Origin of the sequence: Frigoribacterium sp. PhB160 (assembly GCF_003751785.1) — a bacterium.
GTDB lineage: Bacteria > Actinomycetota > Actinomycetes > Actinomycetales > Microbacteriaceae > Frigoribacterium.
The window spans coordinates 1,565,754-1,906,797 of sequence record NZ_RKIE01000001.1; the positions used below are offsets into that span (position 1 = coordinate 1,565,754).

Here is a 341,044-nt window from a genome sequence, read left to right on the forward strand (position 1 = left end):
CGCTTCGTCGGGGCGCGCATCTTCGGCGTCGACCCGGCGGACGTCAGCCCGGCCATGCGCACGAAGGTCAAGGCGATGTCGTACGGCCTGGCGTACGGCCTGAGCGCCTTCGGCCTGTCGAAGCAGCTGCGCATCGAGAGCAGCGAGGCGAAGCAGCTGATGACCGACTACTTCGCCCGGTTCGGCGCGGTGCGCGAGTACCTCCGCAACGTCGTCGAGAAGGCCAGGGAGGACGGCTACACCGAGACGATCTTCGGTCGCCGTCGCCCGTTCGCCGACCTCAAGTCGCCGAACCGGGTCCTCCGCGAGAACGCGGAGCGCGCCGCGCTGAACGCCCCGATCCAGGGGTCGGCCGCCGACATCATGAAGCGCGCCATGCTCGGCGTCCGCTCCGAGCTCGACGACCGCGAGATGGGGTCCCGCGTGCTGCTGCAGGTGCACGACGAGCTCATCGTGGAGGTCGCCCCGGGCGAGGTCGACGACGTCCGCGACATCGTCCGGCGCCGCATGATGGGGGCCGCCGACCTCCGGGTGCCGCTCGACGTGAGCGTCGGGCTGGGCGAGAGCTGGGACGCCGCCGCCCACTGACCGGCCCGCCCGTCGGGTGTCGCATCCCCTCGCTGTCCGTTCGCCCCCAGAACGCCCCCCGCCCCCCGAAACGGGCACGAACGGGCACGACACGGCGTCAGAACTTGACCTCTGGGGGCAAACGGACTTTGATGAGCGCGGAACTTCCGAGTTCCCCGTGAATCCCGGCCTCCTCGGCCAGCTCGTCCGACAACGGAGTCCCCGCCCATGTACGCACCGGAGCGCCACCAGCAGATCCTGGACTCTGCGCGCACCCGGGGCCGGGTCGAGGTGGCAGGACTCGCCCGCGAGCTCTCCGTCACCCCCGAGACCGTGCGCCGCGACCTCACCGCCCTCGAACGCCGCGGGGTCCTCCGCCGCGTGCACGGCGGCGCGATCGCGGTCGAGCGCCTCGGCGTCGAGCCCCCGGTCTCCGACCGTCAGGCGACCGCGACGGAGGAGAAGGAGCGCATCGCCCGCGCCGCGCTCGACGAGCTCCCCGACGGCGGCTCCGTCATCATCGACGCCGGGACCACGACGGTCCTCCTCGCCGGCATGCTCCCCGCCGACCGCGAGCTTACGGTCGTCACCCACTCCCTCCCCGTCGCCAACGTCCTCATCACCCGCCCGAACATCACGCTCCACCTGCTCGGCGGCATCGTGCGACCGCGCACCCTCGCCGCGGTGGGGGAGTGGACCCGCACCCAGATCGGCGAGGTCTTCGCCGACGTCGCCTTCATGGGCACGAACGGCATCTCCGCCGAGCGCGGCCTCACCACCCCGGACATCGCGGAGGCGCGGGTCAAGAAGGCCCTGATGGCCGCCTCCCGACGCACCGTCGTCCTCGTCGACCACACCAAGTTCGGTCGCGAGGACTTCGCCCGCGTGGCCCCGCTCTCGGAGATCGACACCGTCATCACCGACACCGGCGTCGACGCCGACCTCGCCGACGACGTCGAACGCTCCGGCCCCCGCGTGGTGATCGTGTGAGGCACCCCGCCCGGGCGACCTCCCCGCACACGCCGCGTCGCGCCTCCCCGACATCTCCTCCCTGCACCACCGACAGCACCCGCAGCACCCCCCTCCCCACAGCACCACCCGATCCGTCTCGTCCCTGAGACCGAAGGAGCGACACCCCTCATGTCCGAATTCACCCCCACGGTCACCGGCACCGGTGTCCGAGCGCGCGTCCAGCGCTTCGGCGGCTTCCTCGCCGGCATGGTCATGCCGAACATCGGCGCGTTCATCGCCTGGGGCCTCATCACGGCCCTGTTCATCCCCACGGGCTGGACGCCGAACGCGACCATCGCCACGATCGTCGACCCGATGATCAAGTACCTGCTGCCCGTCCTCATCGCCTACACGGGCGGTCGGATGATCCACGGCCAGCGCGGTGCCGTCATCGGCGCCATCGCGGTGATGGGCGTCATCGTCGCCACCGACAAGCCGCAGTTCCTCGGCGCCATGATCGTCGGCCCCATCGCCGCCCTCCTGCTGCAGCAGTTCGACAAGCTCATCGACGGACGCATCAAGTCCGGCTTCGAGATGCTCGTGAACAACTTCTCGCTCGGCATCTTCGGCGGCCTGTTCGCCGTCGGGTCCTTCTTCGGCATCGCGCCGATCACGACCGCCGTCACCAACGGCCTGGGCGGAGCGGTCGACTTCCTCGTCGAGCGCGGCCTCCTGCCGCTCGCCTCGATCATCATCGAGCCCGCGAAGATCCTGTTCCTCAACAATGCGATCAACCAGGGCATCCTCACCCCGCTCGGCGCGGCCGACGTCCAGGACAGCGGCAAGTCCATCCTCTTCATGCTCGAGTCGAACCCCGGCCCCGGGCTCGGCATCCTGCTCGCGTTCCTGTTCTTCGGCCCGCGAGCCATCCGCCCGTCGGCCCCGGCCGCGATCATCGTCCAGTTCTTCGGCGGCATCCACGAGATCTACTTCCCGTACGTGCTGATGAAGCCCATCCTGCTCATCGCCGCCGTCCTCGGCGGCGCCACGGGCATCGGCTGGTTCTCGCTCACGGGCGTCGGCCTCGTCGCCAGCCCCTCGCCCGGCAGCATCTTCGCGTACTTCGCCGTCTCGGCCCGAGGGGACTTCCCGCTGATCCTGGTGGGTATCCTGCTCTCGGCAGCGGTCTCTTTCGTCGTCTCGTCCATCCTCATGGGCTTCGGCCGCAAGGAGAACCGCGAGGCCGCGGCCGAGGACGCCGCCGCGCAGCAGCAGCAGCTCGCCGACGCGCAGGCCGCCACGGCCGCCGCGAAGGCCACGAGCAAGGGCACCGCGGGCACGTCCAGCCCCAACAAGTAGAACTGACGTGGGGGCCGGTCGTCCCGGCCGGCCCCCGCACACCCCGAAGAAACAAGGAGACTGACATGGCAACCCTCGACGGTTCCTCCATCAAGAAGCTCATCGTCGCGTGCGACGCCGGCATGGGCAGCAGCGTCATGCTCGCCTCGACGCTGAAGAAGCAGCTGAAGAAGAGCGGCGTGACCGTCGAGCACTCGCCGGTCGCCAGCATCCCCGCCGACGCCGACGTGGTCGTGACGCAGAACAACCTCGCCGAGCGCGCCCGCGGCGTCGTCCCCAACGTGCCCGTGGTGCCGTTCCAGCTGTTCATGGGCGACCCCAACGTCGCCAAGGTCGTCAAGGCCATCCAGGACGGCTCGACGGTCGAGGTCTGAGCGTGAGCGACCCGCAGGCCCCCGCCCTGACCGAGCTCCTCGCCGAGTCGTCCATCCGCCTGACGGAGACCGCGGCCAGCCGTGACGACGCCATCCGGGCGACCGGACGCGCGCTCGTCGAGGCCGGGGCCGTCGACGAGTCGTACGTCGACGCCATGTTCGAACGTGAGGCGTCCGTCTCGACCTACGTCGGCGAGGGCGTGGCCATCCCGCACGGCACCCTGGCCGGCAAGGACGCGGTCAAGGCGGACGCCCTCGTCGTGCTCCGTTTCCCGACGCCCGTCGACTGGGACGGCAACGAGGTCTCCGTCGCCGTCGGCATCGCGGCGAAGGGCAACGGCCACATCGCCATCCTCAGCCAGCTGGCGAGCATCCTCATGGACCCCGACGCGGCCGCCGCCCTCCGCGGAGCGACCACGAGCGCCGAGGTCTACGAGCTCCTCGCCGCGACCGACGACGACGACTGACGACGTCGGTCCGGGCGGCGGTCACGCCGCCGACCACCCCGGTGCACGCCGCACCCGACCACACCGGCACGACATAGGAGAAGAAATGCCCGAACGCACCGTCACGATCGCCTCGAGCGTCGGACTGCACGCCCGCCCCGCCTCGCTCTTCAGCCAGGCCGCGGGCAAGACCGGCGCCAAGGTCACCCTGACCTCGGCCGCCGGCAAGAGCGTCAACGCCGCCAGCATCCTGGGCGTCCTCTCGCTCGGCATCGGGCACGGCGAGGAGGTCGTCGTCGCGACCGAGGGCGACAACGCCGAAGCCGCCCTCGACGAGCTCGCCGCCCTGCTCGAGACGGACCTCGACAAGGAGTAGCTCCCGCCTCCCCGACGAGGGCGTCGCCGCATCTGCGGCGGCGCCCTCCGTCGTCCGCCCGTGGCTAGGCTCGGGGCATGACGGACCTGTCGACGACGCCCGAGCGCCAGCCCACCCCCATCGACGACGTCGCCGAGCGCTGGGTCGACACGCTCGTCGAGCTCGACCCCACGACGGCCACCTGGATCGGTCGCGAAGGCCGCACGGGGGAGTATGGCGACTACTCGCCCGCCGGCCACGCGAGGCACGTCGCCGAGGTGCGCGCCGTCCTCGCCGACCTCGACGCGCTCGAGCCGGTCGACGACGTCGACCGCGTGACGAAGGACGACCTGTCGAGCGAGCTGCGGCTCGACCTCGAGTACGCCGAGCAGCGGCTCGAGCTGCGCGACCTCAACGTCATCGCCTCGCCGGCCCAGGGCATCCGCGAGGTGTTCGACCTGATGCCGACGGCGACCGAGCGCGACTGGTCCGACGTGGCGTCGCGCCTCTCGCGGGTCGACGTGGCCGTCGCGCAGTACGTCGAGACCCTCCGCGAGGGCATCGCATCGGGCGTGGTGCCGGCCCGCCGGCAGGTGCTCCAGGTCGCCGAGCAGTGCGCCCGCATCGGCGCGTCCGACGGGTTCTTCGCCGAGCTGGCGTCGTCGGCGGTCCTAGGGGACGGCACCGCGCCTCCGGCGTCCCTCGCCTCCGACCTGTCGGCCGGCGCCCGCGGGGCCGCCTCCGCCTACCTGTCGCTGCGAGGGTTCCTGCTCGACGAGCTGGCGCCGAGCGCCGGCGCCGACGACGCGGTGGGCCGCGACGCGTACGCCCTCCACTCGCGTCGGTTCCTCGGGGCGACCGTCGACCTCGACGAGACCTACGAGTGGGGCCTCGACGAGCTCGCTCGCATGACCGCCGAGCAGGAGGCCGTGGCCCGGACGATCGAGCCCGGCGCCAGCGTCGAGCGGGCCATCGCCGTGCTCGACGCCGACCCCGCACGCCAGCTCGACGGGACGGAGGCGCTGCGAGCGTGGATGCAGCAGCTCAGCGACCGTGCCGTGGCCGAGCTCGGTGAGAGCCACTTCGACATCCCCGAGCCGGTCCGCCGCCTCGAGTGCCGCATCGCGCCCACGAAGGACGGCGGCATCTACTACAAGAGCCCCAGCGACGACTTCTCCCGCCCCGGCCGCATGTGGTGGTCGGTGCCCGAGGGCGTCACCCGATTCGGCACCTGGCGCGAGACCACCACCGTCTACCACGAGGGCGTCCCCGGCCACCACCTGCAGCTCGGCCAGGCCGTCTTCGGTCGGGCCACGCTCAACACCTGGCGACGTCAGCTCGCCGGCACCTCCGGCCACGCCGAGGGCTGGGCCCTGTACGCGGAGCGCCTGATGGACGAGCTGGGCTACCTCGACGACCCCGGCGACCGCCTCGGCATGCTCGACGGGCAACGGATGAGGGCCGCTCGGGTCGTCCTCGACATCGGCGTGCACCTCGGCAAAGCCTTCCCCGGCAGCACCGAGACGTGGGACGCCGCGAACGCGCTCGCCTTCATGGGCCGCAACGTCAACATGGACCCCGAGTTCGTCCGCTTCGAGGTCGACCGGTACCTGGGCTGGCCGGGCCAGGCCCCGTCGTACAAGGTGGGGCAGCGCATCTGGGAGGACCTGCGGGCGGAGCGTGCACGGCTCGAGGGCGCCTCCTTCGACGTGCGCCGGTTCCACCGCGACGCCCTCCGCCTCGGCGGGGTCGGCCTCGACACCCTGCGTCGGGCCCTGCTCGCCTGACCTCGGCCACGGCGCGCCCGGGATCGTTGCCCCACGAACGAGGTGCGAGCTATGATGTGGGGGCGCAATCTGCGTCGATCTGTCCGCACGCCGCGGTCGACACCCTCTGACGGAACGTTCCCGACGGACGACCACGGCCCGATACATGCTTTCACTGGAGCACTAACTACATGACAACCGTAACGACCAAGGCACCCAAGCAGGTCGCCATCAACGACATCGGATCCGCTGATGACTTCCTGGCCGCGGTCGAGAAGACTCTGAAGTTCTTCAACGACGGCGACCTCATCGAGGGCACCGTCGTGAAGATCGACCGCGACGAGGTCCTCCTCGACGTCGGCTACAAGACCGAGGGCGTCATCCCCTCGCGCGAACTCTCGATCAAGCACGACGTCGACCCCACCGAGGTCGTCGAGGTCGGCGACACGGTCGAGGCCCTCGTCCTCCAGAAGGAGGACAAGGAAGGCCGCCTCATCCTGTCGAAGAAGCGGGCTCAGTACGAGCGCGCCTGGGGCGACGTCGAGAAGATCAAGGACGCCGACGGCGTCGTCACCGGCACGGTCATCGAGGTCGTCAAGGGCGGCCTCATCGTCGACATCGGCCTGCGGGGCTTCCTCCCCGCGTCGCTCATCGAGCTGCGCCGCGTCCGCGACCTCACGCCGTACCTCGGCCAGGAGATCGAGGCGAAGATCCTCGAGCTCGACAAGAACCGCAACAACGTGGTCCTGTCGCGCCGTGCCCTGCTCGAGCAGACGCAGTCCGAGAGCCGCACCACCTTCCTCAACAACCTCCACAAGGGCCAGGTCCGCAAGGGCGTCGTCTCGTCGATCGTCAACTTCGGCGCCTTCGTCGACCTCGGCGGCGTCGACGGCCTCGTCCACGTCTCCGAGCTCAGCTGGAAGCACATCGAGCACGCCAGCGAGGTCGTCGAGGTCGGTCAGGAAGTCACCGTCGAGATCCTCGAGGTCGACCTCGACCGTGAGCGCGTGTCGCTCTCGCTCAAGGCGACGCAGGAGGACCCGTGGCAGGTCTTCGCCCGCACGCACGCCATCGGCCAGGTCGCGCCCGGCAAGGTCACGAAGCTCGTCCCCTTCGGCGCGTTCGTCCGCGTCGCGGACGGCATCGAGGGCCTCGTGCACATCTCCGAGCTGTCGGCGAAGCACGTCGAGCTGGCCGAGCAGGTCGTCGCCGTCGGCGACGAGGTGTTCGTCAAGGTCATCGACATCGACCTCGACCGTCGTCGCATCTCGCTGAGCCTCAAGCAGGCCAACGAGGGCGTCGACCCCGAGGGCACCGAGTTCGACCCGGCGCTCTACGGCATGCTCACCGAGTACGACGACCAGGGCAACTACAAGTACCCCGAGGGCTTCGACCCGGAGACCAACGAGTGGCGCGAGGGCTTCGACTCGCAGCGCGAGAAGTGGGAGCAGGACTACGCGGCTGCCCAGGCTCGCTGGGAGGCGCACAAGAAGCAGGTCGCTGCGTCGCTCACCGAAGAGGCCTCCTTCGAGGCTCCGTCGGGCTCGACCTTCTCGAGCGAGACCGCCGGTGCGGGCACCCTCGCCGACGACGAGTCGCTCGCGGCTCTGCGCGAGAAGCTCTCCAGCAGCAACTAGGTCGTCAGCACCTCACGGTGCCCGACGTCCTGACCGGAAGGCGGTCCCCCTCGGGGGGCCGCCTTCCGGCGTTCCCGGGGGAGTACCCTCGGCGGATGTTCGTCTGTGGCCTGACCGGGGGCATCGCCGCCGGCAAGAGCGTCGTGTCCCGCCGACTCGGAGAGCTCGGCGCCGCGGTCGTCGACGCCGACCTCCTCGCTCGGGAGGTCGTGGAGCCGGGCACCCCGGGCCTCGCCCGCATCCGGGAGCGGTTCGGCACCGGCGTCCTCGGCGCCGACGGCGGACTCGACCGCGCGGCGCTCGGCGCGCTGGTCTTCGCCGACCCCGCCGCTCGACGAGACCTCGAGGCGATCACGCACCCCGCCGTCCGCGAGCTCTCCGCCCTGCGCATGCGAGAGGCCGTCGCGGACGACCCGGCCCGGGTCGTCGTCTACGACGTGCCCCTGCTGGTCGAGTCGCGCGGGTCGGGGGAGTTCGACGTCGTCGTCGTCGTGCAGGCCCCGGCCTGGGTGCGGGTGCGACGACTCGTCGAGCTGCGCGGCATGTCCCCGGAGCAGGCCCGGTCCCGCGTCGACGCCCAGGCCGACGACGCCGCCCGGCTCGCGGCGGCGGACCTCGTCGTCGACTCCTCGGGCACGCTCGAGCGGACGTTGGAGCAGGCCGACGCGACGTACGAGCGGCTGCGTTCGCTGTCAGCGGTGAAGGCCGAGGCCGCCCCGGAGCCGACTGTCGGTGGTCGCTCCTAGACTCGACGACATGGAACCGACCCGCAGCGTCCGCCCCTTCGAAGTCGTCAGCGAGTACGAACCGAGTGGTGACCAGCCGGCCGCGATCGCCGAACTGGCAGGTCGCATCAACGCCGGCGAGACCGACGTCGTCCTCCTCGGCGCCACCGGCACAGGCAAGTCGGCGACCACCGCCTGGCTGGTCGAGCAGGTGCAGCGCCCGACCCTCGTCCTGGCCCACAACAAGACCCTGGCGGCGCAGCTCGCCAACGAGTTCCGCGAGATGTTCCCGCACAACGCGGTCGAGTACTTCGTGTCGTACTACGACTACTACCAGCCCGAGGCGTACGTCCCGCAGACCGACACCTTCATCGAGAAAGACAGCTCGATCAACGCCGAGGTCGAGCGCCTGAGGCACTCCACGACGAACTCGCTCCTCAGCCGGCGCGACGTCATCGTCGTCTCGACGGTCTCCTGCATCTACGGCCTCGGCACGCCCGAGGGCTACCTCGAGGCCATGATCGCGCTCCAGGTGGGTCAGAAGATCGACCGAGAGACCCTGATCCGCCGCTTCGTCTCGATGCAGTACCAGCGCAACGACATCGACTTCTCGCGCGGCAACTTCAGGGTCCGGGGCGACACCGTCGAGATCATCCCGATGTACGAAGAGCTCGCGATCCGCATCGAGATGTTCGGCGACGAGATCGAGGCTCTCTACGCCCTGCACCCCCTCACCGGCGACGTCGTCAAGACGCTCGACGCCGTGTCGGTCTTCCCCGGCTCCCACTACGTGGCGGGCACCGACGTGATGCACCGGGCCATCGGCACCATCAAGCACGAGCTGGCCGAGCGCCTCGGCGAGCTCGACCGCCAGGGCAAGCTCCTCGAGTCGCAACGGCTCCGCATGCGCACCACCTTCGACCTCGAGATGATGGAGCAGATCGGGTTCTGCAACGGCATCGAGAACTACTCCGCGCACATCGACGGCCGTTCGCCCGGCGAGGCACCGCACTGCCTGCTCGACTACTTCCCCGACGACCTGCTCGTCGTCATCGACGAGTCGCACGTCACGGTGCCCCAGATCGGCGCCATGTACGAGGGCGACGCCTCCCGCAAGCGCACGCTCGTCGACCACGGCTTCCGACTCCCGAGCGCACTCGACAACCGCCCCCTCAAGTTCGAGGAGTTCCTCGACCGGGTCGGGCAGAAGGTCTACCTGTCGGCGACGCCCGGCAAGTACGAGCTCGGCATCACCGACAGCGTGGTCGAGCAGATCATCCGACCCACGGGCCTCATCGACCCCGAGATCATCGTGAAGCCCTCCGAGGGCCAGATCGACGACCTCCTGGAGGAGATCCGCACCCGCACCGAGCGTGACGAGCGCGTGCTCGTCACGACCCTCACGAAGAAGATGGCCGAAGAGCTGACCGACTTCCTCACCGAGGCCGGCGTGCGCGTCCGCTACCTGCACTCGGACGTCGACACGCTGCGTCGCGTCGAATTGCTGACGGAGCTGCGTCAGGGCGTCTACGACGTCCTCGTGGGCATCAACTTGCTGCGAGAGGGCCTCGACCTGCCCGAGGTGTCGCTCGTGGCGATCCTCGACGCCGACAAGGAGGGCTTCCTGCGGTCGTCCACCTCGCTCATCCAGACCATCGGCCGTGCCGCCCGCAACGTCTCGGGTCAGGTCCACATGTACGCCGACGTCATGACCGACTCGATGAAGCGGGCCCTCGACGAGACCGACCGGCGGCGAGAGAAGCAGGTCGCTTACAACCTCGAGCGCGGCATCGACCCGCAGCCGCTCCGCAAGCGGATCGCGGACATCACCGAGGCACTCGCCCGCGAGGGTGCCGACACCGCCGCGCTGCTCGCCGGACGCGACGGCAAGAAACGGTCCCCCACGCCCAACCTCAAGCGCGAGGGGCGGGGGGCCGAGGCCGCGAACGGCATCGAGTCGATCATCGCCGACCTCAACGAGCAGATGCTGCAGGCGGCGGCCGAGCTCAAGTTCGAGCTCGCGGGCCGACTCCGAGACGAGGTCGCCGACCTCAAGAAGGACCTCCGGCAGATGGAGGCGGCCGGCCATGTCCGCTGACCGTCGCCGCGTCGTCGTCACCGGTGCGACCGCGGGGCTCGGCTTCTTCGCGGCCGAGCAGCTCGCGGCTCAGGGGCACCGGGTGGTCCTCGCCGCCCGTGATCCCGAACGCGCCGTGCGCGCCGCCGACACCATCCGGGAGAACGTGCCCGGGGCCGATCTCGAGACGGTCGACCTCGACCTCGCCGACCTCGCGTCCGTCGCCTCCGGAGCCGCCGCGGCGGCCGCCGGGGGAGAGGTCGACGTCCTGCTCGCGAACGCCGGAGTCGTCGGCTCACGCCGACGCCAGACGACGGCCGACGGCTTCGAGCTGCAGTTCGGCACCAACCACCTCGGTCACTTCGCCCTGGTGTCGCACCTCATGCCGGCCCTCGCCGCTGCGTCGGCGGGCCGGATCGTGCACCTGGGCAGCATCAGCCACCGCTTCGTCCGCCTCGACCTCGACGACCCGATGATGGTCTCGAGCTACTCGGGATCGGTCGCCTACGCCCGGTCCAAGCTGGCGGTCATGACCTTCGGCTTCGAGCTCGACCGCCGGCTCCGCGCGGCCGGGTCGAGCGTCACGAGCCTCGTCGCCCACCCCGGGTTCTCGTGGGAGGCCACGAGCGAGCCCCGCCCGCCCGTCGTCGTGCCCCGGCGTCCGCCGGCCGTGCTCACCTCGATCTCGCACACCTTCTCCCAGGGCAAGGAGACCGGAGCCGAGCCGCTAGTCCGGGCCGCGACGGGCGACCCCGTGGCGGGAGGGGAATACTGGGGCCCCGCCGGCTGGTTCCAGCTGACCGGCGCGCCGGCGCTCGTCCCGGCGAAGCGCCATGCGCGCGATCCCGCCGCGGCCGCCCGCCTGTGGTCCGTGTCCGCCGACCTCACCTCGACCGAACCCGTCCTCTAACGACCGGGGGCCGACCGACGATGTCGGCGGCCTCCGTAGAATGGCAAGAGTGTCAATCTCACCCGTAGAAGGTGCCCCCAAGCTCAGCGTCCGGGGCGCCCGAGTCCACAACCTCCACAACGTCGACCTCGAGATCCCGCGTGACTCGATGGTGGTGTTCACCGGTCTGTCGGGCTCCGGCAAGTCGTCGCTCGCCTTCGACACGATCTTCGCCGAGGGCCAGCGACGCTACGTCGAGTCGCTCTCCGCGTACGCCCGCCAGTTCCTCGGCCAGGTCGACCGCCCCGACGTCGACTTCATCGAGGGCCTCAGCCCCGCGGTCTCGATCGACCAGAAGTCGACCAACCGCAACCCGCGGTCGACGGTCGGCACGATCACCGAGATCTACGACTACATGCGCCTCCTCTGGGCGCGCATCGGCGTCCCCCACTGCGCCGTGTGCGGCGAGAAGATCAGCCGCCAGACCGTGCAGCAGATCGCCGACCAGCTGATGACCCTCGAGACCGGGACCCGCTTCCAGGTGCTGAGCCCGATCGTGTCGCAGAAGAAGGGCGAGTTCGTCGACCTCTTCGCCGAGCTGGCCTCGCAGGGCTACTCCCGGGCGATCGTGGACGGCGAGCAGATCCAGCTGAGCTCGCCCCCGAAGCTGAAGAAGCAGGTCAAGCACGACATCTCCGTCGTCGTCGATCGCTTGGTCGCGTCGGCCGACGGCCTCACCCGCCTCACCGACAGCCTCGAGACGGCGCTCCGCCTCACCGACGGCCTCGTGACCGTCGACTTCGTCGACACCGACGCCGGGGCGGCCGGCAAGTACCGCACGTTCAGCGAGAAGCTCTCGTGCCCGAACGGCCACCCCGTGCAGCTGACCGAGATCGAGCCGCGCACCTTCTCGTTCAACGCCCCCTTCGGCGCCTGTCCCGAGTGCTCGGGCCTCGGCACCCGCATGGCGGTCGACACCGACCTCGTCCTGGGCGACCCCGAGCTCAGCCTCGCCGAGGGCGTCATCCTCCCGTGGACCAACTCCGGCAAGGGCCTCTACAACTACTTCCAGAAGCTGCTCGAGGGCCTCACCGTCGACCTCGACTTCAGCCTGAGGACGCCCTGGAAGGACCTGTCGCCGCGCATCCAGGAGGCCGTCCTGCAGGGCAACGACTTCGAGGTCACCGTCAAGTGGCGCAACCGCTTCGGACGAGAGATGAAGTACTCGACGGGCTTCGAGGGCGTCATGCCTTACATCGAGCGCAAGTACGCCGAGGCCGAGACCGACAGCCAGCGACAGCGGTACAGCGAGTACCTGCGCGAGATCCCGTGCTCCGTCTGCAAGGGCAAGCGGCTCAAGCCCGAGGTGCTGGCCGTGACGGTGTACGACCACAGCATCGCCGACGTGGCCGACCTCAGCCTGGCGGACGCCTTCGCGTTCATGAACGACCTGTCGCTGACGGCGAGGGAGGCGCGGATCGCCGCGCAGGTGCTCCGCGAGATCCGCGTCCGCCTCGAGTTCCTGCTCGAGGTCGGCCTCACCTACCTGTCGCTCGCCCGCTCGGCGGGCTCCTTGTCCGGCGGCGAGGCGCAGCGCATCCGGCTCGCGACGCAGATCGGCTCGGGCCTCACGGGCGTCCTCTACGTCCTGGACGAGCCGAGCATCGGCCTCCACCAGCGCGACAACCGACGCCTCATCGACACGCTGGTCAAGCTCAAGAACCTCGGCAACACCCTCATCGTCGTCGAGCACGACGAAGACACGATCAAGACGGCGGACTGGGTCGTCGACATCGGACCGGGCGCCGGCGTCAACGGCGGCACGGTCGTCCACTCGGGCAGCTACGACGACCTGCTGGCGAACACCGACTCGTACACGGGCGACTACCTCGCCGGCCGGCGTTCGATCGAGACGCCCGCCACGCGACGTCCCGTCGACCGACGTCGGCAGATCTCGGTCCAGGGCGCCAAGGCCAACAACCTCCGCGACGTGTCGGTCGACTTCCCGCTCGGCACCTTCGTCGCGGTCACCGGCGTGAGCGGCTCGGGCAAGTCGACGCTCGTCAACGACATCCTGTACAAGGTGCTCGCCAACAAGCTCAACGGCGCCCGCCAGATCCCCGGCAAGCACCTCCGGGTGACGGGCCTGGAGAACCTCGACAAGGTCGTCCACGTCGACCAGGCCCCCATCGGCCGCACGCCGCGGTCGAACCCGGCGACGTACACGGGCGTCTTCGACCGCATCCGCAACCTCTTCGCCGAGACCGTCGAGGCGAAGACCCGCGGCTACCTCCCCGGCCGCTTCAGCTTCAACGTCAAGGGCGGGCGCTGCGAGAACTGCGCCGGCGACGGCACGATCAAGATCGAGATGAACTTCCTGCCGGACGTCTACGTCTCGTGCGAGGTCTGCGGCGGTGCGCGCTACAACCGCGACACGCTCGCGGTGCACTACAAGGGCAAGAACATCTCCGAGGTGCTCGACATGCCGATCAGCGAGGCGGCAGAGTTCTTCGAGCCGATCTCGGCGATCTCCCGCTACATGAAGACCCTCGTCGACGTCGGCCTCGGCTACGTCCGCCTGGGCCAGAGCGCCACCACCCTGAGCGGCGGCGAGGCGCAGCGCGTCAAGCTCGCGACCGAGCTCCAGAAGCGCTCGAACGGGCGCAGCGTGTACGTGCTCGACGAGCCCACGACGGGGCTGCACTTCGAGGACGTCCGCAAGCTCCTCCTCGTGCTCAACGGGCTCGTCGACAAGGGCAACACGGTCATCACGATCGAGCACAACCTCGACGTCATCAAGTCGGCCGACTGGCTGATCGACATGGGGCCGGAAGGCGGCGCCGGAGGCGGCACCGTGCTCGCGACCGGCACTCCTGAGCACCTGGCCACGGTGCCCGAGAGCCACACGGGCGTGTTCCTGGCCGAGATCCTCGAGCAGGGCCACTCGGCACCGGGCCCGGCCGTCGCCGCACGCTCGAAGGCGTCGGCGAAGCGTCGCCGGGAGGCCGTCGAGGCACGATGAGCAACACGGTCTCCTGGCGCCCGCCGGCCCGCGACATCCCCACCGACCCCGGCGTGTACCGGTGGCGCGACGAGCGCGGGCGCGTGCTCTACGTCGGCAAGGCGAAGAACCTGCGGGCTCGGCTCAGCAACTACTTCGCCCCCCTCCCGACGCTGCACGAGCGCACGCGACGCATGGTGCTCAGCGCCCGCTCGGTCGACTGGACGGTCGTGGGCAGCGACATCGAGGCCCTCCAGCTCGAGTACACGTGGATCAAGGAGTTCGACCCGCCCTTCAACGTCAAGTTCCGCGACGACAAGACCTACCCGTTCATGGCCGTGACCCTCGGCGACGAGGCGCCCCGCGTGATGGTGACGCGCAACCCGCGCATCAAGGGAGCCAAGTACTTCGGGCCGTACCCGAAGATCTGGGCCGTCCACGACACGATCGACCTCATGATCAAGGTCTTCCCGATCCGCACCTGCTCCGACAGCAGCTACAAGAAGGCCATGCAGACCGGCAAGCCCTGCTTCCCCGGTCAGATCGGCCGCTGCGGCGGGCCCTGCTCGCAGAAGGTGACCGTCGAGGAGCACCGCGCGATCGTCGACGAGTTCGTCAAGTTCATGGGCAGCTACGACAAGCGCGTCATCGCCGAACGCCAGAAGGCCATGAAGACCGCCGCCCTCGAGCAGCGGTACGAAGAGGCGGCGCGCTACCGCGATCAGGTGCAGGCCCTCGAGGCGGTGCTCGACAAGTCCGCCGTGGTGCTGCGCGACTCGGTCGACCTCGACCTCTTCGCGCTGGCGGAGGACGAGCTCGCGGCGGCCGTCCAGCTGTTCACGGTGCGCGGGGGGCGCATCCGGGGCTCTCGGGGGTGGGTCGTCGACAAAGAGATCGACATCTCGACGGGCGAGCTCGTCGAGCAGGTGCTGCAGGGCCGGTACACCCCGGGCAGCGAGGTCCCCCGGGAGATCCTCGTGACCGAGGTCCCCGACGACGTCGAGGCGCTCGAGTCGGTGCTGAGCGAGGTGCGGGGCCGCGGCCGGGTGCAGATCCGCACGGCCCAGCGGGGCGAGAAGGCGAGTCTCATGCAGACGGCGACGCTGAACGCCCAGCAGGCCCTGATGCTCTACAAGACGCGGCGCAGCGCCGACTTCGCGACGAGGTCGACGGCCCTGGCCGACATCCAGGAGGCGCTCGGCATGTCCGAGGCCCCGCTGCGGATGGAGTGCTACGACGTCTCGCACCTCTCCGGCACGAACATCGTCGCCTCGATGGTCGTCTTCGAGGACGGTCTGCCGCGGAAGGACCAGTACCGCCGGTTCAGCATCCCGCAGTCAGCCGACGACACCGAGTCGATCCACCAGACCCTGACCCGACGGCTCGCGCGCCTCGACGACGAGCTCGCACCCGTGGAGGAGGTGGGGGAGCAGCGCAAGCGGTTCGCCTACCGTCCGAACCTGCTCATCGTCGACGGCGGACAGCCCCAGGTCGCAGCGGCTCGCCGAGCCCTCGAGGAAGCCGGCGTGACCGACATCGCACTCTGCGGCATCGCGAAGAGGCTGGAAGAGATCTGGCTGCCGGACGACGACTTCCCCGTCATCCTGCCGCGGAACTCCGACGCGCTGTTCCTGATCCAGCGCATCCGCGACGAGGCCCACCGCTTCGCCATCACGTTCCAGCGTCAGCGTCGCAAGCGCGACATCGCGTCGCAGCTCGCCGAGATCCCCGGTCTCGGGCCGTCGCGCGTCGCGGGGCTGCTCAAGCACTTCGGCTCGGTCAAGCGCCTGCGAGAGGCGGGCATCGACGAGATCTCGTCGATCAAGGGCATCGGCCCGACGCTCGCGTCGGCGATCGTGGGGCGCCTCCGCGGCGACCTGGCGGAGGTCGACGAGGCCGTCGACGCCGTGGATCCCGGCGACGCCGACGCGACCCCCGAGAGCGAGGGGTCGGACGCCGGGACGTCGGAGGCCGAGTCCGTCGGCGTCTAGGATCGAACCGCCCCGAGCCACCTCCACCGAAGGTCACGTGAGCATGAGCGACGTCACAGAACAGCAAGAGGTCCTGATCGTCACCGGCATGTCCGGGGCCGGTCGTTCGACGGTGGGTAACGCGCTGGAGGACCTGGGCTGGTACGTGGTCGACAACCTCCCCGCGCAGATGCTGCGGCCGCTGCTCGACCTGGCCGAGCGGGCGGGCGACTCCCTGCCCCGCATCGCGGCGGTCGTCGACGTCCGCGGCGGCCGGTTGTTCTCCGAGGCCCAGGAGGCCGTCCGCACCCTGCGCGCGAGCATGCCGAGCAAGGTGCGGGTCCTCTTCCTCGACGCCACCGACGCCGTCCTGGTCCGCCGGTTCGAGCAGGTCCGGCGACCCCACCCGCTGCAGGGCGACGGCACCCTGCTCGACGGGATCCTCGCCGAGCGTGCCCGGATGGAGGAGCTCCGCGAGACGAGCGACGTCATCGTCGACACCTCCGAGCTGAACATCCACCAGCTCGCGACCAGCATCACCGAGACCTTCGCCGAGTCCGAGCGGCCGGGCGTCCAGGTCACCGTGCTCAGCTTCGGCTTCAAGTACGGGCTGCCGACCGACTCCGACATGGTGGGCGACGCGCGGTTCCTCCCCAACCCGTTCTGGGTGCCCGAGCTGAGGTCGCAGAACGGCCTCGACGAGCCCGTCACCGAGTACGTCATGGCCCAGTCCGGGGCCCGTGACTTCGTCGAGGCCTTCGCCCGCGCGCTGGAGCCGGTGCTGGCGGGCTACCAGCGTGAGAACAAGAGACACGCTACGATCGCCATTGGCTGCACGGGCGGCAAGCACCGTTCCGTCACCCTCGTCGGCGAGCTGGCCGTGCTCCTGCGCCGGCTGCCGGGCGTGGCCGTCAGCGTCAAGCACCGCGACCTCGGTCGCGAGTGACCGGTCTGCGTCGGCGCACGACCCGTGCTGACCGACGTCGCACGACGCGACGTCCGACGCCGCCGAGCCAGGGCCCCGACGCCCCGCGCGACCTGCGTCGCGCCGATCCTCCCCAGAGTTAGGAACACCACCCGTGGCACAGACCGCCGACGTCAAAGAAGAACTCGCCCTCGTCGAGGTCAGCCGCACGACGGTCCGCGCGGCCGAGCTCGCGACGATCCTCCGCTTCGCCGGCGGGCTGCACGTCATCTCCGGCCGCATCGCCGTCGAGGCCGAGCTCGACAGCCCCACCATCGCCCGTCGCGTCCGGAAGGACCTGGCCGAGCTCTACGGCGCCCGGAGCGACGTGTCCGTCGTGGCCGCCTCCGGTTCACGTCGCACCCCGCACTACCTCGTGCGCGTCCACGAGGCGGGGGAGACCCTCGCCCGTCAGACGGGTCTCATGGACCAGCGACGCCGACCCGTCCGCGGTCTCCCGAACCGCCTGACGACGGGGTCGCGCGACGACCTCGCCGCGATCTGGCGGGGCGCCTTCCTCGCCCAGGGCTCGCTGACGGACCCGGGGCGCTCCGCGTCCCTCGAGGTCGTCTGCCCCGGCAACGAGACCGCCATGGCGCTCGTGGGGGCCGCCGGCCGCCTGGGCGTGCAGACGAAGGCCCGCGAGGTGCGCGGCGTCCACCGCGTGCTGGTGCGAGACGGAGAGGCCATCAGCGCCATGCTCGCCGTGATGGGCGCGCACAAGAGCGTCGGCGAGTGGGAGGAGCTCCGTCAGCGCCGTGAGGTGCGGGCGACCGCCAACCGGCTCGTGAACTTCGACGACGCCAACCTGCGCCGCTCGGCCGAGGCCGCCGTGGCCGCGTGCGCCCGCGTAGAGCGGGCCATGGAGCTCCTCGGCGACGACATCCCCGACCACTTGAAGTACGCGGGCGACCTCCGCCTCGCGCACCGGGACGCCAGCCTCGACGAGCTCGGCCACCACGCCGACCCGCCCATGACGAAGGACGCCGTCGCCGGTCGCATCCGCCGCCTCCTCGCCATGGCCGACAAGAAGGCGTCCGACCTCGGGGTGGCGGGCACCGAGGCCAGCCTGCCCGCCGACATCGACCTGCGCTGAGGTCCGCCTCCGCGACGCGTCGCACGTGGACGCACGGGGAGGCCCGACTGGTACTGTCGTGAACGGTCAGGCGTCCTGCTTCCCCGAGGCCGGGGCGCCCCCGACAGGGCCTGGTCGCCCGCCCCCTCCACGCGTCCCCACGACGCCTGATCAACAGGAGTTCCATTGACCGTCAAGATCGGCATCAACGGCTTCGGTCGCATCGGCCGCAACTACTTCCGCGCCGCGCTCGCCAAGGGCACCGACATCGAGATCGTCGCCGTCAACGACCTGACCGACAACGCCGCCCTCGCGCACCTGCTCAAGTTCGACTCCATCACCGGTCGCCTCGACGCCACCGTGGAGCTCGACGGCGACTCGATCGTCGTCGACGGCAAGCCGATCAAGGTCCTCGCCGAGCGCGACCCCGCCAACCTCCCCTGGGGCGAGCTGGGCGTCGACATCGTCGTCGAGTCGACCGGCTTCTTCACCAAGGCGGAGGACGCGCGCAAGCACATCGACGCCGGCGCCAAGAAGGTGCTCATCTCGGCTCCCGCGACGGGCGACGACGCGACGATCGTCCTCGGCGTCAACGAGGGCATCTACGACCCCGCGAACCACCACATCATCTCGAACGCGTCGTGCACCACGAACAGCCTCGCGCCCCTGATGAAGGTCTTCCTCGACAACTTCGGCGTCGAGCGCGGCCTCATGACGACGGTCCACGCCTACACGGCCGACCAGAACCTCCAGGACGGCCCCCACAAGGACCCCCGTCGTGCCCGCGCCGCAGCCGTCAACATCGTCCCCACCTCGACGGGTGCCGCGAAGGCCATCGGCCTCGTCATCCCCGAGCTCTCGGGCAAGCTCGACGGCTACGCGCTGCGCGTCCCGGTCCCGACCGGCTCGATCACCGACGTCACGCTGGAGACGAGCACGCCGGTGACCGTCGAGCAGATCAACGCCGCCTACAAGGCCGCCTCCGAGGGCGAGCTGAAGGGCATCCTGCTCTACTCCGAAGACCCGCTGGTCTCGTCCGACATCACCACCGACCCGCACTCGTCGATCTACGACTCCGGCCTGACGAAGGTCATCGGCAACCTGGTCAAGATCACCTCGTGGTACGACAACGAGTGGGGCTACTCCAACCGCCTCGTCGACCTGACGAAGTACGTGGCCGACCGCCTGTAGCACCCGGTCGCGAGACCAGATCGAGAACGACCGGAGGCGGTCAGGCCGTGCGCCTGACCGCCTCCGCCGACGAGAGAGAAGACATGACCCTGCGAACCCTCGACACCTTGGGGCCCCTGGGCGGCAAGCGCGTCATCGTCCGGTGCGACCTGAACGTCCCGCTGGCGGACGGCGTGATCACCGACGACGGCCGCGTCCGCGCGTCCCTGGCGACACTCGAGCAGCTCATCGGCCAGGGCGCACGCGTCGTGGTCGTCTCCCATCTGGGTCGTCCTGGCGGCGAGGTCGTGGAGAAGTACAGCCTCCGTCCCGTCGCCCAGCGGCTGAGCGAGCTCCTCGGCAAGAGCGTCGGCTTCGCCGACGACACCGTGGGCCCGGCCGCCGCCGAGGCCGTCGCGGCCCTCTCCGACGGCCAGGTCACCGTCCTCGAGAACCTGCGGTTCTCGGCGGCCGAGACCTCGAAGGACGCAGCCGAGCGACGCGCGTTCGCCGAGCAGCTGGCCGAGCACGGCGACGTGTTCGTCTCCGACGGCTTCGGCGTCGTCCACCGCGAGCAGGCGAGCGTCTACGAGCTGGCCCAGCTCCTGCCGAGCGCCGCAGGCCTCCTCATCTCCACCGAGCTCGAGGTGCTCGACAAGCTGACCGAGAACCCCGAGCGGCCCTACACGGTCGCCCTGGGCGGATCGAAAGTCTCCGACAAGCTCGGCGTCATCGAGCACCTCCTGCCCCGCGTCGACTCCCTGCTCATCGGCGGCGGGATGCTCTTCACGTTCCTCGCCGCACAGGGCCACCCCGTCGGCGGCAGCCTCCTCGAGGCCGACCAGATCGACCGGGTCAAGGGCTACCTGGCCGAGGCGGAGAAGCGCGGGGTCGACCTCGTCCTGCCGGTCGACGTCGTCGTCGCGTCCGCGTTCTCCGCCGACGCCGACCACGAGGTCGTGGGCGTCGACGGCATCGAGTCGTCCTCGATCGGCGACGGCGCGATCGGGCTCGACATCGGCCCCGAGACCGCCACCCGGTTCGCCGAGATCGTCCGGTCGTCGACGACGGTCTTCTGGAACGGCCCGATGGGCGTGTTCGAGTTCGACGCCTTCGCGCACGGCACGAAGACCGTCGCCCAGGCCTTGACCGAGGTCGCCGGCCTCGGCGTCGTCGGCGGCGGCGACTCCGCGGCCGCCGTCCGGGCCCTCGGGTTCACCGACGACCAGTTCGGACACATCTCCACCGGTGGTGGAGCCAGCCTCGAGTTCCTCGAGGGAAAGAAGCTCCCCGGACTGGAGGTCCTCGGATGGTGACCACACGCACGCCGCTCATCGCGGGCAACTGGAAGATGAACCTCGACCACCTGCAGTCGATCGCGTTCGTCCAGAAGCTCGCCTGGAGCCTCAAGGACGCCAAGCACGACCACTCCGTGGTCGAGGCGGCCGTCTTCCCGCCGTTCACCGACCTGCGCAGCGTGCAGACCCTGCTGGACGCCGACAAGCTCGAGCTCGCCCTCGGCGCGCAAGACCTGTCGGCGTTCGACTCCGGGGCCTACACGGGCGAGATCTCCGGCGCCTTCCTGGCGAAGCTCGACGTTCGGTACGTGCTCGTCGGCCACTCCGAGCGGCGCACCCTCCACGCCGAGGACGACGACGTCGTCGCGACGAAGGTCGCCGCCGCCCACCGCCACGGGCTCGTGCCCGTCATCTGCGTGGGCGAGACGGCCGACGACCTCGAGCAGCACGGTCCGAGCGCGGTCCCGGTCGCCCAGCTCCGCGCCGCCCTGGCGCAGGTGCCCTCCACCGCCGAGATCGTCGTGGCGTACGAGCCCGTCTGGGCCATCGGATCGGGCAAGGCGGCGACGGCCGAGCAGGCCCAGCAGGTCTGTGCCGCTCTCCGCGCGACTCTCGCCGAGGTGGTGGGCGCCGAGGGTGCCGCCGCCACGCGCATCCTCTACGGCGGCTCGGTCAAGTCGGGCAACATCGCGTCGTTCATGCGCGAGCCCGACGTCGACGGCGCCCTCGTCGGCGGTGCGAGCCTCGACGTGGACGAGTTCGCGAGCATCGTCCGCTTCCCCGCGCACGTCGGCGTCTGACCCCTGCGCCCGTCGGGCTCGCCCCTCCGCCACCCGCGGGGGAGGCGGGCCGGACGGACGCGTCCGGTTATACTCATTGACGGTCTCACCGCATCGAAAGGCATTCCGTGGAAATTCTCCAGGTCGTACTGCAGGTGTTGCTCGGCATCACGAGCCTCCTGCTGACCCTGCTCATCCTGTTGCACCGCGGTCGCGGCGGCGGGCTCTCCGACATGTTCGGCGGCGGTGTCACCAGCAACCTCGGGGCGTCCGGCGTGGCCGAGCGCAACCTGAACCGCATCACCGTCTTCCTCGGCCTGCTCTGGATCACCTCGATCGTGGTGCTCGGCCTCATCACCAAGTTCTCGGCGGTGAGCTGATGGCCTCGGGCGGCAGCGCCATCCGCGGCTCGCGCGTCGGCGCGGGCCCCATGGGCGAACAAGACCGCGGTTACCACGCCGAGCGGGTCACCATCTCCTACTGGGACGCCCTCGGCAACGAGGTCGTCCGCCATTTCGCGGCCAACGTGCCGGAGGACGAGATCCCCGAGACGGTGGACTCGCCCTCGTCGGGACTCCCCGCCGGTCGCGACAAGGCGAACCCGCCGACCGTCGCGAAGCTCGAGCCCTACAAGACACACCTCGCGTACGTGAAGGAGCGCCGCACCGAAGAAGAGGCCGCTCAGCTGCTCGACGAGGCGCTGCAGCAGTTGCGTGTGCGCCGCGGCAAGGCCTGATCAGCCGCCTCCGCACCGCCAGGACGCCCCACGACCTCGAGTCGTGGGGCGTTCTCACGTCAGGGGCTGGTGGACCGGTGGGACGTCGCGGACCGGACCGGGCATCCGTCCCTCACCCGGGAACGACGACGGCCCCCGCACCGTGAGCGGGGGCCGTCGTCGTCTGCGCCCCGGAGGAGCGCCGTGCGTCAGTAGGTCGACGCGATCAGGTTCTCGGGCACCTCGGCCGCCGCGTCGCGATCGACGAAGAAGACGGTGCGCTTGCGGCCCTTCACGCCGGCGACCGGCACCTGGTCGGCACCGGCGCCCGCGAGGGCGAGACCGAGCGACGAGGCCTTCTCGGCACCGGCGAGGATCATCCAGACGCGCTGCGAGTTGTTGATGACGGGCAGGCTGAGCGTGAGGCGCACGGGCGGCGGCTTGGGGGAGTCGTCGATCGTGAGGACCGTGGGCTCCGTCATGCGGATCTGGCCCTTGTCGGGGAAGAGCGAGGCGATGTGCCCGTCGGGGCCCACGCCGAGCAGCGTGATGTCGAAGCGGGGAGCGTCGTCGTCGGCCTGGGCGTGCTCGAGCAGCTCGGCGCGGTAGGCCACCGCGGCGGCCTCGACGTCGGCGTGGTCGCCCACGGCGCCGAACCGGTGCACGTTCTCGGGCACGACCCCGATGTGGTCGAGCAGGTCGATGCCGGCCTGCCGGTCGTTGCGGTCGGCGTCGTCGGCCTCGACCCAGCGCTCGTCGGCCCACCAGAACGAGACCTTCGACCAGTCGACGCTGTCGCGAGCGGGGGAGGCGTTGATGGCCGCGAGCACGAGCGTGCTCACGGACCCTCCGCTCACCACCACGTGGGCGTAGTCCTGTTCCTCGATCACGTCGATGATCTTGGTGATGAAGCGCGCGGCGACTGACGCGCCCAGCGATCCCTTGTCGGGGTGCACGAGCACCCGGCGTTCGTTCGTCACTGTCTCAGTCTGCCCTAGCTGTTCTCGACGGGTTCGCCGAGCTGGCGCACACCGTGCTTCACGACGTTCCCGAAGAGGTCGTCGGGGTCGAGTCTACGGAGTTCCTCGGCCAGGCAGTCCCGGAGGGACCGGCGTGGCAGCGAGAGGTCGTGGGTCGGCTGGCCCGGCTGGGTCAGGGTCGCCACGTTGACGACCGAGCGCTCCAGCTCGATGGGTCCGGAGGCGCGGACCAGCTTCACCCCGTGGATGCCGCTCGAGCCCGTGGCGCGCGTCGTCGCGTCGTCGCCTACCGGCACCTGGAGCTGCAGCCTCAGCCACGCGGCCAGCAGCAACGTCGAGGGGGAGTCGGGCGACCCGCTCACCTCGACGGCCGTCACCGGCTCGTACGGCGGCTGGTCGAGGACCGCAGCGAGCTGGGCCCTCCACAACGTGAGGCGCGTCCAGGCGAAGTCCGTGTCGCCCGGCTCGTAGGTGTCGGCCTGGTCGACGATGGACTGCCGGGGATCGGCCTGGCTCGCCGCGTCGGTGATCCGACGCTGGGCGATCCTGCCGAGGGGCGACTCGGAGACGATCACGGGGTGGTCGCCGGGCCACCAGACGACCACGGGGGCGTCGGGCAGGAGCAGGCCGGTGACGAGTCCCTCCTCGTCGCTCGCGGTGTCTCCGTAGGCACGGAGCAGGATGACCTCGCTCGCGCCGGCGTCGCCTCCCACCCTGATCTGGGCGTCGAGGCGCGCGTCGACGTCGACGTCGTGCCCTCCGGGCGACGACGAGACGACGATGACGCGCATCGGGTGCTCGCGCGACGCCTCGTTGGCGGCCTCGATGGCCTCTTCCTCCTCGCCCAGGCGGGTCGAGATGATGAGGGTCAGCACGCGGCCGAGGGCCACGGCACCACCCTCCTCGCGGATCTTGACGAGGGTCTTCTGCACCCGGCTGATGGTGCTCGAGGGGAGGTCGACGATCACGGGCGTCTCCAGGTCCGGCCGTCACGGGCCATCAGGTCGTCAGCGGACTTCGGGCCCCAGGTGCCGGGGCGGTACTGCTCGGGCTGGCCCTGAGTGGCCCAGAACTCCTCGATCGGGTCGAGGATCTTCCACGAGAGCTCGACCTCCTCGTGGCGGGGGAACAGCGGCGGGTCGCCGAGCAGCACGTCGAGGATGAGCCGCTCGTAGGCCTCCGGGCTGGCCTCGGTGAAGGCGTGGCCGTAGCCGAAGTCCATCGTCACGTCGCGCACCTGGGTGCCGATGCCCGGCACCTTCGAGCCGAACCGCAGGGTGACGCCCTCGTCGGGCTGGACGCGGATCACGAGGGCGTTCTGCCCCAGCGAGGTCTGGTGGCCGAAGATGTTCTCCGGCACCTGCTTGAAGACGATGGCGATCTCGGTGACCCGACGCCCCAGGCGCTTGCCGGCCCGCAGGTAGAAGGGGACGCCGGCCCAGCGGCGGGTGGCGATCTCGAGCTTGACCGCGGCGAACGTCTCGGTGACGCTCTCCGGGTTCATGCCCTCCTCGTCGAGGAAGCCGAGCACCTTCTCGCCGCCCTGCCACCCGCCGGAGTACTGGCCGCGAGCCGTGCCGGCGGCGATGTCCTCCGGGATGCGCACGGCGGAGAGGACCTTCTCCTTCTCGGCGCGGAGGTGCTTCGCCGAGAACGTGACAGGCTCCTCCATCGCCGTGAGGGCGAGCAGCTGCAGCAGGTGGTTCTGGATCACGTCACGCGCGGCGCCGATGCCGTCGTAGTACCCGGCGCGGCCTCCGACGCCGATGTCCTCCGCCATGGTGATCTGCACGTGGTCGACGTACGACGAGTTCCAGAGCGGCTCGTACATCTGGTTGGCGAACCGGAGGGTGAGGAGGTTCTGGACCGTCTCCTTGCCGAGGTAGTGGTCGATGCGGAAGACCGAGTCGGGCTCGAAGACCGTCTCGACCACGGCGTTGAGCTCGCGCGCCGTGCGGAGGTCGCTGCCGAAGGGCTTCTCGATCACGACGCGGCGCCAGGCGCCGTCCTTCTCCTCCGCCAGCCCCGAGCTGCGCAGCTGCTCCGTGACCATCGGGAACGCCTTCGGCGGGATGCTGAGGTAGAAGGCGTGGTTGCCCATCGTCCCGCGTTCACGGTCGAGCTCCTCGATGGTGTCCTTGAGGCGGGTGAAGGCCTCGGCGTCGTCGAAGACGCCCTGGACGAAGCGGAAGCCCTCCTTGAGCTGGCGCCACACGTCCTCGTCGAAGGGGGTGCGCGCGTACTGCTTCACCGCCTCGTAGACGACCTGCTCGAAGTCCTGGCCCTCCCACTCGCGTCGGGCGAACCCGACCAGGGCGAACCCGGGGGGCAGGAGGCCGCGGTTGGCGAGGTCGTACACGGCGGGCATGAGCTTCTTGCGGGAGAGGTCGCCCGTGACGCCGAAGATGATGAGGCCGCTGGGGCCGGCGATGCGATTGAGCCGTCGATCCGAGGGCAGCCGCAGCGGGTTGCTCTCCGGAGTGATCTCGACCGGTGACATGTGTCTCTGCTTCCTTGGTTGGTCAGGAGCGTCGGGGCGGCCCGACGACGAGGGGCCGGTGCCGTGGTCGGCACCGGCCCGTCGTCAGCGCAGGGCCGACCGCAGCGCGGGGAGGACGACGGAGGCGTCCTCGACCGTGAGGGTGAGGACGGGTCGTCCCCGCCCCGCGAGCACCGCGGCGTCGCCGGCGGCCTGCGCCTGGATGAGCTCGCCGAAGGTGAACGGGCTCCCCGGCACCGCGAGGTCGCCGGAGGCGCGCTCCACGACCTGCAGGAACGCCCCGGTCGCCGGGCCGCCCTTGTGGTACTGACCCGTCGAGTGGAGGAACCGGGGCCCCCAGCCGAAGGTGACCGGTCGTCCGAGCCGGCCGGCCAGGTCGTCGCGGAGCTCCACGAGTTCCGGGGCGAGGGTGCGGTCGACGTAGGCCTGGACGGCCAGGTACCCGTCGGGCCCGACGGCCGCCAGCAGGGAGGCGACGGCCGACCCGAGCGAGTCGCCGGCGGAGAGCCCGCCCGCGGCGTGCACCGCGATGCCGTCGACCTCGAAGGCCGGGGCCTCGACCTCGGGGCGACCGTCGAGCAGAGCCCGTGTCGCGACCTTGGCCGACTCGACGTCGGGCTGGTCGAAGGGGTTGATGCCGAGGAGGCGGCCCGCCACGACGACGGCGTACTCCCACAGCATGATCTGACCGCCGAGCGAGCCCGAGATCTCGACCTCGCCCGGGGCGACCTCCCTCGTCTCGGCCGCGTTGGCCACGAGCCGCACGACTTGCACGTCGGCGAGCCCGAGGCCGATCTCGGGGGAGTCGGTGCCGACGACGACCGGCAGCAGGCCGCGCCCGAGCTTGCCGGTCGACTCGGCGATCAGCTGCTCGGCCCAGTCGGCGAAGCCCACGATGTGGGTGCCGTCGGCGACGATGGCGATCTTGTCGCGCAGCGGGACCGTGCCGGCGAGCACCGCGCCGAGGACCAGCGCGGGGTTGTCCGCCCGGTCCTGGGCGAGCTCGACGGTCACGGCGTCGGCCTCCGCGAGCAGCTCGCGGACGTCGGCGCCGGCGAGGCCCGCCGGCACGAGCCCGAAGGCGGTGAGGGCGGAGAAACGGCCCCCGACCGACGCGTCGGCCGTGAACACCCGGTACCCGGCCTCACGGGCCGAGGCCTCCAGGGGAGAACCAGGGTCCGTGACGACCACGATCCGTCCGGCGGGGTCGATGCCGGCCTCGGTGAAGGCCTGCTCGAATGCGGCCCGCTGGCTCGCGGTCTCGACCGTGGAGCCCGACTTCGACGAGACGACGAGCACCGTCCGGTCGAGCCGGTCGGCCAGTGCAGCCACGACCTGGGTCGGGGCCGTCGAGTCGAGCACGGTCAGCTCCACCCCGTAGGTGCGCGTGATGACCTCGGGGGCGAGCGACGAGCCTCCCATGCCCGCGAGCACGACGTGGTCGACGCCCTGCTCGGCCAGCTCGACGCGCAGGGCGTCGATCTGGTCGAGCAGCGGCGCCGAGACCGCGACGGACTCGGTCCACCCGAGGCGACCCGCCGCCTCCTGCTCCGCGTCCGGGCCCCACAGCGTGGGGTCCTGGGCCGTGATGCCGGAGGCGACGAGGTCGCTCACGAGGGCGGGGACGACGCGCTCGACCGCCTCGGCGGCGTCACCGCGCGCGGCGATCGTGAGCGTCACTAGGAGGCGTCGCCCGGCTTGGCAGCCTCGAGGGCGGCGGTGACGGTGTCGAGCAGCTCGTTCCAGGAGACGATGAACTTCTCCACGCCCTCCTTCTCGAGGAGCTCGGTGACCTCGTGGTACGAGACGCCCTGGGCTGCGATGGCGTCCATGACCTCGTTCGCCGACGCGTACGAGCCGCTGATCGTGTCGCCGCGCACCTCGCCGTGGTCGAACGTGGCCTCGAGGGTCTTCTCCGGCATCGTGTTGACGACGTCGGCGGCGACGAGCTCGACCACGTAGGTCGTGTCGAGCACGGCCGGGTCCTTGACGCCGGTCGAGGCCCAGAGGGGACGCTGCTTGTTGGCGCCGGCGGCGAGCAGGCCCTTGGCACGCTCGGTGTCGAAGGCCTGCGTGTAGACCTCGTAGGCGAGCTGGGCGTTGGCGACGCCGGCCTTGCCCTTGAGGGCCTTCGCCTCGTCGCTGCCGACGGCCTCGAGGCGCTTGTCGATCTCGCTGTCGACGCGCGACACGAAGAACGACGCGACCGAGTGGATCTCGGTGATGTCGATGCCCGCGGCCTTGGCCTGCTCGAGACCCGTGAGGTAGGCGTTGATGACGGCCCGGTAGCGCTCGAGCGAGAAGATCAGCGTGACGTTGACGCTGATGCCCTTGGCGATCACGGCGGTGATGGCCTCGAGGCCCTCCACCGTCGCGGGGATCTTGATCAGCGCGTTGGGGCGGCCGACCTTGGCGGCCAGCGTCACGGCCTGGTCGATGGTGCCCTGGGCGTCGTGCGCCAGGCCCGGCTCGACCTCGATCGAGACGCGGCCGTCGAAGCCGTCGGTGCTGTCGTAGATGCCGCGGAAGATGTCGCAGGCCCGCGTGACGTCGTCGGTGGTGATCTCGAAGACGGCGTCGGTGACGCTCACGCCGGTCTTGGCGAGGAGCGCGACCTGGTCGTCGTAGGCCTCGCCCTTGGCGAGGGCCGACGCGAAGATGGTCGGGTTGGTGGTGACGCCCACGACGTCGCGCTCGGCGATCAGCTTCTCGAGGCCGCCGGCGTTGATGCGCTCGCGCGAGAGGTCGTCGAGCCAGATGCTGACGCCCGCGGCGGAGAGCTGTGCGGTGTTGGTGTCGGTCATGTCGTTCTTCTCTTTCTTGCCGGCGCTCAGAGAGCGGCCAGCGAGTCCTTGACGGCGGCCACGGCGGCTTCGGTGGTGATGCCGAACTCGCGGTAGAGGGTCTTGTAGTCGGCGGAGGCGCCGAAGTGCTCGATGGAGATGCTGCGTCCGGCGTCGCCGACGATGCCGCGCCACGGGAGCGCGACGCCGGCCTCGATCGAGACGCGAGCCTTGACGGCGGCGGGGAGCACCGACTCCTTGTACTCGGCGCTCTGCTCGTCGAACCACTCGAGGCTGGGGGCCGAGACGACGCGGGCGTTGATGCCCTCGCCGCGCAGGACCTCGCGCGCCCCGACGGCGATCTGCACCTCGGAGCCCGTGGCCACGAGGATCACGTCGGGCGTGCCGCCCGGGGCCTCGGCCAGGACGTAGGCGCCCTTCGCGACGTTCTTCGCCGAGGCGAAGGTCTCGCCCTCGGCGTCGCCCTCGCCGCGCTCGAACACGGGCAGGTTCTGACGGCTGAGCGCCAGGCCGGCCGGGCCGCTGTGGCGGTCGAGGATGGTCTTCCAGGCCCAGGCGGTCTCGTTGGCGTCGGCGGGGCGGACCACGTCGAAGTCGGGGATCGCGCGCAGGGCGGCGAGCTGCTCGACCGGCTGGTGCGTCGGGCCGTCCTCGCCGAGGGCCACGGAGTCGTGGGTCCAGACGTAGGTGACGGGCGACTTCATCAGGGCGGCCAGGCGCACGGCGGGGCGCATGTAGTCGCTGAAGATGAGGAAGGTGCCGCCGAACACGCGCGTGTTGCCGTGCAGGGCGATGCCGTTCATGATCGAGCCCATGGCGTGCTCGCGGATGCCGAAGTGCAGGACGCGGCCGTAGGGGTTGCCCTGCCACTCGTGCGTCGACCACTCGGCCGGGACGAACGAGCCGCCGCCGTTGATGGTCGTGAGGTTCGACTCGGCCAGGTCGGCGGAGCCGCCCCAGAACTCGGGGACGACGGCGGCGATGGCGTTGATGACCTTGCCGGAGGCGGCTCGCGTGGAGACCTCCTTGTCGGTCGGGAAGACCGGCAGCGCCTCGTCGAGGCCCTCGGGCAGCTCGCCCGTCAGGACACGCTCGAGGAGCGCCTTCTTCTCCGGGTTGGCCGCGGCCCACGCGTCGAAGGACTCGCGCCACTCGGCGTGCTGCGCCTGGCCGCGCTCGACGGCCTTGCGGGTGTGCTCGAGGACCTCGGGGTCGACGTCGAAGGTCTTCTCGGGGTCGAAGCCGAGCACCTCCTTCAGGCCCGCGAGCTCCTCGGCGCCGAGCGCCGAGCCGTGGATCTTGCCGGAGTTCTGCTTCTTCGGCGAGGGCCAGCCGATGATCGTCTTGAGGATGATCAGCGACGGCTTGCTCGTCTCGGCCTTGGCGGCCTCGACGGCGTCGTTGAGCGCGGCGACGTCCTCGACGTACTCGCCCGTCTTCTTCCAGTCGACGACCTGGACCTGCCAGTCGTAGGCCTCGTAGCGCTTCTGGACGTCCTCCGTGAAGGCGATGTTGGTGTCGTCCTCGATGGAGATCTGGTTGGAGTCGTAGATCACGACGAGGTTGCCGAGCTGCTGGTGGCCGGCGAGCGAGGACGCCTCGCTGGTGACGCCCTCCTGCAGGTCGCCGTCGCCGGCGATGACGTAGACGAAGTGGTCGAAGGGGGAGGTGCCGACGGCGGCCTCCGGGTCGAACAGGCCGCGCTCGAAGCGGGCGGCGTACGCCATGCCCACGGCGGAGGCGAGGCCCTGGCCGAGCGGGCCGGTCGTGATCTCGACGCCGTCGGTGTGGCCGTACTCGGGGTGGCCGGGGGTCTTCGAGCCCCAGGTGCGGAGCGCCTTGAGGTCGTCGAGCTCGAGGCCGTAGCCGCCGAGGTAGAACTGGACGTACTGCGTCAGGGAGCTGTGGCCGACCGAGAGGACGAACCGGTCGCGACCGATCCACTCGCTGTCGCTCGGGTCACGGCGCATGACCTTCTGGAAGAGGAGGTACGCGGCGGGCGCGAGGCTCATCGCCGTCCCCGGGTGGCCGTTCCCGACCTTCTCGACCGCGTCGGCCGCGAGGACGCGGACCGTGTCGACGGCCTTGTTGTCAATGGATTCCCACTGCAGATCTGCCACTGGAAGATGACCCTTCTTGTTGCGAACTGCGCGGGGTCGATTCGCTCCCGCGCTGACATGCGCCTGCCGAGACGTCGTCGGCTGCGGCCGCTCGGGCACGAGAGGAGGCCTCGAGACAAGGGAGCTGATGGTTCGATGTCGAGGATTCCGTCGCCGTGCGGGCGTGCGACTGGCAAGCACCTGCAAGTATAGGGACGAACGGGGTCCGCATGCCCGCACCGAGCGCCCCGTCCCGCCGTCAGCGTCGCCGGTCATCGCCTAGACTCCCAGGGCCGAACCGTACATCTCGTCAGAGGGACCCATGACCGCAGCCATCGACACCCGCCCCACCACCGGACCCCGGGGCATCCGTCGGACGGCTCGCGCGTACGTCGCGCTGACGAAGCCCCGCGTCATGGAGCTGCTGCTCGTGACCACGGCGCCCACGATGTTCCTGGCCCAGGGCGGCGTGCCGAACCTGTGGCTCGTGGCGGCGACGCTGATCGGCGGCGCGCTCAGCGCCGGGTCCGCGTCGGCCTTCAACTGCTACATCGACCGCGACATCGACCGCATCATGAAGCGCACCCAGGGTCGCCCGCTCGTGACGGGCGAGGTGACCGACCGCGAGGCGCTGGTCTTCTCGTACGTCGTGGGCGTCGCCTCCATCGTCTGGCTCGCCCTCACGGTCAACCTGCTCTCGGCGGCGCTCTCGCTGGGCGCGATCCTGTTCTACGTCGTCGTCTACACGCTCTGGCTGAAGCGCCGCACCCCGCAGAACATCGTCTGGGGCGGCATCGCCGGCTGCATGCCGGTGCTCATCGGCTGGGCCGCCGTCACGAACGACCTCAGCTGGGCCCCCGTCATCCTGTTCATGGTGATCTTCCTCTGGACGCCGCCGCACTACTGGCCGCTCTCGATGAAGTACCGCGCCGACTACGCCGCCGCCGCCGTGCCCATGCTCTCGGTCGTCCGCGGGCGCTCCATCGTCGGGCTCCAGGTGATCCTCTACGCGTGGGCCACCGTCGCGTGCTCGCTCATGCTCGTGCCGGTCGCCGACATGGGCGTCCTCTACACGGTCGTCGCGCTGGCGAGCGGCGCCTGGTTCATCGTCGAGTCGCACCGGCTGTACAGCCGGGCGATCCAGCACGTCGCCGAGGTGCGCCCGATGCGCGTCTTCCACAGCTCGATCACGTACCTGACGCTGCTCTTCCTGGCCGTGGGCATCGACCCGCTGCTGCCCTTCTGACGCGGTGTCCGCCGAGCACGGTCCCGTCAGGGCGGTGCAGGTCGTCCGGACGGCCCGCCCCGACGACGTCGACGACCTCGCCGACCTGAAGCTGCACGCGCTGCGTCCCGACCTCGAGCGGGCCGGCGCGTGGGACCCTCCGTACAACCGTGCGCGCTTCGTCCGTGAGTTCGTGGCCGCCGAGACGCGCGTGGTCGAGGCCGGTCCGCGCCTGGTCGGCTGCCTCGCCGTGCACCCCGAGGCCGACACGACGTGGCTGCGCCACTTCTACCTCCACGAGGAGGCGCGGGGCCGCGGCCTCGGAAGCCGCCTCCTCGACGAGGCGCTCGCCTCCGTCGCCACGGGGTCGGTGCACCTCGACGTGCTGAGCGGCAGCCGCGCCATGTCGCTCTACCGCCGTCGAGGCTTCGTCGTCGTCGAGGACGACGGCGTCGACACGATCATGCGCCTCGACCTGGCCTGAGGCGCCGGCCCCGGGGGCGCGGGGTCAGCGCAGCGCGGGCTCAGCGGCGGCGACGATCGGCTCGAGCTCGTCCTCGGCCTGGTCGTTGCGGAGGGTCAGGAGGACGGCCGTCATCGCGGCGACGAGCAGGGCCGCGAGCACCATGTGGGTGCCGACCAGCACCGGGGGGAGTCCCGTGCGGGCCTGCAGGAGGCCGACCGCGACCTGGGCGAGCTCGACGCCGAGGAGCAGGAGCGGGAAGCGGCGGGGGAGCCCCGCACGGACCGTCCAGGCCACGAGCGCGACGGTGAGGAGCAGGGTCGCGTAGGCCGGCCAGCTGTGCACGTGCTCCATCACCTCGGGCGCGAGGCCGTTGCGCGGCGTCTGCGCGTCGCCCGCGTGCGGGCCGGCACCGGTCGTCAGGATGCCCACGACGACGGTGAGGAGCACGACGACGGCCGTGACGCGCGCCAGGACGGCGTAGCCGGGGGGCGTCGCGGCGTGGTGGCCCCGGGGCCCCCGGAGGACCCGGTACACCAACGTCGTCGTCAGCGCGACCAGCACGATCGAGACGAGGAAGTGAGCCCCGACGATGTACGGGTTCAGGCCCGTCAGGACGGTGATGCCCCCGAGCACGGCCTGGAGGGGGATGCTCATGCCCTGCGCGAAGGTGAGCCAGAAGAGCTCGCGACGGACGCGGCGCATCCGCAGGACGGAGAGGAACGCGAGGATCACGACGGCCGTCAGGACGAAGGTCAGGAGGCGGTTGCCGAACTCGATGACGCCGTGGATGCCCATCTCGGGCGTGCTCACGAACGAGTCGGCGGTGCAGCGCGGCCACGTCGGGCAGCCGAGGCCGGACCCGGTGAGGCGCACCGCGCCTCCCGTGCCGATCAGGAGCACCTGGCAGACGAACGAGGCCCAGACGACGATGCGCACGCGGCGGTCGACCGTCGTGGGCAGCCACGACCACGCCCTCGAGAGGAGGCCGGTCGCGTTCGGGTCCGTCTTGCTCACAGTTGGCTGCCTTTCGTCACATCAGGGGCTCAGCCCTGTAGAATCACGGAGTTCAGAGAACAGACCCGGCTCGGCGTCGACGGAGACGACGGGGCTGCTGAGATCGACCCGCACGGCGTGGCCACACAGGCCCCACGCGCTCGTCACAGTCTAAGGCCGGTCATGTTCGACTCGCCCCGCGAGGAACGGGCCACCGACGGCCACGGCGACGCCAGGGAATGGCGACTCGACGCCGTGTGTTCGGCCCGTCAGAGAAAGAGGTAGACATGTCAGACGTGCTGATCGACCGCCCCGAGCTGGAGAGCCTCGGACAATACGAGTTCGGCTGGGCCGACTCCGACGCTGCCGGCGCCTCGGCCCGGCGCGGCGTCTCGCCCGAGGTCGTCACCGACATCTCGAACCTCAAGAGCGAGCCCGAGTGGATGCTCAAGAACCGCCTCAAGGGCCTGACGCTCTTCGAGCGCAAGCCCATGCCGACGTGGGGCGCCGACCTCTCCGGCATCGACTTCGACAACATCAAGTACTTCGTCCGCTCGACCGAGAAGCAGGCCACCACCTGGGACGAGCTGCCCGACGACATCAAGAACACGTACGAGAAGCTCGGCATCCCCGAGGCCGAGCGCAACCGCCTCGTCGCGGGCGTCGCCGCCCAGTACGAGTCCGAGGTCGTCTACCACCAGATCCGCGAAGACCTGGAGCAGCAGGGCGTCATCTTCATGGACACCGACACGGCGCTCCGCGAGCACCCCGAGCTGTTCGAGGAGTACTTCGGCACCGTGATCCCGGCCGGCGACAACAAGTTCGCCGCTCTCAACACGGCCGTGTGGTCGGGCGGCTCGTTCGTCTACGTGCCCAAGGGCGTCCACGTCGAGATCCCCCTGCAGGCCTACTTCCGCATCAACACCGAGAACATGGGCCAGTTCGAGCGGACGCTGATCATCGCCGACGAGGACAGCTACGTCCACTACATCGAGGGCTGCACGGCCCCGATCTACAAGAGCGACTCCCTGCACTCGGCGGTCGTCGAGATCATCGTGAAGAAGAACGCCCGCGTGCGCTACACGACGATCCAGAACTGGTCGAACAACGTCTACAACCTGGTCACGAAGCGGGCCATCGCGCACGAGGGCGCGACCATGGAGTGGATCGACGGCAACATCGGGTCCAAGGTCACCATGAAGTACCCCTCGATCTACCTCGTCGGCGAGCACGCCAAGGGCGAGACCCTGTCGGTCGCCTTCGCGGGTCCGGGTCAGCACCAGGACGCCGGCGCGAAGATGATCCACATGGCGCCGTACACGACGTCGTCGATCGTCTCGAAGTCGATCGCGCGCGGCGGCGGCCGGGCCGGCTACCGCGGCGAGGTCCGCGTCGACGAGGCGGCGCACCACAGCGCCAACACCGTGCGCTGCGACGCCCTGCTCGTCGACACCATGTCGCGCTCCGACACGTACCCGGCGATCGACATCCGCGTCGACGACGTCCAGCTCGGCCACGAGGCCACGGTGTCGCGCGTGAGCGAGGAGCAGCTCTTCTACCTCATGTCGCGCGGCATGGCCGAGGACGAGGCCATGGCCATGATCGTCCGCGGCTTCATCGAGCCCATCGCCCGCGAGCTCCCGATGGAGTACGCGCTCGAACTCAACAAGCTCATCGAGATGAGCATGGAAGGATCCGTCGGCTAGATGTCCGCCGCAGCACCCACCACAGCAGACACCGCGCCCGACGGCGTCCAGCACGGCGCGAAGGCGCACTCCGACGGAGGTTGGGGCCTCGTCCCCGTGCAGACGCGCTCGGAGCGCTTCCACAGCACCGACCCCGCCGCGTTCCCCGCGGTGACCGGGCGGGAGGTCGACTGGAAGCTCAGTCCCGTCGACCGCCTACGCCCGCTCATCGACGGCGAGCTCGACGGTGCGCCCTACGCGTACCTGGCTCGTGAGACGGCCGGTGCGGTCGTCGACTGGATCGATCGTGCCGACGCCCGCGTCGGCACCGCCGGGAGCCCGGAGGACAAGGCCTCGGCCAACGCCTGGGCCTCGGTCGAGAAGGTCCTCGCCGTGACCCTGAGCGGCGACGAGCCGTCCACCGTGACCATCGGCCGGTCCGGGCTCGACCGTGCCCCGCGGGCCGGCCACACCCTCATCCACGCCGAGGCGAACACGACCTCGCTCGTCGTGCTGCGAAACACCGGCTCGGCGCACCTCGTCGAGAACGTCGAGATCGTCGTCGACGACGGCGCCCACCTCACGGTCGTCACCCTGCAGGAATGGGACGACGACGCTATCCACCTGGCGAGCCACTTCGCCTCGATCGGTCGCGACGCCCAGCTCAAACACTTCGTCGTGTCGCTCGGCGGCTCGGTCGTCCGCGTCAACCCGTCGGCGCACCTCGCCGGGCAGGGTTCCGACGTCGAGCTCTACGGCGTCTACTTCGCCGACGCCGGCCAGCACCTCGAGCAGCAGGTGTACGTGCACCACGACGCCCCGAACAGCCGCAGCCGCGTCAACTACAAGGGTGCGCTGCAGGGCGAGGGCGCCCGCACGGTGTGGATCGGCGACGTGCTGATCGCGCGCTCCGCCCCCGGCACCGACAGCTACGAGCAGAACCGCAACCTCGTGCTCAGCGAGGGCACCCGGGCCGACTCGATCCCGAACCTGGAGATCGAGACCGGTGACATCCAGGGTGCCGGACACGCCAGCGCCACCGGCCGCTTCGACGACGAGCACCTGTTCTACCTGCAGTCGCGCGGCATCGACGAGGCCGAGGCCCGCCGACTCGTCGTGCTCGGGTTCCTCAGCGAGGTCGTGCAGAAGATCGGCGAGCCCGAGCTGCAGGAGCGCCTCATCGCGGCGCTCGAGGTCGAGCTCACCCAGCAGGAGGCCGCACCGGTCGCCGGGGGAGCCGCCTGATGGGCACGAAGGTCTGCAGCGCCGACGACGTCACCCCCGCCGCCGCGAAGCGCGTCGTCGTCGACGGCGTGGCGATCGCCGTCGTGAAGGACAGCGCCGGCACGATCCACGCCATCGGCGACACGTGCACGCACGGCGACATCTCGCTGGCCGAGGGCTTCGTCGAGGACGACACCCTCGAGTGCTGGGCCCACGGCTCGAAGTTCGAGCTGACCACGGGCAAGCCGCTGACCCTGCCCGCCTACGAACCCGTCCCGGTCTTCACCGTCACCGTCGTCGACGGCGACGTGTACGTCGACACGACAGCGTCGCCCGCCGGCGTCGCGCAGTAAGGAAAGAACGCATGTCCACTCTCGAGATCCGCGACCTCAAGGTCAGCATCGACACCGACGCCGGCCCCAAGGCCATCCTCAAGGGCGTCGACCTGACCATCGCCGAGGGCGAGATCCACGCCGTCATGGGCCCGAACGGCTCCGGCAAGTCCACCCTCGCCTACACGATCGCCGGTCACCCGCGCTACAACGTCGACGGCGGCTCCATCAAGCTCGACGGCGTCGAGGTGCTCGACATGAGCGTCGACGAGCGCGCCAAGGCGGGCCTCTTCCTCGCCATGCAGTACCCGGTCGAGATCCCCGGCGTCACCGTGTCGAACTTCCTCCGCACGGCGAAGACCGCCCTCGACGGCGAGGCCCCCGCGATCCGCGGCTGGATCAAGGACCTGCGCGAGTCGATGAGCGCCCTCAAGATGGACAGCGCCTTCGCCGAGCGCAACGTCAACGAGGGCTTCTCCGGCGGCGAGAAGAAGCGCCACGAGATCATGCAGCTCGAGCTCCTCAAGCCGAAGTTCGCCGTCCTCGACGAGACCGACTCCGGCCTCGACGTCGACGCGCTGAAGATCGTCTCCGAGGGCGTCAACCGCGCCGCGGCCAACACGGGGCTCGGCCTCCTGCTGATCACGCACTACACGCGCATCCTCCGCTACATCAAGCCCGACTTCGTCCACGTCTTCGTCGACGGCCACGTCGCCGACGAGGGCGGGCCGGAGCTGGCCGACCGCCTCGAGAACGAGGGCTACGACCGCTACGTGTCGGCCTCGGCGGCGGCGGCAGCGGGCGCACCGGCGGTGAGCTGACCATGGCCGCCGTGGCGATGGCCCCGGAGAAGTTCGACGAGGTCGCCGAGGCCCTGAAAGAGGTCGTCGACCCTGAGCTCGGCGTCAACATCGTCGACCTGGGCCTGATCTACGACCTCGCCATGGACGACGAGCACGAGAACGCGCTCATCATCAGCATGACGTTGACCTCGGCCGGCTGCCCTCTGACGGACGTCATCGAGGCCGACACCGCCAACGCGCTCGACGGCGTGGTCGACGCCTTCCGCATCAACTGGGTGTGGATGCCGCCGTGGGGCCCCGATCGCATCACCGACGACGGCCGCGACATGATGCGCGCCATCGGCTTCTCCATCTGAGACGCCCGCACCACGACGAGAGCCCCGGTCGGGAACGACCGGGGCTCTCGTCGTGCGCGGGGGACCGGCGGACCGGGTCGCACGACGAGGCGAGCCACGGCATCGAGGCCCGGACGCAGGAGGCGCGGGCCGGGCACCTGCCCGACCCGCGCCTCCTGCAGGGGTGCGACGGTCAGCGGCCGAGGCGCTCCAGGCCCCGCCACGCGAGCGGCAGCGCCGACGCGGCGATGAGCCACTTGGCGACGCCGCCGACGATGAACGGGTAGACGCCGAGGGCGAGGACGTTGCCGAGGCTGTTGTCGACGCCGAGGTGCCCCAGGACGACGGCCATGTAGGGCAGGCCGGTGGCGAACGGGATGAGGCCGGCCAGGAAGAAGGCGGCGGCCGACAGGAGCCACTTCTTGTCCCAGTCGCGCTGCGAGAGCCAGCCGACGGCGGCCGCGGCGGGCACGAAGCCGAGGATGAAGCCGAAGCTCGGGCCGGCGACGGTGAGCGGGCCGCCCGAGAACTCGGCGAAGATCGGCAGGCCGGCGACGCCCAGCACGAGGTAGGTGAGCATAGAGAGGGCGCCTCGGCGGGCACCGAGGCTCGCGCCGACGAGCAGGACGGCGAGGGTCTGGCCGGTGATCGGGACGGGCCACATCGGCACCTGGACCTGAGCCGAGGCCGCCGTGACGGCGACGCCGCCGAGCACGAGGAGGGCGTCCGTCGTCCAGCTCTTCGCGACGATCCGGTCGGCGAGGACCGGTCGCGAGATCGGTGCGGCTGCGTCAGTCATGCGATTCTCCTAGTATGGGAAGGTTGATCGGCCGAGTGGCTGGTCGGCAGCGCAGTGCTGCGACCCCTCTCCACGCGACGTCCTCATCCTAGAGGCGGCCCTCCACCGGGCCCCGTTGTGGACATCTCCCCAATCGATTGGACTTCTGCTGTGCTTTCCGTGCACGACCTCGAGATCCGCGTGGGCGCGCGCCTCCTGATGGCCGACGTCAACTTCCGCGTCGACAAGGGCGACAAGATCGGGCTCGTCGGTCGCAACGGCGCCGGCAAGACCACCATGACGAAGACGCTCGCCGGCGAGACCCTCCCGACGGGCGGCAAGATCGAGCGCACCGGCGAGATCGGGTACCTGCCCCAGGACCCGCGGAGCGGCAACCCCGAGGACCTCGCCCGGACGCGCATCCTCGACGCGCGAGGCCTCGGCCAGCTGCTGATCGGCATCCAGGAGGCGACGCTCGCGATGGGCGACCCCGACCCCGACGTCGCGGCCCGCGCCATGAAGCGCTACGGCGACCTCGACGACCAGTTCAACGCGCTGGGCGGGTACGCGGCGGAGGCCGAGGCGGCCTCCATCGCGAGCAACCTCAGCCTGCCCGACCGCATCCTCGACCAGCCGTTGTCGACGCTCTCCGGCGGCCAGAGGCGCCGCATCGAGCTCGCGCGCATCCTCTTCTCGCCGGCCGACACCATGATCCTCGACGAGCCCACGAACCACCTCGACGCCGACAGCGTCGTCTGGCTGCGCGAGTACCTCAAGACGTACCAGGGCGGCGTCATCGTGATCAGCCACGACATCGAGCTCGTCGAGGAGGTCGTCAACCGCGTCTTCTACCTCGACGCGAACCGGCAGTCGATCGACGTCTACAACATGGGCTGGCGAAACTACCAGCGACAGCGCGCCGCCGACGAGGAGCGCCGCAAGAAGGAGCGCTCGAACGCCGAGAAGCAGGCCTCGGCCCTGCAGAAGCAGGCCGCCCGCTTCGGCGCCAAGGCCTCCAAGGCCGCGGCGGCGCACCAGATGGTGGCCCGCGCCGAGAAGCTGCTCTCCGGCCTCGAGGAGGTGCGCGCGGTCGACCGCGTGGCCAAGCTGCGCTTCCCGACGCCGGTCGCCTGCGGCAAGACGCCGTTGATGGCCTCGAACCTCTCGAAGAGCTACGGCTCGCTCGAGATCTTCACCGCCGTGGACCTCGCGATCGACCGAGGCTCGAAGGTGGTCATCCTCGGCCTGAACGGCGCCGGCAAGACGACCCTGCTGCGGATCCTCGCCAGCGTCGACGAGCCCGACACGGGTCAGCTGGAGCCGGGCCACGGACTGCGCGTCGGCTACTACGCGCAGGAGCACGAGACGATCGACGTCAAGCGCAGCGTGCTCGAGAACATGGTGTCGTCGTCGCCGAACATCACCGAGATGGAGGCGCGCCGCGTGCTGGGCTCGTTCCTCTTCACCGGGGACGACTCGGCCAAGCCCGCCGGGGTCCTGTCGGGCGGCGAGAAGACGCGCCTGGCCCTGGCCATGATCGTCGTCTCGGGTGCCAACGTGCTGCTGCTCGACGAGCCCACGAACAACCTCGACCCGGCCAGCCGACTCGAGATCCTCGACGCCCTGGCGAACTACGAGGGCGCGGTCGTCCTCGTCAGCCACGACGAGGGCGCGGTGGAGGCCCTCAACCCCGAGCGCGTGCTCATCATGCCCGAGGGCACCGAGGACCACTGGACCCCGGACTACAGCGATCTCATCAACCTCGCGTAGCGAGTTGAGCGACCGACACAGGAACCTCGCGTAGCGAGTCGAGCGACCGACACAGGAACCTCGCGGAGCGAGTCGAGCGAGGTGACGCCGCGGCTCAGCGCCCCGCCGCGTCGAGCAGCTCGTCCTCGACCTCGTGGTCGGCTCGCGGTCGGGCGGCGGCGCGGCGCTTCGCCTCGGCACCGCGGCGCCCGTCCCGCGAGTCGTCGCCCGACTCGTCGGCCTCGTCGAGCTCGCGGTTGCGACGCTCCTGTCGGAACACGTAGAAGAGGAACGCGAACGCCCCGACGGCGAACATGATCCACTGCACGAAGTACGAGAGGTTCAGCCCGGTGTCGATCTCGGGTGCGCTCGACTTCACGGGTGCCTCGGCCGGCGCCGGGTCCTCGCTGGCGAGCAGCCCGTACGTGCCGCTGTAGATGTCGCCGTCGACGCGGGCCTGCACCTCGCTGAGCTGGATCGTGGCGATCTGGTTCGTGCCGGGCACGCCGGTGCGGTCGCCGACGGCGGGTTCGCCGGGCTTCACCCGCGCCACGACGGTCACCTCGCCCGACGGAGGAGCGGGCACGAGGTCGGGGGCGTCCTGGGCGTTGCCCGTCGGCACCCAGCCCCGGTCGACGACGAAGACGTCGCCGCCGCTCACCTGGAAGGGGACGAGGACCTCGAAGCCGGGCTGACCGTTGAGGGGACGGTTGCGCACGAGGAGCGTCTCGTCCTCGAGGTAGCGACCGGTCATCGTCACGGGCTGCCACTCGAGGCCCGGGTCGTACGCGCCGAGCGTCGGGACGGCCTCCTGGAGGGGGACCGGCGCAGCGTCGTACCGCTGCTCGAGCTGGTGGACGACGGCCATCTTCTCCTCGTGGCGGCTCCACTGCCAGTGGGCGAGGAAGGCGCAGATGATCGCGAAGACGACGACCACGCCGAGGTAGCCCAGCCACTTCGTGGGCGCGACGGGACGGGCGGCGCTCACCGAGCCTCCTCGGGGACGACCCGCTCGACCGTCTCGTCGACGGGCGTCACCACGACGGGGAAGTCGCGTGCCCGGAGGAACTCGGCGAGGAAGCCGACGTGCTCGTCGCAGGCCGACCAGGTCTTGACCCGCTCGAGACCGTGGATCTTGGGGTTCCGCCAGTGGACGGCGTGCACGGCGGTCTCGGCGCAGCCTGCTCGCGAGCACTGCACCCCGCCGGCCGGGCCGTCGAGGCCGAGCCCCCCGAGCATCAGCGGAACCGCCCGTCGGCGCCCCGCACGGGCTCGTCGTCGTCATCGTCGTCGGGCACGAGGGGAGTGGCCCGGGGGGCGGGCTCGGCCGGCGCCTCGGCCTGGACGGGCTCGGGCTGCCACGGCTGCTGCGGCCCCCGGTAGACCTCGATGCCCCCGGGACGCTCGACGTCCTGCCCGGCCTCGTGCCCGACGTTCGCGAGCACGACGGCGATGTAGGGGATGACGACGGCGCCGATGACGGGGATGATCGTCCACCAGCTGAGCGGCAGCACGAAGCAGAAGACGATGCAGACCAGGCGGATGCCCGTCGCGAGGAGGTAGCGCCGCATGCGGCTGTGCCGGTCGTCGGTCGGGGACGGCGGCAGCGTGGTGATCGGGTTCGAAGGCTTCATGTGCTCACGGGCTCTGTGCGTCTCGGACGGGCGCGCGAATAGATCGTAAGCCCGACCCCCGACAGTAGGCTGGTCGACGGTCGTCTCGACCCCACCCCCACCGCCGACTCCCAGGAGGCCGCTCTTGACCACCCCCCGCACCGTCCTCGTCACCGGCGGCAACCGAGGCATCGGCTACGCGATCGCCGAGGAGTTCGTCGCCCAGGGCCACCGCGTGGCCGTGACGGCCCGCAGCGGCGAGGGCCCCGCGGGCACGCTCACCGTCGTCGCCGACGTGACCGACTCCGCCTCGATCGACGCCGCCTTCACGACCGTCGAGGCCGAGCTCGGCCCGGTCGAGGTGGTCGTCGCGAACGCGGGCGTCACGAAGGACGGCCTGCTCATGCGCATGACCGAGGACGACTTCACCTCGGTCGTCGACACGAACCTCGGCGGGGCGTTCCGCGTCGTCAAGCGCGCCTCCAAGGGCATGCTCAAGGCGCGGTTCGGACGGGTCCTGCTCGTCTCGAGCGTGGTCGGCCTCTACGGCAGCCCCGGACAGGTCAACTACGCCTCGTCGAAGGCGGCCCTCGTCGGCTTCGCCCGCTCGCTCACCCGCGAGCTCGGCGGCCGCGGCGTGACCGCGAACGTCGTCGCCCCGGGCTTCATCGAGACCGACATGACGGCCGCCCTGGCCGACGACCAGAAGGCCGGCTACCTGCAGTCGATCCCCGCGGGTCGTTACGGGAGCTCGGCCGAGGTCGCCAAGACCCTGGCCTGGCTCGCGAGCGACGACGCGGCCTACATCTCGGGCGCGGTCATCCCGGTCGACGGCGGTCTCGGCATGGGTCACTGACCCGGCTGGTCACGAGCGTCGGAGGCGCGGGTCGGCCCGACCGGGCCGACTCAGCCCCGCAGGCCCATCAGCGGCAGCACCTGCGAGAGGTCGCACCGGTCGACGACGACGTCGGCCTGGTCGCGCACGCGCGGCTTGGCGTTGAAGGCGACCGAGAGCGCGGCGGCGGCCATCATCTGCAGGTCGTTGGCGCCGTCCCCGACGGCGACGGTGTGGGCGAGGTCGACCCCGGCGTCGGCGGCCCACTCACGGAGGGCGGAGGCCTTCCCCGCCGCGTCGACGATCGGTCCGGAGACGCGGCCGGTGAGCCGCCCCTCGGCCACGTCGAGCCGGTTCGCCCGCCAGTAGTCGAGGCCGAGCTGCTCGGCCAGCGGGTCGAGCACCTCGTGGAAGCCGCCGGAGACGACCCCGATGACGCTGCCGTGGGCGTGGAGCCCGGCGATGAGCTCGGGCACGCCGGGGGTGACCCGCACCCGGGCCGTCGCGTCGGCGAAGACCGCGACCGGCAGGCCCGCGAGCGTGGCGACCCGGGCGCGCAGGCTCTCGGCGAAGTCGAGCTCGCCCGCCATCGCCCGCTCGGTGATCGCGGAGACCTCGGCGTGGGAGCCGGCGGCCTCGGCCAGGAGCTCGATCACCTCGTCCTCGATGAGCGTGGAGTCGACGTCGAGGACGGTCAGGAAGCGCGGCACGGGACCCACCCTAGTGAACCGGCACCGCGCCTCCGGCGGTCACGTCACGCGACGTAGCGCGGCGCACCACGCCGTCGAGCATGGTGCGCCGCAGGACCTGCAGGCAGCCGGGCTCAGGGCTCGACGCGGACGCCCTTGCCCACGACGGTGATGCCCGACGGGGTGACGGTGAAGCCACGGGCACGGTCGGCCTCGGGGTCGACGCCGACCGAGGCGCCCTCCGCGATGACGACGTCCTTGTCGAGGATCGCGCGGACGACCGTGGCGTTCGGACCGATGTGCGCCCGCTCGAAGACGATCGAGTCGACGACCTTCGAGCCGGAGTCGAGCGTGCACCAGGGGCCGAGCACGCTGCGTTCGACGTGGGCGCCCGAGAGCAGCGAGCCGAGCGAGACGACCGAGTCGATGGTCGTGCCGAGGTTGCCGTAGCCGTCGCGGACGAACTTCGCGGGAGGCGAGTTGAGCTGCTGGCTGAAGATCGGCCAGTCGGTGTTGTAGAGGTTGAAGATCGGCAGCGCCGAGATGAGGTCGCGGTGCGCGTCGTAGAACGAGTCGATCGTGCCGACGTCGCGCCAGTAGTAGCGATCGCGCTCGGTCGAGCCGGGCACCTCGTTGCGGTTGAGGTCGTAGACCGCCGCGTCGCCGCGCGACACGAAGTCGGGGACGATGTCGCCGCCCATGTCGTGGTCGGAGTCGGGCTTCTCGCCGTCGCGGAGGACCGCGTCGATGAGGACGTCGGCGTCGAAGACGTAGTTTCCCATCGAGGCGAGGATCTCGTCGGGGGAGTCGGGGAGCCCGGTGGCGTCCTTCGGCTTCTCGAGGAAGCGGCCGATGCGGGTCGGGTCGTCGGAGTCGACCTCGATGACGCCGAACTGGTCGGCGAGCGAGATGGGCTGGCGGATGGCCGCCACCGTGACGCCCGCGCCCGAGGCGATGTGCGCCTCGATCATCTGCGAGAAGTCCATCCGGTAGACGTGGTCGGCGCCGACCACGACGACGATGTCGGGCTTCTCGTCGCGGAGCAGGTTCAGGCTCTGCAGGATGGCGTCGGCGCTGCCGGCGAACCAGCGCTTGCCGAGGCGCTGCTGCGCCGGCACGGAGGCGACGTAGGCGCCGAGCAGGCCCTCGATCGACCAGGTCTGGGAGACGTGCCGGTCGAGGCTGTGCGACTTGTACTGGGTCAGCACCACGATCTGGCGGAGGCCGGAGTTGATGAGGTTCGACAAGGCGAAGTCGACGAGTCGGTAGTTGCCGCCGAACGGGACGGCGGGCTTGGCCCGGTCAGCCGTGAGGGGCATCAGGCGCTTGCCCTCGCCCCCCGCCAGGACGATGCCGAATATCTTCTTCGATGCCATGCGGCCAGGATGGCACGATTCCGCGGCGCGCGACTACGGTGAGGGTCGTGCGAGTCGACGTCATCAGCAAGGAATATCCGCCCAACGTGTACGGAGGGGCGGGAGTCCACGTCGTGGAGCTCGTCAAGGCCCTCCGCGGCAGCATCGACGTGCAGGTGAGGGCGTTCGGCGACGTCGACCCCGAGCCCGGCACCACGGGCTACCCCGACGCCCCGGTCTTCGCCGACGCGAACCCCGCTCTCCGCACCCTGGGCACCGACGTGCGCATGGCCCAGGACGTCGCCGGCGCCGACATCGTGCACAGCCACACCTGGTACGCGAACGCAGCCGGCCAGCTCGCGCAGATGCTGCACGACGTGCCGCACGTCCTCACCGCCCACAGCCTCGAGCCGCTGCGTCCGTGGAAAGCCGAGCAGCTCGGCGGCGGCTACCGCGTCTCGAGCTGGATCGAGAAGCAGGCGTACGAGACCGCCGACGCCGTGATCGCCGTCAGCGAGGGCATGCGCCGCGACATCCTCCGCTCGTACCCCGGCATCGACGAGCAGAAGGTCAGCGTCGTCTACAACGGCATCGACCTCGAGTCCTGGCGCCGCGTGGACGACGCCGAGGTCGTGCGCGGCCTCGGCATCGACCCCGACCGCCCGTCCGTCGTCTTCGTCGGACGCATCACGCGCCAGAAGGGCCTGCCCTACCTCCTCCGGGCCGCGAAGCTGCTCCCGGCCGACGTGCAGCTCGTCCTCTGCGCCGGGGCGCCCGACACCCCCGAGATCATGGCCGAGGTCACGGGCCTGGTCCGCGAGCTGCAAGAGGAGCGCACCGGCGTCGTCTGGATCGAGAAGATCCTGCCCCGGCACGAGCTGAGCGCCGTCCTCAGCGCCGCGACCACCTTCGTGTGCCCCTCCGTCTACGAACCGCTGGGCATCGTCAACCTCGAGGCCATGGCCTGCGGCGTCCCCGTCGTCGGGTCCGACACCGGGGGGATCCCCGAGGTCGTCGCCGACGGCCTGACCGGCCGCATCGTGCCGCTCGACCAGGTGCAGGACGGCACGGGCACGCCCACCGACCCGGAGCGCTTCGTCCGGGACCTCGCCGGCGTGCTCACCGAGGTCGTCTCCGACCCCGGCCTCGCCCGCCTCATGGGCCGGGCGGGTCGCATGCGCGCCGAGTCGGAGTTCTCGTGGTCGCGGATCGCCGACCGGACCCTCCAGGTCTACGGCTCGCTGCGTCGCTAGGCTGACGACCATGCCTACCGTCCTGCAGCTCACCGATGTCTCCGTCGTCCGCGGCGGCACCCCCGTCGTCGACGGCGTCAGCTGGACCGTCGACTCCGACGAGCGCTGGGTCGTGCTCGGCCCGAACGGCGCGGGCAAGACCTCGCTGCTGCAGGTCGCCGCGGCGCAGACCCACCCGAGCTCCGGCAGCGCCGAGGTGCTCGGCGGCGACCTCGGCTCCGTCGACCTGTTCGACCTCCGCCCGCGCATCGGCTTCGCCTCGACCACGGTCGCCCGTCGCATCCCCGCGAAGGAGAAGGTCCTCGACGTCGTGCTCACCGCCGCGTACTCGGTCACGGGCCGCTGGAACGAGGAGTACGAGACCGTCGACGTGCGGCGCGCCCAGCGCGTGCTCGACGAGTGGTCGCTCGGGCACCTCGCCGACCGCACCTTCGGCGAGCTGAGCGACGGCGAGCAGAAGCGCGTCCAGATCGCCCGCTCGGTGATGACCGACCCCGAGCTGCTGCTGCTCGACGAGCCGGCCGCCAGCCTCGACCTCGGCGCCCGCGAGGAGCTGCTCCGCATGCTCTCCGGGTACGCGCAGGCCGAGGGCGCCCCGGCCATCGTCATGGTCACCCACCACGTCGAGGAGATCCCGCGCGGCTTCACGCACGCCCTGCTGCTCGACCACGGGAAGGTCGTCGCAGCCGGACCGGTCGCCGAGGTCGTGACGGCGGAGACGCTGGGCGCCACGTTCGGCGTCGAGCTGACCGTCACGTCGACCGACGGACGGTACGCGGCGCGCGCTGCCGGCTGACCCGCGCCTCCTGCGATCCGGGCTCCTCGTCTGGTATCGTTGACAGCTGGCCCGGCGCATCCGTGCGCCATGCCTCCCGAACTTCACACCACCATCCACCGCTAGACCGAGGACTCCCATGAAGACCGACATCCACCCCGAGTACAAGCAGATCGTCTTCCGCGACCTCGCATCGGGCGCCACGTTCCTCACGCGCTCCACGACGACGAGCGACAAGACCATCGAGCTCGACGGTGAGACCTACCCGGTCATCGACGTCGAGATCTCGTCCGAGTCGCACCCGTTCTACACGGGCAAGCAGCGCATCCTCGACTCGGCCGGTCGCGTCGAGAAGTTCAACTCGCGCTACAAGAACTTCGGCAAGTAGGCCTCAGCCACTCGCTCGACAGGGCGGTCCACCTCGGTGGGCCGCCCTTCGTCGTGCCGCCACGCCGGCGCCGACCCACAGCAGCCCTCCGTCGCGGAGGCGCGGGTCGGCCCCCACGGGACGGTCGCGTCAGGCGCCGGGCAGCGCCCGGTGCGGCCACTCGCCATGGGCCGTGAACGTCGGGTCCTTCGTGCGGCGCATGTAGTCCTGGAAGCTGGCGGCCTGCGTGCCGCACCAGCCGACCTGCAGGTCGTGGAGGTCGGTGGAGGGCAGGTCGAGCCGGTCGGGGAACTTGCGGGCCATGGCCTGGGCGACGCGGCCGGCCGCCACGGCGTCCGCACCGGCGTCGTGGGCGTCGTCGAGGACGACCCCGTAGACCTGCGCCGCCGCCTCGAGCGTGCGCTTGCCCTTGCGGTACGTGTCGACGGCCTTGTCGATGACGAGCGGGTCGACCACGCACCCGATGTCGCCGACCTCGCCGAGCGGCTCGACGCCGTGACGCCGGGCCTCGCGGTCGAGCAGGGTCAGGTCGTAGGGAGCGTTGTAGACGACCAGGGGCACGCCACGGGCGAAGACCGCCCGCAGGGCCGCGATGATCTCGGCGACGACCTCGGCGGCCGGCCGCCCCTCGGCCCGGGCCTGCTCGGTCGAGATGCCGTGGACGGCGCTGGCGCCCTCGGGGATCTCGACGCCGGGGTCGGCCAGCCAGGCACCGTGGGCGATGCTCCGGCCGTCGGCGTCGATGAGGCCGACGTGCGCAGTGACGATGCGGGCCGTCTCGACGTCGACGCCCGTGGTCTCGAGGTCGAACACCCCGAGCGCCTTCCACCACTGCGCCGGCGCGGGGCCGCCCGCCACCGTCGTCGGGCCGTCAGGGGAGTCGCGGTGGGTGTCGGTGTCGCTCACCCCGGCAGCTTACGAGGCACCGCCGACAGCACGTGCCGGCACGACGGGCACGTCGCCGACGTGGAGCCAGAAGAAGGCCTGCGTGCCGAGGGTGAGCGTGACCCGGCCGTTCTCGTCGAACGACGGGAACTGCGCGCCGCCGAACAGGTCGAACAGCGTGCGCCCCGCGAACTCCGGCGCATCGATGGTGACCGAGGCGGGGTTGTGGGCGAACGAGAAGACGCAGAGGATGTCCTCCGCCGAGTCGCCCATCTGCGTCTCGGAGCCCTCGTACCGACGCACGAACGAGAGCACCGACTCGTGGTCGGTCTCGAGCACGTCGATCGTCCCGAGGCCGAACGCGGGGTGGGCCTTCCGCACGTGGATGACGTTGCGGACCCAGTGCAGCAGCGACCGCGACTGGGCCAGCTGCGACTCCACGTTGACGAGGTTGTAGTTGTAGACGAGCGACTGCACGACGGGCAGGAAGAGCTTGCCCGGGTCGGCCGTCGAGAACCCGGCGTTGCGGTCGGGGGTCCACTGCATCGGCGTGCGCGACGAGTCGCGGTCGGGCAGCCAGATGTTGTCGCCCATGCCGATCTCGTCGCCGTAGTAGAGGAACGGGCTGCCGGGCAGGGCGAAGAGCAGGGCGTGGACGAGCTCGAGCTCGGCGCGCGAGTTGTCGAGCAGCGGGGCGAGGCGGCGACGGATGCCGATGTTCGAGCGCATCCGCGGGTCGTAGGCGTACCAGCCGTACATCGCCTGCCGGTACTCCTCGCTGACCATCTCGAGCGTCAGCTCGTCGTGGTTGCGGAGGAACACCGCCCACGCGGCCCCCGGCGGCACCTCGGTCGTCTCGGAGAGGATGCGCTTGAGCTCCTGCGCGTGCTGCGCGCGCAGCGAGTAGAAGATGCGCGGCATCACCGGGAAGTCGAAGGCCATGTGGCACTCCGGCTCTTCCTCCGTGCCGAAGAAGGCGGCGGTCTCCGCGGGCCACTGGTTGGCCTCGGCGATGAGCACACGACCCGGGAACTCGTCGTCGACCATCCGCCGGAGGCGCTTGATGAACTCGTGCGTCGCGGGCTCGCCCTCGCCGTTGCCCTCCTCGGTCTCGAAGAGGTAGGGGATGGCGTCGAGGCGCAGCCCGTCGACGCCGAGCGACAGCCAGTGACGGACGACGTCGAAGACGGCCTCCTGCACGGCGCGGTTCTCGAAGTTGAGGTCGGGCTGGTGCGAGAAGAAGCGGTGGAAGAAGAACTGCCGACGCACGGGGTCGAAGGTCCAGTTCGACTCCTCGGTGTCGACGAAGATGACCCGGATGTTCGAGTACTCCTCGTCGGTGTCGCGCCACACGTAGAAGTCGCCGTAGGGCCCGTCCGGGTCCTCCCGGGACTGCTGGAACCACTCGTGGGCGTCCGACGTGTGGTTCAGCACCATGTCGATGACGATGCGCATGTTGCGCTCGTGCGCCTTCGTGACGAGGTCGCGGAACTCGTCCAGGGTGCCGAACTCGGGCAGGATCGCCTTGTAGTCCTGGATGTCGTAGCCGCCGTCGCGGAGGGGCGACTGGAAGAACGGCGGCAGCCACAGGGCGTCGACCCCGAGCCACTGCAGGTAGTCGAGCCGCGAGAGCAGCCCCTGCAGGTCGCCGGCGCCGTCGCCGTTGCTGTCGACGAACGACCGCACCATCACCTCGTAGAACACCGCCCGGCGGTGCCACTGGGGGTCGAGGGTCAGTCCGGGCTGCTGGATCGGGGCAGTGAAGCTCACCGGCTCACTCTAGGGCGGCCCGGGCCGACGCGCCCGGCCGGTTCGCCGTCCGCTCGTAGACTGGCGCCCGTGATCGTCCGTGAGCCCCGCGTCGCCTCGCCCTACCGGGCCCGCCTCGCCGCCGTCCCCGTCCGCGAGGACGTCGTGCACGTCGCCGGCAGCGACACCGCGTACTGGACCTACGACGTGCCCCCGGTCGGCGGTGCGGCGCCCGCCGACGAGCCGGTCACGATCATCGCCGTGCACGGCTTCCGCGGGGACCACCACGGCCTCGAGCCCGTCGTGGCGCACCTCTCCGGGGTGCGGGTCGTCATGCCCGACCTGCCGGGCTTCGGCGAGTCGACGCCGCTCGAGGGCGAGCACAGCGTCGCTGCCTACTCGGCGTGGCTCCGCGCGTTCGTGGGGGCGCTCGGCCTCGGCGACGACGTCGTCGTGCTCGGCCACTCGTTCGGGTCGATCGTGACGTCGGCCGCCGTCGCGGACGGACTCCGCGCCTCCCGCCTGGTGCTCGTCAACCCGATCGCGGCACCCGCGCTCTCGGGCCCGCGAGGCGTCCTCACCCGGCTGGCCGTCTTCTACTACTGGGCGGGCGCGGCCCTGCCCGAGGGCCCCGGCCAGGCTCTGCTCCGGGCCGCCGCCGTCGTGCGCATCACGAGCCTGGCGATGGTCAAGACCCACGAGCGGGGGCTCCGCCGCTGGATCCACGACCAGCACGACTCGTACTTCTCGCGCTTCAGCGACCGGCGCGTCGTGCTCGACGCGTTCCGCGCCTCCGTCTCGAGCGACGTCAGCACCTACGCCGACCGCGTCGCCGTCCCGACGCTGCTCGTCGCCGCCGACCGCGACGACATCACCGCGCTGCCCGCGCAGCACGCGCTGCAGCGCCGGTTCGCCGACGCCCGCCTCGTCGTGATCGAGGGCGTGGGCCACCTCATCCACTACGAGAAGCCCGCGGAGGCGGCGGTCGCCGTCCAGGGGTTCCTCCCGTGAACATCGTCGTCGACTGCCGCTACGTCCGCGTCGGTCGGCACGACGGCATCAGCCGCTTCACCGCCGGCGTCGTCGCCGCCCTGGCCGCGCGGCACGAGGTGACGATGCTCGTCAGCGACGAGCGACAGCTCGACAAGCTGCCCGACCAGCCGCATCGGCTCGTCAGCGACCCGACCAGCGTCCGCGAGCCTCTCGTCGCCCTGCAGGTCAACGCGCTGCGACCCGACGTCGTCTGGTCGCCCATGCAGACGATGGGCTCGTGGGGGCGGCGCTACCGCCTCGTGCTCACGCTGCACGACCTGATCTACTACACGAACCGCACGCCGCCGCCGGAGTTCGCGGCCCCGCTCCGGCTCCTCTGGCGGCTCTACCACCTCGCCTGGTGGCCGCAGCGCCTCCTGCTCGACCGGGCCGACGCCGTCGTCACCGTCAGCGAGACCACGCGGGCCGAGATGACCCGGCACCGCCTGACGTCGAGGCCGGTGACGGTCGTGTCGAACGCCGCCGACCCCGTCGAGGAGGCGCCTCCGCGGGCCGCCCCGGACGCCCGCGACCTCGTCTACATGGGCTCGTTCATGCCCTACAAGGACGTGGCCACGCTGGCGAGGGCGCTGCCGCTGCTCGACGGCTACCGACTGCACCTGATGAGCCGGGTGTCGGAGCGGGAACGCGCCTCCCTCACGCGCCTCGCGCCCGCCGGCTCGCTGGTCTTCCACGACGGGGCGAGCGACGACGAGTACCGGGCCATCCTCCTCGGCGCGACCGCGGTCGTGACGGCGTCGCGGGCGGAGGGGTTCGGCATCCCGCTCGTCGAGGGCATGGCGCTCGGCACGCCGGCGGTCGTGACGGACATCCCGATCTTCCGCGAGATCGGCGGCGACGCCGCGCTCTACGCCGCCGCCGGGTCGCCCTCGGCGTTCGCCGCGGCGGTGCGACGCCTCGAGGGCGAGTGGGCCGCACGCTCGGCGGCCTCCGTGCGGCAGGCGGCCCGCTTCAGCTGGGCGGCGTCGGCCGACGTGCTGCTCGAGCTGCTCGAGCGCGTGGCCTCGAGCCCGACACGTCGGGGGAGGCGCCGGGGGCGCTGAGCGAGCCGCTCAGGCCGGGTCGTCCGCCCCCTCCAAGGCGTTCTGCCGGTCGAAGTCGACCGCTCCGGTGGCCTCCGACTCCTCCTCGATCGGGTCGTCGAAGGCCCGGAGCACGAGCGAGCCGTCGGCGACCTCGAACACGTGGACCGACCCGTTGCGGATCGGCACGCCGACGTGCAGGACGCTGTCGTCGTCGCCCGTGACGTGGTTGACGACCGCGCGGATGACGGCGCCGTGCGTGGCCACGACCACCGCGCCTCCGTCGGCGGCCCGGGCGACCTCGGCGAGGGCGGGGAGCACGCGCGACAGGAGCTCGCGACGGCTCTCCCGCCCGGGGACGGGCACGCCGGCCGGGAAGCGTGCCTCGACCTCGGTGCCGGTGAGGCCCTCGGCCTCGCCGTAGCGGCGCTCGGCGACGTCCGGCACGAGTCGCGGAGCGGGGAGGCCCAGGCGACCGGCGATGATGGCGCCGGTCTCCGCCGCGCGGGAGAGCGGGCTCGCGACGACCTCGGTGAGCGGACGACGCGCGAGGAGGTCGCCGGCCTCGGCGGCCTGTCGGCGGCCGACGTCGTTGAGCGGGATGTCCGTCGAGCCCTGGATGCGCCGGGCGCGGTTCCAGTCGGTCTCGCCGTGGCGCACGAGGTACAGCAGGGTCATCGGGTCCTCCGGGCGAGATGGGGGAGCGGGCTCACCGCACGAGCCGCTCGGCGAGGGCCGCGAGCGTCTCGGACGTCCCCGCCTCGACCTTGACGGCGGCGCGCGAGTCGCCCTTCGTGACGCCGCGGTTGACGACGACGACGGGGAGCTTGCGGCGCGTGGCCTGGTCGAGGAGGCGGATGCCGGAGTTGACGACGAGCGACGACCCGGCGACGAGCAGGGCGTCGGCCGAGACGACGAGCGAGCGGGCCTCGGCGAACCGCTCGACCGGCACGAACTCGCCGAAGAAGACGACGTCGGGCTTCAGCACCCCGCCGCAGACGGTGCACTCCGGGACGACGAAGGAGTCGATGTCGTCGACCTCGACGTCGCCGTCGGGAGCGAGGCGGACGTTCTCGGGCTCGTCGATCCAGGGGTTCGCGGCGGACAGCCGGGCCGCGACCTGGTCGCGCGCGAACGACTGGCCGCAGGTGAGGCAGAGCACGCGGTCGACGGTGCCGTGCAGGTCGACGACCCGCCGCGACCCGGCGCGCACGTGGAGGGCGTCGACGTTCTGCGTCACGACGCCGTTGGTGACGCCGGCGGCCTCGAGCCGGGCGAGGGCCCGGTGGCCCTCGTTGGGCGCGGCCGCGCTGAAGGCCTTCCAGCCGAGGTGGCTGCCGGCCCAGTAGCGCTTGCGCCACCGGGCGTCGGCCAGGAACTGCTGGAACGTCATCGGGCGGCGGACGGGCGCGCCCTCTCCCCGGTAGTCGGGGATGCCCGAGTCGGTGCTGACGCCGGCGCCGGTCAGCACCGCGACGCGGCGACCCTCGAGCACGCGAACGGCCTCGTCGAGGGCCGCGGGGTCGAGCAGCACCGCGGGCGTGGCGTCGGGCACGGAGGAGCTCCTTCGGGTGGCGTGACGTTAGCCTAAACGCCGACCCTTCCCGTTTCGTTCCCGCCGGGCGCCGCCCGGCCGGACGCCCCGCCCCAGGAGCGCCGTGCGCATCACCCGCATCACCGACCTCGACCACGACTCGCTCGCCGACTACGCCCGGCTGACGGACGTGGCGCTGCGGCGGGTCACCGAGCCCGAGGGCGGCCTGTACATCGCCGAGTCGTCGAAGGTCATCGAGCGGGCGCTGCGCGCGGGCCACGTGCCGCGCTCGGTGCTGATGACCGAGCGCTGGCTGGCCGACATCGAGCCGCTCGTCGAGGCCTTCGAGGGCGAGATCTTCATCGGCGACGCCGCCCTGCTCGAGACCCTCACGGGGTACCACCTGCACCGCGGCGCCCTCGCGGCGATGCACCGGCCCGAGCTGCCCTCCGTCGCGGCCGTGCTCGAGGGCGCCCGCCGCGTCGTCGTGCTCGAGGACGTCGTCGACCACACCAACGTCGGCGCCATCTTCCGCGCCGTGGCCGGCCTCGGGGCCGACGCCGTGCTCGTCACGCCGCGCTGTGCCGACCCGCTCTACCGCCGGAGCGTCCGCGTGAGCATGGGCACGGTGCTGCAGGTGCCGTGGACGCGCCTGCCGGACTGGCCCGAGGGCGGCGACCTGCTCCGCTCCTCCGGGTTCGAGGTGGCGGCCCTCGCCCTCTCCGACGACGCCGTCGCGCTCGACGACTACGCGGCGTCGCCGCCGGAGAAGGTCGCGCTCGTGCTCGGCACGGAGGGCGACGGGCTGAGCCCGGCCGCGCTGCGCGCCTCCGACACCGTCGTGACGATCCCCATGCTGCACGGCGTCGACAGCCTGAACGTCGCTGCCGCGAGCGCCGTCGCGCTCTGGGCGCTGCGGGTGCCGGCGTGACCGGCCTGCGGCCGCCCGCCGCGGCCGACCTCCCCACGGCCGTCGATCCCGACCGCGAGCGGCGCCGCCGGGCGCGGCTGCGGCGTCGTCGCGTCGGCGTCGGCGCGCTCGTGACGCTCCTCCTCGCCGCCGCCGTCTACCTGCCGGTGACGTTGCTCGGCCCGCTCGCGCCCGCCGCCGCCGACGTCGCGAGCTACGCCGCCCCCGCCCAGCCCGGCGCGGAGCTCGCCTTCCCGGGCTACGGAGCGACCGGCGTCATGGCGCTCGGCTTCGACGAGAGCCTGACGACGAGCGGCGACGACCGCGCACGGCCGATCGCGAGCATCAGCAAGGTGGTGACCGCCCTCGTGGTCCTCGACGCCGAGCCCCTGGCGGGCGGCGACGGCCCGGGCGTCACGCTCGACGCCGCCGACGTCGCGCTCTACGACACCTACCGCGACGTGGGCGGCAAGGTGGCGCCCATGACGCTCGGCCAGACGCTCACCGAGCGACAGATGATCGAGGTCTCGCTGATCGAGTCCGCCAACAACTACGCCGACGCGCTCGCGCGGTGGGCGTTCGGCAGCCCGCAGGCCTACGTGACGGCCGCCGCCGACTGGCTCGCCGAGAACGGGCTCGACTCGACCACGATCGTCGAGCCGACGGGCATGTCGCCGTCGAACACGAGCACCGCGACCGACCTCGTCGCCCTCGGGGCCCTGGCCCTCGCCGACCCCGACGTCTCCGCCATCGTCGGCACGGCGTCCACGACCGTGCCCGGCATCGGCGAGATCGACAACAGCAACGAGCTGCTCGGGCTCGACGGCGTGCGGGGCATCAAGACCGGCACGCTCGACGAGGCCGGCGCGTGCCTCCTCTTCGCGGCCGACTACACGGTCGCGGACCAGACGGTCACCGTCGTCGGCGTGATGCTCGGCGGGGTCGACCACGACTCGCTCGACGTCGACGTGCAGCGGCTGCTCTCGAGCGTCACTGGGAAGTTCCAGACCGTCACGCTCACGACCGCGGGCGACGCCCACGCCTCCTACCGCCTCCCCTGGGGCGCCGGCGCCGAGGCCGTGGCCGCCCGGACGGCCAGCCTGCTCGTCTGGGGCGACCAGGCCGTGACGGCGTCGGTCGAGACCGACGAGGTCGGACCGGAGCCCGCCGGCACCGAGGTCGGAGCCGTGCACTTCACGGTCGGCGACGAGCGCGTGGACGTGCCGCTCGTGCTCGACGCCCCGATCGCCGAGCCGGGGGCGTGGTGGCGGCTGACGCACCCCGGGGACGTCCTGTAGCGGCCCGGCCGCGCCGCGCCTCCCCGGCTCGGGGGCTACTGCTCGTCGCGCCAGATCATCGTGACCGCGTCCGGGCGCTTGGCCTGCCGCCCGTCGCCGGACGACTGGTGCCGGATGCGCCGCACCACCCACGGCACGAGGTACTCGCGCGCCCAGCCCATGTCCTCCGAGCGGGCCTGCCGCCAGGGGCGGCGCACGAGCGGCTCCGGCCGCCACGGCTCGAGGTCGTTCTCGACCGCCAGCGCGGCCAGCACCATGCGGGCGATCGTGTGGTGCCCGAGGGGGCTGAAGTGCAGGCGGTCGGGCGCCCACATGCGCGGGTCGACGAGCTGGCGCAGCGCCCACATGTCGGCCACCACGGCGTCGTGCTTCAGGGCGATCGCCCGCACGTGCTCGTTGTAGATGGCGACCTTGCCCCGCAGCCGGCCGAGCACCGGGGTGAGGCCGATGTCGGGGCCCGTGAAGACGACGACCGTGGCGCCCTGGCTGCTCAGCGTCGCGATCAGCCGCTCGAAGCGGCGGGCGACGTCGTCGGGGTCGGTGCCGGGGCGGATGATGTCGTTGCCGCCCGCCGAGACGGTGATGAGGTCGGGGCGCAGCGCCAGCGCGGCCTCGGCCTGCTCGGCGGCGATCTGGTCGAGGAGACGACCCCGCACCGCGAGGTTGGCGTACGCGAAGTCCTCCGCCGACGAGCCGAGCACCTCGGCGACGCGGTCGGCCCAGCCGCGGTGGCCGCCGGGCGCACGCTCCTCCGGGTCGCCGATGCCCTCGGTGAACGAGTCACCGATCGCGACGTACCTCGACCACGGGTGCTGCTGCGTCATGCCCTCCACGTTACCTCGCGGGCCGGGAGCTCTCGGGTCTAGCCTCGGGGCGTGACCCCGAGCAGCGACGCCCCCGCCGTCATCGGCACCGACACGACCCTCGACGAGGCCCTGCCCGGCGACGTCCTCGCCCGCCTCCGCGAGCGGGCGGCGGTGCACGACCGCGAGGGCACGTTCCCCGAGGCCGACCTCGCCGAGCTGCGCGAGCGCGGCTGGCTGCGGCTCTTCGTGCCCGCGGACGCCGGAGGCGCGGGCTGGGGGCTCGAACGCGTCGCCGCCGCGCAGTCCCGCCTGGCCGAGGCGGCCCCGGCGACGGCGCTGGCGATCGGCATGCACCTCGTCTGGACCGGGGTCGCCGCCGTGCTGCGGGCCCGCGGCGACCGGTCGCTCGACCTCGTGCTCGAGGACGCGGCGCGCGACGAGCTCTTCGCCTTCGGGGTGAGCGAGCCCGGCAACGACCTCGTGCTCGGCGACTCGGTGACGGTGGCCGAGCCGACGGGGGACGGCGGTTACCGCTTCACGGGCACCAAGACCTCGACCTCGCTCTCGCCCGCCTGGACGCGGCTCGGCGTCTTCGGGCGCGACGACCACGACCCGGCGGCGCCGCTGCTCGTGCACGGCTTCGTCCACCGTGACCAGCCGGGGCACGAGTCGCTGGACGACTGGGACGCGATCGGCATGCGTGCGACCCAGAGCCACACGACCCGGCTCACGGGCGTCGAGGTGCCGGCGGCGCGGATCGCCCGGTCGATCCCCCTCGGCTCGAGCGACGACGCGCTGGTCGGGGCGGTATTCCTCGTCTTCGAGACGCTCGTGGCCGCCGTCTACCGCGGCGTGGCGCGACGCGCCGTGCAGCTCGCCGTGGAGGCGGCGACGACCCGCACCTCGCGCCGGGCCGGGGGAGCGCCTCTCGCCGACGACGCCGTGGTGCGCTGGCGCGTCGCCGAGGCCGCGATGGCCGTCGACGGCCTCGAGCCACAGGTCGACGCCGTCGCCCGGGACGTCGACGCGCTCGTCGACCACGGCGCCGACTGGCCGCGGCTCGTCGTCGGGCTGAAGACCCGGGTCACGGACACCGCCCGCGCCGTCGTCGACCAGGCCGTGGCCGTCGCGGGAGGCGCCTCGTACCGGACCTCGTCCGAGCTCGGCCGCCTGCAGCGCGACGTGCTCGCCGGGAGGTTCCACCCGTCGAGCCCCGACTCGGCCCACGCGACGGTCGCCGCACGGCTGCTCGGGCCGGCGGGCCGCGCCTGACGGGCGTCGCGCTCGACCGCCCCCGGCGACGGGCGCTCGCTCCGCCGTCCGACCGCCCCCGGCGATGTCGGCGGCCCGTGTGAGGATGCACGGGTGAGCAAACAGGACGGCAGCGGGCGCATGGTCACGTCGGTGCCCACCGACGAGGCGAGCGCCCGCATCTTCCACGTCGACATGGATGCCTTCTTCGCGTCGGTCGAGCTGCTCGACCACCCCGAGCTGCGCGGGCTGCCCGTCGTCATCGGCCACCGCTCCGACCGGTCCGTCGTGACCGCCGCCACGTACGAGGCACGCAAGTTCGGCGTCAACTCCGCCATGCCGATGGCGATCGCGCTCCGCCGGTGCCCCCAGGCGATCGTGCTCGAGCCGCACTTCGAGAAGTACCAGCACTGGTCGCGGGTGGTCATGTCGATGTTCGACGACGTCACGCCGCTCGTCGAGCGCCTCGGCATCGACGAGGCCTTCCTCGACGTCACCGGCGCGATCCGGCTCATGGGGTCGCCCTTCGCCATCGCGACCGAGCTGCGTCGCCGCGTGCACGCCGAGACCGGGCTGCACTGCAGCATCGGAGCGGCGTCGACCAAGTTCGTCGCCAAGCTCGCGTCCAGCGTCGCGAAGCCCGACGGGCTGCTGATCGTCCCCCACGCCGAGACGCTGGCCTTCCTCCACCCCCGCCCGATCAGCGCCCTCTGGGGCGTCGGCGGCAAGACGGAGGAGGTGCTGCTCGGCCTCGGCCTCCGCACGGTGGGCGACGTGGCCGCCGCACCGCTCGACACGCTCGTCCGGGCCGTCGGTCCGGCGGCGGGCGCGAAGCTGCAGGCGCTCGCGTGGGCCCGCGACTCCCGACGCGTGACCACGTCCACCGAGGAGAAGAGCGTCGGGCACGAGGTGACCTTCTCCACCGACGTGCTCGACCCCGACGTCGTCCGGCGCGAGCTGCTGCGGCTCAGCGACCGGGTGGGCGTGCGGCTCCGGGCCGCGGGCCTCAGCGGGCGCACCGTCGTGCTCAAGCTCCGCACGAGCGACTTCGTGACCATCACCCGCTCCCGCACGCTGGCCGATCCGACCGACCTCGGCCGCCGCATCTACGACGAGGTGCGCGAGGTCTACGAGGCCACCGGCAAGCAGCACGAGCGGATCCGCCTCGTCGGCGTCCGCATGGAGGGGCTCGCCGAGGGCGGCGGCGGCGGCGGGCTCGCCCTGTGGGACGACGACGACGACTGGCGCGAGGCCGAGACCACGATGGACGCGCTCCGGGCCAAGTTCGGGGCGACGATGCTGACGCCGGCGTCGCTGCTCCGTCCCGGCACGCGACGGGGCTCGGGGGGCACGCGACGGGGCGACGAACGACCCCGCGACGGTTCGGCCGGTGCCGAGCCCGGGCGCCGCGGCGAGTAAGATCGGGTCGAGTGAGCACAGCAGGCGCAACAGGACCGCACGGGGGTGACCCGACCCGTCCCGGCGACGAGCTCGACCTCGGCGAGGTGGGCACGACCGTCGGCAACTCGGCCGCCGAGCACCTCTCGCCCGCCTTCCCCGAGCGGGCCGCCTGGGGCACGGCGAGCAAGCTCCGGGCCTGGCAGGCCGAGGCGCTGGAGCAGTACTTCGCCACGTCGCCGCGCGACTTCCTCGCCGCCGCCACGCCGGGCGCCGGCAAGACGACCTTCGCGCTCCGCCTCGCCACCGAGCTGCTCTCACGTGGCGAGGTCGACCGCGTCGTCGTCGTCGCCCCGACGGAGCACCTCAAGCGCCAGTGGGCGGACGCCGCCGACCGGGTGAACCTCCGCCTCGACCCGATGTTCAAGAACGCCGACGTGACGTTCGGCCGGCACTACCACGGGGTCGCCGTCACCTACGCGCAGGTGGGCATGAACCCGCAGGTGCACGCGGCCCTGACGGCCGCGGGGCGCACGCTGGTGATCCTCGACGAGGTCCACCACGGCGGCGACGCCCTCAGCTGGGGCGACGGCATCCGCGAGGCGTACGGCGCCGCGACGCGACGCCTCTCGCTGACGGGCACCCCGTTCCGCTCCGACACCGCTCCCATCCCGTTCGTGACCTACGCCCCCGACGAGCACGGCATCCGCACCTCCCGGTCCGACTACGCCTACGGGTACGGCCGGGCCCTCGCCGACGGGGTGGTGCGGCCCGTGCTCTTCATGGCCTACGCGGGTCAGATGCGGTGGCGGACGCGCATGGGCGACGAGATGAGCGCCTCCCTCGGCGAGGCCGTCACGAAGGACATCACCGCGCAGGCCTGGCGCACCGCGCTGTCGCCGCAGGGCGACTGGATCCCGGCCGTGCTCTCGGCCGCCGACAAGCGGCTCACCGAGGTGCGACGCGGCGTGCCCGACGCCGGCGGGCTCGTCATCGCCACCGACCACACGGCCGCGCGGACGTACGCCCAGGTCCTGCAGAAGCTGACGGGGGAGCGGCCGACCGTCGTCCTCTCCGACGAGAAGGCCGCCTCCGACCGCATCCAGGCCTTCAGCGAGAGCGAGAGCCGCTGGATGGTCGCGGTGCGCATGGTGTCGGAGGGCGTCGACGTGCCCCGGCTCGCGGTCGGCGTGTACGCGACGAGCGCCTCGACCCCGCTCTTCTTCGCCCAGGTCGTCGGGCGTTTCGTCCGGGCCCGCAGGCGCGGCGAGACCGCGTCGATCTTCCTGCCGAGCGTGCCGAGCCTCATGGCCCTCGCCGGTCAGCTCGAGCTCGAGCGCGACCATGCCCTCGATCGGCCGACCGACGCCGACGACGGCGTCTTCGCGCCCGAGGAGGACATGATGGCGGCCGCGAACCGCGAGGAGAAGGCGTCGAGCCTGCTCGAGCAGCAGCCGTTCGAGGCGCTCGACTCGCAGGCCTCCTTCGACCGCGTCCTCTACGACGGGGGCGAGTTCGGCACCGGCGGCGAGATCGGCAGCCTGGAGGAGCTCGACTTCATCGGCATCCCCGGCCTGCTCGAGCCCGACCAGGTGCGCGACCTGCTCCGTCAACGTCAGGCCACCCAGGCCCGCCGGTCGGCGAAGACCGGCCTGCCCACGACGATGCAGGCCGAGGTCGAGGCCCGGCCGATGTACCAGACCATCAAGGAGCAGCGGCAGGAGCTCAGTCGACTCGTCTCGATCTGGTCGCGGCACTCGAACGAGCCGCACGGCTTGATCCACGCCGACCTCCGCCGCATCAGCGGCGGGCCTGCCGTGGCCCAGGCGAGCACCGACCAGATCCAGAAGCGCATCGACGTCCTCCGCGGCCGGATCGGCAACCGCAAGTAGGTCCGCGACCTCCGGCCGCCGGGCGCGCGGTCGCCGTCGCGCGCCTACCGTGTGGGGCGTGCAGACGTTCCTCCCGTACCCGGACCTCCACGAGACGGCGGTCAGCCTCGACCAGGCCAGGCTCGGCAAGCAGCGCGTGGAGGCGCTGCAGGTGCTGCGGGCCGTGACGCTGCCCTCCTACGGCTGGCAGAGCCACCCGGCGGTCGGCATGTGGCGCGGTCACCGGGAGGCCCTCACCGCCTACTCGCTGGCCGTCACCGACGAGTGGCTCGCGCGGGGCCACGCCGACACGGTGCGGCCGCAGATCGCCGAGTTCGCGCCGGGGGTGGAGGCCGCCGACCTGGACGACCTCCCGTTGCCCGCCTGGTGGGGCGACGAGGCCCTGCACCTGAGCCACCGCTCGAAGCTCGTGCAGAAGGAGCCGGAGCACTACCGCCCGCTCTTCCCCGACGCCCCGGACGACCTCGAGTACGTCTGGCCCGCCCCCGATCCGACCCTGCCCCGGCCGAGCGACGACACCGCCCTCGCCGCCCAGCATCGAGCGTGGGTGCTGCGCGCGTCGACGGCGGCCCAGCGGGAGGAGTGGCTCGACGCCGGGGTGGTCACGCTGCCCGAGTCGTCGCCGCGCGGACGCACGGGGCCCGCCTGGCAACGTCAGCTGGAGGCCGTGGCAGCCGTCCGGGACGGCGAGACGGTGCTCGTGCCCTCGCGCGACGGCTCGGCCTTCGCCCGGGGGATCGTGCATGGCGACGTCGTCGCGGCGATGGACGACGACCGGGCGCCCGTGCTGCTGCGCCACGTGGTCTTCGGCACCGACGAGATCACCCGGGCCGACCTGCCGTGGCCGGCTCTCGCGCAGGACCCCCGGTCGATCTTCCCGCTCGACCTCGGCTGATCGCCGCACCACCACGCGACTGCGCGACCGGACGACCAGACGACCCGACGACTGCGCGACCGCCGGGCCGTCGTGTCCCGCGTACGATCGACGCATGCTCGACCGCGCCGACGACACCCGGTGGATCGTCCGCGCCGCACCCGACGCGCCGGCGGAGGCGGTGGTGGAGGCCTTCGGCTCCGGGTTCCGGCTCGAGAGCTGGGCCCTCGACGCCGACGAGCGCGAGACGCTGGGCGTCCACACGTCGCCTGACCAGGCCGAGACGGCCTGGTGGCGCCACCTCGACCGCGACCGGGGTCAGCGCACCGAGACCGGCGACGCCGACACGGCGCGGCGGCTCGGCGAGGCCTGAGATGACCCGGGCGCCGCGTCGAGCGCCGAGGGCGGCGCGTCGGGCGCCGCCCCCGGGCCAGGCGGCGCCGGGAACGGCCGGTCCGTCGTCAGCGGCCCGATGCCCTCGTCGGTGCAGCCCACGACGGCCCGGACGGCGAACTCGCGGTCGTCGCCCAGCCGGCTGAGCGCGGCGTGCCACGCGCGGTCGGAGCGACGCGACGACGCGCTGCCGGTCCGTTCGACGACGAACACGACCGACGCGGCCCGGAACTCGTCGGCGATCGCCTCGACGGCCTCGCCCCAGTTCGAGAGCGCCGCCGGGTCGGGCACGAGCGGGATGCCCTCGACCGGGACGACGATCGGCAGCGCCACGTCGTCGGCGTCGAGGAACAGGGTCCAGAGCTGGCGACGGATGGCGACCGGGAAGAAGTGGTCGAGGAGCACGAGGAGGTCGTCGTCGGTGCGGAGCGGGCGGTGGAGCTCGGGGGCGAGGGTGTCGGTGACGGTCATGGCTCCAGGGTGCCGAGCTGCGCCTCCCCGTCGTCGACGATCCACAGGACGCCCCCACGCCGAGGCGGTGGGGGCGTCCTGGGGAGGGATCGACGGCCGTGGCTCAGGGGGCCGTGACGAAGCCCTGCTCGACCATCCAGGCGAAGGCGACGTCCGCGGGCTCCTGGCCCTCGACGTCGACCCGGCGGTTGAGCGTCCGCAGCTCGTCGTCGGTCAGGGCCGGCGAGATCTGGTCGTAGACCCCGGCGAGCTCGGGGTACTCCTCGAGCGTCGCCGTCGAGAAGACCGGCGCGGCGTTGTAGGCGGGGAAGAAGCCCTGGTCGTCGTCGAGCACCGTCAGGTCGAGCGAGTCGATGCGCCCGTCGGTCGTGAACACCTCGCCGAAGTTGCAGCGGCCGCGGTCGGTGGCCTCGTACACGGTGCCCGTGTCGAGGATGCTCACGTTGTCGGTGGGCACGCCGTCGGCCGCGCCGAGCTCGAGGCCGTAGCGCTCGAGCATGGGCGCGAAGCCGTCGGCCCGCGAGTTGAACTCGGCCTCGACGCAGAAGGTGCGCTGCTCGACCGGCAGCGCTGCGATGTCCGACAGGGTCGCCACGTCGCCGAGCTCGGGCACGGCCTCGGAGCGGACGGCCATGGCGTACGTGTTGTTGAGCGGCGCGGGCTCGAGCCAGGTCAGGCCGTTGGCCTCGTCGGCGTCGCGGACGGCCCGGTACTGCTCGGCCTGGTCCGGGATGCCGGAGGCCTCGCCGAGGTAGGTCAGCCACGCCGTGCCGGTGTACTCGTACGTCATGTCGGCGTCGCCGTCGAGCATCAGCTGGCGGACCGCGACGCTGCCCGGCACGTTCGTCATGTCGGTGACCTCGAAGCCGGCCGCCTGCGCCGCCAGCACGGCGATCTTGCCGAGCACGAGCTGCTCGGTGAAGTTCTTCGCGGTGACGGTGAGCGAGGCGTCGTCGGGCAGTCCCTCGATCTCGGTGATCGATCCCGGAGCCACCGCCGGGACGAAGGCCGTGGCGGGCTGGAGGCCGCAGCCGGCGAGGAGGGCGGTCGTGGAGACGGCGACGACCCCCGCGACGGAGGCGCGGCGGAGTCGACGACGGGAGGTCGCGGTGGTCGGCATCAGAGGCCCTTCGGTCGGGCGACGTGCTCGACCACGCGGCCGAGCCAGTCGATGAGGAGCGCCAGCAGCGCGATGAGGAGGGCCCCGGAGACGAGCACCTTCGGCAGGAACAGGTTGACGCCGGTCGTGATGAGCAGGCCGAGCCCGCCGGCCCCGACGAACGTCGCGAGGGCGGCCGAGCCGACGAGCAGCACGAGGGCCGTGCGGATGCCCGAGAGCATGACGGGCACGGCGAGCGGCAGCTCGACGCGGAAGAGCACTGCCGTCGCCGACATGCCCATCCCGCGGCCGGCCTCGACGAGCCGCGCGTCGACGCTCTGCAGTCCGATCATCGTGTTGCGGAGCACGGGCAGGATCGCGTACAGCACGAGCGCGACCACGGCGGCCCGGAAGCTGAAGCCGAGCCACGAGGCCAGCAGCACGACGAGGCCGATGGCCGGCGCGGCCTGGCCGAAGTTCGCGACGGCGAGGATCGGGCCGGAGGCGCGGCGGAAGGGAGCCCGGGTCAGCACCACTCCCAGGGGCAGCGCGATCACGAGCACGATCGCCGCCGACGCGAAGGTGAGCGCGAGGTGCTCGCCGGTGTAGTCGAGGATGCGGGCGGGGTCGAGCGTCGTGCGCTCGCCGGCCGTCAGGTCGGCCGTGGCGAGCCAGATCGCGAACGCGCCGAGGGCGGCCGCGATCGCGAGGGGCTGCACGACGAGACCGACGAGGCCCGGACGGCGGAGACGGTGCGCGCGTGCCGGCCGGGTACCCGCGAGGGGGCCGCGGCCCGTGCCGTCGCCGGGAGCCCCGGGGGCCGGGGCCGTGCCCGACGCCTCCGTGACGGCGGTCACGCCGCGCTCCCGTCGGCGGCGTCGTCCGGCGCACCGAGCACCGGGAGCGGACCGGTGTTGGTGCCGACGGGTGCGTCGCCGGAGGCGGCGGCGGCCGCCTCGCGGGCGCGGGTGATGGCGTCCATGACGACCTCGACCGTGATGACGCCGATGAACGCGTCGCGGCGACCCGTCACGAGGGCCGCTCCGGCGCTCGAGACGAGCATCGTGTCGAGCGCGTCGTTGAGGGTCGCCGCGCTGCCGATGACCGGCAGGTCGGGGTCGGCCCCGGCGGGGATGGTCTCGAGGCGCCCCAGCTGCCGCACCGACGGCCAGCGGACGGGCCGGTCGCGCTCGTCGACCACGACGGCGTGCTGGTGGCCGGTCGCCTCGACGCGGGCGAGGACGTCGCGGGCGGGCTCGCCCTCGCGAGCGACGACGGCCTCGGCGAGGTCGACGTCGCGGACCCGGGTGAGGGTCAGCTGCTTGAGGCCAGCGCCCGAGCCGATGAAGTTCTCGACGAACTCGTTCGCGGGCTCCGCGAGGATCCGTTCGGGGGTGTCGTACTGCACGATGTGGGCGCCCTCGGAGAAGATGACGATCCAGTCGCCGAGCTTGACGGCCTCGTCGAAGTCGTGGGTGACGATGACGATGGTCTTCTGGAGCTCCTGCTGGATGTTGATCAGCTCGTCCTGGAGGCGCTGGCGGGTGATCGGGTCGACCGCGCCGAAGGGCTCGTCCATCAGCAGCACGGGCGGGTCCGCCGCGAGGGCCCGCGCCACGCCCACGCGCTGCTGCTGGCCGCCGGAGAGCTCACGGGGGAAGCGGTCGCGGTAGGTGTCGGGGTCGAGCGAGACGAGCTCGAGCAGCTCGTCGACGCGGGCCTCGATGCGGTCCTTCGACCAGCCGAGCATCTTCGGCACGATGGCGATGTTCGCCGCGACGGTCAGGTGGGGGAACAGCCCGCCGGCCTGGATGACGTAGCCGATCCGGCGGCGCAGCTCGTCGCCGTCGATGCTGGTCACGTCGTCGTCGCCGAGGACGATGCGGCCCTCCGACGGCTCGATGAGACGGTTGATCATCTTCAGCGTCGTCGTCTTGCCGCAGCCCGAGGGGCCGACGAGCATGACGATCTTGCCGGCCGGGATCTCGAGCGTGATGCCGTCGACGGCGGGCTTGGACTGCCCGGCGTAGCGCTTGGTCACCTGGTCGAGCAGGATGCTCTTGCCGGAGACGCTCGTGCCGGCGTCGGTCGTGGTGGGGGTGTCAGTTCTGGACATGGATGCCTCGCGAGACGGTCAGGCGGCCGAGGCCGACGAGAAGGAGGTCGAGGACCAGGGCGAGCAGCACGACGCCGACGACCCCGGTGACCACGGAGGCGAGCGCGTTCGCGCCGCCGAGACGGGACAGGCCCGAGAAGATGAAGCCGCCGAGGCCGGGCCCCAGCGCGTAGGCCGTGACGGCCGCGATGCCCATCACCATCTGGGCGCTGACGCGCACCCCGGTGAGGATGATCGGCCACGCGAGCGGCAGCTGCACCTGGAGGAAGGTGCGCAGCGGGCCCATGCCGATGCCGCGGGCCGACTCGAGGACGGCTCCGTCGACCTCGCTGAGCCCGACCACCGCGTTGCGGAGGATGGGCAGCGTGGCGAAGAACGTCACGACGATGACCGACGGCAGCACGCCGAAGCCGACCGGGGCGATGAGCAGGCCGATGACGGCGAACGACGGCAGCGTCAGGCCGACGGCCGACACCCCGTTCGCGAGCGCGCTGAGCGCGGGCACCCGGTGGACGAGCGCCGCCAGCCCGACGGCGATCACCACCGCGAGCACGAGGCACTGCACCACGAGGGAGAAGTGCTGCCAGGAGGCGAACCAGATCTGGTCCCACCGGTCGACCACGTACTCGTACGCCATGTCGCCCCTTTTCGTCGTCGTCGTCCGCGCCCCGGGGAGCGCGGCTGCCCGGTCGTCCCGGGCAAACGCGATCCACCATAACGACGGGTGACGCCCACGTGGTCATCGTGGTCGTGATGAGAAGGGGGGGTCGACAGGCCGATCGTTATCGAACGTCGGCCGGAGAAATGCCGGTCACGGGCACATCTGCCGACGCGCCACGATCCGACTGTAACGATCGGGGCGAGAACGCGGGAGGCGCGGTGCGCGACCTCGCACACCGCGCCTCCCGCAGGCTCTGCGCCTCAGGCCGCGGGGGAGGCCTGCCCGATCTTCCAGCGCGACCCGTGGTGCTCCTCGGGCAGCCGGTCGCCACGGCCGAACAGCTTCTGGCGGAGGGTGCCGGGCTCGTACTCGGTCGGGTACGCACCGCGCGCCTGGAGCACGGGGACGACGTGCTCGACGATGTCCTCGAAGGTGCCGGGCGTGATCGCGTAGGCGAGGTTGAAGCCGTCGACGTCGGTCTCCTCGACCCATTCCTGCAGCTGGTCGGCGATCTCCTCGCCGCTGCCGACGATGCGCGGTCCGAGCCCACCGATGCCGGCGGCCTCGGCGATGTCGCGGATGGTCCACTCCTTGCCGCTCACGCCCTCCTGCGCCTGGAAGTTCGCGAGCGCCGACTGGATCGCGTTGCTCTCGACGTCGCCGACCGGGTCGTCGAGCGAGTACGTCGACAGGTCGACGCCCATCCAGCCCGACATGAGGGTCAGCGCGCCCTCGTGCGAGGCGTACGTCTTGTACTCCTCGTGCTTGGCCTGGGCGCCCTCGGACGTCGCGTCCGTGATGACGGTCAGCAGCGTGTAGATCCGCGCCGAGTACCGGTCGCGACCCGCGGCCTCGAGGGCGTCGCGCAGCTTGCCGACGGTCGCGGCGAGGCGCTCCTTCGTCGGGGCCGCCACGAAGATCGCCTCGGCGTTGCCGGCCGCGAACGCGATGCCGCGCGGGGACGCGCCGGCCTGGTAGATGACGGGCGTGCGCTGCGGGCTGGGCTCGGCGACGTGGATGCCCGGCACCTTGTAGTAGGTGCCCTCGTGGCCGATGGCGTGCACCTTCGACGGGTCGGTGAAGACGCCGGTCTCGCGGTCGCGCACGACGGCGTCGTCCTCCCACGAGCCCTCCCACAGCTTGTAGAGCACCTCGAGGTACTCGTCGGCCTGGTCGTAGCGCGTGTCGTGGTCGAGCTGGTCGTCGGCGCCCATGTTGCGCGCGGCGCTCGGCAGGTAGCCCGTGACGACGTTCCAGCCGACGCGGCCGTCGGTCAGGTGGTCGAGCGTCGACATGCGCCGGGCGAAGGGGTAGGGGTGCTCGTAGGCCGTGCCGGCCGTGATGCCGAAGCCGAGGTGCTCGGTCGCGGCCGCCATCGCCGAGACGAGCAGCACGGGGTCGCCGACGGGCGTCTGCGTCCCGTTGCGCAGCGCCGCGTCGTGGTTGCCCCCGTACACGTCGTACGTGCCCAGGACGTCCGCGATGAAGAGCCCGTCGAAGCGGCCGGCCTCGAGGAGGCGCGCCAGGGAGGTCCAGTAGCTCAGCTTCGTGTAGTCGGGCGAGCGGTCGTCGGGGTGGCGCCACAGGCCGGGGGACTGGTGCCCCACGCAGTTCATGTCGAAGGCGTTGAACCGGATGCGTCGTGTCATGGCCTCGATGGTCGTCCATCGGGCCCGGCGCCGCCTGCGGGGCGCAACACGACGTCACACGGCGGACGTACCCTGGGGGGATGCCCGCCGACGACGTCCCCGACCAGTCCGTCGGGTCCCAGCCCGTCGGCGCGCCCGGCCAGACCGCGGACGGCTCCGCCGGCACGCCGCCCGCCGAGGCCGTCGCCGCGGTGGTCACCGGTCGTGAGCGTCTCGGGCGCGACGTGCTCGTGCTCGGCGTGGTCGCCTTCTTCGTCATGGTCGGCTTCGGGGTCGTCGTGCCCGTGCTGCCCGTCTACGCGCAGAGCTTCGGCGTCGACCACGTGCTCGTCGGCGCGGTGCTGTCGGCCTTCGCCCTCATGCGCCTCGTGGCGAGCCCCTTCGTCGGCCGGATGATCGACCTCGCGGGCGAGCGGGTCGTCCTCGGGGCAGGCATCGGCATCGTCGCGCTGTCGAGCGGGCTGGCGGGCGTCGCGGCCGACTACCCGCAGCTGCTGCTGCTCCGCGGCCTCGGTGGGATCGGCTCGGCGATGTTCACCATCTCGGCCATGACCCTCCTGCTCGCGTCGACGCCGCCCCACCGGCGCGCGCGCTCGATCGGCTTCTACCAGGGGGGCTTCCTCGTCGGCGGCATGGCCGGGCCGGCGATCGGCGGCGTGCTCTCGACCGTCTCGCTCACCGCGCCCTTCTTCTTCTACGCCGCGACGCTCGCGGTCGCAGGACTCGTGGGCGTGGTGCTCCTCCGCCCCGGCGGCCGTGAGGCCGCCGTGACCGGGGAGCCCCCGACGCCGCTCCGCGAGGTGCTCCGCGACGTGCGGTTCCGCGCCGCCTGCGTCGCGTCCTTCGCGCAGGGCTGGTCGTCGCTCGGCGTCCGGAGCGCACTCGTGCCGGTGCTCGTCGTCGAGGTGCTGCGCGGCCCGACGGCCTGGACCGGCATCCTCTTCGCCGTCGCGGCGGTCGCCCAGACCGTGGCGCTCGCGCCGGCGTCGCGCTACGTCGACCGCGTGGGCCGCCGCCCCGCGGTGATCGGCTCGTTCGCCGTGGCCGCGGTGTCGCTCGCCGCCGTCCCCTTCGCGCCGCACGTGGTCGTCCTCGGGGCGCTGCTCGCGGTCTACGGCGTCGCCACGGCGTTCATGGGCACGGCCCCGGCCGCCCTGGTCGGCGACGCGGCGGGTGCCCGCGGCGGACGCCCGGTGGCGATCTTCTCCATGTGCTCCGACGTCGGGGCGATCGCCGGCCCCCTGGTGGCGGGCCTCCTCGTCGACTCGTTCTCCTACGGCGTGGCCTTCGGCGTCGCGGCCGCCCTGCTCGCGGCGGCCTCGCTGGCGGCCGTGCGCATCCCCCGGGAGCGGGCCCGCGCCTCCTGAGCCCGGGTCGCCGGACGGCGCGGCCGCCGGACGCACGAGGAGGCGCGCCCCGTCGCCCGGGACGCGCCTCCTCGTCAGGTGCCTGCGCTGCTTACTTCGTGGCGTCGACCTTCGGCGTCACCTTGAGGAACCCGGCGCGCGGGTCGCTCATGCCGACCATCGGCGTCTGGTCGCGACCGCCGACGAAGTTCGTGATCCAGCCGGTGAGGATGCGCCAACGACGGTTCAGCGTGGGCATCGCGTACAGGTGGTACCCGCGGTGCGCCAGCCAGGCCGGGAGGTTCTTCAGCTGGACGCCCTTGAGGTTGGCGGCGCCCTTGGCGATGCCGAAGCTCGCGACGGTGCCGACCGACTCGTGGCGGTACTCCGTCACCGGGGCGCCCGACAGCGTCGCGATGACGTTGTCCGCGACGGTGACGGCCTGGCGGACGGCGTTCTGCGCGTTCGGCGGGTAGTACGCCGGCTGCTTCTCGGCCGTGAGGTCGGGCACCTGTGCGCCGTCGCCGAGGGCCCAGACGCCGTCGAGGGGCGTGCCGTCCTCGGACTCGACCTGCAGGGTGGCCCGCACGTTGACGTGGCCCTTCGGCCCGAGCGGCAGGCCCATGTCGCCGAGGACGGGGTTCGGCTTGACGCCGGCCGTCCAGACGATCGTGCCCGCGGGGATGGTCTCGCCGTCGCTCAGCACGACGTCGCCGTCGACGCACGAGGGCATCGTGGTCTTGAGGCGGATGTCGATGCCGCGGCCGCGGAGGTGGCCGAGGGTCCACTTGGACAGCTCGGGCCCGACCTCGGGCGCCACGCGATCGAGGGCCTCGACCAGCACGAACCGGAGCTCGTCGCGCGACAGGGTGGGGTACTCGTCGACCGCGGCCTTGGCCGCGTCGTCGAGCTCCGCCATCGCCTCGACGCCCGTGTAGCCGCCGCCGACGAAGACGACGGTCATGAGGCGACGACGCGTGGCCGGGTCGGTGACGCTCGCGGCCTCGGCGATGTTGCCGAGGATGCGGTCACGGACGTACTGCGCCTCCTCCACGCTCTTGAAGCCGACGCCGTTCTCGGCGAGGCCGGGCGTCGGGAAGGTGCGGGTGACGGCGCCGAGCGCGACGACGAGCTGGTCGTAGGCGATGTCGCTCACCTCGCCGTCGGCCGTCGTCACCTGGACGGTCTTCGCCGTCGAGTCGAGGCCGGTCACGGCCGCCTCGACGACCTTGGTCTTCTTCAGCGTCTTGCGCAGGGGCACGGTGACGTCGCGCGGGGCGATGTGACCGCCTGCCACCTCGGGCAGGAACGGCTGGTAGGTGAAGTACGGGGCCTGGTCGACCAGGGTGATGCTGGCGCTCTGCGGCGGTCGACGCCGCTGCAGTGCGAGAGCGGTGGTGAGCCCGGCGGAACCGCCGCCGAGAATAACGATGCGCTGTGTCATGTGGATGTAGTCCTCCCTCCGTCGACCGTACCCCGGGGGCGACGCCCGCGACGACTCCGGCGCGTGATCCGCCGCCGCCGCCGCGGCGCCCGGGACGACGCCGCCCCGCGGTCCGTGAGGAGGCGCGGGGCGGGTCGGCGGGGCAGGCAGCGGTCAGCGGTCGCCCGGGATGTCCGAGTCGGTGAACTTGCCGTCGGCCTCGCCGTCGTGCGGTCCGCCGGCGGTCGAGCCGTCCTCGGGGATGTCGCTGTCGACGTACGCGCCGTCCTTCTCGGACGAGGTGCTGCGCGTCTCGTCGGTCGTGACGTGCACGCCGTCCTCGTCGTGCTCGTGGTGGGTGTGCTCCGTCGCGTCGCCGTGGTGCTCGGTGCCCATGTCGAGGCCCTCCGTTCTGTCAGGTCGCGGTGCGTCCTCGCCCCGCGTGCCGCTCACACTAGGCGCGCGGCGGGCCGCGGGGGTCAGAAGCCCTCGTTCTCCCGGGTCACGTACGGCGACTCCAGCGCGTCGAGCTCCTCGTCGTCGAGCCAGAGGTCGACCGAGGCGACGGCGTCGTCGAGGTGCTGCATCTTCGTGGCGCCCACGATCGGCGCCGACACGGCCTCCTGCTGCCGCACCCAGGCGAGCGCGACCTGCGCCCGGGAGACGCCCCGCGCCTCCGCGACGCGCGCGACGGCGGCGGCCACCCGGCGGTCGCCCTCCTCCTGCTGCTTGTAGAGCGTCTGCCCGAAGCGGTCGGTCTCGGTCCGGGCCGTCGTCGCGTCCCAGTCGCGGGTGAGCTTGCCACGGGCGAGGGGCGACCACGGGATCACGCCGATGCCCTGGTCCAGGCAGAGCGGGTGCATCTCCCGCTCCTCCTCGCGCTGGACGAGGCTGTACTGGTCCTGCATCGACACGAACCGGGTCCAGCCGCCGAGGTCGGCGGTCGACTGGGCCTTCGCGAACTGCCAGGCCCACATGCTCGAGGCACCGATGTAGCGGGCCTTGCCGGCCTTGACGACGTCGTGCAGCGCCTCCATGGTCTCGGCGATCGGGGTCTCCGGGTCCCACCGATGGATCTGGTAGAGGTCGACGTGGTCGGTGCCGAGGCGGCGCAGGCTCGCGTCGATGGAGTCCATGACGTGCGCCCTCGACAGTCCGGCGCCGTTGGGCCCGGGGCGCATCCGTCCGTTGACCTTCGTCGCGATGACGACCTCCTCACGACGGGCGAGATCGCCGAGGGCCCGCCCGACGATCTCCTCGCTGGTGCCGTCGCTGTAGACGTCGGCGGTGTCGAAGGTGGTGACGCCGGCCTCGAGGGCCTTCTCGAGGAACGGTCGCGACTGCTCCTCGGTGAGCGTCCATTCGTGGGCGCCGCGGTCCGGCACCCCGAAGCTCATGCAGCCGAGGATGATCCGCGAGACCTGCAGGCCGCTGTCGCCGAGGCGGGTGTACTCCATGTGTTCGTCCTTCCGGTGGTGGTCCTCCGGAGAGTAGACCGCCGCCGACGGCACCGAGCACGAGCGCGGGAGGCGCGGGCCGGGGAACACGAAAGGCCCCGCGTGAGCGAGGCCCTTCGTCGACACTGTCTCAACCAATGTCATGATCCGAGGATCGGTGTCCGAGGGGGGACTTGAACCCCCACGCCCTATACGGGCACTAGCACCTCAAGCTAGCGCGTCTGCCATTTCCGCCACCCGGACTGGATGGTGCCTGCCGAAGCCGACCACGAAACATTAGCACGGGATCGAGGGGCCTCATGACCACGGGTCACGACGCGACGCCGGGTAGCGTGGGCCCATGACGACGACCCCCGCACAGACCGGCGCCGGCCACGAGCCGGAGCTCGACGAGACGGCCACCATCGCCCGCGACCTCATCCGCTTCGACACGTCCAACCACGGCGGGGGGCGCTCGGCGGGCGAGGCCGAGGCCGCCGAGTACGTCGCCGGCAAGCTGCGCGACCTCGGGCTCGCCCCCCAGCTGTTCGAGTCCGAGCCGGGCCGGGTGAGCGTCGTCGCCCGCGTCGAGGGCGCCGACCGCACGAAGCCCGGGCTCGTCGTGCACGGTCACCTCGACGTCGTGCCGGCCGACCCAGCCAACTGGTCGGTCGACCCGTTCGCCGGCGTCGTGAAGGACGGGATGCTCTGGGGCCGCGGCGCGGTCGACATGAAGAACATGGACGCGATGATGCTCTCGTCGCTCGGCGAGATCCTCCGTGCCGGCGAGCGTCCCGCCCGTGACCTCGTCGTCGGGTTCCTCGCCGACGAGGAAGCCGGGGGAGTGCTGGGCTCGCACTTCCTCGTGAAGGAGCACCCCGAGCTCTTCGAGGGCGCCACCGAGGCGATCAGCGAGGTCGGCGGCTACTCGACGTTCATCGACGGGCGCCGCGCGTACCTCCTCCAGACCGGGGAGAAGGCCCTCATCTGGATCCGGCTGCGGGCCCGCGGCACCGCCGGGCACGGCTCGCAGATGATCGAGGCGAACGCCGTCACCCGACTCGCCGAGGCCGTCGCCGTGCTCGGGCGGCAGCAGTGGCCCATCGCGCTGACCGACACGACGACGGCGCTCCTCGGCGAGGTGGCGCGCATCCTCGACGTCGACGTCACCCAGGTCGCGCCCGACGAGCTCGTGCTGCGCACCGGCTCGGCGAAGGGCTTCATCCGCGGCTCCCTCCGCACGACGACGAACCCGACGATGCTGACGGCCGGCTACAAGCACAACGTGGTGCCCGACACCGCCGAGGCCCTCGTCGACATCCGCTGCATGCCCGGAGAGGAAGCGGCGGTGCTCGCCGAGGTGCGCGAGCTGATCGGCGACGACGTCGAGATCGAGACCGTGCACACCGACATCGGGCTCGAGACGCCGTTCTCCGGACCGCTCGTCGAGGCCATCACGGCGACCCTCGACCGGCACGACCCGGGGGCGCCGGTGCTGCCGTACCTGCTCTCGGGCGGCACCGACAACAAGGCCCTCAGCCTGCTCGGCATCGCCGGGTACGGCTTCGCGCCGCTGCGCCTCGACGAGGGCATGGACTTCCCGGCGATGTTCCACGGGGTCGACGAGCGGGTGCCGCTCGACGCACTATCCTTCGGGAGTCGCGTCCTCAGGGACCTGTTGGCGACGTACTAGACACCCCGCACCAGAAGGGTCCCCCCGCGTGGAGCATCTCCTCCAGGCACTCCTGCTCGGCCTCGTCCAGGGCCTCACGGAGTTCCTCCCCATCTCGTCGAGCGCGCACCTGCGGCTCGTCGGCCTCTTCTTCTCCGAGCCCGGCAGCGCGGCGGAGTTCGATCCCGGCGCCACCTTCACCGCCATCACGCAGCTCGGCACCGAGCTGGCGGTGCTCATCTACTTCCGTCGCGACATCACCCGCATCGTCTCGAAGTGGTTCCGGGGCGTCACCGGGAAGATCCCGCGCACCGACCCCGACGTCCGCATGGGCTGGCTCGTCATCATCGGGACCGTGCCGATCGTCGTCGTGGGGTACCTCGCGCAGGAGCAGATCCGCTCCGTCTTCCGCTCTCTCTGGATCGTCGCGATCGTGCTCATCGTCTTCGGCTTGCTGCTCGGGCTCGCCGACCGCCTGGGCAAGAAGCAGCAGCGCTTCGAGGAGATGACCTACGGTCACGGCATCGCCGTCGGCGTCGCGCAGGTGCTCGCCCTCGTCCCCGGCGTCTCGCGCTCGGGCGCGACGACGACCGCCGCCCTCTCGCTCGGCTACACCCGGCCGGCCGCGGCGCGGTTCTCGTTCCTGCTCGCCGTGCCCGCCGTCTTCGGCAGCGGCCTGTTCGAGCTCGTCCAGAGCTTCAGCGACCCCGGCCCCTACTCGCTCGGCGAGACCCTGGCCGCGACGGTCGTGGCCTTCGTCGTCGGCTTCGTCGTCATCGCCTTCTTCATGAACTACATCTCGCGCCGCAGCTTCCTGCCGTTCGTGGCCTACCGCCTCGTGCTGGGCGTCGTGCTGCTCGTCCTCCTCGCGACGGGCGTGGTGGCCGCGTGAGGTCGTGGTCGCGCCCCGCCGTCCCGACCCTGCCGGGCACCGGCCCGGTCCCGGCGCTCCACGACACGGCGACCGACTCGCTGCGTCCGACCCGGCCCGTCGACGGGGCCGCCTCGCTGTACGTCTGCGGCATCACCCCGTACGACGCGACCCACCTCGGCCACGCCGCGACCTACCTCGCCTTCGACAGCCTCGTGCGGGCCTGGCTCGACGCGGGCGTGCGGGTGACCTACGCGCAGAACACGACCGACGTCGACGACCCGCTCCTCGAGCGCGCGACGGCGACGGGCGTCGACTGGCGCGAGCTCGCGGCGTCGCAGACCGACCTCTTCCGCAGCGACATGGAGCACCTCGCGGTCCTGCCGCCCGACCACTACGTCGCGGTCACGGACGTCGTGCCCGAGGTCGCCGAGGCGGTCGCCCACCTCGTCGACCGGGGCGTGGCCTACCGGGTGCCCACCTCCTCCTCGTCCGACGGCGACGACGTCTACTTCGACGTGCGCGCGGCCGAGCGCGACACGAGCTGGCACCTCGGCCTCGAGAGCCGCTACGACGCGGAGACGATGGCCCGCTTCTTCGCCGAGCGCGGGGGAGACCCCGGGCGCGAGGGCAAACGCGACCCGCTCGACCCGCTCCTCTGGCGCGCCGCCCGCGACGGAGAGCCCTCCTGGACCTCGGTGCTCGGCGCCGGACGTCCCGGCTGGCACATCGAGTGCACCGTCATCGCGCAGCAGCACCTGGCGTCGCCGATCACCGTCAACGGCGGCGGGATCGACCTCGTCTTCCCGCACCACGAGATGAGCGCCGCGCACGGCACGGCCCTGACGGGCGGCGACTACGCCGACCTCTGGGCGCACGCCGGCATGGTCGGCTACCAGGGCGAGAAGATGAGCAAGTCGCTCGGCAACCTCGTCAAGGTCAGCGAGCTCGTGGCCGCCGGGCGCGACCCGCGCGCCGTCCGCCTCGCCCTCGGCACGCACCACTACCGCGCCGACCGCGAGTGGTTCGAGGCCGACCTCGTCGCCGCCGAGGCGCGGCTCGCGCGGTGGGTCGCCTGGGCCGCCACCGCCGGAGGCGCGGAGCGGGCCACGACCCCCACCGCCCTGCTCGTCGCGGTGCGGGCCGCGCTGGCCGACGACCTCGACGTCCCGGCCGCGCTCACCGCGGTCGACGCCGCCGTGGCGTCGGGCGCACCGGCCGACCCGGTCGACGTCGACGCGGTCCAGGCCCTGCTCGGGGTCGACCTCCGCGCCTGAGGCCGCGCCCGGCCGGCGAGGTCGGACACCGATCGGAGTCTCCGTCGAGGTTCGTCGAGGGCCGGGCGGAACGGTCGGTCCGCCGCGCCGGTGACGAAAGCTCGCGACGTACGAGGCTCTGACATACTGGGGCGGATGACCGTCGACGCCCCGTGCCCGCCCCGCGACAGCGACGACGAGGCCGCATGGCGACGCAGCCCGCCGACGCGGCGCGACGTCAGGACCGACGCCTGGATCGCCGCCGGGCTGCTCGCGCTCGGCGCCCTGACCTGGCTCCTCTCCTCGGTCGTCATGCGGTCGCTCGACGGCGGCGTCACGGGACCCGTCGAGTCCGCGGCCTGGCTGCTGGCCCTCACGGCACCGGTGGCCCTCCGTCGCCGCTGGCCCGTGGCCGTCATGGTCGTCGTCAGCCTCGCCGTCGTCGGCAGCGAGCTGCGCGGCTACCCCGACGGGCTCGCGCCGTCGTTGGCCGTCTTCCTCGTCATCTACACCGCCAACGCCTGGGGTCGCTCCCGGCGCACGGCCCTCGTCGCGAGCGTCGTCGTCACCGCCGTGGTCTTCGCGTGGCTCGCGGTCAGCGTGGCCGGCGAGGTCGCGGGAGACCAGGCCGCCGACGGCGGCGACACCGGCGCGACGGCCGCCTCCATCGCGTACGTGGTCGTCTTCAACGGCATCTTCTTCGTCTCGGCCGTGTACTTCGGACGGTCGTCCCGGGTGTCGGCCGCGCGCCTCCACGCCCTCGAACGCGCCGGGGTCGACCTGCGCGCCGCACAGGAGATCGTCGCCGACCAGGCGATCGGCGAGGAGCGCACCCGCATCGCCCGCGAGCTGCACGACGTCGTCGCGCACCACGTGGCGGTCATCGGCATCCAGGCCGGTGCCGCCCGGCGCACCCTCGACCGACCCGAGATCGCCCGCGGGGCCCTCGCGGCCGTCGAGAGCACCGCCCGGACGACCATCGACGAGCTGGAGCGCCTCCTCAGCGTGCTCCGGGCCCGCGACCACGTCGAGTCGCCGCCGCCGAGCGGACCGGCGGCCCTCCCTCAGCTCGTGGCCGACACCCGTCGCCTCGGGCTCGACGTGCGCCTCAGCGTCGAGGGATCCGCCTGCGACGTGCCCGACAGCGTCGGCGTGACGGTTTACCGCGTCGCCCAGGAGGCCCTCACGAACACCCTCAAGCACGCCGCCGCCTCGACGGCCGTCGTCAGCCTCCGGTACCGCGACCGCGCGGTCGAGCTCGAGGTGTCCGACGACGGACGCGGGGCCCCGGCGACGTCGACCGCCCCGGCGACCGGCACGACGGGAGCGGGCCTCGGCCAGCGCGGCATGCGCGAGCGCGTCGACCTGCACGGCGGCGTCCTGCAGGTGGGGCCCCTGCCGCGCGGGGGCTACCGCGTCCGCGCCGTCCTGCCGGTGACCCGCTCACGGTCCCGGTCCGACGAGGGCGCGGCGCCCTGGCGCTCCGTCGGCGACCTCGAGCCCCGGCCGCGCTGATCCGACGGGGGCCGCACGACAACGGCACGCCCCTGACCCCCACCACCGAACGACGACCACCGAGGTAGCCATGCACCACACCAGCCCCGACTCCCGCGCGCAGCACGAGGCCTCCCGGGCCGGCGACCGCACCGTCCGCGTCCTCCTCGTCGACGACCAGGAGCTCGTGCGGGCGGGGTTCCGCATCATCCTCGAGTCGGCCGTGGGCCTCGAGGTCGTCGGCGAGGCCGGCGACGGGGCCGCCGCGGTCGAGCTCGCGCGGACGACCCGGCCCGACGTCGTCGTCATGGACATCGAGATGCCGGGCGTCGACGGGCTCGAGGCCACGCGACGCATCCTCGCCGAGTCGCCCGACGGCGGGCCCGCCGTGCTCGTGCTCACCACCTTCGGCCGCGGCGAGTACCTCTTCGCGGCCCTGCGGGCGGGGGCGAGCGGCTTCCTGCTCAAGACGGCCGGCCCGGAGGACCTGATCGACGCCGTCGCCGTCGTGCACCGGGGGGACGCCCTGCTCGCGCCCGAGCTGACCCGCACGGTCGTCGCGCGGGCCCTGGCCGACCCCGCCCGGCCCGTCCTCGTGCCGAGCCCGCGGCTCAGGCTCCTCACCGAGCGGGAGCGCGAGGTGCTCGACCAGCTCGCCGGCGGGGCCTCGAACGCCGAGATCGCCCGCGCCCTCTACCTCGGCGAGGCGACGGTCAAGACGCACGTCTCGAACGTGCTCGGCAAGCTCGAGCTGCGCGACCGGACTGCCGCCGTCGTGTTCGCGTACGAGAACGGGGTCGTCGTGCCGGGAGCGGACCCGGCCTGACCGGCCGATCGCCGGGGCCGCCCACGACCGGTCCGGGGGTCAGACGACGGGCGGGTAGCCCGGCTCGTCCGGCCGACCGGCGCCGCCGTTCTTGCCGTCGCCCCGGCGGAGGTACTTCTCGAACTCCTGCGCGATGGCCTCGCCGCTCGCCTCGGGGGAGTCGACCGTGTCGCGGGCCTGCTCGAGCTGCTCGATGTAGCCCGCCATGTCGTCGTCGTCCGCCGCGAGGGCGTCGACGCCCTGCTCCCAGGCGGCCGACTCGGCCTCGAGGTCGCCGCGCGGCACGCTGACGCCGGCGACCTCGTCGAGCTTCTCGATGAGGGCCAGGGTCGCCTTGGGCGACGGGGCGTTGTGCACGTAGTGCGGCACGGAGGCCCAGATCGCGAGGGTGGGGACCCCGGCGGTCTCGAGGGCGTCGCCGAGCACCGAGAGGATGCCGACCGGCCCCTCGTAGGTGCTGCGCTCCAGGCTCAGCTCGGCACGCACCTCCGCGTTGTCGCTGCTCGTGAAGACCGAGATGGGACGCGTGTGCGGCACGTCGGCGAGCATGGCGCCGAGGAAGACCACGGCCGTGACGTCGTGCACGTCGACGAGGTCGACGATCTCGGCCGAGAAGCTGCGCCAGCTGCGGGAGGGCTCGGCGCCGAGCAGCACGAGCACCTCGCTGCCGTCGGCCGTCGCCGGGTCGAGGCCCGTCGAGGTGTCGGGCGCCGCGTGCAGCTGGATCCGGGGCCAGACGAGCGTGCGCTCGCCCTCCTCGTCGTGGCCGACCTGCGGACGCGTGAACTGGTAGTCGATGTACCGCTCGCCGTCGAGCTCGGCCACCGCCTCGAGCCCGAGGGTCTCGACGAGGCTGCGGGCGACGCCGCTGGCGGCCTCGCCCGCGTCGTTCCAGCCCTCGAAGGCGACGACGAGCAGCCGTCCCGTCGCGAAGTCGGTCGATCCAGTCACCCGTTGGTCCTCATCCGATCCGGGCGTCGTGGCCCCGGCATCTGGTCGTCAACGATAGACCGATCCCGGCGCCGGGGGAGGCGGTGGCCGACCCGGTGCCGGACGCCCCTCCCGTAGACTCCTCCGTCGTGACCGAACTGCTGCCTGCCGCCGTCCTCTGGGACATGGACGGAACCCTCGTCGACACCGAGCCGTACTGGTTCCGCTCCCAGGTCGCCCTGGTCGAGTCGTACGGCGGCACCTGGACCAAGGCCGAGGGCGACACGCTCATCGGCTCGGGCCTGTGGCACTCCTCCCGCGTGCTGCAGCAGCACGGGGTCGAGCTCGGCGAGGACGAGATCATCGACGTCCTCACCACGCAGGTGCTCGAGCAGTGCGCGGATCACCTCCCGTGGCGGCCCGGTGCGCGAGAGCTCCTCTCCGAGCTGCGCCGGGAGGGCGTGCCGACGGCTCTCGTCACGATGTCGATCCGCCGCATGGCCGACTTCATGGTCGATGCGATCGACTTCCCCGCCTTCGACGTGATCGTCGCGGGCGACGAGGTCGAGCACAGCAAGCCGCACCCCGAGGCGTACCTCCGCGGCGCCGAGCTCCTCGGCGTCTCCGCGCCCGACTGCGTGGCCATCGAGGACAGCGTCCCCGGCCTCGCCTCGGCGATGGCCTCGGGCGCCGTCGCGCTCGGCGTCGAGCACGCCGCGCCCCTGGCCGACGACGCCGGCTACGTCCGACGCACGACCTTGGTCGGCACCACCCTCGCCGACCTCCGCGAGCTGCACGCCGCGGGACGCCGCCTGCGCGAGCAGCCGGCCACCGACTCCTGACCGCCCCCTCCCGCGGCCCCGCCGCGACACCACCGTCCTGCCCCGCGCCGGGCGACCGATCGAGAGCAGCACCGAAGATGACCGCCACCCGCCGACAGTCCGGCCCGTTCGTCGTGGGCGACAAGGTCCAGCTCACGGGCCCCAAGGGCAAGATGAACACCGTCGTGCTCACCCCGGGCGCCGTGTTCCACACCCACCGCGGCATGATCGCGCACGACGACCTGGTCGACCTGCCCGACGGCTCCGTCGTCGCCAGCACGACGGGCGACGAGTACCTGGCGCTCCGGCCGCTGCTCAGCGACTTCGTCATGTCGATGCCCCGGGGCGCCGCCATCGTCTACCCCAAGGACGCCGCGCAGATCGTCGCGCAGGCCGACATCTTCCCGGGCGCGACCGTCGTCGAGGCCGGCGTCGGCTCCGGCGCCCTCTCGCTCTGGCTGCTCCGGGCGATCGGGCCCGAGGGCCGGCTGGCGTCGTTCGAGCGCCGGCAGGAGTTCGCCGACGTCGCCGAGGGCAACGTCGTCAGCTTCTTCGGCGCCGAGCCGCAGAACTGGACCGTCACCGTGGGCGACCTCGTCGAGAGCCTGCCCGGCGTCATGCCCGACGACACCGTCGACCGCGTCGTGCTCGACATGCTGGCCCCGTGGGAGTGCGTGGACGCGACCGCGGCGGCGCTCAAGCCCGGCGGGCTCGTCATCTGCTACGTCGCCACGGCGACCCAGCTGTCGCGGGTGGCGGAGGCCCTCCGCGCCTCCGGGGCGTTCACCGAGCCCGACTCGTCCGAGACCCTCGTGCGCGGCTGGCACGTCGAGGGCCTCGCCGTCCGCCCCGACCACCGCATGATCGGCCACACCGGCTTCCTCATCACCGCGCGGCGGCTCGCGCCGGGCGCCGTGCTGCCGCAGCTCAAGCGCCGCCCGTCGAAGTCCGACTACTCCGACGAGGACGTCGAGCTGTGGACCCCGGGCGCGCTCGGCGACCGGTCGGCGAGCGACAAGAAGCTCCGCAAGACGGCCCGGCAGGCCCGCACGGCCGCGACCGCCGCGGTGGCCGCCACCGAGGCGATCGAGGCCGACGCCGCGGGCGCCGCGCGCCCGGCGCCCGACGCCGCGCCCGGCACGTCCGAGCCGACCGACGACGGCCGCTAAGCTCGTCCCGGATCACCTGCGACCCTGCGGTCGCGCCCTGCGGCCCCGGCCGCACCGACCGAAGGAAGACCCGTGCGCCGCACCCTCCCCGCCCTCGTCGTGACCGTCGGGCTCCTGGCCTCGCTGACCGCGTGCGCGTCGGAGTCCGGCCCGGGTTCGGCGGGCTGCCCGCCGACGGGCGACGCCGCCTCCGTCGTGACCGCCACCGGCGCCTTCGGCGAGAAGCCCGAGGTCCGCGTCCCGAGCCCCATCGTCACCACCGAGACCCAGGTCTCGACGCTGATCGAGGGCGACGGCCAGCGGATCGTCGACGGCACGCCCGTCGTCATCGACTACACCCTCTTCGACGGCGCCACCGGCGCCGAGGTGGAGGACAGCGGCTACGACGGCACGACGCAGAACCCCATCACCGTGGGCGGCTCGGCCCTCGCGCCGCTGGCCGCCGCGCTGGAGTGCTCGACCGTCGGCTCGCGCCTCGCCGTCGCCGTCAAGGCGAGCGAGCTGTCGGCCTCGGTGCAGGGCACGGCGGTCGAGCCGAACGACGACCCCGACGCCGCGTACGTGGCCGTCGTCGACGTGAAGCGCGCGTTCCTCGCGAAGGCCGACGGCAGCCTCGTGCCCGGCGAGAACGGCCTGCCCGCCGTCGTCACGGCGCCGGACGGCGCCCCCGGCATCACGCTGCCCGCCTCCGACGCCCCGACCGAGCAGCGGACGCACCTCGTGCGCTCCGGCTCCGGCCCCGAGCTGACCGCCGACGACACGGCCGTGGTGCAGTTCACGGCCACGACCTGGGCCGACCCGTCCACCGTCGCCGCCTCCACCTGGACGAACGGCGGCACGGCGACGACCGTGGCCCTCTCGGCCGACGACCTCCCCGCCGAGGTCAAGTCGGCGCTCGTCGGCCAGCGCGTCGGCTCGCAGGTCATGACGGTCATTCCCGCGTCCGAGACCACCGGGCAGCAGACCTACGTCTACGTCTTCGACGTCCTGGGCGCGCTCTGACCGCCGCCCCGACCCCGAGTCCGGCCACGGGGCCGCTCCCGGCGGCGCGTCGGCGCGTCGTCGGCGTGTCCTAGGATCGTCGACGTGCCGACCTCCCGCGCCCCGAGGATCCCCGTCGAAGAGCGGCTGTTCAGCCTGGTCCTCGCCCTCCTCGCGACGGACGTCGGCCTGACGAAGTCCGAGATCCTCTCGACAGTCCAGGGCTATCGCCAGCGCTACGACACCGCCGGCGACAACGTCGCCCTCGAGCGCCAGTTCGAGCGCGACAAGGACGACATCCGCGAGCTCGGCGTGCCCCTCGAGACGCTCGACGACCCCGCAGCGTCCGGCAACAACCAGCTGCTGCGCTACCGCATCCCCCGCGGCAGCTACGAGCTGCCCCTCGACATCTCGTTCTCGCCGGAGGAGACCGCGCTGCTGACGCTCGCCGCCATGGTGTGGCGCGAGGGCACCCTCTCCGGCGAGTCGCGCCGGGCGCTGCTCAAGCTCCGCTCGCTCGGGGGCGCCGCGAGCGTGCCCGAGCTCGAGTACGCCCCGCGCATCCGGTCCCGCGACGCCGCCTTCGAGCCCCTCCGCACCGCCCTCGACCGCGGGGTCGTGGTGCGTTTCGACTACCTCAAGCCGGGCGACGCCGAGCCGAGGAGGCGCGAGCTCGCGCCGTTCGCGCTGGTCCAGCACCAGGGCCGCTGGGTCGTCGCCGCCGTCGAGCCCGACACGGGCTCGCGCAAGAACTTCCTCCTGTCGCGCGTCGTCGGCCCGGTCCAGGTGACGACGAGGCCGTTCGAGCGCCCGGCCGACGCGACCGCCGAGTCGGTGCTCGCGGGCCTCGAGGCGCTCCGGCGCTCGAACACGGCGCTCGTGCGCGTCGTCGAGGCCTCCGACGCCGAGGTCCGCCTGTCGAAGCGTCGAGGCACAGAGGCGCGGGGGGACGACGTGCTGGCGGTGCACTACTCCGACCAGCAGGTGCTCGCCGAGGAGCTCTCGTCGTTCGGTCCCGAGGTGACCGTCCTCGAGCCGCAGGGCCTCCGCGACCTCGTCCTCGCGCGCCTCCGTCGACTCGCCGCCGACCATTCGGGGGAGGCCGCGTGACCGACCGCCGCCCCGCGCCCCAGGCGACCGACAAGCTCGCGCTGCTGCTCGCCCTCGTGCCGTGGCTCATCGACAACGAGCGGGTCGGCGTCGCCGCGGCGGCCGAGCACTTCGGGGTGAGCGTGGCGCAGATCCGACGCGCGGTGGAGCTCATCGCCGTCTCGGGCGTGCCGGGGGAGACCAACCAGTACCAGCACGGCGACCTCTTCGACATCGCCTGGGACGACTTCGAGCAGAACGACGTCATCCAGCTCACCAACCTGGTCGCCATCGACGAGTCGCCCCGCTTCTCGGCGCGCGAGGCGGCCGCCCTCATCGCCGGGCTGCAGTACCTCTCGTCGCTGCCCGAGCACGCCGACCGCAGCGCCGTGGCGTCGCTGATGTCGAAGCTGTCGAGGGGGGCCTCGGCCGAGCCGAGCCAGGTGGCGGTCGACCAGAACGAGACCGACGGCGTGCTGGCCCTCGTCGGCCGGGCCGTGGAGCAGGGCGTCCAGCTCGAGTTCGACTACGCCGGCGCGCGCGGGCAGCAGGAGCGCCGACGCGTCGACCCGCTGCGCGTCGAGTCGCAGGACGCCGACTGGTACCTCCGCGCGTGGGACCACGCTCGCGAGGCGCTGCGCACCTTCCGCGTCGACCGCATCACGTCCCCGGCCCTCTCGGCGACGCCGATCGCCCACCGCGCCGCCGACGTCGCGCTGCCCGAGACCCTGTTCTCGGGCTCGCCCGACGACGTCGTCGTGACCGTCGAGATCGACGCAGCTGCCGCGCCGCTGCTCGACGACTGGTCGCCCGTCGACGTCGAGCCGGTGGCCGGCGACCGCACGCGCCTGTCGCTCCGCGTCGAGCAGATCAGCACGGTCGTGCGCCTCGTGGCGGGACTGCCGGGGCGCGCCTGCGTGGTCGCGCCGCCCGCGGCACGCCGCGCCGTGGCGGAGTGGGCCGACCGCGCCGCCCAGAACTACGCCGACTGAGACGATCGCCAGGCCCTCCGGGGTGCGCCCAGGGGCTCGCCTCAGGCTCCGCCGAGGGAGCGGAGGGGCGGTCGGGTTACACTGGAGCTTCCCTGCAACGCTAGGAGACCCTCATGCTCGGAAACCTCACCGGTTGGCACCTGATCATCATCCTGGCGATCATCCTGCTGTTGTTCGGCGCCCCCAAGCTGCCTGCTCTCGCGAAGAGCATCGCCCAGTCGATGCGCATCTTCAAGACCGAGATCGGCGACGAGAAGAAGACCGACGGCGACGACGCCGTCCGACGCTCCTCGGGCGACGACACCGCTCGACCGGCCGCCGACACCCGCACCGCCCGTCCCACCTACGGCGACGACCTCCCGCCGAAGAACTGACGCGTGGCCACGACGACGACTCGTGGCACGGACGAGGGCGGGCGCACGCCGCGGCAGCGCTCGGCCGACGGTCGCATGTCGCTGGGACAGCACCTCGTCGAGCTGCGCAAGAGGCTGTTCCGGTCTGCTCTCGCCCTGATCCTGGCGAGCGTCGCCGGCTTCTTCCTGTCGACCTACGTCCTCGACGTGCTGCGTGACCCCATCACCGCGATGGCCGAGGCGCGGGGCACGGCCGCGACCCTGAACTACCCGACGATCGCCGGCAGCTTCGACCTCCGCATCCAGATCGCCGTCACGGTCGGCGTCATCTTGTCGAGCCCCGTGTGGCTCTACCAGGTGTGGGCCTTCATCGTGCCCGCGCTGGTCCGCAAGGAGAAGGTCTACGCGGCGAGCTTCATCGGTTCGGCCATCCCGCTCTTCCTGCTGGGCTGCGCGAGCGGCTACTTCGTGCTTCCGCACATCGTCGAGGTGCTCACCGGCTTCGTCTCGACGGAGGACGCGGCGATCATCGACGCGAAGCAGTACTTCGACTTCGTGCTGAAGCTCATCCTCGCGGTCGGCATCGCGTTCGTGCTGCCCGTCTTCCTCGTGCTGCTCAACTTCGTCGGGGTCATCTCGGCAGTCGGCATCATCAAGGGCTGGCGGGTCGCCATCCTCCTCATCGCCCTCTTCACGGCCATCGCCACGCCCGCCGCCGACGTCTTCTCGATGTTCCTGCTGGCGATCCCGATGATCATCCTGTACTTCGCCGCGGCCGGCGTCGCGTGGCTGCACGACCGCCAGGTCGCCAAGCGGGTCGCCGCCCTCGACGCCGAGCTCGCCGGGAAGTGACCTCATGACCACGAACGACCTCAGCCCCGCCGAGCGCTTCGCCGCCTCGAAGACCCGGGTGCGCAGCCCCCAGCTGCAGTCCTTCCGCTCCCGGCTGGGCTTCGCCCTCGACCCCTTCCAGGAGGCGGCCTGCGCCTCGGTCGAGGAGGGCTCGAGCGTCCTGGTGGCGGCCCCCACCGGGGCAGGCAAGACCCTCGTCGCCGAGTTCGCCATCCACCTCGCGATGCAGCACCCCCGCGACAAGGTGTTCTACACGGCGCCGATGAAGGCGCTCAGCAACCAGAAGTTCAACGAGCTCGTGGCCGAGTACGGCGCCTCCGAGGTGGGCCTGCTCACCGGAGACACGAACGTCAACTCCCGCGCCCGCATCGTCGTCATGACGACCGAGGTGCTCCGCAACATGCTCTACGCGGGCTCCGACATGCTCGACGACCTCCGCTACGTCGTGCTGGACGAGGTCCACTACCTGGCCGACCGCTTCCGCGGTGCCGTCTGGGAAGAAGTGATCATCCACCTCCCGCTCGACGTGCGCCTCATCTCGCTGAGCGCCACCGTGTCCAACGCGGAGGAGTTCGGCGACTGGCTGCAGACCGTCCGCGGCGGCACCGACGTCATCGTGTCGGAGGACCGCCCGGTACCCCTCGACCAGCACGTGCTCGTCGGCGGCAAGTTCCTCGACCTGTTCGACTCGAGCGGCCAGGCCGCGACGAACCGCGTCAACCCCGAGCTGCTGCGCGCCACGTCGCTGTCCCGGCGGGGAGGCGGCAGCCGGCGCGACCGCGGAGGTCGCGAAGGCGGACAGGGCCACGGCCCGCGCGGCCACGTCGTGCCGCCCACCCAGCACTCCCAGGGCCGTCTCGACCGCTGGAAGATCGTCGAGATGCTCGACGACCAGAACCTGCTGCCCGCCATCTTCTTCGTCTTCAGCCGGGTCGGCTGCGACCAGGCGGTCAAGCAGGTGCTCCGCTCGGGCATCCGCCTCACCACGTCCGAGCAGCGCCGGGAGATCCGCGAGATCGTCGAGGCCCGCTGCCGCACGCTCCGCGACGAGGACCTCGCGGTGCTCGGCTACTGGCAGTGGCTCGACGGCCTCGAGCGCGGCGTCGCGGCGCACCACGCCGGCCTCCTGCCCGCCTTCAAGGAGGTCGTCGAGGAGCTCTTCCAGAAGAAGCTCGTCAAGGTCGTCTTCGCGACCGAGACCCTCGCCCTCGGCATCAACATGCCCGCGCGCACCGTCGTGCTCGAGAAGCTCGAGAAGTTCAACGGCGAGGCCCGCGTGCCGATCACGCCGGGGGAGTACACCCAGCTCACCGGCCGCGCCGGTCGCCGCGGCATCGACGTCGAGGGCCACTCGCTCATCCAGTGGCAGCCCGGGCTCGACCCCCAGGCGGTCGCGAGCCTCGCCTCCCGCCGCACCTACCCGATGAACTCGAGCTTCCGGCCGACGTACAACATGGCCGTCAACCTGATCGAGCAGTTCGGCCGGTCGCGCACCCGCGAGGTGCTCGAGACGTCCTTCGCCCAGTTCCAGGCCGACCGCGCCGTCGTCGACCTGGCCCGCAAGGTCCGCACGCAGCAGGAGAGCCTCGACGGCTACGCCCGCAGCATGGAGTGCCACCTCGGCGACTTCGGCGAGTACACGACCATCCGCCGCGAGCTCGGCGACCTCGAGAAGCAGGGCGCGGCCCGGGCCGACTCGCAGTCGCGGGCCGAGCACGAGAAGCGCCAGCGCCGCCTCACCGAGCTCCGTCGGCGGATGCGGCAGCACCCGTGCCACGCCTGCCCCGAGCGCGAGCAGCACGCACGATGGTCCGAGCGCTGGTTCAAGCTCAAGAAGACGACCGACCAGCTGTCGGCGCAGATCCGCAGCCGCACGGGCGCGGTCGCGAAGGTCTTCGACCGGGTGACCGACGTCCTGCTCGACCGGGGCTACCTGGTGCCCCGCGCCTCCTCGTCCGCCGCCTCGACGACCGCGGGAGGCACGGCTCGCCTCGACCGCACCGCCGAGGTCGACGTCGCCCCGGCCGGCCGCACGCTGCGACGCATCTACGGCGACCGCGACCTGCTCGTGGCCGAGTCCCTGCGGCTCCGCCTGTGGGACATGCTCGACGTGCCCTCGATGGCGGCCATGGCCGCGACCCTGGTCTACGAGCCGCGTCGCGACGAGGGCCAGGTGTCGGAGCGCTTCCTGCCCCGCGGGGCCTTCCGTGACGCGCTCGACGAGACGCAGAAGCTCTGGGCCGACCTCGACGACCTCGAGCACGAGCACCGCCTGCCGGGCAGCACCCCGCCCGCCCCGGGCCTCGCGTTGGCCATGCACCGGTGGGCGCGCGGCGCGAGCCTCGACTCGGTCCTGGAGGACGCGGAGCTCGCCGCGGGCGACTTCGTGCGCTGGACCAAGCAGACGATCGACCTGCTCGACCAGCTGTCGGTCGTCGCCGACCTGCCCGTCGGACCGACGGCTCGTCAGGCGCTCGACGCGGTGCGCCGCGGCATCGTCGCCTACTCGGCCGTCTGACCCGCGCCGCGGCGCCCCGGGCGGCCGTCCCCGTGCCGGCGCCGCCCGGTGAGCGCCTCTCGGCGTCCCTTCATCTCGGCCATCGGCCGGACGCCTAAGATCCAGGGATGCCCACCCGAGCGACAGACTTCCGCCTGCCCCTCGGGGTGGCCGTCCTGGTGGCGGCGGCCGCCGGCGTCGTGCTCGACGCGGGCTTCCCCGACGGCGACGTGTGGCCCCTCGCGTTCGTGGGCGTCGCGCTCGTGCTGGTGTCGCTCCGCGGGCGACGGGCCGGAGGCGCGTTCCTCGTCGGCCTGATCGCCGGCCTCTCGTTCTACGGCGTGCACATCTTCTGGGCGACGCTGTACCTCGGGCTCCTGCCGTGGGCGGCGCTCACCACCCTCGAGGCGCTGTTCTTCGGCGGGGGAGCCGTCCTCATCACCCTCGCCTACCGCTGGGTGCCGCGCATCTGGCCGGGCCTGCTCGGCCGCACGGTCCTCCTGCCCGTCGTGGTCGGCGGCCTCTGGACGCTGCGCGAGCTCGTCGCCGGCAACTGGCCCTACGGTGGCTTCGCCTGGGGGCGCATGGCCCTCAGCCAGTCGCAGAGCCCCTTCGCCGGGCTCGTCGCGTGGGTGGGCATCTCCGGCCTGTCGTTCCTCATGGTGGCGCTCGTCGCGGCCCTGATCCAGCTCGCGCTGCAGGCGTCGGTCCGAGGCGGCACCCGCGCCCTCGCCGGGGCGATCGCCGTCGTGGCCGTGCTCGCGGTGCCGGCGTGGCCCACCACCTCGAGCGGCACGGCGACCATCGCCGGGGTGCAGGGAAACGGCCCGGCCGGCTACTTCGACCAGCGCGAACGCGGCGACCTGCTCAGCTCGCAGGTGGAGGCGATGACCGGGCTCCCGACCTACCTCCGCGAGAACGACATCGACCTCGACCTCGTCGTCTGGCCCGAGGGCGGCACCGACCTCGACCCGACCCGCGACGCCTACGGGGCCTACGTCTTCGACGCCATCAGCGACGGCTACGACGCCCCGCTCCTGTCGGGGGCGATCACGCAGAGCGACGACGGCGAGGTCGTGCACAACTCGTCGCTGCTCTGGGCCGACGGGGGAGTGCAGGCCCAGTACGACAAGAAGCACCCGATCCCGTTCGGGGAGTACGTGCCCGACCGTGCCTTCTGGCGCCCGTTCGCGCCCGACCTGATCGACCTCATCGCGCGCGACTACACGCCCGGCACCCGGCCCGAGGCCATCGACGTCGGCGACTTCGTGGCCGGCATCTCGATCTGCTTCGACATCGTCGACGACCAGCTCGTGACGAACATGATGCGCGACGGGGCGCAGGTCATCATCGCCCAGACGAACAACGCCGACTTCGGCGACACCGACGAGAACGCACAGCAGCTCGCCATCGCGCGGCTGCGGGCCATCGAGACGGCACGACCCGTCGTCAACGTCTCGACGGTGGCGTCGAGTCGGGTCATCGACGCCGACGGTCGCATCGTCGCGGGGGTGCGCGACTTCACGGCGGGCACGATGGTGCACACGATCGAGCTCGGCACCGGCACGACCCCCGCGGTCGTCGACAGCCGGGCGATCGAGCTGCTCGTGTCGTTCTTCGGCCTCGCGATGCTGGTGATGGCCCGCGTCTTCCTCGGGGGAGCGCGATCCCGTCGTCGGCGTCGCCTCGACGCCGCCCCGTGGCCCGAGCTGCAGCCGCCGCGCCTGGCGGCGTCGGCTCCGGTCAGGCTCGAGGACGAGCTCCACGACCCCCGCCAGTTCGACGCCGTCGGCCGCTGATGACATCACCGGCCCGGACAGGGAGCGACCCCGGTCGCCGAGGGCGACCGGGGTCGTGGGGTGGACGGGAGGTCGAGGCCTAGGCCCCGATCTTCTCCTGTCCGCGGCGTGCGCGCAGGAACGTCAGGCGCTCCTGCAAGAGCTCCTCGAGCTCGTCGCGCGTGCGACGCTCGAGCAGCATGTCCCAGTGCGTGCGAGCGACCTTGACGTCGCCCTCCTCGATCTCGACGAGCTTCCCGTCGGCCGTGAGGAGACGACCCTCGCGACCGCTCTTGGGGGACTGCCAGATGTCGGGGATCTCCGCGTCCGCGGAGAACACCATCTCGAACCTGTGGCCGTCGACCGTCTGGTACACGGCCTTCTTGCGGGGTGAGAACTCCACTCCCTCTTCGCTCTGCAGACTCTGACTGCCGAGTCTCATGCCGCGCAAACTGCGATCTGCCATTGTGTGGTCTCCTCTCGCGTTGCAATCTCCCGTTCTAACGTCGGGGGACGTCGTGATGTTTCACGCGGGAGACATTCACAGTCGGTTCACAGTGGTTCGGCAGAGCCGCCCGCGACCTCGATGACGGCCAGATCGGCGCGGTCGGTGACGATGCCGTGAACGCCGAGACCGACCAGCCGACGCATGTCGAGCGGGGCGTTCACGGTCCAGACGTGGGTCTCGACGCCGATGGCCGTGAGCTCGGCCACGCGCTCGGCGGTGACGATGCGGACGCGGCCGTAGGCCTCCGGCACCTGGACCGCGCCGCAACCGCGCAGCGCCAGGCGGAGCAGCCGGCGTCGCAGGGCCGGCACCGGCACGAGCCCCGCGGCCATCATGCCGACGACCCCCGACCGCGACGCCGACGTCGCCGTCCCCGGCAGCAGGCGCAGGGCCCGCCTGCGGCTCCCGCCGTCGAACGAGGTGAGCAGCACGCGCCGCTCGGCGCCGACGCGCCGGATCGCCTCCACGGCCGGGACCACCGCCTCCGGCACCTTGAGGTCGATGTTGAACCGCGTGTCGGGGAAGGCGTCGAGCGCCTCGGCCAGGGTGGGCAGCTCCTGGTCGTGGTCGAGGCGAACGGCCTTCACCGCGGCGAGGTCGAGGTCCCTCAGGCGCTCGTCGCGTCCCGCGAGTCGCCGTAGGTCGGGGTCGTGACTGATCACGGCGACGTCGTCCCGCGTGGCGTGGACGTCGGTCTCGACGTACTCGACCCCCAGCGCGATCGCGTGCGCGAACGCGAGCATCGTGTTCTCGGGTGCGTCGACCGCGAGCCCCCGGTGCGCGAGGACGCGGGGCGTCGCCCCGCCGAACCAGCCGGAGGCGCGGTCCGCCACGGTCAGGGAGCCGTCGGAGGCGTCGCCTCGCGTCCCGGTGCCGGCGGGTCGTCCGTCGTCGACCCGGCCTGCTCGTCCTCACCCATGGCGTCGGTCGTGCCGACCCGCGTCCCGGCGGCGCCGGGCGTCGCCCCGGTCGCGGTCGGGAAGCCCAGGTCGGGCTCCGACCCGAGGTCGACGGTGGTCGCGAGGTCGGGCGTGACGTCCATCTCGGACACCTTGGTCGTGGGCTTGGGGGTCCAGCCGGGCGCGTCCGGGTTCTTCGGCTGGAAGAAGCCCTGCCCGATGCCCGAGAGCGCCTCGGTGAGCTCGCTCGGGATGATCCAGAGCTTGTTGCTCGACCCCTCGGCCAGCTTCGGCAGGGTCTGCAGGTACTGGTAGGCCAGCAGCTTGGGGTCGGGATCGCCCTGGTGGATGGCGTTGAAGACCGTGTCGATCGCCTCCGCCTCGCCCTGCGCCCGGAGCACCTGGGCCTTCGCCTCGCCCTCGGCCCGCAGGATCGCCGACTGGCGCATGCCCTCCGCCTCGAGGATCTGCGACTGCTTGGTGCCCTCGGCGGTGAGGATCGCGGCGCGGCGGCTCCGCTCGGCGCGCATCTGCTGCTCCATGCTGTCCTGGATGGAGGCGGGCGGGTCGATGGCCTTGAGCTCGACGCGTCCGACGCGGATGCCCCACTTGCCGGTGGCCTCGTCGAGGACGATGCGGAGCTGGCCGTTGATGTTGTCGCGGCTGGTCAGCGCCTCCTCCAGGTTCAGCCCGCCGACGACGTTGCGGAGCGTGGTGGTGGTCAGCTGCTCGACGGCGCCGAGGTAGTTGGCGATCTCGTAGGTCGCGGCCCGTGCGTCCGTCACCTGGAAGTAGACGACCGTGTCGATCGAGACGACGAGGTTGTCCTCGGTGATGACCGGCTGCGGCGGGAAGGAGACGACCTGCTCGCGCATGTCGATCAGGGGCCGGACGCGGTCGATGAACGGCACGAGGAGGTTGAGGCCCGGCAGGAGGGTCTTGTGGTACTTGCCGAGCCGTTCCACGACGCCGGCCGAGGCCTGCGGGATGATGCGAACGGCGCGGAACAGCACGACGAGCACGAGGACGACGACGATCGCGATGACCACGAGGGTGGCGATCGTGCCGGCGGTGAGGGACTGGTCCATGAGACTTCCTCTCAGGCGGGGACGACCAGGGCGGTCGACCCCTCGATGGCGGTGACGACGACGGCGGCGCCCGTGTCGAGCGTGGCACCCTCGCCGACGGACGTCGGGGGAGTGGAGATGAGGCGCGCGGTCCAGGTGTCGCCGTTGGACAGCTTGACCTGGCCTGCGTGGGCCGAGAGGGGCACGACGACAGTGCCCCGCAGCCCGAGCAGCGCCTCGACGTTGCTGGGGGTCGGGTCGCCGCCCTTGCCGAGGGCCCGCAGCAGCGGAGGCCTGACGGTGAAGAGCAGCAAGACCGCCAGCACGGCGGCAACGACGACCTGCAACCACCAGGGAGCCCCGAAGAGGCCGGCGAGCAGCCCGCCGACGCTGCCGATCGCGAGCATGAGGAAGGTGAACTCGAGCGTGGTCACCTCGACCACGACGAAGAGCAGGATCAGCGCGATCCACACGATCCATGCGTACTGGGTGACGACGTCCACGTCGGTCCTCCTTCGTTCCCCCTGTTATGGAAACTACCATCCGCGCCCGTCGCCCGACGGGGCGGTTGCTAGTCTCGGGGCTGGTCCTCAGCCGACCAGGTGCCCGCGGAGGGCGCCGAACCGCATCCCCACAGTCTGGAGTCGCCTCGTGTCCAACCCCCTCGCCGCAGGATCCCTCACCGGCAAGCGCGCCCTCGTCACCGGCTCGTCACGCGGCATCGGGGCCGACACGGTGCAGTACCTCGCCGGGGCGGGCGCCAAGGTGGTCGTCAACTACCGCAACAAGGAGAAGCGCGCGCAGCAGCTCGTCGCGAAGATCGAGGCCGCGGGCGGCGAGGCGATCGCCGTGGGCGCCGACCTCACCGACGCCGGCAGCCTCGCCGCGATGTTCTCCGTGGTCGAGGGGGAGTGGGGCGGACTCGACGTGCTCGTCATGAACGCCTCGGGAGGCATGGAGAGCGGCATGGCCGAGGACTACGCCCTGCAGCTCAACCGCGACGCCCAGGTCTCGCTCCTCACCGCGGCGCTGCCGCTCATGGCGCCCGGCTCCCGCGTCGTCTTCGTCACGAGCCACCAGGCCCACTTCATCCGCACGACCGAGACGATGCCGGAGTACCTGCCGGTCGCGCTGAGCAAGCGCGCCGGCGAGGACGCCCTCCGCGAGATGATCCCGCAGCTCGAGGCCGCGGGCGTCGAGTTCGTCGTGGTCTCGGGCGACATGATCGAGGGCACGATCACCGCGACGCTGCTCGAGCGCTCGAACCCCGGCGCGATCTCGTCGCGCAAGGAGAGCGCCGGCAAGCTCTACAACGTCGCCGAGTTCGCGGCCGAGGTCGCCTCGGCCGTCGTCGACCCGGTGCCCGCCGACCGCACGCGGTACGTCGGCGACACCAGCGACTTCGCCCCGCTGGCCTGAGACGCAGGCGCCTCGTGACCGAGCGGATCGTCCGGCCGACCTCGCGCCTCCTCGTGCTCGACGAGGAGGACCGGCTGTTGCTGATGATGACCAAGGCGCCCGACACGAGCGGCTCGGCCCGCTGGATCACGCCCGGAGGGGGAGTCGACCCCGGCGAGGACCACCCGACGGCCGCCGTCCGCGAGCTGCGCGAGGAGACCGGCCAGGTGGTCGACGACGTGGGCCCGGTCGTGCACGTCGACGACTTCGAGGTGCCTTGGGACGCCGCCGACCACACGCACGGCCACGCCGAGTTCTTCGTGGTGCGGCTGCCGCACTTCGAGGTCGTCGACGACGGCTGGACCGACGACGAGCGCACCGACATCCTCGAGTCGCGCTGGTTCACGCTCGACGAGCTCGCGAGCACCAGCGACCCGGTCGAGCCGGAGGCCCTGGTCGAGCTGCTGAGGTCGGTCCTGCAGCCCGGTGGCCACGCCGCGCCCTGACGGTCTCGCCGACCCCTCTCGGCACCCCTCTCGAAGATGTGGATGATGTCCGATAATGCACATTATGTCAGCTCAGTGATCTCGGCCCCTTCCCCGTCGGCTCTCCGGCGCTCGCTCACGCGGGGTGCGGCTGTCAGACTGGACGGATGACCAGCAGCCCCGTCGACCGGCCTCGCATCGAGGCCGCCGTGCTCGAGATCCTCGCCGCGATCGGCGACGACCCGGGTCGTGCCGGGCTCGCCTCGACGCCTCGGCGCGTGGCCGAGGCGTACGCCGAGTTCTTCGCCGGCGTGGGCGTCGACGCGTCGGCTCTCGTCCGGGCGGCCGCCGTCCCGGCCGAGCCGGGACGCCTCGGCGAGCTCGTCATCGTGCGCGACGTCGAGTTCCGCTCCGTCTGCGAGCACCACCTGCTGCCGTTCCTCGGCGTGGCGCACGTCGCCTACGTGCCGGGCGAACGCCTGCTCGGGCTCGGGGCGGTCCCCCGGGTCGTCGACGCCGTCGCGGCCCGGCCCCAGCTGCAGGAACGCCTCGGCGAAGAGCTGGCCGACGCGCTGGACGCGGGTGCCGCGCCCGCAGGCGTGCTGGTCGTGCTCGAGGCCGTCCACGGCTGCGTGACCACCCGAGGCCCCCGACAAGTCCGCAGCTCGACCGTGACCGTGGCGAGCCGGGGCGTGCTGGGCGACACCGCGGCGCGGGCCGAGGCCCTGGCCTTGATCGGCGCGCCTCGCGAGCCCCGGCCGCCGCTCCCCCGCCGGTAGCCGCTCAGGCCTCCCCGAACCCGCCCTCGATCAGCTCCACGAGGTCGTCGACCGCCGCGGCGGCGTCCGGACCGGTCGCCATGACCGACACGGTCGCGCCCTTGCCGAGCGCGAGCCCCATGATGCGGAGCAGGCTCTTCGCGTCGACCCCGTTGACGGTCACGTCGGCCTGGAAGGTCGAGGCGTGCGTGACGAGATCGGCCGCCGGCCGGGCGTGCAGGCCGGAGTCGTTGACGAGCACGGCCGAGCGCTCGACCACGTCACCGCCGCGCAGCGGTCGCTCGTCGGCGTGCGTGTCGGCGACACCGGTCGCCGACCTGGCGGCCGAGGCGACGTCCTCGAGCGACCCGCCCGTCTCGGCGGCCACGGACGCCGCGACCGAGCCCTCGACGATCGGGGCGTCGGCGATCACGACCCGTGCCGCGTCGTCGTCGTCGAGGAAGTCGACGGCCGTCTCGGCGGTGAGGATCGCGCTGCCGAGGTCGCAGAGCACGACGACCCCGTCGCCGGAGTCGGCCGCGGCGAGGGCGTCGGTGACCTTGGCGAAGCTCGTGCCCAGGCCTCCCTCGTCGGTGCCGCCGGCGGCGACGAGCGTCGTGGACGGCGCCATCTGGCGCGCGAGCTCGACGACGCCCTCGGCGATGGCGGAGCTGTGGGAGACGACGACGATCCCGACGGGAGCCATGATCAGGCCTCCTCGGCGGTGTCGGCGGCGGCCTGGATGATGAGCGACGACGACTGCGCACCGGGATCACGATGCCCGACGGCTCGCTCTCCGAGGTAGCTGGCCCGGCCCTTCCGCGCCACGAGCGGCTCGGTCGAGGCGGCCCCCGCGGCGGCGGCGTCGGACGCGGCCCGCAGGACGGTCGCCGGGGTCGCTCCCCCGGCCGCGGCCTCGGACGCCGCCTCGACGGCCGGCGACCAGGCGTCGATCATCGTCTTGTCACCGACCTCGGCCTTGCCGCGCAGCACGACGCCGTCCCGCGCCGCGGAGAGGAAGGCGACCACGGCGTCGGCGTCGAGGACGGACGCGTCGCCGAGGGCACCCGCTCCCTTGAGGAAGGCGGTGCCGAGGAGCGGGCCGGACGCGCCTCCCACGGTCGAGATCAGCGTCGTCGCGACCATCTTGAGCAGGGCGCCGGGCGTGGCGTCGTCGGGCTGGGTCGCGAGCTTGGCGCGCACGGCCGAGAAGCCGCGCTCCAGGTTCTCGCCGTGGTCGCCGTCGCCGATCTCGCGGTCGAGCTCGACGAGCGCGGCCCGCGACTCCGTGACGACGTCGGCCGTGCGCTCGATGAAGGCACGGGTCCAGTGGGCGTCGAGTGTCATCGGTGGTCCTCCTCGGTGGTCGTGGTGTCGGTGTCGGCAGCGGGGAGGCGCGTCATCGCCCGTGCCGGAGGGCCGCGGTCTCGACGGGCGCGTCCCACAGCTCGGCGAGCTCGTCGTCGAGCCGGGTGACGGTGATCGACATGCCCTGCATCTCGAGGGAGGTGACGTAGTCGCCCACGAGGCTGCGGCTCACCTCGATCCCGGCCTCCGCGAGCACCTCGGCGGCCCGGCGGAAGGCGATGTAGAGCTCGACCAGGGGCGTGCCGCCCATCCCGTTGACGAAGAGGAGCACGCGGTCGCCCGCGGTGGCCCCGAGGTCGTCGAGGACGGCTCCGAGCAGGCGGTCGACGATGCGGTCGACCGGCTCGAGCGGCACGCGCTCGCGCCCGGGCTCGCCGTGGATGCCGATGCCGATCTCGATCTCGTCGTCGGCCAGCGTGAAGCTGGGCTCGCCGGCGTGGGGCACGACGCCGGCGGTGAGCGCGACGCCCATCGTGCGCGTCGCCGCGTTCGTCCGGCGCGCGACCTCCGCGACCTGCTCCAGCGAGTCGCCGCGCTCGGCGGCCGCGCCGGCGGTCTTCTCCACCACGACCGTGCCGGCCACCCCGCGTCGACCGGCCGTGTAGAGGGAGTCCTTGACGGCCACGTCGTCGTCGACCACGACGGTCGCGACGGTGATGCCCTCCGCCTCGGCGAGGTCGGCGGCGGTCTCGAAGTTGAGCACGTCGCCCGTGTAGTTCTTCACGATGTAGAGGACGCCCGCTCCCCCGTCGACGGCCTGCGTCGCGGCGAGCACCGGGTCGGGGGTCGGCGACGTGAAGACGGGGCCCGGGACGGCGGCGTCGAGCATGCCCGGGCCCACGAAGCCGGCGTGCAGGGGCTCGTGCCCGCTGCCCCCGCCGCTGACGATCGCGACCTTGCCCTGCCCCTTGGCGGAGGCGCGCCTCACGAACACGGGATCGAGCGAGACGGTCAGCAGGTCGGGATGCGCCATGCCGAGGCCGGCGACGGCCTCCGTGACGACGTCCTTCGGATCGTTGATGAGCTTCTTCATCGAAGTTCCTCTCGTAGGGATGACCCCTGTCGTGGAAACGCACCACTATGCCGCAAAGCTACCCCTCGACACCCCGTCTGCACATATGTGCATCGCTGGTGATTTTGCTATCCATCGGGTGACTTTCCAGGTCTATGGTGTTGACACACGCTCACCGCGGAGGTGCACAGTCGCACCCCGCCGGACGACAAGGAAGGTCGACGTGAACCTGGGATTGATTTTTCTTTCGGAAGTGGTGGGCACAGCGATGCTCATCATCCTCGGTGGCGGTGTCGTCGCCAACGTGTCCCTGACGAAGTCGAAGGGATTCAACGGCGGCACCCTCATGGTGAACATCGGCTGGGGCCTCGCGGTCTTCGCCGGCGTGACCGTCTCGTACTCCTCCGGGGCGCACCTCAACCCGGCCGTGAGCATCGCGCAGCTGATCCTCGGCAACATCGACTTCGTCGCGTTCCTCGTCTACGTCGCGGCGCAGATGATCGGAGCGATCATCGGTGCCGTCATCGTGTGGCTGGCCTACAAGCAGCACTTCGACGAGGAGCCCGACCCCGCCGCCAAGCTGGGCGTGTTCTCGACCGGCCCGGCGATCCGCAGCTACGGCTGGAACCTCGTCACGGAGATCATCGGCACCTTCGTGCTGGTCTTCAGCATCATCGCCTTCACCAACGGCCAGACCCCGGCCGCCCTCGGCGCCATCCCGGTCGCCTTCATCGTGATCGTCATCGGCACGTCGCTCGGCGGGCCCACCGGCTACGCCATCAACCCGGCCCGTGACCTCGGCCCGCGCATCGCCCACGCCATCCTGCCCATCAAGGGCAAGGGCTCGAACGACTGGGGCTACGCGTGGGTCCCCGTCGTCGGCCCGCTGATCGGCGGCGTCCTCGCGGCGCTGCTGTCGTTCCCGCTGCTGCCGATCGTCGTCGCGGCCTAGCCCGACGCCCCGGCACCATCCGCGGCCGACGCGCCGCACCCGCACCACCTGCCGAACCGACCCGGCGCGGACGGCGACGGCACCACCGTGCCCGCCGTCCGCGCCCGGGCACCCGATCCGCACCATCAACGACGAAGGAGCACCACCAGTGAGCGACGACTACATCCTCGCGATCGACCAGGGCACGACCAGCACCCGGGCGATCATCTTCGACCACTCCGGCTCGATCGTGGCCACGGGCCAGAAAGAGCACGAGCAGATCTTCCCCCGGGCCGGCTGGGTCGAGCACGACCCCGCCGAGATCTGGGAGAACACCCGCGAGGTCATCGGCCAGGCGCTCTCGCGTGCCGACATCACGCGTCACAACATCAAGGCCGTCGGCATCACCAACCAGCGCGAGACCGCCGTCGTGTGGGACAAGACGACCGGCAAGGCCGTCTACAACGCGATCGTCTGGCAGGACACGCGGACCCAGTCGATCGTCGACCGCCTCGCGGCGGACGGCGGCGTCGAGCGCTTCAAGCCCGTCGTGGGCCTGCCGCTCGCCACGTACTTCTCCGGCACGAAGGTCGTCTGGATCCTCGAGAACGTCGAGGGGGCGCGCGAGAAGGCCGAGGCCGGCGACCTGCTCTTCGGCACCACCGACACGTGGGTCCTCTGGAACCTCACCGGCGGCACCGACGGCGGCGTGCACGTGACCGACGTCACCAACGCCTCGCGCACCCTGTTCATGGACCTCGAGACGCTCCAGTGGCGCGACGACATCCTCGAGGCCTTCGACGTGCCCCGCTCGATGCTGCCCGAGATCAAGAGCTCCTCCGAGGTCTACGGCACGGTCGAGGCGTCCAGCCTCCTCCGTGAGGTGCCGATCGCCGGCATCCTCGGCGACCAGCAGGCCGCGACCTTCGGCCAGGCGGCCTTCGACCAGGGCGAGTCGAAGAACACCTACGGCACCGGCAACTTCCTCATCTTCAACACGGGAGAGGAGATCGTCCACTCGAAGAACGGCCTCCTCACCACGCTCGGCTACAAGCTCGGCGACGCGGCCCCGCACTACGCCCTCGAGGGCTCGATCGCGGTCACCGGCTCGCTCATCCAGTGGCTGCGCGACAACCTCGGCATGATCGGCTCGGCCCCCGAGGTCGAGCAGCTCGCCAAGAGCGTCGAGGACAACGGCGGCGTCTACTTCGTGCCGGCGTTCTCGGGCCTCTTCGCCCCGTACTGGCGCTCGGACGCCCGCGGTGCACTGGTCGGCCTGACCCGCTACGTCAACAAGGGCCACATCGCGCGCGCCGCCCTCGAGGCGACCGCGTTCCAGACCCGCGAGGTGCTCGACGCGGTCAACGCCGACTCGGGCGTCGACCTGACCGAGCTCAAGGTCGACGGCGGCATGACCGCCAACGACGCGCTCATGCAGTTCCAGGCCGACATCCTGAACGTGCCCGTGGTGCGCCCCGTCGTCGCCGAGACCACCGCGCTCGGCGCGGCCTACGCCGCCGGTCTCGCCGTCGGCTTCTGGGAGACCCTCGACGACCTCCGCGCCAACTGGCAGGAAGACAAGCGCTGGACGCCGAACATCGAGGCCGACGAGCGCGACCGCACCCTCCGCCTCTGGAAGAAGGCCGTCACGAAGACCTTCGACTGGGTCGACGAGGACGTCAACTGACGCCAGGCGACACACGAAGGGCCCGTTCCTCGGAACGGGCCCTTCCGTCGTCCCCGGGCTCCCGGCGGGGCGAGCGGCCCCGAGGAGGCGCGGTGCGCCTCCCGCGGTGCGCCCCGGCCCTCAGGCGGTCGCCCTCGACCGCGTGGCGGCGACCCACGCGTCGAGCTTGGCGATCGCGTCCCCCGAGTCGATCGCCCGCGCCGCCACGAGCAGCTGCTCGCGGAACCGCGCCACGATCGGACGATCGCGCTCGGACTGGTCGGCCGCCAACCGGTACGAGACGAGGCCGGCCGCCGCGTTGAGCAGGACGATGTCGCGGACGGGACCGGTCTCGCCGGCGAGGACCCGGCGCGCGATCGCGGCGTTGTGCTCGGCGTCGCCGCCGACGAGGTCGTCGATGCGGGCGCGCGCGATGCCCAGGTCGAGGGGGTCGAGGTCGTGCTCCGTGACGGAGCCCGCCGTCACCTCCCAGATGTGGCTGTGTCCGGTCGTCGTGAGCTCGTCCAGGCCGTCGTCGCCCCGGAAGACGAGGGCCGTGGCGCCCCGGGTCTGGAACACGCCCACGATGAGGGGCACCTTGTCGAGCTGGGCGACGCCGACGGCGCTGGCCTCGGGCCGGGCGGGGTTGACGAGCGGGCCGAGGAAGTTGAAGACCGTGGGCACGCCGATCTCGCGGCGCACCGCGGCGGCGTTGCCGAACCCCGGGTGGAAGGCGGCGGCGTAGGCGAAGGTGAGGCCCGCCTCCCCCAGCACCTCGGCGACCCGGTCAGCGCCGAGGGTGAGGTCGACGCCCAGGGCGGCCAGGACGTCGCTCGAGCCCGAGGCGGAGCTCGCGGCCCGGTTGCCGTGCTTGATCACCGGCACCCCGGTCGAGGCGACGACGACGGAGGCCATCGTCGACACGTTGACGGTGCCGAAGCGGTCTCCCCCGGTGCCGACGATGTCGACCGCCATGGAGTCGACGGGCAGGGCGACGGCGTGCGCGAGGACGGCGTCGCGGAAGCCCACGATCTCGTCGACGGTCTCGCCCTTGGCCCTCAACGCCACGAGGAACGCCGCGAGCTGGGCCGGGGTCGCCTCCCCCACCATCACGCGCTCCATGGCCCACGTCGCCTCGGAGATCGAGAGGTCTCGGCGGGCCAGCAGCGAGTCGATGAGCAGGGGCCAGGAGAGCGCGTCGGTCATGCGGACAGGCTACTGGCGGGAAGCATGCACCACGGATAGCTCGTCGTCAACAGAAATTCCCTGCGCGGGGTTTCCTGCGCAAACCCAGGGCGACTTACCAGGCATAATGGACCGCGTGACAAGTACCTCTCTCTCGAGACCTTCCAGCGGACCGGTCGTCAACCGACCGAGCACAGTGGCCGTGGGCACCATCGTGTGGCTCGGCAGCGAGGTCATGTTCTTCGCCGGCCTCTTCGCGATCTACTTCACGCTGCGGAGCACCTCCCCCGGGCTCTGGGCCGCCGAGACGTCGAAGCTCGACGTCCCGTTCGCCCTGACGAACACGATCATGCTCGTGCTGTCGTCGGTCACCTGCCAGTTCGGCGTCTTCGCCGCCGAGCGCATGCAGGCCCGACGCACGGGCAAGCTCTTCCAGGTCGGCTCGTGGGGCATGGTCGAGTGGTTCTTCCTCACCTACTCCATGGGCGCCGCCTTCATCTGCCTGCAGGTCTTCGAGTACGCGCACCTCATCTCCGAGCACGTCACGCTCAGTTCGAGCGCCTACGGCTCGGCCTTCTACATGACCACCGGCTTCCACGGTGCTCACGTCATCGGCGGGCTCATCGCCTTCCTCCTGACCATCGGTCGTGCGTTCGCGGCCAAGAACTTCGGTCACAAGGAGGCGACGACCGCCATCGTCGTCTCGTACTACTGGCACTTCGTCGACGTGGTGTGGATCGGCCTCTTCATGGTCGTCTACGTCCTCAAATAGGCATCGGAAAGTTCGCACAGCATGTTCTCCAAGACCTCGACCAGCAGCCGCAAGAAGACGGGACGCCGCGGGCCCCTCGCGACCGCGTCCCTCCTCCTCGTCGGCCTCCTGACGACCGGTGGCGCCTACGCGCTCTTCTCCTCGACGGCCACGGCCGACGAGGCCAGCACCACCGCCGCCGCCTCGCAGCAGAGCATCGACGAGGGCCAGAAGCTCTTCGCCTCGAACTGCGCCACCTGCCACGGCCTCTCCGCCGACGGCACCGGTGACGGCCCGAGCCTGATCGGCGTCGGCTCGGCCGCCGTCGACTTCCAGGTCGGCACGGGCCGCATGCCCATGGCCGTCAACGGACCGCAGGCGGAGGAGAAGCCCGCCCAGTTCACCGATGACCAGATCGCCGACATGGCGGCCTACATCGCGTCGCTGGCCCCCGGGCCCGCCATCCCGGAGGAGGAGTACCTCCAGGCCGACGGCGACACCACCAACGGCGCCGAGCTGTTCCGCATCAACTGCGCCATGTGCCACAACGTCGCCGGTGCCGGAGGCGCGCTGACGGCGGGCAAGTACGCTCCCGCCCTCGACGGCGTCACCTCGGCCCACATCTACGAGGCCATGCTCACCGGCCCGCAGAACATGCCGGTCTTCAACGACATGAACCTCTCCCCGCAGGACAAAGCGGACATCATCACGTACCTCAAGTACCTGGAGAAGAACCCGTCCCCGGGCGGGTTCGAGCTCGGCAGCCTCGGTCCGGTCGCCGAGGGTCTGTTCATCTGGATCTTCGGGCTCGGCGCGATCGTCGCCGTGACCATCTGGCTCACGGCCCGATCCAACTGACCGCGTCTCCCCGTACTTCACTGAAAGGCAGAACCCATGGCACAGCACGACGACGAGACCCCGGTCGCGGGCTCCGCTGTCGAGAAGCATGAGCCTCGACAGGTCTCGGCCGGCATCGCCGTCGTCACGACGGACGTCTTCGAGAACCCCGGTGAGCCGCCGCACCGCGACCGCGTCACCGACATCGACCCGGTCGCCGAGCGGCGCGCCGAGCGTCAGATCAGCACTTTCTTCTTCCTCTCCATCGTGGGCAGCATCGCGGCCATCGGTGCGTACATCGCGTTCCCCATCACTTCCGGCGACTCCGGCTCGGTGCGGCTGAACAACCTGTTCCTCGGACTCGGCATCGCCCTGGGCCTGCTCTCGGTGGGCATCGGTGCCGTGCACTGGTCGAAGACCCTCATGCCGGCTCGCGAGATCACGGAGATGCGCCACAGCACCCGTGGCACCGACGAGACGCGTGAGAAGGCCGTCGAGGTCTTCGCCCTGGGCAACCAGGAGTCCGGCTTCGGCCGTCGTGCGCTGATCCGCAACAGCCTCATCGGCGCCCTCGTGGCAACCCCCCTGCCCGCGGTCGTGCTGTTCCGCGACCTCGCTCCGGCGGAAGACCCCAACGAGGTCCTCCGTCACACCCTGTGGGAGGAGGGCACGCACCTCGCCCTCGACCCGTCCGGCGCCCGCATCAAGGCCTCGGACATCACTCTGGGATCCGTGTTCCACGTCATCCCCGAGACGCTCAACGAGTCCAGTCACCTGCTCGAGGAGAAGGCCAAGGCGGCCGTCCTCCTCATGCGCCTGCGCCCCGAGGACCTCAACATCCCCGAGGGCCGGGAGGACTGGCAGTACGACGGCATCGTCGCGTACTCGAAGATCTGCACGCACGTCGGCTGCCCCGTGGCGCTGTACGAGCAGCAGACACACCACCTGCTCTGCCCCTGCCACCAGTCGACCTTCGACGTGACGAACAACTGCGAAGTGATCTTCGGTCCGGCCAAGCGGCCGCTCCCGCAGCTGCCGATCGCCGTGGACGCCGAAGGGTACCTCGTCGCGCAGAGCGACTTCCACGAACCTGTGGGCCCGAGCTTCTGGGAGCGCGCCAAGTGATCACGAACACCCCTGCACCGAGCACCGAGACCACCGAGGCCTCGCTGCACAGCACCACCACGACCACGGCGCCCGCCTTCGCCCCGACGCGCACGAACCGCGTGTTCGGCGCGGCGGCCAACTACGTCGACGAGCGGACGAGCATGTCGGGCCTCGTCCGCGAGGTCGGCCGCAAGATCTTCCCCGACCACTGGTCGTTCATGCTCGGCGAGGTCGCGCTCTACTCGTTCGTCGTGATCCTGCTCTCGGGCACGTTCCTGACGTTCTTCTTCCAGCCGTCCATGGCCGAGGTGAACTACAACGGCTCGTACGTGCCGCTCAAGGGCCTCAACATGTCGGCCGCCATGGCGTCGACGCTCGACATCTCGTTCGACATCCGAGGCGGTCTCCTCTTCCGCCAGATCCACCACTGGGCGGCCCTGCTGTTCGTGGCCTCGATCATGCTGCACATGCTGCGCGTGTACTTCACGGGTGCGTTCCGCAAGCCCCGAGAGATCAACTGGGTCGTCGGCTTCACCCTCTGGGTCCTGGCCATGGCCGAGGGCTTCACGGGCTACTCGCTCCCCGACGACCTGCTCTCCGGCAACGGTGCGCGCATCATCGACGGCATGGTGAAGGGCATCCCCGTCATCGGCGTCTGGATCTCGTACCTGCTGTTCGGTGGCGAGTTCCCCGGTACCGACATGGTCGGCCGTTTCTACTCGCTGCACATCATGCTGCTCCCCGCATTGCTCATCGCGCTGCTGGGCGTCCACCTGCTGCTGCTCATCATCAACAAGCACACGCAGTGGGCAGGCCCCGGCAAGACGAACGAGAACGTCGTCGGCGTCCCCGTCATGCCCGTCTTCGCGGCGAAGGCCGGCGGCTTCTTCTTCATCGTCTTCGGTGTCATCGTCCTCATCGCGTCGCTGTTCACGATCAACCCGATCTGGAACTACGGCCCGTACGACCCGTCACCCGTCTCGGCCGGCACGCAGCCCGACTGGTACATCGGCTTCGCGGACGGTGCCCTGCGCCTCGTCCCGCCGGGCTGGGAGTTCGAGGCCTGGGGCTACACGGTCTCGATGAACATCCTCGTGCCGATCACGTTGCTCGTGCTCTTCATCCTCGCGGTGCTGCTGTACCCGTTCTTCGAGGCCTGGGTCACCGGCGACAAGCGCGAGCACCACGTGCTCGACCGTCCCCGCAACGCGCCCACGCGTACCGCGATCGGTGCGGCCGGCATCGTGTTCTACGCCAGCCTCTGGGCCGCCGCCAGCTCGGACATCATGGCCACGCACTTCAGGCTCTCCCTGAACTTCGTCATCCACGCCGTCCAGGCCTGCCTCATCCTCGGCCCGTTCATCGCCTTCTGGATCACGAAGCGCGTCTGCCTCGCTCTCCAGAAGAAGGACCGCGAGATCGCCCTCCACGGCTACGAGACCGGCCGCATCGTGCGCCTCCCCGGTGGCGAGTACGTCGAGGTCCACGAGCAGCTCGACGAGTACGAGCGCTGGCGCCTGCTGAACTACAACGAGTACGAGCCGCTGATGGTCCGACCGAACGCGAACGGCCAGATCACGGCCGTGCAGAGGTTCCGCTCCTCCGTGTCGTCGTTCTTCTTCGAGGACCGCATCGCTCCGGTGAAGCGCTCCGAGATCGAGGCTTCGCACCACGAGCAGCACTGATCGACCTGCTCCCCGACGAGGGCCCGACCACCACGGTGGTCGGGCCCTCGTCCGTTTCGGCGCGTCAGGCCGACGGCACGACGGACGCCGTGAGCAGGCCGGCCTGATCACGAGGTGCCGGGCGAGACGACCTGCCCCGAACCCGTGACGAGCTGGCCTGATCATGACGTGTCCACGGGCACCCACTCCCCCGTTCTGACCATCGAGCGCGCCCTGGGTTCACCAGCCTTCTCTGCTCGTACTGCGGACTGAGGTTGGAGATGCGACGCGGCACTCGATGCCGAGCCACCAGCTCACCTCGTCGACAGCCTCGGCGAGTGCCTCTACGCTCTGGACGGCCCACGACCGTGCGGGTCTCATTTTCCGAGCCGTGGAGGCGGGACCCCGAGACGCGTGAGAGCTTCCTGTGATGAGACGTCGCGCTCCCGAGGTCGAATTGCCCAGTCCCACGCGCAGGACGGACTGAGCGTGCCTGTGCGCCATCACGACGGGCTCGGCCACACCGCGCGCCCCTCGCAGGGAACTGCAGCTTCACGCCGTCAACAGCGGCACAGAGCCTTGAGCTGAGACAGTGTCGCCCGACGGTGGTGTCTCAGTGCAGTGGGTGACGGCCCCCAGGCCGCGGTGGGTCCTGCAGGCCGCGTCTGAGTCTCGCGCGGGCCGATGACCGATGACGCCGGCGCAGCGTGTCTCCGCGCCCCTTACGGTCACGTGCTCATGGGCTGACGAGGTGCTCGGACAACGAAGAAGGCGCCTCCTCCCGGTCAGGGAGAAGGCGCCTCAGCGTCGGTAGGTGTCAGTGGGCGAAGTTGCCGCGGTAGTACTCGTAGACCCAGCCGACCAGCGACACGGCGATCAACGCCGCACCGATGTAGATGATCCACATTCCGACCGCGAGGGCGAGGAAGACCAGGCCGCACGAGAAGGCGAGCAGGATGGGCCACCACGACCACGGGCTGAAATGCCCGAGCTCCGGGTCGCCGTCGTCGATGTTCGCGTCGAGGCGGTCCTCAGGAAGCTCCCCGCCCTGGGCCGCGTGGGAGCGGCCCATGTAGAAGGCGAGGAACGTGCCGAGTGCACCGGCGAGGCCGATGCCCATCGTCCCGGCCCACTCGACGCGGTTGGTGTCGATGATGCTCCAGACCGTGTAGACGGCACAGAGGAGGAAGAAGAAGATCGCGAGGATCCAGAAGAGGGTGGCGTTGGTCTTCATGCTCGTGGGCTCACTTCACCTGGTCGCTGGCAGCGTCGTACGTGGGGGCGTCGGGAGCGTCCTTCACCGGGCCGATGCCGACGGGCATGCCGGCCTCGGGGTGGTTCAGGTCGAACGCCGGCGACTCCGAGCGGATGCGCGGGATCGACGTGAAGTTGTGGCGGGGCGGCGGGCACGACGTCGCCCACTCGAGCGAGCGCGAGTAGCCCCACGGGTCGTTGACCTCGACCTTGGGCGCACGACGAGCCGTGATGTACACGTTGTAGAGGAACGGCAGGATCGAGACGCCGAGCAGCATGGCGCCGATCGTGGACAGCTGGTTCATCCACGTGAAGTGGTCCTCCGGCTGGTACGTCGCGTACCGACGGGGCATGCCCATCACTCCGAGCCAGTGCTGGACCAGGAACGTCGTGTGGAATCCGACGAACAGCATCCAGAAGTGGATCTTGCCGAGGCGCTCGTTCAGCATCTTGCCGGTCCACTTCGGCCACCAGAAGTAGAAGCCCGAGAACATCGCGAAGACGACCGTGCCGAACACGACGTAGTGGAAGTGGGCCACGACGAAGTACGTGTCGGACACGTGGAAGTCGAGGGGCGGCGACGCGAGGATGACGCCGGTGAGACCACCGAACGTGAACGTGATGAGGAAGCCGATCGCCCAGAGCATCGGGGTCTCGAACGTCACGGAGCCACGCCACATCGTGCCGATCCAGTTGAAGATCTTCACGCCGGTCGGCACCGCGATGAGCATGGTCATCAGGGAGAAGAACGGCAGCAGCACCGAGCCCGTCACGTACATGTGGTGGGCCCAGACGGTGACGGACAGCGCCGCGATGGAGATCGTCGCGTAGACCAGCGTCTTGTAGCCGAAGATCGGCTTGCGGCTGAAGACCGGCAGCACCTCGCTGATGATGCCGAAGAACGGCAGCGCGATGATGTAGACCTCGGGGTGGCCGAAGAACCAGAAGAGGTGCTGCCAGAGGATGGCGCCGCCGTTGGCCGGGTTGAACACCTGCGCGTCGAACACCCTGTCGAAGCCGAGGCCGAAGAGAGCCGCCGCCAGGACCGGGAACGCCATGATCACGAGGATCGACGTGATGAGCGTGTTCCAGGTGAAGATCGGCATGCGCCACATCGTCATGCCGGGCGCACGCATGGTGACGATCGTGGTGATGAAGTTGACCGACCCGAGGATGGTGCTGAACCCGGTCATGCCGAGGCCGAACACCCAGAGGTTCCCTCCGAGGCCTGGTGAGAACGTCGTGTCCGAGAGCGGCGCGTACGCGAACCAGCCGAACGACGCAGCACCCTGAGGGGTGAGGAAGCCAGCGACCGCGATCAGCGAGCCGAAGAGGTACAGCCAGAACGCGAACCCGTTGAGGCGCGGGAAGGCGACGTCGGGGGCACCGATCTGGAGGGGCATGAGCACGTTGGCGAAACCGGAGAAGAGCGGCGTCGCGAACATGAGCAGCATGATCGTGCCGTGCATGGTGAAGAGCTGGTTGTACTGCTCTTTGGTCTGCACGATCTCGAGCCCGGGAGCGAAGAGCTGGGCGCGGATGATCAGCGCCATGACTCCGCCCAGGCAGAAGAAGAGGAACGACGCGATCAGGTACATGTACCCGATGGTCTTGTGGTCGGTCGACGTGATCCAGTTCACGACGACGTTGCCCTTGCGGCCGACCTTCGACGCACCGAAGTCTTGGCCCGAGGATGTTCCGCCCGTGGTGGGGCGGGTGGCGGTGGCTGTCATCGAAGCGTGGCCTTACTCTTCGTCGGAGCCGGCGGCGACGGGCGCCTCGTTGTTCGGCTCGTTGGTGTTGGTGTTGTACTGGTCGCCGAGCAGACCCGTGTTGCCCTGGTCTGCGAGCGTCGCGAGGTAGTCGTCGTACTCGGCCTGCGAGACGACCTCCACGTTGAAGAGCATCAGCGAGTGGTACTCGCCGCAGAGCTCAGCGCACTTGCCGCTGAACGTGCCTTCTTTCTCGGGGGTGAAGTACATGGTGTTGGTCTTGCCGGGGATCGTGTCTTTCTTGTACAGGAAGTCGACGATCCAGAACGAGTGGGCGACGTCGCGCGACTTGAGGTCGATCTCGACGCTCTTGCCCACCGGCAGGTACAGGACGGGCAGCTGGCTCTCGTCGATGTTGCCGTCGCCGAGCTCCTGTGCCTGGATGCCCTGGTAGTAGACGCTGTCGTCGTCGCTCTGCTGGTCGATGTAGTTGAAGTCCCAGGCCCAGCGCTTGGCGTAGACGTCGATCTTGACGTCGGGGTTCGCGGTGGGCTCTTCGATGGCGGCCTGGTCGCGCGCCGTGAAGGCGAAGAAGCCGAGGACGAGGATGAGCGGGACGACCGTGTAGAAGATCTCGATCGGCATGTTGTAGCGCAGCTGCACCGGCAGGCCGGTCTGGCCCTTGCGACGGCGGTAGGCGATGCACGCCCAGATGACGAGTCCCCACGTGATGATGCCGACGATGAGCAGCACGATCCACGAGGTGACCCACAGGCCGATGATGCGGTCGACGTGGTTCGTCGTCCCGGCGGTGGTCGGCAGCCAGCCCTGGAGCTGGTCGGTGGTGCACCCCGCCAACACGAGAGCCATGACGGCGGCCACGGGGATGGCGGCCCAACGAAGACGGCGGTTAGAACGCACTGTTACCTCTCGGATGACACGACAGCGGGGGTGTTCCCAGTCTAGGACGGGACTTCCCTAGCCTACTCGCAGGTTGCCCCGACCTCCGTACGCCGCACGCCGGGTCGTTCGACGTCGAGCCTGGGACGACGACGGGGACCGCCCTGGTGGGCGGTCCCCGTGGGTGCGGGCCCGTCGGCCCGCGGGACGTCTCAGTGGAAGCTGTCGCCGCAGGCGCAGCTGCCCTGGGCGTTGGGGTTGTCGATGGTGAAGCCCTGCTTCTGGATCGTGTCCTCGAAGTCGATGGCAGCGCCCTCGAGGTACGGGACGCTCATCTTGTCGACGACGACCTCGACCCCGTCGTAGTCGACGGTGGCGTCGCCCTCGAGCAGGCGCTCGTCGAAGTAGAGCTGGTAGATGAGGCCGGAGCAGCCCCCGGGCTGGACGGCGACCCGGAGTCGCAGGTCGTCACGCCCCTCCTGGGTGAGGAGGCTGCGGACCTTGTCGGCCGCGGTGCTCGAGAGACCGACGCCGTGGGCGGGCTTCTCGGTCGTGCCCGCGGTCTCGACGGCGGTGGCGGTGTCGGTCATGAGGTCTCCGTTCGGGCGAGGTGAGCGTCGGACGCTCGTCGTCGACCAGTGTAAGCAGCCCTCCCCCGGATTTGTTCCTGCTGAGGGCTCACCCGTGCCCGCGTCGTCACGCCCGGGCGTCGAGCCGCGCCAGGAGGATCGCCTCGCTGAGGATCGCGCGGTGCAGCACGCCGAGGTGCTGCGACTCGTTCGGGCTGTGGGCCCGGGTGTCCGGGTCCTCGACGCCGGTGACGAGGATCTGCGCCTCGGGGAACGTGGCGACCAGGTCGGCGATGAAGGGGATCGACCCGCCGATGCCCGTCTGGACCGGCGCGGCGCCCCAGCCCTCGGTCATGGCGGCGGTCGCCTCCGAGATGGCCCAGCCCGTGGTGTCCACGAGGAAGGGCTCGCCCTGGTCGACGTCCTCGATCTCGACGTGCGCGCCGAAGGGAGCGTGCGACAGGAGGTGCGCCTCGAGGGCCGCGTAGGCGGACGCGGCCGTCTGTCCCGGGGCGATGCGCGCGCTGATCCGCACCGACGCCTCCGGGATGAGGGTGTTGGAGGCGTTGGCGACGCTGGGCGCGTCGATGCCGGTGACGGTGATGGACGGCTGCGACCAGACGCGGCTGAGGATCGGGCCCGTGCCGATCGGCGACACGCCCTCGAGCAGGCCCGACTCCTCGCGGAGGGTCTCCTCCGACTGCTCGGGGTGGTCCGCCTCGCGGGACGTGAGCCCCTCGACGGCGACGCTCCCCCGGTCGTCGTGCAGGGTGGCGAGGAGCTTGACGAGGGCGAGCATGGCGTCGGGCACCGCGCCTCCCAGCATCCCGGAGTGAGAGGCGTGCGCGAGGGTCCGCACCGTCAGGCGGAAGGTGACGTTGCCGCGGAGCCCCACGGTGATCGCGGGCACCGTCGTGCTCCAGTTGTCCGAGTCGGCCACGACGATGACGTCGGCCGCGAGCTCGTCCCGGTGCTGGACGAGGAAGTCGGCGAACGAGCGGGAGCCGAACTCCTCCTCGCCCTCGACGAAGAGGCTGACACCGACCCGGAGGTCGTCGCCGAGCACTTCGCGCACCGCGCGGAGGGCGGCCACGTGCGTGATGACGCCGGCCTTGTCGTCGGAGGCGCCCCGGCCGTAGAGACGGTCGCCCTTGAGGGTCGGCTCGAACGGCGGGGTGTCCCACGCGGCGTCGTCGCCCTGCGGCTGGACGTCGTGGTGCGCGTAGAGGAGGACCGTCGGGGCGCCGTCGCGGGCCGCACGACGCGCGAGGACGGCGGGCTGCCCGTGCTGGCCGGTGTCGCCGATCGGCGCCCGGCTGACGCGGACGTCGTCGAAGAGGCCGGTGTCGCGCACGAGGGCGGCCACGGCGTCCGCGCTCGCGGCCACGTGCGCCGGGTCGAACGCGTCCCAGCTCACCGAGGGGATGCGCACGAGGGCGCTCAGGTCGGCGACGGTGCGGGGCAGTCCGCCCTGCACGGCCTCCGCGAGTTCGCTGACAGTGGCGGGGTCGGTGGGCTGCACGGGGTGCTGCGAGACGGTCATGCAGGTAATCTTAGGAACTCGACGAGACCCGAGGACACCGTGGCGAAGCTGACTGACAAGACCAACTCGACGACGCAGGTCGTCGAGGCCGAGTCGACGACGACCGGCAAGGGCCGTCCGACCCCCACCCGACGTGAGCGCGAGGAGGCCAACCGGCGTCCCCTCGTCGCCACCGGCAAGGAGGCGCAGAAGGCGCAGCGCGCCCGGCTCGCCGAGCAGCGCGACAAGGCCCGCGTCGGCCTCGCCAACGGCGAGGAGAAGTTCCTGCCCGAGCGCGACAAGGGGCCGCAGCGCCGGTTCATCCGCGACTACGTCGACGCCCGCTACAGCGTGGGCGAGGCCATGATCCCGATCATGATCCTCGTCATCGTGATGAGCATCGTGCAGGTCGCCGCCGTCCAGGCAGTGACGTTGTTCGTGCTCTGGGGGTTCTTCCTCGTGGCCATCGCCGACTGCCTCGTGGCCGGGCACCTGGTGACCAAGAAGCTCACCGAGAAGTACGGAGCGGGTGCCGTCCAGCGGGGCAACCGCTGGTACACGGCCATGCGCTGCATGCAGCTGAAGCCGATGCGCCTGCCGAAGCCGCAGGTCAAGCGCCGCGAGTTCCCCACTCTCTGAGCCGCCGCGTCGACCACGACGGAGCCCCGCATCTCGATCGAGATGCGGGGCTCCGTCGTCCGGGGCCGGCCCCGAGGACGTCGCGGTCAGCGGCTCCGGCGACGGAGCGCGAGCAGGCCTCGGTTCACCTGACGAGCCCAGAGCGGGCCGCGGTAGAGGAACGCCGTGTAGCCCTGCACCAGCGTCGCCCCGGCACGCAGCCTCTCGTCGACGTCCGCCGCGGTCGCGACCCCGCCGACCGAGACGACGCACGTCTCCGTCGGCAGCACCTCGCGGAGCAGCCGCAGGACCTCGAGCGAACGGCGCGCGAGCGGCGCGCCCGAGAGGCCGCCGGCGCCCGCGGCCTCGACCACGGACGCGTCGGTGGCGAGCCCGGCCCGCGAGAGCGTGGTGTTCGTGGCGACGACGCCCGCGAGCCCGAGCTCGGTGACGAGCTCGCCGATGCGTCGGACTCCCCCGTCGTCGAGGTCGGGGGCGATCTTGACGAGCACGGGGGTCGTGCCGGCGGCGTCGCGGACGGCCTCGAGCAGGGGTGAGAGGCGGTCGAGCTCCTGCAGGCCTCGGAGGCCGGGCGTGTTCGGCGAGCTCACGTTGACCGCCAGGTAGTCGGCGAGGGGTGCCAGCACCCGCGTGCTCTCGAGGTAGTCGTCGACGGCGTCGTCGACGTCGACCACACGGCTCTTGCCGATGTTGACGCCGATCACGGGGCGCACGGCGGCGCGCCTCGAGGCGGCGACGTTCACGGCCGCCGCGGCCGCGCCTCCGTTGTTGAAGCCCATGCGGTTGACGACGGCCTCGTCGGGGACGAGCCGGAACAGACGGGGCCGCTCGTTGCCCGGCTGCGGCCGGGCGGTGACGGTGCCGACCTCGACGTGGCCGAAGCCGAGCACGCCGAGCCCCTCGATGCCGCGCGCGTCCTTGTCGAAGCCCGCGGCGACGCCGAAGGGCGACGCGAAGCGCAGGCCGAGCGCCTCGACGGCGAGCGACGGGTGGGGTGCCGTGAACCGCCGCACGAGCGGCCCGAAGACCGTGCGCGGGACGGCGCGGATGACGCGGAAGGCGAGGTGGTGCGCGTCCTCCGGGTCCATGCGGGCGAAGACGACGTCGAAGAGGACGCGGTAGGGGGTCCTCACTCGTCGGCCGACCGGGTGGGTCGCGGACGCGAGGCGTGCTCAGCACGGAGCTGGCCGATGCTGGCCTCGAAGTCGTCGAGCGAGTCGAAGGCCTGGTAGACGCTCGCGAAGCGGAGGTAGGCCACCTCGTCGAGCTCCCGGAGCGGCGGCAGGATGGCGAGGCCGATGTCGTTCGCCTCGATCTGCGACGTGCCGGAGGCGCGGACCGCCTCCTCGACGCGCTGCGCCAGCACCGCGAGGTCGCCGTCGGTCACGGGGCGGCCCTGGCACGCCTTGCGGACGCCGGAGATGATCTTCTCCCGGCTGAACGGCTCGAGCACGCCGTTGCGCTTGACGACGTTGAGGCTCGCGGTCTCGGTCGTGCTGAACCGGCGGCCGCAGTTCGGGCACTGGCGCCGACGACGGATCGACGTGCCGTCGTCGCTCGTGCGGGAGTCGACGACGCGGGAATCGGGGTGGCGGCAGAAGGGACAGAACATGGTGCCCTCAGCGTATCGGCAGCGACGCCCCTGCCCCGGGCGCCGCCGCGGCGGGCGACGACGAGGTGGGCGACGACGCGGTGGGTCAGGGTCGGCGGAGGCGCGCGGAGACGGCCTCGCCGTGTGCGGGCAGGAGCTCGGCGCGCGACAGGGCCACGAGCCGGTCCGCCACCTCGGAGAGGGCTTCGTGCTCGTAGCGGACGATCTGCTGCGGGCGGAGGAAGGTGTACGCGCCGAGGCCGGACGAGAAGCGCGACTGGCCCCCGGTCGGCAGCACGTGGTTCGAGCCGGCGAGGTAGTCGCCGAGGCTGACCGGCGTGCTCGGGCCGACGAACACCGCCCCCGCGCTCGTGATGCCAGCGAGCACGGCGTCGTCGTCGCGCGTCTGGATCTCGAGGTGCTCGGGGCCGTACGCGTTGCTGAAGGCGACGGCGGCGGCGAGGTCGTCGACGAGGATCACCGCCGACTGGCGTCCGTCGAGGGCCACCTGCACGCGGGCGGCGCTGAGGGTGAGCGGCACCAGCCGGTCGAGCTCGGCCACCACGCGCTCGGCGAGGGCCGGCGAGTCGGTGACGAGGACGGCCGAGGCCTCTTCGTCGTGCTCGGCCTGGCTGATCAGGTCGACGGCGACGAGGGTCGCGTCGGCCGTCTCGTCGGCGATGACGAGGATCTCGGTCGCGCCGGCGACCGAGTCGATGCCGACGACGCCGCGCACGAGCTGCTTGGCCGCGGCCACGTAGTTGTTGCCCGGGCCCGTGATGACCTGGACGGGCTCGAGGCCGATCTCGGGCACCCCGTGGGCCAGGGCGCCGATCGCGCCGGCCCCGCCGATCGCGTAGACCTCGTCGACGCCGAGGAGCCCGGCCGCGCCCAGGATCACCGGGTGCACCGCTCCCCCGTGGTCGCGCTGCGCGGGCGACACGAGGGCGAGCGAGCCCACCCCCGCCACGAGGGCGGGGACGACGTTCATCACGACGCTCGAGGGGTAGACCGCCTTGCCGCCCGGCACGTACACGCCGGCCCGCGTGACCGGCTGCCACCGCTGCTCGATGACCGCGCCGGGGGCCGGCCGCGTCACGCTCGGCGCCGGCACCTGGGCACGGCTCGCCTCGGTCACCCGCGAGATCGACTCCTCGAGCGCGGCGCGAACCAGCGGGTCGAGCAGGTCGACGGCCGCGCGGATCTCGTCGAGCGGCACGCGCAGCGTCTCGGTGCGGACGCCGTCGAACCGGGCCGCCTGGTCACGGAGCGCGTCGGCGCCCCGCTCGCGGACGGCCGCGATGAGCTGGCGAGCCGACTCGGTCGCGGCCGACACGTCGACGTGCGACCTCGGGACGAGGGCGAGCAGATCGGCGTGGGTAGGCTGGAGGCCCCGGAGGTCAGTGGTCTGGATCATGGCCAGGTCAGCCTAGTCACCAGCTCCCTGACGGTGCGCGACGCCCGGCCGCGCTCCCCCGCCGGACGACCACCGAGAGGCTCCACCCGATGACGGACCAGTCCGTGCCCGTGCCCCCCGTCTCCGACGACCTCGAGGCCTTCAAGCAGGCCTTCCGTCGCCATGCGGCCGGGGTGGCCATCGTGACGGCGCGGGACGCCGCGGGCTCGCCCGTCGGCTTCACCGCGACCTCGCTCGCCAGCCTGGCGGCGGTGCCTCCCCTCGCGACGTTCAACATGGCCCGCAGCGCGAGCTCGTGGCCGGCGATCGAGTCGACCGAGCACGTCGTGATCCACCTGCTGGGCCTCCGCAACCGCGACCTGGCCGCGAAGATGGCCGGGCCGGCCGCCGAGCGCTTCAGCGGCGACCACTGGGAGGACGGGCCGCACGGCGTGCCCCTCCTCCGGGGCGTCACCGCCTGGATGTCGGGGCGGATCGTCGAGCGGTTCCCGGTCCACGCGAACGCCGTCGTGGTGGTCCAGGTCGAACAGGGCGACGTCGGGAGCGACGACGACGCCCTGCTGTACCACGACCGGCGGTACCTGCGACCGCTGCACCTCGACGACTGAGGCGACGAGGGAGGCGCCCACCGCGCCTCCTCGTCGGCCTCGCACCCAGCCCCGACGCGCCGGGCGGGCGTGAGCGTCAGACCAGGCAGCCCGGGCCGAGCAGGCTCTTGAGCTCGCCGTAGAGGTCGGCCGTGATGTCCACCGGCATGGGGATCTCGAACATGCGGGCGGCGTCGCCCTTGACCAGCCGGAGGCGCACCTCGGTCGACCCGGAGTGCCGACCCAGCACGGCCGCCAGCTCGGTCACCGTGTCGTGGGTGGCCCGGAACTCGGGCATCTGCAGCACGAGCGGCCCCTGGTTGACGCCCACGCCGAGGTCGGGCATGAACATGCTCGCCGCGTGCATGTTCATGCCGTCGTCACGGACGCTGACCCGCCCCTTCAGCACGATGATCGAGTCGCCGACCAGCGACGGTCCGAACTCTTGGTACGTCTTGCCGAGGAACATGGCGCTGATCTCGCCGCCGAAGTCCTCGACGGTGACGATGCCGTAGGGGTTGCCCGAGTTGCGCGCCACCCGGTGCTGGACGCTCGTGATGAGCCCGGCGATCGTCACCGTCTCGCCGTCGATCGTCGCGGGGTCGCTCGCGAGGATGTCGGTGACCGTCGTGCTCGCGTGCTTGGCCAGCGGCAGCTCGAGGCCGGCGAGCGGATGGTCGGAGACGTAGAGCCCGAGCATGTCGCGCTCGAAGGCCAGCTTGTCGCGCTTGGTCCACTCGGGGCGCTCGGGCACCTGCTGGACGTCCTGCGGCTCGTCCCACAGGGAGTCGAAGTCGAAGCCGACCTGCCCGTTCGCCTCGGCCCGCTTCTCGCTCACCGCGGCCTCGACGGCCGACTCGTGGATCTCGACGAGAGCACGCCGGGTCGAGCCGAGCGAGTCGAACGCGCCCGCCTTCACCAGCGACTCGACGGTCCGCTTGTTGGCGACCGGCATCGGCACCTTGCGGAGGAAGTCGTGGAAGGAGGTGAAGGCCCCCTCCTTGCCCCGCGCCGCGATGACGTGGTCGACGACGTTGAAGCCGACGTTGCGCACCGCGCCCATGCCGAAGCGGATGTCGTCGCCGACGGCGGCGAAGAAGCCGATCGACTCGTTGACGTCGGGCGGCAGCACCTTGATGCCCATCCGCCGGCATTCGTTGAGGTACAACCCGAGCTTGTCGCGCGAGTCGCCCGTGCTGGTGAGGAGCGCCGCCATGTACTCGGCCGGGTAGTGCGCCTTGAGGTAGGCGGTCCAGTACGAGACGACGCCGTACGCGGCCGAGTGCGCCTTGTTGAAGGCGTAGTCGGAGAAGGGCAGCAGGATGTCCCAGAGCATCTTCACGGCGCCGGCGGAGAAGCCGTTGTCGAACATGCCCTGCTCGAAGCCCGCGTACTGCTTGTCGAGCTCGGACTTCTTCTTCTTGCCCATCGCGCGACGCAGGATGTCGGCCTGGCCGAGGGAGAACCCGGCGACCTTCTGCGCGATCGCCATGACCTGCTCCTGGTAGATGATCAGGCCGTAGCTCGTCGAGAGGATCTCCTTCAGGGGCTCCTCGAGCTCGGGGTGGATCGGCGTGATCTCCTGTGCGCCGTTCTTGCGCAGTGCGTAGTTCGTGTGCGAGTTGGCGCCCATGGGCCCCGGACGGTAGAGCGCGATGACGGCCGAGATGTCCTCGAAGTTGTCGGGCTTCATCAGGCGGAGGAGGCCTCGCATCGGCCCGCCGTCGAGCTGGAACACCCCGAGGGTGTCGCCTCGCCCGAGCAGCTCGTAGGCGGCCCGGTCGTCGAGCTCGAGGTCTTCCAGCACGAGGTCGAAGCCGCGGTTGCTGCGGATGTTGTCGAGCGCGTCGTTGATGATCGTGAGGTTGCGGAGCCCGAGGAAGTCCATCTTGATCAGCCCGAGCGACTCGCACGCCGGGTAGTCGAACTGCGTGACGATCTGGCCGTCCTGCTCGCGCTTCATGATCGGGATGATGTCGATCAGGGGGTCGCTCGACATGATCACGCCCGCCGCGTGCACGCCCCACTGCCGCTTCAGCCCCTCGAGGCCGAGCGCGGTGTCGAAGACCGTCTTCGCCTCGGGGTCGGTCTCGACGACCGTGCGGATGTCACCGGCCTCTTTGTAGCGCTCGTGCTGCTTGTCGAAGATGCCCGTCAGGGGGATGTCCTTGCCCATGACCGCGGGCGGCATGGCCTTCGTGAGCTTCTCGCCCATGCCGAAGGGGAAGCCGAGCACGCGGCTGCTGTCCTTCAGGGCCTGCTTGGCCTTGATCGTGCCGTACGTGACGATCTGGGCGACCCGCTCGTCGCCGTACTTCTCGGTCACGTACTGGATCACCTCGCCGCGACGACGGTCGTCGAAGTCGACGTCGAAGTCGGGCATCGAGACGCGGTCGGGGTTGAGGAACCGCTCGAAGATGAGCCCGTGGCGCAGCGGGTCGAGGTCGGTGATGCGCATCGCGTAGGCGGCCATCGACCCGGCGCCGGAGCCGCGGCCCGGGCCGACCCGGATGCCGTTCTCCTTCGACCAGTTGATGAAGTCGGCGACGACGAGGAAGTACCCCGGGAAGCCCATGCCGGTGATGACGCCGATCTCGTACTCGGCCTGCTTGCGCACGTCGTCGGGGATGCCCGCCGGGTACCGGTACACGAGGCCCTTCTCGACCTCCTTGATGAACCAGGTCTCTTCCGTCTCGCCCTCGGGCACCGGGTAGCGCGGCATGTAGTTGGCCGAGGTGTTGAACTGCACGTCGCAGCGCTCGGCGATGAGCAGCGTGTTGTCGCAGGCCTCGGGGTGGTCGCGGAACAGGTGCCGCATCTGCGACGCCGACTTGAGGTAGAACTCGTCGGCGTCGAACTTGAACCGGTTCGGGTCGTTGAGGGTGGAGCCGGACTGTACGCAGAGGAGGGCCGCGTGGCTCGTCGCGTCGTGCTCGTGCGTGTAGTGCAGGTCGTTCGTCGCGACCAGGGGCAGGCCGAGGTCCTTCGAGAGCCGCAGCAGGTCGCCCATGATCTGACGCTCGATGCCGAGGCCGTGGTCCATGATCTCGGCGAAGTAGTTCTCTCGGCCGAAGATGTCGCGGAAGTCGGCGGCCGCCTTGACGGCCTCGTCGTACTGGCCGAGCCGCAGCCTCGTCTGCACCTCGCCGCTGGGGCAGCCCGTCGTCGCGATGAGTCCCTCGGAGTACTGCGAGAGCAGCTCACGGTCCATGCGCGGCTTGAAGTAGTAGCCCTCGAGGGACGCCCGCGACGACAGGCGGAAGAGGTTGTGCATGCCCGTCGTGTTCTCGGAGAGCAAGGTCATGTGCGTGTACGCGCCGGCACCGGAGACGTCGTCGCGACCGCCGTCGCCCCATCGCACGCGCGTCTTGTCACCGCGCGCCGTGCCCGGGGTGATGTAGGCCTCGGTGCCGATGATGGGCTTGACGCCGGCGTCGGTCGCCGTCTTCCAGAAGTCGTAGGCCCCGAACACGTTGCCGTGGTCGGTCACGGCCACCGCGGGCATGCCCTGGGCCGCGGCCTCGGTGATGAGCGGCTTGACCCTCGCCGCACCGTCGAGCATGGAGTACTCGCTGTGCACGTGCAGGTGGACGAAGGATTCTTTGCTCGAGGCCACGCGGCTCCCCGTCTGCTGGTGGTTCTGACGACTAGGGGAACAGCCTAGCTCCGACGGAGGACGTCGAGGGCCCCCTGCAGGTCGGCCGGGTAGCTCGACCGGTAGACCACGGGCTCGCCCGTGCCGGGGTGGCGGAAGCCGAGCTGCACGGCGTGCAGCCACTGCCGCGTGAGGCCCAGCTTGGCCGACAGCGTCGGGTCGGCGCCGTACGTCTGGTCGCCCACGCACGGGTGCCGCTGCGCAGCCATGTGCACGCGGATCTGGTGCGTGCGCCCCGTCTCGAGGTGGATCTCGAGCAGCGACGCGCTCGGGAAGGCCTCGACGGTCTCGTAGTGCGTCACCGACGGCTTGCCGTCGACGACGACCGCGAACTTCCAGTCCGAGGACGGGTGCCGGCCGATCGGCGCGTCGACGGTGCCGGTCAGCGGGTCGGGGTGCCCCTGCACGACGGCGTTGTAGATCTTCTCGACGGTGCGCTCACGGAAGGCCTGCTTCAGGAGCGTGTACGCCCGCTCGGTCTTCGCGACGACCATCAGGCCGCTCGTGCCGACGTCGAGGCGGTGGACGATGCCGGCCCGCTCGGCCGCGCCGGAGGTCGCGAGGGAGAACCCGGCGGCCGCGAGGCCTCCGAGCACGGTCGGGCCGGTCCAGCCCACCGACGGGTGCGCGGCGACCCCCACCGGCTTGTCGACCACGACGATGTCGTCGTCGTCGTGCACGATGCCGAGGTCGGGCACGGCGAGGGGCACCACGGTCGGCGCCTCGCGGGGCGACCAGCTCACCTCGAGCCAGGCGCCGGCCTCGAGCCGGTCGGACTTGCCCACGGGACGCTGGTCGACGGTCACCCCGCCGGCGGACGCGACCTCGGCCGCGAAGGTGCGGCTGAACCCCAGCAGCTTGGCGAGGGCCGCGTCGACCCGTTCGCCCGCCAACCCGTCCGGGACGGGCAGCGACCGCTGCTCGCTCACGAGCGAGCTCCCGGACCGGCAGGAGGCGCGGTGCGCTCGCCCGGACCGGTCGCGTCGCCGTGTCCGCCCGGCTCGCCCTCGGTGGAGGTCTCCGCGATGGAGGCACCCTCTCCCGCCGGCGGCTCGACGGCAGCCTGCCCCGTCGCAGCCCGCTCGGACGCAGCCTTCTCGGCCGCGTCTCGTTCGGCGGCCGCGGCGATCGACGCCTTCGTCGTCCGCGTCCCGTCGAGGTTGACGCCGAGGAGCGTCAGGAGCAGGAGGAGCCCCATGCTCGACACGATGAAGATGTCCGCCACGTTGAAGATGGCGGGCAGGAGGTACGGGAAGTAGATGAAGTCGACGACGTGTCCCTGGCCGAACGACGGCTCCCGGAACAGCCGGTCGGTCAGGTTGCCGAGCGTCCCGCCGAGCAGCATGCCGAGCATGATCGCCCAGGCACGCGAGCGGATGCGCCGCGCGAACACGATGATGGCGACCACCACGGCGGTCGCCGCGATCGAGAAGATCCACGTCGTGCCGCTGGCGAGCGAGAAGGCCGCGCCCGGGTTCTTCACGAAGTGGAGCTGGAGGAAGGATCCCAGGACGTCGACGCTCGAGCCCTCGACGAGATCGCGCGTGACGAGGTGCTTGGTGCCCTGGTCGAGCAGGTAGGCGGCGACAGCGACGAAGGCCAGCGCCGCGATGATGCGGGCGCTGACCTTCGTCGATGTGGTGTCGGTCGTCAACGACTCAGTTGACGCCGAAGCCCTGCGCGCTGGCGGGCTGCGGCTCGGAGGCACCCTCGGCGTCGAGCTCGCGGAGCTGACCCTCGATGTAGCCCTTGAGCTTCTGACGGTAGTCACGCTCGAACGTGCGGAGGTCGTCGATGCGACGCTCGAGGCCCGTGCGCTCGGTGGTGAGCTGCTCGAGCACCTCGCGACGCTTGCCCTCGGCCTCGGCCACGACCTCACGCGAACGCGTCTCGGCGGCGGCCTCGACCTCGCGCTGACGCGCCTCGGCCTCGGCGACGACGCGAGCCGCCGTGGAGTGGCCCTCGGCGATCAGCGCGTCGCGCTTCTCGACGCCCTCGCGGACGTGCTCTTCGTGCAGGCGACGAGCGAGCTGCAGGAGGTTGTTCGTGCCCTCGGTCTCCTCCGCGGAGGGACCGGCGTAGGCCGGGACCGGCGTCACCGTCGCGGCGGCGACCGGGGCGGGGGCCGCCACGGGGACCGGCGCGGACTCGGTCTTCTCGACCGGGGCGGGGACCGACGCGGGGGCCGGGGCCGACTCCGGGGCCGGCGCGCTGGCGACGGGTGCCTCGACGGACTTCTCGGCCGGGGTCTCGGGAGCGGAGCCGCCCGCGGCGAGGCGCTGGCGCAGCTCGTCGTTCTCCTGACCGAGGCGCCGCAGCTCGGCGACGACCTCGTCGAGGAAGTCGTCGACCTCGTCCTGGTCGTAGCCCTCGCGGAACTTGGTCGGCTGGAACCGCTTGTTGACTACGTCTTCCGGCGTCAAAGCCATTGCCGTCACCTCGTGTATCTGTCGGATCATGTGATCGTGGTCTGAGTCGTCCGCTACACCGTAGCGGCCGGGTGCCCGACGGAGCGGGACGGGGCAGCGAGTGCCCCCGGGTCAGCCTACCCTCTCGGGCGGGGCCGGGTCTGGCAGGCCCGCCGTCACCGCCGCGCCGCGGACCCGGGTGAGCCGCGCCGCGGACGGGACGAGGCTCAGGCGACGCCGCGGGCGACGTTCATCAGGATGATCGTCGCCAGCATGATGAGGCTCCACCCGAAGTCGAGGGCCACCGAGCCGAGCCGCACGGGCGGGAGGACGCGCCGGACGGCCTTGATGGGCGGGTCGGTGACCGTGTACGTCACCTCGGCGAGGACGAGCACGGCACCCCTCGGACGCCAGCCACGGCTGAACGACTGCGCGAGGTCGAGCGCGAAGCGCACCCACATCAGCAGGAAGAACAGCAGCAGGGCGTAGTAGACGAGGGAGGCGATCACGGAGACGATCATCGGGGTGTCATCAGCTCACACGAGTCGGCGTGGACGGGCCACGGGCTGGGAGGGCGGCACGGCGTCGTCGCCGGTCACGACCGGGATGACGGTCAGGACTGCGAGAAGAACGACGCCTCGATGTCGGACTCTACCTCAGCCTGCTCACCGCTCACCGCGATGTGGGCGGGCGACAGCAGGAACACCTTGTTGGTGACGCGCTCGATCTTGCCGTAGAGGCCCTGCGACAGGCCGCTGGCGAAGTCGACGAGGCGACGGGCGTCGGCCTCCGTCATCTGCGAGAGGTTGATGATGACGGGGATGCCGTCGCGGAAGCTCTCGGCGATCGCCTGGGCGTCCTTGTACTCGCGCGGGTGGACGGTGAGGATCTCGTTCATGTCGTGGGGCACCGTGTTCTTCGTGGGCGTGGCGCGACGCAGGGGCGTCACGGGGGCGCGAGTGGGCGTGGGGGCGGAGGCGGCCGCGGGGGCCTGGGCGACGGGGGCGACCGGGGCGGGCGCGGCGGCCGGGGCCTGGCGTCCGTGGTGGGCGGGCTGCGCCTCGGGCTGCTCGTCGTACTCGAGCTCTTCGTCGGCGAGGCCCAGGTAGACCATCGTCTTGCGCAGGGGGTTGGCCATGGGGGTGTCCTCCGGATCGGGTGTCGTCGAGATCGAGGTTAACGAGGTTCCGGGCGAGAACCCGTGATCGCCGCGCCGATGCGTAAGTGTGTCGCGCCCTCGGCGACGGCGTCGGCGTAGTCGTCGGACATGCCGGCCGAGATGGCGTCGGCGCCGGGCGCCAGCGTGCGCACCCGCTCGGACACGGTCCGGAGGCGTGCGAAGGCGGGGCGCGCCGGTCGCCCCAGCGGCGCCACGGCCATCACCCCGCGCAGCCGGAGCCCCGGCGACGAGAGCACCCGCTCGACGAGCGGCTCGACCTCGTCGGGCTCGGCACCGCCCCGGCCGGGCTCGTCGCTGAGGGCGACCTGCACCCACACGTCGAGGAGCCGGCCGTCGTCGACGGCGAGGGCGTCGACGACGCTGGGCCGGTCGAGGGAGTGCACCGCCGCCGCGTAGCGCCGCGCCTGACGCGCCTTCTTCGACTGGAGCTGGCCCACGAAGTGCCACCGGAGGCCCTCGAGGTCGGCCGTCTCGGCGGACTTGGCCTGCGCCTCCTGGTGGCGGTTCTCGGCCACGTCGCGGACGCCGAGGTCGTAGAGCTCGCGGACCAGGGAAGCGGGGTGGAACTTGGTCACGACGATGGTCGTCACCTCGTCCGGACGACGGCCCGCGGCCCGGACGGCGTCGGAGACGCCGGAGGCGACGCGCGCGAGTCGTTCGCGCGTGTCGCCTCCGGTGTCGGGTCGGTCGTCCGTCACTTCAAGAAGTCGGGGACGTCGAGGTCGTCGTCGCCGTCGTCGAAGGCGGGGTCGACAGCACGCGTCGCCGCGGGCTCCTCCGGGCGCTTCCAGCTGCCGGCGTCGTGCGACGAGCCGCTGTCGGCGATGGCCGAGACGCCGGCCACGGGAGCCGACGTGTCGGACTCGACGAAGCTCGAGCGGCGCTCCTTCGTCTTGGCCGTGGGCTCGCCGCCGTCGAAGCCCGCGGCGATGACGGTGACGCGCACCTCGTCGCCGAGGGTGTCGTCGATGACGGCGCCGAAGATGATGTTGGCCTCGGAGTGGACGGCCTCCTGGACGAGGCGTGCCGCGTCGTTGATCTCGAAGATGCCGAGGTTCGACCCGCCCTGGATGGAGAGGAGGACGCCGTGCGCCCCGTCGATGCTCGCCTCGAGGAGGGGCGAGGCGACGGCGAGCTCGGCGGCCTTGATGGCGCGGTCGGCACCGCGGGACGAGCCGATGCCCATGAGGGCCGAGCCCGCGCCCTGCATGACCGACTTGACGTCGGCGAAGTCGAGGTTGATGAGGCCGGGCGTCGTGATGAGGTCGGTGATGCCCTGCACGCCGGCGAGCAGCACCTGGTCGGCCGTGCCGAAGGCCTCGACCATCGAGATGCCGCGCTCGGAGATCTCGAGGAGGCGGTCGTTCGGGACGACGATGAGGGTGTCGACCTCGTCCTTCAGGGCGGCGACGCCGGCCTCGGCCTGGGCCTGGCGACGCTTGCCCTCGAAGCCGAAGGGCTTCGTGACGACGCCGATGGTGAGCGCGCCGATCGACTTCGCGATGCGGGCCACGACGGGGGCGCCGCCGGTGCCCGTGCCGCCGCCCTCGCCCGCCGTGACGAAGACCATGTCGGCCCCGGCGAGGGCCTCCTCGATCTCTTCGGCGTGGTCTTCGGCGGCGCGACGGCCGACCTCGGGGTCGGCGCCCGCGCCGAGCCCGCGGGTGAGCTCGCGGCCGACGTCGAGCTTGACGTCGGCGTCGCTTAGCAGGAGCGCCTGGGCGTCGGTGTTGATGGCGATGAACTCGACTCCGCGGAGCCCGAGCTCGATCATGCGGTTGACGGCGTTGACGCCGCCGCCGCCGACGCCGACGACCTTGATCACGGCAAGGTAGTTATGGTTCGTAGTCACGTCCGGGCCTCCGCTGGAACCTTAACTCTATGGTTGAAGGTCAAGGTTGTACATGGTATGCAAATGCTGCAGTCACAAGCTATGGGGAGCGCATGAGCGTCGTCCACACCGGGGCGGGCGTGTCGCGAACGCACCGCTCATCTCGTGCGGATGATGCCGTTGTCGGGCGCCGAGACGTCGAACTCGACCGAGGCGGCCGGGTCGCGCTTCGCCTGGTCGGCGATGAGGCCCGCGAGCACCTGCGCCTTGCGCTCCGACTGGTCGGCGCTGCCCCAGACGACCTGCTCGCCCGTCGTCAGGGTGAGCGTGACGTCGTCGGCGGTCGAGGCCGTCACGGTGTCGACCGTGGAGCGGAGCGTCACGGGGAGCGCGAGCAGCACCTCGGCCGCCGACCGGTAGGCCGTCCCGTCGAGGGCCGCTCCCCCGACGTCGACGAGGGGCACGCCGTCCTGCCGCGCGTCGAGCCACTGCACGACGATGCCGGCGGGGTCGACCAGCTCGAAGCCGTCGCCCGCGGCGACCGTGGCGATCGGCTGGCGCTCGGTGACGCGGATGACCAGGGTGTGCGGCGGGGCCGTCTCGGTGACGTAGCTCGCGATGAGCGGGAACTGCTCGAGGTCGGTCGTCAGCCGGCCGAAGTCGATGAGCGCGAGCGGCGTGCCGAGCTGGTCGTCGACCGCGGCCTGCACCTGGGCGGCGTCGACGCGGTCCGTGCCCTCGACCCGGATCTGCTGCAGCGAGAGCAGCGGCGAGAACACGGCGACGGCGACGGAGGCCACGAGGAGGACCGTCACGGCGCCGACGGCGATCCACGTGGCGCGCCGGTGACGGGACCGCCTCGTGAAGCGACGGACCTCGGAGCGCTCGACGCGCCTCCTCTCGGCGGAGGCCCTGCGGGCGGCTCGCCGGGCGTCGTGGGCTCGGCGACGGGACTCGTCGGCGCTGCCCGGTGCGGGGTCGATGCGGGCCGGCTCGGCCGCGTCCGACGGCGCCGGACGACCGGGGCCGGCCGGGGCCGGGGCGACGACCGGCACGGGCCCGGTGGGGGCGTCGTCGCCGACGCTCTCGCCGCCGGTCGACCTCTTCCGCTCGGCGCGGGCGGCGAGGCCGCGCAGCCGATCGCCGAGAGGTGCACGACCCGCGGGCGGGTCGGCTGGTCCGTCGGCCTCGTCCGGGGCGGAGGGCGGCTCGAAGCCCTCGGGCCGCCTCACGGCCGACCCGTGGGTCGCCCCGACGGGGTGGGACGGGGGGTCACGCGCCCGTCTCCTCCGCGGTCGAGGCGTCGGGCTCGGCCGCGGCGTCGAGGGCGCCGAGCAGCTGGGGCACGATGCGGTAGACGTCGCCGCAGCCGAGCGTGATGACGAAGTCGCCGTCGCGGGCGATCCGGGCGGTGAGGTCGGCCGCCGCCTGCCAGTCGGCGACGAAGTCGACCCGGCCGGCGTCGGCGAAGCGCTCGGAGACGAGCGCGCCCGTGACGCCGGGCTCGGGGTCCTCGCGCGCTCCGTAGACGTCGAGCACGACCGTGTGGTCGGCCAGCCGCTCGTAGGTCTCGGCGAACTCGCCGGCCATCATGCGCGTGCGGCTGTAGAGGTGCGGCTGGTGGACCGCGATGAGGCGCCCCTCCCCCACGACCGACCGGGCGGCCTGGAGCGCCGCGGCGACCTCGGTGGGGTGGTGGGCGTAGTCGTCGTAGACGCTCACGCCTCGCACGGTGCCGTGCAGCTCGAAGCGGCGCTCGGTGCCGCCGAACGACTCGAGCCCCGCGATCGCCGCCTCGGGGTCGACGCCGAGGCCGACCAGCACCGCGAAGGCACCGGCCGCGTTGACGGCGTTGTGACGGCCCGGCACGCGCAGCTGGACGGGCCAGCTGGCGCCGTCGCGGTGGAGGGTGAACGACACCGGTCCGGCGGACGCGACGTCGGACAGGCGCACGTCGGCCGACGCGTCCTCGCCGAAGGTGACGACGGCGGGGTGGTCGAGGGCGGCGGCGACGCGGCGCGCGCCGGCGTCGTCGCTCGAGATGACGACGAGCTCGCCCGCGGCGGAGGCGAAGTCGACGAAGGCTTGGTCGAACGCCTCGTGCGACCCGTAGTGGTCGAGGTGGTCGGCGTCGACGTTCGTGATGAGGGCGACGGCCGTGTCGTAGAGCAGGAACGAGCCGTCGGACTCGTCGGCCTCGACCACGAACAGGTCGTCGTCGCCGCCCGCGGCGCTCACGCCGAGCGACTGGATGACGCCGCCGTTGACGAAGCTGGGGCGACGGCCCGCCGCGAGCAGGGCCGTGACGAGCATGCCCGTCGACGTCGTCTTGCCGTGCGCGCCGGCGACCGACACGAGGCGGTGCCCGCCGATGAGCCAGGCGAGCGCCTGCGAGCGGTGCAGCACGGGGATGCCCTCGGCGAGGGCCCGCTGGTACTCCGGGTTGTCCTGCCAGAGAGCGCCGGTCACGACCAGCGTGTCGGCGTCGCCGACGTTCGCGGCGTCGTGGCCGATCGCGATATGCGCGCCGAGCTCGCGCAGAGCGGCCACGCCGGCCGTCTCGCGGATGTCGGAGCCCGTCACCCGGTGCCCCGCGGCGAGGAACACGCGCGCGATGCCGCTCATGCCCGAGCCGCCGATGCCGACGAAGTGGACGCGGCCGAGCTCGGCCGGGATCTGCTGCTGGAGGTCGGGCTTGATCATCGTTCTCCGGTGGTGCTCGAGGGCGTCGTCCTGGTGCCGTCGCGACGGGCGTGGGCCGCGGGTCGGGCCGTCGAGGAGGCGCGGCCGACGGCGTCGAGGACGAGGTCGACCGTGCGGTCGGTGCCGTCGAGCACCCCGACGGTGGCCGCGCGGACCGCCATGTCGGCGATGGTGGCCCGGTCGAGCAGGAGGTCGACGAGGCGACCCTGCACCCACTCGGGCGTGAAGTCGGCGTCGGCGACGAGGACGGCGCCGCCGGCCTCGACGACGTCGGTCGCGTTGAACCGCTGCTCGCCGTTGCCGACGGGGTAGGGCACGAGCACGGACGGCAGGCCGAGGGCGGTCAGCTCGCTCACCGTGGCCGAGCCGGAGCGCGAGACGACGAAGTCGGCCGCCGAGAGGGCGAGGTCCATGCGGTCGCAGTACCGGAGCAGGTGGTACCCCGCGAGGTCGGTCGAGCGGAGGTCGCTCTTCTCCCCGGTGATGTGCAGGATCTGCCAGCCGGCTCCGAGGATGCCCGCGGCGGAGGCGGCGACCGTCTCGTTGAGGCGGCGCGCGCCCGTCGAGCCGCCCGTGACGAGCACGGTGGGCTTGGCGGGGTCGAGGCCGAACTCGGCCAGCGCCTCCTGGTGGACGGCACGGCGGTCGAGGGTCTCGATCTCGACGCGCAGCGGCATGCCGACCCGGCGCGCATGGCGGAGCCTGGTCGACCGGAAGACGACGCCGACGTGCTTCGTGAAGAGGGCACCGAGGACGTTGGCCATGCCGGGCTTGGCGTTCGCCTCGTGCACCACGAGGGGGACGCCGGAGATGCGCGCGGCGACGTAGGCCGGTGCCGAGGCGTAGCCGCCGAAGCCGACGACGACGTCGACGTCGTGCTCGGCCAGCAGGGCACGGACGCCGTCGACGGCGCCCTTGAGCGCGCCCGGGAAGCGGAGGGCGGCCGGCGAGACCCGACGCGGGAAGGGCAGGCGGGGCACGGTGAGCAGCTCGTAGCCGCGCTGCGGGACCAGCCGGGCCTCGAGGCCCTCGGCCGTGCCCAGCACGAGCACGGTGGCGTCGGGCTCCCGACGACGGAGCCGGTCGGCGACCGCGAGCAGGGGGTTCACGTGGCCGGCGGTGCCGCCGCCGGCGAGGAGGTACGTCGTCACCGGAGAGACCCTACCCGCTGGTCGCGGAGCCTCGACGACGTCGCGGGCTCCTCGTGCCGACGGGCGAACGAGAGCACCACGCCGATGGCGAGCAGCGTCACGATGAGCGCCGAGCCGCCCGCGGAGATCAGCGGCAGGGGCACCCCGAGCACCGGCAGGAGGCCGAGGACCACGGCGATGTTGATGAGCGCCTGGCCGATGATCCAGGCGGTGATCGCCCCGGTCGTGACGCGCACGAAGGGGTCGTCGGTGCGGCGGATGATCTTGATGAAGCCGGTGGCGAGGACGATGAACAGGGCCAGCACGACGACGGCGCCGATCAGGCCGAGCTCCTCGCCGATGATGGCGAAGATGAAGTCGTTGTCGGCCTCGGGCAGCCACGACCACTTCGACTTCGAGTTGCCGAGGCCGACGCCGAATAGCCCGCCGGAGGCGAGGGCCCACGTCCCGTGCAGCGACTGCCAGCACGCGGCCTGGTAGTCGCTCGAGTCGGTGCAGCCCGACATCCACGCGGCGATGCGCTCGTTGCGCGAGTCGGAGGCCGAGGCGATGATCGGCACCACCGCGAGCAGGAAGAGCACGGGCACGGCGAGGAAGCGGAGGCGGACGCCGGCGAACCAGACGGCCGCGAACACGAGCAGCAGCATGACCATGGTCGTCCCGAGGTCGCCGCCGAGGATGACGAAGCCGACCGCTGCGCCCGCGACGGGGACGAGCGGGATGACGAGGTGGCGCCAGTCGTCGAGGAGGTCGCGCTTGACGGTCAGGATCATGCCGAGCCAGACCGCGAGGGCGAGCTTGACCGCCTCGGACGGCTGGGCCGTGAAGGCGTTGCCGACGTTGATCCAGTTGCGGTTGCCGCCGACCTCGTAGCCCAGGGGGCTGAACACGAGCAGCTGCAGGAAGACCGCGAACCCGAGGATGTGCCAGGCGTACCGCTTGTAGAACGAGATCGGCAGCCGCGAGGCGATGAGCATCAGCGGCACGCCGATCGCCGCGTAGACGCCCTGGCGCACGAAGGCGCCGAAGAACGACGTGTGCTCGGACGCGATGTACTGCTCGACCGACGAGGACGACAGCACCATGACGAGCCCCAGCACGACCATGAAGAGCGTCGTGCCGAGGATGAGGAAGAACGAGCCGGTCTCGGCGGCGAAGAGCTTCTTCACCCGGACGACGGCACCCGCCCGGCGGGCGTCGTGGTCGTCGCCGGAGCCTCCGGCGGAGGACGCCGGCGCAGGCCCCGACCTCGATGGTCGCGACGTGCTCGGGGCGGAGACGCGGGCCGCGCGTCCCGCCGCGGCGGCGGCGGCGCGACGGGCGGCGTCAGTCGGTCGGCGCCCCGGGAGGCTGGACGTCGGGTCGGCCATCGGCGTCACCCCTCAGGTGCTCGTGGACGGCGGAGGCGAAAGCCCTGCCCCGCGCCGTGTAGTCGGTGAACTGGTCGAAGGACGCCGCGGCCGGGGCCAGGAGGACGGTGTCCCCCGGCTCCGCGGCGCCCGCCGCGAGGCGGACCGCCGTCGGCATCACCTTCTCAGTGTCCGTCTCGTCCACCTCCAGGACGGGGACGCGGGGCGCGTGTCGCGCGAAGGCCTCGACGAGCTCGGAGCGGTCGACCCCGATGAGCACGGCGGCCCTGACGTGCGCGGTCGCGTCGCGCACCAGGGGCGCGACGTCCACGCCCTTGAACGTGCCGCCGACGATCCAGACCACGGAGGGGTACGCCCCGAGGGAGGCCTGGGCCGCGTGGGGGTTCGTCGCCTTCGAGTCGTCGACCCAGGTCACGTCGGCGGCCTCGGCCACGACCTCCGTGCGGTGGTGGTCGACGCGGAAGGCACGGACGGCGATCCGCACGGCGGACGGGTCGACGCCGACCGCCCGCACGAGGGCGGCGGCGGCGAGCACGTCGGCGACGAGGTGGTCGGCCCCGAGCCCCGACGCCTCGAGGTCGTCGGTGCCCGCCAGCTCGAGCGCGCGGTGCCGTCGGTCGTCGAGGAAGGCCCGGTCGACGAGGACGCCGCCGTCGTCGCCCGCCACCACGCCGAAGTCGCTGGGGCCGGGCGCGCCGAGGCCGAAGCCGACGGCACGGCAGCCCTCGGCCACGTCGGCCTCCTCGACCATGTGCAGCGTCGCGTCGTCGGCCTTGTTGTAGACGCAGGCGACGACCGTGTTCTCGTAGACCTTGGCCTTCGCTGCGCGGTACGCCTCGGCCCCGCCGTGCCACTCGAGGTGGTCGTCCTCGATGTTGAGGCAGACGGAGGCACGGGGCCGGAGGGCTCCGGGGCCGGCGGTGGGCAGGGCGTGCAGCTGGTGGCTCGACAGCTCGACGACGAGCAGGTCGAGCCCCTCGGGGTCGCGGACCGCGTCGAGCACGGGCACGCCGATGTTGCCGCAGGCGGCGACGCTCCGCCCGTCGGCGGCGGCCATGGCCGCGGCCAGCTGCGTCGTCGTCGTCTTGCCGTTCGTCCCCGTGACGAGCACCCAGTCGGCCACCCGCGGGGTCTTGTCCCGGAGGCGCCAGGCCAGCTCGACGTCGCCCCAGACGGCCGCGGGGGCCTCGGCGGCCCAGCGCGACATCGGGTGGTGCGGCGCGAAGCCCGGCGAGACGACGACGAGCTCGGCGTCGAAGGCGACCAGCGCCTCCGGCGCCTCGGTCATGCCGGGGACGATGAGCAGCTCAGCCCCGATGAGGGAGAGCAGCTCGGCACGCTCGTCGTCGGCCGACGGGGCGACGACGAGCACCCGGGCGCCCAGCTCGGCGAGGGTGTCGGCGACGGCGAAGCCGGTCACGCCGAGCCCGAGCACCGCGACGCGGAGCCCGGACCAGTCCGCGTGCCAGCTGGTCAGGCCGTCGAGGCGCGAGGACGGGGTGGGGACGACGTCGGTCACGAGGTGCGCGCGATCCACTCGAGGTAGAAGACGCCCACGCCGGCGGCGACGAACAGCCCCGCGATGATCCAGAACCGGACCACGACCGTGACCTCCGCCCACCCCTTGAGCTCGAAGTGGTGGTGCAGCGGGCTCATCAGGAAGATGCGTTTGCCCTTCGTGATCTTGAAGTACGCCCGCTGCAAGATCACCGAGCCGGTGACGACGAGGAAGAGACCGCCGATCAGGACGAGGAGGAGCTCGGTGCGGCTGAGGATGGCGAGGGCGGCCAGGGCGCCGCCGAGGCCGAGCGACCCCGTGTCGCCTAGGAAGATCTGGGCCGGCGAGGTGTTCCACCACAGGAACCCGATGAGCCCGCCGCAGATCGCGGCCGCCACGACGGCCAGGTCGAGGGGGTTGGCGACGGTGTAGCAGGCGCTCCGCGTCGTCTCGTCGAGCCTCGTGCTGAAGCACGACTGGTTGAACTGCCAGAAGCCGATGAAGATGTACGACGCGATCGCGAGGATGGACGAGCCCGTGGCGAGGCCGTCGAGGCCGTCGGCGACGTTGACGCCGTTCGAGGTGCTCACGGTGATGAGCACCACCCAGATCAGGAACAGCCCGCCGCCGATGACGCTGCCGAAGACCATGAAGTCGAGCCAGGAGATGTCGCGGATGCCCGAGATGGCCGCGGACGCCGGGGTCAGCCCGTTGGCGTTGGGGAACGACAGGGCGAGGACGGCGAAGACCGCGCCCACGACGACCTGGCCGGCGATCTTCGCCCAGCCGCCCAGCCCGAGGCTGCGCTGGTTGCGGACCTTGAGGAAGTCGTCGAGGAACCCGACGGTGCCGAGGCCGACCATCATGAAGAGCACGAGGAGCCCGCTGAGGGTGATGTCGTCCGGGGCGACGAGGTGGCCGATGAAGTAGCCGATCACGGTGCCGAGGATCAGCACGATGCCGCCCATCGTGGCCGTGCCGCGCTTCGTGTGGTGCGACTGCGGACCGTCGTCGCGGATGAACTGTCCCCAGCCGAGGCGGTGGAACAGCTTGATGAACAGCGGCGTCATCAGCAGGGTGAAGACGAGCGACACCCCGCCGGCGATCAGGAGCGCGATCACTCGGACACCGCCGCGAGGCGGTCGCCGAGGAACCGGAGGCCCGCCGACTTGGACGACTTGACGAGCACGACGTCGCCCGCGCGGAGCGAGCCGCGCAGGAGGTCGTAGGCCTCGTCGATGTCGGTGACGAACACGGATTCTCCGTCCCACGAGCCCTCGAGGCCCGCGGCCACGTGGATGAGGCGCGCCTCGGTGCCGACGACGACCAGCTGGCCGACGTTGAGCCGGACCACGAGGCGTCCGATGCGGTCGTGCTCCTCCCGGGCGAACTCGCCGAGCTCGGCCATCTCGCCCAGGACGGCGATCGAGCGGCCGCCCTCGGGGACGATCTGCACGAGCGTCTTCAGCGCGGCCGCGACCGAGTCGGGGCTCGCGTTGTAGGCGTCGTTGACGACGGTCACGCCGTCGCCTCCGTCGAGCACCTCCATGCGCCAGCGCTCGGCCCGGGCGACGGTCTCGAGCACCGCGGCCGCACGGTCGAGGTCGAGGCCCCACTCCCCCGCGACGGTGAGGGCGGCGAGGGCGTTCATGACGTGGTGCTCGCCGAGGATGCGCAGGTCGACCCGTCGGGTCAGGTCGCCGTGCGTCAGGGTGAAGGACGTGCCGGTCGCCGTCACGTCGACGTCGGCCGCCCGGTAGGTCGCCGAGTCGGCGAGCCCGAACGTGACGACGCGCGCCGCGGTGACCGAGGCCATGCCGGCGACGCGGTCGTCGTCGGCGTTGAGCACGGCGGTGCCGGTCTCGGGCAGGTCGGTGACCATCTCGGCCTTGGCGGCGCGGGTGCCCTCGATGCCGCCGAACCCGCCGGCGTGCGCGAGGCCCACCTTGAGCACGACGCCGGTGTCGGGCCGCGCGATCTCGACCAGCCGGGCGATCTCGCCGGGGCCGGAGGCGCCCATCTCGACGACGAGGAACTCGGTCGCGTCGTCGATGCGCAGCATCGAGATCGGCGCGCCGACGTGGTTGTTGAAGGAGCCCTCGGGGGCGACCGTCGGGGCGACGTCGCCGAGGACGGCGCGGAGCATGTTCTTCGTGCTCGTCTTGCCGTTCGAGCCCGTGATGCCGACCACGCGCAGGCGGCCGTGACGACGGACGCGTTCGACGACGGCCGCGGCGAGGCGCGACAGCGCGACGACTCCGTCGTCGACGACCATCACGGGCACGGTCGCCTCGACGGGCCGTTCGGCCACGACGAGGGCGGCGCCGGCGGAGACCGCGGCGTCGACGAAGAGGTGCCCGTCGGTCACCTCGCCGCGGAGGGCGAAGAACACCGACCCCGCGGTCACGAGGCGCGAGTCGGTCTCGACCGAGCCGGAGACGACCAGGTCTCCCCGCGCCTCCTCGTCGTGGAGGACGCCGCCCGTGATCTCGACGACCTCGGCGACGGTGAGGGCGATCACTCGGCCCACCCGGCCTCGCGCAGCGCGGCGCGGGCTTCGTCCCGGGCCGAGTAGGGGGTGCGTTCGCCGCGGATGTCGCGGTAGTCCTGGTGGCCGGGGCCGGCCCAGAGGATCGAGTCGCCGTCGCCGACCAGCGCGACGGCGGCGCGGATGGCCGCCTCGGGCGGGCTCACCTCGTGGATCTCGTGGTCGGGGTAGGCCTCGCGGGCCGCGTCGACGAGGGTGCGGCGGATGCTCGCCGGGTCCTCGAAGCGCGGGTGGTGGTCGGTCACGACGAGGACGTCGGAGCCCGCGGCCGCGACCCGGGCCATCTCGGCCCGCTTCGTCGTGTCGCGGTCGCCGTCGGCGCCGAAGAGCATGACGACCTTGCCCGGCGTGAAGCGCCGGACGGCCGCGAGGGTGGTGAGGAACGCGTCGGGGCTGTGCCCGAAGTCGACGTAGACGCTCGGGCCGCGGTCGCCCGAGACCCGCTCGGTGCGCCCCGGCAGGTACGCGACGATGCCGCCGTCGGCCTCGAGGGCCTGCGAGATGGCGCCGAGCTCGAAGCCCGCCTCGACGAGCATGACGATGGCCAGGGCCGCGTTGGCGACCATGTGCCAGCCGATCAGCGGCACGCGCGTGGTGAGGTGCCGGTTCTCGGGGCCGGTGAGTCGGAACTCGGTGTAGGCCGCCTGCTCGTCGAGGATCTCGACCCGCCAGTCGGCCTCGACGTCGGGGAGGATCGTGATGGTCGTCAGGGGCACCCGGGCGTTGTCGACCACGCGCTGGCCGTACGGCGAGTCGAGGGACACGACGGCGCGCTTGGCCCGGTCGGGCTGGAAGAGCGGCAGCTTGGCCTGGAAGTACTCCTCCATGTCGGCGTAGTCGTCGAGGTGGTCGTGGCTGAGGTTCGTGAAGGCGGCGACGTCGAAGACGAGGCCGTCGACCCGGTTGCGGCTGAGGGCCTGCGCGCTGACCTCGACGGCCACCGCGCGCACCTCGCTCTCGCGCATGCGGGCGAGGAGGGCGTGCATCTCGCTCGCCTCGGGGGTCGTGAGGCGGCTGACGACCGTGAGGTCGCCGATGTGCCGCTCGGCCGTGCTGCTCAGCCCCGTGACGAGGCCGAGCTGTCGCAGCACGCCCTCGAGCAGGTAGGAGGTGCTGGTCTTGCCGTTCGTGCCGGTGACGGCGAACAGCACGGGCGAGTCGTCGCCGCCCGTGCGGTAGATCCACGCCGAGACGTCGCCGAGCGCGGCCCGGGGAGAGTCGACGAGGACGACGGGCAGGCCGCTGCCGCGCGCGAGCTCGAGGCCCGCCGCGTCGGTCAGCAGCGCCACGGCGCCGCCGTCGCGCGCCTCGGTCGCGAACTCGGCCCCGTGCCGGTGGGCGCCGGGGACGCCCACGTAGAGGTCTCCGGGGTGCAGGTCTGCCGTGCTCAGCGTGACGCCGGTGACCTCGACGCCGTCGAGGGAGCCCTCGTGCTGGAGGCCGAACTCGCTGACGAGCTGGCCGAGGGACCTCGCCGACGGGTGTTCGGGACGGAGGACCGGGGGGATCCGGGCGCTCAAAGAATCCTCTTCTCTCACCAGGTCTGCGGGATGTCGGGTGCCGGCTCCGTCGACGGAGGGACGCGGTACATCTCGAGGACCTGGGACATGATCTTGTTGAAGGTCGGCGCCGCAGCGGCCGAGGTCTTCATGGTACTGGGCTTGGTGAAGGTCACGACGACCACGTACTGCGGGTCCTCCGCCGGGGCGATGCCCGCCACGGAGACGATCCGGTCGGAACCGTAGCCGCTGCCGTCCGTGCCGGCGACCTCGGCGGTGCCCGTCTTGGCGGCGACGCGGTAGCCGGGGATCGTGAGCACGTCGGAGAGGTCGCCGTCGGTGACGACGCTCTCGATCATGTTGACGGTCGTGTCGGCCGCGGCGGGCGAGACCGCCTGCACGGGCTCGGCGGTCGGCGTCATCGACACCGTGCCGTCGGCGGCGGTGCAGCTGTCGACCAGCTGCGTCGGGAGGCGGAGCCCGTGGTTGCCCAGGGTCTGGAAGACGCCGGCGATGTGCACCGCCGTCGTCGAGACGCCCTGGCCGAACATCGTGTTGATGCTGGTCTGCTGGTCCCATTGGGCGGCCGGCCGGATGCCCTGGGTGGGCTCGCCGAGGAACCCGACGGCCGTGGGCTCGTTGAGGCCGAACTTCACCATGTAGTCGTGGCGCTGCTGCGCCGAGAGGTTCTGCCCGAGCAGCGAGATGCCGACGTTGGACGAGTCGCGGAGGATGCCGGTCAGCGTGAGCTTCTCGGTGGGGTGGAACGTCGCGTCGTGGATCTCGCCGCCCCACGGGAAGGTGCGCGAGTAGGGCACGGTGGCCTGGCTCGTCGCGGTGGCCTTGCCCGAGTCGAGCAGCATCGCGGCGGTCATCGCCTTGAAGGTCGAACCGGGCTCGTACGACGCCGTGAACGCCCGCGACCCGAGGTCGTTCACGTCCTTCGTCAGGTTGACGTCGTTGGGGTCGACGGCGGGCCAGTCGGCGACGGCCAGCAGCTTGCCGGTCTTGACCTCCTGCACGACGGCGGTGGCGGACTCGGCGCCGATGGCCTGCGCCTGCTCGGCGATCGCCTGCTGCGCCATGTACTCGAGGTCGGAGTCGATGGTGAGCTTCAGCGTCCCGCCTGCCACCGCCTCCTTCATGGTCACGGTGCTGCCCGGCAGCTGCACGCCGTCGGCGCCCCGCTCGTAGACCTGCTCGCCGTCGGTGCCGGCCAGGCACGAGTCGGCCGTCATCTCGAGGCCGGCCTGGGGGCCGTCGGTGCCGATGAAGCCCGTGAGGTTGCCCGCCACCGAGCCGTTGGGGTACGACCGCGCCGACTGCCGCTCGAAGTAGAGCCACGACACGCCGCTCGCCTTGAGCTCGCGCACGGCGCGGAAGGCGTCGACGTCGACGCCCTTGACGAGGTAGGCGAAGTTGGCCTCGGGGTCGTCACGGACCGCCTTGCTCATGGCGGCTGCGTCGCCGCCGGTGATGTCGGCCACCTTCGCCAGCACGTCGTCCACCGTCATGGTGCTCTTCGTCTTCGTGCCGTCCTCGGCCGTCGTCGTGATGGTGACGTCCTTCGCGAAGGCCGGGGCCGCCGTGACGTTGTACCGCGTGACGCTGCCGGCCAGGACCGTGCCGTCGGAGGCCGTGATCGTGCCACGGTCGCCGTAGGTGACCTGCGTGATCTCCCGCTTGTCCTTCGACTGCTCGTTGAGCTCGGAGGCCTGCACGATCTGGATGTCGGCGAGGCGCACGACGAAGACGCCGGTCAGCGCGATCACCACGGCCATGGCGAGGGTCGCCCGGAGGCGACGGCTGCGGACGCTCCGGCTGCGGGGCGTCCCGCTGCGGGGGGCTTGTGTCACGAGAGGTTCCTCACCGCGGCGGGCCGTGCTGCCCCGACCGCTGTCGTCGTTCGGCTCGCCCTTGCGGGTGTGCCGCTAGCGGGTCTCGGGAGCCGCCAGCTGGTTCGGGTCAGACGCTACCGACGGGGCGCCGTTCTGCGTGGCCGCCGCGCCCGCGCCGGCGGACTCGGTCGTGCCGGCGGTCTCGGTCGTGCCGTCGGACCCGGCCGTGCCGTCGGACCCGGCCGTGCCGTCGGTCTGGGGGGCGACGATCGCGGCCTCGCCCGCCGCGGCGGGGGCGGCCGCGGCGGCCGACGTGGTCGCCGCCGCGTCGTCGGCCGGGGACTTCGTCGCCAGGGGCACGCCGTCGAGGAGGGTGTTCGGGATCATGTTGTCGGTCCCGTCGGCCGTGCCGTCAGCGGGAGCGGGGTCGCCGTGCACCGCGCCCGTGGCCGGGTCGAGGTACACCGGGTTGGAGTTGCGGACCATGCCGAGCTGCTCGGCGTTGTTCGCGAGGTTCTGGGGCGACGAGAGCACGTCGAGCTGCTCGGCGTACTTCTGCTGGTCGCGGGCCAGCTCGGTCTTGGCGGCCTGCAGGTCGGAGATCTTGTACGCGCCGTCGCTCAGCGCGATGCTGATCGCCAGCTGCGTCAGCAGCAGGAGGAAGAGGGCACCCGTCGCGACCAGGGCGTAGGCGATGCGCGGACGGGCGCGCTTCTGTGCCCGGCTCGTGACGATCTCGACCGGCGCGACGCGCGGCGTCGGGGTCGCCGGCGACAGGGGGAACGGGTCGAGGGCCGCGTTGCTCATGCTGTTCTCCGGATTCGTTCTGCGGCCCGAAGGCGCACGGGCTTGGCTCGGGGGTTGCGGTCGATCTCGTCGGCCGAGGCGAGCTCGGCCCCCCGGACCAGGAGTCGGAACTCGGGTCGGTGCTCGGGCAGCTCGACCGGCAGCCCTTCGGGCGCCGTCGAGGTCGTGCGGGCGGCGAGCTCGCGCTTGACGAACCGGTCCTCCAGGGACTGGTACGAGAGGACGACCATCCGCCCTGCCTCGCCGATGCGGTCGAGGGCCGCGGGCACGGCCGCCTCGAGCGAGGCCAGCTCGCCGTTGACCTCGATGCGCAGCGCCTGGAACACGCGCTTCGCCGGGTGGCCGGCGCGCTGCAGGGCCATCGGCGTGGCCGAGATGAGCAGGTCGACGAGGTCGCCGCTCCGCACGAGGGGGGCCTCGGCCCGACGCTCGACGATGCGTCGGGCGTAGCGGGGCGACAGCTTCTCCTCGCCGTACTGGTAGAAGATGCGACGCAGTTCGGACTCGGGGTACTCGGCGAGGATGCGCTCGGCCGTGACGGGGGCCGTCGGGTCCATGCGCATGTCGAGGGGAGCGTCCTTCGAGTACGAGAAGCCCCGGTCGACCCGGTCGAGCTGGAGCGACGAGACGCCCAGGTCGAAGAGCACGCCGTCGACCGTCTCGATGCCGAGGCCGTCGAGGGCCTCGCCGATGCCGTCGTAGGTGGTGTGCACGAGGTCGACGCGGTGGCTGTGGGCCGCCAGCCGCTCGCCCGCGATGTCGAGGGCCTCCGTGTCGCGGTCGAGCCCGACGAGGTGGAGGTCGGGGAAGCGCTCGAGCATCGCGGCGCTGTGGCCGCCCATGCCGAGGGTGGCGTCGACGACGACCGCGCCGGGACGACCCAGGGCCGGGGCCAGGAGGTCGAGGCAGCGCTCGAGGAGGACGGGGGTGTGGATCTGTTCTGCCATGGCGAGTCGGACTCGGATCCTGGGCCCTGATCCCCACCCGTCCTGGACCTGGCACCGGGGAAGGTGCGCCAGGGCGGACGGCTGGGAGTCAGGACCGAGGAGCTAGAAGAGCCCGGGGATCACCTCCTCCGTCGTGTTCGCGAACGCGGCCTCCTGGGCCTCGTAGTAGGAGTTCCAGGCCTCGGTGGCCCAGATCTCGGCCCGGTTGCCCGCGCCGATGACGGTGAGCTCGCGGCCCAGGCCGGCGTACTCGCGCAGCTGGGCCGGGATCGTCACGCGGTTCTGCTTGTCGGGGACCTCGTCGCTGGCGCCGGAGAGGAAGAGCCGCATGTAGTCGCGCCCTTCCTTGCTGGTGATCGGGGCCTGCCGGATCTTCGCGTGCATCTCTTCGAACTCGCGCTGGCTGAAGACGTAGACGCAGCGCTCCTGCCCCCGGGTCATGACCAGACCGGAGGCGAGCTCGTCACGGAACTTGGCGGGGAGGATGATGCGGCCCTTCTCGTCGAGCTTGGGCTGGTGGGTGCCGAGGAACATCTCGCCCCTCCCCCTTCGCCGCGCGCCCCGTGTCGTGGCCCGTTCCTCCACTTTACTCCACTCCCCACCACTCAGCAACGATCCGGAGGGCTCGTCTGCTCGGATCACCCCACGGATCTGCTCCAGTTCGGGGGTCACCAGGGTGGAGGACTGTGGAGGGGCGATCGGGTCCGGGAGGCGCAGGGCGCCGTCACAGGGCCCCGCGCCTCCTGCTCAGCGCTGCGTCGAGCGCCCCGCGTCGACGCCGTCGACGTGCGGGGTGCACTCGTGGTCGACGGGTGGAGCGGAGTGGAGGACGGCGTCGCCGCACGGTGGAGGGACGGGGAGGGCCGGGCGACGGGTCGCCCCGGGCGCACGAGAAAGGGGCCGGTCCGGAGACCGACCCCTGAGGTCGTTTCACGCTGGCCGAGGCCAGCGCTGGATCACTGTCGGCCGTCGCCGTCCTGACGGCGTTCCCACCGCTCGTTGAGGCGGTCCATCATGCCGCCGCCGGCGTTGCCGCCCGAGGCGGGACCCGGACGGCCGGGACGACTCGCCGGTCCGGCGGAGGTCGGAGCAGGCGCCCCGCGACGACGGGGCGGTGCGATGGCGAAGAGAGCCCCCGCGACGAGGATGACGAAGCCGACGACGCCGACCAGCGGACCGATCGGGGGCTGCCGGATGATCACGCCGGTGACGATGACCGCGATGCCGACGAGGGCCGCGAGCACGCCGACGACCACCATGGTGTAGTTCGGCCTGCCGTGCCGGCCGCCGACCGTCGCCACGAAGTCGGAGTCGTTGTTGTAGAGACTCCGCTCCATCTCTTCGAGGAGCCGCTGCTCCTGTTCGGAAAGTGGCATCTTGGTGTTCCCTTCGAGCACAGGCCCCTCGGCCTCGGGATCGACGCGTCTAGGTAGCTGCGAGTGTATGCCCGCATCCGATGGCTAGGCTAGGCAGCGTGGCTGAGAGTACGCGGTTAGTGGACGTCGTCCAAGGACGCATCGACGAGTTCATCGACCGGCAACGACCGACGCTCGACCGCATCGCTCCCGACCTGGTCCCGTTCGCCACGTTCCCGGGCGACCTGCTCCGCGGCGGCAAGCGGTTCCGGGCCCTGTTCTGCTACTGGGGGTGGCGCTCCGTCGCCGGCCGCGACGCCGGGTTCGACCCCCTCGGGGAGACGGTCGACGAGCGGGCGCTCGACGCCGTCATGGGCGCGGCCGTGGGGCTCGAGTTCTTCCACGCCGCCGCCCTCGTCCACGACGACATCATGGACAACTCCGACACGCGGCGCGGACTCCCCGCTGCGCACCGTCGCTTCGAGTCCCTCCACCGCGACGGCGGGTGGCTCGGCTCCCCCGTGGCCTTCGGCACCTCCGGCGGCCTCCTCATGGGCGACCTGCTGCTCGCCTGGAGCGACGAGCTCGTCAGCGACGCGTTCGACTCGCTCGCCTCGAGGGACGCCGCGCGGTCGGCCCGACGCGAGTTCAACCGGATGCGCACCGAGGTGACCGTCGGCCAGTACCTCGACATCCTCGAGGAGAGCGCCTGGCGGACCGTGCCCGACCACGACCTCCTGCCCCGGGCCCAGCGCGTCATCGTCTACAAGTCGGCCAAGTACAGCGTCGAGGCGCCCCTGACGATCGGCGCCGCCATGGCCGGCGGCGACGAGCAGGCCCTCGCCGGGCTCTCCGCCTTCGGTCTCCCCCTCGGCATCGCCTACCAGCTGCGCGACGACATGCTCGGCGTGTTCGGCGACCCGGCCGTCACGGGGAAGCCCGCGGGCGACGACCTCCGGGAGGGCAAGCGGACTGTGCTCGTCGCCACGGCCCGACGCGCCCTGCCGCCATCGGCGGTCCGTCTCCTCGACGAGCTCCTGGGCGACCCCGAGCTCGACGACGACCAGGTCGCCGTCCTGCAGGCCACGCTCCGCGAGTCGGGCGCGGTCGACAGCGTCGAGCAGACCATCAGCGACCAGGTGGAACGGGCCGTGCAGGCGCTCGACCGGGCGGACGTCGCCCCGTCGGCCCGGTCGCAGCTCTCGAGGCTCGCCGAGACCGTGACGCGACGCGACTACTGAGCCGCACCGCGCCTCCCTCGCCCTGCGTCGACGTCACGTCGGACGTGGGCGGGCTCTCGGCTAGAGGAGGCTCTGCGCGACGCGACGGACCTCGGCCTTGCGACCGGCCCGCAGCGCCTCGACGGGGCTCGTGCCGAGCGACGGCTCGACCGACAGCATCCAGTCGAGCGCCTCGTCGTCGGTGAACCCGTTGTCGGCCAGGACGGTCACCGTGCCGCGGAGCTCGTGCATCGGCTCGCCGTCCACGAGGAAGACCGCCGGCACGCGGGCGGCGCCGTCGACCTTGGCGGCGAGGAGCACGTGCTCCTCGAAGAGTCGGTGGACCCGGCTCACGGAGACGCCGAGCGTCTCGACGAGGTCCGGCACGGCCAGCCACTCCGTGTCGGCGAACCAGGGCTGGGCAGAGAGATCGATCACGACACCACCTTGCCACGACCCCCGAGCCCGTCGCGCCGAGATCGCCCCGTTCTGGTCACACGAGTCACGTTCGTCACACCAGTCACTCTGATTGACTTGCCTTCGCACCTGTGTCAGCTTGGACCGATCGAGACACGCCGTCGCGGCCCTGTCGCCGGCGTGTCGGACGCCCCGACCCGAGGATCACCTCATGAACGACAGCGCCTTCCCGCCCCGCCCGGTCTCCGACGACGCGCCGACCGTGAGCGCGTTCGGCCGCCTGCGCCCCGACCTCGAGACGGAGCGGCGGTCGATGCACCGCGTGGCGAGGTCGATGCTCAACACCGTCCCCATCGTGCTGGCCGGGTCCATGGCGATCGGCCTCGGGCTCACCGGGCCGATCACGTCCGTCGACCGTGCCGACGCGCCCGTGAAGCGACCCCACGCCTCCCCTCGCCCCGTGCTGCCGACGATCGAGCAGGCCGCTCCCGTCGTCGAGCAGCCCGCCGTCGTCGAGACGGCCGCCAGCTCGGCGTCCGTCCTCGCGCCGTCCAGCTACACCGTGGTGTCGGGCGACACCGTCGCCAGCATCGCGGGGTCGTTCGGCCTCAGCACCGCCTCCGTCCTCGCGCTGAACGGGCTGAGCTGGAAGTCGACGATCTTCCCGGGGCAGACGCTGACCCTGGTGGCCGGAGGCGCCCCGTCGGTGAGCGCGCCCGTCAGCAGCAGCCGCGCCTCCTCGTCGCCCTCGCGGTACACGATCACCCGGGGCGACACGCTCAGCTCGATCGCCGCCGCGCACGGGGTCAGCACCTCGGCGCTGCTCGACGCCAACGGGCTCGGCTGGTCGAGCATCATCTACCCGGGTCAGACGCTCGCCCTGCCGGGCTCGACGGGCGGCGCCTCGACGACCACGGCCCCGCGCGCCACGGCGACGCCGACGGCCTCCACGTCGGGGTCGTCGTACATCATCCGCACGGGCGACACGGTGTCGTCGATCGCGAAGCAGGCCGGGGTGAGCGTCCGATCGCTGCTCAGCGCCAACGGCCTGAGCTTCACGAGCACGATCTACGCCGGCACGACCCTGACGATCCCCGGCGCCGCCGGCGCGACCGCCGCGCCCGCCGCCACGGTGGTGGCCTCGACGAACGCCGCGCCCCTCACGACCGGCACCACGCTAACGGCCGAGCAGCAGCAGAACGCGCGCCTCATCATCAAGGTCGGTCGCGACCTCGGCGTCGGCGACCGCGCCATCGTGATCGCCCTCGCCGCGGCGGCGCAGGAGTCGAGCCTCCGCAACATCGACCACGGCGACCGCGACTCGGTGGGGCTCTACCAGCAGCGCCCCAGCACCGGGTGGGGCACCGTGGCCCAGCTCACCGACCCCGTGCACGCGACGAAGCTGTTCTTCGGCGGCCGGACCAACCCGAACGTCGGCCTCACGCGGGGCCTCCTCGACGTGCGGGGCTGGTCGTCGATGGCCCTCACCGACGCGGCCCAGGCCGTGCAGCTCTCGGCCTACCCCACGGCCTACGCCAAGTGGGAGGCGCCCGCCACGACGTGGCTGCGCACCCTCGGCTAGCGACCGACGACGGTCGATGCGCAGCGCCCGTCGGCCCGTTTCGGCGGAGGCGGTGCGTCAGGCCGTCGGCGTGGTCGCGAGTCCGTAGAATCCGCGGGTGAGCGTGAACCAGACTGACCCGATGATCGGCCGGCTCATCGACGACCGGTACCAGGTCCGGTCGCGCATCGCCCGCGGCGGCATGGCCACCGTCTACCTCGCGACCGACCTGCGCCTCGAGCGCCGCGTCGCGATCAAGATCATGCACGGCCACCTGGCCGACGACGCCTCCTTCAAGGAGCGGTTCATCCAGGAGGCGCGCTCGGCGGCCCGCCTCGCCCACCCCAACGTCGTCAACGTCTTCGACCAGGGCCAGGACGACGAGAGCGCCTACCTGGTGATGGAGTACCTGCCGGGCATCACGCTCCGAGAGCTGCTGCAGGACCACAAGGTCCTCACGAGCGAGCAGGCGATGGACATCCTCGAGGCCGTCCTCGCCGGCCTCGCCGCCGCGCACCGCGCCGGCATCGTCCACCGCGACCTCAAGCCCGAGAACGTGCTGCTGGCCGACGACGGCCGCATCAAGATCGGCGACTTCGGCCTCGCCCGCGCCGCCACGGCGAACACGGCGACCGGTGCCGCGCTGCTCGGCACGATCGCCTACCTCTCGCCGGAGCTCGTCACCCGCGGCATCGCCGACACCCGCAGCGACATCTACGCGCTCGGCATCATGCTCTACGAGATGCTCACCGGCGAGCAGCCCTACAAGGGCGAGCAGCCGATGCAGATCGCCTACCAGCACGCCAACGACACCGTCCCGACGCCGAGCACGGCCAACCCCGACGTCCCGGCCGAGCTGGACGAGCTCGTGCTCTGGGCGACCGCGAAGGACCCGGAGCACCGCCCCCGCGACGCCCGCGCGCTGCTCGACCAGCTGATCGACGTGCAGCGCTCGCTCGCCGGGACGACCGGCGCGCCGTTCGCGAAGACGATGATCCTGCCGCCCGCGGGCGCCGCCGCCGCGACCTCCGTCATCCCGCGCGGCGCCACCGACGAGACCCAGGTGCTGCAGAAGGCCCGGCACCGCACCGGCCCGATCGTCGGCGAGCCCGAGGACAACGCCGAGCGGCTCGCGACGGTCGCCGGGCGTCGGCGTCGACGCGGGGTCGTCCTCTTCGTGCTGCTCATCGTGCTGGCCCTCGCCGCGGGCGGGGTCGGCTGGTGGTTCAACGCCGGCCCCGGCGGCCTCGTCGCCGTGCCCGACGTCGCGGGGCAGGACCCCGCCGCCGCCAGCAGCGTGCTCGGCGAGGCCGGCTTCACCGTCGCCGAGCAGAACGCCACCGACTTCTCCCCCACCGTCCCGTCGGGCCAGGTGCTGCGGACCGACCCGGAGGCGGCCTCGCGCGTCCAGCGCGACGTGCCCGTCACCCTCGTGGTGTCGCAGGGTCCGCAGCAGCTGGACGTGCCGGCCGTCGTCGGCCAGTCCGAGAGCGACGCCCGCGCGGCCCTCTCGGCGTTCTCCCTCCAGGACGACGCGCGTCAGTTCGACGACGCGGCGGCGGGCACCGTCCTCGGCGTCACGGGCGTCGACGGAGCAGGGGCCGCGGTCGACCTGTCGGCGACGCCGCAGTACGGCGAGCAGCAGCCCGTGACGCTCACGGTCTCCCTCGGGCCGGTGCCGGACGTCACCGGCCAGCCCCTCGCCGAGGCGCAGGCCGCCCTGCAGGCGGTCGAGCTCACCGGCGTCCAGTCGGGCTCGGAGTTCAGCGACACGGTCGCCTCGGGCTCGGTCCTCAGCAGCACGGCGCAGGCCGAGGGCCCGGTCGTGCCGGGGGCGACCCTCGACCTCGTGGTGTCGAAGGGCCCCGCGCCCATCACGCTGCCCGACGTGCGGGGCCAGACCATCGACGCGGCGACGGCCCAGCTGCGCGGTCTCGGGCTGAAGGTCTCGTACGACCGCTGCACGAACTTCACCTGCGCGTTCTACGACTGGGAGGCGAGCCTCCCCGTCACGGCGACCGATCCCGGCGAGGGGGCGACCGTGCTCCGAGGCGCCACGATCGCCCTGAGCTACCGCGTCGAGTAGCACCGGCCCGCGACGACGACGGCCCGCCACCTCGAGGGTGGCGGGCCGTCGTCATGGGGGCGGGCTCAGTCGGCGGCCAGCTCCTCCGCGACGAGGAAGGCGAGCTCGAGGGACTGCATGTGGTTGAGTCGCGGGTCGCAGAGCGACTCGTAGCGCGTCGCGAGCGTGGCCTCGTCGATGTGCTCGGAGCCGCCGAGGCACTCGGTGACGTCGTCGCCGGTGAGCTCGATGTGGATGCCGCCCGGGTGGGTGCCGGCGGCCCGGTGTGCCTCGAAGAACCCCTTGACCTCGTCCATGATCTCTTCGAAGCGTCGGGTCTTGTACCCGGTCGGGGTCGTCATGCCGTTGCCGTGCATGGGGTCGCTCACCCAGAGCGGTGTCGCGTCGGCGCCCTTGATCGCCTCGAGCAGCGGCGGGAGCGCGTCGCGGATCGTGCCGGCGCCCATGCGCGTGATGAACGTGAGTCGACCGGGCTCGCGCTCGGGGTCGAGCTTGTCGATCAGCCGCAGCATGTCGTCGGGCGACGTGGACGGGCCGAGCTTCACCCCGATGGGGTTGCGGACCCGCGAGAGGAAGTCGACGTGCGCGCCGTCGAGGTCGCGGGTGCGCTCGCCGATCCAGACGAAGTGCGACGAGAGCACGTACGGGTCGCCGGTGCGGCTGTCGATGCGCGTCAGCGGGCGCTCGTAGTCCATGAGGAGACCCTCGTGGCTGGTGTAGAACTCGACGCGCTTGAGCTCGTCGAAGTCGGCTCCGGCGGCCTCCATGAAGCGGATGGCCTTGTCGATCTCGCGCGCGAGGTGCTCGTACTGCGCGTTCGCCGGGTTCGCGGCGAAGCCCTTGTTCCACGAGTGGACCTGGCGGAGGTCGGCGAAGCCGCCCTGCGTGAAGGCGCGGATGAGGTTGATGGTCGACGCGGAGGTGTGGTACCCCTTCACGAGCCGGGCCGGGTCGGCCTGGCGCGACTCGGGCGTGAAGTCGTAGCCGTTGACGATGTCGCCGCGGTAGGCGGGCAGCGTCACGTCGCCGCGCGTCTCTGTGTCGCTCGAGCGGGGCTTGGCGAACTGCCCTGCCATGCGGCCCATCTTGATCACGGGCATGGACGCACCGTAGGTGAGCACGACGGCCATCTGCAGGATCGTCTTGACGCGGTCGCGGATCTGGTCGGCCGTAGCGCCGGCGAACGTCTCGGCGCAGTCGCCGCCCTGCAGCAGGAAGGCACGCCCCTCGGCGGCCAGGGCCAGCCGCCGCCGGAGGGTGTCGACCTCGCCGGCGAAGACCAGCGGAGGGAGCGTCGCGAGCTCGGCCGACGCCGCCTCGAGGGCGGCCGGGTCGGACCAGGCGGGCTGCTGCTTGATCGGCAGGGTGCGCCACTGGTCGAGACCGTCGATCACGTCGTCGTCGATGGCGGTGAACGATTCGGAGATCTGGACCACGGTCTTCCTTGCGTCGGTTCGGGGCCGGGGCCGAACGGACCCGACGAGCGAGCCTACCGCGAAAGGCCCACGCGCTTCTCCTTGACGGAGGAGGCGTAGACGTCCGAGTACTCCTGGCCGCTGAGGCTCGCGAGCTCGTACATGATCTCGTCGGTGATGGACCGGAGGATGAACCGGTCGCCCTCCATGCCGTCGAACCGGCTGAAGTCGAGCGGGGCCCCGAAGACGATGCCGACCCGGCGGACCTTGGGGATCTTGGTGCCCGTCTTCATGACCTTCTCGGTGTCGATCATGGCGACCGGCACGACCGGCACGTGTCCCTCGAGGATCATGCGGGCGACTCCCGTGCGCCCCCGGTAGAGGCGGCCGTCGGGGCTGCGAGTGCCCTCGGGGTAGATGCCCAGCTGCTCGCCTCGACCCAGGACCGACAGCCCCGTGGCGAGGGACGCCTCCGATGCCTTGCCGCCTGAGCGGTCGATGGAGAGCTGTCCCGTCGCCGTGAAGAAGAGCCGGGTGAGCCAGCCCTTGGCGCCCTTGCCCGTGAAGTAGTCGCTCTTCGCGAGGAACGAGATCCGCCGCTCGAGCGCCAGCGGCAGGAAGATCGAGTCGACGAACGACAGGTGGTTGCTGGCGAAGATGACCGCGCCGGACTCGGGGACGTGCTCGGCGCCGCGCACCCACGGCCGGAAGACCGTCAGCATGAGCGGGCTGGCGACGAACGTCTTCAGCAACCAGTAGAGCATCGGCGCCCCTCTCTCTCGAGCGTGGTGAGCCTAGCGGCTCGACGCGTGCAGCCGGGCGAGGTCGGCGGCCCCGACGACGCCCGCGTCGTTGACGAGCTCGGCGATGACGAACTCGGGCTCGGGGTGGTAGCCGCGAGCGGGCAGGTGCTCGAGGTAGGCCTTGCGCACCGGTGCGAGCAGCAGCTCGCCCGACTGAGCGACGCCGCCGCCGAACACGAAGACCTGGGGGTCGAGCACCGCGCTGAGCGAGGCGGCGGCCTGGCCGAGCCAGGTGCCGAGCTGGCGCAGGGCCTCGAGCGCGCCGGGGTCGCCCGCCTTCAGCAGCTCGCTCACCTCGTGGCCGGTCAGCTCGCCCTTCTCGGAGCGGACGGCCGCCAGCGCGCTGCCGATGCCGCCCTGGTCGGCCACCTCGCCGGCCATGCGCAACAGGGCGCGGCCCGAGCCGTACTGCTCGATGCACCCGCGGGCGCCGCAGCCGCAGGGCAGCCCGTCGGGCACGACGCGCATGTGCCCGAGCTCGCCGCCGGTGCCGAAGCCGCCGCGGAGCAGGCGGTCCTGGGCCACGACCGCCCCGCCGACGCCGGTGCCGATGGTGAGCATGGTCATGTCGCTGGCGAGCCGGCCGGCGCCGAAGCGGAACTCGGCCCAGCCCGCGGCGTTGGCGTCGTTGTCGATCGTGATGTGCAGGTCGAGGCGCTCGGAGAGACGGGCCCGGAGGGGCTCGTTGCGCCAGGCGATGTTCGGCGTGTAGTAGACGGTCGACTGGGACGCGTCGATGAAGCCGGGGGCCGCGACGCCCGCGGCGACCACGTCGGGGTGCTCGGCCTGGAGCTGCTGGATCATCTCGACGACCGCGTCGACGATGGCGCCGGCGTCGCCCGCCGGCGTCGGCACCCGACGCTCGGCGACGATCTCGCCCAGCTCGGTGACCACGCCGCCCGCGATCTTCGTCCCGCCGATGTCGATTCCTATTGCCTGCACGGTCACGGAGTCTATCTCCGCACGCCGCGCGGGCCCGCACCACCGCGCGGCGGCCTCCCGCTAGGCTGGACGACCACCGTCGTTCGGTACCGAAGGAGCTGCCGTGAACGAACACACCACACCCGTCGCCGTCGAGCCCGACCCCGCCGCGAACGCCACCGACCTCCTGGTCGAGCGGGCCGCCGCCACCCCCGACGCCGCCCTCTTCGCCGTCCCCGACGGCGTCGGCGGGTGGCGTGACGTCACCGCCGCCGACTTCCTCGCCCAGGTGCGCGCCTTGGCCAAGGGATTCGTCGCCGCGGGCATCGAGCCCGGCGACGTCATCGGCCTCATGAGCCGCGTCCGCTACGAGTGGACCCTCGTCGACTTCGCGGCCTGGTTCGCGGGCGCCCTGCTCGTGCCGGTCTACGAGACCAGCGCGCCGAGCCAGCTGCACTGGAACCTCAGCGACGCCGGCGCCGTCGCCCTCGTCGTCGAGACCCCCGACCACTTCGCCAAGTTCGACGAGGTGCACCCCGAGCTGCCCGACGTGCGCGACGTCTGGCAGATCGACCTGGGCGACCTCGACAAGCTCGTCGCCGCGGGACGCTCGGTCCCCGACGAGGAGATCGAGCGGAGGCGCGGGCTCGCCTCCGGCTCGGACCTCGCCACCATCATCTACACCTCGGGCACGACCGGTCGGCCGAAGGGGTGCATGCTCACGCACGCGAACTTCGTGGAGACCAGCCGCAACGCGGCGGTGGCCATGAGCGACGTCGTCGCGCCGGGGTCGTCGACCCTGCTCTTCATCACGACCGCCCACGTGTTCGCCCGCTTCATCGCCGTCATGTCGGTGCACGCCGGGGTCAAGGTGGGCCACCAGGCCGACACGAAGCAGCTGTTGCCCTCGCTCGCCTCCTTCCGGCCCACGTTCCTGCTCGCGGTGCCCCGCGTGTTCGAGAAGGTCTACAACTCCGCCGAGCAGAAGGCGGAGGCCGGCGGCAAGGGCGCCATCTTCCGACGGGCCGTCGCCACGGCCATCGCGCACTCCAAGGCCCTCGACGCCGGCGAGGTGCCCCTCGCCCTGCGCCTCCGGTTCGCCCTCTTCGACCGCCTGGTCTACTCCAAGCTGCGCAAGGCCATGGGCGGACGCATCCGGTACGCCGTGTCGGGCTCGGCCCCCCTGGGCACGCGGCTCGGGCACTTCTTCCGCAGCCTCGACATCCGCATCCTCGAGGGCTACGGCCTCACCGAGACCACCGCGCCGGCCTCGGTCAACCTCACGTCGAACTTCAAGATCGGCACGGTGGGCCCGGCCCTGCCCGGCGTCTCGCTCCGCGTCGACGACGACGGCGAGGTGCTCGTCAAGGGCGTCAACGTCTTCGACGGCTACTGGCACGACGAGGCCGAGACGGCCGCGGTGCTGCAGGACGGCTGGTTCCGCACCGGCGACCTGGGCACGCTCGACGCCGAGGGCTACCTGACCATCACGGGCCGCAAGAAGGAGATCATCGTCACGGCGGGCGGCAAGAACGTCGCGCCCGCCGCCCTCGAGGACCCCATCCGCGCCAACCCGCTCGTCGGGCAGGTCGTCGTCGTCGGCGACCAGAAGCCCTTCGTCGCGGCCCTCGTCACGCTCGACGCCGAGATGCTGCCCGTCTGGCTCAACAACGCGGGCGAGGCCGCCGACATGCCGCTGGCCGAGGCGGCGACGCACCCGGCCGTGCTCGCCGAGGTGCAGCGGGCGGTCGACCTGGCGAACTCGACCGTGTCGCGGGCGGAGTCGGTGCGCAAGTTCGTCGTGCTGCCGGTCGAGCTGACCGAGGCCGGCGGCCACCTGACGCCGAAGATGAGCGTCAAGCGGAGCGTCGTGCTCAGCGACTTCGCGCCCCAGATCGCGGAGCTCTACACGACCTTCCCGAACACGGAGTCGGTGCGGACGGTCAGCGCCGCTCCGACGACCGGGCGGCACTCCCGCTGAGGCGGGCGGCCGACGGCGTCAGAGCCGCCACCAGTCGCTGGCGCGGATCTGTCGCATGGCCTCGCGCTTGGTCTCGGGCTCGAGCGTGAGCACGTACAACGTGCCGTCGAGGTGGTCGGTCTCGTGCTGCAGGGCCTGGGCCATGAGCCCCGTGCCCTCCAGCACGACCCGGTCGCCGGCCAGGTCGAGTCCCTCGACGCGGGCGTACGACCACCGCGGCGTCGGGAACCAGAAGCCCGGCACCGAGAGGCAGCCCTCGTCGACGAGCTCGTGCTCGCCCGAGGCCTCGACGACGACCGGGTTGAGCACGTAGCCGACCTCGCCGTCGACGTTGTAGCTGAAGGCCCGGAGGTCGACGCCGATCTGGGGCGCGGCGACCCCGGCGCGGCCCGGCTCGCGGACGGTGTCGAGCAGGTCGTCGACGAGCGACTCGAGGCGGGGGTCGCCGATCGACACGGGCGACGAGGGGGATAGGAGGACGGGGTCGCCGAAGAGGCGGATGGCACGAACGGTCACCGCACTACTCCACCACGTCCGGGCGGCCTCCCGCGACCGGCGCACGGGCGGCCAGGCCGCGGAATGCCGTGCGGACCGCCGTGCCTGCAGGCGCTTCGTCGGCGGTGAAGCTATCGTGTGAGTCGTGCATGTACTCAGCGTCAGTTCTCTCAAGGGGGGCGTCGGCAAGACGACCGTGACGCTCGGGCTCACCTCCGCGGCGTTCGCCAAGGGCCTCCGGACCCTCGTCGTCGACCTCGACCCTCAGTCCGACGTCTCCACGGGCCTCGACATCACGGTGGCCGGGCACCTCAACGTCGCCGACGTCCTGGCGTCGCCGAAGGAGAAGACCGTCCGCGCGGCCATCGCCCCGAGCGGCTGGACCAAGGGGCGTCAGGGCAAGATCGACGTCATGATCGGCAGCCCCTCGGCCATCAACTTCGACGGGCCGCACCCCTCGATCCGAGACATCTGGAAGCTCGAGGAGGCCCTCGCGAACGTCGAGGCCGACTACGACCTCGTGCTCATCGACTGCGCCCCGTCGCTCAACGCCCTCACCCGCACGGCCTGGGCCGCGTCGGACCGCGTCACCGTCGTCACCGAGCCGGGACTCTTCAGCGTCGCGGCCGCCGACCGGGCCCTGCGTGCCATCGAGGAGATCCGTCGGGGTCTCTCGCCGCGCCTCCAGCCCCTCGGCATCATCGTGAACCGGGCGCGCGTGCAGTCCATCGAGCACCAGTTCCGCATCAAGGAGCTGCGCGACATGTTCGGCCCGCTCGTGCTCAGCCCGCAGCTGCCCGAGCGCACGTCGCTGCAGCAGGCCCAGGGCGCGGCGAAGCCGCTGCACGCCTGGCCCGGCGAGAGCGCGCAGGAGATGGCGCGCAACTTCGACCAGCTGCTCGAGCGCATCATGCGCACGGCGAAGATCGGCGACTACGCCGAGCCCGCGACCCGCTGACGGCGTCCAGACGATGCCTCCCCCGGGAGGCGCGGCGGCGCACACGAGGAAGGCCCCGACGTCCGACAGGACGGCACGGGGCCTTCGTCGTCGGCGTGCGTCGACGCCGTGGCGAGGCTCAGCTGGCGCGGGTGCGCCGCGCGGCCAGCTCGTCGGAGGGGTCGGCCGCCGGGGTGCTGTCGAGCTCGACGAGGCTGGTCTCGACCTCGCGGAGCACCTTGCCGACGGCGATGCCGAAGACGCCCTGGCCTCGGCTCACGAGGTCGATGACCTCGTCGTCGGAGGTGCAGAGGTAGACGCTCGCGCCGTCGCTCATGAGGGTCGTCTGGGCGAGGTCGCTGACGCCCGACTCGCGGAGCTGGTTCACGGCCGTGCGGATCTGCTGCAGCGAGATGCCGGTGTCGAGGAGGCGCTTGACGAGCTTCAGCACGAGGATGTCGCGGAAGCCGTAGAGTCGCTGCGAGCCGGAGCCCGCGGCGCCGCGGATCGTGGGCTCGACGAGGCCGGTGCGGGCCCAGTAGTCGAGCTGGCGGTAGCTGATGCCGGCCGCGCGCGCGGCGACCGTGCCGCGGTAGCCGTTGTCGGCGTCGAGGTCGGGCATGCCGTCCGTGAACAGCAGGCCCAGCTCGTAGCGGTTCTCCTCGGGGGAACCTGACTCACTCATGCAGCTGCCTTCCACTGTTCTTCGTCGTGACCTCAGAACCTTCAACATCGAGTTGATGGTTCGACAAGGTCCAACGTACCCATGTCGGGCGGTCGACCAGGCGACATCCGCTCCGAGGGGTCGGCGTGTCGAGGATATTCCTCGACGGACGCGACGTCTACGTGTCGAGGCCGTCGAGGGCCGTGCGCACGAGCGTCGTGCGGACGACGTCGAGCTGCGCCGCGAGCTCTCGCGACTGCTCCGCGACGCGGGCGCGGCCCGCCGCGTCACGACGCCTCGAGACCGAGGCCAGGGCGTTCTCGATGAGCCCGAGCTCGCGTTCGGCCGCGGCCCGGACGACCCGCAGGTGACGCGGCTCGATGCCCGATCGCGCCAGCTCGACGAGGGCCGAGAGCATGGTGACGGCGTCGTCGCCGTAGGCGTCGGACGGAGAGATGAGGGAGGCGCTCACCGCGTCGTCGAGGAGGCTCGCGGACGCGCCCGTGCGGCGCAGCAGCTCGTCGCGCCCGAGCCGGCGCGTGGCCGACGTGACGAGCGACACCGGGGCCGAGCCCGCGGGGAGGCCGGTCGGACGACCGGCGTCGAGGTCGTCGAGGTGCTGGCGGATGACCTTGAGGGGCAGGTAGTGGTCGCGCTGCAGCCCGAGGATGAACCGGAGGCGCTCGACGTCGGCCGACGAGAACTTGCGGTAGCCGGACGGCGTGCGGATCGGCGTGACGAGCTGGCGCTCTTCGAGGAAGCGGAGCTTGCTGTTGCTGAGGTCGGGGAACTCCGGCTTCAGCCGGGCGAGCACCTGCCCGATCGTCAACAGGTCGGACGGCCCGGCCTGGGACGACCGGGCGGCGGCGGTGCGGGTCACTACCCGAGCGCCAGGTGGGCCAGGTCGACCCGCGACGCGTAGAAGGTGAGCCGGAACTTGCCGACCTGCACCTCTGCGCCGTCGCTGAGGAGGGCCTCGTCGATGCGCACGCCGTCGAAGTAGGTGCCGTTGAGCGACCCGAGGTCGCGGACGCTGAAGGTGGTGCCCTGACGACGGAACTCGGCGTGCTTGCGGCTCACCGTCACGTCGTCGAGGAAGATGCCGGCCTCGGGGTGGCGACCCGCCACGGTGACGTCGGAGTCGAGGAGGAAGCGCGCGCCGATGTTCGGGCCGCGGCGCACGACGAGGAGGGCCGAGCCGGAGGGGAGGGCGGAGACGGCGTCGCGCTCGTCGGTGGACACGCCGCCCTCGAGCGCCGCGAGCTGCGCCTGGAACTCTTCGTTGAAGCTGAGGGTCGTGTCGACCTCGCGGGGGCCGCCGACGCCGAACTGCCGGGTCGAGGGCTCGGTGACGGGCACGCCGTCTCCGGTCGTGGGGCTGCCGGACGTCTGATCGCCGGGGCGGTCGGCGTCGGGGACGTGGCCTGCGGGCTCTGCCATCGTGAACCTCCTTCGGCGTCCAGCGTATCGGAACTACACGGGTCGTCGAGGACGTTTCTCGGACGGCGCGACCCCGGGAGGACCCCGGTCCGTCGCGGGGAGGACGGGAGGCCGCGCCTCCGGGTCGCTCCTCACGGAACTCCCCGCCTGCTCCGAGACTCGTCATAGGGATTCCTTGGGGAGAGGCAGTTCTGTGGTCATCACGAACCACGAGCCCCAGGAGGCCACCATGAACGACCGAGAGAGCGACGCCACGAACGGCACCGGCCCGGACACCACCCCCCACGACGCCGCCCCCCGGCCGACGCCCGCCGACGCCCCGCCGACGTCCGCCCACGCCCTCCCGCACGTGACCGGCTCCTCGGACGCACGGTACGTGTCGCAGCAGAGCTCCCCCGAGCCGCAGGCCCCCACCTGGATGTCCGCTCCCGGCACGGCACCGGTCCCCCCGACCTTCTCGGGCCCGGCGGCCGCCCGTCGTCGTCCACGCCGCTGGATGGTGCTCACCGGCGCCGCCGCCGCGATCGTCGTCGGGGTCGGCGGGGCCGGCGCGGGCGCCTGGGCCGTCGGCAACGCGGCCGGCGTGGCCGCCGCCGGTGCCGCGGCCACCGCCGCCAGCCAGCAGCAGGCCCTCGAGCTCGCCCCCCAGCTGCTCGGGCCGCAGTCGGGCGACGCCACCTCCCCCTTCGGCGGCACGCAGGGCGGCACCGGCACACCGCAGCAGCAGGAGACCCAGGGCGGCACGGGCTCGTCGGAGACCGCCGCGACGGCCGCGACCGCGGAGGAGACCCAGGGCGTCGTCACCATCGTGTCGACCCTGAACTACGACGACTCGTACAAGTCGGCGGGCACGGGCATGATCATGACGGCCGGCGGCCTGATCCTCACGAACAACCACGTCGTCCAGGGCGCCACGAGCATCGAGGTCACCGACGAGACGACCGGCCGCACCTACACGGCCGACGTCGTGGGGACCGACGCGACGAACGACGTCGCCGTCCTGCAGCTGCAGGACGCGAGCGGGCTGACGCCGGCCACCTTCGACACGTCGAGCGACGTCGCGACGGGCGACGCCGTCCACTCCACCGGCAACGCGGGCGGCACCGGCGACCTCGTCACCGCGACCGGGACCGTCCTGGCGACCGACCAGGCCATCCAGGTGCGGAGCGAGTCGGGCTCGGGCAGCGAGTCGTTGTCGGGCCTCATCGAGGTCCAGTCCGACGTCGTCTCCGGCGACTCGGGCGGCCCGCTGCGCGACGCCGACGGCGACGTCGTCGGCATCGTCACGGCCGCCTCTTCGGGCACGACGCCGATCACGGGCTACGCCATCCCCATCGACGACGCGATGGCCATCGCCAAGCAGATCGAGGCGGGCCAGGCCAGCTCGACGATCCAGATCGGGCTGCCGGCCTTCCTGGGCGCGCAGATCGACGGCACGACGAGCGGCACGGGCACCGGGGTCGTCATCGCCGGCACGGTCGCGGGCAGCGCGGCCGAGAGCGCGGGCCTCGTGGCCGGCGACACGATCACGGGAGTGGACGGGACCGCGGTGACCAGCGCCTCCTCGTTGACCGCGGCGATCCAGGCCCACGCCTCGGGCGACCAGGTGTCGATCGCGTGGACCGACGCTGCGGGTGCCTCGCACACGCAGTCGGTCACGCTGGGCGACGGCCCCGCGGCCTAGCCCCCGCGCCTCGACGGCGGTCGTGCCCTCCACCGGGAGGCGCGACCGCCGTCTCGTGCGTGCGGCGGGGGCCCGTCCCGGGCCGGCCCTCAGTCGAGGGCGGACAGCAGCCGGCCGGGGCCGACCACGACGCCGCCCCGGGCCTCGACCCGCGCGGCCAGGCCGCGGTCGGCCGTGACCACGACGACCCGGGGCGAGGGCGACGACGCCCGCAGCTCGTCGACGACGGCCTCGACGGCCGCGTCGCCGTCGGCCTCGGCGCGGACGAGGCGGACGCGACCGAGGTCGTCGTCGGTCACGGCCCGGGCGGCGCCCTCGACGACGACGGTCACCCGGGGCCACCACGACGTCGCCGCGCCCGAGGCGTCGGACGAGGTGGGCGCGGGCACGACCAGGTCGGCCGGGAGGCCATCCACCTCGCGGGCCACCAGCCGGTCGAGGAGGCGCCGGGTCGCGCCGGCGCGGTCGCGCCACCAGCCGTCGGGCCGCGACCCGACCACGTTCGCCGCGTCGACGACCAGGTGCACGTCGAGGTCGAGCTGGGCGTCGAGGCCCGCCCACGAGCCGGCCAGCCCCGGGTGGAGGGGCACCGACGCGATCTCCGCCCGCGGGACCCACCGCAGCTCGAGGCTCTCGGCGTCGGAGATGACGGGCTCGAAGGGGCGCTCGGCCCGGGCGACGACCGTCGTGTACGACCAGAAGCCGAGGTCGAGCACCGACTCGGAGACGAGACGGAGGGCGTCGGCCGGGACGGCCGCCTCCTCGCCGCTCTCCCGGAGGGCGCCCTCGACGGCGGTCTCGCCGAAGGCGCGTGCGCCGCCCGGCAGGCCCCACGTGCCGCCGTGGTGGCTCCAGACCGCACGGTGCTGGAGGAGCACGCGGTCCCGCTCGTCGACGACGAGGAGGCCCGCCGCCCCGGCGCGCCCCCAGTACTTCTGGCCCTCCGGGCTCTCGACCCAACCGTCGGCGGGTCCGTGGACGGTCACGCCGGGGTCACCGGGCCTGCGTCGGGACGGCTGCGTCGCCCGCCGGTGCGGAGGCCGCCGCGGGCGGGCTGGTCGTGTCGGGTCATGTCTCTTCCTCGGTCGTGCGGGCGGTCGTGCGGTGGATCGCCGTCGGCGCCCGGGTGGCCTGCCGGAGCCGCGTGTCGGCCGGGCGCGGGACGTCGATCGGTCGGCGGCGGCGACGGGTGGATGCCGGTGGGCACCCAACCGATGCCGGGAGGCCTCCGAAAGAGACCGGGGGGCTGGTCCGGGACCCGATGCTGGGCCAGCCTCTCACCCCGGTGTCTCCGTCGGCGACGGGAGGCCCGGACGCGCCGAGGACCCGCTCACTGCTGCTGGACGGAGAAGACGTTGCCCGCCGGGTCGGCGAACCAGGCGATGTCGGGACCCATGCCGCGCTCGCGCCCGCGCAGCACCTGGCGCTCGTCGGCCCATTCGCCGCCGGCCGTCGGCTCGACCCCGAGGGCGGCCAGGTCGTCGAGCGCCGCGTCGACGTCGTCGACGACGAAGTTCAGCACCGTGAAGGTGGCGGGCACGTGGTCGGGCTTGCCGTAGACGAGCACGGGCACGTCGGAACCGGGCAGCTCGAGCTGGGCCATCTGCCCCGACGCGAGTACGCGCACCGAGAGGCCGAGCACGCCCCCGTAGAAGGCGACGGCCGCGTCGACGTCGTCGACGCTGATGCCGCTGTAGGCACTCGTGGGACGGAACATCGGGTCCTCCTCGGTCGGTGGGGCCAGTCTGCCCCCGCCCGCCGACGTCGGTCCACCCCGGGGCGCACACGATGGGACGGAGTCGCGCCTAGACGAACCGGACGGTCTGCTGGAGGCGCTCACGCACCTCGAAGACGTCGGAGAGCGACGTGCGGTCGCCGAGCTCGGGACCGTGGCGGAGCACCTGCGGCAGCAGCGACCGCCGCAGCACCCAGGTGCCCCGGCGCCCGCGGCCGACCTGCTCGAGGGCGGGGCCGAAGTCGTCGTCGGGCACGACGATCAGGTGGTGGGTGAACGAGACGCGGGTCTCCTTGCGGACGGCCCGGGCCTGGCGCGTCAGGTCGCGGACCGGCTGCTCGTCGACCGGGATCCCGTCGCCGACGAGCTCGCCGCGGACGACCGCGACCTCGCTCCCCCAGTCGGACGACTGGACGGCGAACAGCCCGGAGGGGCCGAGCACGATGTGGTCGAGCTTGCCCTCGGGCCCCGCGTCGACGTCGCTCCAGACCGTGAAGCCGATGCCGAGCTCGGTGACGACCGCCACCGTGGCCTCCTCCGAGAGCGCGTCGGCGAGGACGTGCCGGATCTCCGGCGGGGCGCTGCGCACGAGCGACTCGTCGTAGGGGTCGTCGAGGGGCACCCCGCGGCCGACCCACTCGCGCATGAGCGAGAGGTAGCGCTCCCGGTTCGCGCCGCCCGGGTGGCCGTGCACGCGGGCACGCGGCTTCGAGTCGGTGCGGTGCGGGCCGGGCGTCGGCGGGCCCCAGGTGAACGGGACGGTGCCGGGCCCCGCGGTGCCGGAGCCGGGACGCTGGGTCGGACGGCCGCGGTCGTAGCGGGCCCGCGCCTCCGGCGTGCCGACCTGCTCCCAGGCGAGCTGCAGCGAGCGGAACGCGGAGGCGCTGCCCCCGAGGTCGGGATGGGTCGCCCGCGCGAGGCGGCGGTACGCCCGCCGGAGGTCGTCGTCGGTGGCCGTCGCCGGGACGCCGAGCACCTCGTAGGGGGTGGCGGAGGCGGGGCTGGGCGTCACGAGGACGACGATACCGGGCGCCGCCTGGGGCGCCGCCGACCGGCAGGGCCCGCGGGGCCGACCCGGTCAGGGACGCGTCGACGCGGTGGTCAGTCCGTCGCCGAGACGCGGGCGGAGCGCGCCGCCCTGGCCGCACGCCAGGCCCGCCAGCGGAGCCGCGCCTTGTGCGCGAGGCCGCGCACCCACTGCGTGATGCGGTGGGCCGCGGGGAACTCCGTGCCGAGCAGGGCGACGCCGAGGAAGACGATGAGCCAGCCGGGTCCCGGCAACGGGACCAGGACGAGCCCGACGACGATGACGAGGACGCCGATCACCGCCACGCCGACCTTCCAGGCTCGACGGAGGTGCGGCCGGTGCTCGAGGGCCGCCCGGCGCTCCTGCCAGCGCCTGCGGGTGGCCGCCCAGCGGCCGTGGCCGGCCGCCCCGGGCGGGGTCGCCTCGTCGCGCGGCGGTGTCGGCGGGGTGTGGGTCATGGGGAGATCGTAGGGAGGCGGGCTGGCAAGCCGCACCGCGCCTCCTGCGGGCGGGCTGTGCGAGGAGGGGACGAGGCCGGTGACGATCCTGGGAGCGGGCGGGGCCCGGGAGGCGTAGCCAGGGTGCATGGACTACACACACTTGGGACGCACGGGGTTGTCCGTCTCGCGGGCGGTGCTCGGCACGATGAACTTCGGGCCGCAGACCACCGAGGACGACTCGCACGCGATCATGGACCGGGCCCACGAGCTGGGCGTCAACTTCTTCGACACCGCGAACGTCTACGGATGGGCGAAGGGCGAGGGCATCACCGAGCAGATCATCGGGCGGTGGTTCGCGAAGGGCGGCGGTCGCCGCGAGAAGACCGTGATCGCCACGAAGCTGTACGGCGACATGAGCGACTGGCCCAACGGCGGCAAGCTCAGCGCGCTGAACATCCGACGTGCCCTCGACGAGAGCCTCACGCGGCTGCAGACCGACCACGTCGACCTTTACCAGTTCCACCACGTCGACCGGGAGACGCCCTGGGACGAGATCTGGCAGGCCATGGAGGTCGCCGTGCAGCAGGGCAAGGTGCTCTACACCGGCAGCAGCAACTTCGCCGGCTGGCACATCGCCCAGGCGCAGGAGGCCGCGAGGTCGCGGCACTTCACCGGCCTCGTCAGCGAGCAGTCGATCTACAACCTCATCGTCCGCGACGTCGAGCGCGAGACCCTGCCCGCCGCCCGGGCCTACGGGCTCGGCATGATCCCCTGGTCGCCGCTCCACGGCGGCCTGCTCGGGGGCGTCATCGAGAAGACCGAGGAGGGCTCGCGCCGCCTCGAGGGCCGCAGCGCCGAGTACGTCGCCGAGCACCGCGAGCAGCTCGAGCAGTACGAGGCCTTCGCCCGGGAGCACGGCACCGCGCCCGGCGAGCTGGCCCTCGCCTGGCTGCTGCACCAGCCGGGCGTCACCGGGCCCATCACGGGCCCCCGCACCATGCAGCAGCTCGAGTCCGCGGTCGCCGCGGTCGACGTGCGGCTGGACGAGGCCGCGCTGGCGCGGCTGGACGAGATCTTCCCCGGGCACGACACGTCGCCCGAGGACTACGCCTGGTAACGAGGAGCACACCGTGAAGACACGCACCATCGGAGACGTCACCGTCAGCGCGATCGGCCTGGGCGGCATGCCGCTGTCGATCGAGGGGCGGCCCGACGAGAAGCAGGGCATCGCGACGATCCACGCGGCGCTCGAGCAGGGCATCACCCTGATCGACACCGCCGACGCCTACCACCAGCCCGGCACGCACGAGGTCGGCCACAACGAGCTGCTCGTCGCGAAGGCGGTCGCGAGCTTCCACGGCGACACGTCGGACGTGCTCGTCGCCACGAAGGGCGGCCACCTCCGCCCCGAGGCCGGCTCGTGGGCCCAGAACGGCGACCCGGCCTACCTTAAGGAGGCGGCGCGCGCCTCCGCGAAGCGGCTCGGGGTCGACGCCGTCGGCCTGTACCAGTTCCACCGGCCCGACCCGGCGGTGCCCTACGCCGACTCGGTCGGTGCCCTGGCCGAGCTGCTCGACGAGGGCGTGATCCGCATGGCGGGCATCTCGAACGCCACCGTGGCGCAGATCCGCGAGGCGAACGAGGTGCTCGACGGGCGGCTCGTCTCGGTGCAGAACCAGTACTCCCCCGCGTTCACCTCGAGCGAGGAGGAGCTCGTCGCCTGCGACGAGATGGGCATCGCCTTCCTGCCCTGGAGCCCGCTCGGCGGCATCACGAACGCGGCCGACCTCGGCTCGCGCCACGCGGTCTTCGCCGAGATCGCGAACGCCCGTCGCATCACGCCCCAGGTGCTGACCCTCGCGTGGGAGCTCGCGAAGAGCGAGCTCGTCATCCCGATCCCCGGGTCGACCCGTCCGCAGACGATCATGAACTCCGCGACGGCCACCACGATCAAGCTGTCGTCGGACGAGGTGCAGCGGCTCGACGCCGCGGTCGCGGGCTGACCCGCACGGCACGGCGGGCGAGCCCCGCGGTGCCGACGGGACCACAGCGAGGAGGCGCGCTCCGGCCAGGGCCGGGGCGCGCCTCCTCGTGTGCTCGGCCCCGGCGCCGCGGGGCCCGGGCCGGGCGGTCAGCGGGCCTGGGCCCGGCGGTGCTCCCGGTCGACGACGTCGGCGCGCAGCTCGGCCGTGCGGGCCCGACGGGCGGCCCGCTGGAGCACCGCGGCGACGACCGCGGCGAGGACGACGAACGCGCCGTACGCCGTGAGGACCGTCGCGATGCCGGCCGTGGGGACGAAGACGCCGGCGAGGACGCTCGGCACGCCGAAGGCGAGGTAGCTCGCGACGTAGACGCTCGAGAGGACGCCCGCGCGGGCGTCGGCCGGGGCCTCGGCGAGGACGAGGCGGAGGCCCGCCTGGAACCCGGCGCCGAAGCCGACGCCGCCCACGACGGCCGCGACGACGAAGAGCGGCAGCGACGAGGTCCAGATCGCGGCGACGAGGCCGACCGGGCCGAGGACGAGGGCGACGACCCCGACCCCGAGGCTGCGCCGGGCGTCCGCGCGCTGGATGGCGACGCCGGTGAGGGCGCCGGTGCCCGTGAAGAGGCCGATCGCGGCGCCGGTCAGCGCCGGGCTCGCGAAGCCGAAGGTCGTGTGCAGCACCGTGCCGATGAAGGCGAGGAAGAGCCCGCCGAGCGCCCAGCTCGCGATCATGCAGCCGACGACGGCGACGAACACCCGTCGTGCCTCGCCCGGCACCCGCAGCGACGGCACGAGCGAGCGGAGCGCCCCGCGGCTGCGGGGCACCCGCTCGGGCGTGACGGCGACCGCGACGCCGCAGGCGACCATGGCCCCGGCGAGCACGAGGTAGACGAGGTGCTGCGGCCACGGCCCGAACTGCACGAGGAGGCCGCTCGCGACCGCGCCGACCGTGAGGGCGACGGGCGGCGTCACGCCGTTGAGGAAGGCCGCCAGCGCAGGCCTCGAGGCGGGCTGGTGGTCGATCATGCCCGCGCCGAGGGCACCGGTCGCGAGGCCGATCGCGAGGCCTTGGAGCACGCGCGCCGTGATCAGCGTCGCCTCGTCGGTCGCGACCGAGAACACGAGCATCGCCGAGACCGAGACGACGAGGCCTGCGAGCACGAGCGGGCGCCGGCCGACGTGGTCGGAGAGGCGGCCCGCGGTGAGCAGCGTCGCGAGGAGGCCGGCGACGTACACCGCGAAGACGACCGTGAGGGCCAGCGGCGAGAGGTGCCACTCGGCCTGGTACACGGGGTAGAGCGGCGACGGCGCCGAGCCGCTCGCCACGAGGACGAGCAGGGTCAGCGCGTACGTGACGAGGCCGGCGGGGCCGCGGGGCGGAGCGACCGGGTCGGAGGACGGGGCCGGGGCCGGGATCGTGGGGTGGGCTGCGGTGTGCACGCGGGGCGCGCCTCCTCGTGGTCGGGTCCGGGACGGGGTCGCCTCGTCGTCGAGGGGCGGCTGCACGACAGCCGTCGAAGTCTGCAGAACGTGCACCGACCGCCGGGCATTCCCCCGCCCGTGCCCCGGCGCGGCCGGACGCCGCCCGGCCTCGAGGGCAGACTGGGGCGATGCCCGCCACCGTCACCTTCCCCAACGGCACCACCGCGCCCGCCCTCGGCCAGGGCACCTGGAACATGGGCGACGACCCGCGCCGCCGCCCCGCCGAGCTCGAGGCCCTGCGCACCGGCCTGGACCTCGGGCTGACGCTCGTCGACACCGCCGAGATGTACGGCTCGGGCCGCTCCGAGCAGCTCGTCGGGGAAGCGATCGCCGGGCGCCGCGACGAGGTCTTCCTCGTGAGCAAGGTGCTGCCGGGCAACGCGTCGCGACGGGGCACCGTCGACGCCTGCCACGCCAGCCTCGAGCGGCTCGGCACCGACCACCTCGACCTCTACCTGCTGCACTGGCGCGGCGGCCACCCGCTCGCCGACACGGTCGAGGCGATGGAGGCGCTGGTCGCCGAGGGCGCGGTCGGCGGCTGGGGCGTCAGCAACTTCGACGTCGACGACCTCGACGACCTCGCCGCGGCGACCGGCGGCGGCTCGACCAGCGGGCCGCAGACCGACCAGGTGCTCTACAACCTGGGTCGCCGTGGGCCCGAGCACGCCCTCTTGCCGCGCCTCCGTGCGGACGGCCTGCCGCTCATGGCCTACTCGCCGGTCGAGCAGGGCGAGCTCGCCCGGCACCCGCTCGTCGCCTCGGTCGCCGCCGACCTCGGCGTCACCGCCGCGCAGCTCGCCCTCGCCTGGGTGCTGCGGCTCGTGCCCGACGCGTTCGCCGTCGTCAAGGCGGGCACGGCCGAGCACGCCCGCGAGAACGCAGCCGCCCGCGAACTCGACATCGACGACCAGGCCTTCGTGCAGCTCGAGCGGGAGTTCCCGGCACCCGCCGGGGCGACGCCGCTCGAGATGCTCTGAGCCGGGGACGCGGCGAGGTGTCGGCGCTGCGCGAGTTCGGCTCGGGGGTCGCGTTCCTCGGCCGCGGGCTGCGCCTCTGGGGAACGTCGCCCCGGCTCATGCTGCTGGGTGCCGTGCCGGCCCTCCTCGTCGGCACCGTCTTCGTCGGCCTGCTCGTCGTCGTGAACGGCTTCGCCGACGACTGGGCCGTCGTCCTCACGCCGTGGGCCTCGGACTGGCCCGGCTGGGCCGCCAGGACGGCCCGGGTCGCGACCGGCCTGGCGATCGCCGCCCTCGCCGTGCTGCTGGCCGTGTTCACCTTCACCGCGGTCACGCTGCTCGTCGGCGACCCGTTCTACGAGCGGATCTGGCGGCACGTCGAGCAGCGGGAGGGCGACGCGCCGCCCGAGGTCGACACCGGCTTCTGGCGCGGGCTCGGCCGCGGCCTCGGCGACTCGGTGCGGCTGCTGCTCGCCACCGGCGCGGTCGGCCTGCTTCTCTTCGTGGGCGGCTTCGTGCCGGTGGTGGGACAGACGGTCGTGCCGGTGACGGCGGCGCTGACGGGCGGGTGGTTCCTGGCCGTCGAGCTGACGGGCTACGCCTTCGACGCCCGCGGACGGACCCTGCGACAGCGTCGGCGGGAGCTCGGCCTCCGACGGGCCCGCACGCTCGGGTTCGGCACGGCGACCTGGTTGTCGTTCTTCGTCCCGCTCGGTGCCGTGGTGGTCATGCCCGCCGCGGTGGCGGGGGCGACCCTGCTCGTCCGCGACGTGGCGGGCGGCGACGGGAAGGCGACCCGGCCCGACGAAAGTAGAGTCGACGGGTCCGCCGCACGACCCGAGAGGCCCCACCCGTGATCGAGATCCTCACCCCCGCCGAGCTGACCCGCGCCCGCGAGACCGGCCGTCTCGTCGGCGAGATCCTGCATGAGCTCGAGCGACGGGCGACCGTCGGCACCAACCTGCTCGAGCTCGACGAGCTGACCCGGCAGATGATCGTCGAGGCCGGGGCCACGTCGTGCTACGTCGACTACGCGCCCTCGTTCGGGCGCGGGCCCTTCGGCCACTACGTGTGCACGGCCGTCAACGACGCGGTGCTGCACGGGCTCCCCCACGACTACGCCCTCCGCGACGGCGACCTGCTCACGCTCGACCTCGCGGTCGTGCTCGACGGAGTCGCCGCCGACTCGGCCCTGAGCACCGTCGTCGGGACGACCGCCCGCCCCGAGGACCTCGCCATGATCGAGACGACCGAGCGCGCCCTCGCCGCGGCGATCGCGGAGGTGCGGCCCGGCGCCCGCGTCGGCGACCTCTCGCACGCGATCGGCAGCGTCCTGACCGGCGAGGGCTACCCCGTCAACCTCGAGTTCGGCGGCCACGGCATCGGCTCGACCATGCACCAGGACCCGCACGTCGCGAACGACGGCCGACCCGGCCGCGGCTACCGACTGCGACCCGGGCTGATGCTCGCGATCGAGCCGTGGGTCATGCAGGACACCGACGTGCTCGTCACCGACGACGACGGCTGGACGCTGCGCAGCTCGACCGGTTGCCGCACGGCCCACAGCGAGCACACCGTCGCCGTCACCGAGGACGGCGTCGAGGTGCTGACGCAGCGACCGGCCTGAGCGGGCGCCCGCGGCGCCGACGGGGTACGACGGAGAGGTGAGCCTCGACGACGACGACACCGTGACCCCGTCCGCCCCCGCACCCGCCGGCACGGCGAGCCGGGAGGCACGCTCGTGACGATCGAGCGGGCCGAGGTCGTCGTCACGAGCCCCGACCGCAACTTCGTCACCCTGCAGATCACCACGACCGACGGCGTCACCGGCCTCGGCGACGGCACGCTGAACGGCCGCGAGCTCGCGGTGGTGGCCTACCTGCGCGAGCACGTCGTCCCGCTGCTGATCGGCCGCGACGAGCGGAACATCGAGGACACCTGGCAGTTCCTCTACCGCAGCGCCTACTGGCGACGCGGCCCGGTGACCATGGCCGCGATCGCCGCCGTCGACGTCGCCCTCTGGGACATCAAGGCGAAGGTCGCCGGCATGCCGCTCTACCAGCTGCTCGGCGGCGCCTCCCGCACCGGCCTGCTCACCTACGGCCACGCCTCCGGCAAGGACCTGGAGGAGCTCTTCGACAGCGTGCGCGACCACCAGGAGCAGGGTTACAAGGCGATCCGCGTCCAGACCGGCGTGCCGGGGCTGACGTCGATCTACGGCATCGCCTCGAACGCGACGTTCGACGCCAACGCGGGCGTCCGCTACGACCACGAACCCGCTCAGCGCGGGGCCCTGCCGAACGAGGAGGACTGGGACACGCGCTCGTACCTCCGCCACGTGCCGACAGTGTTCGAGGCGGTCAGGAACGAGTTCGGCCCCGAGATCCCGCTGCTGCACGACGGCCACCATCGCATGACGCCGATCCAGGCCGCGTCGCTCGGCAAGAGCCTCGAGCCGTACGACCTCTTCTGGCTCGAGGACGTCACGCCCGCCGAGAACCCCGAGGCGCTGCGGCTCGTGCGCCAGCACACGACGACCCCGCTCGCGATCGGCGAGATCTTCAACACCGTCTGGGACTACCAGCAGATCGTCCGCGAGCAGCTGATCGACTACGTCCGCAGCGCCGTCACCCACACCGGCGGGATCACCCACCTGCGCCGGGTGCTCGACTACGCGGCGCAGTACCAGATCAAGTCGGGCATGCACGGGCCGACCGACATCTCGCCGGTCGGCATGGCCGCGGCGATGCACCTCGGGCTCGCGATCCACAACTTCGGCATCCAGGAGTACATGAAGCACGGCGCGCGGACCGACGAGGTCTTCCGCCAGAGCTTCACCTTCGTCGACGGCATGCTGCACCCGGGCGAGCAGCCGGGCATCGGCGTCGAGCTCGACCTCGAGGCGGCCGCCGCCCACCCGTACGAGCAGGCCTACCTGCCGTACAACCGCCTCGCCGACGGGACCGTGCACGACTGGTGACGCCTCCGCCGTGATCGTCCCGGGGCGCCGGAGGCGCGGGGCGGCCGGGCACGGCCGTCCCGTCCCCGGGTCACTCCCCCGCGTACGCGGCGCACAGCTCGGCGACGACGAGCCGGCCCATGCCCATCATCGCCTGCATGGCCCGACCGGCCCCGGCGGGGTCGGACCCGCCGAGGGTCTCGCCCATGACCGACGGGACGATCTGCCACCAGAATCCCCATCGGTCGCGCACCCAGCCGCAGCGGCCCTCCTGGCCGCCGTCGGCCGCGAGGGCGTCCCACAGCCGGTCGACCTCGGGCTGGTCGCCCACGGGCACCGACAGCGAGACGGCCTCGTTGGGCGTGAACCCGGGGCCGCCGTTCAGGGCCTGGAACGGCTGGCCGTCGAGCTCGAAGTCGACGACGAGCTCCCGGCCGGCGAGAGCCGGGTCGGGGAAGTCGTCGGGGTACCGCGAGACGTCGACGACGCGCGACGCCGGGAAGAGCGAGACGTAGAACCGGGCTGCGGCCTCGGCCTCGCCGTCGAACCAGAGGACGGGGGTGATGCGGGGCACGGTGCGCCTCCTCGTGTCGGTCGCGTCGGCGTCGGTGCCGGTCGCTGGCGCCCAGGCTAGACCCCCGTGGGGCTCAGGCGAAGAGCGCCTCGATCGGCCCGCGGACGAAGAACACGACGAAGCCGGCGGCGACGATCCAGAGCAGCGGGCTGATGCCGCGGGCCCGGCCCGAGAACGCGCGGACGAGCACCCAGCTCACGAAGCCGACGCCGATGCCGTTCGCGATCGAGTAGGTCAGCGGCATGACGACGATCGTGAGGAAGACCGGCAGGGCGACGCTGAAGTCGGTCCAGTCGATGTCCTTGATCTGCGACACCATGAGCGCGCCGACGATGACGAGCGCGGCCGCCGCCACCTCGAGCGGCACCACCTGGGTCAGCGGCGTGAAGAACATCGCGAGGATGAACAGCACGCCCGTCACGACCGACGCGAAGCCGGTGCGGGCGCCCTCGCCGATGCCCGAGGCCGACTCGACGAAGACGGTGTTCGACGACGAGCTCGTCGCGCCGCCCGCGACCGCGCCGACGCCCTCGATGATGAGCGCGCTGCGCAGGCGCGGGAAGGTGCCCTTCTCGTCGGCGACGTCGGCCGCCTTCGCGAGCCCGGTCATCGTGCCCATGGCGTCGAAGAAGTTCGTGAACACGAGCGTGAAGACGAGCATGACGCCCGACAGCCAGCCGATGCGCGCGAAGGCCCCGAAGCTCACGTCGCCGACGAGCGACAGGTCGGGCAGGGCCACGATCTGGGTCGGCACGACGGGCGCGTTGAGGTTCCAGTCGTCCAGGTTCTGGCCGTTCGAGGTCGGCACCTGGAAGATCGCCTGCAGCACGATGGCGACGACGGTCGTGGCGACGATGCCGATGAAGATCGCGCCGCGCACCCGGCGGGCCATGAGCACCCCGATGACCACGAGGCCGATGACGAACGTGATGGTCGGCAGGGTCGCGATCGATCCCTCGCTGCCGAGCTGCACGGGCGGCGACGCGAGGCCGCTGGTGCGGACGAAGCCGGAGTCGACGAGGCCGATGAACGCGATGAACAGGCCGATGCCCACGGTGATGGCCGTCTTGAGCGCCGCCGGGACGGCGTTGAAGATCAGGCCGCGGAGGCCCGTCACGGCGAGGATCGTGATGATCAGCCCGTTGATCACGACGAGGCCCATCGCCTCGGGCCAGGTGACGTCCTGCACGACGTTCACCGCGAGGAACGAGTTGATGCCGAGCCCGGCCGCGAAGGCGAACGGGAGGCGCGCGACGGCCCCGAAGAGGATCGTCATGACGCCTGCGGTGAGGGCGGTGACCGCGCCCACCTGGCTGTTCTGCAGCCAGCCGCCCACGACGTCGGTCGCCGCCTGGTCGGCGCTGAACCCGCCGAGGATCAGCGGGTTGAGGATGACGATGTAAGCCATGGTCACGAAGGTGACGATGCCGCCGCGGGCCTCGCGGGCCCAGCTCGAGCCGCGGGCCGTGATCTCGAAGTAGCGGTCGAGCGTGCCGACGGTGCCGGGTCGCGGCGTGCGGGTGCCCGAGGGCGCGGTGGACGACATAGAGCGGCTCCGAGGGGGTGGGGGCGACGGGGGCGCGCACGGCTCTGGGCGCCTTCCCAGCTTACGGTGCCGTCCGGCCCCCGTCGGTCTCGACGACCGCGGCGACGAGAGCCGCCACGACGTCGGTGTCGGCGAGGGCGGCGGGCAGCCCGAGCGGCACGCGGCGACCGGCCACCTCGACGACGGTGCGGAGCGTCGCGGGGCCGACCCGCGCCTCCGGCGTGCGGTGGGCGAGGGCCTCGAGCCAGTGGCACTCCTGCTCGATCCACCTGGTGTGCAGGGCGTAGGGCTCGTCGCCGGGTGCGGCGAAGGCCGGCTCGTCGAGCAGGTGCCGGTGGAAGGGCACGGTCGTGACCGGGCCCTCGAGCACGAGGTCGTGGAGCGCCCGACGGGCACGGCGGAGTGCCTCGTCACGGTCGCGGCCCTGCACCACGAGGGTGAGCAGCAGCGGGTCGCGGCCCGGGGGCAGCTCGTCGCCCGTCGCGCAGCCCTCGTCGACGCGGACGCCCGGGCCGCCGGGCAGGCGGAGCGACGCCACCGGGGCGAGGGCGGGCAGGAAGCCGCGGCCGGCGTCCTCCGCCGTGACCCGGAAGGAGACCGCGTGGCCGACGGGCGTCGGGGTCTCGAGCACCTCGGTGGGCAGGCCCTGCGCGACGAGCAGCTGCTGGCGCACGAGGTCGACGCCGGCGACCTGCTCGGTGAGGGCGTGCTCGACGGAGAGCGCCGTGCCGACCTCGAGGAAGGACACGACGCCGGCCTGCGACACGAGGAACTCGACCGTGCCCGCGCCGCGGTAGCGGACGGACGAGCAGAGCGCGACGCTGACGTCGGTCACGACGGCGAGCTGCTCGTCGTCGAGGAAGGGCGCCGGCGCCTCCGCGACGAGCTTCTGGTGCCGGCGCTGCGTCGAGCAGTCGCGCGTGCCGACGACGACGACGCCGCCCTCGCCGTCGCCGAGCACCTGGGCCTCGACGTGCCGCGGGCGGTCGAGGTACTGCTCGACGAAGACCTCGCCGCGGCCGAAGACGGACGCCGACTCGCGCACGGCCGAGTCGAGCAGGTCGGCGACCTCGTCGAGGCGCCTCGCGACCCGCAGCCCCTGGCCGCCGCCGCCGTGCGCCGCCTTGAGCGCGACCGGCAGGCCGTGGCGCTGGGCGAACGCGACGGCCTCGTCGGCCCGCCGGATCGCCCGGGAGGTGCCGACGACGAGCGGCGCCCCGACCTCCTCGGCGAGGGCCCTCGCGGAGACCTTGTCGCCCAGCAGCTCCATCGTCTCGGGGTCGGGACCGACCCAGGTGAGGCCGGCGGCGACGACCCGACGCGCGAACTCCGCGTTCTCGGAGAGCGGGCCGCAGCCGGGGTGCACCGCGTCGGCGCCGCTGCGCTCGGCGACGTCGAGCAGGGCCTGCATGTCGCGGTACCCGTCGAGGTCGCCCGGCACGCTCGGCAGCGCGAAGGCCTCGTCGGCGGCCGCGACGTGGAGGGAGCCCGCGTCGTCGTCGGCGTGGACGGCGATCGAGCGGACGCCGAGGTCGGCGCAGGCCCGGGCGATGCGGACGGCGACCACGCCGCGCTCCGCGATGAGCAGGGCCCTCACTGCTCGACCCCGCGCTCCGCGGCGAGCCGCTCGTCGAGGTGTGCGTCGCGTCGACCGCCGCGTCGACCCGCGCCGAGCTCGGGACCGGGCACGACGCGGAACCGCACCTGCGCCCCGACCGGCACCTGCGCCGCCCGGTCGAGCTGGTCGCCGACGACGCAGGCCACGACCGGGTAGCCGCCCGTCACCGGGTGGTCGGCCATGAAGAGCACCGGCTGGCCCGACGGGGGCACCTGCAGGGCGCCCGAGACGGTGGCCTCGCTCGGCAGCTCGCCCTCGACGGCGCGGTCGAGCGGCACGTCGCCCTCGAGCCGGAGGCCGATGCGGTTCGACTGGCCCGTGACCGTCCACCGCTGCGTGGTGAGCCGCTCGACCGCCGCGGGGGTGAACCAGTCGTCGCGCGGCCCGAGCACGACGTCGAGGAAGGTCACCTCGTCGGGCGCGGACACCGACGGCTGGGCGTCGGGAGCGGCGGCGGCGACGCTCTCGGACCAGGCATGCCCCACGCCGAGCTCGTCGCCCGCCCGCAGGCGCTCCGGCCCGAGATGGGCGAGCACGTCGCCCGACGCGCTGTCGAGCACGGGCTCGACGTCCCAGCCGCCGCGGACGGCGAGGTACGAGTACACGCCCCGGGGAGGCGCGCCGACGGTGAGCACGTCGCCGTCGTCGAGCGCGAAGGCCGCCCCGATCGCCGCGGTGCGCGGGCCGCTCGCCCCGTCGATCGTGATCGGCACGGGCGCACCGGAGACCGCGAGGACGAGGTCGCCCCGGGCCGCCGCACGCAGGCCGCCGTAGGCCATCTCGAGCGCGGCCGAGCCGGTGGCGGCGCCGACGAGGCGGTTCGCCTCGCGGAGGGCGCGGTGGTCCATCGCCCCGGAGCGCGAGACGCCGAGGCCGGAGCGGCCGGGCCGCCCGAGGTCCTCGAGGATCGAGTGGGGGCCGGGCGCGGCGACCACGAGGGCGCGCTCGGGGCGCGGGGCGGCGTCGCCGGGGGCGGCCGGCGTGGCGGTCGCCGTCGCGGTCCCGTCACCCGCCTCGGGCGTCGCCGTCGACTCCGTCAGGGCCTCGACGAAGCGGACGCGCATGCCGGGCTGCAGCAGGGCGGGCACGCGCTCGGCCAGGTCCCACAGGGGCACGTCGGTGCGGCCGACGATCTGCCATCCCCCCGGGCTCTCACGCGGGTAGACGCCGGAGAACTCGCCGGCCAGGGCGACCGCTCCGGCGGGGACGTGGGTGCGCGGGGTCGACCGGCGCGGCACCGCCAGGTCGGGGTCGCCGCCCGAGAGGTAGGCGAAGCCCGGGGCGAAGCCGGTGAACGCCACCGTGTACGTCGCCGCGGTGTGCCGGTCGACGACCTCGTCGGGCGAGAGGCCGCTGAGGCGCGCCACCTCGTCGAGGTCGACGCCGTCGTAGTGCACGGGGATCTCGACGAGCCGGCCCTCGGTCGCCGCGTCGCGCGAGTTCGGGAGCGACCGCACGACGCTCATGAGGGACGCCACGGGCAGCAGGGCGGGCAGGAAGCGCACCGCCACGGTGCGCGGCGCGGGCACGACGTCGAGGATGCCCGCGACCGGCTGCGCGAGGAGGGCGCCGAAGAGCGCGAGCGACTCGTCGAGGCCCTCGGTCTCGATGAGGATGCCGTCGGTGCCGAGCGGGAGGACGCGCGAGCCCGCGACCGCCGCGCCGAGGTCGACGGGCTCGGAGTGGACGGGCCGGTCGTCGGGGGCACCGCCGGGTCCGCGGTCAGGGTCGTGGCCATGCTCGGGCTCGTGCTCGCTGACGTCGCCCTCCGTGGCGGCCTCGACGAGTTCGTGGTCGCGGTCGGGATCGCTCACGAGGTCACCGCCGGGCGGGGCACGAACGAGCGCACGGCGACGCCGGCGCCCTCGAGCCCGTCGCGGACGGCCCGGGCGATCGCGACGGCGCCCGGGGTGTCGCCGTGGACGCACACCGACCCGGCGTCGAGCTCGACCTCGGTGCCGTCGACGGCCGTCACGCGGCCCGTCTCGACGAGGGCGAGCACGCGGTCGCGGATCTCGGCCGGGTCGTGCAGCACCGCACCGGGCTCACGGCGCGGGACCAGCTCGCCCGAGGCGGTGTAGCCGCGGTCGGCGAAGGCCTCGGCGACGGTGGCGAGCCCCGCCTCGGCGGCACGGCGGAGGAACGCCGACCCGGCGAGCCCGACGACGACGAGCGAGGCGTCGGAGCGGACGACCGCCTCGACGACCGCGGCGACGTGGGCCCGGCCGCGCTCGTCGTCGCGGGCGATGGTGTTGTAGAGCGCGCCGTGCGGCTTGACGTAGCGGACCGTGCCCCCGACGGCCCGGGCCAGGCCGGTCAGGGCACCGACCTGGTAGACGACGTCGCCGACCAGCTCGGGGCCGGAGGCGTCGACGTAGCGCCGCCCGAAGCCGACGAGGTCGCGGTAGGCGACGTGCGCCCCGACGACGACGCCGCGACGGTGGGCGGCGTCGACGACGCGCAGCAGCGACTCGGGGTCGCCGGCGTGGAACCCGCACGCGACGTTGGCGCTCGTGACGACGTCGAGCATGGCGTCGTCGTCGCCGAGCGCCCACCGGCCGAAGCCCTCGCCGAGGTCGGCGTTGAGGTCGATGGTCGTCATGGCGGAGGCCTTCCGTGCGGCTCGGTGCGGGCGGGCGGTGCGTTCGGGATGCGCAGTCGGTCGCCGTCGAGCGTACCGGCAGCCCCCGACGTCAGGAGGCGCGGCGGATGGCGAGCGAACGGGTCACGAGCGGCCACTGCAGCGGCAGGCGGGCCACGGCGACGACGGTGCGGACGCGGGAGGCGCGGGCGCTGCGGACCGACCGCCACGCCATCGAGACGTTCGCCGGGAACACGGCGACGAAGAGGGCCGCCGCGAGGGCCCCGCCCTGCCGCCGCGTCGTGCGCGAGGCGAGGGCGCCCGCGACGACCAGCTCGGCGACGCCGGAGGCGAGGGTCCAGGCGCGGGCCGGGCCGGGCAGGGAGCGAGGCACGATCGAGTCGAACGGGGCGGGCCGCACGAGGTGCAGCACCCCGCTCGTGCCGAGCAGGACGGCGAGCCCGCGGGCGGTGGACGCGGCGGCGGCCGGGCCGACGGGGGCGGGGCGGGTGTCTCGGGGGCTCATGCGGTCCATCTTGCTCGCCCGCGCCTCCTCGTCGGGTGTCCGTCGGCCGGGGCGGGCCGGTCAGACCATGCGGCTGACGCCGCGGCTCATGATGGCCGAGGTGAGCGCGTCGACCGGCTCGCGGGGCGCCGCCGGGTTGGCCACGAGCACGTAGTCGACGTCGCCGAGGTCGGGCAGCTCGAAGCGCGTGCTGACCTTGACGAGGTCGGTCGGGATGAGCGAGAACGGGAAGACGGCGACGCCCATGCCGGCCCGCACGGCCGCCAGCACGCCGTTCACGTCGCGCGTGTTGCAGGTGATGCGCCAGGTGCGGCCCGCGGCCTCGAGGGCGTCGATGGCCAGCTGGCGGCTGATGCTCGGCGCCTGGTAGACGATGAGCGGGACGGGGCCGTCGCGCTCGACGACGAGCTTCTCCTGCCCGATCCAGACCATGGCGTCGCCGGCGACGCGGGTGCCCCCGGCCGCCTCGCCCGCGGTCTGCTTGACGAAGATGAGGTCGAGGTGGCCGCTGGCCAGGCGACGGCGGAGCGGTGCGCTCTGGTTGACCGTGAGCTCGAGGTCGATCTGCGGGTAGAGCTGGCGGAAGTGCCGCAGGATGCGCGGCAGCTGCGTGATGGCGAGGTCGTCGGCGGCGCCGAACCGGAGGCGCCCGCGCATGGCCGAGCCGCTGAAGTAGCTCTCGGCGGCGGCGTGGGCGGCGAGGATCGTGCGGGCGAACCCCGCCATCGCGTCGCCGGCGTCGGTCAGCCGCACCTCGCGCGTGTCGCGCGTGACGAGCAGTCGGCCGACGGACTTCTCGAGGCGGCCGACGTGCTGGCTCACCGTGGGCTGGCTGATGCCGAGGCGGAGGCCGGCGCCGGTGAAGCTGCGGGTCTCGGCGACCGCGAGGAACGTCGTCAGCAGGGCGGGGTCGTACACGGCGAGCGCCTCCTCCACGGTGTCGGTCGGGCTGCTCATTCACGGATCGAATGGCACTGATTGAGACCATAGCGGGTCTGAATGGGCAGGCCTGCCCTAGCGTGGTGGACAGCCGGGGGCGCGGCTCACCACCCCGCCCCGCTCCCCCACCGATCAGTCGGTCGCCGCCGTGCGCCGGTCGCCCTCGAGCCCGAGAACAGTGATGTCCGCTCCGCCCTCCGCCACCCTCCCCCCGCCCACCGAGCCGTTGCCCGTGCTCACGACGCGTCCGCCGTGGCGCCACACGTTCATCGCGCTGAGCGTGCCGAACTTCCGCCTCTGGACGGCCGGCAACTTCGTCGCGATGACCGCAGGGTGGATGCAGCGCATCGCGCAGGACTGGCTCGTGCTCGAGCTGACGGGCAGCGCCGCCGCCGTCGGCCTCACGGTGGCGATGCAGTTCGCGCCCATGCTGTTCTTCGGCCTGCTCGGCGGGGTGCTCGTCGACCGGTTCTCGAAGCGGGCGCTCATGGTCGTGACGCAGAGCGTCTTCGCGGTGCTCAGCCTCGGCCTCGCCGCGCTCACCCTGTCGGGCGCCGTCGAGGCGTGGCACGTCTTCGCCATCGCCTTCGCGACGGGACTCGTGACGGTCGTCGACAACCCCGCCCGCCAGGTGATCGTGAGCGAGCTCGTCGGGCACCGGCACCTGCGCAACGCCATCAGCGTGAACTCGAGCGTGTTCCAGCTCGGCGGCATGATCGGCCCCGCGATCAGCGGGGTGCTGCTGCTCGCCGTCGGCGCGGGCTGGGCCTTCGTCGTCAACGGCGTCGCCTGCGGCCTCGTCGTCGGCATGCTCGCCCTGCTCCGCACCTCGCAGATGACCCGCACGACGCCGTCGGCGCGTGGTCGCGGCCAGCTGCGGGAGGGGCTCGCCTACGCCCGGTCGAAGCCGACCATCGTCGTGCCGGTGCTGCTGGTGGCGGTCTACGCCGTCTTCGGCCTCACGATGCCCGTGCTGCTCGCGTCGTACGCCGCCGACGTCTTCGACGTGGGGGCGGGCGGCTACGGCCTCTTCAACTCCATGGTCGCCGTCGGCGCGCTGACCGGCGCCCTGCTGTCGACGCGTCGGGCGACCATCCGGCTGCGCACGGTCGTGCTCGGGCTGCTCGCCACCGGCGTGCTGCAGGCCGTCGCGGGCCTGCTGCCCGGCGTCGTCCCGTTCGCCCTCGTGCTCGTCGCGGTCGGCCTCGCGTCGCTGCTCTTCCTCACCGCGTGCAACCAGCTCGTGCAGCTGTCGAGCAACATCGGCATCCGCGGGCGGGTCATGTCGCTCTACGTGCTCGTGCTGCTCGGCGGCCAGGCGATCGGCGGGCCGCTGATGGGCGGCGTCGTCGAGGCGGCCGGCACCCACGTCGGCATGGTCGTCGCCGGGGGCGTCCCCGCGGTCGCGGCGGCCGTGACGGCCCTCGTGCTCGCCCGTCGGGGGCAGCTCACGCTGCAGGTGCGGGTGCGGCACCACCTGCCCATGGTGCAGATCGCGGCCCGGTAGCGGGGCCGGTCGGGGCCCGGGCTCAGACGCCGGGCGTGCGACCGGGCGCGCCGAACCCGATGGAGACGTCGAGGCGCCACGCCTTCGGCTCTCCCCCGACGTGCACCGTGCCGACGAAGCGCAGGCGGTCGCCGGCGCCGAGGCTCAGCACCCCGTGCACGTCGTCGTGGTCGACGAGGGTGAAGTCGATCTCGTGCTCGTCGAGCAGGTCGTCGTCGACCGTGGCGCCGAAGGTCGCGCCGTCGAATCGGAGCGGCACGTCGCGGAAGTGCAGTCGCGGCGGGTCGTCGGCCCAGTCGACCGCCCCCGGCAGGCGGGCCGCGACGACGGTGGCGTCGACCACCCCGTCGCTGCCGAGCGACACCGAGGAGGCGCGCAGGTCGATGCCGAGGTCGTCGTCGTCGATCCGGAAGCGGTTCTCCACCCGGCCCACGCTAGCGGCGCGGGCGGGGCGGCGGAATGGCCGCGCGCCTCCGGGTGTTCTGCCGGTCATGGAGAAGCGCATCGGGTTCTTGTCGTTCGGCCACTACCAGGACGTGCCGGGGTCGCGCACCCCCACCGCCCGGGAGGCGCTGGTCCAGTCGATCGAGCTGGCGGAGGCCGCCGAGGAGATCGGCATCGACGCCGCCTCGGTGCGCGTGCACCACTTCGCGAAGCAGCTCGCGAGCCCGTTCCCCCTGCTGGCCGCGATGGCCGCCCGCACGAGCCGCATCGAGCTCGGCACCGGCATCATCGACATGCGCTACGAGAACCCGCTGTCGATGGCCGAGCAGGCCGCCGCCGCCGACCTCATCAGCGCGGGCCGCCTGCAGCTCGGCGTGAGCCGGGGATCACCCGAGACGTCGCTGCGCGGCTACGAGGCGTTCGGCCACGTCCCCGCCGACGGCGAGACGGACGCCGACATGGCCCGGGGGCACACCGCCCTGTTCCGCTCGGCGATCGCCGGGGACGCCGTCACCACGAGCGACCCGCGGATGACCGGCTGGTCGAGCCCGCTCGCGATCGAGCCGCGCTCCCCCGGGCTCGGCGACCGCATCTGGTGGGGCTCCGGCACCCGGGCCACCGCGGTGTGGACGGCCGAGCAGGGCATGAACCTCATGAGCAGCACCCTCCTCACCGAGGACACCGGGGTGCCCTTCGACGAGCTGCAGGCGGAGCAGATCGCGCTCTACCGCGAGGCCTGGGCCGCCGCCGGCCACACCCGCACGCCGCGGGTCTCCGTGAGCCGCAGCGTGATCCCGATCACGACCGACGAGGACGAGCGCTACTTCGGCGTCCGGGCCCAGCACGACGCCCACGACCAGGTGGGGCTCCTCGACGGCGTGCAGTCGCGCTTCGGCAAGAGCTACGTCGGCGAGCCCGACGTCATCGCCGCCCAGCTCGCGGCGGACGCAGCCGTCCAGGCGGCCGACACGATCCACCTGACGGTGCCGAACCAGCTCGGCGTCGACTACAACGCCCGGCTGCTGCGGACCGTCGCCGAGCACGTCGCACCGGCGTTCGGCTGGTCGCCCGCGCTGGCCGGGAGCGCCGCGAAGGCCTGAGACCCGCGCAGGCACGACCGACGGGTCGCCGCCCTCCGCACCTGGTCGTGGGACCGGGCGGGAGGACGGCGACCCGTCGTCGTGCGTCGTGGGGACGAGCCCTCGGGCTCAGCCGCCGATCGGGGTCGGGTCGACCGGGTTCGGCGGCACCGGCAGCGAGCCGCGGATCCGGTTCTGGGCCTGGCACTGGCTCGTGCAGTTCGTGGCGCCGGCGCTGAGCTCGATCGCGTCCTCGCCGAGCACGCCGCCGAGGCGGCCGCCCGACGTCACGAGCCACTTGGTGACCGTGCCGCTCTGGAAGGTCTTCGTCGCGACCTGCGGGCTGTCCTTGCCGAGCAGCATCTGGTGCGCCCCGCCGCCCGACGTCACGGCGTCGACCCCGTCGCCGAAGTTGACCTTGCCCGTGTACTGGTTGACGAAGTAGAACAGGCCAGACCCGAGGGTGTGCACGAACTCGACGGGGGCGCCGAACTCCGACTCCATCTGGAAGATGCCGCCCTGGGCGCCGTCCTTCGCCTGGATCTTGAACTTCCCGGCCGCGGTCGAGAAGAGCAGCACGACGCTGTCGTCCTTGACCTCGAGGCTCTTGATCGTCGCGCCGGCGAGCTGCGCCGCGGTCAGCGTCGGCACCTTCGAGGCGAACACGACGGTCGGCCGCGTCACCATGCGCTGCGTGTCGGGGGCGCCGGTCAGCGTGTAGTCGTACACGCCGAGGGTCGCGACGTCGACGTCGAAGCCGTTGTTGACGCCCCGCACCTGGATGCGCTGGCCGGGGGCGATCCCGCCGAGCTTGACGCTCTTGCCGGGAGCGGGGTCGTAGGTGGTGCCGGCGACGGTGACGCGGTAGTCGCCGCCCGCGCTGGTCTTGCCGGAGGCGTTCGCGGGCACGCTGCCGAGGGCGAGCGACCCGGCGACGACGGCGGCGACGAGCGCCGCCGACCGGACGGTGCGGAGGAGGGACGAGGGCATGGCGGGAGCCTTCCGTGGAGGTCTGTCGCAGCCGACCTCGGCTGCTCTCCGAGTCTCGACGGACCCGTCTGCCCGCACCATCGGACCTTGGTACTAGTACCCGTGGTCCCGCGCCCAGAGCGCCGCGCTCGTGCGGTCGGCCACGCCGATCCGCCGGAAGATGCTGCCGGCGTGCGCCTTGACCGTGCGCTCGGCGATGTCGAGGTCTCGCGCGATCTGCTTGTTCGAGAGGCCGCGCCCGATCAGGCGCAGCACCTCGGCCTCGCGACCGGAGACGACCCGCGCCTCCTGCGGTCGCTCGGTCGCCGGGGCGGCGGGCGCCCGGGGAGGCACGGCACGGCCGGGCAGGACCGCCCGCGCCGCCCGCGGGTCGAGGGGCGCCCCGCCCGCCGCGGCCGCGCGGACCCCGGCGAGCACGGTCGCGGGGTCGGCGTCCTTGAGCAGGTAGCCGCTCGCGCCCGCCTCGAGGGCCGACCGCACGGTGCCCTCGTCCGGGAACGAGGTGAGCACGACCACGTGCGCGGCGCTGCCGCCGTCGACGAGGAGGCGCGTGGCCTCGATCCCGCCGAGGCCCGGCATCGAGACGTCCATGAGCACGACGTCGGGCTCGGTGTCGCGCACCACCGCGACGCCGCGCTCGCCGTCGCCCGCCTCACCGACCACCTCGAGGTCGTCGGCGGCGTCGACGAGGGCGCGGAGGCCGGCCCGGACGAGCGGGTGGTCGTCGACCACGACGACGCGGATCACGCGGCTCCCGCCGTCAGCCGCCAGCTCGTGCCCGTGCCGGGGGCGGTCGCGAGCTCGAGCGACGCCCCGGCCTCGACGGCGAGGTCGCGCAGGACGCGCAGGCCGAAGTGCGCGCGCTCGGGGTCGGCGAGCAGGGCGGGGTCGAACCCGACGCCGTCGTCGGCGACGGTCACGAGCAGGCCGCCTGCCCCGCCCGGCGAGCCCACGGTCGCCTCGGCCCTGCCCGGGCCCTCGACCACGACCTGGCACGAGGAGGCGCGGCTGTGCTTCACGACGTTCACCAGGCACTCCTGCACCACCCGGAAGACGAGCCGCTGCGCCTCGGGGGATGCGGCTCGGGCCGCCACGGGGTCGACGACGAGCCGCGTCGGCACGCCGCGGGCCCGGGCGGCCGCGACGAGGTCGGCGAGCGCCGGCTCGAGGCCGGCCTCGGCGAGGCTCGGGGGGTAGATGTCGACGAGGAGCGTGCGGAGGGCGCTCACGCTGCCCCGCACGGTCGAGGCGACGGCGTCGAGGCCGTCGGCGCCCGCGTCGTCGCCGCGCCCCCGGGCGGCGGCCGACCCGGCCGAGACCGCCAGCGACGTCGCGACGAGGTCCTGCACGACGCCGTCGTGCAGCGCGCCCGCGATCCGCCGCCGCTCGGCCGCGCTCGCGTCGAGGGCCCGCTCGAGCAGCGCCTCGCGGTGTCGGCGCGACGCCTGCAGCGCCCGGAGGAGGCGCGCGAGCACCGGCAGCAGCAGCAGCACGACGAGCACGATGCTGCCGATGGTGATGCCGGCGAAGCCCGCCCAGATCTGCCCGCTGCGCTGCACCACCTCGTCGTAGCGGAAGTACACCTCGGCGAGGAGGGGCTGGCCGCTCGTGGTCCGCACCGACCGGTAGGCCTCGAGGAGGCGCCCCTCGCCGCGCTCGTAGACGTTCTCGGGCTCGGTGAGGTCGGTCACCTCCGACTCGACGCCCGAGCCGCGGAGCGCCTCGAGGTCTTCCTCGCCGAGCTCGAACCGCTCGCCGATGAGCCTCGACTCGTCGCTCCAGACGACGAGGCCCGTCTCGTCCCAGATCTTGACGCGCGCGATGCTGTCGCTGAGGACGTGGTCGCGGACCACCGCGTCCATCTCGGCCCGCGCCTCCGGGTCGCCGTCGACGAGGGCGTCGGTGAGGGCCGGCTCGAGCAGCGCGTCGGAGATGCGGTCGGCACGGTCGGCCGCGTCGGCGACCGACTCGGCCTCGGCCAGGCGGCGGGCGGCCACGAGCGCCGCGACGGCGACGGCGACGATGACGAGCAGGGCGACGACGGCGACCCAGACGACGACGCGACGGGCGCTGGGGTCGCGGGGCGCGCCTCCGGCGGGGCGGTCGGGCCGGGCGACGACCCGCCAGGGCGGGGCGGGCGGTCGGGCCGGTGCCGACGGCGCGGCGGTGGGGACCGGCTCGCCGTGAGGGGTGCTCATCACCACATCATCGCCGACGGGCGGGCGGCATCGCGGCACGGCATGTCGCACGCGCGGCGTGCGCCGGGTGCGCGGTAGACAGGGGCCCATGTTCACCGACCTGCCCGAGGCCGCCCTCCGGGAGCACCGCAGCTCCCAGACCGAGCCCGCCGACTTCGACCGCTTCTGGGCCGACACCCTCGCCGAGACCCGCTCCCACGACCTCGACGTGCGCGTCGAGCAGGTCGAGACCGGGCTCGAGACCCTCGACGTCTGGGACGTCACCTTCGCCGGGTGGGCGGGCCAGCCCGTCCGCGCCTGGCTGCGCGTGCCCGCCGGCCGCACCGGCCCGCTGCCCGCCGTCGTGCAGTTCGTCGGCTACGGCGGAGGCCGTGGCGCGGCGGTCGAGAACCTGTTCTGGGCCTCGGCCGGCTTCGCCCACCTGCAGATGGACACCCGCGGCCAGGGGTCGGGCTGGAGCCGCGGCGACACCGCCGACCCCGACGGCTCCGGCCCCGCCCACCCCGGCGTCATGACCCGCGGCATCGACAGCGCCGAGACCTACTACTACCGCCGCGTGTTCGCCGACGCCGTGCGCGCCGTCGAGGCCGCGCGCTCGCTCGACGTGGTCGACGCCGACCGCGTCTCCGTCGTCGGCGGCAGCCAGGGCGGCGGCATCGCGCTCGCCGTCGCCGCGCTGGTGCCGGGCCTCGCGGCCGTGGCGGCGTACGTGCCGTTCCTCTGCGACTTCCGCCGCGCGACCGTCATCACCGACGCCGACCCGTACAAGGAGATCGGGCGGTACCTCGCCGTCCACCGTGACCGCGCCTCCGCGGTGCACGAGGTGCTCTCGTACTTCGACGGCGTCAACTTCGCGAGGCGGGCGACGGCGCCGGCGGTGTTCACCACGGCGCTGATGGACCCGACCTGCCCGCCGTCGACCGTGTTCGGCGCGTTCCACGAGTACGCCGGGCCGGCCGAGATCACGGTGTGGCCGTACAACGGCCACGAGGGCGGCGGCGTCGAGGACGACCTGCTGGCGCTCGCGGCGTTCCGGGCGGCCACCGCCTGACGCCGCGGCGCGTGCCGGTCGCCGACGGTGCCCGGGCCGCTCGGCTGCCCGGGCCCGGGACGCTCCCGGCGGCGGGGCGTTGACTCGGGGCATGAAGTCGATCATCTACACCGAGACCGGTCCCGCCTCCGACGTCCTGCGGCTCGTCGAGCGGGACGTCCCCGAGCCCGGAGCCGGCGAGGTGCGCGTGCGCGTCGTCGTGTCGGGCGTCAACCCCACCGACTGGAAGTCGCGGCAGGGCACGACGGGCCCCGACGAGCTGCCGTACCCGACGATCGTCCCCGACCAGGACGGCGCCGGGGTCGTCGACGCCGTCGGCGAGGGCGTCGACGACCTCGCGGTCGGCGACCGCGTCTGGTCGTTCATCTCCGCGAACGGGAACGCGACCGGCACCGCGCAGGAGTACACCGTCCTGCCGCGCGCCCGCGTCGTCGCCCTCCCCGACGGCGCCTCGTTCGACGTCGGTGCCAGCCTCGGCGTGCCCGCCATGACGGCGCACCGCGCGCTCACCGTGGCCGAGGACGGCCCCTCGCGCCTGTCGCCCGGCGCCCTCGACGGCGTGACCGTCCTGGTCTCCGGAGGCGCGGGTGCGGTCGGCCACGCCGCCATCCAGCTCGCGAGGTGGGCCGGCGCCACCGTCGTCACCACGATCTCGAACGACGAGAAGGCCGCCCTGGCCCGCGCCGCCGGGGCGCACCACGTCGTCAACTACCGGGAGCAGGACGCCGCGGCGGAGATCCGGCGCATCGCCCCCGACGGCGTGCAGGTCGCCGTCGAGGTCAACGTCGGCGCGAACGCGGAGCTGCTGTCGCAGGTCGTGGCGACCCGCGCCTCCGTGGCGATCTACGCCGACGACGGCGGGCCGGACGTCACCATCCCGGTGCGCCCGAACATGGGCACCAACACGCGGTACCAGTTCGTGCTGCTCTACACCGTCGGCGAGGAGGCGCTGCGGGCGGCCGCCGAGGACGTCACCGCCGCGGTCGCCGACGGCGCGCTCCCGGTCGGCGAGGAGGCGGGCCTGCCGCTGCACCGCTTCACGCTCGAGCAGACGGCCGCCGCCCACGAGGCGGTCGAGCGGAGCGTCACGGGCAAGGTGCTGATCGACGTGTCGCAGGGCTGACGGGCCTCCGCCGACCGGCCCGGGCGGGCAGCCCGCCCGGGCCACACGCGTCGGCCATCGCGTCGGGGCCCCGCCACCACTAGGCTCGGCGGGTGACCCGACCGAGCCGCCCGAGCCCGACGCCGCGCCCGGGACCCGCCCCCGTGAGCCCGGTCCAGGCCGAGGCGCTGCGCAGTCGCACCCTTCCTCCCGTCGAAGAGGTGCGGCACGGCGTGTGGTCGCTCTCGTTCGCGTTCGGCCACGGCATCGACGACCACTCCTTCGGCTACCTCGTCGAGGGCTCCGACGGGCGGCTGGCGATCATCGACCCGGGCTGGCACGGCGCCGACAACCTCGAGCGCCTCGGCGCCGCCCTCGCGACGATCGACCACGAGCTGTCGGACATCGACCTGATCGTGGTCACGCACCTGCACGTCGACCACCTGGGCGGGGCGGACGACCTGCGCCGCGCCTCCGGCGCCCGGCTCGCGATGCACGCGGCCGAGGAGCGGGCCCTCGACACCCGCGACGCCGACGCGGAGGCCGCCGACGCCGACGTCGACCGCTGGGGAGTCCCGGGCGACGAGCGCGACGCGCTGGTCGCGGCGTGGGGCTCGGGTCGCCGCCTGCTCTCGGTCGAGCCCGACCTCCTGCTCGCCGACGGCGACGTGCTGCCGATCGCGGGCCGCCGCCTCACCGTGGTGCACACGCCGGGCCACACCTCCGGCCACCTCTGCTTCGTCGAGCCCGACCAGCGGCTCGTCTTCACCGGCGACCACGTGCTGCCGCGCATCAACCCCGGCATCGGCCTCGGCGGCCGCACCGCGGCCAACCCGCTCGACGACTACCTCGCGTCGCTCGACCGTGTGTCGGCGCTCGACCAGGAGGGGGCCGACGCCCTCGAGGTCTGCCCCGGGCACGAGTACCGCTTCACCGGCCTGACCGAACGCGCGGAGGCGCTGGTCGCCCACCGCGCGGACCGCACCGACGACGCGGTGCGCGCCCTCGACGGGCTGCTCGCGGGCGACGCCGGGGCAGAGCCAGGCTCGGGCTCGGGCCCCGCCTCGGCCCCCGCGGCGCCGACGGTGTGGCAGGTCGCCGAGCGCATGACCGGCTGGCGCGGCGGCCTCCGCTCGATGAGCGGCTACGTGCTCGGCTCGGCCCTGGCGCAGACCGAGTGGCACCTGCGCGGCGCCGGCCGCGCGGGTGACCTCGCGGGCTGACCCGTCGACGCCGCGTCGCCGGGGCGACGCCCGGCGCCGCGCGGGAGCAGACTCGCGTCATGACGCCCCGCGCCGCCGCGACCACGCCGCCGACCGACCCCGACCGGCTCGGAGGCGTCGCCGCCGTGTCGCCGATGCTCGCGAAGGCCGTCGCCCGCGTGCCCGACGCCGACAGCGTCGAGGGCGGGCTCTCGTACGAGCCGAAGTGGGACGGCTTCCGCGGCGTCGTGTCGTGGGACGGCGAGACGCTCGAGATCAGCAGCCGGGGGTCGAAGCCGCTGACGCGCTACTTCCCCGAGCTGGTCGAGGCCCTGCCGCCCCTGCTGCCGGGGCCGTGCGTGCTCGACGGCGAGATCGTCCTCCGTCGCGGCGACGCGGGGAACGAGCGGCTGGACTGGGATGCCCTCTCGCAGCGGATCCACCCCGCGGCCTCGCGCATCGCCACGCTCTCGACGGAGACCCCCGCGTCGTTCGTCGCGTTCGACCTGCTCGCTGAGCCCGCCGACGACGGCGCCTCGGTCAGCCTGCTCGACCGCCCGTTCCGGGAGCGAAGGGCGGCCCTCGAGCGCCTCCTGGCCGACGTCGCGGCGCCCCTGCACCTCAGCCGGACGACGACCGACGCCGGGACGGCCCGCCGCTGGCTCGACGAGTTCGAGGGCGCCGGTCTCGACGGCGTCGTGGCCAAGCCCCTCGACGCGCCGTACGCCCCCGGCAAGCGGACCCTGCTCAAGATCAAGCACCACCGCACGGCCGACGTCGTCGTGCTCGGCTACCGCGTGCACAAGAGCGGCCGCGGCGTGGGGTCGCTGCTGCTGGGGCTGCACGACGCCGCCGGCGAGCTGCGGAACGTCGGAGGCGCCTCCGCGTTCTCCGACGCCCGTCGCCTCGAGCTCGTCGACGAGCTGGCCGACCTCGTCGTGCACGACGCCGAGGGCGGGGTCGAGCACGCCGAGACCGAGCGCAGCCGGTTCTCGTCGGGCAAGGACGTGTCGTACGTGCCGCTCCGGCCCGAGCGCGTCGTCGAGGTGCGCTACGACCAGATGGAGGGCGACCGCTTCCGCCACACCGTGCAGGTCGAGCGCTGGCGCGACGACCGGGAGGCCGCCTCGTGCGGCTTCGACCAGCTCGAGGTGCCGGCGGCGTACGACCTCGGGGAGGTGCTGGTCCGCAGCTGAGGCGGGGCGCGCCTCCTACGCCCTGTCGGGCTCCACGGCGTCGCTCGGCGCTGCGGCCTCGTCGTGGTCCGCGGCCTTCTTCGCCCGGCTCGGCTGGACGCGGGGCGGCTCGCCCGGCATCTTCGGGAAGTCGGGCGGGAAGGGCAGCTCGCCGAGCCCCGCCTCGACGTCGCGCTCCCACCAGCCGAGCAGCCCGTCGATCGTGCCGGGCTCGTCGTGCAGGTGCTGCCAGGGGTCGCCCACGGTGCGCAGCCGCCCGGGGGCGGTGAGCACCGTGAAGGCGGCGGGGTCGACACCGTCGAGCTCGTCCCAGGCGACCGGCATCGACACGGAGGCACGGGGCAACGCCCGGGGAGACCAGGCCCCGGCCATGGTGCGGTCGCGGTTCGCCTGGTTGTAGTCGACGAAGACGCGGGCGCCGCGCTCCTCCTTCCACCACGAGGTGGTCACGGCGTCCGGCAGGCGGCGCTCGAGCTCGCGGGCCGCCGCGATGACGGCGTGCCGCACGTCGAGGAACTCGTGCGTCGGCTCGATCGGGGCGAACACGTGCAGGCCCCGGTTGCCGCTCGTCTTGACGAACGCGGCGAGGCCGGCGTCGGCGAGCACCCGGCGCAGCTCGTGGGCGGCGACCACCGCGTCGGCGACGTCGGTGCCGGGCTGCGGGTCGAGGTCGACGCGCAGCTCGTCGGGCAGGTCGCTCGCGGCGGCGCGCGAGGCCCAGGGGTGGAAGACCACGGTGTTCATCTGCGCGGCCCAGACCGCGGCGGCGGGCTCGTCGACGACGACCTGGGGGTGCGACCGGCCGCTCGGGTACGTGACGACGACGCTGCCGACGTAGTCGGGCGCGCCGCGGGGCGGGTTCTTCGAGAAGTACTGGTCGCCCTCGACGCCGTCGGGGAAGCGCTGCAGCGACACGGGCCGGCCGCCGTTCGCCCGGACGAACGCGTCGCCGACGTCGACGAGGTACCGCGCGAGGTCGAGCTTCGTCACCCCGAGGTCGGGCCACAGCACGCGCGACGGGCTCGAGATCCGCACCTCTCGGTCGCCCACGGTCAGCATCGTCGCCTCGGTCGCCATGCCTCACCGTAGCCCCGCGGAGCCGCCGACCGGCCGGGGCCGAGTACGCTCGGCCGGTGACCTCCCCCCTCCGCATCGCGCTCGTGTCGCTGCACACCTCCCCCGGCGCCGACCCCGGATCGGGCGACGTCGGCGGCATGAACGTCGTCGTGCGCAACCAGGCCGAGGCGCTCGCCGCCGCGGGCCACCACGTCGAGATCCTCACGCGCCGTTCGTCGCCGGACGAGCCCGGGTCGACCGAGCTCGCGCCCGGCGTCACGCTGCGCTTCCTGACCGCCGGGCCCGTCGAGACGGTGCCGAAGGGCCGTCACGAGGAGTTCGTCGACGAGTTCCGCGACCGCCTCGCCGAGCAGGGCCCGTTCGACGTCATCCACTCGCACCACTGGTTCAGCGGCATGGCGGCGCTCCCGGTCGCCCGCGACCGCGGGGTGCCCCACGTGCAGAGCTTCCACTCGATCGCGGCGGCCGACAGCACGCCGCTCTCCCACGGCGAGCGGGCCGAGTCGCCCGGGCGCCTCGCCGGCGAGATCCACCTCGCCCGCGAGAGCGACGCCGTCGTCGCCATCAGCCACGCCGAGGCCGAGACCGTCACGACGCGCCTCGGGGGCGACCCCTCCCGCGTGGCCGTCGTGCTGCCGGGCGTCGACGCGGTGCTCTTCCGCCCGGCCGCGGACGCGGGCACGGTCGACGGACACGAGGAGGCGCGGGCCGGCACCGCCTCGCGCCCCTCCGTCGTCGTCGCGGGCCGGCTCGAGCCGCTCAAGGGACCGGACCTCGCCATCGAGGCGGTCGCCTCCGTCCCCGCAGCGCTGCGTCCCGAGCTCGTCATCGCCGGCGGCGCCTCCACCGAGCACGCCGGCTACGAGGCCGACCTCGCCGCCCTCGCCGACCGCCTCGACCTCGACGTCCGCTTCCTCGGACCGCAGACCCGGCCCGGCCTCGCGACGCTGCTCCGCGGGGCACGGCTCGTGCTCGTGCCGTCGCACTCCGAGACGTACGGCCTCATCGCCCTCGAGGCGGCGGCCAGCGGCACGCCCGTCGTGGCCGCGTCGTCGGGCGGACTCCGCGAGTCCGTCGTCGACGGCGTGACCGGCGTCGTGCTCGACTCGCGCGACCCGGCGACCTGGGGCGCGGTGCTGACGCGGGTGCTCGGCGACCGGGAGCTGTGGGATCGGCTGGCCCGCGCCTCCCGCGCCCGCGCCCTGGAGCACCCCTGGTCGTTGTCGGCCGCCGAGCTGTCGGACGTCTACTGCCGGCTCGTCGGCAGCGACCCGTGCCGGGCGCTCGCGGCGGCCGGCGGGCGGCCGTAAGGGCTGCCCGGCTGGCCCTGCTGATCGCCTCGCCTCGCCTCGAACCGCGTCGAACCGCATTCCGATCCAGGAACCGCGTTTCTTCGCGGTTCATGGATCGGAACGCGGTTCTTCGCGAAGCGGCGCAGGTCGTCAGACGGGCGGAGTCTCCATCCGTGCGGAGGCGGCCGCGGCGTGCGCCCGGACCAGCGCGTCGTGCAGGTCGGCGGCGACGAGGTGCTGCTCCTCGTTGAGCAGCACGATCGAGCCCCGGTCGGCCACGTCGAGCACGACCCAGCGACCACCCCGGTAGCGGCGCCGCCGGTCGACCGGCTCGACGCTGACCGGGCCGAGCACCTCGACCGGCCACTCCTCAGGCCGGACGCCCCGCAGTCGCGCCGCCCAGCGAGGGACGTACCGGAGGCGCGTGGTGGAGAGGGCGAAGACGCCTCCGAACCCGGCCCCTCCCGTCGGCAGGATCAGCTGGGCGCTCGTGCCCCAGAGGAGGTGCTCGTCGGCGTCGGTCGGGAAGCGGCGCCAGGCGTGGACGGCCCGCACGTCGCCGACGATCTGAGCGCCGAGGGCGATGAGCAGCACCACGTAGACGATGACCATCACGGTCTCCAGAGCACGGTCGTCGTCGTCGGCGAGCTGCAGGCACAGCAAGCCCACTCCGAGCAAGACGAACCCGATCTGGTTCAGGGCTCGGCGGCGGAGGCCGCGCTCGGACGGCCATTCGGTCGGGCCCGGCATCGTCGCGGGGCGCCGTTCGTCGTCGGGAGCCATCGCTCGACCCTGACACAGGCAGCACCGTCGGGTCCGCGGGCAGCCGGGCATCCACCCGAGGTCCACCTCCGGGTGCCTCGCCCTGCCTCGAACCGCGTTCCGCTCCGAGAACCGAGTTTCTTCGCGGTTCATGGATCGGAACGCGGTTCTTCGCGAAGTGGCCCCGTGAAGCGCGGGGCGGCGAGGTGCGGTGCGGCGCGACCCGGCTCAGTCGGCGGAGGCTCGCGTGAAGCCCGACTGGAAGGCGAACACCGCCGCCTGCACTCGGGTCCGGCAGCCCGTCTTGGCGAGCAGGCTGGAGATGTGGCTCTTGACGGTCGCTGTGCTCACGTAGAGCTCGCGGGCGATCTCGACGTTGCTGAGGCCTCGGGCCACGGCGTCGAGCACGTCCCGCTCCCGCTCGCTGAGCGCCGCGAGCGCCGTCCGCTGCAGGGCGTCGCCCGTGGGCTGGGGCGCCGGCGAGACCCGCTGCTCGATGAGGGCGCGGGTCATCGCGGGGTCGATGAGCGAGTCGCCGCGGGCCGCCGACCGGACGGCCGCCGCGATGAGGTCGGGCCCGCTGTCCTTGAGGAGGAAGCCGGAGGCGCCGGCCGCGATGCCGTCGAACAGATGCTCGTCGTCGTCGAACGTCGTGATGAGCACGACGGCGCAGCCGACCGCGGGGATGATCCGACGTGTCGCGGAGATGCCGTCGAGCCGGGGCATGCGGATGTCCATCACGATGACGTCGGGCCGCAGCGCGTGGGCGTCGCGGACGGCGTCCTCGCCGTCGGCGCCCTGGCCGACGACCTCGATGTCGGGCTCGGCGTCGAGCATGGCGGCGAGGCCGGTACGGGCGATGGGCTGGTCGTCGACGACCAGCACGCGGAGCGTCATGCGGTCCTCCCCCGGACGCGACCGACGAGCGACCGACCCGCCCGTCGAGCCCGCGGGGCATCGGCGACGCGATCGTCGTGCGGCAGCTCGGCGGTCACGGACCACCCGGTGCCGTCCTGCCCCGGCCCGCTGGTCAGCGTGCCGCCCAGCGCCGACACGCGGTCGCGCATCGAGGGCAGGCCGGACCCGCCCCGGGGCATGTCGGGGAAGCGCTCGCGTGCCGGCCCCGGGTCGGAGACGAGCACCGTCCAGCCCGACTCCCCCTGGCGCACGGCGAGACGGACCTCGTGCGCCGACGAGTGGAGCATGGCGTTCGTGAGGCTCTCCTGCACGACGCCGAGCACCGCCTCGCGCTGGGGCGAGGGCACGTCGTCGCCGAGGGAGACGTCGCTCTCGACGGCGTACCCGATCGACCGCAGCCGGCCGACGTGCCGGTCGAGCTCGTCGGCCACGGTCGTCGGTGCGGAGCCCCCGCCCGCGGGCGCCGCCTTGAGCATGCGGACGACGCCGCGGATGCGTCCGAGCACGTCCTGCCCGCCCTCGGCGATCTCGCGCATGGCGGGAACGAGCTGGTCGGGCCGCTGGTCGGCCACGCGCAGCGCCGCCTGGGCCCGGATCACGAGGGCGGCGACGTGGTGGGCGACCTCGTCGTGGACGTCGCGGGCGATGCGCGTGCGCTCCTGCTCGGCGATGCGGGCCACCTCGCCGGCCCGCAGCTCGAGCAGCTCGGAGTTCTTCTCGGCGAGCTCGGCCGTCGCCTCCCGCTGGCGCCGCAGCAGCACGGCCACTAGCACGACCAGGCCGCAGGCGACGAACTGGCCGACCAGGATCGAGCGGTCCTGCCCGGTGTCGAGCAGCAGGGCCCGGGTCAGCGGGGCGCCGTCGACGCCCGCGGCGGCGATGTCGCGCCAGGGCAGGACGACGAGCACCGCGAGGGTGCCGAACGTCGCCGCGGAGGCGACGATCGGGCCCCGGCCCGAGATGAGCAGGAACGCCACGACGGCGAGCGGGACGAGCCCCTCGGGCGGCCCGACGTAGAGGCCGTACAGGGCCGGCGGCAGCGGGGCGATCGTCGTGTAGGCCGTGAAGGCCGTCACGTTGACGAGCGTCTCGACCGGCCAGCGCTCGACGGTCGCCGCGCCGACGAGCGCGACGACGCCGAGGTAGAGGTAGCCGGGCAGGGCCTGCGGGTACCACTCGAGCCGCAGGGCGAGGGCCAGCGACGCGAAGTACGCCGCGCCGACGAGCGCGATCACGCCGAGGCGCCAGGCCTCGCGCCGTGGGGTGCGCGGCCAGGCGACCGGGCCGGGGGTCGCGCGGCGGACGGTCGCCGCCGGTCGGGTCGTCTGCACGGTGACCACGCTAACGCCGCCCCACGGGCACGTTCTCGGCCGAAGGGATGAACCCGGGCCCCGACTCCGGCCCCGGTTCCGGTTCCGGCCCCGCGAGCGCGAGCAGCTCGGCGACCGACGCCGCGAGGTCGGCGCTCCGCGGGCGAGGGATCGGCTCCGGCCCGAGGCAGCGCGCGAGCAGCCGCTCGACCAGGCCTGCCCGACGCGTGATCTCGGCGGCCTCGAGCGTCCCGGGCAGGATGCGCACCTCGACGGTGTCGCGGAGCGGCTCGTCGGTGAGGAGCTGGGTGAGGTTCACGTCGACGTACTTCGTCAGCCCGGTGCGGGAGGCGGCGGCCTGCAGGCGCGACCAGTCCGCGGGCTGGTCCGCGCCTCCCGCGTCCGGCTGCTCGACGAGCTCGAGCAGGGCCTCGGGCAGCGGGGCCAGGCGCGTGCAGTGCGGGTTCGTCGAGAGCGCGGCCCGGAGCGGCTCGCGCCACCAGCCGAACAGCCGGACGAGGTCGCCGAACGCCCTGACCGACCGGAACGGGGCCCCGTCGAGGTGCAGGTGCACGGCGGCCTCGTGCGGGACGGTGAACCCGAGCTCGCGGGCCGGGCCGAGCAGCGCCTCGAGGGCGGCCTCGTGGTCGCGCTCGAGCGGCGGGGTGACGATCTCGCACGGGCGCTCGCGGCCGAGGGCGAGGCCCGCGGCGAGCGCGATGCTCGCCCCCGAGGCGTCCCGCAGGCGGCGGACGTCGCCCACGGTCTCGACGGCGCTGCCGAACAGCCGCGCCACGTCGTCGAGCACGCGGTCGAAGGGGGTGTCGGCGGGGGTGTGGAGGGCGATGAGGCGCAGGAGGCGCGGGTCGTCCGAGAGCACCCGGTACTGGTGGTCGTCGGGCCGGGTCGGCGCCGGCGGGGTCGAGGTGCGCTGTGCCTCCTCGTGCTCGCGGCGGAGGTCGGCCACGAGGGTGACGTCGTCGACGAGGGACGCGAGGGGGCGGCCGGCGGCGTCGGCCACGGAGAAGCCGGGCGTGAGGTGCCAGAAGTGGCCCATGCCGGGCACGAGCGACGGCTCGGAGTCGGTGTGGGAGGTGCGAGTCACGGTGCCGCCGTGGTCGGCCGCGAGACGGTCGGCGAGGGTTCGGCGGCTGCTGCCGGGCGGGGCCGTCAGCTCGATCTCGAAGCCGATGCGGGAGCGGAGGGTGGTCATGGGGCTCTCGGGTCGTCGTGGTGGAGCAGGGGCAGGAGCGGGGCCAGGGGCAGGGGCAGGGGCAGGCGCAGGGTGCGTGACCCGGCGGGCGAGGCCGGGCGGCGCCGCCCGGCCCCGCTGCGGGGGCTGCTACAGGGGCAGGTCGTCGCCGGCGAGCAGGGCCGCGCCGGCCCGGACCGTCGCCGTGCGCGTGTCGACCTGCCAGAGGCCGGCGAGCTGGGCCGCCTCGGCGTCGCCGTAGCGGACGAGGGAGAAGGCCCGTGCCTTCTCGTCGTCGGTGTACGTGGCCGGGGCCGCGGGCACGGACTGGTGCTCGAGCAGCAGGCCGCCGGCCTTCGCCTTGGCGTCGGCGATGGTCGGGCTGCCCCAGGCGAGGGCGAGGCCGAGCACCTGGGTGAAGTCCGACGCCCACGTGTCGGTGGTGCCGTTCGCGTAGTACGCCGCCTGCTGCTGATCGGCGGTGTAGCTCGCCGTCTCGGCCTCGTCGACGCCGAAGGGCAGGTCGGTGCCGGCCGTGATCTTCGCGCCGGCCTTGCCCTGGGCGGTGACCACGTCGACCCCCCACACCACGGCGAGGTTCAGCGCGTCGTCGGCGTAGGGCGAGGCGGCGAACGCGGCGAGGTCGGCGTCGGTGTAGACGACCTTCGGCGCCGACGCGGCTTCCTGGCTCGACGACGCGGCCGGGGAGCTGCCGGGGGCCGCGAGGGCGCCCATCGCCCCGAGGCCGGCGATCGAGCCGGTCACGGCGCAGGCGACGGCGACGGTCGCCCCGACGCGGCGGAAGGCGCTGCCGGGGCCGCGTCGACGGGCCTCGGTGGTCTCGTGCTGGGTGTCCATGTCGTTCTCCTCGTTCGTGTCGGCGGGAGGTGGGGCGGTGCGCCCCGGTGCCGACAGGGACCGACGCTAGGAGCCGCCGTCGACGCTCGTCGAGCTTCGCAGAGCCCTTCTGGCCGCGCGACCCTCCGGTCGTGGCCCTGGGGATGGTTCTGCCTCGGGAGGCTCCGCCGAAGGGATGATCGGTCAGCTCTGGCGACCCGGTCGACCGGACCGGAGCCACGTGGCCGTCAGGCCGATCGTCTCGGCGAACTCGTCGAGGGACGGCCTGTCGAGGAACGCGTGCCGGGTGCCCGGCAGCACGTGGTGCTCGACGGCCGTGCCCGCCGCGGCGAGCTCCGCCGCGAACAGGTCGCCGGAGGCCCGCATGTTGTCCCTCTCCGCGTTCACCACCAGGGTCGGCGGGAAGCCGCGGAGGTCGTGCCCGCCCGGGAAGGCGTGGCGCTCACCGAGGGAGCTCCGCGACCCGACGTAGTTCCGGTTCGCCGCGTCCATCCCCCGGGGCGCGTGCGTGAGGCGACGCCGACCCGGCGAGCGCTGCGAGGCGTCGCGCGCCCGCGGGTGCAGGGCGTGGAAGAACCCGTAGGCGAGGACGGACCCGACGGGCGGACGGCCCTCGTCCGACGCGCGGAGGACGGCACCGGCGGCGATGCAGGCACCGGCGCTCGCGCCTCCCACGACCACTCCCCCGGGCGACCGCTCGCCGACCGCGTGGAGGGCGGCGAGGACGTCGTCGAGCGCCGCCGGGTAGCGGCCGCGCGGTCGCCCGGCGGCGGTCCGCACCCACGGCATCCCCGGAGGCGGCGCCAGGCGGTAGTCGACGGTCGCCACCGTGACCCCGCGCCGGGCGAGCGCGATGGCGACGTCGTGCGCCTCCGGCTGGTCGAGGCCGCCCCGGAAGAACCCCCCGCCGTGCAGCCAGAGCAGGGTCGGCCCCGGTCCCCCGACCTCGTCGCCGACACCGGGGTCGTACCAGCGGACCGGCACCCCGTCCACCAGCTCGTCGCGCCCCCGGATCTCCATGCCCGCCAGCGTCCCACACGGCACCCGCCGGCCCGTGCACCTGCCTGAGAGCCGACCGCCCGCGCCTCGTAAACTCGACCCGGGCCGTGACGCCGCGGCCGCACCGCACCCCGAGCCCGGAGGCCCCATGCCCGACGACGACCTGCTCCGCACCCTCACCGAGCAGGAGGAGCGGCTCACCTTCCGCCGCTTCACCCTCGACACCGCGCTCGACCTCGGCCAGCACGTCCTCGCCGAGGCCCGTCGCCGTGGCCTCGGCGTCACCGTCTCCGTCCGCAAGGGCACGCAGCGGGTCTTCCACGCCGCCCTGCCCGGCACCTCGGCCGACAACGACGAGTGGGTCGACCGCAAGGCGCGCGTCGTCGAGCGCTACGGCACGGCCTCGTACCGGGTGGGCGAGAAGTTCCGCGTCGAGGGCGGCACCTTCGAGCAGAAGTCGCGGCTCGACCCCGAGCTCTACGCCGCGCACGGCGGCGTCTTCCCGGTGATCGTCGAGGGCGTGGGCCCGGTGGGCAGCGTCGGCGTCTCCGGCCTCCCCCAGGCCGACGACCACGCGCTGGTCGTCGAGCTCGTCGAGGACTTCCTCGCCCACGGCTACGACAGCTGACGTCCGTCCGATGACCGGTCGCCACGACCACGGTCGCGACCCCCACGAGGAGGCGCGGTGACCGACCCCGACGCCGCCCACGCCGCCGAGGCGCTCGCCGCGCTGCTCGGCGACACCGCTCGTCGCCTGGCCGAGCGCGGCGCCCGCGACGAGGCCCTCGCCACGATCAAGGCGTCGCGTCGCCTGCTCCTCGTGCACACCTCCGCCGCGATGGTGCCGGCCGGACGCGCGTGGCGGCTCGGCGTGCTGCTGCTCGACCGCGACGCCCGGGTGTGGGCGACGGGCTCGATCACCCGGGCCACCGAGCCGAAGCGCGAGCAGGGCCTCTCCGCCTCCGTCGAGGCGCGCCGCGACGCGCGGCGGGCCGCCTCGCGCCGGTTCACCGAGGGCGAGGTCGTGAACTTCGGCCACGTCGCGCTGCCGCTCGACGCCGAGTCGCTCGCGAGCGGGGCCGCCGACCCCCTCGTGCTGCGCGACGGGGTGGTGCACGTGCGCTGGGGCCGGGGCCCCGGCGAGGTGCGGGAGCTGGGTGCCTACCTGACGGACCGGTCCGAGTTCGTCTGACGCGCCTCCTCGTCGGGGCCGCCAGGTCGGCGGAACGTGCAGGGCGTGCAAGTTCGTGCCCGACAGGTGTGGGGCGGCCGGGCCGGGTGCAGGATGTCCGTCACCGATCCACCCGGCTGCACCGACTCCCTCCTGGAGGCCCTCGTGTCGACGACCACCACGCCCCCCGAGCACGGGGCGGACGCCCCGCCCACCGAGCTGAAGCGGGCCATCGGCCCCAAGCTGCTGCTGCTCTTCATCGTCGGCGACATCCTCGGCACGGGGGTCTACGCCCTGACCGGGCAGGTGGCGGCCGAGGTCGGCGGTGCCGCGTGGCTGCCGTTCCTCATCGCGTTCGGCGTCGCCCTCGTCACGGCGTTCTCGTACCTCGAGCTCGTGACGAAGTACCCGCAGACGGCCGGCGCCGCGCTCTACGTGCACAAGGCGTTCGGGGTGCACATCGTGACGTTCCTCGTCTGCTTCGTCGTCATGTGCTCGGGCATCACGAGCGCCTCGACGGCGTCACGGGCCTTCGCGGCGAACCTCGCGGTCGGCGTCGGCCTCGAGCTGCCGAACCTCGCCGTGATGGGCATCGCGATGGGCTTCATGCTGCTGGTCATGATCGTGAACTTCCGCGGCGTCAGCGAGAGCGTCAAGGCGAACGTCGTCCTGACCCTCGTCGAGCTGTCCGGGCTCGTCATGGTCATCTTGATCGGCTTCTACGCCATCGCGGGAGGCAACGCCGACCTGTCGCGGGTGACGATCTTCGAGACGCCGGGAGACAAGTCGCTGCTGCTCAGCGTCAGCACTGCCACGTCGCTCGCGTTCTTCGCGATGGTGGGCTTCGAGGACAGCGTCAACATGGCGGAGGAGACGAAGGACCCGAGCCGCATCTTCCCCCGCACCATGCTGACGGGGCTCGGCATCACCGCCGTGGTCTACGTGCTCGTGTCGATCTGCGCCGTGGCCGTCGTGCCGATCGGCGAGCTCGCCGACAACGAGACGCCGCTCGTGACCGTGGTGAACACGGCAGCGCCCGGCTTCCCGATCGGGCAGCTGCTGCCGTTCATCTCGATGTTCGCCGTCGCCAACAGCGCGCTGATCAACATGATGATGGCGAGCCGCCTGCTCTACGGCATGAGCAAGCAGGGCGTGCTGCCGGGCTTCCTGTCGAAGGTGCACCGCACCCGGCAGACGCCGTGGGCCTCGATCGTCTTCACGACCGCCCTGTCGCTGCTGCTCATCGGCTACGTCTCGCTCAGCCCCGAGTCGCCGGTCGTCGCGGTGCTCGGCGGCACGACCTCGCTGCTGCTGCTGGCCGTCTTCTCGATCGTCAACGTGACCGTGCTCGTGCTGCGGCGCGACGCGGTCGGCCACCACCACTTCCGCGCCGGTCGGGTGCTGCCGGTCGTCGGGGTGATCGCCTGCCTGTGGCTCGTCATGCCGTTCTCGTCGGGTCGCGGCGTGGAGCAGTACCAGATCGCCGGCATCCTGCTGGCGATCGGGCTGGTGCTGTGGGGCCTGACGATGCTGTCGCGACGACGGACGGACGCGTCGGGGAGTCGCGGGTCGACCCCGGCCCCCTGACCACGAGCGCACGGACCTCCCGGGGTCGACGAGTGTCCGCGTCTCGTCGCTCGGGGCGCGTCGAGCCGACCATCCGTGGACACTCGCGGCCCGCGGGGCGGGCGGTCAGTGCCGCTGCGAGAGGAGGGCGAGCACGTCGGCGTGGCGGCCCTCGGCCTCGGCGTCGCGGAGGAACCGCACGCGCTGCACCAGCACCTCCTCGACGTCGGGCTGCTGCTCGAGGATCTGCACGGTCTCGTCGAGGAACTCCTCGAGCGGCATGGCCGACTCGTCGTCCTGCTGGCCCATCAGCGTGGTCTGCACGGCCGGCGGCACGAGCTCGACGACCTGGAGGGGCGTGGCGGCCCACTGCACGCGCAGGCTCTGCGTGAACGAGTGCACGGCGGCCTTCGTCGCCGAGTAGGTCGGGGTCGCGGGCAGCGGCACGAAGGCGAGCCCCGACGACACGGTCATGAGCACGCCGTCGGGCTTGGCGGCGAGCCAGGGGCCGAAGGCGGCCGCGGTGCGGATCGTGCCGAGGAGGTTCGTCGTGACGATCGCCTCGGCGGTGTCGAGGTGAGCGGGGTCGCGGAGGTCCTCGGGCAGCATGATGCCCGCCATCGTGATCACCGCGTCGAGGCCCGGGTGCTCGCTCGTGACGGTCTCGAACGCCGACCGGATCGACTCGGGGTCGGCGACGTCGAGCTCGACGGCGTGCATGCCGGGGTGCGTGGCGACGATCTCGTCGAGCAGCGCGCGGCGGCGGCCGGCCACCACGACCGTGTCGCCGCGGGCGTGGAAGCGCTCGGCGAGGCCCAGGCCGATTCCCGACGTCGCTCCGGTGATCAGGACGGTGTTGCCCGTGGTCTTCATGGTGTCTCCTCGGTGGGGCTGCTCGGTGGGGCTGGGTGCCCCGTCGCGGTCCAGCCTGCTCCGCGCCTCCGACGGTCGGAAGGGAGCGCCGATCGGGGGATCGTCGGTCCCTGGTCAGCGCTGCCGCCAGGCGCGAGGATGAGGCCATGGACCGTCCCGGACTCGCCGAGTTCCTCCGAGCGCGCCGCGAGGCGCTGCAGCCCTCCGACGTCGGGCTGCCCTCCGGCGCGCGTCGTCGCACCGCCGGCCTCCGCCGGGAGGAGATCGCGTCGGTCGTCGGCATGTCCGCCGACTACTGGGCCCGCCTCGAGCAACGCCGGGGGCCGCAGCCGTCCGACCAGATGCTGACGGCGATCGCCCGGGGACTCCGCCTCGGCCTCGACGAGCGCGACCACCTCTTCCGCCTCGCCGGCCACGAGGCCCCGCGGCGCGCTCGCCGATCGCCGCACGTCAGCCCCGGCCTGATGCGCGTGCTCGACCGACTCGACGACACCCCCGCCCTCGTCATCACCGAGCTCGGCGAGACCCTCGCGCAGAACCGTCTGGCCGCGGCCGTCTTCGGCGACGACCTCTCGTGGACCGGCCTCGACCGCAGCGGCGTCCACCGCTGGTTCGCCCACCCGGAGGCGCGGGGCCAGTACCCGGCACGCGACCACGAGCACCAGGGTCGCCTCCAGGTCGCCCAGCTGCGGGTGGCGGCGTCGATGCCCGACCCCGATCCGCTCGCGGCGGAGGTCGTGGCGAGCCTGCTCCGGCGGAGCGAGGAGTTCCGGCGCTACTGGGACCTGCAGGAGGTCGGCTCGCGCTTCGACGAGCGCAAGACGCTGCAGCACCCCGAGGTCGGCGAGATCGACGTGCACTGCCAGGCGCTCTTCACCGAGGACCAGTCGCAGGTGCTGCTCGTGCTCACCCCGGCGCCGGGGACGGGCGCGGCCGAGGCGCTCGCCCTGCTCGGCGTCGTGGGCGAGCAGAGGTTCAGCCGGTCGTAGGGCCTCGGTCAGCCTCGGGAGCGCCAGGCCTCACCGTCGAACGGCGCGCCGCCGGGACGCCGTCCCGACGCGGCTGCGGATCGACCGGGTGCCCGCGGGTCGTACGCTCGGCGTCATGACCGACATCGACTGGAACACCGGCACCTGGACCACGCCTCCCGCCCGCGTGGAGGTCGGCGACGACGGGATGCGCGTCACCGCCGTCGAGGGCAGCGACGCCTGGCGCACGACCTCCTACGGCTTCGTCCACGACACCGAGCACGCCCTCCTCGCGCCGTTCGACCAGGACACCGCGGTGGAGGTGTCGTTCCGCCTCGACTTCGCCGCGCAGTTCGACCAGGCGGGCATGTTCGTCAAGGTCGACGACGCGACCTGGACCAAGACGGGCGTCGAGCGCAGCGACGGCGAGGACAGCCTCGGGGCCGTGGTGACCCGCGGCGTGTCCGACTGGTCGCTGTCGCCTGTCCCGGGGTGGCACGGCCGCGTCGTCACGATGCGGGCGAGCCGCTCCGGCGACGCGCTCACCATCCGGGCGAAGGTCGACGACGAGCCGTGGCGGCTGGTGCGGGTGGCGCCCTTCGACCCGGACGCCGAGGTGCACGCCGGGCCGATGTGCTGCGCCCCCTCGCGGGGCGACCTCACCGTCACCTTCACCGCCTGGCGCACCGGTCCCGCCGACGCCGGGCTCCACCCCGACGACTGAGCCCTCGCCGGAGCACGGTCCGAGTGCCTTACGACGCGGGGCTCTCCTCGTACGACCGCGCCGAGGTGTCGATGGCCCGGGGCTAGCCGACGTGCCGCCGGAGCTCCCGGGCGAGACGACGCACGGAGCGCGGGCCTCCCGTGGCGTCGTAGCCGACGTGGACGGAGAGCGCCCCGTCCTGCTCCATCCACTCGGTGAGCGCTGCCAGGGGCTGCGAGAGCTGGCGTGCGCCCAGCGTCACGATCCGTCGACCCCAGGCACGGTGGAGGCAGATGGCGATCGCGGCTGACGACCGCTCCGATCCCTCGGGCGGCAGCAGCCAGAAGGTCCAGGCGCTGCCGGTCATCCGCGGCAGGTACCGCTCGTCGACGGCACGGATGAGGACCTCGCCGAGCGACGTGTCGGCGGGGAGGCTCCATTCGAGCGAGTGGTCATCCACGTCCTCGCTCAGGGAGACTGCCTGGCGACTGAGCCGGACGACCTGCACGGGGACGGCGTCCCCTCTCCCGCCCGGAGGTCGCACGCTGCCACGTCGCGTCGCCCGCGGGAGCACGGCACGAGCCCGCTGGGCGGGCGGCCGTCGGGACGGCTCGGTGAGGACCAGCTCGGCGACGTCGACGACCGCGTCGCCGGGCATGTCCGGGTAGTAGTTCTCCCGGAGCTGTTCCGCGAAGCGCGTCATGTCCGTCCCGGCAGGCTGGTGGGCTCGCTCCGCCGTGAGCTCGTCGAGGCGGTACCGCCGCACCGCGGTGACGCGGCCGGCGAGCGGCGGGGCGGTGGGATGGTCGTCGAACACGAACGTCGCCGCTCCGACCTGGACCGACTCGCCCCAGCGGACCGTGGTCGCCTTCTCGCCGCTGACGATCGCGTCGAAGTGCTTCCGGTGGAAGTGGAGGAGGGGGCGAGCTGCGTCAGTCACTCGACCAGCCTGCCGCACGGTCGACCACGCTCCGAGCGCCGCGGACCATCGATCGGACGCGTCGAGACGGGCGTCGTGAGATGCCTCGGTGCGGTCGACGCGTCGGAGGTCACGGCCGCGGCGTGCGGCAGGGAGTGCTCCATCGCCTACCGAGCGGACGCCCGTTCATCGCGACTCGAAGCGGTGTTCCGTCGTCGCAGCCACGAGGCCACTGACGACGGCCGCGACCACTGGGTACGCGAACTCGCCAGCGGTCAGGCCCGAGGTCGCTGCCCAGTGCGCAGGGACCCAGGCCAGAGCGCCCGAGGTGACGCCGCTCACGCCAGCTACTGCCAGTACACGCCGCGAGCGAGTCGCGATCGGAAGTCGCTGGCGGACACGGAGGGCGACAGCAGCGGTGAGGATGCCGATGAGCAGGCCGGCAGCCACCGCCTCACCGACCGATCGGCTACCGGACGTTCTGTCCTCGGTCGTCGTCCCTACCGGGCGAGGTGCGAGTGGTCGGGCAGATCGATCTTGTCCGCCGGGAGCGAGAGACATCAGCATCGTCCCCCGCTCAGCTCCTCCTGATGAGCGCCAACCTCTCCACGTAAGTCGCGGCACCGGGGGGATGTCAAGGGTCAAATGATCCCCTTCCGGTGGCGGCGGCGCGGCGCGCACACTGGCCGTCGAGCGGGGGGCCGGACAGACGGATCAGGCTCCAGGGCCTCGCTCGCACATCCAGACAGCTGCGCACTCGCGCGAACCAAGGAGGTCGAGATGAGAACGATCGATCAACAGGGAGCTGGCAGTGCTCCCCTGTCGCGGCGGGCCGCGTGATGGCCGGCCGCCTGGCCGGAGCTGCCGGCGTCGCCGCCGTAGCGACCGCCGCCGCCGTCGTCGGACGACGACACCTCCGCCGCCCCGACGAGGGCGCCGGCTCCCCTCAGGAGTCCCGCTCCCGGTGGCAGGCCGTCACGCTCCTCGCCCAGCCGCAGGACGTGCTCGGTGCCGACGACGCCCCATCCTCCTTCGACGACCTCCGGGACACCGTCGAGGTGGAGGCGCGGCCCGCACCTGGCGACAAGGGCACCGAACTGCGCGCCCGCCTCCGCGAACGCGCCTCGACGAACGACGCCGCCGACGAGGCGGCCAAGAGCATCCGCGTCGCACTCCGACGGGCCAAACAGGTCATCGAAGCCGGCGAGGTACTGCGCGTCGACCCCACTCCCCACGGGGAGCGCAAGGCCACCCCCACCGGCGCCCTCGTCGACGAAGCCACCGATCGTGCCGACGAGGAGGGACTGCTGTGAGAGCCCTCACCTGGACCGGCGTCAACGAGACCTCGGTCGAGACCGTCGACGACCCGACGATCCTCAACGACCAGGACGTCATCGTCAAGGTCCACCTCAGCACGACGTGCGGGTCCGACCTGCACCTGCTCGGCGGGTACATCCCCACCATGCGGTCGGGCGACGTCCTCGGCCACGAGTTCATGGGCGAGATCGTCGAGGTCGGGTCGGCCGTCCGCGAACGCAAGGTCGGCGAGCGCGTCGTGGTCTGCTCGTTCGTCGCCTGCGGCCGGTGCTGGTACTGCACCCACGAGCTGTACTCGTTGTGCGACAACGGCAATCCCGACCCCGCCCTCACCGAGACCCTCTGGGGCTCCCCCATCGGCGGATGCTTCGCCTACAGCCACGCCCTCGGCGGCTACGCCGGCAGCCACGCCGAGTACATCCGCGTGCCCTACGGCGACCACGGCGCCTTCCCCGTCCCCGACGGTGTCTCGGACGAAGCAGCACTGTTCGCCTCGGACGCCGCCCCGACCGGCTGGACCGGCGCCGACCTCGCCGGCATCACGCCCGGCGACACCGTCGCCGTCTGGGGTGCCGGCGGCGTCGGACAGATGGCCGCCCGCGCCGCCATGCTGCTCGGCGCCGAGCAGGTCGTCGTCATCGACCAGCTGCCCGAACGGCTCGACCAGGTGCGGCAGCACGTCGGCGCCGAGATCCTCGACTTCGCGCAGGACGACGTCCTCGCCGAACTCAAGGAGCGCACCGGCGGCCGCGGCCCCGACGTCTGCATCGAGGCCGTCGGCATGGAAGCCGACGGCACCGGCGCGCAACACCTCTACGACCAGGTCAAACAACAGCTGCGGCTGCAGACCGACCGGCCCACCGCGCTGCGCGAGGCGATCTACGCCTGCCGCAAGGGCGGCAGCGTCTTCAGCCTCGGCGTCTTCGGCGGGCTCGTGGACAAGTTCCCGCTCGGGGCCCTCATGAACAAGGGCCTCACCCTGCGCGGGGCCCAGCAGCACGGCCACCGCTACATCCCGATGATCCTCGACCGCATCGCGGCCGGCGAGCTCCACACCGAGCACCTCGCGACCCACGTCCTCCCGCTCGAGCAGGGCCCCGAGGGCTACGAGATGTTCAAGTCCAAGGACGACGGCTGCGTCCGCGCCGTCTTCCGCCCCGGCACATGACACCGCGCCTCCGTCACCCCACCACCGAAGAGAGGGAAGAGATCATGAGAGCAGTCGTCTACGAAGGGCCGAGGAAGGTGTCGGTGAGCGACGTCCCCGACGCCCGCATCGAGCGGCCCACCGACGTCCTCGTCCGCATCACCAGCACCAACATCTGCGGGTCCGACCTGCACATGTACGAAGGCCGCACCGACTTCGAGACCGGCCGCTGGTTCGGCCACGAGAACCTGGGCCAGGTGATCGAGGTCGGCTCGGCCGTCGACAAGGTGCAGGTCGGCGACTGGGTCGTCCTGCCGTTCAACGTGGCCTGTGGCCACTGCAAGAACTGCGAACGCGGCCTGACCAACTACTGCCTCACCGCCCAGCCCGAACTCGCCTGGGCCGGCGCCGCCTTCGGGTTCGCCGACATGGGCCCGTGGCCCGGCGGGCAGGCCGAACTGCTGCGCGTGCCCTGGGGCGACTTCAACTGCCTGCGCCTCGGCGAGGACGCCGAAGAACGACAGACCGACTACGTCATGCTCGTCGACATCTTCCCCACCGGGTACCACGCCACCGAGATGGCCCACGTGAAGCCCGGCGACCAGACCGTCGTCTACGGGGCGGGGCCGGTCGGCGCGATGGCCGCCTACTCGGCGATCCTCAAGGGGGCGAGCAAGGTGATGGTCGTCGACCGGCACCCCGACCGGCTCGCGGCGATCGAGGAGATCGGGGCGATCCCCATCGACGACTCCTCCGTCGACCCGGTCGAGGCCGTCCTCGACCTGACGATGGGGCTCGGGGCCGACAACGGCTGCGAGTGCGTCGGCTACCAGGCCCACGACCCCGACGGTGCCGAGCAGCCCAACCTCACCCTGAACCGTCTCGTGCAGTCGGTGCGGTTCACCGGCGACATCGGCGTGGTCGGCGTGTACGTGCCGCAGGACCCGGGCGCGCCCGACGAACTGGCGAAGCAGGGCGTCATCACGTTCGACTACGGCCAGTTCTGGTTCCGCGGGCAGTCCATGGGCACCGGCCAGTGCCCGGTCAAGAAGTACAACCGGGCCCTGCGCGACCTCATCGCCGGCGGCAAGGCGAAGCCGTCGTGGATCGTCAGCCACGAGCTGTCGCTCGAGGAGGCCCCGCAGGCCTACGAGCACTTCGACGCCCGCGACGAAGGCTGGACCAAGGTCGTGCTGCACCCCGACGCCGTGCCGTCGGGCGGCTGATCCGAACGCACCCGACCCGTACCGCGCCCGAGCCGGACCGAGGAGCCCCGATGGACGACCGCATCCTGTCCCCCCGACGGACGGGCCTCTACGTCGCCATCGGGGTCGCCGTCGGCGTGGGCGTGGGGTCGGCCGGCGCACCGACGCTGGGCCCCCTGGCGGCCTGGTGCACGGCCGGCCTCATCGCCCTCGTCCACGTCTGGCGGGCCTGCTGGCCGCAGGATGCGGCAGGCACGGAGCACCTGGCGAACGAAGAGTCCAGCTCGCGCCTCACCGACGACGCCCTCGTCGTGGCCTGCCTCACGAGCGTCGCGGCCATGCTGCTCGCGCTCGTGCAGGCACGCGACACCAGCGACCCCGTGTCGGTCGCCACCGTCGTGCTGGGCATCCTCGCCACGATGGTCGCGTGGGCCCTCGTCAACACGGTCTACGCCCTGAAGTACGCCCGCATCTACTACGTCGACCACGACCGCGGCGGCTTCGACGTCAAGCAGGAGGCGCCTCCCACGTACAGCGACTTCGCCTACCTGGCCTTCACGATCGGCATGTCGTACTCGGCCCCGGACGTCGAACCCGCCGACACCCGGACTCGCCGCGCCGCACTCCCCCATGCGCTGCTGTCGTACTTCTTCGGCACTGTACTGATCGCCACCACCCTGAACCTGGTGACGAATCTCGCGCAGAGCTGACCACCTGCCGGTGAACCCCGAGATGGAGGCGCGTGGGAGGTCCGCAGGCGGCTCTTGTGACTGCCCCGGGATGTGGATAGCGTCGATCAACCCGGCTTTGCACTGCAGGGCCGTTCCGCGACTCCGAGCCGCTGGGGCCCTGCGTCGTCGACACGCAAGGATCAGTGATGGGCAGGCTCGCATACGACCAGGTGGCCTCGGTGGAGTTCGACGACCGACTGCTGCTGCACTTCCAGATCGTCATAGGGATCAAGCTTCGACGACATGAGTCGTTCTACTTCTCGTGGCGTGACGAACAGGCTGTGGGCAAGGGCCGACAGACCATCTGGCTGCACCCGGCCGTCCTGCTGGTGTTCAAGTACTACGGGTCACGGACTCCGCAGGTGAACCCCGCCTGGATCCACGCCCTCGAACTGGCAGCGAACACGACCACAGGCTTGCAACTCGTGCCCGAACCCGCCCTGCGACCGGACAACCACGTCACGGGCTGACCCCGGCCGGGATCGAGCGTTCGGGGTCTCCTCAGGAAGTGGACTGCACGCGAGCATGTGGATCGCCCGCTCCGGGCCCGCCCCGGAGGACTCGGTACAGGACCGCAGGACTACGCGACCGCTGCACGATCCTCCGTCGGGCAGCGCCGACATCGCGCAGGGACACGAGCCGAGCCTGTGGTATCCAAGGCTCGGTAGCTAGAGCGATGTCGAACAGGAGCCGATCGAGTTCGCTGCTCCCGTCCGCGCTCGAGGCGTCGATCATCACGTTGACCTGTCTTGCACCGCAAGGTAACTTGTGACGCATGACAGCAGACGTGGGAGCGCAACTGCGGAAGGGCGTCGTGGAGTACTGCATCCTCGGGCTCCTCGACCGTGAGCCGATGTACGGCTGGCAGCTCTCCGAGCAGCTCGTGGAGGCCGGCTTGGTCGCCAGCATCGGCACTCTCTACCCCCTCCTCGGTCGCCTCCGGACCCAGGGCCTCGTGACGGCGTTCGACCAGCCGTCAGCGACGGGACCGGTCCGGAAGTACTACCGCCCCACCCCGCTCGGGCGCGCCCAGCTGGCTGCGTTCCGCCTCCAGTGGGGCCCCTTCACCGCCTCGGTGCACCAACTCATCGGAGAGGACACTCATGACTGACACCACGCCCGAGATCACCACCACCTACCTCGCACAGCTCGACACCGAACTCGACCAGCTCCCGACGGAGCTGCACCGCGACATCCTCGCCGGCATAGGCGAAGAGCTCCGGGGACTGGACGCCGGAGCAGCCGCCGCCCGCATCCAGCAACTCGGCGACCCCGTCTTCATCGCCGCCGAAGCACGTAGCGAGGCCCAGGTCGGCGCCCCGGGCCGCGCCACGGAGATGCCGATTCCAGGCCGGACCTTCTCGATCGTCGCAGTCGTCGTCCTGATCGCCGGCTCGCTGCTGGTCCCGATCGTGGGCGCTCTGGCCGGTCTCCTCTTCGTCAGCCAGGCCAGGGCCTGGACTCGACAGGAGAAGACCGCAGCCTGGCTCGCGCCCGTGGGCATCGCCCTCCTCGCGGTGGTGGCCGTGGCAGTGATGGCGTCAGCCGACCTCGGCGGCGCCCACCTCGTCGTCCTGGTCAGTTACCTCGTCTTCCCTCTTGAGGGCATCGCACTTGCCATCCGGGCTCGGCACCGAGCCTGGCGCCCCTGAGTCAGCCCCTCGAGGCCACCCGCTGACCGATCCCCTTCCGGACGCTGCTGCAGGCAGTAAGTTCGCCACATGGTCGCGAACGTTCGAGGAGCTTTGCACCAGAGGTGGTTCCAAGGCGCCCTCTGCGTCTGGGCCCTTGTGGGTCTCGTCGCTCTCGGCGCACTGGTCCTCGACTACTCATGGAATTGGGTGAGCGTGGCAACCGGCGCCGGAGGGGTCGCCAGTTCTCTCTTCGTCTTCCGGGGCCTGTGGATCAGTTCAGCGCCCCCTCGCGGACTGGGGAGCGACGATTGACCATCGCCCCGGTGGAGAGTCGCTCATGAGATGATGATGCGATCTCCGCTCGCGTCATTGAGCTGCTTATTGGTCACAGAGCGTTGAGCGGGCATCATCAACGGATGGTCAAAGGTGCACTGGGCGTCGGTTGGCGTGTCTACCGGGCCCGTCGGCTTGAGTTCGTGGACTCAGCGAGAGTCCGGAGAAGGACGAGGGTGGGTGCGCTCGTAGCCTTGGCGGTTGCGGTTCTCCTCGTCATCGGCACCGTCTACTGGGACATCTTCGATGGACCGCCAGTACGGGACGGCGTAGCAATCATCTTCTTCTCGGCCGCCGTGGCTTGTCTGGTCATGGCGTTCGTCCCCGTGGCCGACCCCGGCACTTCTCCCAGCCCAGGAAAGATGCTTGGAGACTGGCGACGAAGCGAGCGCATAGAGCGTCAGTTCGCGAGACACCCGCCCACGATCGTGCCGGAAGACCGGGACGAGGTCATCGCCGGCTCACAACGACTCCTCGCCACGTCAGTCATTGCCGTTGACCGCTCCAAGTGGGTCCCGTGTGGACATCTCCTGGCCTGGGTTGCCCTCGTCGTCGCAGGGATGGCCTCGCCAGACCAATTGACGCTGCTGCTTCTGCCCCTCATCTTCAGTGCTCTCTACAGCACCGCCGTCCTCGCATCGGTTACAGCGGCCGGCCGTGCCGACGCTGCACACCACCGCGCACTGTCACTCCCGCCCACACCCGCGGACAGCTCGCCAGTCCGAACGAAGAGCAGCCCACCCATTTCCCGGTTGGCCCTTCCTGACGAGTAAGCACGGCACTGGAAGTACTGGGCCCCGGAGGACGATCCCCTATCGCGACACGGGGCCTTGTCCGTCACCGCGAGTCTTACCGTTGACGCTTCGTCGGTCGAGGAGGGCAACGGCGATGAGCGCGGCCGGGATGAGGATGATGTTGAACGGCGCTGCGGCGTCGAGGAACGGGTTGTGCGGGCTGCGGACGGCCTCGTCGACGCCGCCGCTGACGAGGAACGTCGTCGGGTCGGTCAGGGCGTGGATGATCATCGGCCAGATTATGCTGCCGGTGACGCGCATCGTGAGGTACATCATCATCCCGAAGCCGAACGCGATGAGCACCGTCAGCCCGACGATCAGCGGCGCCTGGCCGGTGAAGATGTTCACCGAGTGCGACAGACCGAACACGGCGCTCGAGACGACGGCCACCGTCCATTCTCGGTGCCCTGTCTCGCGGAGGACGGTGACGACGACACCCCGGTAGAGGATCTCCTCGGTGAAGCCGATGAACAGGCCCACGAAGAACGACATGGGCACGACCCCGGCGGCGTAGACGCCGTAGTCGGTTCCGATCAGCTGAAGCACGATCGGGATCACGACCAGGGCGACGGCGATCCACATCCACCAGCGCCGGCTCGCGGTCTGCCGGGCGAAGACCGGCCGGGCGAGCCCGGACGTCCAGACGAACACGACGAGGATCACGGCGCCGATGATGAGCGGCGCGCCGAGCCCGAAGAGCACGGTGGTGGGCGAGGCGAAGATGTCGTCGCCGACCCGGTCGCCGAAGGCCCGGCCGAGGAGGAACCCGGCGAGTTCGTAGAGGCCGAGGTAGCCGACGACCGCGAGCAGCGCTTTCCACCATCGCCCGCGGGCCCAGAAGCGCCGCCAGGCAGATCCTCCAGGGAGCGGTGGGGTCGCCATCGGGGCAGTGGTCATGGTCGTCATCCCTCGGTCGGGGCTGCAGCGGCGGGGTCGCCGAGTCGTGCGGAGCGGGTGCGTCGGTTGCGCTGGTCTTCGCGGATGACGCTGATCAGGCCCCCGAGGGAGGCGACGATGAGCAGGGTCTGCAGCACGGCGGCGGGCCACATGGTGGACATGTCCGTCTCGTTCTGCTGCATGAGCGCCTCCGACGTGCTGGTGGCACCAGACGAGAGATAGAGGAGGCAGTCGGTCAGCGCGTGCACGGCCATCGCCACCCAGAGGCGGCCCGTGACACGTCGTACCCAGTACAAGAGGGAGCCGTTCATCATCAAGAACGTCACCTGGAACAAGATCACCCCCGGTGGCACGCCCGCCCAGACGCTCCCGACCACGTGTGCGAGGCCGAACACCGCCGAGGTGCCGAGCAGTGTGACGAGCTCACCGTGCCGAGCCCGGAGGGACTCGAGCAGGATGCCCCGGAGGAAAAGCTCTTCACCGATGCCGACGAGCGTCGTGGCCAGCACGACGATGACCACCACGCCGGCGACCTGGTCACCCCAGGAGATGAACGGGACCTGGGAGAGTGCCAGGGCCACCATCAGCACCGGTATCGACACCAGCCACAACCGCCTCGGCATCAGCCGGGGAGTCGGCGTCTCCCGGAACACGCGCCGGGCGTCCCAGCCTGACCACCGGAACACGAACATCAAGCCCAGGGCGACCGCGATCGGCAAGGGAATGAGGTGGGACACCGCGAGCTCGGCTGTGTCGCCGCCAGCGAGGTCACCGGCGAGCGTGCCGAGGACCGCCGCGAACAATACGTAGACGACCACCGCGGCGAGCCCCACCCAGAAGGCCCGTGGCACGCGTGTCAGCTCGGACTCCATCGCCTGCGGGCTCCCCGACTTCACGGGTCGACGGGAAGGATTCATGCGACACCCCGATGCAGATGCCGAGCTGCCTGATCAGCTCGAGCAGCACTCAGTATCGCGGGCACCCGATCTGAAGGGCAAGACGGCTGGCGTCACACATTCAAGTGCTCTCAGCGCCACTTAGCCACACGACTCTGGACCCCACACAAAGCCGAGGACCCTTCTCACAGCCGATCAAGTCATTCCCGACAGGCGATCCCCTACCGGGACAGCTGCCCGACTGGTGAGAGCTGCAAGTGAGCCAGTCAGCTATCGAGCGCGAGGACCCAGAGGGCCAGTAGGACACCGGTCGCAACGAGCAACCCGATTCCGGACCAGAACCACGGAGCACTCGGACCGCGCTCCGCCCTGGCCCGCGCGAGGCCGTCTCTGCGAACGGCCATCACACAAGCGCGTCCGATCAGCCCAAATCCCCCTAAGGCGACGATCACGAGCCCCGACCAGGTCCACCACGAGAACTCCATGTGATGAGGATGCCGGAGACGACGAACTACTGCGCGCGGGCCACTGACCGGCAGCCACTGTCTCACCGACCGATCACTCATCGGACTCGATAACTAGACATCGCCAAGCCGGCCGCCTCGGGCGCGTCGTGCGTAGATGAGCTCCGAGGTCCACCGCCCCTGCCAAAGCTCGTTCTCGACCAGATGCGCTTCCTGGCTCATCTCGAGGCGCTCGCAGAGCCGCGCCGATGCGGTGTTGTCTGCGTCGAGCCGTGCGAAGACCCGGTGCGCGCGCTTGTCGCGGAAGAGGTGCTGGACCAGCGCCTCGGCCGCTTCGGTCGCGTAGCCACGGCCCCCATGATCCGGGTCGAACACCCAACCGATCTCCACCTGCGCCGACTCGACCCCGTCCAATCGCGCGCTCACCTCTCCCACGAGCGTGCCGTCAGCTCCGAGGGTGACGGCCAGCAAAAGGCGGTCATCTTTCTGCTGGAAGACGCCCTCCTGGTTGCGGCAGATGCCAGCCAGGACACTCACGGCGTCGTGCGGCTCACGGAAGAGGTACTGCGACACGTCCTCGCGGCCCTGGTACCGCAGACGCGCGGGGCCATCGGAGACCTCGAACGCCCGGAGAGCGAGGCGATCAGTCCTGATCGGCGTCGGTCGAGCAGAGGACAGTGGCGTTGCCTCAGACACTCTTCTCCTCCCCTCCTCGCTGAATCGTGCGGTAGACCGTCGAACGGGCGACCCCGAAGAGCCCGGCGATCTCGCTGGTCGTGTGCTCGCCGGTGCGGTGCAGCTGCACGAGGTGCTTCTCCTGGGAGGGGGTGAGCTTGGGCTTGCGGCCGCGGAGCTTGCCGGCGGCCTCGGCGATGGCCATGCCCTCCCGGGTGCGGGCCCGGATGAGGTCGGCTTCGAATTCGGCGACCATCCCGAGGACGTTGAACAGGAGCCGGCCGACAGGGTCGGTGGGGTCGTAGACGGCTCCCCCGAGGTTCAGGGCGACGCCCTTCTTCGTGAGCTCGTCGGCGATGTCGGTCGCGTCTCGCAGCGATCGAGCGAGCCGGTCGAGCTTCGTCACGACCAGGACGTCGCCGGCACGGCACGCGGCCAGCGCCTCGCGGAGCCCCGGCCTGGCTCGAGTCGTCCCCGAGAGGCCGTGGTCGACATGCACGTGTTGATCGTCAACACCCAGTGCTGCAAGACCGTCACGTTGTGCTGCGAGATCATGCCCGGAGGTCGACACGCGGGCGTATCCGATGAGCATCCGATGACTGTAGCGTTTGAACCCCCATCACCGGGCATTTTTGCGGGACAGGCATACGCGAATCCACAGGCCAGACCCCACTTGACCTCAGCCGACCCAGACGGGCCCGAGCAGGTGTCCCGATGAACGACCCCGCCCGGGCGCCCCCGCTCCCCCAGCGAGCCCGGGTTATCCTCGGATGCCCGACCCGACCTGGAGGACCGACCCGTGCGCCGTGTGCTGATCGCCGCCTCCGTCGTGTTCTGCGCGGGAGCGCTGGCCCTCGTCGTCGCCGTCGTCATGGTCGTCTCGTCGCTCGCCGGTCCCCGCTCCGCCCCCGACACCGCCGCGATCACGAGCGGCCCGGTCTGCCCCGACGTCGAGCCCGTCGTCGTCGGCACGATCTCGGTGCCCGCGGGCCCGATCGCCGGCTACTGCCAGGACCGCCTCGTCAACGCCGCCTGGATCATGGAGGCGGCGAAGGCCCAGGGCATCGGCACCCACACCCAGGCCATCGGCGTGATGACGGCGATGGGCGAGTCGAGCCTCCGCAACATCGACTACGGCGACGCCGCCGGACCCGACAGCCGCGGGCTCTTCCAGCAGCGCGACAACGGCCTCTGGGGCACCTACGAGCAGCGCATGGACCCCTACACGGCCGCCACCAGCTTCTTCACGAAGCTCGTCGCCATCCCGGGCTGGAAGGACCTCACCCCCACCCAGGCGGCCCACGCCGTGCAGGTCAACGCCGACCCCGACCACTACACGCGCTGGTGGGCGGACGCCGAGACGGTCGTCGCGGCGCTCACGGCGAGCCCGGCACCGTAGGCGACGGCCTCCGGAACGGGACCATGCCGCGAGGCCGGCCCGCGCCTCCTCGTGGGGTCACCAGCCGAGGGTGCCGGGCGCTCCCTTGAAGGGGCCGACGACGCGCGACGTCACCCAGCCGCCGTAGAAGTCTCCCGCCTGCGCGGCGACGACCTCGCCGTCGACCTCGCACGAGTCCATGCGCCCGGGGTAGACCGCGACGTGGTCGACGAGCATCTCGAAGCCCGGCCACGGCGTGGCGTAGTACCAGGCCGCCGAGGAGGCGCGGCGTCCGCCGCCGAGGACGTCCAGGTACCCGGCACGCCCCTTGAACTCGCACATGCTCGCGCCGTCCGCCTGTGCCAGCGCTCCCGGCACGAACGACGACCGGGGCAGGTAGTAGACCGGCGGGTGGCTCGTCTCGAGCACGCGGTACGACGCGGTCGCGTCGGCCACGACCTCGCCGCCGAGGCGCACGACTAGGCGCTCGGTGCTGGGCTCGACGCGGGGCGGGCGCGGGTAGTCCCAGACGGACTCCTGGCCGGGGCCGGGCTCCTCGGGGCGGACGGGCTCGCGCTTGGCTCTCATGGGAGGCAGTCTGCTCCCGCGGGCTGGGCGCGGCACCGGGTCGGGCAGCGGGACCGGGACCGCGGCGGGCGGGACCGCGGCGGGCGGGCGCGGCTCCGACGGACCTCGGGCCGGTCGGGTGTCGGCGGGAGCGGGCAGGATGGCGGCATGAAGCTCGCCGAGGCCCTGATGACCCGCGCCGACCTGCAGCGGCGGATCGAGCAGGTGCGGTCGCGGATCGCCGCGAACGCCCGCTACCAGGAGGGCGAGGAGCCCCAGGAGGACGCCGCCGCGCTCGTCGCCGAGGTGTCGGAGGCGCTCGACCGCGTCGAGGAGCTCGTCGTCGCGGTCAACCTCACCAACGCCGCGGTGCAGCTGGCGGACGGTCGCACGATGACGGCGGCCCTCGCTCGACGCGAGACGCTGCGCACCCGCCACGCGGTGCTGTCCGGCGCGGCCGACGCCGCCCAGGGGCAGGGCGGCGGGTACCGCCAGATGCGCAGCGAGCTCCGGCAGATCTCAGCGCTGCCGGTGGTCGAGCTCCGTCGCCGAGCCGACGACGTGGCGCGCGAGCTTCGCGAGCTCGACGTCGAGATCCAGCGGACGAACTGGGAGGCCGACCTCCTCACCTGACGACGGACACCGCACGGCGAGTCGGTAGACGGCGCCCGGAGCGAGCACGAGCCGTGGCCGGCGGTGAACCCGGCCCCTGTCGGCGCGAGGGCAGCGCCATCCCCGCATGATGCAGCCCTGCACGTCGCACAGGCGACTCCTCATCGAGGACGTCTCACCACCGTGTGCTGGCCGGGCCCGTCGAGGGCGGGAACGGGGACCTCACCGTGCGGGGCGCTGCGGGCGCGGCGTGCCCGGCGCGCGCTCGCCCACCGCGGCGTCGGCGACGCGCGGGTCGCGGATCTGCCGCACCGTCTCGTCGAGGTACCCGCGCGCCGGGACCACGTGCGGCAGCGCCGAGTCCTGCGCCACCGTCCCCGCCATCGACCGGGTGTACCGCAGCGTGCGGACGCTCGGCCCGCGGTTGGCGCGCCGGTCGCCGGTCTGCTCGATGCGCGCCGCCGACCGCTCGGCCCGCGCGGCCGTGCGGACGATCCGCCGCTCGAGGCGGTCGAGCCTCAGCTCGAGCCCTTGGTCGCGCCGGTGCGCCCGCCGCAGGTGCCGACCGAGGTGCAGCAGGCGGTCCGTCGTCGTGGTGCCGTCGCGGAACTCGGTGCGGTAGATCATCTGGTTGATGCCCGCCATGACGACGCCGATCGCGATGCCGAGCAGCAGCGCGAGCCCGAGGGGCGCCCCGGCGACGAGCGCGTCGTCGACGATGCGCACCCCGATCAGCACTCCGGGCAGCACCATCAGCACGTGCACGAAGACGAGCTGCAGGCGCAGCCCGACCGCGCCCTCGGGCACGACGATCTCGCCGTCGTCGCCCTTGTGCGCCCGGTGCGCGTGGCCGAAGTGGTGCAGCGAGTAAGCGATGCCGAGGGTGAAGAGCAGCGCGAACACGATCGACGTCGTGAACGCGATCGGGTCGGTCGCCGGCACGAAGATGTCGACGTTGAGGATGCGCGACATGAAGTAGGCGAACAGCGCGAAGTCGGCGAGCACGAAGCCGAGCAGCAGGCGCTTGCGGGCCCGCGACTCGGTGCGGTGCTTCTCCGAGCCCGCGTCGAGCGACTCCTCGACGGCGACCGACAGGCGGTCGAGCGTCTCGCGGGCCCCGTCGCGCGTGACGGTGCGGCCCGTGGTGTCGACGAGGGGCTCCGAGCCCGAGCGGTCCAGCCGTCGCGAGATGCCGTCGTGCGTCGTGACGAGCGCCGTGAGCCGTCGCGCCGCGGGGTCGAGGGTGCCGCGGGTACGTCGCGCGAGCCACCGCTCGGCCGCCACCTCGGTCCGCAGCCGGAGCGCCGCCTCCAACGGGGTGTGGCCGTCCGACGCCGGGTCGAGCTCGGCGCGCAGCCGCTCGTCGTGCAGCCGCGGGGCGCTGAGCGCGTGCCGGGCGGGCAGCGGGCCGACGCCGAACAGCGAGGCCACGAGGTCCCCCGACGGCAGCGTCTCGCGCACCGCCGGACGCGAGGAGGCTCGGGCCGGCTGCCCGACGCCCTCCCCCGTCCCCGGCGCGGTCGCGTCGGGCACCGCGGGCGCCGGTGCACGGCCCGAGGCGGCGGACGCGGCCGCGTGGGCCCGGGTGCCGACCATCGTCGTGCCCGTCGGCACGCGCTCGACGGGCGGCCCGGCGAGCGGCTCGGCGGGCACGCGCAGCGCGCGGGGGAAGGGCAGGGGCTCGGTGGCCTGGTGGTCGGTCATGGGGATCGTCCTCGGTTCACGTCGACGGCGGGCCGTCGACAGGGGTCAGCTGGTGAAGGTGATCTCGACGCGTCGGTTCTGGGCCGCGAGCTGCTCGTCGAAGACGCCCCCGGGCAGGTCGTCCACGACCGGCTCGGCGTCGCCGCGGCCGACGACGTCGCCGAACGCGGCGGCGGGGACGCCGAGCCGCACGAGCTCGTCGTGGACGGCCGTCGCCCGGGCGAGGCTCAGCTGTTCTCCGTCGAGCACGCCCGCCGTGGTGTCGGCCGCGTGGCCGACGACGTTCGCGGCGACGCCCGACGGGCACCGGCCGAGCTCGTCGGCGACGCCCTGCAGCGCCGAGGCCGCCGACGAGCCGAGCACGGCCGAGTCGCCGCCGAAGAGCACGGCCGTCGAGAGCACGAGCGGCGCGGTGCAGGGCGTCGCGTCCGACGAGACCGGCACGACCGGCACGGGCAGGGAGGCTGTGGTCGCCTCGGCGGCCTGCCCCGCGCCTCCGTCGGTGCAGCTCTCGGCGCCCGCGGCGTCGCAGACGGCGAGCCAGAGCGCGCTGAGGCGCGAGGTCGACGAGATCGACGGCGCGGGCTGCGTTCCGGCGGTGCCGCCGAGGCCGACGAAGGTCACGTCGTGGCCGGAGAGGTCGGGCAGCGCGCCCTGGTCGGCGAGGGTCGACGCGACGGCGGCCGGGTCGAACGACCAGCCCAGCTGCCGCAGGTCGAGGGGGTCGGCGGTCTGCACGCCGCTCGACACGACGACGATCGAGCCGGTGTCGTGCAGGGCCGCGGCGGAGGCGAGCACCGAGAGCAGGTCGAGCCCCTCGCCGCCGGCCTGCAGCGCGCCGATCGTCGACCCGAGCTCGTCGAGGCTCGCGGCCACGGCCTGCTCGCGCTTGTCGGGCACCTGCTGCACGCGGTCGGCGGTGAGCATGGGGGTGAGGTCGACCGTGGTCGCTCCCCCTCCCTGCGTGACGACGTCGATCGCCCCCTCGCCCGGCTCGTGCGCCCCCAGCGCGTGGGCCTCGACGGCGTCGGCCGCCGCCGCGGCGAGGGCCGGTCGGGGCTCGGCCGAGGTGGCGGTCACGCCGACGACCAGCGTGCCGGGCGCCTCGAGGGCGCAGCCGGTGAGGGCGCCGAGCGCGACGGCGCCGGTCACGGCGAGGGCCACGCCACGGGCGAGGCGGCGTCGGCGGGGCCCCGCGGGCGGGACGACGGACGAGCCGACGAGGTCGGCGGGCGCGAGCGTGCGGGTGCGGCTGGTGGTGCTCATCTGAGGGTCTCCCGGTGTCGGGCCGACGTCGCCGGCTCGGACGGGCGGCGGAGCGCCCGGCCCTCGAGCGTAGGAAGACCGGCGCCCCCGCCACAGCCTCCCTGGGGATGGTCCGGGCCCGCCCCGGGGATGACCGCCGGTGGTCCTCAGGTCGCGGTCCGCGCCTCCTCGTGGCCGGTCGTGTGCCTGGGAGGACGCGGGGCGCCGACGCGTTACTCGCCCAGACGGCCGGGCGGGGCAGCCCGCACGTGCATCCGCTCGCCCTGCCGCCCGAAGAGCGAGAGGAACTCGACGTCGCCCGCTCCGACGCGTCCGAACCAGTGCGGGGTGCGGGTGTCGAACTCCGCCGCCTCGCCCGCCGGCAGCACGAGGTCGAGCTCGCCGAGCACGAGCCGCAGGCGGCCGCGCAGCACGTAGACCCACTCGTAGCCCTCGTGGACGCCCGGCTCGGGCGTGCCCTCGGGCACCGACGCGGGGATGAGGTGCTTGAAGGCCTGGAGCCCGGAGCCTCCCCGCGAGAGCGGCACGATCAGCTGGCCGTGCCGCCGCACCGGCGTGAGGTGGATGCGCGGGTCGCCCGTCCGCGGCGCCCCGACGAGCTCGTCGAGGGGCACGCCGTGCACGCGGGCGAGCGGCAGCAGCAGCTCGAGCACCGGTCGGCGCTGTCCCGACTCGAGCCGCGACAGGGTGCTGACCGAGATGCCGGTCGACGTCGACAGCTCGCCGAGGGTCAGCCCGCGGCTCGTGCGGAGCGCCCGCAGTCGCGGCCCGACCCCCGCGAGCACGGCATCGGTCGGGTCGGCGCCCGCGTCGGGGGCGGCACCCGCGTCGGGGTCGGCGTGCGTCGGAGGGGCTGTCGGAGTCGGCGGGGCTGTCGGCGTCGGCTCCGAGTCGTCGGGTCGGGGGTCGCGGGTCGTCGTCATGCCGCCAGCTTGCCAGGTCGGCAACAGAGCTTGCCACCAGCCGGAGGCGCGTCGCACCATCGATGCAGGAGGTCACCCACCATGACGAACGCCATCCCCGCCCCTGCCCCGCACCCCGCCGCGACCGTGCCCGACGCCGTCGCCCCCGACGGCCGCCGACCCGACCGCGTCGTCGACGTGCTCGTCGTCGGCGGCGGGCCCGCCGGCCTCAGCGCCGCGCTCACCCTCGCGCGGGCCCGCCGCGACGTCCTCGTCGTCGACGCGGGCGAGCCCCGCAACGCCCCCGCCGCGGGCGTGCACGGCTACCTCGGCCACGACGGCGTCGCGCCCGCCGAGCTGACCCGCCTCGGCCGCGTCGAGGTCGAGTCGTACGGCGGCGAGGTCCGCCCCGGCGTGGTCACGACGATCGAGCGCGTCGACGCCCCGACGCCGGGGTCGGGACGACCCGGACCGAGCGCGGGAGGCGCGGCCCGCTTCGTCGCGACCGTCGCCGACGAGCACGGCGGCTCGCACCCGGTCCGGGCCCGTCGCGTCGTCGTGGCGACCGGCCTCACCGACGAGCTGCCGACGGTCGAGGGCCTCGCCGCCCGCTGGGGCCGGGACGTCGTGCACTGCCCCTACTGCCACGGGTGGGAGGTGCGCGACCGGGTCGTCGGGGTGATCGGCGGCGGCCCGAACGCCGTCCACCAGGCGCTGCTCTTCACGCAGTGGACGGACCGGGTGACGCTCTTCCTCGCCGACGGGCCGGAGCCGACCGACGAGCAGTGGGAGCAGCTCGCGGCCCGCCGGGTCGGGGTCGTCACCGGGCTCGTCACGGCCCTGCGGGTCGACGACGACCGACTCACGGGCATCACGCTCGCGGGCGGACGGACCGTGCCGGTCGAGGTCGGGGTCGTCGGTGCCCCGATGCGCGCGAACGCGGCCGTGCTCGCGGGTCTCGGCCTCGCGCCCGTGCCCCACCCCGCGGGTGTCGGCGACGCGGTCGGGTCCGACCCGACGACCGGCGCCACCACGGTGCCGGGCGTCTGGGTGGCGGGCAATGTCGGCGACCTGTCGGCCCAGGTCGTGACGGCCGCGGCAGGCGGTCAGCGCGTCGGCGCGATGGCCAACGCCGACCTGCTCGCCGAGGACACGGCCGCGGCGGTCGCTCGCCGGCGGCTGCCCTTCAGCGCCCGGGCCGAGGCCGAGAACGCCGCTAGCCTGCTCGGCGACCGACGACACGGGTTCGAGCCCGTCACGTCGACCACCGCCGAGGAGGAACCCGCCGTGACCGACCCCGCCCCGCACGCCGACCACGACCAGGACGACGCCGCCGCCGAGCCCCTCTTCGACCGGGCCTACTGGGAGGACCGCTACGGTGCCGAGGGTCTCGCGTGGAGCGGCCGCCCCAACCCCGTCCTCGTCACGGAGGCCGAGGCGCTGACCCCCGGCCGTGCGCTCGACATCGGCAGCGGCGAGGGCGGCGACGCCATCTGGCTGGCCGGCCTCGGCTGGCAGGTCGTCGGCACCGACATCTCGAGCAACGCCCTCGCGAAGTCCGCCCGCCAGGCGGAGTCGGTCGACGCCGAGCTCGCGGCCCGCATCGACTGGCAGCAGCACGACCTCGTCGAGTGGGCGCCCGAGGCCCGCTCGTTCGACCTCGTCACGTCGCAGTTCATGCACCTGCCCGACCCCGTGCGCACGGCCCTGTTCCGGTCGCTCGCCGCGGCCGTGGCCCCGGGCGGGACGCTGCTCGTCGTCGGGCACGACCTCTCCGACCTCGACTCCGGCGCGCACCGGATGCACCACGCCGAGCTCATGTTCAGCGTCGACGACGTCCTCGCGGCGATCGACGGCGAGGGGCTCGTGGTCGAGGTGGCCGAGTCGCGGCCGAGGCTCGCCCCCGGGGCGGACGGCGGCACCGTCACGGTGCGCGACGTGGTGGTGAGGGCGACCCGCGCCTCCTAGTGGCGCGGTCGCGCGTCCCACGACGACGGCCGCCGCCCGGGGTCCCGGGGCGGCGGCCGTCGTCGCGCTCGCGCGCTCGCGTCAGAGCTCGCTGATCCGCAGCCGCAGGCCGTGCGCCGAGGGCCGCAGCACGTGCTGCGGCGAGACGTCCGGTCCGCAGGCCCGCGAGCCGAGGCCGTTCTGCGCGGCGTCGATCCACAGGTGCGTCGCCGTCGGCGCGGGCAGCTCGTGCGGGTGCGCCGCGGCGTCGACCTGCTGTGCCGTGTGGCGGCGCAGGCTGAAGCCGGGACGCCGGCCCGCGGCGTCGGGCACCACGTCGACCCGCAGCCAGTCGCCGCGCGAGCCGAGCGTGAGGTCGAGCTGGCGGAGGTCGCTGCGGTGGCCGCTCTCCTGCGGGCGGGCGTAGTCGACGACGAGGTCGTCGACGTCGGACTCGTAGCGGCCGACGTGCGCCGAGCGACGGCTGTCGGGGTACGACTCGCGCGGCCCGGTGCCGAACCACGACGCGCGCTGCACGCCGAGGGGCAGGTCGAGGCGGACGCCGACGCGGGGCCACGAGGTGTCCCACCCGGCCGTCGGGACGACGTCGAGCGCGAGCCAGACGGCGTCGCCGTCGAGGGTCCAACGCTCGTCGACCGTGACCGCCGCCCGGCTGTCGGCGCCGGCCCACCGGGTGCGCACCTGCACCGAGGTCGCCGTCGTCGCGACGGCCTCGACCCGCGGCACGAGGCGGTCGAGCCCGGCACGCAGCCAGGTCGTCTCGGCGCTCGGCAGCACGACCTCGCCGTAGAGGTCGGCGCGGTGGCGGTCGCGCATGACGTCGCGGTCGCGGTCGCTCGGGCCGAAGCCCTCGCCGCGGTCGTTGTCGGTGGGCGCGCGCCACAGCTCGAGGCGGGGGCCGTCGACGGGCTCGCCGGCGAGCTGGACGAGCCGGCCGTCGACGAAGGTCGCCGGGCCGAGCACGAGGCGACCCGAGGAGGCGCCCGCCGCGGTGTCGAGGGCGGTCGCGACCGTGGGCCGCGGCGCCGCCGACGGCACGGGGCCCGAGCCCGGCAGCGTGAGGTCGAGCTGCTCGGTGACGACGACGTGGCCGGCCGGGGCCCAGGAGGCGTCGTCGAGGGTCACGACGTCGACGGTGAACCACGTCTCGCCGAGGGCGGCGACGGGCACCTCGGGCAGGGCGAGGGTCACGCTGCCGTGGGCCGGCAGGCCTCCCCCGTCGGGGCCGCCGACGAGGAGCTCGCCCGAGGCGGCCTCGACGCCGTCGTGCGTGGCCGTCCACCGGAACCGCAGGTCGCTCGTGTCGGCCGAGTGGCGCAGGTTCGTCACGACGACGCGGGCCGGGCCGCCGACGCCGGGCTCGAACCGGACGCGGATCGGCGAGACGACGTGGGCCCACTCGAAGAGCCCGGGCGTCGGGGTGTCGTCGCTCAGCACCATGCCGTCCATGACGAAGTTGCCGTCGTGGACGACCTCGCCGAAGTCGCCGCCGTAGCCGAAGAACGAGGTGCCGTCGGCGGCGCGGGTGCGGAGGCCGTGGTCGCGCCACTCCCAGACGAACCCGCCGTGGAGGCGCGGGTACCGGTCGACGAGGTCCTCGTACTCGTCGATCGCCCCCGGGCCGTTGCCCATCGCGTGGACGTACTCGCAGAGGAGGAACGGCTTCGAGCGCTGGCGCTCCGCCTCGGCCGCCGTCGTGCCGAGCAGGGGCACGGAGGCGTCGCCGGCGCCGATCGCCCGCGTCTCGTCGATCCACGAGTACATGCGCGAGTAGACGTCGGTGTAGGCGCCCGTGTAGTCGCCCTCGTAGTGGACGGGCCGGCCGGTGTCGCGGGCGTGGGTCCAGGCGGCCATCGCGGCGAGGTTGCGGCCCGTGCCGGCCTCGTTGCCGAGCGACCACATGACGATCGACGGGTGGTTCTTGTCGCGCTCGACCGTGCGCACCATGCGGTCGACGAGGGCGTCGTGCCAGCTCGGGTCGTCGCTGGGGTTCTGCGCCCAGTCGCCGCGCTGCTCGAAGCCGTGCGTCTCGTAGTCGTTCTCGAGCACGACCCAGAAGCCGTACTCGTCGGCGAGGTCGAGCAGGCGGGGGTGCGGCGGGTAGTGCGAGGTGCGGATGGCGTTGACGTTGAACCGCTTCATCTGCTCCAGGTCGCGGCGGGCCCACTCCTCGTCGAACACGCGGCCTCGGTCGGGGTGCGTCTCGTGGCGGTTGACGCCGTGGAAGACCACCCGGCGGCCGTTGACGGTGAACAGGTCGCCGACGATGCGCACCGTGCGGAAGCCGAGGCGCAGGCTCACGGTCTCCGCGCCTCCGGCGCTCGTGACCGTCGCGTCGTAGAGGCGCGGCGTCTCGGCGCTCCACGGCTCGACGCCGCCGTCGAGGTCGACGGGGCCGACGTCGGCCGGACCCGCCCAGGTGACCTCGACCCCGAGGCCGGGCACCGCGAGCGTGACGGGCCAGGCGGCGGCGGGCGCGGTGATCTCGGGGACGATGCTCGCGCCTCCCTCGGGCTCGCCGGCGGTGCCGTGCCACGGCGTCTGCAGCCAGACGTCGTCGAGGCGGGCGGCGGGACGCGCCTGCAGGGTCACGCTGCGGAAGATGCCGGGCAGCCACCACTGGTCCTGGTCCTCGACGTAGCTCGACGCCGACCACTGGTGCACGCGGACGGCGACGACGTTCTCGCCGGGGCGCACGACGTCGGTGACGTCGAACTCCTGCGCGAGGCGGCTGCCGACGCCGAGGCCGACCTCGACGCCGTTCACCCAGACGACGTAGCGCGACTCGACGCCCTCGAAGCGCAGCAGCACGCGCTCGGCGCCGTCGAACGACGCGGGCAGCTCGAAGCGGCGGCGGTGGTCGCCGGTCGGGTTCGCGTCGGGCACGAAGGGCGGCTCGACGGGGAACGGGTACTGCACGTTCGTGTAGATCGGCAGGCCGCGCGAGCCGTCGCCGCCAAGCACCCAGTGCGACGGCACCGTGATGCTCGCCCAGCCGGAGTCGTCGTGGTCGGCGGCCGCGAAGTCGGCCGGCCCCTCGCCCGCCGGCAGCACGCCGCGGCCGCCGGGCGTGCCCGGGGCGCCGGCGAGCAGCCGGAACGCCCACTCGCCGTCGAGGCTGACCGTCGGGGCGTCGCTGTGCAGCCACGAGCGGGCGGGGCTGCGGAGCCCCCGGCCCGGGCCGGTGTCGCTCAGGTAGTCGCCGTCGAGGACGGACGAGGAGGCGGTGGTCGGGTGTGCGGGGTCAGTCACGGGACGGGGTCCTTCCGAGGGCGGGCGGCACGGTCGGCGCGCACTCGTCCGCCCGGCTCCGCGCCGGAGGGGCGGCGACGACGCAGGTCGGTGACCTCACGGCGTCGTGGAGGAGGCGGGGACGGCACGCGGACGACCCGGGGACGACGCTAACACTCTTTTTCGAGCAGGTGCTCGATTTTCGGGCGGGTGAGCCTAGGATCCCTCCCATGACGACCCGCGCCTCCTCCCCTCCGTCCGCCGGCGGGCGCCGAGGGCCCTACGCGAAGTCGGCCGAGCGGCGCGAGTCGATCGTCGCGGCCGCCTTCGAGGTGTTCGCCGCGCACGGCTACCAGGGCGGCTCGCTGCAGCGCGTCGCCGACGTCGTGGGCATGAGCCAGACGAGCCTGCTGCACTACTTCCCGTCGAAGAGCGACCTGCTGCTCGAGGTGCTCCGGCGACGCGACCAGATGGCGGACGGGCGCGGACGTGACGAGGCGGCGCGCACCTCCTTCCCCGACGGCATCGTGGCGCAGGCCCGCTACAACGTCGGGGTGCCGGGGCTCGTCGGGCTCTACGCCGTGCTCTCGGGCGAGGCGGTGACCGAGGGCAACCCGGGCCGCGACTACGTGAGCGAGCGGCTCGCCGCGCTGCGGCTCGACTACGCCGACGAGCTCCGCGCCCTGGCCGCCGAGGGGCGGCTGCGCGACGGGGTCGACCCCGACCGGGCCGCCGCCGCGCTCGTCGGCCTGTGGGACGGCGCGCAGCTGCAGTGGCTGCTCGCGCCCGACTCCGTCGACGTGGCGCAGGTGCTGCTCGACTGGTTCGCGCTCGTCCTGACGCCCGCGGGCGAGGCGACCGACGACGCGGGTGCGCGCCCGGGCCGGGGAACGGGTACGAACGAGGGATGACATTCGGACTCTCCCTCCTCCGCGTCGCCGTCGGCGGCGCCCTCACGGCCCACGGCCTCCAGAAGCTCCGCGGCTCGTTCGACGGCCCCGGCCTCGAGGGCACCGCCCAGATGATGGCGGGCACGGGCATGCACCCTCCGCGCCGCAACGCCCAGGCCGTCGCCTGGACCGAGACGGCCGGCGGGGCGGCCCTCGTGCTCGGCGCGGCGACCCCCCTCGCCGCGGCCGGCGCCGTCGCGGTCATGACGACGGCGATCCGCAAGGTGCACCTGCCCAACGGCTTCTTCGCCCAGGGCGGCGGCTGGGAGCTCAACGCGATCGTCATCGCGGCCGCGGCCGCCATCGCCTCGGGCCCCGGCGGCGGGTCGGTCGACCAGGCGTTCGGCAAGAAGGCCTGGGGCACGGGCGGCGCGCTGTTCGCCCTCGTGGCCGGCGTGATCGGCTCGACCGTCGCGATCGAGCTCGGGCGCCGCGCGGCGCCCGCCGACGACGCGGCCGCGGACGACGCCGCCGCCGGCTCGTCGGACGGCGACGCCGCGTAGGTCGGGCACGACGGAGCCGCCCTCCCCCGCACGCGCCGGGGAGGGCGGCTCCGTCACGTCGTCGAGGCCGCGGCCCGCCCGGTCACTCGGGCAGGGCGGCCTGGCTCTCGCGCTCGTCCCCGGCGACGCCGGCCCGCAGGCCCTCGCCGCGGAAGAACGCCGGGCGGAGCCGGGCGTTGACGAGCATCACGACGACCCCGCCGAGGAGGATCGTGACGCCGAGCAGGAAGACCAGGCCGACGCCGCCGATCTGCGACCCGCTGCCGTAGTCGGGGTCCATGCTGTCGACGAACGTGGTGACGAAGAGCACGGCGAGGATGAGCCCGCCGACGCCCGGTGCGACGATCTGGAAGAACAGGTTGCGCGCGCCCGACCGCCACTGGTGCCGGAAGTACCAGACGCACGCGAAGGCCGTGAGGCCGTAGTAGAAGCAGATCATCATGCCCAGCGTCGTGATCGTGTCCCAGAGGACGTCCTCGCTGATGAACCGCATGACGGCGTAGAACGCGCTCGCGACGATCGCCGAGGCGAGGGTCGCGTAGCCCGGCGTGAAGAACCGCGGCGAGACGCGGGCGAACTTCGGCGACAGGGCGCCGTAGTGGCCCATCGCGAGCAGGGTGCGCGCCGGCGAGACGAAGGTCGACTGCAGCGAGGCCGCTGAGCTGCTCAGCACGGCGAGCGACATGAGGATCGCCAGCGGCCCGAGCACGGGCCCGGCGAGCGCCGAGAAGGCGTTGCCCTGGATGTCGGGGTTGCCGAGGCCGACCCCGTCCGTGCCGAGCCCGGCGAACGTCATCGAGGCGAGCGACACCAGCAGGTAGACCAGCACGATGATGACGACCGTCAGCGTCGCCGCGCGGCCGGGGGTGGTCCGCGACCCGCTGGTCTCCTCCGACATCGTCAGCGTCACGTCCCAGCCCCAGAAGATGAAGATCGAGAGCGACAGGCCGGCGGCGAAGGCCGAGAAGGTCGGCACGGTGAGGGGGTTGAACCAGTCGGGCGAGATGGCGGTGGCGTCGAACGCCGAGCCCGCGCCGACCTTGACGAAGGCCACGATCGCGAAGCCGACCAGCACGAGCAGCTGGAACCCCACGAGCCAGTACTGCACCTTCTGGGTGGTCTGCATGTCGCGGTACGAGATGACCGTCGCCCCCGCCATGAACGCGAGGCAGGTGACGACGTTGACCAGCGGGTCCGCCGCGAGGTCGGCGATCGAGGGATCGGAGAAGACCTGCCCGAGCAGCAGGTAGAAGAAGTCGACGGCGATGCCCGCCAGGTTGCTCAGCACCACGATGGTCGCGACCACCAGGCCCCAGCCGGCCATCCAGCCGACCCACGGCCCGAAGGCGCGCACGCCCCAGGTGAACGACGTGCCGCTGTCGGGCATGGCGCTGTTGAGCTCGCGGTAGCCGAAGGCCACGAGCAGCATCGGGATGAACCCCACGAGGAAGATCGCGGGCAGGTGCGTGCCGACCTGGGCGATGGTCGGGCCGAGGGCGCCGGTCAGCGTGTAGGCGGGCGCGATGCACGAGATGCCGATGACGACGGCGCCGACCAGGCCGACGCTGCCGGCGCTCAGCCCCTTCGACGAGAGGGTCTGGTCGGCGGCGACGCCGGACTTCTTGAGGATGCTCACGGGGTGGTCCCTTCGGGGTGGGCGCCGTCGGGGGCGGCGCCGGTCCAGGTCGTGCGGGCATCGTGGTCACGAGGAACCACCACGAGGGGGACGGGGACGCCGCGCACGAACTTCGCGGCGACGCTCCCCAGGAAGAGCCGGTGGGGCTGGGCGAGGCGGCTGGACCCGACGAGGGCCAGCTCGTCGTCCCGCCAGGCGAGGGCGTCGATCGCGTCGCCGACCCTCGGCCCGGGCGCGATCTCGACCGTGACGTCGAGGTCGTCGGGCACGCCCTCGAGGGCGATGTCGCGCATCCGCTCGGCGTGCTGCCGGGCCTCGTCGCGCAAGGCGCGCTCGCGGTCGTCCCGGTCGCGCCGGTCGCCGTCGCCGACCGCGTCGAGCGGTACGAGCGAGACGAGCCGCAGGGCGGCCCCGGCCGACGACGCCGTCGCCACCGCGGTGTCGACGACGGCGCGCGCGCCCGCCCGCGTGCCGACGGCGGCGGTGACGCGGCCGAAGCGGCGCACCCCGCGCTCGGCGAACCCGCCGGGCGCGACGGCGAGCGGCACCGGCGCCGAGTGGACGAGCACTCCCCCGACGCTGCCGAGGTGCAGGCGGCCGAGCGCGCCCTCCTTGCCGGCTCCGATGACCACGGCGTCCGCGCGGAGCTCGGTCGCGGCCCGGACGAGGCCCTCGGCGAAGGTCTCGGCGCGGACGACGTGCGTGGTCGAGGCGACCCCCGTCGGGAGGCCGGCCTCCGCCTCCTGCAGCCAGCCCTCGGCGAGCTCGTCGAGGTGCCGCTCGTAGCTCGGCGCGACGGGGACGAGGGAGGCGCGGCCGCGGTCGTGCAGGACCATCACGAGGTCGAGGCCCACGCCGAGCGTGTGGGCGAGGGCGGTGCCGAGGGCCAGGGCGTCGTGGCCCGCGGGGGTGTCGAGGTAGCCGACGACCACGCGCCTCACGAGACGGCCGCTCCGGGGCGGACGAGGTCGGCGGGGTCGGACGCGGTCGGGCTGGACGCCCGGGCCCCGGCCTGCGCGTCGCGCTCGGCGACGATCTCGGCCGCGACGTCGTGCCCGACCCGGATGGCGCCGTCGACGTGCTGGAAGCCCTCCGCCGCGATGTCGCTCGACGAGAAGCGGATCGGGCCGACGGGCACGCGCTGGTCGTGGCCCCAGCGCGAGAGGCCGCCGAGGTCGAAGCTCGTCGCGTAGGCGCCGCCCGTCCACTCGTCGCTGGCCCAGTCGCTCTCGTAGTAGACGACGGGCGTCCTCGCCTGCTCGCCGTAGTACGACGCGAGCGAGTCGAGGATCGCCGCGCGGCGCTCGTCGGCGGGCAGGGCGAGCAGCCGGTCGGCCTTCTCGTCGCTGACGAAGCCGACGAGGGTGCCGCGCGGGTCGTCGTGGTTCGAGTTGTCGTAGGCCTCGTGGACGGGCTGATAGGGGCTGAACGCCGTGCCCGAGAGGCCGGCGTCGCGCCAGAACGGCGTCTCGTAGACGGCGTGCACCTTGATGACGAGGCCGAGCGACACGTGCTGGTGCCACTGCTGGCGGAGCGCCGGCAGGGCGGGCAGGTACTCGATGCGCGAGTAGAGGTTCGGCGGCACGGCGACGACCGCCCAGCGGGCCGCGACCCGCAGGTCGGGCGTGGTGGCGACGACCCCGTCGTCCGACCACTCGAGCGTCTCGACCGGCTGGCCGAGGCGCACGGCGTCGCCGAGCTGCTCCGCCAGCGTCAGGGGCACCCGCTGCAGGCCGCCGACGACCCGCTTGTCGAGGATGAAGTCGGCGTCGACGAGGTTGCTGAAGCTGCCGGCGCTCGAGGCCATCTGCAGCGCCTGCAACAGCGAGAACGAGTGGGCGGGCTTGGTGAGCATGGCGTCGGCGATGAAGAGCGCGATGTTGGCCCGCGCCTCCGGGTCGTCGCTCTGCTGCTCGAGCCACGCGCTGAACGAGACGTGGTCGAGCTCGGCGGCGCGGGGGTGCGCCCACGGCGCGGCCACGTCGGTCTCGGCCACGAGGTCGTCCATGACGACGATGAGGCGCTCGATCTCGGCCTGCGTGTGCTCGGACGCCGGGAAGATGTCGCCGGTGAAGCGCGACGCCGTGCCGTCCGCCGAGACGTAGACGCTCTCGCCGTCGCGCCAGCGCGAGTACGTCTCGAGCCCGAGCTCGCCGAGGGTGGCGATGAGCGCCGTCTGGTCGGGCGACACCCACTGCCCGCCGAGCTCGAGCATCGCGCCGTCGATCGTCTCGGTGCGGAGGCGGCCGCCGACGCGGTCGCGCGCCTCGAGCACGACGACCTCGAACCCGGCCGCGCGCAGGTCGGCGGCGGCGGTGAGGCCGCTCGCGCCGGCGCCGACGACGACGACGTCGCAGGTGGTGGTGTCGGTCATGGGTGGTCTCCGTCGTGGTGCGGGCACCGGGTGGGTGCGGGGTGGGTGGGGAGGGGGCGCCCGGCGGGCTGGGGACGCCGGGCGGGTCGGTCGGCGCCGCGGGTCAGGCCGAGGCCCGCGGCGAGGCGTGCGCGCTCATGACGTGCTTGACGCGGGTGTAGTCCTCGAGCCCGTAGGCGCTGAGGTCCTTCCCGTAGCCGGACCGCTTGAAGCCGCCGTGCGGCATCTCGGCGGCGAGGGGGATGTGCGTGTTGATCCAGACGCAGCCGAAGTCGAGGTCGCGGGCGAAGCGCTCGGCCGTCGTGTGGCTGTCGGTCCACACGCTCGAGGCGAGGGCGTAGGGCACGCCGTTGGCGAGCTCGAGCGCCTCGTCGGCGGTGGCGAACGACTGCACCGTGAGCACGGGCCCGAAGACCTCGGCCTGCACGACGTCGTCGTCCTGCCGCACGCCCGTGACGACCGTCGGCGCGAAGTGGAACCCCCTGTCGCCGACGCGGTGCCCGCCCGTCGCGACGGTGGCGTGCTCGGGCAGCCCGTCGACGACCGCCTGCACCGCCGCGAAGTGGCGCGCGTTGTTGAGGGGCCCGTAGGAGGCGCCCTCACCGGCCTCGGGACCGGTGGTCGTCGCCTGCGCCGCCCGCACCAGGGCCGCCACGAGGTCGTCGTGCAGCGACTCGTGGACGATGACGCGCGTGACCGCGGTGCAGTCCTGCCCGGCGTTGAAGAAGGCGGCCTCCGCGATCTGCGGGGCGACCACGTCGACGTCGACGTCGGGGAACACGACGGCCGGGGCCTTGCCGCCGAGCTCGAGGTGCACCCGGGCGACGCGGTCGGCGGCCGAGGTGGCGACGGCGACGCCCGCCCGCACCGATCCGGTGATCGCGACGAGCCCGGGCACGGGGTGCTCGACGAGGGCCTGCCCGGTCGAGGCGTCGCCGAGCACGACGTTGAGCACGCCGTCGGGCAGCACGCCCCGGGTCAGGGCGGCGAGCACGAGCGTCGACTCGGGCGTCGTGTCGCTCGGCTTCAGCACGACCGTGTTGCCGGCCGCGAGCGCGGGGGCGATCTTCCAGATCGCCATCATGAGCGGGTAGTTCCAGGGCGTCACCTGCGCGACGACGCCGATCGGCTCCCGACGCACCGACGAGGTGAGCCCGTCGAGGTACTCCCCCGACGCGATGCCGTCGAGCCGGCGGGCGGCGCCGGCGAAGAAGCGCACCTGGTCGGCGCCGACGGCGACCTCCTCGGCCGCGATGATCGCGGTGGGCTGTCCCGTGTTCCGGTGCTGCGCCTCCGCCAGCTCGTCGCTGTGGGCGTCGAGGGCGTCGGCGAGCGCCAGCAGGGCGGCCTGGCGCACGGAGGGCGTGCTGCGGCTCCAGCCCGGGAACGCCCGGGCGGCGGCCTGCACGGCCGCGTCGACGTCGGCGGCGTCGCTGACGGGCGAGACGGCGACGACCTGCTCGGTGATCGGCGAGACCACGTTGATCGTCGCGGTGCCGTGGGCGTCGACGAACCGTCCGTCGACGAAGTTCTGCAGGGTCGCCATGGTGTCCTCTCGGGTGGTGCGGTGCGGTGCGGGTCGTGCTCGGTGCCGGTGGAGCTCGGTGCCGGTGGTGCTGCGGCGGTGCCGTGGCGGCTCAGCCGTGCGGCTCGAGCGCGTAGGTGGTGTCGAGGTACTCGTGGATGCCCTCGCTGCCGCCCTCGCGTCCGAGGCCGGACTGCCCGACCCCGCCGAACGGGGCCGCCGCGTTCGAGACGAGCCCCGTGTTGACGCCCAGCATGCCGGTGCGGAGCCGTCCGAGCATCCGTCGCCCGCAGGCGAGGTCGGTCGTGAAGACGTAGGCCACGAGCCCGTACGGGGTGTCGTTGGCGAGCTGGACGGCGTCGTCCTCGTCGCGGAACGACGTGACCGCCGCGACGGGGCCGAAGATCTCGCGGTGCATCAGGTCGGCGTCGCGGGGCACGTCGGCGAGCACGGTGGGCGCGAAGAACGAGCCGGGCCGGTCGAGCGCGGCTCCCCCGACGACGACGCGCGCGCCCCGGGCCACCGCGTCGTCGACCAGGCGGGTGCACGACGCGACCGCCCGGTCGTCGATGAGCGGGCCGAGCGTCGTGCCGTCGGCCGTGCCCGGCCCGACGACGAAGGCCGCCACCCGCTCGGCGAGCCGGCGCGTGAACTCGTCGGCGACCGACTCGTGGACGAGCAGCCGGTTCGCGGCCGTGCAGGCCTGGCCGCCGTTCCGGAACTTCGCGAGCATCGCGCCGTCGACCGCCGCGTCGAGGTCGGCGTCGGCCATGACGACGAACGGGGCGTTGCCGCCGAGCTCCATCGAGGTGCGCAGCACGTTCTCCGCCGCCTGCGCGATGAGCACCTTGCCGACCGCGGTCGACCCGGTGAACGACAGCTTCCGGAGGCGCGGGTCGCTGAGCAGGGGCGCGGTCACCCCGGCCGCGTCGGTCGTGGTGACCACGGTGACGACGCCGTCCGGCACGCCGGCCTCGCGCAGCAGCTCCGCGAGGGCGATCGTCGTCAGCGGCGTCAGCTCCGCGGGCTTGACGACGACGGTGCACCCCGCGGCGAGCGCCGGAGCGATCTTGCGGGTGGCCATCGCGAGCGGGAAGTTCCAGGGCGTGACGAGATAGCAGGGCCCGACGGGGCGGTGGGTGACGATCATCGTGCCGGTGCCCTCGGGGGCCTCGCCGTACCGGCCCTGGACGCGCACCGCCTCCTCCGAGAACCAGCGCAGGAACTCGCCGCCGTAGGCGACCTCGCCCCGGGCCTCGGCGAGCGGCTTGCCCATCTCGAGCGACATGAGCAGCGCGAACGACTCGCGGCGCTCGACGAGCAGGTCGAAGGCCCGACGGAGCACCTCGCCGCGGACCCGCGGCGCGGTGGCCGCCCACCCGTCGGCCGCGGCCACGGCCCGGTCGAGGGCGGCCAGCGCGTCGGCGGGGCCTCGGTCGGCGACGTGGGCGAGCACCTCGCCGGTGGCCGGGTCGTGCACGGCGAAGGTCGCGACGCCCCCGGGAGTCGGGGCGCCGGGGCCGTCGACACCCGCCACGGCCACGACGTCCGCCGGGAACGCGGGCAGCGAGGCGAGGTCGGGCCGCACGGCGGCCGTCGTCGTCACGCCGACCCCAGGGCGCCTGCGACGACGTCGAGGCCGTCGCGGAGCAGGTCGTCGTCGATGGCGAGCGGCGGCAGGAACCGGATCACGTTGCCGAACGTGCCGCAGGTGAGGACGATGACGCCCTCGGCGTGGCAGGCGGTGGCGACCCGACCGGTGAGCCCGGGGTCGGGCTCGCCGGTGAGCGGGTCGACGAGCTCGATCGCGATCATGGCGCCGCGACCGCGGACGTCGCCGATGCGCGGGTCGCCCTGCTGCAGCTCGCGCAGGCGTCCGAGCAGCAGCTCGCCGATGGCGGCGGCGCGCTCGACGAGCCCGTCGTGCTCGAACGACTCGATGGCCGCGAGCGCGGCGGCGCAGGCGATCGGGTTGCCGCCGTAGGTGCCGCCGAGGCCGCCGACGTGCGGGGCGTCCATGATCTCGGCGCGGCCGGTGACGGCCGAGAGGGGCAGGCCGCCCGCGATGCCCTTCGCCGTCACGACGAGGTCGGGCACGATGCCCTCGTGCTCGCTGGCGAACATGCGGCCCGTGCGGGCGAAGCCGGTCTGCACCTCGTCGGCGATGAACACGACGTCGTTCTCGCGGCACCAGGCGACGAGCGCGGGCAGGAAGCCCGGGGCCGGCACGATGAACCCGCCCTCGCCCTGGATCGGCTCGATGACGACCGCGGCGAGGTTCGCGGCGCCGACCTGCTTCTCGATCTGCGAGATCGCTCGGGCGGCCGCCTGCGCGCCGTCGACCCCGGCGTCGCGGTAGGGGTACGACAGCGGGGCGCGGTAGACCTCGGGGGCGAACGGGCCGAAGCCGCTCTTGTACGGCATCGACTTCGCGGTGAGCGCCATCGTGAGGTTCGTGCGGCCGTGGTAGGCGTGGTCGAAGGCCACGACGGCGGTCTTGCGGGTGTACGACCGGGCGATCTTGACCGCGTTCTCGACGGCCTCGGCGCCGGTGTTGAAGAGGGCCGACCGCTTGTCGTGGTCGCCCGGCGTCAGGCGGTTGAGGGCCTCGCAGACCTCGACGTAGCCGTCGTAGGCCGTGATCATGAAGCACGAGTGCGTGAAGCGCTGCACCTGCTCGACCACCGCGTCGACGACCCCGGGGGCCGAGTTGCCGACGCCGGTGACGGCGATGCCCGAGCCGAGGTCGATGAGCGTGTTGCCGTCGACGTCGACGAGCACGCCCCCGCCCGCGGCCTCGGTGAAGACGGGCAGCGACACCCCGACCCCCGCGGCGACCGCGCCCCGCTTGCGCTCCATCAGCTCGCGGCTGCGCGGGCCGGGCACCTCGGTGACGAGGCGTCGGCGCTGCTCGAGGCCGGGTCCTCCGCGCGGGGTGGTGATCGTGGTGCTCGACATGCGGGTGCTCCTTCGACGTTGCGGCGACTCTAGGGAGCCGCACCGCGCCTCCTCGACCGACGTTCTGTCGCATCGTCGTCGAGACGCTGCCACTCTGGCAGGCCGCTGCTAGGGTCGCCGCGTGATCCCGACCGTCCGAGCCCTCGTGCGCCAGGCCCCTCTCGGGCTGCGCCTGCTCGACCCCACGACCCGCACCGACGAGCCGCTCTCGTGGGTGCACAGCTCGGACCTCGCCGATCCCTCCCCGTTCGTCGGGCCGGCGACGATGCTGCTGACGACCGGCAGCCAGTTCGGCGCCGACGCGACGCAGGCCGACTACGACGCCTGGGTCGGCCGGGTCGTGGGCTCCGGCGTCGTCGCGCTCGGCTTCGGCGCCGACGTGCACCGCCCCGGCACGCCCGCCGAGCTCGTGGTCGCGGCGTCGGCCCACGGCGTGCCGGTCGTCGAGGTGCCCTGGCGCACGCCCTTCATCGCCGTCGCCCGATGGGCGGCCGACCAGCTCGCCGAGGAGGCGCGGGAGCGCGACCGCTGGACGCTCCGGGCCCAGCGCGCCGTCTCCCTCGCGGCCATCGGCGACGGCGGGCTCGACGGGGTGCTGCGCGTGCTCGCGGAGCAGCTCGACGGCGCCGTCGTGCTGCACGGCACCGACGGGGCGGCCGCCACCGGCTCGTCGTCGGGGCGGCCGGGCGGCGACGCGGGGAGCTCGGCGCCCGTCGACGCCGAGGGCACGGCGCTCGTCGACGCCGAGGTCGTCCGCCTGCTCCGCCGCGGCGCGCGCGCGGGCAGCACGGTGGCGGTGCCCGGCGCGGTCGTCACGCTGCAGACGCTCGGGCGCCGCGACGCGCTCCGGGGCGTGCTCGCCGTGCGCACGCGCCGGGAGCTCGACCCGGCCTCCCGAGCCGTGCTGACGAGCGTCGTGGCCCTCGCCGAGGTGACCGTGGAGCGCGACGTCGCCCGGCTCCGCGGGCAGCGCGAGCTCTGGCGACAGGTCTGGTCGCTGCTGGTCGCGGGCCAGGTCGACGTCGCTCGGGCCATCACGCGGTCGGTGGGCGTGGGGATCGCGGAGGGGGCGGTCGTCGTAGCCGTCGCCGCGCCTCCCCGGCGATCGGCCGACCTCGCGACCGAGGCCGTCGAGCGGCTGGCGGCCGGACGCGGCGACGTGTTCGTCGCGCTCGTCGACGGCCGCGTCGTCGTGCTGGCCGCCGAGGGGGCCGTCGACCTGTCGGCCCTGGCGGCCGCCCACGGCCTGCGCGTCGGGGTCTCCGAGGTCACCGACCTCGAGCACGTCGCCGGCGCCGCGGGGCAGGCGGAGCGCGCGCTGGCGGCCGCCGTCGCCGCGCCGGGACCGGACGAGGAGGCGGTGGTCACCTGGGCGAGCCTCGCCGCCGGCGGGCTCGTGGCCGCGCTCTGGTCGGAGGGGGCCGCGGAGCTCGCCTCCGCCCGCCTCGCGCCCGTCGCGGCCCTGCCGGGCGGGGACGAGCTGCTCGCCTGCTGCCGCACGTGGCTCGAGCACAACGGGGCGTGGGACCCGGCCGCCCGCGCGCTGGGCCTGCACCGGCACAGCCTCCGCGCCCGCGTCGAGAAGGTCGAGGCGGCGCTCGGGCTCCCCCTCGAGGGCTTCGCCGGCCGCGCCGAGCTCTGGGCGCTGCTCCAGGCGTCCGGAGCCGGGGCGCCGGGAGCACGGCCGCCGGCCTCCCGGGGGGCGCGGGGATGACGGTGGCCCGTGACAGCATGGCCCGATGACGACGAGCACCGCGACCGACATCGACGCCGAGGCCCTCGAGCTGCTGCGAGCCCTCACCGCCCGTGACGACGCCGTCTTCCACGACGGCCAGCTCGAGGCGATCCGTGCGCTCGTGAGCGACCGCCGCCGCGCTCTCGTCGTCCAGCGCACCGGGTGGGGCAAGTCGGCCGTCTACTTCATCGCGACGCTGCTGCTGCGCCGTCGCGGCACCGGGCCGACGCTGCTCGTGTCGCCGCTGCTCGCCCTCATGCGCGACCAGGTCGCCGCGGCCCGACGCGCGGGGGTTCGCGCCGTCGCCCTCAACAGCGCGAACGCCCACGAGTGGGCCGACGTGCAGCAGATGCTGCTCGCCGACGAGGTCGACGTGCTGCTCGTGTCGCCCGAGCGGCTGAACAACCCGCGGTTCCGCGACGAGCAGCTGCCCCTCCTCGTCGACCGGCTCGGCATGCTCGTCGTCGACGAGGCGCACTGCATCTCCGACTGGGGCCACGACTTCCGCCCCGACTACCGCCGCCTGGCCGAGCTGATCCGCACCCTCCCGGCCGGGGTGCCCGTGCTCGCCACGACGGCGACCGCGAACGAGCGCGTCGTCGCCGACGTCGGCGAGCAGCTCACGGCGAGCCCGGACGCGCCCGTCCTGACGATCCGGGGGTCGCTGGCGCGCGCCTCCCTGCGGCTCGGCGTGCTCGACCTGCCCACCTCGCGCGACCGGCTCGGCTGGCTGCTCGCCCACCTCGGCGACCTCACGGGCAGCGGCATCATCTACGCGCTGACCATCTCGGCCGCCGACGACACCGCCCGCCTGCTGCGCGACGCGGGACACGACGTGCAGTCGTACTCGGGGCGCACCGACCCGGAAGAGCGCGAGAGGCTCGAGCAGAGGCTGAAGGACAACGACCTCAAGGCCCTCGTGGCGACCAGCGCGCTCGGCATGGGCTTCGACAAGCCCGACCTGGGGTTCGTCGTCCACCTCGGGGCGCCGTCGTCGCCGGTGGCCTACTACCAGCAGATCGGGCGTGCCGGGCGGGCGACCGACAACGCCGACGTGCTGCTGCTGCCGGGCCGGGAGGACGCCGAGATCTGGCAGTACTTCGCCACCGCGTCGATGCCGTCCGAGGCCCGCGCCGACGCCGTGCTGGCCGAGCTCGGCGACGCCCCGACCTCGACGCCCGCCCTCGAGGCGCGCGTCGACATCAAGCGCACCCCGCTCGAGCTGCTGCTCAAGGTGCTCGACGTCGACGGGGCCGTCCGCCGCGTGCAGGGCGGCTGGGTCTCGACCGGACGCCCGTGGGTCTACGACCGCGAGCGCTACGAGCGCATCGCCGCGGCCCGCGTCGCCGAGCAGCAGTCGATGATCGAGTACCAGCGGGCGACCACGTGCCGCATGCAGATGCTGCAGGTCGACCTCGACGACCCGGGGGCCGAGCCGTGCGGACGGTGCGACGTCTGCGCCGGCCCCTGGTACCCGAGCGACGTGTCGAGCGACGCGGCCGCCTCCGCCGCGAGCTCGCTCGACCGGGTCGGCGTCGAGGTCGAGCCGCGGGCGCAGTGGCCCACGGGCGCCGACCGGGCCGGCGTGCCGGTCAAGGGCAAGATCTCCCCCGACGAGCGGGTCGAGCAGGGCCGGGCCCTGGCGCGGCTCACCGACCTCGGCTGGGGCACGACGCTGCGCGAGGTGTTCGCCCCGACGACCGCCGACCAGCCGGTCACGCGGGCCCTCGTCGACGGCTGCGTCCGCGTGCTGGCCGACTGGGGCTGGGCCGAGCGACCGGTCGGCATCGTGGCGATGCCCTCGCAGGGCCGCCCCGCCCTGGTGGCCTCGCTCGCGGAGGCCCTCGGGCAGGTCGGTCGCCTGCCGGTGCTCGGCCAGCTCACGTCCGTGCGCTCGCGTCCGGCCGACGCGCCGCGCAGCGGCGGCAACAGCGTCTACCGCCTCGCCGACGTGTGGCAGTCCGTCGAGGTCGGGCCGGAGCTCGCCGAGGCCCTCGCCTCGGTCTCGGGGCCGGTGCTGCTCGTCGACGACCTCGTCGACAGCCGCTGGACCATGACCGTCGCCGGGCGGGAGCTGCGTCGCGCGGGGGCGTCGGCCGTGCTGCCGTTCGCGCTCGGCATCGTCGCCTGACGCGGAGCGCCGGGCGTGGCGCCCCGGGACGCGTCAGCGCCGGGCGCGACGACGCACGAACCAGGCGGCGACGCCCAGGACGATCCCGATCGGGATGCCGACGCCGATGCCCAGCGCGACGCCGAACGGAGTCACGATGCCGAGCACCACGCCGATCACGAGCCCCAGCACGACGCCGGAGCTGACGAACCCCGCCAGCCCCTCGTCGTCGTCCCGCGGCTCCTGGGTCATGGGCCGACTGTAGCCACGGCGCGCCCCGGCGGTCGGGGGCGACCCCACGACCACCCGGCGGACCGCCCGCGGCCCCGCCCGGCGCGCCGTGCCCGGCGCGCCGTGCCCGGCGCGCCGTGCCTGGGGTCAGCGGACGTCGACCCCGTGCTGGTCCCAGCCCTCGGCGCCGTTCGGGGCGGGCGGCAGCTCGCGCTCCGACTGCACGACCCCGTCGGCGCCGGTCGCACGGACGCGCAGCGAGTGACGACCGCTCGTCGCCTCCCACCGGTACACCCACTGCACCCAGGTGTCGGCGGAGACCGACTCGGCGAGCTCGGCCTCGGCCCAGCCGCCGTCGTCGACCTGCACCTCGACCTTGCTGACGCCGGTGTGCGGCTCCCACGCCACGCCGGCGACCGCCACGGTCCCGGCGTCGACGGTCGCGCCGTCGAGCGGCACGTCGATGCGCGACTCGAGCTTGACGGGGCCGAGGGCGTCCCAGCCGCGCGGCGTCCAGTAGCCCTCGGCGTCCGCGAACCGCGTCACCTCGAGCTCGGTCACCCACTTCGTCGCCGAGACGTAGCCGAAGAGCCCCGGCACGACGAGCCGGGCCGGGAACCCGTGCTCCTGCGGCAGCGGCTCGCCGTTCATGCCGACGGCCACGAGCGCCTGCGTGCCCTCGTCGACGAGCACGTCGAGGGGCGTGCCCGCGGTGAAGCCGTCGATGCTCCGCGACAGCACCATGTCGGCACCCGGCTGGACCCCCGCGCGGGCGAGGAGGGTGCGGATCGGGTGCCCCAGCCAGAGGGCGGTGCCGATCAGCGTGCCGCCCACCTCGTTCGAGACGCAGCTGAGCGTCGCGTGGTGCTCGACCATCGGCAGGGCGAGCAGGTCGTCCCAGGTGAGCAGCACCTCCTGGTCGACCAGTCCGTGGATGCGCAGCGACCAGTCGGCCGGGTCGATCGACGGCACCTGCAGCGCCGTGTCGATGCGGTAGAAGTCGTCGTTCGCCGTGACGTACGGCGTGATGCCGTCGACGTCGAGCGAGGCGCCGGCGGGCACGGCCTCGGCGGGCTCGGCGGGGGCCGGCAGCGTGAGGCCGCGGCGCAGCTCGGCGACGTTCGCGCGGGTCGCGTTGAACGCCCGGGCAGCCGTGCCGAGCACGACGGACAGCCCGCCGACGAGACCGGCGACGAGCAGGAAGCTCCGGCGTTCCACCGGCGTGCCCTGCAGGGGCGGCGACGGCTCGGTCGCGGCGGCCCAGCCGGTCGTGGTGGTGGCCCGCCACCGCGAGAGCTTGCGGGTGAGCGACGTCAGCACCAGCAGGGCCACGACCGTGCCCACGGCGCTCGGCGCCCCGTCGACGCTGCGGCTGTCGGCCCGGGTCAGCACGGCGACGAGCGCCAGCACTCCCCCGAGCCCGAAGACGATCTTGCCGACGGGCGGCCGGCGGAGCTCGCCCACTCCCGCCGCGGCGGTGACGAGCACCACGACGACGCCCATGAGCACGAAGAGGGCGATCTTGTCGCCGGTGCCGAAGAGCGACACCATGAGGTCCTTCGCGCCGCGCGGGGCGAGGTCGACGACGGCCGACCCGACGCCGAACAGGGGGCTGCCCCCGGCGCCCGTGACGAGCGCCACGACCTCGGCCGAGGCGAGGAACGCCGCCATCGACACGACGCCGGCCAGGGCCGCCCACCTCGAGGAGGCGCGGGTCGACATCCCGACGGGAGCGGACGACGACGGGGACTCCAGGCGCACGGACATGGGCTCAGGCTAGGCGTCGCGACCCGGAGTCCCCTGCGACCCGGCTGGGGTCAGTCGTCGTCCTCGTCGCCGACGAGGCTCTCCATCAGCTCGCTGATGAACGCGACCGACGACTCCGACCCCGCGACCGGCTCGACGTCGTCGTCGGCGTCGACGACGAGCAGCGGGATGCCGGGCCCGATCAATAGCTGCGTCATGTGGGCGACGCCGTCGAGGCGCGCCGCGACCGGCACGCGGAAGGTGCGGTCGTCGTCGCTGAACTCCATGGCGGCGGCGAGCAGCACCTCGGCGAGCTCGTCGGTGACGACGAGGGCCTGCCCGGCGTAGTAGAGGGTCTTCATCCCGCCACCCTACGGCCGGGCGCGACAGGGCTGGCGACCGGCCGGGGACGTGCGCGCCGTGCGTGCCGTAGCCTCGCCGCATGGCACCGAAGCGAGCACCTCAGATCGAGACCGGCGACGCGGAGGTGACCCGCGCCTCCCTGGAGCTGTCCCTGCCGGTGGCGCTGCTCGCCGGCGTGGTCCGTCGGGCCGTGCAGTCGACCCCCGCGTTCGCGTTCACGTCGGCCGACGAGCAGGGCGCCCAGCTCGTGCGCCGGTCGGCCACGGCGAGCGACGCCGACGCCGTGCACCTCCGGTTCGAGGCGACGGGCGACGGCAGCCGCGTCTCGGGCGAGGTGCACGCGCCGGCCGGGACCATCGGCGCCAGCGTGAAGAAGCGCGACGCCGACACGACCGCCCTCTTCGAGGCGATCGCGACGGCGGCCGGCCCCTTCTAGGCGACCGGTCGCGCGCCTCCCCCGGCTCTCCGGGCCTAGGCCGAGGCCTCGTCCTCGTCGTACCGGTCGATGCTGATCGTCGGGATCGACGCGGTGATGACCGAGCCGTCGGCGCGCACGAGCCCGCGAAGGTCGTTGGTCGTGGGCACCGGCGTCGTGATGCGCGGCCCCTGGTCGTCGAGGGCGACGCGCACCGGGTGGTCGCGGGGCACCTCGAGCGACTCGCCGCGGACCGCCACCGTGACCGGGTCGCCCGTCTCGAGCGTGAAGACGATCTCCTCCGCGGCGAGGTCGACGCGGACGCGGCTGCCGTGGATGGTCAGGCGGAAGGTCAGCTGCTCCCAGTCGGCGGGCAGGCGGGGGTCGAAGGTGAACGAGCCCAGCCAGTCGCGCATGCCGCCGTAGCCGTTGACGAGGGCGCTCCAGATGCCGCCGGTCGACGCGACGTGGACGCCGTCTGCGGTGTTGTGGTGCAGGTCGGCGAGGTCGACGTAGAGCGAGGACAGGAAGTACTGCTGAGAGAGCTGGTGGTGCCCGACCTCGGCCGCGATGATCGACTGCACGACGCCCGAGAGCGTCGAGTCGCCGGTGGTCAGCGCGTCGTAGTACTCGAAGTCGCGCAGCTTCTGCTCCGCCGTGAACTCGTCGCCCTGGAGGAAGAGCGCGAGCACGACGTCCGCCTGCTTGAGCACCTGGAAGCGGTAGATCACGAGCGGGTGGTAGTGCAGCAGCAGCGGGCGCTTGTTCAGCGGCGTCGCGTCGAGGTCCCAGAGCTCCTTGTCGAGGAACTGGGCGTCCTGCGGGTGGATGCCGCGGTGCTCGTCGTAGGGGATCTCCATCGCCTCGGCGGCGAGCTGCCAGCCGGTGATCTCGTGCTCCTCGAGGCCGAGGCGGGTCACGAGGCGCTGGTACGCGCCGGGCGATCGCTCGGAGAGCTTCGTCACGTAGCGGACGGCCGCGCGGAGGTTCGCCCGCGCCATGACGTTCGTGTACAGGTTGTCGTCGACGACCGTCGTGTACTCGTCGGGCCCGGTGACGCCGTCGATGTGGAAGCGCTGGTCGCCGTTCGAGCGCCAGAAGCCGAGGTCGGCCCAGAGCCGCGCCGTCTCGACGAGGATGTCGACCGCCCCGCGCTCGAGGAAGTCGTCGTCGTCGGTGGCCTGCACGTACTGTGCGAGCGCATGGCTGATGTCGGCGTCGATGTGGTACTGCGCGGTGCCGGCGGCGTAGTACGCGCTCGACTCGAGTCCGTTGATGGTGCGCCACGGGAAGAGCGCGCCGCGCTGGTTCAGCTCGATCGCGCGCTCGCGGGCGGCGTCGAGCATGCCGAGGCGGAAGCGCAGCGCGTTCCGGGCGACGTTCGGCGCCGTGTACGTGAGGAACGGCAGGACGTAGATCTCGGTGTCCCAGAAGTAGTGCCCGCCGTAGCCGGACCCGGTGACGCCCTTCGCGGCGACGCCCTGGCCGTCGGTGCGGGCCGTGGCCTGCGCGAGCTGGAAGAGGTTCCAGCGGACGGCCTGCTGGATCTCGGGCTGGCCGTGCACCTCGACGTCGGTGCGGGCCCAGTAGTCGTCGAGCCAGGCGCGCTGCTCGGCGAAGATCTCGTCGGACGGCTTCTCGGCGGCGCGGTCGAGGGTACGGTCGCAGCGGTCGGCGAGCTCGCGCGGGGGCACGCCGCGGCTCGTGTGGTACGCCACGGTCTTGAGCAGCCTGACCGGCTGGCCGGCCTTGGCCCGCACGCGGTAGACGTGCTTGGCGATGTCGTCGTCGATCGACGACGACTCGTCCCACTCGTTCTCGGTCTCGAGCACGTGGTCGGCGCCGACGGCGATCGTCATGCCCGAGTTCGTCGTGCGGTAGCCGAGCACGGCGCGGGTGCCGCCGTTGCGGCGGAGCACCGGCTGCAGCACCCGGTCGTCGAAGGCCTCGGCCCGGCGCGGGTCGAAGGCGCCCGCGGCCGCGCGCATGCCGGCGTGGTACTCGTCGTCGAGGTCTTGGCGGTTGAGGATCTGGCTCGAGATGAGCAGCGACGCGTCGGCGTCGACGACCGTCACCTCGTACTCGACGACGGCGAGGTGGCGCTCCTCCAGGCTCACCAGGCGGCGGCTGCGGACGAGGACGCGCTTGCCGGAGGGCGTCCGCCAGTCGACCTCGCGCGTGAGCACGCCGTCGCGGAAGTCGAGGCGGCGGCTGTGCCGGAGGATGTCGGCCTCGAAGAGCACGAACGGCTCGTCGTCGACGTACAGCCGGACCACCTTCGCGTCGGGCACGTTGACGATGGTCTGGCCGACGCGGGCGAACCCGAAGGCCTCCTCCGCGTGGCGGATCGGCCAGGTCTCGTGGAACCCATTGACGTACGTGCCGAACGAGTGGCCGCCGCGGCCCTCGTCGGCGTTGCCGCGCAGGCCCAGGTAGCCGTTGCCGACGGCGAAGATCGTCTCGGTGACGCCCTCGTCGCCGCGGGCGTACTCGTCCTCGACGAGGGCCCACTCGTCGACGGGGAAGCGCTCGCGGTCGAGCGGGTCGGCGGTGATGGGGTTCACGGGCGGGCCTCCGGGCTGACGGTGCCGCGGGGTGCGGCGGGACGGGGTGCGGCGCTGCCGGCGGTCGCCGGGGACGAGGAAGCGCGGACCGGGCCGAGCGCGCCCGTCACCTCGCCGAGGTCGTCGACCACGACGTCGGCGCCGAAGTCGATCAGTGCCTGGTGCCCGACCCCGCGGTCGACCCCGAGCACGAGGCCGAACGCCCCGCGCCTCCCGGCCTCGACGCCCGACTGGGCGTCCTCGACGACGACGCAGTCGTCGGCGGTGAGCCCGAGGCGGCGAGCGCCCTCGAGGTACGTGTCGGGGGCGGGCTTGCCGGCGATGCCCTCGGCGGCGGCGATGGCTCCGTCGACGATCACCTCGAACCGGTCGCGCAGGCCGGCAGCCTCGAGCACGGGCACGGCGTTGCGCGAGCTCGACACCACGGCGACGCGGACGCCGAGCGCGATCGCCCGGTCGAGGAACTCGACGCTGCCCGGGTACGGCTGCACCCCGTTCTCGGCGAGCTCGGCGGCGAAGACGGCGTTCTTGCGGTTGCCGAGGCCGCGCACGGTCTCGGTGTCGGCGCTGTCGTCGTCGGTGCCCTCGGGCAGGGTCACGCCGCGGGCCCCGAGCATCGCGCGGACGCCGTCGTAACGGGGGCGGCCGTCGACGTGCTCGAAGTAGTCGGCGTCGGTGTAGGCGTCGAGGCCCCGCTCGGCGAAGAAGTCGTTGAACAGGCGCGACCAGGCGCGCATGTGCACCTCGGCCGTGGGCGTGAGCACACCGTCGAGGTCGAAGAGCAGGCCGTCGAGCGCGGCGAGGCGCGACTCGGTGCGGGGCAGCGACCCGGCGCGGGTGACCGGCGGGACGGGCGGGGTGGACGACATGGCGGTCCCTTTCGTGGACGGGGCGTCGAGGAGTGTTCGGAGCGACGTCGGTCCGGGGTGGGTGCGAGGGGTGCGGCGGGACACGGCCGGGGCACGACCGTCGTGGTCGGTGCGCCCCCGGCAAGTCTGGCACCCCGCGGCCCTCCGCACGGACACCCGTCCGGGGCGCGTCCCGCGCCCTGGCTCCCGCCCTCCTCGCCTCTCGGCGCTCGTCGGCGCGGAGGCGAGCACTAGGCGGGGAGGACCTCGACCGTGAGGCGACCGGCCGCGAGGTCGCGGTCGCGACGGACGACGAGCTCGGCCCGCACCTGGGCCGCGAACGCCTGCGTCATGGGGTTCGGCCGGCCGCTCAGCCACACCATCGACAGCGGCGTGCGCGCCCACTCGTCGGCGACCGTGACGAAGCGCACCCCGGGGATGGGCAGGTACGACGACAGGTACGGCATCAGCGACACCCCGAGGCCGCAGGCGACCGTGCTGAGCAGCGACAGGTCGTTGACCGCGTGGATCGGGATGCGGGGGTTGAACCCGGCGCGCACGCAGGCCATCACGATGCGGTCGTACGCCTGCGGCGCGTCCTCGCGGTTGAAGGTGATGAAGTCGTCGTCGGCCAGCTCGGCGAGGGACACCGTGGAGGCGCCCGCCAGCGGGTGCGTGTCCGGCAGCGCGCAGACCAGCGGCTCCACCGCGAGCTGCTGCAGCTCGAACCGCTCGTCGATGCGACCGACCCGGGTGAAGCCGAGGTCGACGGAGCCGCGGACGAGGTCGGAGAGGATCGCCTGCTCCTCGCTCTCCTCGACGAGCACGCGGGCCTCGGGATGCGACGCCGTGAACGCGCGGACGACCGTCGGCAGGAGCCCGGCGAGGACGCTGCTGATGCTGCCGACCCGCAGCGGCTGCACGTCGGCGACGACCTTGTCGAGCAGCATCTCGGTCTGCTCGATCTGCTGCAGGATGCGCTTGGCCTCGCGCATGAGCACGTGGCCCGCGGGGGTGAGCCGCGGCGCCGTCCGCGCCTGCCGCTCGAACAGCCGGGTGCCGAGCTCGGCCTCGAGCTTCGCGATCGCCTGGCTGAGGGGCGGTTGGCTCATCCGCAGGCGCGCGGCCGCCTTCGTGAACGAGAGGTCCTCCGCGACGGCCATGAAGTAGGTCAGCTGACGGATCTCCATCGGGCCAGCGTCTCATACGCACTGCATATGAGACGACCCGTCATCGGTATTTGATGGCCGCGCTCGCGCCTCGGTAGACAGGTGTCGTCAGACCGCACCACGCATCGCCCGCACGACCCGCACGACCCGCACCGACCCGAGAGCAGGCACTCGTGACCGACAGCACCTCCCCCTCCCCGACCGGATCCGCGGCGCCCGCCGAGCTCGACGCCGACGTCGTCGTCGTCGGACTGGGCGCCTGGGGCTCGCAGGCCCTCTGGCGCCTCGCCGAGCGCGGCGTCCGCGTGGTCGGCGTCGAGCGCTTCGGCATCGGCCACCCGCTCGGCTCCACGCACGGCACCACCCGCCTCTTCCGCATCGCCTGCATGGAGCACCCGGGGCTCGCCCCGATCGCCACGCGGGCCCGCGACCTCTGGCTCGACCTCGGCGAGCGCACCGGCCGCACCCTCCTCCGCCAGACCGGCGGGGTGATGGTCGGCCCGCGCGACGGGCACGTCGTCGCGGGGACCCTCCGGGCCGTGGAGGAGGCCGGGCTCGAGGCGACCGTCCTCGACCACGACGAGCTCGTCGCGCGCTTCCCCGCCCACGCCGGCTTCGGGGCCGACGACATCGGCGTCTGGGACCCGGCCGCCGGCATCAGCTACCCGGAGGCGGGCGTCCGGTCCGCCGTGGAGACCGCGGTGGGCCTGGGGGCGACCGTGCTCACCGACACGCGCGTCACGGCGATCGAGCTCGTCGAGGGCGGGGCGGAGGTGACGGCCGGCGGCCGGGTGATCCGCGCCTCCCACGTGGTGGTCGCCCTCGGCGCGTGGATGCCGCAGTTCGTCGACCTGCCGCTCGTGGCCCGCCGGACCCCGCTCTTCTGGTTCGAGGGCAAGGACTCGGCGTCGACGACGCCGGGGGGCGACCACGACCTCGCGTCGTTCCCGGTCTTCATCCGGCAGCTGCCGGACGGGACGACCCTCTGGGGGCACGGCGCCGACAAGGCCGACGGCGAGGGCTACGCGGTGAAGATCGGCCTCGAGGACTCGCGCGGGTCGTTCTCCGACACCGAGGCCGACACGGTCGACCGGTACATCCACCCCGCGCAGGACTACGGGCTGCTGTCGGCGGCCGTCGCCACCGCCTTCCCGGGGCTCGACCCGACGCCGTCGAAGGCCATCCCCTGCATGGTCACGAACTCGCCCGACCGCCAGTTCGTCGTCGGACGCCCCGGCGGCGACCCTCGCCTCGTCGTCGCCGGCGGCGACAGCGGCCACGGCTTCAAGCACGCCCCGGCGATCGGCGAGCTGCTCGCCCAGCTCGCCCTCGGCGAGGAGCCCTTCACCGACATCGACTTCATGGACCCCGACCGCAGCTACGACGGCACGTCGTGGATGGACGAGGCCGGCGACACCGCCGACCCGACCGCACCCCAGCTCACCCCCAGCACCTCCCCTCGCACCGCCTGACAGGAGAGAACCGATGACCAAGAACCCCTTCCGCACCCGCGTCGCGGCCACCGCCGCGACCGTCGCCGCCCTCGGGCTCGTGCTCAGCGGCTGCTCGGCGAGCGCCGACGGCGCGACGAACGAGCTCGGCACCGTCACCGCCGGCACCCTGCGCATCGGCACGACCGGCGACACCAAGCCCTACGCGTACACCGAGGACGGCGAGCTGCAGGGCTTCGACGTCGAGATGGCGCGGGAGGTCGCCGACCGGCTCGGCCTCGAGCCCGAGTTCGTCACGCAGGAGTTCTCGGCCCTGCTGCCCGCGGTGGCGAACGGCCAGCTCGACATGGCGGCCGCCTCGATCAGCGACACGGAGGAGCGCCGCGAGACCGTCGACTACAGCTCCCACTACTTCATCGGGTACATCTCGGTGCTGGCGGCGGAAGGGTCGGGCATCACCGACGACGAGTCGTCGCTCGACGGCAAGCGCCTCGGCATCGTGCAGGGCACGCTGCAGGACAGCTACGCGCAGGAGAACTTCACCGGCGCCGAGCTCGTGCGCTTCCCCGACAACAACAGCGCGATCGCGGCCCTCAGCTCGGGCACGATCGACGCGCACTTCCTCGACTTCCCGGTGGCGGAGGACTACGCCGCCGCCTCCGACGGCACGCAGTCGGTCGCCATCAACATCGAGGTGCCCGAGTACCCGGTCGGCTTCCCGATCGCCAAGGGGAACACGGAGCTGAAGAGCGCGGTCGACGACGCCGTGGCCGACATCGTCGCCGACGGCACGTGGCTCGAGATCGACCAGCGGTTCTTCCCCGACCAGCCGGTGCCCGACCAGTTCCAGCCGACCGAGTAGGGGGCCGTCGTGAACGTCTCCGACGCGCTGGCCAACATCGGCCGCAGCTTCCTCGACGGGCAGGCGATGCTGCGCACGCTGCCCGACATGCTCGCCTACGGCGTCTGGAACACGCTCCTCCTCGCGGTCTGCGCCACGGCCGTCGGCGTCGTGCTCGGCCTCGTGCTCGCCGTCATGGGCACGAGCCGGCACCGGCTGCCGCGCGTGCTCAGCCGCGTCTACACCGACGTGTTCCGAGGCCTGCCCGCCATCCTCACGATCCTCCTCATCGGCACGGGGCTGGCACCGCTGTTCAACCTGTTCAGCCGGGGCAACCCCTACCCGCTCGGCATCCTCGCCCTGAGCCTCATCGCGAGCGCCTACATCGGCGAGATCTTCCGCGCCGGCATCCTCGCCGTCGACCGCGGGCAGCTCGAGGCGTCGCGGGCGCTCGGCATGACCCACCGCGACTCGATGCGGCTGGTCGTCATCCCGCAGGGCATCCGGCAGGTGCTCCCGTCGCTCGTGAACCAGTTCATCGCGATCGTCAAGGACTCGTCGCTCGTCTACTTCCTCGGCCTCATCACGTCGCAGCGCGAGCTGTTCCGCATCGGCCAGGACGCCGCCATCACGAACGGCAACCTCTCGCCCCTGGTGCTCGCGGGCCTGTTCTACCTGGTGATCACCGTGCCGCTCACGCACCTCGTCAACGTGATCGACCGCCGGATGCGCGAGGGGCGCCCCCTGACGCGGCGCGGCGCACGGTCGGGCTCGGTCGGGCCGGGCGCCGGGCAGGGTCCGGACGGCGGGCGCGTCTCGGGCGACGGCGGTGGCAGCGCCGGAGGCGCGTCCCCCGTGGCCGCGTCGGCCGACCCGGTGCTCGCGGCGGGTCCTGCGTCGTCGGCCCGCGCCTCCTCGTCCCCCGTCGCGGTGCCCGCCGGCGCCGCGCCCGCTCGATCCACCCTCAGCGAAGGAGCCGCACTGTGACCCTCGTCAGCGACCAGCCCGTCGTGCCCGTCGTCCCCGCCGCGGGCTCGCTCGCCATCCGGGGCCTCACCAAGGACTTCGGCCCGGTCCGCGTGCTGCACGGCATCGACCTCGAGGTGCCGGCCGGCACGACCACCTGCATCATCGGGCCCAGCGGCTCGGGCAAGTCGACCGTGCTGCGGTGCGTCAACCGGCTCGAGGAGCCGTCCGGGGGCGAGGTGCTGCTCGACGGCACGGACGTGCTGCACGGCTCGGACGACGCCCTGCGGCGCCGGGTCGGCATGGTCTTCCAGCACTTCAACCTCTTCCCGCACCGGACCGTGCTCGACAACATCGTGCTGCCGCTGCGGCGCGTGCGGAGCATCTCGCGCGCGGAGGCCGAGGCGGTGGCCCGCGAGCGCCTCGACGAGGTCGGCCTCGCCGAGAAGGCCGACGTGCGGCCGGCTTCCCTGTCGGGCGGTCAGAAGCAGCGCGTCGCGATCGCCCGGGCGCTCGCCATGGGCCCCGAGGTGATGCTCTTCGACGAGGCCACCTCGGCCCTCGACCCCGAGCTGGTCAAGGGCGTGCTCGCCCTGATGAAGGGCCTCGCGGCCGCGGGCATGACGATGGTCGTCGTCACGCACGAGATGGGGTTCGCCCGGGAGGCCGCCGACCAGGTCGTCTTCATGGACCGCGGCGTCGTGGTCGAGGCGGGCCCGCCCGCGCAGCTCTTCGACGCGCCCCGCACGGACCGCCTCAAGACCTTCCTCGCCCAGGTGCTGTAGGCCGGGTGTCGGTGGCGGCTGGGATGATGGGCGCATGCCTGACGTCGACATCGCGCCGCTCGTCGACGCCGTCGACGTCATCCGGCTCGTGGGGCCGCGCCCGTTCTCGCGGGCGAAAGGATATGCGCGCGACGGCCGCGTCGGCGACATCTCCTACGACCCCGTCGACGACCTCGTCTCGGCGACGGTGCGGGGCAGCGCCGGCGACGACTACCGCTGCGAGATCGTGCTCCGCCCGGCCCGCGGCGAGTACGCCCGCCCCTCTCGCAGCACCTGCACCTGCTACCTGGGCGGCGACTGCAAGCACGTCGCGGCCGTCCTCCTCGCCAACAACACGCGCCTCCTGACCCCCCTCGCCGGAGGCGCGGGGCCCGTCGCCGGAACCGCCTCCGCTCCCGGCTCACCGGCCTCCGCCCCCGGCGCCGACGTGACGGCCGACGCCGACGCCGCCCCCGACTGGCGGTCCCACCTCGGCGGCCTCACCGACCGACCGTCCCCGCGGGACGCCCGCACGACCTCGATGGGCCTGCTGCTCGAGCTGCGGCCTCGGCTGCGGGGCTCCCGGTCGCGCTGGGACGCCGACAGCGCCCGCGTCGGCCCGAGGGACGCCCCGGGGCCGACCACCCCGACGGGCCCGGCCTCGCTCGACGGGCCGCCGTCGTGGCGGCTGGGGGTCCGACCCGTGACGCTCAGCCGCACCGGCAACTGGGTGCGCGGCGACCTCACCTGGACGTCGCTGCCCTACCAGATGAACCGCCTCGCGATCGCCCCCGAGCAGCACTCGTGGTTCGGCCAGTTCGCGGCCCTGCACCGGTCGGCCGTGGCGACCTACACCCCCGGCGAGAGCGACTGGCTCTTCCTCGACGACTTCGCGAGCCCGCTCCTCTGGCCCCTGCTGGCCGAGGCCGAGCGGCTCGGCATCTCGCTCGTGACGGGAAAGCGGGCCACCGACGTCACCGTCGGGGGCGAGGCGCGCGTCACGGTCGACGCCCGCCATGCCGACGACGGCTCGCTCGTGCTCTCGACCGGCGCGACGATCGACGGCATCCACCACGCCGCCGGCTCGGTCGCGCCCGTCGCCGACCACGGCCTCTACGTCGCGACGCCGCAGCCGCACCTCGCGGTGCTGCTCGCGCCGACCCCCTCGCCGATCAGCCCCGACCAGCGTCGCCTCCTCACGACGGCCCGCGACGTGGTGGTGCCCGCCGGCGACTCCGACGAGTTCCTCCGCGAGTGGTACCCGTCGCTCCGGCAGAGCGTCGTCGTGACGAGCCGGGACGAGTCGGTGGCCTTCCCCGAGGTGCTGCCGCCACGGCTGGTGCTCACGGTCACCTTCGGTGCCTCGGACGGCGTCGCGCTCGCCTGGTCGTGGCGGGTGGCCGGGCGCACCGAGCCCCTCACGGACCACGCCCCTCTCCCCGGCGGCCTCGACGACCTCGGGCCGAGCAGCCGCGGCTCGACGCTCCGCGACGTGGCGGCCGCCGAGTTCGTCGCGACGCGCCTGCCCGCGCTCGAGGCCCGCGACGACCTCGTCGTCGAGCTCGTCGGCGAGCGCCCCGACTACCGCGAGCTGACCGAGGCCCCGCACCTCACGGTGACGACCGTCGAGACCGAGAAGCGCGACTGGTTCGACCTCGGGGTGCTCGTGACGGTCGAGGGGCGAACGGTGCCCTTCGTTCCGCTGCTCACCGCGCTGGCCAAGGGCAAGAAGAAGATGGTGCTCGTCGACAAGTCGTACCTGTCGCTCGACCACCCCGCCTTCGACGAGCTCAAGCGGCTCATCGACGAGGCGACCGGGCTCGACGAGTGGGAGGTCGGTCCGCGCCTCAACCGCTACCAGGCCTCGCTCTGGTCCGAGTTCGACGACCTCGCCGACGCGACGGTCCAGGCTGATGCCTGGCAGCGCACCGTCGGGGGCCTGCTCGCGCTGACGAGGGGGCCTGGCGACGAGCCCGACGGCGCGGCGGACGACGGCGTGGCGAGCGACGGCGACCCGGCGGCCGCGTCCGTCGTCGGGCCTGTCGCCGTGCCGGCCGGGCTGCGGGCCGAGCTGCGGCCGTACCAGGTCGACGGCTTCCGCTGGCTGGCCTTCCTCCACGAGCACGGCCTCGGCGGCGTGCTCGCCGACGACATGGGGCTCGGCAAGACCGTCCAGACCCTCGCACTCGTCGCGCACGTCCGCGAGTCGGAGGCCCGCACCCGCGCCCACGAGGCGGTGTCGAGCGCCGGCGAGGCCGAGACGCCCGACGGGGAGGCGCCTCCTCCCTCCCCGAGACCACGCCCCTTCCTGGTCGTCGCGCCCACCTCCGTCGTGGCGAACTGGGTGACGGAGGCGGCACGCTTCACGCCCGACCTGACGGTCCGCGCCGTGACGACGACCGAGGCGAAGGGACGTCGTCGCCTCGCCGCGGCCGCCGAGGAGGCCGACGTCGTCGTCACGTCGTACGCCCTGTTCCGCCTCGACTTCGCCGAGTACGCCCGTCACGAGTGGGCCGGGCTGGTCCTCGACGAGGCGCAGTTCGCCAAGAACCCGTCGTCGCAGGCTCACCGCTGCGCGGTCGAGCTCGACGCGCCCTTCAAGCTCGCGATCACCGGCACGCCCCTCGAGAACGGGCTCACCGACCTCTGGGCCCTCTTCCACGTGACGGCTCCCGGGCTGCTCTCGACGAGCAGCCGCTTCGCCGACGACTACGTGAAGCCCCTCGCGACCGGAGAACGACCGGAGCTGCTGCAGAAGCTGCGCACGCGCATCCGGCCCCTCATGCTCCGCCGCACGAAGGAGCTGGTCGCCGCCGACCTGCCGCCCAAGCAGGAGCAGCTGCTGCGGGTCGACCTCGCCCCGCAGCACCGCGAGCTGTACGACGCCTTCCTCCAGCGCGAACGCCTCAAGCTGCTCGACCTCATCGACGACCTCGACCGCAACCGGTTCATCGTGTTCCGGTCGTTGACCCTGCTCCGCATGCTCGCGCTCGACGCGGGCCTGATCGATCCCGAGTACGACGACGTCCCCTCGGCGAAGCTCGACCAGCTGCTCGACGAGCTCGACGACGTCGTGGCCGGAGGGCACCGGGCGCTCGTCTTCAGCCAGTTCACGTCGTTCCTCGGCCGGGTCGCCGCGCGCCTCGAGGCGCGCGGCGTCGCCCACGAGTACCTCGACGGCTCGACGCGGCGTCGGGCCGAGGTCATCGACGGGTTCCGGCAGGGCGCCTCCCCGGTCTTCCTGATCAGCCTCAAGGCGGGCGGGTCCGGCCTCAACCTCACCGAGGCCGACTACGTCTTCCTGCTCGACCCGTGGTGGAACCCGGCCTCCGAGGCGCAGGCCGTCGACCGCACGCACCGCATCGGCCAGACGAAGAACGTCATGGTCTACCGGATGATCGCGAACGACACCATAGAAGAGAAGGTGCTCGCCCTGCAGCAGAAGAAGGCCGCCCTCTTCGACGCGGTCGTCGACGACGACGCCGTGTTCAGCTCGGCGCTGACGGCCGACGACATCCGGGGACTCCTCGATCCCTGAGCGGCTCGCGAGGGGCGGTGAGCACCTCGAGGTGATCCGCGCCTCCGAGTTCGCCGGACCCTGGGGCACGGCGCCGCGTAACGTCCGCCGCATGGACGCCGCCGAACCGACCCCCGAGCCAACGTCGACCCGTTCTCCCGAGCAGGAGGCGGCCGAGCTCGCCCTCGCCATCGTCTCGCAGGCCACCGCGATCACGCAGGGCGACGACGAGGCGCTCGACGCGAGCGACGCGAACCTCCGTGAGGTCGTCGCCGACCAGGCCGACGACCCGCTGACCGAGCGGCAGGAGGCGGTCGTCGCCACCCTCGGGACCGCCGGCGGAGCCCTCGCCGCCGGGCTCAGCAACGCCCTCGCCGAGGCCCGCGGCGTCGACCCGGCCGACGTCCTCAACGCGACGGCCCGCTCGATCGTCGACCACGCCGACGACGACCCCACCGCCGACCCCGACGGGCGCCGGCTCGGCTGACCCGCCCCCGGGCACGCTCCCGCGTCACGTCGTCGGCATCGCGTCACGTTCTCCCGCGACGTGACGCACGGAACGTGTCGCGACACGACCTCGCCGGGCCTGCCGCGTTGCGGCCCGCGCGCCACCCGAGCTGTCCTTCACGTGCCCGCCGCGTGCCGACCCGCGACGCCTCGCGGACTGGCACTTGTGGGCGGGACGCCGCAGGCGTAGCTTCCCCCTCCAACGGGGGTCACCCGACACCCCGCGACTCGTGCGAGCGCCTGCTGGGGGCGGTCGGTCGCCCGCGCGTCGCCACAGCTCCACGACCAGAGAAGAACGACGATGTTCGACACCCGATTCATCCGCCGCGCCGCCGTGCGCAGCAGCGAGAACCCGACCGACCGACGCAATTTCCTCATCGCGCTCGGCGCCGCGGGGGTGACAGGCGGGGCCGCCCTGGCGGTCGCCGGCAGCCCGGGCAGAGCCGCGGCCGCGACCAGCGAGATCTCGCCGTCCGACCAGGCGATCTCCGACTCCGCGATCCTCAACTTCGCGCTCAACCTCGAGTACCTCGAGGCCGAGTTCTACCTGCGGGCGACGAGGGGCACCGGCCTGCCGTCGAACCTCGTCGACGGGATCGACCCGCAGGGCCCGGTCACCGGCGGCAAGGCGGTGCCGTTCCAGAACCGGTCGTTGCGGCTGCTCGCGCAGGAGATCGCGCAGGACGAGCTGTCGCACGTCTCGTTCCTGCGGACGGCGCTCGGCGGGGCGAAGGTCTCCCGCCCGGCGATCGACTTCACGACCAGCTTCACGGCGGCGGCCCGAGCAGCCGGGCTCGTCGGGGCGACGGCGACCTTCGACCCGTTCGCCGACGAGCAGTCGTTCCTGCTGGCGGCCTTCCTCTTCGAGGACGTCGGGGTCACCGCCTACAAGGGAGCCGCGCCCCTCATCTACAACAAGACCTACCTCGGCGCGGCGGCCGGCATCCTCGCCGTCGAGGCGTACCACGCGGGCGCGATCCGCAAGACGATCTTCGACTTCGGGCTGCAGGCGCCCGCGACGCGGTTGTCGAACCTCCGCGACGCCGTCGACGGCTCGACCGACGACGACCAGGGCCTCTCGCAGACGAGCGGCTTCACGCCGACCGACGCGTCCGGCATCGCCTACGGACGGCTGCCCAGCCGCGTGCTCAACATCGTCTACCTGACGCCGAACCAGATCGACAAGGGCGGGTTCTTCCCGCAGGGCGTCAACGGCGCGATCGTCGCGAGCGGCAACCCGGGCAGCGCGGTGTGAACCGGAGGCGGAGGGCACCGCAGAGGGCAGTCGCCGTCGGGGCGGCCCTCGCCGCGGTGCTCGGGGCGGCGGGCTGCTCGTCGTTCGTCGGGCCCGTCGCCCCCGAGGGGCGGGTGCCGACGTCGAGCGCGAGCGCGGAGGCCACCGGCACCGCGCCTCCGGACGGCCCGTCGGAGGACGCCCTCGCCCGCACTCCGCCGACGGTCTCGCCCGCGCCCGTGGACGAGGCCCTCGTGGACCGCGTGACGACGGCGATCACCGCGCCCGAGGCCTGTGGGCGCGGCGAGACGCTCGTGACGGGCGGGGACGCTGCCGGGCTCGGCCCCGCCGGCTCCGGCTCGATCGCGGTCGCCCGGTCGGCCGCGTCGACGACACCTGTCGTTGCGACTGCCGGACGGTCCGGAGGCGCGGTGCTGCCCTCCGGCACCGGTCCCGCCACCGTCGCGGTCGCCTTCGCCTGCACCGTCGACGGGTCGCCGTGGCCGCAGGTGATCGGCCTCTACGACGACGACCTGTCGCCGGTCGGCAGCGTCGACCTGGGCTCGTTCGACGCGACGGACCAGGCCGTCGTCGGCGCGCTCCGCTTCGACGACGGGTCGCTCCAGGTCGCGTGGGAACGGTCCGACGCCGACGGCGCCGGCCTCTGCTCGACCGACGGCGGACCCGACGACCGCGTGGGGACGTTCACGCTCGGCGAGGCCGGCTTCGTCACCGCGACGGCCGTGCGGACCACGAACTGCTGAGCCGGCCCGGGCGAGCAGCAGGCCGCGCTCAGCGCGCGGTCGCGACCACGGCGTCCCCGAGCCGCCGCAGCAGCTCCTCCCCCGCCATCACCCCGTCGGCGTCCGTCACGGTGAGGTTCGCCGCCGTGAACGCGACGTCGTGAAGCTCGCCGTGAGCGGGCCGGAACGCACCCGTCGCGGCCTCGAGCATCCCCTGGTCGAGCAGCGAGTCGCCCGCCGCGAACACCGTGTCGGCACCGGTGCGGAGACGCACCTCCTCGAGGGCCGCCGACTTCGTCACCGGCCGGGGCACGCAGTAGACCTTGCGTCCCTGCAGCGAGACCGTCCAGCCGAGCTCGTCGCAGCGCGCGGCGAGGTCGACGACGGCCTGCTCGGGCATCTCGGCGCGGTCGACGACGGCGTAGACGAAGAGCTCCTCGGCGGCCTTGACGGTGTGGGTCCACGCGGCCCAGTGCTGGTCGGTGAGGAGCGCCTCCACCTGTCCCAGCGGGGCGCACGCCTCGGCGACCCGCCGGTCGACGGCGCGGCGCCACGCCTCGTCGGGCACGCCGTCGACGAGCAGCGTGCCGCCGTTCGTCGTCACGGAGTGCGTCGGCCGCACGCCCGGCAGCCGCACCCGGCGGTACTGCGCCACCGTGCGCGTCGTCACGGGCACGAAGTGCGCGGTCTCGTCGACGCGGGCCAGCAACGCCTCGGAGGCGCGGGTCAGGAACGAGATCGGCACGCCCCCGTAGACCTCCGCCACGAGCAGCTCGGGGGCGTCCTGGTCGTCGCCCTCGAGCCGCAGGGCGGCGGCGGAGTAGATCAGGGTGCGGTCGAGGTCGCAGGCGACGACGACGGGCAGGCGGCTCATCGGGCGTCCTGCCCGGCGCCCGGCGTGACCCCGGCGCCCGGCGTGACCCCGGCGCCCGGCACGATCCCGGCGTCCGCGGCCCGCACCGCGCGCCCGTCCGCCCCGGTCGCCCCCGCGGTGTGCACGGGGTGGATCAGCCCGACGCAGCTGTACGGCAGCTCGTCGACGACCTCGACCGGCACCCCGCGCTGCGACGCGAGCAGCAGCACGTGCTGCACCTCGTCGACGGCGTCGGCGCGGACGAGCACCTTCCACGGGACGCGCCGCAGCAGCACCCGCGTCGTCTCGCCGACCCCGGGCTTCACGAGGTTGACGTCGTGGATGCCCTGCTCGACGCTGATGCGCTCGACGGCCTCCCAGCCGGCCCAGGTCGGGCCCGCGGCGCGCTCCGGGTCGCCGGCCGCCTCCGCGACGAGACCGTCGACCTCCTCGACGACCGCGGCGAACCGCGACGACACCTCGTCGACGAACGCCCGCGACACGTCGACCTCGGCGAGGTCGGCGTAGAACTTGCCGCCGTGGAAGTCGCCGGGGCCGATGATCCGCCGGTTGTAGACGGTCCGCGAGACGAGGCCCGACACGGTCGAGTTGAGGCACGCCGACGGGATGAGGAAGTCGTCGCGCGTCCCCCAGGTCGACGCGCAGCGGCCCGGGTCGGCGAGCACGGCGAGGTCGTCGCCGAAGCGCACGCCGTCGCTCGCGGCGAAGGCGTCGAGCGCCTCGGTCAGCTCGCGCGTGATCGCGCCCTTGCCCGTCCAGCCGTCGACGAAGACGATGCGCGCGGGGTCGTGCTCCCGGGCGAGCCAGCGCAGCGCGACCGGGTCGAGCCCGACGCCGCGCACGATGCTCATCGTCAGGTGCGGGGCGTCGACGCCGCGCACCTCCCGGGCCCAGCGCCGCATGAGGATGCCGACCGGCGTGCCGGCCCGCGCCAGCGAGACGAAGACCGGCGCCTCGGCGCGGGCCTCGAGCGCGAGGTCGGTGACGACTCCGACGGCCGTCGCGACGCGCGTGGCGGACCGGAGCAGCGCCTCCTCGTACAGGGCCTGGTACTCCGCGGTCGGCTGGTACTCGATCGGCAGCGACTCGGCGTAGTTGGCCGTGCCGCCCTGCAGGGTCGCCTCGCGCTCGTGGGCCGGGGCCTCGAGCTCGACGTCGCCGAGGTCGGTGAGCAGCCAGCGGACGTCGTCGGCGTCGTACGAGCCGAAGGCCGGCCCGACGAGCGGCTCGGGCAGGGGCGGCGCCTCGGTGCCGACGGGGACGGAGGTGCCGACGGGGACGGAGCTGCCGACGGTCTCGGAGCCTCCGACGGTCTCGGCAGGGGCGGCGGTCTCGGCGGGGGCGGCGGGCGTGGCGGGGTGCATCGGTGGCCTCTCGGTCATCGGGGTGGTCGGTGGGGCAGGTGCGTCGGACGAGGGACGGCGGCCGGTGCTGCGGCCGTCAGGCGCCGGCCGCGGGCAGCAGCACGACGACGACCCGGTCCGCGACCGCGGCGAGGGCCGACGTCACACCGTCGGGCCCCGCCAGGTCGGCGGGGTCGGTGCCCGGCTCGGGCATCAGCACGACGACGCCGGCACGTCGGCCGCCGCGGGTGAGGTTGTAGGCGAAGCGGGGCCCCGGGCCGTCGACCGTGCGGTCGTGGCTGCGGAACGTCACGGAGCTCGCCACGGCGTAGCCCCTGTCGTCGAGCACGGCGATGGGCGAGCGGGTCGTCGACGACACGCGCGTGGGGAGGTGCCGGTCGAGGGCGTGCGCGACCGCGAGCGGCACCGACAAGAACTCCTCGGTGCCGAGCACGACGACCGGAGGCGCGTCGCCGCCGTGCCCGTCGGCCCGCCCTCCCGAGACGGCCGCGACCAGCGCCGCCGAGACGGCCTCGGCGTCGACGCGCTCGCTCGCCGCGTCCACCCCGAACCGCTCCGAGCGCACCGGCTCGACGACCTCGCGCAGGTCGAGCGTCACGACCTCCCCGACCGCGCCGACGTCGCCGCGACCGCCGACCTCGCCGCGACCGGGAGCGACGGCGTCAGCACCAGCGCCCGCGCCCGCGCCCGCGAACTCCGCCACGACCTCGGCACCGCGGGCCAGCACGTCGGTCGGCAGCTCGATCCCGCCGTCGCCGAGCGCGACCACGTCGACGCGGGTGTCGAGCTCGAGCGCCAGCTCGTCGAAGGCCCGGCGGTCGTCCGCCCCGCGCAGGTCGATGAGCGCCGCGACGACCCAGCGGGCCTGGGGCACGCGGGCGTGCAGGTCACGGATCGTGTCGACGACCGTGGCGCCCGTGCTGAGCTCGTCGTCGACGAGCACGACGGTGCCCCCGACCCGCAGACGCGACGGGTCGGTCGGCAGCAGCCGGTGGCTGGTGGCGTGCGAGTGCGCCTCCTCGAAGGCGCCGAACGCGACGGCCCCGACCGGGTCGTGCCGCGTCGAGTGCAGGTACCACGAGCCGAGCGCGTCGGCGACGAGGCGCCCGAGCCCGGTGGCCGTCTCGGCGTAGCCGAGGGTCGCGACCTCGGGGTGCGGCGACCGGAGGGCCGCCAGCGACGCGCGCAGGTCGGCGAGCTCCGTCCGGAGGCGCGTGAGGTCCTCGCCCGTCGCGTCCCGGTCGTCGAGCACCGCGGCGAAGCGGGCGGCGAGCTCCGTCAGGCGTCCGTCCCGGCCCGCCGCGTCCAGCCCCGCGAGCTCGTCGTCGAGGTCGTCGCGCAGGGCGAGCTCGACCACGGTGCCGAGCAGCTCGCCGGCCGTGATCGCGAGCGCGGGCACGGTCGGCACGTGCTTGGCGAGCACGGTGGAGACGAGCAGGTGGGCACGGCGGGGGTTGCGGCGGAGGGCGAGGCCGACGAGCGGCTCGACGGGCACGAGCGACCGGGGCGACGAGCGGACCCGCACGCCGAGGCGCTCGTGCACGACGGTGCTCTCGCGGGAGGGGACGCCGGGCACCGGTGCTCCGGGCCCGGCGACGAGGTCGGGCCCCGCGGTCGGGTCGGGAGCGGTGCCGGGGGTCACGCCGCGCCTCCGGCGGGGGTCAGCGACGTCTCGCGCATGCTCGCCTCGAGCAGGTCGACGAAGGTGACGCCCTCGAGCGCGACGCCGAAAGCGGCCGCCCGCAGCAGCGTGCGCTCGGCCCAGGCGGTGTGCGGCTTCATCTCGTTCATCTTGTTGCCGTAGGGCGAGGCGACGGCCCCGCCGCCGCGACGGCCGACGACGGCCTGGGCGTCGAGGAACTCCTCGTGGCTGACGACGCTCATCGCGTGCACGAGGGCGACGTGGGTCGGGTGGATGACGGTCTTGCCGGTGATGCCGTTCGCCTGGTCGAGGGCGATCTCGCGCAGCAGGCCGTCGAAGTTCGACAGCAGCAGCTCCTTGCGCAGTTGCATGTCGTCGGCCTCGACGAACGGCGTCATGCGCAGCTGCGGACGCAGCATCCGCTCGGTGTTGACGTAGTGCTCCCAGACCGGGCCGCTGATGACGAAGCCGCGCTCACGGCGGCCCAGCACGTTGACGATGTCGGCGATGACCGAGGCGACGACCCCGACGTCGTAGATCGTGAGGTCGCGCGAGCGGCGGAGGCCGAACGCGCTCGCGAGGTCGGTGGCGCCGATGCGGACGGCGAGCACGTCGTCGCGGTTCCGGTCGAGCACGGCGGTGATGCCCTCGAGCGCCGACGCGCGGCTCTCGGCGTGGATCATCACGGGCGACTCGAGGATCGGCATGACGCGGAGACGACGGCGTCCGTCGCCGCCCGCCTGGTCGAAGCGCTCGTGGATCTCGTGCAGCACCGCGAAGAAGCGGTCGGCGTAGCCCGACTGGTTCTCGAACTTCGGGATCACGAAGCCGCTGAGCACGTCGAGGGCGTCGCCCGCGCGCTCCGCGACCCTCGCCATCTGCTCGGGGGTGCGCACGCGCACGAACAGCATCGGCACGGCCGGCGCGACGTCGTCGGGGTCGGCCCCGCCGGCGACGGCCCGCGCCGCCGAGACCTGCTCGGCCCGGAGCTCGAGCAGCGCGGCGACGACGGCGTCCTCGGCCTGCTCGACCTCGTCGTCGGCGACGCTGTCCTCGAGGCAGAGCACCATGCTGAGGCACCCGCGCGCGGCCTGCTTGTGCACGGCGGCGACGAGGCCCGGCCGGGTGCCGGGACAGTAGAGCGTCGCGCCGAGGGCGACCGCGAGCAGCGGGGCCGGCGAGTCGAGCTCGAGTCGCTGCGGCAGCGTGTGGAAGACGAGCGACGCCTGCTCGTCGCTGAGGAAGCCGAAATGGCGCATGGGCGATTATGACCTGGCCGGCACGGAGTCGCCGGGACGTTCCGGGATCGAGTAGCCGAACCTCTGGTGGACGAGGGATGGCGTCAGGGTGTCCGGCAGGGTGACCCGACGCAGCTCGAGCCGGCCGTCGACGACGAGCAGCGACAGGGCGACCCGCTCGCCGGGCCCGGGCGGGTCGACGGCGAGCGTGCGGTCGCCGGGCAGGTCGACGCGCAGCCATGCCCCGTCGCCCGCGACGACGTGCGCACGCCGCAGCTCGCGGACGTGGCGCAGGGTGACGAGGACCTCGTCGCCGTCGAACGCCACGAGCGGGCGGTTGCCGCTCGTGACGACGCTGTCGCCCTGGCGCTCCCCCGAGGCGAAGGCCGCGCCGTCGACGAGCTCGGTGCTCTCCCACATCGCGTGGACGCCGCCCACGACGGCGAGCGTGCCGATCGCGGAGCGGCGGGGCGAGAGCCGCACGAGCGGCGACTCGGCCCCGAGCTCGCGCACGCCGGCGAGGTCGGGCGCGACGAACGGCTGCGGCCGGACGACCCGCCGCGGCCGGGACGGCGACGCGGCGCCGCCCGCCGACACGCCCGGCGCTCCCGGCGCTCGCGGCGGCGATGCCAGTGCGGGTGCCGGCGCCGGCGCGATCGGCGGTCGGGCCGTCGCCGGTGCCGACGTGGCCGGGCCGACGCGGCCGCCCAGCACGAGCCCCGCCCCCGACGAGGAGGCGCGGGTCGGCTCCCCCGCCCCGCCGCCGGTCGCCGTCGTCGCCGTCGGCACCGCGGTCTCGGGCAGCGGCGCCGGCCCGGGCTTCACCCGCCGCCGGAGGAACGGCAGGTCGGTGCGGAGCGGTCGGTCGACCACGTCAGAGGGCGATCTTGAAGTCGCGGGCGACGCCGGAGAGACCGGTCGTGTAGCCCTGGCCGAGCGCGCGGAACTTCCAGTCGGACCGGTGACGGTAGAGCTCGCCGAAGAGCATCGCGTCGATGCGGTGGTTGTCGTCGCTCGGCACGACGAAGCGCACGAGGTCGCGGCCGTCCTTCGTCGCCACCCGCATGCTGGCCTGGCGGACGGCGCCGAAGGTGCCGAGGCCGCGCCGGTCGGGGTCGACGTACACGACGAACACGATCTTCTGGACGTCGTCGGGCACGAGGCGGAGGTCGACGTCGATCTGCTCGTCGTCCACCGCGCCTCCCCGGGAGGGCTGCTCGTCGAAGGCCACCGAGCCGTCGGCCGACTCGATCTGGTTGAAGAACACGACGTCGTCGCCGGTGCGGGCCGTGTCGTCGGCCCCGCAGAGGATCGCGAGCGGCACGAGCTCGGGCTGCGGCCCGCGGCTCGGCGTGCTCTGCCACGAGAACCCGACGAGCAGCTCGTGCACGTCGGGGTTCTCGGCCGTGAGGGCGGCGTTGCCGCCCGGGACCATCTCGGCCATCAGGGTCCTTCCAGTCGCAGGGCCGGGTCGTCCTCGAACTTCGAGCGGAGGAAGCGGCCGTGCGTCGACAGCTCCTCGATCGCGCCGAGGCGGATCTGGTTGACGAAGTCGAGCACGGTCTCGTGCACGAGGCCGAGCTGGTCGACGAAGAGGCCGGTGGGTCGCGAGTCGTCGCGGCGGTCGGCGGCCGGCAGCGTGAGGTAGCGGCGGAGCGGCTCCGGCACGTGGTCGCCGACGAGCTGCTCGAGCAGCACGCGCTGCTCGGTCGACGCGCCCTGCGACTCGATGAGGGCGACGGCGTCGCGCAGCTCGTCGACGATCTGCAGCAGCCGCGAGATCACGAGCGTCGGCAGGCGCCCGCTGCCGCCGTCGATCATCGCGACGAGCCGGTCGAGGTCGGTCGCCTCGGCCGCCGCCGCCCCCGGCTGCGCGAGCCCCGAGGCCGTGCCCGTCATCGCCGCGAGGTCGCTCCCGGAGACGGCGGACGGGCGCGCCGCGTCGTCGCGGTCGCGCCCGAACAGCCTGCCGAAGACCACGGTGCCGTCTAGGAGCGCGGGGTCGAGCCGTCGCCCAGGGCGGCGCGCGTGGCCGCCTGGCCGACCTCGGCCGCCTCGCCCTGGCGGCTGCGCTCGAGGTAGGGCTTGGCGCGCGTGATGCCGGCCTCGAGGGCCTGCACGGTGCCGGCCATGTTCTGCGCCGCCTGCGAGCGGAACGTGTCGATCGAGTCCATGGTCGCGAAGACGTTGTCGAACGCCTTCTGCAGCGTGTCGACGCTGACGCCGGACGACGAGGCCTGCTCGTGGATGCGCGCGGTCTGGTCCTTCAGCATCTCGCTCGTCTGCAGGATCATGTTGTTCGTCGTCGTGTTGATCGCGTCGATCTGGTCGAGCACCATCTTCTGGTTCGCCAGCGCCGCGGCCACCGTGACGGCGGTGCGGAGCGCCGCGATCGTCGTCGTGCGTGCGCGGTCGACGCCCTTGACGAGCTCGACGTTGTTCTTGCGGATCAGGTCCATCGCGAGGTAGCCCTGCACCGACACGGCGAGCTGCGTGAGGATGTCCTGACGGCGTTGACGGATCGGGAAGAGCACGTCGGCCTCGAGCTTCTGGGCCTGCTCGAGCTGACCGGAGGCCTTGGCCTGGTCGATCTTCTCGGTGGCCGCGGTGTCGAGCGCGTCGGCGAAGACGGCGTACTCGCTGAGCTGCCCCATGGTCTCCCAGAGCTGCTGCTTCTCGCCGGCCAGCGCGGCGTTGTCCTTGAGGAGCTCGTCCTTGCCGGACATGAGCGACTTGATGATCGCGTCGAGCTGGGTCTGCGCCGACTCGTACTTCTGGAAGTACTTCGCGAGCTTGTTGCCCCCGGGGATGAAGCCGAGGATCTTGCGGCCGACGCCGAGGTCGGCCTGGTTCGGGGTGAGGTCCTCCACCGTCGAGCGGAGCTCGCCGAGGGTGTTCGCGACCTTGATCTGCGCGCTGTCGCCGCCGCGCTTCGCCCCGGCGACCGACGAGGTCGACCGCTCGAGCATGCGGGTCGAGTAGCCGCTCGACGAGGTCATCTCCGAGCTCGCGAGCGTCGAGATGCCCTCGACCTTCTCGGTGAACTCGGGCGCACGGGGGTCGAGGGTCGACACGTCGCGGATGAACTCCTGCGCCTGACGGCGGATCTCCGCCTGGCGGTCGTCCGGCACGGGGATCATGCCCGGCGCGGCCTCGGGCTGCACGATCGCCGGGGCGTCGGGCGCCCGGAGGACGAGGTCGCCCGACTCGTCGGGGTCGGGCGGGGTGAGGGTCATGCTCATGGTCGTGTCCAGTCTCGATGGTCGACGGGCGGGGCGGCCCGGGGTCGCACGCGGATGCGCCCCCGGAGCCGATCCTAGGGAAGCCTCAGCCGAAGGTGACGCCGTAGTCGCCCGCGATGCCGGCGAGGCCGGTCGTGTAGCCCTGGCCCACGGCCTTGAACTTCCACTCCGAGCCGCTGCGGTAGACCTCGGCGAAGATCATGGCCGTCTCGGGGGCGGCGTCCTCGCTGAGGTCGAAGCGCACGATCTCTTTCTCGTCCTGGTCGAGCACGCGGCAGTAGGCGCCGCGCACCTGGCCGAAGTTCTGTCGGCGCTCGTCGGCCTGGTCGATCGACACGGCGATCACGACGCGCTCGATGTCGGCCGAGACGCTCTTGAGGTCGATCGAGATCTGCTCGTCGTCGCCCTCGCCCTCGCCCGAGCGGTTGTCGCCGAGGTGCTTGACGGAGCCGTCGGCCGCCTCGGTCTGGTTGTAGAAGATGAAGTCGGCCGACGAGCGGACCTTGCCGCTGGCCGAGACGAGCAGCGCCGAGGCGTCGAGGTCGAAGGCCTCGCCGCTGGTCGTGCGCGGGTCCCAGCCGAGGCCGACGGTCGCGACCGTCAGGCCGGGGCTCGTCTTCGTGAGCGAGAGGTTGTTGCCCTTCTGGAGGGAGAGTCCTGCCATGGTGCTGCCTGCTTCCTGGTGTGGTGGTGCGGGGTCGGTGTGGTCGTGGTGCAGGGCCGGCCGGCGAGGTGCCGGCCCCCGCGCGTCCGGCGCGGGCGCCGGACGACGCGCGGGGCCCTCAGTCGAGGACGATGCCGAAGTCGGTGGCGATGCCGTACAGGCCGGTCGAGTACCCCTGGCCGACGGCCCGGAACTTCCACTCGCCGGAGTTGCGGTAGATCTCGGCGAAGATCATCGCCGTCTCGGAGGCGGCGTCCTCGCTGAGGTCGTACCGGACGACCTCGAGCTGGGTGTCCTCGTTGACGACGCGGCAGAACGCGTCGCGCACCTGGCCGAAGTTCTGCCGTCGGACGTCGCCCTGGTCGATCGTGACGCAGATCACGATGCGGTCGACGTCGGCGGGCACGATCGACAGGTCGATGCGGATCTGCTCGTCGTCGCCGTCGCCCTCGCCGGTGCGGTTGTCGCCGAGGTGGGTGACCGAGCCGTCGGGCGTCGCGAGCTGGTTGTAGAAGATGAAGTCGTCCTGCGACCGCACCTTGCCGTCGGCGCCGAGGATCAGCGCCGACGCGTCGAGGTCGAACGCCGTCCCGGCCGTGGTGCGCGGGTCCCAGCCGAGCCCGACCACGGCCCGCTGGAGGCTCGGGTCGGCCTTCGAGAGGGAGAGGTTGTGGCCCTTCGAGAGGGTGAGGCTGGCCATGGTGCTGATCGTCCTTCCGTCCGGTGGTGCGGTCGTGCGGTGCTGCCGTGTCGCGGGTCGCGCTGTGCTGCGGGTCGCTCGGGTCAGAGCGCCTGGCTGGCCGGGCCGACGAGGTCGGGCACGGCCCGCCCGTTCGCCCGCTCGCCGATGGCCGTGAACGACCATCCGTCGGCGCCTCGCGACACCTTCGCCATGACCATGGCGGTGTGCGAGCCCGAGTCGGTGAGCTGGTAGCGAGCGACCTCGGGGCTGCCCGCCGACGAGTCGTCGACGACGCGGCAGAAGGCGTTCTGCACCTGGTCGAACGTCTGGCGGCTGTAGCTGCTGATGACGAACACGATCTGGCTGACGCTCGGCGACACGGCCGTGAGGTCGATCATGATCGTCTCGTCGTCGCCGTCGCCGGCCCCGGTCAGGTTGTCGCCCGTGTGCCGCGCAGAGCCGTCCTTGCTCTGCAGCTGCTGGAACCAGACGTAGTCGAGCGGCGTGCCCGACGCGTCGAAGAAGATCGCCGAGGCGTCGAGGTCGACGTCGGCCTCCTTCTTGAGACCGCCGAAGAAACCGCGCTTCGCGGGTGTCGCGCTGTCCCAGCCGAGGCCGAGGCGGACCTTCGAGAGCTGCCCCCCGTCGGCCTTCTTGAGGCTCAGCGACTGGCCCTTCTGCAAGCTCAGACCCATGGTGTTCTCCTTCGACTCCGGTGTGGGGCCGACCGACCTCGTGGGCGGTCGACGTGACTCATTGCTGGTCGTCTGCTGACGATCCTGGCCGAACCACCTGGATCGGTCCTGCACGTCGACTGGGCGAGCCGTCGATCCGGAGGTGTGGGGCGCCTCCGGTCAGCCCACCACGTCGGCCGGCGTCGCGTCCGCCGAGTCGGTGCTCGCGGCGAGCCGCTTGTTGCGCACGAGGGAGCTGACGAAGGCCGCGAGGATGAAGACGACGCCGATCAGGCCCGTGACGACCTCCTCGACGTGGACGCTGATCGAGATGAGCAGGATGGTCGCGAGGGCGCCGATCGCCCAGTGGGCGCCGTGGTCGAGGTAGACGTAGTCGTCGAGGGTGCCGGCCCGCACGAGGAAGACCGTGAGCGACCGCACGAAGATCGCGCCGATGAGGCCGAGGCCGAGGGCGATGAGGATCGGGTCGGAGGTGATGGCGAAGGCGCCGATGACGCCGTCGAACGAGAACGACGCGTCGATGACCTCGAGGTAGAGGAAGAGCAGGAAGGCCGCGCGGCCCACGACGTTGCCGCCCGTGTTGCGGGGCGCCCCGGCGATCTTCTCGGCCCGGGCCGCGACCTCGTCGGGGTCGACGTCGTCGTCGTCGTTCTCGTCGTCGACCTCGAAGAGCGAGCCGAGGCCCGTCACGAGGAAGTACGCGATCATGCCGCAGGCGCCGGCCACGAGCACGACGGCCTGCTTCTCGCCGGCGGCCAGCGAGGCCACGACGAGCGCGGCCAGGCCGATCACGACGGAGGCGCTGCCGAGCTTGCCGACCCAGGCGAACGCGAGCTCGGGGATGCGCAGCCAGCGGATGTCGCGGTCGTCGAACATGAAGTCGAGGAAGAGCATCAGCAGGAAGATGCCGCCGAACGCCGCGATCTGCGGGTGCGCGTCGTTGAGGATGTACGCGTACGTGCCCGGCTCGTCGATGCTGCCCTGCTCGAGCGCGAGCCGCACGGCCTCCACCGGGTTCAGCTGCGCCGTCACCGCGACGATGAGCAGCGGGAACAGGATGCGCATGCCGAGCACCGCGACGAGGATGCCGACGGTGAGGAACATCTTCTGCCAGAAGGCGCTCATCCGCTCGAGGATGCGCGCGTTCACCACGGCGTTGTCGAAGCTCAGGCTGATCTCGAGGATGCCGAGCACGCCGACGAGGATCAGCGCCTCCAGCCCGCCGTAGACGAAGCCCACGGCGAGGGCGATGACGGTCACGATCAGCGACCCGGTGAATGTCTTGAAGAACACGGTGCGACTCCCCTGGCCGACGGGTCGGCCCGTCGGCTGCCGGGTCGCGCGTCGACCCGGGCGGGCGGTGCGCGAGCGGCCGCCGGGGCGGCTGCGTGCACGCTCTGCAGTATATGGGCGGCGCCCCGGGCGGGCCGGGTCCTCCCCGCGGCGGTCGGCTCCTACACTCGAGGGCGTGTCAGTACTCACCTCAGCGGCCCCCGCCGACGAGTCCCCGCCGACCCGCGCCTCCTGGTCGGTGACGGCGTGAGCGACGGCCCCCGGGCGTACGACCCGCCACCTCGCGACCCGCGTCGGCAGGCCGACGCCGAGGCGGCGAAGGAGGCGCGGCGCGGCCCCCGCGACCCGGCCGCCCCGCGCGTGCCCCGCGCCCGTCGTCGCCGCGTCGACGCGCAGGAAATGCGGGACGTGCGGGCGCGGCTGCGCGGCACGATCTACGAGGGCACGACCCCGCAGCACGGCCGGCTCGGCGACCTCTACTCGCCGCGCCAGATCGTCGACTTCTGCCTCGACCTCGGCGAGGTGATGCTCGCGTCGGGCGCCGACGTCCGCACCGTCGAGGTGGCCATCGTCGCCGTCGGCACGAAGTGGAACCTCGCGCCGCTCGAGCTCGACATCACGGGCACGGCCATCACGATCCAGTACGCGCCGCTCGACGGCCCGCCGCTCGTCAAGGTGCGGGTGGTCAGCGCCGAGGGCAGCGACCTGCACCGGCTGTCGCTCGTCTACCAGATCGTCGACGAGCTGCTGCACGACGACCGCGACATGACGAGCGCTGTCGAGGGGCTCGTCGCCGTGCTCGGGTCGCCGCCGCGCTGGCCCACCTGGATCACCGACGCGGCCATGGGCCTCTTCGGCGTCTCGGTCTCGCTGCAGGCCGGCGGAACGGTGACGGGGGCGCTCGGGGCGTTCCTGCTCATGGTCGGCGTCATGAACCTCGGCCGCTGGCTGACGCGCAAGGGCATCCCGCAGTTCTTCGTCGTCGCGCTGCAGTCGGCGGGCGTGGCGACGCTCGGCACCCTGGCGATCTGGTCGGGCGCGCTGACGGCCGCCGGCGCCGCGGCGATGGTCGCGGCGGTGGTGGTGCTCGTGCTGCCGCACGTGACGATCGTGACCTGGGCACAGGACGCGATCTCGGGCTTCCGGGCCATGGCCCTGTCGCGGGCCCTCGTGATCGGCCTGATCGTGGCGGGCATCGTCGTGGGCATCCCCGCCGGGCTCGCCCTGACCTCGGGGGCGTCGATCGAGGTCGACCCCACCGACATCACGCTGCGGGCGCTGCCGCTCTGGCTCTCGGTCATCGCGACCTTCTTCGCGGCCTCGGCCACGGCGGTGACGCAGGGCGCGAACGCGCGGGTCGTGCCCGCGGCGATCGCCGTCGCGCTCGTCGGCACGGTCGTCGTCTGGAGCCTCAAGACGCTCGGGGTGCCGCTGCTCGGCGCGACCTTCGTCACGGCGACGCTGCTCGGCGCTCTGAGCACCGTGGCGGCCGCGCGGCTGCGGGTGTCGGCGACGGCGATCGCGGTGCCGGCCTTCTGCGGCTCGCTGCTGCCGTCCCTCGCGGTCGCGTCGGCGCTGCTCAACTTCATGGCGGGCACCGACGGCGCCGAGGTCGACTTCGTCGCGTCGATGCTGACGACGCTCGCCATCGGCGCCGGGCTCGTGCTCGGCAACCTGCTCGCCACGCCGGGCGCGCGCCGGTACCTGCGGCGCCGGACCAAGCGCGTCGTCGTGCAGTCGCAGCGGCTCGACACGTCGCCGATCGGGATCATCCCGTCGTCGGGCGCGGGGGCCGGTGCGGCGGGGGCTGCTGCTGCCGGTCCGGGCGGGGTCGGCTCGAACGGGGCCGGCTCGGGTGGGGCAGGCTCGGGTGGGGCAGGCTCGGGCGTCGCTGGCTCGGCTCCGTCGTCGCCGCCGGACGACGGGCAGATGCTCGGCGGGCCGCCCGCGGGCGGCCCACTAGCGTGAGGGGACGCGCTCCGGCGCATCCCCGTTCCCCGAGGTGAGACGACGATGACTCCTTCCTTCCCTGCCGGTCCCGCAGTCGGTGCCGCCGGTCCTTCGGTCCGGCTGCGCCCTGCGACGGCGGACGACGCGCCCTTCCTCGCCGAGATGCTGCTCGCCGCGTTCGCGTGGACCGGCGACCGCGACGAGATGACGCTCGCCTGGCTGCGGAGCCAGCCCGAGGTCTGGCACTACGTCGACGCCTGGCCCCGCGCGGGAGACCTCGGCGTCGTGGCGGTGTCGGCGGAGGGCGAGCCGCTCGGCGCCTCCTGGTGTCGGCTGTTCGCGGAGGACGACCGCGGCTACGGCTTCGTCTCGACCGACGTGCCGGAGCTCAGCATGGGCGTGGCCGCCGCCCACCGCGGCCGCGGGCTGGGCGGGCGGCTGCTCGACGCCGTGGTCGAGGAGGCGCGCGGTCGTTCGCTCCCCGGCGTCAGCCTCAGCGTCGAGGACGGCAACGACCGGGCCCGGGCCCTCTACGAGCGGCGCGGCTTCGTGGTCGTCGGTCGCGAGGGCGACTCGGACGTGATGCTGCTGACGTTGTGAGGCCCGAGTGAGGTCGCCGCCCCTCAGCGCCTCCCGCACATCACCCCCTCCCGCGTCGCGAGCTGTGCATCGCGGCACGTTCTTGCACGACGCGATGAGCAGAACGCGACGCCACGTGTCGACCCCCCGAACGGGGCGGAGCCTGGCTCCCTGCCACGACTCTTTCTGAGCTATCTTCACTCTCGATGGACCCGACCATCGACGAAGACCGCAGGAGAAACCCGTGCCGTACCGCAAGTCGTCCCCGACCGACCGACGCCTCTCGACCGCGGGCCTCGTCGTGCTGCTCGTGCTGGCCGCGATCGTCGTGCTGTTCCTCGCCGTCGGCACCGCCACCGGCGGAATCGGAGGGCTCCTCGTGATCGCCGGGCTGTTCGCGGCGCTCTTCGCGCTCTGGTCGCTCGTGACCGGGCGTCGCGGCCCCCTCTTCCTCCGCTCACGCGGACTCGCGGCCGGCGTGCTCACGATCGCCGTCGTCGCGACGGGCCTCGGTGGCGCGATCCTGCCGAGTGGTGACGACGTCGCCACCGCCGAGAGCTCGTCCCGCCCGGCATCGTTCGCCGAGGCGGCGCCGACCCCGTCCCCCTCCTCGACCGCCGCCGCCGAGCGTCGCCGCGAAGCCGCGGCGAAGAAGTCGGCCGAGGCATCCGCGAAGGCGAGTGCCGAGGCGAAGAAGACCGCGGACGAAGCCGCCGCGAAGGTCGAGGCTGAGCGCGTCGCCGCCGAGCAGGCCGCCGCGGAGGCCGCTGCCGCTGCCGCCGCCCAGGCGGAGGCAGAGCGCGTCGCCGCCGAGCAGGCCGCCGCCGCACAGGCGGAGGCCGACCGGGTGGCGGCCGCACAGGCTGCCGCAGCAGCGGCTGCCGCCGCGCCGGCGCCCGCTGCCCCTGCCGCGCCGTCGTCCACGTACTACAAGAACTGCGACGCCGTACGTGCTGCAGGCGCCGCTCCCATCTACGCCGGGCAGCCGGGATACGCGAGCCACCTCGACCGCGACGGCGACGGGGTCGGCTGCGAGAACTGATCCTCGGGGGGCCGCGAGCTGCGGGTCACGGGTCACGGGCCGCGAGTCGCGGGCCGCGGGCCGCGGGCCGCACGCCGGACGCTTCGAGTCGCCGGACGGCCCGCCGACGGGGTTCGCGCGTCCGGTGCCCGCGTCTCGCGTCACGGCTCGAGCATCGCGTGACGTTCTTCTGCGACGCGACGTGCAGAACGGGAGGCGTCCCCGATGCACCGACTCTCGCCCGGCCGCGGCTTCGACCCCCGTCACCGTGACGGGCCGTCTCCGTCACCGTCCCGGCTCGGGCACGACGAGCGGCCCCGCGGCCGATCCCGTTGAGGCACACCCGGCACGCCCGGGCGCGACACGCCCGCCGGTCCCTTACCCTTGCAGGATGAGCCCCACCGACACGCGCGACGAGATCGACGCCGACACCACCGACTCTGCGCCGACCTTGACCTTCTCCGACCTGGGGCTCAGCGATGCCGTCCTCAAGGCCGTCAGGGAGATCGGCTACGAGACCCCTTCCGCCATCCAGGCGGCCACCATCCCCACCCTCCTCAGCGGCCGTGACGTCGTGGGCCTCGCCCAGACCGGCACCGGCAAGACGGCGGCGTTCGCGCTCCCGATCCTCAGCCGCCTCGACACGAGCGCGAAGAAGCCGCAGGCCCTCGTCCTCTCCCCCACGCGCGAGCTGGCCCTGCAGGTCTGCGAGGCGTTCGAGCAGTTCGCCTCCGGCATGCGCGGCGTCCACGTGCTGCCGGTCTACGGCGGCCAGGCCTACGGCGTGCAGCTCAGCGCCCTGCGCCGCGGCGTCCACGTCGTCGTCGGCACGCCCGGCCGCATCATGGACCACCTCGCCAAGGGCACCCTCGACCTCTCCGAGCTCAAGTACCTCGTGCTCGACGAGGCCGACGAGATGCTGAAGATGGGCTTCGCGGAGGACGTCGAGACGATCCTCGCCGACACCCCCGACGACAAGCAGGTCGCGCTGTTCTCGGCGACGATGCCGGCGCAGATCCGCCGCATCTCGAAGCAGTACCTCAACGACGCCGAAGAGATCACGGTCAAGCAGAAGACCACGACCTCGGCCAACACGACGCAGCGCTACCTGATGGTGTCGTACCCCCAGAAGGTCGACGCCCTCACGCGCATCCTCGAGGTCGAGAACTTCGAGGGCATGATCATCTTCGTCCGCACGAAGAACGAGACCGAGACGCTGGCCGAGAAGCTCCGTGCCCGCGGCTACTCGGCCGCCGCCATCAGCGGCGACGTCGCCCAGGCCCAGCGCGAGCGCACGGTCAACCAGCTGAAGAGCGGCAAGCTCGACATCCTGGTCGCGACCGACGTGGCCGCGCGTGGCCTCGACGTCGACCGCATCAGCCACGTCGTCAACTACGACCTGCCCATCGACACCGAGTCGTACGTGCACCGCATCGGCCGCACCGGTCGCGCGGGCCGCAGCGGTGCCGCGATCAGCTTCGTCACGCCCCGCGAGCGTCGCCTGCTCGGCGCGATCGAGAAGGCCACGCGTCAGCCGCTCACGCAGATGCAGCTCCCCACGCTCGAGGACGTGAACGTCACGCGCCTCGCGCGCTTCGACGACCAGATCACGGAGGCGCTGGCCCAGGAGTCGAGGATCGCCGCCTTCCGCGACATCATCGGCCACTACGTCGAGCACCACGACGTGCCGGAGGCCGACGTCGCCGCCGCCCTCGCCGTCGTGGCGCAGGGCGAGACGCCGCTGCTGCTCGACCCGAAGGACGAGCGCCCCGCTCGCCGCGAGACCGACCGCCCGGCCCGGGACGACCGCGGCTCGCGGGACGACCGCGGTGCGCGCGACGAGCGCGGCACGCGCCCCGAGCGCGGACCGCGCACCTCGAAGCCGATGACCGCCTACCGCATCGAGGTCGGCCGACGTCAGCGGGTCGAGCCTCGCCAGATCGTCGGCGCGCTGGCGAACGAGGGCGGCCTGAGCCGTGACGACTTCGGCGCGATCCAGATCCGGCCCGACTTCTCGGTCGTCGAGCTCGCGTCCGACGTCAGCAGCGACATGCTCGAGCGCCTGGCCGACACCCGCATCAGCGGCAAGCTGATCGAGATCAAGCCGGACCGCCGCAGCGGCGGCGCCCCGCGTCGCGACGACCGCGACGAGCGGCCCGCCCGCAAGCCCCGCTACTGAGGCTCGCCGCCGGGGACGCACCGTGAGGTACGACTCCGGCCGCCGACGGCGTCGGTCCGCCCCCGGGCGGACCGACGCCGTCGGCATGTCCGTCCCCGTCGCCACCGCGCGACGGCACCACGCCCGTGAGGACCTGCCGTGATGATGACCTCGACGCACCTCGGCGCCGTGGCTGCCGCGACGTCGATCCCCTCGACCACGGCGACGGGCGCAACGGCCGCGCCCACGGGGACGAACGCCCTCTTCGGGGTCGTCCAGACCACGTTGACGATCGGGAGCGTCGTCCCCCTGCTGCTCGCGGTCGTCGCCGTGCTGCTCTGGCTCACGACTCGTCGCCGCGGCCCCGGGCAGACCCGGTCCTCGACGGGCTCGGGGGCCAACCGCACGCCTGTCGAGCACGCCCAGCGGCTGCACGACCTCGGCCGAGTGGCACTGCTCGGCTCGGCCTTCGGCCTCGTGCTCCTGGGGATCGGCGAGGTCGTCGTCGCCTACGGCACCCCGACAGGCCTGGGCGGTGCGTTCTCCGACGGGGTGTCGCCGCTGCTGGTCCCGGCAGTCGTTCTCACGGTCGTCGCCGCGGCGCTCTTCGCGACGTCACGCCGACCTGGTCGCTGACCCGACCCGGCCCGACGCGGCCCTCTCACCCCGCGCCGACGCCTGAGCAGGCCCCGCTCAGCCCGAGTAGCCCTGCACACCGGTGAAGTCGGGCGTCCCGTCACGCCCGACCGACAACGGCTGACCGTTGATGTACCGCGGCCACTCGAGCAGGTACGGGACGGTCAACGCGGGGTAGGCCCCTGCGGGCGGCAGCGAGCCTGGGAGGCCGGTCGGCGAGGCCACCACCGGTGCCACCGGAGCCCGGTGATCGACAGGGGCCTGGTGCTGCCACGCGTCCGCCGCCGGCCTGGTCGGACCGCCGTGCTCGCCCGCGCCGACGGGAGGCATCGGCGCGAGGGTGCCGGGGCGAGTCGCCGGGGCAGGGGCGGTCTGCGGTGGCCGGCCCGCGCCTCCGGCGCCGGTCGTGGCAGCGGCCGAGTGGAAGAGGACGAAGACGAGCGGGATGAGCACCGTGCCGAGGAGGTCGAGGATGGCCACCGCGACGACCACGCGCCAGTACCCCTCGGGGTAGTCGGGCTGCACGACGACGAACGGCACGCTCAGCATGGTCGCGAGGACCGCCACGAGCGCGATGGTGCCGATCGTCACGCGCTGCATGGTCGGCGTCGTGAAGCGCCGCTTGTTCGTCAGCAGCAGATGCACGTGCAGGAGGGCGACCCGGCCGACGGCCGCGACCCACAGCCACCGCAGGAGATCGCCCTCGCCGCTCGTGCCGAGCCAGAGCTTCTGCACCCCGATGACGAGCAGCAGGATGCTGACGCCGATGCTCGTGAACCCGAACGCGGCCGATCGCTTGCCCGACACGTCGGCGTCGTACCAGCTGCAGAGGGCGAAGAAGACGAAGAGGCCGATGGTGCCGAGCAGTCGCCAGGAGGTGTCGCCGAAGGAGCCGGTCAGGGCGGAGGCCACGCCGACGAGGGCCGCGGCGATGATCGAACCGACGATCGCGCGGAGCACGAGGGGACGGACCTCGTCGAAGAGGCGCTCGGAGCCCGAGCGCTGTGGTCCGCGGGGGCGACCGTCGCCGAGCGTGGTTCCGCCGGGAGGGGCGGGCGTGCGGGCAGGGCTGGGGCCGGAAGGGGGCGGGGGCGGTGGTGCACTCGTCATCCCGCCACTCTGGCGGCACCCGTCGCGACGCGCCACCCTCGCCGGGCTGATCGTGGACGGACGACGGTACGGCCTCGCCGGGGAGGGACGACCGGGCTCAGACCGTCCGGCGACCGGTGATGCGGCGGAACGCCTGCACGACGCCGAGGACGCACATGGCCGGAGCGAGGAAGGCGAGCACGGTGCTGAGCCCCTCCTCCGTCGAGCCGAGCCCGGCCGGGTCGTGGGTGACCGCGCGCGACGCGATGAGCAGCCCGAGGCCCGCCAGGGCGGTGGCCAGCGTCGAGAAAGCCGCGAGGGCGAACGCCTTGAGCCCGCGTCCCCGCATCATGGCGACGATGCCGTCGAGGAGGAAGGAGGCGACCAACGGCACGAACACGGCGAGCGCCACGACCCCGAGGAGCAGCAGGAGGACGGCGACGAAGCTGGCGGCGTCGAGCACGGTTCTCCTCTCCTGACAGGGGTACTCCGCGACGGTAGTCGGGCTCCGCTGGACGAAACCTGCCGATGCCCCCGCTCTGCCGGCCTTGCCCGGTCATCCCTCCACAGCGCGCGGCGAGCATGCAATGTCCCCAGGACCACGAGGAGGCGCCCCACGAGCCCCGCAGCATCGGTCACCGTGGCCCGATGATCATCGAAGCCGGATACGACATCCACCAGGTCCTCATGCCCACCGTCCTCCTCGACGCCCACGAGAAGGCCGACGAGCGGCGGCCCCTGTACGTGATGTCCCTCGACGCCGACCTCCGGCTCGAGAAGGTGTCGAGGGTCGAGAGACCGGGCGACGGCCATCCCCACCAGGCCGTGGCAGGGATCGTGGAGGCGCTGCGCGACGACTGCGACGGCCTCTTCGCCCCGGTGCACATCGTGCTCGCCTGGTACGCCGCAGGCTCCACCACCAGCGGGGACGGCTACACGGAGCATCGCCTCGACGAGGGCTTCCGGGACCACCCCGACCTGTCGACGTGGAACTACCTCGGACACGCCCAGTACGACGACGACACGGTGATCGGGACGTTCCCTCGCTTCAGCTTCCGCGACTACCCGGAGATCAGCGACTTCCCCCGGCCGGCCCTCTTCGTGGGGCCCCACGACTACGACTGTGCGTGCCTCGCCTGCGCCCAGTACCAGGAGCGCTTCGAGCAGCGCACGGCACGCCGCGCTCGCGTCGACGGCCAGGGCGACCCGGCGGACGGGCGTGCCTGACGCCCCGGGTCCCCGTCGGTCGATCGCTCTCGTGACCCCTCGTCCGCGCCTGCAGGCACCGACTACGGCGGCGACGTTCCCCTTCGTCTCCGACCCGGCGACGCGCACGCGCATGAGCCGGATCCGTCGACGCGACACCCGGCCCGAGCTGCTGCTGCGCCGAGAGCTGCACCGGCGGGGATGGCGTTTCTTCGTCGACCGCCCCCTGCGCGACGGGTCACGGTGCAGGCCCGACCTGCTCTTCCCCCGCCTCGGGGTCGCGGTCTTCGTCGACGGGTGCTTCTGGCACTACTGCCCGCAGCACACGCACCTGCCGAACGCCAACGCCGAGTACTGGCACGCGAAGCTCCTGGCGAACCGTCAGAGGGACGCTCGACACGACGCTGCCCTCCGGGACGACGGGTGGATCGTCGTGCGCGTCTGGGAGCACTCCTCGGTCGACGAGGTCGTCGCGTCGACGGAGGCGGTGTTGCTCGCGGCGTCGGCCGTCAACGGCCCGGGTCGGTGGGGCCGACCTCGGGCCTGGCGACCAGCGCTCAGGCCCCGGGCGTCTCCAGCAGGTCGATGAAGCGCGAGAGCAGGCCGAGGCCGGCGATCGAGGTCGGCATCGACGAGGCGAGGGCGGGCGAGTGGACCAGGTAGGCCGCCCACTTCGCACGCGAGATCGCCACGTTGAGGCGGTTGGGCATCAGGAGGAACTCGAGTCCGCGCGGGATGTCCGCGGCCGACGACGCGGCCAGCGACACGATGGCCACCACGGCCTCCCGGCCCTGGAAGAGGTCGACGGTACCGACGGTCGTCCCCGTCAGCCCCGCGGTGTCGAGCGCCTCTCGGATGACGGCGCCCTGAGCGTTGTACGGGGCCACGACGATCACGTCGTCGTCGGTCAGCAGGCGCGTGCCTCGCTCGTCCGACCACGACCGTCCGACGATCGACGCCACGAGCTCGACGACCCGGGCCGCCTCCTCCGTCGACGACGTCGTGTTGCCCGAGTGCAGCACGGGCACCACGTGCAGGCCCGGCTCGACGCCGTCGAGCGACCGCTCCGGTGCCCTCGACTCGAGGGCACCCTCGTACGAGAGCCGCGACACCGGCTCCGTGACGGCGGGGTGCATCCGGTAGGTCCGCGAGAGGAAGTAGCCGAGCGATGCCGGCAGCACGTCGTGCCCGTCGGCCAGCCACCCGAGCGCCGACTCGTCGACCGGCTCCGGGTGCTGCCCCTGGCTGACCTGCGGCAGCTGCTGCGGGTCGCCGAGCAGCAGCAGGCGCTGCGTCGCGACCGACGAGGCGATCGTCGGCGCCAGGGAGAACTGGCCGGCCTCGTCCACGACGAGCAGGTCGAGCGAGCCACGCGCGACGGTGTCCGCGTTGGCGAAGGTCCAGGCGGTGCCGCCGACGACTCCGCCGGTCTCGCCGTGGCCGCCGAGCAACTCCGCCACCGCGGCGCCGTTCTTGACGGGGGTCCACGACAGGGCCTCGAGCTCGTCGGCGGTGCGTCCGACCTTCGGCACCTTCACCACCCGCGACGGGTCGACCCCCTTCGCCACCACCGCGTCGAGGAAGTTCTCGACCACCGCGTGCGACTGGCCGACGATGCCGACGCGCCAGCCGTGCTCGGTGACGAGCCGAGCCACGACGGTCGATCCGACGTAGGTCTTGCCCGTGCCCGGGGGGCCCTGGACCGCCAGGTACGACCGGTCGAGCCCGAGCAAGGTCGCCATCACCGCGCCGACGGTGTCGTCGCCCACGACGGGCACGACGGCGGACGCGGCCGACGCGTCCCGTCCCCGAGGCGGTACGCGCCGCAGGAGGTCGAGCGCCGGGTCGGGCAGGGGCGACGGCAGCGCGTCGAGCACCGCGCGACCCCACTCCGAGATGGCCTCCGGCTGCGGAGCCGCGCGGGGCGGGGCAGCGGGCGTCAGGGCCAGCGGGAACTGGTGGTGCGGCTCGCCGCCGCTCGCCAGCGACTCCTTGACGAGCAGCACGACGCGGTCGCCCGCCGCGTCGACGTCGAGCACGGTGGCCCGGGCGACGGCGCCCCGGAGTCCGGGCCCCGCCGCCCGCACGGTGGGCGGCAGCGGCGCGTCGTAGACGAGGTGCGGCGACGGCCCGCCGACGGAGAGGCGGCTGCCGGGCGCGAGCGACCCCGCGAGGCGCAGGTCGCGGGACAGCGTGCGGGCGCGGGGCAGACGGTCCCAGTCGCGCACGACCTCGGCCCGCTCGACGACGAACACGTCGCGCGTGTCGGCCCAGTCGTCGACGGGGCCGCGCAGGCGGTCGAAGTGCTCTTGCCAGAAGGTCTTGGCCTCGCGGCGGTGGTAGTCGATGGCGGCCGCGGCGAGGGCGAGCGCGGTCTCGTCCGCCGTGCGGTCGAGCGGGTCGACGTCGGCGAGGAGGGCCGACAGCTCGACGAAGACGGGGTCGGGCTCGGCCTTCACGCGCTCGTCGTCGACGAGCGGCAGCAGGTCGTCGGAGGCGGCCGGTGCGCCGTCGGGTGCCGCCGGGACGAGCAACAGCAGCCAGTCACGGAGCCGCAGCGTCGAGCGGCAGTCGTACTCGTTGTAGTCGGCGACCTGGTCGAGCCGGGTCTGCCCGGCGGGGTCGCCGGCCCGGAGGGCGGTGATCGCGTCGACGTACGCCGTGATGCTGTCGGCGCCGTTCGCGACGTCGCCCTCCCCCTTGCCGCGCGCGTCGTCGCCCATGTAGAGCGGCTCGAGGGCCTTGATCGAGTAGCTGCGCGAGCCGACGACCAGGGCGGCCCGCACCACCGGGTAGAGGTCGACGAGCACCCCGTCCCGGAGCAGGTCGTCGACCTCCGTCTCGCCGACGCCGTGGCGAGCGGCCAGAGACAACAGGTGCGTGCGCTCGTACGCCGCGTAGTGGTAGACGTGCATGCCCGGGTGCTCCGCCCGTCGAGCCCGCACGAACGCGAGGAAGTCGACCAGGGCGACGCGTTCTTCTCGGAGGTCGTGCGCCCAGAACGGCGTGTACCGCGCCTCCTGGTCGACGCTGCCGAAGAGGTAGTCGAGCCCCCACACCGTCGCGTCGCCCTCGCTGTGCAGGGGGTCGCCCTCGAAGTCGAAGAACAGGTCGCCGTCGTCGGGCGCGGGGATCGCGGCGAGCGCGCCCGGGTCGACGAGTCGCACGGTCGGTCGTCCGGCCTCGCTCGCGAGCTGCAGCTGCGCCTGGGCCCGGAGCCGCGCGAGCGCGGCCCCGCCGACGCCGGGCACCGGCGACTCGCGCTCGGCGAGCGCGTCGATCGTCGTCACCCCCGCGTCGATGAGGGCCGACCGTCGGCCGAGCGACATGCCCGCGACGAGCACGAGGTCGCGGTGGGCCTCGACCTGCGGCGCGCACTGCGAGCAGCGGCCGCAGGCGGCGACGTCGGGATCTCCCCAGGCCAGGGGCGAGGAGGCGCGCACCCGGTCGTCGACGGAGGCGCGGAGCCGACGGCGCTGGGCCCGGTGCACCGGCGCGATGTCGGCGAGGTCGTGCGAGGAGGTCGTCCCGTCGCCGAGCACGAGGTGCACCCGCGGTCCGACGGCCACCCCGAGCGCCTCGATCTGCTCGGCGTACGCCGCGAGCTGCAGGAGCGCGGGGATCTTCGCGTGGCGGGCGAGCTTCGTGTCGTAGACCTCGTAGCGGCCCTCGTCGTCACGCAGGAGGAAGTCGGAGAACCCGATGAAGGAGCCGTCGAAGAAGGTCGCCTGGTAGAGCACCTCGACACCGTCGCGCATCGCCTGCAGGGCAGCCGCTGCCGCCGCCGGGTACCCGTCGCGCGGCGGGCGCTCGAACTCGACGACCTCGTGCGTCTCGCGCAGCGTCTGGAGGAAGCGCACCTCGTGGTCGTCTCCCAGCCTCGCCGTGCGGTCGAGCATGGCGTCCGGCGCCTCGTCGGCCAGCTCGACGCGGCCGAGCTTCGCGTCGAGCCGGCGGAGGAAGGCCCACTCGCAGGCGGTCCAGGTCGACAGGTCGCTCGGGCTGGTGACCACGGTGTCGTCGTCGAGGTAGATGGCGTCCTCCGGTTCGTGGGTGGCGGGGTGCACCGGTGCGGCGCTGCCGTCACGCTAGCGCCGATGACCGACACCGCCGGCCGCCGCGCACCCGCCCGGCCTCGAGCACCCGGCCGACCCCGCGCCTCCCCCGGGCCTCACCGCACCGCCCGGGCCCGTGCCTCCCGCGCGGTAGGCTCGTCCGTCGACGATCCGGGAGGCAGCGTGGTGGACGACCCGTCGGGGCACGAGGCCCTGACCCGTGACGACGTCGTCGGCGCGTGGGACGACGACCCGACCTGGGCATTGCTCCGCAGCACCAACGCGCGGTGGGTGCTCCCCCTGTTCTCCCGCTCCCTCGAGCACGCCGAGGGCCCCGTCTCGGCCGACTGGTTCCACCGCCGCGTGAGCGAGGCGCAGGAGGCGATCGACCCCGAGCAGCTCGCCACCCCGGCCGACCACTGCCGAGGCTGGGTCGACAACGGCTGGCTGATCCGCACCGGCGCCCGCGAGACCGGCGCCCGCTACCGCCTCTCCCAGCACAGCCTCCGGGCGCTGCGCATCGTCCGGGAGACGATCGAGCACGACAGCGTCGTGAGCGAGGCCCGCCTCGGCAGCATCGCCCACGCCGTGCACCACCTCGCCGGCCTCGCCGACCCGAGTCCCGAGTCGCAGCTGGCCCGCCTCGACGACCAGATCGCCGAGCTGCAGCGCCGTCGCGCGGCCGTCGCCGGCGGCCACGTCGAGCCGCCGACGTCCGACCAGCTGGCCCGGCAGGTGCGCGAGGTCGTCCGGCTGACCGCGTCCTTGCCGGAGGACTTCCGCCAGCTCAGCTCCCTCGTCGAGCAGCGCCACCGGGTCGTCGCCCGCCGCGCCTCCACCGAGCACGTCGGCAAGGGCGCCCTCGTCGACCAGTACCTCCGTGAGAACGACCTCCTCGAGCAGACGCCCGAGGGGCGCGCCTACCGCGGCTTCGCGCAGATGCTGTCGTCGCGCGAGATCGACGTCATGCGCGCCGACATCGAGGCGATCCTCACGCAGCCCGCCTCCGCCGAGCAGCTGAGCGACCACCAGCGGGCGCAGCTCGAGACCCTCATCTCGTCGCTGCTCTCGGAGGAGCAGTCGGTGCAGGAGACCTACGGCCGTTGGACCTCGTCGTTGCGCCGGTTCCTCAGCCGCACCGGTGCCGAGCGCCAGCAGCGGGTGCTCACGCTCGCCGAGCGCGCCCTCCACGCCGGCGGCGCCTGGGCCGAGCGACAGCCGGGCCACGTGCTCGTGCCCCGCGACGTCCTCGGACTCGGTGCGCTCGACGTCGTCGACGTGAGTCAGCTGCAGCCCTGGAGCGACCGCGGCCGCCCCACCGTCGAGGTGCAGGTCGACGAGGGCGACGTCGCGCTGCCCGCGGCCGACCGGGCCGCCCTCCGTCTCACCGCGGGCACGAGCACGGCCGCCGTCGCCGCGACGGTCGAGCGGCTGCTCGACGCCGACGACGCACCCGACGAGGTCACCAGCGCCGAGGTCTACGACGCGACCGACCCCGAGTTCCGACGGCTCGGCCTCGTCCTCAGCATGCTCGACCTCGCCGTCGACCACGGAGTCGTCGCGGACGACACCGAGACGGTCGCCCTCACCACCGCCGGAGGCGCGGTGCGCGAGGTCACGCTGCCCCGCCTCGTCTTCCCCCGCCGTCCCCCACGCCGCGACGGGCCTCCCGGGGCCGACCACGCGCCCCTCCTCCCCGACCCCGCCCAGCCCCGCGAGAGCGAGACCGCATGACCACGACACCCACCGACGAGCCGGTCGGCGCCCCGGCGATCTCCGTCGCCCCGGCCTCCGACGCCCCGCCCTCGCCCTCGCCCGCGCCCTCGCCCGCCGCCGGCCTGCGCGACGAGCTCCCCCTCGCCGGTCGCAAGGCCCTCGTCACGCTGCTGACCCACCGCTTCGTCTCCCGCTCCCGCCAGCAGGAGGCGTGGGCCGGCCTCCTGGCGTACGAACCGGAGATCCGCGCCCGCCTCGCCGAGATGTTCCTCGTGCTCGAGGTCGACCACGGCTACGAGGTCGCGTTCAAGCGCCAGAGCGGGCAGGACGACGTGCCCGTCCTGCTCCGTCGCGAGAAGCCGCTGTCGCGCGACGCGACGCTGCTGCTCGTCTTCCTGCGTCGAGAGCACGCCTACACCGACGCCGCCGACGAGGCGGTCGTGGTGTCGCGCGACCAGGTCGCCGAGTTCCTCGCCCGGTTCCACGACGACGCCGCCCACGACGAGCTGCGCTCGGCTCGCCGCGTCGACGCCGCGATCGCGGCCATGGTCGCCCGTGACCTGCTCCTCCCCGAGAGCGACGACCCCACGCTCTTCGTCGTCGCGCCGGCCGTCGTGCCCCTCGTGACGCCCGACCGGCTCGTGCAGATCGAGGCGATGTTCCTCGAGGCCGGGCGAGACGTCGACCCCGAGGGCGACCCCGGCGACCTCGGGGACGGGACCGACCTCGACGGGTCGACCCGCGCCTCCTCGTCCCCTGACGATCTGGACGACCTCGCAGGAGAGGCGTCGGAGGCGGCCGACACGACCGGCGACGCCCCGGCCCCCGACCCGACCGCCGTCACCCTCGACCTCGACGCCCCGGAGGACGACCGCGCATGACGCTCGCCGACACCCCTGCCCCCGGCGACCTCGCCGACGAGCTGCCCGCCTCCGACGCTGCCGCCCGCGACGCCGCCAGGGCCGACGACGCGCTGCCGGGCGACGACGACCTGCGGCGCGACGACGGCATGTTCCACTCCGGGCAGTACCGGATCGAGCTCGTGCAGCTGCTCAACTGGGGCAGCTACGCGGGGCTGCACCGCATGCCCGTGGGGCGCGGGGGCATCGCGATCCTCGGCCCGACCGGACGAGGCAAGTCGACCGTGCTCGACGCCATGTCGTCGGTCATCATGCCGAACCCGCAGGAGTTCAACCGGGCCGCCCGCGACGACGCCCGCCAGCGCTCCGAGCGCACCGTCTACAGCTACGCCCGCGGCAAGACCGACGAGGTGCGCGACGCCGGGTCGGACCAGACGACGACGCGCTTCCTCCGCCCGCTCGGCGAGTCGTTCGCGAGCGGCGCCGCCATCACGTGGAGCACCGAGCTCGGCGAGACCCTCACGGCCGTCCGCCTCGCCTGGATCAGCGCCGACACCTCGAGCCAGGACGACGTCACCCAGGCGAGCGTCTACCTGCTCGTCGCCGGCCGCTTCGACCTCGGCCGCCTCACCGAGGTGCGGCGCGAGGGCACGAGCACGTCGCCCCTGACGAAGGGCTCGATCGCCAAGCTGCTCGACCCCGCGACCGACCTCGTCACCTACTCGCAGCCCGAGCTGCGCGTGCGGCTCTGCGGCCGGCTCGGCATCGGCGGCAGCGACGAGTCGCAGCTCAAGGCCCTGACGCTGCTGCGCCGCGCCCAGGCGTCGAAGGGCGTCTTCTCGATCGACGAGCTCTTCAAGCAGTTCGTCCTGACGCAGCCGAAGGCGCTGTCGCGCTGGGAGACGACGCTCGGCACGTATCGCGAGGCCTCGCAGCTGTACGACGTGTTCGAGACGACCCGTCGCAAGCTCGAGGTGCTCGAGCCGGTGCCCGGGCTCGCCGAGCGCTGGCGCGCGGCCGGCGACGACGCGACCGCGGGGCGCGCCCTGCTCACGAGCGGCGTCGCGGGCGTCACGGAGCCGACGCGCCTGCGCGTCTGGCTCGCCGAGAAGGTCGGCGACCAGGTGCGCGGCCAGGTCGACCGCGTCCAGTCCGAGAAGCGCGAGCTGACCGACACGAGGAGGCGCGCCGCCGACGACGAGGACGCCGCCCTCCGCGACCGCGAGCAGGCCCTGGCCCAGATCGCCGACCTCGGCGGCGACCCCTCCCGGTCGCTCCGCGAGCAGGTGCGCTGGGCAGAGGACGCCGTCGCCCGGGTCGAGGCGCAGCACCGCCGCTTCGCCGCGCCGCTCGAGAGCGTCGGCGAGGCCGTGCCGACGACCAGCGAGGAGCTGGAGGCGCTGCGCGGCCGGGCCGCGTCGCTCGCCGCCGAGGAGGCCGCCGCCCGTCGCGAGCACGACGAGCTGCGGGGAGACCTGGGGGCGCGCATCTCGGAGACGCGCCGGGCCGTGGGCGAGCGCCAGCGGCAGAAGGAGTCGTTCGAGCGACGCCGCAGCAACGTCCCCGACGAGGCCGTGGAGCGACGTCGCCGCATCGCCGACGGCACCGGCGTGCCGGCCGCACGGCTGCCCTACGCCGGCGAGCTGATGGAGGTCGGCCCCGAGCACGGAGGCTGGACGACCGCGGTCGAGAGGGTCGTGGGCGACCTGGCCACGCACCTCCTCGTCGACCCTGACGACTTCGCGGCGGTGCGCCGCTTCGTCGACGCCGAGGACATGCGCGGTCGCGTGACGCTCGTGCCCGCGACCCCCGGGCTCTCGGCACGGCTGACGCCGATCGCGCGCACGGTCCCGTCGATGCTCGTGCTCGACGAGACCAGCCCCTACCGCGGCTGGCTGCACGACGAGCTCGTCGCCGAGCGCAGCGTGCTCTGCGTCGAGGGCGCCGACGATCTCGACTCCGCGCTGCCCGACGGCGTGCGCGGGGCGGTCACCCGTGCGGGGCTCCGCACCGGGTCGGGCCGCCGCGTCACGAAGGACGACCGGCGACAGCGCTCGTGGATCGGGCTCGACAACGCGGCCCGCGTCGCCGAGCTCGTCGACGAGCTCGGGGAGCTGACCCGCTCGCTCGACGCCGCACGCGCGGAGTGGGACGCCGCCGAGACGGCCGCCGGCGCCCGTCGCCGCGTCGTCGAGACCGTCGAGCGCGCCGTCGAGACGTCGTGGTCGGACGTCGACGCCGCGCCCGCCCGGGCACGCCTCGCCGACCTCCTCGGCCAGCTGGAGAGGGTCGCCGTCGAACAGCCCGAGATCGCGACGCTGCAGGCCCGAGCGGCCTCCGCCGACGACGACCGTCTCGCGGCCGTGAGACGCGGTGCGGAGGTGCAGCAGCGACTCGACCAGCTCGAGCAGGAGCACGCGACGCTCGTCGACCTCGAGGACGCCTTCACCGACGCCCTCACCGACGCCGAGCCGCTCACCGACGCCGAGCGGGCGCTGCTCGCACCCCTGCCGTTCAGCGCGCCGCGCGAGGCGGCCGACGTCGAGCGTTCGTACCGCGAGGCGGCCGCTCAGCTGCGGGCGCAGGTCGACGGACACGACCGCGAGCGGGCGCAGCACGAGCTGACCCTCGAGCTCGTCTTCGCCCGGTACCTCGAGCTCGACCCGAGCGCCGGCGTCGACGCGACGATCGACAGCCTGCCGACGGTGCTGGCGATCCACCGGACGTTGCTCGACGACGACCTGCCGCACGCGAAGCAACGCTGGCTCGCGAAGGCCGGGAGCGACGTGGGCGACAGCCTCCGCGCCCTGCTCGTGCAGATCGAGGAGGACGGCCACGTCATCCGCCGTGGGGTCCGGCCCATCTCGCAGGCGCTGCGCGAGATCGAGTTCCGCGAGGGCTCGACCCTCGACATCGAGCCGCGGCCGGTGTCGAACAGCGACCTGGTCGAGTTCCGGCGGACGCTGCGGGAGCACACAGCGGCCGCGGCGGCCGGGGGTGCCGGGAGTACCGGCGGCGGCTCGTCGGACCCGGCCGAGGTCGAGCGGCGCTTCCTCGCGCTGCGGCGCGACCTGGCGCACCTCGAGGAGCGGTCGAAGATCGGCGACGCCTGGCGACGCCGGGTGCTCGACGCGCGGGAGCACTACCAGTTCCGCGCGATCGAGACGCGGGCCGACGGGACGCAGGTCGTGCACGAGGGCGTCGCGGGCAAGTCGGGCGGCGAGGGCCAGGAGCTCATCGCGTTCGTCCTCGGGGCAGCGTTGCGGTTCCGGCTGGGCGACGGCAGCGACCGGGTGCCGACCTACGCTCCGATCGTGCTCGACGAGGGCTTCGTCAAGGCCGACGCCGAGTACACCGGGCGGTCGCTGGCGGCCCTCCGGTCGCTCGGCTTCCAGCTCGTCGTGGGGGCGCCGCGCGACAAGGTGGCGGCGTTCGAGCAGCACGTCGAGAGCGTCGCCTACATCACGAGCGATCCGGCCCGGCCGGAGCTCTCGCGCATCTACCCGCTGACGATCCGGCAGGCGGTCGAGATCGAGCGCCACGGCCTCGACCCCGCCCTGCTCGAGTAGGCCCGGGCGCGGCCGGGCCGAGCAAGCCCGGCCCGGCCTGACCCGTGGCGAGAGTGTCCACGAATCGTCGCCCGCACGCGTCACCGACGACGATACGTGGACGAGCGCGCTCGAGAGGGAACGCTCGCGAACGTCACGTGCCGCCTGCGGGCGGAATGACTCGAGCGGGGCGGAACGACCGGGCGTCAGCCCGGGGTCCGAGCCCTCAGGCGCGAGGAGACGCCCTGCCCTCGCCAGCGCCCTCGCCGTCGCTGACGGCACGCGCCGCGGTGTTCGCCCGCCAGGTCCCCGCCAGGACGGAGACGAGCAGCACGCCCATGCCCGCGAGGATCGCCGGGGCCGCCGCGTCGTCCGACCACCCGCCGACCACCGGAGCGCCCACGCACGCGATGGCGACGAGGCCACCGACGACGGCGACGATCGCGAGGACGATGACGAGCACTCCCACAAGCATCCGACGAGCCTAGGCCTCCGGGGCGACACCCGCCTCGCCCGCCCGGCGGACCCGGCCGGCCCAGGAGCGCGGGAGGCGCGGGCCGGCCGACCCGCGCCTCCCACGATCGCGTCCCGGGCAGGGCCCCGGTCGACGTGCGAGTGTCCACGGGTCGTCGCCCCCGACACCGCAGGGCGACGATCCGTTGACACGCGTGCCCGGCCGGGCCAGGGCCAGGGGTCAGTCGTTCGCGAAGAGCTGGTCGACCTGCTCGGAGGCGTCGGCGAGCGACTCGGGCTCGGACTGGCCGATCAGCACCGACTCCATCGCGGGCTCCATGACGGCGAGCACGTCGAGCCAGTGGTTGGCGATCGGCGCCAGCTCGGTCTCGCCCGCGGCGACGGCGTCGTAGTAGGTCGAGACGTCGATGCCGGCGTCCGCGAACGCGGTCGCCGCCTTCTCGCTCGAGCTGTTCAGCGCCGGGAAGACCACCGCGGCCTCGGCCACGACGTCCTGGCAGGCGGCCGACGACAGGTAGCCGACCCACTTCTTCGACAGCTCGGGCTGGTCGGTCGTCGACAGCACCGAGTCGGCCAGGCCGTTCAGCACGCCGGCACGGTCGCCGTCGGGGCCCTTCGGCAGCGGGGCGATGCCCGCCTCGACTCCCTCGAAGCTGAAGTAGGTCTTGGCGTTCCAGCTGCCGTCGGTGGCGAGGGCGTAGCGTCCGGCGCCGAACGCCTCCTGGATGCCGACGCCCGACGACGCCGCCTGGTAGCTCGGCATGTAGCCCTTCTCGACCAGCGAGCGCCACCACTCGATCGACTCGATGAACTTCTCGTCGTCGTAGTTGAAGTCGGTGCCGAACGGGTTCTTGTCGGCGTAGGTCCAGTCGTTGCTGAGCGCGTACATGCTCCACTGCGTCTGGCCGAAGGCGCCGATGCCCGACTTCGACTTGAGGCCGAGGCCGTAGACCGCCACGTTCGAGGCGTCGAAGCCCGGCTCGTCGCCGCGCACGCCGTTCGCGTCGACCGAGAGGCGGGCGATGGTCTGCTCCCACGTGCCGCCGTCCTCGGGGTTCCAGCTGAGGTCCTGCAGCGACTCCGGCGTGAGGCCCGCGTCGGCGAGGTACTGGGCGTTGTAGATCGTCGCGACGGTGTCCCAGTCCTTCGGCAGCCCGTAGCGCTCGCCGTCCTCGCCGACCCAGAGCTCGGGGATGCCGGCCTGGTAGTCGTCGAAGTCGATGCCCTCGCTCTCGACCACGTCGTCGAGGGGAAGCAGCTGCCCCGTGCTCGCGAGCTGCGGGAAGAACGAGGCGTGGTTCGTGATGACGTCGGGGGCGTCGCCGCCGACGAGGCTCGTCGTGAGCGTCTGGAAGTAGTCGTCCCAGCCGAACTGCTGGATGTTCACGGTGCTGCCGGGGTTCGCCGCGGCGAAGTCGGTCGCGCACTGCTCGTAGGCCGGCTGCTGGTTCGAGTCCCACAGCCAGTAGGTGATCTCGCCGCTGGCGTCGCCGCCGCCCCCGCCGCCGCCTGCGCAGGCGGTGACGGCGAGCATCGGCAGCACCGCGATCGCGGCGGCCAGGCCCCTCTTCTTCTTCGTGTTCATGGTTGTCCCTTCGTCGTTGATGCGGACTGCTGTCTGGTGCGGTGTGGCTGCTGGTGGGGGTGCGGAGGCCGGGGCGAGGCGGCCCGGCCCGGGGCCGCGACCGGGCCCGGGCCCGGAGTCGGGCCCGCGGTCGGGGCTGCGGCCGTCACTTCGTGCCCGAGTACCCGATGTTGTTGATGACGCGCCGACCGAGGATCGCGAACAGCACGAGGATCGGCAGGGCGGCGATGAGCGTCGCGGCCATGAGGCCGGCCCAGTCGGGCCCGCCCTGCGGCGTCTGCGACCGGAAGACGCCGAGCGCCACGGTGAGCACCCGCACCTCCTCGGTGCGGCCGACGAGCTGGGGCCAGAAGTACTCGTTCCACGACGTGATGTAGGTGAGGATCGCCAGCGTCGTGATGGGCGCGGCCCCGAGCGGCAGGATCACCTGGAAGAACCGCCGCACCGGCCCCGCGCCGTCGATGATCGCGGCCTCCTCGACCTCGCGGCTGATGCTGAGGAAGAACTGCCGGAGGAAGAACACCGCGAACGGCGTCATGAGCAGCGTCGGCAGGATGATGCCGGCGTAGGTGTTGAGCAGGCCCAGCTCGCGGATGGTCACGAAGTTCGGGATCGTCGTGAAGATCGGCGGCACCATCAGCGCGCTGATGAAGGCGGCGAACACGAGGTTGCGGCCCGGCCAGCGCAGCCGCGCGAAGGCGTAGGCGGCCATCGAGCAGAACAGCACCTGCCCGACCGTCGTCACCGTCGCGACGATGAGCGAGTTGCGGAGGTACGACCAGAAGTTGATCGACGCCCCCGACCCTCCCTCGGCGAGCGCCTCCTGCGTCGTCGCGAGCCCGAGCACCCGCTGGTACGCGCCGAGGGTGAAGTCGACGGGCAGCAGCGACCCGGGGTCGCTGCCCAGCGAGACGGTGGTCGAGAGCGAGGTGCGCAGCATCCAGTAGAAGGGGAACAGCGTCACCAGCATCACGAGGCCGAGGGCGGCCCAGCCGAGGGCCTTCCGTCCTCGGGCGGCGCGGCTGCCGCGAGCGGGTCGGCGACCGCGGGACGGGCGCGGCACGCGGCCGGCGCGGGTGCTGGTGGCGGGCTCGACGGCGGCGAGCTGGTCGGGCGGCGGGGTCATGGTCGTCATGGTCGGGTCATCCCAGGTCGGACTTGTCGGCGCGGGTCAGGCGCAGCTGGACGAAGGTGAAGACGGCCAGCAGCAGGAACAGCGCGAGCGCCATCGCCGACCCGTAGCCGAAGTCGAAGCGGTTGAACGCCATGTCGAAGATGTAGTAGTTGATGACGCGGGTCGAGTTGACCGGGCCGCCCTGCGTGGTGACGGCGATGGTGTCGAACAGCTGGAACGACCCGGTGACCGTGACGACCAGCACCATGGCGAGCACGGGGCGCAGCAGCGGCAGCGTGATGCTGCGGAACATGCGGAACTCCGAGCCCCCGTCGATGACGCCGGCCTCGTAGACCTCCTTGGGGATGGTCTGCAGCCCCGCGAAGATCAGCAGCGCCGTGTAGCCCATGTGCCGCCACACGTTGATGAGCGCGACCGTGGGGATCGCCCAGGCGCTCTCGCCGAAGAAGGCGATCCGGTCGAGCCCGGTCCAGTCGATGATCTCGTTCACCACGCCGAGCTGGTAGTCGAACATGTAGAACCACACGAGGGCCGCGACGACGTTGGCGATGAGGTACGGCAAGATCACGACGCCGCGCACGACCATCGACTGCGTGAGCCGGTGCATCAGCACGGCGATGCCGAGCGCGAGCACGGTCTGCAGCCCGATGTTGATGGCGACGTAGTAGCTCGTCGTGCCGATGGCGTTCCAGAACAGCGGGTCCTGCACGAGGCGGGCGTAGTTGTCGAGGCCGATGAACTCCGGCGGCGTGAGCAGGTCGAAGTCGGTGAAGCTGTAGCCGAGGCCGCTGATCGCGGGCCAGACGAAGAACGCCAGGAACCCGACGAGCGCCGGCAGCACGAACATCCAGCCGGCGATCGCCTCCTGCCGCTTCATGCCGAACCGGGCGGGGCGACGAGGAGGCGCGGGGTGCGGAGCGCGCCCCGCTCCTGTCCCCGAGGCGCCCGCCCTCGGCTTCGCGGTGGTGGGTGCGGTCATCGTGCGGCTCCTTCCGGGTCGACGGCGCGGGCGCGCACGAGCACGAGGTGCTCGGGGGCGAGCCCCGGCGCCTGCAGGCCGACGGTCGCGAGCGACCGGCCGGTGAGCTCGGTGCCCGTGGTCCACCAGGCGGGGCCCGCGTGGTGGTTGTAGGCCTTGATGCGGTGGCCGGGCTCGACCACCTCGACGCGGTAGCGGCGGTCGGGGTCGAGGCCCGGCAGGCGGACGGCTCCCGGCGGGTTCTGCACGGTCGTGGCGACCGCGACGAAGGAGTACAGCGCCTCGTCGGCGGTCTCCGAGACGACGCCGCGCACCCAGTACGCCGGGTCGGGGTGGTCGCCGCGGACGACGGTGCCGCGGTGCAGCCACGAGCGCTCCGCCTTGTAGAGCTCGATCCACCGGGTCAGCTCGGCGAGCTCGTCGGCGTCGACGCTGGTGAGGTCGAGCTCGAGGCCGAAGTGCCCGAAGAGGGCGGTGCCGGCGCGGAACGCCATCTCGTGGCGGCGGTCGGTCGAGTGGGCGGGCGACGAGCCGACGTGCGAGCCCAGCATCTCGGGCGGCACGACGACGCCGGTCCAGCGCTCGATGCGCTGACGCTCGAGGGCGTCGATGCAGTCGCTGGCCCAGACGCGGTCGCTGCGGCCGAGCACCTCGAGGTCGGCGCGGGCGCCGCCCGACGAGCAGGCCTCGATCTCGAGGGCCGGGAACCGCGAGCGCAGCTCGTCGACGAGCCGGTAGAAGGCGAGCGTCTGGTCGTGCACGCCGGCGCGGCCCGACGACGAGTGCCCGGCGTCGACGAGGTCGCGGTTGTGGTCCCACTTGACGAAGTCGATCGCGTGGCGGCCGATCAGCGCGCTCATGCTCTCGAGCACGTGCTCGTAGGCGCCGGGCGCCGTGAGGTCGAGCACCTGCTGGAAGCGCTGGGTCGGCGGCAGCCGGTGACCGGGCGACATGACCCAGTCGGGGTGCGCGCGGGCGGCGTCGGAGTCGGGGTTGATCATCTCCGGCTCGAACCAGAGGCCGAACTGCATGCCGTGGCCGCGCACCCGCTCGACGAGCGGGTCCAGGCCGTCGGGCCAGACCGACTCGTCGACCGTCCAGTCGCCGAGTCCGGCCGTCTTGTCGCGGCGCCCGCGGAACCAGCCGTCGTCGAGCACGAAGCGCTCGACGCCGACCTCGGCCGCACGGTCGGCCAGCGCGAGCAGGGTCTCGAGCCGCTGGTCGAAGTAGACGGCCTCCCATGTGTTGAGCACGACCGGGCGGGGCGAGGTCGGGTACCCCTCGCGTCCGCGCACGAACCCGTGCAGGCGGGCGCCGAGGTCGTCGAGCCCGTCGCCCCACGACGCGTACAGCCACGGCGTCGAGTACGACTCGTCGCGGCCGAGGCGCACCTCGCCGGGCAGCAGCAGCTCTCCCCCGCCCACGACGGCGCGGCCGGTCGGCAGGCGCTCGGCGTAGCTGCGGTGGTTGCCGCTCCAGGCGACCTGCACCCCCCAGACCTCGCCCGAGCGGAAGCCGAAGCCCGTGCGGCCCACGGCGTAGAGCAGCGACGCGTCGTGGCCCGTGCGGCCGTGCCGCCCCTCGGCCGCGTGGGTGCCGACGGTGAACGGGTGCCGCTGCGGGCTCATCTCGCGCATGTGGCGCCCGGTGAAGTCGAGGATCTCCTCCGCCTCGGCCGGCACGGGCAGCGCCAGCACGAGGTCGTCGACCGTGTAGGCGCCCTCGCCCGTGCTGGTGAGGGTGGCCCGGCTGCGCAGCACGCCGCTCTCGGCGAGCTCGACCTCGATCGCGAGCCGCAGCTCGGCGATCTCGTCGGCGAGCTCGACGACGACGCGGCGGTCGCCGACGCGGGGGTCGGAGGAGGCGGGGGTCGAGACCCGAGCACCGGTGAACGCGGCCGAGAAGTGGCGTCCGTCGCGGTGCCCGCTGAGGCCCGGGGTGCCGTTCCAGCCCGTGGTCTGGTCGGGCAGCAGCCCGAGCGGCACGACGACGTCGATGCTGTTGGAGACGATCTGCGGGACGGACGTGCGGGCGAGCTCCGCGAGCTCCGCGTCGGTCACGGCGCCCAGGTCGCGGCCCCAGTGCACGAGGCGGGGCACGGCGTCGCCGGCGGCGTCGAGGACGACGCTGACACCTCCCGAGCGGAGGTGGAACAGGCGGCTGTCTTGTGTCACGGTGGCTTCCTTGCCTCGGACCCGAGCGGGTGATCGACGATGATCGGCGTGCATCATTATTGCTACGGAAAACACTCGACGTCAAGCAGAGGCGTTGATCCGTACTCGAACGGTACTGGCGCCCGGTGGACCGACCGCTATGGTTACCGGCAAGGAAAAGAACACCTGTCATGGCGACGTGACGGGTCGGCGCAGAGGAGCACCAGCATGCGGACACGCGAGACGACCCCCTCGACCATCGCCGTCGAGTCGGCCAGGAACGTCGCCCGCGAGGTCGTGAAGAACGGCCCCCTCTCGCGCAGCGAGACCGCCCGGCGCCTCGACCTCTCGCCCGCGAGCCTCACCCGGCTGACGAAGCCCCTCGTCGAGACGGGCCTGCTCATCGAGGGCGAGGACCGCGCCGACCCGCAGCACGGCCGCATCACCCGCCCCATCGACGTCTCGGCCGACCTCCGCTTCGTCGGGGTCAAGGTGACGCTCGACGCGGTCCACGGCGTCGTCACGACCGCCCGGGCCGTCATCACCGAGCGGCTCGAGGCCCCGCTCGACGCCACCGACCCCGCGACGGTCACGGCCGCCGTCGCCGACGTCGTCGCGCTGCTCGTCGCCCGCGAGCCCCGGGTGGCCGCGGTCGGCGTCGCCCTCGGCGGCCACTCGAGCGACGGCCGCGTCGTCGACGTCTCGCGCTCGCTGGCCTGGCACGGCGTGCCGCTCGGCGACGACCTCGCCCGCCTCACGGGCCTGCCGACCGTCGTCGAGAACGACGTGCTCGCGCTCACCCAGGCCCAGCACTGGTTCGGCACCGCCCGCGGCCTCCGCGACTTCGCGCTCGTGACCGTCGGCGTCGGCGTCGGCTGCTCCCTCGTCATCGCCGACCAGGTCGTCCGACGCGAGGACCCCGACACCCCGACCGTCGGCCACTACGTCATCGACCGCAGCGGGCCGGTCTGCCCCGACGGCCACCGCGGCTGCGCGATCGCCTACCTCTCGTCGCCCTCGATGTGCTCCGCCGTGTCGCTCGGACTCGGCCGCCCGGTGGGCTACGACGAGCTCCTGCGGCTCGCGGCCGACGGCGACGCCGTGGCGGGCCGCGTGGTCCGCGAGTCCGCCGAGGCCCTCGGCCGGCTCATCTCGGCCGTCACGACCCTGACCGGCATCCAGAACGTGCAGCTCTCCGGCGAGGGCATCGGCCTCGCGTCCGTCGCGCCCGACTCGGTCGCGGCCGGCATCGCCGTCGACCGGCCCGACTGGGCGAAGCCGCTGACGACGACGATCCAGCCGATGGGCTTCGACGAGTGGGCCCGAGGAGGCGCGGTGGTCGCCCTGCAGTCCTGGCTCGACCGCTACCCGGTCGCCTTCACGGCGGCCGCGCGGAACGCCGAGAGCGCCGACCAGAGCGCGTCGTCCGTGCCCACGTTGCCCGGGAACACCGCGTAGGGCGTCGGGGAGGCGGGCGGGGTCGACGACTCGGGCCGCGCCTCCGGACGGTCCGGGTGCGGCGACGACGGGTCGGCGGCGGCGCGCCAGACGGAGACGGCCCCGGGCAGGAGGGTGCCGAGCACGACGGCGCGGCGGAGGCCCAGCGCCTCGGTGGCGAGGTCGCTCGACGTGATGCCGCCCTTGCCGACGACGAACGAGGGGCGGGCCTCCGCGACGACGCGACGGGTGAGGTCGACGAGCGCGCGAGAGACCTCGCGCGCGATCCGGAGGCTGTCGTCGCCGTCGCGGCCGTCGACGCGGACCCGCGAGGTGGTGACCATGACGTCCCGGGCGCGCAGGGCGGTGACGGCGGCCGCCACGACGCGGTCGACCTCCCGGTCGCGGGTCGCAGGGTCGAGCAGGGCCGGCACGTCGACGACGAGGGTCTCGACCTCGTCGCCGGCCTCGCGTTGCAGGTGCTCCACCTGTCGGGTGGTCAGGGGCACGTGAGAGCCGACGACGACGAGGCCGTGGGGCGTGCCGGGGCCGGAGGCGGCCACGTGGCGGGCCAGGGCGGTGCTGTCGAGGGCGGGGCGCGCCTCCTGTCCGAGGAGCGGGCGGAGCAGGCCCGGGCCGATCCGCCAGAGGAGGCTGTGGCCGGCCTGCTCGGCGAGGCGGCCGGCGACCACGACGCGTGCGAGGTCGTCGTCGGTCTCGGCGTCGACGACGACGTGGCGGGCGTCGTGCACCGCGAGGAGGGCGTCGGCGAGGGCACGGGCCGGGCCACGCACCAGGTCGAGGCCGAGGGCGACCACGTCGGCGGCGTGGATGCGGCCGGCCGAGCGTTCCTCGAGCCAGGCGGCGAGGTGTGACGACCGGTAGCCGAAGGTGGGGTCGGCCGCGAAGCTCGAGCTCGCCGCGGGGACGACCTCGCCGCCCTCGCGCACGAGATGGACGCCGCCGACCGTGGTGCGGCCGGCCGACGGGAACGCCGGGACCATGACGACGGCGTCGACGGGGGCGGTCGCGGCCAGCTCGTCGACGACCACCTCGACCTCGTCGACGTGGTGGCCGCGCAGGGTCGAGTCGCCGCGGCTGACGACGACCAGGTCGGCGGCGCGGTCGCCCGCGGCGGTCAGGACGGCCCGCAGCACCTCGCGGGTGCGGGACCGGGCCTCCGCGCGGTCGAGGCTGCGGGTGTTCGTGAGGACGGCGAAGCCGGGGCCGCCCTGGTCGAGCGCCCAGCGGACGTCGCCGGGGGCCCAGCGCGTGATGATCGGCAGGTCGGCGACGGTCTGGGTGCCGGTGGGGTCGTCGTCGAGGACGACGACGGTGCGGTGCGGGGCCGGGGTGCGGGCCGGGTCGGCGTCCGGGGTTCGGGTCGGCTCAGCCACGGGCGGCGACGGCGAGGCTGCGGGCGAGCTCGTACGCGTTGCGGGTCGAGGCGAGGGCGGCCGTGCCCGTCCCGACGCGGTCGAAGGCCGTGCCGTGCGCCGGGGTGCAGACCGGCAGCGGCAGCCCGCCCTCGATCGTCACGCCGCCCTCGAAGCCGATCATCTTCATGGCGATCTGACCCTGGTCGTGGTACATGGTGACGACGCCGTCGAACTGCCCGTCGCGCGCCCGGAGGAAGAGCGTGTCGGCCGGGAACGGCCCCGTCGCGTCGATGCCCTCCTCGCGGGCGAGGGCGACGCCCGGGGCGATCTCGTCGATCTCCTCGCGCCCGAACGAGCCGTTCTCGCCCGCGTGGGGGTTGAGCGCGCAGACCGCGAGCCGCGGCGCGGCGACGCCCGTCCCCACGAGCGCGTCGTGCAGGAGACGCGTGGCCGACAGCACGGAGCTCGCCGTCACGAGGTCGGGTGCGTCCCGGTGCGCGACGTGCGAGGTGACGCGCGAGGTCCAGAGGCCGGCCATGGCGTTGAGCTCGGTGACGGGTCCGACGGCCTCGAGGCGGTTCTCGAACCAGCGCATCTCGTCCTTCTCGGTCATGCCGGCGAGGTGCAGCGACGACTTGTTGAGCGGGGCGAAGACGAGGGCGTCGACCTCGCCGCGCTCGTGGGCGGCGAGGGCGAGCTCGAGGTGGTCGAGGGCCCAGCGGCCGCCGGCCTCGGAGGCCTCCGCGACGGGGACGCCGGAGAGGTCGAGCCCGGTGTCGACGATCGTGATGCCCGCGGCGCTCTCGATCGCGGCGCGGTCGACGGCGTCGCCCGCCTGCGCGAAGGCGCGGTCGAGCTCGGCCGGCGTGGTGAAGACGGTGACGGCGTGGGCCGGGCGGTCAGCGGCGGGGCTGCCGGCGTCGGCGTCGGGCACCGTCGGCGCGGTCGCGATCTCGTGGAGCAGGCGGACGAGCAGTTCCGGCCCGATGCCGGCCGGGTCGCCGGTGGTGAGGGCGACGCGCGGGGGCGCGGTGCGGTCGGCGGCGGGGGCGAGCAGGTCGGGGGCGGCGGACGTCATCGTCTCTTCTTCCGGTCGAGGGGTCGTCCCCGCAGCCTATGCTTTCCGCCACGGAAAACATAGCTCGGTCACACTGCTCCTGCTGAGGGCGGCGCGCAGCCGCGCGTCAGAGGGCTGCAGGGGCGAAGGAGGCGCCCGTCTCGTGCTCGAGGAAGGTCCACATCCACGCGAGGGCCGTCGCCGGCGTCAGCCCGGGCGCCTTCTGGGCGAGCTGGGTCGCGATCCCGTCGCTGTACGCCGCGAGCTTGAGCGCGAGGGCCGCCGGGTCGGCGACGACGAACGCGCCGGAGACCGAGCCGCGCCGGAGCGTCCGGGTGAGGCACGCCTCCCACACGCGGATCCGCTCGACGTACTCGGCCGCGACGTCGGGCCCGCGGGCGACGACGGTCCAGTAGTCCGACCAGAGCCGCCAGTGCTCGGCGGTCGCGTCGGTGCCCGCGAACAGCGGTTCGACGAGCAGCCGCACGGCCGCGACGGCGTCGGGCTCGGCGTCGACCGCCTCGATGATCGACGCGTAGAACCGCGCGGTCTCCAGCACCACGACCTCGTTGAGGATCTCCGCGACGCTGCCGAAGTGGTACGTCACGGTGCCCGCCGAGACCCCGGCCGCGGCGGCGATGTCGCGCAGGCCGGTCGCGCCGAACCCCTCCCGCACGATGACCTCGCGGGCCGCCTCGACGATCAGGGCCCGACGCACCGCGGGCTTCTGCCGCGACCCCGCGACGGCCGCACCCGCGCCCGCACCAGCAGCACCCGCAGCACCAACACCAGCACCAGCACCCACCCCGCGCCCGCTCACGCCGACGTCCGCGGCACGAGGTCCTCGAACCGCCGCTCGGCGACGAGCACCGTCCCGGCCCCCGCACCGCCGTCGCGCGCCCAGGCCCGCAGCTCGTTGACGACGACGAACGACTCCGCGGTCGCCGACACCCGCGACGTCGTCTCGAGCCACGCCTTCCACCCCGGCTTCTCGAGCCCGATGGCCCAGCGCGACTCCGCCGACGCCGACAGCGGGTCGCCGTCGGTGATGCAGTAGGTCTCGCGGCTGTCCTCGGTGAAGACGAGCCCGTCGGGGTACTCGCGACCGCCGCCGTAGCCGGGGTCGACGTCGAGCACCCACTCCCCCGTGCCGACGTCGTGCGAGACGCTCCGCTGCGGCAGGTCCGACGAGGCCGGCAGCGCCCGCACCGCGAGCGGCGTGGCCCGCGTCGGCTCCTCGAAGCGCACGCCGTCGTCGTCGCGCCGCGTCCAGACGGGCAGCCGCACCGCGCTCCGCACGGGGTCCACCGTCAGCGTCGCCTCCTCCGCGTGCGGCCAGACCCACGGCCAGTAGGCCGACGACAGGGCGATCCGGAGGCGGTGGCCGACCGGGAAGGAATGCCCGGTCGAGACCAGGGCGACCGACACCTGCTGCTCGACCCGCGCCTCCATCGGGTCGTTCCGGTCACGGCCTCGTCGCTTGTTCAGGTTGAGGACGCCCCGCGTGACGAGGGTCGACCTGCCGTCGGGCGCGACGTCGCAGAGGCGGACGATCACCGTGCCCCGGGGCAGGTCGCTCGTGAGGGCGAGGTCGACGACGACGGTGCCGAGCACGTCGAGCGCGCCGCCGTGGTCGGCCTCGGTGACGGGCAGGTCGAGGCAGACCGAGCGGCCGTCCTCGGCGCGCTGGTCGGGCGGCAGGTCGGTCGCGTTGCCGAACGGGAAGAAGCGCCCGGCGTCGAGCCCGGTGCTCTGCGGCGAGCGCACGACGAGCGGGCCGTCCTCGCCGCCGGTGAGCAGCTCGAGCGGCTCGACGCGCTCGGCCGTCGCGGCCGACGGCCACGCCTCCGCCGCGACCCACCGCCCGGTCCGCTCGGCGTAGTACGTCGCCGGCGGCTCGGAGTCGTTGATCCACGCCCGCAGCGCCGGCTCGTCGTCGACGCCGTTCGCGTCGTCGAGCAGCCAGCGGTCCCACCAGCGCAGCGTCTCCTGCAAGAAGCCGATGCCCGGCCCGGGAGCCAGCCCGCGGTCCGGGTACTGGTGCGACCACGGCCCGACGATGCCCTTCACCGGGGCGTCGAGGTTCGCGACGAGCCGCAGCACGGCGTCGCGGTACGGGTCGGCCCAGCCCCCGACGGCGAGCACCGCGGCGCTGATCGACGAGTAGTCCTCGCAGACGCTGCCGTGCCGCCAGTAGTCGTCGCGCTCCTGGTGCGAGAGCCAGGTCGGCGTCATCGGCCGGTTGTGCTCCAGCCGCTCGCGCCACCGCGCGACCCAGTCGGGCCCGACGACCTCGGGCCGCGGCGGACGCGAGTTGAACGCGAACATCGTCCCGCCCCACGCGGCCATGTCGATGCCGAGCACCGCGCCTCCGACGTAGTGCACGTCGTTGTCGTACCGGTCGTCGGTCGAGCACACCGTGACGATCGCCTTCAGCGCCTCGGGTGCCCGCCCCGCCAGCTGCAGCGCGTTGAACCCGCCCCAGGAGATGCCGAAGGCGCCGACGGCCCCCGTCGACCACGGCTGGGCGGCGAGCCACTCGATGAGCGCGACGCCGTCGTCGAGCTCCTGCACCGAGTACTCGTCGTCGAACAGCCCGTCGCTCGACCCCGTCCCGCGGATGTCGACCCGCACCGACGCGTACCCCCGCGCGGCGTACCAGGGGTGCCGCTCGCTGTCGCGCGGAGCGGTCCAGTCGTCGAGCCGGTACGGCAGGTACTCGAGCAGCACGGGCACCGGGTGGTCGACGCGCGGCGCCCAGACCCGGGCGTGCAGGCGCGTGCCGTCCGGCAGCGGCACCCACTCGTCGCGCACCGTGACCTCGTGCACCGGGCGATCGGCCCGCGGGAGGCGCGGGTCGGCCCCCGCCGCCCGCTCGCCTCCCCGAGGCGCCCCGGTCACGAGCCGCTCCCGGCGGGGACGCTCGCGTCCGCGTCGACGTCCGTGTCGAGGTCGGCGTCCGAGTCGAGGTCAGCGTCGTCGCGCTCCGGTGCACCCGGCGCGGACCGCTCCCGCGACTCGCCCGCTTCGCGCGCCCGCTCGCTCGCCCGCTCCCGCTCGCGGACCCGCGCCGCGTGCTCGAGGTGGGCCTCCTCGGCGATGCCGGCCTCCGCCTCCTCGTCGCGCATCCGGTCGTGCAGCCGCTCGCTGCCCTGGTCGCTCGTCCTCACGCCGACTCCCACCGGGCGACGCGGTGGCCGTCGCCGTGGTCGTCCCAGCCGTCGACGGCTCGCCACCGCGGCCGGGCGTCGCCGACGCCGGGCAGCTCGGTGGCGCCGGGGTCGAGGGTCGCCTCGAGGAGCGTCCGCGTGTACGGGTGGTTCGGCCCGCGGAAGACCGCGTCGGCCGGACCGATCTCGACGATGCGTCCGCCGGTCATGACGGCCACGCGGTCGGCCACCCCGCGCACCACGGCGAGGTCGTGGCTGATGAAGAGGCAGCTCAGCCCCTTCTCGTCGCGGAGCGCGGTGAGCAGGTCGAGCACGTCGGCCTGCACGCGGACGTCGAGCGCCGTCGTGATCTCGTCGGCGATGACCAGCTCGGGGCCCGCGGCGAGCGCGCGGGCGATGCCGACGCGCTGGCGCTGGCCGCCCGAGAGCTGGGCGGGCAGCCGCGAGGCGAAGTCGGCGGGCAGGCCGACCTCGACGAGCAGCTCGGCGACGCGCTCGGGCGACGACGAGCCGGTGAACAGCTTGAGCGGACGGGCGATCGCCGCACCGACGGTGCGCCTCGGGTTGAGCGACGTGTCGGCGTTCTGGAAGATCAGCTGCACCGCCCGCCGCACGTCCGTCGAGCGTCCGGCGACCGGACGCGTGAGGTCGCTCTCGACCCCGTCGGCACCACGGAACGCGAACGCCCCCGACTCCGCGGGGATCAGCCCGGCGAGCGCGGCGGCCAGCGTCGACTTGCCGCTGCCCGACTCCCCCACGACGGCGAGCGTCTCGCGGCGGCCGATCTCGAACGAGACGCCGTCGACGGCCGCGGGCAGGCCGCGCCCGTACCGCACGACGAGGTCGCGCGCGGTGACGACGGGCTCCCCCGCGCCTCCCCGGAACCCCGTTCCGTTCAAGACACCCCGTTCCTTCGTGGTTCTTTGAACGGAACGTGGTTCTTCAGCGGTAGCTGCACGCGCGGCCGCGGCATCACCAGCACCAGCACCCGCCGGAGGCGCGGTGTCGGCCCCGCTCACCACCCGGCTCACCCGCTCGAGCAGCCGCGTGCCGAGCGACGACACGCGTTCTCTCGTGACGCGTCGCTCGGAACCCGAATCGCGGCCACCCGAGCCCGACCCCGACCCGACGCCCCCGACCCGCGGGATGCTCGCCAGCAGCTCCCGCGTGTACGGGTCCCGCGGCGACGCGAACAGCTCGGCCGTCGGGGCGTGCTCGACGATGACGCCGTCGCGCATGACGGCGATCTCGTCGGCCATGGTCGACACGACGCCGAGGTCGTGGCTGACGAGCACGATGGCCATGTCGAGCTCCTCCGCGAGGTCGCGGATCAGCTCGAGCACGGCGGCCTGGGTCACGACGTCGAGGGCCGTCGTCGGCTCGTCGAGCACGAGCACCCGGGGCCGCGCGGCGATCGCCATCGCGATGGCGACGCGCTGCTGCTGCCCGCCCGAGAGCTGGTGCGGGTAGCGCCGCACGAGCGTCTCGGGGTCGGGCAGGCGCACGTGCCGAACGAGCTCGAGCACGCGGTCGTGCCCCCCGGGCAGCCCGTGGCTCTCGAGCGCCTCGCGCAGCTGGCGGCCGACCCGCATCGACGGGGTGAGCGCCTGCCCGGCGTTCTGGGCGACGAGGGCGGCGGTGCCGCCGCGGAGGGCGCGTCGGGCGCGGTCGTCGAGCGCGAACACGTCGTCGCCGGCCACGTGGACGCTGCCGCCGACGACGCGCGAGCCGCTCCGCAGGTGGGCGAGCAGCGTGCGGGCGACGGTCGACTTGCCGCTGCCGCTCTCGCCGACGAGGCCGAGCGCGCGTCCGGCCCGCACCTCGAAGCTGACGCCGCGCACCACGGGCACCTCGCGGCGTCCGGCGGCGTACGAGATCGAGAGGTCGCGGACGCTCACGACGGCGTCGGGGGCGGTCTCGGCGAGGCGGGACGCGCCTCCTCGGGGCTGGTGCAGCGCGGTCATCAGATCGCTCCCTTCCGGGCGCGGTCGATGCCCAGGGTCTTGCTGAGTCCGTCGGCGCTGAGGTTGAGGCCGATCACGAGGGTGGCGAGGGCGACGACCGGGGCGAGCGTGCCGGCGGGCACGATCGTCAGGGCGGTGCGGTTCTCCTGCACCATGAGGCCCCAGTCGGGCGTCGGCGGGTTGGCGCCGAACCCGAGGAACGACAGCGTCGAGATGAGCAGGACGATCCAGGAGGCGCGCATCGCGTACTCGACCAGCACCACGTCGGTCACGTTCGGCAGGATCTCGCGGAAGACGATGCTGAGCGGCTTCTCGCCCCGTGCCCGGGCGGCGGTCACGTAGTCCTGCGTGATCACGGTGCGGGCCGCTCCCCGAACGACCCGCGTCACGGCCGGCGCGTAGACGACGGTGACGGCGAGCACGATCACCCAGAGGCCGGAGTCGAAGACGGTGACGACGACGAGCAGCGCGAGGATCGAGGGCACGCTGAGCAGCGCGTCGACGACGCGCATGACGACCTCGTCGAGCCCGTTGTCGGCGTAGGCGGTGACGCAGCCGAGAACGGTGCCGACGCCGACCGCGATGGTCGTCGAGAGCACGGTGACGAGCAGGGCGTAGCGGCCGCCGTTGAGCACCCGCGAGAGGATGTCGCGGCCGTACTGGTCGGTGCCGAGCCAGTGCGCCCAGCTCGTGCCGGTGAGGGCGGCGCCCGAGTCGGTGGCGACGGGGTCGTGGCCCGAGATGACGGGCGCGAGCAGGGCGAGCAGCACGTGCAGGGCGATGAGCGCGACGCCGATGCGCAGCGCCGACGAGCCGCTGAGGCTGCTCGTCAGGCCGGCACCGAGCGAGCGGAGGCGTCCGGTGCGTCCGCCGGGAGAGCCCGGCCCCGCAGGCGCCCCGGCGGTGGTCGCGGGCGGGACGCTGGTCGTGCTGACGGAGGCGCCGGCGGCAGGGGTGCGGGTGGTCATGAGCGGGCCTTCCGTCGGGTGCGCAGCCGCGGGTCGAGCGCGAGGGCGATCAGGTCGGCCGCGAGGTTGCAGACGACGTAGACCAGGGCGCTGACGACGGCGATGGCCTGGATGGTGGGCAGGTCGCGGGCGAAGACCGACTCGAGCATGAGCTTGCCCATGCCCGGGTAGTTGAAGACGTTCTCGACGACCACGACGCCGCCAAGCAGCCAGGCGACGTTGAGGGCGACGACGTTGAGCGTCGGCAGCAGGGCGCTCGGCACGGCGTGGCGCCAGACGACCTGGCGCGTGGTGAGTCCCTTGAGCTCGGCGGTGGTGACGAACTCCGACGCCATGACGTCGATCGTCGACGACCGGGCGGTGCGGACGATGTAGGCGGCCATGGCGAGGGTCAGCACGATCACCGGCAGCCAGACGTTCGGCAGCAGCTCGGCGACGGTGGCGCTGTCGCCGCGCAGCACGACGGCCGGGAAGATCGGGATCGCCACGGCGAACAGCAGCACGAGGATCGTCGCGACCATGAACTCGGGCACGCTCATCACGACGAGGCTGATCAGCGAGATCGCGTGGTCGCTCGGGCGGCCGCGGCGGACGCCCGCGACGACGCCGAGGGTGAGCGAGGCGGTGACGCCGATGATCATCGCGGGCAGGGCGATCAGCATGCTGTTGCGGAAGGCGACGAGCAGGTCGGGCCCGACGGGCGCCCCGCTGACGAGCGAGACGCCGAAGTCGCCGTGCACGGCGCCGACGAGCCACTGGCCGTAGCGCGCCCAGACGTTCTGGTCGAGGCCGAGCGTGTCGCGGAGGGCGGCGAGCGCCTCCGGGGTCGCGTCCTGGCCGAGCAGCTGCTGCGCGACGTCGCCGGGCAGCGCCTGCACGGCGAAGAAGACGAAGAACGAGGCGAGCAGCACGGTGAGGAGGGCGGTGCCGACGCGGCGCGCGACGACGACCACGGTGGCGGCGGCGGCGCCTCGGGGGCGGGAGGGGCGCGCGGTGAGGGCCGCGCCTCCGGCGGGGGTGGGTGTCGGGGTCTGGGTGGCGGTCATGCGCGCAGTCCGATCTGCAGGTAGTCGAACTCGAAGCCGTACTCGCGGTAGTTGACGACGTCGCGCGAGAGGCCGACGAGGCGGTCGCCGAACATCGGGGTCATGTCCGCGCTGTCCTCGACGACGACGCGCTGGGCGTCCTGGTAGAGGGTGCGGCGACGGTCGTCGTCCATCTCGGCGCGGGCGTCGTCGAGCAGCTGGTCGAAGACGGGGTTCGACCAGGCGCTCTCGTTGTAGGACGACCCGGTGCGGAAGATCTGGTTGAGCAGCTGGTCGATCGGCCGGCCGGTGAACCAGTAGCTGACGAGCAGCGGCTTCTGGAACCAGATCTGCGTGTAGTACGAGTCGGAGGAGGCGTTCCGCACCGTGAGCTGGACGCCCGCGTCGCGCACGGCGTCGCGGTAGGCGACGGCCATCGGGGTGAAGACCGACTCGTAGCTCGAGGTCCAGATCTCGGCCTGGAAGCCCTCACGGCCCGCCTGCTTGAGCAGGGCGCGGGCCTTGTCGGGGTCGTAGGCGCGCTGCTCGTCGAGCCAGGCCGACTGCGACGGCGGGACGGGGTTGTCCCAGCCGGGCGAGCCGGTGCCCTGCAGGGCGGTGGCGACGATCTGCTGCGGGTCGTAGGCGAGCTTCATGGCCTGGCGGACCAGCGGGTCGCTGAACTCGTCGCTCGTGGCGAGCATGGGGATCGTGTACCACTGCGCGTCGGGGGCGCGGGCGACGGTGGCGCCGCTCGAGGCGCTGACGACCTGGGCGGTGGCGAAGTCGAGGTTCGTCTGGCTGATGAGGTCGATCTGGCCGGCGAGCAGGGCGTTGACGCGCGCGGTGGTGTCCTGGATCGAGTAGAAGTCGATGCCGTCGAGCACGGGGCGGCCGGCGAAGTGGTCGTCGTTGGCCTCGATGCTGCCGACGCCCGCGGCCTCGTAGCTGCTGAGGCGGAACGGGCCGGTGCCGATGCCGGCGGTGCCGATCGTGCCGGCGCTGCCCTCGGGGATGACGTAGCACTGGTATGCCGTCAGCAGCGAGGGGAACTCGGCGTTCGGCGTGAGCAGGTCGATGCGCAGGGTGAGCGGGTCGGGGGCGCTCATGCCGCCGGGGCCGATCATCGCGGCGAGCACCTCGCCCTGGGGCGAGCCGGTGGCAGGGTCGATGATGTGGTCGATCGTGTAGATCGCGTCGGCGGCGGTGAAGCGGCGGCCGTCGTGGAAGCGGACGCCCGAGCGCAGGCGGAACGTCCACGTCGTGCCGTCGGCGTTCGCGGACCAGTCCTCGGCGAGGTCGGGCACGGTGACGCCCTGCTCGTCGAGCTTGACGAGGCGGTTGTAGAGGGCGCCGAGGTACTCGTAGGCCGAGAGGGAGCTGGCGGGGTCGAGGGTCTCGGCGGCGCTGGCGGCGGGGCGCGCGATGCGGAGGCGACCGCCGCGGGCCGCGGTGCCGGTGGCGGCGGCCTCGGGGATGGTCGGGGCGCTGCGGGCGGGGGTGCAGCCGGCGAGGGTGAGCAGGCCGAGGCCGGCGAGCCCAGCGGCGCCGGCGAGGACGGTGCGGCGGCTCGGGGTGCGGCCGTGGTCGCGTCGGTTCTCGGCCTCGGCGGCGCGGGCGAGCTCGTGGAGCGGGTCGGTGCCTCGCGGCAGGGCGAGGGCGGCGGCGTGCCGTCGCGGCGCGGCGCCTCCGGGCGTCGGGAGCCCGGGTCGGGGGACGATCGGTGTCATGCGGGGATGGCCTTCCGTTTATCGTTCCGGTGAACGATAAGGGCTGGTCGCCCGCGCCGCGAGGCGCACACCCGGCCGGAGGCGCGGGCTGCGCCTCCCTGCTCGCCCGCCCGATCGGCATGGCAGCGCCGATCCGCGGGGCCCGGCCCGCGCCCCGACGCCCCCTGCAGCCTTAACCCACTCGTTACATGGCGTGCAGTTCTGCGTGGTGCGGCGTGCGCTCGCCTGCTGCGCCGAGGGCGGGTATTCGTGCGCGAGGGCGAGTCGTTCACGACCCGCTCTCGGCGACGAATGCCCGCCCTCGACCCTTCGCGAGAGAGACGCACCGTGCAATCAGAGCGCCAGCGGCACATCTCCCCCTCGCGGCGGAGGCGTGTGGAACTTGCCAGCGTGCAGAGTAAGCGCGTGCCCGACACCCTTAGCGTCATCGAAGTCATTGCATCTTCTATCGCGGCCGTGGCCACCGTGGGTGCACTCCTAGCGGCGGTCCGTGCTGTCGGTGACGCCAAGAAGCTCTTCAACATCGAGTCCAAGCGTGATCAGACGGCTGCTGAAGATCGTGAGAGACAGCAGGCTTCGAAGATCAATGCGTGGTCCGCGCTCCGTCTCCTCCGGAATGACATCCAGGGCTTCGGGGTCATCGTCTCGAATTCAAGCGAAGAACCTGTCTACGACGTCAAGGTCGCCGTCGGCGGTTTTCGGACGGCGCACGCGCCCACCCTTGCTTGTGTACCGCCGGGGCAGGTGTTCGTCGAACAGAAGCGCGTCATGGTCGAAGTCGACACGTTCCATTGGGACTACGCCAAACCCGTCACCGAGTTCGCCGATCCGCTCAGACCGTTTAGTGCGTCACAGAGCAAGCGAGTCACGGGCGTCATGTTCACGGACAGCTCCGGCCGACAGTGGCGCCGAAGCGAGACCGGGCAGCTTGAGCGCGACGCAGTCGCCGAAGCGGCCACCACCCTCTGAGGCCGGGCGAAGCAGCTTAGGCGGCGGCTAGCGGGTCCCGATGCTCGTCTGCTGGCTGACCGCGGCGACGGTCGTGACCTCGCTGATGAGCACGCGGCGCAGCTCGACGCCGTCGGCAAGGGTGACGTCGTAGGTGCGGACGGCGGTGCCGGCGTGGCCGGACCGGGTGACGGCCGAGGTGCCGCGGGCGAGCGTCGCATCCTCGACGGTGATGGTGTCGAAGGGGATGGTCTCGGTCGACTCGACGCGCTGCACGGTGACGACAGCGCCGGGTGAGGCGGTCGGCACCGAGGTCGAGGAATCGCCGGAGACGGTGGTGGCGGTCACGCGGGAGGTCGCGGTCGCCTCCGCGGTCGCGCGCGCGGCGCCGGTGTCAGCGGCCGCGCCGACTCCCCCGCCGATGACGATGAGGAGCGCCGCGATCCCCGCCACGCCCGTCGCTGCCCGACCCCTGGCCGTCAGGCTGATCCACCACTGCTTCACTGTTCTGCTCCGTGTCCTCGCGGCGCTCGGGTGCGCCGTCCCCACGATGCTTCCGCACCGGCGCGGCGCGCGTTGCACCCCATTCGAGGCAGAGACCCCGCGTCGTGGCCCCAGTGCGGGGCTGGCAGACTCACCCCATGCCGCCGCTGCCGCAGGAGCCCCATGACGACCCGCCGTCGCCGGACGTCCTCCACGCGCTGAAGCCCTACATAGCCCGGTACCTGCTGGGGGCCGAGGGGTCCCTCGACCAGAGGCGTCTTGACGATCCGCAGCTCGACGTGACGATCGCGCGGCCGTACGTCATCGTCGACGAGATCGCGGACGAGTTCGAGAACGACCGTCGCGGTGGCGATGCCGACCCGGCGCTCGCCGTGCTGTTCTCCGAGCTCCGCCACAGGCGCGTCATCGAGCCCCTGCCGGCCGAGGCGAGGGCCGAGCTGGTCGCGAGCGATCAGCGCCGGGGCCCGCGGGCGACCCCGCGCCCTGACGCCTACGCGAGGGCGTGGCAGCTCCTCTCACTCGATGACGCCGTCCGGTGTTGGCCCGACGCGTTCGAACACCCCCGGCTCCCGTCCGAGTTCGACGTGGCCTTCGACCAGGTGCTCGACAACGCACGTCGCTACCTCGCGATCGCCATGACCGACGCACGGCGAGCACTCGAGCGTCGCAGCTCCGCCGACCCCGAGTTCGACGCGTCCACCGTGCCGCCCTTCTTCTCGGAGTCCGACGTCATCGGCAACTACATCACCGACATGCACGGTGGCCGGCCTTCCCGCGCGGTCGCCCTCCTGGTCGAGGAGCTGCGCCGCCACGACCTGATCCGCTCCCTCGACGAGTCCGCTCGGGCGGCCCTCACGGCGAGCGACTCCCGCCGCTTCCCCCGCGCCTCCCCCACCCGGCCGATGTACGGGCCCGGGACGTGGGAGATCGTCGACCTGCCCCGCGTAGCACTCCTCTGGCCCGAGGCGTTCCGCGGCTTGGACGCCTCAGGCAAATGACACGAGCCGGCTCGCCGTGGCGCATCCGGAAGCTGTGAGGCGCCGCCCAGCCTGGTCGCTCGTGCGGCGATCTCATCTGCCCCGATGCGACCTCGAAGATCGTGTCTCTCGGCGACTCAAGACTCGGACCGGGAGGCGCGGGCGACGAGCGAGGGAAAGCACCCTCCGAGCCTCCACCAAATCAGTACCGCCTCCTGCCGTCGCCCAGAAACCGGCGAGTTTCTGGCGCGCGTCGCGTCGGCGCCGCCGATGCCGCGGTTGCGGTCGGCGGCTCCGTCGCGTCCATCGTCATCATGGCGACGACGCTCGGGAAGCGCGCTTGCCCCGCAATCGCGACGCGGCGCCCTGTCGTCCCACCGGGCACCGCAGCACCCGTCGCCTCCCTGGCAGACTCGCCCCATGCCGCCCCGCGCTACGTCCCTCAGTACGATCCGCCGTCCCAGAAGGTGCTCGACGAGCTGAAGGCCTACGTCGCGCGTCACCTGCTCGCGGCCGAGTCGAACATCGAGTGGAGACATGACCTGGATCCGCAGTTCGACGTTGAATTCGCGCGACCGTCCATCGCGACGTACGACATCGCCTACGAGTTCGAGAACGACCGTCATGGCGGCAACGCCGATCCCGGGCTCGCCGTCCTGCTTACCGAGCTCCAGCAGAGGGGCATCGTCAAGCCGCTGTCGGCTGAGCAGCAGGCTGAGCTCGTCGCCAGCGACCAGCGCAGAAACCCGCGAGGGACGTGGCGACCTGATGCCATCAAGACGGCCTGGGAGGTCCTCTCGCTCGACGCCGCGATCCAGTACTGGCCCGACGCGTTCAAGTGACCCCGGCTCCCGTCCATGGTCGACGTGCTCCGCGCTGAGATGCTCGACGACACACGTCACGACGTCGCGGTTGTCATGACCGCGGCACGACGTGGAGTCGGGGATCGCCGTTCGGGTGTCCTGAGTTCGACGCCTCCATGGTGCCGCCCTGTCTTGCACGACCGGCGCCCCCGCAGCGACGTGCGGGGTGGCGAGCCGAAAGGAAGGACCAGGAGCTTGGTCGTGGTCGAGCAGGTGCGCCGCTGAGGCCTGGTCCGACCCTGCCACGAGTCCCCTCGGGCCACATGGGGGATGACCGTATCGTGAGGCGCAGCTAGGGCCGCAGGAGCGGGCACCTTTTGTCAGCTGCCGCGCTTGGTGCATCCGAGCGCCCATCTGCAGGGCCGAGGCCCCACCGCGACGCCTCGAGACCCGTCACAGCCGAAGTCACGTCGGGCAAGTCTCTATGCGCCGTCAATCGCAGGCGACGCCGTCCCCATCGCGGTCGAGATCGTAGATGTCGGACCCCACGACCGACACAGGTCCTCGCACATAGGCGGGGCCGTTGCCACTGCCGCCGTCGCAGTCCACGTCGGACGCGATCGGCACGCAGGCGCCCGCGTAATTCGAATCGCAACCTTGCGGAGCAGGCGCGGCTGGTTCAGGTGCCACATAAGGCTGCCTCGTCCCCCTGCTCGTGACCTGTTGCACGGGAGAAGAGGCGATGGCCTCGCTCGCGAGTGATCGAGACGTCTCGATCCCATCCGTGTATGTGACCTGATAGGTCTTGACGCGAGTTCCGTCCTGACCGTTCGTGGTGACCGCGTCCTGCCCGATGTCGCGTCCTGGGTCGTCGACCGTGACGGCGTCGAAGGGGATGGCCTCGCTGACGTTGACAGTCTCCGTGGTCACGATGGGGGTCGGGCTCGGCTACGTCGACGTCGACGCGGTTTGTTCCGGAGATGGGTCAGCCGACGCGGAGTCGTTGCCGTCGTCCGGCGCCACGAGACTCATCGTGATGAGCAGGACTGCGACGCCCCCAGCTCCCGTCAGGAGTCGGCCCTTGTTGGACAGTCCGTTCCACCAGCGCTTCATCACTATCCCCTCCCGCTCTATGCCATCGCCGGCGCGACGCCAGCCGTGACGCCGGTATGGACACCGTTCACCCGCGCCTGCACGATGGCCTGGCCGATGCCGCCCAGCAAGAGAAGAAGCGCGTAGTTGCCGCCCGTGCCGAGTCCGGTGGCGACGTTGATGCCCTTGGTGAGCGACCAGAGGTACCAGAAAAGGCCGAACGGGCACAGGATCCACCAGGTCGTCATGGCGCTCGCGCCGCTCGCGTTCACCTCTCCTCGAGTCTTGGCGTACCAGACGATGGAGTAGATTCCGAAAGTGACGAGAGGGAGGAAGAAGACGGCCGCGGCAGAGCGACGCTTAAGGTGAACATTGTTCGACATCCGCGAAAAGTACCGTTCAGTCGGTTCGATGTCGCGCCCCCGTTCGGGGAAGCACGTCCGCAGCCGAAAGTTCATCTGCCTCGAACACCCGTCCACCCCACTACTGGGTCTCCGCACCCCATCGGCCCCGGTGATCCCGCATGTGAGCATGGTTCACAGACCGCGCCCCGACCAGACGCGGCCTGACCACGGGGGAAAGACATGGCCGCAGCAGGAGCATCCGCGCGCGAGGAAGCGCTTCGCCAGCAGGCACTTGCCGAGGCCCACGAGCGTGCGGCAGCCGAGGCGCGCGACGCCGCCGCGCGCTACGGCCTCGCCGGTGTCACCGAGAGCCGCGTCGCCAGCGTCCTCGCCCCGCTCGCCGCGGTCGGCTACACGCTCCTCCCCGACCGCGCCTGGCCGGGCAGCCGTCGCAGCGGTGCCCAGGTCGACCTCATCGTCGTCGGCCCCTCGGGTGTCCACATCGTCGACACGAAGGCGTGGAAGGAGGTCTCGATCCGAGGCGGCCGCATCTTCCGAGGCCAGGCCGACGTGTCCGACGACCTGGCGAACATGGCAGATCTCGCCCACAACACCGAGGCGCTCCTCGCCGACGTCGGACTCGCCGCGACCGAGGTGCATGCCGTCGCCGTGTTGGCGGGCCACCGAGGCATCAAGGATGCGGTCGGTCCCGTGACCGTCGTCGGCGAGCACGACGCCCTCCGCCACATCACCTCCCCCGGCGCCCGCCTCACGTCGCTGCAGGTCGACGTTGTGCTCCGTCGCGTCCTCGACCACTTCCCGGTGCTGCGGATGCCCTCAGCCCTCGACGTCATCGTCCCCGAGCCGGTGCTTACCCGACCGACCGACCCCGTCGACATGGCCGAGCTCATCACGGCAGAGGAAGTCAACGCGGCCCTGCTCGAGGGCGTCCTCGAAGCGCCCATCGAGACGTGGATGTCCTTCCTCGACCCGGCCCAGGCGAAGCTCGCCCGCCGCAGTTTCAATGGCCCGGCGCGGATCCGCGGGTCGGCCGGCACCGGCAAGACCGTCGTCGGCCTCCACCGCGCCGCCTACCTCGCTCGCGGCGGTCAGGGCAAGGTCCTCTTCACGACGTTCGTCAAGACCCTCCCCGTCGTTCTCGAGAACCTCTTCGGCAGGATGGCACCCGAGGTCGCCCACCAGGTCGAGTTCACGAGCATCCACAAGCTGGCGCTCGGCATCCTCCGGGACCGGGGCACGTCCGTCCGCATCGACCCGAAGGCCGCCGACGCCGCGTTCACCGAAGCGTGGGCAGGGAGGAGCCACGGAGGCGCGCTCGGCTCCTCGAGGATGTCCTCCGACTACTGGCGAGACGAGATCATCTATGTCATCAAGGGCCGCGGCATCCGCACCTTCGAGCAGTACGCAGACCTCGCACGCATAGGCCGTCGGCACCGCCTGACGACGGACCAGCGCAGAAGCGTCTGGTCCCTGTACGAACGCTATGACCAGGCGCTCCGGACGCGCAGGGCCGTCGACTTCGCTGACGTCATCCTCATGGCGCTCGCCAGCGTTAAGGCTCAACCGGTCACGGCGTACGGCGCTGTCATCGTCGACGAAGCCCAGGACCTCACCTGCGCCATGGTGGCCCTCCTCCACAGCATGGTCGGCAACCGCCCCGACGGTCTCACCCTCATCGGCGACGGCCAGCAGACCATTTACCCCGGCGGTTACACCCTCTCCGAGGTCGGCATCTCCCTGAGCGGTCGAGGAGTCGTCCTGGACGTCAACCACCGCAACACCGCCGAGATCCTCGCCTTCGCGAACGCGGCGGTGCTCGGCGACGAGTACACGGACATCGAGGGAACGAGTCAGACCATCGACGGCGTCGATACGGTCGGGCGTACGGGCCCCGAGCCCGTCCTCGCCAGGCATGCGACCTGGGCCGAGCACGACGCTGCGGTCGTCGAACGAATCCGCGACGTGATGCACCTCATCGGCATGGGGCTGGGAGACATCGGCGTCCTGACTGCTACGACCTGGGATGCCACCGCCGTGAAGGAGGCGCTGGTCGCCACCGGCATCCCCGCCATCGATCTCCTCGACTACGACGGCCAGCCCACGGACGCGGTCAAGGTCGGCACGGTCAAGCGGGCCAAGGGCCTCGAGTTCAAGCAGGTCGTGCTGGCGCGAGTCAAGCCCGAACTGCTGAGGAGCAATGCGCCGACCCCCGCCTCGGAGACCGAGCGCGAACGCCGCGACCTCGACCGACGGGAGCTCTACGTGGCGATGACCCGAGCCCGAGACGGCCTCTGGGTCGGTACGCGCACGGCGACCTCGTTCCCCCAGCGTCGAGAACTGGCGACCTCCTGACCCGGCTCAGCTCGAGAAGTACCGCCGCACGTACTCGCGCATGCCCTCATCCACGGCATAGATGTAAGTCCCCCTGATGCCCCGAGTCAGCAGCACCCCGTAGATGTTGCTGATGAACTCGCGCAGCTCGGCATCCGTGTACGAGCGACCGAGCTGCTTGTTGTTCTCCGCGCCCTTCGTGTCGAAGTAAGAAGCTCGATCAACGAAGAGCTCGTCACGGGCGACGTCGTAGCCGAGATCTCCGCCGATGACGACTCCCGCATAGTTCAGGTCGTAGCCCTGCACCGTATGGATCGAACCGACCTCGTCCAACGCACCCTGCGAGGCGATCCAGTCCTTGGACGTGCGATTCCACTGGAGAGCAACGCCGTCGAGCTCGATGTCGGCCGCCCCGGGGTCTTTCCTCGAGGCCCACTTCCACGCATAACCGGCAACGAGTCGAGCAAGTCCATGCTCGGCATCCCGCGCGCGGATCTCTGCGTGCATGTCCCCCAGATCGTCGAAGATCCGTAGGTCGTAGCCCTCGAAGGTCTGCGGAACGATGCTGCCTGGAACGTGTCCCGCACGAGGGATCCGTAGGACGTCTCGCACGTAGCCGACGTAATCAGCCCCGGCCCTGACCCGCATCTGCGTCGAGAGACGGTAGTGCCGACGACGAGCACGGGCGTCCGTGAGGAGCTCGACGAGCGACTCCTTCGACAGGTCCGCCGGCCGTACGCTCTGTGCTTGATCGACGAGCAAGATCTGGTGGCGACTCTTCGCCCGGATCCAGTCGAGCTGGGTCTTTGACAGGTCGTCGACACCGAAGAGGCGCTCGTTGATGCGCGGGAACTTGGCGTTGAGCACACCTGTGGACTGGTTCGCGCGTTGGTTGAGCCGGTGTGCCTCGTCGACGAGAAGCAGATCCCACTCACCGTCCGACTGCCCGACCTCGAAGGGCGTCAGGACCATGGCGGGATCGAGACCGGGCGTCTTGCGGAACACACGTCTGATCGACTCACGGAGCGATTGCTGCGGCACGACCATGCCCACGCGCAAGCCCGCCAGGAGAGCCGGGTACTCGCCCAGGAAGAAGCCGGCGAAGAGCGAGTCCCCGTCCAAGTCGTCCGCGGCAGGCGCGGAGCCGATGTCGACCAGCAATTTCAGCAGGTAGATGGCGACGACGGTCTTACCAGTGCCCGGGTGCCCCTCGATCACGATCGTGTCGCCGCGTTCGTCCTGCAGGTCCGCGAAGAGCCCCTCCAGGATGTCCTCGAGAGCGGCGGCCTGGTCCTGCGTCAGAGCCTTGAACGGTGACAGCTTGAACAGATCGCTGTTCTCGATCTCCGGGATGGGACGCGTGAAGACACCTTCGTCACGCAGTTGCCGCACGACGTCCGCAAATGCAGCTCGGTAGCGCTCCCGGTCGTAGTAATTGGCCGAGGTGATGCCGTCGTTGCGATTCAGCACGCTGTAGGCGCCATCTGCCGAGAGCAGCTGGATGAGTCTCGATTCGAGATCCAGGCACGCTGACTTGTTGAACGTCTCGTCGAGGACCACACGCACTGTATCCAGCCGGTGCTTGTCGGGATTGGCAAGATGCTGCCGCATCCGGCCTGCAGCATTACGGGTCTCGCCCACGTAGATGTCGCGAAGACTCCCCTGGGGATGCTGGCCGAAGCGCTGGGGTCTCGATTGGTCCAAGACATAGACGACCGGCCAGTCGAGATTCCGACTGTCGGTCAGCGCCCAGACGTCCAGTGCATCCCGGTCGAACGACACGCGAACGATGTCAGAGGGCATCGTATTTCGCGCTCCGGCCTCGTGCCTTGTCCACAGGGTACTTCTCGCGAGTGACGGCGAGCTTCTGCAAGACGATCTCCTCTGGATCCATCCCGAGCTTGTCAGCCAGGAGCAAGCAATAAGTCATGACGTCAGCCAGCTCATCCTGTACACGGTCACGGTCGAAGCCGCTCTCCCACTGAAAGCACTGCAGCAACTCGCCAGCTTCGATGGCGACGCTCTTCGCCAGATTCTCTTCTGAATGGAACTGCCCCCAGTCCCGCTCGGCGGTCGCCATCTTGATCGCGTTCATTGCTGAGCTCGCAGTCATAGGGATGAAAGTAGCAGTCAGCGACACAAGGGCTGAGGGTTACTCGTCGGCAGAGCGAGGGCAATGCAGGCGCCATGGCGCATGCACGCCGTCACCTTCGACGCACGACTTTCGTGCGCCATCCCTCGCTCGTTGCATTCCCACGCGATGGATGGAAGCCATCCATCACGCCAGCATTCCACCAGCCGTTGTGAGGGAAGTGGCGGAACATGCGGTTTAGAGGTCCGCTACCGATGCGGCTCGCAGACTCGATCAAGACGAGGACGACAAAAGCCCTGCCAGCTGAGACAGCTGTGCAGGGCTTTTCGGTCGGGCTGACAGGATTTGAACCTGCGACCCCTTGACCCCCAGTCAAGTGCGCTACCAAGCTGCGCCACAGCCCGAGAAATCCGTTCCGGAGAACCGACCTCTTGGCGTTGCCCCGACCGAGGCAACCCGACAAGCATAGCGGATCCGCGAGCCTCCCCTGTCCATCGCGAGCGACGCGCGGACCTCGTACCTGAAGATCCCACGAGATCCCGAATACATGAGCCAAGATCTTCTTCGTGGGCATCGCGGACTGGACTCAGGTCGAGCACCAGCGACGCCTCATCGTCTGGAGCCAGCTCGCCGAGTCCGGCGACGCCGCCGGCATCGAACCGTCCGTGGTCCGCGCACTCGGCCTGTACGCCGGCATGGCCGGCATCTTCCACGACGCGAACGGCGAGTGGACCCGAGGCGGCCCGGGGCGCGTCGCCCTGACGCTCCTCCACACCGGCACCAGCTACGCCGACGAACTGACCGACGAACGACTCGATTACAGCTACCCCGCCACCCGACGCCCCTCCGCCTTCGACCGCAACGAGATCGAGTCGGTCAAGCGGGCCCAGTCGCTGGGCCTCCCGCTCTTCGTCGTCACCCCGAACGCTCTGAGGCCGGCGCTTCGTGACGTCCGTCTCGGCTACGTCGACACCTATGACGACGACGCAGCCGTGTTCTTCATCACTTTCGTCGACGCTCCGCTCCCGGCAGCGCCCGTCGACCAGCTGCCCGACACGAGCGCGGAGGTCGAGCTCTTCGGCGGCCTCCCGCCGCAGACCTACCGACTGGTCCAGCAGCGCAATCAGCAGCGCCGCTTCAAGGCTGACGTCCTCACCCGCTACGGCTCCCGTTGCGCCCTCTGCGACATCGCGGTTCCTCGCCTCATCCAAGGCGCGCACCTCATCCCCAAGAGCATCGGCGGTGCGGACGACGCCCGGAACGGCTTACCGCTCTGTCCGAACCACCACGTGGCGTTCGACTCCTTCCTGCTGCGCATCGAACCCGACGGCAGCGCCATCACCTACGCCCGCGGCGTCTCGAAGGAATCGCTCCAGGTCACCCGCGACGATCTCCTCCACCTCCCCGCGGCACCGTCCCGAGAAGCGCTGCGCAAGCTCTACCGCACCGAAGCCGCCACGACCGCCTTCGCCGACACCACGCCCTGACACACCCTCACTGTTGCGCCCGGTTACGCGTCACCTGCGGCCGACCCCACGCCGCCGTACCGTCGGGACATGTCCGATCCGTCGACCCGCGCCTCCCGCGCTCTGCCCCTGACGCTCCGCGGCGTGGGGCGCCGCTTCGAGCGCGACGTGCTGCGCGGGGTCGACCTCGAGGTCGAGGCCGGCGAGATCGTCGCCGTGCTCGGGCCGAGCGGCTGCGGCAAGTCGACGCTGCTCCGCCAGCTCGGCGGTCTCGACTCACCCGACACCGGCACCGTGCTCATCGACGACTCCCCCGCCCAGCCCGCCGACCAGCGCTGCGCCGTCGCCTTCCAAGAGCCGCGCCTCCTCCCCTGGCGCACCCTCCGCGACAACGTCGCCCTCGGCCTGCCCACGACCCGCACCAAGCTCAGCAAGCAGCAGCGCCACGACCGCCTCACCGAGCTGCTCGACCTCGTCCACCTCGGCACCGCCGGCCACCACCGCCCCCGCGAGGTCTCCGGAGGCATGGCCCAGCGCGCCAGCCTCGCCCGCGCCCTCGCGCGCCGCCCCTCCGTGCTGCTGCTCGACGAGCCGTTCGGAGCCCTCGACGCCCTCACGCGCCTCCGCATGCAAGACCTGCTGCTCGACGTCCACGACGAGGTGCCGACCACCGTCGTCCTCGTCACCCACGACGTCGACGAGGCCCTCTACCTCGCCGACCGCATCGTGCTGCTCGCCGACCTCGCCCAGAGCGCCGGAGGCGCGGGCAGCGTCACCCGCATCGCCACCGTCCCCGGCACGCGCCGCCGCGACCGCGACGCCCCCGAGCTCGCGCAGCTGCGGCACGAGCTCTACGAGGGGCTCGGCGTGTTCCGCGCCCACGCGGGGAACACGACCACCTCGACCCTCACCGCGACCAGCGCGTAGGCGCCCCCGCCCGCCCAGCACCCCCGAGCCCCGCACCACACCCCACCTCGACGCCCCCGCACCACCACCGGCACCGCCCCCGACAGCACGGAGACGACCCATGACCATCCGCACCTCCCCCACCCACCGCACCCGCGCCTCCTTCGCGGGCGGCATCGCCCTCGCCGCGGCGAGCGCCCTCCTCCTCACCGGCTGCGTCGCGGGCGAGGACGCGAACGGCGACGCCGCCGCGGCCGGCGCCGACGACGCCGCCCCGAGCAGCAGCGAGTGGAGCAGCGACACCCTGAACATCGACTTCGCGACCTACAACCCGCTCAGCCTGATCGTGAAAGACCAGGGGTTCATCGAGGACGCCCTCGGCGACGACGTCGACGTCACCTGGACCCAGTCGGCCGGCTCGAACAAGGCCAACGAGCTGCTGCGTGCCGGCGCCGTCGACGTCGGCTCGACCGCCGGCTCGGCCGCCCTGCTCGCCCGCTCGAACGGCTCGCCCATCAAGACCATCGACGTCTACTCGCAGCCCGAGTGGTCGGCGCTCGTCGTCCCCGGCGACAGCGACATCACCGACGTCGCCGACCTGAAGGGCAAGACGATCGCGGCGACGACCGGCACCGACCCCTACTTCTTCCTGCTGCAGGCGCTCGACGAGGCCGGCCTGAGCAAGAGCGACGTGACGATCCAGAACCTGCAGCACGCCGACGGCCGCGCCGCGCTCGAGAACGGCAGCGTCGACGCCTGGTCGGGCCTCGACCCGATCATGGCCGCGAGCGAGGCGCAGTCGGGCACCAAGCTGCTCTACCGCAACGTCGACTTCAACACCTACGGCTTCCTCAACGCGACCGAGTCGTTCGTCACCGAGTCGCCCGACCTCGCCCAGGTCGTCGTCGACTCCTACGAGAAGGCGCGCGCCTGGGCCGAGGACAACCCCTCCGAGACCGCCGACATCCTCGCCGGGGTCGCGAGCATCGACCCCGCCGTCGCCACCAGCGTGCTCGAGCGCACCCACTTCGACATCGACCCCGTGCCCGGCGACGACCAGGCCGCCGTGCTCGAGAAGGTCGCGCCGATCCTCGTCGAGTCGGGTGACGTGGCCTCGCAGGGCGCCGTCGACGACGCCCTCGACACCCTCTTCGACGACCAGTTCGCCACGGCCGCCGACCCCTCGTGAGCCCCTCCCTCGTCCGCCGGAACGAGCGCGAGGCGGACGCCCGCCTCGCCGGCTCGGGCACGCCGTCGAGCCGCGCTCTCCCCGCCGATGCGGCCGACCCGACCGCCCCCTCCGACCCCTCGACCGACAAGGAGGCGCGGGCCGTCCCCGCCGCCCCCTCCCGTCCCCGACGGCGCGGCCTCGCACTGCTCGGGGCGATCCTGCCCGCCGCGCTCGTCCTCGCGTGGGTGCTCGCCACCACCGTGGGCAACGTCCCCGCCTACAAGCTCCCGTCGCCCGGCGACGTGTGGACGGCGGCGACCCAGCTCGCCGAGACGGGCCAGCTCGGCCAGTTCATCGCGATCTCGGTGCAGCGCGTGCTCATCGGCTTCGCCATCGGCGCCGTCGTCGGGCTCCTGCTCGGCGCCGTCGACGGTCTCTCGCGGGTCGGCGAGGCGCTGCTCGCGCCGTCGATCGCGGCCGTGCGGGCCGTCCCGTCGCTGGCGTGGGTGCCGCTGCTGATCCTCTACCTCGGCATCGGGGAAGACCCGAAGATCATCCTCATCGCGATCGGTGCCGCGTTCCCCGTGTTCACGACCGTCGCGGGGTCGCTCCGGCACGTCGACCCGCAGCTCGTCGAGGCCGGCCGGGCCTACGGGCTGCGGCGCGTGTCGCTCTTCACCCGGGTTCAGCTGCCCGCCGTCATCCCGTCGCTCGTGTCGGGGCTGCGGCTCGCGCTGGCGCAGGCGTGGCTGTTCCTCGTCGCGGCGGAGCTCATCGCGTCGTCGATGGGGCTCGGCTTCCTGCTGAGCGACTCGCAGTCGAACGGGCGCGTGGACCGGATGTTCCTCGCGATCATCCTGCTCGCGGTGCTCGGCACGTTGACGGACACGGTGCTGAACGTGCTGCAGCGGGTGCTGCTCCGCCGCTGGCGGTAGCCCGCCGGCGCGCCGCACGGGCAGCGGCGCTGCCCAGGCCGCACGGCCATGAACCGCGTTCCGAACCATGAACCGCGAAGCTTCGCGGTTCATGGTTCGGATCGGGGTTCTTCGCGAGGGCGACTGCCTGCGGGTGGCGCGAGAAGGGGCGGAGCCGACCCGCGCCTCCCCGGCTCAGGCCTCGACCTGCTCGAGCACCGCCTCGGCGCGCTCGACGCTGCCCGCCGCGAGGCCCCGGCTGATCGCGGCGCGCGACGCGAGCCACAGCACCCCGCCGACGACGAACACGAGGACCTCGGTCACCGTCAGCGCCCAGATGATGCCGGCGAGGCCGTACCGAGCGTTGCCGACCAGCACGATCGGGATGAAGAGCACGCCCTGCGCCATCGAGACGACGACCGCCGCCGTGGCCTGACCCGTCGCCTGGAACAGCGAGGTCAGCAGTCCGGTGAAGCCGTTGACGATCGCCGCGACGAGCTGCGCCGTGAGGATGGTGACCCCGAGCGTCAGCACCGACGGGTCGCCGGAGAAGGCCGAGAACACTTGGTCTCGGAAGGCGAACACGGTCGTCGAGAAGACCAGCACGACGCCGCCGACCGTCAGCGCCGAGGCCCGCAGCGCCGACCGCAGCCGGGCCGCGTCGCCCGCGCCGAACGAGTAGGCGAGCAGCGGGAGGACGCCGAGGGTGACACCCATGACGAGGAACTCGGGCACCTGCGCGATCCGCACCGCCACGCCCATCGCGGCGAGCGCGTCGTCCCCGTAGGCCGCGGCGAGGTTGTTCAGCACGAGCGTCGTCACGATGAGGAACCCGGCCTGCAGCAGCTCGCTCGACCCGACGCCGAACAGGGGCCTGAGCACCGACGGCGACAGCGTGACCCAGCGGGGCGCGAGGCTGACCGTGGGGCTGTGACGCCGCAGCCAGACGACGAAGTAGGCGATGGTGACGACGTTGGCGAGGCCGGTGCCGAGGGCCGCGCCGGCGACTCCCCAGTGCAGCACGAGGATGAACACGACGTCGAACACGATCGCCGCGATCGTCGACAGGATCAGGCCGATCATCGCCTGCCGGGCCGCCCCCTCGGCGCGGACGATCTGCTCGAGGCAGAACGCCGCGGCGAGCACGGGCACGAACGCGAGCATGACCCCGACGTAGCTCGTCGTCGCGGGCACGGCGGCCGCGTCGGCGCCGAGCACGGCGACGACGGTCGGCAGCAGCGCGAGGCCGATCCCGCCGAGCACGGCGCCGGCGACGAGGGCGCCCCATAACGCGGTCGCCGACACGTGCTTGATCTCCCCGGCCTTCGCCGGGTCCGCCTCGGAGGCGCCGAGCAGCCGCGACATGAGCGCCCCGCCGCCGACGCCGAAGACTCCCCCGACGGCCATGACGAGGCCGAGCAGCGGGGTGCCGAACGTGACGGCGGCGAGCAGCGAGGTGTCGTGCTGCGAGCCGATGAAGCCGGCGTTGACGACGTTGTAGAGCGCGCCGACGATCATGGCGGCGGCCATCGGCACGCAGAGGTGCACGAGCGCCCGCAGCATCGGGGCGCTCGCGAGGTACCAGCGGTTCGTGCCGGCAGCCGGGGCTGGTGTGGTGCTGGTCGGCGCAGGCGCGACGGTGTCGTGGGTGGGGTCGGTGGTGCTCATGGCGTTCCCTTCCGGGCAGGCAGGATCGCGCGCCGACGGACGTCGACACGACGAGTGGTGGGGTCGGCGGACGGCCCGTGCACTCGCCGGGGCGAGGCACGGTCGACGGCCGACCAGGAGGCGCGGCTCAGGCCGCGGACGACCGCTGACGGTCGAGCACGTGGTGCGTGGTGGTGCGGCAGCCCGGCTCGGGGCACGCCCGGCCCGACGTCGCGGGGCGGGCGCTGCTCGCTAGTCCCGGCTCGGCCGCGGCAGCCCCGCGGTCACCTTCTCGAGGAGGCGCAGCAGGTCGTCCCGCTCGCGCTGGTCGAGGGGCTCGAGGAGGACGTCGTCGACGGCGAGCATGGCGTCGTCGAAGCCGGCGATGAGGTCGATGCCGGCGGGGGTGGCGTAGACGCGCTTGCGTCGTTCGTCGCCGTCGGCGGTGCGGCGTTCGATGAGGCCGCGGCGTTCGAGGCCCTGGACGAGACTCGAGACGCTGGCGGCGGTGGTGCGGGTGAGGGCGGCGATCTCGCGCTGGATGGCACCGGGGTTCTGCGCGAGGTAGCCGAGGGCGAAGGCCTGCTCCTGGCTGAGGTCGCGTTCGCGCACCCAGTCCTCGCCGGCCTTCCGCTGCGCCCAGCCGATCCAGCGGACGAGTCCGAGGATCGTCGGGGGCTGCTCGTCGTTCATCATGGTCAGAACTCTAACTGTTTGCTATCTAACTGTCAATCGTCGAAGCATCGTCGGGCTGACGCTCCGAGGACGCGTCCGTCGCGGGCTTGGCCGGTCGGGGGAACGTGGCTCGCATGTGGTCGGAGGTGAGCAGGTCGCCGATGCCGATCATGAGCAACGAGAAGACGATCTGCTCGACGACCATCCAGAACGGGTAGAGCCCGGGGATGGTCGCGACGATGAGCGTGACGATCGGGAAGATGCGGCTGAAGAGCCGCAGCCGCGCGTAGGCCCAGTAGTAGCCGAGCTGGGCGCGCCACGCGAAGACGTAGAGGGTGAAGGTGATGAGGAGCACGACCGTTGACCGGAACCACACGGCCCACGGGACGTGCTCGCCCCGGCTCGCGAGCACCGCGGCGATGAAGACGGCGGTGAGCCCGACGACCGTCTCGCCGAGCAGCAGCCAGCGGATGCCGGCGAACGCCCGCACCGTGCGCGGGTGCTCGCGCATGTCCTCGTGGATGACGTAGTCGGCCTGACGACCACCGGCCACCCGATCCAGCCGGAGGCGCTGCCAGACCCGGTCGGCCGCCGCGCTGACCGCGCCGGTCGTCTCCACACCACCGCGTGGCCGCACGATCCCGCCTCTGACACCTTGCACTCCCCCATGGTGCCGCATCGCAGGCTCGCCCCCGACCCCCGACCCCCGCCTCACAGCTCCCACGCGTACCCGTCACGTTTCGGGTCGTAGGCGAAGCAGGCGGAGAACGACGCGACGTCCACGACATGACTCAGCGGCTCGACGAAGTAGGTCTCGCCCCGCAGCCCCTCGACGACGACTCGCGGTCCACCAGCAGCAGTCGACTCGAGGGTCACTGCGTACTCACCCACGTCGGCGAGGCCCGTCTCGACGGATCGCATGAGCTCGGTCGTGTCCGGAACGGTCTCGACCGGGACGCGAGCCGAGCTCGCCCACGAGTCCCCTCCGCCCGCGCAACCGAGCAGACTGCCTGAATCCTTGAACGACGCAGTCGCCTCGTCGAATCCGGGAACGCTTCGTGCGATGCGAGTCTCGATGTCCTTGGCGTGAACACGGGCCTCGGCTAGAGACATGTCAGTCACGGCCGCTGACGCGGTGGCTCCGTCCTTCGGTGCAGATGCCATGGTGCAACCTCCTGAGCTGAGGATGATCGATGTGGATGCGAGCGTCGCGAGTGCTCGAGGAAGCGCCCGCGTCACGAGGGTGCCGCCTCGCCGCCGAGAGCGATGAGCACATCTCGAAGAGCCCTCTCGTTCTGCCGGTCGACCTGCGCGAGCACACAACTGGTCGCCGCGGCGATGTGGCGACCGCCCATGTGCGCGACCCGGTCCAGTCACAGCTCCCACTGCCAGCCGTCCCGTTCCGGGTCGTGGATGAAGCACGGCGAGAACGAATAGATCTTGAGGTAGCTCATGTACATGCCGATGAGGTGCGTCTCGCCCCCGGGCCCGAGCACCTCGACGCGCGGATCGCCCTTCGACGTATGAGCAGGAACCACGTCGAACCCGTCGTCATCCGCGAATTCTCCGCGTAGCAGACGTGCGATCTCATCGAAGTCCGGGGCTTCGTCGACGGTGAGCAATGCACTGCTAGCCCACGTCACGCCGTCGCCCTTGCAGCCGAGGGTGCTGCCTCCGTCGCTGGGCTGGAAGCGGTCCTCGCGGAAGCCAGGCAACCGGCGCGCGATCCGGTCCTCGACGGCGTAGGAGTGCGCCCTCACCTCAGGCCGCGAAACGTCCACGCGGCCCTCGCTCGGTCGTCCTGGGTCCGTCGTGCACCCCCCAGTGCGACGGCGAGCGCGAGACTGCCGCCAACGAACAGCGAGCCTCGTGGAGAACGCGCGAATCCGCCAGCCCTTGCTTCCGTTTCAGGTCCTCGCGCAGGTGCAACCTGCATGGACTCGAGGACTTGCGTCTGCGCCACCTTGCTCAGAGCTCCCACTGATAACCGTCTCGCTCCGGTACCAGCACGAAGCATCGAGAAGCAGAGTCGATATCGAGTTCTCCCATGAACCACTCGACCATGTAGCTCTGCCCGCCAGGCCCCGTCACGATGATTCGGGGATCACCCGTCGAGGCCTTGATCGCCTCGACGAAGTACTCGAGTTCGTCGGCGAACTCGAGGACGAGAGCATCGAACAGGGCGTCCATGTCCGGGGACGCGTCCACCCCGACGTGGAAAGCGATGGTCCAGCTGACGCCGATCTCACCACATCCGAGAGTGCTACCTCGCTCATTGACGGAGAACAGATCATCGGCGTAGCCGGGAACGACGCGAGCGATGCGCCGAGCTGTGGTCTCGGACTCGGCCCGCGCTTCTGCGAGCGATATGTTCGAAGGTCGGGCATCAGGAACTGTCGATCTCACGGTGCTGCAACTTCCTAGCGTCAGGGTCAGGGCGACGGCGAGCAGGAAGCTCGCCGAACCGGCTGCTTTCTTCATCGGGCCTCCTTGGATTCGAGCTCTCGGAGGATGTCCTTGAGGACAGGCGTGTTCTCGGGTCGGTCCTGAGCGATGAGGGAGTGATTCTCACCGAGGACTCTGGCGCGCTCGGTCACGGGCGCGTCCCGAGGCAATGACCTGTCTCCTTCGCTTCGGTACACCCGATCTTCGAACGCATGGTGATATTGAGGATTGGCCCCGTCGTAGACCTGTCGTGTGAACTGGGCCGCGCCCAGCGAGTCCCTGTAGCGAAAGGAGTCGTACTCCGTTTCGGCCGCTGGCTGCCAGGGAACAGGCATTCCCGCGCCTGCGAGCGATACGACGTGGTCGTAGCGCGCACCCGCGATCTCGGATGCTGTCACATTCGCAAGGCCCCAACTGTGCCCGATGGCTACTGATGTCGAACCTCCGCCCGACACCGCCGGATCGGTTGCGAGGCCCGCCTGGAAGTCCGCCAGGGCCTCGCCTGCGAGCCGCGCGAAGTGCGGGTCGTTCGCCTCTGCCAAGCCCCGAGGCAAGGACATGGTCTCGACGGGGAACACCTTGCCGCCACCCCCAGGAAAACGTCCGTCCTTATAGGCGAAGACGACACTATCGACGCCGTCACGCTTGTCCAGATACCGGCCGACGTCCTGCACCTGCGCCCCCGACGCCCAGAAGTCCCGCATCTCGCTCAACGTCCCCGGGACGTACGTGTACACGCGCTGCGGCGGGGCGTTCCAGTCGCCGATCATCTCGACGATGCGGTCGGCGGCACGGTCGTACGTGTAGAGCTGCACGGTCGGCGGCACGGCCGCCGCGCCCCTCAGGTAAGCGATCTCTCGTTCGAGCTCGTCGATCAGCGCGGGGTCGGCCCCACGCGTGCGCAGCGCGGCGAGCGTGGCCTCGTTCAGCACGACCTGCCGCGCGGCCGTCACGGCGTTCGCCCTCACCCGCGCGGGCGGCGGCACCCCGTCGAGGTTGCCGATCAGCGCGGGCGCGCCGGCGATGAGCGCCAGCTGCGCCGCCGAGAAGCCGTCGCCGTCGATCGGCCGCAGCAGCGCCAGCGAGTCCCACCACTCCCGTACGAGCTCGGGAGACGCCTGACCGAGGAGCTCGGCGAGACGCGGGTGCTCCGCCAGGAGCACGGCGATGTCGAACGCCGAGAGGCCGTCGAGCAGCATCATCGCCTCCCTCGGCGTCGAGACGTCCACCGCCCGATCTTCCAGGCCCGCGAAGCCGCTGTCGACCTCCGTGGCCTGCAGCGCCCGCAGGCATGCCCGGTCCGCCGTCTCGCGACGCTCGACGAGCTCGTCCCACCGCCGACCGAGGCGGTCGAGGTCGCCACGCGCCACATCGATCCGGTCCTGCAGCGTCGTCCGCTCGTAGGCGCGGTAGTCGTCGACCGGCGACAGCGGCAGGTCGACCTGCGTGCGGGCCTCCTCCTCGATGACCGCGAGGGAAGCGCTCGACCGACGCAGGGCCTCCTCGGCGGTCGACCGTTCGGCCTCGAGGCCCCGCTGCAGCGACGCGATGTCGTCGACCTCGCGCCCGTACGCCTCGAGCGCCGCCTGGTGGTCGCCGAGCGCCTCGCGCACCCGGCCGAACTCGGCCATCAGCGCCTCGGCGGCCGAGCAGAACGACGTGCTCGACTGCCCCACCCACTCGGTCGCCGCCCAGGTGCCGCACTGCTCGACGACGTGCTGGGCGCCGTCGACGTCGTCGATCTTGTCCGACCGGCACCGCGCCAGCTGGGCGATCGCAGCAGGGTCGCCCCGACCCGGGTCGTCCGGCAGCGGGATGGCCCTCATCGCCCGCCCTCGTCACCCTCAGAACCAGAACCAGAACCAGAACCAGAACCCGAGCCCGACCCAGCACCAGCACCAGCACCAGTCCCGACGCCAGCACCGCCCCCGGCCGCCGCCCGCGCCAGCGCCGCGTCCGCCGCCTCGAGCTCGTCCGCCGCCCGCGTCGCCAGTGCGGCCGCCGCCCGCACCGACTCGACGACGACGGCGACGCGGCGCGCGAGCCGTCCCGACGTCTCGCGCAGCGCCTCCCCCACCGGCATCGACCCGAGCACCGAGGTGCTGTCCCCGGTCAGCCGGTGCGAGAACTCCAGCCCCGTCTCGGCCCGCCGCATCGTCGCCGCCATCTCGCGCAACGCCGCGAGGTCCACCCTCAGCTCTGTCGCCATCACCCCTCCGCTCGTCGACGACCGATATGTCCATATCGGCCACGACGAGCGACCCTAGCAAGGAAGAACGCCCGGCATGGAATCATCCACGACCGGGCGTTCCCTCCCCAGCCTGGGGAGGGCGGGGCGGGCAGAGGGGGTCGAGCGAGGCGACGAGCGCCCCGCCCGACGGGTGGCTAGGGGCGTTTGCGCTTCTCGCGGACGCGCATGTTCACCGTGATCGGCGTGCCCTCGAAGCCGAAGATCTCGCGCAGGCGACGCGTGATGAAGCGTCGGTACTGCGGGTCGAGGAAGCCGGTCGTGAAGAGCACGAAGGTCGGCGGACGGTTGGCCGCCTGGGTGCCGAACAGGATGCGCGGCTGCTTGCCCGACCGCAGCGGGTGCGGGTGCTCCGCGACGAGCTCGGCCAGAAGGGCGTTGAACTTGCCGGTGGGGATGCGGGTGTCCCACGACTCGAGCGCGAGCTCGAGGGCGGGCACGAGCTTCTCGAGGTGCCGACCGGTGCGCGCCGAGATGTTGACGCGCGGGGCCCACGACACGTGGTCGAGGTCCTGCTCGATCTCGCGCTCGAGGTAGCGGCGGCGGTCGTCGTCGAGGAGGTCCCACTTGTTGAAGGCGAGCACCAGGGCACGGCCCGACTCGAGGACGAGGTCGATGATGCGCAGGTCTTGGGTGGAGATCTGCTCGGTGACGTCGATCACGACGACCGCGACCTCGGCCTTCTCGAGCGCCGCCGAGGTGCGGAGCGAGGCGTAGAAGTCGGCGCCCTGCTGCAGGTGGACGCGCTTGCGGATGCCCGCGGTGTCGACGAAGGTCCAGATGCGTCCGGCGATCTCGACCTGCTCGTCGACCGGGTCGCGGGTCGTGCCCGCGAGCTCGTTCACGACGACGCGCTCCTCGCCCGCGGCCTTGTTGAGCAGCGAGCTCTTGCCCACGTTCGGCCGACCGAGGATGGCGACACGGCGAGGCCCACCGATCTCCTCCTTCGCGACGGTCGAGACGGCGGGCAGCTTGGTCATGACGAGGTCGAGCAGGTCGGCGACGTTGCGGCCGTGGAGGGCGGACGCCGGGAACGGCTCGCCGAGGCCGAGCGTCCAGAGCGACGTGGCCTCGAGGTCCTTCCGGGCGTCGTCGCTCTTGTTGGCGACGAGGATGACCGGCTTGTTCGACGCCCGCAGCATGCGCACGACGTGCTCGTCGGTCGAGGTGGCGCCGACGTTGACGTCGACGACGAAGAGCACGGCGTCGGCGAGGTCGACGGCGATCTCGGCCTGCATGGCGACCGACTTGTCGATGCCGATCGCGTCGGGCTCCCACCCGCCGGTGTCGACGAGGGTGAAGCGGCGTCCGCCCCACTCGGCCTTGTACGAGACGCGGTCGCGGGTGACGCCGGGCTTGTCCTCGACGACGGCCTCACGGCGGCCGAGGATGCGGTTGACCATCGCGCTCTTGCCGACGTTGGGTCGGCCGACGATCGCGAGCACCGGCAGCGCCGGGGCGTAGGTCAGGGCGTCGGGGTCCCACTCGCCGCCCTCGAGGACGTCGACGTCCTCGTCGTCGAGCTCGTAGTCGGAGAGGCCGGCACGCAGGGCCCGGGCACGCTGCTCGGCGTCCTCGTCGGGCATCGCCTGGATGCGGCCGACCATCTGGTCGTCGAGCTCGGGGTACTTGTCGTCGTCTGCCATGGAGGCTCCTAGCGTGTGGGGGTGCTCGCTCGCACGAGCTCGACCACGGCCTGCACCGTCTGGTCGAAGTCGAGATGGGTGGAGTCGACGGTCGACACGCCTTCGGCGGCGGTCATGAAGTCGACGACCTTGCTGTCCAGCCGGTCGCGGGTCGACAGCTGCCGAGCGGTCTCCTCGGCACTCTGCCCGGTGACCTCGGCGGAACGCCTGGCCATCCTAGCCTCTTCGCTCGCCGTGAGCAGGATCCGCACCTCGGCGTCCGGGGCGACCACCGTGGTGATGTCGCGGCCCTCGGTGACGATGCCGGGCTTGTCCGTCGAGGCGATGACGCGCCGGAACAGGTCGACCATGAAGCGCCGCACCTCGGGCAGCTTCGCCACGTGGCTGACCGCGCCGGTCACGCGGGGCGTGCGGATCTCGTCGGTCACGTCCGCGCCTCCCACGGTCACCGACGCCGGCGCCTCGGGGTCGATCCCGATCGCGTAGCGGAAGGTCGGCAGCACGCCGATGATCGCGTCGGGGTCGTCGAGGTCGACGCCGCTGTCGAGGGCGTGCAGAGCGAAGGCGCGGTACGCGGCCCCGGTGTCCTGGTAGTCGTAGCCGAGGGCCGACGCGGAGGCGCGGCTCACGCTGGACTTGCCGCTGCCGGCCGGTCCGTCCACGGCCACCACGACGTGCCGGTGCACGGCCTCGGCCGTCTCGTCGCGCAGCTCGGCGACGTGGGCCTCGCCGGCCGGGCCGCCGACGCCGTGCTCGCCGGGTGTCCGCTCGATGTCGACGGGGGCGCCGTACAGCTCGCCGGGGCCGGTCACGCGAAGGCCCCCGCCACGGTCCAGCCGCGGCCCTCGAGCTCGGTCACGAGTCGTTCTTCTTGTTCGGGCACGATGGCCACCTCCGCGAGTCCCACCGGCGCGCCGGGCGAGTGCTCCAGCCGCAGGTCTTCCAGGTTGACGCCGATCTCACCGATCTCGGTGAGCAGGCGGGCGAGCTGTCCCGGCGTGTCGTCGACCATGACGACCACCGAGCTGAACGCCGTCGTCCGGCCGTGCTTGCCCGGCAGGCGGGCGACGCCCACGTTGCCGGCGCCGATGGCCTCGGCCACCGCACGGCGGGCGCCGGGGGCCGTCGGCTCGGCGAGCGCGTCGATGACGCCGTCGAGGTCGTGGCGGAGCTCGCGCAGCACGTCGACGACGCGCCCCGCGTTGGCCCCGAGGATCTGCACCCACAGCGCGGGGTCGCTGGCCGCGACGCGCGTCACGTCGCGGACTCCGCCGCCGGCCAGCCCGAGGGAGGCGTCGGGGGCGTCGCGCAGACGCGTCGCCATGAGGCTCGACACGACCTGCGGCACGTGGCTGACGAGGGCGACGCCCGCGTCGTGCTCCTCAGGCGTCATCTCGATCGGCACGGCGCCGAGGTCGAGGGCGAGGTCCTCGACGGCGGCCGCGCGGCGGTAGGTGATGTCGTCGTGGCCGGCGATCACCCAGGGGCGTCCGACGAAGAGGTCGGCCCGGGCGGAGATCGCTCCCCCGCGCTCGCGCCCGGCCATGGGGTGCGACCCGATGTAGCGGCCCACGTCGGCCCCGAGCTCGCGCAGCTGGGCGAGGGGCGCGCCCTTGACCGAGGCGACGTCGGTGACGAGCGCCTCCGGCCAGCGCTGCAGCTCGCGGTGCACGATCTCGGCGGTGACGTCGGGCGGCACCGCGACGACGACCAGCACCGGCGCGTCGCCGGCCGAGGGCTCGCGCCCCGCGCCGTAGTCGACGGCGAGGCTGCGGGCGGCGGGCGACACGTCGTCGAGGATCACGTCGACGCCGTGCTGTCGCAGCCGCAGGCCGATGCTCGTGCCGAGCAGGCCCGACCCGACGATCCGCACCTGGCCCGACAGCCGGCGCGAGCCGTCGGCGAGGCCCCCGGCGGTCGTGCCCGGGCCGTCAGCGGCAGACGAGGAGGCGCGGGTCGGGTCGGTCACGACCGCCCGCCCCCGCGGGGACCACGTCCCCCGTCGTCGGGGCGCGGGCGCCACGGACGGTCGCCGCCACGCTCGTCACGGCGGTCGTCGCGACCGCCGCGGTCGTCACGGCCCTGGTAGCCGCCCCGCGAGGGGGCACCGCCACGGTCGTCGCGTCGGTCGTCACGACCCTGGTACCCGCCCCGCGAGGGAGCGCCGCCACGGTCGTCGCGACCCTGGTACCCACCACGCGACGGAGCGCCGCCACGGTCGTCACGACCCTGGTAGCCGCCCCGCGACGGAGCGCCGCCACGGTCGTCACGGCCCTGGTAGCCGCCCCGCGACGGAGCGCCGCCACGGTCGTCACGACCCTGGTAGCCGCCCCGAGACGGAGCGCCGCCACGGTCATCGCGTCGGTCGTCACGACCCTGGTAGCCGCCCCGCGAGGGCGCGCCGCCACGGTCGTCGCGACCCTGGTAGCCGCCGCGCTGCTCCCGGTCGTCGCCGCCCTCGGGGCGGGGACGGGTCGGGTAGCCGTTGCGGGCGGCGCCGCCGGCGCGGACGCCGGAGGTGCGGCCCGTGCGCGGGTCCTTGTTCGCGTCGCGGTTCGGGTAGCCGGCCGCGCGCTCCTCGCCGGGCGTCAGCGGACGGTCGCCGCCGCGCGGGGCCGATCCGCGGTCGTCGCGCGAGACGTAGCCGCCGCGCTCCGGGCGCCCGCCGCGGTCGTCGCGCGACACGTAGCCGCCCCGGTCGTCCCGGCGATCGTCACGGCCCTGGTAGCCGCCACGCTCCGGGCGGCCCGCGCCACGGTCGTCACGTCGGTCGTCACGGCCCTGGTAGCCACCGCGCGAGGGAGCCCCGCCCCGGTCGTCACGCCCCTGGTACCCGCCCCGCGAGGGAGCCCCGCCACGGTCGTCACGCCCCTGGTACCCGCCCCGCTCGGGGCGGCCCGCACCACGGTCATCGCGTCGGTCGTCGCGGCCCTGGTAGCCACCGCGCGAGGGAGCCCCGCCCCGGTCGTCACGACCCTGGTACCCGCCCCGCGAGGGAGCCCCGCCACGGTCGTCACGACGGTCGTCGCGGCCCTGGTACCCGCCGCGCTCCGGGCGGCCCGCACCACGGTCGTCGCGTCGGTCGTCGCGACCCTGGTAGCCGCCGCGCTCGGGACGGGAGGCACTGCGGTCGTCGCGACCCGCGCCTCCTCGTGCTCCGCCTCGGGGGGCGTCGAAGCCGGTGCGCTGCTCGCGACGACCGGCCTGCTCGCGGCGCACCTCGGCGCGACGCGACGCGGGCGCGGCGGCGTCGCCCTTGAAGCCGGACGGGCCGCGGCGGCGCTTGGCGTCGCGGGCGTCGGTGTCGGGGTCGAACTCGTCGTCGTCCTCGTCGTAGTACTCCTTCTCGACCTCGGTCTCGTCGAGGGCGACCTCGACCACGTCGGCCTCGTCGACGGGCGCGTCGGCGCTCTCCGTCGTCGGGATCGCGTCGACCCGCGGCACGGCGGTGGCGTCGCGCGAGATGGTGAGGATGGCGCCGAGCTCGGTCTTGTTCAGCGAGCGCATGTGGCCCACCTTCAGCGTGCCGAGGTGCAGCGGCCCGAACGACCGGCGCACGAGGTCGATGACCGGGTGGCCGACCGCCTCGAGCATGCGCCGCACGATGCGGTTGCGGCCCGAGTGAAGCGTGATCTCGATCAGCGACGAGTCGTTCGTGCGCGACAGCCCGGCCCCGCCGCCGACGAGGGAGGCGCGGTCGGCCGCGATGGGGCCGTCGTCGAGCTCGACGCCCGACAGCAGCTGCGCGAGCACGGTCGGGGTGATGACGCCCCGCACCTTGGCGATGTAGGTCTTGGTGACGCCGAACGAGGGATGGGCCAGCACGTGGGCCAGCTCGCCGTCGTTCGTCAGCAGCAGCAGGCCGCTGGTCTCGACGTCGAGGCGGCCGACGTTGAAGAGGCGCTCCTCGAAGTCGGAGGTGAACTGCGTCAGGTCGGGTCGGCCGTTCTCGTCGCTCAGCGTGCTCACGACGCCGACCGGCTTGTTCAGCATGACGTAGCGGCGCGTGGTGTCGAGCTGCACGGCGGTGCCGTCGACGACGACCTTGTCGACGTCGGGGTCGATGCGGCGACCGGCCTCCGTGACGACCTTGCCGTTGACGGTGACGCGGCCGGCCGCGATGAGGTCTTCGGAGACGCGGCGCGAGGCCACGCCGGCGGCGGCCATGACCTTCTGCAGGCGCTCGCCCGAGGGCAGGTCGTCGCCGGTGGTGGGGGTGGTGTCAGCGGGCATCGTCGAATCCTCCGGATCCGTCGGAGAGGAGCGGGGAGATGAGCGGCAGCTCGTCGAGCGAGTTGATGCCGAGGTGAGTCAACAGGAGGTCCGTCGTTTCGTAGGTGATGGCGCCCGTCTCGGGGTCGGTGGACGACTCCGTGACCAGGCCGCGGCCCAGCAGCGTACGGACGACCGAGTCGACGTTCACCGCGCGGATCTGCGCGATGCTGCTGCGGGTGATGGGTTGCTTGTAGGCGATGACCGCCAGCGTCTCGAGAGCCGCCTGCGACAGTCTGGACGGGTTCTGCGTCAGCACGAAATCGCGCACCAGGGGGTCGTGCTCGTCGCGGACGTAGAACCGCCAGCCGCCGCCGACCTCGCGCAGCTCGAAGCCGCGCCGCAACGTGCCGTCGACGCCGTCGAAGTCGGCGACGAGCGACTCGACCGCCTGGCGCACCGCGGCGACCGGGGCGCCCACGCCGGCGGCGAGGTCGACGAGGGACTGCGGCTCGTCGGCGACCATGAGCAGCGCCTCGAGCCGCCGCGCGATCGACGGCGCCGACGCGTCCGACGGGTCGGCGCGGTCGAGCGGGTCGGCCGCGTCGAGCGACCGGGGCGCGTCGCGCGCCCCGCTCTCGGACCCCGGGGAGGCGCGGGTCGGCTCAGCCCTCATAGTCGGCCCCCAGCGCGGCCAGCGACTCGTCCGTCCACGTCTCGGCGACCCAGCGCACGCTGAGCTCGCCGAGCGGCTCGATCTGCTCGAAGGAGAGCGACCCGTGGCGGTAGAGCTCGAGCAGGGCGAGGAAGCGCGCCACGACGACGCCCTTCTGGTCGACGCCGGCGACGAGCTCGCGGAAGGTCACGACCTCGCCGCTCCGCAGAAGGGCGACCACCACGGCGGCCTGCTCGCGGATGCTCACGAGCGGCGCGTGCAGGTGGTCGAGCCCGATCGTCGGCAGCTCGCGCGGCGTGAGCGCCAGGGTCGCGAGCGCGGCGAAGTCGTCGGCGCTGAGGGTCCAGACCAGCTCGGGGGTGCTGACGCGGTACTTCTCCTCGAGCCGCACCGAGCGGGCGTGACGGGCGGCCTCGGCGCGGCCGTGCTCGGCGAACCACTCGGCCGCCTGCTTGAAGGCGCGGTACTGCAGCAGCCGGGCGAAGAGCAGGTCGCGCGCCTCGAGCAGCGCCACGTCCTCCGCGTCGACGAGCTCGCCCTGCGGCAGCAGCCCGGCGACCTTGAGGTCGAGGAGGGTCGCGGCGACGACGATGAACTCGCTGGCCTGGTCGAGGTTCGCGTCGGTGTCGACGCCCCGCAGGTACGACAGGAACTCGTCGGTCACCGCGCTCAGCGACACCTCGGTGACGTCCATCTCGCGCTTGCTGATGAGCGAGAGCAACAGGTCGAACGGCCCGCTGAAGTTGTCGAGCGTGACCGCGAACGCCCGCGACGGGGACTCGTCGGTCACCGCGTAGACAGGGTCGTGCCCGGCCGCCTCGTCGGCGACCGCCGTCGTGCCGGTTCTCGGCTCAGGCTGCGGCACCACGCGCGATCAGCTCTCGGGCCAGCTGGCGGTACGCCTGGGCCGCCGGGTGCTCGGGGGCGAACTTCGTGATGGGCGTGCCCGCGACGGACGCGTCGGGGAACTTCACGGTGCGGCCGATGACCGTCTCGAGCACCTCGTCCCCGAAGGCCTCGACGACCCGTTCGAGCACCTCGCGGCTGTGCAGGGTGCGTGAGTCGAACATCGTCGGGAGGATGCCGTCGAGCGTGATGGCCGGGTTGAGGCGGTCGCGCACCTTGTCGATCGTCTCGACGAGCAGCGCGACGCCGCGGAGGGCGAAGAACTCGCACTCGAGCGGGATGAGCACGCCGTGGGCGGCCGTCAGCGCGTTGACGGTCAGCAGCCCGAGCGACGGCTGGCAGTCGATGAGGATGACGTCGTACTCGGCGCTGACCTGGCGCAGGATGCGCGCGAGGATCTGCTCGCGGGCGACCTCGTTGACGAGGTGGACCTCGGCGGCCGACAGGTCGATGTTCGCCGGCATCACGTCGAGGTTGTCGACCCGCGTCGGGACGATCACGTCGTGGGCGTCCTTCACGGAGCCGATCATGAGGTCGTAGATCGTCGACTGCTCGTGCGACTGCACCCCGAGCCCGGCGGTCAGGGCGCCCTGCGGGTCGAAGTCGATGGCCAGCACGCGGCGGCCGTACTCGGCGAAGGCCGCGCCGAGGTTGATGGTCGTCGTCGTCTTGCCGACGCCGCCCTTCTGGTTGCAGAGCGTGATGATGCGGGCCGGACCGTGGCTCGGCAGGGCGTCGGGCACGGCGAACTCGGTGCGCGGGCGCCCGGTCGGCCCGTTCACGGGGACGGCGGCCGGAGCGCTCTCGAAGAGGGCGGGTGTGCTCGAGGTCGGCTTGGTGCTCACGTCGACCACAGTAACCGCGACCCCCGTCGCCGACGGGCTGCCGCGCCCGGTCCGCGAGCAGGAAGCCTCATGCGGCGGCTGAGGGTTCTTGCCGGTCAGACCGGTCGTCGCGCCCGGGGGTGAGCCGTCGAGTACATGTCGCGGAGGGCGTCTGCCGTGACCAGCGTGTAGATCTGCGTCGTCGCCACCGACGAGTGCCCGAGCAGCTCCTGCACGACCCGCACGTCGGCGCCGCCCTCGAGCAGGTGCGTCGCGAACGAGTGGCGCAGCGTGTGCGGCGACACGTCGATCCCCAGCTCGGCGCGCTCGGCGGCGGCGCGCAGCACGAGCCACGCGTTCTGCCGCGACAGCCGGGCCCCGCGCACCCCGAGGAAGAGCGCGGGCGTCGCCTCGCCCCGGGCCGAGAACTCGGGTCGCGCCCGCACGAGGTAGCCGTCCAGCGCGCGCCGGGCGTAGCTGCCGAGCGGCACGAGGCGCTGCTTGCCGCCCTTGCCGAAGAGGCGCACGACGTCGCCGTCGACGACGTCGTCGACGTTGAGCGACACGGCCTCGCTGACCCGGGCACCGGTGGCGTAGAGCAGCTCGAGCAGTGCCTTGTCGCGGACGCGCGCGGGCTCGTCGCCGTCGGTCGCTGCGAGCAGCGCCTCGACCTGGGCGATCGAGATGGCCTTGGGCAGGCGCGCCGGCAGCTTCGGCGGGCGCGCCGACGCGGCCACGTCGGCCTCGAGCAGCCCCTCCTCGAGCAGGAACGCGTGCAGCCCTCGCACCGACGACAGCACCCGGGCCACGCTGGAGGCGCGGAGCGGCCTCTCCGCCCGCGTCGCCAACGCGACCGGGAACGCCGCCACGTCCGCGGTCGTCACCTCGTCGACCGAGGTGCGTCCGAGCCCGGCGAGGTGCTCCTGCCAGAGCACGAGGTCGCGACGGTAGGCGGCGGCCGTGTTCGGGGAGAGGCCGCGCTCGACCGACACGTGCCTCAGGTACCGGGCCGACGCCTCCTCGACGCTGGTCACGCCGCCCCGACGCCCCTGGTCACCGGTGCTCGCTCGTCGCCGACGGGCTCAGCGGGAGGCGACCGCCGCGAGCGCGGCGATGCTGAGGATGGAGTTGTGCAGGCGCCCGGCCAGCACCCCGTCGACGATCTCGTCGAGGGCGACCCAGCGCGTGACGATGTCGGCCTCCTCGTCGGAGCGGTCGAACGCCCCGGCGGTGGCGCTGACGCCGGTCGCGCGGTAGACCGTGACCATCTCGTCGTTGCCGCCCGGCGTGGTGTGGAACGACACGAGCTCGTCCCACGTCGTCGCCTGCAGGTCGGCCTCCTCGGCGAGCTCGCGCTTCGCGGCCTCGAGCCGCCCCTCGCCCGCCTGGTCGAGCAGGCCCGCGGGCAGCTCCCAGTCGCGGGCGCGGATCGGGTGGCGGTACTGCTGGATGACGAGCACGCGCTCCTGGTCGTCGACGGCGAGCACGGCCACCGCACCGGTGTGCGCGACGTACTCGCGCACCATCGGTGAGCCGTTGTAGTCGACCGTGTCGCGGACGACGTCCCAGACGGCGCCCTCGAAGACCTTCTCGCTCGCCGTCACGGTCGGCGAGGCCGGCTCGTCGCGCAGCAGGTCGTCGCTCACGCGCCGGCCGCCACGTCGTCGACGACGACCTCGTCGGCCTCGTCCGCGAAGAGGCGGCTCGAGTTCTGGCGCTCGAGCGAGGCCGCGACGAGGCCGCTGAACAGCGGGTGCGCCCGGTTCGGACGCGAGCGCAGCTCGGGGTGCGCCTGCGTGCCGATGTAGAACGGGTGCTCGGAGCGGTCGAGCTCGACGTACTCGACGAGGGTGCCGTCGGGCGAGGTGCCCGAGAAGCGCAGGCCGGCGTCGGCGATCTGCTGGCGGTACTGGTTGTTGACCTCGTAGCGGTGGCGGTGGCGCTCGTCGACGAGCTCCGAGCCGTAGAGCTCGGCCGCGAGCGAGCCGCTGGCCAGCGCCGCCGGGTAGAGGCCGAGGCGCATGGTGCCGCCGAGGTCGCCGCCGGCGATGATGTCGACCTGCTCGGCCATCGTCGCGATGACCGGGTACTGCGTGTCGGGGTCGAACTCCGACGAGGAGGCGCCGGCCAGGTCGGCCTTGGAGCGCGCGTACTCGATCACCATGCACTGCAGCCCGAGGCAGAGGCCGAGCGCCGGGATGCCGTTCTCGCGGGCGAAGGTCAGGGCGCCGAGCTTGCCCTCGATGCCGCGGATGCCGAAGCCGCCGGGCACGCAGATGCCGTCGACGCCGGAGAGCGCCTTGGCCGCGCCCTCGGGGGTCTCGCAGTCGTCGGAGGGGATCCACACGAGGTTCGCCTTCGACTGGTGCGCGAACGCGCCGGCGCGGAGGGCCTCGGTGACCGAGAGGTAGGCGTCGGGCAGGTCGATGTACTTGCCGACGAGGCCGATGGTGACCTCGTGCTTCGGCTCGTGCACCGCTGTGAGCACCTTCTGCCAGCCCGACCAGTCGACATCGCCGGCCTGCTCGGCGAGGCCGAGGTGGCGGATGATGTAGCTGTCGAGCCCCTGGTCGTTGAGCATCGAGGGGATGTCGTAGATGCTCGCGACGTCCTTCGCGTTGACGACGGCGTCCTCGTCGACGTCGCACATGAGGGCGATCTTGCGCTTGTTCGACTCGCTGACCGGGCGGTCGCTCCGCAGCACGAGCGCATCGGGCTGGATGCCGATCGAGCGGAGGGCCGCGACCGAGTGCTGCGTCGGCTTCGTCTTCTGCTCGCCCGACGCGCCCATGTAGGGCACCAGCGAGACGTGCACGAAGAACACGTTCGAGCGGCCGAGCTCGTGGCGCACCTGGCGGGCCGACTCGATGAAGGGCTGGCTCTCGATGTCGCCGACCGTGCCGCCGACCTCGGTGATGATCACGTCGGGGGCGACCTCGCGCTCGGCCTGCTGGCGCATGCGGCGCTTGATCTCGTCGGTGATGTGCGGGATCACCTGCACCGTGTCGCCGAGGTACTCGCCGCGGCGCTCCTTGGCGATGACGGTCGAGTAGATCTGGCCCGTCGTGACGTTGGCCGCCTGGTCGAGGTCGATGTCGAGGAAGCGCTCGTAGTGCCCGATGTCGAGGTCGGTCTCGGCGCCGTCGTCGGTGACGAAGACCTCGCCGTGCTGGAACGGGTTCATCGTGCCCGGGTCGACGTTGAGGTACGGGTCGAGCTTCTGCATGACCACGTCGAGGCCGCGGGCCGTCAGCAGGTTGCCGAGGCTGGCGGCCGTGAGGCCTTTGCCGAGGGACGAGACGACGCCGCCGGTGACGAAGATGTGCTTCGTGATCTTCGCGGGAGTCGTGGACGAGGGGGCCTCAGAAGGGCCGCTCCCGTCGCTGGAGGAGGAGTCAAGGCCCGAGTTCTGTTCGTTCACCACGGGATTCCATCCTATGTCACGCGGAGCGCTCTCGGCACCCCGCTGGTGTTACGAACGCGTGTCGGCGGTCGTCCGGCGGGCGCCGGCCGCGAGCTCGAGCAGCTCGCGCGCGTGGTCGAGCCCGCTCGTGCTGTCGGGCAGGCCCGAGAGGAGGCGCGCCATCTCAGCCACGCGCTCGTCGCCGTCGAGCTGCTGCACGCTGCTCGCGGTGACCTCGCCCGAGGCGTCCTTGACGACCCGCAGGTGGTTGGTCGCGAAGGCCGCTACCTGTGCGAGGTGGGTGACGACGATGACCTGGGCCCGCTCGGCCAGCTCGGCGAGCCGACGGCCGATCTCGATCGCGGCCGATCCGCCGACGCCGGCGTCCACCTCGTCGAACACGAAGGTGGGCACGTCGCTCGACCCGGCCATGACGACCTCGAGGGCGAGCATGACGCGCGACAGCTCGCCGCCCGACGCGCCCTTGCCGAGCGGACGCGGCTCGCTGCCCGGGTGGGGGCGCAGCAGCAGCGCGACGGCGTCGGCACCCGAGGCCCCGAGCTCGTCGCGCGGCGTCACCTCGACGACGATCTCGGCGCCCGTCATGGCGAGCGCGCCGAGCTCGGCGCTGACCCGGGTCGACAGGTCCGCTCCGGAGGCGCGGCGCAGCTCCGTCAGGACGCCCGCCCTGGCCTCCGCCTCCGCCCGGAACTGGGCGACCTCGTCGTCGAGCTGGGCGAGCCGGTCGTCGTCGCTGTCGAGCTCGACCAGGCGACGGCTGCCGTCGTCGAGCACCCGGAGGACGTCGTCGAGGGTGGGGCCGTGCTTGCGCATCAGGCTGCCGAGCTCGGCGCGCCTCGTCTGGACGACCTCGAGCTCGCCCGCCGCGTCGGCGTCGAGGCTGCCCAGGTAGCTCGACAGCCGGGAGGACGTCTCGGACACCTGCACGCTGACCTCGGCGAGCAGGTCGGCGATCGGCTCGAGGGCGCGGTCGTGGGGCGAGACGCGCTCGATCTGGCGACGCGCCTCCTCGACCATGCCGAGCACGTCGCGGGTGCCGTCGACGGCGTCGGTGGACAGCACCTCGTGCGCGAGGCCCGCCGCGAGCCGCAGGTCTTCGGAGTTGCTCAGCCGCTCGGCGGTCGCGTCGAGCTCGTCGGCCTCGCCGGCCACCGGCGACACCGACTCGATCTCGTCGATGGCGGCCCGAAGGGCCTCCGCCTCGGCGCGCCGCGCGTCGCGGTCTCGGGTGATCTCGTCGAGCTCGTCGCGGGCGGCCTGCCAGGCCTCGAAGGCGGCGCGGTACGACACGGCGGCCTCGGCCAGCGGGGCTCCCCCGTGGGCGTCCACCGCGGCGCGCTGCGCCTGCGCCGACCTGAGGCGGATCTGCTCGGACTGACCGTGCACGACGACGAGGTGGTCGGCCAGGTCGCCGAGCACGCCGATGGGGGCCGTGCGGCCGCCGACGACCGCGCGGCTGCGCCCCTCGGCGGACACGACGCGGCTGAGGAACAGCTCGCCGTCGTCGACGTCTCCCCCGGCGTCGCGGACGCGGTCGGCGACGGCCCCGTCGCCGGGCACCACCCACCGGCCGTCCACGACGGCCTGGGCGCTGCCCGACCGGACGACGCCGCTCTCCGCACGCTGGCCGAGCAGCAGCCCGAGCGCGGTGACGACCATGGTCTTGCCCGCGCCGGTCTCGCCCGTGACGGCCGTGAACCCGGGCCCGAGCGGCAGGGTGGCACGACCGATGACGCCGAGGTCGCGGATGGCGATCTCCTCGATCACGCGGTGCCCTCCTGGCCGTCGGGGCGCGCGTCGGGCCCTCGCCAGCCGGTGACGGGCAGGTGGAACTTGGCCACGAGGCGGTCGGTGAACGGACCGTGCCGGAGGCGCGCCAGGACGACGGGCTCGGTCGAGCGGGTGCACTCGACCCGGGCGCCCGGCGGCAGGTCGTGCTCGCGACGGCCGTCGCACCAGAGGATGCCCTTGGCCTCGGTGCGGTTCATCACCTCGACCGCGAGCGTCGAGTCGGGCCCGACGACGAGCGGCCGGGCGAAGAGGGCATGGGCGCTCAGCGGCACGAGCAGCAGCGCCTGTACCTCAGGCCACACGACCGGGCCGCCGGCCGAGAACGAGTACGCGGTCGAGCCGGTGGGCGTCGACATGACGACGCCGTCGCAGCCGAACGACGACAGCGGCCGGCCGTCGACCTCGATGACGACCTCGAGCATGCGCTCGCGCGAGGCCTTCTCGACCGTCGCCTCGTTCATGGCCCAGGTGCGGTACACGACCTCGTTGCCCGTCGTCACGGTGACGTCGAGCGCGAAGCGCTCCTCGACGTCGTAGTCGGCCGCGAGCACCCGCTCGACCGTCTCGGTCATCTCGTCGCGCTCGCTCTCGGCGAGGAACCCGACGTGGCCGAGGTTGACGCCGACGATGGGCGCCCGGGTGCCGCGGATCAGCTCGGCCGCGCGCAGGATCGTGCCGTCGCCGCCGAGCACGATGACGCACTCGAGCTCGTCGAGCCGGACGTCCTCGCCGAGGATGTCGACGTGGCCGATCGCGGGCTCGGCGGCCCCGATGTCGTCGAACTCGTCGCGGGGCAGCACCGGGACGACGCCCGCTGCCCCGAGCAGCCCGCAGACCTCGAGGGCGGCGCCGATCGAGTCGGGCCGTCCCGTGTGCGAGACGACGAGGATGTGTCGTGTCGATGCGATGTCTCTCACGCTCCCGTCGTGCTGGCTGCCGTGCTGAGCCATTCTGTCGGATTCGTCCCGCGGGAGGCCGAGAAGTGCACGACGTACTCCTTGTTGCCGGCGGTGCCGACGATCGGTGAGGGGATGAGTCCCACCGTCCCGAGCCCGAGGTCGTGCGCGGCCCACAACACGGCCGTGACGGCCTCGTTCCGCAGGGCCGGGTCGTGCACGATGCCCTCGCGGACGCCTTGCCGCCCCACCTCGAACTGCGGCTTGACCAGCAGGACGAAGTCGTTGTCCACACCCACCGACGCGGTGAGGGCCGGCAGCACCATCGTCAGCGAGATGAACGAGAGGTCGGCGACGACGAGGTCGACGTCGTCCGCCCGTGGCGTGAGGCCGCCGAGCTGCTCAGCCGTGAGGTATCGGGCGTTCACCCCCTCGACGACGGTGACGCGCTCGTCCGACCGCACCGAGGGCGACAGCTGGCCGTGGCCGACGTCGAGGGCGACCACGTGCGCGGCCCCACGCTCGAGCAGCACCTGCGTGAAGCCGCCCGTCGAGGCGCCGACGTCGAGCGCGGTGCGGCCCGCGGGGTCGACCCCGAAGGCGTCGAGAGCGCCGACCAGCTTGTGGGCGGCACGGCTGACGTAGTGGTCGAGCCCGGCGACGGCGACGACGTCGTGCTCTCGGACGCGCGCCGACGACTTCACGACGCCCGTGCCGTTGACCGTGACGAGCCCGTCCGAGAGCAGCCGGGCCGCGTGGGTCCGCGAGCGGGCCAGGCCGCGGCGCGCGAGGGCCGCGTCCAGACGCTCGTCGACCGGCCCCGTGGTCTCGTCGGTGGTCACCGACCACCCGCGTCGACGTCGTCCGAGGTCTGCTCGAGCACGGTGCGCAACTCGTCGTGCACCTCGGCGAAGGCCGCGGCCCGCGACGCGATCGGCTGCGCCTCGACCTGTCGGAGGCGCGCCTCCAGCCCGTCCACCGCCTCCGCTGCCGGGGTGGTCGCGTCGTCTCGCCCGTGGTCCATGGTGGCGTCCACCCTAGTCACCCGCGTGCAGGGCGGGGTCCACGTCGAGGCCGTAGATGGCCCGTCCCGTCCCCCACACGGCGGCGGCGCCGGCCCGCAGGAGGTCGACCGGGTCGGTGCCCGCCGAGAGCACGCGCACGACCGAGCCGCGCACCGCGACGCTCGAGTCGCGCACCGTCACGACGTGCACGTCCTCCTCGTCGTGCTCGACGACGGCGGGGTAGGGCTGCGACAGCTCGCGCAGGTCGCCGAGGATGAAGTCGGGCCGCGACCGGGCGTCCGCCGCCAGCACCTGCTTGGCGCCGTCGATGCCGGTGAGCACGAGCACCGAGACGAGGCCGGCGTCGTTCGCCCCCTTGACGTCGGTGTCGAGGCGGTCGCCGATGAACAGCGCCTTCGTGGCGGAGAAGCGCTCGACGGCCGCCTGGAAGATCGGAGTCTCGGGCTTGCCCGCGACGTCGGGCAGTCGACCCGCGGCCGAGTGCACGGCCGAGACGAGGGTGCCGTTGCCGGGCGCGATGCCGCGCTCCTGCGGGATCGTCCAGTCGGTGTTCGTCGCGATCCACGGGATCCCGGCCTCGAGAGCGTAGGACGCCTCGGCGAGGTGCACCCAGCCGACGTCGGGGCTGAAGCCCTGCACGACGGCGGCGGGCGAGTCGTCCGCGGAGCGCGTGACGACGAAGCCCTCCTCCTCGAGCACCGAGGTCAGCCCCTCGCCGCCCACGACGAGGATCGTCGACCCGGCCGGGACGACGTCCACGAGGAGGCGCACGGCCGCCTGCGGGGACGTCACGACGTCCTCCGCCGCCACCGACAGCCCGTACCCCGACAGCTGGCTCGCGACGGCGGCCGCGGTGCGCGACGCGTTGTTCGTGATGTAGCCCACCCGGTGCGTGGCGGCAGCGGCCGTGAGGCTCTCGACGGCGTGGTCGACGGCCTTGGACCCGCGGTAGACGACCCCGTCGAGGTCGGCGAGGACGGTGTCGACGCCGTCGAGGGGCGTCGCGCCCTCAGCCACGGTCGTCGTGCTCCGGCTGCTCGGGCTGGTCGGACTGCCCGGTCGCTTCCGCGGGCTCTTCCGAGACATCGGACTCGACGTGCTCGACGTGCTCGACGGCCTCGTCGGACTCGTCGGGTCCGACGGACTCGACGTGCTCGTCGTCTCCCCCGAGGTCGACGAACTCGTCGTCGCCGAGCTCGAGCTCGAGCTCTTCCTCCACGATCTCCACGGTCTCACGGTCGTCCTCCCCGTCGATGGCGTCGAGCGCCGCGCTGGCCCGCTCGGACAGCGCCCGCCACTCGTCGCCCTCGGACTCGCGGCCGAGGTCGTCGAGGACGGTGGCGTAGGCGTCGAACAGCGCGGGGCTGTACGAGAACGCCTTGGTCTTGTCGAGCTGTGGGATCTCGAGCTCGCGCAGCGCCGCCTCGGGCTGCCCGAGGTCGAGGCGTGCTCCCGACATCGCGATGGCGAGCTGCACGCGCACCGGCACGTCGAGGGTCGCCACGTCGACCGATCGGCCGAGCTCGAGGGCACGCTCGGGGCGCTCGAGCCCCCTCTCGCTGTCGACCATGAGGGGCAGGTGGTCCTCGCGCCCCGAGATGCGACGGTAGGTGCGCAGCTCCCGCAGCGCCATGGCGTAGTCGCCGACCGTGTAGGCCGTGATGGCGATCGTCTCGCGGACGACGCCGATCCGGCCGGCGCGGCGTCCGGCGGAGAGCGCGTGCTTGTGCGCCTCCTCCGGGTCCTCCTCGATGAGGCGCCCCGCCATGACGAGGTGCTTCGCCACCCAGTCGGCGTTCTCCTTGCTGAGGGTCTTGAGCTCGCCGCGGGCGACCTTGTCGAGGTCGCGGGGCTCGACGTCGTCGGGCACGTGGGCGACCTCCTGGGCCGGACGGACCGACTTCAGGCCGAAGGGGTCACGGTCCTCGGGGGTCTCGCGGTCCCGCGACCCGAACGCCCCGCGGCCTCCGCCTCGACCCGCGGCGGAGTACCCGCCCCGCGCCGGAGCACCGCCTCGACGGTCACCGTCCTGCGGCCGCCCGCCTGTCGGTCGACCGCCCGAAGGCCGGTCGCCGTAGCTCGGACGCTCGCCCCGCTGGGGACGATCACCCGATCCCGGACGGTCGCTCCGCTGCGGACGATCACCGTAGCTCGGTCGGTCGCCACGCTGCGGCCGGTCTCCCTGGGGAGGGCGCCCGCCCTGCGCCGGCCGACCGCCCCGGGGAGCGCCACCCGACGAGGAGGCGCGGTCCGACCGCTGAGGCCGGTCACCGTACGAGGGCCGGTCGCCTCGAGCACCGCGGTCGCCCTCGCGCGGACGATCGCCGTCTCCGCGGCCGCCCTGGCGGGGGCCGGACGAGCTGCGCCGGTCCCCCGACGGCGACCACGACCGGCCGGAGCCACGATCATCGCGAGCACCACTGTCCCGGGGCGGCCGTCCGGCCGAGCCCGTTCCGCGGTCGTCTCGGTGAGAGCCAGAGGACGGGGAACGTCGGGGCCGGTCGTCTCGCTCGTCGTCGCGGTCGCTCACGGAGGTTCTCCTCAAGATCTTCTGGCTGCTGTTGTGTTGTGCGCCCCGACTCTACCTCAGGGCTCTCGAGGCCCAGAGGACCCGGAACGCAGAAAAGCCGCCCCGAGACGGGGCGGCTTTCCTGTTACTACTTCGGTGTTCTCACACCCTGTGCTCATTGCACAGAAAGGGAGTCCGGCGGTGTCCTACTCTCCCACAAGGTCCCCCTTGCAGTACCATCGGCGCTGAGAGTCTTAGCTTCCGGGTTCGGAATGGGACCG

General features: G+C 72.6%; 308 protein-coding genes, 2 tRNA genes, 1 rRNA gene and 4 pseudogenes (1 of these 315 running past the window's edge). 135 read left to right on the forward strand and 180 right to left on the reverse strand.

The genetic code is table 11. The features are described from left to right. The 20 genes from polA to EDF38_RS07520 form a co-directional block, all read left to right on the forward strand. A protein-coding gene (polA, locus tag EDF38_RS07425) for a DNA polymerase I (protein ID WP_123354650.1) crosses the window boundary here: on the forward strand, positions 1-588 show its end. Its footprint begins 2,085 nt before the window's first position; the window shows 588 of its 2,673 coding nt (coding positions 2,086-2,673); its start codon lies off the left edge, out of view; it ends in the stop codon at positions 586-588. A 207-nt stretch (positions 589-795) separates the two neighbouring features. Continuing rightward, positions 796-1,557 (forward strand): DeoR/GlpR family DNA-binding transcription regulator, encoded by a 762-nt coding sequence (locus EDF38_RS07430; RefSeq protein ID WP_123354651.1) that lies wholly within the window; start codon positions 796-798, stop codon positions 1,555-1,557. A gap of 150 nt (positions 1,558-1,707) precedes the next feature. Beyond that, entirely contained in the window at positions 1,708-2,877 is a 1,170-nt protein-coding gene (locus EDF38_RS07435) for a PTS mannitol transporter subunit IICB (RefSeq protein WP_123354652.1), read from the forward strand. Positions 2,878-2,942: 65 nt separating this feature from the next. Beyond that, positions 2,943-3,251: a PTS lactose transporter subunit IIB gene (locus tag EDF38_RS07440; RefSeq protein ID WP_056054781.1), complete on the forward strand. Its 309-nt coding sequence runs from the start codon at positions 2,943-2,945 to the stop codon at positions 3,249-3,251. Between the two features lie 2 nt (positions 3,252-3,253). Then, a complete protein-coding gene (locus tag EDF38_RS07445) occupies positions 3,254-3,718 on the forward strand; it encodes a PTS sugar transporter subunit IIA (protein WP_233572293.1) in 465 nt (154 codons plus the stop codon). A gap of 85 nt (positions 3,719-3,803) precedes the next feature. Beyond that, the gene (locus tag EDF38_RS07450) at positions 3,804-4,073 is read left to right on the forward strand and encodes an HPr family phosphocarrier protein (protein ID WP_123354653.1); all 270 of its coding nucleotides are present in this window, start codon (positions 3,804-3,806) and stop codon (positions 4,071-4,073) included. Between the two features lie 77 nt (positions 4,074-4,150). Beyond that, positions 4,151-5,839, forward strand: coding sequence for a DUF885 domain-containing protein (locus EDF38_RS07455; protein WP_123354654.1), 1,689 nt, complete (start codon positions 4,151-4,153; stop codon positions 5,837-5,839). A gap of 170 nt (positions 5,840-6,009) precedes the next feature. Beyond that, positions 6,010-7,455 (forward strand): 30S ribosomal protein S1, encoded by a 1,446-nt coding sequence (rpsA, locus tag EDF38_RS07460; protein WP_123354655.1) that lies wholly within the window; start codon positions 6,010-6,012, stop codon positions 7,453-7,455. Between the two features lie 95 nt (positions 7,456-7,550). After that, positions 7,551-8,201 carry a dephospho-CoA kinase gene (gene coaE, locus EDF38_RS07465; protein WP_123354656.1) on the forward strand — a complete coding sequence of 217 codons (651 nt, stop codon included), beginning with the start codon at positions 7,551-7,553 and terminating at the stop codon, positions 8,199-8,201. A gap of 10 nt (positions 8,202-8,211) precedes the next feature. Continuing rightward, positions 8,212-10,278: an excinuclease ABC subunit UvrB gene (uvrB, locus tag EDF38_RS07470; protein ID WP_123354657.1), complete on the forward strand. Its 2,067-nt coding sequence runs from the start codon at positions 8,212-8,214 to the stop codon at positions 10,276-10,278. Continuing rightward, positions 10,268-11,167 carry an SDR family NAD(P)-dependent oxidoreductase gene (locus tag EDF38_RS07475; protein ID WP_123354658.1) on the forward strand — a complete coding sequence of 300 codons (900 nt, stop codon included), beginning with the start codon at positions 10,268-10,270 and terminating at the stop codon, positions 11,165-11,167. The genes uvrB and EDF38_RS07475 overlap by 11 nt, the downstream gene beginning before the upstream one ends. A 40-nt stretch (positions 11,168-11,207) precedes the next feature. Then, positions 11,208-14,168 (forward strand): excinuclease ABC subunit UvrA, encoded by a 2,961-nt coding sequence (uvrA, locus tag EDF38_RS07480; protein ID WP_123354659.1) that lies wholly within the window; start codon positions 11,208-11,210, stop codon positions 14,166-14,168. Continuing rightward, positions 14,165-16,138: an excinuclease ABC subunit UvrC gene (gene uvrC / locus EDF38_RS07485; protein WP_123354660.1), complete on the forward strand. Its 1,974-nt coding sequence runs from the start codon at positions 14,165-14,167 to the stop codon at positions 16,136-16,138. The genes uvrA and uvrC overlap by 4 nt, the downstream gene beginning before the upstream one ends. 43 nt (positions 16,139-16,181) lie before the next feature. Further along, positions 16,182-17,063 (forward strand): RNase adapter RapZ, encoded by an 882-nt coding sequence (gene rapZ / locus EDF38_RS07490; RefSeq protein WP_123355094.1) that lies wholly within the window; start codon positions 16,182-16,184, stop codon positions 17,061-17,063. Positions 17,064-17,196: 133 nt separating this feature from the next. Continuing rightward, positions 17,197-18,177, forward strand: coding sequence for a DNA-binding protein WhiA (gene whiA / locus EDF38_RS07495; protein ID WP_123354661.1), 981 nt, complete (start codon positions 17,197-17,199; stop codon positions 18,175-18,177). A 165-nt stretch (positions 18,178-18,342) separates the two neighbouring features. Continuing rightward, positions 18,343-19,347, forward strand: a complete 1,005-nt coding sequence (gap, locus tag EDF38_RS07500; RefSeq protein ID WP_123354662.1) for a type I glyceraldehyde-3-phosphate dehydrogenase — start codon at positions 18,343-18,345, stop codon at positions 19,345-19,347. A gap of 83 nt (positions 19,348-19,430) precedes the next feature. Beyond that, positions 19,431-20,642 (forward strand): phosphoglycerate kinase, encoded by a 1,212-nt coding sequence (pgk, locus tag EDF38_RS07505; protein WP_123355095.1) that lies wholly within the window; start codon positions 19,431-19,433, stop codon positions 20,640-20,642. Then, positions 20,636-21,424: a triose-phosphate isomerase gene (tpiA, locus tag EDF38_RS07510; protein ID WP_123354663.1), complete on the forward strand. Its 789-nt coding sequence runs from the start codon at positions 20,636-20,638 to the stop codon at positions 21,422-21,424. The genes pgk and tpiA overlap by 7 nt, the downstream gene beginning before the upstream one ends. 107 nt (positions 21,425-21,531) lie before the next feature. Continuing rightward, positions 21,532-21,783 carry a preprotein translocase subunit SecG gene (secG, locus tag EDF38_RS07515; protein WP_123354664.1) on the forward strand — a complete coding sequence of 84 codons (252 nt, stop codon included), beginning with the start codon at positions 21,532-21,534 and terminating at the stop codon, positions 21,781-21,783. Then, a complete protein-coding gene (locus EDF38_RS07520) occupies positions 21,783-22,139 on the forward strand; it encodes an RNA polymerase-binding protein RbpA (RefSeq protein WP_123354665.1) in 357 nt (118 codons plus the stop codon). The genes secG and EDF38_RS07520 overlap by 1 nt, the downstream gene beginning before the upstream one ends. Before the next feature lie 188 nt (positions 22,140-22,327). Here the strand turns inward: EDF38_RS07520 and pgl are convergent, their stop codons facing one another. The 6 genes from pgl to tkt form a co-directional block, all read right to left on the reverse strand. Next, complete coding sequence (gene pgl / locus EDF38_RS07525; protein WP_123354666.1) at positions 22,328-23,098, reverse strand: 6-phosphogluconolactonase; 771 nt, start codon at positions 23,096-23,098, stop codon at positions 22,328-22,330. 14 nt (positions 23,099-23,112) lie between these two features. Next, a complete protein-coding gene (locus EDF38_RS07530) occupies positions 23,113-24,066 on the reverse strand; it encodes a glucose-6-phosphate dehydrogenase assembly protein OpcA (protein WP_123354667.1) in 954 nt (317 codons plus the stop codon). Beyond that, on the reverse strand, positions 24,063-25,598 hold the full coding sequence (gene zwf / locus EDF38_RS07535; RefSeq protein ID WP_123354668.1) for a glucose-6-phosphate dehydrogenase: 1,536 nt from the start codon (positions 25,596-25,598) through the stop codon (positions 24,063-24,065). Before zwf ends, EDF38_RS07530 begins: the two co-directional genes overlap by 4 nt. Before the next feature lie 84 nt (positions 25,599-25,682). Then, positions 25,683-27,278 (reverse strand): glucose-6-phosphate isomerase, encoded by a 1,596-nt coding sequence (locus EDF38_RS07540; protein ID WP_123354669.1) that lies wholly within the window; start codon positions 27,276-27,278, stop codon positions 25,683-25,685. Continuing rightward, positions 27,278-28,402, reverse strand: a complete 1,125-nt coding sequence (gene tal / locus EDF38_RS07545; RefSeq protein WP_123354670.1) for a transaldolase — start codon at positions 28,400-28,402, stop codon at positions 27,278-27,280. The genes EDF38_RS07540 and tal overlap by 1 nt, the downstream gene beginning before the upstream one ends. Before the next feature lie 26 nt (positions 28,403-28,428). Further along, positions 28,429-30,522 carry a transketolase gene (tkt, locus tag EDF38_RS07550; RefSeq protein WP_123354671.1) on the reverse strand — a complete coding sequence of 698 codons (2,094 nt, stop codon included), beginning with the start codon at positions 30,520-30,522 and terminating at the stop codon, positions 28,429-28,431. Positions 30,523-30,823: 301 nt separating this feature from the next. Between tkt and EDF38_RS07555 the strand changes: the two genes are divergently transcribed. Both EDF38_RS07555 and EDF38_RS07560 read left to right on the forward strand, forming a co-directional pair. Beyond that, positions 30,824-31,747 (forward strand): heme o synthase, encoded by a 924-nt coding sequence (locus tag EDF38_RS07555; RefSeq protein WP_123354672.1) that lies wholly within the window; start codon positions 30,824-30,826, stop codon positions 31,745-31,747. A 34-nt stretch (positions 31,748-31,781) separates the two neighbouring features. Then, positions 31,782-32,210: a GNAT family N-acetyltransferase gene (locus tag EDF38_RS07560; protein WP_158613330.1), complete on the forward strand. Its 429-nt coding sequence runs from the start codon at positions 31,782-31,784 to the stop codon at positions 32,208-32,210. Positions 32,211-32,234: 24 nt separating this feature from the next. On the opposite strand, the gene EDF38_RS07565 is transcribed toward EDF38_RS07560, so the two are convergent. Continuing rightward, positions 32,235-33,206 (reverse strand): heme A synthase, encoded by a 972-nt coding sequence (locus EDF38_RS07565; protein WP_123354674.1) that lies wholly within the window; start codon positions 33,204-33,206, stop codon positions 32,235-32,237. Positions 33,207-33,472: 266 nt separating this feature from the next. Between EDF38_RS07565 and sufB the strand changes: the two genes are divergently transcribed. Genes sufB through EDF38_RS07590 form a run of 5 tightly spaced genes read left to right on the forward strand, consistent with a single transcriptional unit; the run spans position 33,473 to position 37,585 of the window. Next, a complete protein-coding gene (gene sufB / locus EDF38_RS07570) occupies positions 33,473-34,891 on the forward strand; it encodes a Fe-S cluster assembly protein SufB (RefSeq protein ID WP_123354675.1) in 1,419 nt (472 codons plus the stop codon). Further along, positions 34,892-36,115, forward strand: coding sequence for a Fe-S cluster assembly protein SufD (gene sufD / locus EDF38_RS07575; protein ID WP_123354676.1), 1,224 nt, complete (start codon positions 34,892-34,894; stop codon positions 36,113-36,115). Next, entirely contained in the window at positions 36,115-36,447 is a 333-nt protein-coding gene (locus EDF38_RS07580; RefSeq protein WP_123354677.1) for a non-heme iron oxygenase ferredoxin subunit, read from the forward strand. Before sufD ends, EDF38_RS07580 begins: the two co-directional genes overlap by 1 nt. 11 nt (positions 36,448-36,458) lie before the next feature. After that, positions 36,459-37,247 carry a Fe-S cluster assembly ATPase SufC gene (sufC, locus tag EDF38_RS07585; protein WP_123354678.1) on the forward strand — a complete coding sequence of 263 codons (789 nt, stop codon included), beginning with the start codon at positions 36,459-36,461 and terminating at the stop codon, positions 37,245-37,247. A 2-nt stretch (positions 37,248-37,249) separates the two neighbouring features. Beyond that, complete coding sequence (locus EDF38_RS07590; protein ID WP_199734606.1) at positions 37,250-37,585, forward strand: metal-sulfur cluster assembly factor; 336 nt, start codon at positions 37,250-37,252, stop codon at positions 37,583-37,585. Positions 37,586-37,757: 172 nt separating this feature from the next. Here the strand turns inward: EDF38_RS07590 and EDF38_RS07595 are convergent, their stop codons facing one another. Then, positions 37,758-38,363 carry a biotin transporter BioY gene (locus tag EDF38_RS07595; protein WP_123354679.1) on the reverse strand — a complete coding sequence of 202 codons (606 nt, stop codon included), beginning with the start codon at positions 38,361-38,363 and terminating at the stop codon, positions 37,758-37,760. 150 nt (positions 38,364-38,513) lie between these two features. Here EDF38_RS07595 and EDF38_RS07600 point away from each other — a divergent pair, with 150 nt between their 5' ends. Continuing rightward, on the forward strand, positions 38,514-40,112 hold the full coding sequence (locus EDF38_RS07600) for an ABC-F family ATP-binding cassette domain-containing protein (RefSeq protein WP_123354680.1): 1,599 nt from the start codon (positions 38,514-38,516) through the stop codon (positions 40,110-40,112). A gap of 94 nt (positions 40,113-40,206) precedes the next feature. Here the strand turns inward: EDF38_RS07600 and EDF38_RS07605 are convergent, their stop codons facing one another. Genes EDF38_RS07605 through EDF38_RS07615 form a run of 3 tightly spaced genes read right to left on the reverse strand, consistent with a single transcriptional unit; the run spans position 40,207 to position 41,725 of the window. Continuing rightward, positions 40,207-41,079, reverse strand: a complete 873-nt coding sequence (locus tag EDF38_RS07605) for an SURF1 family protein (RefSeq protein ID WP_123354681.1) — start codon at positions 41,077-41,079, stop codon at positions 40,207-40,209. Continuing rightward, positions 41,076-41,330 (reverse strand): hypothetical protein, encoded by a 255-nt coding sequence (locus EDF38_RS07610; protein ID WP_123354682.1) that lies wholly within the window; start codon positions 41,328-41,330, stop codon positions 41,076-41,078. Before EDF38_RS07610 ends, EDF38_RS07605 begins: the two co-directional genes overlap by 4 nt. Beyond that, positions 41,330-41,725 carry a DUF3099 domain-containing protein gene (locus EDF38_RS07615; protein ID WP_158613331.1) on the reverse strand — a complete coding sequence of 132 codons (396 nt, stop codon included), beginning with the start codon at positions 41,723-41,725 and terminating at the stop codon, positions 41,330-41,332. Before EDF38_RS07615 ends, EDF38_RS07610 begins: the two co-directional genes overlap by 1 nt. Before the next feature lie 124 nt (positions 41,726-41,849). On the opposite strand from EDF38_RS07615, the gene fabG reads away from it, so the two are divergent. Continuing rightward, entirely contained in the window at positions 41,850-42,560 is a 711-nt protein-coding gene (gene fabG, locus EDF38_RS07620) for a 3-oxoacyl-ACP reductase FabG (protein ID WP_123354684.1), read from the forward strand. Between the two features lie 50 nt (positions 42,561-42,610). Here the strand turns inward: fabG and serB are convergent, their stop codons facing one another. Together serB and EDF38_RS07630 are read right to left on the reverse strand one after the other, a co-directional pair. After that, positions 42,611-43,249, reverse strand: coding sequence for a phosphoserine phosphatase SerB (gene serB, locus EDF38_RS07625; protein ID WP_123355097.1), 639 nt, complete (start codon positions 43,247-43,249; stop codon positions 42,611-42,613). Positions 43,250-43,362: 113 nt separating this feature from the next. Next, the gene (locus tag EDF38_RS07630) at positions 43,363-44,604 is read right to left on the reverse strand and encodes a glucose-1-phosphate adenylyltransferase (RefSeq protein ID WP_123354685.1); all 1,242 of its coding nucleotides are present in this window, start codon (positions 44,602-44,604) and stop codon (positions 43,363-43,365) included. A gap of 47 nt (positions 44,605-44,651) precedes the next feature. Between EDF38_RS07630 and glgA the strand changes: the two genes are divergently transcribed. The 3 genes from glgA to EDF38_RS07645 all read left to right on the forward strand — a co-directional run bounded on the left by glgA (position 44,652) and on the right by EDF38_RS07645 (position 46,999). Then, the gene (gene glgA / locus EDF38_RS07635) at positions 44,652-45,836 is read left to right on the forward strand and encodes a glycogen synthase (RefSeq protein WP_123354686.1); all 1,185 of its coding nucleotides are present in this window, start codon (positions 44,652-44,654) and stop codon (positions 45,834-45,836) included. A gap of 10 nt (positions 45,837-45,846) precedes the next feature. Further along, positions 45,847-46,632: an ABC transporter ATP-binding protein gene (locus tag EDF38_RS07640; protein ID WP_123354687.1), complete on the forward strand. Its 786-nt coding sequence runs from the start codon at positions 45,847-45,849 to the stop codon at positions 46,630-46,632. Positions 46,633-46,750: 118 nt separating this feature from the next. Continuing rightward, a complete protein-coding gene (locus tag EDF38_RS07645; protein ID WP_043594989.1) occupies positions 46,751-46,999 on the forward strand; it encodes a type B 50S ribosomal protein L31 in 249 nt (82 codons plus the stop codon). Positions 47,000-47,128: 129 nt separating this feature from the next. Here the strand turns inward: EDF38_RS07645 and EDF38_RS07650 are convergent, their stop codons facing one another. After that, on the reverse strand, positions 47,129-47,857 hold the full coding sequence (locus tag EDF38_RS07650; RefSeq protein WP_199734664.1) for a 3'-5' exonuclease: 729 nt from the start codon (positions 47,855-47,857) through the stop codon (positions 47,129-47,131). 57 nt (positions 47,858-47,914) lie between these two features. Next, positions 47,915-49,654, reverse strand: coding sequence for a maltose alpha-D-glucosyltransferase (gene treS, locus EDF38_RS07655; protein ID WP_123354689.1), 1,740 nt, complete (start codon positions 49,652-49,654; stop codon positions 47,915-47,917). Positions 49,655-49,723: 69 nt separating this feature from the next. Here treS and EDF38_RS07660 point away from each other — a divergent pair, with 69 nt between their 5' ends. Next, entirely contained in the window at positions 49,724-50,644 is a 921-nt protein-coding gene (locus tag EDF38_RS07660; RefSeq protein ID WP_233572294.1) for an alpha/beta fold hydrolase, read from the forward strand. Beyond that, positions 50,641-51,729, forward strand: a complete 1,089-nt coding sequence (locus EDF38_RS07665; protein ID WP_123354690.1) for a glycosyltransferase family 1 protein — start codon at positions 50,641-50,643, stop codon at positions 51,727-51,729. Before EDF38_RS07660 ends, EDF38_RS07665 begins: the two co-directional genes overlap by 4 nt. A 9-nt stretch (positions 51,730-51,738) precedes the next feature. Here EDF38_RS07665 and EDF38_RS07670 read toward each other — a convergent pair whose 3' ends face one another. Next, positions 51,739-52,386 (reverse strand): histidine phosphatase family protein, encoded by a 648-nt coding sequence (locus EDF38_RS07670; RefSeq protein ID WP_123354691.1) that lies wholly within the window; start codon positions 52,384-52,386, stop codon positions 51,739-51,741. 31 nt (positions 52,387-52,417) lie between these two features. Further along, positions 52,418-53,263 carry an NAD-dependent protein deacetylase gene (locus EDF38_RS07675; RefSeq protein WP_123354692.1) on the reverse strand — a complete coding sequence of 282 codons (846 nt, stop codon included), beginning with the start codon at positions 53,261-53,263 and terminating at the stop codon, positions 52,418-52,420. A gap of 103 nt (positions 53,264-53,366) precedes the next feature. Here EDF38_RS07675 and EDF38_RS07680 point away from each other — a divergent pair, with 103 nt between their 5' ends. Together EDF38_RS07680 and EDF38_RS07685 are read left to right on the forward strand one after the other, a co-directional pair. Beyond that, positions 53,367-54,173, forward strand: a complete 807-nt coding sequence (locus tag EDF38_RS07680; protein WP_123354693.1) for an RNA methyltransferase — start codon at positions 53,367-53,369, stop codon at positions 54,171-54,173. Continuing rightward, positions 54,170-55,450 (forward strand): D-alanyl-D-alanine carboxypeptidase family protein, encoded by a 1,281-nt coding sequence (locus tag EDF38_RS07685; RefSeq protein WP_123354694.1) that lies wholly within the window; start codon positions 54,170-54,172, stop codon positions 55,448-55,450. The genes EDF38_RS07680 and EDF38_RS07685 overlap by 4 nt, the downstream gene beginning before the upstream one ends. 35 nt (positions 55,451-55,485) lie before the next feature. Here EDF38_RS07685 and EDF38_RS07690 read toward each other — a convergent pair whose 3' ends face one another. Further along, positions 55,486-56,274 carry an SGNH/GDSL hydrolase family protein gene (locus EDF38_RS07690; protein WP_123354695.1) on the reverse strand — a complete coding sequence of 263 codons (789 nt, stop codon included), beginning with the start codon at positions 56,272-56,274 and terminating at the stop codon, positions 55,486-55,488. Positions 56,275-56,325: 51 nt separating this feature from the next. On the opposite strand from EDF38_RS07690, the gene EDF38_RS07695 reads away from it, so the two are divergent. From EDF38_RS07695 to EDF38_RS07715, 5 genes are all read left to right on the forward strand, one after another. Next, the gene (locus EDF38_RS07695; RefSeq protein WP_233572295.1) at positions 56,326-57,528 is read left to right on the forward strand and encodes an acyl-CoA dehydrogenase family protein; all 1,203 of its coding nucleotides are present in this window, start codon (positions 56,326-56,328) and stop codon (positions 57,526-57,528) included. A gap of 93 nt (positions 57,529-57,621) precedes the next feature. Next, positions 57,622-58,926: a DNA polymerase IV gene (dinB, locus tag EDF38_RS07700; RefSeq protein WP_123354696.1), complete on the forward strand. Its 1,305-nt coding sequence runs from the start codon at positions 57,622-57,624 to the stop codon at positions 58,924-58,926. Between the two features lie 86 nt (positions 58,927-59,012). Beyond that, positions 59,013-60,797, forward strand: coding sequence for a DEAD/DEAH box helicase (locus EDF38_RS07705; protein WP_123354697.1), 1,785 nt, complete (start codon positions 59,013-59,015; stop codon positions 60,795-60,797). Between the two features lie 58 nt (positions 60,798-60,855). Then, on the forward strand, positions 60,856-61,692 hold the full coding sequence (locus tag EDF38_RS07710; protein ID WP_123355100.1) for an MSMEG_6728 family protein: 837 nt from the start codon (positions 60,856-60,858) through the stop codon (positions 61,690-61,692). 94 nt (positions 61,693-61,786) lie between these two features. Further along, positions 61,787-62,044: a hypothetical protein gene (locus EDF38_RS07715; RefSeq protein WP_123354698.1), complete on the forward strand. Its 258-nt coding sequence runs from the start codon at positions 61,787-61,789 to the stop codon at positions 62,042-62,044. Here the strand turns inward: EDF38_RS07715 and EDF38_RS07720 are convergent. From EDF38_RS07720 to EDF38_RS07745, 6 genes are all read right to left on the reverse strand, one after another. Next, complete coding sequence (locus EDF38_RS07720) at positions 61,990-62,535, reverse strand: hypothetical protein (RefSeq protein WP_123354699.1); 546 nt, start codon at positions 62,533-62,535, stop codon at positions 61,990-61,992. The two genes, EDF38_RS07715 and EDF38_RS07720, sit on opposite strands and share 55 nt — an antisense overlap. 103 nt (positions 62,536-62,638) lie before the next feature. Then, positions 62,639-63,655, reverse strand: a complete 1,017-nt coding sequence (locus tag EDF38_RS07725) for a glycine betaine ABC transporter substrate-binding protein (protein WP_123354700.1) — start codon at positions 63,653-63,655, stop codon at positions 62,639-62,641. Then, positions 63,655-64,353, reverse strand: a complete 699-nt coding sequence (locus EDF38_RS07730) for an ABC transporter permease (RefSeq protein WP_199734665.1) — start codon at positions 64,351-64,353, stop codon at positions 63,655-63,657. The genes EDF38_RS07725 and EDF38_RS07730 overlap by 1 nt, the downstream gene beginning before the upstream one ends. 134 nt (positions 64,354-64,487) lie before the next feature. Next, the gene (locus tag EDF38_RS07735; RefSeq protein WP_123354702.1) at positions 64,488-65,750 is read right to left on the reverse strand and encodes an ABC transporter ATP-binding protein; all 1,263 of its coding nucleotides are present in this window, start codon (positions 65,748-65,750) and stop codon (positions 64,488-64,490) included. Next, positions 65,737-66,387 (reverse strand): ABC transporter permease, encoded by a 651-nt coding sequence (locus tag EDF38_RS07740; protein ID WP_123354703.1) that lies wholly within the window; start codon positions 66,385-66,387, stop codon positions 65,737-65,739. The genes EDF38_RS07735 and EDF38_RS07740 overlap by 14 nt, the downstream gene beginning before the upstream one ends. A gap of 284 nt (positions 66,388-66,671) precedes the next feature. Further along, on the reverse strand, positions 66,672-68,060 hold the full coding sequence (locus EDF38_RS07745; protein WP_123354704.1) for an LLM class flavin-dependent oxidoreductase: 1,389 nt from the start codon (positions 68,058-68,060) through the stop codon (positions 66,672-66,674). An 80-nt stretch (positions 68,061-68,140) separates the two neighbouring features. Between EDF38_RS07745 and EDF38_RS07750 the strand changes: the two genes are divergently transcribed. Continuing rightward, complete coding sequence (locus tag EDF38_RS07750) at positions 68,141-69,427, forward strand: MFS transporter (protein WP_123354705.1); 1,287 nt, start codon at positions 68,141-68,143, stop codon at positions 69,425-69,427. 91 nt (positions 69,428-69,518) lie between these two features. On the opposite strand, the gene EDF38_RS07755 is transcribed toward EDF38_RS07750, so the two are convergent. The 4 genes from EDF38_RS07755 to EDF38_RS07770 form a co-directional block, all read right to left on the reverse strand. Beyond that, the gene (locus EDF38_RS07755) at positions 69,519-70,850 is read right to left on the reverse strand and encodes an NAD(P)/FAD-dependent oxidoreductase (protein WP_123354706.1); all 1,332 of its coding nucleotides are present in this window, start codon (positions 70,848-70,850) and stop codon (positions 69,519-69,521) included. 153 nt (positions 70,851-71,003) lie between these two features. Beyond that, the gene (locus EDF38_RS07760) at positions 71,004-71,225 is read right to left on the reverse strand and encodes a hypothetical protein (RefSeq protein ID WP_123354707.1); all 222 of its coding nucleotides are present in this window, start codon (positions 71,223-71,225) and stop codon (positions 71,004-71,006) included. Positions 71,226-71,308: 83 nt separating this feature from the next. Continuing rightward, the gene (locus EDF38_RS07765; RefSeq protein WP_123354708.1) at positions 71,309-72,286 is read right to left on the reverse strand and encodes an aldo/keto reductase; all 978 of its coding nucleotides are present in this window, start codon (positions 72,284-72,286) and stop codon (positions 71,309-71,311) included. Positions 72,287-72,444: 158 nt separating this feature from the next. After that, a tRNA-Leu gene (locus EDF38_RS07770) sits at positions 72,445-72,529 on the reverse strand. A gap of 97 nt (positions 72,530-72,626) precedes the next feature. Here EDF38_RS07770 and EDF38_RS07775 point away from each other — a divergent pair. The 5 genes from EDF38_RS07775 (at position 72,627) to EDF38_RS07795 (ending at position 78,384) form a co-directional block, all read left to right on the forward strand. Continuing rightward, complete coding sequence (locus EDF38_RS07775) at positions 72,627-73,958, forward strand: M20/M25/M40 family metallo-hydrolase (protein ID WP_123354709.1); 1,332 nt, start codon at positions 72,627-72,629, stop codon at positions 73,956-73,958. Between the two features lie 28 nt (positions 73,959-73,986). Further along, positions 73,987-74,829, forward strand: a complete 843-nt coding sequence (locus EDF38_RS07780) for an undecaprenyl-diphosphate phosphatase (protein WP_123354710.1) — start codon at positions 73,987-73,989, stop codon at positions 74,827-74,829. Next, a complete protein-coding gene (gene mshC / locus EDF38_RS07785) occupies positions 74,826-76,085 on the forward strand; it encodes a cysteine--1-D-myo-inosityl 2-amino-2-deoxy-alpha-D-glucopyranoside ligase (RefSeq protein WP_123354711.1) in 1,260 nt (419 codons plus the stop codon). The genes EDF38_RS07780 and mshC overlap by 4 nt, the downstream gene beginning before the upstream one ends. Positions 76,086-76,220: 135 nt before the next feature. Next, a complete protein-coding gene (locus EDF38_RS07790) occupies positions 76,221-77,579 on the forward strand; it encodes a sensor histidine kinase (protein ID WP_123354712.1) in 1,359 nt (452 codons plus the stop codon). 70 nt (positions 77,580-77,649) lie between these two features. Then, positions 77,650-78,384, forward strand: coding sequence for a response regulator transcription factor (locus EDF38_RS07795; RefSeq protein WP_123354713.1), 735 nt, complete (start codon positions 77,650-77,652; stop codon positions 78,382-78,384). 39 nt (positions 78,385-78,423) lie between these two features. On the opposite strand, the gene EDF38_RS07800 is transcribed toward EDF38_RS07795, so the two are convergent. Then, positions 78,424-79,335: a proteasome assembly chaperone family protein gene (locus EDF38_RS07800; protein WP_123354714.1), complete on the reverse strand. Its 912-nt coding sequence runs from the start codon at positions 79,333-79,335 to the stop codon at positions 78,424-78,426. A gap of 128 nt (positions 79,336-79,463) precedes the next feature. Here EDF38_RS07800 and EDF38_RS07805 point away from each other — a divergent pair, with 128 nt between their 5' ends. From EDF38_RS07805 to lnt, 9 genes are all read left to right on the forward strand, one after another. Then, positions 79,464-80,156 carry an HAD family phosphatase gene (locus tag EDF38_RS07805; protein WP_233572296.1) on the forward strand — a complete coding sequence of 231 codons (693 nt, stop codon included), beginning with the start codon at positions 79,464-79,466 and terminating at the stop codon, positions 80,154-80,156. A gap of 77 nt (positions 80,157-80,233) precedes the next feature. Then, positions 80,234-81,304: a tRNA (adenine-N1)-methyltransferase gene (locus tag EDF38_RS07810; RefSeq protein WP_123354715.1), complete on the forward strand. Its 1,071-nt coding sequence runs from the start codon at positions 80,234-80,236 to the stop codon at positions 81,302-81,304. A gap of 72 nt (positions 81,305-81,376) precedes the next feature. Then, on the forward strand, positions 81,377-82,306 hold the full coding sequence (locus EDF38_RS07815; protein ID WP_123354716.1) for a hypothetical protein: 930 nt from the start codon (positions 81,377-81,379) through the stop codon (positions 82,304-82,306). An 84-nt stretch (positions 82,307-82,390) separates the two neighbouring features. Then, the gene (locus EDF38_RS07820) at positions 82,391-83,395 is read left to right on the forward strand and encodes a YafY family protein (protein WP_123354717.1); all 1,005 of its coding nucleotides are present in this window, start codon (positions 82,391-82,393) and stop codon (positions 83,393-83,395) included. Beyond that, entirely contained in the window at positions 83,392-84,366 is a 975-nt protein-coding gene (locus EDF38_RS07825) for a YafY family protein (protein ID WP_123354718.1), read from the forward strand. Before EDF38_RS07820 ends, EDF38_RS07825 begins: the two co-directional genes overlap by 4 nt. 113 nt (positions 84,367-84,479) lie before the next feature. After that, on the forward strand, positions 84,480-84,740 hold the full coding sequence (gene tatA, locus EDF38_RS07830; protein WP_123354719.1) for a twin-arginine translocase TatA/TatE family subunit: 261 nt from the start codon (positions 84,480-84,482) through the stop codon (positions 84,738-84,740). Between the two features lie 75 nt (positions 84,741-84,815). After that, complete coding sequence (gene tatC / locus EDF38_RS07835) at positions 84,816-85,571, forward strand: twin-arginine translocase subunit TatC (RefSeq protein WP_123355102.1); 756 nt, start codon at positions 84,816-84,818, stop codon at positions 85,569-85,571. Positions 85,572-85,575: 4 nt separating this feature from the next. Then, positions 85,576-88,089, forward strand: a complete 2,514-nt coding sequence (locus EDF38_RS07840) for an RNA helicase (protein ID WP_123354720.1) — start codon at positions 85,576-85,578, stop codon at positions 88,087-88,089. Between the two features lie 107 nt (positions 88,090-88,196). Continuing rightward, a complete protein-coding gene (gene lnt, locus EDF38_RS07845) occupies positions 88,197-89,867 on the forward strand; it encodes an apolipoprotein N-acyltransferase (protein ID WP_123354721.1) in 1,671 nt (556 codons plus the stop codon). Positions 89,868-89,946: 79 nt separating this feature from the next. Here lnt and EDF38_RS07850 read toward each other — a convergent pair whose 3' ends face one another. The 4 genes from EDF38_RS07850 to EDF38_RS07865 all read right to left on the reverse strand — a co-directional run bounded on the left by EDF38_RS07850 (position 89,947) and on the right by EDF38_RS07865 (position 92,823). Beyond that, entirely contained in the window at positions 89,947-90,312 is a 366-nt protein-coding gene (locus tag EDF38_RS07850; RefSeq protein ID WP_123354722.1) for an RNA polymerase-binding protein RbpA, read from the reverse strand. A gap of 86 nt (positions 90,313-90,398) precedes the next feature. Then, on the reverse strand, positions 90,399-91,187 hold the full coding sequence (locus tag EDF38_RS07855) for a glycerophosphodiester phosphodiesterase family protein (RefSeq protein WP_233572297.1): 789 nt from the start codon (positions 91,185-91,187) through the stop codon (positions 90,399-90,401). A 2-nt stretch (positions 91,188-91,189) separates the two neighbouring features. After that, on the reverse strand, positions 91,190-92,341 hold the full coding sequence (locus EDF38_RS07860) for an SPFH domain-containing protein (protein ID WP_123354723.1): 1,152 nt from the start codon (positions 92,339-92,341) through the stop codon (positions 91,190-91,192). Positions 92,342-92,352: 11 nt separating this feature from the next. Next, on the reverse strand, positions 92,353-92,823 hold the full coding sequence (locus EDF38_RS07865; protein ID WP_123354724.1) for an NfeD family protein: 471 nt from the start codon (positions 92,821-92,823) through the stop codon (positions 92,353-92,355). 148 nt (positions 92,824-92,971) lie between these two features. Between EDF38_RS07865 and EDF38_RS07870 the strand changes: the two genes are divergently transcribed. From EDF38_RS07870 to folE, 3 genes are all read left to right on the forward strand, one after another. Beyond that, positions 92,972-93,739 (forward strand): SDR family oxidoreductase, encoded by a 768-nt coding sequence (locus tag EDF38_RS07870; protein ID WP_123354725.1) that lies wholly within the window; start codon positions 92,972-92,974, stop codon positions 93,737-93,739. A 14-nt stretch (positions 93,740-93,753) separates the two neighbouring features. After that, positions 93,754-94,224, forward strand: coding sequence for an NUDIX hydrolase (locus EDF38_RS07875; protein ID WP_233572298.1), 471 nt, complete (start codon positions 93,754-93,756; stop codon positions 94,222-94,224). Between the two features lie 146 nt (positions 94,225-94,370). Beyond that, positions 94,371-94,982 (forward strand): GTP cyclohydrolase I, encoded by a 612-nt coding sequence (folE, locus tag EDF38_RS07880; RefSeq protein ID WP_123354726.1) that lies wholly within the window; start codon positions 94,371-94,373, stop codon positions 94,980-94,982. 4 nt (positions 94,983-94,986) lie between these two features. On the opposite strand, the gene dhaM is transcribed toward folE, so the two are convergent. From dhaM to dhaK, 3 genes are read right to left on the reverse strand one after another with little or no spacing between them, the layout of a single operon-like run. Continuing rightward, a complete protein-coding gene (gene dhaM, locus EDF38_RS07885; RefSeq protein ID WP_123354727.1) occupies positions 94,987-95,667 on the reverse strand; it encodes a dihydroxyacetone kinase phosphoryl donor subunit DhaM in 681 nt (226 codons plus the stop codon). 2 nt (positions 95,668-95,669) lie between these two features. After that, positions 95,670-96,308, reverse strand: coding sequence for a dihydroxyacetone kinase subunit DhaL (gene dhaL / locus EDF38_RS07890; RefSeq protein ID WP_123354728.1), 639 nt, complete (start codon positions 96,306-96,308; stop codon positions 95,670-95,672). 52 nt (positions 96,309-96,360) lie between these two features. Continuing rightward, positions 96,361-97,362, reverse strand: coding sequence for a dihydroxyacetone kinase subunit DhaK (gene dhaK / locus EDF38_RS07895; RefSeq protein ID WP_123354729.1), 1,002 nt, complete (start codon positions 97,360-97,362; stop codon positions 96,361-96,363). A 202-nt stretch (positions 97,363-97,564) separates the two neighbouring features. On the opposite strand from dhaK, the gene EDF38_RS07900 reads away from it, so the two are divergent. Together EDF38_RS07900 and glpK are read left to right on the forward strand one after the other, a co-directional pair. After that, positions 97,565-98,293: an MIP/aquaporin family protein gene (locus EDF38_RS07900; protein WP_255409843.1), complete on the forward strand. Its 729-nt coding sequence runs from the start codon at positions 97,565-97,567 to the stop codon at positions 98,291-98,293. 148 nt (positions 98,294-98,441) lie between these two features. Continuing rightward, positions 98,442-99,959 (forward strand): glycerol kinase GlpK, encoded by a 1,518-nt coding sequence (gene glpK, locus EDF38_RS07905; protein ID WP_123354731.1) that lies wholly within the window; start codon positions 98,442-98,444, stop codon positions 99,957-99,959. A gap of 120 nt (positions 99,960-100,079) precedes the next feature. On the opposite strand, the gene trpD is transcribed toward glpK, so the two are convergent. After that, entirely contained in the window at positions 100,080-101,144 is a 1,065-nt protein-coding gene (trpD, locus tag EDF38_RS07910) for an anthranilate phosphoribosyltransferase (protein ID WP_123354732.1), read from the reverse strand. Positions 101,145-101,250: 106 nt separating this feature from the next. On the opposite strand from trpD, the gene EDF38_RS07915 reads away from it, so the two are divergent. The 4 genes from EDF38_RS07915 to EDF38_RS07930 are packed head-to-tail and all read left to right on the forward strand — an operon-like array spanning position 101,251 to position 105,503. Continuing rightward, entirely contained in the window at positions 101,251-101,895 is a 645-nt protein-coding gene (locus tag EDF38_RS07915; RefSeq protein WP_199734608.1) for a heme-copper oxidase subunit III, read from the forward strand. 21 nt (positions 101,896-101,916) lie between these two features. After that, positions 101,917-102,732 carry a c-type cytochrome gene (locus EDF38_RS07920; RefSeq protein ID WP_123354734.1) on the forward strand — a complete coding sequence of 272 codons (816 nt, stop codon included), beginning with the start codon at positions 101,917-101,919 and terminating at the stop codon, positions 102,730-102,732. A 36-nt stretch (positions 102,733-102,768) separates the two neighbouring features. Beyond that, positions 102,769-103,836: a ubiquinol-cytochrome c reductase iron-sulfur subunit gene (locus EDF38_RS07925; protein WP_123354735.1), complete on the forward strand. Its 1,068-nt coding sequence runs from the start codon at positions 102,769-102,771 to the stop codon at positions 103,834-103,836. Continuing rightward, on the forward strand, positions 103,833-105,503 hold the full coding sequence (locus EDF38_RS07930) for a cytochrome bc complex cytochrome b subunit (protein ID WP_370275608.1): 1,671 nt from the start codon (positions 103,833-103,835) through the stop codon (positions 105,501-105,503). Before EDF38_RS07925 ends, EDF38_RS07930 begins: the two co-directional genes overlap by 4 nt. Positions 105,504-106,299: 796 nt before the next feature. Here the strand turns inward: EDF38_RS07930 and EDF38_RS07935 are convergent. The 5 genes from EDF38_RS07935 to EDF38_RS07955 form a co-directional block, all read right to left on the reverse strand. Then, on the reverse strand, positions 106,300-106,716 hold the full coding sequence (locus EDF38_RS07935; protein WP_123354736.1) for a cytochrome c oxidase subunit 4: 417 nt from the start codon (positions 106,714-106,716) through the stop codon (positions 106,300-106,302). Between the two features lie 10 nt (positions 106,717-106,726). Continuing rightward, positions 106,727-108,469, reverse strand: a complete 1,743-nt coding sequence (ctaD, locus tag EDF38_RS07940) for a cytochrome c oxidase subunit I (RefSeq protein ID WP_123354737.1) — start codon at positions 108,467-108,469, stop codon at positions 106,727-106,729. A gap of 12 nt (positions 108,470-108,481) precedes the next feature. Then, a complete protein-coding gene (gene coxB / locus EDF38_RS07945; RefSeq protein WP_123355106.1) occupies positions 108,482-109,318 on the reverse strand; it encodes a cytochrome c oxidase subunit II in 837 nt (278 codons plus the stop codon). A 242-nt stretch (positions 109,319-109,560) separates the two neighbouring features. Then, positions 109,561-109,938 carry an iron-sulfur cluster insertion protein ErpA gene (gene erpA, locus EDF38_RS07950; RefSeq protein ID WP_123354738.1) on the reverse strand — a complete coding sequence of 126 codons (378 nt, stop codon included), beginning with the start codon at positions 109,936-109,938 and terminating at the stop codon, positions 109,561-109,563. Positions 109,939-110,044: 106 nt separating this feature from the next. Next, positions 110,045-111,460, reverse strand: coding sequence for a dipeptidase (locus EDF38_RS07955; protein WP_123354739.1), 1,416 nt, complete (start codon positions 111,458-111,460; stop codon positions 110,045-110,047). Between the two features lie 39 nt (positions 111,461-111,499). Here EDF38_RS07955 and EDF38_RS07960 point away from each other — a divergent pair, with 39 nt between their 5' ends. Continuing rightward, positions 111,500-112,078 carry a DUF3043 domain-containing protein gene (locus tag EDF38_RS07960; RefSeq protein ID WP_233572299.1) on the forward strand — a complete coding sequence of 193 codons (579 nt, stop codon included), beginning with the start codon at positions 111,500-111,502 and terminating at the stop codon, positions 112,076-112,078. Between the two features lie 86 nt (positions 112,079-112,164). On the opposite strand, the gene EDF38_RS07965 is transcribed toward EDF38_RS07960, so the two are convergent. From EDF38_RS07965 to hisD, 3 genes are all read right to left on the reverse strand, one after another. Beyond that, the gene (locus EDF38_RS07965; protein WP_255409845.1) at positions 112,165-113,211 is read right to left on the reverse strand and encodes a quinone-dependent dihydroorotate dehydrogenase; all 1,047 of its coding nucleotides are present in this window, start codon (positions 113,209-113,211) and stop codon (positions 112,165-112,167) included. Then, positions 113,208-113,690 (reverse strand): transcriptional regulator NrdR, encoded by a 483-nt coding sequence (gene nrdR, locus EDF38_RS07970; protein WP_123354740.1) that lies wholly within the window; start codon positions 113,688-113,690, stop codon positions 113,208-113,210. Before nrdR ends, EDF38_RS07965 begins: the two co-directional genes overlap by 4 nt. Positions 113,691-113,775: 85 nt before the next feature. Then, positions 113,776-115,086 (reverse strand): histidinol dehydrogenase, encoded by a 1,311-nt coding sequence (hisD, locus tag EDF38_RS07975; RefSeq protein ID WP_123354741.1) that lies wholly within the window; start codon positions 115,084-115,086, stop codon positions 113,776-113,778. An 89-nt stretch (positions 115,087-115,175) separates the two neighbouring features. On the opposite strand from hisD, the gene EDF38_RS07980 reads away from it, so the two are divergent. After that, on the forward strand, positions 115,176-115,694 hold the full coding sequence (locus EDF38_RS07980; protein WP_123354742.1) for a flavin reductase family protein: 519 nt from the start codon (positions 115,176-115,178) through the stop codon (positions 115,692-115,694). A gap of 76 nt (positions 115,695-115,770) precedes the next feature. Here the strand turns inward: EDF38_RS07980 and dnaE are convergent, their stop codons facing one another. The 21 genes from dnaE to EDF38_RS08085 form a co-directional block, all read right to left on the reverse strand. Next, positions 115,771-119,235: a DNA polymerase III subunit alpha gene (gene dnaE / locus EDF38_RS07985; protein WP_123355109.1), complete on the reverse strand. Its 3,465-nt coding sequence runs from the start codon at positions 119,233-119,235 to the stop codon at positions 115,771-115,773. Positions 119,236-119,333: 98 nt separating this feature from the next. Further along, positions 119,334-120,257 carry an RluA family pseudouridine synthase gene (locus EDF38_RS07990; protein ID WP_123354743.1) on the reverse strand — a complete coding sequence of 308 codons (924 nt, stop codon included), beginning with the start codon at positions 120,255-120,257 and terminating at the stop codon, positions 119,334-119,336. Then, on the reverse strand, positions 120,254-120,982 hold the full coding sequence (gene lspA / locus EDF38_RS07995) for a signal peptidase II (RefSeq protein ID WP_370275609.1): 729 nt from the start codon (positions 120,980-120,982) through the stop codon (positions 120,254-120,256). The genes EDF38_RS07990 and lspA overlap by 4 nt, the downstream gene beginning before the upstream one ends. Positions 120,983-120,986: 4 nt before the next feature. Continuing rightward, positions 120,987-121,757 (reverse strand): DivIVA domain-containing protein, encoded by a 771-nt coding sequence (locus EDF38_RS08000; RefSeq protein WP_123354744.1) that lies wholly within the window; start codon positions 121,755-121,757, stop codon positions 120,987-120,989. A 206-nt stretch (positions 121,758-121,963) separates the two neighbouring features. Next, complete coding sequence (locus EDF38_RS08005) at positions 121,964-122,257, reverse strand: YggT family protein (protein WP_123354745.1); 294 nt, start codon at positions 122,255-122,257, stop codon at positions 121,964-121,966. 92 nt (positions 122,258-122,349) lie between these two features. Then, on the reverse strand, positions 122,350-122,874 hold the full coding sequence (locus EDF38_RS08010) for a cell division protein SepF (protein ID WP_123354746.1): 525 nt from the start codon (positions 122,872-122,874) through the stop codon (positions 122,350-122,352). 38 nt (positions 122,875-122,912) lie between these two features. Then, positions 122,913-123,614: a YggS family pyridoxal phosphate-dependent enzyme gene (locus EDF38_RS08015; protein ID WP_123354747.1), complete on the reverse strand. Its 702-nt coding sequence runs from the start codon at positions 123,612-123,614 to the stop codon at positions 122,913-122,915. Beyond that, the gene (gene ftsZ / locus EDF38_RS08020; RefSeq protein ID WP_123354748.1) at positions 123,611-124,768 is read right to left on the reverse strand and encodes a cell division protein FtsZ; all 1,158 of its coding nucleotides are present in this window, start codon (positions 124,766-124,768) and stop codon (positions 123,611-123,613) included. The genes EDF38_RS08015 and ftsZ overlap by 4 nt, the downstream gene beginning before the upstream one ends. A gap of 137 nt (positions 124,769-124,905) precedes the next feature. Next, a complete protein-coding gene (locus EDF38_RS08025) occupies positions 124,906-125,979 on the reverse strand; it encodes an FtsQ-type POTRA domain-containing protein (protein ID WP_199734609.1) in 1,074 nt (357 codons plus the stop codon). Between the two features lie 40 nt (positions 125,980-126,019). Then, positions 126,020-127,450: a UDP-N-acetylmuramate--L-alanine ligase gene (murC, locus tag EDF38_RS08030; protein ID WP_123354749.1), complete on the reverse strand. Its 1,431-nt coding sequence runs from the start codon at positions 127,448-127,450 to the stop codon at positions 126,020-126,022. After that, positions 127,447-128,601 carry a glycosyltransferase gene (locus tag EDF38_RS08035; RefSeq protein WP_123354750.1) on the reverse strand — a complete coding sequence of 385 codons (1,155 nt, stop codon included), beginning with the start codon at positions 128,599-128,601 and terminating at the stop codon, positions 127,447-127,449. The genes murC and EDF38_RS08035 overlap by 4 nt, the downstream gene beginning before the upstream one ends. Continuing rightward, entirely contained in the window at positions 128,598-129,770 is a 1,173-nt protein-coding gene (ftsW, locus tag EDF38_RS08040) for a putative lipid II flippase FtsW (RefSeq protein ID WP_233572300.1), read from the reverse strand. The genes EDF38_RS08035 and ftsW overlap by 4 nt, the downstream gene beginning before the upstream one ends. Positions 129,771-129,927: 157 nt before the next feature. Beyond that, the gene (gene murD / locus EDF38_RS08045) at positions 129,928-131,490 is read right to left on the reverse strand and encodes a UDP-N-acetylmuramoyl-L-alanine--D-glutamate ligase (protein WP_123355112.1); all 1,563 of its coding nucleotides are present in this window, start codon (positions 131,488-131,490) and stop codon (positions 129,928-129,930) included. Further along, on the reverse strand, positions 131,487-132,590 hold the full coding sequence (gene mraY / locus EDF38_RS08050) for a phospho-N-acetylmuramoyl-pentapeptide-transferase (protein WP_123354752.1): 1,104 nt from the start codon (positions 132,588-132,590) through the stop codon (positions 131,487-131,489). The genes murD and mraY overlap by 4 nt, the downstream gene beginning before the upstream one ends. Next, positions 132,587-133,990 carry a UDP-N-acetylmuramoyl-tripeptide--D-alanyl-D-alanine ligase gene (murF, locus tag EDF38_RS08055; RefSeq protein WP_123355113.1) on the reverse strand — a complete coding sequence of 468 codons (1,404 nt, stop codon included), beginning with the start codon at positions 133,988-133,990 and terminating at the stop codon, positions 132,587-132,589. Before murF ends, mraY begins: the two co-directional genes overlap by 4 nt. After that, the gene (locus tag EDF38_RS08060; RefSeq protein ID WP_123354753.1) at positions 133,987-135,537 is read right to left on the reverse strand and encodes a Mur ligase family protein; all 1,551 of its coding nucleotides are present in this window, start codon (positions 135,535-135,537) and stop codon (positions 133,987-133,989) included. The genes murF and EDF38_RS08060 overlap by 4 nt, the downstream gene beginning before the upstream one ends. Positions 135,538-135,551: 14 nt before the next feature. Beyond that, on the reverse strand, positions 135,552-137,372 hold the full coding sequence (locus EDF38_RS08065; RefSeq protein ID WP_233572301.1) for a penicillin-binding protein 2: 1,821 nt from the start codon (positions 137,370-137,372) through the stop codon (positions 135,552-135,554). Positions 137,373-137,447: 75 nt separating this feature from the next. Further along, positions 137,448-138,161: a hypothetical protein gene (locus EDF38_RS08070; protein ID WP_123354755.1), complete on the reverse strand. Its 714-nt coding sequence runs from the start codon at positions 138,159-138,161 to the stop codon at positions 137,448-137,450. Beyond that, a complete protein-coding gene (gene rsmH, locus EDF38_RS08075; protein WP_123354756.1) occupies positions 138,158-139,108 on the reverse strand; it encodes a 16S rRNA (cytosine(1402)-N(4))-methyltransferase RsmH in 951 nt (316 codons plus the stop codon). The genes EDF38_RS08070 and rsmH overlap by 4 nt, the downstream gene beginning before the upstream one ends. Before the next feature lie 102 nt (positions 139,109-139,210). Next, entirely contained in the window at positions 139,211-139,642 is a 432-nt protein-coding gene (gene mraZ / locus EDF38_RS08080; protein WP_123354757.1) for a division/cell wall cluster transcriptional repressor MraZ, read from the reverse strand. 422 nt (positions 139,643-140,064) lie between these two features. Further along, entirely contained in the window at positions 140,065-140,484 is a 420-nt protein-coding gene (locus tag EDF38_RS08085; protein ID WP_123355114.1) for a DUF3040 domain-containing protein, read from the reverse strand. 98 nt (positions 140,485-140,582) lie between these two features. Between EDF38_RS08085 and EDF38_RS08090 the strand changes: the two genes are divergently transcribed. Continuing rightward, positions 140,583-141,704, forward strand: a complete 1,122-nt coding sequence (locus EDF38_RS08090) for a polyprenyl synthetase family protein (RefSeq protein ID WP_123354758.1) — start codon at positions 140,583-140,585, stop codon at positions 141,702-141,704. 60 nt (positions 141,705-141,764) lie between these two features. Here EDF38_RS08090 and EDF38_RS08095 read toward each other — a convergent pair whose 3' ends face one another. Continuing rightward, positions 141,765-142,121, reverse strand: a complete 357-nt coding sequence (locus tag EDF38_RS08095; protein ID WP_233572302.1) for an Rv2175c family DNA-binding protein — start codon at positions 142,119-142,121, stop codon at positions 141,765-141,767. A 190-nt stretch (positions 142,122-142,311) separates the two neighbouring features. On the opposite strand from EDF38_RS08095, the gene EDF38_RS08100 reads away from it, so the two are divergent. Both EDF38_RS08100 and pknB read left to right on the forward strand, forming a co-directional pair. Beyond that, on the forward strand, positions 142,312-143,682 hold the full coding sequence (locus tag EDF38_RS08100) for a LysM peptidoglycan-binding domain-containing protein (protein ID WP_233572303.1): 1,371 nt from the start codon (positions 142,312-142,314) through the stop codon (positions 143,680-143,682). Between the two features lie 121 nt (positions 143,683-143,803). After that, a complete protein-coding gene (gene pknB, locus EDF38_RS08105; protein ID WP_370275617.1) occupies positions 143,804-145,747 on the forward strand; it encodes a Stk1 family PASTA domain-containing Ser/Thr kinase in 1,944 nt (647 codons plus the stop codon). 65 nt (positions 145,748-145,812) lie between these two features. On the opposite strand, the gene EDF38_RS08110 is transcribed toward pknB, so the two are convergent. From EDF38_RS08110 to EDF38_RS08120, 3 genes are all read right to left on the reverse strand, one after another. Continuing rightward, positions 145,813-147,141, reverse strand: coding sequence for a class II 3-deoxy-7-phosphoheptulonate synthase (locus EDF38_RS08110; protein WP_123355117.1), 1,329 nt, complete (start codon positions 147,139-147,141; stop codon positions 145,813-145,815). Between the two features lie 95 nt (positions 147,142-147,236). Next, on the reverse strand, positions 147,237-147,926 hold the full coding sequence (locus EDF38_RS08115) for a 1-acyl-sn-glycerol-3-phosphate acyltransferase (RefSeq protein ID WP_123354760.1): 690 nt from the start codon (positions 147,924-147,926) through the stop codon (positions 147,237-147,239). Between the two features lie 30 nt (positions 147,927-147,956). Next, positions 147,957-148,907 (reverse strand): ROK family glucokinase, encoded by a 951-nt coding sequence (locus EDF38_RS08120; RefSeq protein ID WP_123355118.1) that lies wholly within the window; start codon positions 148,905-148,907, stop codon positions 147,957-147,959. 103 nt (positions 148,908-149,010) lie between these two features. Between EDF38_RS08120 and EDF38_RS08125 the strand changes: the two genes are divergently transcribed. Next, positions 149,011-150,867: a long-chain fatty acid--CoA ligase gene (locus tag EDF38_RS08125; RefSeq protein WP_123354761.1), complete on the forward strand. Its 1,857-nt coding sequence runs from the start codon at positions 149,011-149,013 to the stop codon at positions 150,865-150,867. 18 nt (positions 150,868-150,885) lie between these two features. Here EDF38_RS08125 and EDF38_RS08130 read toward each other — a convergent pair whose 3' ends face one another. Beyond that, entirely contained in the window at positions 150,886-151,383 is a 498-nt protein-coding gene (locus tag EDF38_RS08130; RefSeq protein ID WP_123354762.1) for a peptide deformylase, read from the reverse strand. A gap of 124 nt (positions 151,384-151,507) precedes the next feature. On the opposite strand from EDF38_RS08130, the gene EDF38_RS08135 reads away from it, so the two are divergent. Beyond that, positions 151,508-152,320 (forward strand): ParA family protein, encoded by an 813-nt coding sequence (locus EDF38_RS08135; protein ID WP_123354763.1) that lies wholly within the window; start codon positions 151,508-151,510, stop codon positions 152,318-152,320. Between the two features lie 118 nt (positions 152,321-152,438). Here the strand turns inward: EDF38_RS08135 and EDF38_RS08140 are convergent, their stop codons facing one another. From EDF38_RS08140 to EDF38_RS08150, 3 genes are all read right to left on the reverse strand, one after another. After that, positions 152,439-152,984, reverse strand: coding sequence for a MerR family transcriptional regulator (locus EDF38_RS08140; protein ID WP_123354764.1), 546 nt, complete (start codon positions 152,982-152,984; stop codon positions 152,439-152,441). Between the two features lie 157 nt (positions 152,985-153,141). Continuing rightward, complete coding sequence (locus EDF38_RS08145; RefSeq protein ID WP_123354765.1) at positions 153,142-153,843, reverse strand: MerR family transcriptional regulator; 702 nt, start codon at positions 153,841-153,843, stop codon at positions 153,142-153,144. Then, a complete protein-coding gene (locus EDF38_RS08150) occupies positions 153,843-154,403 on the reverse strand; it encodes an FHA domain-containing protein (protein ID WP_123354766.1) in 561 nt (186 codons plus the stop codon). Before EDF38_RS08150 ends, EDF38_RS08145 begins: the two co-directional genes overlap by 1 nt. A 229-nt stretch (positions 154,404-154,632) precedes the next feature. Here EDF38_RS08150 and EDF38_RS08155 point away from each other — a divergent pair, with 229 nt between their 5' ends. Beyond that, positions 154,633-156,087, forward strand: a complete 1,455-nt coding sequence (locus EDF38_RS08155) for a S1C family serine protease (protein ID WP_148061464.1) — start codon at positions 154,633-154,635, stop codon at positions 156,085-156,087. An 89-nt stretch (positions 156,088-156,176) separates the two neighbouring features. Here the strand turns inward: EDF38_RS08155 and EDF38_RS08160 are convergent, their stop codons facing one another. From EDF38_RS08160 to EDF38_RS08175, 4 genes are all read right to left on the reverse strand, one after another. Beyond that, positions 156,177-157,073: an NUDIX domain-containing protein gene (locus EDF38_RS08160; RefSeq protein ID WP_123354768.1), complete on the reverse strand. Its 897-nt coding sequence runs from the start codon at positions 157,071-157,073 to the stop codon at positions 156,177-156,179. 344 nt (positions 157,074-157,417) lie between these two features. Beyond that, the gene (locus tag EDF38_RS08165; protein ID WP_123354769.1) at positions 157,418-157,804 is read right to left on the reverse strand and encodes a VOC family protein; all 387 of its coding nucleotides are present in this window, start codon (positions 157,802-157,804) and stop codon (positions 157,418-157,420) included. A gap of 88 nt (positions 157,805-157,892) precedes the next feature. Continuing rightward, positions 157,893-158,834 carry a nuclease-related domain-containing protein gene (locus EDF38_RS08170; RefSeq protein WP_123354770.1) on the reverse strand — a complete coding sequence of 314 codons (942 nt, stop codon included), beginning with the start codon at positions 158,832-158,834 and terminating at the stop codon, positions 157,893-157,895. Positions 158,835-158,923: 89 nt separating this feature from the next. After that, a complete protein-coding gene (locus EDF38_RS08175; protein WP_123354771.1) occupies positions 158,924-159,307 on the reverse strand; it encodes a PGPGW domain-containing protein in 384 nt (127 codons plus the stop codon). A 127-nt stretch (positions 159,308-159,434) separates the two neighbouring features. Between EDF38_RS08175 and EDF38_RS08180 the strand changes: the two genes are divergently transcribed. Together EDF38_RS08180 and EDF38_RS08185 are read left to right on the forward strand one after the other, a co-directional pair. Then, positions 159,435-160,406: an aldo/keto reductase gene (locus tag EDF38_RS08180; RefSeq protein WP_123354772.1), complete on the forward strand. Its 972-nt coding sequence runs from the start codon at positions 159,435-159,437 to the stop codon at positions 160,404-160,406. A gap of 13 nt (positions 160,407-160,419) precedes the next feature. Then, positions 160,420-161,292: an aldo/keto reductase gene (locus tag EDF38_RS08185; RefSeq protein ID WP_123354773.1), complete on the forward strand. Its 873-nt coding sequence runs from the start codon at positions 160,420-160,422 to the stop codon at positions 161,290-161,292. Between the two features lie 128 nt (positions 161,293-161,420). On the opposite strand, the gene EDF38_RS08190 is transcribed toward EDF38_RS08185, so the two are convergent. Then, positions 161,421-162,713 (reverse strand): MFS transporter, encoded by a 1,293-nt coding sequence (locus EDF38_RS08190; RefSeq protein WP_123354774.1) that lies wholly within the window; start codon positions 162,711-162,713, stop codon positions 161,421-161,423. 170 nt (positions 162,714-162,883) lie between these two features. Between EDF38_RS08190 and EDF38_RS08195 the strand changes: the two genes are divergently transcribed. From EDF38_RS08195 to manD, 4 genes are all read left to right on the forward strand, one after another. Further along, positions 162,884-163,732 carry an aldo/keto reductase gene (locus EDF38_RS08195; RefSeq protein WP_123354775.1) on the forward strand — a complete coding sequence of 283 codons (849 nt, stop codon included), beginning with the start codon at positions 162,884-162,886 and terminating at the stop codon, positions 163,730-163,732. Between the two features lie 17 nt (positions 163,733-163,749). Continuing rightward, complete coding sequence (locus EDF38_RS08200) at positions 163,750-164,568, forward strand: EI24 domain-containing protein (RefSeq protein ID WP_199734611.1); 819 nt, start codon at positions 163,750-163,752, stop codon at positions 164,566-164,568. Continuing rightward, the gene (gene map, locus EDF38_RS08205; protein WP_123354776.1) at positions 164,565-165,338 is read left to right on the forward strand and encodes a type I methionyl aminopeptidase; all 774 of its coding nucleotides are present in this window, start codon (positions 164,565-164,567) and stop codon (positions 165,336-165,338) included. Before EDF38_RS08200 ends, map begins: the two co-directional genes overlap by 4 nt. A gap of 114 nt (positions 165,339-165,452) precedes the next feature. Further along, positions 165,453-166,691 carry a D-mannonate dehydratase ManD gene (manD, locus tag EDF38_RS08210; RefSeq protein ID WP_123354777.1) on the forward strand — a complete coding sequence of 413 codons (1,239 nt, stop codon included), beginning with the start codon at positions 165,453-165,455 and terminating at the stop codon, positions 166,689-166,691. A gap of 70 nt (positions 166,692-166,761) precedes the next feature. Here manD and EDF38_RS08215 read toward each other — a convergent pair whose 3' ends face one another. The 7 genes from EDF38_RS08215 to EDF38_RS08245 all read right to left on the reverse strand — a co-directional run bounded on the left by EDF38_RS08215 (position 166,762) and on the right by EDF38_RS08245 (position 174,433). Further along, positions 166,762-167,244, reverse strand: a complete 483-nt coding sequence (locus EDF38_RS08215) for a VOC family protein (protein WP_123354778.1) — start codon at positions 167,242-167,244, stop codon at positions 166,762-166,764. Between the two features lie 73 nt (positions 167,245-167,317). After that, the gene (locus EDF38_RS08220; protein WP_123354779.1) at positions 167,318-168,790 is read right to left on the reverse strand and encodes an NCS2 family permease; all 1,473 of its coding nucleotides are present in this window, start codon (positions 168,788-168,790) and stop codon (positions 167,318-167,320) included. Positions 168,791-168,851: 61 nt separating this feature from the next. Further along, complete coding sequence (locus EDF38_RS08225) at positions 168,852-170,387, reverse strand: acetyl/propionyl/methylcrotonyl-CoA carboxylase subunit alpha (protein WP_158613332.1); 1,536 nt, start codon at positions 170,385-170,387, stop codon at positions 168,852-168,854. Continuing rightward, a complete protein-coding gene (locus EDF38_RS08230) occupies positions 170,384-172,222 on the reverse strand; it encodes an urea amidolyase family protein (protein WP_123354781.1) in 1,839 nt (612 codons plus the stop codon). Before EDF38_RS08230 ends, EDF38_RS08225 begins: the two co-directional genes overlap by 4 nt. After that, positions 172,219-173,010, reverse strand: a complete 792-nt coding sequence (locus tag EDF38_RS08235) for a LamB/YcsF family protein (RefSeq protein ID WP_123354782.1) — start codon at positions 173,008-173,010, stop codon at positions 172,219-172,221. Before EDF38_RS08235 ends, EDF38_RS08230 begins: the two co-directional genes overlap by 4 nt. A gap of 91 nt (positions 173,011-173,101) precedes the next feature. Then, positions 173,102-173,515, reverse strand: a complete 414-nt coding sequence (locus EDF38_RS08240) for a hypothetical protein (protein ID WP_199734613.1) — start codon at positions 173,513-173,515, stop codon at positions 173,102-173,104. 60 nt (positions 173,516-173,575) lie between these two features. Next, positions 173,576-174,433, reverse strand: a complete 858-nt coding sequence (locus EDF38_RS08245; protein WP_123355121.1) for a LysR substrate-binding domain-containing protein — start codon at positions 174,431-174,433, stop codon at positions 173,576-173,578. Between the two features lie 202 nt (positions 174,434-174,635). Between EDF38_RS08245 and EDF38_RS08250 the strand changes: the two are divergent. Then, positions 174,636-175,958 (forward strand): annotated as a pseudogene (locus EDF38_RS08250) (MFS transporter); the annotation flags it as partial. A 25-nt stretch (positions 175,959-175,983) separates the two neighbouring features. On the opposite strand, the gene EDF38_RS08255 reads toward EDF38_RS08250, so the two are convergent. Then, complete coding sequence (locus tag EDF38_RS08255; RefSeq protein ID WP_123354784.1) at positions 175,984-176,385, reverse strand: hypothetical protein; 402 nt, start codon at positions 176,383-176,385, stop codon at positions 175,984-175,986. A 67-nt stretch (positions 176,386-176,452) separates the two neighbouring features. On the opposite strand from EDF38_RS08255, the gene EDF38_RS08260 reads away from it, so the two are divergent. After that, positions 176,453-177,505, forward strand: a complete 1,053-nt coding sequence (locus tag EDF38_RS08260; protein WP_123354785.1) for an LLM class flavin-dependent oxidoreductase — start codon at positions 176,453-176,455, stop codon at positions 177,503-177,505. Positions 177,506-177,613: 108 nt separating this feature from the next. Here EDF38_RS08260 and EDF38_RS08265 read toward each other — a convergent pair whose 3' ends face one another. The 3 genes from EDF38_RS08265 to EDF38_RS08275 all read right to left on the reverse strand — a co-directional run bounded on the left by EDF38_RS08265 (position 177,614) and on the right by EDF38_RS08275 (position 180,672). Then, positions 177,614-178,474: a hypothetical protein gene (locus tag EDF38_RS08265; RefSeq protein ID WP_123354786.1), complete on the reverse strand. Its 861-nt coding sequence runs from the start codon at positions 178,472-178,474 to the stop codon at positions 177,614-177,616. A gap of 93 nt (positions 178,475-178,567) precedes the next feature. After that, positions 178,568-179,221: a response regulator transcription factor gene (locus EDF38_RS08270; protein WP_123354787.1), complete on the reverse strand. Its 654-nt coding sequence runs from the start codon at positions 179,219-179,221 to the stop codon at positions 178,568-178,570. After that, entirely contained in the window at positions 179,218-180,672 is a 1,455-nt protein-coding gene (locus tag EDF38_RS08275; protein WP_123354788.1) for a sensor histidine kinase, read from the reverse strand. Before EDF38_RS08275 ends, EDF38_RS08270 begins: the two co-directional genes overlap by 4 nt. Before the next feature lie 88 nt (positions 180,673-180,760). On the opposite strand from EDF38_RS08275, the gene EDF38_RS08280 reads away from it, so the two are divergent. From EDF38_RS08280 to EDF38_RS08295, 4 genes are all read left to right on the forward strand, one after another. After that, positions 180,761-181,723 carry an acetylxylan esterase gene (locus EDF38_RS08280; protein WP_123354789.1) on the forward strand — a complete coding sequence of 321 codons (963 nt, stop codon included), beginning with the start codon at positions 180,761-180,763 and terminating at the stop codon, positions 181,721-181,723. A 91-nt stretch (positions 181,724-181,814) separates the two neighbouring features. Continuing rightward, positions 181,815-182,846 carry an NADPH:quinone reductase gene (locus EDF38_RS08285; RefSeq protein ID WP_123354790.1) on the forward strand — a complete coding sequence of 344 codons (1,032 nt, stop codon included), beginning with the start codon at positions 181,815-181,817 and terminating at the stop codon, positions 182,844-182,846. Positions 182,847-182,938: 92 nt separating this feature from the next. Further along, the gene (locus EDF38_RS08290; RefSeq protein WP_123354791.1) at positions 182,939-184,048 is read left to right on the forward strand and encodes an MBL fold metallo-hydrolase; all 1,110 of its coding nucleotides are present in this window, start codon (positions 182,939-182,941) and stop codon (positions 184,046-184,048) included. Between the two features lie 59 nt (positions 184,049-184,107). Then, positions 184,108-185,223, forward strand: a complete 1,116-nt coding sequence (locus tag EDF38_RS08295; protein ID WP_255409847.1) for an ATP-dependent DNA ligase — start codon at positions 184,108-184,110, stop codon at positions 185,221-185,223. A 15-nt stretch (positions 185,224-185,238) separates the two neighbouring features. On the opposite strand, the gene ligD is transcribed toward EDF38_RS08295, so the two are convergent. Further along, positions 185,239-186,300, reverse strand: a complete 1,062-nt coding sequence (gene ligD, locus EDF38_RS08300) for a non-homologous end-joining DNA ligase (RefSeq protein WP_199734615.1) — start codon at positions 186,298-186,300, stop codon at positions 185,239-185,241. 56 nt (positions 186,301-186,356) lie between these two features. On the opposite strand from ligD, the gene EDF38_RS08305 reads away from it, so the two are divergent. Continuing rightward, positions 186,357-187,610, forward strand: a complete 1,254-nt coding sequence (locus tag EDF38_RS08305; protein ID WP_233572304.1) for a glycosyltransferase — start codon at positions 186,357-186,359, stop codon at positions 187,608-187,610. Between the two features lie 132 nt (positions 187,611-187,742). Here the strand turns inward: EDF38_RS08305 and EDF38_RS08310 are convergent, their stop codons facing one another. The 6 genes from EDF38_RS08310 to EDF38_RS08335 form a co-directional block, all read right to left on the reverse strand. Then, entirely contained in the window at positions 187,743-188,375 is a 633-nt protein-coding gene (locus tag EDF38_RS08310; RefSeq protein WP_123354792.1) for a hypothetical protein, read from the reverse strand. A 207-nt stretch (positions 188,376-188,582) separates the two neighbouring features. Beyond that, on the reverse strand, positions 188,583-189,251 hold the full coding sequence (locus EDF38_RS08315; protein WP_123354793.1) for a response regulator transcription factor: 669 nt from the start codon (positions 189,249-189,251) through the stop codon (positions 188,583-188,585). Continuing rightward, entirely contained in the window at positions 189,248-190,603 is a 1,356-nt protein-coding gene (locus tag EDF38_RS08320) for a sensor histidine kinase (protein WP_148061465.1), read from the reverse strand. Before EDF38_RS08320 ends, EDF38_RS08315 begins: the two co-directional genes overlap by 4 nt. 10 nt (positions 190,604-190,613) lie before the next feature. Then, positions 190,614-191,795: an amidoligase family protein gene (locus tag EDF38_RS08325; protein ID WP_123354795.1), complete on the reverse strand. Its 1,182-nt coding sequence runs from the start codon at positions 191,793-191,795 to the stop codon at positions 190,614-190,616. A 129-nt stretch (positions 191,796-191,924) separates the two neighbouring features. Continuing rightward, complete coding sequence (locus tag EDF38_RS08330; RefSeq protein ID WP_123354796.1) at positions 191,925-192,632, reverse strand: hypothetical protein; 708 nt, start codon at positions 192,630-192,632, stop codon at positions 191,925-191,927. A gap of 183 nt (positions 192,633-192,815) precedes the next feature. After that, positions 192,816-193,652, reverse strand: coding sequence for an alpha/beta hydrolase (locus EDF38_RS08335; RefSeq protein ID WP_158613333.1), 837 nt, complete (start codon positions 193,650-193,652; stop codon positions 192,816-192,818). Positions 193,653-193,779: 127 nt separating this feature from the next. Between EDF38_RS08335 and EDF38_RS08340 the strand changes: the two genes are divergently transcribed. From EDF38_RS08340 to EDF38_RS08350, 3 genes are all read left to right on the forward strand, one after another. Continuing rightward, on the forward strand, positions 193,780-194,259 hold the full coding sequence (locus tag EDF38_RS08340) for a heme-degrading domain-containing protein (RefSeq protein ID WP_123354798.1): 480 nt from the start codon (positions 193,780-193,782) through the stop codon (positions 194,257-194,259). A 57-nt stretch (positions 194,260-194,316) separates the two neighbouring features. After that, positions 194,317-194,823: a hypothetical protein gene (locus EDF38_RS08345; protein ID WP_123354799.1), complete on the forward strand. Its 507-nt coding sequence runs from the start codon at positions 194,317-194,319 to the stop codon at positions 194,821-194,823. A 144-nt stretch (positions 194,824-194,967) separates the two neighbouring features. After that, entirely contained in the window at positions 194,968-196,389 is a 1,422-nt protein-coding gene (locus EDF38_RS08350) for an APC family permease (RefSeq protein ID WP_233572305.1), read from the forward strand. Between the two features lie 105 nt (positions 196,390-196,494). Here the strand turns inward: EDF38_RS08350 and EDF38_RS08355 are convergent, their stop codons facing one another. Further along, positions 196,495-197,241: an SDR family oxidoreductase gene (locus EDF38_RS08355; protein ID WP_123354801.1), complete on the reverse strand. Its 747-nt coding sequence runs from the start codon at positions 197,239-197,241 to the stop codon at positions 196,495-196,497. Between the two features lie 146 nt (positions 197,242-197,387). Here EDF38_RS08355 and EDF38_RS08360 point away from each other — a divergent pair, with 146 nt between their 5' ends. Together EDF38_RS08360 and EDF38_RS08365 are read left to right on the forward strand one after the other, a co-directional pair. After that, complete coding sequence (locus EDF38_RS08360; RefSeq protein WP_123354802.1) at positions 197,388-198,230, forward strand: helix-turn-helix transcriptional regulator; 843 nt, start codon at positions 197,388-197,390, stop codon at positions 198,228-198,230. Positions 198,231-198,345: 115 nt separating this feature from the next. Continuing rightward, a complete protein-coding gene (locus tag EDF38_RS08365) occupies positions 198,346-198,933 on the forward strand; it encodes a DUF1349 domain-containing protein (protein ID WP_123354803.1) in 588 nt (195 codons plus the stop codon). Positions 198,934-199,015: 82 nt separating this feature from the next. Here EDF38_RS08365 and EDF38_RS08370 read toward each other — a convergent pair whose 3' ends face one another. Next, entirely contained in the window at positions 199,016-199,852 is an 837-nt protein-coding gene (locus tag EDF38_RS08370) for an ASCH domain-containing protein (protein ID WP_123354804.1), read from the reverse strand. Between the two features lie 815 nt (positions 199,853-200,667). On the opposite strand from EDF38_RS08370, the gene EDF38_RS08380 reads away from it, so the two are divergent. The 8 genes from EDF38_RS08380 to EDF38_RS08415 all read left to right on the forward strand — a co-directional run bounded on the left by EDF38_RS08380 (position 200,668) and on the right by EDF38_RS08415 (position 206,971). Continuing rightward, positions 200,668-201,144, forward strand: coding sequence for a hypothetical protein (locus EDF38_RS08380; protein ID WP_199734617.1), 477 nt, complete (start codon positions 200,668-200,670; stop codon positions 201,142-201,144). After that, positions 201,141-202,316, forward strand: coding sequence for a zinc-dependent alcohol dehydrogenase (locus EDF38_RS08385; protein WP_123354807.1), 1,176 nt, complete (start codon positions 201,141-201,143; stop codon positions 202,314-202,316). The genes EDF38_RS08380 and EDF38_RS08385 overlap by 4 nt, the downstream gene beginning before the upstream one ends. Before the next feature lie 83 nt (positions 202,317-202,399). After that, positions 202,400-203,521: a glutathione-independent formaldehyde dehydrogenase gene (locus tag EDF38_RS08390; protein WP_370275610.1), complete on the forward strand. Its 1,122-nt coding sequence runs from the start codon at positions 202,400-202,402 to the stop codon at positions 203,519-203,521. A 50-nt stretch (positions 203,522-203,571) separates the two neighbouring features. Beyond that, the gene (locus EDF38_RS08395; protein ID WP_123354809.1) at positions 203,572-204,210 is read left to right on the forward strand and encodes a DUF1345 domain-containing protein; all 639 of its coding nucleotides are present in this window, start codon (positions 203,572-203,574) and stop codon (positions 204,208-204,210) included. Positions 204,211-204,377: 167 nt separating this feature from the next. Next, positions 204,378-204,701, forward strand: coding sequence for an ATP-dependent DNA ligase (locus EDF38_RS08400; protein WP_123354810.1), 324 nt, complete (start codon positions 204,378-204,380; stop codon positions 204,699-204,701). Between the two features lie 305 nt (positions 204,702-205,006). Then, a complete protein-coding gene (locus EDF38_RS08405) occupies positions 205,007-205,342 on the forward strand; it encodes a PadR family transcriptional regulator (RefSeq protein WP_123354811.1) in 336 nt (111 codons plus the stop codon). Beyond that, positions 205,335-205,883: a hypothetical protein gene (locus EDF38_RS08410; protein ID WP_123354812.1), complete on the forward strand. Its 549-nt coding sequence runs from the start codon at positions 205,335-205,337 to the stop codon at positions 205,881-205,883. The genes EDF38_RS08405 and EDF38_RS08410 overlap by 8 nt, the downstream gene beginning before the upstream one ends. A 491-nt stretch (positions 205,884-206,374) precedes the next feature. Further along, positions 206,375-206,971, forward strand: coding sequence for a hypothetical protein (locus EDF38_RS08415; protein ID WP_123354813.1), 597 nt, complete (start codon positions 206,375-206,377; stop codon positions 206,969-206,971). A gap of 39 nt (positions 206,972-207,010) precedes the next feature. Here EDF38_RS08415 and EDF38_RS08420 read toward each other — a convergent pair whose 3' ends face one another. The 4 genes from EDF38_RS08420 to EDF38_RS08440 form a co-directional block, all read right to left on the reverse strand. After that, positions 207,011-207,889: a CPBP family intramembrane glutamic endopeptidase gene (locus EDF38_RS08420; protein WP_148061466.1), complete on the reverse strand. Its 879-nt coding sequence runs from the start codon at positions 207,887-207,889 to the stop codon at positions 207,011-207,013. A gap of 5 nt (positions 207,890-207,894) precedes the next feature. Further along, on the reverse strand, positions 207,895-208,761 hold the full coding sequence (locus EDF38_RS08425; RefSeq protein WP_158613334.1) for a CPBP family intramembrane glutamic endopeptidase: 867 nt from the start codon (positions 208,759-208,761) through the stop codon (positions 207,895-207,897). A 602-nt stretch (positions 208,762-209,363) separates the two neighbouring features. Continuing rightward, positions 209,364-209,945 (reverse strand): GNAT family N-acetyltransferase, encoded by a 582-nt coding sequence (locus EDF38_RS08435; RefSeq protein WP_123354817.1) that lies wholly within the window; start codon positions 209,943-209,945, stop codon positions 209,364-209,366. Further along, positions 209,938-210,516: a recombinase family protein gene (locus EDF38_RS08440; RefSeq protein WP_123354818.1), complete on the reverse strand. Its 579-nt coding sequence runs from the start codon at positions 210,514-210,516 to the stop codon at positions 209,938-209,940. The genes EDF38_RS08435 and EDF38_RS08440 overlap by 8 nt, the downstream gene beginning before the upstream one ends. Positions 210,517-210,723: 207 nt before the next feature. Between EDF38_RS08440 and EDF38_RS08445 the strand changes: the two genes are divergently transcribed. Continuing rightward, positions 210,724-211,323 carry a hypothetical protein gene (locus EDF38_RS08445; RefSeq protein WP_148061467.1) on the forward strand — a complete coding sequence of 200 codons (600 nt, stop codon included), beginning with the start codon at positions 210,724-210,726 and terminating at the stop codon, positions 211,321-211,323. A 57-nt stretch (positions 211,324-211,380) separates the two neighbouring features. Here EDF38_RS08445 and EDF38_RS08450 read toward each other — a convergent pair whose 3' ends face one another. After that, complete coding sequence (locus EDF38_RS08450; RefSeq protein WP_123354820.1) at positions 211,381-211,890, reverse strand: DUF427 domain-containing protein; 510 nt, start codon at positions 211,888-211,890, stop codon at positions 211,381-211,383. Positions 211,891-212,037: 147 nt separating this feature from the next. Between EDF38_RS08450 and EDF38_RS08455 the strand changes: the two genes are divergently transcribed. After that, a complete protein-coding gene (locus EDF38_RS08455) occupies positions 212,038-212,502 on the forward strand; it encodes a DIP1984 family protein (protein ID WP_123354821.1) in 465 nt (154 codons plus the stop codon). Positions 212,503-212,703: 201 nt separating this feature from the next. Here the strand turns inward: EDF38_RS08455 and EDF38_RS08460 are convergent, their stop codons facing one another. The 3 genes from EDF38_RS08460 to EDF38_RS08470 all read right to left on the reverse strand — a co-directional run bounded on the left by EDF38_RS08460 (position 212,704) and on the right by EDF38_RS08470 (position 216,374). Further along, entirely contained in the window at positions 212,704-214,185 is a 1,482-nt protein-coding gene (locus EDF38_RS08460; protein WP_123354822.1) for a hypothetical protein, read from the reverse strand. A 45-nt stretch (positions 214,186-214,230) separates the two neighbouring features. Beyond that, positions 214,231-215,451 carry an OmpA family protein gene (locus EDF38_RS08465; RefSeq protein WP_123354823.1) on the reverse strand — a complete coding sequence of 407 codons (1,221 nt, stop codon included), beginning with the start codon at positions 215,449-215,451 and terminating at the stop codon, positions 214,231-214,233. Positions 215,452-215,663: 212 nt separating this feature from the next. Then, entirely contained in the window at positions 215,664-216,374 is a 711-nt protein-coding gene (locus EDF38_RS08470) for a helix-turn-helix domain-containing protein (RefSeq protein WP_123354824.1), read from the reverse strand. A gap of 81 nt (positions 216,375-216,455) precedes the next feature. Between EDF38_RS08470 and EDF38_RS16375 the strand changes: the two genes are divergently transcribed. Continuing rightward, on the forward strand, positions 216,456-218,321 hold the full coding sequence (locus EDF38_RS16375) for a bifunctional NAD(P)/FAD-dependent oxidoreductase/class I SAM-dependent methyltransferase (protein ID WP_123354825.1): 1,866 nt from the start codon (positions 216,456-216,458) through the stop codon (positions 218,319-218,321). 81 nt (positions 218,322-218,402) lie between these two features. On the opposite strand, the gene EDF38_RS08480 is transcribed toward EDF38_RS16375, so the two are convergent. Next, positions 218,403-221,573 (reverse strand): glycoside hydrolase family 2 TIM barrel-domain containing protein, encoded by a 3,171-nt coding sequence (locus EDF38_RS08480; RefSeq protein WP_233572306.1) that lies wholly within the window; start codon positions 221,571-221,573, stop codon positions 218,403-218,405. Between the two features lie 209 nt (positions 221,574-221,782). Here EDF38_RS08480 and EDF38_RS08485 point away from each other — a divergent pair, with 209 nt between their 5' ends. Together EDF38_RS08485 and EDF38_RS08490 are read left to right on the forward strand one after the other, a co-directional pair. Next, entirely contained in the window at positions 221,783-222,463 is a 681-nt protein-coding gene (locus EDF38_RS08485) for a TetR/AcrR family transcriptional regulator (RefSeq protein ID WP_123354826.1), read from the forward strand. Then, the gene (locus EDF38_RS08490) at positions 222,460-223,005 is read left to right on the forward strand and encodes a DoxX family protein (protein WP_123354827.1); all 546 of its coding nucleotides are present in this window, start codon (positions 222,460-222,462) and stop codon (positions 223,003-223,005) included. Before EDF38_RS08485 ends, EDF38_RS08490 begins: the two co-directional genes overlap by 4 nt. Before the next feature lie 82 nt (positions 223,006-223,087). Here EDF38_RS08490 and EDF38_RS08495 read toward each other — a convergent pair whose 3' ends face one another. The 6 genes from EDF38_RS08495 to gabT all read right to left on the reverse strand — a co-directional run bounded on the left by EDF38_RS08495 (position 223,088) and on the right by gabT (position 231,498). Further along, positions 223,088-224,641, reverse strand: coding sequence for an APC family permease (locus EDF38_RS08495; RefSeq protein ID WP_123354828.1), 1,554 nt, complete (start codon positions 224,639-224,641; stop codon positions 223,088-223,090). After that, a complete protein-coding gene (locus EDF38_RS08500; RefSeq protein WP_123354829.1) occupies positions 224,638-225,582 on the reverse strand; it encodes a universal stress protein in 945 nt (314 codons plus the stop codon). The genes EDF38_RS08495 and EDF38_RS08500 overlap by 4 nt, the downstream gene beginning before the upstream one ends. Continuing rightward, positions 225,579-227,015 (reverse strand): NAD(P)/FAD-dependent oxidoreductase, encoded by a 1,437-nt coding sequence (locus EDF38_RS08505; protein ID WP_123354830.1) that lies wholly within the window; start codon positions 227,013-227,015, stop codon positions 225,579-225,581. The genes EDF38_RS08500 and EDF38_RS08505 overlap by 4 nt, the downstream gene beginning before the upstream one ends. A 103-nt stretch (positions 227,016-227,118) precedes the next feature. Beyond that, positions 227,119-228,561 (reverse strand): aminobutyraldehyde dehydrogenase, encoded by a 1,443-nt coding sequence (locus tag EDF38_RS08510; RefSeq protein ID WP_123354831.1) that lies wholly within the window; start codon positions 228,559-228,561, stop codon positions 227,119-227,121. A gap of 91 nt (positions 228,562-228,652) precedes the next feature. Further along, on the reverse strand, positions 228,653-230,083 hold the full coding sequence (locus EDF38_RS08515; protein ID WP_370275618.1) for an NAD-dependent succinate-semialdehyde dehydrogenase: 1,431 nt from the start codon (positions 230,081-230,083) through the stop codon (positions 228,653-228,655). A 59-nt stretch (positions 230,084-230,142) separates the two neighbouring features. Next, a complete protein-coding gene (gene gabT / locus EDF38_RS08520) occupies positions 230,143-231,498 on the reverse strand; it encodes a 4-aminobutyrate--2-oxoglutarate transaminase (protein WP_123354832.1) in 1,356 nt (451 codons plus the stop codon). Positions 231,499-231,619: 121 nt separating this feature from the next. Between gabT and EDF38_RS08525 the strand changes: the two genes are divergently transcribed. Then, entirely contained in the window at positions 231,620-233,212 is a 1,593-nt protein-coding gene (locus tag EDF38_RS08525; RefSeq protein WP_123354833.1) for a PucR family transcriptional regulator, read from the forward strand. Between the two features lie 25 nt (positions 233,213-233,237). Then, a complete protein-coding gene (locus EDF38_RS08530; protein ID WP_123354834.1) occupies positions 233,238-235,364 on the forward strand; it encodes an ATP-dependent DNA helicase RecQ in 2,127 nt (708 codons plus the stop codon). Between the two features lie 33 nt (positions 235,365-235,397). On the opposite strand, the gene EDF38_RS08535 is transcribed toward EDF38_RS08530, so the two are convergent. From EDF38_RS08535 to EDF38_RS08545, 3 genes are all read right to left on the reverse strand, one after another. After that, positions 235,398-235,595, reverse strand: coding sequence for a hypothetical protein (locus EDF38_RS08535; protein WP_123354835.1), 198 nt, complete (start codon positions 235,593-235,595; stop codon positions 235,398-235,400). Between the two features lie 126 nt (positions 235,596-235,721). Next, complete coding sequence (locus EDF38_RS08540) at positions 235,722-237,341, reverse strand: molybdopterin-dependent oxidoreductase (protein ID WP_123354836.1); 1,620 nt, start codon at positions 237,339-237,341, stop codon at positions 235,722-235,724. A gap of 50 nt (positions 237,342-237,391) precedes the next feature. Next, positions 237,392-237,682: a hypothetical protein gene (locus EDF38_RS08545; protein ID WP_123354837.1), complete on the reverse strand. Its 291-nt coding sequence runs from the start codon at positions 237,680-237,682 to the stop codon at positions 237,392-237,394. 80 nt (positions 237,683-237,762) lie between these two features. Between EDF38_RS08545 and EDF38_RS08550 the strand changes: the two genes are divergently transcribed. Further along, on the forward strand, positions 237,763-238,119 hold the full coding sequence (locus EDF38_RS08550) for a hypothetical protein (protein ID WP_123354838.1): 357 nt from the start codon (positions 237,763-237,765) through the stop codon (positions 238,117-238,119). A 35-nt stretch (positions 238,120-238,154) separates the two neighbouring features. Here EDF38_RS08550 and EDF38_RS08555 read toward each other — a convergent pair whose 3' ends face one another. The 3 genes from EDF38_RS08555 to EDF38_RS08565 form a co-directional block, all read right to left on the reverse strand. Beyond that, the gene (locus EDF38_RS08555; protein WP_123354839.1) at positions 238,155-240,662 is read right to left on the reverse strand and encodes a glycoside hydrolase family 65 protein; all 2,508 of its coding nucleotides are present in this window, start codon (positions 240,660-240,662) and stop codon (positions 238,155-238,157) included. Next, positions 240,659-241,531, reverse strand: a complete 873-nt coding sequence (locus tag EDF38_RS08560; protein WP_123354840.1) for an HAD family phosphatase — start codon at positions 241,529-241,531, stop codon at positions 240,659-240,661. Before EDF38_RS08560 ends, EDF38_RS08555 begins: the two co-directional genes overlap by 4 nt. A gap of 230 nt (positions 241,532-241,761) precedes the next feature. Next, a complete protein-coding gene (locus EDF38_RS08565; RefSeq protein ID WP_123354841.1) occupies positions 241,762-242,700 on the reverse strand; it encodes a LysR family transcriptional regulator in 939 nt (312 codons plus the stop codon). A 152-nt stretch (positions 242,701-242,852) separates the two neighbouring features. Here EDF38_RS08565 and solA point away from each other — a divergent pair, with 152 nt between their 5' ends. From solA to EDF38_RS08605, 8 genes and pseudogenes are all read left to right on the forward strand, one after another. Further along, complete coding sequence (solA, locus tag EDF38_RS08570) at positions 242,853-244,151, forward strand: N-methyl-L-tryptophan oxidase (protein WP_123354842.1); 1,299 nt, start codon at positions 242,853-242,855, stop codon at positions 244,149-244,151. 13 nt (positions 244,152-244,164) lie between these two features. Beyond that, entirely contained in the window at positions 244,165-244,992 is an 828-nt protein-coding gene (locus EDF38_RS08575) for an ABC transporter substrate-binding protein (RefSeq protein WP_123354843.1), read from the forward strand. Positions 244,993-245,058: 66 nt separating this feature from the next. Beyond that, a pseudogene (locus EDF38_RS08580) lies at positions 245,059-245,712 on the forward strand (amino acid ABC transporter permease); the annotation flags it as partial. Between the two features lie 242 nt (positions 245,713-245,954). Further along, positions 245,955-246,722 carry an amino acid ABC transporter ATP-binding protein gene (locus EDF38_RS08585; protein WP_304984632.1) on the forward strand — a complete coding sequence of 256 codons (768 nt, stop codon included), beginning with the start codon at positions 245,955-245,957 and terminating at the stop codon, positions 246,720-246,722. A 34-nt stretch (positions 246,723-246,756) separates the two neighbouring features. Next, positions 246,757-250,239 carry a DEAD/DEAH box helicase gene (locus EDF38_RS08590; protein WP_123354844.1) on the forward strand — a complete coding sequence of 1,161 codons (3,483 nt, stop codon included), beginning with the start codon at positions 246,757-246,759 and terminating at the stop codon, positions 250,237-250,239. Between the two features lie 91 nt (positions 250,240-250,330). Continuing rightward, the gene (locus EDF38_RS08595) at positions 250,331-250,705 is read left to right on the forward strand and encodes a hypothetical protein (protein ID WP_123354845.1); all 375 of its coding nucleotides are present in this window, start codon (positions 250,331-250,333) and stop codon (positions 250,703-250,705) included. A gap of 321 nt (positions 250,706-251,026) precedes the next feature. Beyond that, a complete protein-coding gene (locus EDF38_RS08600) occupies positions 251,027-251,980 on the forward strand; it encodes a ferritin-like domain-containing protein (RefSeq protein WP_123354846.1) in 954 nt (317 codons plus the stop codon). Beyond that, a complete protein-coding gene (locus EDF38_RS08605; RefSeq protein WP_158613335.1) occupies positions 251,977-252,723 on the forward strand; it encodes a hypothetical protein in 747 nt (248 codons plus the stop codon). Before EDF38_RS08600 ends, EDF38_RS08605 begins: the two co-directional genes overlap by 4 nt. A gap of 28 nt (positions 252,724-252,751) precedes the next feature. On the opposite strand, the gene EDF38_RS08610 is transcribed toward EDF38_RS08605, so the two are convergent. The 12 genes from EDF38_RS08610 to EDF38_RS08665 form a co-directional block, all read right to left on the reverse strand. After that, positions 252,752-253,576, reverse strand: a complete 825-nt coding sequence (locus tag EDF38_RS08610) for an HAD family hydrolase (protein ID WP_123354848.1) — start codon at positions 253,574-253,576, stop codon at positions 252,752-252,754. Next, a complete protein-coding gene (locus EDF38_RS08615; RefSeq protein WP_233572307.1) occupies positions 253,573-254,940 on the reverse strand; it encodes a cysteine protease StiP family protein in 1,368 nt (455 codons plus the stop codon). The genes EDF38_RS08610 and EDF38_RS08615 overlap by 4 nt, the downstream gene beginning before the upstream one ends. A 76-nt stretch (positions 254,941-255,016) precedes the next feature. Continuing rightward, positions 255,017-256,582: a phosphoribosyltransferase domain-containing protein gene (locus tag EDF38_RS16060; protein WP_123354850.1), complete on the reverse strand. Its 1,566-nt coding sequence runs from the start codon at positions 256,580-256,582 to the stop codon at positions 255,017-255,019. Beyond that, positions 256,579-257,841 (reverse strand): HpcH/HpaI aldolase/citrate lyase family protein, encoded by a 1,263-nt coding sequence (locus EDF38_RS08625; protein ID WP_123354851.1) that lies wholly within the window; start codon positions 257,839-257,841, stop codon positions 256,579-256,581. Before EDF38_RS08625 ends, EDF38_RS16060 begins: the two co-directional genes overlap by 4 nt. A 6-nt stretch (positions 257,842-257,847) precedes the next feature. Continuing rightward, positions 257,848-258,693 carry a hypothetical protein gene (locus EDF38_RS08630; protein WP_123354852.1) on the reverse strand — a complete coding sequence of 282 codons (846 nt, stop codon included), beginning with the start codon at positions 258,691-258,693 and terminating at the stop codon, positions 257,848-257,850. A gap of 1 nt (position 258,694) precedes the next feature. After that, complete coding sequence (locus EDF38_RS08635; RefSeq protein ID WP_123354853.1) at positions 258,695-259,264, reverse strand: TerD family protein; 570 nt, start codon at positions 259,262-259,264, stop codon at positions 258,695-258,697. After that, complete coding sequence (locus EDF38_RS08640) at positions 259,264-259,800, reverse strand: hypothetical protein (protein ID WP_123354854.1); 537 nt, start codon at positions 259,798-259,800, stop codon at positions 259,264-259,266. The genes EDF38_RS08635 and EDF38_RS08640 overlap by 1 nt, the downstream gene beginning before the upstream one ends. 8 nt (positions 259,801-259,808) lie before the next feature. After that, a complete protein-coding gene (locus tag EDF38_RS08645; RefSeq protein ID WP_233572308.1) occupies positions 259,809-261,062 on the reverse strand; it encodes a toxic anion resistance protein in 1,254 nt (417 codons plus the stop codon). Between the two features lie 85 nt (positions 261,063-261,147). Beyond that, on the reverse strand, positions 261,148-261,726 hold the full coding sequence (locus EDF38_RS08650) for a TerD family protein (protein WP_123354855.1): 579 nt from the start codon (positions 261,724-261,726) through the stop codon (positions 261,148-261,150). A gap of 118 nt (positions 261,727-261,844) precedes the next feature. After that, positions 261,845-262,426 carry a TerD family protein gene (locus EDF38_RS08655; protein WP_123354856.1) on the reverse strand — a complete coding sequence of 194 codons (582 nt, stop codon included), beginning with the start codon at positions 262,424-262,426 and terminating at the stop codon, positions 261,845-261,847. Between the two features lie 83 nt (positions 262,427-262,509). Then, complete coding sequence (locus EDF38_RS08660; protein ID WP_123354857.1) at positions 262,510-263,103, reverse strand: TerD family protein; 594 nt, start codon at positions 263,101-263,103, stop codon at positions 262,510-262,512. Positions 263,104-263,262: 159 nt separating this feature from the next. Beyond that, positions 263,263-264,396, reverse strand: a complete 1,134-nt coding sequence (locus EDF38_RS08665; RefSeq protein WP_123354858.1) for a DUF475 domain-containing protein — start codon at positions 264,394-264,396, stop codon at positions 263,263-263,265. A 246-nt stretch (positions 264,397-264,642) separates the two neighbouring features. Between EDF38_RS08665 and EDF38_RS08670 the strand changes: the two genes are divergently transcribed. The 5 genes from EDF38_RS08670 to EDF38_RS08690 all read left to right on the forward strand — a co-directional run bounded on the left by EDF38_RS08670 (position 264,643) and on the right by EDF38_RS08690 (position 270,740). Further along, complete coding sequence (locus EDF38_RS08670) at positions 264,643-266,364, forward strand: threonine/serine exporter ThrE family protein (protein ID WP_233572309.1); 1,722 nt, start codon at positions 264,643-264,645, stop codon at positions 266,362-266,364. Between the two features lie 45 nt (positions 266,365-266,409). Then, the gene (locus EDF38_RS08675; RefSeq protein WP_123354859.1) at positions 266,410-266,946 is read left to right on the forward strand and encodes a GNAT family N-acetyltransferase; all 537 of its coding nucleotides are present in this window, start codon (positions 266,410-266,412) and stop codon (positions 266,944-266,946) included. Positions 266,947-267,169: 223 nt separating this feature from the next. Further along, positions 267,170-267,967: an excalibur calcium-binding domain-containing protein gene (locus EDF38_RS16065; RefSeq protein ID WP_233572310.1), complete on the forward strand. Its 798-nt coding sequence runs from the start codon at positions 267,170-267,172 to the stop codon at positions 267,965-267,967. 370 nt (positions 267,968-268,337) lie between these two features. Continuing rightward, positions 268,338-270,125: a DEAD/DEAH box helicase gene (locus tag EDF38_RS08685; RefSeq protein ID WP_123354860.1), complete on the forward strand. Its 1,788-nt coding sequence runs from the start codon at positions 268,338-268,340 to the stop codon at positions 270,123-270,125. 141 nt (positions 270,126-270,266) lie between these two features. Beyond that, positions 270,267-270,740 carry a hypothetical protein gene (locus EDF38_RS08690; RefSeq protein WP_123354861.1) on the forward strand — a complete coding sequence of 158 codons (474 nt, stop codon included), beginning with the start codon at positions 270,267-270,269 and terminating at the stop codon, positions 270,738-270,740. Between the two features lie 57 nt (positions 270,741-270,797). Here the strand turns inward: EDF38_RS08690 and EDF38_RS08695 are convergent, their stop codons facing one another. Next, a complete protein-coding gene (locus EDF38_RS08695) occupies positions 270,798-271,700 on the reverse strand; it encodes a hypothetical protein (protein WP_123354862.1) in 903 nt (300 codons plus the stop codon). Positions 271,701-271,947: 247 nt separating this feature from the next. Further along, positions 271,948-272,292 (reverse strand): hypothetical protein, encoded by a 345-nt coding sequence (locus EDF38_RS08700; protein WP_123354863.1) that lies wholly within the window; start codon positions 272,290-272,292, stop codon positions 271,948-271,950. A 185-nt stretch (positions 272,293-272,477) separates the two neighbouring features. Between EDF38_RS08700 and EDF38_RS08705 the strand changes: the two genes are divergently transcribed. Then, complete coding sequence (locus EDF38_RS08705) at positions 272,478-273,056, forward strand: hypothetical protein (RefSeq protein ID WP_123354864.1); 579 nt, start codon at positions 272,478-272,480, stop codon at positions 273,054-273,056. A gap of 31 nt (positions 273,057-273,087) precedes the next feature. Further along, the gene (gene vsr / locus EDF38_RS08710) at positions 273,088-273,624 is read left to right on the forward strand and encodes a DNA mismatch endonuclease Vsr (RefSeq protein WP_255409848.1); all 537 of its coding nucleotides are present in this window, start codon (positions 273,088-273,090) and stop codon (positions 273,622-273,624) included. Here the strand turns inward: vsr and EDF38_RS08715 are convergent. Next, positions 273,593-277,102 (reverse strand): bifunctional RecB family nuclease/DEAD/DEAH box helicase, encoded by a 3,510-nt coding sequence (locus EDF38_RS08715; RefSeq protein ID WP_233572311.1) that lies wholly within the window; start codon positions 277,100-277,102, stop codon positions 273,593-273,595. The genes vsr and EDF38_RS08715 overlap by 32 nt on opposite strands. Before the next feature lie 171 nt (positions 277,103-277,273). Between EDF38_RS08715 and EDF38_RS08720 the strand changes: the two genes are divergently transcribed. Genes EDF38_RS08720 through EDF38_RS16345 form a run of 3 tightly spaced genes read left to right on the forward strand, consistent with a single transcriptional unit; the run spans position 277,274 to position 283,235 of the window. Then, positions 277,274-278,824 (forward strand): DUF3375 family protein, encoded by a 1,551-nt coding sequence (locus EDF38_RS08720; protein ID WP_158613336.1) that lies wholly within the window; start codon positions 277,274-277,276, stop codon positions 278,822-278,824. Further along, entirely contained in the window at positions 278,821-279,687 is an 867-nt protein-coding gene (locus EDF38_RS08725) for a DUF4194 domain-containing protein (RefSeq protein WP_123354866.1), read from the forward strand. Before EDF38_RS08720 ends, EDF38_RS08725 begins: the two co-directional genes overlap by 4 nt. Continuing rightward, the gene (locus EDF38_RS16345; protein WP_123354867.1) at positions 279,684-283,235 is read left to right on the forward strand and encodes an ATP-binding protein; all 3,552 of its coding nucleotides are present in this window, start codon (positions 279,684-279,686) and stop codon (positions 283,233-283,235) included. The genes EDF38_RS08725 and EDF38_RS16345 overlap by 4 nt, the downstream gene beginning before the upstream one ends. Before the next feature lie 205 nt (positions 283,236-283,440). On the opposite strand, the gene EDF38_RS08735 is transcribed toward EDF38_RS16345, so the two are convergent. The 5 genes from EDF38_RS08735 to EDF38_RS08755 form a co-directional block, all read right to left on the reverse strand. After that, positions 283,441-283,689 (reverse strand): hypothetical protein, encoded by a 249-nt coding sequence (locus EDF38_RS08735; protein ID WP_148061468.1) that lies wholly within the window; start codon positions 283,687-283,689, stop codon positions 283,441-283,443. A 219-nt stretch (positions 283,690-283,908) separates the two neighbouring features. Continuing rightward, positions 283,909-285,273, reverse strand: a complete 1,365-nt coding sequence (locus tag EDF38_RS08740; protein ID WP_123354869.1) for a sugar ABC transporter substrate-binding protein — start codon at positions 285,271-285,273, stop codon at positions 283,909-283,911. 145 nt (positions 285,274-285,418) lie between these two features. After that, positions 285,419-286,408: a carbohydrate ABC transporter permease gene (locus EDF38_RS08745; RefSeq protein ID WP_233572312.1), complete on the reverse strand. Its 990-nt coding sequence runs from the start codon at positions 286,406-286,408 to the stop codon at positions 285,419-285,421. Positions 286,409-286,415: 7 nt separating this feature from the next. Beyond that, on the reverse strand, positions 286,416-287,387 hold the full coding sequence (locus tag EDF38_RS08750; protein WP_123354870.1) for a carbohydrate ABC transporter permease: 972 nt from the start codon (positions 287,385-287,387) through the stop codon (positions 286,416-286,418). Further along, positions 287,384-289,615 carry an alpha-galactosidase gene (locus EDF38_RS08755; RefSeq protein ID WP_123355133.1) on the reverse strand — a complete coding sequence of 744 codons (2,232 nt, stop codon included), beginning with the start codon at positions 289,613-289,615 and terminating at the stop codon, positions 287,384-287,386. Before EDF38_RS08755 ends, EDF38_RS08750 begins: the two co-directional genes overlap by 4 nt. 153 nt (positions 289,616-289,768) lie before the next feature. Between EDF38_RS08755 and EDF38_RS08760 the strand changes: the two genes are divergently transcribed. Then, positions 289,769-290,998: an ROK family transcriptional regulator gene (locus EDF38_RS08760; RefSeq protein ID WP_158613337.1), complete on the forward strand. Its 1,230-nt coding sequence runs from the start codon at positions 289,769-289,771 to the stop codon at positions 290,996-290,998. Here EDF38_RS08760 and EDF38_RS08765 read toward each other — a convergent pair. From EDF38_RS08765 to EDF38_RS08810, 9 genes are all read right to left on the reverse strand, one after another. Further along, positions 290,905-292,374: a four-carbon acid sugar kinase family protein gene (locus EDF38_RS08765; RefSeq protein ID WP_123354871.1), complete on the reverse strand. Its 1,470-nt coding sequence runs from the start codon at positions 292,372-292,374 to the stop codon at positions 290,905-290,907. The two genes, EDF38_RS08760 and EDF38_RS08765, sit on opposite strands and share 94 nt — an antisense overlap. After that, positions 292,367-293,434 (reverse strand): 4-hydroxythreonine-4-phosphate dehydrogenase PdxA, encoded by a 1,068-nt coding sequence (locus EDF38_RS08770; RefSeq protein WP_123354872.1) that lies wholly within the window; start codon positions 293,432-293,434, stop codon positions 292,367-292,369. The genes EDF38_RS08765 and EDF38_RS08770 overlap by 8 nt, the downstream gene beginning before the upstream one ends. Before the next feature lie 106 nt (positions 293,435-293,540). After that, on the reverse strand, positions 293,541-294,233 hold the full coding sequence (locus tag EDF38_RS08775; protein ID WP_304984634.1) for a TetR/AcrR family transcriptional regulator: 693 nt from the start codon (positions 294,231-294,233) through the stop codon (positions 293,541-293,543). Continuing rightward, positions 294,230-296,242, reverse strand: a complete 2,013-nt coding sequence (locus tag EDF38_RS08785; protein WP_158613338.1) for a CocE/NonD family hydrolase — start codon at positions 296,240-296,242, stop codon at positions 294,230-294,232. The genes EDF38_RS08775 and EDF38_RS08785 overlap by 4 nt, the downstream gene beginning before the upstream one ends. Before the next feature lie 68 nt (positions 296,243-296,310). Next, positions 296,311-296,583, reverse strand: coding sequence for a hypothetical protein (locus EDF38_RS08790; protein WP_148061469.1), 273 nt, complete (start codon positions 296,581-296,583; stop codon positions 296,311-296,313). Further along, positions 296,580-298,547: an ABC transporter ATP-binding protein gene (locus EDF38_RS16210; RefSeq protein WP_123354877.1), complete on the reverse strand. Its 1,968-nt coding sequence runs from the start codon at positions 298,545-298,547 to the stop codon at positions 296,580-296,582. The genes EDF38_RS08790 and EDF38_RS16210 overlap by 4 nt, the downstream gene beginning before the upstream one ends. Next, entirely contained in the window at positions 298,547-299,515 is a 969-nt protein-coding gene (locus EDF38_RS08800) for an ABC transporter permease (RefSeq protein WP_123354878.1), read from the reverse strand. Before EDF38_RS08800 ends, EDF38_RS16210 begins: the two co-directional genes overlap by 1 nt. After that, positions 299,512-300,561 carry an ABC transporter permease gene (locus tag EDF38_RS08805; protein WP_123354879.1) on the reverse strand — a complete coding sequence of 350 codons (1,050 nt, stop codon included), beginning with the start codon at positions 300,559-300,561 and terminating at the stop codon, positions 299,512-299,514. The genes EDF38_RS08800 and EDF38_RS08805 overlap by 4 nt, the downstream gene beginning before the upstream one ends. After that, positions 300,558-302,270, reverse strand: a complete 1,713-nt coding sequence (locus tag EDF38_RS08810) for an ABC transporter substrate-binding protein (RefSeq protein WP_123354880.1) — start codon at positions 302,268-302,270, stop codon at positions 300,558-300,560. The genes EDF38_RS08805 and EDF38_RS08810 overlap by 4 nt, the downstream gene beginning before the upstream one ends. A 405-nt stretch (positions 302,271-302,675) precedes the next feature. Here EDF38_RS08810 and EDF38_RS08815 point away from each other — a divergent pair, with 405 nt between their 5' ends. Beyond that, positions 302,676-303,239 (forward strand): hypothetical protein, encoded by a 564-nt coding sequence (locus EDF38_RS08815; protein WP_148061470.1) that lies wholly within the window; start codon positions 302,676-302,678, stop codon positions 303,237-303,239. Positions 303,240-303,266: 27 nt separating this feature from the next. Here the strand turns inward: EDF38_RS08815 and EDF38_RS08820 are convergent, their stop codons facing one another. Then, positions 303,267-303,722 (reverse strand): G5 domain-containing protein, encoded by a 456-nt coding sequence (locus EDF38_RS08820; RefSeq protein WP_123354882.1) that lies wholly within the window; start codon positions 303,720-303,722, stop codon positions 303,267-303,269. Positions 303,723-303,859: 137 nt separating this feature from the next. On the opposite strand from EDF38_RS08820, the gene EDF38_RS15880 reads away from it, so the two are divergent. Together EDF38_RS15880 and EDF38_RS08830 are read left to right on the forward strand one after the other, a co-directional pair. Next, the gene (locus EDF38_RS15880; RefSeq protein ID WP_158613339.1) at positions 303,860-304,720 is read left to right on the forward strand and encodes a hypothetical protein; all 861 of its coding nucleotides are present in this window, start codon (positions 303,860-303,862) and stop codon (positions 304,718-304,720) included. 293 nt (positions 304,721-305,013) lie between these two features. Next, complete coding sequence (locus tag EDF38_RS08830; protein WP_148061471.1) at positions 305,014-305,541, forward strand: hypothetical protein; 528 nt, start codon at positions 305,014-305,016, stop codon at positions 305,539-305,541. Between the two features lie 453 nt (positions 305,542-305,994). Here EDF38_RS08830 and EDF38_RS08835 read toward each other — a convergent pair whose 3' ends face one another. Further along, entirely contained in the window at positions 305,995-306,432 is a 438-nt protein-coding gene (locus EDF38_RS08835) for a G5 domain-containing protein (RefSeq protein ID WP_233572314.1), read from the reverse strand. 200 nt (positions 306,433-306,632) lie between these two features. After that, positions 306,633-306,977 (reverse strand): DUF4234 domain-containing protein, encoded by a 345-nt coding sequence (locus tag EDF38_RS08840; protein WP_158613340.1) that lies wholly within the window; start codon positions 306,975-306,977, stop codon positions 306,633-306,635. 201 nt (positions 306,978-307,178) lie between these two features. On the opposite strand from EDF38_RS08840, the pseudogene EDF38_RS16380 reads away from it, so the two are divergent. Beyond that, positions 307,179-307,550: pseudogene (locus tag EDF38_RS16380) on the forward strand (nuclease-related domain-containing protein); the annotation flags it as partial. A gap of 285 nt (positions 307,551-307,835) precedes the next feature. After that, the gene (locus EDF38_RS08845) at positions 307,836-309,311 is read left to right on the forward strand and encodes a UvrD-helicase domain-containing protein (protein ID WP_233572316.1); all 1,476 of its coding nucleotides are present in this window, start codon (positions 307,836-307,838) and stop codon (positions 309,309-309,311) included. Positions 309,312-309,317: 6 nt separating this feature from the next. On the opposite strand, the gene EDF38_RS08850 is transcribed toward EDF38_RS08845, so the two are convergent. The 3 genes from EDF38_RS08850 to EDF38_RS08860 all read right to left on the reverse strand — a co-directional run bounded on the left by EDF38_RS08850 (position 309,318) and on the right by EDF38_RS08860 (position 311,786). Continuing rightward, entirely contained in the window at positions 309,318-311,072 is a 1,755-nt protein-coding gene (locus EDF38_RS08850; protein WP_233572317.1) for a DUF2075 domain-containing protein, read from the reverse strand. Positions 311,073-311,082: 10 nt separating this feature from the next. After that, positions 311,083-311,385, reverse strand: coding sequence for a nucleotide pyrophosphohydrolase (locus EDF38_RS08855; protein ID WP_233572318.1), 303 nt, complete (start codon positions 311,383-311,385; stop codon positions 311,083-311,085). 327 nt (positions 311,386-311,712) lie between these two features. Beyond that, positions 311,713-311,786 (reverse strand) — tRNA-Pro (locus EDF38_RS08860). A 162-nt stretch (positions 311,787-311,948) separates the two neighbouring features. Between EDF38_RS08860 and EDF38_RS08865 the strand changes: the two genes are divergently transcribed. The 4 genes from EDF38_RS08865 (at position 311,949) to EDF38_RS08880 (ending at position 315,860) form a co-directional block, all read left to right on the forward strand. Continuing rightward, complete coding sequence (locus EDF38_RS08865) at positions 311,949-312,869, forward strand: HNH endonuclease (protein WP_123354889.1); 921 nt, start codon at positions 311,949-311,951, stop codon at positions 312,867-312,869. Between the two features lie 69 nt (positions 312,870-312,938). Beyond that, a complete protein-coding gene (locus EDF38_RS08870) occupies positions 312,939-313,775 on the forward strand; it encodes an ABC transporter ATP-binding protein (RefSeq protein ID WP_123354890.1) in 837 nt (278 codons plus the stop codon). Between the two features lie 100 nt (positions 313,776-313,875). Next, complete coding sequence (locus EDF38_RS08875; RefSeq protein WP_123354891.1) at positions 313,876-314,943, forward strand: aliphatic sulfonate ABC transporter substrate-binding protein; 1,068 nt, start codon at positions 313,876-313,878, stop codon at positions 314,941-314,943. Further along, entirely contained in the window at positions 314,940-315,860 is a 921-nt protein-coding gene (locus tag EDF38_RS08880; RefSeq protein ID WP_123354892.1) for an ABC transporter permease, read from the forward strand. The genes EDF38_RS08875 and EDF38_RS08880 overlap by 4 nt, the downstream gene beginning before the upstream one ends. A gap of 174 nt (positions 315,861-316,034) precedes the next feature. On the opposite strand, the gene EDF38_RS08885 is transcribed toward EDF38_RS08880, so the two are convergent. The 25 genes and pseudogenes from EDF38_RS08885 to rrf all read right to left on the reverse strand — a co-directional run. Beyond that, positions 316,035-317,507, reverse strand: a complete 1,473-nt coding sequence (locus EDF38_RS08885; RefSeq protein ID WP_123354893.1) for an MATE family efflux transporter — start codon at positions 317,505-317,507, stop codon at positions 316,035-316,037. Between the two features lie 231 nt (positions 317,508-317,738). Then, positions 317,739-318,182, reverse strand: coding sequence for a MarR family winged helix-turn-helix transcriptional regulator (locus tag EDF38_RS08890; protein WP_123354894.1), 444 nt, complete (start codon positions 318,180-318,182; stop codon positions 317,739-317,741). 25 nt (positions 318,183-318,207) lie between these two features. Further along, complete coding sequence (locus tag EDF38_RS08895; protein WP_123354895.1) at positions 318,208-318,780, reverse strand: hypothetical protein; 573 nt, start codon at positions 318,778-318,780, stop codon at positions 318,208-318,210. 92 nt (positions 318,781-318,872) lie between these two features. Further along, positions 318,873-319,082 carry a hypothetical protein gene (locus EDF38_RS15725; RefSeq protein ID WP_148061472.1) on the reverse strand — a complete coding sequence of 70 codons (210 nt, stop codon included), beginning with the start codon at positions 319,080-319,082 and terminating at the stop codon, positions 318,873-318,875. A 452-nt stretch (positions 319,083-319,534) separates the two neighbouring features. Further along, entirely contained in the window at positions 319,535-319,942 is a 408-nt protein-coding gene (locus tag EDF38_RS08905) for a hypothetical protein (RefSeq protein WP_123354897.1), read from the reverse strand. A 187-nt stretch (positions 319,943-320,129) separates the two neighbouring features. After that, positions 320,130-320,642, reverse strand: coding sequence for a hypothetical protein (locus EDF38_RS15730; protein ID WP_148061473.1), 513 nt, complete (start codon positions 320,640-320,642; stop codon positions 320,130-320,132). Continuing rightward, the gene (locus EDF38_RS08915) at positions 320,639-322,432 is read right to left on the reverse strand and encodes a hypothetical protein (protein ID WP_123354899.1); all 1,794 of its coding nucleotides are present in this window, start codon (positions 322,430-322,432) and stop codon (positions 320,639-320,641) included. The genes EDF38_RS15730 and EDF38_RS08915 overlap by 4 nt, the downstream gene beginning before the upstream one ends. Continuing rightward, a complete protein-coding gene (locus EDF38_RS16075) occupies positions 322,429-322,815 on the reverse strand; it encodes a hypothetical protein (RefSeq protein WP_199734618.1) in 387 nt (128 codons plus the stop codon). Before EDF38_RS16075 ends, EDF38_RS08915 begins: the two co-directional genes overlap by 4 nt. A gap of 176 nt (positions 322,816-322,991) precedes the next feature. Then, positions 322,992-324,500, reverse strand: coding sequence for a ribosome biogenesis GTPase Der (gene der / locus EDF38_RS08925; RefSeq protein ID WP_123354900.1), 1,509 nt, complete (start codon positions 324,498-324,500; stop codon positions 322,992-322,994). An 8-nt stretch (positions 324,501-324,508) separates the two neighbouring features. Further along, entirely contained in the window at positions 324,509-325,210 is a 702-nt protein-coding gene (cmk, locus tag EDF38_RS08930) for a (d)CMP kinase (RefSeq protein WP_370275619.1), read from the reverse strand. 98 nt (positions 325,211-325,308) lie between these two features. Continuing rightward, positions 325,309-326,385: a prephenate dehydrogenase gene (locus tag EDF38_RS08935; protein WP_123355137.1), complete on the reverse strand. Its 1,077-nt coding sequence runs from the start codon at positions 326,383-326,385 to the stop codon at positions 325,309-325,311. Positions 326,386-327,941: 1,556 nt separating this feature from the next. Continuing rightward, positions 327,942-328,733 (reverse strand): annotated as a pseudogene (locus EDF38_RS08940) (pseudouridine synthase); the annotation flags it as partial. Beyond that, the gene (gene scpB / locus EDF38_RS08945; protein ID WP_123354901.1) at positions 328,723-329,388 is read right to left on the reverse strand and encodes an SMC-Scp complex subunit ScpB; all 666 of its coding nucleotides are present in this window, start codon (positions 329,386-329,388) and stop codon (positions 328,723-328,725) included. The pseudogene EDF38_RS08940 and the gene scpB, both read right to left, overlap by 11 nt. Then, positions 329,378-330,256, reverse strand: a complete 879-nt coding sequence (locus EDF38_RS08950; RefSeq protein ID WP_123354902.1) for a ScpA family protein — start codon at positions 330,254-330,256, stop codon at positions 329,378-329,380. Before EDF38_RS08950 ends, scpB begins: the two co-directional genes overlap by 11 nt. Next, positions 330,240-331,076 carry a ParA family protein gene (locus EDF38_RS08955; RefSeq protein ID WP_123355138.1) on the reverse strand — a complete coding sequence of 279 codons (837 nt, stop codon included), beginning with the start codon at positions 331,074-331,076 and terminating at the stop codon, positions 330,240-330,242. The genes EDF38_RS08950 and EDF38_RS08955 overlap by 17 nt, the downstream gene beginning before the upstream one ends. Positions 331,077-331,234: 158 nt before the next feature. Next, the gene (gene xerD / locus EDF38_RS08960; protein ID WP_123354903.1) at positions 331,235-332,152 is read right to left on the reverse strand and encodes a site-specific tyrosine recombinase XerD; all 918 of its coding nucleotides are present in this window, start codon (positions 332,150-332,152) and stop codon (positions 331,235-331,237) included. Positions 332,153-332,200: 48 nt separating this feature from the next. After that, positions 332,201-332,764 (reverse strand): NUDIX hydrolase, encoded by a 564-nt coding sequence (locus tag EDF38_RS08965; RefSeq protein WP_123354904.1) that lies wholly within the window; start codon positions 332,762-332,764, stop codon positions 332,201-332,203. Continuing rightward, the gene (locus EDF38_RS08970) at positions 332,761-334,452 is read right to left on the reverse strand and encodes a CTP synthase (protein ID WP_199734673.1); all 1,692 of its coding nucleotides are present in this window, start codon (positions 334,450-334,452) and stop codon (positions 332,761-332,763) included. Before EDF38_RS08970 ends, EDF38_RS08965 begins: the two co-directional genes overlap by 4 nt. A 138-nt stretch (positions 334,453-334,590) precedes the next feature. Further along, positions 334,591-336,309 (reverse strand): DNA repair protein RecN, encoded by a 1,719-nt coding sequence (recN, locus tag EDF38_RS08975; RefSeq protein WP_123354905.1) that lies wholly within the window; start codon positions 336,307-336,309, stop codon positions 334,591-334,593. Further along, positions 336,306-337,283 (reverse strand): NAD kinase, encoded by a 978-nt coding sequence (locus EDF38_RS08980; RefSeq protein ID WP_123354906.1) that lies wholly within the window; start codon positions 337,281-337,283, stop codon positions 336,306-336,308. The genes recN and EDF38_RS08980 overlap by 4 nt, the downstream gene beginning before the upstream one ends. Continuing rightward, positions 337,247-338,071 (reverse strand): TlyA family RNA methyltransferase, encoded by an 825-nt coding sequence (locus tag EDF38_RS08985; RefSeq protein WP_123354907.1) that lies wholly within the window; start codon positions 338,069-338,071, stop codon positions 337,247-337,249. Before EDF38_RS08985 ends, EDF38_RS08980 begins: the two co-directional genes overlap by 37 nt. Further along, positions 338,068-338,253 (reverse strand): hypothetical protein, encoded by a 186-nt coding sequence (locus tag EDF38_RS08990; protein WP_123355140.1) that lies wholly within the window; start codon positions 338,251-338,253, stop codon positions 338,068-338,070. The genes EDF38_RS08985 and EDF38_RS08990 overlap by 4 nt, the downstream gene beginning before the upstream one ends. 13 nt (positions 338,254-338,266) lie before the next feature. Beyond that, the gene (locus tag EDF38_RS08995; RefSeq protein ID WP_233572320.1) at positions 338,267-339,271 is read right to left on the reverse strand and encodes an HAD-IIA family hydrolase; all 1,005 of its coding nucleotides are present in this window, start codon (positions 339,269-339,271) and stop codon (positions 338,267-338,269) included. Then, a complete protein-coding gene (locus EDF38_RS16080) occupies positions 339,264-340,124 on the reverse strand; it encodes a hypothetical protein (protein ID WP_233572321.1) in 861 nt (286 codons plus the stop codon). Before EDF38_RS16080 ends, EDF38_RS08995 begins: the two co-directional genes overlap by 8 nt. A gap of 832 nt (positions 340,125-340,956) precedes the next feature. After that, positions 340,957-341,044 (reverse strand): 5S ribosomal RNA (gene rrf / locus EDF38_RS09005); the annotation flags it as partial.

Bases quoted from the DNA above. Each gene is read 5' to 3' on its own strand.
- EDF38_RS07670 (WP_123354691.1), bottom strand. From the start codon at position 52,386: ATGACCCTGCTGTACCTCGTGCGCCACGGCGAGACCGACTGGAACCGC.
- trpD (WP_123354732.1), bottom strand. From the start codon at position 101,144: ATGACCGACGCGCTCTCCTGGCCCCTGCTCATCGACTCGCTGCTGGCC.
- EDF38_RS08990 (WP_123355140.1), bottom strand. From the start codon at position 338,253: ATGGACCACGGGCGAGACGACGCGACCACCCCGGCAGCGGAGGCGGTG.
- EDF38_RS07860 (WP_123354723.1), bottom strand. From the start codon at position 92,341: ATGGACCAGTCCCTCACCGCCGGCACGATCGCCACCCTCGTGGTCATC.
- EDF38_RS07595 (WP_123354679.1), bottom strand. From the start codon at position 38,363: ATGACTGACGCAGCCGCACCGATCTCGCGACCGGTCCTCGCCGACCGG.
- EDF38_RS08565 (WP_123354841.1), bottom strand. From the start codon at position 242,700: ATGGAGATCCGTCAGCTGACCTACTTCATGGCCGTCGCGGAGGACCTC.
- EDF38_RS08465 (WP_123354823.1), bottom strand. From the start codon at position 215,451: ATGAGCACCACCAGCCGCACCCGCACGCTCGCGCCCGCCGACCTCGTC.
- EDF38_RS15725 (WP_148061472.1), bottom strand. From the start codon at position 319,082: ATGCGATCCGTCGAGACGGGCCTCGCCGACGTGGGTGAGTACGCAGTG.
- lnt (WP_123354721.1), top strand. From the start codon at position 88,197: ATGCCCACCCGAGCGACAGACTTCCGCCTGCCCCTCGGGGTGGCCGTC.
- EDF38_RS08735 (WP_148061468.1), bottom strand. From the start codon at position 283,689: ATGCTTGTGGGAGTGCTCGTCATCGTCCTCGCGATCGTCGCCGTCGTC.
- EDF38_RS08155 (WP_148061464.1), top strand. From the start codon at position 154,633: ATGAACGACCGAGAGAGCGACGCCACGAACGGCACCGGCCCGGACACC.
- tal (WP_123354670.1), bottom strand. From the start codon at position 28,402: ATGACCGACACCAACACCGCACAGCTCTCCGCCGCGGGCGTCAGCATC.
- EDF38_RS07760 (WP_123354707.1), bottom strand. From the start codon at position 71,225: ATGGGCACCGAGCACCACGGCGACGCGACGGAGCACACCCACCACGAG.
- EDF38_RS07925 (WP_123354735.1), top strand. From the start codon at position 102,769: ATGGCACAGCACGACGACGAGACCCCGGTCGCGGGCTCCGCTGTCGAG.
- EDF38_RS07810 (WP_123354715.1), top strand. From the start codon at position 80,234: ATGACCGCCACCCGCCGACAGTCCGGCCCGTTCGTCGTGGGCGACAAG.
- dhaM (WP_123354727.1), bottom strand. From the start codon at position 95,667: ATGGCTCCCGTCGGGATCGTCGTCGTCTCCCACAGCTCCGCCATCGCC.
- EDF38_RS07555 (WP_123354672.1), top strand. From the start codon at position 30,824: ATGACCGCAGCCATCGACACCCGCCCCACCACCGGACCCCGGGGCATC.
- EDF38_RS08725 (WP_123354866.1), top strand. From the start codon at position 278,821: ATGACCACGACACCCACCGACGAGCCGGTCGGCGCCCCGGCGATCTCC.
- EDF38_RS07755 (WP_123354706.1), bottom strand. From the start codon at position 70,850: ATGACACAGCGCATCGTTATTCTCGGCGGCGGTTCCGCCGGGCTCACC.
- rpsA (WP_123354655.1), top strand. From the start codon at position 6,010: ATGACAACCGTAACGACCAAGGCACCCAAGCAGGTCGCCATCAACGAC.
- EDF38_RS08395 (WP_123354809.1), top strand. From the start codon at position 203,572: ATGGACGACCGCATCCTGTCCCCCCGACGGACGGGCCTCTACGTCGCC.
- EDF38_RS08490 (WP_123354827.1), top strand. From the start codon at position 222,460: ATGACATTCGGACTCTCCCTCCTCCGCGTCGCCGTCGGCGGCGCCCTC.
- EDF38_RS08400 (WP_123354810.1), top strand. From the start codon at position 204,378: ATGGGCAGGCTCGCATACGACCAGGTGGCCTCGGTGGAGTTCGACGAC.
- EDF38_RS08980 (WP_123354906.1), bottom strand. From the start codon at position 337,283: ATGGCTCAGCACGGCAGCCAGCACGACGGGAGCGTGAGAGACATCGCA.
- tatC (WP_123355102.1), top strand. From the start codon at position 84,816: ATGTCGCTGGGACAGCACCTCGTCGAGCTGCGCAAGAGGCTGTTCCGG.
- EDF38_RS08635 (WP_123354853.1), bottom strand. From the start codon at position 259,264: ATGGCCGAGATGGTCCCGGGCGGCAACGCCGCCCTCACGGCCGAGAAC.
- EDF38_RS08610 (WP_123354848.1), bottom strand. From the start codon at position 253,576: ATGAGCCGCCTGCCCGTCGTCGTCGCCTGCGACCTCGACCGCACCCTG.
- EDF38_RS08315 (WP_123354793.1), bottom strand. From the start codon at position 189,251: ATGACGCTCCGCGTGCTGGTCGTCGACGACCAGCCCATCGCCCGTACC.
- EDF38_RS07690 (WP_123354695.1), bottom strand. From the start codon at position 56,274: ATGACGCAGCAGCACCCGTGGTCGAGGTACGTCGCGATCGGTGACTCG.
- EDF38_RS07725 (WP_123354700.1), bottom strand. From the start codon at position 63,655: ATGCCGACCACCGCGACCTCCCGTCGTCGACTCCGCCGCGCCTCCGTC.
- EDF38_RS07590 (WP_199734606.1), top strand. From the start codon at position 37,250: ATGGCCGCCGTGGCGATGGCCCCGGAGAAGTTCGACGAGGTCGCCGAG.
- EDF38_RS08425 (WP_158613334.1), bottom strand. From the start codon at position 208,761: ATGGAGTCCGAGCTGACACGCGTGCCACGGGCCTTCTGGGTGGGGCTC.
- EDF38_RS08870 (WP_123354890.1), top strand. From the start codon at position 312,939: ATGTCCGATCCGTCGACCCGCGCCTCCCGCGCTCTGCCCCTGACGCTC.
- EDF38_RS08260 (WP_123354785.1), top strand. From the start codon at position 176,453: ATGGAGAAGCGCATCGGGTTCTTGTCGTTCGGCCACTACCAGGACGTG.
- EDF38_RS08325 (WP_123354795.1), bottom strand. From the start codon at position 191,795: ATGACCACCCTCCGCTCCCGCATCGGCTTCGAGATCGAGCTGACGGCC.
- ligD (WP_199734615.1), bottom strand. From the start codon at position 186,300: ATGGCGACCGAGGCGACGATGCTGACCGTGGGCGACCGAGAGGTGCGG.
- EDF38_RS08600 (WP_123354846.1), top strand. From the start codon at position 251,027: ATGTTCGACACCCGATTCATCCGCCGCGCCGCCGTGCGCAGCAGCGAG.
- EDF38_RS08115 (WP_123354760.1), bottom strand. From the start codon at position 147,926: ATGCTCTACTGGTTGCTGAAGACGTTCGTCGCCAGCCCGCTCATGCTG.
- EDF38_RS15730 (WP_148061473.1), bottom strand. From the start codon at position 320,642: ATGAAGAAAGCAGCCGGTTCGGCGAGCTTCCTGCTCGCCGTCGCCCTG.
- EDF38_RS08690 (WP_123354861.1), top strand. From the start codon at position 270,267: ATGATGACCTCGACGCACCTCGGCGCCGTGGCTGCCGCGACGTCGATC.
- EDF38_RS08360 (WP_123354802.1), top strand. From the start codon at position 197,388: ATGGACCGTCCCGGACTCGCCGAGTTCCTCCGAGCGCGCCGCGAGGCG.
- coxB (WP_123355106.1), bottom strand. From the start codon at position 109,318: ATGGCTCTCGTGTTGGCGGGGTGCACCACCGACCAGCTCCAGGGCTGG.
- EDF38_RS08085 (WP_123355114.1), bottom strand. From the start codon at position 140,484: ATGCCACTTTCCGAACAGGAGCAGCGGCTCCTCGAAGAGATGGAGCGG.
- EDF38_RS08195 (WP_123354775.1), top strand. From the start codon at position 162,884: ATGCCCGCCACCGTCACCTTCCCCAACGGCACCACCGCGCCCGCCCTC.
- EDF38_RS08540 (WP_123354836.1), bottom strand. From the start codon at position 237,341: ATGTCCGTGCGCCTGGAGTCCCCGTCGTCGTCCGCTCCCGTCGGGATG.
- EDF38_RS08890 (WP_123354894.1), bottom strand. From the start codon at position 318,182: ATGATGAACGACGAGCAGCCCCCGACGATCCTCGGACTCGTCCGCTGG.
- EDF38_RS07850 (WP_123354722.1), bottom strand. From the start codon at position 90,312: ATGGCAGATCGCAGTTTGCGCGGCATGAGACTCGGCAGTCAGAGTCTG.
- EDF38_RS08655 (WP_123354856.1), bottom strand. From the start codon at position 262,426: ATGGCCAGCCTCACCCTCTCGAAGGGCCACAACCTCTCCCTCTCGAAG.
- EDF38_RS08275 (WP_123354788.1), bottom strand. From the start codon at position 180,672: ATGAGCACCCCTCACGGCGAGCCGGTCCCCACCGCCGCGCCGTCGGCA.
- pgk (WP_123355095.1), top strand. From the start codon at position 19,431: ATGACCCTGCGAACCCTCGACACCTTGGGGCCCCTGGGCGGCAAGCGC.
- erpA (WP_123354738.1), bottom strand. From the start codon at position 109,938: ATGACCGACACCGCCACCGCCGTCGAGACCGCGGGCACGACCGAGAAG.
- EDF38_RS08650 (WP_123354855.1), bottom strand. From the start codon at position 261,726: ATGGCAGGACTCTCCCTCCAGAAGGGCAACAACCTCTCGCTCACGAAG.
- EDF38_RS07735 (WP_123354702.1), bottom strand. From the start codon at position 65,750: ATGTCCAGAACTGACACCCCCACCACGACCGACGCCGGCACGAGCGTC.
- sufB (WP_123354675.1), top strand. From the start codon at position 33,473: ATGTCAGACGTGCTGATCGACCGCCCCGAGCTGGAGAGCCTCGGACAA.
- EDF38_RS08560 (WP_123354840.1), bottom strand. From the start codon at position 241,531: ATGTCGTCCACCCCGCCCGTCCCGCCGGTCACCCGCGCCGGGTCGCTG.
- EDF38_RS08280 (WP_123354789.1), top strand. From the start codon at position 180,761: ATGTTCACCGACCTGCCCGAGGCCGCCCTCCGGGAGCACCGCAGCTCC.
- EDF38_RS08340 (WP_123354798.1), top strand. From the start codon at position 193,780: ATGCCCGACGACGACCTGCTCCGCACCCTCACCGAGCAGGAGGAGCGG.
- gabT (WP_123354832.1), bottom strand. From the start codon at position 231,498: ATGTCGAGCACCACGATCACCACCCCGCGCGGAGGACCCGGCCTCGAG.
- der (WP_123354900.1), bottom strand. From the start codon at position 324,500: ATGGCAGACGACGACAAGTACCCCGAGCTCGACGACCAGATGGTCGGC.
- EDF38_RS08000 (WP_123354744.1), bottom strand. From the start codon at position 121,757: ATGGCTTTGACGCCGGAAGACGTAGTCAACAAGCGGTTCCAGCCGACC.
- EDF38_RS08875 (WP_123354891.1), top strand. From the start codon at position 313,876: ATGACCATCCGCACCTCCCCCACCCACCGCACCCGCGCCTCCTTCGCG.
- EDF38_RS08485 (WP_123354826.1), top strand. From the start codon at position 221,783: ATGACGACCCGCGCCTCCTCCCCTCCGTCCGCCGGCGGGCGCCGAGGG.
- EDF38_RS07645 (WP_043594989.1), top strand. From the start codon at position 46,751: ATGAAGACCGACATCCACCCCGAGTACAAGCAGATCGTCTTCCGCGAC.
- EDF38_RS08365 (WP_123354803.1), top strand. From the start codon at position 198,346: ATGACCGACATCGACTGGAACACCGGCACCTGGACCACGCCTCCCGCC.
- EDF38_RS08535 (WP_123354835.1), bottom strand. From the start codon at position 235,595: ATGACCCAGGAGCCGCGGGACGACGACGAGGGGCTGGCGGGGTTCGTC.
- EDF38_RS08595 (WP_123354845.1), top strand. From the start codon at position 250,331: ATGGACGCCGCCGAACCGACCCCCGAGCCAACGTCGACCCGTTCTCCC.
- ctaD (WP_123354737.1), bottom strand. From the start codon at position 108,469: ATGACAGCCACCGCCACCCGCCCCACCACGGGCGGAACATCCTCGGGC.
- EDF38_RS08420 (WP_148061466.1), bottom strand. From the start codon at position 207,889: ATGACCACTGCCCCGATGGCGACCCCACCGCTCCCTGGAGGATCTGCC.
- EDF38_RS08150 (WP_123354766.1), bottom strand. From the start codon at position 154,403: ATGGCAGAGCCCGCAGGCCACGTCCCCGACGCCGACCGCCCCGGCGAT.
- EDF38_RS08455 (WP_123354821.1), top strand. From the start codon at position 212,038: ATGAAGCTCGCCGAGGCCCTGATGACCCGCGCCGACCTGCAGCGGCGG.
- EDF38_RS08740 (WP_123354869.1), bottom strand. From the start codon at position 285,273: ATGAACACGAAGAAGAAGAGGGGCCTGGCCGCCGCGATCGCGGTGCTG.
- EDF38_RS08005 (WP_123354745.1), bottom strand. From the start codon at position 122,257: ATGATCGTCTCCGTGATCGCCTCCCTCGTCTACTACGCCCTGCTGCTG.
- EDF38_RS08330 (WP_123354796.1), bottom strand. From the start codon at position 192,632: ATGGACACCCAGCACGAGACCACCGAGGCCCGTCGACGCGGCCCCGGC.
- EDF38_RS08450 (WP_123354820.1), bottom strand. From the start codon at position 211,890: ATGAGAGCCAAGCGCGAGCCCGTCCGCCCCGAGGAGCCCGGCCCCGGC.
- EDF38_RS08295 (WP_255409847.1), top strand. From the start codon at position 184,108: ATGACGCCCCGCGCCGCCGCGACCACGCCGCCGACCGACCCCGACCGG.
- EDF38_RS08310 (WP_123354792.1), bottom strand. From the start codon at position 188,375: ATGGCTCCCGACGACGAACGGCGCCCCGCGACGATGCCGGGCCCGACC.
- EDF38_RS07580 (WP_123354677.1), top strand. From the start codon at position 36,115: ATGGGCACGAAGGTCTGCAGCGCCGACGACGTCACCCCCGCCGCCGCG.
- sufC (WP_123354678.1), top strand. From the start codon at position 36,459: ATGTCCACTCTCGAGATCCGCGACCTCAAGGTCAGCATCGACACCGAC.
- folE (WP_123354726.1), top strand. From the start codon at position 94,371: ATGACCAGCAGCCCCGTCGACCGGCCTCGCATCGAGGCCGCCGTGCTC.
- EDF38_RS08830 (WP_148061471.1), top strand. From the start codon at position 305,014: ATGGCGACGACGCTCGGGAAGCGCGCTTGCCCCGCAATCGCGACGCGG.
- uvrB (WP_123354657.1), top strand. From the start codon at position 8,212: ATGGAACCGACCCGCAGCGTCCGCCCCTTCGAAGTCGTCAGCGAGTAC.
- EDF38_RS08355 (WP_123354801.1), bottom strand. From the start codon at position 197,241: ATGAAGACCACGGGCAACACCGTCCTGATCACCGGAGCGACGTCGGGA.
- EDF38_RS08855 (WP_233572318.1), bottom strand. From the start codon at position 311,385: ATGAACGCGATCAAGATGGCGACCGCCGAGCGGGACTGGGGGCAGTTC.
- EDF38_RS07745 (WP_123354704.1), bottom strand. From the start codon at position 68,060: ATGACACGACGCATCCGGTTCAACGCCTTCGACATGAACTGCGTGGGG.
- EDF38_RS07640 (WP_123354687.1), top strand. From the start codon at position 45,847: ATGCCTACCGTCCTGCAGCTCACCGATGTCTCCGTCGTCCGCGGCGGC.
- EDF38_RS08590 (WP_123354844.1), top strand. From the start codon at position 246,757: ATGCCTGACGTCGACATCGCGCCGCTCGTCGACGCCGTCGACGTCATC.
- tpiA (WP_123354663.1), top strand. From the start codon at position 20,636: ATGGTGACCACACGCACGCCGCTCATCGCGGGCAACTGGAAGATGAAC.
- EDF38_RS08885 (WP_123354893.1), bottom strand. From the start codon at position 317,507: ATGAGCACCACCGACCCCACCCACGACACCGTCGCGCCTGCGCCGACC.
- EDF38_RS08240 (WP_199734613.1), bottom strand. From the start codon at position 173,515: ATGAGCCCCCGAGACACCCGCCCCGCCCCCGTCGGCCCGGCCGCCGCC.
- EDF38_RS07980 (WP_123354742.1), top strand. From the start codon at position 115,176: ATGACGGACCAGTCCGTGCCCGTGCCCCCCGTCTCCGACGACCTCGAG.
- EDF38_RS07450 (WP_123354653.1), top strand. From the start codon at position 3,804: ATGCCCGAACGCACCGTCACGATCGCCTCGAGCGTCGGACTGCACGCC.
- mraZ (WP_123354757.1), bottom strand. From the start codon at position 139,642: ATGTTCCTCGGCACCCACCAGCCCAAGCTCGACGAGAAGGGCCGCATC.
- EDF38_RS07615 (WP_158613331.1), bottom strand. From the start codon at position 41,725: ATGAAGCCTTCGAACCCGATCACCACGCTGCCGCCGTCCCCGACCGAC.
- EDF38_RS08645 (WP_233572308.1), bottom strand. From the start codon at position 261,062: ATGAGCATGACCCTCACCCCGCCCGACCCCGACGAGTCGGGCGACCTC.
- EDF38_RS08760 (WP_158613337.1), top strand. From the start codon at position 289,769: ATGCGGACACGCGAGACGACCCCCTCGACCATCGCCGTCGAGTCGGCC.
- EDF38_RS08460 (WP_123354822.1), bottom strand. From the start codon at position 214,185: ATGACCGACCACCAGGCCACCGAGCCCCTGCCCTTCCCCCGCGCGCTG.
- uvrC (WP_123354660.1), top strand. From the start codon at position 14,165: ATGAGCAACACGGTCTCCTGGCGCCCGCCGGCCCGCGACATCCCCACC.
- EDF38_RS08810 (WP_123354880.1), bottom strand. From the start codon at position 302,270: ATGACACCGATCGTCCCCCGACCCGGGCTCCCGACGCCCGGAGGCGCC.
- tatA (WP_123354719.1), top strand. From the start codon at position 84,480: ATGCTCGGAAACCTCACCGGTTGGCACCTGATCATCATCCTGGCGATC.
- scpB (WP_123354901.1), bottom strand. From the start codon at position 329,388: ATGAGGGCTGAGCCGACCCGCGCCTCCCCGGGGTCCGAGAGCGGGGCG.
- EDF38_RS08265 (WP_123354786.1), bottom strand. From the start codon at position 178,474: ATGCCCTCGTCCCTCCTCCGCACCGTCCGGTCGGCGGCGCTCGTCGCC.
- EDF38_RS07765 (WP_123354708.1), bottom strand. From the start codon at position 72,286: ATGGAGTACACCCGCCTCGGCGACAGCGGCCTGCAGGTCTCGCGGATC.
- EDF38_RS07440 (WP_056054781.1), top strand. From the start codon at position 2,943: ATGGCAACCCTCGACGGTTCCTCCATCAAGAAGCTCATCGTCGCGTGC.
- EDF38_RS08530 (WP_123354834.1), top strand. From the start codon at position 233,238: ATGACGACGAGCACCGCGACCGACATCGACGCCGAGGCCCTCGAGCTG.
- EDF38_RS16375 (WP_123354825.1), top strand. From the start codon at position 216,456: ATGACGAACGCCATCCCCGCCCCTGCCCCGCACCCCGCCGCGACCGTG.
- EDF38_RS08660 (WP_123354857.1), bottom strand. From the start codon at position 263,103: ATGGGTCTGAGCTTGCAGAAGGGCCAGTCGCTGAGCCTCAAGAAGGCC.
- EDF38_RS07790 (WP_123354712.1), top strand. From the start codon at position 76,221: ATGACCGTCGACGCCCCGTGCCCGCCCCGCGACAGCGACGACGAGGCC.
- EDF38_RS08505 (WP_123354830.1), bottom strand. From the start codon at position 227,015: ATGACCGACACCACCACCTGCGACGTCGTCGTCGTCGGCGCCGGCGCG.
- EDF38_RS07435 (WP_123354652.1), top strand. From the start codon at position 1,708: ATGTCCGAATTCACCCCCACGGTCACCGGCACCGGTGTCCGAGCGCGC.
- rapZ (WP_123355094.1), top strand. From the start codon at position 16,182: ATGAGCGACGTCACAGAACAGCAAGAGGTCCTGATCGTCACCGGCATG.
- EDF38_RS08545 (WP_123354837.1), bottom strand. From the start codon at position 237,682: ATGAAGACCCTCTACTACGCCGGGCAGGCCCTCGTCGTCACCGACGAG.
- EDF38_RS07630 (WP_123354685.1), bottom strand. From the start codon at position 44,604: ATGGCATCGAAGAAGATATTCGGCATCGTCCTGGCGGGGGGCGAGGGC.
- EDF38_RS08750 (WP_123354870.1), bottom strand. From the start codon at position 287,387: ATGACCGCACCCACCACCGCGAAGCCGAGGGCGGGCGCCTCGGGGACA.
- EDF38_RS07455 (WP_123354654.1), top strand. From the start codon at position 4,151: ATGACGGACCTGTCGACGACGCCCGAGCGCCAGCCCACCCCCATCGAC.
- EDF38_RS07775 (WP_123354709.1), top strand. From the start codon at position 72,627: ATGACGACGACCCCCGCACAGACCGGCGCCGGCCACGAGCCGGAGCTC.
- EDF38_RS07795 (WP_123354713.1), top strand. From the start codon at position 77,650: ATGCACCACACCAGCCCCGACTCCCGCGCGCAGCACGAGGCCTCCCGG.
- EDF38_RS15880 (WP_158613339.1), top strand. From the start codon at position 303,860: ATGCCGCCGCTGCCGCAGGAGCCCCATGACGACCCGCCGTCGCCGGAC.
- EDF38_RS07750 (WP_123354705.1), top strand. From the start codon at position 68,141: ATGCCCGCCGACGACGTCCCCGACCAGTCCGTCGGGTCCCAGCCCGTC.
- EDF38_RS07715 (WP_123354698.1), top strand. From the start codon at position 61,787: ATGCTCGACCGCGCCGACGACACCCGGTGGATCGTCCGCGCCGCACCC.
- EDF38_RS07955 (WP_123354739.1), bottom strand. From the start codon at position 111,460: ATGACCGTCTCGCAGCACCCCGTGCAGCCCACCGACCCCGCCACTGTC.
- EDF38_RS08510 (WP_123354831.1), bottom strand. From the start codon at position 228,561: ATGGCGACCCTGCAGAACTTCGTCGACGGACGGTTCGTCGACGCCCAC.
- EDF38_RS08100 (WP_233572303.1), top strand. From the start codon at position 142,312: ATGAACGACAGCGCCTTCCCGCCCCGCCCGGTCTCCGACGACGCGCCG.
- dhaK (WP_123354729.1), bottom strand. From the start codon at position 97,362: ATGAAGAAGCTCATCAACGATCCGAAGGACGTCGTCACGGAGGCCGTC.
- EDF38_RS16210 (WP_123354877.1), bottom strand. From the start codon at position 298,547: ATGACCGCGCTGCACCAGCCCCGAGGAGGCGCGTCCCGCCTCGCCGAG.
- EDF38_RS08410 (WP_123354812.1), top strand. From the start codon at position 205,335: ATGACTGACACCACGCCCGAGATCACCACCACCTACCTCGCACAGCTC.
- EDF38_RS07610 (WP_123354682.1), bottom strand. From the start codon at position 41,330: ATGCTCGGGGGGCTCGGCCTCGACGGCCCGGCCGGCGGGGTGCAGTGC.
- nrdR (WP_123354740.1), bottom strand. From the start codon at position 113,690: ATGTTCTGTCCCTTCTGCCGCCACCCCGATTCCCGCGTCGTCGACTCC.
- EDF38_RS08165 (WP_123354769.1), bottom strand. From the start codon at position 157,804: ATGTTCCGTCCCACGAGTGCCTACAGCGGCATCAGCGTCGACGACGTC.
- EDF38_RS08440 (WP_123354818.1), bottom strand. From the start codon at position 210,516: ATGCTCATCGGATACGCCCGCGTGTCGACCTCCGGGCATGATCTCGCA.
- EDF38_RS07915 (WP_199734608.1), top strand. From the start codon at position 101,251: ATGGACCGCGTGACAAGTACCTCTCTCTCGAGACCTTCCAGCGGACCG.
- EDF38_RS08755 (WP_123355133.1), bottom strand. From the start codon at position 289,615: ATGCACGCCGATCATCGTCGATCACCCGCTCGGGTCCGAGGCAAGGAA.
- EDF38_RS08705 (WP_123354864.1), top strand. From the start codon at position 272,478: ATGATCATCGAAGCCGGATACGACATCCACCAGGTCCTCATGCCCACC.
- dhaL (WP_123354728.1), bottom strand. From the start codon at position 96,308: ATGACACTCGACGCCCACTGGACCCGTGCCTTCATCGAGCGCACGGCC.
- EDF38_RS07935 (WP_123354736.1), bottom strand. From the start codon at position 106,716: ATGAAGACCAACGCCACCCTCTTCTGGATCCTCGCGATCTTCTTCTTC.
- hisD (WP_123354741.1), bottom strand. From the start codon at position 115,086: ATGATCCAGACCACTGACCTCCGGGGCCTCCAGCCTACCCACGCCGAT.
- EDF38_RS07720 (WP_123354699.1), bottom strand. From the start codon at position 62,535: ATGACCGTCACCGACACCCTCGCCCCCGAGCTCCACCGCCCGCTCCGC.
- EDF38_RS08845 (WP_233572316.1), top strand. From the start codon at position 307,836: ATGGCCGAGCTCATCACGGCAGAGGAAGTCAACGCGGCCCTGCTCGAG.
- rsmH (WP_123354756.1), bottom strand. From the start codon at position 139,108: ATGGCAGAACAGATCCACACCCCCGTCCTCCTCGAGCGCTGCCTCGAC.
- EDF38_RS08285 (WP_123354790.1), top strand. From the start codon at position 181,815: ATGAAGTCGATCATCTACACCGAGACCGGTCCCGCCTCCGACGTCCTG.
- EDF38_RS08175 (WP_123354771.1), bottom strand. From the start codon at position 159,307: ATGACCCACACCCCGCCGACACCGCCGCGCGACGAGGCGACCCCGCCC.
- EDF38_RS08140 (WP_123354764.1), bottom strand. From the start codon at position 152,984: ATGAGTGAGTCAGGTTCCCCCGAGGAGAACCGCTACGAGCTGGGCCTG.
- EDF38_RS07475 (WP_123354658.1), top strand. From the start codon at position 10,268: ATGTCCGCTGACCGTCGCCGCGTCGTCGTCACCGGTGCGACCGCGGGG.
- dnaE (WP_123355109.1), bottom strand. From the start codon at position 119,235: ATGCTCGACGGTGCGGCGAGGGTCAAGCCGCTCATCACCGAGGCCGCG.
- EDF38_RS07740 (WP_123354703.1), bottom strand. From the start codon at position 66,387: ATGGCGTACGAGTACGTGGTCGACCGGTGGGACCAGATCTGGTTCGCC.
- EDF38_RS08625 (WP_123354851.1), bottom strand. From the start codon at position 257,841: ATGCGCCATTTCGGCTTCCTCAGCGACGAGCAGGCGTCGCTCGTCTTC.
- EDF38_RS08220 (WP_123354779.1), bottom strand. From the start codon at position 168,790: ATGTCGTCCACCGCGCCCTCGGGCACCCGCACGCCGCGACCCGGCACC.
- EDF38_RS07840 (WP_123354720.1), top strand. From the start codon at position 85,576: ATGACCACGAACGACCTCAGCCCCGCCGAGCGCTTCGCCGCCTCGAAG.
- EDF38_RS08615 (WP_233572307.1), bottom strand. From the start codon at position 254,940: ATGCACCCCGCCACGCCCGCCGCCCCCGCCGAGACCGCCGCCCCTGCC.
- EDF38_RS08800 (WP_123354878.1), bottom strand. From the start codon at position 299,515: ATGACCACCCGCACCCCTGCCGCCGGCGCCTCCGTCAGCACGACCAGC.
- EDF38_RS08180 (WP_123354772.1), top strand. From the start codon at position 159,435: ATGGACTACACACACTTGGGACGCACGGGGTTGTCCGTCTCGCGGGCG.
- coaE (WP_123354656.1), top strand. From the start codon at position 7,551: ATGTTCGTCTGTGGCCTGACCGGGGGCATCGCCGCCGGCAAGAGCGTC.
- EDF38_RS08915 (WP_123354899.1), bottom strand. From the start codon at position 322,432: ATGAGGGCCATCCCGCTGCCGGACGACCCGGGTCGGGGCGACCCTGCT.
- EDF38_RS16075 (WP_199734618.1), bottom strand. From the start codon at position 322,815: ATGGCGACAGAGCTGAGGGTGGACCTCGCGGCGTTGCGCGAGATGGCG.
- murC (WP_123354749.1), bottom strand. From the start codon at position 127,450: ATGATCAAGCCCGACCTCCAGCAGCAGATCCCGGCCGAGCTCGGCCGC.
- EDF38_RS08805 (WP_123354879.1), bottom strand. From the start codon at position 300,561: ATGACCGCCACCCAGACCCCGACACCCACCCCCGCCGGAGGCGCGGCC.
- pknB (WP_370275617.1), top strand. From the start codon at position 143,804: ATGATCGGCCGGCTCATCGACGACCGGTACCAGGTCCGGTCGCGCATC.
- EDF38_RS07920 (WP_123354734.1), top strand. From the start codon at position 101,917: ATGTTCTCCAAGACCTCGACCAGCAGCCGCAAGAAGACGGGACGCCGC.
- sufD (WP_123354676.1), top strand. From the start codon at position 34,892: ATGTCCGCCGCAGCACCCACCACAGCAGACACCGCGCCCGACGGCGTC.
- EDF38_RS08335 (WP_158613333.1), bottom strand. From the start codon at position 193,652: ATGGAGATCCGGGGGCGCGACGAGCTGGTGGACGGGGTGCCGGTCCGC.
- EDF38_RS08405 (WP_123354811.1), top strand. From the start codon at position 205,007: ATGACAGCAGACGTGGGAGCGCAACTGCGGAAGGGCGTCGTGGAGTAC.
- EDF38_RS08770 (WP_123354872.1), bottom strand. From the start codon at position 293,434: ATGACGTCCGCCGCCCCCGACCTGCTCGCCCCCGCCGCCGACCGCACC.
- EDF38_RS08745 (WP_233572312.1), bottom strand. From the start codon at position 286,408: ATGACGACCATGACCCCGCCGCCCGACCAGCTCGCCGCCGTCGAGCCC.
- EDF38_RS08840 (WP_158613340.1), bottom strand. From the start codon at position 306,977: ATGTCGAACAATGTTCACCTTAAGCGTCGCTCTGCCGCGGCCGTCTTC.
- EDF38_RS08575 (WP_123354843.1), top strand. From the start codon at position 244,165: ATGACCAAGAACCCCTTCCGCACCCGCGTCGCGGCCACCGCCGCGACC.
- zwf (WP_123354668.1), bottom strand. From the start codon at position 25,598: ATGTCACCGGTCGAGATCACTCCGGAGAGCAACCCGCTGCGGCTGCCC.
- EDF38_RS07520 (WP_123354665.1), top strand. From the start codon at position 21,783: ATGGCCTCGGGCGGCAGCGCCATCCGCGGCTCGCGCGTCGGCGCGGGC.
- EDF38_RS08070 (WP_123354755.1), bottom strand. From the start codon at position 138,161: ATGAGCAACGCGGCCCTCGACCCGTTCCCCCTGTCGCCGGCGACCCCG.
- EDF38_RS08685 (WP_123354860.1), top strand. From the start codon at position 268,338: ATGAGCCCCACCGACACGCGCGACGAGATCGACGCCGACACCACCGAC.
- EDF38_RS08235 (WP_123354782.1), bottom strand. From the start codon at position 173,010: ATGACGACCATCGACCTCAACGCCGACCTCGGCGAGGGCTTCGGCCGG.
- EDF38_RS16345 (WP_123354867.1), top strand. From the start codon at position 279,684: ATGACGCTCGCCGACACCCCTGCCCCCGGCGACCTCGCCGACGAGCTG.
- EDF38_RS08550 (WP_123354838.1), top strand. From the start codon at position 237,763: ATGGCACCGAAGCGAGCACCTCAGATCGAGACCGGCGACGCGGAGGTG.
- EDF38_RS07430 (WP_123354651.1), top strand. From the start codon at position 796: ATGTACGCACCGGAGCGCCACCAGCAGATCCTGGACTCTGCGCGCACC.
- EDF38_RS08010 (WP_123354746.1), bottom strand. From the start codon at position 122,874: ATGGCCAACCCCCTGCGCAAGACGATGGTCTACCTGGGCCTCGCCGAC.
- uvrA (WP_123354659.1), top strand. From the start codon at position 11,208: ATGGCAAGAGTGTCAATCTCACCCGTAGAAGGTGCCCCCAAGCTCAGC.
- EDF38_RS08470 (WP_123354824.1), bottom strand. From the start codon at position 216,374: ATGACGACGACCCGCGACCCCCGACCCGACGACTCGGAGCCGACGCCG.
- EDF38_RS08675 (WP_123354859.1), top strand. From the start codon at position 266,410: ATGACTCCTTCCTTCCCTGCCGGTCCCGCAGTCGGTGCCGCCGGTCCT.